Genomic DNA, 458230 nt, shown 5'->3' with positions numbered 1-458230 from the left:
GCAGGGACCGCAGACGGCGATGGTGGTCGGCAAGGCGGGCGAGGAGATCTGGACCGACAAGTACGGCCGCATCAAGGTGCAGTTCCACTGGGACCGCGACGGCAAGTCGGACGAGACGAGTTCGTGCTGGGTGCGCGTGCAGCAGGGCTGGGCCGGCAAGGGCTGGGGCATGATGTTCGTGCCGCGCATCGGCATGGAAGTCGTCGTCAGCTTCCTCGAGGGCGACCCGGACCGGCCACTCGTGACGGGCTGCGTCTACAACGGCGACAGCATGCCGCCGTACACGCTGCCGGCCGACCAGACCAAATCGACCATCAAGTCGAACACGTCGAAAGGCGGCAACGGCTACAACGAGATCCGCTTCGAGGACAAGAAGGACAGCGAGGAGATCTTCGTCCAGGCCGAGAAGGATTACAACCGCGTCGTGAAGAACAACGACACGCTGAAGGTCGGCTTCGAGAAGAAGGACAAGGGCGACCAGACGATCGGGATCGCCAACGACCAGAGCCTCGACGTGGGCAACGACCGCAAGGTGCACGTCAAGAACGACCAGACGGTCGCGATCGACAACAACCTGTCCACGACGGTCAAGAACGACGAGACCCGCAAGGTCGACAACAACCAGAGCGTCAAGGTCGGGAACAAGATCGTCATCGAGGCGAATACGTCGATCGAGCTGAAAGTCGGCGGCAGCAGCATCAAGATCGAGCCCGCCAAGATCACCATCAAGTCGGTGGAAATCGCCGTGCAGTCGGATGCGAACACGGAAATCAAGGCCGGCGCGATGATGCAGGTGAAGTCGGGCGCCGTGATGACCATCGAAGGCGCGCTCGTGAAGATCAATTGAGGCTGCCATGCGATTCCGATTTCTTTTTGCCTGCCTGATGCTCGTCGCCACTGCACTCCGCGCCGAGGAGCCGCGCACCGTGCTGACCCTGGCCGACCAGCCGCTGCGCCTGATCCGCGGCGCGGCCGTGTACAAGGCCGGCAGCGGGGTCGCCGTGCAGAAGGACGACATCCTCGAGACGGAGACCGCCGGCGCGCAGGTGGAGGCGGGCGCGGATGCGATCGTCGCGCTGGGCCCGCAGAGCCGCGTGCTCGTCGCGAACCTGGCGCCCGACGGCAAGTCGCCCGTCGAGCTGGAACTGCTGCAGGGCTGGGCCAAGGTGTATGCGAAAGGCCGCCGCGCCGTGGTCGTCACGCCCGCGTTGCAGGTGACCGTGCCGTCCGGATCGACCATCGTGCATGCGGGCGAGGGTCTGGATGCCGTGTTCGCGGAAGAGGGCGAACAGCAGGTGGCCAGGGCCGGCACGGTATTGAAACTCGCCACCGAACAATACGCGGGCATCGACGCCAGCAAGCAGCAACTGGTGACGAGCCGCCCGCCGCGCGCCTTCGTGAGCGCCATGCCGCCGGCCTTCCGCGACCACCTTGCGCGCGTGCCCGGCGTCAGGAATGCCGGTAAGGTGGCGCCCGTGAAGGAACGCGACGCCGCGTATGCCGATGTCGACGACTGGCTGGCGTCGACCTTGCCGGCGCGCCGGCGCTTCGTGGCGCGGTTCAAGCCGCGCCTGTCCGACCCGGATTTCCGCAAGCAGCTCGACCGCAAGCTCGGCCAGAGCCCCGACTGGAAGCCGGTGCTGTACCCGGCCCGTCGTCCGGACAATGGATTGTTCTGACGCCGCGCCACCAAGAATTCAATCAGGAGAACACAACATGAAACTTTCGATCGCCGCCAAATTCAACCTGGTGTTCGTGTCGATCTTCGCCGTCGGCTTCCTCGCCGCCGGCGTCGTCGCGGACCGCCTGCTCAAGGCGAGCGCGCGCGAGGAAACCGTGCAGAACGCACGCCTGCTGCTGGAAGCGGCCAAGAGCGTGCGCGGCTACACCGCGAGCCAGATCCAGCCGCTGCTGAAGAACCAGATGAAGTTCGAATTCCACCCTCAGTCGGTGCCGTCGTATTCGGCCGTCGAAAACCTCAACGTGATCCTGAAGTCGTACCCGGACTTCTCGTACAAGGAAGCGACGCTGAACCCGACCAATTTGCGCGACAAGGCGTCGGACTGGGAAGTGGACGTGGTGCAGACGCTGCGCAACAAGCCGGACATGAAGGAATTCGTCGGCGAACGCGATACCGCGACGGGCCGCAGCCTGTACATCGCGCGCCCGCTGCAGATCAAGGACCCGGTTTGCCTGGGCTGCCACACGACGGCCGCCGACGCGCCGAAGACCATGGTCGACATCTACGGCCCGAACAACGGCTTCGGCTGGAAGCTGAACGAAGTGGTGGGCGCGCAGGTGATCTCGGTGCCGATGGCCGTGCCGCTGGCGCGCGCCGACTCGATTTTTAAAACGTTCATGGCGTCGCTGTTCGGCGTGTTCGTCGCCGTCTTCATCGCGCTCAACGTGATGGTGCACCTGTTCGTCACGCGCCGCATCAAGCGCCTGGCGACAGTCGCCGACGACGTCAGCATGGGCAAGTTCGAGGCGGACGAATTCGACGTCAAGGGCAACGACGAGATCAGCGGCCTGGGTCGCTCGTTCAACCGCATGCGTACGAGCCTCAATAGCGCGCTGAAGATGCTGGAAGAGTAAGCAGGACAAAGTAAATGGCAACGATCGACAGGATAGGCAAGTACCGCATCGACGGCGTGCTGGGCAGCGGCGCCATGGGTGTGGTCTACAAGGCGTATGACGCCGACATCGCGCGTACGGTCGCGCTCAAGACGATCCGGCACGAATTGCTGGACGGCCTGCAGGAAGCCGACATCGTCGCCCGCTTCCGCAACGAGGCGCAGGCGTCGGGGCGCCTCGTGCACCCGAACATCGTCGCCGTGTACGACTTCGGCGCGTACGGCGAGACGACGTACATCGCGATGGAATACGTGGACGGCACGCCGCTGAATGCCTTCCTCGTGAAGGACGTGCCGATGGACCTCGCGGCCAGCATCACCTGCATCACGCAGCTGCTGCGCGCGCTCGACTACGCGCATGCGCGCGGCGTCGTCCACCGCGACATCAAGCCCGCCAACATCCTCATCACCGGCGATGCGCAGGTCAAGATCACGGACTTCGGCATCGCCAAGATCGAGTCGTCGACCCTGACGCAGGTGGGTGCCGTGATCGGCACGCCCAGCTACATGTCGCCCGAACAGTTCAAGGGCGAGACCGTCGACGGCCGCTCCGACCTGTTCGCCGTCGGCATCGTGCTGTACCAGATGCTGACGGGAGTGCGGCCGTTCAGCGGGCCGGCGTCGACCGTCATGCACCAGATCATCCACGAGATGCCGCCGCGCCCGAGCGAGCGCCAGCCGTCGCTGAATCCCGCGTTCGACGCGGTGCTCGCGAAGGCGATGGCCAAGCGCATCGAAGACCGCTACCCGAATGCGCAAGCGTTCCTGGACGCGCTGAACGCCGCCTACATGCAGCAGACGGGCGGCGTGCCGCTCACCGACGAGGACAACGAGCGCACCGTGCTCGCATTCCAGCGTCCGGCCGTGCCCGAGCCGGCGCGGCCCGCGCATCCCACCGGTGCGTCGCAGAGCATGCCGGCGACGGGCAGTGCGTCCAGCCTGACCAGTGCCCCGGAATGGCTGCACGGCCTGGCCCCGGACCTGCAGACGGCGCTGTCGACGCAGATCGGCCCCGTCGCGAAACTGGTGCTCAAGAACGCGGCGCGCGACGCGGTCGACCTGGACGATTTGTGCAACCGGCTGCTGCCGCACATCGCTTCCGATGCGGGCCGCACGCAGTTCCAGGACAGCGTCCGCGAGATCAAGAAGAAGCACGGCCTGTCCACGCTGGCCACGATGAGCGGCCGCAGCCAGGCCGGTGCGCCCAAGACGCAACTGACGCAGATGACGGGCATGCCGACGCTGCTGCAACTGAGCCCCGAGCAGATGGAGGCGGCGCAGATGAAGCTGGCCGTGTATGTGGGCCCGATCGCGAAGGTGCTGGCCAAGCGCGCGGCCAAGATGACGGGCAATGCCGACGAGTTCTATCGGCTGCTGGCCGAAAACCTGCCGGATCCGCAGGAACGGGCGCGCTTTTTGAAGGACGTGGGGCGGAGTTGAGTCACCATGCAACTGTATAATCGATCGATTCCTCCAGGACCCCAATGCCCATCACACTGAGCGTCTACATGTACCGCAATGCGGCGCCGGCCCAGGCGCTGACGCGGCGCTTCGACCAGCTGGGCGGCGCCATCGGCCGCGCGCCCGGCAACGACCTGGTGCTCGACGATCCCGGCAAGTACATCTCGCGCCTGCATGCGCGCGTCGAATACCGCGACGAGGGCTTCTGGCTCGTCGACGTCGGCAGCAATCCGAGCCTCGTGAACGACCGCCCCGTCGGCGCCGGCCGCTCCGTGCAGCTGGAAGACGGCGACCGCGTCACCATCGGCGACTATCAGCTGCTCGCGAGCGTGGAGAGCGAGGCGACGGCGTTCATGCCTGCGGCACCACCGCCGTCGCCCCTTCAGGTCGCGCCGCCACCGCCGCCTGTCACGCCCGACCTGCCCATGAATCCGGACGATTCGCTGGCCAATGCCGGCATCCTGGACGTGGGCGGCGATCCGTTGAACCCGAGTTTCGATCCGCTCGGCCTGAACCTGTTCGGCAGCCCCGCACCGGCGCCCGCACAGAGCGTACCGGCCTGGCGCGGCGCCGAGAGCGATCACGTGCCGCCGGAGCAGTTGCCGTTTGCGCCGCCACCGGTCGTGGCGGCACCGCAGCCGCAGGCGCAGGCCGCAGCGGCGATGGCGATTCCGGACGATTACGATCCGCTGGCGGACTTCCTGCCGCCGCGCGTGCAGGCCGCACCGGCGCCGGCGCCGCTGCCGGTTGAAGAAGCCGAAGCAACCGCGTTCGTGCCGGCCGAGCCGCCCGTGCCCGCGGCACCGCCCCCCCCGCCGCCACCACCGCCACCGCCACCGCGACCATCGCCCGTGCAAGCCGCACCGCGCGCGCCGGGCACCGCGGCCGCTGACGACCCCGTGATCCAGGCCTTGATGCGCGGCCTGGGCCTCTCCGAACTGAACACGAAGCGCAGCGCCGAGGAGATCGCGGAGCTGGCCGGCGCCATGCTGCGCGAAGCGACGGCAGGCACGATGGGCGTGCTGATGGGCCGCGCCATGACCAAGCGTGAGAGCCGCCTGGACATGACGATGATTTCGGCCGCCGCCAACAATCCCCTGAAATTCTTCCCGGACGCCGACAGCGCGCTGACGCAGATGATCAACGGGACGATGCCGGGCTATATGCAGCCGGCGCGCGCGTTCGCCAACGCGTTCGACGACCTGAAGGCGCACGAGCTGGCGATCATGGCCGGCATGCGCGCGGCGCTGGAAGGCGTGCTCGCGCGCTTTGACCCGGCCGCCATCGAGGCGCGGCTGCAGGTGCCGACCGTGATGGACAAGATGCTCGCTGCGAACCGCAAGGCCAAGATGTGGGACCGCATGGTCGAGCTGTACACACAGATGGCCAGCGAGGCGGACAGCGATTTCCACCGCCTGTTCGGCGAAGCCTTCGGCAAGGCCTACGAGGAACAGGTCGCGCGGCTGCGCCAGGCGCGCCGCTGACTTCCCATCAACCGATACTCCAACCACTGCCAACGAATGTCCTGGAATAGTAAAGTCATCTGGTCGGAGGGCATGCTGCTGCAGCCCCAGCACCTGCAACAGCACGACCGCTACCTGCACAGCGTGATCGAACAACGCGTCGCGGGCGTGCGCGCTTACGCGTGGGGTTTCACGAAGCTGGTCATCGACGAACAGCTGCTCGCCCAGGGCAAGCTCGCGCTGCTGGCGGCGAGCGCCGTGCTCCCGGACGGCACCACGCTGAACCTGCCGCAGGACGACGCGCTGCCCGAGCCGCTCGACATCCCCGAGGACGCGCGCGACGCGCTGATCGTGCTGGCGCTGCCGCTGCGCCGCATGGGCATCGCGGAGACCGGCGACGATCCGGGCCCCGACAACTTCGCGCGCCACCGCCCCGTCGACTACGAGGCGATGGACAGCAATGGCCTCGACAACAGCGCGCTGATGCAGGTGGGCAGCCTGCGCCTGCGCGTCGCGCTGGAGAAGGACGTCGTCAACGCATACACGACCCTCGGCATCGCGCGCGTGATCGAGCGCCGGCCGGACAACCGCGTCGTGCTCGATCCGGCGTACTGCCCGCCGTGCCTGGACTTCCGCGTCGCGCCGCGCCTGTCGGCCTTCGCCGATGAACTGGTCGGCCTGCTGGGCCAGCGTGCGCAGGCGCTGGCCGGACGCCTGAGCCAGCCCGGCGTCGCCGGCGCCGCCGAGATCGCGGACTTCCTGATGCTGCAGCTCTTGAACCGCAGCCTGCCGCTGTTCGGCCACCTGGCAGGCATGACGGGCCTGCATCCTGAGCGGCTGTATGCGGAACTGGCGCAACTGGCCGGCGAACTGTCGACGTTCAGCCGCCCCGACAAGCGCGCCGCCGCGTATCCCGTGTACCGCCACGACCGGCTGAACGAAAGCTTTGCGCCGCTGATCGAGGACGTGCGTGCGGCGTTGTCGCTCGTCGTCGACCCGCGCGCCGTCGCGCTCACGCTGGAGGAGCGCCAGTTCGGCATCCGCGTGGCCGTCGTGCCGGACAAGGAATTGCTGCGCACCGCGACGTTCGTGCTCGCCGTGAACGCGCACATGCCGCCGGAAGCCGTGCGCAGCGGCTTCCCGGCCATGGTCAAGATCGGGTCGATCGAAAAGATCCGCGACCTGGTCAACCTGCAGCTGCCGGGCATCGCCCTGCGCGCGCTGCCCGTGGCGCCGCGCCAGCTGCCGTTCCACGCCGGCTATACCTATTTTGAACTCGACAAGGCGGGCGAGCACTGGACCCAGCTGCAGAACTCCGTCGGCTTCGCGATGCACATCCCGAACGAGTACCCGGGCCTGCAGATGGAGTTCTGGGCCATCCGCAAGTAAGCCAAGTAAGCCAAGTAAGCAAATGAGCAGGAGGACCGCTTGAGCGATCCCGTGAACCCCATGCAGGACCCCGACCGCACCGTGCTGGTCCCCGCACCCGGCGGGCGCCGCACGGCGCCCAGCCAGCCGCCGGCTTCCGAGCCGCCACGTCCCCAACCTGCCGGCGCACCGGCGCAGCTGCACGGCGTGGGCCTGAATCCGCTCGTGCGCGCCGCGAACCCGCTGCTCGACCTCGTGCCGCCGCTGCGCCGCATGGCGTCGCATCCGGACGTGGAAGCGCTGCGCATGCAGCTGATTCAAGCGATCAAGACGTTCGAAGCGGCCGCCAAGGCCGCGCACGTGAACCACGACCAGATCGCGGCCGCGCGCTATGCGCTGTGCACCCTGCTGGACGAGACCATCTCGTCGACGCCATGGGGCGGTGGCGGCGTGTGGGCCAGCCGCAGCCTGCTGGTCGCGTTCCATAACGAGGCGTTCGGCGGCGAGAAATTCTTCCTGATCCTGCAAAAGCTGTCGCAGTCGCCGAAGGACAACGTCGACGCGCTGGAGCTGATGTACCTGTGTCTCGCGCTCGGGCTGGAAGGGCGCTACCGCGTCATCGACAACGGCCGCAGCCAGCTGGACGCGCTGCGCGAACGCCTGCAACAGCTGATCGCACAGCAGAAGACGTCCGTCGAAACCGAGCTGTCGCCGCACTGGAAGGGCGCCACCGGCAAGGGCGAGCCGCTGTGGCGCATGGTCCCGGTGTGGATCATGGCGGCCGGCGCCGCCGTCATCCTGATCCTGCTGCAGCTCTTCCTCGGCCACCGGCTGGGCAACGCGTCCGACCCCGTGTTCGCAAACCTGCTGTCGCTGAAGACGGCGCCGCCGCCGGTCGCGACGCCGGCCGCACCCGCGCCGACCGTGCCGCGTCTCGCGGGGTTCCTCGCGCCCGAGATCGCGCAAGGCCTCGTCACCGTCGTCGACAGCGCCGACCGCTCGGTCGTCACCCTGCGCGGCGACGGCGTGTTCGCGTCGGGCAGCGGCGACGTCTCCGGGGCGTACCTCGGCCTGCTGGGCCGCATCGGCGCCGCGCTCAAAACGGTGCCCGGCAAGGTGATCGTCGTGGGCCATACGGACAACACGCAGCCCGGCCTGTCGGCGCGCTTCCCGTCCAACTACGAACTCTCGAAGGCCCGCGCCACCGCCGTGCGCGACCTGCTGGCAGAACGCGCCGGCCCGGAAGCGCGCTACAGCGTGGAAGGCCGCGGCGACTCCGAACCGCTCGGGACGAACGACACGCCGGCCGGCCGCTCGCGCAACCGCCGCGTGGAGATCGTCCTGCTGACGCCTGCCACCGCCCCTTGAGACCAACACGACAACCGCAATGAAAAAGTTCTTCACCTGGCTGATCAAGCCCGCCGTGCTGGCCTTCCTGGGCGCGCTGCTGCTCGCCCTGGTCATCTGGTTCGAGTTACCGCTGGTGTCCTACGACGGCCACTATCCGTTCGCATCGGAGACGGTGCGCTGGACCTTTATCTTCATCGTCTTCGCAGTGTGGGCCGGTTGGCTGGGCTGGCGCTGGTTCAAGGCGTGGCGCGCCAACCGCGAGTTGATGAAGAGCGTGGCCGGAGAAGATGCGAAACCGGCGCCTGCCCCCGAGGAGGGCACCGCCGAAGTGGCGCAATTAAATAAACGCATGCAGGACGCGATCGCGATCCTGAAGAAGGCGAAGACGGGCGGCAAGGGCGGCCTGTACCAGCTGCCGTGGTATATGTTTATCGGCGCGCCGGGCAGCGGCAAGACGACAGCGCTGACGCAGTCCGGCCTGAAGTTCCCGCTCGCGGACGCACTAGGTAAAGGTGGCGTCAAAGGCGTGGGCGGCACGCGCAACTGCGACTGGTGGTTCACGGACGACGCCGTGCTGCTCGATACGGCCGGCCGCTACACGACGCAGGACAGCAACGCGGGCGCCGACAAGGCCGCGTGGACGGGCTTCCTGCAACTGCTGAAAAAATACCGCCGCCGCCGTCCCATCAATGGCGTGATCGTCACCGTGCCCGTGAGCGACCTGCTGCAGGACACGGAAGCCGGGCGGCAGGCGCAGGCGCAGGCGATCCGCGACCGCCTGAAGGAACTGCACGACCAGCTGGGCGTGCGTTTCCCCGTCTACGTGCTCGTGACGAAGTGCGACCTGCTGGGCGGCTTCGTCGAATTCTTCGATGCATTGGGCCGCGAGGAGCGCGCGCAGGTGTGGGGCATGACGTTTCCGCTGCAGGACGGGATCGACGGCGACGCCGCGCTGGCCGCGTTTCCCGCCGAATTCGAGCAGCTGGAACAGCGCCTGCAGGAACGCGTGCTCGCGCGCATGCAGCAGGAGCGCGACCCGCACAAGCGCGCGCTCGTCTACAGCTTCCCGCAGCAGTTCGCCGGTATCGAGGATGTGCTGAAGCGCTTCCTGGACGACGTGTTCGCATCGAACCGCTACGAACGCCAGGCGCTGCTGCGCGGCGTCTACTTCAGCAGCGGCACGCAGGAAGGCAGCCCGCTGGACCGCGTGATGAGCGCGATGGCCGCGTCGTTCGGGCTGGAGAGACAAGCGCTGGCGCCGAACGCCGCCAGCGGCCGCAGCTACTTCATCACGCATCTGCTGCAGCAGGTGATCTTCCCCGAGGCCGAACTGGCCGGGGTGAACCACGCGCTGGAACAGCGCCGGCGCATGATCCAGTGGGGCGCGGTCGGGGCCATCGCCGTCGCGTTCGTGCTGCTGGGTGCCGGCATGATCACGAGCTATGTGCGCAACCGCGCGTACGTCGCGGACATGGAAGCGAAATCGGCGGACATCGCCAAACAGGTGGCCGCATTGCCCGCGCAGGGATCGACGGTGCAGTTGCTGCCCGTGCTCGACGCGCTGCGCACGCTGCCGGGCGGCTACGACGACCGCGACAAGGGCGCGCCCCTGCTGAACCGCTTCGGCCTGTACCAGGGCGACAAGCTGGGCGAAGCCGCGCGCATCGCCTACCGCAAGGTGCTGCAGGACACGCTGCTGCCGCGCCTGCAGCAGCGCATGGAAGAGCAGTTGCGCAGGAGCGCGGCCAACAGCCCCGAATACCTGTACGAAGTCCTGCGCGTCTACCTGATGCTGGGCGACGCGAGCCACTTCGACGCCGAATCCGTCGCCGCATGGGCGGCCCTCGACGATGCGCGCAGCCTGAAGGACGCGAGCGACGACCAGAAGGCGGCACTGGCTGCGCACGAGCTGGCGCTGATGGAAAACTTCCGCGACGGCCAGGCGATGCCGCGGCTCGATCCGCAACTGATCAGCGATACGCGCCTGACGCTGGCGCGCATGCCGCTCGAACAGCGCGTCTACAACCGCCTGAAACGCCAGCTGGTGCGCGAAAAGCTGCCGGAATTCAGCCCCGCCGGCGCGGGCGGACGCGAAGCCGCGAACGTCTTCGTGCGCAAGAGCGGCGAGCCGATCACGCGCGGCGTGAACGGCATGTTCTCGCCCGCCGGCTACGCGAAGTTCCTCGAGATGAGCAACGAAGCCGTCGACGACGTCGAGAAGGAACGCTGGGTGCTCGCGCAGCAGGAAGCGACGCAGGCCGGCAACCGCGACCAGGTCCGCCAGGCCGTGCTGCGCCTGTACTACGACGATTACATCGCGCAATGGGATGCGCTGCTGGCCGACGTGAGCCTGCGTCCGTTCGGCACGCTGGAGCAGGGCGCGCGCATCACGAACCTGCTGTCCGGCGCGGAGTCGCCGATGCGTAAATTCCTCGTCGCGGCCAGCAAGGAGACGACGCTGGGGGCTACGCGCGCACCGCTGGCCGCATCGGTCACGGCCGCCGTCAAGGGCAAGCTGGACGCGTACAAGAAGAAGCTGGAAAGCGCGATGGCCAGCACGGACGATGCCGCGCCCGCCGCACCGGTGAAGGCCGCGAACCCGGTCGACGCGCACTTCGAAGACCTGCACAAGATGACGACGGGGACGCCGTCGCCGCTGGACCAGTCGCTGGGCATGCTGAAGGACGTCGCCGTCTACCTGGACAGCGCCGCCGCCGCCAAGCGCACGGGCGCGCCGCCGCCGCCGGGCGACGCGCTGGCGAAAGTCAAACTGGAAGCGGACGGCAAACCGGCGCCGCTGGGCACGATGCTGAAGTCGATCGACAACGGCGGCGCGGGCCTCACGTCCGGCAGCGAACGCGAACGCCTGAACGCCTTGTGGACGGCGGGCCCGGCGCAGTTCTGCCGCCAGGCCGTCGCGGGCCGCTACCCGATCGTGAAATCCGCCGCGCAGGACGTCACCGCCGACGACTTCGGCCGCATGTTCGCGCCGGGTGGCCTGATCGACGACTTCTTCGCGAAGAACCTCGCGCAATACGTCGACATGGGCGGCGCCCAGTGGCGCTGGCGCGCGACCGCGAACGACGGCACGCTCGGCATCCCGCAATCGACGCTGGACGAATTCCAGCGCGCCGCGAAGATCCGCGACGCGTTCTTCGCGAATGGCGGCCGCCAGGCATCGATGCGCTTCGACCTGAAGCCGGTGGCGCTCGACCCGGCCATCACGAAGCTCGTGCTCGACATCGACGGGCAAGCGCTGACCGCGGCGCCGGGCGCGCTGGCGCCGGCATCGTTCCAGCTGCCGAGCGGGAAGGGCGGCGGACAGGTACGTCTCGACGTCACGCCCGCGAGCGTGCACGGCTCGCTGCACACGGAAGGGCCGTGGGCGTGGTTCCGCATGCTCGACAAGGCCACCGTCGCGCCCACGGCGCAGGGGGAGCGCTACAACGTGACGTTCGATGCGGACGGCCGCAAGGCCACGCTGGAACTGACCGCGAGCAGCGTCGTCAACCCGTTCCGCCGCGCCGCGCTGGAACAGTTCCGCTGCGTGGACAAGCTGTGACCGGGTACTTCGGCAAGGTCTCCACCCTGGGCGACTTCGTGTCGCGCGGGCTGCCCGATGGGCTGGTCGCGGCCTGGGATGCGTGGCTGCAGCAGTGCATTCATGCGAGCCAGCAGCAGTTGGGGGATCAGTGGCTCAATCACTATCTCACCAGTCCGGTGTGGCGGTTTGCGATTGCGCCCGGGGTGCTTGGGCCGGAAGGACTGGGCGGCGTGATGATGCCGAGTGTCGATCGCGTCGGGCGCTATTTTCCGCTGATGATCGGTGCTGTCGGCGCGCCGCCGTTGCTGGACTGGTTTCACAAGCATGCCGCTTGGTATGACGCGGTCGAGGATCTGGCGCGGGCGTCGCTGGATCCGGCGTTCGGGCTGGCGCAGTTCGATGGCATGCCGGAGCCTGGGGTGGCGAAGGATGCGCAACCCGTGCCGGTGAATGGCACGTGGCGGTTTGCGCTGGATGAGAACGTGGGCGAGCGCATCGCCGCGGCGGCGTTGCAAGGACATGGCCTGTGGTGGACGGCGGGTTCGCCCGGCGTTGAACCGACGATGCTCACGTGTGCCGGGATGCCGCGAGCGCAAGGATTTGCAGCGATGCTGGACGGTACCTGGCACTGAACCATTGAGTGGTTCCCTTGAGGCGTCCCAACTGCCGCCAAGGGTGGACGAGCAAAATTATCAAACCGTATATCCGGTTTGATTGAGGAGTCCATCCATGAACAAGCAAAGCGCATCAATCTGCAGTGGACTGTTCCTGTGCATTGCGGGAGCGCTTTCCGGGTGCGCGACGAACGGCATGACGCGCTCGGGATTTCTCGACACGTATGAGACGCTTGCGCCGACGCGGTACAAGCATGTATTGATGTTCCGCGAGCCCGGATTCGACCCGGGACGCTACGCCGAAGTTGTTGTGGAACATCCGTTGATCAAGACGGGTTCCGGCCGCATCGAAGGACTCGACGATGCGCAGCAGCGCGAAGTCCTGGATTTTGTCGACACCGAACTGCATCGTCAGGTGAGCAAGATCCCGGCGGCGCCGGGTGCGGCAGGCCGGGTACGGCTGCGCGTGGCGGTGACCGAACTCCAAACACCCAATCGGATGGTCAACGCGATAACGCTGCTGCTGGTCGGGCCAGTCACAACCGGCGGCGCGAGTCTGGAGTTCGAGGCCGTCGACGACAGCACCGGCCGCCGCATTGGCGCGGCGACCTGCTTCGATCACGGCAACGTCCTCACCGAATTCTTCGCCTCATACACGGTGCTCGGTCACGCCAAGGCGGCGATCACGACGTGCATCGAGCGTATCGATGGCGCGTGGCGGGATACAACACCCGTGAATACTGCACAGATATAATTCCTGGATTTTCACCGGAGAATTCATGTTCACGCGCGGTGTAGTTTCGACATCCATCGCCATGCTCGCCATGGCATCCACCGTCGCGCTGGCCCAGCCGGCAGCCGATACCGCATGGGATGCCGGCGCACGGGCCGCCGACAAGGCGTACTGGGACGCCTACAACCGCGCGGACCCGGAGGGCATGAACGCCTGGCTGGCACAGGACGTCGAGTTTTATCACGACCGTGGCGGCAAGGTAATCGGCAAGAAGGCGCTGTCCGCGGTGAACGACGGCATGAAGAGCGCGCCGGTCAAATTGCGTCGCGAAGCCGTGCCGGGAACGATCCGCTTCTTCCCGATGCGCCAGGGCGAGACGCTGTATGGCGCGATCGTCACCGGCGAACACCGGTTCTATGCGCGGCCTGCGGGCGCACCCGAGACGCTGGCGGGGCATGCGAACTTTTCGCATCTGATGCTCTTGCAGGGAAAGCAGTGGCGCATCTCACGTATTTTCAGTTATGAGCACGTGGATGCGCCCGCGCCAGCGAAGTAAACAGCCGGCTTAGAACTCGTAGGCGCCGATATCGATGGCCGCGCCGCGGGGACGGGCCACCAGCATCAGGTCGACCCGGGGTGCCGACGTCGACGTACCGCGGTCGATCGCCGGCGAGCTGCTCGACAGGCGATAGTTGCCGGTGCCGTTGGCCTGGTAGGCCACGAACAGCGGGTCCGACGAAATCGTGCCGCTGACGCTGCCCGCCACGCGCATGGCGGTGCCGCTTTTTGCCACCAGGTTGTTCACATAACGGTTGTTACCGGCCATTTTTCCCAGTTCGACGATGCCGTAGGTCGTGTTGTCATACACGACGTTGTTGGCGACGTAGTTGTTGGCCGAACCCGTGGTCGTGCCGGCATCGCCCTGGCCCAGCAGGATACCGTCCTTGCTGTGGAAGACCGTGTTGTTGACGATCGTCGACGCGGTCGCGCCGTGCCATTGTTGAATGCCGGCCATGGCAACGCCCGAGACGAGGTTGTTCGTGACGACATTGTTTGCGTTCGCGATGTAGATGCCCTGCACCGTGTTGCACTTGCCGATCATCGAGGCGCCGATGTTGCGCACCACGTTGCGGTCGATGACGACACCGCCGACCGGGCCATAGGTATCGATGGCCGCGCCGCCGCTGCCGTTGCAACCGCCGCTGATGGTCAGGTCATGAATGAAGTTGTTGGTCATCGTGAGGTTCGCGCCGGCGGCCAGGATGCCGTGACGGCCCGAGCCGGAGATGTCGAAACCGTCGATATCGACATAGCTGCCGCGCGAATCCCACGTGATGCCGGTGCCCGACACGATGATTTTCGCGCCCCATTTCACGTCCGAGACGAATTTGATACGGGCGGTTGCGGTACCGCTCTTGCTCGTCTTGATGCCGGCGTTGTCCAGCGCGGGCGCGGAGACGCGATACGTGCCTGCGGCAACGTGGATGACGGTGCCGGCGCTTGCGAGCGCATCGGCACGCGCGATCGACTTCACCGGCGCGGTTTGCGTCCCGGGGTTCGAGTCGGAGCCGGTCGTGGAGACATACAAATCCTTGGCGACGGCGGAAGCCATCGGGGCCGCTGCGAGCAGCACGACGGCGCTGCAGGACAGGAGAACGTTTGCACGGATGTTGGAAGCGAAAACAGCAGTTTTTTTCATCGGGAGAAGCCTGACTCAGCAAGTTAATGAGTAAGCTTTGAGGCAGGGAAACTTCCTAAGTTCACTTTTTTTGGCGAAAAATTTCTGTGGCGTAGCAATCCTTCAAGAAAGAAATCGTCGGGTAGTGAGACAATCTTTGCGAACACACCAACATCACCAGGAATTTGGAATGAACGACCGTATGACCTCAGCCCCGGACCAGGGCCTGCCGGCACCGTTATTGGCCGAATTGCAAACCCGCTTCGGCCCCCGCTTCTCGACCGCCGCCGCGGTGCGCGAACAGCATGGCCGCGACGAATCGTCATTCGTCGACGTGAATCCGCCCGACGCAGTGGTGTTCGCCGAGGACGTCGAGGACGTCCAGGCGCTGCTCGCGCTGGCGGGCCGGTACGCGGTGCCGGTGATCCCGTTCGGCGCGGGGTCGTCGCTGGAAGGTCATCTGCTGGCGGTACGGGGCGGCATCAGCCTGGACGTGAGCCGCATGAACCGCGTGCTTGCCATCGATACCGCGGACATGACGGCGACCGTGCAGCCGGGCGTGACGCGGATGCAGCTGAACCAGGCGCTCAAGGGCACGGGACTGTTCTTCCCCGTGGATCCGGGCGCGGACGCGTCGATCGGCGGCATGTGCGCCACGCGTGCCAGCGGCACGAATGCCGTGCGCTACGGCACGATGCGCGAGAACGTGCTCGCGCTGCAGCTCGTCACGGCCGCGGGCGAGATCGTGCATACCGGGACGCGTGCGCGCAAGAGCAGTGCGGGCTACGACCTGACCCGGCTGATGGTGGGCAGCGAAGGCACGCTCGGCGTGTTCACCGAGATCGTCGTGCGCCTGCACCCGCTGCCGGAAGCGCAGTCGGCGGCCGTGTGCTCGTTCCCGGGCATCGCCGACGCGGTAGGCGCCGCGATCGACATCGTCCAATCCGGCATTCCGATCGCGCGCATGGAGCTGATCGACGCGAACACCGTGCGGATGGTGAACCGGTACAGCAAGCTCGATCTGCGCGAAGAACCGATGCTGCTGATGGAATTCCACGGCACGCCGGCTTCCGTGCGCGAACAGGCGGAAACGGTCGAGGCCCTGGCGGGGGAGCACGGCGGCGCGGCGTTCGCCTGGGCGACCGACCCCGAAGCGCGGTCGCGGCTCTGGACGGCGCGCCACCATGCCTATTTCGCGGCCATCGCCTCGATACCCGGCTGCCGCGCGATCAGCACCGACACCTGCGTGCCGATCAGTCGCCTGGCGGAATGCCTGCTCGAGTCGGTGCGCGAAGCGGACGAGATGGGCGTGCCGTATTCGCTGGTCGGGCACGTCGGCGACGGCAACTTCCATTTCGGTTACCTGATCGATCCGCACAAGCCCGAGCAGCGCGAACGCGCGGAACTGCTCAACGCCCGGCTGGTGGCCCGTGCGATTCGCCTCGACGGCACGTGCTCGGGCGAGCATGGCATCGGCATGCACAAGATGGATTTCCTGATGCAGGAAGCGGGGCTGCCCGCGGTGGAACTGATGCGGGCCATCAAGCGGGTGTTCGACCCGCAGAACATCCTCAACCCCGGCAAGGTGTTGTGGGGCGCGGCCGAACAGGGCGCGGTGCGGCGCAGCTGGGCTACGTCCGCGGCAACGCCACCCTGAACATCGTTCCCTTGCCGACTTCGCTCTTCACGGCGATCGTGCCGCGGTGCCCCTGCACGATTCCGTACACGATCGACAGCCCGAGCCCGGTCCCTTTGCCAACGGGCTTGGTCGTGAAGAAGGGTTCGAAGATGTGATCGAGGTGCGCCGGCGCGATCCCGCATCCGTTGTCCTCGATCTCGACCCAGACGACCTTCTCGTCATGGCCGGTGCGCACGATGATCGTGCCCTTGCCCTCGATCGCATGGGCCGCGTTGATGAGCAGGTTCAGGAAGACCTGGTTGATCTGCGAGGGCAGGCAATAGAGCTCGGGGACGCCGGCGTATTCCTTGACGACGTCCGCCTTGTACTTGATTTCGTTCCAGGCCACGTTCAGGGTGCTGTCCAATCCCTGCTCGAGATCGGCCATTTCCTTTTCCGTGCCGCCGGGCCGGGAGAAATCCTTCAGGTTCTGCACGATGTGTTTTACACGCTGCAGGCCTTCCCGCGATTCGGCGAACAGCGCGTCGAGGTCCTGGCGGATGTCGTCCAGGCCGATGTCCTCCTTCATGAAGGCGACCGGTGCGCGGGCGTCGCCCGGCAGCAGCCCTTCGACGCCTTCGAATGCGCTGATGAGCTTCAGGATGTCTTTCGCGTCGCGTTCGAGCGCGCCGAAATTCGAACTGATGAACGCGAGCGGATTGTTGATCTCGTGGGCGACGCCGGCGGCCAGCAGGCCGATCGACGCCATTTTTTCCGATTGCAGCAGCTGGCCCTGCATGTCGCTCAGCTTGCGGATCAGGACCTGCTGCTGTTCCTTCTCCGCTTCCAGCCGCGCATTGGCCTCTTCCAGTTCCTGCGTGCGCTCGCGCAGGCGCTCTTCCATGAGCTTGCGCTGCGTGACGTCGTAGCCGATGCCGACGATACCGTTCACCGCGCCGTCTGCGCCACGCAGCAACACCTTGGTCGTTACGGTCCAGCCCAATTCGCCCGTGTCCTGGTCCTCGACCAATTCCTCGTAATCGAACAGCGAGCGGCCGGAATCCATGACCTGCTTTTCGTCGGCGAAGTATTTGGCCGCCAACTCGGCCGGGAAGAAATCGTAGTCGGTCTTGCCGATCAGTTGCGGCGGCGTTTCGACGCCGGCCAGGCGGGCCATGCGGTTATTCCCGAACAGGAACCGGCTTTCGCGGTCCTTGGCGTAGATGCGGAAGGGGATGTTGTCGACGAGGGTGTGCAGCAGCGTGCGTTCGAACGCCAGTCCTGTCGTCGACTGGTCCTGCCGGCTCTGTTCCCGCAGGGCCGCGTTCGTCAGCGCGATCGACGCCGCGGTGGCGAGGATGTCGAGCAGCGCGGCGTCGACTGCCTGCGCATGCTCCAGCACGACCATGCCGTCGCCGACCGCGAAACAGGTCGTGTCTCCGATACAGGCCGTCTCGCCGGCGGCAGCCCAGTATCCACGTTCGGCGCCGCACAGCGACACCGCAACGGCCACCGTTTCCTGCTGCAGTGTCTCCACACTGGCGTCCGCGGCGAGACGACGTAATCCTTGCGCCAGCGCTGCGAGCCCCGGCTCTTCGGATTTGCTTTCGGAGAACTTTAATTTCGACATGGTAATTTATTCTTGCAGGTTCCTCCCCGTAACTACAAATGGTTTCGACACGATGGGACAAATAGCCACACTCATGCGCCAAATCGATGACGATCTGTTCACACCTTGGCCGCGACAGTCTCCGCGCCTTGCTGGCGACGGCCGGCAGCCCGGTTGACCCAGTAATCGGCGCGCTCGATGCCCAGCGCGGCTGGATCGAATTCCGGATCCTTGCCGGCCGCGCGCTGCGCTTCGTAGTCGCGCAGGCATTTGAAGGCCACATTACGCAGCAGCAGGATCGCGGCGATGTTCAGCCAGGCCATCAGGCCGACGCCCAGGTCGCCCAGCGCCCAGGCCACGTCGGCCGTCTTCACGGCGCCGTACACGGTCGCGCCGATCATGCACACCTTGAGCACGAGCGTCATCCACGGGCGGTGCACGGTGCGGTTGATGTAGGCGATGTTGGTTTCGGCGATGTAGTAATAGGCGACGATCGTCGTGAAGGCGAAGAACAGCAGGGCCAGCGCGACGAACAGCGAGCCGAAGCCCGGCATCACGTTTTCCAGCGCGGTCTGCACGTAGCCCGGGCCCGAGGCCACGCCGTGGACGCCCGTATGGATCGCGGTGCCGTCGGGGCCTTCGACGTTGTACTGGCCGGTGATCAGCAACATGAAGGCCGTCGCCGAGCACACGAACAGCGTGTCGATGTAGACCGAGAAGCCTTGCACGAGGCCCTGCTTGGCCGGGTGGCTGACTTCTGCGGCGGACGAGGCGTGCGGTCCGGTGCCCTGGCCCGCTTCGTTCGAATAGACGCCGCGCTTGACGCCCCACTGGATCGCCATGCCGACGATGGCGCCGAAGCCGGCATCGAGGCCGAAGGCCGAGCTGAAGATCAGCGAGAGCACGCCCGGCAGCTGCTGCCAGTTCAGGAAGATGATGACGCAGGCGACGATGATGTAGGCGAGCGCCATGAACGGCACGACGATTTCGGCGAAGTGGGCGATGCGCTTGACGCCGCCGAAGATGATGAAGCCGAGGGCGATGGCGAGCAGCGCGGCGGTGACGTTGGCGTCGATGCCGGTGGCGTTGCGCAGGCCCTCCGCGATCGAATTCGCCTGCACGCCCGGCAGCAGCACGCCGGTGGCGAACACGGTGACGACGGCGAAGATCCAGGCATACCACTTCATGCCCAGGCCCTTCTCGATGTAGAACGCCGGCCCGCCGCGGAACTCGCGGTCGATCTGTTCCTTGTAGACCTGGCCGAGCGTGGACTCGACGAACGCGGAGCTGGCGCCCAGGAAGGCCACGGCCCACATCCAGAACACGGCGCCGGGGCCGCCGAACGTGATGGCCGTCGCGACGCCCGCGATGTTGCCGGTGCCGACGCGGCCCGCCAAGGTCATGGCCAGCGCCTGGAACGACGATACGCCCTCGGCCGAGCTTTTCCCTTCCATCATGAGGCGCACCATTTCGCGCATGTGGCGTACCTGCAGGAAGCGCGAGCGCACCGAAAAATACAGGCCGGCGCCCAGGCACAGGGCGATCAGGGCCGGGCTCCATACGATGCCGTTGATGGCGTTCACCAGGTCGTTCATTGCTTGCGTCTCCAGGTCAGGGATCAGAGGAAGTGCAGGGCCGCCATCGCGATCAGCGTGGGCGGTGTTGCGGCGGCGAGCAGCCCGAGGGGACTGATCGCGCGGTCGGGGAAGCTGTCTCTCAGGATCGCGGCGCCGGCCGGATTGGGCGCGTTGGCGATCAGGGTCAGGCCGCCGCCCGCGACTGCGCCGCCGACGAGGGCGGTCTTGTACGCGAGGCTGAGTCCGGGCACCTGGGCGCCGAGGTAGGTGAGGGCGGCATTGTCGGTAATGGCCGTGAGCGCGGTGGTGCCGAAGAACACGGCGTCGGCGCTCATGCTGGTCAGCAGCGGCGCGAGCCACCAGGCCTGCAGGCCGCCCAGCACGACGAGGCCGGCCAGGAAGAAGGCGACGAGCAGCGCCTCGCGCAGGATCAGGTTGTCCTGGTAGCGCTGGTAGGCGGCCGTGAAGCCGAGGAAGAACAGGAAGATGCCCATGAAGACCTGCGGATGATGGGCGAAGACAACGATCAGCACGAGGAACAGCAGGTGCGTCGCGATGACCGGCAGCGGCACCGGATCGGCCGCGGCATCCGCCGTATCGCCCAGCGCGAGGAAGGGGCGCCGGAACACGACGAGCAGCAGGATCGTGTTGGTCACGACGGCCAGCGCGGACTTCCAGCCGAAAGTCTGCAGCATGAAGCCGAGGTCCCAGCCCCACGTGGACGCGACCATCAGCACGGGCGGCGCGGCGAACGGCGTCAGGGTGCCGCCGATGGAGACGTTGACGAACAGGACGCCGAGGATGGCGTATTTCAGGCGCGGGCCCGTGGCGCGCGCGAACACGCTGTCGCGCAGCAGCAGCGCGGCCAGCGTCATCGCGGCCGGCTCTGTGATGAAGGCGCCCAGCAGCGGCACGAGGGACAGCACGACGCAGCACAGGGCCATCGTCCGCGGCAGCGGCAGCAGGCGCGCGCCGCTGCGCACGAGCAGGTGGGCGAAGTCGAGGATCGGCCGGCTCCCCGCCACGACCATGATCGCGAACACGAACATCGGCTCCGTGAAGTTGCGCGACTCGAGGTAGGCCACGGACTCGTGGCGGCCGGCGACGCCGAACATGAACAGCATCAGCACCATCGCCCAGAACCCGAACACGACTTCCACTTCGCCGAGCAGGTGCCAGATGCCGGCATGGCGCGGGTGCGTGTGCGCGAGGCGCTCGAAATACTTGACGGAGAAGGTGTGGAGGACGGCCACGCCGAACAGCGCGGCACCGATCATTTGCAGGGTCGTGGGTATGAGCATAGGGTCGTGACAAGGCCGCGTGGCGGCCCGACCAGCGCGTAACACCTGTCACGCCGACATGGCGTGAACACCCCTTATCCCGCGAGTATAACGCACGGCTTGTAAATCTTGCAGCTGAGCGATGACAGCGCTACCATTCCCTGAATAACAATCAGGAGACGCCATGACACACCCGTTCGTCCGGCTGACGGCCGTGCTGCAATTCTCTGTATTGACGCTGGTGGCCTGCGCCGCGCATGCTGCCGCGCACTCCACCGATTCTGTCGACGTCCAACTGGCCGGCCAGCCATCGAAGGCATCCCGCGCCAGCAGCCTGATGGCGCCCACGCAGAACATCTACGCCCGCAGCCACGTGAGCCTGGACGGCCGCTGGAGCTATATCATCGACCCGTACGAGAACGGCTATTACGACTACCGCCACATGCCGTTCGACCAGTCGGACAGCGGCAAGGGCGGCTTCTACGACGACCGCAAGCCGAAGGACAAGACGGAGTGGGTCGAGTACGACTTCGACCACGCGCCCACGATGAAGGTGCCGGGCGACTGGAACTCGCAGGCGGAAAAGCTGCAGCTGTACGAGGGGACCGTGTGGCTGCGCCAGGCGTTCCAGGCCGATCCCAAGCCGGGCAAGCATTACGCGCTGTACTTCGGCGCCGTCAACTACGAGGCGCACGTCTACCTGAACGGTAAAAAACTCGGCATGCACAAGGGCGGCTTCACGCCGTTCCAGTTCGACGTGACGGACAAGCTGGCGAAAGGCCGCAACGTGGTCGTCGTCAAGGCCGACAACACGCGCCACCAGGACGAGATCCCGACCGTGAACACGGACTGGTGGAACTACGGCGGCATCACGCGCGACGTGCTGCTGGCCGAGCTGCCCGCTACGTACATCGCCGACTACAAGGTGCAGCTGGCGAAAGGCGACGCGCGCCGCATCGAAGGTTTCATTCAAATGGCGGGGGACAGCAAGGCGCAGCAGGTGACCGTCAGCATTCCCGAGGCGGGCATCAGGACGACCGTGCGCACGGACGCGAACGGCCGCGCGGCGCTGAACTTCCCCGTCAACAAACTGACGTACTGGTCGCCCGAACAGCCGAAGCTGTACACCGTGGAACTCAGTGGGGGCGGCGACAGGGTCGTCGACCGCATCGGCTTTCGCACCATCGAGACGCGCGGCCAGGACATCCTCCTGAACGGCAAGTCCGTGTTCCTGCGCGGGATCTCGATGCATGAAGAGAATCCGTTGATCCCGGGCCGTCCGCGCGGCGCCGGCGACATGCGCATGCTGCTGCAGTGGGCCAAGGAGATGAACTGCAACTACGTGCGGCTCGCGCATTACCCGCACAGCGAAGAGATGATCCGCCTGGCCGACGAGATGGGCCTGATGGTGTGGGCGGAAGTGCCCGTGTACTGGACGATCTCGTGGACCAATCCTGACACCTACGCCAACGCGAACGCGCAGCTCACGGACCTCGTCACGCGCGACAAGAACCGCGCCAGCGTCGTCGTCTGGTCGGTGGGGAACGAGACGCCGATCGGCGGCCCGCGCAATACCTTCATGAGCAATCTCGCCAAGACGGCGCGCGCGCTGGACGACACGCGCCTCGTGGCGGCCGCGCTGGAAATCCACCGCAAGGGCAGCGACATCACGGTCGAGGATCCGCTCGCGGACTACCTCGACCTCGCCAGTTTCAACGAGTACGCCGGCTGGTACTGGGCGAGCAACGCGGAGATGCTGAATTACCGCTTCGACGTCCGCTACAACAAGCCGGTCGTCGTCACGGAATTCGGCGCCGAGGCGCTGGGCGGCTACCACGCCGACGCCGACACGCGCTGGAGCGAGGAATACCAGGACACCTTGTACCGCAACCAGTTCAAGATGCTGTCCGCGATCCCGGGCCTGCGCGGGATGACGCCGTGGGTGCTCGTCGACTTCCGCTCGCCGCGCCGCCAGCATCCGTACTACCAGGACTTCTGGAACCGTAAGGGCCTGGTCACGGACGCCGGCAAGAAGAAGCTCGCGTTCTGGACCATGAAGCAGTTCTACGACGACGTCCAGCGCAAATACGCGCATTGAATCAGGCTCACGCCAGGCGCCGCACGAGGAGGGCGCCGGCCAGCGCGCAGCCGGCGCCGAGCAGGTAGACGGCGCCGTAGCCGAAGCGGCCCGCCACGATGCCGGCGGCCGGGCCGGCGAGGCCGTAGGCGATGTCGAGGAAGGCGACGAAGGCGCCCATCGCGCTGCCGCGGTTGGCGGGCGGCACGCGCTTCAGCGCTTCCACGCCGAGGGCCGGGAACACGAGCGCGCAGCCGAGGCCCGTGACGAGGGCGCCCGCCAGTGCCGCCGCCTCCGTTGGCGCCTGCCACAGCATGACCTGGCCGGCGGCTTCGACGGCGAGCGACCACAGGGCCACGCGGTAGCCGCCCATGCGGTCCGGCAGGTGGCCGAGGACGAGGCGCACGGCAATGAAGCCGATGCCGAACGCGGTCATCACGAGCCCCGCGTGACCCCAGCCGCGCAGCGCGAAGTACAGCGACGCGAATGCGGTCAGCCCCGCGATGCCGGCACCGGACAGCATCAGGCCCGCGCCCTCGCGCCAGACCTGGCCCAGCACGCGGTGGAACGGCAGCCGGGGCCCCGCCGCCATTGCGTACGGCTGCGCAGCGAGTGCGATGGCGCCGCCCAGCAGCGGCGACAGCACGCACGCCAGCATCGTGGCGCCCGCACCGGAGCGCGCAAACAGCGCCATCCCGGCCGGCGCGCCGACGGCCAGCGCGGCGAAGATGGCAATCCCGGTCCACGACATCGACATGCCGGCGCGCTGCGGCCCGACCGACGCGATCGACCACGCCACGCATCCCGTGACGAACTGGCTTTCGCCGAACCCCGCGGCCAGGCGGCCCACGACGAGGATGGCCAGGCTGGCGCCGGCGGAGAGGCCAGGCAAGGTCGCGACGAGGTACAGCAGCCCGCCGAGCGCCCACCACAGCGCGCCCTGCAGCGCGGCGCGGCGGCCGCCGTGCACGTCGGCGACGCGGCCGGCGTAGCCGCGCGTGGCCACCGTCGCGAGGAACTGGATGCCGATGGCCAGCCCGACGACGGCGCTGCCGAAGCCGAGACTGTCGTGGATGAACAGGGGCACGACGGGCAGCGGCAGGCCGACGGCCAGACAGCCGCAGAACAGCGCGGCGATGACGGCCGGCGCCGGACGGTCGCGGCGGGCCGACGGCATCGACAACGTTTCAGCGGCCGACATGCATGCCTCCCGCGGCCAGCAGATGGTCGCGCGACGCCGTGACGTCGGCGGCGAGGCGGTCGAGGTCGACGCCGAGCAGCGTGCCGTTGCGCTTGCGCAGCCGGCCCGCGACCATCACCGTGTCCACGTCCGCCCGCTCGACCGCCTGCACGATCGTGCCGACGGCATGCGTCACCGGGAACACGGCGGCGCCGTTCGTGCGCACCATGATGATGTCGGCCTGCTTGCCCGGCGCCAGCGTGCCGGTGACGCCTTCCAGGCCGGCGGCGCGGGCGCCGTTGACCGTCGCCGCTTCCAGTACGGCGCGCACCGTGATCGGGGCCGGCACGTCCTGCTCGCCCCGGAAGCGGCGGTTGCGCATGGCGGCGCGCTGCTGGTGGAACAGGGCGTGCATCTCGCCGAACATGTCGCTGCCGAAGGCGGTATCGAGGTCGATGCCGAGCGCCGGCGCCAGGCCGTGGTCGACCGCGCGCTGGTACGCGAAGCTGTCGTCGTCGAAGCCGAACAGCGCGTCCGAGCGCGGATTCACGGTGACGTTGACGCCGGCGTCCGCGAGCCGGCGCCACGTCGTTTCCGGCAGCCGCGTGCAGTGATTGAAGATGTTGTGCGGGCCGAGGATGCCGGGTTCGGAAAACTCGGGGCCGAGCGTGGCGAGGTCGCCGATGAATTCCGTCAGGATGCGCATGTCAAGGCGGCGCGCGGCCTGCCACCATTCGAGATTGAACTGGCCGAACAGGCCCACGCGTACGAGGCTGTTGTCGCCGTTCCACGTGCGCGCGAGGCGTTCCAGGTCGCCCGGCAGGTGGGCGGAGGATGCACCCTTGTCCATCGCCGGACCGACCATGTGCAGCGCGCGGATGCCGCTCGCGGCGAGTGCGTCGAGGGCGGCGTCCGTGTGGTCCGGGCCGCGCGAACCGTGGCAGGCGTCGACGATCGTCGTGATGCCGGCGTCCAGCGACGCGATGGCCGTCAGGTGCGTGGACAGGTACATGTCGCGCGGGCGGTAGTGCCGGCCCAGCGTCTCGGCGACGACGCCGATGTAGGCGAACAGGTCGTCCACGTCCGGCATCAGCCGGCGCAGGGCGCCCAGCCACGCGTGGTGGTGCGCGTCGACGAGGCCGGGCAGCACGATGCAGCCGGTGGCGTCGATGATCTCGGCGTCGCCTTCCGGCAGCGCGGGCGCGATGGCGGCGATGCGGTCGCCGTCGACGAGCACGTCGCCGGTCGCGAGGTCGGGGACGGCGGCGTCCATCGTCACGATGGTGCCGTTCTTGAAGAGGATGGGGCGGGTCATGTCGGGCTCCTTGATCGGGCCGCGCGGGGTGCGCGGCATCCACGACAAGATAGGGCGCCATCGATTTTTGATTAAGATGGTGGCATGCAAATCATTTATGACGAAATTCAAAGGTGAGCCATGGACGGGAGATTGCTGGCGGAGATGAGCGTGCTGGCGGCCGTCGTCGAGACGGGCAGTTTTACGCGCGCGGCGGAGGTGCTGGGCTTGTCGGCGTCGGGCGTGAGCCGCTCGGTGGCGCGGCTGGAGGCGAAGATCGGCGTGCGGCTGCTGGAGCGGACGACGCGCGCGCTGCGCCTGACGGGCGAGGGCACGCGCCTGTACGAACTGGCGGCGCCGCACCTGTCGGGCATCGAGGAAGCGGCGGACGCGGTCGCGGGCGCGGCGGCACAGGTGCGCGGCGTGCTGCGCGTCAGCCTGAATCCGCTGTTCGTGCGCTACGTGCTGGCGCCACGCCTGCCCGAATTCCTCGCGCGCCATCCGGAGCTGGAACTCAAGATGGTGCCGGTGCCGGATGCGGCCGACCTGGTGGCGGAAGGCGTCGACGTCGCCGTGCGCTTCGGGCCGCAGCCGGCATCGAGCATGTCGTCGCGGCTGCTGCTGAACACGCGCGTGCTGACGGTGGCGGCGCCCGCCTACCTGAAGCGCCACGGCCGGCCGAAGGTCCCGCAGGACCTGGCGGGACATGAGTGCCTCCAGTACATCAACCCGCAGGACGGGCGCGTGTTCGACTGGGAGTTCCATCGCGGGAAGGAGGTGCTCGTCGTCGAGACGCGCGGCCGGCTGACGCTGACGGACGGCGACGCCCTCGTGCGCGCGTGCGTGGCCGGCGCGGGCGTCGCGCAGATGCTGGCGCTGGGCTTCGAATCCCTGATCACGGGCGGCGCCCTCGTCGACCTGTTCCCGGACTGGCCGGACGAGCGATTTCCCCTGTACGCGATCCGGCCGTCGCGGCGCCTGCCGCCGGCGGCCGTCGAAGCCTTCCTCGATTTCTGCACGGAGATCTGCCGCGGCCACGCGTGACTGTTGCGTAGCGGGCAACACGGTGGGGTCGCCCGCATGGCTTCTGACGCGCGCGCTTCCTCTCTACGATGCATCCGTGCCCGATCCCCGGGCCTCTTCCAGGAGACCATGATGCTTACCGTAGATTCCCCATTGCGCCCCGCCAGCCACGGCCCCGAAGAACTGGTGCCGTCCCGTTACGCGCTGAAGGTCGGCGACATCGACGTGATGGTGGTCAGCGACGGCGTGCTGCCGTTGCCCGCCACGACGATGGCCACGAACGCCGATCCGGCCGACCTGGCGGACTGGCTCGATCACATGTTCCTGCCGCCCGATAAATTCGACTGGCCGCTGAACGTGCTCGTCGTGCGCAGCGGCGACCAGACCATCCTCGTCGATGCCGGGGTGGGCACGCAGTTCCCGGGCTTCCCGCGCGCCGGCCAGTTCCCGGCGCGGCTGGAGGCGGTCGGCATCGATCTCGCGTCCGTGACGGACATCGTGATCACCCACATGCACATGGACCACGTGGGCGGACTGCTGGCGCCCGGCGTGAAGGAAAGACTGCGCCCGGACGTGCGCATCCACGTGACCGACGCCGAAGTGAAGTTCTGGGCGTCGCCCGATTTCTCGCTGACGGTCATGCCGGAAGCGGTGCCGCCCGTGCTGCGCTCGACCGCCGCGCGCTTCCTGGCCGAATACCGCGACCGGCTGCAGGTCTTCCAGGAGCGCCGCGAGGTCGCGCCGGGCGTGGTGGCCCGCCGCACCGGCGGCCACACGCCCGGTCATTGCGTGGTCGACCTGGCGTCCGGCGGCAAGCGATTGATGTTCGCCGGCGACGCCGTCTTCCCCGTCAACTTCGAGCATCCCGGCTGGCAGAACGGTTTCGAACACGATCCGGAAGAAGCGGCCAAGGTGCGCGACCGCCTGTTCCGCGAGCTGATGATTGATGGCGGGCTGCTGGTCGCGGCGCACCTGCCGTTCCCGTCCATCGGGCGGGTGATGGCGGATGGCGACGCGTACCGTTACGTGCCGGTGTTCTGGGATTACTGACGACGGCGTTCAGTCGCGTTCAGTCGCGCTCAGTCGCGGTCGGGTGCGCCCAGCGGGAACAACGGACGGTAGGACCGCGCCTCGTCCACTGCGCGGGCAAACGACGGCCGCGCCAGCAGGCGCGCGCGGTAGGCGCGCAGCGTCGGGTACTGCGGCCCGATCGGATGCGTCCAGTCCGCGTAGAACAGCGCGGGCGCGGCGGCGCAATCCGCGAGCGAGAACGTGTCGCCCGCCGCCCAGGTGCGCCCGGCCAGGTAGCCTTCGAGCCATTCGTAGGCGAGTTCCAGCTTTTCCGTCGCCGTCGCGACGGCGTCCGCGCGTTTGGCCGCATCGCCCGTCAGCGCGCCGTTCACCGCGTGCTGGACCATGTTCATCACGTGCAGGTCGAAGAAGCGGTCCATGAAGCGCACGTCCAGCGCCGCGAGCGGATCGTCGGGCAGCAGGCGCACGGGCCCCGGATGCGTCAGGTGCAGGTATTCGATGATGATGCTCGTCTCGACGACGTTGCGCGCGCCGTCGACGAGGAGCGGGAATTTGCGCAGCGGCCAGCGCTGCAGCCATTGCGCCGCGTGCTGCGGCGTGTCCGGCCCGAGGCAGCGGAACTCGAAAGGCGTGTCGTTCTCGTACAGCGCGACGAGCACTTTTTGCGTGTACGACGAGAAGGGATGACCGTAGAGTGCGAGCGTCATGGAAGTTCTCAGCCGTTGCCCACGGCGCAGGGCATCCCGGGTTGGCGGGACTGTTCGGGGGTTGTCCAGTATCTCCGGTGTGCTAACTTGTCGTCAATACAAATGTGTGACACGGCAGGGACGACATGACGGACTGGAAGCCGGTGACGGAACTCGGAGTCGATCCGGCCCTGGGGCTCGGCCTGCGCGTTGACACGTGGTAAAGCGTGAACTTGTGACGTCATCCTTTCAGTATCATGAAGGATTACATTACCGGTTTCATGCATGAACCGCCTGATAAACAACCTGCCGTTGTTGCTTGCCGTATTGCCGAACCGGGCGACGGTGAGCGGATTCCTTTCGTTAAACACATCAAGTTGTTGAAATAAGAGGCCGTATGGATCATCAAGAATGGACTCCCGTTACCCACGCATCCTGCGACAACGTCCCGGGCCCTTTCTACCACGGCACCAGAATCCGTTTCCAGCCGGGCGACGTATTAATTCCGGGCCACGCCTCCAATTTCGAGGAAGGCCGCGTCTCCAACAACGTGTATTTCAGCGCGTCCATGGAGGCCGCGATCTGGGGTGCGGAACTGGCGACGGCGCTCGGCGGTGCCGAGGGGCGGGGGCATGTATATATCGTGGAGCCCACGGGGACGTTCGAGGACGATCCCAACCTGACGAATAAACGCTTTCCCGGCAATCCCACGCGCTCGTACCGCACGCGGACGCCGCTCAGGATCGTCGGGGAAGTGGCGGATTGGCAGGGGCACCCGCCGGAGGTGATCCGGCAGATGCTCGACCACCTGGAAGAATTGCGGCGCGCGGGGCGTGCCGTGATCGAAGACTGATCAGTCGCGCGGGCGCTTCTTCGCGCGGCGCGCCGCCAGCAGCGCGGCCACGCCGGCGCCGGCCAGCCACAACGTGCCCGGTTCCGGCACGTCGCCGTGCGGTTTGGTCGGGCTTTTGCCTGGATTTTTGCCCGGATCGTTGGGTTGGCCAGGCTGATCCGTCGGGAGCAGCGTGCCGGGGATCGTGGGGTTTTTCGTGCCCGGATCGGTGTTCGGTTGCGTGTCGCCGCCGCTGGGCGTCGTTCCGTCCGGCGTCGTTCCACCCGTCGTGCCACCAGGCGTCTTGCCCGGATCGCCGCCACCGCCGGAACCGCTGGCGCCCGTGTCGGTCGGGATGCCGCCGTTGCCCGTGCCGCTGTCGGTACCGGTCGGCGTCGTGTCGCTCGACACCTTGGCCAGCGATACCGGCAAGGTGCCGCCATCCCAGATCGGGCCCATGCCGGCACCCTGGATGCCGTTCGGGCCGAAGCTGGTGCGCGTGGGCCCCGTGCCGCCGGCCTGCGCCGTCTCGCCGTTACCGAAGGTCTGCAACTGGTAGCCGTGGCCGGCGGGATTCGTTTCGGTCGCGTAGCCGACCTGTTCCATCGTGCCCTCGTCCTGCTGGGCCTCTTCGACGGACGAATCGAGTTCTTCCTCGCTCGGGCCCTTGGCTTCGACGGGCAGCTGGGGCACGTCGGAAATGCGGTTGCCGCAGCGCGTACGGATCTCGTTCTGGCCGTCGGACAGCAGCGTTTCGCCTTTGGCCAGCTGGAGTCTCTTTGCCGTCCAGAACACCTTGTCGCCCTTGCGGTACGAGACGTACACGGCGCGCGGCTTGTCGACGGTCCTGACGGTGGTCCTGCTTGCCTCGAACGCCGCGTAATGCTCCGCCACGACCTGGTCCACGGCGACGGCATGCGTGAGTTCCTTGCGGTCGAGGACGCCGCCGGGCACGATCGAATACGGATAGACGCGGCGCGTCTTCTTCGTCTCCACCCGGGCCGCGGTGCGCAGCACGGCCGGCGCCGGCGTCGTGGCTGCAGCCGGCGCATGCGCCTGCGCGGACACCGTCGGCGCCGTGGACTCGTGCATCGCGTACGCGTACAGCGCGGCGCACGCCACCACGCCCAGCACGCCGACAGCGGCCAGGCGCTGCTTCAGGCGCGACCCCTTTCTGCTTCGGCGAATGTAGGCGCTGCGGTAGTCCATACGAGGTTCGGGAGAGTGATAGTAGGAGATCTCCTACAGAGTATCATCTTTCCTCGTATCAAATCTACATTATTCTAGAGAAATTCTATTTGCATAGTGCAAATAACGACAGTTGCCCTTCAGCGTTCGACGAGCGCCAGCACGGCCGTGATGTTGTCGCGGCTGCCATGCGCCTTGGCGAGGGCGATCAGCTCGGCGCAGCAGTGCTCCAGCGCTTGCGCATGCGCGCCGGCCAACGCCCGCTCGATGGCGGCGTGCGGCGTGTTGCCGTACAAGCCGTCGCTGCACAGCAGGTACAGGTCGCCGGGATGGGGCGTGCATGCCTTGACGTCGGGCGCGATGGCGGCCGTGGGGCCGATCGCCTGCAGCAGCAGGTTACGCGGCGGGAAGTCGCCGGAGACGCCCGCTTCCAGCGCCTGCTGGTACATCGTCTGGTCGCGCGTGAGCACGGCCAGTTCGCCGTCGCGGTAGCGGTACAGGCGGCTGTCGCCGACGTGGAAGATGACGAGCGGGCCGCCCGGCAGGCTTTGCCAGAAGCCCGTCAGTGTGGTGCCCATGCCGCTGCCTTCGCCGCGGCCGCCTTGCACATTCGCGCCGTACACGCGCGCATTGGCGGCATCGACGGCTTCGTGCACGGCCACGACGGCGGGCATGTGCTCGTCCTGCCAGGTCGCGTCCGGGTCGGCCGCATCGCCGGGCGAGGATTTTTTCGGGTCGGCGGCCGCGAGCGCGTCGCGCACGGTTTCCAGGGCCAGGCAGGCTGCGATTTCACCGCCGTCGTGGCCGCCCATGCCGTCGGCGACGGCCACCAGGCGAAGCGCGGGATCGATGAGGAAGTTGTCTTCGTTGGACTGGCGCACGAGACCGACGTCGGTCAGACCGTACGCGCAGCCGAAGGCGAGGCGGTGGTAGATGCTCGGGGTTAGCTGCTTCCAGGTGCTCATCGAACGCGGTGGATATCAATACAGGTGCGGCATGCTAGCACGCTGCCCTGCAGGGTTGGCGATTTTCACGGCAGCCGCAGGACGCCGCTGACCGTGAAGCGGATCTCGCCCGGCCTGTCGCCCGGCGCCGTCTCGATGCGCAGGTCGGACAGGCCTTCGCGGTGGCTCCCTGCGACGAGCGCCGCGACGGTGTCGACGAGCCTGTCCGCACGCTCGGGCGGCAACGCCGCGGGGGCCGTGGCCGGGCCGAAGTACTGGTCGAGCAGCGCCGCGAAATCGCGCCGCGTCGTCACGCAGAACACGGGGCGGGATTGCGGAAACAGCGTGGCGACGGCATTGTCCGCCCTGACTTTGTCCGGGTCGATGCAGACGACGTACAGCGCATGCTCGTTGCGCTCCACCGGCAGCCACTGGCGCACTTCGGCGGCCGCGCGGTCCATGCCGTCGAGGAGTTCCGCCGGCACGCGCCGTCCGGGGTGGAAGGCGAGATAGGGCACGGCGAAGTGGTCCGCGAGGGCGCGCCCGACGACGGGCAGTTTCACCTTGAAGTCGTCGAGCAGCACGTCCTCGACGTCGCGGCCCTGCGCGCGCGCCTGTTCGACCGCCTGCTCGACCTGTTCGCGTCCCAGCGCGCGCGACCCCAGTGCGCCGACGAAGCCCGTGCGTTCGCGCCTGGCTTCCTGCCGGCGCTGGGCGAACGCAATGGCGAGCGTGTCGCACAGGTAGCGCGCGCCTTCGACGATCGTGCTGTCGAACGGACCGCCGCGCAGGTTGTTGATCAGCTGGAGGACGCCGATGACTTCGCTGTCGTGCATGATCGGGACGACCAGCATCTGCGTCGTGCGGTAGCCCGTGCGCCGGTCGACGCCCTGCTGGAAGCGCAGGTCGGCCGCGTAGCGCTGCAGTTCGGCGGCATCGTAGACGTCGTTCAGGTTGAGCAGCCGGCGCGCCAGCGCGGCGTAGCCGGCCACGCTCTGCGCGGAGATCGGCAGGCGCAGCTGGCGGAACGACGCCATCCCCGTCTTGATCTTGGAGACGAGGCTCGCCTTGTCCTCGCCGACCGTATAGATCGTCAGGCGGTCCGCGCCGAACAGCGTGCAGATGCCTTCGGACAGGTCGAGCATGATCTCGTCGACGTTGCGCGTGGCGTGGATGCGCGTCGTGAGCTGCTGCAGGCGGCGGAAGAAGTCGCCGTTCGCCACGATCGTGGAATCATTCATGGCCGCGTCATGGGCGCGAGGCGCGTCGCGTCAACGTCGCCAATACGGGTCGCGTCGTCATCTTCCTGCACGTGGCGCACGATGTCGGCAGGGGAGCGCGGCGTGACCGTATCGAGCGGCCGCCACGGGGAAGAGGCGAGCGTATCGCCGTCGAGCGCGCGGCGCAGATCGTCGCGGAATGCTTCGGCGCTGGGATAGCGATGTTCCGGGCGCTTGGCGAGGGCGCGCAGCACGACGCGGTCGAAGGCCGGGCCGAGCAGGGGATTCAGCAGGGTCGGCGGCACGGGGTGGTCGTGCAGGATCTTCTGCTGCACGGCGAACATGCCGGCGCCGCGGAACGGCCGCTCGTTGGTGAGAAACTGGTACAGGATGATCCCGACGGCGAAGATGTCCGACTGCGGGCCGACGGCCTGGCCCGTGATCTGTTCGGGCGCCATGAAGCTGGGCGTGCCGACCATCTCCGCGCCGTCCGCATCCTGTACGGCCGCGTTCAGCGCGGCCATGTGGGCGACGCCGAAGTCCGTCAGTTTCACGGAGAGGTCGTGGCTCAGCATCACGTTGGCCGGCTTGATGTCGCGGTGGATCACGCCGTTGCGGTGCGCGTAGCCGAGGGCGTCGAGCAGCTCGCACGTCATGCGCACGGCATCCTCGAGCGTGAACTCGAGGTGGAAGTCCTGGGTCATGTCGAAATAGGCCGCCAGCTCTTCGCCGCGCACCAGTTCCATCACCATGTAGGCGACGCCGTCTTCCTCGCCGAAGTCATACAGGCCGACGATGTGCGGATGGTTCAGCCGCGCGACGGCCTGCGCCTCGCGGATGAAGCGGGCCGAATAGGACGCGTGCAGCTCCGGATCGGCATCGCAGGCGGTGGAGATGACCTTGATCGCGACGCTGCGGTCCAGGCGCGGATCGAGGCCTTCGTAGACCTCGCCCATGGCGCCGCGTCCGAGCACGCGCACGATCCGGTATCTGCCTAACTGCGTCGGTTGGTTCATGGCCGCAAGTGTAAATCAAATTGGTTTCCAGATAATGAAAATCGGCGCCACAGGTTTATACTTGATGTATGAACGACACCCGCTGCACCTGGGCCAATATGGCCAACCCACGCTATATCGCTTATCACGACCATGAGTGGGGCGTACCCTGCCACGACGAGACGACGCTGTTCGAAATGCTGAACCTCGAAGGCGCGCAGGCCGGGCTGTCGTGGGAAACGATCCTGAACAAACGCGACAACTACCGCCTCGCCTTCGACGGCTGGGATGCGGACAAGATCGCCCGCTACGACGATGCCAAGGTCGCGGAACTGCTGGCGAATCCCGGCATCGTGCGCAACCGCCTGAAGGTCGCGGCCGCCATCAACAATGCGCAAGCTTACCTGCGCCTGCGCGAACAGGGATTGACGTTGAGCGACTACCTGTGGGCCTTCGTGGACGGCAAGCCCATCGTCAACGACTGGCCCGACGGCAGCCGCCCGGCGCGCACGGAACTGTCCGACCGCATCTCGAAAGACCTGGCCAAGCGCGGCTTCAAGTTCGTCGGCTCGACCATCGTGTATGCCTACATGCAGGGCATCGGCATGGTCGACGATCACGACCGCGCCTGCCTGTGCCGCCGCCGGAGGTGATGTCATGGACTATCGCGCCTGCTGGTGCACCCGGGCCCGCTATACCGTCTTCGATTCGCATTACGGCGACGGCGCCGCGGTCCGCGTCCTGACGGACGTCTGGCGCACCGATCCGCACCGTTCCCCCAATCTTCACCTGATCGCCCTGTGCGACCACCTGCTGCCGGGCTTCCACCGCATGCCGCAGGCGGAGCCGGGCGTCACGCTGGACCTGATCAGCGCGCCGCTGACGGAGGCGCTGGCCCAGCTGACGGCGCGCGTCGACATGTTCCGCCTGCACGACATCGAACACGCGGGCACGGACTTCGCGCGCCACGTCGCGCGCGTGGCCGCGCAGGACGCCTGCCTGCAGGCGCAAGACCTCACGCAAGACCAGGTCGCCGCGTTGACGGCGCAAGGCTTTGTATTCGACGCGGACGGCCGCCATGCCCGTTTCGCCAGCCGCAAACCGCGTCCGCCCGCACCGCCGGCGCCCGAACGCCGCGCCATCGTGCTCGGTGCCGGCATCGCCGGTTCCGCGGCGGCCGAGCGCCTGTGCGCGCGCGGCTGGCAGGTGACGGTCGTCGACCGCCAGCCGCAGCCCGCGATGGAAGCGTCGGGCAACCGCGCCGGCATCTTCATGCCGCTGCTGTCGAAGGACGACAACGTACCCACGCGCCTGACGCGCGCAGCCTACCTGTACGCGCTGCGCCACTGGGAGCGCCTGGGCGGCATCGGCCGCGCCATCGAGGGCGACAAGTGCGGCGTGCTGCAGTTGGCGCGCGACGCTGGCCACGCGGACGTGCAGCGCGCCATCGCCGCCGACACATCGCTGCCGCCCGATTTCGCCGAGTGGCTGGAACGTCCCGAGGCGGAAGCGCTGCTCGGCGGCCTGCCGGCGCCGGACGGCGGCTGGCTGTTCCGCGGCGCCGGCTGGGCGCGGCCCGGCAGCGTGTGCGCGGCGATGCTGGATGCGTGCGGCGGGCGCCTGGAGCGCAAGCTCGGCGTGGGCGACGTGCGCATCGAACGCGACGGCGAGCAGTGGCACCTGACGGACGAGCACGGCGTCGTGGTGGCGCGGGCGCCGAACCTGATCCTGGCCAATGGCGCCGGCGCCGCGCAGGTGCCACAGGCCGCGCCGCTGCCATTGACGATGCTGCGCGGGCAAGTGTCGCACGTGCCGGCCGACATGGTGCCGAAACTGCCCGTCGTGTTGTGCCGCGAGGCGTATTTGACGCCGCCGTCCGGGGGCGTGTGCAGCGCGGGCGCGACATACGACGAGAATCCGAATCCCGCGCTGTCGCCCGCGAGCCACGCGGAAAACCTGGAGCGCCTGCGCGGCCTGCTGTCCGATCCCCATGCGGCGGAAGATGCGCCGCTGGCGGGGCGCGTCGGCTTTCGCTGCGTGGCGCCGGACCGCCTGCCGCTCGTCGGCCGCCTGCCGGATTTCGACGCCGCCGGCACCACCGAACGCCTGCGCGACGTGCCGCGCCATCCGGGGCTGTACGGACTGCTCGGCTATGCGTCGCGCGGCCTGATCTGGGCCGGTCTGGCCGCCGAGCTGTTGGCCGCCCAGATCGAAGGCGAGCCGCTGCCATTGGAGTCCAGCCTGGTCGACGCCCTCGACCCGGCCCGCTTCGTGTTGCGCGCACGCCGCGCCCCGCGGGGTCCGCAGCCAGAAAATTGATTTCTTTCGGGCAACCGAAAGTTTCAAAGGTATAATGTGTGCCAAGCAACATTTCACACATGATCCAGCCATGGACGACACCCCCGACGCGCCCGAGCTCTCGCTGTTTCTCGCCTCGACCGCGCATGACATGAAGAATTCGATCAGCGTCCTGTCCGGGACGCTGGAGCGGCTTCTTGTCGACGCATCTCCGCAGACGGAATCGGCGTACCCGCAGATGGCGCACATGCTGTACCAGACGAAGCGCCTGAACGACAACCTGATGCAGCTGCTCGCGCTGTACAAGCAGGTGGGGACGCCCGCGTACCCGTTCGACGTGCAGCCGCTCGAGCTGGGCCAGCTGGTCGACCAGGTGGTGGCGCTGGAGCGCGTGCTGCTGAAGTCGCGCGGCCTGAAGCTGGAACTCGATTACGACGCGGACCTCGTCTGGCACTTCGACGAAGACCTGATCGTGGGCGTGCTGTCGCACGCGATCAACAACGCCATCCACTACACGTGCGACACGGTGCGGCTGGCGATCCGCGTCACCGACGACAACTGGCTCGAACTGCGCGTGGAAGACAACGGTCCCGGTTATCCGCCGGCGCTGCTGAAGGCCGGCGCGATCGCCACCCGTGAAACTGCGGGTGGCATGAACTTCCTGACCAACAGCGCGGGCCTGGGCCTGTATTTTTCCAGCGAAGTCGCGCGCATGCACCAGCACCGCGAGCGGCGCGGCACGCTCCGCCTGGAAAACGGCGGCCGCTACGGCGGCGGCTGCTTCATCCTGAACCTGCCATGAACGCGCCCGCTTCCGTCAAGGCCGTCAACGAAATCGACTGGGCCGACAAGAACTACCTCGTCGTCGACGACTTCGTCGGCGTGCGCCAGCTGCTGCGCGAAGCCCTGCGCAGCCTGGGCGCGAAGAACATCGACCAGGCGTCGTCCGGCGGCGAGGCGATGGGCCTGCTGGCGCGCATCCGCTACGACGTCGTCCTGTGCGACTACAATCTGGGCGACGGGAAGAACGGCCAGCAGGTGCTGGAGGAAGCGCGCGTGCGCAACCTCGTCAATCCGAGCACCGTGTGGCTGATGGTGTCGGCCGAAAAGAGCGTGGAATCCGTGATGGGCGCGGCCGAGCACCAGCCGGACGCCTACCTGATCAAGCCGATCACGGAAGGCGTGCTGCTCACGCGCCTGAACCGCGTGTGGCACAAGAAGCAGATCTTCCGCCTCATCGACCAGGCCTATGCCGAGAAGGACTACCTGCGCGCGGCGCGCCTGTGCGATGCCGCCATCGAAGGCCACAAGGCGCACGAGATCGACCTGCTGCGCATGAAGGCCAAGCTGATGGAAAAGAGCGGCGAGCCGGCGAAGGCGCGCGAGGTGTACGAGCGCGTGCTGGAGCAGCGCGAATACCAGTGGGCGCGCGCCGGCATCGCCAAGATCCGCATGGCCAACGGCGAATTCGAACAGGCGCGGCAGGCGTTCCAGAGCGTGATCGCGGAGAATCGCTATTACATCGACGCGTACGACCAGCTCGCGCTGACTTATCAGAACCTGGGCAAACTGGACGAGGCGTGCGCGATCCTCGAGCGGGCAGCGAAACTGTCGCCGAATTCCGTGCCGCGCCAGCGCAATCTCGGCAACGTGGCGCTCAAGGTGGGCAACGTGCAGATGGCGGAGCAGGCCTTCCGCAAGTGCATCCTGATCGGCGAATACTCCATCATGAAGACGCCCGACGCCTACCTCGGCCTCGCACGCGTGTGCGGCCAGAAGAACGATGCGAAGGAAGCGCTGCGGCTGCTGCTGCAGGTCCAGCGCGAGTTCGCCGCCGACCATCCGGACATCGCGCTGCGTTCCAAGATCACCGAGGGCCTCGTCTACCACGAGAGCGGCGACTACCGGCGCGCGCGCAAGGCCGGCGACGAGCTGGAAGCCCTGCTCAATGCGACCGAGACCCGGCCCGACATCCCGACCTGCCTGGAACTGGCCACGCTGCTGTTCGCGGTGGGCGTGAAGGATGCGCCGGTGGAGCTGCTGTGCTACGTCATCCGCAACAACCACGACAACCCGCTGCTGCTCGACGAGGTGCAGAAGATCTTCGACAAGGCGCGCCTCGGCGACGAGGGCCTGGAGTTCATCCGCGTCTCCAAGAAGGAAGCGACGGACCTGATGAACCAGGGCGTGCTGCTGTGGAAGACGGGCAAGCTGAAGGACGCCGTGGAGTGGATGCGCCAGGCACGAAAAAAGGTGCCGAACAACCAGCGTATCCTGTTCAACGCGGCGCAGATCCTCGTCTCGCACCTGCAGCAGCATGGCTACGACGGCGCCCTGTCGGCCGAGGCGTACGAGGTGCTGCACCACGTCGACCGCCTGCTGCCGGGACAGCAGCGCTTCGCGCAGTTGATGGAGCAGCTGGCGCAGCTGCAGCCGGTGGCGGAGAGCGGGACGATCGCCGAGGTGGCGTAATTCACTACGCGGTCTGGTGAATTTCATAACGCCGGCCGTGTCAGAATTCCCCTTTGATCAAAGCGGGAGACGGCGTGCGCACTGAACGGAACAACGACACGGCACTGGGCCGCCGCGGCTTCCTGAAATCCACCGGCGGGCTGATACTCGGTTTCGTCATCCCCGTTTCGGGCCGCGCGGCCGCACCGGCGCCCGCGTCTCCCAACGCTTTTCTCCGCATCGCGCCCGACGACACCGTCACCGTGATGGTCGACCGGCTCGAATTCGGCCAGGGCGTGCACACGGCGCTGCCGATGCTGGTCGCCGAGGAACTCGACGCCGACTGGTCGCGCGTGCGCGCCGAACTGGCGCCGGCCGGCGACGCCTACAAGGATCCGCTGTTCGGCATCCAGATGACCGGCAGTTCGATCTCGGTGGCGCATTCGTTCACGCATTACCGCGAGATCGGCGCGCGCGCCCGCGCGATGCTGGTCGCCGCCGCGGCCGAGCGGTGGCAGGTCGCGCCGGCGTCGTGCACCACGTCGGCTGGCACGGTCATCGGCCCCGGCGGGCGCAAGGCGCGCTACGGCGCGCTGGCCGATGCGGCCATGAAGCTGCCGGTGCCGGCGGCCGTCCAACTGAAAGACGCGAAGGATTTCCAGCGCATCGGCAAGCCGACCGGACGCCTGGACGCGCGCGCCAAATCGAGCGGCAAGCAGCAGTTCGGCATCGACTTTTCCCTGCCCGGCATGAAGGTGGCCGTGGTCGCGCGTCCGCCCGTGTTCGGCGCCCGGGTGCGCAGCCTCGATGCCGCCAGGGCGCGCGCGATGCAGGGCGTGATCGACGTGGTCGAGGTGGCGGCCGGCAGCGGCGGGCGCGGCGTGGCCGTGATCGCGGACGGTTACTGGCAGGCGAAGCAGGGGCGCGATGCGCTCGTCATCGACTGGGACGCCGGTGCGGTCGACAAGCTCGACTCGGGCCGGCAGCTGCGCGATTACCGCGCGCTTGCCGCCACGCCGGCGCCGGCGGCTACGTCGATCTCGGCCGTCTACGAATTTCCTTACCTGGCGCATGCGCCGATGGAACCGGTCAACTGCGTGGTCGACCTCCACGCAGATCGCTGCTCGGTGTGGGCGGGCGTGCAGTTCCAGACGTTCGACCAGACCGCCGTCGCCGCCGCTGCGGGGCTCAAGCTCACGCAGGTCACGTTGCACACGATGATGTCGGGCGGCGGTTTCGGCCGCCGCGGCGTGACCACGTCGGACGACCTGGTCGAAGCGGTGAACGTCGCGAAGGCGTACGGACGCGGCCCCGTGAAAATCATCTGGAGCCGCGAGGACGACATCAAGGGCGGCTACTATCGCCCCGCGCACGTGCACAAGGTCGACATCGGGCTCGATGGGAACGGCGACGTCCTGGCGTGGAACCACGTCATCGTCGGCCAGGCGATCAGCGCGGGCACGCCGTTCGAATCGGTGCTCATCAAGAACGGCGTGGATTCCACGACGACCGAGGGCATCGCCGAGGCGTATGCGTTGCCGGTCAAGCTGACGGTGCATCATCCGAAGGCGAACGTGCCGGTGCTGTGGTGGCGCGGGTCGGCGTCGAACCACACGGCGTTCGTCATGGAGACCCTGGTGGACGAAGTGGCGCACGCGGCCGGCGCCGATCCGGTCGCGTACCGGCGCAAGCTGCTGGGCGACAACCGCCCGCGCCACCTGGCGGCGCTCGACCTGGCCGTGCTGAAGTCCGGCTACGGCAAGAAGCAGTTGGCCGAGGGCCGTGCCTGGGGCGTGGCCGTGCACGGCATGTCCGGCAGCGTGGTGGCCTACGTGGTCGAGGCGTCGGTCGAGCAGGGCGTGCCGAAGCTGCACAAGGTCACGGCCGGGGTGCATTGCAACCTGGCCGTCAATCCGCTGTCGATCGAGGCGCAGGTGCAGGGCGCCGTGCTGGCCGCCCTCGGCACCACGTTGCCCGGCGCCGCCATCACGTTCAGGGACGGCGTCGTCGAGCAGGGGAATTTCAACGACTACACGGTGGCGCGCCTGCCCGACATGCCGCATGTGGATGTGTTCATCGTGCCGTCCACCGAGCCGCCCACCGGCATGGGCGAGCCAGGCTTGCCGCCGCTGGCGCCGGCCTTTGCCAACGCCATCTTCCAGCTCACGGGCAAGCGCTTGCGCAAGCTGCCGTTCGAGCTCGGCTGACGGCCGGGCAGGACGTCAGGTCTTGTCGGTCTTCGACCGGCTGGTCCGCGCCTTGCCGTTGCCGCCGTTGCCGCCATTGCCGCCGTTCGGCGCAGGTGGCTGCACCTTCGGCGCGTCCTTGGGCGCTTCCGCTTTCGGCGCCCCGCCTGCCTCCTTCGCGGGCGCTGCCGGCGCTGCGGCGCTCGGCGTCATCGCGTTGGCGACCGCCTGCGTAAATTGTTCCTGCAACATGTTCCACCATGCGACGGCAGCCGGCATCGCAGCCGCCGCCGGGTTGCCCGGCGCGTCCGTCGCGCCGGCGGCCTGCGGCGCGGCCGTGCCCGGCTGAGCCGTGCCGCCGCTGCCCGCCGCGGCGGCATCCGGTGCCCTGGGAGCATCCGTCTTCGCGGCCGGCGTTGCCGGCTTGGCAGCGGCGCCCGACTGGCCCTGCGCACCGAAGAAGGGCGGGAACGGCATCGACGCCATTTTTTCCGCGCTGACGCCGGACTGGCGCATCGCTTCGGCCATCGAGGCGCCCATCGTCTTCAGCGTCATCAGCGTGCCGCGCTGCACTTCGAGGGCCTGGATGGTCCCGCGCAGCATCGACAGGTTCAGGTTCAGCCAGGACTCGACCGCCTTGAGGTCGGCGATGCGCTTGTCCAGGTCCTCGGTCGACATCGGCGGTGCGGCGATGCCAGCCATCCCCGGCATGCCGGGCATACCGGTGCCGGGGATCTGCATGGATCCCCACAGGTTCTTGACGAATTCCAGCGTGTCCGTCACGCCAGGCATGGCGGGTGCGGAGGGTTTCAGCATGGTGGTCTCCCTGGTTGGTGGCCGCTAGCGTAACAGATAAATAAGAGCCGACATAGACATCGTTGGAAGCGCAGGCGGGCAGTGCGCGGGCGGACCGGCTACACTAGGCGGATGAGCCCTGCATACGCCACGACCCGACGCCGCCGGCAACTGGTGCTGGGCGCGCTCACGGTCCTGTTGCATGTGCTCGTGTTCGGCTGGTTCGCGCGCCAGATGGGCCAGGTGCCCGACCCGTCCGCCCGCACGGGCCGCGCGCCCCTGACGGCCGAGCTGGTCGAGGCACCGCAGCCGCGCCCGCTGCCGCCCGTGCCGCCACCGCAGCCGGCGCTGGAGCAGCCGCCGTTGCCCGAGATCGATCCGGAGCCCATCGTGCCCGCGGCGCCACCGCCCGGTCGGCCCGATGCGGCGTTGACGCCGGAATCGGACGGTCTCGCCGCTGCCGACGCCGCGGGACAGCAAACGGGGCAGGGTGGCGCCGCCGCCGGCGCGGACCCCGTACAATCCCCGGCACAGGACGCGGCACCCCAGGCGCAGGTCCAGCAGGAAGCGGCACCGAAGCCCCAGCCGGCCGCGCCGGAAGCGCGCCGTTACAAGGTCGACGTGCCGCCTTCGGCCGACATCACGCTCGACGTCGCGCGCACGGATGCGAACGGCACGAAGTGGAGCGGCGACGCGCAGCTGTCGTGGCGGGTGACGCCGTCCAGCTACCGCGTGAAGATCGAGGCCGGCATCCGCGTCGTGTTCGCGCACGTGAACCTGCTCACCCTCACGAGCGAGGGCACGGTTGGAGACGAAGGATTCGTCCCCACCTTGATGACGGAGAAGCGGCGCGGACGCGCCATGACGGCGACGCACTTCAATCGCCAGGAGGGCACGCTGACGTTTTCGGCATCCGGCGCGAAGTATCCGCTCGTGCCGGGCGCGCAGGATAAAGCCAGCGTGCCGCTGCAGTTGGCGGCCATCGCGCGCGGTGATTCGAAACAATTGTCGGGAAATATAGACATCCTTGTCGGCGAAGACCGCGACGCAAGCGTTTTCACCTTTACGGTGGCCGGACAGGAACAGCTCGACACGCCGCTGGGGCGCATCGCCACATGGCATTTCGTGCGTCCACCGAAACCCGGCTCATACAATTCGCGCCTGGAACTCTGGCTGGCGCCGGCCTATGGCTGGTATCCGGTACAGATCCGCAATGTCGAGGCGAGTGGGGCGGTGACGACCCAGACCGCGAGCAAAATCGTGATTCAACAAGCAGGAAGCTGATAATGAAAAATGTTTTGAAGATGGCAGGCGCAGGGGCAGTATTGATGACCGTGGTGGGCGGCCCTGCGGTCGCGGCGGAAGAACATCCGGCCATCAAGCGCCCGTTCGACCTGCCGCCGTCGGCCGACCTGACCTATTCCATCGGCGCGCGCCAGCGCGGCTTCAACCTGAGCGGCGATGCGACGCTCACCTGGCGCGTCAACGACAGCAAATACGCCATCAGCGCCGAGTCGCGCGTGGCGCTGCTGGGCAAGCTGACGGAAAACCGCAGCACGGGCATCGTCGACAACTGGGGTCTCGCACCGACGGAGTACTACGACAAGCGCTTCCGCAAGGACCCGACGACGGCCACCTTCGACCGCGACGGCAAGACCATCACGTTCAGCGACGGCGACAAGACGTATCCGATCAAGGGCGGCGAGCAGGACCGCGTGTCCGTCTCGTGGCAGCTGGTGGCGGTCGCGCGCGCCGCGAAGGACAAGTTCAAGCCGGGGTCGGAATGGCAGTTCTTCGTCATCGGCCCGCGCGACGCGGACCCGTGGACGTTCCGCGTCGTGGGCCGCGAGAAGGTGCAGGCCGGCGCGTCGCTGGGCGAAGTGGATGCCGTGCACGTGATGCGCGCGCCGCCGCCGGGTTCCAGGGACCAGTCGCTCGACATCTGGCTGGCGCCCGGCCACGAGTGGTATCCGGTCAAGCTGCGCTTCACCGACAACGACCGCGACTACGTCGAGCAGACGCTCGAACGCATCGTCAAGAAGTAGCCCAGTCCTTCACATAGGCCGGCGCCGGCTGGGCGCAGTACGCGTCCGGGACAGGCGTCCCGCGCGCCTCTCCGAGCGGCAGCACGCCGGCCCACGCGGCGATGTGCATGTCTTCCGCGTCGTCGTCGGGCGGGCCGGTGCGCACCTTGCACGCGGCCTCGGCGAGCGCGATGCGCATCACGGTCGTCGCCGCGAATTCCTTGTCGTTCCCCGGGCGGATCTCCGCCTGCCGGCCCGGCGCCAGGTGCTCCATGAAGTCGACCAGGGTCTGGCGCTTGGCGTCTTCCGCGACGATCTCGAAGCGGCCGTAGACCATCGCGCTGCGGTAGTTCATCGAATGATTGAACGCGGAGCGTGCCAGCACGAGGCCGTCCACGTGCGTGATCGTCACGCAGCAATCCTGCTCCGTCAGGCGCTGCAGCATGCGGCTGCCGTTCGACCCGTGGATGTACAGGTAGTCGCCGCTGCGCCAGCAGGCGGTGGGGATGCAATGCGTGCCGTGTGCGTCGGCGAAGGCGACATGGCAAACGTAGGCGGCGTCGACGATGGCATGCAGCAGGGCGGGATCGTAGGACGCCTTGGATGCGCCGCGCTTGACCTGGGTGCGGGAGGAAGGAGCAGTGTTCATTGGCCTCGATAATGTGGGTGGAAGCCGCACTATAATGGCCGGGATGGCTCCAGCAAAAGATCCAGAGCCGTGCAATTTCATGGAGCCACGATGGATTATTCCCTGCTGCTGGACGCCTTCGGCCGCGACCACGCCCGTCACGCCTGGCCGCGCCAGCGCCTGCTGCACGAATGCCTGCGCGCCGCGATCCGCGACGGCACGCTGGCGGCCGGCACGCGCCTGCTCGCCACGCGCGCGCTCGCGCAGGAACTGGGCATCGCCCGCAACACGGTGCTGTACGCGTACGAGCAGCTGGCGTGCGAAGGCTTCGTCATCCCGGACCGGCGCGGCACCATCGTCGCCGGCATCGCCCCCGCGCCGCGCCGGCGCAGCGCCGACGTGCCGCAGGCGGGCCTTGCGCGCCGCGCGCAGAACCTGCGCACCGTGAACGGCACCGCCAGTGTCGCGCTGCCGTTCACGCCCGGCGTGCCCGATTTGCGCGCCTTCCCGCTGGCGCAGTGGCGCCGCCTGTTGGACCGCGTCTGGCGCGGCCTGTCTTTTGATCGGCTGAACTACGGCGACCCGGCCGGCGAGCCCGCGCTGCGCACGGCGATCGCGGACTACCTGCGCGCATCGCGCGGCGTCGTGTGCGAGCCGGGCCAGGTCTTCATCACGGACGGCACGCAGGCGAGCCTCGACCTGTGCGCCCACGCGTGCGCCGACGCGGGCGACATCGCCTGGATCGAGAATCCCGGCTACGGCGGCGCACTGGCCGCGTTCCGGGGTGCCGGTCTCGTCGTCGAGGGCATCGCCGTGGATGGGGAGGGCATGGCGCCGTCTCTTCACGACTGGAGCGCGCGCCGCCCGAAGCTGATCTACACGACGCCGTCGCACCAGTACCCCATCGGCGTGGTGACGTCGGCGGCGCGGCGCCTGGCGCTGATCGATGGCGCGCGTGCGGCCGGCGCGCTGATCGTCGAGGACGACTACGACAGCGAGTTCCGCCACGAAGGCCCGCCGCTGGCGGCGATGCAGGGTCTCGTGCCGGATGCGCCCGTGCTGTACTGCGGTACGTTCAGCAAGACGATGTTTCCGGCGCTGCGCATCGGGTTCGTCGTCGTGCCGGCCGGGCTGGCGCCGCAACTGGCCGTCATGCGCGCGCAGTCGGCGGCGGCGGGGCGGACGGCGGAGCAGCTGGCGCTGGCGGAATTTTTACGCAGCGGCGAGTTCGCGCTGCATTTGCGGCGGATGCGGCGGCTGTATCGGCAGCGGCGGGATGCGCTGGTCGAGGCGCTCGGGCGGCACGTGGGCAGTCACGCTGTCGTCGAAGGGGCTTCGGCCGGGATGCATCTGGCGCTGCGCCTGCCCGCCGATGGCATTGCGGACGTGGAGATCGTGCGGCGCGCGCGGGCGCAGGGAATCGTCGTGAATGCGTTGTCGGCGCATGCGGTGCCCGGTGGGGCGCCGGTCAATGGGCTGCTGCTCGGGTATGCGCAGGTGCCGGTGGAGCGGATGGATGCGCTGGTCGAACGGCTGGCGGGCGTGATGCTGGACCGGCCTTAAGTCTCCATCCGACCCTAATCAGCCCTTCAATGAGCCTGTCAGACTTTTTGTGTAGCTGGATGTACCGACACTAACCAACGTTGTTGGTAAGAAGACAAGCAAGAATGCATCACTTGTTCAATCAATAACGGAGGCATCATGGCAGTGGACGCTTATCTTCAAAGCGTCTCGGGCCGGAAATACTATAAGGTCTACGAGAATTTCAAATGAAAGACTCGCTGTTATTGCTCACTACAGGTGCCGGGGTCTCCCTGGTCGCCTGGGCATTCTGGCACTACCTCGGGAATGATGCGCTTAGCACGCCAAACACCGTCGTTCTTGTTGGTGTCGTGGCAGATAACTTTCGACTTCGCCGTCAGTTGCGGGAAAGAGGGACGAAGGTTTGAGGATTCAGCCCGGACGCTGGTTCCGGGCTCGTTTTATAGAGAAAGCTTAGTCCTGCGGCCCCGGATCATCCGGATTGTCGTTTTCCCAATGCAGCACGATTTCCTTGGGCGCGCTGCCCACCTTGACGGTCCGTTTGAACGTCTTGCCCTCCGCCGCCGCACTGATCCGATACGTGCCCGCCGGCAGTCTGGCAAAGAACATCGGCCCCGTGTTCGCCGCGGTCACCAGGTTGGCGCCCTTGGCATCCGAGATATCGAGCTGGACGTCGGAGCGGTAGGCACCGCTCTGCTTGGTGGCGAAGGTCAGCAGCAGGTTGTAGTCGGCGCGCTGGGCCTTCATCGCGGCCTGCTCTTCATCGCCGACGCCGCCGTTGACGTAGGTGATGCCGTTCTGCTGCTTCGGGGTGAGGGGCGCCGCCAGGACGGCGGCCGGGGTCAGGCAGGCGGCCAGGAAGGTGGACACAACTACGGCCGCAAGTGTGCGTTGCATGGCATTCCTCCTCATGAAGATGATGTAAATATCGCAACGTTCATTATCGCGCTGTCGGGATCAGAGGGGCGCGCGCCTGATGTTGTCATGTTAGCAAGTCAAGCGGCGCTTCGATTCCGTTGCATATTCACCAGTTGTGAACCGTACGCGGGCGTTCCGTATTAGTTGCCAAGCCTTAACTGTTATACTGACGCCCCCGCGCCCGTGGTCCAGAAGGCCGCGCGCGACAGCAGACTGGTAAGCCTTACGATGATCGACAACCTGGCAGCAACCGCCGCCGACTCCCAAATCCCAGCGCTCGATGAACTCGATCCGCTGCAGACGCACTTCCAGGACGGAGTGGCGCCGGACGAGATCGAGCAGGTATATCACCTCAAGCGTGCGCAGCCCATGCTGCAGGCGTTCACCGCGCTGTTCCACGGCTCGCAGGACGGCGTCATCGTGCGCCTGCTCGTGCTGCGCGAACTCGCGTCCGACGCGATGGACTCCGCCTTCTCGCGCGCCGACATCAACACGAAGTTCGCCTACCTGATCCCGGAAAGCCTGGAAACGGTGCTGGGCCGCCTGCGCACGCACGGCCTGCTCGCGTGGGACAACCCGGCCGCCGTCTACCGCATCACGCCGCTCGCGCGCAACGTGCTGGCCGCGCTCGACACCTTGCTCGCCCTCGGCAAGCCAGAAGAGGACGAGGCCGAGATGGGCTTCCTGCTGTCGCAGGTGGCGGGTGCGCAGGCCGTCGGTGGCATCACCGTCGACCAGTTGAAGCATTTGCTGGGCCGCCTCGTCGAGCTGCACGAGGAATTCCGCGATGCGATCGCGTCCGGTTCCGAATTCCGCCTGCGCGCGTCGCAGGCGAAGTGGCACATGGCGTGCGACTGGGTCGAGAAGGGTTCCGTGATCCTGCGCGCCATCACGTCCGACGAGCGCGCCGATTCGGCCACGCACCGCGCCGCGCAGGCGATCGGCCGCGCCCAGTCGCAGCTCCTGAACATGCAGGGGATGTTCTCGCGCGCGCTGAACCAGATCGAGCGCCAGCGCGTGCACCTGGGCCAATCGGGCCTGTCGACGACGGACATCAAGCGCTGGCTGCTCGCGCACGACGACCTCGCGAGCCTGGCCGAGGACGCGATCGACCGCCCGGTCGTCCCGCTGTTCGCGACGCCGGCCGAGATGATCGACGTGGCCGAGACGGAACTCATGATGGAACGCGTCGCGCCCATGGCGCCGGGCGGCCTGCCGAACGGCGAGGACGCGGCCATGACGATCAACGACAACCCGGCGATGCAGGCGGAACTGGACGACTGGATCCGCCGCCTTGCCGATTTCGCCAACCTGGACAACTTCCCCATCATGGCGGAGGGGGCACCGAAGAGCGTGCCGATCCAGGAATCGCTGCTGCCGGCCAGCTTTGCCGTCGCATCGTACCGCGCCTCGCTGCTGCCGCTGCTGGGCGATCCGGCCGAGGCCAACCTGCAGGGCCCGACCGCCGAACTGGCGCGCCTGCCGGTGCGCTTCGATTCGGCCGACGAAATGATCGCGCTGGACGACCCGCATATCGCGGCCATCTCGCGCGCGACCCTCTCACTGAATCTCGATCTACCGAGCACCCCGGAAAGCAAGACGCAAGATGAATGACGACGCCCAAATCCTGATCGCGCGACTGCTCACGCACCAGACCCTGCGCCGCGACGACAAGATGGTCAAGCGCGCGCTGTCCGACGACCAGTTCCGCGCGGAGATCGACAAGCGCCTGCTCGAATGCGGCCTGAAGCTTCTCGACAACGTGTACGCCGACCACGTCACGCTGGCCCTGCACCGCAACGTCGAACCGAAGATCTTCGGCGCCAAGGACATCTGGCAGAACAATAACTTCGGCCTCACGCGCGACGGCGTGGCGCTGCTCGTGGTGCTGTGGGCGCAGATCATCCTGCCCAAGCGCCAGCGCCAGGAAACGCACCAGTCCATCGACGTCGACCAGTCCGACATGTTCGACAAGGACAACCCGATCCCGCGCGCGGAAGACACGTCGATCGGCATCTCGTACACGACGCTGCTCGCCGACTTTGGCGACAAGCTGGGCAAGAAGACCCGCATGGACATGAACCTGGGCCTGTTGTCGAAGCTCGGCTTCATCGAGCGCCGCGGCGACGTGATCCTGGAAGGTCCGCTGCTCGATCTCCTGATGGATACCGACGTGCTGAAGGAACGCATCATCAACGGCGCGCTGGCCGACGTGTTCAAGCGCGCACCGGTGGCGGCCGCACCGCGCCGTCACGTCAGCGAAGCCGCGAACGACGAACCGGTCGACACCGAAACGCCACAAGCTTAAGAGACCCGCATGTTCCACATTAAATCCCTCGAGCTGGTCCACTGGGACTACTGGCAGCGCATCAAGAACATCCCGCTCGACGCCAAGATCATCACCATCGCCGGCCAGAACGGCTCCGGCAAGACGACGCTGCTCGATGCCCTGCGCACGCTGTTCGGCCTCGATTGCTCGATGGGCCGGACCTATAAACACTACGCGCGCCATTCGGGCCAGCAGAGTGCCTGGCTGCGCGCCGTCGTCGACAACAAGCCGTCCGGCCGCCAGCTGTCGAACCGCCCGTTCCGGCATAGCGGCTTCTTCAGCGACGACGAGGTCACGCTGTTCTGCCAGGTGCAGAAGAACGGCGGCGACTGGAAGCGCCAGTACCTCATGCGGCCGGGGAACATCCAGATCGAGGAAGTGACGGAAGCCACCGACTGGCTCGGCGTCGAGAACTACCGCAAGCGCCTCGCGTCGGCCGGCCTGTCGCCCGCGATGTCGAAGGTGCTCGCGCTGGAGCAGGGCGAGACCGATAAACTGTGCGAATACGCGCCGCGCCAGCTGCTGGACCTCGTGTTCCAGGTGTTCGGCGACAAGGAAGTGCTGGACGCGTACGACGAGGCGAAGCGCCACCAGCGCGACACCGAATCGGAGCTGAAGCGCTTCGAGGCCGAGCTGGAGACGTCGCGCATCAACCTCGAAGGCCTGCGCCTGCGCGTGGCGAACTACCACCAGTGGGAAGACCTGCAAAAGGAGCGCCGCGCCCTCGTCGAGGAGGTGCTGCCGAGCCTGGAATACCACGAGGCGCGCGAAAAGGCCGCGAACGTGAGCCGCGCGCTGCGCGAGGCGAAGAAGCCGCTGATGCAGGCCGACAGCCTGCTGACGGAGAAACGCAACGCGCTCGCCGCGCAGCAGCGCGCGCTGACCGAAGCGCAGCAGCAGGAGGTGAAGCTCGAACAGGAAGCGAACGAGTTGGCCACCCGCCTGACGCAGGTGAACGCGAAATTGAAGCCGCTGGAAAGCCTGCTCGAACAGAAGGAACGCCTGAACAAGCTGGCGGCGGATGCCGGCGCCGACATCGCGGAAGTCTCGACGCAGCTGGAAGCGAAGGAAGCGGAACTCGCGAAGAAGAAGGCCGAACGCGAAGCGCTGGCCACGAAGATCGCGGGCGAGATGGCGACGATCAGCGCGCTGCAGGGCAAGACGACGATGCCGGAACCGGAAGCCCAGCGCCAGATGCGCCGCGCGCTGCGCGATGCGGGCATCCCGCACGCCATGCTGTCGGACATCGTCGAAGTGACGGATCCGAAGTGGCAGGGCGCCGTCGAGGGCGTGCTCGGTGGCTACGCATCCGTCGTGCTGCTGGAGCGTGCCAAGGATGCGCCGGCCGCCTATAAACTCGCGGAGAAGGAGCGCTATCGCCACTTCATCGTGCCGGACTGCGTCGACGCGCCGGTCGTCAAGGACGATACCCTGCTGTCCGTCGTGCGTTTCTCGTCGAAGGCGCCGTCCTGGCTGATCGACCAGCTGGAACGCATCGAGCGCGTGGATTCCGTCGACGACGGTTTCAAGAGCGATGCCGACGAATGGATCACGCCGGAAGCCTATCACCGCGAACGCCGCGGCGGCCGCTCGCTGTTCGTCGAGCCGTCGCGCTACCGCTTCGGTGCGGCCGGCAAGACGCAGCGCCTGGAAGCCATCCAGAAATCCCTGCCGTCCCTGGAAGCGCAGGAAGACACGTTGACGCTCGCGATCAGCAAGCTGGCGGCGGAAGTGTCCGCGCTGCGCGTGCGCATCGCCGGCGTGGACGCCGCGAAGGAACTGTCGGCGCGCCAGGCCGAATTCGAGGAAGCCACGCGCGCGCTGGAACCGCTGAAGGCCGAGCGCCTGCAGGTCGGTGCGCGCCTGGGCGAGCTGCAGGTCCTGATCAAGAACGCGACCGTCACGCGCACGCGCGCCGACACCGTCTGGCAGAACGCCCGCATGGCGCTGTCGGAAGCGGAAGCGGGCATGCGCCTGAACAACCGCCGCGTGATCGAGCAGCGCAGCGAGCATGCGCGCGAACTGCTCACTTTGCGCCGGTCGTGGCGCCACGTGCCGAAGTCGTGGCGCAGCGCGCCGCAGCGTGCCGCGCTCGTCGCGACGCACCAGAACGCGCACCAGGTCAAGCTGCGCATGAATTCCCTCGACGCGTCGCTCGCGCGCGCTGACTGGGAACAGGACCCGACCGTCATCGACCAGTACGCGCGCCTGAACGACCAGCTGTCCGGCCGCCAGGTGGAGACGGAAGAACGCCGCTACCAGAACAACCGCGCGATCGAGGCGACGGACAATGCGCGCGGCGCCTACATCGAACGCCTGCGCTACACGATCAAGACCTATTCGAAGAACATCCGCGAACTGGGCGAGCTGGCGAACATCGACGTGTCGGTCGATCCGGTCCGGCTGGAGAACGACGACGTGCAACTGGCGCAAGCCGGCCTGCACGTGCGCTTCAAGTTCGACGGCAAGGGCCAGATCGGCATGAACGACGGCGAGGCGTCGGGTGGCCAGCAGGTCATGAAATCGCTCGTGCTGCTGATCGGCCTGCTGAAATCGGAAGAGGGTTCCGGCGGCTTCGTGTTCATCGACGAACCGTTCGCCCACCTGGACATCCGCAACATCCAGCTGGTCGGAGAGTTCCTGAAAAACACCGACGCGCAATACCTGATGACGACGCCGCTCACGCACAACACGGACGTCTACGATCCGTCCGACCTCACGCTCATCACGAGCAAGAAGAAGAAGGACACGCAGTGGGCGCAGCCGATCTTCGTGCTGCAGAGACGGCGCGAGGGCGAAGAGGCGCAGGCGGCCTGAGCGCATTGTCATGATGGCTGCAGCGGCCGGCGTTCCTGGGGACGCCGGCCGTTTTGTTTTTGGGCCAGCGGCGCCGCCAGATGGTGCGACACGACCTCGCGCGCTGATTCTGCTATGCCCTGCCAGTACGCGCGCCGCAGCGCCGCCCGCTTGCGGTGTTTCGACGGTATCGCCGCCATGGGTTTGGACTCGAACGGCAGCGCGATGTGCCAGGCGCGGCCCGGCATATCGGTGCCGCCGAGGCTGCGCCAGAAGCCGTCGTAGGCGGTCGCGAAATGCCTGGCATCGGACGGCAGCCAGGCGCAGTGCCAGGCCGACTTGACGGCCACCACGTGGCCCATGCCCAGCGCTTGCGCGATGCCCTGCAGGGCGGCGCAGCAGAAAAAGCCGGGCGTCGTGACCAGCGGGGAGGCTGGCGGGAAGGCGCGCCGGAACGCATCGACGGCGTCGGCCTCGTTGGCACGGTGCCCCTGGTTGCGGGCGATGAACGGCAGGATGCCGGCCGCGCCGAGCCCGGCCAGGCCGGCGAAGTGCTCGTCGACCCAGCTGAACGACAGGCGGTGGACACGCCTGCCGTTCGCCAGCAAGGTCAGGGTGAGATCGCCTTCCGCGTTCAGGCGCTGCGCCATGCCGAGGCGGATCTCGACCTTGCTGCCGTCCGCCTCGTGCTGCCACAGTACGAGTCCGCCGTCGCGGTAGACGGCGTGCTTGTAGGCGGCGTCGAACGTGGCCTCCTCGAAGCGGTAATGCGTCAGCACGCAGCGCACGCGCTGGCGTAGCGACAATCCCCTGGCGAGATAGTTGCGGTGACTCAGGTGGTGGAAGACGTCGTCGTGCACCTGCGTCACGTAGTTGCGGTAGACGTCCATCGCCAGCAATTCCACGTGGGCACGGCGGAACAGCAGCACGCGCAGGCTGCGCATGATGCAGGCGGCCCAGGACGCGAACGGGTAATGGCGCCGGGCCAGCCAGTGGCGGGTGAGGAGGGCGAAGACCATGTGTGCTCCAGGCAAACGACTGGAGCCATGACACGGTTGTCAATACATTAAGTAGCCCCTGCGGCCATTCTCCGCAGGGCTATGCATGACGCATTGGGCTGCATCAAGCGAATCAAGAGTCGCCGATTTCCTTACGCATGCGCTGGCGCCAGCGCATCAGTGCCGCGGAGAACGTGGCGAAATAGGCGGCCGTCAAGCCCAGGCACAGCATCGTGATGGGGCTGTCCGTGAAGCGCGGATTCGGGCGGTTGCTGCCCTGGTTCATGTAGATCTCGATGCCGAGGTAGACCACGCGCGCCACCAGCACCATGGCGACGAGGATGCCCATGCGCGACGGCGGCGTGAAGAAATAGCCTTCGGGCGTGTCTTCGAAGCGGGTGCGGCGCAGGCCGTAGCTGCCCAGCGCGATGCCGCCGATGGCGCCGGCGGCCAGCGCGGCCAGCTGGAACGGGCGGTCGCCGAGTTCCGATGCCGGGATGAGGATCATGACGACGAAGACGAACAGGCCCGTGTAGTGGCGCGACAGGATCGAGCGCTGCCGGGTCATCTGGTGTTTCAGGCGCGAATGGATGCGCCAGATCAGCAGGGGAACGAGGGCGATGAGGGCGAGGGTGGTAAGACTCATGCGTTAAAGTTCAAGGTGAGACGGGGGCGGTGCGCTTGCGCCAGGACAGCAGGCCGAACGCGTAGCTCATGTAATAGCCGGCCAGCACGCCGAAGATGACGAGGGTCAGCGGGCTCGACACGAACTCGTGGTGGGCAAGCGAGCCCAGCGCGAAAAACTCGTACGCGCGCCAGGCCATGCGGGCCATGAACAGCAGGGCCACCGCGAGGCCGATCGGTGCGTGCGGGGTGAAAAAGAAATCGTCGCCGACCTGTTCGAAGCGCGTCCTGCCGATCGCGATGCGGCCCAGCACGGCGCCGACCGGCAGCCCGGCCGCGAGGCCCGCGAGGGCGAACGGGTTCGTCTTGATGCTGACGGCCGTCAGGATCAGCAGCAGGATCGGGAAGAACACGAGCGTCGTGCGGTGACGCCACGTCTTCGAACGCTGGCGGGTCGTCAGGCGCTTGATGCGGCTGTACATGCGCCACAGCACGAAGGGCGCGAGCACGGCGGCAACGACGGGAGTCGGCAACATGGGATTCCTCGGAATTTTCTGTCGAATCCGCCATTGTAATCCAGGCGCGCGTCGGCAAACCGCTGCCCATGGTAATGTTTTGGCATCGTTAGCAGGAGCCAGACATGATTCCAGACCTGAGCCCGACGCGTCGTACCGTCCCGTACCGCGGGCACCACGCGCACCGGGCGCCCGATCCCGCACCCATCGAGGAACCGCCGCCCGACCCGTTCGAGCCCGCCGACCCGCACCAGCCGCCCATCCGCACGCCGCAGAACGACGAGCCGCCGGTCGACCCCAACCCGAGCGTGACCCTGCACTAGGCCAGCAGCGCCGCGTGTTCCTGCAGCAGGTCGGCCAGCAGGTCCGCCATCAACGTCACGCGCGGCGAGCGGCGCACGTCCGGATGCACCGCCAGCCACAGCGGTCGGCTCAGCACGTGGCCGTGATCGGGGTGCAAGAGCAGCAGCGGGTCGTCGCGGCCGAGGAAATGCGGCAGCACGGCGACGCCGAGGCCGGCGCGGCATGCGGCCACCATCGCGGCCGCATCGTTGGTCCAGAACGAGTACGCGCGTCCGGCCGCGAATTTCGCCAGCCAGGCCTGCTGCGGCGTGTCCTTCATCGCTTCGCCGTATCCAATGAACTCCCATTCCTCGTGCGGACGCTCGAACCAGCCGGGCGCCGCATACAGCCCATAGCCCATCTGCGCCAGCGGCCGCGCGGCCAGTCCCGGCTGCTCCGGACGCGCCATGCGCAGCGCGAGGTCGGCCTCTCTCCGGTACAGGTCGGCCTGGCGGATTTCGCCGATGATTTCCAGCGTGAGCGCGGGCCAGCGCGCGCGCAACGCGCCCAGGTGCGGCACGAGGAAGCTGCTCGCGAACGTGGGCGGCGCGGACAGCCGCACGACGCCGCGCAGGGCGGACGCACCCGCGCCGGCGCGCGCGAACGCCATCGCCTCGTCTTCCACGCGGCGCGCCTGCGCCAGTAATTCCTCGCCTTCCACGGTCAGCGCCCAGTGCTTCGGCAACCGGTCGAACAGGCGCACGCCCAGGCGCGCCTCGAGCATGCCGATGCGGCGCGCGACGGTCGAATGCTCGACGTCCAGCACGCGCGCGGTCGCGCTCAGCTTGCCCTGGCGGGCCAGTTCCACGAAGTAGCGGATGCCGTCCCAGTCGAGGGGCTGACTTATCGATTTTTGCACGGTCAAAGGCGATTTTTTAGGATTTCGGACGATTTTTGATCAATCTACCATGGGGCTCTCATCAACAGGAGAATGACATGGACGAATTGATCGAACACGTGAGCATCCACCGCCAGGGCGGCGTGGACCAACTGGAAACCGGGCGGCTCGCCGTCGCGCCGCCGGCGGCCGGCGAGGTGCGGGTGCGCCAGCTGGCCATCGGCGTGAACTTCCTCGACGTGTATCACCGCAACGGCACGTATCCGCTGCCGCAACTGCCGGCCACGCCCGGTGTCGAAGGTGCCGGCGTCGTCGAGGCGCTCGGCCCCGGCGTGACCGGCTTCGAACCGGGCCAGCGCGTCGCGTACACGGGGTTGCTCGGCGCCTACGCGGCGGTGCGCAACGTGCCGGCCGATCGCCTCGTCGCGGTGCCGGACGCCGTCTCCCTGGATGCCGTCGCCGGCGGCCTGCTGCGCGGCCTGACGGCGCACATGCTGTTCGCGCACGTACGGGAACTTCGTGCCGGCGACACGGTCCTTGTGCACGCGGCCGCCGGCGGTCTCGGACTTGTGCTCACGCAGTGGGCGAGTGCGCTCGGCGCCCGCGTCATCGGCACGGCCGGCAATCGCGACAAGGCCGCGCTGGCGCTCGCGCACGGCGCCGAGCGCGTCGTCCTGTACCGCGAGGAGGACTTCGTCGCGGCCGCGCGCGAGTTCAGTGGCGGGCGCGGCGTCGACTTCGCCATCGACGGCATCGGCGGCGCGACCCTGCTGCGCACCTTCGACGCCGTGCGCCCGTACGGCATGGCGGCCAGCGTCGGCCAGGCCGGCGGCAGCATGGAACCGGTCGACCTGCTGCAGATCGGGAAACCGCGCGGCATCGCGTTTGCGCGACCGAGCGTGATGCAGTTCATGACGATTCCCGGCCTGTACCAGGAAGGCGCGCAGGCGACGCTGGCGCGGCTGGCGGCGGGCCTGCGCGTGCCGGTCGGGCTGGACCTGCCGCTGGCGCGCGCGGCCGAGGCGCATGCGGCGCTGGAAGCGGGGCAGACGAGCGGCGCGGTGCTGCTGCGGCCCCGATAAAAAAGTGCTTGACCAACCAATAACCGCTTGGTTATGATTTAATTCATAGCCAGACGGTTATTAATTGCCATGACAGACACCCACGATATTCTTTTCCGGACACTCGGCGACCCGACGCGGCGTGCCATCTTCGAATCGCTGTGCCGCGACGGCGAGCAGACGGTCGGGGCCCTCACGGCCCGGGCCGGCATCTCGCAGCCGGCCGTGTCCAAGCACCTGGGGCTGTTGAAGCAGGCGGGGCTCGTGCGCGACCGGCATGAAGGACGCCAGACGCACTACACCGCCCAGCTGCAGGCATTGGCGCCGCTGGCCGACTGGACGAACCAAATGGCCCGGTTCTGGGAGAGCCGGTTCGATGACCTGGAAGACCTCTTGAAAAGGATGGACCAATGAACGATACCTCGCTCCACACGCGCACCGTCACCGTCGAACGCGAATTCGCGCATCCGCCGGAAAAGCTCTGGCGCGCACTCACGCAGCCGCACCTGATCGAAGCGTGGCTCATGAAGAACGATTTCGTGCCCGCCCTGCATCACCGCTTCAAGCTCAGCGCCGACTGGGGCGCCGTCGACTGCGAGGTGCTGGAGATCGAACCGAACCGTTCGCTGTCATACACGTGGGCCGCGATGGGCCTGGACAGCGTCGTCACCTGGACCCTGACCCCGGCCGGCGCGGGTACGCACCTGAAAATGGAGCAGACCGGCTTCCAGCCCGGCCAGGATGCGGCCTACAATGGTGCGAAATACGGCTGGAACAAATTCACGGCCGCCCTCGACGAGGTGCTGGCGAAGCTCGACGACTGAACCAAAGGAGGCGACATGAAGCAGGAGAATGCATCCACGGAGCTGCCGGCGTCCGCACTGATCGACCGCCGCATCGCCGACCTGGGCGACTGGCGCGGCGCGGCGCTGGCACGGGTGCGCGCGCTGATCCACGAAGCGGTGCCCGGCGTCGTGGAAGAGTGGAAGTGGATGGGCACGCCCGTGTGGTCCAGCGGCGGCATTCTCTGCACGGGCGAGTCGTACAAGTCGCACGTGAAGCTGACCTTCCTGAAGGGCGCGTCGCTGGAGGACCCGTCCGGCCTGTTCAACTCCAGCCTGGACGGCAACGCCCGGCGCGCGATCGACATCCACGAAGGCGAGGCGCTGGACCCGGCCGCGTTCCGTGCCCTGATCCGCGCCGCGGCGGCGCTCAACGCAGCCAAAGCCAAGCCGAAGCGCGCAAAAGTTGCTTGAAACCGGGGTCAGAGCCCGTTTTTTGGAAATGTCGTCCTGGACATTGCTTAAATTCGGGCTCTGACCCCGGTTTTAGTCGAACGCCCAGGAGTACAGCACGTCCAGCGCCGTGTTCGTGCCTGTCTGCAGCTGCAGGGTGATGCGCGGGTTGATCTTGTAGCGCACTCGCACGACGCTCGATGCGGTCGCGGCGCCCTGTTCGAAGCTCAGGTACAGGCGCGACGAGATGCGCTTGCCGACCGTGACCACCGTGTTTTCCAGGCCAGACGCCTGGCCCGCGCCCTGGCGCACACCCAGTTCGTCCACGCCCAGCGAGTTCGCCAGCTTGCTCGTGATGCCGCCCGTGCCGCCTTTGCCGCCCAGTAGGGCGCCGGCGGCGGCGCTCAGCACGTCGGCTTCGTTGCCCGTCGTCGCTTCCATGCCGTGGCCCAGCACGAGCCACGACAGTTTGTCGCTGTCGGACACGTTCGGCGTCGACACGAGCTTCGCCGTCGGCGACAGCGCCGTGCCCCGCACCTGCACGCCCGCTTCCACGTTCGTCTCGCTCAGCTGCTCGCCGTCGGGACGCTTGCGCACGGCGAGGATGTCCAGCGACGGGTTGTCGTACGGGCCGCTGAAGGTGATCACGCCGCGCTCGATCGCCAGGCGCTGGCCGTACGCCGCATACGTGCCGTTGGCGGTGCGTACGGTGCCGTTGATGCGGGGCGGGCGGTCGCCCACCTTCAGCACGTGCACGCTGCCGGCCAGGTAGGCGTCGGCGCCCATGCCGCGCAGGTGGAAGTCGTCGCCCAGGTCGGCCGTGAGGTCGATCGTCAGCGGTACCGCCGCTTCCTTCTTCGCCGGCGCGGCTGCGGTGCCGCGGCCCAGGACAATGACGTCGTCCGAAATCGTCGGCCGGTCCTGCGGCGCCAGTTCGACGAGCGCGCGGTCGGCCTTGAAGTTGCCCTCCACGCGGAACTGGCGCGCGTCGCGCACGACGCTGGCCTGGCCGCTCAGGACGACGGTGCGGTCCGGACGCGACAGCGCTTCCAGCTTGTCCGCGACGAGTTTCAGGTTCATCGTCGCTTCTCCGCCGGCAAAGCGCACGAAGCCGTCCGCCGTCGCGCGGCCGCTGTTGCCTTCCAGGGTCAGGCGCTGCAGTTGCAGCTGGTCGCCGGCGAGCTGGGCGCGCAGCTGGCCGTTGCGCAGGCGGACGCCCTGGTCCGGCCAGCGCACGGCGAGGCCGTCGCCTTCGATGCTGCCGTTCAGCGTCGGCGCGCCGACGGTGCCGGTGCCGTTGACCGCGAGGCGCAGCGCGCCGTCCACTTCCAGGCCCGGCTGGCCGAGCAGCGGCGATACCCACGACAGCGACGCGAGGTTCGCATTGGCCGTCAGTTTCAATGGGCTGTCGTTGTCGACGCGGCCCTGCAGCAGCTGGGCGGTGGCGTCCACGTTGGCCGTGCCGATGCGCGTGCCGTCCAGCGCGAGCTGGCTGCGCAGCGCGCCGCCGGCGACGTCCGCGCGCAGGTCCAGTTGGCGCAAGCCCAGCGCGATCGGCGAGATGTCGCCCGCGATCAAATCTCCCTTTTCGCGGAACACGTGCACGCTGCCCGCGAGCTGCGGCACGGCGCCGGCCGCGGTGGGCGCGCGCAGGTCGATCGCCCATTGCGCGCCGAGCGTCAAATCGCCGCGCACGTTCTGGCGCATCGCGTCCGATGCCTGCGCCAGATAGTTCATCGGCACCCCGGTGGCGCTGCCGCGCGTGTTCCAGCGCGGGCCGATTTTCACGAGCGAGTCGATCGTGACGGAACCGGCCGGCAGCCGGATCGTCGCGCCGTTGAACGCGATCTGCTCCGGTTTCGCCAGGCCCGCGAGACCGCTGCCAGGCGCGCCCGCGATGCGCAGCGGCGTCGGCGCCGCGAGCGTCATCGCGTAGCGCCCGCTGTTCTTCAGCGCGTCGACCGTGCCGTTCCACGTATTGCCCGTCAGGCCGCCGTGCACGGCCAGCGCCGCGTCGAAGCTGTCGCCGCGTGCCGCTGCCTGGATCGTGTGCGCGCCGCGCGTGCCCGTCGACGTCAGGCGCGCGGACGCGATCTTCGTTTCGCTGACGTTGCCCTGCTTGTCGGTCGTCGTGCTCGCGTAATCCGTCACCGACACGTCCAGCGCGAGCGGATCGGCGGCGCCGCGGCCCGAGCCCAGGTTCGCGGTGGCCTTCAACGCCTTCACCGACTGCGTGCCCATCGCGCGGATGTTCTGGCCCTCGATGGCGGCCATCAGCGACGGCGTGTCCATCGTGCCGGACAAGGTGCCGGACCCGCGCAGCGCGCCGCCGAAGTCCGGGCCCAGCGCGGCAAGTTGCGGTGCGTCGATGCGCCAGTTCAGCGTATCGCGCCCGCTGCCGAACGCGCCCTTCGCGGCGACGACGTTGCCGCCCAGGTGCAGGTCGACGTCGGCATTCGACACGTGGCGCTTGTCCGCCGCAAGCTTGGCGTGGCCCCACAGCGGCGATTTCGACAAGGTGGAATCCTGCAGCGCCAGGTCGATGGCGCCGCCCATGTTCGCGCCCGTGCGGCCGCTGGCGGTGAAGCCGCCGTTGATGCTGCCGGCCAGCGGCGAGCCGAAGGCGGCCGGGTTCAGGCGCTGCATGTCGCCCTTGGCCGTGACTTCGACGATGCGCGCGCCTTCTTTCCCGGACAGCCAGGCCTCGCCGCTCGCGTGCACGGAGCCATTGTCGTTTTTCCGTTCGCGCGGCACCCAGCCCAGGTTGCGGGCGTCGACGTCGAACGTCGTGCGCGGCGCTTCCATCGTGCCGGTGACGACGCCGCTCGCGAGCACGGCGCCATACAGGTCGCTGCGCAGCGCCGAAAGCTGCTTGCCGTCGACCTTCCACGTCAGCCGTTCGCCCGGCTTGCCGAACGCGCCGCGCAGGTCGACCGTGTTCTGGCCCAGCGCCAGCGTCGCATCGACGTCATGCACGTGCGTGGCATCCGCATCGAGCTTGCCGCGGCCGGACAGCGGCTGGTCGAACAGCCGGCTTGGACGCACGGCGAAATCGGCCGCGACCTTCCACTGCGGGGCGAGCGCGCCGGCCGCGTTGATCTCGGCATTGATGTCGGCCTGCGGGAACTTGCCGAAGTCGGCCGGGTTGAAGCGGCTCACCACCGCATTCGCCTTGAACGGCTTGTTGTCCTTGAGGTTCGCATTGCCCGTGATCCGCACGCTGCTCTTGCCTGCGGACAGGCGCGCGTTGCGCACGGTGAGCACGTCGCCGGCCAGCGCGGCCTGCGCGGCGAGGCGCAGGCCGGCGTCCGCCAGGTTGACGTCCAGCGTCTGCGTGTCCTTCGTGTTGGCGACCCTGATGTCGCCCGCGATCTTCGTCGGCTTCATGCTGCCGTAGACGTCGTGCAGGTCGAAGCGGTCCGTGTGCAGCGCGAATTCGGCCGTGCCGAGGCCTTGTTCGTCCGGACCGCGCTGCACGCTGCCGCTGCCCGTGAAGCGGCCGGCGCTGCCCACGTCGATCAGCACGTCGGTGATGCGCATGGCCGTCAGGCTGCCGCCCAGCTGGCCGCGCATCGCGCGCAGCGGCAGGCGTTGCTGGTCCAGCGTGCCGACGGCGCCGTCGTTCGTCAGGTTGACGGACCCCGCGATGTTGCGGTTCGGGTCGAGCCGGACCGCCACGGCCAGGTTCAGGTCCGCGCTCGGCAGCGTCGGGCTGAAGAACCCGGGATCGATGTTGTGCGCGTCGAGCGTAAACGCCTGCAGCGGGATGTCGGCAAAGGGCGACATCACGATCTGCGCCTTGCCCTGCGCGCGCGCGGCCTGGCCGGTGGCGTCGATGACGGTCTTCTGCAGATCGCCCGACGCGTGCAGTTTCAGTTGCGCGCCCAGGCTCGGCGGCGCCTCGGTCTGCGCCGGCGCCGCCGGCTGCGACTGCGCCAGGCTCGCGTCCGCATCGAGTTTGTACGGCAGCGTGTTCGCGATGCTGCCCTTGGCCGCGACCTGGCCCCACGGCGTGTTCGCGGACGCGTAGTCGAGCCTCCACTGCGCCTTGTCGCCGTGCAGGCGCGCGCGGATGTCGTCGATTTCCGTCGTCGCGCCCTTGTTCACGAAGATGGCTTGCGCCAGGCGCGCATCCTCGACCGCGATCTTGAAGGGCGGCGCGAGGCGCGTGGGCATCGTCGTCGGTTCCGTCGATTCCTTCAGCGTCTCCACGCGCACCACGCGGGCGTACAGCTTGTCGATTTCGACGCCGCGCGACAGGTATTGCCAGGGCTTCCAGTCGATGTCGATGTCGTCCGCGGTCGTCACGGACGTCTCGCTGCGGAACACGACGTGGCCGATGTGCATGTGGCCGTACAGCGAGCCGGAGACGCCGGACAGGGTCAGCTTGCCGCCGCTCGCGTTGGCGACGCGCTGGGCGATCATCTGCAAGGTGGTCTCGCGGCCCAGGTACCAGACGGCGCCGCCCAGCACGACGCCGACGACGACCACGCCGATGCCGACGCGGCGCGGCCAGCGGCGCACCGGCGCCGGGGTTTGGGGCGTTTGTTGATCGGCTTCCATCAGAACGTGAATCCCAGTGAGAAGTGCAGGCGGACTTTATGGACCGCCTTGCCGTAGGCGACGTCGACGTTGATCGGGCCGACGGGGCTGCGCCAGCGCGCGCCGACGCCGTAGCCGACCTTCGGTTTCAGGTCGGAGAAGTTGTCGCCCGCGTTGCCGACGTCGTAGAACACGGCCGCGCCCCACGGCGGCTTGAACCAGTAATCGTATTCGGCGCTGCCGGTGAGCAGGTAGCGGCCGCCCGTGATGGCGGAACCGACCGGCACGCCCAGTTGCTGGTAGCCGTAGCCGCGCACGGACTGGTCGCCGCCGGCGCGGAACAGGAACGTCGACGGCACGCCGTTCTTGTCCTTCGAGCCGACCGCGCCGAATTCGCCGCGCATGATCAGCGTGCCGGACTCGCCGACCGGCTTGTAGACGAGGCCCCGTGTGTAGATGCGCACGAATTTCTCGTCCGTCAGCACGGGCAGGAAGGCGCCGCCGATCTGCGCGTTGACGATGTAGCCGCGCGACGGCTGCACGAGGCTGTCCAGCTTGCGCCTCGTGATCGAGAACGTCAGCGGCACGCTCTTTACACGCGTGGTCGGCAGGTCGTCGATGGTCACCTGTTCGGTCAGCGCTTCCAGGGTGAGCGTCTTTTCCAGCAGCGGCGAACCCCACGCGCGCTTGGCGTGGATGCTCGTCGTGCGCGTGATCTGCCCGTTGGCGTCGAGGCGGTCGTAGCCGGCGCCGAAGCTGTTGTTGTAGCCGCCCGTCGTCGTGGGCAGGTAGAACTCGGCCTTCGCGGCCTGGTGCTTCTGTTCGTACAGCACGTTGCTCTTCATGCGCTTGCCGAACACGTTCAGGTCGTCGTACTCGGCCTGCGTGCGGGCGCCCGTGTTGGTCGAGAAACCGACACCGAGCGCCACGTTCTTGCGCTTGTTCTCGGTGACGCGCACAAGCACGGGCAAGGTTGCGGGGCCGCTCGGCGGCTGCGGCGTCGCGCCCTCGTTTTCCTTCAGGTCCTGCACTTGTGACGCGATCACGGACGACATGTCGGCGCTCACTTCCACGCTGGCGAAATAACCCGTGTCCTGCAGGCGGCCCTGCAGCGCCTGCAGGGCGGCCTCGTTGTATTCGTCGCCGGGGCGGATCGTGTTCAGGTTCGTGATCACGCTGGCCGGATAGCGCTGCAGGCCCTCGATCTTGAGACCGCCGAAGCGCGCGTCCGGGCCACTGTCGATGACGACCTTCAGCAACGCGCGGTGCGTGTCCGGATCGACGGTGGCGGAAGAATCGAGCAGCTGCGCGCGCGGGAAGCGCGCTTGCGCCACCTGGCGCACGAGGCCGCGCTTGGCCGCTTCCCAGTCCGCCGTACGGAAGCGCGCACCGACGGGCAGGGTCCAGCGGTTGCGCAGGGCGGCCGCGTCGATCGGGGCGCTGCCCTTGTCGAACGGGACGAAGCCGCGCAACTCGATGTCGACATCGCCCACGACGACCGGCTCGCCGGGTTCGACGTCGACGAGCGCGCGCGGCCTGGCGCCCGACGTGTCGAGGTCGGCGGACACCTTCGGCGTGTAATAGCCTTCCGTGGCGACGAGGGTCTTGACCTGCTCGGGCGTCGTGCGCACGAGGCGCAGCAGCTGTTCCATGTCGAGGCGCGGGTTGCCGCGCCAGCGCATCAGGTCGAGATTGCTTTCCAACAGGTCGCGCAACTGGCGCGGCGCGTCGATGCGCACGTCGTAATCGATGGCTCTCGAAGGCGCTTCCGGTGCCGGTTGATCCTGCGCGGCCGCGACCGGGACGAGGCATAGCGCGTTCACGGCCAGCACGATTTGTGCCAAAATTCGTGATCGCGCCGGCGCCATCGCCGTGCATGGGTCGGGTCGTGCGGAAATCATGTCGCTCCATTCGTCAATATGCCGGCCACATCTTAACTGATTGTCAAATCGAATGGCGGACGACTCGGCGTCGACGTCAATACAGGAATTCATCATGCACCAACCCGATACCGCCCTCGTCCTGTTCAGCGGAGGACAGGATTCCACCACCTGCCTCGCGTGGGCGCTGGAACGCTACGAGCACGTGGAAACCATCGGCTTCGACTACGGCCAGCGCCACGCGATCGAGCTCGACGTGCGCGCGCCGGTGCTCGCGAAAATGCGCTCGCTGTCGGCCACCTGGGACCAGCGCCTGGGCGAGGATCATTTGATCGACCTGTCGCTGATCGCGCGCATTTCCGACACGGCGCTCACCAGCAACGCCGAGATCCGGATGCAGGCCAACGGCTTGCCGAACACCTTCGTTCCCGGCCGCAACTTGCTGTTCATGACGGTGGCCGCGACGGTCGCGTATCGCCGCAGCCTGAACGTGCTCGTGGGCGGGATGTGCGAGACGGATTTCTCGGGCTATCCGGACTGCCGCGACGACACGATGAAGGCGCTGCAGGTCGCGCTGAACCTGGGCATGGCGACACGCCTGAAGGTCGAGACGCCGCTGATGTGGATCGACAAGAAGCAGACCTGGCAACTGGCGGAGCAGTGCGGCGGCGAGGCGCTCGTCGACCTGATCCGCTTCGAGACCCACACCTGCTACCTGGGTGAACGCGGTGCGCCGCACGCGTGGGGTCACGGCTGCGGCAAGTGCCCGGCCTGCGAGCTGCGCGCGCGCGGCTACGAGCAGTATGCGCGGGAGCGCGCGGGTAGCTGATATGCGCCTCGCGCTGCTGACCGACCTGCACGCGAACCGCGAAGCCGTCGAGGCCTGCCTCGCGCACGCGGAGCGCCAGCATATCGACCAGTACGCGTTCACCGGCGACTTCGTCGGCTACGGCGCCGACCCGGCCTGGGTCGTGCGCACGGTGATGGCGTACGTGGCGCGGGGCGCCGTCGCGGTGCAGGGCAATCATGACTACGCCGTCACGCGGCCGCCCTCCGCGCGCATGCATGCGGAAGCGCGCGAAGTCATCGCCTGGACCGGTGGCCAGCTCGATGCGGAACAACTGGCCTTCCTGGCCGCGTTGCCCCTCATCCAACGACACGGCCACGCGTGCTTCGTGCACGCGAGCGCGCATGCGCCCGAGCGGTGGGAATACGTGACAGGGATCGATGAGGCCGAGCGCAGCATTCGCGCCAGCGGCAGCCGCATCGTGTTTTCCGGCCACGTGCATGCGCCCGCACTGTACCGCCGGGCCGACGACGGCCGCATGGGCCGGCACGTGCCGCAGGCGGGAGAAGCGGTCCCGCTGCAGCCGCAGCACCAGTACCTCGTGCTGCCCGGCGCCGTGGGCCAGCCGCGCGACCAGAACAACGCGGCGTGCTATGCGGTGTTCGACGATGCCGCGCGGGAGATCCAGTATTTCAGGGTGCCGTATGACCACGGCGCGGCCGCGCGGAAGGTGATCGCGGCCGGGTTGCCGATCGTGTTCGCGATGCGGCTGGTGGAAGGCATTTAGACGGCTTGCTGCATGTAGCGGTGCTTGCGCGAGCGACTCACGAAGAACCACACGATCGCCAACGGCACCAGCAGCGGCAGCAGCAGCGGCGACACCATCAGGGCCAGCACGCAGGCACCTAAAGCCAGGCCGCCGATGACCAGGACGCCCACGCCGGCGAACACCACCGCGAGCACGGCGCCCACGAACAGCATGATCAATCCGGCCAGCAGCATGCCGCCGCCCGCGAAGACCGTCGCCAGCACGGCGCCCAGCGGCCCGCCGATGTCTTCGTCGCCGATCGTGACGACGCTGTCGCCGAATGTGAAGACGTTCCAGACGAGCAGGGCGAACAGGAACAGGATGATGATGGCGGCAGTCTTTTTCATGATGGGTCCTCGGGTTTTTCGTTGATCGGATGGTCGTACTGTATCCATACGTCCCGATGCGCTCCATCGGACTGCGACAAACTGCATTTTTCGAGGGTCGGAGCGTTCCAACGAACGACGAACGGCGGACGAACCGCGCTGGCCCAACCAGCGTCGGCTATCCCTCGTCCGCGTCGAACCGGCTGCGCACGTAGTCGATGTGCGTCTGCATCGCCGTGCGCGCTTCTTCCGGGCGGCGCGCGCAGATCGCGTCGCAGACCGTGCGGTGCTGCCACGCCAGGATTTCCGACACCGACTGGTTCAGCTCGCGCAAGCCGTCGACGTTGCGGATGATGTGCTCGCGCATCATCTTCGTGACGCTGCTGTGCAGGTGCAGGAACATGCTGTTGCCCGAGGCCTGGGCGATCGCCTCGTGCAGTTCGACGTCGATGCGCGATTCGGCGGCATGGTTGCTGTCCCGGCGCGCCTGGTCCAGCCGCGCCATCGCGCCGCGGATGCGCTCCAGGTCGTCGTCCGTGCCGCGCAGGGCGGCGAAGTAGGCGGTGGCGCCTTCCAGCACGCGCCGGAATTCCAGGATGTCTTCGCGCCGCGCGGGGCTGTCGGCGATCAGCTGGCCCCACGGCGACGTCGCGCCCGTGCGCAGCTGGTCCGACACGAACACGCCGCTGCGCGGGCGGATGCGCACGAGCCCGCGCGCGCCGAGCTGCTGGATCGCCTCGCGTACCGTGTTGCGCGATACGCCGTAACGCTCGGCCAGCTCGCGCTCCGACGGCAGCTTCGAGTTGGCCGGGAAAGTGCCCTCAAGCAATGCCTCTTCAAGTTTGCTGGTGACCGACTTGACCTGTCCCACGACTTCCCCTTCTCTGGCCCAACCAGTTTGTGATGCCCTGAGAATACTGGAAAGATCTGACAACTAAAAGAAAAAAACCAATCCCTTTTGGAGACATTGCATGACTCGCAACGTGTATCTGTTCGGTACGTGTGTGATCGACCTGTTCATGCCGCAGGCCGGCCTCGACGCCGTGCGCGTGCTGGAAGCGGCCGGCGTCACCGTCCACTACCCGCGTGGCCAGAGCTGCTGCGGACAGCCCGCCTGGAGCAGCGGTAATCCGGACGAGGCGCGCGCCGTCGCCCGCGCCCAGCTGGACCTGTTTCCCGAACCCTGGCCCATCATCGTCCCCTCCGGCTCGTGCGCGGGCATGATGCGCAAGCACTGGCCCGAACTGTTCCGCGACGATCCCGTCCTCGGCGCACAGGCGCAGGCCGTGGCGGAGCGCGTCTACGAATTTGGCGCGTTCCTGCTGCACGTGCTGGAGTGGACCATGCCGGCCGGAGCACCCATCGTGTCCGAGGACGTCGTTCTGCACACCTCCTGTTCCGCGCGCCGCGAGATGGGCACGCGGGCCCACGGCGTGGCGCTGGTCGACGCGGTGCCCGGCGTGACGCGCGTGGAGCACGAGCGCGAATCCGAATGCTGCGGCTTCGGCGGCTCGTTCTCGATCAAGCATGCGGACATTTCCGGCGCCATGGTCACGGACAAGGTCGCATCCATGCGCGCGACGGGCTGCCGCCGCGTCGTGTCGGCCGATTGCGCCTGCCTGCTCAACATCGGCCACGCCGCGCAGCACCAGGGCGCGCCGCTCGCCGTCGAACATCTGGCCAGCTTCCTGTGGCGCCGAATCGGCGGCGCGGGAGAACAGGCATGAACGCGCGCGACCGCATCCTGGGCCGCCTGCGTGCCGCCGCTCCGCACGGTGCCGGCACCCACGATCTCGAACACCGCATCGACGCCCATTTCAACGCGCGCCGCGACGAAGAGTCGCCCCACGTTCTCGCGCAGCGCATGCAGGCCGCGCTGGAGGCCGTGCGCGCGCAGGCGTGGTGCGCGCGGGCCGACGAATGGCCCGCGCTGCTGGCGCAACGCATCGCCGACGCCGGCGTGCGCCGCATCCTCGTCGAAAGCGCGACCCCGGAAGGCCGCGCGCTGCGTGCCGCGCTGCCCCCGAGCGTCGAAGCGCTCGCCTTCGACCGTCCGCTGGAAGACTGGAAAGGAGAACTGTTCGGTACCGTCGATGCCGGCTTCACGGTCGCCCGTTCCGGCATCGCCGCCACCGGCACGCTGGTGCTGGCGCCGGATGCGGATTCTCCCCGCACCGTGTCGCTGGTGCCGCCGCTGCACATCGCACTCGTCCACGCGCACACCCTGCATGCCGACCTGCACCAGGCGCTGCACGCGGAGCGCTGGCAGGACGGCATGCCGACCAACCTCGTGCTGGCGACCGGACCATCCCGCACGTCCGACATCCAGCAGACCCTGGCCTTCGGCGCGCACGGTCCGCGCTGGACGTGGGTCGTCATCGTCACCGGGGAGCCGGCATGACCACGTCCCCGTTGCAGTTCGTCCCGCCCCAGGACTTCCACGCGCGCAGCCGCGCGGCGCTGGATGACGTCCAGCTGCGCCAGAGTTTCAAGGGCGCGATGACCTTTTTGCAGGACAAGCGCCGCAGCCAGTTCGGCGACGACGACGAACTCCAGCGCCTGCGCGACCTCGGCGAAGCGGTGCGCAAGAACGCGCTCGCCAAACTGCCCGCGCTGCTCGAACGGCTGGAAGCGAAGCTGACGGCGGCCGGCGCGACGGTCCACTGGGCGGCATCGCCCGAGGAAGCGAATGCGATCATCCACGGCATCGCCACCGCGCGCGGCGCGCACAGCATCGTCAAGGGCAAGTCGATGGCGAGCGAGGAGATCGAGCTCAATCACTACCTCGAAGCGCGCGGCGTCAAGTGCCTGGAGTCCGACATGGGCGAGTACATCGTCCAGCTGGCGGGCGAAAAGCCGTCGCACATCGTGATGCCGGCGATTCACAAGACCCGCGCCGACATCGGCGCGCTGTTCGCCGAGCACATTCCGGACACGGAATACACGGAAGACGTCGACCGCCTGATCCAGACCGGGCGGCACACGTTGCGCAACGCGTTCGTCGAGGCCGACATCGGCCTGTCGGGCGTGAACTTCGCCGCCGCCGACACGGGCACGTTATGGCTCGTCGAGAACGAGGGCAACGGCCGCCTGTCGACCACCGTGCCGGACGTGCACATCGCCATCATGGGCATCGAGAAGGTCGTGGAGAAGCTGGAGCACATCGTGCCGCTCGCGAGCCTGCTGACGCGGTCGGCGACGGGGCAGGCCGTCACCACGTACTTCAACCTGATCTCGGGCCCGCGCCGCGCGAATGAACTGGACGGGCCGCGCGAGCTGCACCTCGTCCTGCTCGACAACGGCCGCACGCAAGCCTACGCCGACGAGGAGCTGCGGGCCACGCTGCAATGCATCCGCTGCGGCGCGTGCATGAACCATTGCCCCGTCTACGGCCGCATCGGCGGCCATGCGTACGGCACGACGTATCCCGGGCCGATCGGCGCGATCCTGTCGCCGCATTTGCTGGGCCTGGAGTCCACGGCGGACCTGGCCACGGCGTCGAGCCTGTGCGGCGCGTGCGGCGACGTCTGCCCCGTGCGCATCCCGATCCCGCAACTGCTCGTGCGCCTGCGCACGGAAGCGAACCGCAGTCCCGACGCCGAGGTCGAACATCCGCTGCGCGGGCAGGGCGCCAAGTACAGCCGCGGCGAGCGCCTCGTCTGGCGCTTCTGGCGCGGCGCGTTCGGCCGGCCCGGCGTGTATCGGATGTTCCGCTGGGCGGCCACGCGCCTGCGTGTGTTGGCGCCGACGCAGCAACTGGGCTGGACAAAATACAGAACCCCCCTCAAGCCCGCACCGCGCAGCCTGGCCGACCTGCTGCGCGACAAGAATCAGGCCCAATAAGAATTCAATCAATCAAGGAGACTTAGATGGTATGGCAACAGGTTTATGATCCGTTCGGCAGCATGGTCCTATCGACCCTGCTGGCCGCGATCCCCGTGGTGGTGATGCTCGCCGCGCTCGGCTTCTTCCACATCAAGGCACATATCGCGGCCGCGCTCGGCCTGGCCGCGGCCTTTTGCGTGGCCGTCTTCGCTTACTCCATGCCGGCCGCGATGGCGGGCAAGGCCGCGCTGCTGGGCGGGTTCACCGGCCTGCTGCCCATCGGCTGGATCGTCCTGAACATCATCTTCCTGCAGCAGCTGTGCGAACAGAACGGCAGCTTCAAGGTGCTGCAGGCATCGCTGTCCGGCATCACGAACGACCGCCGCCTGCAACTGCTGCTGATCGCATTCTGCTTCGGCGCGTTCTTCGAGGGCGCGGCGGGCTTCGGCACGCCGGTCGCGGTCACGGCCGGCATCCTGATCGGCCTGGGGTTCTCGCCGCTGGCCGCGTCCGGCCTGTCGCTGATCGCGAACACGGCGCCCGTCGCATTCGGTGCGCTCGGTTCGCCCGTGATCACCTTGGCCAAGGTGCACGGCTACGACCTGATGGAAGTGACCGCGATGATCGGCCGCCAGCTACCGTTCTTCTCGCTGCTCGTGCCGTTCTGGCTGATCTGGGCGTTCGCCGGCCGCAAGGCGATGTGGGACATCTGGCCCGCGATCCTCGTGACGGGCCTGTCGTTCGCGATCCCGCAATTCCTCGTGTCGAACTTCATCGGTCCGGAACTGGTGGACATCATCGCGGCCCTCGTGTCGATGGCGTCGCTGATCCTGTTCCTGCGCGTGTGGCAGCCGAAGACCGTGTGGACGTCGGCCAGCCTGAAGGGCCGCGAGGCGGAGACCGCCCGGCCCGCGGAAAGCGTCGGGAAGTACACGCGCGCGGAACTCGTGCGCGCCTGGACGCCGTGGCTCATCCTGACCGTGTTCGTCTTCATCTGGGGCCTGCCGCCGGTGAAAGCGTATTTCAACACGCTGTTCGCGCCGAAGTTCCCGATGGATGGCCTGCATAACCTGGTGATGCGCGTGCCGCCGGTGGTGCCGCACGCCGAGCCGGAAGCGGCCGTCTACGTGTTCAACCTGCTGTCGGCGACGGGCACCGGCATCCTGCTGTCGGCCATCGTCGGCGCGCTGTTCATGCACTACAGCCTGGGTGCGATCGTACGCACGTTCGTCCGCACCCTGTGGCTCGTGCGCTACTCGCTGCTGACCATCGTGCTGATGCTGGCCCTGGGCACGCTCACGCGCTACTCCGGCACCGACACGACCCTGGGTCTCGCTTTCGCCAACACGGGCGCGCTGTACCCGTTCTTCGGCACCCTCATGGGCTGGCTCGGCGTGGCGATGACGGGTTCCGACACCGCGTCGAACGTGCTGTTCGGTGGCATGCAGAAGGTGGCTGCGGAGCAGCTGGGCCTGGCCCCGAACCTGATGGGCGCCGCGAACAGTTCCGGCGGCGTCATGGGCAAGATGATCGACGCGCAATCCATCGTCGTCGCCTCCACGGCCACGCGCTGGATCAACCATGAAGGCGACATCCTGCGCTTCGTCTTCTTTCATTCCTTCGCACTGGCCGTGCTGGTCGGTGTCATGGTCACGCTGCAGGCGTATGTGTGGCCGTTCACGTTGCTGGTGATCCGATGAATTCTGCTGTCGCCGCGCTGCGCGCCGTGCTGCCCGACCGCTGCATCCTTGCCAACGACGAGGAAACGCGCCCCTACGAATGCGACGGCCTCGCCGCCTACCGCCAGATGCCGATGATCGTGCTGCTGCCGGAGAACGAGGCGCAGATCATGGCCGCCATCGCCGTGTGCCGGCAATTGAACCTGCCGATCGTGCCGCGCGGCGCCGGCACCGGCCTGTCCGGCGGCGCGATGCCGATCGCGGGCGGCGTCGTGCTGTCGACGGCGCGCCTGAACCGGATCGTGAAACTCGATCCGACCGCCCGCACGGCCGTCGTGCAGCCCGGCGTGCGCAATCTCGCGATCTCGGAAGCGGCCGCGCCGCACGGGCTGTATTACGCGCCCGACCCGTCGTCGCAGATCGCGTGCACGATCGGCGGCAACGTCGCCGAGAACTCCGGCGGCGTGCACTGCCTGAAATACGGCCTCACCGTGCACAACGTGCTGCGCGTGCGGATGGTGACGACGGAGGGCGAGATCGTCGAATTGGGCAGCGAGGCGCTGGATGCGCCGGGCCTCGACCTGCTGGCCGTCGCCATCGGGTCGGAAGGCATGCTCGGCGTCGTGACCGAGGTGACGGTGAAACTGGTGCCGAAGCCGCGCGTTGCGCGCGTCGTGATGGCGTCGTTCGACGACATCGTGAAGGCCGGCGATGCCGTCGCCAACGTGATCGCGGCCGGCATCATCCCGGCCGGCCTGGAAATGATGGACCGGCTGTCGACGCAGGTCGCGGAGGAATTCGTGCACGCGGGTTACGACACGCAGGCCGCCGCCGTGCTGCTGTGCGAATCCGACGGCATTCCCGAGGAAGTCGAGGAAGAGATCGCGCGCATGAGCGAGGTGCTGAGCGAGTGCGGCGCGACGGCGCTGGCCGTGTCGCGGGACGAGGCGGAGCGCCTGCGCTTCTGGTCCGGCCGCAAGAACGCGTTCCCGGCCGTCGGCCGCATCTCGCCGGACTATTACTGCATGGACGGCACGATCCCACGCAAGCACCTTGCGCACGTGCTGCAGCGGATCGAGGCGATGGAACAAAAGTATGGCCTGCGCTGCGCGAACGTGTTCCACGCGGGCGACGGCAACCTGCACCCGCTCATCATGTTCGATGCGAACGTGCCGGGCGAATTCCACCGCGCGGAGCAGTTCGGCGCCGACATCCTCGAGCTGTGCGTCGAGGTGGGCGGCACGATCACGGGCGAACACGGCGTCGGCATCGAGAAGATCAATTCGATGTGCGTGCAGTTCTCGCGCGCCGAGCTGGATGCGTTCCTCGCGGTGAAGCGCGCCTTCGATCCGGCCGGCATCCTCAATCCCGACAAGGCGATTCCGACCCTGCACCGCTGCGCCGAATACGGTCGCATGCACGTGCGCCACGGGCGGATGCCGTTTTCCAACCTGCCGCGCTTTTGAAGATGGATACGACCTTACAAGACTTCGCCGACCGGATCGGCCATGCCACCGCCACCAGGTCCCCGCTGCGCATCCGCGGCGGCGGCAGCAAGGACTGGTACGGGCAGGACGTGCAGGGCACGGTGCTCGACACGACGCCGTATCGCGGCATCACCGACTACGAGCCGACCGAACTCGTGATCACGGCCCGCTGCGGCACGCCGCTGGCCGAGATCGAGGCGCACCTGGCGCGGCACGGCCAGATGCTCGCGTTCGAGCCGCCGCACTTCGGTCCCGACGCGACGATCGGCGGCACCGTGGCCGCCGGGCTGTCCGGGCCGCGCCGCCAGGCCGCCGGCGCCGTGCGCGATTTCGTGCTCGGGGCCGTGCTGGTGGACGGGAAGGGAGAGACGCTGCACTTCGGCGGCAAGGTGATGAAGAACGTGGCGGGCTACGACGTGTCGCGCCTGCTGGCCGGATCGCTGGGCGTGTTCGGCCTGATCGCCGAGGTGTCGCTGAAGGTGCTGCCGCAGCCCGTCGCCGAATGCACGGTGCGGCTGCCCATGAACGAGGACGAGGCGCTGCGCCGGCTGAACGAATGGGGCGGCCAGCCGTTGCCCGTCTCGGCCTCCAGCTGGCACGACGGCGTGCTGGCGGTGCGCCTGTCGGGCGCGCGGTCGGCCGTCGATGCGGCGCGCAAGCGCATCGGTGGCGAGCTGCTGGACGATGCCGACGGCTGGTGGCGCGCGCTGCGCGAGCATGACGGCGCGTTCTTCGCGGACGCCGGCAGCCTGTGGCGCCTGTCCCTGCCGACGGTTGCGCCGCCGCTGTCTCTGCCCGGCACCCAATTGATCGAATGGGGCGGCGCGCAGCGCTGGCTCCGGACGGATGCCGATGCGGCCACCGTGCGCGCGGCCGCGGGCCAGGCCGGCGGCCACGCGACGCTGTTCCGCGGCGGCGACCGTCAAGCGGGGGTGTTCCAGCCGCTGGCGCCCGCCGTCCTCGCGATCCACCGCCAACTCAAGAATGTGTTCGACCCGGCCGGGGTGTTCAACCGCGGCCGCATGTACAAGGATTTCTAGCCGTGCAAACCAATCTCGCCGATTTCATCCGGGGCACGCGCGACGGCGACGAGGCCGACGCGATCCTGCGCAAATGCGTGCATTGCGGCTTCTGTACCGCCACGTGCCCGACCTATCAACTGTCCGGCGACGAGCTGGAAGGCCCGCGCGGCCGCATCTACCTGATCAAGCAGGTGCTCGAAGGCCGGCCCGCCACCGATAAGACCCAGGCGCACCTGGACCATTGCCTCACGTGCCGCAACTGCGAATCGACCTGTCCGTCCGGCGTGCAGTACGGACGGCTGGCCGACATCGGCCGGCGCATCGTCGAACAGCAGGTCGCGCGGCCCGCGCGCCAGCGCATGCTGCGCACGCTGCTGAAGGAGACCCTGCCGCGCCGCTGGCTGTTCACGCCGGCGCTGAAGGCGGGGCAGGCGGTGCGGCCGCTGCTGCCGCAGGCATTGAAGGACAAGGTGCCGGCGCGGCAAAGCGCGGGCGTGTGGCCGCGCACCGAGCACGCGCACAAGATGCTGTTCCTGGAAGGCTGCGTGCAGCCGGCGATGTCGCCGAACATCAATGCGGCGACGGCGCGCGTGTTCGATGCCGTCGGCGTGCAGATCGTCGCGGCCAACCGGGCCGGCTGCTGCGGCGCCATCCGCTGGCACATGAACGATGCGGACGGCGGCCGCGCCGACATGCGCCGCAATATCGACGCGTGGTGGCCGTACCTGGAGCAGGGGATAACGACCATCCTGATCAACGCGTCCGGCTGCGGCGCGATGATCAAGGAATACGGTCATGCGCTGGCCGACGACCCGGCCTATGCGGCGAAGGCGGCGCGCGTCTCGGCCGCGGCGAAGGACGTCAGCGAAGTGCTGCCGGAGTTCGAGGCCAGGTTGCGGGCGAAGCTGCGCACACAGGAGACCGGAGAGCGCGTTGCGTATCACCCGCCGTGCACGCTGCAGCACGGCCAGAAGATCCGCGGCAAGGTCGAGGACCTGCTGCGCGCGGCCGGCGTCGACGTGCGGCTGTGCGCGGACAGCCACCTGTGCTGCGGCTCGGCCGGCACGTATTCGGTGCTGCACAAGGAGGTGTCGCTGCGCCTGCGCGACGACAAGCTGGCGCGGCTGGAAGCGACGGCACCGGAGCGCATCGTGTCCGCCAACATCGGTTGTATCACGCACCTGCAGTCGGGGACGGACGTGCCGGTGGAGCACTGGGTGGAACTGCTCGACCGCGCGCTGCAATAAGGAAAAAGTGGCCGGAAATCAAGCCTTGCAATGCTGGACTCGAGGTCTATACTGACAGCCTGCTCTGTTTGCAGGAGGCATTCCATGCAGTGTATCCAGTACGCCGCCGGCCACAAGAACCCGCCATCGGCACCGCCGGCGATTCCACCGATCATCATCAACCCGTTCAAGAGCCAGATCCCCTCGCCGGCGATCGACCCGCGCAGCACGCCACCCGGCCCACCCATCGTGCCGCCCCGCGGCCCCGACCTGCGCATCATCTAGCGGTACGGAAGCGGCGCTTGTCCAGTGCGCCGTGAACGCCTATGATCTTGCTTCTGGGCGCATGCCCGCACGACCGAGAAAGCAAGAATGAACGACGACATCCCAGACCACGACGATGATGCTCCCGTGCAGGAGCCCCGTCTGTGGCAGGGCAACGGCTGGACCGCACGCGTCATCAAGAACGAAGACGACGACGGCTGGGCCGTGGCCATGTACAAGGACGGCGAATCCGAGCCGGCCCTCGTCGGCCCCTGGACCATGGGCCGCGACAAGAAAAACCCGAAGCCGCTCGATACGCCGGCGTTCCACACGCTCGTCAAGACGGCGTCCGAAGTGATCCGCCGCCACGAGCAGCAGTTGCACGCGCAATTGCACAAGAGCACCGTCGTCTCGACCGCCGACGGGGAACTGAAAGTGACCCTGGACATCGTCCCGGACGAGGACAATCCGTATGCGCTGCTGAGCGCGTTCGACGAGATGGGCGAGCGCGTGGCGCAGGTGCGCGTGCGTCCCGATTTCAAGTTGTCGCCGTCGTCCGCGTCCACCTGGGTCGAGAACGAGTTTCGCGCGCCCCGGTAAGGCATTTTCGCGACACAACCCCCGCAGAGACGGCCTGAACTGATAAGATTTCCCGAGCGTAACTTTTTGTTCGATAAGGGGAATCGATGGAAGACCGCCTCGCCCGCCTGGAAACGGTCCAGGCCATGCTGCTGGGCATCGGGCACCTGTCCGCCAGCTGTACCGACGTCACCGAGTTCATCGGCGCCGTGCACCGCGCGCTGGGCCGCATCATGTATGCGGAGAACTTCTACGTCACGTTGGCCGAGCGGGAAGACGACACGGTCCGGTTCGTCTATTTCGTCGACTCGCGCGACGCGGGGCCGGGCCCCGACGAGCGCGTGACGCTCGCGTCGCCCGACGAATCGCCGACGGCGTGGGTCATGCTCAACAAGCAACCCCTCGTGGTGACGGGCGAGGAAATGCGGGCGCGCGAGAATGGCGGCGTCTGGGGCACGGGCAGCATCGCCGAGCACTGGATGGGTTGCCCGCTGCTCGACCAGCAGCACGAGGTCGTGGGCGCCATCGTCATCCAGAGCTACCTGCCCGAGTACACGTACAGCGAGGAAGACCAGGCGCTGTTCGCGCTGATCGCCAACCACGTGTCGAACGCGCTGCAGGGCCTGCAGAGCATGGACCGCCTCGAGCGCGCCGTGCAGGAGCGCACGCGCGCGCTGGCGCGCGAGGTGGCCGAGCGCCGCCGCGCGGAACAGGTGCAGCATGCGCTGTACCAGATCGCGGACCTGTCGGCCTCCGCCATCGAGACCGACGTGCTGGCGGCCAGCCTGCACGCCATCATCGGCGAACTGATGATGGCGAAGAACTTCATCATCGCGCTCACGCATCCGGACACGGGCGAGATCAGCATCCCGTATTTTGCCGACGAAAAGGACGACGTGCCGCCGCAGCAGCGCTTCCCGTTCGGGATGGGCATGGTGTCGTACGTGCTGCAGACGAAGCAGGCGCAGCTCCACGACGCCGGCAGCTTCGCGCGCCTGCACGCGGCGGGCAAGGTGAAGCACCCGCTGGGGAACACGGACATCGCGAGCTGGATCGGCGCGCCGATGCTCGTCAACGACAAGGCGTACGGCGTGCTGGTCGTGCAGAGCTATGACCCGACCATCGTCTACACGAAGGCGGACCTGGACCTGATGGCCTTCATCTCCAGCCACGTGGCGGTGGCGATCGCGCGCATGCAGGCCGACCGCGCCATCCGCAAGGCCAAGGAGCGCCTGGAACAGCAGAACGCCGCGCTCGAACAGGCGCTGCACCAGTTGCAGGAAGCGCAGACGGAACTGGTGCGCAAGGAAAAGCTCGCGTCGCTGGGCCAGATGGTGGCCGGCGTCGCGCACGAGATCAACACGCCGCTGGGCATCTGCGTGACGGCCACGAGCCACCTCGTGCAGGAACTCAAGCTCACGCGCGAGGAGCTGGCGGCGGGGGCGATGACCCAGGACAGCCTGGAGGCGTTCTTCGACATCGTCGACCAGTCCCTGCGCATCATGACCACCAACACGCAGCGCGCCGCGGCCCTCGTGCGCAGTTTCAAGCAGGTTGCGGTGGACCAGTCTTCGGACGACGTCCGCACGTTCAATCTCGGCACGTATTTGAACGAGGTGCTGCTGTCGCTGCAGCCGAAGCTGAAGGGCCGGCCGCTGGAAGTCGCGGTCGACTGCCCGAAAGACCTGATGCTGGAGAGTTTTCCGGGCGCGGTGTCGCAGATCGTCACCAACATGGTCGTCAACTCGCTGATGCACGGTTTCGAGCGCGACCAGCCCGGCCACATCACGCTCCACGCGGCGCTCGACGGCGACCACGTCGTGTTCGACTACGCCGACGACGGCGTGGGCATGGATGCGGAGACGCTGGCCAAGCTGTTCGACCCGTTCTTCACGACGAAGCGCGGCAGCGGCGGCAGCGGCCTCGGTGGCCACATCCTGTACAACCTCGCAACGAACGTGCTGCAAGGCTCGCTGCGCGTGGAGAGCAGCCCGGGGCAGGGCCTGCGCTACCACCTGCGCTTTCCGCGCAAGACCGCCCGGCCCGAGCTGAAGGTCGCCTGATCAGGTCAAACTGTCGGCGATGGCCGCGCACACGCGGTCCACGTCGGCTTCGTTCATCCCGCAGTGCAGGGGGATCGTGACGGTCTCCCGGCCGATCCGCTCCGCGTTCGGGAACTGGCCCGCGCGCCAGCCGAGGCTGCGGCCGAGCGTCGTCAGGTGCGACGGTTCGTACGACAGACCCGTCGCGATCTCCCGTTCGCGCAGCGCGGCGCGGAAGCGTTGCCGCGTCGTCCCGAGCGCTTCGTACGGCAGCAGCACGCAGAACATGTTCCAGCTCTGGCCCGGCACGCCGCGCGGCGGCAGCACGGCGCCGTCGATGGCCGGGAACACGTCGAAATAGCGCTCGGCCAGGCGCTGGCGCTGCGCCAGGAAGGCGGGCAGTTGCGCGAGCTGGGCGAGGCCGATCGCGGCCGACACGTCCGACATGTTGTACTTGCCGCTGGCGACCGCGACGTCGCGCGTGTCGTCCGCCAGGCGCTCGATGCCGTGGAAGCGCAGCACCTCGATGCGCCTGGCCGTCGCGTCGTCGGGCACGACGATGGCGCCGCCCTCGATCGTCGTCATGTTTTTATTCGGGTGGAACGAGAACGTGGCGATGTCGCCGAAGCTGCCGATGGGCTGGCCCTTCCACGTCGAGCCCTGCACGAGGGCCGCATCCTCGATCACCCGCAGGCCGTGGCGCCGCGCCAGCGTGTACAGCGCGTCCATGTCGCCCAGGGCGCCGGGGAAGTGCGTGGGCACGATCGCCTTCGTGCGCGGCGTGATGGCGGCTGCCACCTGGTCGAGGTCGATCGCGCGCGTGACGAGGTCGCAGTCGACGAACACGGGCCGGGCGCCGACCTTGACGATCATGTTCATCGTCGAGAAGAAGCTTTGCGTGGACGTGATCACCTCGTCGCCGGGCTTGACGCCGCACGCCAGCAGCGCCAGTTCCATCGCCCCCGTGGCCGACGTCAGCGTGCGCGTGGGACGGCCGCCAAAGGTCCCGGACAGCGCGCGCTCGAATGCCAGGACGCGCGGGCCGCTGGCGATCCAGCCGCTTTTCATCGTGTCGGTCACGGCGGCGAGGGTGGCGTCGTCGAGCGCCGGTTGGGAAAAGTTCAGCAGGGCCATGGGCGTCCTTCGGGTGCGTTGTCGGACGGATATTCTAGTCTGCGCGGCGGGGCGCCGTCATGGGTAGCCCAGGTCCAGGCCGAGCACCCTGGCAAGGGCGAAGGTGACGACCCCCAGGCCCACGAGGATCACCACGAAGAGTACGGCCACCTTGGCGCTTGCGCGTAGCACCGCGCGACTCTCCTGGGCCTTTCCCTTCTTTCCCTGGTCGTAGTGCCACTTTATGGCGAAGAACATCCCCGTGGCCAGCACGAGAAACTTGAATACAACGAAGACTACAGGGATCCATTCCATGATTTTTGTGTTTGAACCATCGTCGAATACCCACATACTACGCAAAAGCAATCTCCATACATCGAGACAAAATGTCCCAGTTGAAATCCATACAAGATGACGATTTGCCCATCTGGTTGCCGCGCCTGGCCGTGCATGGCGGGCCGCGTTTCCTGCAGATTGCGGAGGCGTTGCAGGCGGCGGTGGCCGACGGATCGCTGAAACCGGGCGACCGGCTGCCTCCGCAGCGCCGGCTGGCGGCACAGCTGGACGTCGACCTGACGACGGTCACGCGCGCCTATGACGAAGCCAGGCGCCGCAACCTGCTGGAGGGCCGCGGCGCCCGCGGCACGTATGTCGCGGCGCCGAAAGTCGAATTGACGGCGATCCTCGACCTGAGCATGAACACCCCGCCGCCGCCGGACGGCGTGGACTTCGACGACATGTTGAAACAGGGTCTGTCGCAAGTGCTGATGCGGTCCGATAACGCAGCGCTGATGAATTACCACCTGGGCGGGGGCAGCGACTCCGACCGCAAGGCCGGCGCCGCGTGGCTCGCACCGATGTTCGGCCAGCCGGATGCGCGCCAGGTCGTCGTCTGTCCGGGTGCGCAAGCCGCGATCGCCGCGCTGATCCTTGCGCTGACGGCGCCCGGCGATGTCATCCTGGCGGAGCCGACGACGTATCCCGGCCTGCTCGCCGCGGCCACCCAGTTCGGCCGGCAGGTCATTGCGGTGGAAGCGGACAGGCACGGGATGGTCCCGGAGATGCTCGAGGAAGCGTGCCGCCGGCACAAGCCCGGGCTGGTGTACCTCAATCCGACCTTGCAGAACCCGACCGCCGTCACCATGCCGGAACGCCGGCGCAAGGCGCTCGCCGGGATCGCGCAGCGCTGCCAGGCAAGCATCGTCGAGGACGATCCCTACTGGCGCCTTGCCGCGGCCCCGCCGCCGCCCGTCGCCACGTTTGCGCCGGACCAGGTGGTCTACATCTCGACCCTGTCGAAATGCCTGACGCCCGGCTTGCGGGTCGCCTTCGTGCTTGTACGCGACCCGCACGTACGCGAACGGTTCCTGGCCGCGCTCAGGTCATTCGCGCTGATGGTCGCGCCGCTGACGGCCGCGCTGGCCACGCAGTGGATCCTCGACGGTTCGGCGGACCGGTTGATGGAAGGCGTCCGCAACGAGGCGCGCCTGCGCCACCGGATGGCCCGGGATATCCTGGCGGGGCGGTACAGCGGGGCCGGGGACGGCCTGCATGTCTGGCTCGAGTTGCCGGCGTACTGGACCGCCTCGCAACTTGCGCGCGCTGCCGACCGCGAGGGCATCGCTGTCACGCCGGCGGAGGCGTTCGCGACCGGTGGCGGGTCCGCGAATGCCATCCGGATCTCCCTGGGCAGCATCAAGGACCGCGGACGCTTGCAGGCCGGGCTTCAACGGCTCTCACACCTGCTTGCGCGGCGGCCCGAGCCGTTCGGCGCTGCCGTGGTGTGACGTCTAGCCGGCGAACGTCGCGACGGCCGCTGGCCGCACCGGTGCCGGCCCGGTGTCGGCTACGGGTTTGTCGAACTCGAATCCGCCGGCTTCGCTGACTTCCCACGTCCCGTCGCCCATCAGCTTCAGCACGTGCGTGTGGTGACGCAGCACGGCTTCGCGGTGGGCGATGCTCACGAGGGTCGCGCCGCTGGCGCGCAGGCGCGCGTACAGCGCGGTTTCATTGGCGCTGTCGAGCGCGCTTGTCGCCTCGTCCAGGATGACGATCCGCGGCGCGTGCACCAGCACGCGGCCGAAGGCGAGACGCTGCTGCTCGCCGACCGACAGCAGCTTGCCCCAGTCGTGCACGGCGTCCAGGCCGCCCACACGGTCGGCCAGTGCGGGCAGGTGCACCTGTTGCAGGATGTCGAGCAGCTGCTCGTCGCCCAGGTCGCGGTGCACGCTGGGATAGATGAGCTGGCTGCGCAGGGTGCCGGGCTGCAGATACGGCTGCTGCGGCAGGAAGAACACGTCTTCCAGCGGCGGATGCTGGATCGTGCCGCTGCCCGTGTGCCACAGCCCGGCGATCGCGCGCAGCAGCGAGCTCTTGCCGCAGCCGCTGGCGCCGGTGATCAACAGCGCGTCGCCGGGCTTCAGCACGAGGCTCAGTTCCTTGATGAGGACGCGGTCCGACTGCGGCGGATGCAAGGTCACGGCTTCCAGCGCGAAGTGCGTGCCGGGCCGCATCGCGATGCGCGGCTGCCGATCGGCGGCGGCAGGCTGCGCACCGGGCAGCACGAGGTCGGACAGGGCTTGCAGGCGGCCGATGCCCGCCACGAAACGGCTGAGGCTCTCGAAGTTGTCGACGATGACGCCCACTGCGCCGAGCACGGCCGTAAAGGCGCCGGCGGCGCGCGTCGCGGCGCCCACTTCCAGCTCGCCCGACAGCACGCCGCCGGCCAGCAGCACGTAGGGCAGCACCACGGTGAGCTGGCTGAACGTGCGCTGGAAGAAATTCAGCGCGCGCTGTTTCCTGATCAGCCGCGCAAAGTTGCGAATGACCTTGTCGAAGCGGCTGTCGATGTGCGTGCGCTCCTGCGCTTCGCCCCGGTAGAACGCGATCGACTCGGCGTTTTCGCGCAGGCGCATCAGGCTGAAGCGGAAGTCGGCCTCGCGCCGCAACTGCCAGAAATTCAGCTGGATCAGCGGACTGCCGAAGAAGTACAGGGCGACGATATTGCCCATCACCGCATAGGCCACGAGCACGGCGACGAGCAGGTGCGAGATCGACCACAGCACGGTGCTGAACGCGACCAGTTGCATGAGCGAGCCGAGGAAGATCAGCAGGAAATTGATCGACCGGCCCGTGAACGTGTTGATGTCCTCGCTGATGCGCTGGTCCGGATTGTCGATCTCGTTGCCGGCGCCCAGCGCGTAGTATTTGCGGTCCTGCAGGTAGCCGTCGAGGAAGCGGCCGGTGAGCCAGCGCCGCCACTGGTTCGCGAACACGTCGCGCATGTAGTAATAAAAGGCGTAGGTCGGCACCGCGAACGCGAGGATGAACAGACAGGCGCGCACCGCGGTCCAGAAGCGGTCGGCCTCCTTGCCGGCCAGTGCGGACGTCAATTCTCCGGTCTGGTTGTTCAGCATGACCGCGAGCTTGGTATCGACCAGCATCAGCACGATCAACAGCAGCAGCAGGGTCCAGGCCCTGCCTTTCTCATCGCCCAGCCAGTAGGGCCTGGCGACGTTGACGAAGTGCTTCCACGCGGCGAGCGACAGGGGGGCGGGCTTGGGCTGGGTCGGACCTTCGTCCGGAACGTGCGTGGTCATGATCGGTCTCTGCGGAAGTATTTACCGCCAGACTACGGCCGCGCACCGGATCGTTCAGTGCGGAAACGGACATTAGGCCTTCACGAACAACTCGTCGAATCCCGTGGCCGGATCGAATTCGCGGCGGAAGCGGTGGCGCGGCAGCAGCGCCACCAGCACCTCGGCCGTCGTGCGCACGATGCAGCCGGGGCCGAGGTGGCCGCCGATGACGCGGCCGCCGTCGTCCGCCACGCTCGCGTGCAGGTGCGGGCCGTCCGGCGACAACGATCCGCCCAGCGTGAGGATTTCCAGGTCGCCGCGCAGTTCCGTGAATTCCGGCCGGCCCGCGAAGCGCAACCGGGCGACCGACAGGCTGCCGATGCCTTGCAGGACGAACGCGGCGTCCACATGGTGTTCCGCCACGAGGGCGTCGAGCACGGCGCGCAGGTCCTGGCCGGCGCCGATCCGTAGGGGCAGAGTCTGCATGGTGGTCTCCTTGATGCGGTCCATTCTACGCCAGCCTGGCTGCAACCAATAGTTTCCATGTGGAAATTGCAATACGAGTGGAAACGTCCAGTTTGCATTGCAAAAAAAAGAATGGTTATTGCAATTTTTGAATATTAATTTCTCAGTAAATACGGTTATGATTTCAAGGTTTCCTGAAGAGAACCGCGCAGATAAGCGGAGATTACACAAAGATGTCAACCAAGTTCATGATCGCGGCCGCGCTGGCCGTCACAATGTCCGGCTGCGCCGCGCTGTCGCCGGTAACCGGAAATCACTACACGAGCCGCGACGGCAAGCTGGATATCCAGGGCGCGCTGATCGACTGCTCCGGCGTGCGCATCTTCGTCAACGGCGACAAGGTCATCGACGACCACGTATCGCTGTTGCACGGCGACGGCAAGTTCGACGGCACCTGGCAGGGCAAGCAGGTCAGCGCCGACTGCAGCACGGCACCGGGCCGTACGGCGGGCGCGACCAGGTGCACGGTCGCCGTGGCCGGCGAGCACGTCACGCTGACGCTGTAAAGGTTCAGCGGTTGCCGGAGAGGTTGGCCAGCAATTCGACCAGCTGGTCGATCTCGTAGGGTTTGGCGAGGACCTGCACGCCCGGGATGACGGCGCGCTGGTCGGTGTAGCCCGTGGCGAGGACGACCGGCAGGCCGGGACGGCGCTCGTGCAGGATGCCGGCCAGGTCGATGCCGCTGACCTTGCCGGGCATGACGATGTCGGAAAACACGACGTCGGCGTCGAGGCCGGCATCGAGCATGGCGAGCGCCTTGTCGCCGTCCGCCGCCACCATCACGTCGAAGCCGCAGTCTTCCAGGCCGCGCACGACCGCTTCGCGCACGAACGGATCGTCTTCGACGAACAGCACGCGCCCGCTGCCGTGCCCCGGCGCCTGGCCGTCGGTGCGCGCCGCCGTGGCCGACAGCGGTTGCAGCGAGCGCGGCAGGTAGATTTCGATGGTGGTGCCGGCGCCGACCGTGCTCGCCAGGGTCAGCCAGCCGCGCGACTGCGTGGCGAATGCGTAGGCCTGGGGCAGCCCGAGGCCGGAGCCCTGGCCCGGCGGTTTCGTCGTGAAGAACGGGTCGAGCGCGCGCGCCTGCACGTCGGGTGGCATGCCGATGCCCGTGTCCGTCACGCTCACGCACACGTAGTCGCCGCCCGTGCGTTCCATGGTCGGTTCGAGGATGCAGTTGCGCACGTCGACGGCGAGCCGGCCGCCGTCCGGCATGGCGTCGCGCGCATTGATCGCCAGGTTCAACAGGGCAAGGTCGAATTGCACGGGGTCGACGGTGACGGGCCACAGGTCGTCCCCGCAATGCACTTCCATGCGCGTGCCCTGGCGCAGCACGCCGCGCAGCAGCTGGACGGAGCCGCGCACCTGCTCGCCCGGGTCGACCGTCAGCAAACGCGCATCCTGCACGCGGCCGAACGACCCCAGGCGGGTGGTCAGCGCGGTGGCGCGGCTGACGGTGCGCTTGCACGTGTCGATCAGGCTCAGCACCTTGGGCTGGTTCGCCGTCAGGGACGCGAGCTGCAGCGCGGTCGTCAGCGTCTGCAGCAGGTTGTTGAATTCGTGCGCGATGCCGCCCGTGAGGCGGCCGAGGGCTTCCAGCTTCTGGCCGCGCACGAGGGCGCTCTGGGCGCGCTCGCTGGCCGCCACGGCTTCGGCCACGCGCTGCTCCAGGACGGCTTGCGCGGTCAGGATCTGGCGGCTCGCGTCGGCCATGCGCTGCGCCACGGCGTCGATCTCGACGATGCCCTGCGGTCGGTAGTGCACTTCGCGGCCGGCGCCCAGGTCCGCGGCGCTGCGGCCCAGGTATTCGATCGGGATGGCGGCGCGGCGCGCGAACCAGCGCGCGGCCACCGACGCCAGCACGAGCATGACGGCCATGATGGCCGCCAGGAAGGCCGCCGCATGCAGCGGCACGCGGCGCAGGTCTTCCGTCGGAATGCTGACGAGGACTTTCCAGTTCGACGAGGGCACGGTGCTGAAGAAGGCCTGCACGGGAATGCCGGCCAGGTTCCTGTTCGAGAACACGCCTTCGCGGTGGGCGGTGAACTGGGCCAGCGCCACCTCGCTGACCGAGCGGCCCCGGTACTGGTCCGGGTCGATCGAGCGCGCGATCAGCCGGCCGGTGCGGTCGACGATGGCGGCCTGCCAGTCGGGCGGGAAGCGCTGTTCACCCAGCAGCGCCTGCAGCTGGGCGGCGTTCATGCTCATGGCGAGGAAGTAGCGCAAGGTGCCGTCCACGTGCACCGGCACCTGGATGGCGACCGCATGGCGCTGGCTGATCGAGGAGACGAACAGGTCGGAGACGAGGGTGCGGTCGGCGCCGTCCCGTTGCATCAGCGCGTCGAGGTTCGACGCGCGGCCGGGCGGCACCGGCGCGCCCGGCGCGACCCGCGTGTTGAGCAGTTGGTGGCCGTCCCGGTCGAGCAGCAGGATCGCCGTCTCGCCGCGCGGCGCCACCGAATGGGCGTGTTGATAGAAGGTGTCGAGATCGCCGCGGGCCAGCGCGGGGGAATTCGCCAGCGTGCGCAGGATGCCTTCCCTGATCTCCAGTTCGTTGTCGACGAGGAGGGTGAAGGCGCGCACGGCTTCCTTGACGCTCGTTTCCTGCGCGCGCCGCTCTTCCTGATAGACATACCAGACGGCCAGTACCGCCGCGAGGAGGGCGGGCACCAGGATGGCCAGGATCAGGAGCAGCAGTCGGGTTCGGATACGCATGGGCCGGATGGCAGTCGGGACAGTATTGCCTCGAAGCTCTGCATACTACCTGACTCCGCCGGGATTGTCCCAGCGATGACATCGATTTCAGTCCGGCCAGCGCGCGTTGATCTCGGCGGCCTTGTCGAGGTTCTTGATGAGGATGTCGACGTAGTGCGGATCGAGGTGCTGGCCCGCCACGTCGCGCAGGTAGTCGCGCACCTGGTCGATCGGCCACGCCTTCTTGTACACGCGCTCGTGCGTGAGGGCGTCGAACACGTCGGCCACGGCCACGATGCGGGCATACGGGTGGATGTCCTCGCCCTTCAGTCCCTGCGGATAACCGCTGCCGTCCCATTTCTCGTGGTGCTGGTGGGCGATCACGGCGGCCGCCTTCAGGATCGGGCGCTGCGAGCCGTCGAGGATCTGCAGGCCGATGGTCGGGTGCTGCTTCATGATGTCCCATTCCTCGGGCGTGAGGCGTCCCGGTTTCAACAGGACGGCGTCCGGCGTCGCGATCTTGCCCACGTCGTGCATCGGCGCCGCATGCATCAGCACGGCCGTCTCGTCGTCGGACATGCCCGATTCCTGGGCCAGCAGGTGACACACCTGGGCCATGCGGCGTACGTGGTTGCCGGCTTCGTTGGAACGCGATTCGACGACGTCGCCCAGGCGCAGGATCAGCTCGGCCTGGGTATCGGTGATCTCCTGGTTCAGCAGGATGTTGTCGAAGGCGATGGCGACGCCCGAGCAAAAGACGTCGAGCAATTGAACATCGATCTCGTCGATTTCTTCCACGCCCTTGAGCACGAGCAGGGACGCCTTGCCGCTGCTGTTCGGGAAGTAGCCGACATAGGTGTCGCCATGCAGCTTGGAGATGCGGTTGTGGCGTGCCTCGTCCAGCTGGGCGATCAGTTCCGGGCCGATGTCCTGGTCGCCGACGTCGCCGATGCGCGCGAGGATCTCGTACTGGCTCTCGCCCGTGATCACGCTGGCGCCGGCCACGCGCAGCAGCATGCTCTGCTCCAGGCGCAGCAGGGCGACGACCTGTTGCAGCAGGCCGCTGGCGAAATCTTTCAAATTGCGCTGCCTGAACAGATGCGTGGACGCGGAGATCACGCGCTCCAGGCCTTCGCGGTAATTCTGCTGGACGCGGCGGGCGTCTTCCACCTTCATGATGTCGCGGTAGGCGCGCAGGGCGGCGAACGTCGTCGTGAACAGCTTGGTGCGGTCGAGCTCCGTCTTTTCCTTGTAGTCGTTGATGTCGTAGTCGACGATCACGCGTTCCTCGGGCGCCTGGCCCGGCTGGCCGGTGCGCAGCACGATGCGGGTGAACTGGTTGTCCAGCTCCTGGCGCAGCCAGCGCGCCACTTCCAGGCCGCTGTCCTCGCGCTCCATGACGACGTCGAGGAACACCAGCGCGATGTCCTTTTCGCGCGCCAGGATGGCCTTGGCCTCGGCGCCGCTGTAGGCGTGCAGGAACGACAGGCTGCGGCCGTCGAGGCGGAAGCGGGAGAGCGTCAGCTTGGTGATGTCATGGATGTCCGGTTCGTCGTCGACGAGCAGTACTTTCCATGGTGCTAGCTTCGGCGCGGCGGATGACAGGAAGGACATTTGACGATCTCACGAGGTTTTTGAGGTAAGGCAGCACGGTCCGAAATAATTGTAGTATGAGCAGTGATCATTAACAACAAGAAATATTAATGACGCACTGCAAAAAGTCACAATGTCGCAACGTGTCGGTTCCCTATCGTTTCCGCCTTATTCATGCAGCTTTTGGCAGCGCTCGCACCAGAAGCTGCGGCGGTTCGTCTTGCCCAGGTTCGCTTTGTGGAAGGGGATATGGCAGCGGGGGCAGGTTTTCTGGTTGTGCGCGAGCCAATGTTTCTTGAGCGTGAACGCTTTTTTCCACTCGAGGAAGTCGAAGCTGTACTGGCGCGCTTCCTGCACGAGGGCACGCAGCTTGGCCGGCGGCAGCGCGCCGACCCTGGACCGCGGATCGATCCGGATGCGGAACAGCACCTCGTTCTTGATGATGTTGCCGACGCCGGCGAAGATGTCCTGGTCGAGCAGGGCGTCACAGGCGAGCGTGTCCGGCGCTGCACGGAGCTTCTTGCGCGCCTTGGCCGGATCCCATGCATCCGACATGACGTCCGCGGCCCAGTCGTAGTACGCGTCGATGTCGCAGTCGATCTCCTTGACCGAGCAGGCGTAGAAGTTGAGCTCGCCGCCGTCCGCGAAGCCGAGCGACAGGCGCGGCGGCTTGTCGCGCCGCTCGTTCACGCGGTACGTGCCGAACAGGAGAAAATGGATGCGCACGACCATCGTCGGCATCTGGATGAGGAAATGCTTGCCCCACGTCCGCAGCGCGACGACGGGCTGGCCGATGAGGCGCGTCGTGTCGATGGCCCAGGTATTGCCCTCGGCACGCACGATTTCCTGGCCCACGAACGGGGCCGTCTGCTCTTTCAAGATGACCAGCGACGGGCCTTCCGGCATGATGCTTCCTCGCTTGCGTTGTCCCGTTCGGGATTGTGCTGTGCAAGAGCCCGGGACACTTGTGCGCGGACTAACATTTCGATACAAACTAAGACGAATCGATAACGGACCCGGCATGGAAACCGGCGTATAAGAATGAGGTATAAACGGTTGTATTGGATGACGACGAAAGGAAGAACATCATGAAAGCGTTCATGAAAACGATGGCCCTGGCGGGCCTGCTGGCGCTGGCAGCGGGCAGTGCGTCGGCCGCGGTCAACGTCACGTGGGTGCACCCCGAGAATTTCCACGACCTGCCGTTCCCGGGCTGGGAACGCAAGGAAATGCTGGACCAGATCACCGACCACTTCGTGAAGCTGGGCGCGAACCTGCCGCCGGGCGAGAACCTGCGCATCGAGATCACGGATTTCGACCCGGCCGGCCGCCTCATTCCGAGTGCCCGGCTGGGCCGCGACCTGCGCGTGATGACCGGCCGCGCGGACTGGCCGCGCATGGAGCTGAACTATGCGATCGAGCAGAACGGCCAGGTGATCAAGAGCGGCCAGTCGCAGCTGCAGGACATGAATTACCAGCAGACGTTCAGCCACTACTTCGATTCGGAGCCGTATCGCTACGAGAAGCAGATGATCGACGACTGGTTCGACAAGACCATCGCGCCGATCCAGAAGAAACGGCGCTGATTCACTGTCACTTGTCGGGGCGGCCGATCCTGTCGCGCCAGCGGCCGCCCGCTTCGCGCACCGTGTAATCGGCCGGCACGGTGAACAGGGCGGCCGCCGGTTCCTCGCGCTTGATGTTCTCGAGCCGGAACACGACGTCGCCGCTGCGCGGGTCGCTGTGTTTCGTGTAGACCGTCACCTGCAGGTCGGGCGCCGTCCACGTCTCGTCCGCGACGACGATCGCATTGCGGTTGCCGATCGCGCCGGCCGGGATCTCGTAGCTGCGCAGCTTGCCCTCGGCCTTGATGCCGCCGAAGTCGCGCGTGCCCAGGTCCTTCGTCGCCGCCTTCGTCGACCATTTGACGTCGGCGAACGCGCCGTTCATCAGCGGCGCCACCTGCATCTGCATGTCGCGCAGCGCCGTGCCGTTCTCCGCCAGCGCCCGCGACACCTGGATGCGCACGTCGCGCTGGATGCGTTGCCGTTCGGCGTCGTCGATCCCTTGCACGCGTTTCACGATGATGTCCTGGCTGCCGGCGGGCAGCGTGCCGTCCTTGCGCATCTGGTCGACTTTCGCCCGCGCCGCATCGGCCGCGGCGCGCGCCGTTGCGCCCGGATTGATCCTGACGGCCGTGCGGTTCTGCGGGTGCAGGATCAGGTTCGTGCCGCTCACCGGATCGTTGATCGTGACGGTGACGACGTCGCCCTTGTCGTCGCGGATTTCCTGGCGGGTGCGGCCGGCGCTGTCGCGGTACGTCATGGTGGTGCGGCGCGTGGCGATCTGGTTGCCGTCGGCCAGCGCCTGCGCGAACTCCGTCACCATCTGCGCACTGTAGGGCGCGGTCTTGACGATGTTCGAGCGCATCACGGCGGCGCCGGTACGCGCGTCGAAATGCATGCTATCGAAGTGGAACGCCACGGCGCCGTCGGACGCGCGGCCCTGGGTATCCTCGGCCAGCGCCGGGGCGAACAGGCCGGCCAGCAGGGCGGCGATCACAACATGTTTGGTAGTCATGGCATCCTCTTTCGTTATTGAATGGCACTCAGGCGCAGGGCAAGCGGCTGGCCGTCGGCCGCGACGAGCATCTCGGCCCGGACGGAATCGCCCGCGTTTTCCGGCGTCAGCGGCACGCCCAGCGCGGCCAGGCTCGTGCGCGGCACATCGGTGGCGACCATGCGCGGCGCCGGTTCCGCGGCGATGCGCTCGGCCGAATCCAGTGCGATGAACACGCCGTTGCCGTCGAGCGCGACGAGCGCGCCGGCGCGGCCGTCCTCGACCGGGTGCGGCGCCCGCACGGCGAACGCCAGCACGAGCGCCCCTGCCACGACGCCCCCGGCCAGCGCGGCGGGACGCACGGCCAGCCTGTGATACCAGCGGCGCTTCGGCGGGTGCAGCTTCGCGAACGCCTGCAGCAATTCCTTCTCGACGCCGCGCGGGGCGTCCAGCCGGCCCACCTCGGCGCGCAGGGCGTCGAACAGGGGATCGCGGTCGGTCGTGTTTCGAATGTCCATGATGACTATCCTTTCATGCTGCGCCGGCCGTGGCGCGCCAGCCGGCCAGGCGCTTCGCGAGCGCCGCCCGGCCGCGCGACAGGCGCGAACGCACGGTGCCGATGTCGACCTGGCAGATGTCGGCAATCTCGGCGTACGACAGGTCGTGCATCTCGTACAGGATGACGGCGTCGCGGTAGTGCGGGGCCAGCAGCGCCAGCGCGCGCCGCACTTCCTCGGCGGCCTCGTTGTCCAGCAGGCGCGCCAGCGGACAGGCCGCGTCGTCCGGCAGCTCGTCGTCGCCGTCGTCGCCGCCGTCCAGCACCACGTGGCGCTGGTGTGCCGTCTCGTTTTTCAGGATCAGGTTGCGCGCCACGCCGAACAGGAAGTGCTGCAACTGTCCGCGCAGCGGATCGAAGCGGAACCGATCCGTCAGCAGGCCCATGAACGTTTCCTGGACCACGTCGGCGGCCGTGTCCGCCGAGCCGCAGCGCAGCAGCGCGAAGCGGTACAGCGGACCCTGGTGGCGCCGGTACAAGGCCGCGAAGGCGTCGGCGGCGCCGCTGCGCGTCTGGCGCAGCAGGTCGGTGTCAGTGGTTGGTGTGGTCATGGGTCATTGTCTTTACCCATATTCCAGCGGGAGGGGAAGAAAGTTCCAGCTATTTCGCGCGCGTTCAGTCGATCCAGTTCACCCGGTCGAACTTGCCGCGGAAGTCTTCCGGCATGGCGACGACCTGGCTCGTCTTGTAGTTGAAGAAAACGAAGCCCTGCTTGGCCATCGCGACGAGGGTCTTGTCCTTGGGACGGGTGACCCGGAAGATGACATCGCCGCCATACTTGTTGAAGTCCATGACGCCCACTTCGAACAGCAGCTGGTCGCGCGCATGCGCTTCGGCGCGGTAGGTCGTCGCGAGGTCCGTCACGATGATGCCCGTGCCGTCGCCCTCCGTTTCCGAGACGCCGTATTCGAACAGGAAGCGGGCCCGTGCCTCGGAGATCATCGAGATCATCGAGTCGTTGCCCAGGTGGTTGCCGGCATTGATGTCGGTGACGCGCACCGTCAGCAAGGTCGTGTAGTAGTACTGGTCTTCGGGGAAGGTGAGTATCAGTCGTGCCATGTGTGCATATTACCCGGTTCGGGTAGCGTGTCCGGTTGAAGAAATTCGACGAGCGTCAACGCGTCAAACGATAGATCAGCAATGCCGCGCGCACGGCACCCCGTTCGATCGAGCCCACGTCCAGGTCTTCGTTCGGCGAGTGGGCGCCGTTGCCGCTCGCGCCGAGGCCGTCGAGGCTGTCGAGGAGCGGCGCCACGAACTGGATGTCGCCCGCGCCGCGCGCTTCCGCCGGCAAGGGCGCGATCGTCCCAAGCCCGGCATCCTGGCTGGCGCGCGAATACAGGTCCAGCACTTTCAGGTTGCCGGGTGTCACGGCCATCGGCGGATAGGAATCGTGGAACGCGATGGTGGCGCTGGTGCCGGGCAGGTTCTGCGCGACAATGTCGCGCATGCGTGCTTGCGCGCGGTCGCGTTGCGGGTAGTCCAGGTAGCGCAGGTCGGCCTTCACGGTGGCCGTGTTGGCGATCACGTTGGTCTTGCCGAATGCGGTGCCGCGCGAGGTGGCCTCGTCGAACGCGACCTCGGTGCCGCCCAGGATCAAGCCCGGATTGAACGTGAGGCCCGGCTCGATCACCTGCTGGCGGAAGGCGTCCAGGATGCGCGCCGTCTCGTACACGGCGCCATAGCCGTTGGCGCCGAACACGGCCATCGAATGGCCCTGGCGCGCCTTGACCTCCAGCTCCCACGTGGCCGTCGCGCGCCGGCCCACGGTGGCGGTCGCCTGGCCATTCTTGTCGGGGATGCTGCCCTCGAAGCTGAGGGCGACGTCGCTGCGCTTGGCGAGCTCCACCATGTCGCCGCGCGACACGCTTTTCGGATTCCCCGCTTCTTCCTCGTCGCCCGTGAACATGACGGCGATACGCGTGCCGTCGAGGGCGCCCACGCGGTGCAGCGCGCGCAAGGCTTCGATGACGATCACGTCGCCACCCTTCATGTCGGACACGCCCTGGCCGCGGACCTTGTCGCCATCGCGCTTCCACATGGGCACGTCGGAACCGGGCTCGAACACGGTGTCGAGGTGGCCGAGCAGCAGCAGGCGCTTGCCGCGGTTGCCGTCGCGCGTGGCGACGAGGTGGCCGGCGCGGCGCATCCCGGGCGGCAGCTCGATCCAGCGCGTGGTAAAGCCGAGGGCGTCGAACTGCTTGCGGAACAAGGCGCCCACGTCGCGCACGCCGCGGGTATTCATCGTGCCGCTGTTGATGAGGACGCTCTGCTCGAGCAGGGCGAGCGCTTGCGGCGCATGCGCCTTGATCTCCGCGACGATTTTTTGCTCGGTCGGGTCGAGCCCGTCGGCCCGCGCCGTTTGTAAGTACGCCAGTGCTGTCAGCGCCAGCAGCGCCCCGCTGATCCTGCGCATCGTCATCTTTCTCAAAACAATGATGCTCAACTGTACACCGATTCAGACCACTTGCGCGTCCAGACGCTGGTTGCTGACCTGCACGGTCTGTGAATGGATCAGGCCGTCGACCACTTCGTAGATCGCCACGAGGTCGACCTTGCCCGGGCCTTCCGGGAACGTGCGGCTGACGACTTCGTGGTCGATGACGATGTTGCCCATCACGGCGCGTTGCAACAGGTGCGCGTGCAGGTCCGGTTCGTCGAAGCGGGTGGCGAAGCGCGGGCGCATCTCCGCGTGGCCTGTCGCGAGCAGGGTGGCCGGCAGCGCGTACTGGCGGGCGGCCGGGGCGTAGGTGGCGAGCAGCGCGTCGAGGTCGCGGGCGTTGTAGGCGTCGAGCTGGCGCTGGACGACGGCTTCGGGGGAGGTGGGCAAGGTAGGCATGGCAGGGAGGATTCTGCCATGGAATCCGCTTCAGGGTTTCGGGTCGGTCGGGTAGGGCGGGCGCTTGCGCATCTTGCGCACGATGCCGTCACGGCCCAGCAGCAGCACCAGTTCCGTGTGCCCGCCCGCCGTCGGGGCGGTGTACAACCACGTCTCCATGCCGGAATCGAAGACGACCGTCTTCGTCGGCCCGAACGCGGCCAGCAGCTCGGCCCGCGTCGTGTGGCCGGGGACGACGAGCTGGTCGAAGCGGGACTCGGCCACGCTCGTGCCGGGTTCCGGTGCGCGCGTGGCGCAGCCGGACAACAAGATCGCCGCCAGCACGAGGCGCAGTGTCATGGCGCATCCTCCATGGTCTCGAAGCTGACGAGCGTGTCGTCCGGCCAGCTGCGGTCCCAGATCGGCGCATAGTACGTGCGGTCGAGCAGCACCTGGCAGTCGCAGAACGGCAGCATGTCGCGCGTCTGCTCGCCGCCCGCGTACAGGAAGCGGAACGGCAGGATTTCCGTGCGCTCGCCCGCGCGCAGGGTCACGGCGAACACGGGACGCTCGTTAAAGAAGAGGAAATTGCCGTCGGGACTGTTGCACACCTGTTCGGGACTTGTGAGAGCGTTCGAGATCCAGCCGAACAGCGGCGAGCTGTTCGACACGAGCCCGGCTTCCATGCCGACGAGACACTCCAGGCGCAAGTCGCCCAGCCGGCGCGTGCCGGGCGGCAGGCCCGGCGTCATGACTTGCGCGCGCCACGTCATGCTCGTCGTCTTGCGGTTGGCGACGACGGCCGCGTCTTCCTGCAACGCCTGTTCGTTGCGCGGCAGCGTAAAACTGTTGTCGGGCGCGACGGGGACGGGCACCGCGATGTGGTCGCCGATGACGCGCAGCGTGATGCCGTGCATGTCCACGGTCGGCGAACGGGGCAGCAGGCGGAAGCGCAACGTGGCCTGCGGCGCCAGCGCATGCTCGCGCTGGAACCGTTCCATGCCGCGGATCATTTTCCGATACGACTTGTCGACCGGGTCGCGCGTGTACGTGACCGTGACGGTCTGGATACCTTGATCCGCCGGTGCCGTCTGCGCCGGGGCCGTGCCCCACAGCGCACCCAGCAGCAACGGCACCATCCGCGCGACGGCCCGGCGCATGGTCACCAGTACCGCACGCGGCCGACGTCCATGTGCACGAACTGCGAGTCGGGGTAATAGCCGACCCCGCCCGCCTTTTGCGCCATCGCGATCTTGTGCAGCTTGGCCAGGTCTTGGCCGGGAATGCGCACGTCGATCGCCTTGCCTTCCATGTGCAGGCTGTGCTTCGCCACGCCGCCCGTCTTTTCGTGCAGCATCTCGTTCGTTTCCGGCGAGCGATAACCCGAGATCACGTGTACGGTCGGGTGGTTGCCGTACTGGGCGCTGATGCGGTCCAGCAAGACGAGCAGTTTCGGATCGATGGCCGAGATCTTGTTGTTGCGGTGGTCGCGCAGCAGTTTATTGATGTCCTGCATCGCCTCGGGGATGAACTCGCCCTCGGCCCAGAAAATGGTGCGCAGGCTTTCGCCCGTGTGCGTGTTGTACAGGCGCACGATGCGCTCGTTCGGTGCGACAGGGGAGACGGGCGCATCCGGCAGGGTCTTGGCGCTGGTCCGGATGGCGGGGGCACCGAGTACCGATGCGAGGACGGCGGAACTTTTGAGGAAAGAGCGTCGCTGATTCATGAGCTTCTCCTTGCTGATTGCCAGCCTCAATGATACGCCCCATGCATGATTCTTGCAGCGGACCGTGTCCGGACTGCTTGTCAGTCCAGGACGACAAGCCCTGCAACATTTCCTGGCTTAGAATGGGCGCGGCAGTCCATCCCATCAGGAGACCCGCATGCGCTTCGCCCTCGTTTCGTCGTTGGTACTGATGCTTGTATTGGCCGCGCCCGCGCCCGCACCCGCACGCGACGCCGGTATCGATATTCCGATCCCCGATATTCCGTACTCGAAATTTGTCCTGAAGAACGGTCTGACGGTGATCGTTCACGAAGACCACAAATCGCCCGTCGTGGCCGTCAACACGTGGTATCACGTGGGCTCGAAGAACGAAAGGCCCGGCAAGACGGGCTTCGCGCACCTGTTCGAGCACCTGATGTTTTCCGGCAGCGCCAATTTTAATAAGACGTTCCTGTCGGCACTGGAAGGCATCGGCGCCACCGACCTGAACGGCACGACGAACAAGGACCGCACGAATTACTTCGAGACCGTGCCGACCTCGATGCTCGACTATGCGCTGTTCGCCGAGAGCGACCGCATGGGACACCTGTTGAACGTGCTCGACCAGAAGAAGCTCGACCTGCAGCGCGGCGTCGTCCAGAACGAGAAACGGCAGCGCGAGAACCAGCCGTACGGCATCGTCGAGCAGATCGTCACGGAGAACACATGGCCGGCCAACCACCCGTATTCGTGGACCGTGATCGGGGCGATGGCCGACCTCGACGCCGCATCGATGACGGACGTCACCGACTGGTTCAAGGGGCATTACGGCCCGAACAACGTCGTGCTCGTGCTGGCCGGCGACATCACGCCGCAGCAGGCCCGCGAGAAGGTCGAAAAATACTACGGCGACATTCCGCCCGGCCCGCCGCAGGCCCACCAGCAGGCGTGGGTCGCGAAGCGCAGCGGCACGCACCGGGGCCAGGTCCAGGACCGCGTGCCGCAGGCCCGCATCTACCGCCTGTGGAACGTGCCCGGCGCCGATACGCTGGAGGAACCGCTGCTCGACCTCGCCGCGCAGGTGCTGGGCGGCGGCAAGACGTCGCGGTTGTACCAGCGCCTCGTCGTCAAGGAACAGTTGGCGACGTCGGTCGGCACCGGCAACGATTCGAACGAAATCGCCGGCCAGTTCGGCATCAACCTGACTGCGAAGCCGGGAGCGCCTGCGGCCGACGTCGCGCGCATGGAAACATTGGCCGACGAGGAATTGCGCGCGCTGATGAAATCCGGCCCGACGGCCGCCGAACTGCGGCTTGCGCAGACGACGATCCTCGCGCAGCACGCGCGCGCCGTCGAGCGCGTGGGCGGCTTCGGCGGCAAGAGCGACGTGCTGGCGCGCTGCGCCACGTACACGGGCAATCCGGACTGCTACAAACTGTACCTGCAGCGCATCAAGGACGCGACGCCGGCGGCGGTCTGCAAGGCGATGCTCGACTGGCTGGCCGACGGCGACTATGTGCTGGAGGTCGATCCATTCCCGGCCGGGCTCGCGGCGGGGGCGTCCACGGTGGACCGCAGCAAGGGCCCGCCGGCCGGCCATCCGGAAACCTTGACCCTGCCGCCCATGCAGAAGACGACGCTGTCCAATGGCATGAACGTCGTGCTGGCCGAGCGCCACGGCGCGCCCGTGATCAACTTGTCGCTGATGCTGGGTGGCGGCTTCGCGTCCGACTCGCAGGCACTGCCGGGCCTCGCGAGCCTCACCTTGCGCATGCTGGAAGAGGGGACGACGTCGCGCAGCGCACTGCAGATCAGCCGCGAACTGGAAGCGTTGGGCGCATCGTTCGGCACATCGATCAACCTCGACGGCGCGTTCGTCAACATGAACGTGCTCAAGCCGACGCTGGCGCAGGCGCTGGGGCTGTACGCCGACCTCGCGCTGCGTCCGGCCTTTCCGCAGGCCGATTTCGAGCGCGTGCGCAAGACGCGGCTGGCCGCGATCCAGCGCGAGCAGACGGTGCCGCGCCTGATGGCCTTGCGCGTGCTGCCGCCGCTGCTGTACGGCCCCGGCCATCCGTATTCCCTGCCGCTGACGGGCACCGGCACGGAAGCCGCGGTGGCGCGCATGACGCGTGCCGATCTCGAGGGCTATCACGGCAGGTGGTTCAAGCCGAACAACGCGACCCTGCTCGTCGTCGGCGACACGACCCTGGCCGAACTGACACCCCTGCTGGAGCACGCGTTCGGCGCGTGGCAGGCCGGCACCTTGCCTGCGCACGACATCGCCAGGGTCGACCAGCCGGCCGGCACGACGATCTACCTGATCGACCGTCCGGGCGCGCTGCAGAGCGACATCGTCGGCGCCCAGCTGGCGCCGCCGCGCAATACGCCGGATGCCGTCGCGCTGAACCTGCTCAACGATGTGTTCGGCGGCACGTTCAGTTCGCGCCTGAACATGGATTTGCGGGAAGATAAACACTGGTCGTATGGCGTCGGCTCGTCGCTCGTCGCGGCGCGCGGGCAGCGCATCCTGGTCAGCGATTCACCGGTCCAGACCGATAAAACGGCCGACGCGCTGCGCGAGCTGGCGCGCCAATACGCCGAGCTGGGCGGCGCCCGCCCCGTTACGCCGCGCGAACTGCAGGATGCGCAGGCGAATGAGACGCTGGGCCTGCCCGGTTCGTTCGAGACGGTCAGCCAGCTCAGCAATGCCTACGCGACGATCCTGCAATACGGCCTGCCCGAGGATTACTACAACACGTACACGGCGACGGCGCTGGCCGTCACGCCCGCGCAGCTGAACGCGCTCGCGGCGCGCGTGGTGCTGCCGCGGCAACCCGTGTGGATCGTCGTCGGCGACATGAGCAAGATCGAGGCGACTATCCGCGCGCTGAACCTGGGACAAGTACGCCGGATCGACGTCGACGGCAAGGCATTACCCTAGCGGTTTCGCCTGCTTCTGCGTGCGTTCCTGGTAGCGCTGGAACACCTCGAAGCGCTTCTCGCGCCGCAGAATCTTCGAATGCGGATCGAGCGTGACGGTCGCGTACGGCGGCAGCGCGATGCTGCCGTGTCCATCCGCCATCGGCAGGGTGACGATGCGCCCGTCCACGCGCACGTCGAGCGGCATCGGGAACGGGGTAGGTGCGGCCGTCTTCCACGCGAGGTCCAGCGTGTCGCCGCGGCGCGTGGCCACGAGCTCGGGCAGCGCGGCCTGGTACATATAGGCCTGGAAGAACCAGCCGAGGTCGCGTCCGCTCGCGCGCTGGACGATGGCGATGAAGTCCGGCGTCGTCGCATAGCGCGGCAAGAAATTGCCGGGACGTGGGTCGGGTGTGCCGTACACGAGTTCGCGCACGGCGCGGAAGAAGGCGTCGTCGCCGATCAGGCCGCGCAAGGTGTGCAGCACGAGCGAGCCTTTCGAATAGATGTCGCCGCCGGGACCGCCGCGCTTGAGGTCGTAGACGTCTTCCTCGCGCTTGTGCTTGCCGGACACGAGCGGCGCCTTGTTGCGGATGCCCGCGCGTTGCTGCATCAGCGCGGCGAAATATTCCTGGTCGCCGTGCAGGTATTGCATGTACAGCGGCTGCATGTAGGAGCCGAGGCCCTCGTGCAGCCACATGTCGTCCCAGTCGGCATTCGTGAGCTGGTTGCCGAACCATTCGTGGGCGAATTCGTGCTGCAGCAGGTCGTCGTAGCCGTACGGCGTCTTGACGTATTTGTTGCCGTAGGCATTGATGGTCTGGTGTTCCATGCCCTTGTGCGGCGTTTCGACGACACCCATTTTCTCGTCGGCGAACGGGTAGGGACCGATCGTCGATTCGAAGAAATCCAGCATCTTCGGGAATTCCGAGAACAGGTCTTGCGCATGCGCCTTGTTCTGCGGCAGGTACCAGAACCGCAGCGGGATCGTATTGCCGTAGCGGCTGCGGTACTCGCCGGACAGCACCTCGTACGGCCCCACGTTGATGGCGATGCCGTAGGTGCTCGGGTACTTTGCGCGCCAGTGCCACGTGCGCCAGCCGTTCGCTTCCGTCATGCCCATGGCCACGCCATTGCCCGCGGCCACGAGCGGCGCGGGCACGGTGATGTGTTCGTCGACGACCTTCGGCTTGCCCATCGGATGGTCGATGCACGGCCAGAACAGGTCGCAGCCTTCGCCTTCGACGGCGCTCGCGACCCACGGCTTGCCGTCCGGCGTGCGCGCCCACACGAAGCCGCCGTCCCAAGGCGCGCGCTTGGCCACGTGCGGTTCGCCGTGGTACGTCACGCGCACCCTGACCTGGCGGCCCGGTTCCAGCCGCTGCGGCAGCGCGATCGTCAGCTTGCCGTCCGGATTGCGCCACCGGTCGGCCGCGAGCGGCTGGCCGTCGACCATGATGGCGTCGATGGGCAGGTTGCGGTCCAGGTCGAGTTCGATGCTGTCCAGCGCCGCGCCGGCGCTGAACGTGAGCGTCGCGTCGCCGCGCAGGCTGCGGCTGTCCGGGTCGATGCGCAGGCTCAGGTCGGCATGGTCGAACGACAGCGCCTGCTGCGCGCGACTACGCTGCGCGCCCGAGTTGACGGTGTAGTCGGTGAGGGCGGGCTGGCTGGCGCAGCCGGCGAGCAGCGCGCACAAGGCGGCGATGGCGGTTCTTTGCATGATGCAGGGAATTTAGCACAGCGGAAACCGGCGCCACCAAATCGCCTGCCGGTGGATACTGCGTGGCGAGGAGGACTTTACATGATCGACCTGGACATCGATATCGGCCGCACCGCCCTGGTGCTGATCGATTTGCAGAACAGTAATGTGAAACGCGACCTGGCCCCGTACACGGCCGAGCAGGTGGTGGGCAACTGCGTGCTGCTGTCGGGCGAAATGCGCGACCGCGGCGGCATGGTGATCTTCGTGCGCGTGCTTGTCGACCAGATGCAACTGCCGCCGGCCGACGCCCCGCTGCGCAAACCCGGCACGCCCGCGCCGCCGCCGGATGCGTCGCTGCTGGCGCCGGACGCGCAGGTGCAGGCGCAGGACATCGTCGTGACGAAGCGCCAGTGGGGCGCCTTCTACGGCACGGAACTGGACCAGCTGCTGCGCCGGCGCCACATCAAGACGATCGTCCTCGGGGGCATCGCCACCAACTTCGGCGTCGAGTCGACGGCGCGCGCCGCGTTCGACCGCGGCTATGAGCTCGTCTTCGTCGAGGATGCGATGAGCAGCATGGCGGCGGACGCGCACGCGTTCGCCTGCGGGCGCATCTTCCCCGTCATGGGCAAGGTGCGCTCGACGCGCCATGTGATCGACGCGTTGCAGGCGGGGACGGGGGACGCCTGACGCACCCGACGTCGTCCCCGCGCAGGCGGGGATCCAAGTTTTGCCAGCAGATCGAACAAATTGGGTTCCCGCCTGCGCGGGAACGACGGTTTTTCGGCAGCGGGCTTATTTGCGCGGCGCCGGCTGCTGGCTGCTGGCGGCCTGCTGCTGTGCTTGCACTTGCGCCTGCCGCTGCTGCTCCTTCTCCTGCTTCTTGGCCATGTGGTGGCCGATGGCGCAGCCGGCGGCAGCGCCCAGCAAGCCATGCTTGCCGGCCATATGCCCGCCGACGCCACCGACGATGGCACCTTTCGCGCAGCTGGGTTTGGCATAGGCGGCGCCTGTCGAGGCGAGCGAGAGCATCAGGGTTGCGGCGATCAGTTTGGTGTTCATAAGTCCTCCATGGTGATGCAATCAACGGCTGGATGCCGTCCATGGATGACAGTGTCGCTGCAGCCGCGCCGGTTGAATGTTCGCCAGATCACCGTTGCGGCCGACTGTAATGTTGGCTAGCCCTTGCGACGGATCTCCGCCGCGATCTCGTACGAGCGCAACCGCGCCGCGTGGTCGTAGATCTGCGACGTGATCATCAGCTCGTCCGCGCCGGTGCGCACGATGAAGTCCCTGAGCTGCCGTTCGACGGTCTCGGGCGAGCCGATCGCCGAGCACGACAGCACGCCGTCGAGCATGCCGCGTTCCGCCGGGCCGAGCAGGTCGAGATAGCCTTCGACGGGCGGTTTCAGACGCGTCGGATGGCCGCTGCGCAGGTTGACGAACGCCTGTTGCATGGACGTCGCGCGCCACTGGGCTTCCGCATCGGTCTCGGCGGCGAACACGTTAAAGCCGAGCATCACGTACGGCTTGTCGAGCTGGGCCGAGGGGCGGAAGTTGGCGCGGTAGATCTCGATGGCCTGCATCATCATCTGGGGCGCGAAGTGCGACGCGAACGCGTACGGCAGGCCCAGCATCGCCGCCAGCTGCGCGCCGAACAGGCTGGAGCCGAGGATCCACACGGGCACCTTGAGGCCGGCACCCGGCACCGCGCGCACGTGGCGGCGCGGGGCGTCCGCAAAATAATCCATCAGTTCCACGACGTCCTGCGGGAATTCGTCCGCGTCGGAGGCGAGATTGCGGCGCAGCGCGCGGGCCGTCGCGTGGTCGGAACCGGGCGCGCGGCCGAGGCCCAGGTCGATGCGGCCCGGGAACAGCGATTCGAGCGTGCCGAACTGTTCGGCGATGACGAGCGGGGAATGGTTCGGCAGCATGATGCCACCGGCGCCGAGGCGGATGGTGGAGGTGCCGTTGCCCACGTGGGCGATCAGCACCGCCGTCGCCGCACTGGCGATGCCCGGCATGCCGTGGTGTTCGGCGAGCCAGAAGCGGTGGTAACCCCAGCGTTCGCCGTGCTGCGCGAGGTCGAGCGTGCGGCGGAACGATTCGGCAGCGTCGCTGCCTTCGGTGATCGGGGCGAGGTCGAGTATCGAGAAAGGAATCATCGGTGCATTCATCGCCTCATGATACGCCGATCGAATTTTTCGCGTGCGCCACGGTCCGGAACGGCATATGATGGCCTGTTGAACAATGTCTCCACGGCATCTCCGTTTGCTCAACATGCGTATTTACCTGCTTCCCTGCATCGCCGTGCTCGCTGCCGGCTGCACCTTGCCTGCCCGTGTACCGAGCGTGCCCGCGGCCGATGTCCCACGGCTGGACGTGCGCCGCTTTCCCCAGATCGACGCCGCCATCGAGGGCGCTATCGACGCCCGCAAGTTGCCCGGCGCCGTATTCCACCTGGAGCACGAGGACGCCGTCTACGAACGCGCCTACGGCCGCCTGACCTACGAACGGGATGCGCCGGTCGTCACGACGGCGACGACATTCGACGCCGCGTCCCTGACGAAAGTGCTCGCGACGGCGCCGTCGGTGCTGATCCTGGCCGAGCAGGGGCGCATCGGCCTGGATGACAGGCTCGTCAAATATTTCCCCGAATGCGCGGGCGGCGGCAAGGAAACGATCACGATCCGGCAATTGCTCACGCACAGCTCGGGCTTGCCCGCCGGGCTGCCGGCCGTGCCTGCATGGAAAGGCCGCGCGGCCGCGCACAAGCTCGCGTGCGACCAGGTTGTTACGCACCCGCCCGGTACGTTCTTCCGCTATTCCGACGTCAATTACGTGCTGCTGGGCCAGGTCGTCGAAAAGGTCACGGGCACGCCGCTGGACGATTACGCGCAGTCGCACATCTACGCGCCGTTGGGGATGCGCGACACGGGCTACCTGCCGCTGCGCCGGGTCGACGTCGAGACGATCGCGCCGACCCAGGTGGGCAGCGCGGACGGGAAAGGCGCGCATGGCGACCTCACGCCGGGCGAGCTCCTGCGCGGCGTCGTGCACGATCCGACGGTGCGCCGCATGGGCGGTGTGGCGGGCTCGGCCGGTGTGTTCACGACCGTCGGCGACGTGGCGCGCTACGCCCGCATGCTGCTGGCGGGCGGGGTGCTGGACGGCGTGCGCATCCTGAGCCCGGACAGCGTACGCCTGCTGACGACGGTGCAATCGCCCCCAGGCCTGGCCAGGCGCGGCCTCGGCATGGACATCGATTCGCCGTACGCGAAGCGCCCGCGCGGCACCGTGTACCCGGTCGGCAGCTATGGCCACACCGGCTTCACGGGCTGCATCCTGTGGGTCGATCCGCAGTCGAAGTCGTTCTACGTGTTCTTGTCGAACCGCGTCTATCCGGACGACAAGAGCAACATCCTCGACCTGTACACGCGGATGGGCACGCTTGCGGCGCAGGCAGCTGGGGCGCACTGATTTTTGTTTCCGCGAGGCTAACGCGCGCACCCTTCACGGCGATCTCTTTAAACTCCGCCTCCACAGTATCTTCTTGATATTGCAGAGTTTTTTTTGCCCCAAATCCATTCTCTGAGGAGAGCGATATGAAAATGAATAAGTTACTGAAGGGCCTGCTGGGTGCTGCCGTCTCGGTGGCGATGTTCGGTACGGTCAACGCGCAGGCGCAGACCGGTTCGTCGACGGGCAGCAGCGCGACCGCGCAGGATCAGTCGACGTCGGGCAGCTCGACCACCAAGAAACACACGAAGAAGAAACACCATAAGAAGAGCAGCTCGAGCAGCGGTTCGAGCGGCACCAGCGGTTCCTCCAGCAGCGGTTCGTCGTCGAGCGGCAGCCAGGATACCCAGGGCACCTCCGGTTCGTCGGGTAGCATGGGCACCGGCACCGGCACCAGCGGCGGCAGCGGCACGTCGGGCGGCTCGGGTACCGGCACCGGCGGCAGCATGGGCACCGGCAGCGGCACGACCACGCCGCCGACCGGTACCGGCACCGGCTCATCAGGTTCGAGCGGCGCCACCGGCACCACCGGTTCCGGGTCGTCGGGCACCAGCGGCATGAGCGGCAGCACCGGCGCCAGCGGCACCGGCCTGTCCGGTTCGAGCGGCATGAGCGGCACGGGCTCCGGTTCGGGCACGGGCACCAGCGCGACCGGCACGGGCGCAGCGGGCACCGGCACCAGCTCCAGCACGACCAGTGGCAGCCAGGGCACCGGTAGCCGCGGCTACTGATGGGCCCGATGCGGCGCCCGCGGCGCCGTGTTTCGCGCAACACCAGCCTGCGGGCTGGTTTTTTTTTGCCCAATGCAAACAACGCGTGCGGCCGTCCCAGCCTTGGTATAACATGGTTTCCCTAAAAATGGTTGCGCAAACATTCAACAACGACGAGGAATCATGATGGAGACAACACGCATCGCGGCGCGCCTGCTGGCGCTCGCGGCGGCAAGCGCCTGCCTGCCGGGGCAGGCGGCCGACCTGGGCCTGGCCCGTATTTTTGCCGACCACGCGGTCCTGCAGCGCGACCAGCCGATCGCCGTGTGGGGCACGGCCGGCGCCGGCAGCAAGGTGAGCGTCACGCTGGGCGGACGCACCGTGACCGGCACCGCGGATGCCCGCGGCAAGTGGAAGGCGCAATTGCCGCCGCAGCCGGCGGGCGGACCGTACACGCTCACGGTCGCCGCGGGCGGCCAGACCGTCAGCCGCGCCGACATCCTCGTCGGCGACGTCTACCTGTGCTCGGGCCAGTCGAACATGGAATTTGCCGTGCACAACTCGACCAACGCGTGGTCGACCACGATGACGGCGGCCAACGACAAGATCCGCTTCCTGAACGTGGAGAAGAACAGCACGGCCGCGCCGCAGGATGAGCTCAAGGGCCCGGTCGCATGGAAAATCGCGGGGCCGGACACCATCGGCGATGCGTCCGCCGTGTGCTACTACATGGCGCGCTCGCTGCAGGGCAGCTACAAGATCCCGGTCGGCTTCGTCAATGCCAGCTGGGGCGGCACGACGATCCAGGGCTGGATCGGTGGCGAGTCGCTGCGTACTGTGAGCGACTACACGGCCGGCGTCGACGCCGTCAAACAGTACGGCGCCGATCCGGTTGCCGGCATGCGCGCCGAGGACGCCCGCAACGAGGCCTGGTGGACGGCGCACGACCCGGCGGCGGCCGCGCAGCGAGCGTGGATCGCGCCGGACTTCGACGACAGCGCGTGGCCCACCGTCACGCCGACCGGATCGTGGAAGGACAGCGGCGTGGCCGGCTTCAAGGACTTCGACGGCGTCGCGTGGTACCGCACGACGATCACCCTGACGGAAGCGCAGGCCAAGGCCGCGAACGCGGTGCACCTGGGTCCCGTCGACACGTACGACACGACGTGGGTCAACGGCGTGCGCGTGGGCGGCGTCAGCACGGGATGGATCTGGCGCGACTACGATGTGCCGGCCGGCGTGTTCAAGCCGGGCCGCAACGTGATCGCCATGCGCGTGCTGAGCGGCGGGCAGGGCGGCGGCCTGTCGGGACCGGTGGACAAGCGCAGCATCGGCCTCGCGGACGGCCAGGCGATCCCGCTGCCGGCCGCATGGAAGGTCCAGCGCGGCGGCGCCATGAAAGGCCAGTCGGTGCCGCCGGCGGCGTGGTCCGTGCCGACGAGCCTGACCACGCTGTACAACGGCATGATCGCGCCGCTGGTCGGCTATAAGTTCAAGCTGGCCGCGTGGTACCAGGGCGAATCGAACGCCGGCGCGGCGCAGGAATACCGCACGTTGCTGCCGCTCTTGATGCGCGACTGGCGCCAGCGCTTCGGCCAGCCGACGCTCCCGTTCTTCGTCGTCCAACTGACGTCGTATGGATCGCCGGCGAAAGTGCCGGGCCAGTCCGGCTGGGCCGAGCTGCGCGACGCGCAGGCGGCCGCGGTGGCGAACGACCCGCACGCGGGCCTGGCCGTCACGATCGACGTGGGCGACCGTTTCGACATCCACCCGACCCAGAAGACGCTCGTCGGCGAGCGCCTCGCGCGCGCGGCCCGCGCCGTCGCGTATGGCGAGAAAACGATCCCCGGCAGCCCGACGGCCGTGTCGGCACAGCGCAAGGGCGGCGACATCGTCGTGACGTTCAAGGACACGGGCGGCGGCCTGGCGACGTATTCGTCCGACCGCGCCAACGCGTTCGAGGTGTGCGCGGGCACGACGTGCCGCTATGCCGATGCGCGCGTGGCCGGCGACACCGTCGTCCTGGCCGGCGCCGGCACGCCGGACGTCACGCGCGTGCGCTACGCGTGGGCCGACGCGCCGTTCGTGAACCTGTTCGGCGCGGACGACCTGCCGGCCGCGCCGTTCCAGCTCGAGGTGCGCTGACGGTGCGCTGAAAGTTCAAGCCTCGAGCATAGCGCCGGTCTTGCTGTAGCGGGTGTGCCACGCGTACGCCTGCTCCAGCACGTGCGGCGTCTGGCCGCCGCGCTGCTGCGCTTCGGCGACGTAGGCGCGCAGCATCGATTTGTACGGTTCGGCCGTGCACTGTTCGATGATGACCTCGGCCCGCTCGCGCGGCGCGAGGCCGCGCAGGTCGGCGAGGCCCAGTTCCGTGACGATGATGTCGACGTCGTGCTCCGTGTGGTCGACGTGCGTCACCATCGGCACGATCGACGACACCTTGCCGCCCTTGGCCGTGGCCTTGGTCGCGAAGATCGACAGATAGGCGTTGCGCGCGAAGTCGCCCGAGCCGCCGATCCCGTTCATCATGTGCGTGCCCAGCACGTGCGTCGAATTGATGTTCCCGTAGATGTCCGCTTCCAGCGCCGTGTTGATGGCGATGATGCCGAGGCGGCGGATCACTTCCGGGTGGTTGGACACTTCCTGCGGGCGCAGCACGAGCTTGTCGCGGTAGCGGCCGAAGTCGCGGAACACCTGCCGGCTCTTTTCCGGCGACAGCGTGATCGACGAGCCGGACGCGAAATCCAGCTTGCCCGCGTCGAACAGGTCGAACGTCGAATCCTGCAGCACTTCCGAATACATCGTCAGGCGCTCGAACGGGCTCTCGGCAAAGCCGGCCAGCACCGCGTTGGCGATCGTGCCGATGCCGGCCTGCAGCGGCAGCAGTTCCTTCGTCAGGCGGCCCGCCTCGATTTCCCGTTCGAAGAAGCGGATCAGGTGGCCCGCGATGGCGGCCGTCTCGCTATCGGCCGGCAGCACGGACGACGTCGAATCCGGCTGGTCGGACAGCACGATCGCGACGATCTTCTCGGGCGGGATGGCGATCCACGGCGTGCCGGCGCGGTCGTCGGCCGACATGATCGGGATCGGTTCGCGCAACGGGCGCTTCTTCGGAATCCAGATGTCGTGCAGGCCTTCCAGGCCGGCCGACTGGGCGAGGTTGATCTCGACGATCACCTTGTCGGCCAGGATCGCGAAGCTGGCGCTGTTGCCGACGGAGGTCGTGGGCACGACGGCGCCGTCTTCCGTGATCGCCACCGCTTCCACGATGGCCACGTCGACCGGGGCGATGTGGCGGCTGCGCAGCTGTTCGACGGTCTCGGACAGGTGCTGGTCGATGTACATCACCTCGCCGCGGTTGATCGCCGCGCGCAGCACGGGGTCCACCTGGAACGGCAAGCGGCGCGCCAGCGCGCCCGCTTCGGTGAGGCGTTTGTCGGTGTCGTTGCCGAGCGAGGCGCCCGTCATCAGCGTGATCTTCAACGGCTCCGTGCGGGCGCGCTCGGCCAGCGCGGCCGGCACGAGCTTGACGTCGCCGGCGCGGGTGAAGCCGCTCATGCCGACGGTCATGCCGTCCTTGATCCAGCGCGCGGCCTCGTGCGCACTGGTGACGCGGCCGCGCAGCGAGGCGCAGCGGATACGGTCCAGGTATTCTGTCTTCATGTCTTTCTCGGGTCTACGTCGGGGTGGAACTAGCTGAGCCGGTAGTTCTCCGGCAGCAGCGGGGGAGGCAGGTCGCGGTCGCCCAGGGCGGTGCGCAGGTCGATCTCGATCGTGCGGCACAGGGCCTCGAGCGGCAGGCCGTTGTCGGACGCGCGGAAGGGTTCCTCGAGTTCGTCGCCGAGGGCGTCCAGGCCGAAGAAGGTGTAGGCCACGATGGCCGAGACGAGGGGCGTCAGGTAGCCGATCGTGTCCACGAGGCCGAACGGCAGCAGGAAGCAATACAGGTACGCCGTGCGGTGCAGCAGCAGCGTGTACGAAAACGGGATCGGCGTGCCGCGGATACGTTCGCAGGATGCGGCCACCGCCGTCATCGCCGAGAAGCTCGTATCGATGGACGGTGCGAGGCAGGCGTCCAGGCGGCCCGTGCGCAGGCATTCTCCGAGGTCGGCGCCCATCTCGAGCATCAGCGCGTACGGGACGTTCGATTGCGTGCGCACGCGTTCCCATTCGGCTGGTGCGATCCACGGCGCGACGTCGGCACTGCCGCCGGTGTCGCCGCGCAGCCGGTGGCGCAGCGCATGCGCGTACGCGATGGCGCGGCGAATGATGCGCAGGTGGGGATCGTCTGCGGCCGGATGGCCGGGCGCGACGAGCGACAGGCACTGGCGCGCGAGGCTGCGGCTGCGCAGTATCAGTTCTCCCCACTGCTTGCGGCCTTCCCAGTAGCGGTCATAGGCCGCGTTGTTACGGAAGCCGAGGAAGATCGCGAGGGGGAGCGCCATCAGCGTGAACGGCGTCGTCGTGAAATGCAGCTTGTGGTGGCCGAACTGGCCGTCGGTCCACGTGACGACGACCGCCAGCAGCGTACTGACCGCGAGGTGCATCCAGATGCGCGGCAGGATCGAGCCGCGCATGATGAAGAACAGCCGCAGGGCCGATGGGCGGTCGCGGACGATCACGTCCGCCTCCAGGCCCGGTCATCCATGAAGTGCATAAGAGGCATGGTCGTCTATTCTGGACTTCACACTCGGAAACTCCCAATTCACATTCCCCATGTCCGTCATGAACGATGTGAATGCTTGCATGATCATAAACCTTTCGTGTGCCGCCGTTGCTGCGAAACGGCTATCGTCACGCCCATCGATCGCACGGAGACCATCATGAAGACACGTCAGCTGGGCAATGAAGGATTGCACGTCTCGGCCATCGGCCTGGGCTGCATGGGCATGAGCGATTTCTACGCCAACCGCGACGACGCCGAATCCATCGCGACGATCCAGCGCGCCATCGACCTGGGCGTCACGCTGTTCGACACGGCCGACATGTACGGCCCGCACACGAACGAGGTCTTGCTGGGCCGTGCGATCCGCGGGCGGCGCGAGGGACTCGTCATCGCCACCAAGTTCGGCGTCAAAAGAACGCCCGAGAGTCCGGGCGATTTCAGCGTCTCCGGCCGCCCCGAGTACGTACGCGCCGCCTGCGAGGGGAGCCTCAGGCGGCTCGGCATCGACACGATCGACCTGTATTACCAGCACCGCGTGGACCCGGCCACGCCCATCGAGGACACGATGGGCGCGCTGGCGGACCTCGTCCGCGCCGGGAAGGTGCGCCACGTGGGCTTGTCCGAGGCGTCCGTACAGACGATCGAACGCGCCGTGAAAGTGCATCCGGTGACGGCGCTGCAGAGCGAGTACTCGTTATGGACGCGCGACCCCGAGGATGGCGTGCTCGATGCGTGCCGCCGCCACGGCATCGGCTTCGTGCCATACAGCCCGCTGGGCCGCGGCTTCCTCACGGGCGAGATCCGTACGCCGGACGATTTCGCGCCGGACGACTACCGCCGCAACAGCCCGCGTTTCCAGGGCGCGAACTTCGCGCAGAACATCGCGCTCGTCGACAAGGTGCGCGAACTGGCGCGCGAGGCGGGCTGCACGCCGGGCCAGCTGGCGCTCGCGTGGGTGCTGGCCCAGGGGCCGGACATCGTGCCCGTTCCCGGCACCAAGCGCCGCGCCTACCTCGATGAGAACGTGGAGGCCGTCGACATCGACCTCGGGCCGGCGCAGTTGACCGAGCTGGAAGCGATCTTTCCGCGCGGGGCGGCGGCGGGGACGCGGTATCCGGAAGGGGCGATGGGCGCGGTGAACCGCTAAGCAACACAACGTCGTCCCCGCGGAGGCGGGGACCAGGTTTGCATGCGTTTCGACAGCTCATGAACAATCAGACCCCGCCTTCGCGGGGTCGACGGGTCGGAGCCAACCCTGTAATCCACCGATCGCCTCTTCCTTCGACTTCGCCTCGACCTCGATCCACGGCGCCTCCGCATACGCCGCCGGCATCGTCGTGATCAGGTCCGAATGCTGGCGATCGTTGAACCCGTCGCGCCCGTTCGAGATGTGGACGACCTGGTGCGCCGGCACGGGCCACGTCGCGCGCGCCGCGGCGAGCATCGCGGCCACGCTCGGGTCGTCGTAGCTGGCCAGCTTGTCGTGCACGATGTGGTGGTGCGCGTCGAACACCATCGGCACGCCGGCGCGCATGCACACGTCGTGGATCTCGTCCGCGCCGTATGAATATTCATCGTTCTCCAGGCACAGGCGCAGGCGGATCGCGTCGGGCAGCGCACGGATGCGCTCGACGAGCGCGCCGCTGCGGTTCGCCTTGCCGCCGTGGATCTCGAGCAACGCCCACGGCGAGCGCGGTTGCTCCAGCAGGTCCATGATGTCGGCGTGCATCTGCAGGATCTTGACGCTGTTGGCGACGACGTCGGGCGAGTCGGAACTGAGCACGACGAACTGGTCCGGATGCATCACGAGGCGCAGGCCGAGTTCCGTCGCGCGCCGGCCCGTGCGCGCGAGCGCGGGCACGAGGGGCTGCATCACGGCGCGGCCGATGTCCTCGTCGAAGAACGGGAAGATCGACGACGGCATGCGGTACAGGCGGATGCCGTTGCGGCGGCAGTATTGCAGCGCGCCGTCCAGCGTCTGCAGGTTGTCGCGGTAGATGTCGTCGAGCAGCTTGCGCTGGCCGTCGTCCGACTGCTCCAGCAGGCGCTTGCGCGTCACGGTGCGGTAGCGGATGTCCTTCGAGACGGTGATGCAGACCAGGCCGAGCTGGGGTGGGGACGAGACGGGCATGGACGAAGCAGGAGCGTTGACGTTGGGGCCATGGTCCCCCGATCCACCCATGCCGTCAAACCAATGCGGCGCAGAAACCCATCAGCGGCGGGTCAAACGCGGTTCAGCCGCAATTCGGGGTCAGAGCACATTTTCGGCGCAATTCGGGGTCAGAGCACTTTTTTGAGAAATTGTTCGGCAGCTAAACGGTCCAGTGATCGCAGCGCCGTCCTGCTTCAGGCAGGTCACTCGGCAGCAATGAAATGAGGCGTTGGCTGCTTCGGAGACATTGCTGCGAAATGTGCTCTGACCCCGAATTTGGGAAAAAATGTGCTCTGACCCCGAATTTTTCAGGCGGGTTCGGTGACCGGCAGCAGCGGCAGCGTCACCGTGAACGTGCTGCCGCGCCCCGGTCCGGCGCTGGCGGCGTCGACCTGGCCGCCGTGCAGTTCGACGAGCTTGCGCACCAGGGCGAGGCCCAGGCCCAGGCCGCCCTGGGCGCGGTCGAGCGTGCGCGAGGCTTGCGTGAACAGGTCGAACACGACGGGCAGCAGGTCGGGACCGATGCCGTTGCCGTTGTCGCGCACGGCCAGGAAGGCCTGGCCGTCGGCGGCTTCCAGTTCGACTTCGATGTGGCCGCCCTCCGGCGTGTACTTGGCGGCATTGGTGAGCAGGTTCGCGACCACCTGCACGAGGCGCGTGTGGTCGCCGTCCACCATCACGGGCGCTTCGCCGAGCGCGACGTCGAGGCGGTGGCGGCGCGCGTCGACGAGCGGGCGGACCTGTTCGGCGGCCTCCGCGACGACGCGGCGCAGGTCGATCGGCTGCCTGGCCACGGCGACGAGGCCGCGCGTGACGCGCGAGACGTCCAGCAGGTCGTTCACGATGTGGCGCATGTGCGCGACCTGGCGCGCGATGATGTCGCTGATCTGCTTCACGCGCGGCTCGCCCGCATAGGCCAGGCGCAGCATGTCGGCCGCGCTGGAAATCGGCGCCAGCGGGTTGCGCAGTTCGTGCGCCAGCATGGCGAGGAATTCGTCCTTGCGCCGGTCCGCGAGCTGCAGCGCTTCTTCCGCGCGCTTGCGCTCCGTGATGTCGATCGCGACGACGTGCACGACGGTGCTGCGGCCGTCGGCGCCGAGGCCGAGGCGGCCGCGCATGTCGATCCACGCGAGGCGGCCGTCGTCGGCGCGGCGCACGCGCGGCGTGGCGCGGTATTCGCCGCCGGCACGGATGGCCTGTTCGACCGTGTCGCGCAAGGGCTGGCGGTCGTCCGGATGGACGAGCTTCTGCAGCTCGGCGATGTTGTGCCAGCTCTTGCCGAACACGCTGTGCAGGTTGGCCGAGAAGCTGACCTGGCCGCTGTGCGGATCGCGCTCCCACACGGCCATGCGGGCGGCGACGAGGCCCTGCTGCAGGCGCTCCTCGCTGTAGCGCACGGCGCGTTCCGCCCGTTCCAGCGGGGTGACGTCGGTGCACGTGCCGAACCACTGGACGATCTGGCCGGCCTCGTCGCGCAGCGGCGCCACCGACGTGAAGAAGCTGCGGTAGCGGCCGTCCGCGCCGCGCAGCGGGAAGGTCATCTGCGCCATGTTGCCGCTGGCGAGGGCTTCCTTCCAGCGCCGCATCACCTGCGGCAGCACTTCGGGATCGTGGTAGCGGTGCCACTCGGCGGCGCCCGCGCTCCCCGGCGGGCTGCCCGTGAATTCGTGCCAGCGGTCGTTGAACCAGACGATGTTGCCTTCCGGGTCGGCCATCCACACGAGCTGCGGGATGTTGTTCGCGAGCTGCAGGAACTTGCGGCGTTCTTCTTCCAGGCGCGCGCGCTGTTCGTACAGGCGGTCGAGCATGCGGTTGAGCGCGCGCGCCAGGCTGACGACTTCGCGCGAGCCCTCGAGCGGCGCGCGTTGGGTGCCGATGTCGTCGCCCAGGCTGGCGGAGAACGTCTCCAGGCGGCGCAGGTCGCGCGTGAGGCCGTGCGCCAGCCGCGCCGCGAGGATGAACACCACCAGCGCAAGCAGGCAGGCCACGACCAGGATCAGGAGGTACTGCGGCCCCGACGTCTCGAGCGGCAGCGGCAGGCGGCGCTCGTCCTCGCGCAGCACGAGGCCCACGTGGGCCAGGCGCGGCGGCAGCGGCACGGGTGCCGCGATCTCGTGCGGCACCGCCGCCTTCCGGCCCACCGGTGCGGGCGCGAGCACGGACCACGACGTGGGCTTCAGGTCGGCCAGCCGCACCTTGTACACCAGGGCGCCTTCCGGCGTGCGCGTGCGCTGGTAGCGCAGCAGCACGACGCCGAGCAGCTCCCCGCCGTCAGGACCGGTCTGCAAGGTGGCCCGGTCGTCGCCATTTTCCAGACGCGCGCGCAGCCACGCCATGTCGGCGTCCGTGAAGCCGGGCACCCCGTTGTCCGCGATTTCCTTGCCCTCGAAATCCGTGAACAGCAGGCGCAGCGGAATGCCGTTCATCTGGCGCAGGCCGTGCAGGAACGGCGTCAGGTAGGTTTCCTTGCCGGCGCTGTCGACGAGCGCCGTGGCCAGGATCGGGCTCGTCCCCACTTCGTGCAGGCGCGTGACGACCGCTTCCAGGTTGTGGCCGACGGTCGTGGCGTGGAACGCGACTTCGCGCTCCTGCAGCAGGGCGTTGGCCTGCGCGCGCTGGTGGTCGATCAGCCAGAACGAGACGCCGGCGATGAGCAGCACGGCGGCCGCCGTCAGGATCGCGGCCGCGTGCGCGAAGCGGCGCGCGAGGCTGGCCGGGGCGGATGCGTCGATCATGTCAGTCGCCCGCAGGCACCAGGACGCCGTCCGCGCGGTAGCGCGCAAGCAGCAGGTCGTCCGGGCCGAGCGCTTCGTGGCGGGCAGGCGTGAACGGCGGCGCATACGTCTTGACGAGGCCGTGGACCGTGCCGAGACGCTCGAGCGCGTCGCGCACGGCCTTGCGGTCGGTGCTGCCGGCGCGGTCGATCGCGAGCGCCAGGATGTGCGTGAGGTCGTAGGCGTGCGCGGCGCCCACGGGACCCTTGATGTCCTCGATGCGGCGCACCTTCGACACCTGCGCCGCGCTGGCGAGGAAGCGCTTGACGCGCGCCGGGTCGGCGCGGAAGAAGCTGAAGGTCTGGATCACGGACAGGTCGACCTGCTGCAGCGCCGGTCCCGCCTGGGCCGCGAATTCGCCGCCCGTCACGCCCCAGTGGCTCAGGATCGGCAGGCGTTGCGCTTTCGGCAGCGCGGCCACTTCGCGCACGAGGATCGCCGCCTCGTCGTCGTTGGCGACGAGGACGATGGCCTGGGCGCCGGCCGCGCGCAGGTGCTGGTAGTTGTCGACGAGGCTCGTGTCGCGCCAGTTGTACCACGAGGTACCGACGAGCTTCAGCGCGGGCAGCTTCTCGGCCGCGCGGGCCGCCGCCTGGGCATTGCTGCGGCCCCAGGACGTGTTGGTCAGCAGCAGGCCGATGCGGTCGAGGCCGCGCCGCTGCGCCGTCTGCAGCAGCTTCGGCATGGCCAGCGAATCGCGCAGCGACAGGCGGTACACGTAGTTCGGACGCATCTCGTTGTCGACGATGATGTCGGCCGACGACCACGGCGCCATGAACAAGGTGTGCGTCGCGCGCAGCGTCGGCAGCTCCTCGATGACGACGGGGCTGAAGCGGCCGCCGAACACCGCCACGAGATCGGGCATCGCCGCGAACTCCTGGATGTTGCGGATGCCGCGCGCCGGGATCGAACGATGATCTTTCGTCACGACCTGCAAGGGCCGGCCGTGCAGCACGCCGCCCGCTGCGTTGATCTCGGCGATGGCCGCGCGCATGCCCAGCTCGACGGCCTGGGCCGATGTCGAATTGTCCAGTCCGAATTCGCCGTCGATCCCCAGCAGCACGGGCCGCGGCGCGGCCGCGCGGGCCGTCGGCAGCAGCATGCCGGGCAACGACAGGGCAGCGAGAAACCGGCGGCGGGACGACGAGGGGTAGTGGGATGCGGACATTGGCAATCGCTGATGTGACGGAGCGGAATCTGGAATTCTAACGTTATACCGGCAGGCTTTACCTCATTCTGCGACGAAATAGCGTTGCGGTGTCGCAACTGAATGTTCCGTGAATAAATATGGCGTGTATCATTAAATCGTGACACGGTCTCCGCCCACGCAGGCGCGGCACGTGCGGGCCCCATCCTCGCCCTTTCACCGCTCCGGCCCGCCGCCACGACCCGCCGCGCGCATCCGCAGCATTACCGTTTCCGTCGAGGTACACATGCATATCCAGAGTCTCAAAATCGGAGCCCGGCTCGGGCTCGCGTTTGCCGCCGTGCTCGCGCTGTCGGCCATGCTGACCGTGGTCGGCGTACTGCGCCTGCAGCAGGTGGTCGGCGCGACCGCGGACATGGACGCGTCGATCAGCAAGACCCGCCTGGCCGACCGCCGGCTGGCCAGCACCCGCATCAACCGTGCCCTCACCGAAGCGCGCCTGCGTGCCATCGACGCCCAGGACCGTGAGCGGATCAACGCCAGGATGAAGGCGAACAGCGAAGAGATCAGCCGCATCGACGAGGACTTGCAGCGCCTCGTCGCGAGCAACGAAGGCAAGCGGCTGATGGCGGCCCTCAGCGAGCGGCGCAAGGCCTACACGACGGCGCGCAAGAAGCTGTTCGCACTCATGGAAAGCGGCACCATCGACGCGGCCGCCATCGAGCGCGCCGCCGATGCCGGCATGAATCCGGCGCTTGCGGCGTACGAAGCGGCGGCGGCCGACCTGGCCGAACACCAGAAGAAGGGCGTGGACGACGCCAAGGCGCGCGTCGAGGGCATCGCGGCGAGCGGACGCCTGCTGCTGGTGGGCGTCGGCATCGCGGTCGTGCTGCTGGGCGCGGCGCTGGCGTGGTGGCTTGCGCGCAGCATCACCGGCCCGCTGCGGCGCGCGGTGGCCGTGGCCAACGCCGTCGCGCAGGGCGACCTGACGACGCGCATCGACGTCGCGAGCCGCGACGAGACGGGCGAACTGATGATCGCGCTGCAGACCATGAACGCGAACCTGAACGCGCTGGTGACGCGCGTGCGCAGCGGCGCCGACACCATCGCCACCGCCGCCGTCGAGGTGGCCAGCGGTAACCACGACCTGTCGGCGCGCACCGAGGAGCAGGCCAGCGCGCTGGAGGAAAGCGCGGCGTCGATGGAAGAATTGACGAGCACCGTGCGCCAGAACGCGGAGAATGCCCGGCAGGGCAACCAGATGGCCGTGTCGGCATCGAGCGTGGCCGTGCGCGGCGGCGACGTCGTCGCGCAGGTGGTCGCAACGATGGGCGCGATCGACGCGTCGTCGAAGAAGATCGTCGACATCATCGGCGTCATCGACGGCATCGCGTTCCAGACGAATATCCTCGCCCTGAACGCGGCCGTGGAAGCGGCGCGCGCGGGCGAGCAGGGCCGCGGCTTCGCCGTCGTCGCGAACGAGGTGCGCACGCTGGCCCAGCGCTCGGCCGGGGCGGCGAAGGAGATCAAGGAACTCATCGGCGACTCCGTCGAGAAGGTCGCCGCCGGCTCGCACCTGGTGGGCGAGGCCGGCACGACGATCCAGGAAGTCGTCGCCAGCGTGCGCCGCGTCTCGGACATCATGGCCGAGATCTCGGCCGCGTCGGGCGAGCAGAGCGCCGGCATCGAACAGGTCGGCGCCGCGATCCAGCAGATGGACCAGGTGACGCAGCAGAACGCGGCATTGGTCGAGGAGGCCGCCGCGGCCACGGAATCCATGCAGGAACAGGCGCGCAGCCTGGCCGAGGCGGTCAGCGCGTTCAAGCTGGACCATGCGGCCGCAGCTGCATCCCGTACGCCGTCCCGGCCGCAGCCGGCACTCGCCGCACGTCGTCTGGCAGCTGCTCGCGGCACAGGCTTTTAAGGGAGAACGCCGGCTTCGCGCCCGCCGCTCTGCCTTCCGGCAGCGGCGGGCGCCGCCGTTTACGGACGTGTATTTTGCGCCATCCTGGTGCGCATTGCCGCACCGGAATAGTGATGCCCGCTCCGCCTTGGTGCGGATAGCTGGAAATTGCGTGATTTTGTGGACTGATGGCAACAAATGAGTACCGGTAGCCGTTAAACTGCTCTACAGTTTGGTAGCGCCACCATACCTACAAACAGTCGCTTCTGCCTGCCATCGCCATGTTCAAACACTTCAGCATCAAGACCCGTCTCATCTTCCTGACCGTACTGTTGAGTGCGGTTTCTATCGTCGTGGGCGTCGTCGGCCTCGTCAACCAGGGCGCCACGAATGCCGCGCTGGGCACCGTGTACAACGACCGCCTGATACCCCTCAGCCAGCTCAGCCATATCCTGTCGCTGATGCAGCAGAACCAGAATGCCCTGTCGAGCGCCGCGCTGGCGGCCGAGCCGGACAACGGTTCCGTGATCGCGGAAGTCGAAGCACGCATCCAGGAAATCAGTACGCTGTGGGACCGGTACAAGGCAACCTACCTGACGCCGGAAGAAAAAGTCCTGGCCCAGACGTTCATCGAGAGCCGCCTGGCGTTCGTCCGGGAAGGCCTGAAGCCGACCATGGCCGCGCTGCGTGCCAACGATGCGGACGAGGTCCGGAAGCTGGTCAAGGGGCCGCTGGCGTCGCGCTATCTGCCGGCGCAAAAGAACATGCAGGCGCTCGTGCAATTGCAGCTGGACGTGGCGCAAGCGCAATACGGCGCCGCGCTGGCACGCTACGAACGCACGCGCAATCTCGCGATCGCCCTGATCGTCATCGGCGCGCTCGCCGGTGCCGGCGTCGCCACGTGGCTGATCCGCGGCATCGGCGCATCGCTGGCCGAAGCCTCGCGCGTGGCACGCAGCGTGGCGGCCGGCGATCTCACCCAAACCGTGCACATCGAGCGCAACGACGAGATCGGCGAGCTGCTCGGCGCGCTGCGCGCGATGAACGCATCGCTGGCGGACATCGTCGGCGAGGTCCGCGGCGGCACCGATACGATCGCGACGGCCTCGCGCCAGATCGCGGCCGGCAACCAGGACCTGTCGGCGCGCACCGAGCAGCAGGCGTCGTCGCTGGAAGAGACGGCCGCATCGATGGAAGAACTGACGTCGGCCGTGAAGCACAACGCGGACAACGCGCGTCAGGCCAATGCGCTGGCCGAGGCGGCGCGGGGCGTGGCGGAGCGCGGCGGCGCGGTCATCGACGACGTGGTCGGCACGATGGGCGACATCAGCGACGCGTCGCGCCGTATTGCCGAGATCATCGGCGTCATCGACGGGATCGCGTTCCAGACCAACATCCTCGCGCTCAACGCGGCCGTGGAGGCGGCGCGCGCGGGCGAGCAGGGGCGCGGGTTCGCCGTCGTGGCGTCCGAGGTGCGCAACCTCGCGCAGCGCTCGGCCGGCGCGGCGAAGGAGATCAAGGGACTCATCGAGAGCTCGGTCGAGCGCGTGGAGACGGGCGGGCGGCTCGTGGGGCAGGCCGGCGCGACGATGCGCGAGATCGTCGACAGCGTGCGGCGCGTGACGGACATCATGGGCGAGATCACGTCGGCCAGTGCCGAACAGACGGCCGGCATCGGCCAGATCAACGTCGCGGTGGCGCAGATGGACCAGGTGACGCAGCAGAACGCCGCGCTGGTCGAGGAAGCCGCCGCCGCGGCCGGCACGATGCACGAACAGGCGCAGCGCCTGGCGGCGTCGGTCGGCGTGTTCCGTGTGGGCCCGCGGCCGGCGCAGGCGACGCGGCCAGTAGCGGACGCTCAGCCGCGTCCGGCACTGGCGCGGGCCTGAATCAGAACTTGGACTTCTGCGCCTGCAGCTGTTCGCGCAGCTGGTGCGCGTTGAAATGGCTGTAGTCCTTGTTCAGTTCAAGGTCGACGAGCGGCTTGAGCTGGTTGTCCAGCTGGCCGCGCAGCACGCCGAGGAACTTCGGCTCGGCCACCAGTTCCAGTTTCTGGAAGCGCTGCTCCTGCCAGCTCTTCAGCAGGTAGTTGCAGATGTCCCTGGCAAAGAACTCGGCGTCGTGCTGTTCCGGTGTCTGCGCCGGCTGGTATTGCTTGTTCGGCGTGGCGCCGCCCGTGTTGTGGATGCTCTGGCCGGCCGAGGTCGGGCCGAGCCGGTCGGTGTTGATGTCGGCGTCGCGCAGGCGCGCGTTGGCGCTGACCATGTCCTCGACTTCGATGTACGGCTGCTTCGGGTCCGATTCGGCGAAGATGCGGGCGCGGCCCGCGTCGGCGGATACGATCCAGGTGGTAGGCATGCTTTCCCCCTTTTTGTCCAAAATAAATTTGAAGATGTAGGCCCCACCGGGGCCATACAGGCTGAGGGAGAGTCTATCCCAACCAGGATTTTCGGGAAGTACGAAAGGCGCTAGACTGGCGCCATGCAAAAACTCCTCATCGTTCTCGGCCTCGTGCTGCTCGCCGCGGGGCTCCTCTGGCCCTGGCTGCGCCGGTTCCCGTTCGGCCGCCTGCCCGGCGACATCCATGTCGTCCGCGACGGTTTTTCCTTCAACTTCCCCATCGTCACCTGCCTCGTCATCTCGATCGTCGTCTCGATCGTGCTGTGGTTCTTCCGCCGCTGATTAGCAAGATTTGACAAACACGGTCGGAATTTCAACGAGACAATGCGCCCCATACGAAGACGAGAGACGCTGCAGCGTCCACGAATTCGAAACTGGCAAGGTTCTTTGATTACCACAGTTTTGGGAGAGCACATGAGACAGTCGATGGGACGGACCACCGCGATCGCGGGCGCGGTGACGATATTGGTAATGGGCATCGCGGCACAGGCGCGCGCGCAGGACGGCGGCACGCCGGACGCGCAGACCGTGATCGTGACGGGCGTGCGCGCGGCACTGGAACAGTCGCTGCGCCAGAAACGCAACGCGGACGCCGTCGTCGAGGTGGTGACGGCCGAGGACATCGGCAAGATGCCCGACAAGAACGTGGCCGACGCGATCCAGCGCCTGCCCGGCGTGAACACGCAATCGTCCGCGGGCGGCGAGGGCGGCTTCGGCGAGAACGACCGCGTCAGCCTGCGCGGCACGAGCCCCAGCCTGCAGCAGACGCTGTTCAACGGCCACGCGATCAGCACGGGCGACTGGTTCGTGCTGAACCAGTACGGCGGCAACGTGGGCCGCTCGTCGAGCTTTTCGCTGCTGCCGTCGGAACTCGTCGGTTCCATCGTCGTGCAGAAGAGCGCCACCGCCGATCTCGTCGAAGGGGGCGTGTCGGGCGCCATCAACGTGATCACGCGCCGTCCGCTCGACTTCCGCCAGCCCCTGACGGTGGAAGCGTCGGTGCAGGCCAACTACAACGACCTTGCGAAAAAGACCGAGCCGCAGCTGTCGGCCCTCGTGAGCTGGAAGAACGCGACCAATACGTTCGGCGTGCTGCTGCAGGGCTTCTCGGAAAAGCAGAGCGTGCGCCGCGACGGCCAGGAGATCCTCGGCTACACGCCGATCAGCGCGACGAGCGCCGCCGCCATCGCGAATCCGGCGCTGGCTGGCGTGAAAGTCCCGACCTTCATCGGCGCCGCGTTCTTCGAGCAAAAGAAGAAGCGTGAAGGCGGCGCCTTCGACATCGAGGCGAAACCCACGCGCGACCTCGGCGTCGACCTGAACGGCTTCTATTCGAAACTGAGCGCGCCGCACCAGAACACCAACTGGCTGGCCGCGCCCGCGAACTCGATCAACAGCGCGAACCTGATTCCGGCGAGCCCCGTGATCCGCAACGGCACGCTCGTTGGCGCGACGTTCTCCAGCAACTCGGGCGAGGTCGACAACATCTACCGTCCGGATGCGGGCGGCGAATCGTGGTACATCGACCTGAACGGCCGCTGGCGCGTCAACGAGGACCTGAGCTTCACGGGCAAGATCGGCCGTACGCACGGCATCGGCTGGGACCACGGCGACGTCTACTACCAGAACAACGTCGACGGCGGCATGATGTATGCGCTGAACGGCATGACGCCGGCCACCGTCAGCTACCCGGGCGGGAACACGACGAAACCGGGATCGACGGCGTGGGCGGGCGGCGGCGAGGCGCAGTCGGTCGACAAGGAAAAGTATGCGCAGGTCGACGGCACCTGGCGCGTGCGCGACAACCCGTGGCTGCAGGGCGTCCGCTTCGGTGCGCGCTGGACGGACCACAAGCGCACCGCCGAGCACCCGCTGGAAACACGCCCGGGCCCGAACGGTTTCAGCAATCCGGGACCGGTGTGGAACGGCGAGATGTACCCGGGCGACTTCGGCTCGGACCTCGGCGGCAGCGTCTTCAACAACTACTTCAAGTACAGCGGTCCGGCCCTCGGCGCCTGGGGCGCGGTGCCGGGCAACCGCCTGCTGGATTTCACCCTGCGCCACAACTGGCTCGACGAATTCAAGGTGGGCGAGAAGACGGCGGCCGTCTACGGCATGGCCGACATCGGCGGCGACAGCTGGAGCGGCAACTTCGGCCTGCGCGCCGTCGAGACGCGCCAGACGACCGTCGTGAACCTGCCGGGCGGCCAGAACCCGATCACCGGTTCCGCATTCGGTCCGTACACGCCGACGACGTACGAGCGCAAGTACCGCGACTACCTGCCGAGCGCGAACGTGAAGTTCGACGTGCGTTCCGACCTCGTCGTCCGCGCCGGCATCGCCAAGACGATGGCGCGTCCCGACTACAGCGCGCTGGGCGGCTCCGTGTCGCTGAACGACGATGCGCTGTCGGGCAGCGGCGGCAACGTCAAGCTGGATCCGATCCGCTCCGTCAACTACGACCTGTCGGCCGAGTGGTACTACATGCCGAAGGCGATGCTGTCGGCGGGCCTGTTCTACATGGACTTCAGCTCCATCGTCGCGCAGGGCACGAGCACGGGCAGCTACTACAACAACAAGCGCGGCGCGTTCACGGACTACCAGATCACGTCGCCGTACAACACGACCGCCACCAACAAGGGCATCGAATTGTCCTGGCAGCAGCCGCTGTGGAACAACTTCGGCATGCTCACCAACTACACGTGGGCGGACGGCGAGCTGGATGGCGGCGGCGAGATGCTCAACGCGTCGAAGAACACGTACAACGTGACGGGCTACTACGAGAACGACCGTTTCTCCGCGCGTCTCGCGTACAGCCACCGTTCGGCGTACAAGGCGGGCGTCGACCGCGGCGCGAGCCAGCACGTGGATGCGATGCCGTCGCTGGCGGCCTCGGTGAACTTCAAGATCAACGAGCACCTGACGGTCACGTTCGACGCGCTGAACCTCACCAATGAGACGATCAAGATGTACGCCGAGAACAAGGACCAGCCGCGTGCGTTCTACTCGAACGGCCGCACCTTCTACCTCGGCCTGCGCGGCAAGCTCTGATCGTGTCGCAACAACAGAAGCGCTACGGCGCGCCGGTCGTCGTGACGTGGGCGTGCTTGTCCAACCTCGTCGCGGACGACGCGTTCGCGGCGCGCCTGACGCTCACCAACGTGTCGGACGCGCCGATCGCGGCGGGATGGACCGTGTACTTCAACGCGTGCCGGCGCGTGCTGGCCGGCAGCGTGAGCGCGGGCTTCGACCTGGAGCACGTCAACGGCGACCTGTTCGCGCTGCGGCGCACGGCACCGTCGCCGTGGCAGCCCGGCGAGATGCTGGACGTGCGCTACGAGGCGCAGTTCTGGGCCATCAGCCTGACGGACGCGCCGCTCGGCTTCTACCTCGTCGCAGCGGACGGGCGCACGGTCGACCTGGGCGACGCGGACGTCACGCCGTTCGCGCGGCCGGAACAGCTGCAGCGCCATGCGGGCGACGTGCTGCCGCCGGCCGACGCGGCCTGGCGCTGGCGCGAGAACGGCGGCCTGCGCCTGCTGCCGGATGCGGAAGTCGGCCGCATCACGCCGACGCCGCTCTCGGCCCGCTTCACGGACGCGCGCAGCCGGCTGTCGGCCTCCAGCGAGATCATGGCCGGCGCCGCGCTGGCCGGCGAGGCGGCGTTGCTGCGCGCTCTCCTGGGCGATCTGCCGGAGGGCGACGGCGCGCGCATCCTGCTGGAGATCGGCACGGTAGCGACCGACGGGCCGGAGGCGTACCGGCTCGACATCGATCCCGAAACGATCCTCGTGCGCGGCGCCGGTGCGCATGGCGTGTTCAACGGCATCCAGACGCTGGCCCAGCTGCTGGATGCGGATGGTGTGCTGCCGTGCGGCCGCGTGCTCGACGCGCCGCGCTTCGGCTACCGCGGCATGATGCTCGACGTGGCGCGCCACTTCGCCTCGGTCGCCACGGTCAAGCGCTTGCTCGACTGCATGGCGCGCTATAAACTGAACCGGCTGCACCTGCACCTGACGGACGACGAGGGCTGGCGCCTGCGGATCGACGCGCTGCCGGAACTGACGGACATCGGCAGCAAACGCGGCGCGGCGCGCGACCATACCCTCCCGCCGTCGTTCGGTTCCGGCGCGGACGTGGGCACATCGTCCGGCACGGGCTATTACGACGCGGACGAGTTCATCGAGATCCTGCGTTACGCGCACGCACGCCACATCGAGGTCATCCCGGAATTCAACATGCCGGGCCACGCGCGCGCGGCCGTGCTGGCGATGCGCGCGCGCCACGACCGCCTGCGCGCGCAGGGCGATATCGAAGGCGCGGAGCGCTACCTGCTGAGCGATCCGTACGATGCCTCCGTCTACGAATCCGTGCAGCTGTGGCGCGACAACGTGATCTGCATCGCGCTGCCGTCGGTCGACCGCTTCATCGACACGATCGCCTCCCACGTGGCGGCGCTGTACCGCGAGGCCGGCGTGCCGCTCAAGACCATCCACACGGGCGGCGACGAGGTGCCGCCGGGCGCGTGGGAAGGCTCGCCGCGCTGCCGGGCGCTGATGCGCGAGCGGGGCTGGACCCGGATCGCGCAGCTGCAGGCGGATTTCGTCGACCGCTGCCGCGCGATCCTCGCGCGCCACGGCCTCGCGTTCGCGGGCTGGGAAGAGACGGCGCTCGTGTACGAGGACGGCGGCCCCGGTTTCCAGGTCTATGCATGGAACAACGCTTGGGGCTCGGGCAAGGAAGACGTCGCGTACCGTCTCGCCAATGCGGGCTACGACGTCGTGCTGGCGAATGCCGCGAACCTGTATTTCGACCTCGCCTACGCGAAGGATCCGCAGGAACCCGGTTATTACTGGGCCGGCTTCGTGGAGACGCGCCATGCGTTCGGCTTCTGCCCGCTGGACATGATCGTCAGCGCGGCCACCGACCCGATGGGCCAAAGCGTGCCGCCCGGGCGGCTGGCCGCGATGACGCGCCTGACGGCCGCGGGCCGGCGCCGTGTCAATGGCCTGCAGGGACAGCTGTGGGGAGAGAATGCCCGCACGCGCGACCGCATCGAATACCTGGCCGCGCCGCGCCTCGTGGCGCTGGCGGAGCGGGCGTGGGCGCCGGATCCCGGCTGGTGCGCGATCGACGACGCCGATGCGCGCACACGCGCCATGGACGACGCGTGGAACGAATTCGCCAACCGCCTCGGCCAGCGCGAACTGGTACGGCTCGACCGCGCGCCGCTGGCCTACGGCTACCGGTTGCCGCCGCCGGGCGCCGTCGCCGCTGGCCGGACGTTCCACGCGAACGTGGCCCTGCCGGGCCTGGCGCTGCATTACACTCTGGACGGCAGCGAGCCCGATGCCGCCAGCCCGCGCTACACGGGACCGGTGGAGGCGGGGCAGGGCGCCGCCGTGTTCAAGGTCGCCACCTTCGACACGCGCGGCCGCAAGAGCGCAACCGTCGTCATCGCACTGGACTCCCATGGATAGCATTCGTCCCGACCACCTCGCACCCCAGGCGCACCGTCATCCGCTCGCGTGGGTGCCCACGCTGTACCTCGCGCAGGGCCTGCCGTTCTACGCCGTCGCCCTCGTGGCGGGACTGATGTTCAAGAGCATGGGCGTGCCCAACGAGCAGATCGCGCGCTGGACCGGCGTCCTCGGCCTCGCCTGGGTGTTCAAGGCATTGTGGAGTCCATTCCTGGAACTCGCGGCGAGCAAGAAGCGGGTCGTCGTCGTGCTGCAGGTCACGGGCGGCATCGCGCTCGCGGCGCTGGCCGTCGCGCTGCAGCTGCCCGCATGGTTCGCGCTGGCGATCGGGCTGCTGGCCATCGTGTCGTTCGCGTCCAGCACGCACGACATCGCGGCCGACGGTTTGTATATCGCGAACCTTTCGGAGCGCCAGCAGGCGGCGTACGCCGGCTGGCAGGGCGCGTTCTTCAACGGTGCGAAATTCCTGTCGCTGGGTGGTCTCGTGATCCTGGCCGGCTTCCTCGAACAGCGCGTGGGACCGCCGGCCGCGTGGGCGACCGTGTTCGGGCTGCTGGGGGCTTTATTGGCGGGGCTCGGGCTGTATCACGCGTGGGCGTTGCCCGAGACCGCGAGGACGGGCGCCGGGGCGTCGATGCGTGGCAGCGTGGACGTATTGGTGGACGTCGTGCGCGCATTCTTCGCCAAGCCGGGCATCTGGATGGGCATCGTGTTCATCCTGCTGTTCCGTCTCGCGGAAGGGCAGGTGCAGACGATCGGCCCGCTGTTCCTGCGCGATGCGCGCGCGGTCGGCGGCCTCGGTCTCTCCACGCAGGAAGTGGGCGCCATCTACGGCACGGCCGGCACGGCGGCCTTCCTGGTCGGCAGCATCCTCGGCGGCTGGTTCACGGCGCGCGTGGGCCTCAGGCGCGCGATGCTCGTGCTGATCCTCGCGATGAACGTGCCGAACCTCGTGTTCTGGTACCTGAGCGCGGCGCAACCGTCGCACCTGGGCCTCGTCATGGCCGCATTGTCGACCGAGATGTTCGGCTACGGGTTCGGCTTCGTGGGCATGATCTTGTTCATCATGCAGGTGATCGCGCCCGGCCGCTACCAGACCGCGCACTACGCGCTGGGGTCCGGGTTCATGCAGTTGGGCTTCGTGCTGTCGAAGGTGGTCAGCGGCGACATCCAGCATGCGCTGGGTTACCGTCACTTCTTCCTGTGGGTGGTGTTGTCGGCGCTGCCGGTGCTCGTATTGACGCGGTTCGTGAAGATGACACCGGCGACGCAGGACTGACGTCAGCGGCGGTAGGTCGGGCGGCGCGCCGGCGCTGCGTTGCGCTTCTCGATATGGCGGAACGTGATGCGACCCTTGCTCAGGTCGTACGCGGACATCTCCAGCGTCACGCGGTCGCCCGCGAGGATGCGGATATGGTGCTGGCGCATCTTGCCCGACGTGTAAGCGATCAGTTTGTGTCCATTGTCCAGGTCGACGCGAAAGCGCGAGTCGGGCAGGATTTCCTGGACGATGCCGTCCATTTCGATGAGTTCTTCTTTGGCCATGAGGGTCCTTGGGTGGCGGGCGCGCGGCGGATGCCGGCGTGTCGATGAGGTGAGTCGGCTATATAGCCGGAACGCATATTATAACGTATTTGGATGAGTTTTAGTTATACTCCATTTATACTCTGGTTGGAGTATGATGGGCGTATAAAACCATGGAGGTTCCATGAAGCTCGTCGAAACGAAACCCAAATTCCCTGATACCGACAAGGTCACGATCAACCTGGGTCTGGTCGATCTCGCCCAGATGGACCTGCTCGTGGCGGAAGGGTTTTATACGAACCGCACGGATTTCGTCCGTACGGCCATCCGCAACCAGTTACAGCAGCACGGCGACGTGATCCGCCAGACGGTGACGCGCAAGCGCTTCGTCATGGGCATGCAGCGCTATACGAGGGCAGAGCTTGAAGCAAGCGTCGCCGCCGGCGAGCGGCTCGACATCCATGTGCTGGGCCTCGCCACCATCGACGACGACGTCACGCCCGAGCTGGCACGCGACGCCATCGCGTCGATCCAGGTGCTGGGCGCCTTTCTGGCTCCCGCCGCCGTCAAGTCCGCACTTGCGGACCGCATCCATATTTGAAGGAACACCATGAAACCCTATGAACAATTTGTTGAAAACATGCTCAGCGCCGTCCGTTCGGGCCAGGGCAAGGACCCGGCCGCGGCCACCGCGCTCATCCAGGATGCGCTGCGCAATGCCGGGTTGATGCCGGGCGCGCCCGCCGCCACGCCGTCCGCGGCGGAAGCGCCGGCGCGCGCACCGTTCGTCGACCTGAACGGCGTGCCGGACTGGCTGCGGCGTCAGGCCACGGCGAAAGGCGGCAAGCCGGCCGACGACTGGCGCGCGCGCCTGGACGCGCTGCGCCCGCGTCCACAGCCGGTCACGCCTGACGCGCCCGGCCAATTTATCGAAGGATCGTTCGGCAACGCAGCCGGCACGCGCCGCTACCGCCTGTATGTGCCGGCACGGGCGGCGACCGGGCCGCGTCCGCTCGTCGTCATGCTGCACGGCTGCCAGCAGAGTGCCGCCGATTTCGCGGCCGGCACGGCCATGAACCGGCTGGCGGAAGAACAAGGCTGCCTGGTGCTGTATCCGGACCAGGAGCGCAGCGCCAACAGTTCGAATTGCTGGAACTGGTTCGACGCGACCCACCAGCAGCGCGAGCAGGGCGAGCCTTCGCTGCTTGCCGGCATGACGCGCAAGATCGTGCAGGAGCACGGCGCCGATCCGCGCCGCGTCTACATCGCCGGCCTGTCGGCGGGCGGGGCGATGGCGGCCGTCATGGGCGCGGCCTATCCCGAGCTGTATGCGGCCGTCGGCGTGCATTCCGGCCTGCCGGTCGGCGCGGCGCGCGACCTCATGTCGGGGCTGAATGCGATGAAGGGCAAGCACCTGCACGGCGCCAGCCGGACGCTGCGCCGCCGCGTGCCGCTGATCGTGTTCCACGGCGACCAGGACGCCGTCGTCCATCCGTCCAACGGCGAGGTGTTGATCCGCCAGTTCCTGGGCGACGGGACCGTACGCGAGATCGAGGAGCGCGGCACGGCCGGCACCGGCCGCGGCCACACGCGCACGACGGCGCTGGACGATGCCGGACGCGCGGTGGCGGAACACTGGGTCGTGCACGGGGCGGGTCACGCCTGGGCCGGCGGCGATCCGTCCGGTTCGTACACGGATGCGGCCGGACCAAGCGCGTCGGCCGAGATGCTGCGCTTCTTCCTGGACCAGGCCGGCGACTGATCGGCGACTGTTGCGAAACCTCCAGGTTTGCTATGCTGGAGGATTCCCACGATCGTTGATGGAGTACAGGATGGTTTCCCTGCAGGAGCAGCTGATGAAGGCCGGGCTGGTCGACAAGAAGAAGGTCAAGGTCGTCAACCAGGAAAAGGCCAAGCAGCAAAAAATCGAGCGCCGCACCGGTGTGCAAAGCGTCAACGAGACGAAGGAGGCGGTGGCCGAGGCCCAGCGCCAGCAGGCCGAGCGCGCCCGTGCCCTGAACGCCCAGCGCGATGCGGCCGCCGCCGCGAAGGCCGTCGAGGCGCAGATCACGCAGATGATCCAGGTGAACCGCCAGCCCAAGGGCAAGGGCAACCTGGACGTCGTCTACAACTTCACGATCGGCACGAAGATCGAGCGCATCCACGTCTCCGCGGCCGTGCGCGACCACCTGGTGGCAGGCCGTTTGTCGATCGTCGCCCACGCGGGCGGCTTCGAGCTGGTGCCGCGCGTGATCGCGGACAAGATCGCGGAACGGGCGCCGGAACGCGTGGTACGCGTGAACAAGGCTGCCGAAGCCGTCGCGGAAGGCGAGGACGATCCGTACAAGGACTTCAAGATCCCCGACGATTTCGACTGGTGATCAACGTTTCTTGATCGGGAGCGCGAGCCAGCCGCGCCAGCGGCCCTCGGGCGTGCGTTCGACCTTCTGGATGTGCGGCCGGGTGCTGTCCAGGCGCCAGACGGCCTGCTTGTCGAGCCAGTCCTCGTACATGGAGCGGAAGCGCGGCCACTCGTCGTCGAAGTCGAGGCAGGCGTAGGTGCCGGCCGGCAGGACGCGTAATCCCAGGCCGGGGTCGAGCACGGTATCGTCCGCGCACCCGAAGTCATAGCAATATTCCCGCTCGCCCGTAAAACCGGGGTCTTCGTCGAACACGCCGTACCACGGGGTGCTGGCGGGCACGCCGTCGGCCTTCTCGCGTTCCTGGATGAAGTCGTGGCAGGCGAACGACAGCGCCGCGCCGGACTGGCCGAAGAAGCGTTGGTAGCGCAAGGTCAGCGCCGGCAGGTTGCGCACGGCGATGCGCGCGGCGATCGTGCCCGGTTCGGGCGGGCAGTAGGGGGCCAGGATCGCTTCCAGGTTGTCCGGCTCGGCGACGAAGAAGCTGACGTCGCTCTCGCGGCCGACCTGCTGGTCCATGTAGTCGCGCCACCCCCCTTCGCGCCACGCCTTGGCCGACATCGCGAACTGCTGCTTGAATGCCTTGGCGAATGCCGCGTTCGATGGGAAGCCGCAATCCTGGGCGATGCGCACGATGGGCACGTCCGGCTCGTGACGCAGCAGGTGGGCGGCGCGGCGCAGGCGGCGCTTGCGCTGGTATTCGCAGGCCGAGAAGCCCGTCAGTTCGCGGAAGATGCGGTCGAAGTGGAACGACGAATAACTGGCCGACGCCGCCAGCGATTTCAATGCGAGCGGATCGCCGACCGAGTCCAGCATCAGGTCCATCACTTCATACAGGCGCGACACGCGCGCGGCGGTCTTCGACATCAACGGCAATCATTTACAAAATTGAAATAACTAGTTTCCGTAAATAACATGCCGTTGGCAAGCGTTTACCGCTGCCGCCGCCGCCGAGTGTTGTCAGTACGCCGCCTGGGGCGTCATCTCCAGCTTGCTCAGGTCGAACCCTTGCCGCTCCAGCCGCTCAAGCAGGGCGCCGTACGCCTGGCGCGACACGGTCGGGGTGCGTGACAGGATCCACAGATAGTCCCGCCCCGGCTCGCTGACGGCAGCCAGCTGGTAATTCGGGTCGAGGTCGATCACCCAGTAGTCGCCCCACACCATCGGCAGGAACGACAGCCAGGCCGGCGCGAACCGGACCTTCAGCGTGGGCGACGTGGGGCCGCCCAGCTGGCGCGCCGTGCCCACCGCCTCGTCGATGGTGCCGTCCGTGCGGCGGCAGCGGTTGATGACTTGCACGGTCTTGTCCGGCTGCAGGCTGTAATGCGCCGTCGTGTTGCCGGCACATTGTTTCTGAAACCTGTTCGGGTATTTTGCAATTTCATACCAGGCGCCCATGTAGCGCGGCACGTCGAGGCTAGGAACCGGCGTCACGGACGCGGAACGGGCGCCGCGTTCGGCGGCGAGGAGCGTCGCACTGGCGCCGAGTAGGCCGAGCAGCAAGAGGATCAGGCGGGTATTCGGGAGCATGGGGATACGTTGTTGAACGGGACTGTGTCTATCGTACGACAACCTCGCCCAAGCCGTCGCCCGCCGCCAATCGATTATCAATAATGCAACTACATTGATTTGCAAGAAAGTTGCCCTGCAGACTTAATGGCAGCCGTCCGGCTGTCGCCTTTCTCTTCTGCTGACAGAAACTTCTTAATGGCAACGCAAGAAACGTCAAGCGCCACGTGGCTGGAAAAGCCGATCCGGATGAATTATCGAAGGGATAAAAATACGTGGTGGAGAGTGCGTTGTGGAGAAAAAACAACCGAAAATGCCTCAAGTTGGCCGGTTTGTTGCCGTAAAGCATTCGTAAGCGCACCAATAAAATGTATCCTTAGGGAAATAGTCTTTTACTGATATCGCGCATCGGGCGGCGATCATTCGGACAACGTTCAATATATTAAAGGTTCATCGACCATGGCATCAGTTATTACCGGAATGAGCACCGCCCAGATACAGGCGCTGACTACTTCCCAAATCGTCGCCCTCGCGACCTCCGACATGACTGCGTTTTCGACGACGCAGCTTGGTGCGTTGACGACCAACCAATTGCAGGCCATCGAAACCCGTGACCTGGCTGTCCTGACCACGAGCCAGATCTCGGCCGGCCTCACGACCACGCAGATCGCCGCCCTGACGACGAACCAGGCGGGTGCCCTGACGACCGGCCAGGTCGGCGCCCTGACGACGAACCAGGTCGCCGCGATCGAAACGGCCGACTTCGCGTCGCTGAAAACGAACCAGATCGCCGCGCTGACCACGGCCCAGGTGTCGGCAGGCCTGACGACGAACCAGATCGTTGCCCTGACCACGTCCCAGGCCGGCGCACTGACCACCGCGCAGACCGCCGCGCTGACCACGAACCAGGTTGCCGCGCTGCAGACCGCCGACCTCGGCGCGTTCAAGACGAGCCAGGTTGCCGCGCTGACCACGAACCAGATCTCGGCCGGCCTGTCCACGAACCAGCTGGCGTCGATGGTGACCACGCAGATCGCCGCGCTGACGACCGCCCAGGTGTCCGCTGGCCTGACGACGAACCAGATCGTTGCCCTGACCACGGCTCAGGCGGGTGCCCTGACGACCGGTCAGGTCGGCGCGCTGACGACGAACCAGGTCGCCGCGATCGAAACGGCCGACCTGGCCGCCATGAAGACGAACCAGATCGCCGCGCTGACCACGGCCCAGGTGTCCGCTGGCCTGACGACGAACCAGATCGTCGCCCTGACCACGTCCCAGGCAGGCGCACTGACCACTGGCCAGACCGTCGCACTGACGACCAACCAGGTTGCCGCACTGCAGACCGCCGACCTCGCCGCGTTCAAGACGAGCCAGGTTGCCGCGCTGACGACCAACCAGATCTCGGCCGGCCTGTCCACGAACCAACTGGCGTCGATGACGACCGCCCAGATCGCCGCGTTGACGACCGCCCAGGTGTCCGCTGGCCTGACGACGAACCAGATCGTTGCCCTGACCACGAACCAGGCGGGTGCCCTGACGACCGGCCAGGTCGGCGCGCTGACGACGAACCAGGTTGCCGCAATCGAAACGGCCGACCTGGCCGCCATGAAGACGAACCAGATCGCCGCGCTGACGACGAACCAGGTGTCGGCTGGCCTGACGACGAACCAGATCGTCGCCCTGACCACGTCCCAGGCAGGTGCGCTGACCAACGCGCAGACCGCCGCACTGACCACGAACCAGGTTGCCGCGCTGCAGACCGCCGACCTCGCTGCGTTCAAGACGAGCCAGGTTGCCGTCCTGACGACGAACCAGATCTCGGCCGGCCTGACGACGAACCAGCTGGCGTCGATGACGACCGCCCAGATCGCCGCGTTGACCACGGCCCAGGTCTCGGCTGGCCTGACGACGAACCAGATCGTTGCCCTGACCACGAACCAGGCAGGCGCGCTGACCACCGGCCAGACCGCCGCGCTGACCACGAACCAGGTTGCCGCGCTGCAGACCGCCGACCTCGCCGCGTTCAAGACGAGCCAGGTTGCTGCGCTGACGACGAACCAGATCTCGGCCGGCCTGTCCACGAACCAGCTGGCGTCGATGACGACCGCGCAGATCGCCGCGCTGACGACCGCCCAGGTCTCGGCTGGCCTGACGACCAACCAGATCGTTGCCCTGACCACGAACCAGGCAGGCGCCCTGACGACCGGCCAGGTCGGCGCCCTGACGACGAACCAGGTTGCCGCGATCGAAACGGCCGACCTGGCCGCCATGAAGACGAACCAGATTGCCGCGCTGACGACGAACCAGGTGTCGGCAGGCCTGACGACGAACCAGATCGTCGCCCTGACCACGTCCCAGGCAGGCGCACTGACCACCGGCCAGACCGCCGCGCTGACCACGAACCAGGTTGCTGCACTGCAGACCGTCGACCTCGCCGCGTTCAAGACGAGCCAGGTTGCCGCGCTGACGACGAACCAGATCTCGGCCGGCATGTCCACGGCGCAGTTCTCCTCGCTGACGACCGCGCAGATCGCCGCGCTGACGACCGCCCAGGTCTCGGCTGGCCTGACGACGAACCAGATCGTCGCCCTGACCACGAACCAGGCAGGTGCCCTGACGACCGGCCAGGTCGGCGCGCTGACGACGAACCAGGTCGCCGCAATCGAAACGGCCGACTTCGCGTCGCTGAAGACGAACCAGATCGCCGCACTGACGACCAACCAGGTGTCGGCAGGCCTGACGACGAACCAGATCGTTGCCCTGACCACGTCCCAGGCAGGCGCGCTGACCACCGCGCAGACCGCCGCACTGACCACGAACCAGGTTGCCGCGCTGCAGACCGCCGACCTCGCTGCGTTCAAGACGAACCAGGTTGCCGTCCTGACGACGAACCAGATCTCGGCCGGCCTGTCGACGAACCAGCTGGCGTCGATGACGACCGCCCAGATCGCCGCGCTGACCACGGCCCAGGTGTCGGCTGGCCTGACGACGAACCAGATCGTCGCCCTGACCACGTCCCAGGCAGGCGCCCTGACCACCGGCCAGACCGCCGCACTGACGACCAATCAGGTTGCCGCGCTGCAGACCGCCGACCTCGCCGCATTCAAGACGAGCCAGGTTGCCGCGCTGACGACCAACCAGATCTCGGCCGGCCTGACGACGAACCAGCTGGCGTCGATGACGACCGCCCAGATCGCCGCGCTGACGACCGCCCAGGTCTCGGCTGGCCTGACGACGAACCAGATCGTTGCCCTGACCACGAACCAGGCAGGCGCCCTGACGACCGGCCAGGTCGGCGCCCTGACGACGAACCAGGTTGCCGCGATCGAAACGGCCGACCTGGCCGCCATGAAGACGAACCAGATCGCCGCGCTGACGACGAACCAGGTCTCGGCTGGCCTGACGACGAACCAGATCGTTGCCCTGACCACGTCCCAGGCAGGTGCGCTGACCAACGCGCAGACCGCCGCACTGACCACGAACCAGGTTGCTGCGCTGCAGACCGTCGACCTCGCCGCGTTCAAGACGAACCAGATCGCCGCGCTGACGACCAACCAGATCTCGGCCGGCCTGTCCACGGCGCAGTTCTCCTCGCTGACGACCGCGCAGATCGCCGCGCTGACGACCGCCCAGGTGTCCGCTGGCCTGACGACGAACCAGATCGTTGCCCTGACCACGAACCAGGCGGGTGCCCTGACGACCGGCCAGGTCGGCGCGCTGACGACGAACCAGGTCGCCGCGATCGAAACGGCCGACCTCGCGTCGCTGAAGACCAACCAGATCGCCGCGCTGACGACGAACCAGGTGTCGGCTGGCCTGACGACGAACCAGATCGTCGCCCTGACCACGTCGCAGGCAGGCGCGCTGACCAACGCGCAGACCGCTGCACTGACGACCAATCAGGTTGCCGCGCTGCAGACCGCCGACCTCGCCGCGTTCAAGACGAGCCAGGTTGCCGCGCTGACGACGAACCAGATCTCGGCCGGCCTGTCGACGAACCAGTTGTCGTCGATGACGACCGCCCAGATCGCCGCGTTGACCACGGCCCAGGTGTCGGCTGGCCTGACGACGAACCAGATCGTCGCGCTGACGACGGCCCAGGCTGCCGCCCTGACGACCGCACAGGCTTCCAACCTGACGACCAACCAGGTCGCCGCGCTGGAGACCCGTGACCTGGCGGCGATGACGACGGCCCAGATCGCCGCGCTGACCACGAACCAGGTGTCCGCAGGCCTGACGACGAACCAGATCGTCGCCCTGACCACGGCCCAGGCAGGTGCACTGACCACCGCCCAGACCGCCAACCTGACCACGAACCAGGTTGCAGCACTGCAGACCGCCGACCTCGCCGCGTTCAAGACGAGCCAGGTTGCCGCGCTGACGACGAACCAGATCTCGGCCGGCCTGACGACGAACCAGCTGGCGTCGCTGACGTCCGCGCAGATCGCCGCGCTGACGACCGCACAGGTGTCGGCAGGCCTGACGACGAACCAGATCGTTGCCCTGACCACGGCCCAGGCAGGCGCACTGACGACCGCCCAGACCGCCGCACTGACGACGAACCAGGTTGCCGCGCTGCAGACCGCCGACCTCGCCGCGTTCAAGACGAGCCAGGTTGCCGCGCTGACGACGAACCAGATCTCGGCTGGCCTGACGACGAACCAGCTGGCGTCGATGACGACCGCCCAGATCGCCGCGCTGACGACCGCCCAGGTGTCGGCTGGCCTGACGACCAACCAGATCGTTGCCCTGACCACGAACCAGGCGGGTGCCCTGACGACCGGCCAGGTCGGCGCGCTGACGACGAACCAGGTTGCCGCGATCGAAACGGCCGACCTGGCCGCCATGAAGACGAACCAGATTGCCGCGCTGACGACGAACCAGGTGTCGGCAGGCCTGACGACGAACCAGATCGTTGCCCTGACCACGTCCCAGGCAGGCGCCCTGACCAACGCGCAGACCGCCGCGCTGACGACCAATCAGGTTGCCGCACTGCAGACCGTCGACCTCGCCGCGTTCAAGACGAGCCAGGTTGCCGCGCTGACGACGAACCAGATCTCGGCCGGCATGTCCACGGCGCAGTTCTCCTCGCTGACGACCGCGCAGATCGCCGCGCTGACGACCGCCCAGGTGTCGGCTGGCCTGACGACCAACCAGATCGTTGCCCTGACCACGAACCAGGCGGGTGCCCTGACGACCGGCCAGGTCGGCGCGCTGACGACGAACCAGGTCGCCGCGATCGAAACGGCCGACCTCGCGTCGCTGAAGACGAACCAGATTGCCGCGCTGACGACGAACCAGGTGTCCGCCGGCCTGACGACGAACCAGATCGTCGCCCTGACCACGTCCCAGGCAGGCGCGCTGACCAACGCGCAGACCGCCGCGCTGACGACCAACCAGGTTGCCGCACTGCAGACCGCCGACCTCGCCGCATTCAAGACGAACCAGGTTGCCGCGCTGACGACGAACCAGATCTCGGCCGGCCTGTCGACGAACCAGTTGTCGTCGATGACGACCGCCCAGATCGCCGCGTTGACCACGGCCCAGGTCTCGGCTGGCCTGACGACGAACCAGATCGTCGCCCTGACGACGGCCCAGGCTGCCGCCCTGACGACTGCACAGGCTTCCAACCTGACGACCAACCAGGTCGCCGCGCTGGAGACCCGTGACCTGGCGGCGATGACGACGGCCCAGATCGCCGCGCTGACCACGAACCAGGTGTCCGCAGGCCTGACGACGAACCAGATCGTCGCCCTGACCACGGCCCAGGCAGGCGCGCTGACCATCGGCCAGACCGCCAACCTGACGACGAACCAGGTCGCTGCGCTGGAAACCGCCGATCTCGCCGCGTTCAAGACGAACCAGGTTGCCGCGCTGACGACGAACCAGATCTCGGCCGGCCTGAAGACCTCGCAACTGGCGTCGCTGACGACGGCTCAGATCTCCGCGCTGACCACGGCCCAGGTGTCGGCTGGCCTGACGACGAACCAGATCGTCGCCCTGACCACGAACCAGGCAGGCGCGCTGACGACCGCCCAGACCGCCGCGCTGACCACGAACCAGGTCGCCGCGCTGGAAACGGCTGACTTCGCTGCGTTCAAGACGAGCCAGATCGCCGCGCTGACGACCAATCAGGTCTCGGCAGGCCTGACGACGAACCAGATCGTCGCGCTGACGACGTCCCAGGCTGCCGCGCTGACGACGGGCCAGGTCGGTAACCTGACGACGAACCAGGTGGCTGCGATGGAAACCGCCGACCTCGCCGCGCTGAAGACCAACCAGGTCCAGGCACTGTCGACGAACCAGATCTCGGCCGGCCTGAAGACCTCGCAACTGGCGTCGCTGACGACCGCCCAGATCGCTGCCCTGACGACCAGCCAGGTGCAGGCAGGCCTGACGACCAACCAGATCGTCGCGCTGACGACGGTCCAGGCCAGCGCGCTGACGACGGCCCAGGTCGCCGCCCTGACGACGAACCAGGTCGCTGCGATGGAAACCGCCGACGTCGCCGCGCTGAAGACGAACCAGATCGCCGCGCTGACGACGACCCAGGTGCAGGCAGGCCTGACGACGAACCAGATCGTCGCCCTGACGTCGGCCGATGCCGCCGCCCTGACGACGGCCCAGCTGGGCGCGCTGACGACGAACCAGGTCGCCGCGCTGGAGACCCGCGACCTGATCGCGCTGAAGACCAGCCAGATCTCGGCGCTGACCACCGCGCAGATCTCGGCCGGCCTGTCGACGAACCAGCTGTCCTCGCTGACGACGGCGCAGATCGGCGCGCTGACGACGAGCCAGGTGGCAAACGGCCTGACGACGAACCAGATCGTCGCGCTGTCCACCAGCCAGGTGCAGGCGCTGACGACCGGCCAGTTGTCGTCGCTGACGACCAGCCAGCTCTCGTCGCTCGAAACCCGCGACATCGCCGTGCTGAAGACGAACCAGATCCAGGCACTGACGACGAGCCAGATCCAGAACGGTCTGACGACGACGCAGGTCGCCGCGCTGACGACCGGCCAGGTGCATGCGCTGACCTCGGCCCAGGTGGGCGCGATGACGACGGCACAGATCCAGCAGCTCAAGGTCGGCAGCCCGATCGTGCTGGACCTGAACGGCGACGGCATCCACACGAAGAGCATCGCCCAGGGCGTGCAGTTCGACCTGTTCGCGACCGGCAGCAAGGTCACGACGGGCTGGGTGGACGCGACCGACGGCCTGCTGGCACTGGATCGCAACGGCAACGGTGCGATCGACGACGGTAGCGAGCTGTTCGGTACGTCGACGAAGCTGGCGAACGGCCAGAACGCGTCCAACGGCTACGAAGCACTGGCCCAGCTGGATGCGAACGGCGACGGCGTGATCGACACGAAGGATGCTGCCTACAGCAACCTGAAGGTGTGGGTCGACGCGAACGGCGACGGCGTCAGCGAATCGGGCGAGCTGAAGAGCCTGGCATCGCTGAACGTGGCAAGCATCAACGTCAACGGCGACAAGACCGCGGCGAAGGACAATGGCAACTGGATCGGCATGCAGTCGACCTTCACGAAGACCGACGGCTCCACGGCCGCCACGGGCGACGTCTGGTTCACGACCGACAAGTCGGCCGCGGAAGCCGCAGCGACCGCGACCTCGCTGAGCAGCAAGGTCGGCAGCATGGTCCAGGCGATGACCGCCTTCAACGCCGGCGATGCGGGCGTGGCGGCCGGCGGCCTGACCCTGCCGAACCTGGCGGGTGCGCAGACCGGCCTGCTGGCTTCGGTCGGCACGATGGTCGACGTGATGAAGCAGTTCGACATCAACGGCAACAAGGTGAGCGGTGCGAACGCGGCGATGACGTCGACGGCCGAATCGCTGGCCAAGTCGGTGACGACGCCGCAGGACTCGGGCTTCCTCACCACCGGCGGTCGCAAGTAATGCAACACAGGGGCCGGTTCGCGCCGGCCCCGCCGCGACATCAAAAAGGCAAGACCGTTATCGGTCTTGCCTTTTTTTGCGTCCAAATTGCGACAAACCAAGAATAAGGGGCGTAACACAGTGCTGTTCAGCAACAATTCTGGTCAACAACAAGGTAATCTCTCGGTCTGCCGCACTTCGCTTCTATTAGTTCCCTAATGGCCGACAAATTTCCTCATACAACTCTGCAATGCCTGACCGCCATCGCGCAGCATCATGGCCTGCAAGTGAATCCGGAGCGCCTGATCCACGACTACGCGTTGAACGCGGAGGAGCCCTCGTCGTCCATGCTGCTGGGGATGGCCTCGAGCATCGGGCTGAAGGCCAAGCTGCGTCAGCTGACGGTCGACAAGCTGCTGGGGCAGAAGGGCGTGTTCCCGCTGCTCGCGCGCCTGAAGGACGGCAACAGCATGATCGTCGTCGGTGCCCGCGCGGACGATGGCGGCGTGTTCGCCGTGCTCGATCCGCTGGGCGACCTCGGGGCCGTCAAGATGCTCGATCCGGCCTCATTCCAGTCGCTGTGGAGCGGCGAAGTCCTGTTCCTCAAGCGCACGTCGAAACTCTCCGACACGCGTCAGCCGTTCGGCCTGCGCTGGTTCATTCCCGAGATCCTGCTGCAGAAGGCGGCGTTCCGGGACATCGCCATCGCGGCGATGGCCATGAACATCCTCGGCCTCGCGTCGCCGATCTTCTTCCAGCTCGTGATCGACAAGGTGCTCGTGCACCATAGCGTGTCCACCTTGTGGGTGCTGGCGGCCGGCATCGGCATCGCGCTGCTGTTCGAGTCCACGTTCGGCTTCATGCGCCAGATCCTGACCCTGTGGGCCACGAACAAGATCGACATCCGCCTCACGCGGCGCACGTTCGCGCACCTGCTGTCGCTGCCCATCGATTATTTCGAGACCACGTCCGCGGGCGTGGTCGTGCGCCACATGCAGCAGATGGAAAAGATCCGCGGCTTCCTCACCGGTCGCATGTTCTTCACGGCGCTGGACCTGACCGCGCTGTTCATCCTGCTGCCGATCCTGTTCAGCTATTCGGTCAAGCTGGCGATGATCGTGCTGCTGTTTACGATGCTCATCAGCGGCATCGTCGCGGTGCTCGTGCCCACGTTCCAGCGCCGCCTGAACGACCTGTACACGGCCGAGGGCCAACGCCAGGCGCTGATGGTGGAAACGATCCACGGCATGCGCACGGTGAAGGCGCTGGCCATCGAGCCGATGCAGCGCCGCGCCTGGGACCAGCGCTCGGCCAATGCGCTGATCCAGCACTTCCGCGTGGGCCAGATCTCCATCACGGGCAATGCCATCACCGACTTCCTCGGCAAGCTGCTGCCCGTCGTGATCATCGTGATCGGCGCCCAGGACGTGTTCGACCAGACGCTGTCCGTCGGCGCCCTGATCGCCTTCCAGATGCTGTCAGGCCGCGTCAGCGGACCGCTGATCGCCCTGGTGGGCCTCGTCAACGAATACCAGGAAACCGCGCTGTCGATCCGCATGCTGGGCGAGGTCATGAACCGCGCGCCGGAAGGCCGCAGCGGCGGCCTGCGTCCCGAACTGCGCGGCAACATCACGTTCGACGGCGTCGTGTTCCGCTACCCGGGCGCGCAGAACAACGCGCTCGACCGCGCCAGCTTCGAGATCAAGGAAGGCAGCGTGATCGGCATCGTGGGCCGCAGCGGCTCGGGCAAGACGACGATCACGAAGGTCATCCACGGCCTGTACCGCATCCAGGAAGGCATCGTCCGCTTCGACGGCTACGACGCCCGCGAGATCGATTTGTCGCACCTGCGCCGCCAGGTCGGCGTCGTCCTGCAGGAGAACTTCCTGTTCCACGGCACGGTGCGCGAGAACATCGCCGCGACGATGCCCGAGGCCTCGTTCGAGGACATCGTCGAGGCGGCTAGAGCCGCCGGTGCCGACGAATTCATCGAGCGCATGCCGCAGGGCTACGACACGATGCTGGAAGAGAATGCGTCGAACCTGTCCGGCGGCCAGAAACAGCGCCTGTCGATCGCCAGGGCGCTGCTGGCCAAGCCGCGCATCCTCGTGCTGGACGAAGCCGCGAGCGCGCTCGACCCGGAAAGCGAAGCGATCTTCATCAACAACCTGTCGCGCATCGCCGTCGGCCGCACCGTGATCATGGTGTCGCACCGCCTGTCGACGCTCGTCAAAGCCGATTCGATCCTGGTCATGCAGCGCGGCCAATTGATGGACGCGGGCCGCCATGAAGAACTCCTGACGCGCTGCTCTACTTACATTCAATTATGGAACCAGCAAACAAGTCATCTGTGACCGCGCTCGATCCGACCGACATCGAGTTCCTGCCGGACGCCGACGAGATCGAACGCCGGCCGTTGCCGCCGTACGCGCGCATCACCGTGCACGCGCTGGCCGCGATGCTCGTGTGCTTCCTCGGCTGGGCCAGCATCGCCGAGATCGACGAGGTGGTGAAGGCGCAGGGCAGGCTGACCACCCCGTTGTCGAATATCGTCGTGCAGCCGATCGAGACGTCGATCATCCGCTCGATCGACGTGCGCATCGGCCAGGTCGTCAAGAAGGGCGAGCGCCTCGCCACCCTGGACCCGACGGACGCGGATGCCGACCAGGCGCAACTCCGCCTGAAGTTCGACAGCCTGGACACGCAGGTGAAACGCCTCGAGGCCGAACTGACCGGCCGCGGTACGCCGGCCGAGACGGGCAAGGTGTCGGCCGACACGCAACTGCAGGACAAGCTGGCGGGCGAGCGCCGCGCCAACTTCGCCGCGCAGATGGCGCGCCTGGAGGAGAACATCGCCAAGACGCGCGCCTCGCTCGACACGAACGTGCGCGACCAGCAGGTGCTGGGCGACAGGACGAAATCGCTGCGCGAGGTGGAGACGATGCAGGAACGCCTCGTCGACCAGAAATTCGGCGCCAAGGTCAACCTGCTGGACGCGCGCAACAAGCGCATGGAAGTGGAGCGCGACTACACGCTGGCGAAGAACCAGGAACCGGAGATCCGGCGCACCCTGGCCGGCCTGGAGGCGGAGAAGCGCGCGTTCGTGAACGGCTGGCGCCAGAAGATCATGGAAGACCTGCTGAACCTCACGCGCGAGCGCGACGCGACGGCCGAGCAGATCAAGAAGGGCACGCTGCGCCGCGACAAGGTCATCCTGACCGCGCCGGCCGACGCCATGGTGCAGGACATCGCCAAGCTGTCGCAGGGTTCCGTCGCGCAGGCCGCCGAGAAGATGTTCACGCTCGTGCCGCTGGGGACCGCGCTGGACGCCGAGGTGCAGATCGATTCGCTCGACGTCGGCCACGTGAAGCCGGGCGACGTCGCCCACATCAAGCTCGACGCGTTCCCGTTCCAGAAGCACGGCACCCTGGAAGCCAAGGTGCGCACCCTGTCCGAGGACGCGTTCAAGCGCGACACGGCGAATGCGGAATCGGGCACGGATGCCTACTACGTCAGCCGCATCGACCTGGGCGGCGGGAAGCTGAAGAACATGGACCCGCACGCGCGCCTGCTGCCGGGCATGACGCTGACCGCGGAAATCGTGGTCGGCAAGCGGACCGTGTTGTCGTATCTGCTGTGGCCCCTGACGAAGGGGCTGGACGAAGCGATCCGGGAGCCGTGATCGCCCGGCGCCGCGCGCCTGTCCTCAAGGCAGGGCGCGGTAGCCGCTCAGGAGCGACTGGTTGCTCCACAAATAATCCCACTCGCCAAACCGGCCGCACGTGGCGATGCCTGCAGCGCCCGCCCAGCCGCGCACGCGGGCGCGCCGTTCTTCCATTCCCTGCTCGAAGATGACGTTGCCGTAGGCGAGGCGGCGATGGTCGAGCACGACGATGTCGTCCGCCGCCGCGATGCACATCTTGCGCAGCGCGTAGACCGTGTTCTCCTTGAGTGCGTCGGGCGCATGGGCGCTGCCCGTGTCGTAATTGTAGATCTCGAACTGCAGCGAGCTGCAGCCGGGCGGCGCGTTGTCCGGCGATTTCACGGACGGCGAATAGGCGCGGCTGGCGGCGATGTCCTCGTCGTAGATGTAGAACCACAGGTCCTTCACGAGCGGCTTGTCGAAGCCGACGGAGACCAGGTCGATCGACGTGGCGTGCAGGCCGGCGCCGGCCGCGCGCACGTCGTCCGGGACGTTGCCGGCCAGGCGCACGAGCACGGGCAGCGGCAGCGTGCTGACGAGCTGCCGGTAACGCACCGTCGCGCCGTTCGCGAACGTCACGGTGCGCGCCGCGGTGTCGATGCCTGTCGCGGCGTGGCCTGTGCGGATCTCGGCGGCGTCGAGCAGCGGCTGGATGAACGCCTTGTAGCCGCCCGCGACGGGGTAGCGCATCTCCTTGGTGTAGTACGTGTTCGGCGTATCGCCCGTCAGGGCGCCGAACAGGATCTCGTCCAGTTCCGCGCGGCGCATGCGGTTGCCGATCCACGTCGTGGACAATGCGCGGGCCGGCACCGCCCAGTATTTCTGCGTGTAGCGCAGCGGGTACCGTTCGGCGATCGCGTCGCCGTACTGGTGGCGCAGCCAGCTTTCGTAATCGTCGTGCGCGAGCGTGTCGGGACGCGCGAGGAAGGACTTGATCAGGGCCACGCGCTGTTCCGGCGGCAGCGGATACAGGTTGTTCTGCACCGGGTGCTTGAGCCAGTAGCCGTCATCCCAGCAATACGAATCGGCCGGGTGCGTGAGATACGGCGTGCGGTCGAAGATCGCGCGCACTTCCGGTTCGCTCGCGAACGACAGGTGCACGGCGTGGTCGAAACGGAAGCCGTCGACCGTGAAGTTGTCGAGCAGGCCGCCGGCGCGGTCGCGCGCCTCGAAGACGACGGCCTGGCGGTTCAATTCGCGCGCGCGTAGCGCGGCGCCCAGGCCCGCGATGCCCGCGCCCAGAATGACGATATCGATGGTTTCCATGTCAGTTCGCTGCGAGGTAAGGGGCGAGTTCGCCCTCGAGATAGGCGGCGAGGGCGGCGCGCCAGTCGCGCATGGCCGGCCAGCCCAGCTGGTCGCATTTCCAGTTGTCCGCCGTTTCGTTGTCCGAGACGTTGGCCTTGCGGTTGAACGATGCGGCATCGGCGGGACCGACCTCGAGATCGAAGCCGGCCAGGCGCACGATCGCCTGCACGTACTCGTGGCGCGACGCCGAGCCGCCGTTCACGCAATTGAAGACGCCCGCGAGGCCGCTCGCGCCCAGGTCGAGCATGCGCGCCGCGACGTCGCCGCTGAAGCAGGGCACGCCCCGCTGCTGGACGTTCGAACGCATCGTCGCGCCGCTCGCCAGCGCGGCGCGGGCCTCGTCGATGCGGCGGGCGACGAAATTCTTCGGGATGTCCGGCGCGCCGCCGAACAGCCAGCCGGTGCGGACGACGAGGTTGTCCGGGCTCGCCGCCAGCACGCGTTCCTCGGCCAGCACCTTGCTGCGGTGGTGGTGCGTGGTCGGCCGCACGGCGTCGTATTCGCGCCAGGGCGCCGTGCCGTGGGCGCCGTACACGCCGGTGCTGGAGACGAACAGCAGCTTCGTGCCGGCGCGCGCGCAGGCGGTGGCGATCAGTTCGGTCAGCAGCAGGTTGTCGCGGTAGCAGGCGGACGGGTCGAGCTCGCACTGCTCGACGTTCGTGTTGGCGGCGGCATGGATCACGAGATCCCAGCCGGCAGCGAGTTCGGCGGGCAGGTAGGCCGGGGCGTCCGCCAGCGCGGGACGCGCCAGCGGCGCGCATTGCCAGCCGCGCGCGGCGGCCGCCTTGCCGATGGCCGTTCCCAGGAGGCCGCGGGCGCCGGTCAGCAGGATCTTCATGCGAGCGGGTAGGTGGCCAGGTCGACGTTGACTGCCTCGGCCGGATCGTGCGGGATGCTGGCCATGTTGCAGACCAGGTTCGCCCCGTCTCCGGTGCCGGTGAACGCCATCCACCAGCCCGGCGGCACCGTGAGCCTGCCGTAGTCGGCGTCGCCCAGCGTGTGCGAGGTCGTGCGGCCGGTGCCGGCATCGTGCAGGTGGAACGTGACGCTGCCCGCGACGACGACGAGGTTCATGGTCATGCGCGTATGCCGCTTCCAGCCTTTCGTCACGCCCGGATGCACGGTGGTGAAATAGACCTCGCCGAAGCCGGCGAAGCCCGGGTCGGTCGCCTTCATCGCGTGGTACACGTCGCCTTTCGGGTGGGCGATACGCGCCAGCGGCGTGAGCGTGCAGGGCGTCAGCGCGTCCATGCCAGCCCCCGGGCCGAGGCCAGCGCTTCGTATTCGCCGATCTGGGCGAGCGTCAGCGCGTGCATGTCGGCCTGCTCGCGGTAGTAGCGGTAATACCATTCGCTGACCAGGCGCACGCAGGTCTCGTAGTTCAGGTTTGCTTCCCAGCGCAGGTGGAACAGGGCCTTGTCGCAGTTCAGCTTGAGCAGCCCCGCCTCGTGGAACGGGATATTCCCGGTGACCTCGTACGCCTGTTCGGGACTCGCGAACTGCCAGTGGCGCGACAGGTCGCCCAGCAACTCCAGCACGGTGCGGTTCTGTTCCGCGCGCGGTCCGAAGTTGAAGGCTTCGCCCGACAGTTCCGGGCGTTCGTGCAGCGCCGCGCCCAGGGCGAGATAGCCCGACAGCGGCTCCAGCACATGCTGCCACGGCCGCGTGGCCTGCGGGCTGCGGATCTCGACCTTGCGGCCTTCCGACCAGTTGCGCATGCAGTCGACGACGATGCGGTCCTTGGCCCAGTCGCCGCCGCCGATCACGTTGCCCGCGCGGCCGCTCGCCAGCTTCACCTTGCAATCGGGCGCGCGGAAGAACGACCAGTAGTACGCATGGATGACCACTTCGGCCGCGCCCTTCGAGCCGCTGTAGATGTCGCGGCCGCCGATATGGTCGGTCTCGCGGTAGCCCCACAGCCACTCGACGTTCTCGTAGCACTTGTCGGACGTGATCATCACGGCGACGCAGGGGCGGTCGTGCAGGCGCAGGGCTTCCAGCACGTTGGTGGTGCCGATGACGTTGGTCGTGATCGTGTCCACGGGATCGCTGTACGACGTCGAGACGATCGGCTGCGCGGCCAGGTGGAACACGAAGTCGGGCTGGAAATCGGCGAGGACCCGGCGGACGGCGGCCAGGTCGCGCACGTCGCCCAGGTGGTGCTCGATATGCCCGGCCAGGCCGGTCTCCTCGAAGATGGAGGGCTGGGTCGGGATGCCGTCCGACAGGCCGGCGACGCGCGCGCCCAGCTTGAGCAGCCACATGACGAGCCAGGAACCCTTGAAGCCCGTGTGGCCCGTGACCAGCACCTTCTTGTTGCGGTAGATGTCGCCGAACATGATCACTCCCAGGTCTTCCAGGGCGCGCGGCCGGATTTCCACAGCTCTTCGAGGTGCATCTTGTCGCGCAAGGTGTCCATCGGCTGCCAGAAGTCGTGGTGGAAGAACGCCCGCATCTGGCCGTCGCGCGCCAGTCCTTCCATCGGCTGTTTCTCCCACGTGGTGGCGTCGCCGTCGATGTAGTCGATGGCCTGCGGCGAGAGCACGAAGAAGCCGCCGTTGATCCAGGCGCCGTCGCCCTGCGGCTTCTCCTGGAAGCTGGTGATCTCGTCGCCCTGCAGGTTGAGGGCGCCGAAGCGGCCCGGCGGCTGGACGGACGTGAGCGTGGCCAGCTTGCCGTGGGCGCGGTGGAAATCGACCAGCGCCGTGATGTTCACGTTCGAGACGCCGTCGCCGTAGGTGAAGCAGAACGCCTCTTCGTCGCGCACGTAGTCGCGCACGCGTTTCAGGCGGCCGCCGGTCAGCGTGTCGTCGCCGGTGTCCACCAGGGTCACCTTCCACGGCTCGGCGCTGCGCGTGTGCACTTCCATGCGGTTGTTCTGCATGTCGAACGTGACGTCGGACGTGTGCAGGAAATAGTTGGCGAAGTATTCCTTGATCACGTAGCCCTTGTAGCCGCAGCAGATCACGAAGTCGTTCACGCCGTGCGTGGAATAGCCCTTCATGATGTGCCAGAGGATGGGCTTGCCGCCGATCTCCACCATCGGTTTCGGTTTGACCGAGGTTTCTTCGCTGATGCGGGTGCCGAGGCCGCCCGCGAGGATGACTGCTTTCATGCGATGTCCTTGCCGTTTTTTCAGTTCAGGCGCCCGGTCTCGGTCAGCACCGTCAGGGGACGCGTGATCACCTTGTCCGCGCCGTATTCCAGCGCCTTCTTGCGTAGCAACAGGCCGTGCAGCCGTTCGCAGCACAGCCCCATCGTACGTTCTTCGTAACCTTCGCGCCGGATGTAATGGTTGTGGGCGAAGCGTGCCACGACCCCTTCGAGCTGGCGCATGGTCTCGACGAACCAGGCGACCGGCATGTAGCCCACGTTGCCCGCCGTGATGAAGCTGGTGCCGGACAGGAAGTTGATCGCCTCGTCGCTGTCGATCACGCCGCAGTCGACCGCGTCGCCGAAGAACATCAGCAGGTCGCGCCCGACCGCGTTCGCCGAGTACTGCTGCATGACCGAGCCGGGAAAATTGATGGGCGCCGAGATGATCGGGGTCGTGCCGTCGCCGATGAAGGCTTCGATGGGCAGATCCTGCAGCTCACTCGGGTGCGCGTGGTAGTTGAAGCCGCGCAGCTGGCCGATCTCGGCGACCAGGGCGTAGCGGCGGTAATGGCAGACGCCGACGAAACCGTCGGCATGCGCTTCTTCCAGCAGGCGGCGGATCATGAAGAGGGCCGCGTATTCGCCCAGCTTCATGTTCTTGTACGCCAACTGGGGCGCGTACACGCTCATGCCGATGCCGCGCTCCGGCACGTAGCCGCCGGTGCCGACGAGCGTCAGGAACGGCGGCAGGGGCCAGCCCGGATCCTTGTGGCTGATGCAGTAGAAGGGGGGCGGGGACGTCATGCGGCGAGGCCCTCCGTGTAGGCGGTGTAGCGCTGCCAGGCTTCCTCGATCTGGAAGAAGACCCCGCGCAGCTGCAGGTAGGCGGTGTGCACCTGGTCGCGCTTGTCCAGCAGTTCCTGGGTGCTGATCACGCCCAGGCGGTGCGAGGCGAGCAGCAGGTCGAAGTAGTCGGAGAAGCAATAGCCGAAATTCTTGTTCACGGCCGGATTCGATTCCGACTGCAGGCGCGGGTCGCGGCGGAAGTAGCTCAGCTCCTCGTCGAGGTAGAACACATCGCCGCCTTCGACCAGGTTGCAGTACGCGGACACGTCGGACAGCCCGATCGTGCAGTCATGGCCGGCCAGCGTGAACAGCCGCAGGTGGCCGATCTCCCACAGCTTCTTGCGGGTGAACATCACGGTGGAGAATTCGCCGACGAAGTTGCGCATGCCGAGGACCATGCTGCGGTGCAGTTCCAGGCCCGTCATCGAACCGCTGGCCTCGAACGCACGGCGGGTTTCGACGCGCAGGTTGTTGGCGTCGATGACCTGCGAGGCCGAGAACGTCATCTGGACGCGCGGCTGCGCAGTCATCGCGGCCACCATGCGCTCGACGCAGAACGGATGCAGGATGTCATCGTCGAACAGCGGCTTGATGTACGTGCCCTTGCCCGAGAAGAAAGCGGCGTGGATGTTGCCGTCCCTGGTCACCGAGCAGCGCTGGTAGATCACCTCGGGGAAGCGCGCGCAGATGTCGCGGATGGCCTCGGTCGGGCAGTTGTCGCTGACGAGGATCTCGATATTCGGGTATGTCTGGCCGATGGCCGAGCGCAGGCATTGCTCGAAGTGCTCGGGCTTGTACGACGGGATGACGATGCTGACTTTGGGGAGCGTCATGGAGACCGGAGTTCGTTGTCGTTCGTGAGAAAAAGTACGCGATGGCGCCGTTCACAGCGCCGCGGCGATGCGCCGTACCGCCTGCGCGACCTCGACCGCCTGCGCCGCCGTCATCGTCGGGCCCATCGGGAGGCTGAGCACCTCGCGATGGATGGTCTCGGCGATCGGGAACCGGCCCTCGGTCATGCCGAGATCGGCGTAGGCGGGCTGCAGGTGCGGTGCGATCGGGTAATGCACCAGCGTGCCGATGCCGGCCTCGGCCAGCCCCTTGGCCAGCGCGTCGCGCTGCGCATGGCGCACGACGTACAGGTGCCACACCGGTTCGGCCCACTCGGGCACGACGGGAAGGACGAGGCCGGGGATGCCGGCCAGCTCGGCATCGTAGATCGCCGCCAGCGCGCGCCGCCGGGCGTTCTGGTCATCCAGCACGGGCAACTTGGCCGACAGGATCGCCGCCTGCAGCTCGTCCAGGCGCGAATTGAAGCCGATGGATTCGTTGTGGTATTTCTTCTGGGAGCCGTAGTTGCGCAGCGCGCGCAGTTGCCGTGCCAGTGCGTCGTCGTCGGTCGTGATCGCGCCGCCGTCGCCCAGCGCGCCCAGGTTCTTGCCGGGATAGAAGCTGAACGCGGCGGCGTGCCCCAGCGCACCGGCGCGCCGGCCGCGATAGCGCGCGCCGTGCGCCTGGGCGCCGTCCTCGACGACCTTCAGGCGGTGACGACGGGCGATGTCCATCAGCGGCTCCATGTCGGCGCACTGGCCGTACAGGTGGACCGGCACGATGGCCCTGGTACGCGCCGTGATGGCCGCTTCCACGCGGGCCGGATCGAGGTTGTACGTGCCCGCCACCGGCTCCACCGGGACCGGCGTGGCGCCGCAATGCGAGGCGGCCAGCCAGGTGGCGATATAGGTATTGCTGGGAACGATGACTTCATCACCCGGGCCCACCCCCCATGCCTTGAGCACGAGGAAGATCGCATCCAGCCCGTTGGCCACGCCGATGGCATGGCGCGTACCGCACCAGGCGGCATAGGCTTGCTCGAACGCTTCCACTTCCTTGCCGAGGACATACCAGCCGGACCGCAGCACGCGCCGCATGGCCTGTTCGATGGCGTCTTCCTGCTCGAGGTTGATGGCCTTCAGGTCGAGGAAGGGAATACTCATGCGTGCTCCACAGGAAGGACGCCGCTGTCGCCCATGCGGCGTTTGGCGGCGACGAATTCGTCATAATCGCGGATGTAGTCTTCCGCTTCGTAATAGTCCGACGCGAACACCATCATCACGGCGTCGCTCGAATATTTGTACTGGATACCCCAGGTCATCGGCGGCAGGTACAGGCCGATGTCCGGCGCGTCGAGGCGCACTTCGCAGCGGGAGTCCACGTCGTCGACAACCACCGAACAGCTGCCTTTAACGCAGACCAGGAACTGGTGGCACTTGTAGTGCGCGTGTTCGCCGCGGGTCTTGTCGTTGGGGACGTTCATGACCAGGAAGTAGCGTTTCGGCATGAACGGGATTTCACGCATGAACTCGCCGACCGACAGGTCGCCGCGCGGGTCGCCGACGAATTTGAAGCGGTGCAACGTCACGTCGCCGACACCGAGGCGCACGGCCGACGGTGTTTTTGGCGGCGTGGTGATGGTGTGCCACTCGGCCGCCGGCTTGCGTTCGGCCTGCTGCACGTAGTTGACCACGCGTGCCGGCGCGCCGGCCACGATCGCGTACGGCGGCACGTTATGGGTGACCACGGCCCCGGCCACGATTTCGGCGCCCTGGCCGATGCGCACGCCCCGGTGCAGCAGGGCGCCGGCGCCGATGCGGGTGCCGGCGCCGATCACGACGTCGCTGCCGTCCCCGTCCGGTGCCTCGATGGTGACGCCCGGACCGAGGTCGACGTCCTCGTGCAGCCGCACGCCGGGCCAGACCTGGGTGAAGCCGCGCACGCGGCAGCCGGTGCCGATCGCGGCGCCCGCGTAGACCACGACGAAGTCGCCCAATTGCGCATCGGCGGCGACAGTGGCGCCGTCATGGACGTGGGCGGAGAAGGAACGGGACATGGAATTCTCCTGCATGTTTGGATTCAGACGAGCGTCGCGACGCACACATACTGCCACGCCAGCGCGTCCTGCGCCGCCTGCTCCGGATCGTTGCCGCCGGCCGCGGCGAGCGCCCGGATGGCGGGCAGCCACTGCTCGCGCGCCGGCTCGTCGCGCACCTCGGGCGAGCCCGTGGCCAGTTCGAAGCCGGTCTGGCGCAGCAGGTCGAGCAAGGTGGCGCGAGTGAACAGGCGCAGGTCGTGCGGGCGCACGGGAGTGTCGTCGCGGTAGTGCAGGTCGCCGACGGCGAGCCGGGCCTGTACGCTCCAGTGTTGGGCGTTGCGCACCGAGACGACGACGCGGGTGCCCGGCGCGCTCCGGCGGCGGATGTCGCGCAGCAGGGCCCACGGATCGGGCAGGCTGGTCAGCACGTCGCCGAGAATCCAGCAATCGGCGCCGGCCGCGTAGGTGTCGAACTGCTTGGTCGGCTTCGTGATGTCCATGTTGAACACGAAATCGCAATGCGGACGCGCCTGGTCGGCCAGTTGCGGATCGAGCTCCACGCCGAGGTACTGGCAGATCGGATGGCGGGCGCGGTAGGCCTTGGCGAACAGGCCGTTGCCGCAGCCGACGTCGATCACCTTGGCGGCGTCGGTGGGCACGAAATGCAGCAGATAGGGATCGACGCTGCCGTCGGGCGCCGGCATGTCGTAGTGGTAGCCGCCGGTGCGCTTGACCGTACCCTGCCACGGGTGCTTGATGTAGTGCGGCGTCGTGCGGCCTTCGAAATCTTCGCGGACCCATTGCACGTGCTTGTAAAGGTGGGCGTTGCCGCTGTAGTTTAGCGCCAGCATCGTCTGGATGTTCGGCGCGCCGTGCTTGATCGGCAGCGGCCATTGACGCATCACGTCCAGGTTGACCAGCATGCAGGCCGGGTGCAGGTAGTGGATGGGCCCGTCTTCGGGCTCGTCGTAGCCGCGCTCGTTGACGCGCTGGGTGCTGCCGACGCCCCACATGCCCGGCTCCAGCTCGGCCTGCAGGGTTTCGAGGAAGCCGTCCTTGACGATCTCGACGTCCGAATCGAGGAACAGCGCCTGGCCTTGCAGGTTCAGATTGTGCACGGCCCAGGTCATGCCGGGACCGTGGTGGATGTTGTAGCCGAACGGGATGAACTCGACGTCCGGGAAACGTGCGGCGATGGCACCGATCTGCGTTGCGACCTCGGGACGCGAACCGTCGATCACGTACACTTTGTTCGAATAGAACTGGCGGAAGGTGCGCAGCAGCGCCTCGATCAGGTCGGGCGAGTTGTACGACACCGTGATGACGGGAATTTGATTCGTTTGCATGGTGTGTTTCGAAGAGGCCGAACGTCGTCCTGCCGATCGCAAAGGAAGCGTAATCATACTCTGTTGACCTGTTTCCAGCGAAATTTTGTGGCCTGTGAGCAACCAATAGTTGGCACAATTTTGCGATTGGTTTTCAGAAGGGCAATTTGATTGCAACCATGTCATTCCTATGGCGATTGTTGTGTGTAATCATGCCTTCGTCCATCAACGTTCATACGGGGAGTCATGAGCGAACAACCAACCATCCGACCCGCCGCCCGCCTGGTCGGCAACAAGCTCGTGCTGCGCGAGGTCGAGGTCGCCGATGCGGCCTATATCCTGTCGTTGCGGCTCGATCCCAAAAAGGCGGCGTACCTGTCGGCGGTCGACGCCGACGTGGCCAGGCAGGCCGCCTGGATCGAGCGCTACAAGACGGACGGCAGCCAGGCTTATTTCATCATCTGCCTGAAGGACGAGGCGGGCGGTGCCGGCCAGCCGGTCGGCACCGTGCGGCTGTACAACGCCGTCGGCGACAGCTTTTCGTGGGGGAGCTGGATCGTCGCCGACGGTGCTCCTACCTATGTGGGGATCGAATCGGCGCTGATCGTCTACCGTTATGCGCTCGACCATCTCGGCTTTCGCAACGCGCATTTCGAGGTCCGCAAGGACAATCGCAGCGTGTGGACGTTCCACGAGCGCTTCGGCGCGCAACGGGTGGCGGAAGACGACGTCGAGTACCGCTTCGAACTGGCGCACGATGCCATCCTCGCGTCGATGGGGCGGTATGTCCGCTTCCTGCCGGACCCGATCGACGTCGTGCGGCTCGACTGATCAGGCGGCGATGGCGCGCACCAGATATTGGTAGGGCAGGGCGTCCTGCACGGCCAGTTCAGGGTCGGCGCCGGCGGCCGCGGCCAGGGCGCGGATTGCGTCCAGCACGATTTGCGGCGGCTGTTGCGCGTTCACCGTCGTCATGGCGATGAGCGTGAAGCCGTGGTCGGCCAGCAGCGCCGCGAGCGATGCGCGCGTGAACAGGTGCAGGTTGCGGCGGTCCGGCATGTTGCCGGCGGCGAGCAGCGTCTGCAGCAGCCAGTGCTGGCCGTTGTTGACGCACGCGACCAGTTCCACCGGGCCGAGCGCTTGGCGGCGCAGGCGCGCGAGGAAGGTCCACGGGTCGCGCAGGCGTTCCAGCGTTTCCGGGAACAGCCAGCACTGGGCCGCGGCCAGCTGCTGCCAGTCGGCGTCGGTCAGTTGTTCGGCGTCGCGCTCGATGGCGGACGTGCTCCAGCCTGCGTTTGCGGCAAGCGCGCCGACGGCCGTGTAATGCGAGTTCGGTACGCGGGCACGCCAGGCCTGGGCGAGGGTCGCGCCGCCCACTTCGACGATGCTGTGCATGCCGGGACGCAGCAGCGACAGCATGCTCTCCTGCTGCAAGGTCAGTTGCGCGGGGGGCGGTACTTCCTGCAGCCGGGCGACGGCTGGTTCGTCCACGGGTTCGACGCCGGCCGGGCGCCTGACGACGGTCGCCAGCAGGTCTTCGTAGTCGCGCACGAAGCGCGGCGTGTCGAACAGCGGGCTCGCGTCGCGGTTGGCCGCGAGGCGCGCGCGCAACGCGTCCATGCGCGGGCGGTCGTTGCCGAGGGCGATGGCCAGCGCCTCGTAATCTTCCAGCGCGTGCGTGACGAGTTCCGGCAGGCCCACCGCGCGCAGCAGGCTGCCCGCCATGCGCGAGCAGAAGGTCTGGCCGGCCCACGTCAGCACGGGCAAGCCGGCCCACAGGGCGTCGCTCGCGGTGGTGCCGCCGTTGAACGGATTCGTGTCGAGGAACAGGTCGGCGAGGCGGAAGCGGGCCAGGTAATCGGCCGGCGCCACGCGCCCCGCGAACAGCAGGCGGCTGCCTGCCACGCCGCGCGCCTCGGCCTCGCGCACGAGGTTGGCGCGGGTGGCGTCGCTGTCGGCCACCATCCACAGCACGCTGTCCGGCACCTGTTTCAGGATGCGCATCCAGCTGTCGAACACCTCGGGCGTGACTTTGAAATTGCTGTTGAAGGAGCAGAACACGAACGCGCCTTCCGGCAGGCCGTTCGCCGCGCGCGTGGGCGTGGGGCCGATGGCGCGGCGGCGGTCGTTGATCTGGAACGTGTGCGGCATGCGCAGCGGCCGTTCCGTGAAATGCGGTTCCAGCTCCGGCGGGAGTACGAAGTCGTCGGCCACCACGTAGTCGATGCCGGGCACCGCCGTCGGGCCGGGAAAGCCCAGCCACGTCAGCTGCACGGGCGCGGGACGCCAGCCGAGGATGTCGGCGCGCGCGCCCAGCGTGAGGCCGTGCAGGTCGACGAGGATGTCGATCTCGTGCGAGCGGATGCAGCGCGCCGCTTCCTCGTCCGTCATGCGGTCGATGCGGATGTAGTGGTCCATCGCGCCGACCACGCGCGCGCGCAGCGGCGAATTGTCTTCGCGGCTCCAGGAAAACGCGTAGACCTCGACGCGCGCGCGGTCGTGCAGCTCGTACAGTTCGGCCGTCAGGATCGACACCGCGTGCGAGCACAGGTCGGACGACAGGTAGCCGATGCGGATGCGCCTGTGGGCATAGCCCTCGGGCGGCGCCAGCTGCTCGGGCGCCGCATGCACCTTGCGCTCGACGAAGTTGAGCGACGCGGCCAGCTGCTCGGCTGGATGCGGCGACGCCCCCAGCATCGCGAGGGCCGACGTGTGGCGGCGCTGTTCTTCCACCGTGACGGCGCCGAACGCTTCGTAGACCGGCCACACGCACAGCTTCTGGCGCAGGTGCACCCAGTGGGTGATGACCTTGGGCTGGTCCGGATCGAGTTCGAGGCTGCGCGTGAGATAGTCCAGCGCTTCCGGCAGGCGCTTGCGGATCTCGCACAGGCGGCCCAGGTTGTTCAGGGCCTGCACGTGCAGCGCCGGCTTCGCGGCCAGGTCCGGGATGTCGGCGAGGATGCTTTGCCATGCGGCGAGCGCGTCATCGGGCCGGTTCATGCGCTCGTACAGCGTGCCGAGATTCAGGCGCGCCTCGATGAAGCCGGGGGCGAGTTCGATCGCCCTCAGGTAATCGCGGGCGGCGCCCGCATCGTCGCCCACGTTGCCGCGCGCGACGGCGAGGTTGAAGCAGGCGGCGTATGCGGCCGGGGAGGCCGTGTGCGCGATCCATGCTTCGTACAACCGGATCGCCTCCTGCTGCATGCCCAGTTCGACCAGCGTCTGCGCACCCTGGAACAGTTCACCGAGCGGCAGCACGCCGCGTTCGGCCTGACGGAACAAAGCATCGGTATGCGCGGGAACATTCATCCTGGATAGGTCTCTCGAGTCTGCTTCGGGGAAGCGTAATCATACTCTGTCAGAGTGTCTCCAGCGAACGTTTGTGGCCTGTGAGCAACCGATTGGCATCAACCGTTTGTACCCAAGTTTTCAATCAAGCATGAACATTTGCCCGGACTGAAATGGTTCTTGGCAAAGGCGCATCCGCATCTAGTTGCACATATGGAATTTATTTCCTTGTGGATACATTGTAAAAGAGATAGCACAAGAAAAGATGTCTGTCTATCAATTTTTCTATTTGCAATGAATTGTAATTAAAAAGCGACAATTTCTTGCGTTTCGACATCGCTGTTTTCATAGGGAAATCCAAATTTTGTTCAATATCAAAGGATCAGCACAATAGTTAATTCGGATAATTTTTTACGAATAAATATTGTTTTCTTGCTACATTGGAAAGTCGTGTAGTTGGTAAAAAAACACGTAGGCCCGATACCCATCGGTGCTTCCATTTCAAGGCGAGAGACATGACAACCAATCCGACTTCTTGCGTTTCCCCTGCCCAATCCGGGCTGAACAAACTGGTCCTGGGTGCAGCCGCCGCGCTTGCACTGCTGGGCACGGCACCTGCCATGGCGTCCGTGGTGAACTTCGAATCCCTGAGCCCCGACGGCATCTACGTGGACGGCGACACGCTCGGCGAGTCCGGCTACACGCTGCAAGCCATCGACAATCACGGCGGCACGAGCGGCGTCGTCGGCCTGCTCGTCAACGGCATGGACCCGACCTCCTGCTGGCTGGGCGGCTGTCCTACCAACAACACGAGCCATTCCTACCTGGGCCTGAACGACGGCGGCGTCACGATCAAGAAGGACGACGGCGGCAAGTTCAGCCTGCGTCGCCTCGACTTCGGTTTCGTCGCCCCGTTCGGCGGCCTGCCGAATTTCTCGTATGGCCAACTGTTGCTGACCGGCACGTTCGCGAACGGCGGCACGCTCGGCTACGCGCTCGACTTCCCGGGCCTCGACAACAACGGCAACCCGCTGTTCGACACCGCCACGCTGCCTGCCGGCTTCGGCTATGCCGAGCTGACCAGCCTGACGATCCGCGCCTGCCTGTTCGACGGCATCGGCGGCTGCACCGTCGCGGCCGACAATTCCGATCCGTCGATCTACCAGGCCCAGTTCGCCATCGACAACCTCGCACTGGCCGAAGTGCCGGAGCCGGCCAGCCTCGCGCTGATCGGCCTGGGCATGGGCGCGCTCCTGGCGCGCCGCCGCAAATCCGCTCCTTCGTCCAACAACGCCTAAGCCGCCGAGGTATCGACCATGAAACTGCGTCCCATCACTTCGGCCGTCCTGTTCGCGCTGACCGTCGCGGCCGCCACCCACGCCTATGCCGACGGCGAAGTCCGCCGCTCGTACATCGTCCAGCTGGCCGACAAGCCGGTCGCCACCTATGACGGCGGCGTCAGCGGCCTCACGGCGACCAAGCCGGCCGCCGGGCAGCGCCTGAACGTCGACGCGACGAGCGTCCAGAATTACATCACCTACCTGGAGACCAAGCAGTCCGACGTCCTGTCGACTGTCAACAAGGCCCAGGTCACCAATGAATACAAGGTCGTCTTCAACGGCTTCTCGGCCCTGCTGACCGACGCCGAGGTCCGCGCGCTGAAGAAGAACCCGGGCGTCGCCAGCATCTCGGCGGACTCGATCCTGCAGCTCGACACGAGCTATACCCCGACGTTCCTCGGCCTCGATAAACCGGGCGGCCTGTGGGACCAGCTCGGCGGCCAGGACAAGGCCGGCGAAGGCATCATCATCGGCATCGTCGACGGCGGCATCTGGCCGGAGCACGACAGCTTCGCCGACCGCGTCGACGCGAACGGCAATCCGAGCCGCGACGGCACCAAGCTCGCCTACGATGCCCCGCCGGCGTCCTGGAAGGGCATCTGCCAGGTGGGCGAAGGCTTCGCGGTCACCGATTGCAATAACAAGCTGATCGGCGCGCGCTACTTCAAGCAGCCGACGCAGACCTTGCACTGGACCGAATTCTTGTCGGCGCGCGACTCCGTCGCCGGCGCGGAAGGCCATGGCGGCCACGGCGACCACACGGCCAGCACGGCCGGCGGCAACGCACACGTGACGGCCTCCACCAACGGGATCTCGCTCGGCAAGATCACCGGCATGGCGCCGCGCGCCCGCATCGCCGCCTATAAAGTCTGCTGGACCGACGGCGTGACCGGCCTGAACGGCTGCGCGACGTCGAACAGCGTGGCCGCGATCGAACAGGCCGTGAAGGATGGCGTGAACGTCATCAACTTCTCGATCGGCCCGAACGCCGGCGGCGGCCAGTTCAACGAACCGACCGAAGTCGCCTTCCTCGGCGCGGCCGCGGCGGGCGTGTTCGTGGCGGCATCGGCCGGCAACTCCGGTCCGGCGACGGCACCGGTCGCCCACATCAGCCCGTGGCTGACCACGGTCGGCAACTCGACGCACAACCGCACCTATGCGGGCGACGTCGCGTTGGGCAACGGCGTGACCGTCACCGGCGCGTCCGGCAACGCCAACACCCCGTCGTCGCCGCTGATCCTGGCGAAGGATGCCGGCCTGGCGGGCATCGACCCGGCCGATCCAAGCCTGAACCTGTGCTTCGGCCCGGCCGATGGTCCGACCACGTACCTCGATCCGGCCAAGGTGACGGGCAAGATCCTCGTCTGCGACCGCGGCTCGAACGTGCTTGTCAACAAGAGCGCGAACGGCAAGACGGCCGGCGCCGTCGGCGTCATCATCGCCAACACGCCGACCAGCGCATCGACGATCCTGAACCAGGCCCACTCCATCTCGACCGTGCACATCACGGCCGCGGACGGCCAGAAGGTCAAGGATTACTATGCCTCGACCCCGGGCGCCACCGCGGCGCTGAACAACCTGCGCGGCATCGTCGATCCGACCATCGTGGCACCGCAGATGAACAGCAGCTCGTCGCGCGGCCCGAACGTGGCCAACGCCAACATCATGAAGCCGGACGTCACCGCGCCGGGCACGGACATCCTGGCGGCCGTCAGCGCCGACCTGACCAAGGCCCAGCGCGACGCGGTCGCCGGCGGCGCACCGGCGCCGTCGAAGGACTTCGCGTTCTACACCGGCACGTCGATGGCGTCGCCGCGTGTGCATCTGGCCTGGGCATCGCCGTCCAGTCGGGCCGGACAGTGGTCAGCCATTCCGAGCACCCGCACGCACGCACGCGCGCACGCACACACACGCACGCCCCCGCCCCCGGCCTGACCCGCCCCCCCCCCCCCCGCCCAGCGTCGTGACACGTCGAGGAGGCCAGAACGCAAGGTAGGCATGGCAATGGGCCGCGGGACAGGCAATCCTGAGTCCCGGCCACCTGACCGGCCCCGCTGCATACGTGGGGCCAGGCGCCAGGCTGCACGTGGCGCCAGTCCACTGCACCAGTCGAGTCCGGGTCTCCAAGTGTACTTGAAACCTGGCCACGATCGACTACGCGCGCTTCCTGTGCGGCCTCGGCATCACCAACGTGTTCAGCCCGGGCACCTGCCCGGCCGTCGGCTCGATCCAGCCGTACAACCTGAACCTGCCGTCGCTGACGGCCGCCAACGTGCTGGGCATCCAGACGCTGACCCGCACGGTGAAGAACGTGGGCGGCAGCGCGGCGACGTACAACGTCAGCACCACGCTGCCGGGCTACACGGTCGACGTGCAGCCGGCCACGCTGAACCTGGCGCCGGGCGCGAGCGGCACGTACACCGTCAAGCTGACCCGCACCAGCGCGCCGGCTCATACCCGTCGGTGTACGGCCAGAAGCCCAGGCGGCCCTGGAGCGACGGCACGCACACGGTGCGCCGCCTGCTAGGCGGTTGCGCGCTCCTCCCACCGATCTGCCGACACCGGCCACGGTGCAGAGCGAAGCGACGTCCGGCACCAAGGTCGTCACCATCGGTACCGGCTACGCCGGCTCGCTGTCGCTCGCCAAGGCCGGCCTGATCCCGGCCACCGAGTTCAGCTCGACGGTCGTCACGGCGACGAACACGGCCAACAGCGTGTGCACGGGCGGCGGCGGCACGGGCGTGAACGTGCACACCGTCACCATCCCGGCCGGCACGACCACGGCCCGCTTCGCGCTGTACGACAGTGACACGGTCGGCACCGGCACCGGCCTGTCCGACCTGGACCTCGTCGTGGCACGCGGCACGACCGTCGTCGGCACCAGCGGCGGCCAGACGGCCAACGAAATGGTCACGCTGGCCAACCCGCCGGCAGGCGAGTACAAGGTGTGCGTCGTCGGCTACGATCCGGTCGGTGGCAGCGCCACGTACAAGCTGTCGACCTGGGTGCTGAGCCCGGGCGTCACCGGCGGCAACTTCAGGGCCGTCGCACCGACCCAGGTCGCCCTGGGCGGCACGGCATCGGTGGCGCTGTCGTGGTCCGGTCTCGCGACCGGCAAGCGGCACCTGGGTTCGGTCGCCTACGTGACCGGCGGCGCCACGGTCGGCACGACGATCGTCGAAGTCGACACGACGGATCCGATCCCGCTGTTCCAGAACGCCGGCAACAAGCAGGCGAAGGTCGAGTAATCGGCAGGTTACAGCTCGACCATGGGCCGCCACAAGCGGCCCGAAAGACAAAGGCCGCGGTGCATGCCGCGGCCTTTGTCGTTTGTGATGACGTATCAGCGTGCCACGGGTGCCATCCCGCCGGGACCGCTGTTCGTGGCGCGCAGCACGCACTGGCCGGCGGCGCACGTCGCGCCCGGGTCGGGGACGACAGAGCAGGTCGACATCATGCCCTTCTTGGTGTCCTCCGCCTGGCGCGCGGCCGCGTGTTCGGCCACGAGCGCGCGCAGGCGCGTGCCGTCGTTGTTCTTGCTGGACCACGCGAGGTAGCGCTCGGGGCCGCCGCAGGCCTTGTGGCCCACGCCGATCGTGTGACATTGATCGTCCGTGTCGCAGGCGGCGGCGCCGCGCTCGGCCTCGATGCGGGCCAGCAGCGGCGCGCTGCCCGTGGCGGTGGACGGTGCCTGCGGCGCATCGCTGCGGCAGGCGCTGCTCGCGAGCAACAGGGCCAGGCCGGCCAGGCGGGCAAAGGTGCGGGGTAGGTTAAGCGGGTTCATGGGCCCATGATCGCGTGCACGGAAGCGCTTGGCAAGGGGCGCACGCGTCGTCACGGCACCGTCATATTCAACCGCTACATTGCCCTCATCAATATGCACGGCAAGGCGAGCGCGATGGGTGGGCGTTGGATGGACGAAGGCAGGGCAGGCAAGCGCATCCTCGTGCTGAGCGTGCCCGCGGGCGCCGGCCATACGCGCGCGGCCGAGGCGATCCGCGCCAGCGCGTCCGCCGTCCCCGGCATCGCTGAAGTGATCCACCTGGACGCGACCGCCTACGCGACGCCGCGCCTGCGCCAGGTCTACGCCGACCTCTACATCATGCTCGTGCGCCGCGCGCCGGCGGTGTGGAGCTGGGTCTACGATTACACGAACACGGCCGCGCCGGACGGCTGGGCGCACCGGCTGCGGCGCCGCATCGAACGGCGCGATTGCGCGCCGCTGCTGGCGAAAATCGCCGCGCTGCGCCCGGATGCCATCGTCTGCACACATTTCCTGCCGGCCGAGATCCTGTCGCGCGAGGTTGCCGACGGCATGCTGCGCTGCCCCGTGTGGGTGCAAGTGACCGACTTCGACCTGCACCGCATGTGGGTGCACCGGCACATGGCCGGCTATTTCGCGGGCAATGACGAAGTGGCGTTCCTGATGGAAAAACACGGCATCGCGCGCGACGGCATCCACGTTACCGGCATCCCGGTCATGCCGACCTTTACGTGCCGGCCCGATCGCGCCGCGTGTGCAAGCGAACTCGGCATCGATCCCGGCCGCATGACCTTCCTGCTGATGGGCGGCGGTGCCGGGCTGGGCGGCCTGTCCACGCTGGCGCAGCGCCTGTTGGCGATCCCCGGTCAGTTCCAGTTGATCGCGCTGGCGGGCCGCAATGCCGCGGAACTGGCGGCACTGCAACGCCTTGCGGCCGCATACCCGGGCCGGCTCGTGCCGCAGGGTTTTACGGACAAGGTCGAGCGCCTGATGGCCTGCGCCGACGTGGCCATCACGAAGCCGGGCGGCGCGACGACGGCGGAGTGCCTGGCGCTGGGCCTGCCCATGATCGTGAATGCGTCGATTCCCGGGCAAGAGGAACGCAACGCCAATTTCCTGCTCGAACATGGCGCCGCGATGAAAGCGTTCGATGCGCCATCGCTGGAATACCGCGTGCGCTACCTGATGGCCCATCCGGCCGAACTCGACACCATGCGTGCCCGCGCCCTCGCGCTGGGCCGTCCCCATGCCGCGGCCGCCGTGCTGGCGGCCATCCTGAAGCAGACCGAACCCATCGATGCCTGTGTTTGAATTTTCCCATACCGGCCAGTTCGTCGCGACGCTGGCCGCCATCGTCGTTGCCGCTTATTTTTTTGCCCGCGTCGAAGTGGAGATCGAAGGCGACGCCGGCTGGGCCGCGAACCTGCCCACCTGGCGCATCGAAGAGCATCCGCTGCTCGACATCTTCTGGGGCGGCCGCGCGCTGACCGGCTACCACGCGTGGATGTTCTCCTTCATCGGCGTCATTTTTCACTTCCCGCTGGCCTTCATGGGACGTTGGTCGTTGCAGCTGGAAGCACGCGCGCTGGGCGCCGTGATGCTGTTCTGGATCGTCGAGGACTGGCTGTGGTTCGTCGTCAATCCTGCTTTCGGCTGGCGCCGCTTCAAGCGCGAACTGGTCCCCTGGCACAAGCGCTGGTTCGCGGGTGCGCCCGTCGATTACTGGATGTTCGGCGTCGTCAGCGCGCTGCTGTTCTGGTACGGGTACTGACTGGTCCGCCACGACCCTTGCCCAGGTCCAGCGCGTGACGGATGCGCTGGCACAGTTCGCCGGACGTGCGCGAGATCAGCTCGTGGGGAATCTCGAATTTCTCCGTCAGCCGGTCGTAGTCCTCGAAGCCGTACGACACCATGAACGGATGCATGCCCGAGCCGATCGCGGCAGTGAAATCCTTGTGCTCGTCGCCGCACACGTAGGCGCGCGCCGGATTGATGCCGAATTGTTCGCGGATGGCGCGGAACTGGCTCGTCTTCTTTTCCGAGAGCGGAATGTGGACGAGGAAGTCGAGCGCATTGATGTCGATGTCGTGGCGTTGGAACAGCTGGCGCAGCGTCTCCAGCGGTTCGTTCGTGATGTTGCGCGTGACCATGCCGACCACGACGTCCGGCGCGGCGACCAGTTCCCGCACGAGGTCGGGGATGCCTTCGTACATCGTCGCTTCCTGGCGATAGACCTCCGTGAGGCTGTCGACGAGCCTGGACCGGCTGTTCCTGCGCAGGTTCTTCTTGATGATAGCCGGGAATTCCTTCAGCCCGCCCAGGTACTTGAAGAGGTTGTGGCGCTTCTGGAACCGGGCTTCGTCGCCGATGTCCAGCCCATGCCGCGAAAAGGCCGCTTCGATGGCGGAAAAGGCGTCGATGGTGGTGCCGTCCGCGTCGAGGATCAGCAGGCGTTTCCTGGATTTGTACATGTGCGTCGTGGCCGGATTCCGTTGCCTCATCATACTCACCAGCACGTTACCGGCGTATGACAGATCAGCGCCAGAACAGCAAGAACGCGAGCGCGCCGAACAGGAACCATTTGAAGACGTAGTAGACGGTGCGGTTCCAGGCTTTCAACCGCTTGCCGAACCGGCGCAACGCGTACAGGTAGCGGAACACGCGGTTCAGGCCGCCCGTGCGGTCGCCGATCTCGTTCGGCGCCGCCGACGCGCGCAGGATGAAGCCGCCAACCGCGCGGCCGACGGCCTGCGCCCAGCGGTATTTCAGCGGCCGTTCGACGTCGCAGAACAGGATGATGCGGTCGTGCGCCGTCCGGTTGGCGGCGTCGTGCAGATAGGTCTCGTCGAACACGACGTCCTCGCCGTCGCGCCACGCATACGGGATGCCGTCGACGACGATGGCGCAGCGGTCGTCGTTGGGCGTCACGAGCCCAAGGTGGTAGCGCACGGACACGGCCAGCGGATCGCGGTGCAGGCCCAGGGTGCCGCCCGCCGGCAGCAGGGCGAACATCGCGGCCTTGACCGATGGGATGCGCTCCAGGATGGCCACGGTGCGCGGACACAATGTCGCCGCGGATGGATGTGGATTGTCGTACCACTTCAGGTAGAAGCGCTTCCAGCCGCGCCGGAAAAAGGAATTGAAGCCGATGTCGTCGAATTTGTCGGACGGGCGGATGCGCTGCATCTCGTACAGCGCCAGCGCTTCCTGGCGGAACGTGCGCCATTCCTGTTTGAGATCCGCCAGTTCGGGAAAGCAGGATGCGGGCACGAACGGCGTCGTCGGCACGGCGGAAAACAGGTAGCAGAAGCAGTTCAGCGGCGCCATGAACGTGGAGTGGTCGGACAGCTGCCGGAACACGCCATGGCGCACGCGGCCGCGCAGGTGCACGACCACCGCGCTGGCGACGAACAGCAACAGGACGATCCAGCGCATCGGCGGACTCCGCAGTGAAAGGGCGCGCGATCACAACGCGCAACCCTGCCATTGCAGCAGAACGCCTGCGGCGGCGGCCTGACTTGCCTCAATCGGCAGCGGAGGCCCTAACGTGCGAGGCGGACGCGGCGCTTATGCTGAAATGGCGCCTCGGCATCGCGGAGGAGGACAGTCATGACGGACGAATTCAAGCCCGGCGACAAGGTCGAGTGGCACTCGTCGCAGGGAACCGTGCGCGGCACGGTCAAGCAGAAATTGACGGCGCACACGGCGATCAAGCAGCATGCCGTGGCGGCGTCGCCCGAGCATCCGGAATACCTCGTCGTCAGCGACAAGACGGGAGCGGAAGCAGCGCACCGGGGCAGTGCGCTGAAGAAGGTCAACTAGCGGTCCCGTTCAATCGCGCTCGATATCCGCATTCGCGTCGTTGCGGATGAAGCCGGCATCCTGGATGGCGAACACCTTGTCCGGGATCGTCTTGTGATCGACGTGCGTCACCCGCCACACGGTGCGGCCGTCCGCGGCCTGGATCAGCAGCGGCAGCTTCGCCGTCGTGCTCCAGCACACGTGCGTCGTCTGCGTGCCCTGGACGAGCGCGACCCATTCGCAGGCGCCGATGGCGCGTGCGGCCTCGTGCGGCGAGGCGGCCGGCACGAGGCGGTAGCCGCCCTTTGGATGGCGCAGGCCATGGCCGAGATCGAACCAATCGGTGAACTGGCCGATGCGGTACAGGTTGTCGCGGTCGATGTCCGTGCGGATTTTCTTGCCGAGATCCAGCACGGACAGCCGGTAGTCCGGGCTGCCCGGCGTACGCAGCGCGAAACTCTCGGCCTTGTCGTCCGTGCGGCGGCGGATGCGGCGCTCGCCGTCGCGCCAGACTTCCACGTGGTGTTCGGCACCGCCGGCGAGATAGGCGGCCTCGAAATGGGTGGCCGCCGGCTCGCCGCGCGTGCTGAAGACGTGGTCGAAGTCCAGCGTGGCGGCGCTGGACAGGGGCGCGGACAAGACGGCCGCGGTCACCATGCAGACAGGAAGGGCGTACTTCATGTCAGTTGCGCACCGCGCGGGCCGAGTCGAAGTAGCGGTACGACTTGCCGCCCACGGTCAGGTCTTTCACCGAGAGCTCGATGCTGTACGTGCCCCTGGCGAGCGCCGTGTCCTTCGCGGCGCCGGTCGGATCCGTCGGCAGCTCGAACGTGAGGCCGGTCGCGGCGGCGGCCGGGGTCACGGTCGACGGCGTCACCGTCGGCTGGTCCTTCGTGGCGGGCGTCGCCAGGCCTTCGTTCAGCACGCGGCCGTCGGCCTGCGGCATGGACAGGCCGAGCAGGTACGCCACGGTCGGTGCCACGTCGACGTTGCCGGACGGCGTCGTCACGACTTTATTCGTCAGGAACGATGGGCCGTTGGCGATCAGCGTGTTGTGCACGTCCGAGATGCCGAAGCTGCCGTGCATGCCGCGCTGGCCGCCGACGCTTTCGAACTCGATGCCCGGCATGCCCTGCACCGCCGTGTTGTAATCCCACGAGAACGACACGACGACGTCCGGCTGGCCATTGTTCTGGCGCTTCGCGTTTTCCAGGTTCACCTGTGCCAGCGACAAGGTACCGGGGATGCTGCCGTAGCGGCTGTCGACGAAGATCGCCCCGTATTCCTCGCGCTGCTGCAGGAACGTCACGAGCTTCTGGACGGTGGCCGCGTCGTGGCCCGGCACGTAGAAGTAGTCGGACCCGCCGTTCGCCGCGACGACGATGCCGTTGGCCGGCAGGCTGCCCGGCGCGGGCACCTTGAAGCTGGCCACCGGCTTCGCGAGCGCCGCGCTGATCGCCTGGTACTTCGTGTTCGCGCTGCCGCACAGGCTGCCGCTCGTGTCGACCTTGACGGGGATGACGGGCTTGCCGTCGGCGCTGAGTCCATACATCGCGCTCGTCGAGCATCCGGAACCGTCATAGGCCGCGAAGCCGCGGTAGGTCAGCAGGTCGGCCGAGCGCACGTCGCCGGAGAACGAGTAGCCGTTCGGATCCGCAGCGCCGATTGCCGCGCCGCTCACGCCGCCGCTGGGCACGGTGCTTGAGGCCGTGATGGCGCGCAGTGGGAACGTCGCCACCGGACCGGAAACGCTGGAGTGGCCGTGGTCGGACACGACGACGATATTGGTCGAGCTGTCCAAGCCGTTGGCGCGCAGCGCGGCGATCAGTTCGCCGAGGCGTGCGTCCTGCGAGCGCAGGCCGGCCTTCATGTTGGCGCTGCCCGGGCCGTAGCCGTGTTCGACGTTGTCCGGCGTGCGGAACCAGATCAGCGACAGCATCGGCTTCTTCTGCGGCAGGATATATTGCGTGTACACCGACATCATGTACTTGTTGGCCGCGTCTTCCGGCGCGCCCTGCGTCGTGTCGGCCGAATCGCGCGCCGCGATGGCGACCCTGCCGTCCGGGTCGAACGCCGTCGTGTTGAACGTGACGTAGCCGGCGCGCGCCGTCGGGTTGCCGTTATTGCCGGCGAGCGTGACGGCGTCGCTGCCCGAATAATTCTTGACGACGTTCGAGGGCAGCGCGAAGCCCGCTCCCTGCAGCTCGGTGACGAGGCTGCGCGGCTGCACGGTGTTCTCGTCGAGGAAGACGCCGCCCTTGCCGAGGTCCTGCAGGTACGCGGCGCCCGACTTGCCGATGGTGGCGGTCGTCAGGCCGGCCGCCTGCGCGGTGGCGAACAGGCTCTTCACGAGCAGCAGCTGGCCGCCGTAGTAATCGTTCAGCGTGGCCAGCACCGCATAGTCCTCGGTGAACACGGGGTCCTGGTAATCCTGGGCACTGCCGCCCGCGCCGCTGCCGGCCGGGATCGTGTTGGCGCTGCCCTGCGGCGGCGTCCAGAACGTGTTGCCGTAGAAGCCGCTGGTCTTCGGGAACGACCCCGTCGCGAACGACGACGAATTCATCATCGTGAAGGTCGGGTAGGTCGAGTGGTTGTCGCTGAAGTTCACGCCGCTCTGGCGCAGCGCGTACAGGTTCGGCGTGTCCGTCGCGTTGACGGAATCGGGGCGCAGGCCGTCCCACACCATGACGATGGTGCGGGTCGCAGTCGGCGTGGCCGGCGCGGTCGTGCTGGTATTCGGCGTGGTGGATGCGGTCGTGGTGCCGCCGTCGCTGTCGCTGCCGCAGGCAGCCAGCAGGATGCCGAGCGCGAGCGGGGTAATGAAGGTCGTTGCTAACCTCACGAGGGATCTCCTGGTCGGGTGGGAATCGAGCGCAGGATGGGCGAGGGGCGTGACAGGTTCGTGACAGCAGGGCCCGGCGGCACATTACGTTACAAAGTTAATCCTCCGGTAATGTTAGTAGGTCAGCGTCACCAGCGACACCGCCTGCCTCGGCAACTGCATCCTGACGGTCGCCGTGCCGTCCGTGGTCTGCAGCGTCGACGCCGGAGCGAGCTCCGCCAGCTCGCTGGCCTTCTGCAGTTCGGCCACCTGCGCCGGCGTCGGGTTTGCGGGCGAGCCCATGCGCTTCCACGCGGCGTACGAGTTGCCGTGCTCCTGGTCGATGCGGTAGTGGCGCATCTGCACCCGTTGCGCGGGAATGCCGGCGATCCGCAGTTCGACCGGTGAGCCGGCGTCGATGATGTCGTCGTCGTGGTAATTCCAGACCAGGACGGACACGCTGTGTGCATCCTTCGCCGCCAGCGCATCGATGTCGGTGCGTGCGCCGCGCACGCCGGCGGCCTGGATGCGGGCCGCGTCGTAGGCGCGGTCGCCCGTCACCGCCACGCGCTCGCCGCGCATCTTGCCGAGCATGCGGAACACGTTCAGCACCGGCTTGTTGACGCCGTTGGTCGCCAGGTCGCGGAAGCCCGCGAACCACGGCTGGTCTTCGAACTCGAACGACCAGTTCACCGCGCCGATCAGGTTCACGCCGCGCCGTGCGGCCAGGTCGTATTCGCGCGCGATCGACGCGGCCGTGTAGCTGGCGTACAGCGTGCCGTTGCGGTAGGCGTTTTCCGGGTTGGTCTGCATGCCGCAGGCGGCGCAGCCTTCCGGGTCGGATTCGCCGATGATGACGGGGACGTTCTTCAGCTCCGGGTACTTTTCGACGAGCGCGAAGCCTTCGTCGAGGTGGCGGAAGTGCGCGTCCATGCCCATGCGCACGATGCCGTCGACGACCTTCGGCGCGCCCTTGGCGTGGAAGGCGACGAAGTCCAGCGGCGTGCCGGTCTTGCCGGTCGCGTAATTGGTCTCGTGCAGGCAGTGCTGCAGGAAGTCGTCCATGAAGCGGCCCGCACCGGCCGTGTGCGGCCCGCCGATGCGCGCCGTCGGCAGCGCGCGTTTCACCGCGTCGGCCGCGTAGTCGTACATCTTGAAGTACTCGCGCTTCGTGTCCGGCGCGATGAGGTAGAGGCCGTCCGGTTCGTTCCACACTTCCCAGTACCAGCTCTCGACTTCCTTCCGGCCATAGCGCGCCACGCTGTGCTTGACCCATTGGTAGAGCAGCTCGGACCACTTGGCGTAATCCTTCGGCGGCGTGGCCCAGCCCGTCATGATTTCCTTGTAGGGCGTGCCCGGCTTCCAGTGGTGGCGGTAAGGCTGCGGGCGCTGCGACAGCGCTTCCGGCATGAAGCCGATCTGCGCCAGCGGCTTCATGCCGCGTTCGATGTACGTGTCGAAGATGCCGTCGATGATCGTCCAGTCGTAGACCGGCTTGCCGTCCTTGTCCTCGCTGTACATATTCGTCGAGCCCCACTTGAGCGCATAGCTGCCGTCGCCCGACGTCATGAGGTTGTGCGCGCGGACGTACACGGGGACGGGGCTCAGCGCGGCGATGTCGCTCAGCAGCTTTTTACCGTTGGGCGCCGTCGTGTAGTTCGGTTCGTCGTAGCCGAACCACGCCCAGATGGGCGTCATGGGGCCCTTGACCTGCGTGGCGTCGATGGCCAGCCTGACCGGCTGTGGCGTGGAAGGTTCGGCGGCGTGCAGCGGCGCGCAGGCCGCGAGGAGGAGGGCGGCGAGGTGTCTCTTCATTGTCGTTCTCGTGGGATCGGTCCGATGGGGTGATGCTAGGCCGATCCACGATGGCCGTCCAATGACGGTTTTTCCGGTGTCGATACCGGATCGGATATCGCCCGCTCAGCTCTTGCGGACGAATTCCGACTTCAGGCTCATCGCGCCGAAGCCGTCGATCTTGCAGTCGATGTCGTGGTCGCCGTCGACGAGGCGGATGTTCTTGACCTTGGTCCCCTGCTTGACGACGCCGCCGCCGCCCTTCAGTTTCAGGTCCTTGATGACGGTGACGGTGTCGCCGTCCTGCAGCACGTTGCCGGCCGCGTCGCGCCACACGCGGGCCGTCTCTTCAGCCGCCGCGTCGGCCTTGACGGGCCATTCGTGCGCGCATTCCGGGCAAACGTAGTTGCCCATGCCGTCTTCGTAAGTCAGCGTGGAACCGCAGGTGGGGCAGGGAGGCAAGGTCGTCATGGCAGGGTGTGCAAGGGACAGTGGAATGCAAAACGCCAACCGCAGGGGTTGGCGTTGCTGGAATTCTTGGTGGCCCGGGGCGGAATCGAACCACCGACACAAGGATTTTCAATCCTCTGCTCTACCAACTGAGCTACCAGGCCAAGGCGGCGCAGTATAGCACGGCTTAACAAAAAACCCTAATTTTTTGCTGCGGCACGTTCCTCATGCTGGCGATCGAGCGCCAGGCGCAGCTCCTTGCGCGCCTTCGCTTCCTTGTGGCGGCGCAGCTCGTCCGGCCCGAACGGGCGCAGCGGCGGCACGGGGACGGGCTGCTTGTCGTCGCCCACGGCCACCATCGTGAAGAAGCAGCTGTTCACGTGGCGCACCTGCTGCGTGCGGATGTCCTCGGCCACGACCTTGATGCCGATTTCCATCGACGTGCGGCCCGTGTAGTTCACGGCGGCCAGGAACGTCACCAGCTCGCCCACGTGGATGGGCTGGCGGAACGTCACCTGGTCGACGCTCATCGTCACGACATAGGTGCCGGCATAGCGGCTGGCGCAGGCGTAGGCCACCTGGTCGAGCAGTTTCAGGATGTTCCCGCCGTGCACGTTACCGGAAAAGTTCGCGGTGTCCGGCGTCATCAGGACCGTCATGGTGAGTTGGTGGGCAGGCAGGTTCATGGCGTCGAGCGTAAAGATGAAGAATAGGAGGATGTTGCCTGAGAAACCCGGTTGCGGCAACAACCCCTATCCTTTGGTCAGAACGCTTCCCAGTCCGCCTCCACCGTGGCAGGGGTCTTGCGGGCGGCAACGGGCTTCCGTGCCGGCCGGGCTGGGGGCGCGGGCGCGGCAGCGGGCGCCGCGCGGCGTGCCGACGGCAGCGCCGGCTTCGGCGCCGGTTGGGCCTTCGCCTCGACCCGGAACACTTCCACCAGCCCGGCCAGCGCCTGCGCCTGTTCATGCATCGCCCGCGTCGCGGCCGCCGATTCCTCGACGAGCGCCGCGTTCTGCTGCGTGACGCCGTCCATCTGCACGATGGCCTGGTTGACCTGGCCGATGCCGCTGGCCTGTTCGCGGCTGGACGCGACGATCTCGTTCATGATGCCGGTGACGCGGCCGATGCTGTCGACGATGTCGCGCATCGTCTGGCCGGCCTGCCCCGCCAGGGTCGCGCCGTCGGCCACGCGCTGGGTGGAGGCGTCGATCAGGTCCTTGATCTCCTTCGCGGCGGCGCCCGAGCGCTGGGCGAGGGCGCGCACCTCGGCGGCGACGACGGCGAAGCCGCGTCCCTGCTCGCCGGCGCGCGCCGCTTCCACCGCGGCGTTCAGGGCCAGGATATTCGTCTGGAAGGCGATGCCGTCGATGACGGCGATGATGTCGACGATGCGCGCGGACGACGCATTGATCGCGCCCATCGTGTCGACCAGCTGCCCGACCATCGCGCCGCCCTGCTGCGCCACGCGCGCGGCGTCGCCGGCCATGCGGTTGGCTTCCTCGGCGCTCGTCGCGTTCTGGCCGACCGCCTGCGTCAGTTCTTCCATCGACGACGCCGTTTCTTCCAGCGCCTGCGCCTGGCTTTCCGTGCGGTGCGACAGGTCCTGCGCCTCGCCGGCCATCGTCGTGGCCGCGGCGACGATCGTGCCGGTGCCCGCGCGCACGTCCGCGACGATGCCGGCGAGGCTCGCGCGCATGCGCTCGAGGGCGGCCATCAGGCTGTCCCTGTCGCCGGCGGCCACCGGCACGGCCACGCACAGGTTGCCGCCCGCGATCTCGGCCGCCACCTGCGCGGCGCGGGCCGGTTCGCCGCCCAGGCGCCGGAACAGGACGCGCGCGCACAACGTGCCGGCGGCTATGCTGAAGACGAGCGTCGCGAGGCACAGCGCGGTGAGGACGTGGCTGCTGCGGTCCGCGGACGCGAGCACGGTGGCGACGCGGGTATCGATCTCCTTCTGCTGCAGCTCCAGCAGCGCCTTGACCTGGCCGAGGTACGCGGTCACGGCGGGCACGAATTCGTCGTCGAAGAACTTGCGGGCCTCGGCATCGTTGCCCGCCTTCTTGAGCGCCATCACGCGGTCGCGCGTGACGATGTAGCGCTGGCGCGCCGTGCCGATCCGCTCGAACACGGCGCGTTCTTCCGGCGTGCCGAGCAGGTCGCCGACCTGCTTCTGCAGCGCGGTGGTGCGCGTCGTCGAATCCTGCGTTTCGGCGGCGTAGTAGGTCGCGAGTTCCGGATCGGCGGAGCGGGCGATGGCTCCGGTGCGCTTGGCGGCGACCGACGTGTTCAGCAGCCAGCCGGAAATCAGCCGCTCCTTCACGAGCGGACGCTGCGTGAGCGCCTGGGTGTCGTCCGACAGGACCTGCAGGCGCCAGATGGCGATGGCCGTCGCGAGGAACGACAGCACGATGACGACGGCGAACGCGAACCTGAGCTGGTTGCGCACGCCGATGGTGGCGATGGATTTCATGGGACTCCTTGGGTTTCCGGGCAACAAGAGTCAATGAAAATCGCAACGGGGCCGGTCCGCCTTGAGGCGACTCAGGACAGTGCCGGATCGATGGCATGCCCATCCGGCGCGGGTGAAATCGGCTAGGATGGCAACATGGCTATCCTTCTTGTCCCCGGCTTCATGGCCGATGAAACGTTATGGGACGACATGGTGCCGGCGCTGGCGCGCTTCGGTCCCGTCGTCCATGCCGACCTGCGCCACGACACGTCGGTCGAGGCGATGGCGCGCCGCGTCCTCGCGACGGCGCCGCCGACCTTCCTGCTCGTGGGTTTTTCGATGGGCGGCTATGTCGCGCGCGCGATCGCGCGCCAGGCGCCCGACCGGGTGCGCGCGCTCGTGCTGATGTCGACGTCCACCCGCGGCGACACGGCCGCGCTGCAGAAGCGCAAGGGCGCGATCGGCAACGCGGCGCCGTCCATCGCCTTCAGCGGCCTCAGTCGCACGGCCGTCGCCACGTCGCTGCATCCGAAGCAGCGCGATAACGACGCGCTGATCGAGCGAATCCGCGCGATGGGCATGCGCCTCGGCGGTGAGGTGTTCCGGCGGCAGTCGCTGCTGGACCGGCCGGGCGACCTCGAGCGGTCAGGCGAGATCCGCTGCCCGACGCTCGTCGTGGCGGCGGAAAACGACCAGTTGCGCAGCCTGGCGGAAGCGCAGGAGATGACGGCCGCCATCCCCGGCGCCACGCTCGCCATCATCGAGGACACGGGCCACATGATTCCGATCGAGGCGCCGCAGCGCCTGCTCGACGTCATCGTGCCCTGGCTGGCCGCGCACGCGGAAGGCTGACGCTTACGCCTGGTTCTGCAGCGCGCGGATCGCCTCTGCCACGCCCTGGCCGTACGCCGTGTCCGCTTTCAGGAAATGGCCGATCTGGCGATCCTGCGTGGCGGCATCCGCATTGGACAGCGAACCGGCGATGTTGGCGATGAGGTTGCGCTTGCCTTCTTCGGTGAGCAGGCGGAACAGGTTGCCCGCCTGCGTGAAGTGGTCGTCGGTGGCGCGGGTGTCGTAGCGGCCTGCGTTGCCTTCCACCGGCCAGCCGGCGTCGCCGTGGCCGAAGCCGCCGACGGCCGGGACGTCCGCATGCACTGGGTCATAATTCGGCGCCGCGCCGCCGTTGGCGACGGCCATCGCGCCGTCGCGCTGCTGGTTGTGGAACGGGCAGCGCGGACGGTTCACCGGCAGGTGCTGGTGGTTCGTGCCGACGCGGTACAGCTGGGCGTCGTGGTAGGCGAACAGGCGCGCCTGCAGCATCTTGTCCGGGCTGTAGCCCAGGCCCGGCACGATGTTCGACGGCGACAGGGCGGCCTGCTCGACGTCGGCGTGGTAATTGTCCGGATTGCGGTTCAGCTCCAGGATGCCGACGGGGATGCGCGGGAATTCGCCCTGCGGCCACACCTTGGTCAGGTCGAACGCATCCCAGCCTGTCTGCGCTTCCCAGGCGGCGCGCCGGGCGTCGTCCATCACCTGGATCTCCACGCTCCAGCGCGGGTAGTCGCCTGTTGCGATCGCGTTGAACAGGTCGCGCTGCGCATAGTCCGGGTCGACGCCGGCGAGGCGCTGGGCTTCCGCCGCCGTCAGGTTCCTGATGCCCTGCAGCGTCTTGAAGTGCCACTTGACCCACACGCGCTCGCCCGCGTCGTTGATCAGGCTGTAGGTGTGGCTGCCGAAGCCGTCCATGTGACGGTAGCCGTCCGGCGTGCCGCGGTCCGAGAACAGGATCGTCACCTGGTGCAGGCTTTCCGGCGCCTTGCTCCAGAAGTCCCACACGTTCTGCGCGGATTTCAGGTTCGTCTGCGGATCGCGTTTCTGCGTGTGGATGAAGTCCGGGAACTTGATGCCGTCCTTCAGGAAGAACGTCGGCGTGTTGTTGCCGACCAGGTCCCAGTTGCCTTCCTCGGTGTAGAAGCGGACGGCGAAACCGCGCGGATCGCGTTCCGTGTCGGCCGAGCCTTTTTCGCCGCCGACGGTCGAGAAGCGCAGGAACGTTTCCGTCTGCCTGCCGATGGCCGCGAACAGTTTCGCCTTCGTGTACTTGCTGACGTCGTGGGTGACGGTGAAGGTGCCGTATGCGCCCGAACCCTTCGCGTGCACGACGCGCTCGGGGATGCGCTCGCGGTTGAAGTGCTGCAGCTTCTCGATCAGGTGGAAGTCCTGCAGCAGCACGGGGCCGCGCGGACCGGCCGTGATCGAGTTCTGGTTGTCGGTGACGGGAATACCGGAGGCGGTGGTCAGTTGGGTCATGGCGGCTCTTTCATGGTTAAGCTATCGTCGAATATTCATCGATAGCTGTGATCTATTCATGACCATGGTAGAGCTTGCGGGGCATTCGTGCAAACTATCCGTTTATATGGATCTAATAGATAAAATTAATTACCTAAAAGCATCCTCGTAGCAGCGGACTATTGCTCGAACACCGGGGTCAGAGCCCGATTTTGGTAAATTTCCCAAATCAGGGCTCTGACCCCAGTTTGATTTAGATCAGGCTCAGCGTGACGTCGATATTGCCGCGGGTCGCGTTCGAGTACGGGCACACGATGTGGGCCGCGTCGACCAGGTCCTGCGCCACGGCGCGGTCCAGGCCAGGCAGGCTCACGGCCAGTTCCACGGCCAGGCCGAAACCGTTCGGGATCGGGCCGATCGAGACGCTGGCGTCGATCGACGCATCGGCCGGGACGACCACTTTCTTCTGGGCGGCGACGAACTTGATGGCGCCCATGAAGCAGGCCGAGTAGCCGGCGGCGAACAGTTGTTCCGGGTTGGTGGCATCACCCTTGCCGCCCATTTCCTTCGGCGGTGCCAGGCGGACGTCCAGCAGGCCGTCGTCGGTGCGGGAGGCGCCTTCGCGGCCGCCGGTGGTGTGGGCCTTGGCGGTGTACAGGACTTTATCGAGTTTGGTGGTCATGGCGTTATCCTTTCAGTGGTTGAGTTCGTACTGCACATAAATCGTCTTACATTGCGCCGGCGAGCCTGGCGCGCATCGCTTGAATCTCGCCGACGAGTCTTACAACATCCTGCACGTCGCAACCGGTGGCGCCCAGGATGCAGGCCGGAATGCCGGCCGCGTCGTCCTTCAGCGCTCGCGCCGCGGCCGTCAGCCGGATCACCACGCGGCGCTCGTCCTGCGGATCGCGGGACCGGTCGACCAGGCCCTGGGCCTCGAGCCGCTTCAACAGCGGGGTCAACGTCCCGGAATCGAGGTACAGGCGCTCGCCGATGTCCGACACGCTCAGGCCGTCGCGCTCCCACAGCACCAGCAGCACCAGGTACTGCGGATACGTCACGCCCAGCTTGTCCAGGTGCGGCTTGTACACCTTCGTCATCGCCAGCGATGCCGAATGGAGTGCGAAGCACAACTGGTTGTCGAGCAGGAGAGCTGCGTTTGCGTCGTTCGTTTCCATGGGTTGAACTATAGCGTGCAATTCAATTGTGCGCAATATGTTTGTTTTTATGAACGCCATAGCCTGGCTCAATGATCAGTGCGGCGTGCCGAAGACTTGCGTCCAGTAGGCGGTGCGGTTGCGGTTCTGCGGATTGATCGCGTAGGCCGCGCCCATTTCCGTGAACGTGGGATTCATGATGTTGGCGCAGTGGCCGGGGCTGTCCAGCCACGACGCGACGGCTTCCTCGGGCGTGCGCTGGCCCGATGCGATGTTTTCCCCGACGCGCGCCCAGCGGTAGCCGGCTTTCGTCGCCCGGTCGGCCGGCACGCTGCCGTCCGGCTGTTTGTGGTTGAAGTAGTGCTTCTGTGCCATGTCCGTACTGTGCATGAGGGCGGCCTGGCCCAGCAGCGGGTTCCACGTGAGCGGACCGGCCGGGCCGAACGCCTGCGTCCCGCACGTGCGCGGTTGCGCGCGCGCCGCGTTCACGAGCGCGAGGATGTCCCGGCCGGCGTCCGGCCATTCGGGCAGCGGCGGAATGACGACGGGCCGCGCCAGCACGATCTGCCAGTCGTCACCGACGTGCGCCGTGCCCACGGCCGCAAATTCCGCGGCGCGCAAGGTGCGGCAGTATTTTTGTGCGATGACGTCCATTGCGGCGCGCGCATCCGGCGGCCCCGTGACCGTGATCGCCTCGGCATGCGCGGCCTCGTAGCCGGCGCGCTGCAGGGCGGATTCGAGGAAGGTGCCGGGGCCGATGCGGATGCGGGACAGCGCCGGCTCGACGTTCAGCACGGCAACCGGCGCTGCCGGCGCGCCGTCGCAGGTACCGGGCGCGGTACGGTACGCATTGATCAGATTGGCGAGCTCGTCCGCACGCGCGGGCGCGGCGGCGGCCAGCGTGGCGGCGAGCAGGAGTAGGCGGGTGAGGGCAGGCATGGTCCTCACCCAGATGGGGACGCCGGCGCGCCGCGGCAAGGCGCGCGATGCGGCGCCGATCGCCCAGGTGAAATCCGATCCGCACGCGTCGTCGGCATGCCGCGTCGACGGCAGCCTGCGCAACCACCCGGGCGTCTACGACGCGTTCGCCGTCAAGCCGGGTGACCGGATGTACCTGGCGCCGCAGGGCCGCGTCGTGTTCTGGTAACGCGTCCGGTTCAGTGCCGCAGCGCGCTCGCCGCGGCCGTCAGGTCCGGCCGGTCGGGGCGGAACGCGCGCTCGGCCGACGCCGTGTCGTACAGCGAGTCGACGCGGATGAACTTGTCGTCACGCATGGTGAACACGTGGACCCACTGGCTGTCGTAGCTGCGTCCGGTGGACCTGACCATCCACATGGCCTCGCCGAGGACGACGACCTTGTCGTTCTCCGCGATGACGTCCTTGATGACGAAGCGCGTGGGCTGCATGGCCGTGAGCAGCACGGAAAAGAAACGCCCGACTTCCGCCTTGCCGTGGAAGCTGCCGGCGAAGGGCACGGCGTCGGCGTCGGGGCCGATCCACTCGGCGTCGTCGTGTGCATAGGCGAGCATGCCGGGAATGTCGCCGCTCTGGAACAGCCGGTAGCCTTCCAGGACGAGCCGTTTGTTGTCTTGTGCGTCCATGTCTCTTTCTCCTTGTGATTGTGGTGCGGCGGGGCCGCTTCATGCAGCCTAGACGCACGGCGCGGGAAGTCAAGAATAGTGTGTGACTTTTGGTTGTCGTAAACGGGGTCGCTGGGCATTACAATCGAGACATCACCCTGAAGGAATAGCCCATGCGTCTGATCTGCTTCGCCACCCTGTTGTCGCTGGCCTGTGTGCCGGCCGCCCACGCCCAATCGCAAGTGAAGATCGGCAGCGCCTCGCCGCTGTCCGGCCCCAGCGCGCACCAGGGCAAGGACATCGAGAACGGCGCGCGCCTCGCGATCGACGATTTGAACGCGCAGGGCGCGGCGATAGCCGGCAAGAAGGTCAAATGGGTGCTGCAGGCCGAGGACGACGGCAGCGATCCGAAGCTCGGCACGGCCGTCGCGCAGAAGCTCGTCGATGGCGGCGTCGTGGCGGTCGTCGGTCACCTGAATTCCGGCACGACGGTGCCGGCCTCGAAGATCTACGACAGCGCCGGCATTCCGCAAATCTCCCCGGCGGCCACCACGCCGCTGTACACGCACCAAGGCTATAAAACGGCATTCCGCATCGTCGCCAACGACGACCTCGTGGGCCGCGTGCTGGCCAGCTACGCCATCAACACGCTGAAGGCGAAGAAGATCGCCATCATCGACGACCGCACCGCGTTCGGCCAGGGCCTCGCCGACCAGTTCGCGAAAGACGTCAAGCGTTTGAAAGGCGCGGAGATCGTCAGCCGCCAGTTCACCAACGACCGCGCGACGGATTTCAATGCGATCCTCACGCAGATCCGCGCGCGCCGTCCGGACGTGATCTTCTACGGCGGCATGGACGCGACGGCCGGCCCGATGCTCAAGCAGATGCAGGCGCTGGGCATCACCGCGAAGTTCGTGTCGGGCGACGGCGTGTGCTCGGAAAAGCTGCCGCAGCTGGCAGGCAGCGCGCTCGGCGACGACAAGGTGGTGTGCGTGGTGGCGGGCGGCGTCGATGCGCCGCTGGAGGCGGGCATGGCGGCCTTTGCGGACCGCTACAAGAAGCGCTACGGCATGGGCTTCCAGACGTATGCGCCGTACGCGTACGACGCGACGATGACCTTCGCCGCCGCCATGCGCGCGGCCGGATCGTCCGACCCGGCGAAGTTCCTGCCCGCCCTCGCAAAGATCAAGTACCAGGGCATCACGGGCACCATCGCCTTCGATGCGAACGGCGACCTGCGCGATGCGGCTCTTACGCTATATACCTACCGCCGCGGCCAGCTGACGAAGTTGCGGGTCGTGCGCGACAGCGTGAACTGAGCGGACGATGCGCTACCTGGACTTCAGTTCGTGGCAGGCGCTGGCGACGACCTTCCTCGGTCTCGCCGTCTTCACCCTGATCGGCGTCGGCATCCGCGTGCTCATGATGCAGACGATCCAGCAGCGGCGCGAGCGCATGAACCGCCAGATCAACGAGCGCCTGCGCACCCTGATCGCCGCGTACCGCACGCTGGGCGGCTCGTTCACGGGCGAGCTGACGGTCGATCCGAAGCATCTGCGCGACCTGCGCGCCGCCGGTCACGACGCCGGTTCGGACCGCGCGCGCCGCATCCGCGACGCCGTCGAGGCGGCACTGGCCGACATCTTGCTGCTCGGCACGGAAGAACATTGCCGCCTCGCGGGCCAGGCCGCGAGCGACCTCGCGGCGGGACGGCCGATCCACACGGCCGACCTGGTGATCTCGCTGCGCGCCTTCATCCGCGAAGCGCTCGACCTGGGGCCGGTCCCGGACGGCGTCGCGATTCCGCTGCAGGGACCCACGCGCACGCAGGGTGCGGGCAGCCGCGGCAAAGGGGAGGGCGGAGGTCGCGGTGGTGGCGGTGGTGGAGGCGGCGGCATGGACGGCGGCGGCGGCGGCCTGGGCGCCGGACTGGCGCTGGGCCATCGCGACAATCACCACCCCGCCGCCTGATGCCGCGGCGCGGCCGTCAATCCGTCACGGCGTGCCAGACGTTCATCTTCTTGTCGCCTGCGCGGTCGCCCGCCTTCTTGTCCTTCACGAACGTGTACAGCGGCTTGCCCTGGTAGGCGAGCTGCTTGCTGCCGTCGTCGCGCGTGACGGTGGAATACGGCGCGGACATGGCCGCGTCGCCGGCCTTCACCGGCGGCCAGTTCTCCGCGCATGGGCCGTTGCAGGCGCTCTTGCCGCTGCCGGCGACGTCCTTGTCGAACGTATAGACCGTCATGCCGTGGGCGTCGACGAGGACGCCGTTCACTTTCTTGACCGGCGCCTGGTCGGCGGCATGGGCTGAGAGGGCGAAGAGGGCGGACAGACAGGCGATACCGAATTTCAGTGCTTTCATGGTAGCTCCTTGGAAGACATCGGTTGTCAGGACTGCCCGGACATTCTAGTCCAGGATGCGGGCTATAATGCCGCTCCTTCCCGAAGAGTTTTCCATGTCCCTCGACTGGTTCGCGCCGGCGCAATGCGTCGGCTACATCGCGTTCGTCCTCGGCGTCGCCTGCGCGCTGCAAAAGGACGACCGCCGCTTCAAGCTGTTCATGGCCGGCGAATGCCTGGCCTACATCGTCCACTTCGCCCTGCTCGGCAACCCGACGCCCGTCGCCAGCACGACCATGTCGCTGCTGCGCTCCGTGCTGGCGCTGTACACGCGTTCGATGTGGGTGGCGGTCGGCGTCGTCGCGATGAACCTCGCCCTGGGCCTGACGCTCGCCACGCGCATGACGGACTGGCTGCCCCTGGGAGCGTCCTGCATCGGCACGCTCGCGCTGTTTCTCCTGCGCGGCGTGCCGATGCGCCTCGCGATGCTGTGCGGGACTTTCCTATGGATCGCGAACAACATCATCGCCGGCTCGATCGGCGGCACGGCGCTCGAGATCGTGATGGCGGTCGTGAACGGCACGACGATCTGGCGCATGGCGCGCGCGGCGCGGGTGGCGCAGCCGGCCTGAGGTCCGTCAACGCCGCCTGCCGGCGGCGGCGCGGCGATCGGGGATAATGGCGCCTCGATTCGTCCGACCTATACGTTCACATGGAATTCACGCACGACGACATCAGGCGCCAGTTCGACCCCGGCACGTTTGCCCGGGGCGAGGAGTATGCCCGCAAGGGCCGCGTCGTCTCCATCGACATCGAGTTTCCCGGCACGCTCCACGGCGCGGTGGAAGGCAGCGGGGGCAAGACGTACCGCCAGGAAATACGCGTGACGAGCGACAAGCGCGGCGTGCGTTTCCGCGGCGACTGCAGCTGCCCCATGACCCGCAACTGCAAGCACGTCGTGGCCGTGCTCCTGGCCGAACTCGCGCACCGCCCGCTGGATGTACCGGCGGCGGCCGAGCGCTGGCTGCAGCAAATGGCGGCGATCCGGAACGTCCTGCAGGACGCGGCGGACGCGACGCGCGGCCCCCCGCTGGGGCTCATCTATGTGCTCGCCCCGGACCGCGCGGGCCAGGTGCCGGGCCTGCATCCGCACACGGTCCGCCTGCGGCCGGACGGCAGCATCGACAAAGCCATGCTCGAGGCAGATCCGCTGCGGCTGCTCAAGATGCGACCGTCCCACGTGGGACGCGAGCACGACGAGCCGCTGCGCCTGCTGGGCGCCATGCAGGTAAGCCATCACACGCTGGAACCCGCGGGCGCCCTCGGCGCCGCGTTGCTGGAAAAACTCAGTGCCGCTGGCTGGCTGTGGCGCGCGCGTTCGCTGAAGGCGGCCGGGTACGGCCACCTGGAACGGGTGGCGCCGGGGCCGCGGCGTACGCTGGCGCTCGACTGGCTGCAGCATGGCGCCGACCGTGAGGCCGTGAGCCTGGGCTGGCGTGCGGATGGCGGCCAGCTGCCCGAGCACATGTATCCCACCGACCCCATCGTCTACCTGGACGGCCTCGCGGTCGGCGAGGTGGCGCTGCCGGAACAGCTGGTGGCCATCCCGCCGGCGGTCCTCCTGGACCTCGTCGCGCAGGCGCCTGCGCTGCGCGGGGAACAGCGCAACGGCGTCGCAGGCCGCATGATCGACCTGGGCCTGGACGGCCTCCTGCCCGCGCCGGCAGCGCTCGAGGTGCGCGAGCGGCGCGACATCGCGCCCATACCCCACCTCATGCTGGACAGCTTGCAGATACCGACGCGCCGCGACTGGGACTGGCGCGACATTGCCTTCCTGACGTTCGACTACGACGGTCTCTCCACGGAAGGCATCGACGAGCTCGTATTGCGCAGCGCGCTCGACGGCGGCGTCGACGTGATCGTGCGCGATACGGCGGCCGAAGCCGCCGCCGCGGCGCGACTCGCGGCGTCCGGCTTCGGCTCGCCGCCGCCGGGCGATCCATTGCGCGACGACTGGCCGGATGCCCTGGCATTACCGGACGAGGCCGCATGGCTCGCCTTTGTGCGCGACGAGCTGCCGCGCCTGCGCGAGGCTGGCTGGCAGGTCGAGATCGGCGACGATTTCCGCTACGACCTCGCGGAAGTGCAGGAATGGTATGCCGACCTCGACGAAGGCGAACGGGACGGCAACGGCTGGTTCGACCTCGAACTGGGCATCGTCGTCGATGGCGAACGCCATCCGCTGCTGCCGCTGTTGGTGGACATGATCCGCAATACGCCATGGCAGTTCGGCGCCGACGCACTGGCCGCGCGCCCCGATACCGACGAGATGCTGGTGGAGCTGACCCCGTCCAGGCGCGTGGCCCTGCCCTGGGGGCGGATCAAACCGATCCTGGCCACGCTGGGCGAGCTGTATTTCGGCGACCGCATCGGCGCGAAGATCCAGCTGCCGGCGCTGGATGCGGCACGCCTGGCGGAACTGGAGCGGGCCGCGCGCCTGCGCTGGCTGGGCGGCGATCGCTTGCGTGAACTGGGCCGCAAGCTGCACGATTTCGACGGCATCCGGCCGGTGGACGTGCCGGCCGGCCTGACGGCGCAGTTGCGCCCTTACCAGCGCGCGGGCCTGGACTGGATGCAGTTCCTGCGCGAATACGGCTTCGGCGGCATCCTGGCCGACGACATGGGGCTCGGCAAGACCATCCAGACACTCGCCCACATCCTCGCCGAAAAGGAAGCGGGCCGCCTCGATGCGCCGGCGCTCGTCGTGGCGCCGACGAGCCTGATGGGCAACTGGCGGGCCGAAGCAGCGCGCTTCGCGCCCGGCCTGCGCGTGCTGCTCCTGCACGGCAAGGACAGGAAGGCATCGTTCGACCTGGTCGGCGACGCCGACCTCGTGCTCACGACGTATGCCCTGCTGGGGCGCGACGAGCCGGCGCTGCGCAGGCACCGCTATCACCTCCTCATCCTCGACGAAGCCCAGTACATCAAGAATAGCCGCTCGAAGGCGGCGCAGACCGTGCGCCTGCTCGATGCCCGCCACCGTCTGTGCCTGACCGGTACGCCGGTGCAGAACCACCTCGGTGAATTGTGGTCGCAGTTCCATTTCCTGATGCCGGGCCTGCTGGGTGACGAGAAACAGTTCAATACCGTGTTCCGTAAACCGATCGAGCAGCGCGGAGACGTCCAGCGCAAGAACCTGCTGGCACGCCGCGTGAAACCATTCATGCTGCGCCGGACCAAGGACAAGGTCGCCACCGAATTACCGCCCAAGACGGAGATCGTGCTGCCCATCGAACTCGACGGCGCCCAGCGCGACCTGTACGAGACCGTGCGCGTGGCGATGGACAGGAAGGTCCGCGACGCCATCGATGCCAAGGGCCTCGCGCGCAGCCAGATCATCATTCTCGATGCCTTGTTGAAATTGCGCCAGGTCTGCTGCGATCCGCGCCTGCTGGACGCGGCCGCCAGGGTGGGGTCGGCCAAGCTGGACACGCTGCTGGAACTGCTCGACACGTTGCTGAGCGAGGGACGCAGCGTCCTCGTGTTTTCCCAGTTCACGAGCATGCTGGCACTGATCGGCGCGGCGCTGGACGCGCGCGGTATCGCATTCGTCCAACTGACGGGCGACACGGCCGATCGCGACGCCCCTGTCGGCGCCTTCCAGCGGGGGGACGTGAGCGTGTTCCTGGTCAGCCTGAAGGCGGGCGGTGTCGGCCTGAATCTCACCGCGGCCGACACGGTCATTCATTACGATCCATGGTGGAACCCGGCCAGCGAGAACCAGGCGACCGATCGCGCCTGGCGCATCGGCCAGGATCAGCCCGTGTTCGTCTACAAGCTGATCGCGCAGGGCACGCTCGAAGAAAAAATCCAGGACATGCAGCGCCGCAAGGGCGAACTGGCCAATGCCGTGCTCGATGCCGAAGGCGGGCTCGCGGCGGCCATCATCCGGGACGACCTGCAGGTGCTGTTCGCGCAACCCTAGGCCGGAACGCGCGCTTCGTGCATTACCGTACGGACGCCCGCGTCCGCCTGCGGCATCCTGAACCCGTGATCAATCGCAAACGAAAGGAGTACGATCATGGGCAAATATTTCCTGGCCTGGATCATGGGCGTACCGGCCATCGTGCTGGTCATCCTGTACCTGTTCTTCCACTGATGACAACGCCACCAACCGGTGGCGTTGTCGTTTCCAGGCTTACGCCACGTTGATGTTCACGTCGATATTCCCACGCGACATTTTCGAATACGGGCATGTCTGGTGCGCGGCATGGACAAGGTCCAGCGCGACGTCGCGCGGCACGCCGGGCAGGCTCACGGTCAGCCGCGCCTGCAGCGAATAGCCGCCGGTGCCCGTGCCGAGGTCGACTTCCGCATCGACTGCCGTGTCTGCCGGCAGGGTCACGTGCCGGTCGCGCGCGGCGTGGCCCAGCGCGCCGATGAAGCAGGCCGACCAGCCTGCGGCAAACAACTGTTCCGGGTTCGTGCCCTTGCCGTGGCTGCCCGGCGGCGACAGCGTGATGTCGAGGCGGCCATCGTCGCTTTTTGCACTGCCTTCGCGGCCGCCGGTGGTGCGGGTCTTGCCGGTGTAGAGAACCTTGTCGATCTTGCTCATGGTATGTCCTTTCGTTGGATAAAGTGATTACAGGTGGTCGACGGCGATGACGGCATCGGCGAACGCGCGCGGTGCTTCCTGCGGCAGGTTGTGGCCGATGCCCCCTTTGATGAGTTCATGCTTGTACTTGCCGGTGAAGCGCCCGGCGTACGCGGCCGGTTCCGGGTGCGGGGCGCCGTTGGCGTCGCCTTCCAGGGTGATCGTCGGCACGGTGATGGCCGGGAAGGTCGCCAGGCGCTGTTCCAGCTTGTCGTATTTCGCTTCGCCCTGGACGAGGCCGAGGCGCCAGCGGTAGTTGAAGATCGTGATGGCGGCATGGTCCGGGTTCTCCAGCGACGCCGCGCTGCGGTCGAACGTGCGGTCGTCGAACTGCCATTGCGGCGACGCGGTCTTCCAGATCAGCTTGGCGAAATCGTGATGGTTCTTCGCATAGCCGGCGGCGCCGCGGTCGGTGGCGAAATAGAACTGGTACCACCATTGCAGCTCGGCGGCCGGCGGCAGCGGCTGCTTGCCGCTTTCCTGGCTGCCGATCAGGTAGCCGCTCACGGACACCAGCCCTTTGACACGCTCGGGCCACAGCGCGGCCACGATGTCGGCGCTGCGCGCACCCCAGTCGTAGCCGGCCAGGATAGCCTTGTCGATCTTCAGCGCATCCATCAGGTCGACGACGTCCTGCGCCAGCGCGGCCGGTTCGCCGTTCCGCACGGCCTTCGGATCCAGGAAGCGGGTCGTGCCGTAGCCGCGCAGATGGGGCACGATCACGCGGTAGCCGGCCTTCGTCAGCAGCGGCACGACGTCGACATAGCTGTGGATGTCGTACGGCCAGCCGTGCAGCAGGATCACCACGGGACCATTGGCGGGACCCGCGTCGACGTAGCCGACGTTCAGCACGCCCGCCTTGATCTGCTTGACGGACGAGAAGGCGTCGGACGTTTGTGCGTGGGCCGGGCCGATGGCCGCGACGGTGAGGGCGGCTGCGCCGAAGACGTTGCGCAGCGTGCGGGCGATGGATTGGTTCATGTCGATTCTCCGGTCATTGGTCAGATGGTCTGCTGCCGTAAATTGCTTATCGTGATAATCATTATGTCGATAACTGTATCCGAGATTTTGAAGCTTTGCAAGCGCGAAAACCATTATTTCGATAATTATTTTTGACACGCTGGCCTGCCAGAAACTGGCCCCGCTAAAATGTCTTTTCGACAAATATGAGGAGACGACATGAAAGGTGCGGCTGTTGTCGCCGGATGCCTGCTGGCTGGAATGGCCCAGGCGGCCCAGGTGACGGACCCGGTACAGGTCACGGGAGGGCGGATCGTCGGCACGGCGGCCGACGGCGTGAACGCATTCAAGGGCGTGCCGTTCGCGGCGCCGCCCGTCGGCCAACTGCGCTGGCGGGCGCCGCAGCCGGTCGTGCCGTGGCAGGGCGTGAAGACCGCGCAGGCCTACGCGCCGGCCTGCGCGCAGACGGCGGCGTGGATCCCGGATCCGAAAAGCGAAGACTGCCTGTACCTGAACGTGTGGGCGCCCGCGCAGGCGCAGAAGCTTCCCGTCATCGTCTGGATCCACGGCGGCGGCTATTACGGCGGCACGGGCGCCCAGCCCGGTTATGACGGCGGCAACCTGGCGCGGCGCGGTGTCGTCGTCGTCACCATCAACTACCGCCTCGGCATCTTCGGCTTCTTCGCCCATCCCGAGCTGACGGCGGAGTCGCCGGACAAGGCGTCGGGCAACCAGGGCATGGAAGACCAGGTCGCGGCGCTGCGCTGGGTGCGGCAGAATATCGCGGCCTTCGGCGGCGATCCGGCGCGCGTCACGATCATGGGCGAATCGGCGGGCGGTGAATCGGTCGCGGTGCTCGTCGCGTCACCGCTGGCCAAGGGCCTGTTCCAGCGCGCGATCTCGCAGAGCGGCAACTTCGCGATGCCGATCGACGCCAGCGAGAACGTCTTGTTCGACCGCACGACCGCGGAACAGGCGGGCGTGGCGTTCACCGGGGCGGTCGGCGCGAAGCGCCTGGCGGACCTGCGCGCGCTGCCCGTCGCCGCGCTGCAGAAACCGGCGTGGGCGCCGCATCCCATCGTCGACGGCCATCTGCTGCGCGAAGACCTGACGACGACGTATCGCAACCATCGCCAGAACGACGTGCCCCTGCTCGCGGGCTGGAATGCGGAAGAGGGCAAGGACCTCGCGCCGGAAATCCTCGGCACCGACAAGTTCACGGCCGCCAGCCACAAGGCGCTCGTGGCGAAGCTGCTGGGCCATGCGCCGTCGGCCGCCCTGCTGGCCGCGTATCCCGGTGCGACGGATGCCGAAGCCAGGGCGTCCATCGACAGGCTCACGACCGACTGGTGGGGCTGGCGTACGTGGTACTGGGCGGGGCTGCAGGCGCAGTACGGCAAGGCCAGGCCCTACCTCTACTATTTCACGCACCGGCCGGCCGCACCCTTGACGCCGTGCGGCTATGGCTGCGGAGCGGGGCATGGCGCGGAGATCCAGTACGTGTTCGATCATCTCGGCCAGGATCCGCGGCCGTGGTCCGCGTACGACCGCCAGCTGGCCGCGCGCCTGGCCGACACGTGGGCAAGCTTCGCGCGCACGGGCACGCCGAACGGCAAGGGCTTGCCGGCCTGGTCCGCGTTCGACGGCCGGCCGGCGACCATTCTGCGCATCGGCGACGCGGCCGACCTGCAGGCGCGTGGCAGGCTGCCGGATTTTTCGATGTTCGGACAGCCGCCCAAACGCTAGCGAAACGGCGTAAGCTGTCCGCTTCGATGCCGGGGAGGTCCCATGACGCTTGCCGATACGAAGTTTGGCGGTTCCATTCCGCAGCTCTATGACCGGTTGCTCGTGCCGCTCATCTTCCAGCCCTATGCGGACGACCTGGCGGCGCGGGTCGCACATGAGCGGCCCGCGCACGTGCTGGAGGTCGCGGCCGGCACGGGCGTCGTCACGCGAGCGCTGGCGGCGTGCCTGCCGGCGGCCAGTACGATCGTCGCGACCGACCTCAACCAGGCGATGCTCGACCAGGCCGTCGCCACCGGCACGGCGCGGCCCGTCCAGTGGCAGCAGGCGGACGCCATGCGCCTGCCGTTTCCCGACGCCGCGTTCGACGCCGTCGTGTGCCAGTTCGGCGCCATGTTCTTCCCCGATAAGGCGGCCGCCTATGCCGAGGCGCGGCGCGTGCTGCGTCCCGGCGGGCAATTCATCTTCAACGTCTGGGACCGCATCGAAGACAACGACTTCGCGCACGTCGTCACGGACGCGCTGGCACAGGCGTTTCCTCTCGACCCGCCCGGGTTCCTCGCGCGCACGCCGCATGGCTACCACGACCTGGCCGCCATCGCGGACGACCTGGCGCGGGCCGGCTTCACGACGCCGCCCGTGTGCACGACGCTGGCCGCGCGCAGCCGGGCTGCCGCACCGGACATACCGGCCATCGCCTATTGCCAGGGCACGCCGCTGCGCAACGAGATCGCGGCCTCCAGTCTGGCGGAAGCGACCGCGCACGCGGCGGCGGCGATCGCGCAGCGGTTCGGGCCAGGACCGGTGGATGGAAAGATCCAGGCGCACGTGATTGCTGTCGCGCGCCCCTAGCTTGCACGAACCTGCGAAGGGCTGAGCCCCAGCAGCCGGCGCATCCAGCGCGCCATGTGGCTCGGATGCGCGAAGCCGGTTTCCAACGCAACTTCCGTGACGCTGAGCCGCCCCTCGAGCAGATGCAGCCGCGCCCGTTCTACGCGCCGTTCGAGCACGAACCGGTGGACCGGCGTACCGGTCGCCTGCCGGAACAAGGCCTTGAAATGCGAAGGACTGAACCCCGCGACGGCGGCCAGTTCGGCGAGCGTCAGGTCCTGGTCCAGGTGGGCGTCGATATAGTCGATGACGTGGCGCAGGCGCCAGGCGGGCAGCGCCCGCGCCGGCGCGATCCTCGAAGGCGACTGCAGCGCGACGAGGCGCACGGCGAGCGCCGATGCGAGACTGTCGGCGAACAGGCGGCCGCCCGGGTGGGCGTCATGGTCTTCGGCCTGCATCATCCAGCCGATGCGCTCGATCTGCGGATCGCGGACGTGGATCGCCGGCGCGAGGTCGAAGGCGCGCGCGCCGCGTCCCATGTCGTCGGCCGTCGCGCGCAGGTGCGCGGGCGCGAGCCGGAGCAGCAGCGAGGTGGCCGGCCGGGACAGGGTCCAGCGGGTGCTGGAGCCGCCCGGCACGACGCAGAACTGGCCGTGCAAGCGCACGCCCTGCCGCTCGGCCTTGCCGGCCCGGTACGACACCGGTACCGGCCCGCCCAGGTGAAGGCACAGCACATGACGTTCATCCACGGGCGAATCGAACCGGCCCGACGGCACCGGCGACGTCAGCACGTCGAGGAGCGGCAGCGGGGCCGCCGCTGGACTGGGATAGCAAGAGGGTCGGTCGGTCATCGCATCCTCCGGTACGCGTTCCGCCAATGTACAAGGAAATCATCCGTTTGTGTCCGCCGCCGGCCGCCGGTGCGCGCGGGGACCGGCGCGCGCCGCTAGCATCCTTCCATGTCCAACGCATCGAAGGAGAGTCGAGCATGAAACGCAGGGATTTCTTGTATGTGACCGCGGCAGCCGTCGTGGCCGGCCGTGCGCAGGCCGCGCAGACGGAGGTGGAACGCTATCGCCACGCGCGGCGCTACGTGGACCTGCCGTGCGGCCGCATCGCGTACGTCGAGCGCGGCACGGGTGCGGCGGCGCTGTTCCTGCACGGGGCGCCGCTCAACGGCTTCCAGTGGCGCGGAGCGCTCGACCGCCTCGCCCCGTACCGGCGCTGCATCGCCCCCGATTTCATGGGCCTCGGCTACTCGCAGGTCCCCGAAAATCAGTCGGTGGCGCCCGCCGCCCAGGTGGCGATGCTGGCGGCGCTGCTGGACGCGCTGGGCGTCGGCCAGGCCGACATCGTCGCTTCCGACAGCGGCGGCGCGGTCGCGCAGCTGTTCCTGGTCCGCTTTCCGGCGCGGGTGCGCACGCTGGTGCTCACCAACTGCGACACGGAGCCCAACAGCCCGCCGCCACTGATCCAGCCGGTGCTCGACATGGCCCGTGCGGGCACGCTGGCCGACGACACCGCGCGGTGGCTGGCCGACGGGAACCTGGCGCGCGCGACGTTCGGCGCGGCCGCGTACCACGATCCGGCGCTGCTCACGGACGACATCATCGACTACTACGTGGCACCGATGGTGAGCACGCCGTTGCGGCGCAGGCAGTACCACGCATTCCACAATGCGCTCGCGCCGAATCCGCTGGCGGGCATCGAGGCGGCGCTCAAACGCAGCACGGTGCCGGTGCGGATGGTATGGGGCGCCAGCGACGTGATCTTTCCGATGGCGGATGCCGCTTATCTTGACCGTATATTCCCGCGCTCGCAGGGAATATATCGAGTTCCAAAAGGAAAATTATTTTTTCAGGAGGAATTTCCCGATGTAATCGCGGAAGAGGTATTGCAATTGTGGCGTACCGCTTGAATACAAGAGTTGATCGAGATAATCGATATTTTCCGGGGCCAAATAAAAGGATACACATAATATGAAGCCGTATCGGGTATAACGAATACATATGTTTTATATTTGATCGCCGATTTACCCGATTTAAATGTCGGAGTATTTAACAGTTATAGGATATATATCAATGCGGCTTTAAAAAATTCATTTTCTTTCAAGTAGATAAGTGCTTGGCACAGGAATTGCTAAGGTGTCGCAGTGCATTAAACGCACCTATAACTTTTATTGACTTGAAAGGACCGCAGAGATGAAATTAAAATTCGCGCTGGCCGCTGCCCTCGCATTCACCGCCGTTACCGGTACCGCACACGCCGGCGCCTTTATCAATGGTGGTTTTGAAGATGGCAATGCAAACGGCTGGACGACTGGGGAAGGGTATCGTTGGGATACGCTGAATGCGAGCCTGTCGCCCGCCACTTTCCTGCCGGGCGGCAGCAAGTACACGGGGCCGGCAACCCGCTCGGCCGTCAACGCCGCTGGCACGGTCGATCCGTTGCTGGGCTCGTTGCTGGGTTCGACCGTTTATTCGGGCCAGTACTCGTATCGTGTCGAAGACACTTCGGACGGCGGTAATGCATCGGTCCTCAGCCAGAAAGTGACGAATTACACCGAATCGAATATCTTCTTCGCGTGGAAAGCCGTGCTGGAAAATGGCGGCCACACCGCCGATGAATCGGCCGAATTGCTGATCACGCTGACCGACGATACGACGGGCACGGTCCTGATCAATCGCGTCTACAATGCCGGCGACGGCGGCGGCGGCGTCGACAGCCGTTTCACCATGAATGGCGACCTGTTTTATACCTCGGCCTGGCAAATCGAACAGCTCGCGATCGATTCGTCGCTGTCGGGCCACGATTTCACGCTATCGATTCTGGCTGCCGATTGCCAGCCGTCCGCACACACGGGTTATGCCTATATCGACGGTTTTGGCGCGGTTATCCCGCCGGTGAAAGTTCCGGAACCGGCATCGGCCGCGCTGATGCTGCTGGGTGCCGGCGCAATGCTGCGTTCGCGCCGTCGCAAGCAGGCTAAATAAAACAGGTATGAATAAAACGCCATCCGCGGATGGCGTTTTAATATCGATAGCCTGAAAACAAAAACGCCGACCTGCAAGGGTCGGCGTTTTCGCTTGAAACTTTGGTGGCCCGGGGCGGAATCGAACCACCGACACAAGGATTTTCAATCCTCTGCTCTACCAACTGAGCTACCAGGCCAAAGGAGGCATGATTATAGCGACGGGTTTGCGAAGCCGCAAGACCTGTCGAGCAGTTTTTGGCAACGGCCAGGACGATATGCCCGTCCCGTTCGCCGGAGGCAGGCCACTGCGAAGGTCTATAATGTTCATCATGAGCACACACACCACTTCCTCCGCACATCATCGCAACGTCGACCGCCGCAGCGACATCTGCATCGTCGGCAATGGCGCCATCGCCAAGACGGCGGCCCTGGGCCTGTCGCAGGCCGGGCACAGCGTCACCTTGCTCGTGCCGCCCGCGCGGCCGGACGCACCGGAAGCGCCGGCCGGTGGCGAAAAGCCGTGGGACGTGCGCGTGTACGCGCTCAACCATACGGCGCATACGTTATTGTCGTCGCTGAAAGTCTGGGGCGCGCTCGACATGGCGCGCGTGGCGCCCGTCGACGCCATGGACGTGCAGGGCGACGGGGAGCAGGGCGGCCATCTCGGCTTCGATGCGTTCGGCGCCCATGCGGGCTCGCTCGCGTGGATCGTCGAGGACAGCAACCTGAACCAGGCGCTCGACGCGGCACTGCGCTTCGCCCAGAACGTCGAGACCGTCACGGGACGCGCCTGCCGCATCGTGAGCAGCGCGGACGACGTCGAGGTCGAGCTGGAAGACGGCAAGGTGCTCGCGGCCCAGCTGCTGGTCGGCGCCGACGGCCGCGATTCCTGGGTGCGCGGGCAGTGCGACATCGGCATCGATTACCGCTCGTACCACCAGCGCGCCATCGTGGCGAATTTTGCGTGCGAACAGCCGCATCACAACGTCGCTTATCAATGGTTCACGTGTAAGGAAGGCATCGTCGCGCTACTGCCGCTGCCCGGAAACAAAGTGTCGCTCGTGTGGTCCGCGCCGGATACGCTGGCGGACACGATCATGAACGAATCGCTGGGCGAGCTGGCGATCCGCCTGGGCGAGTATTCGGAGAACAAGCTGGGCCTGCTGAAGCCGCTGCAGCCGGAAGACGTCAAGGCGATCCCGCTGGCGCTCGTGCGCCCGCACGCGATCACGGCGCCGCGCGTCGCGCTCATCGGCGACGCGGCCCACGCGGTGCATCCGCTGGCCGGGCACGGCATGAACCTGGGCTTCGGCGACGTCAATGCGCTGCTCGACACGCTCGCCGCGCGCGACGACCACCAGGGCCTCGGCGACGAGCGCCTGCTGGCGCGCTACGCGAGGGCGCGCAAGGAAGACGTATTGCTGATGCAACTTGCCACGGATGGCCTGGAGCGCCTGTTCGGCGCAAATCTGGAGCCCGTGCGCGTCGTTCGCAATTTAGGATTAAACTTGCTGGATAAGTTGCCTCTGGTCAAGCGACGGCTGATCGCCCACGCGATGGGCAGGTAACGCGGCACATCTTTAAGGAATTCATTTCATGGGTAAAACGAAGCTCGCCGTTCTGCTGGCGACCGGCCTGATCACGTCGTGCGTCGGCGCGCAGAATTCGGTCGAGGCGAACATCAAGAAGGCGATCGAACCGCGCCTTGGCGGCGCCAAGATCGAGTCGATCAAGGAAACGCCGTACGCCGGCCTGTACGAACTGCGCGTCGCCGGTGACATCCTGTACACGGACAAGAAAGGTGAGTACCTCATCATCGGCCACGTCTACGATGCCAAGACGACGCGCGACCTGACCCGCGAGCGCATCGACGACGTCAACAAGATCAAGTTCTCGGACCTGCCGCTGAACGACGCCATCAAGCAGGTCAAGGGCGACGGCAAGCGCGTGATCGCCGTGTTCGAAGACCCGAACTGCGGCTACTGCAAGCGCTTGCGCCAGACGACGCTGAAGAACATGGACAACGTGACGATCTACACGTTCCTGTACAACATCCTGTCGCCGGACTCGTTCGAGAAATCGAAGAATGTCTGGTGCGCCCCGGACCGCGCCAAGGCCTGGGATGACTGGATGATCAACAACAAGCCGGCACCGGCCGCGCCGGCGAGCTGCGAGTCGCCGAACGAGAAGGTGCTGGCGCTGGGCCAGAAGCTGCACATCACCGGCACGCCGGCGATCTTCTTCTCGGACGGCAGCCGGATTCCGGGCGCCGTCGACCAGAAAACGCTCGAGGCCAAACTGGCCGCCCTCAAGCAGTAACACGAAAAGCCCGGCACCGCCGGGTTTTTTACGACTACACCAACAAGCCAAAACAAGGGAGAAGACATGCTCACATTGAACATCAACGGGCGCGACGTCCAGGTCGACGCCGATCCCTCCACGCCCATCCTGTGGACGCTGCGCGACAACCTGAACATGACCGGCACCAAGTTCGGCTGCGGCGCCGCGCTGTGCGGCGCCTGCACCGTGCACCTGGACGGGCAGGCGATCCGTTCCTGCGTCACCCCGATCTCCGCCGCCGCGGGCCACAAGATCACGACCATCGAAGCGATGGAATCCGACAAGGTCGGCAAGGCCGTGCAGGACGCGTGGGTCAAGCATGATGTCCCGCAGTGCGGTTATTGCCAGAGCGGCCAGGTGATGAGCGCCACGGCCCTGCTGCGCGTGAACAAGAAGCCGACCGACACCGACATCGACAACGCCATGAGCGGCAACATCTGCCGCTGCGGCACCTACCAACGCATCCGCGCGGCCATCAAGGATGCCGCCAAAACCCTGGCATAAGGAGGCCCGCATGCTATTCGAACAGGTGAAACATGTGACTCCCGCCGGCCGCTTTGCCCCGACCTCGCGCCGCGGGTTCCTGAAGGCCGGCACGCTTGCCACCGGTGGTCTCGTGCTGGGCTTCGTGCTGCCGACGGGCGGCCGCTTCGCCCGCGCCGCGGATGCCGCCAAGCCCACCGTCTACGCCCCGAACGCCTTCCTGCGCGTGGCGCCGGACAACACGGTGACCGTGATCGTCAACCGCCTCGAGTTCGGCCAGGGCGTGCACACGGCACTGCCGATGGTGATCGCGGACGAACTCGACGCCGACTGGAGCCAGGTGCGCAGCGAGCTCGCGCCGGCCGCCGACGTGTACAAGGACCCGGCCTTCGGCATCCAGATGACGGGCGGCTCGGGCACCATCGCCCACTCGTTCGCGCAATACCGCGAAATAGGCGCCCGCGCCCGCGCGATGCTGGTCCAGGCGGCCGCGCAGCAATGGAAGGCGGATCCGTCCCAGTGCCGCACGGCGAAGGGCGTCGTCTACGGCCCGGCGGGCCAGAAGGCGACCTATGGATCGCTGGCCGAAGCGGCGATGGCCCTGCCGGTGCCGCAGACCGTCACGCTGAAGGACCAGAAGGCGTTCCGCTACATCGGCAAGCCGATGCCGCGCCTGGACGCCCGCGCCAAGTCGACGGGCCGCCAGCAGTTCGGCCTCGACGTCAAGCCGGCCGGCACCAAGGTCGCCGTCGTCGCGCACCCGCCCGTGTTCGGCGCGAAGGTGGCGAAGTTCGATGCATCGAAGGCCAAGGCCGTGCGCGGCGTGATCGCCGTGCTGGAGATTCCGGTGGACCGGGGCGGCCGCGGCGTGGCCGTCGTCGCCGACGGCTACTGGCCCGCCAAGCAGGCGCGCGACCTGCTCGCCATCGAGTGGGACACGAGCGCCGTCGAAAAAGTCGACAGCGGCAGGCAGCTGGCGCAGTTCGCGGAACTGGCGAAGACGCCGGGCGCCGTCGCGCGCAAGGCCGATACGTCGAAGCTCGCGGGCGCGGCCAAAAAGATCTCGGCCGTCTACGAATTCCCGTACCTGGCGCACGCGCCGATGGAACCGATCAACTGCACGGTCGACCTGAAGGACGACGCCTGCACCTTGTGGGTCGGCTCGCAATTCCAGACCATCGACCAGGCCGCGGCCGCCGCGACGGCCGGCCTGAAGCCCGAGCAGGTCACCCTGAACACGATGATGGCGGGCGGCGGCTTCGGCCGGCGCGCCGTGCCGACGTCGGACTTCATCGTGGAAGCCGTCAATATCGCCAAGGCCTACAAAGCGGCGGGCCATGCGGGTCCGGTGAAGCTGATCTGGAGCCGCGAGGACGACATCCGTGGCGGCTACTACCGTCCGTCGCACATCCACCGCGCGGACATCGGCCTGGACGCCGGCGGCAACATCGTCGCGTGGGACCACACGATCGTCGGCCAGTCGATCATCAGCGGCACCCCGTTCGAACCGATGATGGTCAAGAACGGCGTCGACGCCACGATGGTCGAAGGCATGGGCGAGCCGTACGACGTGCCGCTGAACCTGACGGCGCATGCGGTGAAAGCCAACGTGCCCGTGCTGTGGTGGCGCTCCGTCGGGTCCACGCACACGGCGTTCGTGATGGAGACGCTGATCGACGAGGCGGCCCATGCGGCCGGCCAGGACCCGGTCGCGTACCGCAAGAAGCTGATCGACGCGAAGCACGCGCGCCATCACGCGGCGCTGGACCTGGCCGTGGCGAAGTCCGGCTATGGCAAGAAGACGCTGCCGAAAGGGCACGCATACGGCGTCGCGCTGCACGAGTCGTTCAACACGGTCGTCGCCTACGTCGTCGAGGCGTCGATCGTCGACGGCAGCCCGAAGGTGCACAAGGTCACGGCCGCCGTGCATTGCAACCTGCCCGTCAACCCGATGTCCATCGAAGCGCAAGTGCAGGGTGCCGCGCTGATGGGCCTCGGCACGACGCTGCCGGGTGCGCGCATCACGCTGAAGGACGGCGTCGTCGAACAGCAGAACTTCGGCGACTACACGGTGGCGCGCATGAACGACATGCCGCAGGTGGACGTGTTCATCGTGCCGTCCCAGGATCCGCCGACGGGCATGGGCGAACCCGGCCTGCCGCCGCTGGCGCCGGCGCTGGCCAATGCCGTGTTCAAGCTGACCGGCAAGCGCCTGCGCAAGCTGCCGTTCGACCTGGCGGCGGCGTGAGCGTGTCCCCGGTCGGCATTTTGTTGGCGGCCGGCCGGGGGCGCCGTTTCGATCCGGCCGGGCAGTGCAACAAACTGTTGCAGCCGCTGGACGGGGAGCCTGTCGTCGTGGCGAGCGCGCGCACGCTGATGACGGCGGTGCCGCGCGTGATCGCCGTCGTGCCGCCGCTTGACGCCGGCGTCGGCGAGCGGCTGGCCGCGCTCGGGTGCGACGTGACCGTGTGCCCGGATGCCGACAGCGGCATGGCAGCTTCGCTCACGCATGCCATCCGCCATTCGCTGCCAGCGAACCCGCAGGCCTGGCTCGTGGCGCTGGGCGACATGCCCTGGGTGGATCCGGCCACGCTGCGCCGCCTCGCCGACGCGCTGGCGGCCGGCGCGGGCATCGCGGCACCCGTGCTGGATGGGCGGCGGGGCAATCCGGTCGGTTTCGGGGCCGTGCACCTGGACGCATTGCTGGCCTTGCGCGGCGACGAGGGGGCACGGCGCCTGCTGCGCACCTTTCCCGTAACGGAAATCCCGGTCGACGACCCGGGGATCTTGCGCGACATCGACCTGCCGGGCGACATGACGGGAGCGTCAGCCCAACGGTGTGAACACCCTTTTTTCTGAAAAATGCCGTTACACTACGGCGCATCGGAGAGAGATTGTTCACGCCATATGAAAAAAGCACCCCAGAAGCAGCCGCCGGCCATCCAGTACACCATCGTCCCGAAGGACCTCGCCGGGCACCTGTTCAACGTCACCGTCACCGTGGCGGAGCCGCATCCGGGCGGGCAGGTGCTTGCGCTGCCGGCCTGGATCCCGGGCAGCTACATGATCCGCGAGTTCGCCCGCAACATCGTGCGCATCCGCGCCGAGGCCGGGGGAGAAGCGGTCCGTCTCACGAAGCTGGACAAGCATAGCTGGCAGGCCGCGCCCGCCGCCGGGCCGCTGACCTTGCATTACGAGGTGTACGCGTGGGACCTGTCGGTGCGCGCCGCCCACCTGGACCAGACCCACGGCTTCTTCAACGGCACGAGCGTGTTCCTGCGCGTCGTGGGCCAGGAAGCACGCCCGCACCAGGTCGACATCCAGCGCCCGGGCGACCCGGCCGCCCGCACGTGGCGCGTGGCCACGTCGCTGCCGGAGGCGGGCGCGAAGCGCTACGGCTTCGGTACCTATGTCGCGGGCGACTACGATGAACTGATCGACCACCCCGTCGAGATGGGCGATTTCGTGCTGGGCGGCTTTACCGCGCACGGCGTGCGCCACGACATCGTGATCACGGGCCGCGTGCCGAACCTGGACATGGCGCGCCTGGAAAAAGACCTGAAAGCCATCTGCGAAACGCAGATCGCGTTCTTCGAGCCAAAGACGAAGAAGGCGCCGATGGACCGCTACGTGTTCCTGACGATGGTCGTCGGCGACGGCTACGGCGGCCTGGAACACCGCGCGTCGACGGCGCTGATCTGCGCGCGCACCGACCTGCCGTCGACGGCCGCGCCGAAGATGGCCGAGCCGAACGAGGGCTACATCAAGTTCCTGGGGCTGTGCAGCCACGAATATTTCCACACCTGGAACGTCAAGCGCATCAAGCCGGCCGGGTTCGCGCCGTACGACCTGCAGGTCGAGAACTACACGCCGCTGCTGTGGCTGTTCGAGGGTTTCACCAGCTATTACGACGACCTGATGCTCGTGCGCAGCGGGATCATCAGCGAGGCCACGTACTTCAAGCTGCTCGGCAAGACCGTCGGCAGCGTCCTGCGCGGCACGGGCCGCACGAAGCAGAGCATCGCCGATTCCAGCTTCGACGCCTGGAGCAAGTACTACCGCCAGGACGAGAACGCGCCGAACGCGATCATCAGCTATTACACCAAGGGTTCGCTGATCGGCCTCGCGTTCGACCTGACGATCCGCGCGAAGACGGAAGGCGCGAAGTCGCTGGACGACATCATGCTCGCCTTGTGGGACCGCTACGGCCGCGACTTCTACAAAGGCAAGGAAGGAGGTGGGCGCGGGGTCACGGAGCAGGAGGTGGAAAGCCTGTTCGACGAGGTGAGCGGCGTGCGGTTGAAGCCGATCTTCGACCGCTACATCCGCGGCACGGACGACATCCCGCTGGCCAAGCTGTACGCGCCGTTCAGCGTGAAGGTGACCGAAGAGCGCAAGAACGCCAAGCCGTCGCTGGACGCCGGCATCGGCCGCGACGCCGCCGGCGTCAAGCTGACGCAGGTGCACGAAGGCGGCGCGGCGCACCAGGCGGGCCTGTCGGCCGGCGACATCCTGATCGCCATCGACAGCCTGCGCGTGAACGGCAACCCGTCCAACCTGGACCAGCTGTTCGCGCGCTACCGTGTGGGCGACACCGTGACCGTGCACGCGTTCCGCCGCGACGAGCTGATGGCGTTCGACGTCACCCTGCAGGGCGACCGCGTGCCGTGCGTGCAGATCTCGGTGGTGCCGGGCACGCGCAAGGGGCCGGCGGTGAAGCGGCCGAGCGCAAGTTAATTCGGCAGATAGGATCGCAAGAGATCGAAATCGATCGGCTTGGTGAGGTGACGGTCGAACCCGGCCGCGAACGCCCGCTCGCGGTCCTTCTGCTGCCCCCACCCGGTCGTCGCGACCAGCGTGATGCCGGCCCCCGCGGGCAACTGGCGCACGCGGCGCGCCAGTTCGTAGCCGTTCATGTCCGGCAGGCCGATGTCGAGCAGGGCCGCGGCGGGCGCGAAGCCGGGCAGCATCTCCAGCGCGCGGGCGGCCGTCGCCGCCGTTCTGACCTCGCAGCCGTGCAGCTCCAGCGTCATCGCCAGCGTCTCGGCGGCGTCCTCGTTGTCGTCCACGACGAGGATGCGCAGCTGGGCCGGCGCCGCCGTTCGGGACGGCGCCTGTAACGATGGCGCGCACACGCTGCCTTGCGCCAGCGGCAGCCGGATCGTGAACGTGCTGCCCAGGCCCGGCCCAGGGCTGTCCGCATGCACGCTGCCGCCGTGCAGTTCGATGATCCCGCGCACGAGCGCCAGGCCGATCCCGAGCCCGCCTTTCGAGCGTTCGAGCGCCGGTTCGAGTTGCGAGAACATGTCGAAGACGGTGGCGAGCGCCGAGGCGGGCAGGCCGATGCCGTTGTCGCGCACCTGGATCTCGGCCACGCCGTCGTCGCACGACAGGTGCAGTTCGATCGTCCCGCCATCCGGCGTGTACTTGGCGGCATTGGTCAGCAGGTTGATGACGACCTGCGCGAGGCGCGTCGCATCGCCGTCCACGATCACGGGCGGTTCGGCGATGGCGACGCGCAGCGTGTGGCGCGCCGCTTCCATCGTCGCGGCGAGGTCGTGTGCCGCGCCCTGCACGAGGGCCGACAATTCCACCGGCGCGCGTTGCAGCTGCATGCGGCCCTGCGTGATGCGCGAGACTTCCATCAGGTCGTCGACGAGGCGCGTCATGTGGCGCATCTGCCGGTCGAACGCCTGGAGCAGGCGGTTGTCCGTTCCCTGGCCGAACTTCAGCTTGAGGATGTCGAGCGCGCTGCGCATCGGGGCGAGCGGGTTGCGCAGTTCATGCGACAAGGTTGCGAGGAATTCGTCCTTGCGCCGGTCCGCGGCCGACAGCTGCGCATTCAACCTTTGTAATTCCTCCTCGGCGCTGCGGCGCGCGTCCAGCGCCGCTTCCGCGGCCTTGCGGGCCGTCAGCAGTTCCCGTTCGTAGGCCCGGCGGTCCGATGCCTTGAACAGGGCCCAGTGGTCAATCATGCCGTCCGCTTCCTGGCGGCGGCTGATGTTGATCAGCATGGGCAGGCGCTCCTGGCGCTTGTTGCGCAGGTCGACCTGGATCTCGGCCACGGAGCCCTGCGCCTGCAGGATCGGCTGGCAATGCGTGTGGTAGAACAGACGGGCGCCCACCGGCAGCAGATCCTGCATGCGCACCTTGCCGACGAGTGCCTCCTCCGCATAGCCGAGCCACGTGCACGCCATGTTGTTCGCCTTCAGGATCACGCCGTCGGACGCCGTCAGCAGCAGCGCGCAGGCGGCCTGGTCGAACAGGATGTCGCCGGAGGGCGCGGTCGGCACGGATGTCAGCGCAGTGCGTGCGCGAGGAAGTTGTCGATGGCGCGCGAGCTTTCCGTGGGCGCGCTCATGTGCGGGCAATGACCGACGTTCTCGATGACGTGCAGGACGCTGTCCGGCAGGCGCCGGTGCAGGAAGTCGCCGACGGCACGGGGCGCCACGAGGTCATCGCTGCATTGCAGGATCAACGCCGGCACGGTCGAACGGGGCACGTCCGCGCGGTGGTCGGACAGGAACGTCACGCGGGCGAAATGCTTGGCGATTTCGGGATCGTTGCGGCAAAAACTCTCGGTTAGCTCCGTGCGCAGTTCCGGACGGTCGGGCACGCCCATGATCGCGGGCGCCAGGCTGCTCGACCAGCCGAGGTAATTGGCGTCCATTGTCTCGAGCAGCTCGTCGATGTCTTCCCGGCTGAACCCGCCGACGTAGTCGCCGTCGTTGATGTAGCAGGGCGACGGGCCCACCATGACCTGCGCGACGAATTTTTCCGGCGCCTTGATCGTGGCCAGCAGGCCGATCATCGTGCTGACGGAGTGGCCGACGAAGATGACGGGACCGGTCGCGCATTCGTCGACGATCTCGAGCAGGTCGTCAGCGTAGCCGTGCAGGGTGCCGTACTTGTCGCGGTCGTACGCGGACAGGTCGGAACCACCGCTGCCGACCAGGTCGAACGCGATCGTGCGGAAGCGATCCTCATAAGCCGGCGCCAGGAAGCGCCACATGGTCTGGTCGCAGCCGAAGCCGTGGGCAAACACCATCGTCGCCGGGCCGGTGCCGGCCACCCGGACGTTATTCCTGCGCTGCACAGTTGACATTGTTATCAAATCTATAAAATGTAACGGACGATTATAGACTGAATATTGCCGAGCAGGCGCACCCCTGGCGCATGGTCACGGCGACGTGTATTCCGACGCCTGCGGCCCCGCCAGGCTGCGCAGCTGATACCGCTCGCCGTCCGCGAACAGGAAGGTCTCGGAAAACGTGAGCCGGCCCGCCGGCGGGGGCGGCAGCGGCGCACTGCGCCGCACGGACGCCAGCGCGATCTCGGACGCATTGGGATTGCGCGAGCGCCGCACGGCCACGTCCGCCAGCTGGCCGTCGCGGTCGACGGTGATTTCGAGCACGACAATGGCCGACAGCATGGGCGGCAAGGTGCCCGTGTAGGCGCGTTCGGGATTGTGGTCGGCCACGTGGTGCGCGACCTGGGTCTTGTAGTCGTCCAGGCCCGCGGGCGCGGGGGCCGTCGGCGGGGCGGGATGGAAGATACGTTCGACGGAAGAGGTGACGGCCTCGGTGGCCGTCCTGACGCTCGCGCATCCACTCAAGCCTGCGATCAGCGTGATGAGAACGAGGCCTGGGCGGATGATCGTGTTCATGACAGTCGATTACTCATCAAATAAGCGCTTGAGTTCCGTGCCGGGATCGGGCGCGCGCATGAACGCTTCGCCCACGAGGAACGCATGCACGTTGGCGTCGCGCATGCGCTTGACGTCGGCGGGCGCCAGGATCGCGGACTCCGTGACCACGAGCCGTTCCGCCGGAATGCGCGGCAGCAGGCCGATGGTCGTGTCGAGCGTGACCTCGAAGGTGCGCAGGTTGCGGTTGTTAATGCCCAGCAGGCGCGTATTGAGCTTCAGGGCCGCATCCAGTTCGTCGCCGTCATGGACTTCGACCAGCACGTCCATGCCGAGTTCCTGGGCACACGCTTCCAGTTCGGCCATCAGGCCATGATCCAGCGCAGCGACGATCAGCAGGATCGCGTCCGCACCCATGGCGCGGGCCTCGTAAACCTGGTATGGGTCGATGATGAAATCCTTGCGGATCACGGGCAGGTCGCACGCGGCGCGCGCCTGTTTCAGGTACTCGGGCGAGCCCTGGAAGAATTGCACGTCGGTCAGGACGGACAGGCAGGATGCGCCGCCTGCCGCATAGCTGCGGGCGATGTCGGCCGGACGGAAGTCGGCGCGGATCACGCCTTTCGACGGCGACGCTTTTTTCACTTCGGCGATCACGCCGGCGCGGCCCGCGGCGATGCTGCGGCGCAGGCTGGCCTCGAAGCCGCGCAGGTCGGCGCGCAGGGCGGCATCGCTTTCGACGTCGCGGCGCAGGCTGTTGAAATCGCGCTGCCGCTTGGCCGCGGCGACTTCCGTGGCTTTGACGTCGAGGATCTTGTTCAGGATATCGGACATGATGGTATTCAGTGTGGTTTCGCCAGCGCCAGCTTGACGCCGAGCCAGACGAACAGGCCGCCGGTGGCGCGGTTGAGCCATTGCGTGACGGCGGGATTCAGTTTCAGACGGGCGCGTGCCTGCGCGGTGAACAGCGCCAGCGCATGGCACCACAACATGCCGTTGATGTTGAAGATGGCGCCCAGGATCAGGAATGCGGCCGCCTTGTGCGGTGCGTTCGCGTCGATGAATTGCGGGACGAAGGCGAGGAAGAACAGTGCCACCTTCGGATTCAGCACGTTCGTCAGGATGCCTTGTGCGTAGATGCGGCGCAGGGGCAGCGGGGTGACGGTGAGCGGCTTGTCGACGCCGTCGCCGCGCTTGCTGAGCAGCATGCCGACAGCGAGGTACAGGATGTACGCGGCGCCCGCCAGCTTGACGACGGTGAATGCGGCCGCGGACGTCGCGAGGATCGCCGACAGGCCGAGGGCCGCCGCGACAATGTGCACGAAGGTGCCCGTGCCGATGCCGAGGGCCGCCGCGCTGCCGGCGCGCCAGCCCTGCGTCGCGCTGCGCGTCATGATGAGCAGGGAGTCCGGGCCCGGCATGATGTTCAGCAGCAGGCCGGACACGACGAACAGCGCGAGGTCGTGGATGCCGAACATGATGTCAGCTCGCCGCGCCGAGCTGGCGCGTGACGCTCACGAACTGGTCGAGCTTCGCCAGCGCCGCACCCGACGCGATGGCGGTGCGCGCGCGCTGCAGGCCGTCCTCGATGGATGCCGCCACGCCGGCCGCGTACAGCGCGGTGCCCGCGTTCAGCGCCACGATGTCGTGCGCCGGCCCCGGTTCGCCGCGCAGCGCTTCCATGATGCGCGCCTTGGACTCGGTGGCGTCTGCCACTTTCAGGTTGCGGCTGGCGATCATCGCGAGGCCGTAGTCTTCCGGGTGGATCTCGTATTCGCGGATCTCGCCGTTGACGAGTTCACCGACCATCGTGCCGGCGCCGAGCGAGACTTCGTCCATGTTGTCGCGGCCCCAGACGACGAGCGCATGCTGGGCGCCGATGCGCTGCAGCACGCGTACCTGGATGCCGACGAGGTCCGGGTGGAACACGCCCATCAGGATGTTCGGCGCGCCGGCCGGATTCGTCAGCGGCCCGAGGATGTTGAAGATGCTGCGCACGCCCATCTCGCGGCGCACGGCGGCCACGTTCTTCATGGCGGCGTGGTGGTTCGGGGCGAACATGAAGCCGATGCCCGTCTGCGCGATCGACTGGGCGATCTGCTCGGGCTTCAGGTCGATGTGCGCGCCCAGCGATTCGATGACGTCAGCGCTGCCGGACGACGACGACACGCTGCGCCCGCCGTGCTTCGCGACGCGCGCGCCGGCCGCGGCGGCGACGAACATCGACGCCGTCGAGATATTGAAGGTGTGCGCGCCGTCGCCGCCGGTGCCGACGATGTCGACGAGGTGCGTCGTGTCGGCCATCGGGACCTTGGTGGAGAATTCGCGCATCACCTGCGCCGCGGCGGTGATTTCGCCGATGGTTTCCTTCTTCACGCGCAGGCCCATGGTCAGCGCGGCGACCATCGTCGGCGAGATTTCGCCGGACATGATCTGGCGGAACAGGTGCAGCATCTCGTCGTGGAAGATTTCACGGTGCTCGATGCAGCGGAGGAGGGCTTCTTGTGGGGTGATCATGGCAGGTCCAGTTCTTGGAAATCGGTTGTCGCCACGCGCTTTCGATCCGTCATTCCTGCGCAAGCGGGAATCCATAGACAGTTTGCAGCATCGCGACATGAAACGACTTCGGGTGCTCAGCATGGGTTCCCGCTTGCGCGGGAACGACGGCAGGGCGAGGTTCGCTTGTCAGCGCTCCAGAAAGTTCTTCAGCATCGCATGCCCGTGCTCCGACAGGATCGACTCGGGGTGGAACTGCACGCCCTCGATATCGAATTCCTTGTGGCGCACGCCCATGATCTCGCCGTCGTCCGTCCACGCCGTCACTTCCAGGCACGCCGGCAGCGACGCGCGCTCGATCGCCAGCGAGTGGTAGCGGATCACCGTGAAGGGGCTCGGCAGGCCCTTGAACACGCCTTCGCCGATGTGCGCGATCTTCGACGTCTTGCCGTGCATGACCTGCTTGGCGCGGATGATCTTGCCGCCGAACGCTTCGCCGATGGCCTGGTGGCCCAGGCACACGCCGAGGATCGGCTTCTTCCCTTTGAATTCGCGCAGCACGTCCACCGACACGCCGGCATCCTTCGGCGACTTCGGGCCCGGCGAGATGCAGATGCGGTCCGGGTCCAGGGCCGCGATCTCTTCCAGGGTGATCTCGTCGTTGCGCACGGTGCGCACTTCCTCGCCCAGCTCACCGAAGTACTGCACGATGTTGTAGGTGAACGAGTCGTAGTTGTCGATCATGAGCAGCATGTCAGATCTCCCCATCCAGTCCGTCTTGCACTTGCTCGGCCGCGCGCAGCACGGCGCGCGCCTTGTGTTCCGTTTCCAGCCATTCCATCTCGGGGATGGAATCCGCGACGATGCCCGCCGACGCCTGCACGTACAGGTTGCCGTCCTTGATCACGCCCGTGCGGATCGCGATCGCCACGTCCATCTCGCCGCCGAAGGAGAGATAACCGCAGGCGCCGCCGTAGATGCCGCGCATCACGGGCTCGAGCTCGTCGATGATTTCCATCGCGCGCACCTTCGGCGCACCCGTCAAGGTGCCGGCCGGGAAGGTGGCGCGCAGCACGTCCAGGTTCGACATGCCGTCCTTGAGCGTGCCTTCCACGTTGGAGACGATGTGCTGCACGTGCGAGTACTTCTCGATGACCATCTGGTCCGTGACTTTCACGCTGCCGGTCGTGGCGATGCGGCCGATGTCGTTGCGCGCCAGGTCGATCAGCATCACGTGTTCCGCCACTTCCTTCGGATCGTTCAGCAGTTCGTGCGCCAGCTCGGCGTCGCGTTCCGGCGTCGAACCGCGCGGGCGGGTGCCGGCGATCGGGCGCAGCGTCACCTTGCGGCCGCCGTCGGCGTCCTTCTCGTTGCGCACCAGGATCTCGGGCGACGAACCCACGATCTGCATGTCGCCGAAGTTGTAGTAATACATGTACGGCGACGGGTTCAGCGAGCGCAGGGAGCGGTACAGCGACAGCGGCGAATCCACGTACGGCTTGCGGATGCGCTGGCCGATCTGCACCTGCATCAAATCGCCCGCCATCACGTATTCCTTCGCGACGGCGACGGCCTTCAGGTAGTCTTCCTTGCTGAAGTCGCGCACGGCCTCGGTCCGTACGGAGCTCGACGTCACCGGTGCGTCCACGCTCCGGCGCAGCATCACGCGCAAGTCCTTCAGGCGCTGGCGGGCCTTGTTATAGGCCTCGGGCTGGGACGGATCGGCATACACGATCAGGTACAGCTTGCCCGACAGGTTGTCGATCACCGCCAGTTCTTCCGTCACCATCAGCTGGATTTCCGGCAGGTCCAGTTCGTCGTGCGGCGCCGTGTGCGCCAGCTTCTTCTCGATGTGGCGCACGGTGTCGTAGCCGAAGTAGCCGGCCAGGCCGCCGCAGAAGCGGGGCAGGCCCGGGCGCAGCGCGACCTTGAAGCGCGATTGATAGGCCTCGATGAAGTCGAGCGGATTGCCTTCGTGCGTCTCGATGACTTCCCCGTTCTTCTCGACCGTCGTGACGTTGCCGCGCGTGCGCAGCAGCGTCCTGGCCGGCAGGCCGATGAAGGAGTAGCGGCCGAAGCGTTCGCCGCCGACCACGGACTCGAGCAGGAACGTGTTCTTGCCGGCGTCCTGGCTCTGGGCCAGCTTCAGGTACAAGGTGAGCGGGGTTTCGAGATCGGCAAATGCTTCCGCGATCAGGGGAATACGGTTATAGCCTTGCGTGGCGAGCGATTTGAATTCGAGTTCGGTCATGCTTTTCTCCGGGCCGCCCGCAGGGAAGGGGAACGGGCGGCGATTTCTTCAAAAAAACCTGCCGGTATCTATGTGCACAGGGCGTGCACCGGCAGCAATCAGCTTGGGTCAGATGGACCAGGATTGCCAGCGTCGCCACAGCCAGGCCTCATGGGCACCGGTTGGGTTGACGATGTGTTTTTTGGCGAAAAACATGGAGTAGATGGTTTAGGAGTTGGCTTTGTTATGAGCGCTGATCAGTTCAGCCGCTTCAAGTAGCGAACCAACTATACCATCGGAATTAATACTTTGCACAGGTTTTCCGTGGTTGTAGCCATACGGGACCGACAACACGAAACACCCGGCCGCGCGCGCCGCTTCGGCGTCGTTGCTGGAGTCGCCGATCGCGACCACGCGCGCCGGCTCCACGTCGAAGTCGCGGCACACCTGCAGCAGCGGCATCGGATCGGGCTTCTTGCGCGGGAACGAGTCGCCGCCGTACACCAGTTCGAAGTACGGCGTGAGACCTTTCTTCGCCAGCAGCGGCTGGGTGAACGCGACGGGCTTGTTGGTCACGCACGCGAGGCGCAGGCCCAGGTCCTTCAGGGCCTGCAGGCCTTCGATCACGTGCGGATACAGCGTCGCGCGTTCGCCGTTGATGGCGAGGTAGTGGCGCTGGTAGGCGGCCATCGCGTCGTCGAACACGGCGTCGATGCGATCCGTGTCGAAGTCGCGGGCCAGCACGTCGCGGATCAGCTTCTCCGAGCCCTTGCCGACCATCGGTTCGATGATCTGCTGGGTGATCGGCGCCAGGCCGAATTCCGCGCGCATGCCGTTCAGCGCGAGCTCGAAATCCGGCACGGTGTGCAGCATCGTGCCGTCCAGGTCGATGATGGCGGCCCGGATCGCCGCAGCGCCGCTTTTCATTACGCAGCCTTCTTCGCGACGGTAGCCAGTTCGGCGCGCATCGCGTCGATGACGGCCTTGTAGTCCGGCTTGCCGAAGATGGCGGAGCCGGCCACGAACGTGTCGGCGCCGGCTGCGGCGGCAGCGGCGATGTTGTCGGCCTTGATGCCGCCGTCGACCTCCAGCATGATGTCGCGGCCCGATTCATCGATCATGCGGCGCGCGAGCGCGATCTTCTTCAGCGCTTCCGGGATGAACGACTGGCCACCGAAGCCCGGGTTGACGGACATGATGAGGATCATGTCGATCTTGTCCATCACGTGTTCCAGGTGGTGCAGCGGGGTGCCCGGGTTGAACACGAGGCCGGCCTTGCAGCCGTTGTCGCGGATGAGCTGCAGCGTGCGGTCGATGTGTTCCGACGCTTCCGGGTGGAAGGTGATGATGTCGGCACCGGCCTTGGCGAAATCGGGGATGATGCGGTCGACCGGCTTGACCATGAGGTGGACGTCGATCGGCACCTGCACGTGCGGACGGATGGCCTGGCATACCAGCGGGCCGATGGTGAGGTTCGGGACATAATGGTTGTCCATCACGTCGAAGTGGATGATGTCGGCGCCGGCGGCGACGACATTGCGCACTTCCTCGCCCAGGCGGGCAAAGTCGGCGGACAGGATGCTGGGAGCGATGCGGTAGGTGGTCATGGTGGGCCGGGGTTGCTTAAGACAAAGCCAGCATTGTACGCCGACGCCGTGCTTTCGGCCGACGTTGTATCATGTTGGCCACGCGCTCTTTTGCCAATCAAACAAGGAACACCGATGCCCGCCTACGATTTCGAGATCACCGTCAGGACCCAATACCTGCCGGAGCAATCCCACCCGGAGCGGACGCAGCACGTGTTCACCTACACCATCACGATCAAGAACACGGGCACCGTCGCGGCCCAGCTGATTTCGCGCCACTGGGTGATCACGGACGCCAACAACAAGGTGCAGGAAGTGCGGGGCCTGGGCGTCGTCGGCCACCAGCCGCTGCTGCAGCCGGGCGAACAGTTCGAATACACGAGCGGCACCCAGATGGAAACGCCGCAGGGTTCGATGGTCGGCGAGTATTTCTTCGTCGCCGAGGACGGCCACCGTTTCGAAGTCAAGATTCCCGAGTTCGTGCTGTCGCTGCCGCACGCGTTGCACTGATCAGATCTCGGGCGTATCGTTCTTCCTGGTCGAGGACGGCTTCTGCTCGGGCTTGCGGCCCGAGAACATCGTCCACCAGACGATAAACACCAGCAGGAACAAGGCCACGCCGGCCTCCAACATCAGCATCCACATTCCGTTGTCATCCCATATGTTTTCGACACGCCGCAGTGTACCCGCTTTATTGACCCTCGTCGCCTTGCTGGCGGCATGTACCACGACGCCGCCCCCGCAGCCGCCCATCAAGCTGCCGCCGCCCGTCGGACCCGTGCCGGTGCCGCCGACCCAGCCACCGGCGCAGCCGCAACAGCCGCCGGCGCAGCCGCAACAGCCGCCGCCGCCCGCACCCCTGTTCACGCCCGTCACGTTCGATGCGTTGCCGGGCTGGCAGCAGGACGACCTGCGCCAGGCCTGGCCCGCGTTCCAGGCCTCCTGCCGCGCGCTGGGCGCGAAGCCGGACTGGAAGGCGCCGTGCGCGGCCGGCAAATCGGTCGACCCCGGCGACGGCACGGCCATCCGCCAGTTCTTCGTGACATATTTCGTGCCGAACCTCGTGCGCGCCCCCGACGGCGCGGACGCGGGCCTGATCACGGGCTACTATGAGCCGATGCTGCGCGGCGCCCGCAAGCGCGGCGGTGCGTACCAGACACCTCTCTATAAAGTACCGGACGACCTGATCACCGTGAACCTGGCGAGCGTCTACCCGAGCCTGAAGGGCATGCGGCTGCGCGGACGCCTCGTCGGCAAGACCGTCGTCCCGTACGCCACGCGCGCCGACATCGAGAGCGCGCGCATCCCGGGCAAGGAGCTGGTGTGGGTCGACGATCCCGTGGAGGCGTTCTTCCTCGAAGTGCAGGGCTCCGGCCGCGTGCAGCTGGACGACGGCGACACCGTGCGCATCGCCTACGCCGACCAGAACGGCCATCCGTACAAGGCGATCGGCCGCTGGCTGATCGACCAGAAGGAACTCGCGCCGGGCGAGGCGACGGCGCAGGGCATCAAGGCGTGGATCGCCGCGCATCCGGAGCGCCGCCAGGAACTCCTCAACGTCAACCCGAGCTATGTGTTCTTCCGCGAGGAGCGCCTGCCCGATCCGAACGTCGGCCCGAAGGGCGCCCTGGGCGTGCCGCTGACGCCCACACGCTCCGTCGCCGTCGACCCGGCCTTCATCCCGCTCGGCGCGCCACTGTTCCTGTCGACGACGGAGCCGGCGGGCGACGTGCCGCTGCAGCGCCTCGTGATGGCGCAGGACACGGGCGGCGCCATCAAGGGGGCCGTGCGCGCGGACTTCTTCTTCGGCTTCGGCGGCCAGGCGGCCGACAACGCGGGCCGCATGAAGCAGCGCGGGCAGATCTGGGCGCTGCTGCCGCGACCGGGTAACTGAGGTTTATTGCCGTATCCGGTGCAGACGGGTGCCGAACAACGTGGTGAGGGTCAGCAGCAGGGCGCCCGCCGCGACGACCGTCAGGCCGCCGCGCACGCCGAGCCGCTCGGCCAGCGCACCGGCACCGGCCGCGCCGACCGGGGCCACGGCCACGGTCATGAAGCGCATCGTCGACGTCATCCGGCCCAGCAGCGCATCGGGCGTGACGCGCTGGCGCAGCGCGAGATAGGGCAGGAAGAACAGGGTGCCGCCGCAATCGAGGCAGAACACGACGCCGGCGTAGGCGGCCGCGGTGGCGGCGCGGTTGCCCAGCAGGTCGCGCGGGATCGTCGGCATCAGCATGAAGCCGAGGCACGAGATGCACAGGCCCGTGGCGATGGCGCCGCCGGAGCCGAAGCGGCGCGTCAGCGGTTTCAGCATCAGTGAACTGAGCAGCACGCCGGCGCCGCCCAGCATCTGCGACGTGCCCATCAGGCCCGGCGACATCCCCAGCACGCGCGTGGCGAACAGCACGTACAGCGCCGTGTAGCCATAGAACAGCAGGTGCCAGCACGCGGACGTCCATGCGAGCAGTCGCAGTACCGGCTGGCTCCACACGAATTTCAATCCTTCGGCCACGTCGCGCAGCACGTGGGATTGGGGCGGCTGCGGTTGCGGCTCGCGCGTGCGGATCCGGCGCAGATTCCACAACGAGACCGTAAAGCCGGCCACGTTGCACAGAATGGCGACGGGCGCCCCCAGCGCCTGCACGAGCAGGCCCGCGATGCCGGGACCGAGCAGGCGCGAGGCGGATTCCGTCGCCCCCAGCTTCGATTGCGCATCGATCAGGCCATCGCGGCCCACGAGGAACGTCAGGAAGATCTGCTCCGCGCTGCCGCCCACGACGAATCCGGTCCCCAGCATGAACTGCACCGCATACAGCCAGTGCACGCTGAGCCACCCCTGCCACCACGCGAACGGCACGCTGGCGAGGCTCAGCGCGACCATCGCATCGCTGGCCAGCATGACGGGCAGGCGCCGGCTGCGGTCGAGCAGGACACCCGTCGGCAGCGAGAACAGCAGGAACGGCAGGGAGCCGACGGCGGCCAGGGCGCCCATCTGGGCCGGTGTCGCGTGCAGCAGCAGGGCCGCGCAGATGGGGAGGGCCAGCAGCGTGATCTGGGCGCCGAAATTGGTCAGCGTGCTGCTGAACCAGAAACGGCGAAAGTCGGCGTTGCGCAGCTGGTGGTCGGTGGCAAGGTTGCGGAGGAGAGGCACGCACCGATGATAACAAAGACATGATTGCCGTATACGTCACTTTCGTCGTTCAGGCGCTACAATCTGGGCTCATCTTATTAAGGGGTGTCCCATGGAATATTCTGACCTGCTGATCGAACACCACGACAAGGTGGTCGTGATCCGCCTGAACCGTCCGAAGGCGCTGAACGCCCTCAACGACAACATGATGAACGAGCTGGGCGACGCGCTGTACAAGTTCGACGCCGACCCGGCCGTCAACGTCATCATCCTGACCGGCAGCGACAAGGTGTTCGCCGCGGGCGCCGACATCGCCGCGATGGCCAATTACACGTACGCCGATACCTATCCCGGTAATTACATCGGCCGCAACTGGGAACACATCCTCAATGTGCGCAAGCCGGTGATCGGCGTCGTCGCCGGCTATGCGCTGGGCGGCGGCTGCGAACTGGCGATGATGTGCGACTTCCTGATCGCGTCGGAGACGGCCAAGTTCGGCCAGCCGGAGATCAAGGTCGGCGTCACCCCGGGCGCCGGCGGCACGCAGCGCCTGCCGCGCGCGATCGGCAAGTCGAAAGCCATGGACATGCTGCTGACGGCGCGCATGATCGACGCGGCGGAAGCAGAGCGCACGGGTCTCGTGTCGCGCGTCGTGCCGGCCGACCTCGTGATGACGGTGGCGCTGGAAGTGGCGGAGACGATCGCGGCGATGCCGGTGTCGGTGGCCATGCAGATCAAGGATGCGGTCAACCGCGCGTTCGAGACGACGCTGACCGAAGGCGTGCGCTACGAGCGCCGCTTCTTTCATGCCGGATTTGGCACGCCGGCACAGAAGGAGGGGATGGCGGCGTTCCTGGAGAAGCGCAAGCCGAATTTCGAAGGGATGTAATTTTTCCACAGCCCCTTGCATGGGCGCGGACGGGTTTGCTATAGTTCGCGTCCTGCTTCTGCAGCGCACGAAATCGAAAGAATTCAATGTGTTGCAGAAACAGCGAGGGGTTGACGAGTTAAGCGAAACACTGCATAATCTCACTTCTCTGCTGCTGACGAACAAAACGATTCGCAAGCGCAGCAAGGCAGTACCGAATACAGTTCTTTAACAATAAACAGTCGATAAGTGTGGGCGTTTGATGAAGTGCCAGCAGCTACGTAAGTGGTTGCTGAATGCTTAAATTATCAAATGTTCACGCAAAAGAAATACGTTGCTCAGCAATGAGTAACGGTCAGTATTTTGAGTGAGCGAACCCCGACCAATGGGAGGGGTTCGGACTAGAAATAGTCCGACAAAAACAGAGATTAAACTGAAGAGTTTGATCCTGGCTCAGATTGAACGCTGGCGGCATGCTTTACACATGCAAGTCGAACGGCAGCGCGGGGCAACCTGGCGGCGAGTGGCGAACGGGTGAGTAATATATCGGAACGTACCCAAGAGTGGGGGATAACGTAGCGAAAGTTACGCTAATACCGCATACGATCTAAGGATGAAAGTGGGGGATCGCAAGACCTCATGCTCCTGGAGCGGCCGATATCTGATTAGCTAGTTGGTGAGGTAAAGGCTCACCAAGGCGACGATCAGTAGCTGGTCTGAGAGGACGACCAGCCACACTGGGACTGAGACACGGCCCAGACTCCTACGGGAGGCAGCAGTGGGGAATTTTGGACAATGGGCGCAAGCCTGATCCAGCAATGCCGCGTGAGTGAAGAAGGCCTTCGGGTTGTAAAGCTCTTTTGTCAGGGAAGAAACGGCTCAGGCTAATATCCTGGGCTAATGACGGTACCTGAAGAATAAGCACCGGCTAACTACGTGCCAGCAGCCGCGGTAATACGTAGGGTGCAAGCGTTAATCGGAATTACTGGGCGTAAAGCGTGCGCAGGCGGTTTTGTAAGTCTGTCGTGAAAGCCCCGGGCTTAACCTGGGAATTGCGATGGAGACTGCAAGGCTTGAATCTGGCAGAGGGGGGTAGAATTCCACGTGTAGCAGTGAAATGCGTAGAGATGTGGAGGAACACCGATGGCGAAGGCAGCCCCCTGGGTCAAGATTGACGCTCATGCACGAAAGCGTGGGGAGCAAACAGGATTAGATACCCTGGTAGTCCACGCCCTAAACGATGTCTACTAGTTGTCGGGTCTTAATTGACTTGGTAACGCAGCTAACGCGTGAAGTAGACCGCCTGGGGAGTACGGTCGCAAGATTAAAACTCAAAGGAATTGACGGGGACCCGCACAAGCGGTGGATGATGTGGATTAATTCGATGCAACGCGAAAAACCTTACCTACCCTTGACATGTCAGGAACCCTCGAGAGATTGAGGGGTGCCCGAAAGGGAGCCTGAACACAGGTGCTGCATGGCTGTCGTCAGCTCGTGTCGTGAGATGTTGGGTTAAGTCCCGCAACGAGCGCAACCCTTGTCATTAGTTGCTACGAAAGGGCACTCTAATGAGACTGCCGGTGACAAACCGGAGGAAGGTGGGGATGACGTCAAGTCCTCATGGCCCTTATGGGTAGGGCTTCACACGTCATACAATGGTACATACAGAGGGCCGCCAACCCGCGAGGGGGAGCTAATCCCAGAAAGTGTATCGTAGTCCGGATCGCAGTCTGCAACTCGACTGCGTGAAGTTGGAATCGCTAGTAATCGCGGATCAGCATGCCGCGGTGAATACGTTCCCGGGTCTTGTACACACCGCCCGTCACACCATGGGAGCGGGTTTTACCAGAAGTAGGTAGCTTAACCGCAAGGAGGGCGCTTACCACGGTAGGATTCGTGACTGGGGTGAAGTCGTAACAAGGTAGCCGTATCGGAAGGTGCGGCTGGATCACCTCCTTTCTAGAGTGGCACAGAGTCTAACGACTCATCATCAAGCGCCTACGCTTATCGGCTGTTATTAAAGTTAAACGAGAAGAGTTTTCGGGGCTGTAGCTCAGCTGGTTAGAGCACCGTGTTGATAACGCGGGGGTCGTTGGTTCGAGTCCAACCAGCCCTACCACGTTATGCGTCGGGGGATTAGCTCAGCTGGGAGAGCACCTGCTTTGCAAGCAGGGGGTCGTCGGTTCGATCCCGTCATCCTCCACCACTATCTTTACGTAAGACGCTAGTTTTAGGTAAGTGTAGTTCTCGTTCTTTAACAATCTGGAAGAAGTAAAGTTTTCTTTAAGCGTGTAGCTAACGAAAGTTGGATGCACACTTAGGGTAGTAATCTGTATGTATCAACAAACAAAGTAAGCTGAACTCTTGTTGTTATGACGTTCCCTGATACTCATGCAGGGGCCAACGTTATAGGGACAAGTGAATAAGTGCACATGGTGGATGCCTTGGCGATTACAGGCGATGAAGGACGTAGTAGCTTGCGATAAGCTGCGGGGAGTGAGCAAACACACTTTGATCCGCAGATTTCCGAATGGGGAAACCCGGCCTTTTAGGTCATTGCATACTGAATACATAGGTATGCAAAGCGAACGCGGCGAACTGAAACATCTAAGTAGCTGCAGGAAAAGAAATCAACCGAGATTCCCAAAGTAGTGGCGAGCGAAATGGGATGAGCCTTGTACGTGATAGTCGATTGAATAGTGGAACAGCCTGGAAATGCTGGCCATAGAGGGTGATAGCCCCTTACACGAAATTCGAACGGTGGTACTAAGCGTACGACAAGTAGGGCGGGACACGAGAAATCCTGTCTGAAGATGGGGGGACCATCCTCCAAGGCTAAATACTCGTAATCGACCGATAGTGAACCAGTACCGTGAGGGAAAGGCGAAAAGAACCCCGGGAGGGGAGTGAAATAGATCCTGAAACCGTGTGCATACAAACAGTCGGAGCCTCTTCGTGGGGTGACGGCGTACCTTTTGTATAATGGGTCAGCGACTTACATTCAGTGGCGAGGTTAACCGAATAGGGGAGCCGTAGAGAAATCGAGTCCGAACAGGGCGACAGTCGCTGGGTGTAGACCCGAAACCAGGTGATCTACCCATGGCCAGGATGAAGGTGCGGTAACACGCCCTGGAGGTCCGAACCCACTAATGTTGAAAAATTAGGGGATGAGCTGTGGGTAGGGGTGAAAGGCTAAACAAACCTGGAAATAGCTGGTTCTCTCCGAAAACTATTTAGGTAGTGCCTCAAGTATCACCATCGGGGGTAGAGCACTGTTATGGCTAGGGGGTCATTGCGACTTACCAAACCATTGCAAACTCCGAATACCGATGAGTGCGAGCTTGGGAGACAGACGTCGGGTGCTAACGTCCGGCGTCAAGAGGGAAACAACCCAGACCGCCAGCTAAGGTCCCAAAGATTGGCTAAGTGGAAAACGAAGTGGGAAGGCTAAAACAGTCAGGATGTTGGCTTAGAAGCAGCCATCATTTAAAGAAAGCGTAATAGCTCACTGATCGAGTCGTCCTGCGCGGAAGATGTAACGGGGCTAAGCCAGTCACCGAAGCTGCGGATATGTGCTTGCACATATGGTAGGAGAGCGTTCCGTAAGCCTGAGAAGGTGTCTTGTAAAGGATGCTGGAGGTATCGGAAGTGCGAATGCTGACATGAGTAGCGATAAAGAGGGTGAAAAGCCCTCTCGCCGAAAGCCCAAGGTTTCCTGTTCAACGTTCATCGGAGCAGGGTGAGTCGGCCCCTAAGGCGAGGCAGAGATGCGTAGCTGATGGGAAGCAGGTTAATATTCCTGCACCGTCGTATGATGCGATGGGGGGACGGATCGCGGAAGGTTGTCCAACTGTTGGAATAGTTGGTTCTTGACTCATAGAAGGCGCTTAGGCAAATCCGGGCGCGTAATTCAAGGGGTTGAGACGTGTGTCCTTGTGACACGAAGCAATCGGAAGTGGTTCCAAGAAAAGCCTCTAAGCTTCAGTCATACGAGACCGTACCGCAAACCGACACAGGTGGGCGAGATGAGTATTCTAAGGCGCTTGAGAGAACTCGGGAGAAGGAACTCGGCAAATTGGTACCGTAACTTCGGGATAAGGTACGCCCCGGTAGCTTGACCACTTTACTGTGGAAGGGTGAAAGGGTTGCAATAAACTGGTGGCTGCGACTGTTTAATAAAAACACAGCACTCTGCAAACACGAAAGTGGACGTATAGGGTGTGACGCCTGCCCGGTGCTGGAAGATTAAATGATGGGGTGCAAGCTCTTGATTGAAGTCCCAGTAAACGGCGGCCGTAACTATAACGGTCCTAAGGTAGCGAAATTCCTTGTCGGGTAAGTTCCGACCTGCACGAATGGCGTAACGATGGCCACACTGTCTCCTCCCGAGACTCAGCGAAGTTGAAATGTTTGTGATGATGCAATCTACCCGCGGCTAGACGGAAAGACCCCATGAACCTTTACTGTAGCTTTGCATTGGACTTTGAACCAATCTGTGTAGGATAGGTGGGAGGCTTTGAAGCGGGGACGCCAGTTCTCGTGGAGCCAACCTTGAAATACCACCCTGGTTCGTTTGAGGTTCTAACCTTGGCCCGTGATCCGGGTCGGGGACAGTGCATGGTAGGCAGTTTGACTGGGGCGGTCTCCTCCTAAAGTGTAACGGAGGAGTTCGAAGGTACGCTAGGTACGGTCGGACATCGTGCTAATAGTGCAATGGCATAAGCGTGCTTAACTGCGAGACCGACAAGTCGAGCAGGTACGAAAGTAGGACATAGTGATCCGGTGGTTCTGTATGGAAGGGCCATCGCTCAACGGATAAAAGGTACTCTGGGGATAACAGGCTGATTCCTCCCAAGAGTTCATATCGACGGGGGAGTTTGGCACCTCGATGTCGGCTCATCACATCCTGGGGCTGTAGCCGGTCCCAAGGGTATGGCTGTTCGCCATTTAAAGTGGTACGTGAGCTGGGTTTAAAACGTCGTGAGACAGTTTGGTCCCTATCTGCCGTGGGCGTTGGAAATTTGAAGGGGGCTGCTCCTAGTACGAGAGGACCGGAGTGGACGAACCTCTGGTGTACCGGTTGTCACGCCAGTGGCATTGCCGGGTAGCTAAGTTCGGAAGAGATAACCGCTGAAAGCATCTAAGCGGGAAACTCGCCTTGAGATGAGATTTCCCGGAGCCTTGAGCTCCTTGAAGGGTCGTTCGAGACCAGGACGTTGATAGGTCAGGTGTGGAAGTGCAGTAATGCATTAAGCTAACTGATACTAATTGCCCGTACGGCTTGTCCCTATAACCTTGGCAGTCATGCCAATGCAAGGGTTCAGCTGTTTGTTGAGACAACAGATTACGAAAACTGCTTCTTCCGGATTCAGAGTGACGCATGCAATAAGCTGCGGCACTCGTACAAGTTATGCCTGATGACCATAGCAAGTCTGTACCACCCCTTCCCATCCCGAACAGGACCGTGAAAAGACTCTGCGCCGATGATAGTGCTGCAACCAGTGTGAAAGTAGGTTATCGTCAGGCTAGTTATTAGAAAAGCCCGCTCAGTATGCACTGAGCGGGCTTTTTGCTTTTCAGCGCCATCTGCCGCCAATAGCAAAATTGCCCTGAAAACGAAAATTTTTGCATCGTCATATAAAAAACTGCAGCCCTGTTACGCTTTCATGCGCCGCCGGCGCTAAGCTTTCCTGACGAGACACCCGATGTAGGCAAGATGCAAAATTTCTATAAAAAAGCGCTTTATGCTCTCCTTTTGTTGCTGCTCGCGGACGCGTTGATCGCCTGCCTGTGCGTGTACCAAAGTTATCCATCCGCCGCGCTGATGCCGCCGGGCGGCGGGGGCTTGTACTGGCGCCCGGTCACGAAGACGGACGCGCCAGAGGGCGGTACCTCGACGATACGTGTCATCGAGACCGCCCAGCGATCGCTGCGTTTCGACTTCCGGCTCACGCGGGCGACGACGTATCCATTCGTCTCGGCCGACATGTTGTTCGAGGACGGCGAAGGCAATGCCGTGCCGGTGGATTTGTCGAGATTCGACACCATCACGTTCACGGCCAAATGCAATCCGATGAACGCCCTCATATTCGCCTTGCCGACATTCGACGCGACCATCTCGAAGCCGGGCGACTACCTGACCTACCCGTCGCCGCTCACGTTTTTCTCCTGCAATGAGAAGGGTACGCCCGTATCGCTGGACCTGACGCGGCTGACCATTCCGCAGTGGTGGTACGACAGGATGCATCTCGACCTGTCGCACCAGTCTTATCAACTGAACCAGGTGGCGAAATTCGTCTTCGGTGTCAGCCAGCAGACCCCACGCGACCGCGACAGCCGCGTGGAGATCAGTCGCGTGACGTTACATGGGCGCGATTATCGATATCTCGTCGCCCTGGCGATCATCCTCGTGAGCAGCTGGTGCGCCTTCGCGTTCTGGTTTTTCCGGGCCCACTCGCGCGAACTGTCTGCCAGCCTGGACACCAAGCTCAGGAAGGATTTGCCGCTCGTCGCCTATCGGCAGCTGACACTCGAACCGTTCAAGGACAAGGAAAAGGCGGCCGTCCTGCGTTTCATCGCGACGAATTATACGAATCCCGACCTGGACCTGGACAGCGTCGTCGCGGGAACGGGTGCCAACCGCAACAAGGTCAACGAAGTGCTGAAGGGGGAACTCGGCATGACGTTCACGGCCTACCTGAAAAAACTTCGGCTGACGGAATCGGCCCGGCTGCTCACCGAGGCGCCCGCCGTGACCGTGGCCGAGGTCGCCTATTCCGTCGGCTACGCCAACGTCTCGTATTTCAACAAGCTGTTCAAGGAAGAATACGGCTGCACGCCCAAGGTCTTCAAGACCGTGGCGAGCACCGCGCAGCAGGAGCAGCACGACTCATAACAAATCCTGCATTTTTTGCCAAATCTTCCGCATTGTCGTTAATCAGACGGTGCTGGGCACCGTTATTCTTTTGTGGTCGAGAAACTTTCAAAGATCGGAAATGAAACTCATCGCAAAGATCGCCTTCGCCCTGGCCACGCTGGCCGGGCCTGCCTCGCTCCCCCTCGCCGCCCCCGCGGGCTGGCCCGGCCCGGGACAACTGTTCGTCGGGACGTGCTACCAGCCCGTCGACCGCACGCCCGACCAGATCCAGCGGGACATCGCCCTGATGAAGGAGGCCGGGTTCAACGTCGTCCGGATGGGCGACCTGTCCTGGGATTATTTCGAACCCGAAGACGGCAAGTTCAAGTTCGCCGAATTCGACCGCATCGTCGACGCCATGCAGGCGAACGGCATCAAGGTGATCGTGGACATCCCCGGCACGCCGGCGCCCCTGTGGCTGCATCACAAATACCCAGGCGTGAACCTCGTGAATGCACAGGGCGCGACCGTGCAGCCGGCCGAGCGCTACATGCTCGACATCAGCGACCCGGATTACCGCCGTCACGCCGTCCGTCTGGCCGAGAAGCTGACGCAGCGCTACGGCAAACATCCGGCCGTGATCGCGATCGGGTTCGACAACGAGATCGGCAACACGTTCATGTCGTATTCGAAGGCCGACCGGACCCGCTTCGTCGCCTGGCTCAAACGCAAATACGGTACGCTGGATGCGCTGAACCAGGCGTGGGCGACCCAGCGCTGGTCGCGCCACCTGTCGTCGTGGGATGAAGTGGAACTGCCGTATGCGGACGGTCCCGGCCCGGCCGAGCGCAACCTCGACCTGCGCCGCTTCTGGTCCGACAACACGATCGCCGTGCTGAAGGACCTCGAAGCCGTCCGCGTGAAGTATGCGCCGGACAAGCCGGCGATCTCGAACCTGTGGGACAGCGCCGGGCGCAAGGGCTTCGATTATCTGTCGACGTATCGCCAGTACGCGCATTACGGCGCGATGGGCTTTTATCCGGGCGAGCCGGTCGGGTCCGGCTTTGAAGCATTGATGATGAAGGCCGGCCTGGACACGCCCATCTGGTTCAACGAGTTCACGGCGGGCGGCGGCGGCTACTACGGGACCAAAGGGCGCTCGCGCATGTGGGCTCATTTCGGCCTGCTGCTCGGCGCCCAGTCGGTGATGGCATGGACGTACAATTCCCACCTCGGCGGCGAGGAGCAGGCGTTGATGGGCCTCCTCGACCACGACAGCAAGCCGTCGTGGAAGCTGTGGGAATTCGGCACGATCGCCCGCGAATTCAAGACGCTGCAGGCACTGGGCTTCCCGCGCCACACCGAACCGCAAATCGCGTTCGCGTACTCGTTCGACAGCCGCAACGCCTCGACGCCGCCGGGGCCGTCGAACACGATGCGCCAGTACTTCACGATCCCGTACATGGACCAGCTCCACAACGCGTTCGCGCCCATCTTCAACGACAACATCGACACCGCCGTCATCCACGTGGGCCATGACGATCTGCGGCGCTACAAGATGGTCGTGGTGGCGGCCGACGTCTTGATGGACAAGGCAAGTGCGGACGCGCTGCGCCGCTACGTGCAGGACGGCGGTACCGTCGTGATGACGGCGTTCTCCGCGAAGGTCAACGAGACCGGTCAATGGTTCGACACCCCGCTGCCGGGCCGCCTCAGCGACGTGTTCGGCCTGCGCACCAGCGAATACTACAACGCCGACGCGCCGCTCGACGTCGGCTTCGACGGCAAGACCGTGACGACGACGACGAAGTTCTACGAAGTGCTGGAGCCGTCCACCGCCAAGGTCGTCGCGCGCCTGACCAACGTGCCGGATGCGCCGCCCGCGATCACCGAAAACCGCTACGGCAAGGGCAGGGCGATCTACGTCGCCACGGCCGCGCAGCGCCCCGTCATGCAGGCGTTGTACCGCAGCCTGTACGGCGAGCTTGGCATCAAGCGGGGCCCCGCGACACCGGAAGGCGTCTATGCCCGCGAGGTCGATGGCCGCACGCTGTACGTCAACACGACGACCCAACCGCAGGACGTGAAGTTCGACGGTACTGCCACCGGCGTGCTCGGAGGCCGCGCGTGGAACGGCACGCTGCGGCTCGAGCCCTTCGGCGCGGAGCTGCTGCGCAAATAAGCGCCAACCCTGTTCTGGAAGACGGAATGAATCGTTTCATGAAGAAGATCGGTCTTGCCTGCGCCGCGCTGCTGGTGCTGGGATTGGCGCTCGCCGCGCTGCGCGCCCGGACGCCGGCGCCGGTACCGGTACACTACCCCAGCTACAATCCGAACCCGCTGCCCGCCGACATGTCGGGCATGCGCGACGACGCGGTGCACATGGTGGGCAGGATGCGCCTGGGCTGGAACGTCGGGAATACGATGGAAGCCATCGGCGGCGAGACCAACTGGGGCAATCCGCTCGTCAGCGATCGCCTGATCCGGCTGGTCAGGCAGGGCGGCTTCGATGCCATCCGCCTGCCCGTGGCGTGGGACCAGTATGCCGACCCGAAGACGGGCAAGATCAGCGACACCTGGCTGGCCCGTGTGAAGCAGGTGGTGCAGTACTGCGTCGACAACGACATGGTCGTGCTGGTGAACATCCACTGGGACGGCGGCTGGCTCCAGGAGAACTTCACGGCCGACAGGCAGGCCGCCGTCAACGCGAAACAGAAGGCGTACTGGGAACAGATCGCCACGCTGCTGCGCGACTTCGATGGCCACGTGCTCTTCGCCAGCGCCAACGAACCGGACGTCAAGGACGCCGGCCAGATGGCCATCCTGGCGTCGTACCATCAGACTTTCGTCGATGCCGTGCGCTCGACCGGCGGCCGTAACGCCTACCGCGTGCTGGTGGTGCAGGGGCCAGGCACCGACATCGAGAAGACCAACAAGCTGATGACGGCCATGCCGACCGATACCGTCCCCGGCCGCCTGATGGCGGAAGTCCACTTCTATACCCCGTTCAACTTCGCCCTGATGACGAAGGACGAAGCGTGGGGCAAGCAAGCCTATTACTGGGGCGCGGCGTATCACTCCAGGACCGACACCGCCCGCAATGCGACCGCGGGCGAGGAGGCACTGGTCGACGACCTGTTCGGCCGCATGAAGGCGCAGTTCGTGGACAAGGGCATCCCCGTCCTCCTCGGCGAATTCGGCGCGATCCGCCGCTCGCAACTGACGGGCGACGATCTCAAGCTGCACCTCGCCAGCCGCGCCTACTATCACAAGTACGTCGTCAAGACCGCCCTGAAGAACGGCATGATCCCGTTTTACTGGGACACGGGCGATCTCGGTCCGAACAGCTTCGGCCTGTTCGACCGGAAGAGCGGCACGGTCTTCGACCGGCAGACGCTCGATGCGATGCGCGAGGGCGCGTCCGGGGAGTGATGGTCAAGTCGGGGACGTACTGACGCCGCGGCCGATCGCGTTGTCCCACAACCGGTCGTGCAGCGGCATCAGGATCACGTTGCAAACCGGTTCGAGCAGCGCTGCCATGCCGCCGAAGGCCACCGACCCGGTGGCGAGGTACAGCACGAGGAAGGCGATGACGGCGTGCATCGCGGCCTGGCTGATCTTCTCGAGGCTGGCCAGCAGGTAGCGGCGTCGCCCGCTGGCCGCATGCACCCCGCGCGCCCACGCCCGTTCGTGGAACGGCAGCAGCAGCACGTTCAGCACGGGTTCGACCACCACGGCGAGTCCGCCGAGTGCGATCGACCCCGTGAACGCATAGGCGATCGCGAAACCGATCGCCATGTGCGTGATGACCTGACTGCCTTTGCGTGCCGCTGCCATGAGATTCTCCTTTATCGTCCAGCTCGCTCAAATGATATCGATTCTCATTTGAGTGGGCCAATCGGATGATTTGAAGCCGGCGATAGGCTGGCTCAATCGACCATCGAGGAGCAGGCGAGCGCCAGCAGCCGGTCGAGGAGCGGCGCCGCCGCATCCGCGATGCGGTCCAGGCTCGCCTCCCGCAGCGCCGCCGTGTCCACGACATGCGCGCTGTGCAACCCCGCCCAGCGCAGCAGCGCCGTGCACGCATCGGCATGGTCGAACAGCCCGTGCAGATAGGTGCCCAGGACCTGGCCATCGTCCGAGCAGGCACCTTCCGGGCGGCCGTCGATCTCGAACGCGGGCCGGGACAACGCATCGCCCGTCGACACGCCCATGTGGATCTCGTAGCCGGTAACCGCCGCCTCCAGCGCATCCGGCGCGAACGTGCAGCGGCCGGTTACCTGCGCGAGGCGCTTCTGGCGCGTCAGCGTCGTACCGAGGTCCAGCAGACTGAGCCCCCTGGAGTGGCCGGCGGCGCCTTCCACGCCGTGCGGATCGTCGACGCAGGCCCCCAGCATCTGGAAGCCGCCGCAGATGCCGATCACCTTGCCGCCGTAGCGCAGGTGGCGGCGGATGCGCTCCGGCCAGCCCTGCGCATGCAGCCAGGCGAGGTCGCCGCGCGTGTTCTTGCTGCCGGGGAGGATGATGAGGTCCGCCTCCGGCACCGGTTCGCCTTCGCGCACGAAGCGCAGGTCGAGGTCGGGATGGACGCGCAGCGCATCGAAGTCCGTGTGGTTGCTCATACGCGGATAGCTGGGCACGACCACGCGGAACGCGCCGGTCCCGGGCGTCACGGCCTGCACGGCATCTTCCGCATCGAGATACAGCCCGTGCAGATAGGGCAGCACGGCCAGCACCGGCTTGCCCGTCTGTTCTTCCAGCCAGTCCAGGCCCGGTTCGAGCAGCCTGATGTCGCCGCGGAAGCGGTTGATGACGAAGCCCTTGATGCGCGCGCGTTCGCTGTCCGACAGGCAGGCGAGCGTGCCGACGATGTGGGCGAACACGCCGCCGCGGTCGATGTCGGCGACGAGGATCACCGGGCAGTCGACCGCTTCCGCGAACCCCATATTGGCGATGTCGCGGTCGCGCAGGTTGATCTCGGCCGGGCTGCCGGCGCCTTCCACGATCACGGCGTCGTATTGCGCGCGCAGCCGCGCATGCGATTCCAGCACGGCCTGCATTGCCACCGTCTTGTACTGGTGGTAGTCGCGCGCATTCATCTCGGCGCGCACGCGGCCGTGGATGACGACTTGCGCGCCCGTGTCGCTCGACGGTTTGAGCAGCACCGGGTTCATGTCCGTGTGCGGTTCGAGCCCTGCGGCGACGGCCTGCAGCGCCTGCGCGCGGCCGATCTCGCCGCCGTCGCTCGTGACGGCGCTGTTCAGGGCCATGTTCTGCGGCTTGAACGGCGCCACGCGCACGCCGCGGCGCACCAGCAGCCGGCACAGCGCGGCGACGAGCGTGCTCTTGCCCGCGTCCGACGTCGTGCCCTGCACCATCAGGGTCGAATATGGGAAGCGGCTCATTTGCTGCGATGGCTGCGCGCCAGTTCGAGCTTCTCGCACAGCTGCGCGGCACCGGCGATCATGCGCGGGCCGGCGCGGTTGAGCAGGTTGCCGTCGATGGTGAACAGGTTGTTGTTGCGGACGGCGGTGAGTGTCCCGTAGGGCTTCCACAGGCTCACGCCGCCGTAGTTCTTTTCCGCGGTGGCGAAGATCGCTTCCGGATTCTCCTGCAGCACGGCTTCGACCGACACGACGGGCGCCGTCACAGGCAGCTTGTCGAAGATGTTCTCGCCGCCGCACAGGCGCAGCGCGTCGCTGACGATGTGGCGGCCGTTCAGCGTGTACAGCGGCTTGTCCCACACCTGGTAAAAACTGCGCACGACGGGGCGCTTCGCATAACGGGCGCGCAGGTCGGCGATCCTGCCGCGCAGGCTGGCTGCCGCGGGGCCGGCGATGGCGTCGGTGCCCATCAGCTGGCCGAGCTTCTGCACGTTGTCCGCGATGTCTTCCAGCTTCTGCGGCTCGCTGTGGAACATCGGGATGCCGAGCTTCTGCACCATCTCGATCTGGCGCTCGGAACTGCCGTGGCGCCAGACGACGACCAGGTCGGGCTTCAGCGCCATGATGCGTTCCAGGTCGACTTCGCGGTTCGAGCCGATCTGCTGGATTTTCTTCGCTTCCTCGGGAAAGTCGCTGTACGAGACGACGCCCACGACATGGCTGCCGCCGCCCGCCGCGAACAGCAGCTCGGTGACGTGCGGCGCCAGCGAGATCACGCGCTGGGCCGGTTTCGCGACGGTGACGGTGGCGCCGGCGTCGTCCTTGACGCTGATGGCGGCCTGCGCCTGCAGGCTGGCCGCGCACAGGAGCGTGGCGGCGGTGATGATCGGTCGTTTCATGTGTCGTTCCATTCCCGGAGTGCTTGTTCGATGCGCTGCCATGCGGATTCGTTCCCCGGCAGGCCGACGCGGATGCCGCGCGCCGCGCCGGGGAACAGCCGCACCCAGATCGCGCGGCGCGCCATGTGTTCATGAAAGGCCTCGGCGCGCGGCTCTGCCCACCAGTGGAACAGCGGGGTGCCGTGCGTGTCGATGCCATGGTTCGCCAGCAGCGCGTGCATGCGCGCACCGTCGCGCGCGAGGCGCGTTTGCGTGGCCTGTTGCCAGCCGTGGTCGCGCAGCGCGGCGATCGCGATCTCCTGCGCCGGGCCGCTGACGGCCCATGGCCCGAGCAGGTCGTCCAGCGCCGTCAGCAGGGGCGTGTCCGCGCCGACGAAACCGAGCCGCAAGCCGGCCAGGCCGAAGAATTTGCCGACGGAGCGCAGCACGATGAGACCGGGCCGGCCGGCGTGGGCCGCCACGCGGGGTGCGCGCGCCGTGTCGCCGAACGCCTCGTCCACGACGAGCCAGCCGCCGCGCGCCGCGAGCCGTTCGGCCCACGCCAGCAATCGGTCCGGCGCCACCGTCGCCCCGGTCGGATTGTTCGGGTTGACGACGACGACCACGTCGCTGCCGTCCACCGCATCGTCGAGCGCATCGTACGCCACCTGATGCATAACGTGGCCGTGGCGGCCCCAGTGGTGCGCGTGTTCCGCATACGACGGCGCGGACATCGTCACGCGCGCCGGCCCGGCAAGTTCTGCCCGTAGACGCGGCAGGGCCTGGATCGCCGCCTGCGTGCCCGCGACCGGCAGCAACTGCGGTGCGCCGTAGTACGCGCATGCGGCACGCAGGAGCTCCGGATCCCGTTCCGGCAGGCGGTGCCACGCGTCCGGCGTCGGCGCCGGCGCCGGATAGCCGTGCGGATTGATGCCGGTGGAGAGGTCGATCCAGTCCGTGCGGCCGTAGCGTTGCTGCGCCGCGCGCAGGTTGCCGCCGTGTTCAAGCATGGATCGCTCCATCCAATACGAACAGCGCGCCGCCGGCCACGACGACCCACAGCAGCGTGGTGCGCCACACGAGGCGCCAGGCGCGCACGATGTCGTCCGCGCACGCGTCGGGACCGGTGCCGAGCGGGGGACGCTGTTCCGTCACGCCGTCGTACACGGCCGCGCCGCCGAGCTGCACGCCCAGCGCGCCGGCGCCGCTGGCCATCACGGGGCCCGCGTTCGGGCTGCTCCACGCGGGCGCTTGCGCGCGCCAGCAGCGCCAGGCGCGCAGCCGGCCCCGTTCCGCCAGCAGCACGTACGACAGGGCGGTCAGGCGCGCAGGGACGTAGTTCAGCACATCGTCGACGCGTGCGGCCACGCGGCCGAACAGGTTGAAGCGCGCATTGCGGTAGCCCCACATGGCATCCAGCGTGTTCGCGAGGCGGAACAACACGACGCCGGCGCCGCCGCCGACGAGGAACCAGAACAGCGTGCCGAACACCGCGTCGTTGCCGTTTTCGAGCAGCGATTCGGCGCCGGCCTTGGCGAGGTCCGATTCGCCGGCTTGCTCCGTGTCGCGGCTGACAATGCGCGACGTCAAGCCGCGCGCCGCATCGAGATCGCCGCGCACGAGCGCCGCATGGATCGGCAACGTATGGTCGCGCAGGCTGCGCAGGCCGATGCCCAGGTACAGCAGCACGGCATGGACGGCCGCGCCGGCGTACGCGCACGCGAGCCACGCAAGCAGCGACAACGGCAGTACGGCGAGCATCCACGCGAGCAGGCCGCGTGCGGTGCGCGAGCGCCCTCCGTTGAGCCGGCGTTCCAGTGCGGACGCCAGCCGGCCGAAGCCGACGAGCGGATGCCAGCGCCGCGCTTCGCCCAGCAACAGGTCCAGCACGATGCCGGCGACGAGCGCCAGCGCAAGCGTCGTGGGCGCCAGCCCGCTCAGCATGGTGCGCCCTTCAGCACGAGCGGCAGGCCGGCCGCGACGAACAGCACGCGGTCGCAGCGCGCCGCGACGTCCTGGTTCAGGCGGCCCGCTTCGTCCACGAAAGCGCGCGACACGGCGCCGTAGGGCACGATGCCCATGCCGGTTTCGTTCGATACGAAGACGACGTCGCCGGCGGGCTTGGCATCCAGCCAGTCGAGCAGCGCGGCACGTTCATCGACGAACAGCGGCGGCAGGTCGATAGGGCCGACCTCGGGAAATTCCCGCTGCGTGGAGAACATCAGGTTCGTCAGCCACAACGTCAGGCAGTCGACGAGCACGATGCGCCCAGGGGCACACAACGTCCGCAACGTGGCCGCCAGCGCCGTCGCTTCCTCCACCGTTGTCCACCCGGCCGGCCGGCGCGCGCGATGATGCTCGATCCGCGCCGACATCTCGGCATCGCCCGCATACGACGTCGCGACATACACGACGTCCTTGCCGGACGCGCGCGCGAGCCGTTCGGCCAGCCCGCTCTTGCCGGACCGGGCGCCGCCGAGGACGAGGGTGCGGCTCATTCCAGCTCTCCCTGCAGCAGGCTCGCGACGGCGGCCGGGTTGGAGGCGAAGAACGCGTGGAAGTACGACGCCGTCAGCGACCCGACGCGGTAGACGGCCTCGCCCTGCGCACCGGACGGATGCTTGACCGTCCACGCGACGGGGGCGAGCGGGGTCTCCAGGCGCGAATAGTGGAAGGTGTGGCCGCGCATCTGCCCGGCGTTCGTCGCGAGGCCCTGCGATCCCAGTCCCGCGAGGCGTTGCTGCATCAGCACGCGGCCCGGCAGCAGGCCGGCCATCGGCCAGTCGCGGCCTTCCTTGTCCGCGAGCGATTCGGCCAGCACCATCATGCCGCCGCATTCCGCGAGGATAGGCAGGCCCGCCGCATGCGCCGCGCGGATCGATGCTTGCCAGCGCCCGGCCTGCGCCAGTTCTTCGCCGTGCAGTTCCGGGTAGCCGCCCGGCAGGTAGACGGCGTCGGCATTCTCGGGCACCGGCTCGTCCGCCAGCGGCGAGAACCACGTGATGCGCGCGCCCAGCGCTTCCAGCGTATCGACGTTGGCGGGGTACAGGAAGCAGAACGCGGCGTCGCGCGCGATCGCCACCGTGAGCCCGGCCAGCAGCGGCGCCACCGGTTCTTCCGGCAAGGCTTCGTCCGGCAGCTGCGGCGCCAGCGCGTTCCATTGCGCCTCGTCCAGCTGCAACTGGTCGGCCAGTTCGTCGAGGATGACGTCGATGTCGGCGACTTCGCCCGGCACGACGAGGCCGAGATGGCGTTCCGGCAGCCGGCGCGCCTGCTTCGGCAAGGTCGCGAGCAGCGGGATGTCGCGCAGCGACGCCGCCACCATGCGTGCATGGCCCTCGCTGGCGACGCGGTTGGCGACGACGCCGGCCATGCGCACGGGCCCGTAGTCGCGCAGGCCCATGACGACGGCGCCGGCCGTCTGCGCCATCGCCGACGCATCGATCACGGCCAGCACGGGCAGGTCGAATGCGCGCGCGAGGTCGGCGGCGGACGGATCGCCGTCGTACAGGCCCATCACGCCTTCGACCAGCACGACGTCCGCGTCGCGCGCCGCGCGGGCCAGGCGCTGGCGGCTCTGCTCCAGCCCGACCATCCACAGGTCGAGCGTATGGACCTTCGCGCGGCTGGCGTGCTCGAGGACCATCGGGTCGATGAAGTCCGGCCCGCATTTGAAGACGTGCACCCGCTGGCCCATGCGGCGCAGGCGGCGCGCCAGCGCGGCCGTCACCGTCGTCTTGCCCTGGCCGGACGCGATGGCCGCGACCAGCAGCATGCGGGCGCCGGAGGCCATCACCACTCCGTCCCGGCCTGCGCCGCGATCCCCGCCTTGAAGGCGTGCTTGACGACGTTCATTTCGGTCACGGTGTCGGCGACGGCGATGAGTTCCGGCGGCGCCGCGCGGCCCGTCACGACGACGTGCTGCATGTCCGGGCGGTCGAGCAGGTCGGCGATCACCGTGTGCACGTCCAGGTAGCGATACTTCAGCGCGATGTTCAGTTCGTCCAGCACGACGAGGCCGTAGGCGGGATCGGCCAGGAAGCGGCGCGCCTGCTCCCAGGCTTCCTCGGCCTTGGCGATGTCGCGCTCGCGGTTCTGCGTCTCCCACGTATAGCCTTCGCCCATCGCGTGGAAACCGACGTCGTCGGGGAAGCGGCGCAGGAACATCTCTTCGCCGGTGGACATCGCGCCCTTGATGAACTGGACGACGCCCACCTTCATGCCGTGGCCCAGCGCGCGCGCGACCATGCCGAACGCGCTCGAGCTCTTGCCCTTGCCGTTGCCGGTGTTGACGATGATGATGCCGATCTTCTTGTCGGCCGCGGCGATCTTGGCGTCGATGATCGCCTTCTTGCGTTCCATGCGCGCGCGGTGGCGCTCGTTCAGTTCCGCGGTTTGTTCAGGGGTCATTTCAGTCATGAGGGGCCTCCAGGGGAATGAAAATACGGCGGCCCTTGTTCTCGATCGCGTCGATCGGGTGGCCGAGATAGCTGCTCAGCAGCGGTGCCTGCAGCGCGTCGTCGACGGTGCCGGCGTGCCAGCGGCCGTCGCCCATCAGCAGCAGGGCGTGGGTGGAGATACTGTGTGCCAGGTTCAGGTCGTGGCCGATCATCACGATGGTCTTGCCGCTTTGCCGGCACAGGCGCGACAGCAGCGACATCGTGCGCACCTGGTGCGCCAGGTCGAGCGCGTTCGCCGGCTCGTCCAGCAACAGCAGCGGTGTGTCCTGCGCGAGCAGCGCGGCGATGGCCACGCGCTGGCGCTCGCCGCCGGACAACGTACGGACGTCGCGCGTGGCGAGGTGCTCGACTTCCATCGCCACGAGGGCGTTCACGGCCGCGTGATGGTCGTCGCTCTGTTCCCAGTAATGGTTGGCGTGGTAAGGATGGCGCGCGGACAGCACGGTCTCCATCACGCTGTACGCGAACGCATCGCTGCGCGACTGCGGCAGGTACGCGCGTTCATGTGCCAGCGCTTCCGGCGGCCAGTCGGGCAGCGGGCGGTCGTGCAGCGCGACGGTGCCCGCATCGGGCGCGCGCAGGCCGGCCACGGTGCGCAGCAGGGTGCTCTTGCCGGCGCCGTTGCGGCCAATGATGGACCAGCATTCGCCGGCGCGCACCTCCCAGTCCAGACCGTGCACGAGTACGCGGTCGCCGGCGCGCAATTCCAGTTGTCGGGTCGCGATCGTCATTTGTGCATCCGGTGCAGTTGATACAGGAAGACGGGCGCGCCGATCAGCGCCGTGATGGCGCCGACGGGCAGCTGGGTCGGCGCGACGACCGTGCGCGCGACCGTATCGCACAGCACGAGCAGGCTGCCGCCGCCCAGCACGGCGGCCGGGATGAGCACGCGGTGATCGGGGCCGAACGCGAAGCGGCAGGCGTGCGGCACGATCAGGCCGACGAAGCCGATGGCGCCGGCGCTCGTCACCGCGCTCGCCGTCAGCACGGCCGACACGAAGAACAGGCCCTTGCGCACGGCGCCCACGCGCACGCCCAGCGTGGCGGCGGCTTCCGCGTGCAGCGCGAGCATGTTCATCGCACGCGCGTTGCGCAGCGCGTACACGAGCGCCGCGGCCAGCACGATCCAGGGCAGGATGCGCAGCGGCGCGCCGGCCAGGTCGCCGATCATCCAGAACACCATGCTGCGCAGGCGCCCTTCCGGCGCGATCGACAGCATCAGCGTGACGAGCGCCATGCTGGCCGACTGCATGATCGTGCCCGTCAGCAGCAGCATCGACGTGCCGCCTTCCACCGCGACGCCGCTGCGCATGTCGCGCCGCGCGAGCAGATAGAGCAGCAGGGCGATCGTCACCGCGCCGGCCATCGCCGCGCCGTCCACGGTGGCCGCCGCGCACATCATCAGGAGCGCGAACAGCGCGCCGACCGACGCGCCGGCCGAGATGCCGAGCACGTACGGGTCGGCGAGCGGATTGCGCAGCAGCGCCTGCATCATGACACCGGCCAGCGCGAGCGCGCCGCCGGTGACGAAGGCCATCAGCGCGCGGCCGGCGCGCAGCTCGACGAGCGATGCGGCCAGCGATTCCGGCCGGCCGCGCAGCACCTGCGCCACCGCGTCCGGCAGCTCGGCCGGCGCGACCGCAATCGATCCGCTCATGCCCGCGACGAGCAGGCTGGCGGCCGCCACGCACAGCAGCGTGACGATGATCGGAATGGCGCGCTGGCGCAAGGGCGGTGGTACAGGGTGCATGGCTCGTCGGAACATGGTGGTTAGCGGACTCCGTAGCGAATGCCGGCGAACCAGGTGCGCCCGGCAGTGCCATAGTTGCGCGCCAGGTCGTAGTGCTTGTCGGCCGCGTTGTCGACGCGGACCAGCAGCGACCAGTCGCGCGTCATGTGCCAGGTAGTGTACAGGTTCAGCAGGCCGTAGCCGCCGAGGCGGTTGGCATTGGCGGCATCGTCGAAGCGGCGGCCGGAGGCCTGCAGCTCGACACCGGTTTCCACGGCACCCACGGTGTAGTCGGCCGCGATGCTGGCGTGGCGGCGCGCGCGGCGGGCCAGCTGCTTGCCGGTCGTCTCGTCGCGCGGATCCTGCAGATCGGCGCTGGCGCGCAGGTCCAGGTTGCCGATGCGGGTGTTGGCCGCCAGCGTCAGGCCTTCCAGCAGGGCGTGGTCGACGTTGTACGCGCAGCTGCCGTTCGGGCGGCCCGGACACGGCGTGACGGAGACGATCATGTCGGTCAGGCGATTGCGGTAGTAGTTCGCCTGCAGGTCGACGCCGGCCACGCGGTACTGCACGCCCACTTCCGCATTGCGGCCCCGTTCCGGCTTGTTCGACGTCAGGCCATAGCCCGGGTAGTACAACTCGTTGAACGTGGGGGCGCGGAAGCTCGTGCCGTAGCTCGCCGTGGCGCGCAGGTCCTGCGTGAATTCATAGCCGTAGCCGACGGCGCCCGTTGTCTTGCCGCCGTATTCCGAGTGGTCGTTGCGCGCGCTGACGTCCAGCAGGTGGCTGCCGCGGCGCAGGTCGTACGAGGCCGCGACGGAATTCGTGATGCGCGTGCGGTTGATGTCCTTGACGGAGCTCGACAGGACCTTCTCCTTGCGGTGTCCGGCCAGGATCTGCAGCGTGTCGCCGGCGATGTCGAACGTGTTCTGCCACGTGAACTCGTCCTGGCGCGTGTTCAGCTGCGTGGCGCCGGACGGCGCCGTGCTCGTGAAGCTGCCCAGTTTATCTTCCGAGCGCGCCACCTGGACGCTGCTGCGCCAGTTCGGGAGGAAGCGGTCGTTCAGGAAGACGCTGTAGCTGTCGAGTTCCTGGATGTTGTGAGTGTCGAAGGCCGACTTGCCGCTGTCGTATTGCGCGCTCAGACGGCTCTGCATGAATTGCGCGCCGATCTCATGCCCTTCGGCCAGGCGCAACGCGACGCGGCCGTTGACGCTGTTGCGCGTGTAGCCGTCGTCGTCCGCGTTGTAGCTGGACGAGCCGGGACGCGTGGACGAGAAGCCGTCCGATTCTTCGTGCGCGCCGGAGAGGGCATACGTCACGCCGTGCGCACCGCCCGTCGAGCCGTGCACGCTGGCGTCGTACTGGTTGGTGCCGTAGGTGCCGCCGCCCGCGCTGGCGCTGAACATCGGCGCGCCTTCGCTCTTCTTCGTGAAGATCTGCACGACGCCGCCGATGGCATCCGCGCCGTACAGGGAGCTCAGGGGACCGTAGACGATCTCGATATGGTCGATGGCCGACAGCGGGATCGCGTTCCACGAGGCCGCGCCCGTGGTGGCGGAGCCGATGCGCACGCCGTCGACGAGCACGACGACCTGGTTGCTGTTGGCGCCGCGCAGGAACACGGTGGTGTTGGTGCCGGCGCCGCCGTTGCGCGAGATTTCGATGCCGCGCTGGCGGCGCAGCACGTCGGCGACGGAGCCGGCGCCCGCGCGGGCGATGTCGTCGCTGGAGATGACGACGGTGTCGGGGATGACGTCTTCGGCGCGTTGCGGCGTGCGGTTGGCGGTGACGATGACGGTGTCGGGAATGGGATCGGCGTGGGCCGATGCGGCGGCGGCGAATGCGAGCGAAAGCGCGGCCGCTTGCCGGGAAACAGGAAAGGACATGACTTTTATTGTGTAGACCAACCGGCCGACGTCCCCGTCAGCCAGGTGAACAGAAGCGCAGGGCGCTTCCACCTTTTGGCCGGTATCCGGGCTGGCGAGTATGGCCGTCCGACCTTCCCATGCGGATGCACAGTGGTATGTGGGGACGGTTGCCGCGCACGCGTGAGCGCGCGCAGGCACTTGCTTACCGTTGCGGGGGCAGCACACGTTGGCGCTTGTCTGAAAAGCGCTTCGTGTTTCCCGTTTAACTGCGCCCCAGAGAGGAGCGCGAGCACCAAAACGCCGACATTATACGCCCAGCACGACGAGCTGGCCGTAGGCGATGCGATGCGGCGTCCGCGCCGCGTTCAATGCCGCCTGTTCGAGCGGTGCGCCGCCATGCAGCGCCGCCAGCAGGCGGATGGTGCCGGCGTGGCAGATCACCAGTGCGGACGATTCGTTCAACTCGTCGATGAAACCTTGTACGCGGCGGGCCACGTCCAGCACGTTCTCGGCGCCGCCGGGGCGGTAGTGGAGCAGGTCGGCGGTCCAGGCGTCGACGTCGGCGCGCGGGATGTCCGACCATGGGCGCAGTTCCCACGCGCCGAAATCCATCTCGGCCAGGCGCGCGTCGAGCGTGACGCGGCCCGGCGCCAGGCGTTCGGCCAGCAGGGCGCAGCGTCGCAATGGGCTTGCGTAGACGGGCAGGCCGCGCGGCAGGGCGAGCCCGGCGTGCACGCGCGCGAGTTCTGCTTCGGTGATCGGCACGTCGCTGGCGCCGTAGCACAGGCCGGCCGCGACGTCCGGTTGCGGATGACGGACCAGGTACAGCGTCATGCGTTCCAGGCGCCGTGGCCCAGCGTGGCCAGCACGGCGACATAGATGAGCGCTTCGGCCAGCTGCTGGACGGCGCCGAGGCAGTCGCCCGTGTAGCCGCCGAGACGGCGCACGAACAAGCGGCCGAGCCACAGCGCGGCGAGTGCCGCTGCGATGAGCACGGCCAGCATGGCCGCCGGCGTCATCGCATTCGTCGCCAGCACATACGCCGCCGGCAGCGCGCATGTAATCGTCGCGATCGCGAATTCGGCCGTCGTCATTTGCTGCGCCAGCGGCTTGGCCTTGCCTTCGCCGCGCACATAGTCCAGCTTCCAGATCAGCGCTGTGGCGGCAAGGCGCGAGAGCGGATGCGCGACGAACAGCGCGGCCATGGCCACGCGCGGCGGCAGCATCGCCAGCGCGGACAGCTTGGTCGCCAGCATGCACACGATGCCGATCGCGCCGTATGCGCCGACGCGCGAATCCTTCATGATCTCCAGCGCCCGTTCCTTCGTCATGCCGCCGCCGAGGCCATCGCACGTGTCGGCGAAGCCGTCTTCATGGAATGCGCCGGTAATATAGATCGACGCCGCGGTCGACAGCACGACCGCCACAGGTGCGGGCAGCACGAGCGCGGCCGCGTAATAGACGCCTGCCGCAACCGCCGCGACGACGCCGCCGACGAGCGGGAAGTAGCGCGATGCGTGCTGCAGCCACGCGGCCTCGAAGCCGACCCAGGCCGGGATCGGCAGCCGCGTGAAGAACTGCAGCGCGATGAAGAACAGGCGGACTTGATGCATCAGGCGGATTTTTCGCTGACGCTGGCCGACGCGAACGTCGCCATCTCGTTCAGGAAGTTCGCGGCCGCATGCAGCAGCGGCAGGGCCAGCGCGGCGCCCGTGCCTTCGCCGAGGCGCAGGTTCAGGTGCAGCAGCGGCTCGGCGCCGAGCGCGTCCAGCATGCGGCCGTGGCCCGATTCGTCCGAACAGTGCGCGAACACGCAGTAATCCAGGATCGCGGGTTCGATGCGCGCCGCGACGAGCAGCGCGCTCGTGACGATGAAGCCGTCGATCAGCAAGACCTTGCGCAGCGCGGCCGCCTTCAGCATGGCGCCGGCCATCATCGCGATCTCGAAACCGCCGAACGTGGCCAGCACCGCGCGGGGATCGTCGACGCCGGCATGGCGCTCGGCCGCCGTTTCGATCACGCGCTGCTTGCGCAGCACGCCGTCGGGCGACAGGCCGGTGCCGGCGCCGACGCACTCCGCGGCGGGAATCCCCGTCAGCTTGTGCATCAGGGCTGCCGCCGCCGTCGTATTCCCGATCCCCATCTCGCCGAAGCCGATCACATTGCCGGGCAGGTCGGCCGCGAGGGCCGCGCCGTGTTCCAGCGCGGTGGCGCATTGCGTCGGCGTCATCGCCGGTTCGAGCGCGAAGTTGCGGGTGCCGTGTGCCACCTTGCGGTCGACGAGGCCGGGGCGTGCGCCGAAATCATGATTGACGCCCGCGTCGACGACGTGCAGGTCGATATTGTTCTGGCGCGCGAACACGTTGATGGCGGCGCCCTGGGCGAGGAAGTTCTCGACCATCTGCCATGTGACGTCCTGCGGGTAGGCAGACACGCCTTCGGCGACGACGCCATGGTCGCCCGCGAACACGAGGATGGCGGGCTGCCGGATCGTGGGCGCGACCGTGTTCTGGATCAGGCCGAGGCGGCTGGCCAGCCGTTCGAGGGCGCCGAGGCTGCCGAGCGGCTTCGTCTTGTTATTGATGGCGGCAGCGAGGGCGGCGGCGAGATCCGGATTGCTGGTGGGGGCGATGCGCATGGGGACTCCATGGGGTGATGAAGCCGGCAAAGATAGCACAGAAGCAACTCGAAAATTCTTACAGTAAGCCCCTTGCATACCCCCGATCTGGTTTGCTATAGTTCGCGTCCTGCTTCGGCGGTGCAAGAAAAGTTCAGCGAAATCAAACAGTTGAGCTAGGTGGTTTGACAACGCCGCTTGCGCTGATGAAAAAGATGAGTTGACGAGTTAAACGAAACACTGCATAATCTCGTTCCTCTGCTGCTGACGAACAAAACGATTCGCAAACGCAGTAAGGCAGTACCGAATACAGTTCTTTAACAATAAACAGTCGATAAGTGTGGGCGTTTGATGAAGTGCCAGCATCCTTCGGGGTGCTGAATGCTTAAATTATCAAATGTTCACACAAAAGAAATACGTTGCTCAGCAATGAGTGACGGTCAGTATTTTGAGTGAGCGACATGCTGCGAAAGCAGCAAAAACAGAGATTAAACTGAAGAGTTTGATCCTGGCTCAGATTGAACGCTGGCGGCATGCTTTACACATGCAAGTCGAACGGCAGCGCGGGGCAACCTGGCGGCGAGTGGCGAACGGGTGAGTAATATATCGGAACGTACCCAAGAGTGGGGGATAACGTAGCGAAAGTTACGCTAATACCGCATACGATCTAAGGATGAAAGTGGGGGATCGCAAGACCTCATGCTCCTGGAGCGGCCGATATCTGATTAGCTAGTTGGTGAGGTAAAGGCTCACCAAGGCGACGATCAGTAGCTGGTCTGAGAGGACGACCAGCCACACTGGGACTGAGACACGGCCCAGACTCCTACGGGAGGCAGCAGTGGGGAATTTTGGACAATGGGCGCAAGCCTGATCCAGCAATGCCGCGTGAGTGAAGAAGGCCTTCGGGTTGTAAAGCTCTTTTGTCAGGGAAGAAACGGCTCAGGCTAATATCCTGGGCTAATGACGGTACCTGAAGAATAAGCACCGGCTAACTACGTGCCAGCAGCCGCGGTAATACGTAGGGTGCAAGCGTTAATCGGAATTACTGGGCGTAAAGCGTGCGCAGGCGGTTTTGTAAGTCTGTCGTGAAAGCCCCGGGCTTAACCTGGGAATTGCGATGGAGACTGCAAGGCTTGAATCTGGCAGAGGGGGGTAGAATTCCACGTGTAGCAGTGAAATGCGTAGAGATGTGGAGGAACACCGATGGCGAAGGCAGCCCCCTGGGTCAAGATTGACGCTCATGCACGAAAGCGTGGGGAGCAAACAGGATTAGATACCCTGGTAGTCCACGCCCTAAACGATGTCTACTAGTTGTCGGGTCTTAATTGACTTGGTAACGCAGCTAACGCGTGAAGTAGACCGCCTGGGGAGTACGGTCGCAAGATTAAAACTCAAAGGAATTGACGGGGACCCGCACAAGCGGTGGATGATGTGGATTAATTCGATGCAACGCGAAAAACCTTACCTACCCTTGACATGTCAGGAACCTCCGAGAGATTGGAGGGTGCCCGAAAGGGAGCCTGAACACAGGTGCTGCATGGCTGTCGTCAGCTCGTGTCGTGAGATGTTGGGTTAAGTCCCGCAACGAGCGCAACCCTTGTCATTAGTTGCTACGAAAGGGCACTCTAATGAGACTGCCGGTGACAAACCGGAGGAAGGTGGGGATGACGTCAAGTCCTCATGGCCCTTATGGGTAGGGCTTCACACGTCATACAATGGTACATACAGAGGGCCGCCAACCCGCGAGGGGGAGCTAATCCCAGAAAGTGTATCGTAGTCCGGATCGCAGTCTGCAACTCGACTGCGTGAAGTTGGAATCGCTAGTAATCGCGGATCAGCATGCCGCGGTGAATACGTTCCCGGGTCTTGTACACACCGCCCGTCACACCATGGGAGCGGGTTTTACCAGAAGTAGGTAGCTTAACCGCAAGGAGGGCGCTTACCACGGTAGGATTCGTGACTGGGGTGAAGTCGTAACAAGGTAGCCGTATCGGAAGGTGCGGCTGGATCACCTCCTTTCTAGAGTGGCACGGGAGCTAACGCTCCATCATCAAGCGCCCACGCTTATCGGCTGTTATTAAAGTTAAACGAGAAGAGTTTTCGGGGCTGTAGCTCAGCTGGTTAGAGCACCGTGTTGATAACGCGGGGGTCGTTGGTTCGAGTCCAACCAGCCCTACCACGTTATGCGTCGGGGGATTAGCTCAGCTGGGAGAGCACCTGCTTTGCAAGCAGGGGGTCGTCGGTTCGATCCCGTCATCCTCCACCAACTCTCTGTTCACTGCATTTATGTAAGGCACAAGCTTTAGATAAGTGTAGTTCTCGTTCTTTAACAATCTGGAAGAAGTAAAGTTTTCTTTAAGCGTTCAATACGTTGAAAAATGTATCGAACACTTAGGGTAGTAATCTGTATGTATCAACAAACAAAGTAAGCTGAACTCTTGTCGATATGACGTTCCCTGATACTCATGCAGGGGCCAACGTTATAGGGACAAGTGAATAAGTGCACATGGTGGATGCCTTGGCGATTACAGGCGATGAAGGACGTAGTAGCTTGCGATAAGCTGCGGGGAGTGAGCAAACACACTTTGATCCGCAGATTTCCGAATGGGGAAACCCGGCCTTTTAGGTCATTGCATACTGAATACATAGGTATGCAAAGCGAACGCGGCGAACTGAAACATCTAAGTAGCTGCAGGAAAAGAAATCAACCGAGATTCCCAAAGTAGTGGCGAGCGAAATGGGATGAGCCTTGTACGTGATAGTCGATCGAATAGTGGAACAGCCTGGAAATGCTGGCCATAGAGGGTGATAGCCCCTTACACGAAATTCGAACGGTGGTACTAAGCGTACGACAAGTAGGGCGGGACACGAGAAATCCTGTCTGAAGATGGGGGGACCATCCTCCAAGGCTAAATACTCGTAATCGACCGATAGTGAACCAGTACCGTGAGGGAAAGGCGAAAAGAACCCCGGGAGGGGAGTGAAATAGATCCTGAAACCGTGTGCATACAAACAGTCGGAGCCTCTTCGTGGGGTGACGGCGTACCTTTTGTATAATGGGTCAGCGACTTACATTCAGTGGCGAGGTTAACCGAATAGGGGAGCCGTAGAGAAATCGAGTCCGAACAGGGCGACAGTCGCTGGGTGTAGACCCGAAACCAGGTGATCTACCCATGGCCAGGATGAAGGTGCGGTAACACGCCCTGGAGGTCCGAACCCACTAATGTTGAAAAATTAGGGGATGAGCTGTGGGTAGGGGTGAAAGGCTAAACAAACCTGGAAATAGCTGGTTCTCTCCGAAAACTATTTAGGTAGTGCCTCAAGTATCACCATCGGGGGTAGAGCACTGTTATGGCTAGGGGGTCATTGCGACTTACCAAACCATTGCAAACTCCGAATACCGATGAGTGCGAGCTTGGGAGACAGACGTCGGGTGCTAACGTCCGGCGTCAAGAGGGAAACAACCCAGACCGCCAGCTAAGGTCCCAAAGATTGGCTAAGTGGAAAACGAAGTGGGAAGGCTAAAACAGTCAGGATGTTGGCTTAGAAGCAGCCATCATTTAAAGAAAGCGTAATAGCTCACTGATCGAGTCGTCCTGCGCGGAAGATGTAACGGGGCTAAGCCAGTCACCGAAGCTGCGGATATGTGCTTGCACATATGGTAGGAGAGCGTTCCGTAAGCCTGAGAAGGTGTCTTGTAAAGGATGCTGGAGGTATCGGAAGTGCGAATGCTGACATGAGTAGCGATAAAGAGGGTGAAAAGCCCTCTCGCCGAAAGCCCAAGGTTTCCTGTTCAACGTTCATCGGAGCAGGGTGAGTCGGCCCCTAAGGCGAGGCAGAGATGCGTAGCTGATGGGAAGCAGGTTAATATTCCTGCACCGTCGTATGATGCGATGGGGGGACGGATCGCGGAAGGTTGTCCAACTGTTGGAATAGTTGGTTCTTGACTCATAGAAGGTGCTTAGGCAAATCCGGGCACGTAATTCAAGGGGTCGAGACGTGTGTCCTTGTGACACGAAGCAATCGGAAGTGGTTCCAAGAAAAGCCTCTAAGCTTCAGTCATACGAGACCGTACCGCAAACCGACACAGGTGGGCGAGATGAGTATTCTAAGGCGCTTGAGAGAACTCGGGAGAAGGAACTCGGCAAATTGGTACCGTAACTTCGGGATAAGGTACGCCCCGGTAGCTTGACTGCTTTACTGCAGAAGGGTGAAAGGGTTGCAATAAACTGGTGGCTGCGACTGTTTAATAAAAACACAGCACTCTGCAAACACGAAAGTGGACGTATAGGGTGTGACGCCTGCCCGGTGCTGGAAGATTAAATGATGGGGTGCAAGCTCTTGATTGAAGTCCCAGTAAACGGCGGCCGTAACTATAACGGTCCTAAGGTAGCGAAATTCCTTGTCGGGTAAGTTCCGACCTGCACGAATGGCGTAACGATGGCCACACTGTCTCCTCCCGAGACTCAGCGAAGTTGAAATGTTTGTGATGATGCAATCTACCCGCGGCTAGACGGAAAGACCCCATGAACCTTTACTGTAGCTTTGCATTGGACTTTGAACCAATCTGTGTAGGATAGGTGGGAGGCTTTGAAGCGGGGACGCCAGTTCTCGTGGAGCCAACCTTGAAATACCACCCTGGTTCGTTTGAGGTTCTAACCTTGGCCCGTGATCCGGGTCGGGGACAGTGCATGGTAGGCAGTTTGACTGGGGCGGTCTCCTCCTAAAGTGTAACGGAGGAGTTCGAAGGTACGCTAGGTACGGTCGGACATCGTGCTAATAGTGCAATGGCATAAGCGTGCTTAACTGCGAGACCGACAAGTCGAGCAGGTACGAAAGTAGGACATAGTGATCCGGTGGTTCTGTATGGAAGGGCCATCGCTCAACGGATAAAAGGTACTCTGGGGATAACAGGCTGATTCCTCCCAAGAGTTCATATCGACGGGGGAGTTTGGCACCTCGATGTCGGCTCATCACATCCTGGGGCTGTAGCCGGTCCCAAGGGTATGGCTGTTCGCCATTTAAAGTGGTACGTGAGCTGGGTTTAAAACGTCGTGAGACAGTTTGGTCCCTATCTGCCGTGGGCGTTGGAAATTTGAAGGGGGCTGCTCCTAGTACGAGAGGACCGGAGTGGACGAACCTCTGGTGTACCGGTTGTCACGCCAGTGGCATTGCCGGGTAGCTAAGTTCGGAAGAGATAACCGCTGAAAGCATCTAAGCGGGAAACTCGCCTTGAGATGAGATTTCCCGGAGCCTTGAGCTCCTTGAAGGGTCGTTCGAGACCAGGACGTTGATAGGTCAGGTGTGGAAGTGCAGTAATGCATTAAGCTAACTGATACTAATTGCCCGTACGGCTTGTCCCTATAACCTTGGCAGTCATGCCAATGCAAGGGTTCAGCTGTTTGTTGAGACAACAGATTACGAAAACTGCTTCTTCCGGATTCAGAGTGACGCATGCAATAAGCTGCGGCACTCGTACAAGTTATGCCTGATGACCATAGCAAGTCTGTACCACCCCTTCCCATCCCGAACAGGACCGTGAAAAGACTCTGCGCCGATGATAGTGCTGCAACCAGTGTGAAAGTAGGTTATCGTCAGGCTAGTTATTAAGAAAACCCCGTCGAGTGATCTCGACGGGGTTTTTTGTTTTGGAAAACGAAGCCCGCTCGCTCGGATTGGCACTGCCAATTCTCGCTCTGAGCGGGCTTTTTGCTTTTCACTGGCGTTGTAGCGCAGCAGCGTGCGCCGCGTCGATGAGCCAGCGCCAGGCGCGCGTCTCGTCCGCAGCGGGAGATTCGCCCTTCAACGCGGCCAGCAGTTCTTGAAAGCGCGCCCGCGCTCCCCCGGTGGCATACTGGTCCTGGAGCCACTGCACGAAAGCGCCGTCCGGTACGCGCCCCATGGCGCGGGCGGACGCATCGAGCCACGCGCGACCGGCCGCGACGCCTTCGGGAGCCGTGGGCGCGACGCCACGCACGACCGCGTCGACGGCGGTGCGGTAGCCGCTGACTGCCGCCGCGCGATAGGCATCGGCATCCAGGGCGCCCTCCCAGAACGCGCTCACGCCCTCCTCGAATTCCCGCATGACGTTCGGGTCCTGCAGCATGCCGGCCAGTTCGGTCCACGCCTCAATCTGCGTCGGCGTGGGATGCTCGGGAAGCGTCGGGGCTGCGGCCGCGGTCCGGCTGCGCCACGTGTCGTCGACGGGCGCCCCGCTCGTCACGCGCTCCATGAACGCGGCGACCAGCGCTTTCATCTGCTCGTTGTTTACTCTGCTCATCTTCCAATACCTCCTCATGGTGTCGACATCAAGGTGAGGGAGGGCCAACGTCGCACGGAGGACCGATGCGGCCCGCTGCTTGGCCGCGATCTCGGCATCGAGGATGGCGAGGCGCGTGACAAGCACGTCGCGCACGTCGCCGCGCGTGCGCAGCAGCCGGCCGATCGCATCGAGGCCGATGCCGGCTTCGCGCAGCGCGCCGATGAGATCGAGCCGCGCCAAATCATCCTCGCTGTACAGGCGATAGTTACTGTCGGTGCGCACGGCAGGCGGCAGCAGTCCTTTGTCCGAATAAAAACGGATGCGCCGGACCGGCTGTCCGGACAGGCGCGCCAGTTCTCCGATCGTGTACGTCTTGGCTCCCATGACTCCAGAATGAGGTTTCCACCAGATGGAGAGTCAAGCATTCCGCTACAATGCGCAACTGTTGTCTTTCCATTACGCCGAATGTCGCGCTCCTTCGTCTACGTACTGCTGTCGCTCCTGCTGCTCATCACGCAGCAGATGTCGTTGCAGCATGCGGCGACGCACGTCGCCGAGGCTGGCAGCCCGCATGCGGCTGCGCAGGTGGAGCGGGGCGCCGACGGCAAGCCGGCGCTGCGCGATCTCTGCGCGTTGTGCCTCGACGGCGCCCAGCTGGCATTCGCGGCGCCGCCCTCGGTGCATGTCTTCGTGCCGCTCGCACTGGCCGACGAGGGCCCGGTCGACCCGATTCGCACCGGCATCCGTCCGCAGCCGGTCCACGTCTACCAGCCGCGCGGTCCACCTCAAGCCTGATCAGTTCCTTCAATCGATGCATCGTACCGCCATGGCGCTTGCGCCCTGGCGGCGTTGCGCGTTATGCGCTGAACAGGATTTGAAAACATGAAGATCAAGAACACCCATCTGCGGTGCGTGCCGCTGCTCGCCGGTACGCTGTCTTTCCACGCCATGGCCGAACCGCCGGCCGGCACCGTACTCGTCACCGGCCAGCGCACTGCCTACCATGCCCTCACCGTGGCCGGCGCCACGAAAACCGATGCGCAACCGCTCGACCTGCCGCAGAGTACCCGGACACTGGACGCCGACCTGCTGCGGGATGCGGGCGTCACCAACCTGGCCGGCGCGCTGGAACTGGCCAGCGGCATCGCCCGCCAGAGCGACCTGGGCGGCCTGTGGGACAGCTACGCGATCCGCGGCTTCACGGGCGACCCGAACTTCGGGTCGGACTACATGGTCAACGGCTTCAGCTCGAGCCGCGGCTACAACGGCCTGCGCGATGTCGCCGGCACCCAGTCCATCGAGATTCTGAAGGGACCGGCATCGGCGCTGTACGGCCGCGGCGAGCCGGGCGGCACGGTCAACATCGTGACGAAAAAGCCGCGCTTCGCCCCGCAATACGGCATCGACGCCGCGCTGGCGAGCCATGGCACGCGGCGCGTCGCCGCCGACCTGACCGGGCCGTTGTCGGACAGCGTCGCGTACCGGTTCAACCTGGCGCACCAGGCGGGCGGCAGCTTCCGCGACGTCGTGCACACGGAACGCGCCTACGTGGCGCCGTCCATTCTCTGGCAGGCGGGCGACGGCACGACGGTGTCGTACGAGATCGAAGCGACGCGGCAGCGCACGCCGTTCGACCGCGGCGTCGTCGCGGTCCCGGGCCGGTTGCCCGTCTCGCGTTTCCTCGGCGAGCCGGCCGACGGTCCGGTCATCGTGCAGTCGGTGGGACAGCAGCTGTTCGTCCAGCACGCGCTGGGCGAAGGCTGGTCGGTGCAGGGCGGCGCATCCTATCGCGACAGTGCGCTGGCCGGGTACTCGACGGAAGCCAGCGACCTCGCGGCGGATGGCCGGACGCTGCGCCGCCAGCGGCGGCATCGCGACTTCGCGGCCATCGACCGTTCCGCCCGCGTGGAACTGCTGGGCCGGCTCGCAAACCATGCCATGCTGGTCGGCGCCGACACCTACCGCTTCGATGACCGGCGCGTGCAGCTGCGCCGCAACCCGTCGGCCGCGAACCCGTATGCGCTCGACATCTTCGACCCCGTGTACGGCGGCACGTCCGCGCCGCTCGCCGTGTCGATCGATACGCGCGAACTCCAGCGCGCCACGGGGCTCTACGTGCAGGACCAGCTGGACCTGACGGCGCGCTGGAAAGCGCTCGTCGGCGTGCGCCATGACCGGTACCGCCAGACCGTGATCAACCACCGCACGGCGGCCGTCAACCACCAGCGCCTCGGCGCCACCAGCCCACGCGCGGGACTGGTCTACCAGCCGACTGCCACGGTCGCGCTGTACGCGAGCACCGCGCGCGGGTTTCGCCCGAACAGCGGCATCGGCATCGACAACCAGGCATTCCCCGCGGAAGAGAGCCGCGCCGACGAGATGGGCGCGAAGCTCGACATGCCGGGCGGGCTGGCGGGTACCCTCGCGCTCTACCGGATCCGCAAGAAGAACGTCCTGACGACGAATCCCGTGAACCCGGACTACGCGATTCCCGCGGGCGAGGTCGCGAGCCGGGGCGCGGAACTGGACGTGTCGGGACGGCTGCGGCGCAACCTGAAGCTGTCGGCGTCGTACGCGTACACGGACGCGCGCGTGACCCGCGGCGACAACACCGTCCGTACCGGCAGCCGTGTGCCCAACGTGCCGCGCCACAGCGCCAACGTGCTGCTCGTCGCGGGCGATGCGCGCGTGTCGGCCGGCGCCGGACTCGCGTACGTGGGCGAGCGTTGCGGCGACGTGGCGGCGTCCAGCGGCTTCACGCTGCCCGGCTACACGACCGCCCGTCTCATGGCGGCGTATGCGCCGGACAAACGCTGGCGCATCGCGCTGGACGTCGACAACCTGTTCGACCGCCGCTACTACGCCAGTTCGTACAGCCGGCTGTGGGTCGCGCCGGGCAGCACGCGCACGGCGACCGCGACCCTGTCTTACCGCTACTGAGGAACGGTCATGAGCACCCAACGTATTGTCTCGATCGACGTGATGCGCGGTCTCGTCATGCTCCTGATGACGGTCGACCATGTGCGCGAGACGTTCTATCTTCAGCACCAGGTCGGCGATCCGATGGACGTGGGCGCGACGCCGCCCGCGCTGTTCTTCACCCGCCTGACCGCGCATTTCTGCGCGCCGATGTTCGTATTCCTGACCGGCCTGTCGGCCTGGCTGTATGCGCATCCGCCCAGCGGCCCGCGCAGCGCGACGGGGTTCCTCGTCAAGCGCGGCCTGTTGCTGCTCGCGCTCGAGGCGACGGTCGTGAATGCCGCCTGGTCGGGGACGCCGCTGTCCACCATGTACCTGCAGGTGATCTGGGCCATCGGCCTCGCCATGCTCGCGCTGGCGCTGCTGCACCGGCTGCCGCTCGCGCTGCTCGGCGTGCTGGGCCTCCTCATCGTGGGCGGGCACAATGCGCTGGAACAGGGGGCGCTGCCCCCGGCGGCGTGGACGATCCTCGAACAGCGCGGCTTCCTCGCGCTGGACCCGGTCCGCGTCAAGGTCAGCTATCCCGTGCTGGCCTGGATCGGCGTGATCCTGCTGGGCTATGCGTGCGGCCCCTTGTATGCCAGGGCGGCCGCGCCCGCGCTGCGCACGCGCTGGCTGACCGGCGTTGGCATCGCCTGTCTCGCGTCGCTCATCGTCCTGCGCAGCGCGAACGCGTACGGCGAGCCCGTGCCGTGGACGCCGCAAGCGGACCCCGTGCGCGCCACGATGGCCTTCCTCAACTTCACGAAGTATCCACCGTCGCTCGACTTCCTCCTGTTGACGCTCGGCGTGGGCGCCATCGTGCTCGCGTGGGTCGAGCGCGTGGACACGGCGCCGACCCGCGCCGCGGCGGTGTTCGGCGGGGCGCCGCTGTTCTACTACCTGCTGCACCTGTATGCGCTGCTGGCGCTGCAGAAGCTCGCCGCCGCCGTGCTGGGCGTGCCGCGCGCGGACGTGGCGCACGTCTGGCAGGTGTGGGCGCTCGCCGCGCTGCTGGCTGTCGTCCTGTATCTGCCGACGCGGCTGTTCGGCGGATACAAGCGCACGAGCGGGAAACGATGGGTGAAGTATTTCTGATAAGCTTGTCAATTCATCCAGAGAGGAGCCCATGAACGAGCGGACCGCACGCGATGTCGTCCTGATGCGCGCCATCGAAACCGCCGACACGAAGCGCGAGATACTGACCGAAGACGACCGCGTCTACGCCAGCCGCAGCGCGCGCGAGCTGGCGCACTGGCAGGCGGCCGAAGGCAAGAGCGAGCCGCGGCTCGACCATTTCCTCGGCCAGCGCGCGGAACTCATCCTCAAGCGGCTGGCCGAGCGCACGCCCGCGTTTGCGGCGTTCCGCCAGCGGCGCAGCCTGCTGCCCATGCTGGCCGTGCTGCTGCCCATCGTCGGCTTCGCGGCCGGCGCGGGACTGGACCGCATCGGCAATCCGCATCGCGTCGACCTGCTGTCGGCCCCGCTGCTCGCGATCCTCGCGTGGAACCTGCTGGTCTATCTCGCGCTGATCGTGTGGGCGCTCGTGCCGTCGAAGCGCACCGGCTGGGCGAGCCCGCAACTGCTGCGGCGCCTGTCCGTCGGCAAGGCCGCGCTGCCGCGCAAGCTGCCGGCGCCGCTCGCCGCCGGCATCGCCCAATACTTCGCGGACTGGTCGGCGCTGACGGCCAAGCTCACGCATTTGCGCCTCGGCCGCACCATCCACCTCGCGGCCGCCGCATTCGCGCTCGGTGCGATCGCGTCGCTGTACGCGCGTGGCGTGCTGACGCAATACGCGGCCGGGTGGGAGAGCACGTTCCTCGATGCCCAGCAGGTGCACACGCTGCTGTCGGTCCTGTTCGCACCGGCGCTGGCCGTGTTCCCGCTGCAGGGCTTCACCCTGGCCGACATCCAGGCGCTGCGCTTCGTGCAGGAGCCGTCGCCCGCGGGCGGCGCCCGCTGGGTGCACCTGTATGCGGCGACGCTGTTCCTGCTCGTCGTGCTGCCGCGCCTCGTGCTGGCGCTCGTGTCCGGGCTGCGCGCCCGCCGCCTCGCGCACCGCTTTCCGCTCGACCTGGGCCAGCCGTATTACCGGCTGCTGGCCGACCGCGTCGGTGCGTCCGGTCCGGCCGTGCTGCGCGTGATCCCGTACAGCTTCACCGTCGACGAGCCGCGTCATAAAGGCCTCGCTGCCGTCGCGGCCATGGTGCTCGGCGAACAGGCGCAGTTGATGCTGCGCCCATCGTGCCCGTACGGCGAGGAGCCGAAGGAACTGCTCCGCGATGCGCGCCTCGACGATGCCGACGTCGCCATCACGGCCGTCCTGTTCAACCTCGCCGCCACGCCGGAACGGGAAAACCACGGCGCGTTTCTCGAGTACCTGGCGCGCAACACGCCGCGCGGCATCGCCGTGCTGCTCGACGAATCGGGCCTCGTGGAGCGCGGCGCCGTCGACGCCCGCCTCGTCGAGCGCGTCGCGTTGTGGCACCAGTTCTGCCAGTATCACCATATCCAGGGGACCGTCGTCGACCTGCTGCATCCGGAGCGCCATCCGCTCGATCTCGGCAGCGGCCTTGCGGTGTCGGGGGGCGCATGAGCGCGCAATCCGTCGACATCCAGTTCGCGCTCGTCTCGCACACGAACAACGGCAAGACGACCCTCGCGCGCACCCTGGTGGGCATGGACGTGGGCGAGGTGCGCGACGCCGCCCACGTGACCGTGTTCGCCGAAGCGCATACCTTGCAGACCAGCGGCGCGGGCGATCGCCTGCTGTTGTGGGACACACCCGGCTTTGGCGATTCCGTCCGGCTGCTCAAGCGCCTCGCGCAGGCGGGCAATCCGATCGGCTGGTTCATGCGCGAGGTGTTCGACCGCTACCGCGACCGGCCGTTCTGGCTCAGCCAGCAGGCGCTGCGTGCGGCGAAGGACGCGGCCGACGTCGTGCTGTACCTCGTGAATTCGTCCGAGGATCCGCGCGACGCCGGCTACCTGCCGGCCGAGATGCGCATCCTCGAATGGCTCGGCAAACCGGTCGTCGTGCTGCTCAACCAATTGGGGCCACCGCGGCCGGACGAGCAGGAACAGGCGGAACAGACACGCTGGAAGGCCCACCTCGACCAGTTCCCGATCGTGCGCGACGTGCTCGCGCTGGATGCGTTCGCGCGCTGCTGGGTGCACGAGGACGTGTTCTACGAGCGCGTCGGCAAGCTGATCGACGAATCCAAGCGCGACGGCTATGCGCGGCTGCTCGCCGCGTGGCAGGCAAACAACGTGCAGCGCTTCCGCGAGGCCGTGGCCCTCGGCGCCCAGATGCTGGCCGGCGCCGCGCGCGACAGTCAGTCCATCGAGCAGGAGGGCAAGGCGAACCTGTTCAAGTCGGCGCTGAAGGCCGTCGGTCTCGGCAAGGACGAACAGAAGCGCCAGGATGTGGCGATGGCGGGCCTCGTCGAGCGGCTGGAGCGGCGCATCGGCGACACGACGGTCGGGCTGCTGCGCCTGCACCGGCTCGACCCGGGCGACGCGGGCCGCATCAATGCCCGCGTGCGCGAGAACTTCGCCGTGCGCGCGCCCATCGACAAGGCGCAGGCGGGGCTGCTCGGCGCCGTCGTTTCCGGCGCCGCGACGGGCCTCTCGGCCGACCTGATGGCCGGCGGCCTCACGCTGGGCGGCGGCGCGCTGCTCGGCGCGATCGTCGGCGCGCTCACGATGGCCGGCGCGGCCTGGGGTTTCAATACCACGACGGACCGCGACCGGCCGACCGTGCAGTTCGCGGATCCGTTCCTGCGCACGCTCCTCGTCGGCAGCGTGCTGCGCTACCTGGCCGTCGCCCATTTCGGGCGCGGACGCGGCAACTTCGTCGAAGGGGAGGCGCCGTCGTTCTGGCAGGCCGAGGTCGAACGCAGCATCGCCGCGCACGAGGCGGAACTGGCGCCGTTGTGGAAGGCCGTGCGCGTGGCGCCCGATGCTGCTGCAGCCGCGGCGCCCGTCCACGCGCTGCTGGGACGCGTGATGGCGGAGACGCTCGAACACCTGTATCCGGAGGCGGCGGCACGCGCGCTGGCACGCGCGGACATGTGACACCTGTTGCAAATTGGGACAGGCGCGGGCCGCGAACGCCGCCATCCAGGGCGTACGAAGCATGGCACGCCGATTGCTCATGTAGGGATAGACCGATAAACCTACAGGAGACATCACCATGAAGCACAAATTCCGCATCGCCGCCGGCGCAGTCGCCGTTGCCGCCGCCGCACTCACCTCGCTCTGGGCCAATGCACACGGCAACGTGGTCCCGCAAGCCGTCGACACGACGGGCCTGCCCGCCCTGGGCGACAAATGGCGCGAAGAGAATCCCTACCGCACCAACAAGCTGGCGCTGAAGATCGGCGCGTCGGCCTACGGGCAGAACTGCGCCCGCTGCCACGGGCTGGAAGCGGTGTCGGGCGGGATCGCGCCCGACCTGCGCCTGCTCGATCGCGACTGCGCCGGCATCAAGAACGAGAAGAAGAAGGATGCCTGCTACAAGGAGATCGACAACTACTTCCTGACCAGCATCCGCCACGGCAAGGTGCGCAACGGAGCCGTCTACATGCCGCCGTTCGAAGGCGTGTTCAACCAGGAAGCGATGTGGGCCATCAAGACCTACCTCGAATCCCGCCGCGCCGCCGACTGAGGCCGTCATGTCGACCCCGACTTCGCCATCGCGCCGCCGGCTGCTCGCGGCGGGCCTCCTGCTGAGTACCGGTGTCGCCTTCGCCGACGACACACCCGTGCTGCGCACGGCGGGCACCCTCAAGGTGGCCGTCTACAACGATCTGGCGCCGTTCTCCAACCACGGCCAGGGCATCGACGCCGACCTGGGCGCCGCGCTGGCCGGCAAGCTCGGGCTGAAGCTGGCGCTGTTGCCGTTCGATGCCGGCGACGAGCTCGGCGCCGACCTGCGCAACATGGTGTGGAAGGGCCACTACCTCGGCTACGGCCCGGCCGACGTCATGCTGCACGTGCCGGTCGACCGCATGCTGATGAACGCGAATCCGCAGGTCGAGATCTTCGCGCCGTACTACGTGGAGACCGTGCGGCTCGTGCGCAGCGCGCAGGCGATTCCGCAGTTCGATGGCGTGGAGGCGCTGGCGGGCAAGCGCATCGGCGTCGAGAAGGTGTCGATCTCCGGGATGGTCATGCTGGGCGAGGGCGGGGGACGCTTCCGCGAGCAGGTGCACATCTACCCGACCGCGATCGAGGCGCTGGAACAGCTGAAGGCGGGTAGCCTGGACGCCGTGCTGGCCACGCGCGCCCAGATCGAGTCGGTGATGAAGGGCGATCCCGCGTTCCCGTTGCAGGAGGTGCCGTTCGACCGCCTGCCGCGCGGCGGCTGGGCGGTCGGCATGGCGGTGAAGAAGGATAACGTCGCCCTCGCGCGCCAGTTGCAGGCCGCGCTGAACGACCTGGCGGCCAGCGGCGAACTGAAGACGCTCTTCGCGAAGTACGGAGTGCAGGCCGTCAGGCCGTGATCATTCGTCGGACCACAGCTTGCCGCCCGTGGCCCAGTGCTCGCGCTTGACTTCGTGGATCAGGATGTCCACGGAGTCGGGCGAGCATTCCAGCGTCCTGACGGTGGCTTCCGTGACGGCCTTTACGAAGGCGCGTTTTTGTTCCGGCGTACGGCCTTCGAACAGTTGAACGTTAATGGTCGGCATAGGGATTCCTTCAGGTTCGGTATTGGGGACTGGCGGCGTCCAGGCGGCGCAGCAGCGACGGCCATTCGAGCGCGCCTTCGGGCGAACCGTCGCCCACGAGCTGCGCATGGGCCGTCGCGCACATGGCAGCGGGCGGTTGCACGAGCGGCACGCCGGCGGCCTGCGCGCGCAACTGCGCCTCGCAGGCGCGGTCCAGCGTTTCCATCAGGACGAACGCTTCCGGGATGGTACGGCCCACGGTCAGGCTGCCGTGATTCCGCAGCAGCATGGCGGGGCGGTGGCCCAGGTTGTCGACGAGGCGCGCCTGCTCGTCCGGCGTCATCGCGATGCCCTCGTAGTCGTGGTACGCGAGCTCGCCATGAAAGCGCAGCGCGTACGGCGACAGCGGCAGCAGGCCGTCCCGCTGCATGCCGACGGCGATGCCGGCCACGTTATGCAGGTGCATGACGCAGGCGGCATCCGGCCGCGCCGCGTGCACGGCCGCGTGCAGGCGGAAGCCCGACTGGTTCACCGCGGCGGGGATCGCGCCGACGACGTTGCCGGCGCTGTCGACCTTGACGAGGTTCGACGCCGTCACTTCATCGAAGCACAGGCCGAACGCGTTGATCAGGTAGTGACCCGGCTCGCCGGGCACGACGGCCGAGATGTGGGTGTAGATGCCGTCGGCCCAGCCGTACAGCGCGCATAACCGGTAGCACGCGGCGAGGTCGACGCGTGTTTGCCATTCCGAGAGTTTGTCCATCACGCGAGCGTAACAGGCAACGCGCACGCCGGTCATATGCCGGCGTGCATGAATGCTATGCGTCTCGCGTATTCAGAACTGGTACTGGACGCTCGCGCCCAGGACCCAGTTGCGGCCCGGCGCCGGCTCGTAATACCGCTTGTTGCTGTCGCCGACGATGACGGAGCCGACGTAGGTACGGTCGAACACGTTGTTCACGCGGGCATACTCGCGCACGCGCCACGCGCCCAGCGGTTGGCTGGCCTGCACGCGCGCGTTGACGATCGCATAGCCCGGTGCCGGCGTCGCCGCGTTGGCATCGTCCGGATTGACCTTGCCGCTGGCGATGGTTTCCAGCGCCGCCTGCAGGTGGCCGTCCGCATCCTTCCACGCCAGCTCGCCGAACAGGCTCGTTCTCGGCACGCCCGGCAGGCGGTTACCTTCGGCGACGCCGGTGAACGCCTCGTCGTAGATCGCGCGCAGCACCGTGGCGGCCACGCGGGCGGAGAAACCCGCGCGCAGGTCGGCGTCGAGCGACAGCTCCAGGCCTTGGCGCAGGGTGGCGCTCGCGTTGCGGTAGCTCGTGCGGCCGCCGCTGGAACTGTCGACGACCAGCTCGTCGTGCGTGCGGACCTGGAAGACGGCCGCGTTGACGCGCACGTCCTGGCCGACCAGGGCCTTGGCCCCAAGCTCCAGCTGCGTGCTCGTGGCCGCGCCGAGGCGGTAGTTGAAGCCGTTGCCCGTGCCCGAGTAGAACACTTCGTTGAGCGTGGGAGTCTCGAAGCCGCGCGCCGCGCTCGCGTAGACGTTCAGCGTGGGCGTCACCTTGTACAGCGCGCCGAGCAGCGGCGTCGTGTGGCGGTAGTCGACGCTGCCGCCGTCGTTGCCGTTGGCCAGATAGTGGTCGTCCACGTCGAAGCTCACGCGGCTGTGGCGCAGGCCGCCCGTGAACACCCATTGCCCGCGCTCCCATTCCAGCTGCAGGTAAGGATCGACGTTGCGCACGTCGTCTTCCTCGTCGCGGCGCAGGTTGCCCTTCACGCCGAACGTGCTGCCGACGTAGTTCTCGTACCCCTTGCGCGCGTCGTTCGATTTACCGGCTTCCAGGCCGACGGTCGTGCGGAGCGTACCGTCGCCGAGCGGGCGCACCATCAGCCAGTTCGCATCGAAGCCGTAGAAATCGCGGTCGAAGTCGACGACGCCGCCGGAATGGCTGGCCGGTGCCTGGAACGCCTTCGAGAACGACTGGTACTGGATCACGCTGCGGTTGCCGCCATAGACCGCGACGTGCAGGCGGTCCTGGCCGAACTTCTCGTCCCACGCGAGGCCGACCTGCGTGTGGTGGATGCTTTTACGGGTGTCGTAGCGGTCGGCCAGGGTGCGCTTGGGCGTCTGCGGGTCCGTCGCATCGATCTCGCCGGCGCGCGGGTCGCGCTGGAACGTGGCCCAGGTGACGCCCAGCGGGTCCTGCGTGTCGTCCTGGCGCAGGCCGCTGGCGGTCACCGTCAGCTTGCCGGTCGCGGACGTGTCGAAGGTCAGCTTCGCATAGGCCTGGTCGCGCGTAGCGGCGCTGTGGGCGCGGTAGCCGTCCGTGTCGAAGCGCGAGCCGTCCAGCAGCCAGCCGAACGCGCCCTGCTTGCCGCCCGTGTTGACATCAAGCTTGCGCATGCCGTCGCTGCCGGCCGAGACATTCGTTTCGATGTAGGGTGCGCCACGTGGATCACGGGTGAACAACTGGATCACCCCGCCGGCGTGGTTGCCGTACAAGGTGGAGAACGGGCCGCGCAGGACTTCGATGCGCTCGGCCATGTCGAGGTTGAACGTCGCGGCCTGGCCCTGGCCGTCCGGCATGGTGGCCGGAATGCCGTCCGCGACGAGGCGCACGCCGCGCACGCCGAACGCGGACCGGGCGCCGAAGCCGCGCGAGGAGATCTGCAGGTCTTGCGCATAGTTCTGGCGGTTCTGCACGACGAGCCCCGGCACCGTAGCCAGCGCCTCGGATGCGTTGACGCGCGGCTGGGCCGCGCCGATGCGGTCCGCGTCGACGACGTCGATGGCGGCCGGCAGGTCGAAGCTCGTGTGCTCGGCGCGCGTGGCGCTGACGACGACCACACTCATCGGCACATCGGGTGCGGCGGCGGCGGCCAGGGGGGCGGCGGCGAACAGCGCCGCCACGAAATTCAAACGGTGATTCATCTTGTCTCCTGTCGAATGGTCGCCCTTGTCGTCCGGGCGCTGACCATGAGCGCATGCAATATACCTGCCAGCCCGGAAACGTGCTGTCCGCATGGCATGGCGCTTGCAATCCTGAGAGTACCGACCACACTCAAAGGACCATCATGTCACGTCTTCGTTCCCTCATCGTCCTGCTGGCTTGCAGTTTCGGCGCCGCGCAGGCCGCCCCCTTCGCCTACGTCCCCAACGAAAAATCCGGCAGCGTCAGCGTGATCGATACGGCCACCGGCGCGGCCGTGCGCCAGATCGCAGCCGGCAAGCGTCCGCGCGGCATCGCGGCCGATCCGGCGGGCAACCATTTGTACGTCACGGACGCAGCCGGCAGCGCGCTGCTCGTGCTGGATGCCGCCAGCGGCGCGACCTTGGCCACGATCCCGCTCGGCAGCTCGCCCGAGGGCGTGAACGCATCGCACGACGGCCGCTGGGTCGCCGTCGCCGTGGAGGATTCCAACAGCGTGGCGCTCGTCGACGCGGCCGCGCGCAAGCTCGTCGCCGACATCCCCGTCCAGGGCAAGAATCCCGAGCACGCCGTGTTCAGCCCGGACGGCCGCTGGCTGCTCGTCTCGGCCGAGAACGCGGAGCAGGTCGACGTGATCGATGTGGCCGCGCGCCGCCAGGTCGGCTCGATCGCGGTGGGCCTGCGCCCGCGCGGCATCGGTTTCTCGCCGGACGGCACGCGTGCCTACGTCGCGTGCGAACTCGCGGGCGCGGTGTACGTGCTGGACATCGACAAGCGCCGCAGCATCGCCACGATCCCGGCGGGGAAGAACCCGGCCGGGATCGTCGTGTCGCCCGACGGGAAGACGGTATTCGTGTCGAACGGCGCGGACGGCAGCGTGATGCGCATCGATGCCGCGCGCAATGCAGTGGACGCCACCATCGCCGTCGGCAAGCGGCCGTGGAACATGGCGCTGACGCCGGACGGCAGCCGGCTGTACGTGGCGAACGGGCGCTCGGACAGCGTGTCCGTGATCGACACGGCCGCGGGCAGCAAGACGGGCGACATCGCCGTGGGCCAGCTGCCGTGGGGCGTGGTGATCCGCTGACCTGTTCAAGTTTGGGACACCTGTACCAGAAACAGCCGGCGCCAGGCGGTCCAACACGGCAAAAACAGGGGAAAGCGGGCTGGCACGGGGTTTGCGAAAGAAGGGATGTACCGAGCAAACACCAGTGCCCGCAATGGCCACTGATTCGGCCACCCAACTCACAACGAAAGAGGATGACATGAATCTCGCAGACATCAGCAAACTCGGCGTCGCCAATCCGTTCCGCCAACGCTACGACAACTTCATCGGCGGCAAATTCGTCGCGCCGGTCAAGGGCGAGTACTTCGCCAACGTCACGCCGATCAGCGGCCAGCCGTTCTGCGAAGTGGCGCGTTCGACGGCCGAAGACGTGGACCTGGCGCTGGACGCCGCCCACGCCGCCAAGGACGCCTGGGCGAAGACGTCGCCGGCCGAACGCGCCAACATCCTGAACCGCATCGCCGACCGCATGGAGCAGAACCTGCGCCTGATCGCGACCGCCGAGACCATCGACAACGGCAAGCCGATCCGCGAAACGATGGCGGCCGACATCCCGCTGGCGATCGACCACTTCCGCTATTTCGCGAGCTGCATCCGCACGCAGGAAGGCGCCATCTCGACCATCGACGACCAGACCTACGCCTACCACTTCCATGAGCCGCTGGGCGTCGTCGGCCAGATCATCCCGTGGAACTTCCCGATCCTGATGGCCGTGTGGAAGCTGGCCCCGGCCCTCGCCGCCGGCAACTGCGTCGTGCTGAAACCGGCCGAGCAGACCCCGGCCTCGATCATGGTGCTGGTCGAACTGATCGCCGACCTGCTGCCGGCGGGCGTGCTGAACATCGTCAACGGCTTCGGCCTGGAAGCCGGCAAGCCGCTGGCGTCGAGCAAGCGCATCGCCAAGATCGCCTTCACGGGCGAGACGGGCACCGGCCGCCTGATCATGCAGTACGCCGCGCAGAACCTGATCCCGGTGACCCTGGAACTGGGCGGCAAGTCGCCCAACATCTTCTTCGCCGACGTGATGGACGCGGACGACGACTTCTTCGACAAATGCCTGGAAGGCTTCGCGATGTTCGCGCTGAACCAGGGCGAGGTGTGCACCTGCCCGTCGCGCGTGCTGATCCAGGAATCGATCTACGAGAAATTCATCGAGCGCGCGCTGGCGCGCGTGGCGCAAATCAAGGCCGGCAACCCGCTCGACGAGGGCACGATGATCGGCGCCCAGGCGTCGAAGGAACAGCTGGAAAAGATCCTGTCCTACCTCGACATCGGCCGCCAGGAAGGCGCGCAGGTTCTGGCTGGCGGCGAGCAGGCGAAGCATGACGGCGACCTGTCCGGCGGCTACTACGTGCGTCCGACCGTGTTCAAGGGCGACAACAGCATGCGCATCTTCCAGGAAGAGATCTTCGGCCCGGTCGTCTCGGTGACGACGTTCAAGGACGAGGCGGACGCGCTGCGCATCGCCAACGACACGCTGTACGGCCTGGGCGCCGGCCTGTGGACGCGCGACGGCAGCCGCGCCTTCCGCGTCGGGCGCGCGATCCAGGCGGGCCGCGTGTGGACCAACTGCTATCACCTGTACCCGGCACACGCCGCATTCGGCGGCTACAAGCAGTCGGGCATCGGCCGCGAGAATCACAAGATGATGCTCGACCACTACCAGCAGACCAAGAATCTGCTGGTGAGCTACAGCCCGAAAGCGCTGGGCTTCTTTTAACTGGCAGAGAGGCGCCATGACAGCCAATATCGAACGCGTCCTGGCGACTCCCGCCGCGCTGGCCTTTATCGGCGAGCTGCGGCGGCGCCACGGGCCGCTGATGTTTTTCCAGTCCGGCGGCTGCTGCGACGGCAGCACGCCGATGTGCTACGCCGCCGGGGAATTCGACCTGTCCGACACGGACGTCTACCTGGGCAACCTGGACGGCGCGCCGTTCTACATCGGGCTGGAGCAGTTCGGTTATTGGGAACACACCCAGTTGATCATCGATGTGGTGGACGGCAACGGCGGCATGTTCTCGCTCGATAACGGCACGGGCCGGCGCTTCCTCACGCGCTCGCGCCTGTTCACGGACGAGGAAAACGGCCAGCTGCGCGCGCAGGCGCCAGGACCTTGAACATCAGTAGCGTGGGCCCCCGGCCCACGCGTAGTGCCTACAACGACAACAAAGGAGACAAGCATGAAGACGAGAATGACCATCCTGCTCGCAGGACTCGCCCCGCTGGCGTTCATCGCCCAGGCGGCCGACATCACCAACGCGATGATCGAGAACGCGGCCAAGGACACGAAGAATGTGCTGTCCTTCGGCATGGGTACGCAGGGCCAGCGTTTTTCGACGCTCACCCAGATCAACACCAAGACCGTCGGCCAACTGGTCCCGGCATGGTCGTTCTCGTTCGGCGGCGAGAAGCAGCGCGGGCAGGAATCGCAGCCCATCATCGCCAACGGCAAGATGTTCGTCACCGCGTCGTATTCGCGCATCTATGCGATCGACCTGAAGACGGGGAATAAACTGTGGAAGTACGAGCACCGCCTGCCGGAGGCGATCATGCCGTGCTGCGACGTCGTCAACCGCGGCGCCGCCGTGTACGGCAACCTCGTCATCTTCGGCACGCTGGACGCGCAACTGGTCGCCCTCGACCAGAACACCGGCAAGGTCGTGTGGAAGGAAAAGGTCGACGACTATGCGGCCGGCTACTCCATGACGGCCGCGCCGCTGATCGCCAAGGGTGTCCTGATCACGGGTGTCTCGGGCGGTGAATTCGGCATCGTGGGCCGCGTGGAAGGCCGCAATCCGCTGACGGGCGAGCTGCTGTGGTCGCGCCCGACCGTCGAAGGCCATATGGGCTACAAATACGACAAGGACGGCAAGGCGCTCGATGCGGGCGTCACCGGCACCGTCAACAAGACCTGGCCGGGCGAGCTGTGGAAGACGGGCGGCGCGTCGACCTGGATGGGCGGCACGTACGACCCGGCCACGGGCCTCGCGTACATCGGCACCGGCAACCCGGCACCGTGGAACAGCCACCTGCGCCCTGGCGACAACCTGTATTCGTCGTCGACGCTCGCGCTCGATCCGACGACGGGCCAGATCAAGTGGGCCTACCAGAGCACGCCGAACGATTCGTGGGATTTCGACGGCGCCAACGAGTTCGTCACGTTCGACATGAACGGCAAGCGCTACGGCGGCAAGGCCGACCGCAACGGCTTCTTCTACGTGATCGATGCGAAGACGGGCCAGCTGCAGAATGCCTTCCCGTTCGTGAACAAGATCACGTGGGCGAGCGGCATCGACCTCAAGACGGGCCGCCCGAACTTCATCGCCGCCAACCGCCCCAGCGATCCGACGAAGGGCGACGGCAAGAAGGGTTCGACCGTGTTCGCCGCGCCGGCCTTCCTCGGCGCGAAGAACCAGATGCCGATGGCGTACAGCCCGCAGACCGGCCTGTTCTACGTGCCCGCCAACGAGTGGGGCATGGAGATCTGGAATGAACCGATCACGTACAAGAAGGGTGGTGCCTACCTCGGCGCCGGCTTCACGATCAGGCCGCTGAACGACGACTACATCGGCGCGCTGCGCGCGGTGGATCCCAAGACGGGCAAGATCGTCTGGGAGAACAAGAACACGGCACCGCTGTGGGGCGGCGTGATGACGACGGCCGGCGGCCTCGTGTTCTACGGCACGCCCGAAGGCTTCCTGAAGGCGGTCGACGCGAAGTCGGGCAAGGAACTGTGGAAGTTCCAGACCGGTTCCGGCGTCGTCGCGCCGCCGGTGACGTGGGAAGACGGCGGCGTGCAATACGTGGCCGTCGTCTCCGGCTGGGGCGGTGCCGTGCCGCTGTGGGGCGGCGAGGTGGCGAAGAAGGTGAATTTCCTGGAGCAGGGCGGCTCGGTCTGGGTCTTCAAGCTCGCTTCGAAAATCTGATTTGAACACCAGGTAAGTGGTCAGGGAGGGTTATGCATCGGCTGCGGCGGCGGCCGGCGTCAAGACCCTGTTTTGCCGCGGCTTCGGCCGCGGTTTTTTTTATTTATATCGTTTAGTTCGTTTTGATGTGCGGACGGTCAAAACTGCAACACCTGATCCGATTCGCCACAGAAAAATACGCTGTTTCTTCGCTTTTCCCCCGGTGAGCGACCGGGCACGCAACTTGCCATCACTGTCGGTACATCTCAACGATGTATCCCACTACAAACAAGAAAGCGAGGAGACAAATGAAGAAGGTTCACGCATTGGCCGTCATGGCCTCGATCGGCGCCTGCACGCAGGCTTCGGCGGTCGACCTGAAGGCCGGCGACTGGACGGTCAACGTCGGCGGCATCGTCAACGCTTATTACACGGGCGTCTCGTGCAGCGGCGATGCCGTCGGCGGGCTGGCGCTGGGCGGCCGCGCGCTCGGCTGCGGCGGCGAGGATCACCGCACCACCATCGGCAACGGCCTGCTGCCCAGCGGTCTCGTGACCTCGGTGTCGTCGACGCAGGGCGGCTTCGACGTCACCGCCAAGATCGGCATCTACGTCGCCACGGCGACGGACAGCGCGATCGCGCAAAACAGCACGGTCGACGTGCGCCAGGCCTTCTTCACGTTCGGCCGTGCGGACCTCGGCACCTTCAAGCTGGGCCGCGACTACGGCATCTTCGGCGCCAACGCGATCCTGAACGACATGACCCTCGTCGGCGCCGGCGCGCCGGTGCAGGCCACCCAGCGCGGCCGCGTGACGCTGGGCCACATCGGCGCCGGCTACAGCTACCTGGGCACGTATGGCCAGATCGTCTACAGCACGCCGAAAAACGACGCGGGCATCGGCTTCGACTTCGGCGTGATGAGTCCCGTGTCCGACACGCCGGTCATCGCCGGTCCGCGTTACTCCACCCGTTCGAGCCCGCAGGTGCAGGCGCGCCTCTCGTTCGCGCAGGACGGTTTCAAGGCCTGGCTCGGTGCCAAGACCCAACGCTTCGAAACGCAGACGCCGGGCGCGAGCGACCTCACGATGAACGGCTTCGAAGCGGGTGCTTCGTACCAGCTGGGCGCCGCCGGCCTGCTCGTCAACGCGCAGACGGGCCGCGCGCTGGGCATCCTCTCCGACGCCGACCAGGGCGATGTGCGCTCCAAGAACTTCCTCGTGCAGGGCACGTTCAAGACGACCGATGCCCTCAAACTGGGCCTGTCGTGGGGCCGCAGCGCCAATGACGACAACACCGTCGGCACGGGCGGCCTGAAGTCGAACGCCAACCTGACGGCCGGCGCCTACTATGCGCTGAACAGCGCGATCACGCTGGTGGCCGAGGTGGGGCAGACCCGCTCGAAGGGCTTCGGCGGCGCCACCGCGCGCATGAACGGCGGTTCCGTCGGCGGCATCATCTTCTTCTGAAGCGGCCATGAACCTGCTCCGCCTTCTCATCTGCTGGCTCCTGCTTTGCGCCGCGGCGCACGCCGGCACGCTGACGCAGGCGGAGCTGGCGCGGCGCTTCCCGGCGCCGCTGGTCGTCGGCGAAAAATCGGCCGACATCCCGGCCTGGCCGCTGTTCAAGCAGAACGGCACGGTGACGGAACTGGTCGGCTACGCGTTCGAATCGGCCGACCTGGCGCCGGTGCCGGGCTTCGCCGGCGTGCCGCCTAACCTCCTCGTCGTCATCGACCCGAAAGGCACCTTCCTCGACGTCGCGGTGCTGTCGCAGCACGAACCCGTGTTCCTGGAAGGTCTCGGGGAAGCGCCCCTGCGCGAGTTCCTGCAGCAGTACCGCGGGCGGTCGCTGGGGCAGGGCATCACGGTCGGCGGCGGGAAGGGCAGCCTGGACGGCGTGTCGAAGGCGACGGCGTCCGTCCGCATCATCAACCAGAGCGTCCTGTCGGCCGCGCTGAAGGTGGCGCGCGCCAAGCTCGGTTTTGCGCAGGGGCGCGATCCGGGCCGCATCGGCCGTATCCGCATGGATGTCTTCGCGCCGTTGTCGCTGCAGGAGATGCTCGATGCGGACCTCGTGCGGCATGTCCGCGTGCGCCGGGGCGACGTCGAGCGGCTGTTCGCGGGGAGTAGCGGCGCCGGCCTGGATGCGGAGGCGCTCGCGCAACCCGACGACGTCTTCATCGACCTGTGGGTCGCGTGGGCCTCGGTGCCGGCCGTCGGCCGCAACCTGCTGGCGCCACGCACGTGGACCCGCCTGCAGGGCAGGCTGGAACCGGGCGACCACGCGCTGCTCGTGCTGACGGCCGGTCCGCACACGCTCACCGGCGCGGACTTCGTGCGCGGCAGCGTCCCGCGCGGCATCGTGCTGCGCCAGGACCGCTTGCCGGTGGAGATGCGCGACCTCGATCTCGAACCGCGGCTGGCCGACGGCGTGCACCTGCCTGCCGACGAGATGCTGCTGCTGCGCGTCATCGCGCAGGCGGGCCTGGATCCGGCGCGCGCGCTCGACTTCGCGCTGCCCGTCACGCGCAGCAAGGGGATCGTGTATCCCGAGCGGATCACGCGCGAGGTCGCGTTCTCGTACCGCCTGCCGGAGGCGTACTACATTGCGCCGGAGCGCGCCGCGCCGGCGTGGCAGGCCAGCTGGAAGGCGCGCCGCGTGGAGTTGATCGTGCTGGGCGTGGCGCTGGCGCTGCTCGCGGCCGCGCTGTGGCAGCAGCGCCGGCTGGTGGCGCACGCGCGCCGCTTCGCCTGGCTGCGCCGCGCGTGGCTGCTGTTCACCATCGGCTTCATCGGCTATGCGGCGCAGGCGCAGCTGTCCATCGTCAATCTCACCGGCATCGTGCAGGCGCTGCGCGCGGGGCGGGGCCTGGATTACCTGCTGTTCGATCCGCTGACCGTGGCGCTGTGGGCGTTCGTGCTCGTCTCCCTGTTCATCTGGGGGCGCGGCACGTTCTGCGGCTGGCTGTGTCCCTTCGGCGCGCTGCAGGAATTCGCGGGTCTCGCGGGACAGGCGCTGCGGCTGCCGCAGGTCGCCGTGCGGCGCGTGCTGGATGCGCGCCTGAAGCGGGTGAAGTACGGCGTGCTGGCGGCGATCCTGCTGGCGGCCGTATGGGCGCCGGCGCAGGCCGACCGGCTCGTCGAACTGGAACCGTTCAAGACCGCGATCACGCTGAATTTCGTGCGCGCCTGGCCGTTCGTCGTGTACGCCGCCGGCCTGCTGCTCGTCGCCATGGTCGTCAACAAGGCGTTCTGCCGCTATCTCTGTCCGCTCGGCGCGGCGCTCGCGCTGCTGGGCCGCGTGCGCCTGCTCGACTGGATCCCGCGCCGCGCCGAATGCGGCACGCCGTGCCAGACGTGCCGCCACCGCTGCGGCTACAACGCGATCGTCCCGAGCGGGAAGGTCGACTACGAGGAGTGTTTTCAATGTATGGAATGTGTCGTTATCCACGCAAGCGACGAACAGTGCGCGCCGCGGATCTTGGAACGGAAGCGCAGCCGGACGATTCCGATCGTCCCGGCCCCGGACACCATCGACAGGAGAGCATGATGCACAGAAGAACCTTCATTGCCGCCACCCTGGGCGGCATGGCCGGCGCCGCGGTGGCCGACGCGGCCGCAGCCGACGAGCTGCCGCTGCACAGCGGCGCCGCGCTGGCATTCGGAACGACGATCAGCGTCGCCGTGCGCCATGCGGACCCGGAAGCGGCGCAGCAGGCCATCGCCGCCGCATTGGGCGAGGCGCGCCGCGTGGATGCATTGATGAGCCTCCACCAGCCGCCCAGCCAGGTGTTCCGGCTGAACCGCGACAAGGTGCTGCACGGCCCCGATCCGCACCTGCTGACGGTGCTGGAGCATGCGCGCACGCTGTCGCGCCTGACGCAGGGCGCCTTCGACATCACGGTGCAGCCGCTGTGGCGCGCGTTCGACTCGGCGCACGGCGTGCCGCCCGAGTCCGAGCGCATGCGCGCGCAACGCCTTGTCGGCTGGACGCAGGTGCAGGCGGGGCCGGAACGCGTCGTGCTGGCACGGAAGGGGATGGCGATCACGCTGAACGGCCTCGCGCAAGGCTATGCGACGGACCTCGCGCTGGCCGCTCTGCGCCGGCACGGCATCCGCCACGCGCTCGTCGACACGGGCGAATACGGTGCGCTGGGCCGCACCGGCGGGCGGCCATGGCACCTGGGCATTCGCGATCCGCGCAACGAGGACGCGGTGGCCGCGAGCCTCGTGCTGGACGGGCGCTGCGTCGCCACGTCGGGCGATTACGCATCGGCGTTCACGTCGGACCTGCGCCACCACCACATCTTCGATCCGACCAGCGGCGACTCGCCGACGGAGCTGGCCAGCGTCACGGTGCTGGCGCCCACCGGCCTGGAAGCGGACGGCCTGTCGACCGCGTTCATGGTGATGGGCGCACGCCGCGCGCACGCGCTGGCCGCGCACCTGCCGGGCGTGGACCTGCTCACGATCGGCAAGGACGGCGCGCGCTGGAAGTCGTCCGGTTTCCCGGCCGTCTAGGGGGAGGTCTTCAGATGCGGCAGCTTGCGGTAAATGGTGTTGCGCGAAACGCCCAGCGCGCGCGCCGTCGCCGACACGTTGCCGCCGTTTGCCTCGAGCGACTTGAGGATCGCGGCCAGTTCCATCTCTTCGAGATTGGCGCCGGACGCGATCATCTGCTGGGCCGCGGGCGCGCTCGCGGGAGCGGCTTCGGGCGTCTCCGCGATGTCGTCCAGGAAGTCGTCCGGCATGTGGCGCAGGCCGATTTCTTCCTCGTCGCCGGCCATGATCGCCGCGGTGCGCAGGAGGTTCGTCAGCTGGCGGAAGTTGCCGGGCCATTTGTGGCGCCTGAACAGCCGCAGCACCTCGTCGGAGATCGTGTGCGTGCCGCCGGTTTCCGTCTCCGCCGAGAGGATTTTTCTCACCACCGTTTCGAGGTCGGTGCGCTCGCGCAGCGGCGGCAGCTTCACCACGAGGCCGTTCAGGCGGTAATACAGGTCTTCGCGGAACAGGCCCTCGGCGATGCGGCGGCGCAGGTTGTGGTTCGTCGCACAGATCACTTCCACGTTCACCGGGATCGACTTGCCGCTGCCGAGCGGGGTGACCATCCGTTCCTGCAGAACGCGCAGCAGGCGGGCCTGCAGCGGGTAGGGCATGTCGCCGATCTCGTCGAGGAACAGCGTGCCGCCGTTCGCCTGCAGGATCTTGCCGACCGCGCCTTTCTTGCGCGCGCCGGTGAACGCGCCGTCCTCGTAGCCGAACAGCTCCGATTCGATCAGCGTCTCGGGAATCGACGCGCAGTTCACGGCGACGAACGGCCCTTGGGCGCGCGGCGAATCGTTGTGGATGGCCTGGGCCAGCAATTCCTTGCCGGTGCCCGTCTCGCCCATGATCATGATCGGCACGTCGCGCCCGAGGACGCGGTTGACCTTGTCGATGACCTGTTCGAGCTGCGGGTCGCCCGTGTTCAGGTAGCGCAGGCCGGACAGCCGCCGCGCCGATGCCTTCGCCGGCGGCTGCGCGATGGGCGCCATCTGCGTCGCATCGTCGAACGCGCCGGTGAGCACGTGCACGCCGTTCGTCAGTCTTAGTTCCGCCCGGCCGCGCACGCGCACGCCGTTGTGCATGCACAGGTCGAGCAGGCCCGGTGCCGCCGTGCGGTAATGATCGTAGAGGGCGGAGACGGGAAGACCGAACAGGGAGCTGAACGTATGGGCCTGCAGTGCGGGATACGAGAGGCCCAGCTGGAACAGGCCGTTGCGGTTGGCGGCGAGGAAGCGGCCGCCGGGACTGAACGACGCGATCCCTTCCATCAGCGTGCCGATGAATTCGGGGCGCGTGTGGAAGTGCAGGGTGATCGCGTTTTCGAACGTCGCCGCGAACAGCTGGTTCTCGATCATCAGCGCGGACATGCGCACGAGGGCCATCGTGTGCTTGTGAAAGCTGCGCCGATCGCCGCTGACGTCCAGCACGCCGACCACGTTGCCGCGGTGGTCGGTGATCGGCGCCGCGGAGCAGGTCAGGAAGTGGTTCGCGGAGAGGAAGTGCTGGTCCGCGTGGATCGTCGTCGGCACCCGTTCCGTGATCGCGGTGCCGATCGCGTTCGTGCCCTTGCTCTCCTCGGACCAGGCGACACCCGCCGTCAGCGCGACGCGGTTGGCCTTTTCGAGGAAGTCGGCGTCGCCCAGCGAATGCACGATCACGCCCTGCGCATCCGTCAGCAAGACCATGTTGTGGGTGTTGGCGATCTGCTGGTACAGCGTTTCCATCGCGGGCACCGCGTGGCTGTACAGCAGGCGATTCTGTTCGACCAGATAGGACAGGTCGGTGCCGGATACGGGCGTGAAATCGGGCCGCGAATCGGGACTCAGGCCGAATTGTTCGGAACGTTGGTGCGAGATCGCGATCATCGTTGCCATGTCGTCGCCGGGGGCGAGCAAGCCTGCGTGTTGATAAGTCATTCCAAGTCTCCTGGTTGGCCCTGGACCGCGGCTCTATATTGGGAATCGACTGTTCATAAATGTAGCACCTGTACCAGAACGGAACAATCAAGCGTGTAAATATGTTCCTTTTTATCGATGCTTTGTTTTATGCAACACACAGTAAGCAAGCTGGATGCCAGCTTTTTAGGCACTGCAAAACAGGTCTTGCGCAGGTGCCTGCGGGTTTGCTATAGTTCGCGTCCTGCTTCTGCAGCGCACAAAAAGTTTAACTGAATCAACTAGTTAAGCTTGTCAGATCGATTACATCGAATGTGTTGCAGAAAAACGAGGGGTTGACGAGTTAAGCGAAACACGGCATAATCTCACTCCTCTGCTGCTGACGAACAAAACGATTCGCAAACGCAGCAAGGCAGTACCGAATACAGTTCTTTAACAATAAACAGTCGATAAGTGTGGGCGTTTGATGAAGTGCCAGCAGCTACGTAAGTGGCTGCTGAATGCTTAAATTATCAAATGTTCACGCAAAAGAAATACGTTGCTCAGCAATGAGTGACGGTCAGTATTTTGAGTGAGCGACATGACACGAAAGTGTCAAAACAGAGATTAAACTGAAGAGTTTGATCCTGGCTCAGATTGAACGCTGGCGGCATGCTTTACACATGCAAGTCGAACGGCAGCGCGGGGCAACCTGGCGGCGAGTGGCGAACGGGTGAGTAATATATCGGAACGTACCCAAGAGTGGGGGATAACGTAGCGAAAGTTACGCTAATACCGCATACGATCTAAGGATGAAAGTGGGGGATCTTCGGACCTCATGCTCCTGGAGCGGCCGATATCTGATTAGCTAGTTGGTGAGGTAAAGGCTCACCAAGGCGACGATCAGTAGCTGGTCTGAGAGGACGACCAGCCACACTGGGACTGAGACACGGCCCAGACTCCTACGGGAGGCAGCAGTGGGGAATTTTGGACAATGGGCGCAAGCCTGATCCAGCAATGCCGCGTGAGTGAAGAAGGCCTTCGGGTTGTAAAGCTCTTTTGTCAGGGAAGAAACGGCTCAGGCTAATATCCTGGGCTAATGACGGTACCTGAAGAATAAGCACCGGCTAACTACGTGCCAGCAGCCGCGGTAATACGTAGGGTGCAAGCGTTAATCGGAATTACTGGGCGTAAAGCGTGCGCAGGCGGTTTTGTAAGTCTGTCGTGAAAGCCCCGGGCTTAACCTGGGAATTGCGATGGAGACTGCAAGGCTTGAATCTGGCAGAGGGGGGTAGAATTCCACGTGTAGCAGTGAAATGCGTAGAGATGTGGAGGAACACCGATGGCGAAGGCAGCCCCCTGGGTCAAGATTGACGCTCATGCACGAAAGCGTGGGGAGCAAACAGGATTAGATACCCTGGTAGTCCACGCCCTAAACGATGTCTACTAGTTGTCGGGTCTTAATTGACTTGGTAACGCAGCTAACGCGTGAAGTAGACCGCCTGGGGAGTACGGTCGCAAGATTAAAACTCAAAGGAATTGACGGGGACCCGCACAAGCGGTGGATGATGTGGATTAATTCGATGCAACGCGAAAAACCTTACCTACCCTTGACATGTCAGGAACCCTCGAGAGATTGAGGGGTGCTCGAAAGAGAGCCTGAACACAGGTGCTGCATGGCTGTCGTCAGCTCGTGTCGTGAGATGTTGGGTTAAGTCCCGCAACGAGCGCAACCCTTGTCATTAGTTGCTACGAAAGGGCACTCTAATGAGACTGCCGGTGACAAACCGGAGGAAGGTGGGGATGACGTCAAGTCCTCATGGCCCTTATGGGTAGGGCTTCACACGTCATACAATGGTACATACAGAGGGCCGCCAACCCGCGAGGGGGAGCTAATCCCAGAAAGTGTATCGTAGTCCGGATCGCAGTCTGCAACTCGACTGCGTGAAGTTGGAATCGCTAGTAATCGCGGATCAGCATGCCGCGGTGAATACGTTCCCGGGTCTTGTACACACCGCCCGTCACACCATGGGAGCGGGTTTTACCAGAAGTAGGTAGCTTAACCGCAAGGAGGGCGCTTACCACGGTAGGATTCGTGACTGGGGTGAAGTCGTAACAAGGTAGCCGTATCGGAAGGTGCGGCTGGATCACCTCCTTTCTAGAGTGGCACGGGAGCTAACGCTCCATCATCAAGCGCCTACGCTTATCGGCTGTTGTAAAGTTAAACGAGAACAGTTCGGGTCTGTAGCTCAGTCGGTTAGAGCACCGTGTTGATAACGCGGGGGTCGTTGGTTCGAATCCAACCAGACCCACCAGTTACCAAAATGGGGGATTAGCTCAGCTGGGAGAGCACCTGCTTTGCAAGCAGGGGGTCGTCGGTTCGATCCCGTCATCCTCCACCAACTCTCTGTTCACTGCATTTATGTAAGGCGCAAGCTTTAGATAAGTGTAGTTCTCGTTCTTTAACAATCTGGAAGAAGTAAAGTTTTCTTTAAGCGTGTAGCTAACGAAAGTTGGATGCACACTTAGGGTAGTAATCTGTATGTATCAACAAACAAAGTAAGCTGAACTCTTGTTGTTATGACGTTCCCTGATACTCATGCAGGGGCCAACGTTATAGGGACAAGTGAATAAGTGCACATGGTGGATGCCTTGGCGATTACAGGCGATGAAGGACGTAGTAGCTTGCGATAAGCTGCGGGGAGTGAGCAAACACACTTTGATCCGCAGATTTCCGAATGGGGAAACCCGGCCTTTTAGGTCATTGCATACTGAATACATAGGTATGCAAAGCGAACGCGGCGAACTGAAACATCTAAGTAGCTGCAGGAAAAGAAATCAACCGAGATTCCCAAAGTAGTGGCGAGCGAAATGGGATGAGCCTTGTACGTGATAGTCGATTGAATAGTGGAACGCCTTGGAAACGGCGGCCATAGAGGGTGATAGCCCCTTACACGAAATTCAAACGGTGGTACTAAGCGTACGACAAGTAGGGCGGGACACGAGAAATCCTGTCTGAAGATGGGGGGACCATCCTCCAAGGCTAAATACTCGTAATCGACCGATAGTGAACCAGTACCGTGAGGGAAAGGCGAAAAGAACCCCGGGAGGGGAGTGAAATAGATCCTGAAACCGTGTGCATACAAACAGTCGGAGCCTCTTCGTGGGGTGACGGCGTACCTTTTGTATAATGGGTCAGCGACTTACATTCAGTGGCGAGGTTAACCGAATAGGGGAGCCGTAGAGAAATCGAGTCCGAACAGGGCGACAGTCGCTGGGTGTAGACCCGAAACCAGGTGATCTACCCATGGCCAGGATGAAGGTGCGGTAACACGCCCTGGAGGTCCGAACCCACTAATGTTGAAAAATTAGGGGATGAGCTGTGGGTAGGGGTGAAAGGCTAAACAAACCTGGAAATAGCTGGTTCTCTCCGAAAACTATTTAGGTAGTGCCTCAAGTATCACCATCGGGGGTAGAGCACTGTTATGGCTAGGGGGTCATTGCGACTTACCAAACCATTGCAAACTCCGAATACCGATGAGTGCGAGCTTGGGAGACAGACGTCGGGTGCTAACGTCCGGCGTCAAGAGGGAAACAACCCAGACCGCCAGCTAAGGTCCCAAAGATTGGCTAAGTGGAAAACGAAGTGGGAAGGCTAAAACAGTCAGGATGTTGGCTTAGAAGCAGCCATCATTTAAAGAAAGCGTAATAGCTCACTGATCGAGTCGTCCTGCGCGGAAGATGTAACGGGGCTAAGCCAGTCACCGAAGCTGCGGATATGTGCTTGCACATATGGTAGGAGAGCGTTCCGTAAGCCTGAGAAGGTGTCTTGTAAAGGATGCTGGAGGTATCGGAAGTGCGAATGCTGACATGAGTAGCGATAAAGAGGGTGAAAAGCCCTCTCGCCGAAAGCCCAAGGTTTCCTGTTCAACGTTCATCGGAGCAGGGTGAGTCGGCCCCTAAGGCGAGGCAGAGATGCGTAGCTGATGGGAAGCAGGTTAATATTCCTGCACCGTCGTATGATGCGATGGGGGGACGGATCGCGGAAGGTTGTCCAACTGTTGGAATAGTTGGTTCTTGACTCATAGAAGGTGCTTAGGCAAATCCGGGCACGTAATTCAAGGGGTTGAGACGTGTGTCCTTGTGACACGAAGCAATCGGAAGTGGTTCCAAGAAAAGCCTCTAAGCTTCAGTCATACGAGACCGTACCGCAAACCGACACAGGTGGGCGAGATGAGTATTCTAAGGCGCTTGAGAGAACTCGGGAGAAGGAACTCGGCAAATTGGTACCGTAACTTCGGGATAAGGTACGCCCCGGTAGCTTGATTGGTTTACTCCATGAGGGTGAAAGGGTTGCAATAAACTGGTGGCTGCGACTGTTTAATAAAAACACAGCACTCTGCAAACACGAAAGTGGACGTATAGGGTGTGACGCCTGCCCGGTGCTGGAAGATTAAATGATGGGGTGCAAGCTCTTGATTGAAGTCCCAGTAAACGGCGGCCGTAACTATAACGGTCCTAAGGTAGCGAAATTCCTTGTCGGGTAAGTTCCGACCTGCACGAATGGCGTAACGATGGCCACACTGTCTCCTCCCGAGACTCAGCGAAGTTGAAATGTTTGTGATGATGCAATCTACCCGCGGCTAGACGGAAAGACCCCATGAACCTTTACTGTAGCTTTGCATTGGACTTTGAACCAATCTGTGTAGGATAGGTGGGAGGCTTTGAAGCGGGGACGCCAGTTCTCGTGGAGCCAACCTTGAAATACCACCCTGGTTCGTTTGAGGTTCTAACCTTGGCCCGTGATCCGGGTCGGGGACAGTGCATGGTAGGCAGTTTGACTGGGGCGGTCTCCTCCTAAAGTGTAACGGAGGAGTTCGAAGGTACGCTAGGTACGGTCGGACATCGTGCTAATAGTGCAATGGCATAAGCGTGCTTAACTGCGAGACCGACAAGTCGAGCAGGTACGAAAGTAGGACATAGTGATCCGGTGGTTCTGTATGGAAGGGCCATCGCTCAACGGATAAAAGGTACTCTGGGGATAACAGGCTGATTCCTCCCAAGAGTTCATATCGACGGGGGAGTTTGGCACCTCGATGTCGGCTCATCACATCCTGGGGCTGTAGCCGGTCCCAAGGGTATGGCTGTTCGCCATTTAAAGTGGTACGTGAGCTGGGTTTAAAACGTCGTGAGACAGTTTGGTCCCTATCTGCCGTGGGCGTTGGAAATTTGAAGGGGGCTGCTCCTAGTACGAGAGGACCGGAGTGGACGAACCTCTGGTGTACCGGTTGTCACGCCAGTGGCATTGCCGGGTAGCTAAGTTCGGAAGAGATAACCGCTGAAAGCATCTAAGCGGGAAACTCGCCTTGAGATGAGATTTCCCGGAGCCTTGAGCTCCTTGAAGGGTCGTTCGAGACCAGGACGTTGATAGGTCAGGTGTGGAAGTGCAGTAATGCATTAAGCTAACTGATACTAATTGCCCGTACGGCTTGTCCCTATAACCTTGGCAGTCATTGCCAACGCAAGGGTTCAGCTGTTTGTTGAGACAACAGATTAAGAAACTACTTCTTCCGGATTCAGAGTGACGCATGCAATAAGCTGCGGCACTCGTACAAGTTATGCCTGATGACCATAGCAAGTCTGTACCACCCCTTCCCATCCCGAACAGGACCGTGAAAAGACTCTGCGCCGATGATAGTGCTGCAACCAGTGTGAAAGTAGGTTATCGTCAGGCTAGTTATTAGAAAAGCCCGCTCAGTATGCACTGAGCGGGCTTTTTGCTTTTCAGCGCGGCGCCAGCACCGCCCAGATCAGCACCATCACGACGATAAACGGTACCCAGAGCATCCGGCGATACCGCACCGACAGCCAGTACAGCGCCAGCATCGCGAGAATGGGTGTGTTGCTGTCGAGTTTGCGACTCAGCAGCAGCGCAACGATGCCCTGCAGCGCGACCGCATACCATGTCATGCGTCCGCCGCCGATGAGCAGGGGATTGCGCCGAGCGGTCCGTTCGGCGCGCCTGGCGATCGCATCGTCGGCCGGCGCGGGCAACGACGCCGGCTTGCGCGGTCGGGCCTCCTCTCTCGCAAGCGTGCGCTCCGTCTTGACCTGCTCCTGCGTCTTTTCCAGCACGGGTGCCGGTGGTGTGCCGGCCTGCCAGAAGCCCGGCCACGGCGCCTGGCCTTGCGCGGCGAGTGTACGGAACTGCCCGCCGGCGCGCCGCGCGACCGCATCCGGCGCAGCCGCGTCGCCGTTCCACTTCGCGCGCGCCGCACGCACGCGCGCCAGCAACGGCGCGCCTTTTTCGACGTCGACCATCCGGATGAAGTGCGCATAGCCTTCCAGCGCCGCCAGCACGTTGTCGTTGCCGTTCCACTGCTTGCCGGCCGGTCCATCCTTCTCGACCTGGAACAGCACCGCGCGGAAACGGCGCAGCGTGTCGCGGTCCACGGCGGGCTTCTCGTTGACGACGATGCCCGTCACGCTCTGGCGCGCGTGGCTGCGCATCACGTGCTGCTTGTCCGGATGCGGCGTGAAGCCCTCGTCGATGACGATCTGCCGCACGCGCCACAGCAGCTTGGCCGCCAGCTTGCGCACGGACTCGTCGCCGGAAAACGTCAGGTCGTCGGCATAGCGCGTGTAGCGGAAGCCGAGTCGCGCCGCCGCGCCCTGCAGCCGCGCGTCCAGGCGGCGGCACAGGATATTGGTCAGCGCGGGACTCGTCGGGGCACCCTGCGGCAGCACGCGCGGGCCGTGCGCGACGTGGAACGTCTCGCCGTCGACCTGCACGGTCTCCGTCGCGGATTCGGTGCACAGCAGCGCGAGCGTCGTCGCGACCTGCTTGCCGTAACCGAGCTGGCGGAACACGCCGCGCACGCGCGGCAGCGCAATCGACGGGAAGAAGTCCTTCAGGTCGACGTTGATGACGACCGCCTGGCCCACGTGCGGCGCGGCGTTGCTGACGATGGAGCGGCCGGCCAGGAAGCCGTGCGCGGCCGGGTGCACGGGCGCGCGCGCGAGCACATTGTCGAGGACCCAGTACTGCGCCCGCTTCAGGCGCGGCATCGGCGCCGAGATGATGCGCACGCCGCCCGCCTTCTTCGGCATGGCGAAGCGGCGGTAGTGGCTGATGCGCGACACGCGCCGTTCGAACGCGAGAAAGCGCAGCTCTTCCAGCGACAGGCCCATCGCGTTCGCCAGGTCCTGCGCGTCGTGCATGGACGGCAGGGACAACCGCGCAAGCCGGTCGGCATCGCTGCGCGCCTCGTTCAGGCCGGCCGATACGCCGGCGCCCAGATATAAAAGCTCTTTGCCGCGGCGCGCGTGCCAGGCCAGCGCGCGTTCATGGCGTTCGCGCGCGCGGCGCTGGCGCGTTTCCTCGCGCTTGGCCTTGGCGCGGGCCATGCGTTCCTTGCGCATGCGCTTGAGGGCCAGTGTCGGATCCTCGACCTCGCGCAGCTCGCGACCGAGCGCGCTCAGCGCCTGCTGCAGTTCGGCCTCGCGCTTGATCAACTGCTCGGCTTCGGCCAGCGAGGTGTCGTCCTCGGGCCAGAAGCCGAGCCGTTTCATTTCCTCGAGCGTGACTTCGGTACGCGACGACGCGCGGATGCGCGCATACAAAGCCTCGCGCGTGGACGTGGACGTGGGATAGTCACTCATGGGAACGCCCCGGATGGGAAAGCCCGACTCGGGGCAGCAGGAAGAAACAGGCGCGGCGGGATCGTCATCGAAGGGCCGGCAGGACTGGCGCGCTCAACTCGACGCCAAACGACGCCGGTAGCGCTGACGTAATTCGGCGAATTCACACCGACTCGCGCTACCGGCGTCAGTTTGGCACAGTGAAGAGCGCGCCAGTGACGCATGGGGAGGGCTGAATACGTGGACGGCGATCCACCGTCCGGTTTGCAAGAGCCATCCCGCCGCACCTGTTGAAGGAAGTATAACATCATGCGATCGCCTCGCGGCGTGCATGCACGAGGCGCAGCGCGACCATGTGCGGGCAGGGACCGTGGCGCAGCCGGTGCTGCGTGAACTGGTTGCATTCGCAGGCGCCGTCGGCGATGCGCTGGTCCGCGTCGAGCACGAGCATCGTCCGGTAGCGGCGGTCGCCGCTCCTGGCCGTGCCGGACAGACGTACCGCGCCGCCGGGCAGCGCTTCGACCGGACCCTCGTCCAGTGCGTGCAGCGCCACGATGGCGGCCGCGTCCTGTTCGGCCGCGCTGGCAAAGCGCAGCGTGTCGAGCGGCAGCGGTTCGCGCGCCAGTTCGCGCAGGCGGTACACGCCGTGCGCCAGGTCGTAGATCACGCGGCCGGCCTGCGTGTACAGCGTCAGCGCGCGTTCGACGGCCGCGCGGTCCAGGCCCGTGTCCGCGGCCAGCGCGTCCGCCGTGGCGAACCAGCGCTGCGCGAGGGCCGCATAGACGCGCGACCTGGTATCGTCGTCGACGTCGCCGCGCGGCGCCAGCAGATCGAAACTTCCCGCGCGCGACCAGTCGTTCGCGACCCAGCCCGACAGGCCGAGCGTGAAGCGCATGCCGGGCAGGTCGGCGATCCAGAAGCTGGGCATGCCATTGCCCATCAGGTGCACGGTAAAACCCTGCGCCAGCGGGATCAGGCGTTCGAGCAGCAGCAGGCGGCGCCGGCCCCAGATGCGGATTTCCTCGGCCGTACCGCCCCGGTAGACCGAGCGGCGGCACACGACTTCCACGTTCCACGGTTCGAACACGGCGCGCACCGGTTCGCCCGGCGTGAGGACGAAGCGGATCGAGCGCGGACCGGCACGCTCGCGCCGGCGCCGCAGCACGTGGCAGAAGTTGTGGACGTCCATCGGATGCAGGTCGAGCCGGCGCGCCGGCAGGTTCATCGCGCTGCTCACTTGCAGGAAGCCGCGCACCCACGCATCGGGCACGTCGATCTTTTCCTCGATGAAGGCGGGATCGTCCGCCGTCGTCACCTGGAAGCCGCCGGGATCGATCGCGAGCCGCGTCGTCTTGTAGTCGCGGATCTTCTGGAATTCGTCGTACAGCGCGTCCGAGTAATCGATGTTGGTGGTGCCGCACGCGAACTCGCCCACGTGATCGAACATCTCGTGGTCGCAGCTGAGCGAGGCATAGCTCGATTCGTCGCGGCTGAAGCACTCGAAGAACACGCGGTCCGGATGCACCGTGATCACCGGGTCGAGCACGATCCACATGTCGCGGTTGGTCAGGAACAGGTAGCTGAAGAAGCGCGACTGCGCCTTGTGGAAAGGTTGCAGCACCTTGTCCTTGCGGGCGCGGATCGTCGCGAGTTCTTCGAGGATCGGCGCCTGGCGGGCGCGCAGATCGCTCGACCGGGCCTGGAATTCGGCCAGCAGCCGCTCCTCGTTCGCGGCCAGCCACGTTTTATAGGCCGTCTTGTCGGGCGCCTGGTAACGCTGGTCGGCCGTGACGACGTCGTGCAGGGCCGATATCGCCTCGCGGAACGGCACGCGCCGGTTGACGTCGGCGACGAAGTACGTCGGCGGACGCAACGTGTCCGGCGCGAAGCGCATCGTGGTGGACGAGGCGCCGTTGTCGACGCTCGTCGCGCCGTAGTAGCGGTACTGGAATCTCATGGGGACGTGGAAGCCGGAGGTTGGACCGTCAGCACGGCCGGCAGATGCGGGTAGCGCGCCTGGATCGCGCGCAGGGCTTCGATGTAGCGGGCCTTGTCGCCGATGGCGACGGTGACGACCTGGCGCGCGAACAGGCGCGCGACGAAGGCGGCGATGTCGTCGGACAGCAGCGCCTGTTGCGTCAGGAAATCCTGCACGCGGCTCTTCGCCGTGCGGCCGCGGTTGACCTGCGAGAGCACGGTGAGGAAATACGATTCGAGGCGGCGCAATGTATCGAGGTTGCCCGCGCTGGCGCTTTCCAGCCAGCTGCTGACGAACAGCTGCATGTTCGCCGACGGGTGCTGGCTCAGCTTGAGCATGAAGTCGGCCGCGTCGGCGACGTCCACGTGCGCCGTGATCATCGCGCGGCCGAAGCGTTGCGCGGCAGGGTCGGCATGGTCGCACAGGCTCACGAGCAGCAGCGGCGTCCAGTCCGCACGCGTGCAGACGGCGCCGAAATAGCGGATGGCAAAGGCGCGCGTATCGTCGAAGCGGCTGTCGAACAGGCGCAGCGCCGCCTCCAGCTGCGCCCGCGCGCGTTCGGCGTGCGCCTCGAATGCCGCGTAGGCCCAGCGGCGCACGCCGACGTTCTGGTTGCGGCCGAACGCGGCCCAGTCGGCGACGTCGAACTGCAGCGCGTCGAAGCGGTCGACGAGCGCGGCGCCGAGCAACTGTGCGCCCTTGCTGCGCGCCGCCAGCAGGCGCCGCAGCAGGTCCGGGTCCGCGAGGCCGGGCGTGTGCGCCAGCGGTCCGGTGATCCAGGACAGCAGGTCCGCATGCATGCCGGGGCCGGTCTCGGCGCGGAACAGGCCGTCCAGCAGGGCAGGCAGGAGCTGTTCCGTGAACGCGGCATCGGCCGGCGCCAGGCGCGCGATGACGGGGCCGATGGCCTGGCGCACCTGCGCGTCCGGGGCGCATGCGAACACGGCGACGAGGTCGACCTGCGTGGCGAGCATCGCGTCGGGCAGCACGCCGAACAGCTGCACGCCCAGCGCGCGCACGGCCGGATCGGGATCGCGCAGCAGCGTCGCCAGCACGGTCGGCGGCAGGCTGGACGCCGGCGCCGCGTGCAGCAGCAGCCACTGGCAGGCCAGCGCGCGCACCGGCGCGAGCGGATGGCGCACCAGCATCAGCAGGCGTTCGTACGGCGCCTGCTGCGCGGCCCGTTGCAGCGGATGGTCGAGCGCCCAGACGATGTCGGGCGCCATGGCCGCGGCGGCGTCCCGGTCGGTGCATCCGTCCAGCCAGTCGAGCAGGCGCAGGACGATGGCGTCCGGCTGGCCCGGCAGCTTGAGCGCGGCCTGGCACAGGATCCAGCTCTGGCGCCGCACGGTCTCCGCCGGCGCGCACAACACCGCGACGACGAGGGCCGCGTCGGCCGCATAGAGGTCGGGCGCGCGGCCGATGCAGTCGAGCGCATATTGCTGCGCCTGCGGCAGCGTCGATTGCACGAACAGCAGCAGCCATCCGCCATCCGGCACGCCGGGCTCGAAGCGCCGGCGCGCCGTCTCGAAGGCGAATAGCGCGGTCGGCAGGTAAGGGCTGCGCAGCAGGTCGCGCAGCGTGGCAAGGGGCAGCGCGGCGCAGTACGCCGCGTTGTCGGCGAGGGCACGCGCGGCGAAGGCATGCACGCCCTCGCAGCGGCTGTGCTGCATCAGCCATAGCAGGGCGTCCGGATGCCGGTCCCACAGGTCGGGGAAGGCGTCGTGTCGCGCGTCGTCCGCCGGACGGGCGCCGTCGTGGTACCAGCTCAGGCCCGACGCGCTGTGGCGCAGGCCCGCGCGTGCGCGCAGCAGGTGGTTGAACAGGGGCCAGTGGCCGTAGCAGTCGACGATGCGCCCGGCCGTCCGGACGCGGTTGCTCCGGCTTGCGTCGCGGTCGTCGTAGGTGGCCAGGATGCCGAGGGCCAGCGGGATGAAGTCGGGGGAGGCGTCCTCGCCCAGGCGCCGCAATGTGCGCCAGCCGCGCCGCAGCAGGTAGTGGCGGGTCACGACGCCGTAGGCCACCGTGCTGTCGGGCCGCGCCGCTTCCTCGGCGAAGGTGCGGTAGCCCCTGCGCGTGTGGACGTAACGCTGCGCGGTATGCGCCGTCGTTTCGAAGCGGCGCTGCAGCAGGCCGAAGAGTTCACCGTCGGCGCGCATCTCCGCCATCTTGAAGAGGTGGCGCACGGCGCGGAAGCTGCCGGCGGCGAGCGGCACGGCGCGCAGCGCGGCCAGCAGCACGCGGCGCGCCAGCGGCTGGTCGTCGGCCTGTGCAACCTGGTCGAGCTGTTCCAGCCAGGCGTCGAGCGGCACGTTGCGCCAGCCGTTGCCGGTGGCGGCCCGTGCCACCAACGCATCGATCTCGCCCTGTGCCCATGTCTCGCGCAGGTCGTGCGGCCAGTCGGCGACGAGTGCGTGCGCATGGTCGCGGCGCGCATCGGGGCCGGCCAGCATCAGCCAGGCGTGCAGCGCGACGCGGCGCACGGCATCGCTGGCGCCGCGCGCCGCCAGCTGCTGCATCGCCTCGGCAGCGCCGGCGTCGCCACAGCGGCCGATGGTCCAGGCGATGCAATAGTCCTGCATCGCATCGCCCCGTTCGAGCAGGCCGACGAGCGTCGGCACCGCCGCGGCGAGGCGGCGTTCGCCCACGCGCCAGATCGTGCGGTTGCGCTGCGCCTGCGCGAGCTGGCGCCAGCTGCCGGGTTCCAGGCGCTGGAGCAGGATGCGGTCGGCCTCGGCCGATACAGGGATGGGCGGCGGCGCGGCGGGGATAGATGCGGGTGCGAGATCCGCCGGATCGACGAAGCCCTGCGCCGTGCGCTCGGTGACGGCGAGGTGGAACAGCGTCTCGGCGTCGGCCAGGGCGACGGGTTGCGGCGTGCGCGTCGTTTCGCGCCATTCCTCGCCCATGCGGCCCTGGCGCAGGTTGACCAGGTAGCGGTCGGATGCGCCCGGGGCCAGGCACAACTCGATTTCACAATGGACGATGCTGTCTTTTTGTCGCCGGACCAGGCTCGCCGTTCTGATCAGTTTCACGCATCGCCCTCGGGGTCATGTGGAATCTTGCATTCTATACATCGTTGCTCTCGTGGTAAACGTGCAGACGTGCCGCGATGGGATGGTCCGGCCGCAACTGCAGCAGGTCCCACAGATTGCCGTACAGGTCCGCGAACACGGCCACGGTGCCATAGTCTTCTTCCTTCGGCTCGCGCACGAAGTGCACGCCGTGTCCGCGCAGGCGTTCGTAATCGCGCCAGAAGTCGTCCGTGTTCAGGAACAGGAACACGCGGCCGCCGGCCTGGTTGCCGACGAACGGCTGCTGTTCCGGCTTCGACGCCTTGGCCAGCAGCAGGGTGGTGCCGGTGCCGCCCGGCGGCGCCACCACGACCCAGCGCTTGTCCTGCGCGGGCTGGTACGTGTCGTCCAGCAGCTCGAAGCCGAGTTTGCCGACGTAGAAATCGATGGCTTCGTCGTAGTCGCGCACGACCAGGGCGATGTGGACGATGGCTTGGCGCATGGGAGTTCCTGTGTTGTTTATTGGCTAAATACAAGTGTAGCAGCCGTTTGACCTGCACCCCAGCTGTCGGTAGACTCGAATGGTTGCGCTACCAAAAATAACGATAATCAATGTTATATAACATCCAGAGAGCCGTCGATCATTCAACGGAGGAGACTTTCATGCAGCGAAGTACAAGTAGGGATATATGGCTACGCCTTGTGACGGCGGTGGCGGCATTGCTGATCGCAGGCCAGGTCCACGCCATCGGCACGGCGCGGTTCGTCGACACGGAGGGCAAGGCCGGCGTGGCGCTGGTGCAGGCCGGACGTGCCGCGCCCATCGTCGTCGGCACGGACGACTATCCCGGCGTGCTGCGCGCGGCGCGCGACCTGCAGCGCGATATCGGCAGCGTGACGGGCAAGACGCCGCAATGGCAGGTCGACCGTCCGGCGGCGTCGGGCGACGTGATCATCGTCGGCACGCTCGGGCACCATGCCGTGATCGACCGCCTCGCGCAACAGGGCAAGATCGACACGCGCGCGCTGGCCGGCCAGTGGGAAGGCTTCGTCATCCAGGCGGTCGCGGACCCGATGCCCGGTGTGCAGCGCGCCCTGGTCATCGCCGGCAGCGACAAGCGCGGCACGATCTACGGCATCTATACGCTGTCGGAACAGATCGGCGTCTCGCCGTGGTACTGGTGGGCCGACGTGCCGATCGTGCATCACCGCTCGCTCAGCGTGCCGCTCGACACGCGCATCATGGAAAAACCGACCGTCCAGTACCGCGGCCTGTTCCTCAACGACGAGGCGCCCGTGCTGACCAATTGGGCGAAGGAGCGCTTCGGCGGCTTCAATCACAAGTTCTATGAAAAGCTGTTCGAGCTGATGCTCCGCATGCGCGCCAACTACCTGTGGCCGGCCATGTGGTACTCGTCGTTCTATGACGACGACAAGGAAAACGGCAAGCTCGCCGACATGATGGGCATCGTGATGGGCACGTCCCATCACGAACCGATGATGAGGGCACAGCAGGAGTGGAAGCGCTACGGCAAGGGGCCGTGGGATTACCACCGCAACGGCGAGATCCTGCGCGACTTCTGGGCGCAAGGCCTGCGCAATACGCGCGATTACGAGAAGGTGATCACGATGGCGATGCGCGGCGACGGCGACGAGCCGATGTCGGAAGACGCCAACGTCGACCTGCTGCAGCAGATCGTCCGCGACCAGCGCGCGATCATCAAGAAGGAGCTCGGCCAGGAACCGGAGAAGGTGCCGCAGTTGTGGGCCCTGTACAAGGAAGTGCAGGACTATTACGAGAAAGGCATGCGCGTCCCGGACGACATGCTGCTGCTCTGGTGCGACGACAACTGGGGCAATATCCGCCGCCTGCCTACCGCCGAAGAACGCAAGCGCAGCGGCGGCGCCGATGTTTATTACCACTTCGACTACGTCGGCGGTCCCCGCTCGTACAAATGGCTGAACGTGACCCAGATCGCCAAGGTGTGGGAGCAGATGAACCTCGCGAACGAGTACGGCGCGAACCGGCTGTGGGTCGTCAACGTGGGCGACCTGAAGCCGATGGAGGTGCCGACCGAATTCTTCATGACATACGCGTGGAACCCGCAAGCGTGGCCGGCGGAGCGGCTGCCGGAATACCTGCGTGCCTGGGCCGCGCGCGAATTCGGCGCGGCGCATGCGGAAGACATTGCGTCCATCGTCGATAAATACACGCGCTACAACGCGCGGCGCCATCCGGAACAGCTGGAGCCCGAGACCTACAGCCTCACCAATTACGATGAGGCGGAGCGCGTCGTGGCGGACTACAACGCCCTGGCCGACGAAGCGGTGCGCGTCGGCCGCACGCTCCCCGCGAACATGCGCGACGCCTACTTCCAGCTCGTCGAATATCCCGTCCGCGCGTCCGCGAATGCCCTCGACATGTACGTGTCGACCGGCCTCAATCGCCTGTACGCACGCCAGGGCCGCGTGACGACGAACGACATGGCGGCGCGCGTGCGCCAGCTGTTCCAGCGCGACGCGGACCTCGCCAACAAGTACCAGCGCGAGATCAGCGGCGGCAAATGGAATCACATGATGTCGCAGACGCGCTTCGGCTACACCAACTGGGACCAGCCCTACCGCGACGTGATGCCGGCCGTGTCGGAACTGCGCGTCCCCGCGCCCGGCCAGCTGGCGGCGCCGAACGGCATTCACCCGTCCGACCAGATGGGCGTGGCGGTGCAGGGCGACGCCATCGCCTGGCCCGTCTTCCCGATCCGCCAGCTCGTCTTGCCGCCGCTGGACGTCTTCGAAAAGCAGCCGCGTTACCTGGAGCTGTTCAACCGCAGCGCCCAGCCGTTCGACTATGCCATCACGACGAGCCATCCGTGGATCCGTTTGAGCCACAAGGCCGGGCGCGTGAGCAAGGACCAGCGCATCGTCGTCGACGTGGACTGGAGCGCGGTCCCCTCCGGCACCACGGTGGCGTCGCTGACCATCAGCGGTCCGGCCAAGGCGCAGGTCGAGGTCAATGTGCCCGTGCACAAGCCGGCCGACCTGGCACCCGGCACGGCGCGGGGCCACGTGGAAACGCAGGGCGTGGTCGCGATCGAGGCGGAGCATTACACCCGCGCGCTGGCGCCGTCCGGCCGGCAGTGGCTGAGGATTCCCGGCTATGGGCGCACGCTGTCCGGCATGACCACCTTGCCGGTCGCGGCGGACGCGTTGAAGGTCGTGGATGGCATGCGGCTCGAGTACGAGGTAAACCTGTTCACTGCCGGTGAGCTGAAAGTGCAGGCGGTCCTCGGACCGACGCTCAAGTTCCAGCCGGGCGAGGGCTTCCGCTACGCGATCTCGATCGATGACGACGCGCCGCAGGTGGTCAACGTCCATGCGGACGGCTCCGAACGCCATTGGAGCAAGATCGTCTCGGACGGCGTCGCGCAGTTCGTCACCACGCATCGTGTGGCGCGCCCCGGCCGCCACACGGTGAAGTTCTGGGCGCTCGACCCGGGCCTCGTGCTGCAACGCCTCGTCATCGATGCCGGCGGGCTGCGGCCCAGTTATCTCGGGCCGCAGGAAAGCCCGTACTATCCGGTCAGCGGATCCCCAGCAGCGCAATCAGCCCCCAACTGATCGCGCCCAATCCAACCAGGGACACGACGACGGTCGCCGTCACCTTGCCGCCCGCGCGCAGTACGGCGCGGGCGTCGACGCCGAGGCCCAGCGCCGCCATCGACATGCTGGTCAGCCAGCCCGAGGCCACGTGCGCCGGTTCGAGCGCGGCGGCCGGCAGGGCGTCCACGGACCGTAGCGTCATCAGCGCGAGAAAGCCGACGATGAACCACGGGACGAGTTGCGCCAGCGGCAGCGAGGCGCGGCGCACGCCGTCGCGCCGGAATACCGACAGTCCGAGCACGACGGGCCCCAGCATCAGCACCCGCACCAGTTTCACGAGCGTCCCGATGTGCAGGCTCGCCTGCGACACGGGCGCCGCGGCGGCGAGCACCTGCGGCACGGCATACACGGTCATGCCGGCGAAGATGCCGTACTGGAGGGGCGTCAGCCCGAGGACCCGGTCCAGCAGCGGCAGCACGAGCACGACGACGACGCCCAGCACGGCCGTGAACGCGATCGACGACGCGACGTCCTTGCCCTGCGCGTCGATGACCGGCGCGACGGCGGCAATGGCCGAGTTCCCGCAGATCGAATTTCCGCACGCGACCAGCACGGCCATTTCGTGCGGCAGCCGCAGCAGCCGGCCGACGGCGTAGCTGAATGCGATCGCAAGGACGACCGACAGCGCGATCCCGCCCAGCAGCGGCAGCCCGTGCGCGACGACCGCGCCGGCGCTGACGGATGCGCCGAGCAGCATCACGGCCAGTTCCAGGACGACCCTGGCGGAAAAGCGCACGCCGGCTTCGCAGGCGGCGGGGACGGTCGCGACGGTGCGGACCAGGCTCCCCAGCAGGATGGCCAGGACGAGGCTTTCGAGCCATGCGCGGCCGAAGAGAGCGGTCTCGCCGCGCTCCAGCAGAACGGCGGCGCCGGTGACGGCGGCACTCAGCGCGATGCCCGGAACGAGCGTGAAGATTTTATTGTTCATGGTGTTCTCCTGGTTCGAGCCCGCAGTATCGGCTCGACAGGATCGTTCGGTCCATCTTAAAATTTCGCACAAATCATTCACATGAATCGAACGATGACCCTCGACCAGCTCCGCATCTTCGTCGCCGTCGCCGAACGCCAGCATCTGACGCAGGCGGCGGACGTCCTCGCGCTGACGCCATCCGCCGTCAGCGCATCGCTGCGCGCGCTGGAAGAGCGTTACGGCACGCCGTTGTTCGACCGGGTCGGGCGGCGCATCGAAGTCAATGCCGCCGGCCGCATCTTCCTCGACGAGGCGCGCGCCACGCTGGCCCGGGCGGCCGGCGCCGAACGCGTGCTCGTCGAGCTGGCGGGACTGGCGCGCGGTGCGCTCGCGCTGCAGGCCAGCCAGACGATCGCCAGCTACTGGCTGCCGCCGCTGCTCGTGCGCTTTCGCGAGACGCATCCGCAGATCGACGTGCGGCTGGACGTCGGCAATACGCAGTCCGTGGCGGACGCGGTGCGCGAGGGCGCGGCCGATCTCGGACTCGTGGAGGGCGGCATCGACGATGCGGCGCTGGTCGCGGAGCGTATCGGCCAGGACCGCATGGCCATCGTCGTCGCGCCCGGCCATCCGTGGGCACGCAAGCGCAGGCTCGCCGCCGCCGACCTGCAGGCGGCCCGCTGGATCATGCGCGAGCCGGGATCGGGCACGCGGTCCGCGCTCGAAGAGATGCTGGTGGCGCAGGGCGTCGACCTGGCCGCGCTGCAGATCGAGCTGACCCTGCCGTCCAACGAAGCAGTGCGCGCGGCCGTGATGAGCGCGGGCTTCGTGGCCGGCTTGTCGGAACTGGTCGCGGCGCCGTACATCGCGGCGGGCCTGCTGGCCAAGGTGCGCGTGGACCTGCCGCCGCGCGACTTCTTCCTGCTGCGCCACCGCGAACGCTATCGCAGCCGTGCGGCGCAGGCGTTCGAGGCGCTGGTGCGCACTGCCTGATCCGCGCCAGATCGGCAGGATCGGGCAATCCTTCGTCAGTATCCTGCTACCGCCGGGCGGGCCCGGACTCCTATGATGAATCCATCGTTCACGAGGAGTCCTGCCATGAAGACCATCGATACCATTTATATCAACGGCGCGTTCGTCGCCCCGCACGGGCGCGAGCCGCTCGTCCTGCTCGACCCGGCCACCGAGCGCGAAACGACGACCGTGATCCTGGCCGACGACGTCGATGCGCAGCGCGCGATCGCGGCGGCGAAGGCGGCGCTTCCCGTCGTGGCGCGCACGACGCGGGAAGAACGCATGGACTGGCTGCAGCGCCTGCACGACGCCGTCGCGGCGGCCGAGCGGGAGATCGTCGACGTCATGGTCGCGGAATACGGCGGCACGACGGCGATGGCGACGGGGACCGCGCGCCGCGCCGCCGCGTCGTTCTCGATCGCGCGCCGCCTGCTGGGCGAATATGCGTTCGAGCGCGAGGTCGGCGGCGCACGCGTGACGATGGTGCCGCATGGCGTCGTCGGCCTGATCACGCCGTGGAATGCGAACATCGGCTTCATCGCGACCAAGCTGTCGATGGCGATCGCCGCCGGCAGCACGGCCGTCATCAAGCCCAGCGAACTGAGTGCCGCGCAGACGGCACTCATCACCCGCGTGATGCACGGCGCGGGACTGCCGCCGGGCGTCTTCAATATCGTCACGGGCCGCGGCGACGTCGTCGGCGCGGAGATCACGCGCCACCCCGACGTCGCCAAGATCTCGTTCACGGGGTCGACGAGCGTCGGCAAGGCGATCGCGCGCGGCGCCGTCGACACCATGAAACGGGTGACGCTGGAACTGGGCGGCAAATCGCCGACCGTCCTGCTCGACGACGCCGACTTCGCGAAAGCGATGCCGCTGGCGGCGCTGGCCGCCGTGATGAACAGCGGCCAGGCGTGCATCGCGGGCACGCGGTTGCTGGTGCCGGCCAGCCGCGTCGCCGAGGCGCACGCATTGGCGGTGCGCGCGTTCGAAGATCTGGTCGTCGGCCCGACGAGCGACCCGCGCGTGAACGTGGGGCCGATGGTCACACGCAAGCAGTACGAGCGGGTGCAGGACTATATCCGCAAGGGGATCGAGGAGGGCGCGACCCTGCTGACGGGTGGGCCGGGGCGCCCGGACGGACTGGAACGGGGCTATTTCGTGCGGCCGACCGTGTTCGGCGACGTCCGCAACGATATGATGATCGCACGCGACGAGATCTTCGGCCCCGTCCTGTCCATCATTCCGTACCGCGACGACGACGAGGCGATCGCCATCGCCAACGACACGCCATATGGTTTGCACGCCTACGTGTTCGGCGCCGACCTGGCGCGCGCGAATCGCGTGGCGGCCGGCATTCAGGCAGGGCGCGTGTTCGTGAATGGATTGTATGATGCACCGGAAGCCCCGTTCGGCGGCTTCAAGCAGTCCGGCCTGGGACGCGAGTTCGGTGTCTTCGGCCTGGAGACTTATCTCGAACCGAAAGCCATCATGGGTCATGACAAAGCACTCTGAAACCCGGCTCCTGGACCTCGTCGAGCAGGCGATGCGCGGCGCGGCCCCGGGTAACCTCGACCTGGCGACGGGCCTGCCCTGGCTCTGGCTCATACGCCGGCCGGCGCCGACGCCCGCCGGGCGCGGCATCCTGGCGCCGTCCGTCTGCCTGCTCGTGCAGGGCGAGAAGGAGATGCTGGTGGGCTCGCAGGTGCTGCGCTACGGCCCCGGGTGTTATGTGCAGGCGGGCGTGGCGATGCCCGTGTCCGGCCAGGTGATACGCGCAAGCGATGCGGCGCCGTACTACGGCATCCGTGTCGACATCGATCCGAAGGAGGTGGCGGCGTTCGTGCTGGAGATGGGACTGCAGCTGCCGCTGGCGGACGCCGACCCGCCTGCGATCACGGTCGAACGTGCGGACGACGCGATGCTGGATGTGTTCGTGCGCCTCCTGCGCCTGCTCGATCGCCCCCGCGACCTGGCCGTGCTGGGTCGCCTGCTCAAGCAGGAACTGATCTACCACCTCGTGACGGCACCGGGCGGCGCGACGCTGAGCCGGGGCGTCGTCGGCGGACAGCGCGAGCTCGCGGTGGGCGAGGCCATCCAGTGGATCCGCAAGCATTACAACGAGCCGCTCAGCATCGACGCGCTGGCGCGCACCGTGCACATGAGTCCCTCGGTGCTGCACCGCCGCTTCAAGGCCGCCACCGTGATGAGTCCTTTGCAGTACCAGAAACAGGTGCGGCTGCTCGAGGCGCGCAAGATGCTGATGAGCGGCGACGTCGAGGCGGCCAGTGTCGCGTACGAGGTCGGCTACGAAAGTCCGTCACAGTTCAGCCGCGAATATCGCCGGCTGTTCGGCGCGCCGCCATTGAAGGATGCGGAACAATTGCGGCGCCAACCGTCGTCGGATATTTGATACGGCTGAGCTTGCAAGGTTGTGGGGCGGTTGCTATACTGCGCGTCCGCTTCACGGCACAGTCGAAATCCAGAGGAAATCGACGCCAAGAAACGAAAAAAAAGAAGTTGACGAACATCGCGAAACACTGCATAATCTCGCTTCTCTGCTGCTGACGAACAAAACGATTCGCAAATGCAGCAAGGCAGTACCGAATACGAAGCTCTTTAACAATAAACAGTCGATAAGTGTGGGCGTTTGATGAAGTGCCAGCAGCTGCGTAAGTGGCTGCTGAATGCTTAAATTATCAAATGTTCACGCAAAAGAAATACGTTGCTCAGCAATGAGTGACGGTCAGTATTTTGAGTGAGCGACATGACACGAAAGTGTCAAAACAGGAATTAAACTGAAGAGTTTGATCCTGGCTCAGATTGAACGCTGGCGGCATGCTTTACACATGCAAGTCGAACGGCAGCGCGGGGCAACCTGGCGGCGAGTGGCGAACGGGTGAGTAATATATCGGAACGTACCCAAGAGTGGGGGATAACGTAGCGAAAGTTACGCTAATACCGCATACGATCCAAGGATGAAAGTGGGGGATCGCAAGACCTCATGCTCCTGGAGCGGCCGATATCTGATTAGCTAGTTGGTGAGGTAAAGGCTCACCAAGGCGACGATCAGTAGCTGGTCTGAGAGGACGACCAGCCACACTGGGACTGAGACACGGCCCAGACTCCTACGGGAGGCAGCAGTGGGGAATTTTGGACAATGGGCGCAAGCCTGATCCAGCAATGCCGCGTGAGTGAAGAAGGCCTTCGGGTTGTAAAGCTCTTTTGTCAGGGAAGAAACGGCTCAGGCTAATATCTTGGGCTAATGACGGTACCTGAAGAATAAGCACCGGCTAACTACGTGCCAGCAGCCGCGGTAATACGTAGGGTGCAAGCGTTAATCGGAATTACTGGGCGTAAAGCGTGCGCAGGCGGTTTTGTAAGTCTGTCGTGAAAGCCCCGGGCTTAACCTGGGAATTGCGATGGAGACTGCAAGGCTTGAATCTGGCAGAGGGGGGTAGAATTCCACGTGTAGCAGTGAAATGCGTAGAGATGTGGAGGAACACCGATGGCGAAGGCAGCCCCCTGGGTCAAGATTGACGCTCATGCACGAAAGCGTGGGGAGCAAACAGGATTAGATACCCTGGTAGTCCACGCCCTAAACGATGTCTACTAGTTGTCGGGTCTTAATTGACTTGGTAACGCAGCTAACGCGTGAAGTAGACCGCCTGGGGAGTACGGTCGCAAGATTAAAACTCAAAGGAATTGACGGGGACCCGCACAAGCGGTGGATGATGTGGATTAATTCGATGCAACGCGAAAAACCTTACCTACCCTTGACATGTCAGGAACCCTCGAGAGATTGAGGGGTGCTCGAAAGAGAGCCTGAACACAGGTGCTGCATGGCTGTCGTCAGCTCGTGTCGTGAGATGTTGGGTTAAGTCCCGCAACGAGCGCAACCCTTGTCATTAGTTGCTACGAAAGGGCACTCTAATGAGACTGCCGGTGACAAACCGGAGGAAGGTGGGGATGACGTCAAGTCCTCATGGCCCTTATGGGTAGGGCTTCACACGTCATACAATGGTACATACAGAGGGCCGCCAACCCGCGAGGGGGAGCTAATCCCAGAAAGTGTATCGTAGTCCGGATCGCAGTCTGCAACTCGACTGCGTGAAGTTGGAATCGCTAGTAATCGCGGATCAGCATGCCGCGGTGAATACGTTCCCGGGTCTTGTACACACCGCCCGTCACACCATGGGAGCGGGTTTTACCAGAAGTAGGTAGCTTAACCGCAAGGAGGGCGCTTACCACGGTAGGATTCGTGACTGGGGTGAAGTCGTAACAAGGTAGCCGTATCGGAAGGTGCGGCTGGATCACCTCCTTTCTAGAGTGGCACGGGAGCTAACGCTCCATCATCAAGCGCCCACGCTTATCGGCTGTTATTAAAGTTAAACGAGAAGAGTTTTCGGGGCTGTAGCTCAGCTGGTTAGAGCACCGTGTTGATAACGCGGGGGTCGTTGGTTCGAGTCCAACCAGCCCTACCACGTTATGCGTCGGGGGATTAGCTCAGCTGGGAGAGCACCTGCTTTGCAAGCAGGGGGTCGTCGGTTCGATCCCGTCATCCTCCACCACTATCTTTACGTAAGACGCTAGTTTTAGGTAAGCGTAGTTCTCGTTCTTTAACAATCTGGAAGAAGTAAAGTTTTCTTTAAGCGTGTAGCTAACGAAAGTTGGATGCACACTTAGGGTAGTAATCTGTATGTATCAACAAACATAGTAAGCTGAACTCTTGTCGATATGACGTTCCCTGATACTCATGCAGGGGCCAACGTTATAGGGACAAGTGAATAAGTGCACATGGTGGATGCCTTGGCGATTACAGGCGATGAAGGACGTAGTAGCTTGCGATAAGCTGCGGGGAGTGAGCAAACACACTTTGATCCGCAGATTTCCGAATGGGGAAACCCGGCCTTTTAGGTCATTGCATACTGAATACATAGGTATGCAAAGCGAACGCGGCGAACTGAAACATCTAAGTAGCTGCAGGAAAAGAAATCAACCGAGATTCCCAAAGTAGTGGCGAGCGAAATGGGATGAGCCTTGTACGTGATAGTCGATTGAATAGTGGAACAGCCTGGAAATGCTGGCCATAGAGGGTGATAGCCCCTTACACGAAATTCAAACGGTGGTACTAAGCGTACGACAAGTAGGGCGGGACACGAGAAATCCTGTCTGAAGATGGGGGGACCATCCTCCAAGGCTAAATACTCGTAATCGACCGATAGTGAACCAGTACCGTGAGGGAAAGGCGAAAAGAACCCCGGGAGGGGAGTGAAATAGATCCTGAAACCGTGTGCATACAAACAGTCGGAGCCTCTTCGTGGGGTGACGGCGTACCTTTTGTATAATGGGTCAGCGACTTACATTCAGTGGCGAGGTTAACCGAATAGGGGAGCCGTAGAGAAATCGAGTCCGAACAGGGCGACAGTCGCTGGGTGTAGACCCGAAACCAGGTGATCTACCCATGGCCAGGATGAAGGTGCGGTAACACGCCCTGGAGGTCCGAACCCACTAATGTTGAAAAATTAGGGGATGAGCTGTGGGTAGGGGTGAAAGGCTAAACAAACCTGGAAATAGCTGGTTCTCTCCGAAAACTATTTAGGTAGTGCCTCAAGTATCACCATCGGGGGTAGAGCACTGTTATGGCTAGGGGGTCATTGCGACTTACCAAACCATTGCAAACTCCGAATACCGATGAGTGCGAGCTTGGGAGACAGACGTCGGGTGCTAACGTCCGGCGTCAAGAGGGAAACAACCCAGACCGCCAGCTAAGGTCCCAAAGATTGGCTAAGTGGAAAACGAAGTGGGAAGGCTAAAACAGTCAGGATGTTGGCTTAGAAGCAGCCATCATTTAAAGAAAGCGTAATAGCTCACTGATCGAGTCGTCCTGCGCGGAAGATGTAACGGGGCTAAGCCAGTCACCGAAGCTGCGGATATGTTTCTTAGTATTTATACTTTGATCCATATGGTAGGAGAGCGTTCCGTAAGCCTGAGAAGGTGTCTTGTAAAGGATGCTGGAGGTATCGGAAGTGCGAATGCTGACATGAGTAGCGATAAAGAGGGTGAAAAGCCCTCTCGCCGAAAGCCCAAGGTTTCCTGTTCAACGTTCATCGGAGCAGGGTGAGTCGGCCCCTAAGGCGAGGCAGAGATGCGTAGCTGATGGGAAGCAGGTTAATATTCCTGCACCGTCGTATGATGCGATGGGGGGACGGATCGCGGAAGGTTGTCCAACTGTTGGAATAGTTGGTTCTTGACTCATAGAAGGTGCTTAGGCAAATCCGGGCACGTAATTCAAGGGGTCGAGACGTGTGTCCTTGTGACACGAAGCAATCGGAAGTGGTTCCAAGAAAAGCCTCTAAGCTTCAGTCATACGAGACCGTACCGCAAACCGACACAGGTGGGCGAGATGAGTATTCTAAGGCGCTTGAGAGAACTCGGGAGAAGGAACTCGGCAAATTGGTACCGTAACTTCGGGATAAGGTACGCCCCGGTAGCTTGATTGGTTTACTCCATGAGGGTGAAAGGGTTGCAATAAACTGGTGGCTGCGACTGTTTAATAAAAACACAGCACTCTGCAAACACGAAAGTGGACGTATAGGGTGTGACGCCTGCCCGGTGCTGGAAGATTAAATGATGGGGTGCAAGCTCTTGATTGAAGTCCCAGTAAACGGCGGCCGTAACTATAACGGTCCTAAGGTAGCGAAATTCCTTGTCGGGTAAGTTCCGACCTGCACGAATGGCGTAACGATGGCCACACTGTCTCCTCCCGAGACTCAGCGAAGTTGAAATGTTTGTGATGATGCAATCTACCTGCGGCTAGACGGAAAGACCCCATGAACCTTTACTGTAGCTTTGCATTGGACTTTGAACCAATCTGTGTAGGATAGGTGGGAGGCTTTGAAGCGGGGACGCCAGTTCTCGTGGAGCCAACCTTGAAATACCACCCTGGTTCGTTTGAGGTTCTAACCTTGGCCCGTAATCCGGGTCGGGGACAGTGCATGGTAGGCAGTTTGACTGGGGCGGTCTCCTCCTAAAGTGTAACGGAGGAGTTCGAAGGTACGCTAGGTACGGTCGGACATCGTGCTAATAGTGCAATGGCATAAGCGTGCTTAACTGCGAGACCGACAAGTCGAGCAGGTACGAAAGTAGGACATAGTGATCCGGTGGTTCTGTATGGAAGGGCCATCGCTCAACGGATAAAAGGTACTCTGGGGATAACAGGCTGATTCCTCCCAAGAGTTCATATCGACGGGGGAGTTTGGCACCTCGATGTCGGCTCATCACATCCTGGGGCTGTAGCCGGTCCCAAGGGTATGGCTGTTCGCCATTTAAAGTGGTACGTGAGCTGGGTTTAAAACGTCGTGAGACAGTTTGGTCCCTATCTGCCGTGGGCGTTGGAAATTTGAAGGGGGCTGCTCCTAGTACGAGAGGACCGGAGTGGACGAACCTCTGGTGTACCGGTTGTCACGCCAGTGGCATTGCCGGGTAGCTAAGTTCGGAAGAGATAACCGCTGAAAGCATCTAAGCGGGAAACTCGCCTTGAGATGAGATTTCCCGGAGCCTTGAGCTCCTTGAAGGGTCGTTCGAGACCAGGACGTTGATAGGTCAGGTGTAGAAGTGCAGTAATGCATTAAGCTAACTGATACTAATTGCCCGTACGGCTTGTCCCTATAACCTTGGCAGTCATTGCCAATGCAAGGGTTCAGCTGTTTGTTGAGACAACAGATTAAGAAACTACTTCTTCCGGATTCAGAGTGACGCATGCAATAAGCTGCGGCACTCGTACAAGTTATGCCTGATGACCATAGCAAGTCTGTACCACCCCTTCCCATCCCGAACAGGACCGTGAAAAGACTCTGCGCCGATGATAGTGCTGCAACCAGTGTGAAAGTAGGTTATCGTCAGGCTAGTTATTAAGAAAACCCCGTCGAGTGATCTCGACGGGGTTTTTTGTTTTGGAAAACGAAGCCCGCTCGCTCGGATCGGCACTGCCAATCCTCGCTCTGAGCGGGCTTTTTGCTTTTCTACCACCAAAGAACGATGCGCGGGATGCCGAAGACAGGGCGCATGTCCTGCTCGACCAGCTGGTACGGCCGTACAAACTGGCGAGCGGGAACGTGCGGGTGGGAGCCAGCATCAGCGTGGCCCTGCAGTTGCGGCATGAACTGCAGGACCCTGCCCACCTGTTGGCACGCACCGAGCAGGCGGTGTATGCAGCCAGGCGCGAGGGCAAGGGCCGCCTCGCGCCGGTGGCGGAAGCGCTCGAGCGGGAAACGTCCCGATCGGACGGGGTCAGACGCCCCAGAGCACGTCGGTCTGCAGGTCGCGCGACGCGCGCAGCATTTCCAGCAGCGGGAAGGCTCGGGTCGAGAACGTCACGGTTTCGATGGGCTGGTGTTCCGCGTCCTCTTCGCCTTGATGGGCCTTGACGTCCTGTTCCATCTCGTCGGTGGCCTGGTGCTTCCGGCTTTCTTCGATCTCGTTTTCCAGCAGTCTGACGGCTTGCGTCGCTTCTTCGGCGGTGATGACACCGCGTTCACTGTCCTTGTGCAGGAGGTCCAGGATCCGCTTGGCGTGGTCCTGGTACATCATGACGTTCGGGTAAGCCTTGGATTTAAAGGTGATTAACATAGTTGTCTCATTCTATTGTGAGTAGCCCAACGATATCACGAGTCGCGCCTGGAGGTCAGTGGGCTACCTCTCACACCGGGCGCCGCCGCATTGCGCGGGCCAGCAGCAGCACCAGCAACCCCGCCGTCAGCACTCCCGCCGCGGCGGGCAGCATCCAGGCCGGTCCACCGGCCGCCAGCGCGACCAGCAGCCAGCCGAGCCCGCCCCAGCACAGGCTGCTGATCAGTTCCAGCATCGTGCACAGGAAATTTTCCTTGCCGCGCGTTTTGAAATCGCTGCGCGGTGCGGGCCGTCCCGTCCACTGCACGATCAGGCCCGCGCTCAGCACGGCCGCGCTGACCGGGAACGCGACGAGCAGGCCCGTCAGCGGCGTGCGCACGACGAGCCACAGCAGCGGCAGCGCGACGAGCAGCAGGGCCGGCATCGTCGCCGCCGCCAGCTTGGCCAGTTGCAGCGTGCGGCGCTGCGCCGGCGCCGACAGCAGCAGGTCGGGCGCATCCTCGGCCGAGATCACGATCCAGGCGAGACTGCCCGTCAACGAACTGCACAGCAGCGTGAGGCCTGCGCCCAGCGCGGGGCCGGCCGAGTCGCTGCGCAGGATCAGGAACAGCATCGGCACGAGATAGACCAACTGCAGCAGTACCTGGGCGATCAGGTGCGGGTCGCGCGCAATCAGGCGCCATTCCTTGCTGACGACAGTGTCGAACAGGCTGGCGCGGAAACGGAAGCGCAGCGCGCCGGCCGGACGGGCACGCACGCGCCCCATGCCGGCGGCCTGCTGCAGGCCATGGACGAAGAAGCGGTGCGTGCGGGCCAGGGTCAGCATGAAGGCGAGCCCCGCCAGCAGGACGGCGCCCAGCAGCGGCAGCGGCGCACCGAGGACGGCGCGGCCGGGCAGCCATAACGCGCTGTCCGGTCCGAACAGGGACTGGTGCGTCATCATCTCCATGATGCGCGGTCCCACGCTCCCGTCATGGCGCGTGAAGTTATACGCCTGCGACAGCAGGAAGATCAGCGCGCCCGCGATGGCACCCAGCACCTGCGCCACCACGCGCGTGCGGCGCGCGCCCAGCACGCGCACGAGGGCAAGCGTGAGCAGCATGCCGGCGCAGGCCGTCAGCGTCGCGCAGGAGAATATCGTCACGTACAGGCCGAGCCAGCCGGGATGGCCCAGCACCAGCGCGACGTTGGCGAACGGACCGGCCAGGTACACGTAAGGCAGGGCTGTGGCGGCCGCGATGCCGAGCAGGCGCACGGCGAAGATGCTGCGCGAGGGCAGGGGCGACGACAGCAGCAGATCGAGGTCGCCGCGCTCGAACAGCGCCAGCACGCAGGCTCGCAGGCTGCTCGACAGCATGAAGGTCGAGCACACGACCACCAGCAGGCTGATGGGGATGGCCAGCATTGCATCGCCGATGCCGTCGCGGCCCAGTGCGCGCAGCAGCGCGAACGCGATCAGGTGCAAGCCGATGAACCCGACCACGAACACGGCGATGGCGGGCCAGCCCGGACGCCGCTTGCCGCCCTTGTTGATGGTCGCGCCATACCAGGCCAAGCGCAGCTCGTGGCCCAGCAGCCAGCGGATGCTTCCGGGCGCGGCACTCACCCTGGCTGTCCTTCGGTCAGGTGCAGGAACACGTCTTCCAGGCTGCCGCCCTGCGTGCGTTCGCGCAGTTCGGCCAGCGTGCCCTCGGCGATCAGGCGGCCCTGGCGGATGATGCCGATGCGCTGCGCGAGGCGCTCCGCCACCTCGAGGATGTGCGTCGTCAGGATCACGGTGCCGCCCTGCTCGACGTGCGACACGAGGAGGTCCTTCACCTGGCGCGCGGCGGCCGCGTCGAGGCCGGTCAGCGGTTCGTCCAGGATCAGGAGCTCGGGCTCGTGGATCAGCGCACCGGCCAGCGCCAGCTTCTGCTTCATCCCGCGCGAAAACCCTTCCGTCAGCTCGTGCGCGTGTTTCGTGAGGTCGAGCCAGTCGAGCAGGCGGCGCGCGCGCGGCTCGGCGTCCTGCGCGCGGATGCCCCACAGGCCGGCGACGAATTCCAGGTATTCCGTCGGCCGCAGTTTGCCGTACAGCAGCGGGTCGTCCGGCAGATAGGCCATGCCGCGCTTCGCGCCCGCGGGATCGCGCGCGAGGTCGATGCCGAGCACTTGCACGTCGCCGGCATCGGGGGCCAGCAGGCCGGTCACCATGCGCAAGGTCGTCGTCTTGCCGGCGCCGTTGGGGCCCAGCAGCGCGTACAGTTCGCCGCGCCGCACGGTCAGGTCGAGGCCGTCGACGGCGGGACGGCCAAAGGATTTGCGCAGGCCGGACAGGCGCAGGGCAGGGGACTCGCTGTTCATCTCAGGGCAGTTTGAAAGACGTGATGAATTGTTCGACCTGTTCGGCTGGCAGCGCATCCTTCTTGCCAATCGCGATCACCTGGTAGAAGCGCTTGCCGCGTGACTCGAAGTGGCCGACGAGGTGCATGGTCTCGCCGTTGCGGGTGCCGCTGGCGTCGACGTCGCGCGTGGCGCGGTCCGTGTCCGTCGTCGCCTTCTGGCTGGTAATGGTGGCGCCGATGTTGCGCACCAGCGCGAGCTGCATCGCTTCCAGCGCGGCCTGGGCGCGCGCCGCGTCCGGCGCTTCGGCGGCGCCGACGGCGAACGTCGCGCCATCGACCTCGGCCGCCGTCATCGTCATCGCGACCTGCATGCCGTCGAGGTCGATGGTGCGCGTGAACGTCGCCGGTTTCGCCGGGAACATGACGCGGTAGGGCGCGTCCGGGCTCGCATAGTCGCGCCAGTTGTACTTGGGGGAACAGCCCGCTAGAAGCAGGCTGAGCGCGGCCACGAGGGCCGCGAAGCGTCGTCTTGTCATGACGACATGGTAACAGGGCCGGACGGTTCAGGCGACCGGGATCGGGTTCTCCGCGATGTGCGCATTGAACTCGTTGACCAGCTTGTGCTCGTCCGGTCCCGCGTTGTTGCGCAGCGGGACGGCGATGTCGACCAGCGCTTCTTCGCGGTCCGTGGCCAGGGCCCGCATGGTCTGGGCGATGAAGGCGTCCAGCGGCATGGCGCGCGGGTCGTCGCCTTTGTGGATCAGGTCGGTGTTGACCCACGGCGGCGCGATTTCCTGCACCGTCACGCCGGTAGCGCGCAGCATGAAGCGCAGCGACAGCGTGTACGAGTGCAGCGCGGCCTTGGTGGCCGAGTACACGGCGTTCGTGGCGATCGGCACGTAGGCCAGCACCGACGTGTTGTTGATGATCGTCGCGTGCGGCTGCTTCTTCAGGTGGCCGACGAGGGCGGACGTCATGCGGACCGGGCCGAGCAGATTCGTCTCGATGGTCGATACGGCCGTGGCGTCGTCGATCGTCCCGGACGGATCGTCGAACGGCATGATGCCGGCATTGTTGACGAGGACATTCAGCGTCGGATATTCGGCGATCAGGGCCGCGGCGGCGCGTTCGATGCTGGCCGGATCGGCGATGTCCAGCTCGATGGCGCGCATGCCCGGGTTGGCGCGCGTCACCTCGTCCAGCAGGGCCTTGCGGCGGCCGCCGATGATGACCTGGTTGCCCAGTTTATGAAACGCTTCCGCCAGGCCGCGGCCGATGCCCGAGGTACCGCCGGTGATGAAGATGGTATTGTGCGTGAGTTGCATGGTGATTCTCCGTTTCGGTTATCAGGGATTTGGAAGATGTTGTCTTCTGGGATCAATGTTGGCGCAAACATGTTTGCCCTGAATGACAAAGAACCCTCGAATCAGGACAAAGTGTGCGTATGCACATATATTCGGATGCCTATCTACTTTGTCAGTTGTTTTTGGTTGGACCGGAGCGGTTGTCGTATGATTACCATCATGCACTGCAGCAGACGCTGTGGCGCCGGACTCTCCGGCGAACCTGATCATCACTGAGGACAACATGAAACGCAGAATCGGACTCTTGCTGCCACCCGGCTTCCAGGTCCTGGATCTCATGGCGACGACGGTCTATGAACTGGCCAATACCTTGCTGGAAGAAGCCAGCTACGAAGTCACGATGCTGTCGGAGCATGGGGGCGCGATGACCAGTTCCTCGGGCATCAGCGTGCTCACGGAAGCCGTCGCGCGCTACGACTACGACACCTTGCTGGTGGCGGGGCAGATGGCGCCGCGGCGTCCGTCGTCGCCGGGCTTCGTCGAGATCCTGCGCCAGGCCGGCGTGCAGTCGCGCCGCGTGGGCAGCATCTGCACGGGCGCCTTCCTGCTGGCCGAGGCGGGCCTGCTGGACGGCAAGCGTGCCACCACCCACTGGTCGCTGGCGCGCGACCTGCAGCGCATGTACCCGAAGGTGCGCGTCGAGGAAGACCGCATCTTCATCAACGAGGGCAAGGTGTGGTCGTCGGCCGGCATGACGGCTTGCGTCGACCTGTGCCTGGCCCTCGTCGAGAGCGACTACGGCATCGAGCTGTCGCGCAACATCGCACGCAAGCTGGTCGTCTACCACCGCCGCAGCGGCGGCCAGTCGCAGTTCTCCGCGCTGCTGGAACTGGAACCGAAATCCGACCGCATCCAGCAGGCGCTGTCGTACGCCAAGCGCCACCTGCGCAAGCCGCTGTCCGTGGACGAGCTGGCCGAGGCGGCCAACCTGAGCACGCGCCAGTTCAGCCGCACGTTCCGCATCGAGACGGGCCAGTCCCCGGCCCGCGCGATCGAGGTGCTGCGCGTGGAAGCGGCGCGCGCCATGATCGAGGGCAGCAACCACTCGATCGACGTCGTCGCGCGCGAGACCGGTTTTTCCGATCCCGAGCGCATGCGCCGAGCCTTCCTGCGCGCCTTCGGCCAGCCACCCCAGGCCATCAAGCGCGCGGCGCGCGAACAGCAGACCACGGGCCTCGCCTGATCCTTCGACAGGGGAGCGATGGCCTGAATCGAGGCCGATTGGTCTCACGCGTCGTGCTCCGTTCTGAAAAGATGCCTGCATCAGGCAACCAGAACGGAGTCGACGATGTCCACCGAGCCCACCTCCCTGCCCAGAGGCCTTTTGTACACGCTGGCGCTGGGCACCTTCGCCATCGGCACCGAAAGCTTCATGATCGCGGGCCTGCTGCCGCGCATCGCGTCCGACCTGGCCGTGACCGTGACGCAGGCCGGCCTGCTCGTGACGGTCTTCGCATTGACGTATGCGATCGGCGGACCGCTGCTCGCCATCTTCACGAGCGGCTGGCCGCGCCGCACCGTGCTGGTCGGCGGCATGGCCGCCTTCGCCCTCGGCAATGCGCTCGCATTCGCCAGCCATGATTACCTCGGCCTGCTGATCGCCCGCGTGCTGCTGGCGCTGACGGCCGGCCTGTACACCCCCAGCGCCAATGCCCTCGCCAGCGCCATCGCGCCGCCGGCGCAGCGGGGCCGCGCGCTGGCCATCGTCAGCGGCGGCCTGACCATCGCGATCGTCGCCGGCGTGCCGCTCGGCACCCTGCTCGGCACCCACCTCGGCTGGCGCGCCACGTTCGGCGCCGTCGCGCTGCTGTCCGCATTCGCCGCCGTGGCGCTGGCCGTGGGCCTGCCGCAGTCCCTCGGCGCCGGCGCGCCGCCCGTCAACCTGAAGGCGAGACTCGACGCCGCCCGCCTGCCGGGCGTGCTGCCGACGCTCGTCGTGACCCTGCTGTGGGGCACCGGCACGTACGCCGTGCTGACCTACCTGGCGCCGTACCTGAAACTCGTGGCGGACATGCCGGCCGAAGGGATGAGCGGCGTGCTGCTGCTGTGGGGCGTCGCAGCCGCCGTCGGCCTGGCGCTGGGCGGACGCGCGACGGACCGCTTCGGGTCCCTCAACGTGGTCGTGCCCGCGCTGCTGTTGCTGGCCGCGTCGTTCTACTACCTCGCCGCGATGGCCGGCTTCGGCCATTGGCCGCTCGGCCTGATGTTGCCGGGTGTCGTGCTGTGGGGCCTCGCCACATGGGGCTTTTATCCGGCCCAGCAGAACAGCCTCGTCAACCGCAGCGGCGTGGCGCTGGCGCCCGTCGTGCTGTCGCTGAACGCATCGTTCCAGTACGCCGGCTTTTCGCTGGGCGCGCTGGCGGGCGGGTTCACGGTGGCGCATGCGTCGCCCGGCGTCGTGGGTTGGGTGGGCGGCAGTGTCGAGGTGCTGGCCCTGGTGCTCGTGCTCGTCATCGAGCGGCGCCAGCAGGCTCGTGGATTAGTGGTCGCATAAGCCGCGCCGGTACTGGATCGCCTCGGCCACGTGCTGGGCGTTGACCGTATCGGCGCCGGCGAGATCGGCGATCGTGCGCGCCACCTTCAACACCCGGTGATAGGCGCGCGCGGACCAGTGCAGGTGCTGCATGGCATCGCCCAGCAGGCGCGCGGCGGCGGTGTCGAGGTGGCAGTGGTGGTCGATCTCGCGCGTCGTCAGCTTCCGGTTGGCCTTGCCCTGGCGCGACAACTGGCGCGCGTGCGCCTGCGTGACGCGCGCGGCAATGGCGGCGCTGGGCTCGCCGTCGGCCAGTTGCGCCATCGTGTCCGGCGTCATCGCGGCCACGGGCACCTGGATGTCGATGCGGTCGAGCAGGGGGCCGGAGATGCGGTCCTGGTAGCGCTGCACGGCGTCCGGCGTGCAGCGGCACTTGCCCGACGGGTGGCCGAGCCAGCCGCACGGACATGGATTCATCGCCGCAATCAACTGGAAACTGGCGGGGAAGTCGGCCTGGCGCGCGGCACGCGAGATCGTGATGGCACCCGTTTCCAGCGGCTCGCGCAGCACTTCGAGGACTTTCCGGTCGAACTCCGGCAACTCGTCGAGGAACAATACGCCATGGTGGGCGAGCGAGATTTCTCCGGGACGGGGCACCTGGCCGCCGCCGACGAGGGCCACGCCGGAACTCGTATGGTGCGGACTGCGGAACGGACGTTTTCTCCAGCGCGCGATGGCGAAGCTGCCCGCGAGCGACTGGAGCGCGGCCGTCTCCAGCGCTTCCTCCTGGCGCAGCGGCGGCAGCAGGCCGGGAAAGCGCGACGCGAGCATGCTCTTGCCGGCGCCCGGCGGTCCGATCAGCAGCACGGAGTGCAGGCCCGCGGCCGCTACCTCGAGCGCGCGCTTGACCTGCTGCTGGCCCTTGACGTCGGCGAAGTCCGGATACACGGGCGGACCGGCGGACGGCACGGGGCGGTAGCGCACGAGCCGCGCCTCGTCCGACTTCGCGGCGAAGTGCGCGCACACGTCCAGCAGCGAGCGGGCAGGGTAGATGACGGCGTCCGTCACGAGGGCCGCCTCGTCCGCGTTCGCCCACGGCAGCACGAAGGCGCGCGCGGACGTGTCCTCGTCGGCGTGCTGGCGCAGCATGGCAAAGCTCATCGCCAGCGCACCGCGCACGGGGCGCAATTCTCCCGACAGCGACAGCTCGCCGGCGAATTCGTAGCCGTCAAGCGCGGCGGCCGGGATCTGGTCCGACGCCGCGAGAATGCCCAGCGCGATCGGCAGGTCGAACCGTCCCGATTCTTTCGGCAGCTCGGCCGGCGCGAGATTGATGGTGATGCGCCGGCTGGGAACCTCGAAGCCCGAGTTCTGCAGCGCGGCGCGTACGCGGTCTTTCGATTCGCGCACCTCGGCGTCCGCCAACCCCACGATATTCATCGCCGGTAGCCCATTGGCCAGGTGAACTTCGACGCTGACGGCCGGTGCTTCCATGCCGGCCAGGGCGCGGCTTCTGAGGACGGCGAGGCTCATCGGACTCCTTCGACGGTGGGCGAGGCCTCATCTTAGGCAAGCGGAGACGATGCCTGTTGAGAGGGGACAGGCCTGTATGCCGAACTTTTTTCGCGTCGGGTCTGCGAGGTGTCTGGTAATGTAGCGGGCTCCGTCCTCGCCAAACCACGCATGCCCCGACTGATACTGACCCTGCTCGCCCTCGCGGTACTGTTCTGCCTGTTGTGCGGACCCGTCACATGGGTTGCGCTGCGCCTGTGGAAGCGCGGGGATCTCGAAGCGTTCCGGCCGCTGCGGGCCGTGTGGATCGCGCAGGTGGCGCTGGCGTCCGCGCTCGTCTTCGGCGCGGACAGTCTCGGGCTGGCCAATCCGATGGGGTGGATGGTGGCGCTCGTGTTCGCGGTCAGCCTGGGCGGGGCGGCCTTGTTCGCGCTGTGGCGGATGATGGCACGGGCGAAGGTGCGGATGAGGGTGCGCGGCCGCCCGTAGGCGTCAAACCTTGGCGTCGGAGGCGGCCAGCTTCGCTTCGAGTTCCGCCACACGCAGTTCCAGCGCCTCCAGCTTGGCGCGCGTCTTGGCCAGCACCTGGGCCTGGATGTCGAACTCTTCGCGCGTCACCAGGTCCAGCTTCGAAAAGCCCTGGGTCATCATCGCCTTGACGTTGCGCTCGATGTCCTTGGCGGGCGAGTTTTCGAACGCCTGGTTGATCTTGCCCTGCAAATCATTGAAAAAATTGTTCATTTCACACTAGTCCTTGAGTCGGCACCCCGCACCAAGAAGGTGCGTACATACCTGATTTGGTGCGTGCACCGTGACGGCGCACGCGTCCTGGTCCCGTTTGTATTTTGAAATTAAAAAACTGGGGGCGGAAGGGGTGAAAAACAAGCGGGAACCCGCCCGGCATGGGGGTGGCACGCATCCTGCTAATCAACCATTAACCATAAGAGGTCGCAATCCCGGATTGTAAACCGCAACCCAAGAATATGTTCAACTAAAGGGAGTGTCGTATGAAGCGTCGTAACAGCAACTGGTCCCACGCCGCAGTACTCGCAGCAAGCCTGTGGAGCCTTCATATCGGGCTGGCCGGCGCCGAAGAGCAGAAGCCGGACAATGAAGTGAGTTTCAACGCGGCGGTCACGAGCGATTATCGCTACCGCGGCATTTCCCAGTCCCGTCTCGACCCCGCACTGCAAGGCGGCGCCGACTACACCCACAATCCGACCGGCCTGTACGCGGGCACCTGGCTGTCCACCATCAAGTGGACCAAGGACCTGGGCGGCAGCGGCGACGTCGAGTGGGACCTGTACGGCGGCAAGCGCGGCAACCTCACGAGCGACATCACCTATGACGTCGGCGGCCTGTACTACTTCTACCCGAGCAATGGCCTGCATCCGAATGCCAACACGTTCGAACTGTACGGCCAGCTCGGTTTCGGCCCGGCCTACGTCAAGTACTCGCATTCGCTGACGAACCTGTTCGGCACGGCCGACAGCAAGGGCAGCGGCTACCTGGACATCGGCGCCAACGTCGACGTCGGCAGCGGCTTCACGCTGAACCTGCACGCCGGCCGCCAGAACGTGCGCCACAACGGTTCGCTGTCGTACACCGACTACAAGCTCGGCGTCACCAAGGACCTGGGCATCTGCTCCGTGGCCCTGTCCTGGATCAAGGCCGACACCAGCGCGTACGTGAGCCCGTCCGCGGAAAACCTGGGCAAGTCCGCGGCCCTGCTCACTGTTTCAAAAACTTTCTGAAGAGGCAATCACATGAAAATGATCACCGCCATCATCAAACCCTTCAAGCTCGACGAGGTGCGTGAAGCCCTCTCGGAAATCAACGTCCAGGGTATCACCGTGACGGAAGTGAAGGGTTTCGGTCGCCAGAAGGGCCATACCGAGCTCTACCGTGGCGCGGAATACGTCGTCGATTTCCTGCCGAAGACCAAGATCGAGGCAGCGGTCGACGATGCCATCGTCGACCAGGTGATCGACACCATCCAGAGCGCCGCGCGCACCGGCAAGATCGGCGACGGCAAAATTTTCGTCTCCAACCTGGAGCAGGTAGTCCGTATCCGTACCGGCGAGACCGGCAACGAAGCGCTGTAAGGGGAATCCGATGATCCACACCATCACGAAACTGATCGCAGGCGTATCCGTCGCCGTGGCGCTGGCAGCCGCCGCCCCGGCCATGGCCCAGGATGCCGCCAAACCGGCAGCCGCTGCGGAAGCCGCAGCACCCGCGGCCGCACCGGCCGCCAGCGCACCGGTCGCCGCCGCGCCGGCCGCAGCAGCTGCTGCTGCACCGGAAGCTGCCGCCGCACCGGCCGCGCCGGCTGCCGCACCGACCCCGCAGAAGGGCGACACCGCCTGGATGATGGTCGCCACGCTGCTGGTGATCATGATGACGATTCCGGGCCTGGCCCTGTTCTACGGCGGCCTGGTCCGTTCCAAGAACATGCTGTCCGTGCTGCTGCAGGTGTTCATGATCTTCGCGGTCATCATCGTCCTGTGGTGCCTGTACGGCTACTCGCTGGCGTTCACCGAGAAGACCGCGTTCATCGGCGGCTTCGACCGCCTGTTCCTGAACGGGATCTGGGATCCGGTCAAGGGCGCGTTCTCGACCGCGGCCACCTTCAGCAAGGGCGTCGTCATCCCCGAGTTCGTCTTCGTGGCGTTCCAGGGCACGTTCGCGGCCATTACCTGCGGCCTGATCGTCGGCGCGTTCGCCGAGCGCGTCCGCTTCTCCGCCGTGCTGCTGTTCGTCGTGCTGTGGTTCACGTTCGGTTACCTGCCGGTCGCGCACATGGTCTGGTTCTGGACCGGTCCGGATGCGTTCACCGCCGCGACCGTCGATGCCGAGACCGCCAAGGCCGGCTGGCTGTGGCAGAAGGGCGCCCTCGACTTCGCGGGCGGTACCGTGGTGCACATCAATGCCGCTATCGCCGGCCTCGTCGGTGCGATCCTGATCGGCAAGCGCGTCGGCTACGGCCGTGAATCGATGGCCCCGCACTCGCTGACCATGACCATGATCGGCGCCTCGCTGCTGTGGGTGGGCTGGTTCGGTTTCAACGCCGGTTCGGCACTGGAAGCGGGCGACGTCGCCGCGCTGGCCTTCGTCAACACCCTGCTGGCCACCGCCGCCGCCACCGTGTCGTGGGTCTTCGGCGAGTGGATCACCAAGGGCAAGCCGTCGATGCTGGGTGGCGCCTCGGGTGCCGTCGCCGGCCTCGTCGCCATCACCCCGGCCTGCGGCTTCGTCGGTCCGATGGGCGGCCTGGTCATCGGTCTCGTCGCCGGCATCGTCTGCCTGTGGGGCGTGAACGGCCTGAAGCGCATGATCGGCGCCGACGACTCGCTGGACGTGTTCGGCGTCCACGGCGTGGGCGGTATCCTGGGCGCGCTGCTGACCGGCGTGTTCGCGGCACCGCAACTGGGCGGCCAGGGCATCTTCGACTACGTCACCAACAAGATGTCCGCCGACCCGTACTCGATCGGCCACCAGGTCCTCGTGCAGGCGGAAGCCGTCGGCACCACCATCGTGTGGTCGGCCGTCGTCTCGTTCATCGCCTACAAGATCGTCGACGTCGTCGTCGGTCTGCGTGTCCCGGAGGAAGAGGAACGCGAAGGCCTCGACATCACGAGCCACGGCGAGCAGGCTTACCACTCCTGATTATCAGGAATGCAATATGCGAAAGCGCCCTCCGGGGCGCTTTTTTTATTTCTAAATTGCATAAAGGTCTTTAAAAAACGTTCGAACACCCCAATCTCGGCTTACCATATCGCCAAGAAGCCCGAAGGACGTCATTTTTATGGTTCCCCACCTCGCCACCGCCGTGACCGGTCCCCTGCTGGACCTGGAAAAGAAGATCCTCGAAGCCACGCCCGCCATCGAACGCTGGTTCCGCCTCGAGTGGCAGGAGCACACGCCGCCGTTCTACTGCTCGGTGGACCTGCGCAATGCCGGCTACAAGCTGGCGCCGGTGGATACGAACCTCTTCCCGGGCGGCTTCAACAACCTGTCGACGGAAATGCTGCCGCTGACGGTGCAGGCCGCCATGGCCGCGATCGACAAATACTGCCCGGACGCCCGCAACCTGCTGCTGATCCCGGAAAGCCATACGCGCAACCCGTACTACCTGCAGAACGTGCAGCGCCTGATGCAGATCTTCCGCCAGACGGGCCTGCACGTGCGCCTGGGCTCGCTGTCGCCCGAGGTGACGGAGCCGACGCCGCTCGCGCTCCCGGACGGGAACATGCTGGTCGTGGAGCCGCTCGTGCGCTCGCCCAACGGCCGCCGCGTGGGCCTGGCCGACTTCGACCCGTGCACGATCCTGCTGAACAACGACCTGTCCGCCGGCATCCCGAGCATCCTCGAAAACGTCCACGAGCAATCGCTGCTGCCGCCGCTGCACGCCGGCTGGGCCGTGCGCCGCAAGAGCAATCACTTCAAGGCGTTCGACGAGGTCGCCAAGAAGTTCGGCAAGCTGATCGACATCGACCCGTGGCTCGTGAACCCGCTGCACAGCAAATGCGGCGAGGTCAATTTCCAGGAAGACGTGGGCATGGAATGCCTGGCCGATAACGTGTCGGCGCTGCTGTCGAAGATCAAGAAGAAGTACAAGGAATACGGGATGAAGGACCAGAAACCCTTCGTCATCGTCAAGCCGGATGCCGGCACGTACGGCATGGGCATCATGACCGTCAAGGATGCGAGCGAGGTCAAGGACCTGAACCGCAAGCAGCGCAACAAGATGTCGGTCATCAAGGATGGCGTCACCGTCACCGACGTGATGATCCAGGAAGGCGTGCCCACGTTCGAGTCGATCAACGACGCGGTGGCGGAGCCGGTCGTGTACATGATCGACCGCTACGTCGTCGGCGGCTTCTACCGCGTGCACGCCGAGCGCGGCGTGGACCAGAACCTGAACGCGCCGGGCTCGCAATACGTGCCGCTCGCGTTCGCGCAGCAGCACGCGGTGCCCGACCTGAAGGCGAAGCCGGGGACGGCCGCGCCGAACCGCTTCTACGTGTACGGCGTGGTGGCGCGTCTTGCGTTGCTCGCTGCTTCGCTGGAGTTGGAACGGACCGATCCGGACCCGGAAATCTATTGATTCAGACCATACGGTCCGTCTCCGGCTTGCGCGCCATGTAGATGAAGTGGGAGCGCAGCGGCGGCAGCAACGTCGCCAGCGCTTCCGGAATCAACCAGGGCAGGGCGGCCAGCGTGCGCCCCACGGGCGCCGTCAGCACCAGCGTGCGGTAGTGGCGGCTGGCGGCAGGCCAGAAGCGCAGCAGTTCGACGTCCGTCACCTTGCGCACGTGGGCATTGCGCGGGCTGCCGTAGCGGACATCGAAAATCATCGTCCAGCCGCCCGGACGCAGCACGCGCCACATTTCGGCGGCCAGGCCGCGCCGCAGGTCTTCGTCCAGGAGCGCGGAAAACACCGTGTGTGCGCTCACGAGGTCCATGCTCGCGTCGGGAAAGACGTCGATCTGGCCCAGGTGCCAGCGCACGCCGGGCGCCGTGCGGGCCCGGGCCTGCTCCAGGCGGTCGGGCTGCAGCTCCGTGCCGGCGAGGTGGGACGGCGTGGCGCCCCAATCGATCAGCTGGCGCAGGAAGCCGCCGCCGCCGCAGCCGACGTCCAGCGCGCGCACGGCGGACAGGTCGCGGCCCACCGTCAGCGGCAGCAGGTCGGCCAGCACGCGCGCCCGCGCCGCCGCCTGGCGCACGATGTCGGGCCGGTGCCAGACGTGTTTCGCCAGCCCGGCACCGCCATGCCATTGGCGATAGGCCTGGTTGATGCGTTCCTGCTCGGCTTGGTCGCTCATCGTGTCCTCCTGGGACGCATCTTCCCAAGTGGTCCGGCGGCACGTTTGACGGTTCGCAAATGCAGATTGAATAGATGACGTTTTGCCAACAGGAAGATGCCCCGGTAACTCGTCCGCCGGACGCGGTCGCCTTTCCGCGAACATCCGCGTTTCCGGCTAAAATCGTGGTATTGCCTCCATTGGGACCATCATGAAAATCGCTTTTCTCGCAGATCCGCTGTCCGGCTTCAAAATCTACAAGGACTCGACGTTCGCGATGATGCGCGAAGCGGCGCGGCGCGGCCATCGGATCTATGCCTTCGAACAGCGCCACCTGGTGCTGGAAGAGGGCGTCGTGACGGCCGAGGCCACCGAGATCCAGCTGACCGGCGACCCGGACGACTGGTACCGCGAAGGCGACACCGATACCGTGCCCCTGTCCGCGTTCGACGCCGTCATCGAGCGCAAGGACCCGCCGTTCGACATGGAATACGTGTACGGCACGTATCTGCTGGAACTGGCCGAGCGCCAGGGCGCGCGCGTGTTCAACAAACCCTCGGCGATCCGCGACCACAACGAAAAGCTGACCATTGCCCAGTTCAGCCAGTTCACGTCGCCCACGCTCGTGTCGTCGTCCGGCACGCGCCTGCGCGCCTTCCACGCCGAACACGGCGACGTGATTTTCAAGCCGCTGGACGGCATGGGCGGCGCCGGCATCTTCCGCGTCAAGGACGATGGCCTGAACCTTGGTTCCATCATCGAGACGCTGACGGACAACGGCGCGCGCACTATCATGGCGCAGAAATATATTCCCGCCATCGTCAAGGGCGACAAGCGCGTGCTCGTCATCGACGGCAAGCCGGTCCCGTTTTCGCTGGCGCGCATTCCGCAGGCCGGGGAAGTGCGCGGCAACCTGGCGGCCGGCGGCACCGGCGTCGCGCAGCCGCTGACCGAGCGCGACCGCGAGATCGCGGAAAGTCTCGGCCCGATTCTGGCGGCGCGTGGCCTGTTGCTGGTAGGATTGGACGTGATCGGCGATTTCCTGACCGAGGTGAATGTCACCAGCCCCACGTGTTTCCAGGAGATCACCGACCAGACCGGTTTCGACGTTGCGGCGATGTTCATCGACGCCGTCGAGCGCCGGGTAACGGGAAATTAAAGACATGGTAGGCATCCTGCTGATGACCCACGCTCCGCTGGGCCAGGCATTCATCGCCGCGGTCGCGCACGTGTTCCGCGGCCCCACCGAGCGCTTCGAGGCGATCGACGTGACGGCGGACCAGGACACGAACGAGATCCACGCCCTGGCGAAGAGTGCAATCCAGCGCCTGGACGAAGGCGATGGCGTGCTGGTCATCACCGACATCAAGGGCGGCACGCCGTCCAATTGTTGCAACACGCTGGCCGAGGCCGGTCGCGTGGAAGTCATCGCGGGCATCAGCCTGCCGATGCTGCTGCGCGCGATTACGTACCGGCGCGACACGCTGGACGTCGTGGTCGAGATGGCCCTGACCGGCGCGCAGAACGGCGCCGTCCGGGTCGACAACCGCATCCGGGTCGGCACCTGACCGGACAGATGAACGAGAGAAACGACAATTAAAATATGATTCAACAGGAACTCGAGATCATCAACAAGCTGGGCCTTCACGCCCGCGCATCCGCCAAATTCACCCAGCTGGCCGCCAAGTTCCAGAGCGACGTCTGGCTCACCCGCAACGGCCGCCGCATCAACGCCAAGTCGATCATGGGCGTCATGATGCTGGCCGCCGGCAAGGGCGCCAAGGTGACCCTGGAAGCGGACGGCCCCGACGAACAGGAATGCATCGCCGCGCTCACCGGCCTCATCAACGATAAATTCGGCGAAGGCGAGTAATGCCGGACAGCAGCCGAGCTGGCCGTCACCCGGGACCCTCCATGGCATCGTTCACACTGCACGGCATTCCGGTCTCGCGCGGGATCTCGATCGGGCGCGCGCACCTGCTCACGCCGGCCGCGCTCGACGTCAAGCACTACCTCGTGCCGGAAGAGCAGGTCGAGGCGGAAGTGAAGCGCCTGCAGGACGCGATCGCCGAAGTGCACCGCAACCTGCAGGAGCTGTGGACCGAGCTGCCGAAGGAAGCCCCGACGGAACTGGGCGCGTTCATCGACGTGCACGTGCTGATCCTGTCCGATCCGATGATCTCGGAGGCGCCCCTCGACATCATCCGCAGTCGCCACTACAACGCGGAATGGGCGCTCGTCACGCAGATCGACGAGCTGTCCGCGCAGTTCGACGAGATCGAGGACGAGTACCTGCGCGAGCGCAAGCAGGACATCCAGCAGGTGGCCGAGCGCGTGCTGAAGGTGCTGATGGGAACCGCGCTGTCGGCGCCGCCGGTGCCCGAGGAAGACCACTTCCAGCCGCAGATGATCGTCGTCGCGCACGACATCTCGCCGGCCGACATGCTCGCGTTCCGCGACCGCTCGTTCGTCGGCTTCGTCACCGACGTGGGCGGCCAGAACTCGCACACGGCGATCGTCGCGCGCAGCCTGGACATCCCGGCCGCCGTCGGCATGAGCCAGGCGTCGCGCCTGATCGAGCAGGACGACTGGGTGATCGTCGACGGCGATGCCGGCGTCGTGATCTGCAATCCGAGCGCGCTCGTTATGGAGCAGTACCGCGCGCGCCAGGCCAACCTGATGAAGGCGCGCAAACGCCTCTTCAAGCTCAAGAAGACGCCGGCCGTCACGAAGGACGGCACGCCGATCACGCTGCTCGCGAACATCGAGCTGCCGGACGATTGCGGTCCGGCGCTGGAAGCGGGCGCCGTCGGCGTGGGCCTGTTCCGTTCCGAATTCCTGTTCATGGGCCGCGGCGCACAGGGTTTGAAAGTGCCGGGCGAGGACGAGCAGTTCGAGCAGTACCGCAAGGCCGTGCTGGCGATGAAGGGCCGCCCGGTCACGATCCGCACGCTCGACGTGGGCGCCGACAAGCCGCTCGACCAGACGGAACACACGGCGCTGAACCCGGCGCTGGGCCTGCGCGCGATCCGCTACTGCCTCGCCGAGCCGCAGTTGTTCCTCACGCAGCTGCGCGCGATCCTGCGCGCGTCCGCGTTCGGCAAGGTGCGCATCCTGATCCCGATGCTGGCGCATGCGTTCGAGATCGACCAGACGCTCGGCATGATCGAGCAGGCCAAGGCCCAGCTGCGCGAGCAGAACATCAAGTACGACGCGGCGGTGGAAGTCGGCGCCATGATCGAGATCCCGGCCGCCGCGCTGGCGCTGCCGATGTTCGTCAAGCGCCTGGACTTCCTGTCCATCGGCACCAACGACCTGATTCAATACACGCTGGCGATCGACCGCGTCGACTACGAGGTGGCGCACCTGTACAATCCGCTGCACCCGGCGGTATTGAACCTGATCGCGATGACGATCGAGGCCGGGCACAAGGCCGGCATCGACGTCGCCGTGTGCGGCGAGATGGCGGGCGACGTCAAGCTCACCCGCCTGCTGCTGGGCATGGGCCTGCGCGAGTTCTCGATGCATCCCGCCCAGCTCCTGGCCGTCAAGCAGGAAATCCTGTCCAGCGACCTGGCGCGGCTCGTGCCGCGCACCAGGCGCATCCTGCGCGCGATGGAACCGGCGGCCATCGCCGAAGCCGTGGAGCAGCTGCAGTCCGTCTAGTTACAACTTAAGAGTCTTCATGGGATCGATCGGAATTGTCTCCCCCCAGGCGATGCACTTCGCCGAACCGTTGCGCCTGCAAAGCGGCGCGGCGATCGGCGACTACACGCTGATGTATGAAACGTACGGCACGCTGAATGCCGACAAATCGAACGCGGTGCTGATCTGCCACGCGCTGAACGCGTCGCACCACGTCGCCGGCCACTACGCCGACCAGCCGAAGAGCGCGGGCTGGTGGGACAACATGGTGGGACCGGGCAAGCCGGTCGACACCGACCGCTTCTTCGTCATCGGCGTCAACAACCTCGGCTCCTGCTTCGGTTCCACGGGCCCGATGCACACGAATCCGGCCACGGGAAAACCGTACGGCGCCACGTTCCCCGTCGTGACGGTGGAAGACTGGGTCGCCGCGCAGGCGCTGCTGGCCGACCGCCTCGGCATCGAGTGTTTTGCCGCCGTGATGGGCGGATCGCTGGGCGGCATGCAGGCCCTCGCGTGGAGCATCATGTTCCCCGAGCGCCTGCGTCACTGCATCGTGATCGCGTCCACGCCGAAACTCTCGGCGCAGAACATCGCGTTCAACGACGTGGCGCGCCAGGCGATCCTCACCGATCCGGACTACCGCGGCGGCGACTTCTACGAACACGGCGTGGTGCCGAAGAACGGCCTGAAGGTGGCGCGCATGGTCGGCCACATCACGTACCTGTCGAACGACGACATGGCGGAAAAATTCGGCCGCAAGCTGCGCAATGCGGCCGAGAGGAACGACTACAAATTCGACTTCGGCATCGACTTCGAGATCGAATCGTACCTGCGCTACCAGGGCGATAAATTCTCGGAATACTTCGACGCCAACACCTACCTCCTGATCACCAAGGCGCTCGACTATTTCGATCCCGCCCGCGAGCATGGCGGCAACCTCGCCAAGGCGCTGGAAAACACGCAGGCTCAATATCTCGTCGCGTCGTTCTCGACGGACTGGCGCTTCTCGCCGGAGCGCAGCCGCGAGATCGTGGAAGCGCTGCTGGCCAACCGCCGCAAGGTGACCTATGCCGAGATCGACGCGCCGCACGGCCACGACGCCTTCCTGCTCGAGGACGTGCGCTACATGAACATCGTCCGCGCCTACTTCCAGCGCATCGCGGCAGAGCAGAAGGAGGCCGCATGAAATACGAAGACCTGACCCTGCGGTCCGACCTCGCGTTCATCGCCCACTGGGTCGGCGACGGCGCCCACGTGCTGGACGTCGGCTGCGGCGACGGCGCCATGCTGCGCTACCTGGAGCAGGCCAAGCGCTGCACGGGCTACGGCGTGGAGATCGCCGACGACAAGGTCCTGGAAAGCACGCAGCGCGGCATCAGCGTGATCCAGCACGACATGGAGCAGGGCCTCGGCCTGTTCGCGGACGACGCGTTCGACGTGGTCCTGTGCCTGTCGTCGCTGCAGATGATGCAGCACGTGGAGGCGCGCCTGCGCGACATCGTCCGCGTGGGCAAGGAAGCGATCGTGTCGTTCCCGAACTTCGCATACTGGCCGCACCGCGCCGCGCTGCTGAAAGGGCGCATGCCGGTGTCGCGCACCCTGCCTTACCAGTGGTTCGACACGCCGAACCTGCGCTACGCGACCATCTACGACTTCAAGGACCTGGCCGAGAAATGCGGCCTGGAAGTGCTGGAATACGTCGCGCTGGCCGAGGGCAAGCCGGTGTCGTTCCTGCCGAATTTGCGCGGCAGCCTGGCGGTATTCCGCCTGCGCAAGCGCGATCTCGTGAGCAAGGCCTGACGTTTCCCCGCCTGCGTCGCTGCCCGGGTATGCGTATCGTGTTGTACTTACGGACGCGACTTGGGCATCATGTGTCCAGAACCCAGCAGGAGAACACCATGAATCGACTCTTCAAGCACGGCGCGGCCGTGCTGCTCGCCCTGAGCGTTGCCACGCCCGGCGCGTACGCCGCACGCGCGCAGGACGACCGCCCGAACCAGGACCAGGTCGTGCAGGACGGCATCGCCGTCAAGCCGCTCAAGCGCAATTCGATCGGCGGCGTGTGGCGCGATATCGCCGCGCCCGAGGACGCCATCAACCAGCAGTCGGCCCAGCAATATCTGGCGCTGATGAGCAAGGCGAAGCAGGAAGGCGCGCTCGTGCCGGAATCCGACCCGCGCGTGCAGCGCCTGCGCGCCATCGCGAAACGCATCATCCCGAACACGGCGCGCTGGAACCCCGACGCCCAGCAGTGGAAGTGGCAGGTCAACCTGCTGCAGTCCGGCGAGGTGAACGCGTTCTGCATGCCGGGCGGGCGCATCGCGTTCTACACGGGCATCATCGACAAGCTGCGCCTCACGGACGACGAGATCGCGGCCGTGATGGGCCACGAGATCGCGCACGCGCTGCGCGAGCACGGGCGCGACCGCCAGAGCAAGGCGGCGGCGACGGGCCTCGCGAGCCAGCTGGGCGGCGCCGCGCTGTCGGCCTGGCTCGGCGTGGACGTGCGCGGCGCGACCAACGCGGCCGGCCAGCTCCTCGTGCTGAAATTCTCGCGCGACGAGGAACGCGAAGCCGACCTCGTGGGCCTCGACATCGCCGCGCGCTCCGGCTACGACCCGCGCGCGGGCATCGCGCTGTGGAACAAGATGGCGGCGCTGAACCAGAGCGGCGCGCCGATCGAGCTGCTGTCCACGCACCCGGGCGGCAGCGATCGCATCGAGCAGATCGACAGCCACATGAACGTGCTGCTGCCGCTGTATGCGCGCAGCAAGGGCACGTCCGTCGACCGGTTGCCGCCTTACCGCTCCAACGTCGCGCAACGCTGATAAACAAGGGATCGATGGTTCGTTTCGTCAGGAAGGGCCACCAGGCCGCAGCCAATGCCGTCGTGCCGCTGCCGGTGCGGGACGGCGTGGCGCCCAGCTATCTGTGGATCACGGCAACCCGGACCGGCGGCATGCTGGCCTTTCTCGAGGAGCGCTTTCCCGCCATCGCCGGCCCGTCCTGGGCCGAACGCCTCGCGCGCGGCGACGTCGTCGATGCGCACGGTACGCCGTTGCAGGCCGACAGCCACGTACGCCAGGGCATGCGCATCTGGTACTACCGCGAGCTGGAACACGAGACGCCGATTCCGTTCGAGGAGGGCATCATCTTCCAGGACGAGCACCTGCTCGTCGTCGACAAGCCGCATTTCCTGCCGATGATCCCGACGGGGCGCTTCCTGCGCGAGACCCTGCTCGTGCGGCTGAAACAGAAGTTCGACCTGCCGCACCTGACGCCGATCCACCGCCTCGACCGCGAGACGGCCGGCGTCGTCATCTTCTCGCACAACCTGGCCACGCGCGGCACGTACCAGTCGATGTTCCAGAAGCGCAGCATCCGCAAGGTGTACGAGGCGCTGGCGCCCGTGCTGCACGGGAGAGAATTCCCGTTCACCTACCGCAGCCGCATGGTCGACGGCGACAAGTTCTTCGTGATGCGCGAAGAAGCGGGCGAGCCGAATTCCGAGACGTTCGTCGAGCTGCTGGAAACGCGCGGCGACGTGGCGCGCTACCGCCTGCATCCGCACACGGGTCGCAAGCACCAGCTGCGCCTGCACATGGCGTCGCTGGGCGTGCCGATCCTGAACGACGCCTTCTATCCCGTCGCGCTGCCGTGCAAGGGCGACGATTTCTCCGCGCCGCTGCAACTGCTGGCGCGGTCCATCGCGTTCGACGATCCGCTCACGGGAGCAGCGCGCAGCTTCGCAAGCGGCCGCGCGCTGGAGTGGCCGGCTTGAAACCGTCGCCCCGGCGAAGGCCGGGGCCCGGGGTCGTTGAGCTGCGGCGACGCAAGCAAGACTTGGCGGGATGACGCAGAGCGGCATCCCGTCTTCGCGGGAACGACGTCGGGTCGAGACGTCAGGCCGTCAGTCCGACGCCGAAGGTGTCGCTGCCGATGATGGCGACGTTGCCCGCCACGTCCTCGATCGCGTTACCGTTCACCGTGAGGTGGTAGGCGCCGTTCAGCGTGCCCAGGTTGAGCTCCAGCGTGCGCGCGTCGGTCGCGATGTCCCAGTTGGTCAGCACGTCCCACGCATGGTGCGAGCGCCCCACGTTGCCGCTGTCGAGCACGTCGATCGTGCCGTTCTGCGCGAACACGATCTTTTCGCTGAACGTCAGGCTGTGCCAGTTCGCCCCCGCCTTGCTGGTCGACTGGGTCAATGCCACCGTCGGTGCCGTCGTGTCGATCGTGACCGACAACGGCGCGGATGCGGTGCCCTGGTTGCCGGCCGCATCTTCCTGGACCACGGTGAACGTGTGCACGCCGTCCGTGAGCGGCCCGCCGCCGCCGAGCGTGACCGTCCAGCTCCGGTTATTGCCGACGTCGGCCCCGCCCACCAGGGACGCGCCGTCGTAGACCAGGATCCGGCCGCCGCTTTCGGCCGCCGTGCCGGTCAGCGTGGGCATCGTGTCGTTCGTGATGCCGTCGGAGGACGAGACGCCCGTGTCGCTCCCCGCCGCCAGCACCGGCTGGCCCGGGGCGTCCGGTTCGATGGCGTCGACCGTGAACGTGAACGGGACCGACAGTTCGCGCGGCGTCACGTTGCCCCCGGTATCCTGCAGTTCCAGCGTGATCGTGTGCTGGCCGTTCGCGAGGTCCCACAGGGGCGAGAAATGCCATACGCCGTTGTCGCCGGCGGTGGTGGAACCAAGGATCGTGCCGCCGTCCCACACGGTCACCTGGGTGCCGGCGGCCACGGTGCCCGTCAGTGCCGGCGCGGTGAAGCTCGTGATGGTGTCGCTGGAGGACAGGCCGTTGTCGGCGCCCGGCAAGAACGTCGCCCCCGCGGCGGTCGAGCCGGCGACGGTGACCGTCAGTGGCTGCGACGGTGCGCTCGCATTGTGCGCGGCGTCGTACTGGACGGCCTTGACCGTGTAGGTGCCGTTGGTGCCCAGCAGGACGTCGTCGATGCTCCACTTGCCGCCGCCGTCGGCCCAGCCGCTGCCGACCAGGCGGTCGCCCACGTACAGTTCGATCTGGGCCCAGCCATCGGCGCCGCTGCCCGTGAAGGTGGGCGCCACGACACTCGTGACGTTGTCGCCGGCGATGCCGGTATCGGATGCGGCGGCGAGCGTCGGCGCGGACGGGGCGTCCGGGGCATGCGTGTCGATCCGGATCGTGCCGCCGTAGCCGTCCGAGTCCCCGAGGTAGCCGTACGTGATGTGCGCGAGGTCGAGCACGTTGCCGGCGCCGTCCGCGAAATGGTCCGTCAGGTCGCCCCTGGTAGCGAAGTCCAGGCCGGACACGTCGTTGTCGCCGGCGGCCACCGTGTACTCGAACAGCGCGCTGCGATGGTCGTCGCTCAGGCCCTTGAAGTGGGCCTGGGCGCCGTTGTTGAGTTCGAGGCTGGGGGCGCCGCGTACGTCGACCGGTTCGCTGAACGTCACGCGGATACCGATGGTTTCGCCGACGCCGTAGTCGCCGCCGCCGACGTCGGCGCGCAGGTTCGTCGCGCGCGGCGCCGTCACGTCGACGTAGGTGCCGGCCGTGTGGAAGACGATGCTGTGCTCCGCCACCTGGTTGCCGGCCAGGTCGGTCAGCGCGTAGGGCAGGTAGAGGGAATAGTCGTTGCCCGAACCGAGGTGCAGCTCGTCGGCCGTGAGCGTGATGGTCTTGTGGTCGGCCGAGAAGTTCGCTTCCGTCAGGGGGATGTAGCTGCTGGCGCCGTCGAAGTCGTACAGCTGCAGGCCGTCGTAGCTGCTTTCCCCGCTCGTCCAGTACACGGGCTTGTCGAACGTGAGGACGAGATTGCCCGCGACGTCGAACGCCGTGCTGCCGTCGGGCGAACCGGTGACGTGCGGATTCGTCGTGTCGATCGTGATCTGCTTCGACACCGTGGCGCTGGCGTGGCCGGCGTCGTCGACGATGCTCGCGGTGTACGTGTGCACGCCCGGAGGCAGGTACGCCTCGCTCGCGTAATACCAGTACGTGCTGCCGCCTTCCGCCGAGTACACGTGCAGGCCGTACGGGTCCACTTCCTGCCCGTCGATCAGCACCTTCAACTGCTGGTTGTCGGCCAGGGTGCCGATGAAATAGCCGTAGGCGTATTCGCCGCCGCTGTTCGTGATGCCGTCGTCGGCATACGGACCTTCGTCGCTGACGAAGAGTCCGGAGATGTAGGCCGCCACCGTCGTGTCGTACGTGTAGTTGCCGGAGCTGGCCGTGCCGCTGCCCGCGTTGCCGAGCGTGTCGTGCACTTTGGTCAGGTCGACGCCGACGGTGTTGGTGTTGTCGACGATGCCCGCGTCGGCCGCGGACAGGGTCGCGTACCACGTCCGGTAGTCGTCCGAGTGGTGCAGGTTCGTGAGCGCGGCGTGCGGCGTGTCGAGGGCCGAGGCGTCGAGCGCCGTCACCGCCGCCGAGAATCGCACCGTGAGACCGACGCTGCCGCCGCTGACCAGCGCGTCGCCGTCCAGGGCGACGGTGGCGGTGAGCGCATCCGTGTTCACGCTGTAGTGCGACAGCGACGCCGCGCTGCCGCTGCCCGCGTTGCCGGCCGCGTCGTGCACCTGGGTCAGGTCCACGCGCAGCTGGTTGCCCGTGCTGCTGCCGGCGCCGGCCTCGGCGTTCAGGGTGCCGGTCCACGTCTTGCCGCCGTCCGCCGTCGCCAGGCCGCTCACCGTCGCGTGCGGGGCCTGCAGCGCGGCGGCGGTCAGGCCGCTCACGCTTTCCGAGAACGTGATCGAAAAGCCGATGCCGTGCGACGGGCCGATCGTCGTGTCGTCGAACAGGATGTCCGCCACGACGGGCGGCTTGCTGTCGATCGCGTACGCGGCCGTGCTGGCCGCGAAGCCGCCGCCGTGGTTGCCGTGGGCGTCGACGACCTGGGCCAGGTCGAGCACGACGTGCAGGCCGCCCGTGTCCACGCCGGGTTGGGCCGTCAGCGTCGCCATCCACGTCTTGCCGCCGTCGGCCGTGTGCACGCCGCTCACGGTGGCGCCGGGCGCGCTGATCGCGGTTGCCGGCAGCGTGCTCACGCTCTCGGCGAACGTGAAGGTCACGTCCATCGTGCCGCCCGCGTTCAGCGTGCCGGCGGCAAGCAGGATCGTCGCGCCCGCGGGGCCGATCGTGTCGACCGCGTACGGGGCACTCCACGCGCTGCCGGTGCCGGCATGGCCGCTCGCGTCCAGCACCTTGGCCATGTCCACGCCGACGACGTTGCCGGTCCAGTCGCCGCTGCCGTTGGCCGACAGCAGCGCGGTCCAGGTCTTGCCGTCCGCGCTGCCCACCAGGTTCGAGACGCTCGCGTGCGGCGCCGAGATCGCGGCGAGGGGCAGGTTCGGCACGGCCTGCGTGAACGTGAACGTGGCCTGGATCGCGTGGGTCGCGTCGAGGCTCGTCCCGTCGAGGGTGATGGCGAGCGTGTTGGCGATGCCCGCGACCGCATAGCTGTCCGACTGGGCGCTGCCGCTGCCCGCGTTGCCGGCCAGGTCGTGCACCTTGGCCGGGTCGACGGACAGCACGTTGCCGCTGCTGGGCGCCAGGTCGTTGCTGGCCAGCGTGCCGGTCCACGTCAGGCCGCCGTCCGCCGTGTGCAGGCCGCTGACGGCCGCGTGCGGGGCGGTGATGGCGCCCGTGCCCAGGTCGGCCACGGCTTCGCTGAAGCGGACGGTCAGCGTGGCGCCGTGGGTGGCGTCCAGGTTCGTGTTGTCGAGCGCGATGCTGGTCACGGTCGGCGCCACCGTGTCGACCTTGTAGGCGGCCGGGACGGCACTGCCGCTCCCCGCGTTGCCGAATGCATCGTGCACTTTCGTGAGATCGAGGGTGACGGCATTGTTGGCAGCCTCGACGCCGCCCTGCGGCGCGAGCGTGGCCGTCCACGTCAATCCGTCGCTCGAATGCTGCAGGTTCGCGAGCGTTGCGTTGGGTGTCTGCAGCGCGCCCGCCGTCAGGTCCGTCACGGCTTCGCTGAACCGGATCGTCAGGGTGGCGCCGCCGCCGCTGTGCAGCACGGTGCTGTCCAGCGCCAGCGTAGCGGTCGGGCCCTGCGTGTCGACGGCGTAGTTGCCGGAAGTCGCCTTGTCGCTGCCCGCGTTGCCGAGCGCGTCGTGCACCTTCGCGAGGTCGAGGGTGACGGTATTGACCGCATCCTCGATGCCGCTCGTCGGCGTCAGCGTGGCCGTCCACGTCAGCCCGTCGCCCGAATGCTGCAGGTGCGTGAGCGTCGCGTTCGGGGCCTGCAGCGCGGCCGCGGTCAGGTCCGTCACCGCTTCGCTGAACCGGATCGTCAGCGTGGCGCTGCTCCCGCCGTGCAGGGTCGTGCTGTCCAGCGCCAGCGTGGCGGTCGGGCCTTCCGTGTCGACGGCGTAGGCCGCGCCGGTGAAGGTGCCGCTGCCCGCGTTGCCGGCCAGGTCCTTCACCCGGGCCAGGTCGACGGAGACGGTATTGCCGGTCCAGGTGCCGCTGCCGTCCGCGGTCAGGGTCGCGGTCCAGGTCTTGCCGTCGGCGCCAGGCGCGAGGCCGGTCACGTGCGCGTGCGGCGCGTCGACCGCGGCGAGCGGCAGGTCCTGCACGGCTTCGTCGAACGTGAACGTGGCGTGCAGGCTGTTGCCGCCGGCGAGCGTGGCGCCGTCCAGCGCGATGGCGACGGCGCCGGGGCCGTGCGTGTCGATGGCGTAGTTGCCGGAGGCCGTGCTGCCGCTGCCGGCATTGCCCGCGGCGTCGTGCACCTTCGCGAGATCGAGGATGACGGCATTGGTCGCGTCGGTGACGCCGCCCTGCGGGGTGAGCGTGGCCGTCCACGTCAGGTAGTCGGCGGAGTGCTGCAGGTTGGCGAGCGCCGCATTGGGCGCCTGCAGCGCGGCCGCCGTCAGGTCTTTCACGGCCTCGCTGAAATGCAGCGTCAGGCCCAGGGTGCCGCCCGTGTGCACGGCCGTTCCGTCCAGTGCCAGGGTGGCGGTCGGCCCCTGCGTGTCGACGGTGTAGGCCGGGCCCGCGCTCGTGCCCTTGCCCGCGTTGCCGGCGAGGTCGGCCACCTTGCCCAGGTCGACGCTGACGGCGTTGCCGGTCCAGGTGCCGGTGCCGTCCGCGGAGAGCGTCGCGGTCCAGGTCTTGCCGCCGTCGCTGCTGGCGAGATTGGACACCGTCGCATGCGGTGCCGTGATCGCGTCCGGCGCCAGGTTCTGCACGCGTTCCGCGAACGTGAACGTCGCATGGACGGGCTTGCCGGCGGCGAGCGTGGCGCCGTCGAGGGCGATGGCGACGGCGTTCGGTCCCTGCGTGTCGACCGTGTAGGCCGCCGACACCGCGCTGCCGCTGCCCGCGTTGCCGGCCAGGTCCTTCACCTGGCCCAGGTCGACGGCAAGGACGTTGCCGCCCGCGCTGGTGGCCGCGGTGCCGCTCAGCGTGGCGGTCCAGGTCGTGCCGCCGTCCGTCGTGTGCAGGTTCGAGACGGTCGCGTGCCCGGCGCTCAGCGCGGCGGACGTGAGGCCCGTGACGGCTTCGGAAAACTTGATGGTCGCGACGGCATCGACGCCGCCGCCGAGCAGGGTGTGGTCGAGCGTGACGGTGGCCGTGGGCGCCTGCGTGTCGACCGTGTAGCTGGCGAGGTTGCTCGTGCCGCTGCCGTGGTTGCCGGCCGCGTCGAGCACCTTGGTCATGTCCAGGCTCAGGACGTTGCCGGGCGCCGTCGTGGCGTCTTTCGGCGCCGTCAGGGTCATTTTCCACGTGAGTCCGTCGCCGCTCCTGGTCAGGCTGGTGATCTCCGCGTGCTGCGCGCTCAACGCATCCGCCGGTAGTGCATCGACGGCTTCGGAGAACGTCAAGGTGACGACGATGCTGCCCCCCGCTTTCAGGACGCTGCCGTCGGTGTCGATCTTGAGTAGCTGCGGGCCGAGCGTGTCCGGCGCGTCCGGCGTGACGATCGGTACTTGCGACGTGGAGCGCACGCCGCCGAAGGCCACGTGGGCTATCGATTGCAGCGCGTCCGCGCCCATCACCATGCTGTAGGTGTGGCCGGGCAGCAGGCCCGCCACGTCCAGCGTGACCTGGGTGCCCTGGATGTCCAGGCTGGATGCCGATATCGTGTGCGTGTCGGTCGCGCCGACCACCCGCAGCGTGGGCTCGCCCGTTACGCGGTCGATCACGGTCTGTATGGCACCGTCCGTGATGATGACCGACCCGCTCCCAGCCGCCATGTCGGTGCTGAAATCCAGGGTAATACTCATGTGGCCCGGCGTGAAGATCGGCGTAGGGGGCGCCAGTAACTTCGGCACGAAGGAAAGAGGGGTCTGGGTGGGCATGATCGTTCGCGGACAGTGTTTGACGTCGTGGAAAAAGATTCCACAAGGAAAACTTAGTGAACGATCATATCAACAAACCCACTGCCAAAGTGGGTAAGTTGATGTTTTTACGACATATATGAGTGGATTTCCCCCTTGCCGGGGGGAATTATCAGAGGTGGTAATCGATGATCAGCGGCGCATGGTCCGAAAACCGTTCGTCCTTGTAGATGGAGACGGTGTGCGCCTTCGCGGCGATGCCCGGCGTGGCGACGTGGTAATCGATGCGCCACCCGACGTTCTTCGCCCACGCCTGGCCGCGGTTGCTCCACCACGTATATTGCTCGGGACGCTGGTCGATGCCGCGGTGGACGTCCACGAGGCCCAGTTCGTCGAAGATCCGGGTCATCCAGGCGCGTTCTTCCGGCAGGAAGCCGGAATTCTTCTTATTGCCCTTCCAGTTCTTGAGGTCGATTTCCTTGTGCGCGATGTTCCAGTCGCCGCAGATCACGATTTCGCGGCCCTCGGCCTTGAGCGCCTGCAGGTGTGGCAGGAACACTTCCATGAAGCGGAACTTGGCTTCCTGGCGCTCCGGCGACGACGAGCCGGACGGGCAGTAGACGGAAATGACGGTCAGGTTGCCCACGTCGGCGCGGGTGTAGCGGCCTTCGTTGTCGAATTCGACGCAGCCGAAGCCCGTCCTGACGGCATCCGGCTTCGTGCGGCTGTAGACGCCCGTACCCGAGTAACCCTTTTTCTCGGCATAATGGAAATGGCCGTGGTAACCGTGCGGCGCGAGGAACTCCTCGGTCATGTCGGCCTGCTGGGCTTTCAGCTCCTGGACGCAGATGAAATCGGCGTCCTGGCTGGCCATCCAGTTGAAGAAACCCTTCTTGTGGGCGGAACGGATGCCGTTCAGGTTGGCGGAGATAATTCGTGGCATGGATCTGGACAAAAGTGCGGTGGGCCAAGGGCGATAGTGTAGCTCGTTTTGACTTCCATCAACACATCCATGGCGGATAAACAAACGTTAAATGTCCGGTCCGGTATGTTAAACTGGTCCATTGTGCCCGGGGTCCGGGCACTTTCACCCCGCACAAGGAGTTGACGTGCTGATCAGATCGGATGATCTGCTGTCGGGGAAATACGGCAGGAGTGGACATTTCGTACGGTTCTACGACGAGGGCGACGTCATGCTGGACGAAGTCGCGACGTTCCTCGCGCAGGCCGTGCCTATGGGCGGCAAGGGCATCGTGATCGCCACGCCGGACCACATCGACGTGCTGCGCCGGCGTCTCGGTCCGGCGGCGGCCGTGCGGGTCGCGTGGATGGACGCCGACGCCGTGCTCGCGCAGTTCATGGTCGACGGGTGGCCCGACCCGGCGCGTTTCGAGGCCGCGGTGGGCAGCGCGGTGGCCGCGGCCTGCGCCGGCGGCACCACCGTCCATGCGTTCGGCGAAATGGTGGCGCTCCTGTGCGCGCGCGGCCGCCACGATGCGGCGCTGCGGCTCGAGGAACTCTGGAACGACCTGGCGCGACGCCAGGTGTTTTCGCTGTTCTGCGCCTATCCCTGGGATGCGTTTCCCACGCCCGAGCTGGCGCAGGCGTTCCGCCGCGTGTGCGCCGAGCACGATCATGCCTGCGCCGACACGGCGCTGGCGCTGCCGGCCGAGGGCGACGCCGACATCGGCCGCATCCGGCTCGAGCAGGAGGTGCAGGCGCTGCGCGCGGAGGTGCGCCGGTACAAGGACAATGAACGGGTGCTGCGCCGGAGCGAGCGCGAACTCGCGGACTTCGTCGAGAACGCGGTCGAAGGCCTGCACCGCGTCGGCGCCGACGGCACCATCCTGTGGGCCAACCGCGCGGAGCTGCAGATGCTCGGCTACGGCTGGGAGGAATACGTCGGCCACAACATCGCCGAGTTCCACGTCGACCGCCCGGTCATCGACGACATCGTCACCCGCCTCGCGTGCGGCGACACGCTGTACGACTATCCGGCCCGGCTGCGCTGCAAGGACGGCTCGATCCGGCATGTGCTGATCCACTCGAACGGCAGCTTCGAGGACGGCCAGCTGCGCTACACGCGCTGCTTCACGCGCGACGCGACCGAGAGGCGCGAGCGCGACATCGCGCTCAAGCAGCGCGACCGCATGCTGCTCGACGCCCCGGTGGCGGCGGCCCTGCTGATGGGGCCGGACTTCGTGTTCCGCCTGGCCAACCGCTGCTACCGCGAACTGGTGGGCCGCGACGGCATCGAAGGGCTGCCGCTGCTGCGTGCCTTTCCCGAACTGCGCGGCGGCGAGATCCACCACCTGCTCGAACACGTCCACGCCACCGGCCGCGCGGCCCGCGTGGAAGAGTTGCACGTGCACGGGCGCTATCTCAAGTTCAGCGTCGAGCCGCTGGCGGTGGAAGAAGGGGAGGAGCGCGGCATGATCGTGGTGGCCGTCGACGTCACCGAGCACGTGCGCACCCGCCAGGAAATCGAGCACGCCCACGCCGAACGCGCCGAACTGCTGGCCGAACTGACGGCCGCCAGCCGCGCCAAGGACGAATTCCTCGCCATGCTCGGCCACGAGCTGCGCAATCCGCTGTCGCCGATCGTCAGCGCGCTGAAACTGATCCGCATGCGCGGCGAGACCGGCTTCGCGCGCGAGCGCGAGATCATCGAACGCCAGGTGCAGCACCTGGTGCGGCTGGTGGACGACCTGCTGGACATTTCGCGCGTCACCCGCGGCAAGGTGGAGCTGCAGTGCGAACGGGTCGACCTCGCGCAGCCCCTGGGCAAGGCCATCGAGATGGCCCGGCCGTTGCTGGAACAGCGCCGCCACCGGCTCGACGTCGACATCGAACCGGACCTGGCCTGGGAGGGCGATCCGATGCGCCTGGCCCAGGTGGTGTCGAACCTGCTGACGAACGCGGCGCGCTATACGCCGCCCGGCGGCAAGGTCGTGCTGCGCGCGCATGGCGTGGACGGCGAGCGGGTGCGCCTCGCGGTCAGCGACACCGGCATCGGCATGAGCCCGGAACTGCGCGCCCAGGTGTTCGACCTGTTCTTCCAGGGGAAGCGCGCCATCGACCGCGCCGAGGGCGGCCTGGGCATCGGGCTCGCGCTCGTCAGGAACATCGTCGGACAGCATGGCGGCCAGGTGGAAGCGCACAGCGCCGGGCCGGGCAAAGGTAGCGAGTTCGTCGTGCTGCTGCCCCGGCGTACCCCGGCCGCCTGCGCCGTGCCGGACGCGGCGCCGGCTGCGAACGCGCCGGCGGCCGTCCGGCGCCGGATCATGGTCGTGGACGACAACGTCGACGGCGCCGACACGCTCGCGCGCCTGCTGGCCGCGCACGGCCATGACGTGCGGGTCTTCCACGAACCGGTGGCCGCGCTGGCCGCCGTGCCGGACTTCCTGCCCGACCTGGCCGTGCTGGATATCGGGCTGCCGGTCCTGGACGGCTACGAGGTGGCGCGCCGCCTGCGCGCGCTGTTGCACGACCACCCGTGCCGCCTCGTCGCCCTGACCGGCTACGGCCTGCCGGCCGACCGCGAGCAAAGTGCCCGGGCGGGGTTCGACGCGCACCTCGTCAAGCCGGTCAATCCCGATCTCGTCGTGCGGCTGGCTGCGGGCACCGACTGAACGTCTGACGTTTTGATTTACATCAACATAATGGCGACCTGAACGGCCGCCGCCACTTGATCGCGCTTGATATGGATAGAATGACATCTTTCATCCATCAGAAACCCCCATGCTGATCAAGACCGACGACCTGTTGTCCGGCAAACACGGCAAGACGGGGCATTTCGTGCGTTTCTACGACGATGGCGACACGCTGCTCGACGAGGTCGCGTCCTTCATCGAGCGGGCCTTGCGGGCGCGGGGACGGGGCATCGTCATCGCTACCGGCGCGCACACCGATGCGCTGCGCCGGCGCCTGGACGAGCTGGCGCGGGCGGAAGGGCGCTCCGCCCCGCCGTCGCGCGACGTCACGTGGCTCGACGCCGAAACGACCCTGGCGCGCCTGATGGTCGACGGCTGGCCCGACCGCGCACGTTTCGAGTACGAGGTCGGCCGCATCGTGGCCGAAGCCTGCGCCGGCGGCGCGCCCGTCCACGCGTTCGGCGAGATGGTGGCGCTGCTGTGCGCGCGCGGCCGCTACGACGCGGCCCTGCACCTGGAGCGGCTGTGGAACGAGCTGGCGCGCAAGCTCGATTTCTCGCTGTTCTGCGCCTATCCCTGGACCCTGTTTCCATCGTCCGGCGCGGCGCACGTGTTCCGCCAGGTCTGCGCGGGGCACGACCACGCTTGCGCCGACGTGGCGGCGCCGCTGCCGTCCGGGCAACCCGTCGACATCAACCTGGTCCGGCTCGAGCAGAAAGTGCATGCGCTGCACGCGGAGGCGGCGCGGCGGCGCCAGGCGGAGCGCGACCTGCTGCGGCGCGAACGCGAGTTCGCCGACATGGTCGAGAACGCGGCCGAAGGACTGCACCAGGTCGGCGCCGACGGCACGATCCTGTGGGCCAACAAGGCCGAGCTGCAGATGCTCGGCTACCGCTGGGAAGAATACGTCGGGCACAACGCGGCCCGGTTCCACGCCGATCCGGCCATCGCCGCCGACATGCTGGCGCGGCTGGCGGCCGGCGAAACGGTGCTGGACCAGCCAGCGCGCCTGCGCTGCAAGGACGGTTCGATCCGGCATGTGGTGATCCGCTCGAACGCCTGTTTCGAGGACGGCCGCCTGCGCTACACCCGCTGCTTCGTGCGCGACACGACCGAACATGTGCGCATGCAGGCCGAACTGGAGGGCATCCGCCGCGCCGAGGACGCATTCCTCGCCATGGTCGGCCGGGCGCTGCGGGCGCCGCGCACGGAACGGCGCCTGCACCGTCTCGCGCGGGTGGTGGAATACCGGCTTCGCGGGCGGGGGCGGGGCGGATTACAATACCGGTTTTCACAGTTCGAGGGTCGTGTCGTGGACAATCTGCGCCAACAGTTCATTGCGTTTTCAGTCGAAGCCGAAGTCTTGAAGTTCGGCCAGTTCATCACCAAGGCGGGCCGCCAGTCGCCGTACTTCTTCAACGCGGGCCTGTTCCACGACGGCGCCACGCTCGGCAAGCTGGCCGATTTCTACGCCCAGACCCTGCTCGACTCCGGCCTCGAATTCGACATGCTGTTCGGCCCGGCCTATAAAGGCATCACGCTCGCCTCCGCGACCGCCGTGGCGCTGGCCGCGAAAGGCCGCAACACGTCGTTCGCCTACAACCGCAAGGAAGCCAAGGACCATGGCGAAGGCGGCACGATCGTCGGCGCCAAATTGGCGGGCAAGGTCGTCATCATCGACGACGTGATCTCGGCCGGCACCTCGGTGCGCGAATCGGTGGCGATGATCCGCGCCGCCGGCGCCGAACCGGCCGCCGTGCTGATCGCGCTCGACCGCATGGAACGGGGCGGCAAGGACGGCGTGCTGTCGCCGCTGTCGGCCGTGCAGGAAGTCAGCCAGGCCTACGGCATCCCCGTGATCTCGATCGCCAGCCTGGCCGACCTGTTCGGCTACCTGGAAGCCGATCCGTCGCTGGCCCAGCACAAGGACGCCGTGGCGGCGTACCGCCAGCAATACGGCGTGGCCTGAACCCGCGGACTGTGATGTAATGGCGGCAACTATTTGGGAGCTGCCATGAACAATGTCGCGCGCGGTTTTCTGACTGCCATTCTCTCGTTGGCGCTCGCGGGCTTCGGCCTGTGCGGCGCCGCCGGCACTTTCAGCGGGCTGGCCGGCCTGTCCTCGCCCGGGCCCGAGAACTTCTCGTCGGTCGCGCTCGTCTTGGGCCTGATCGGGCTCGGCATCGCCTTCGTGTGCGGCTGGATTGTCGTCAGGTTGTGGCGCAAGCGTCCGCCCGGCGGCGCATGAACGGTCCCGCGCTTTCCGCCGCGACCGCGCAACCGGTCCATCTCGTATTCGAATGGCTGGCCCTCGCCGGCGGCGTGCAACTGTACCGCTGGCAGCGCCGGCGCGCCCGTCAACCCGCGCTGCTGCAGCCGGGCTCCTTCGCCGTCGTCGTCGGCTGCATCCTCGGCGCCGCCATCGGCAACAAGCTCGTGTTCTGGATCGAGATGCCGCACCTGTGGCAGGGCACCGTGCCGGACTGGCGCCTGATCGCGTCGGGCCAGTCGATCGTGGGCGGGCTGCTGGGCGGCCTGCTCGGCGTGGAGATCGCGAAGAAGCTCACGGGCATCCGCCGCTCGACGGGCGACCAGTTCATCCTGCCCCTCGTCGCCGGCACGATCGTCGGCCGCATCGGCTGCTTCCTCGCGGGCCTGAACGACGGGACGTACGGCGTGCCGACCGCGCTGCCGTGGGGCGTCGACTTCGGCGACGGCATCGCACGCCATCCCACGCAGGTCTACGACATGCTGTTCGTGCTGGGCGTAGGCAGCTTGCTGTGGCGCTGGCGCGCGCCGCTCGCGCGCAGTCCCGGGCTCGCGTTCAAGCTGTATCTCGCGTCCTACCTGGCCTGGCGCCTCGTCGTGGACGGCATCAAGCCGGTGCCGTATGCGTATGCGTTCGGGCTGTCGGGCATCCAGTGGGTGTGCATCGCGGCGCTGGTGTGCTACCTGCCGTTCGTGTTCCTCCAGTCACGGGAGCTTGTCCGTACATGACTCTTTTCGCTGATTCCCGCGCACGCGGCGGGATGCTGATTTTGGCTCTCGCTTTCATCGGCGGCACCGGCTGCGTCGCGATCGATGCGGTCAACAAGAACCGCTATGAGCGTCAGCAGCGCGACGCGGAAGCAGCCCGCCAGCGCCGCATCGCCGAGCTGGCGGGCGCTGCCGCGGCGGGCAACCCGGCAGCGCGCACCTCACTCGCGTATACCCTGGTGTCGACGCGGGACCGGAAACAGGCGGACGTGCCGCGTGCGCGGGACCTGCTGGAGCAGGCGAGCGCGCAGGACTACGCCCCGGCCCAGGCGCTGTTGGGCGAGATGTTGGGCGGTATGAGGTCGTGGGGCGGCTACGAACCTTTCGGTGCCAACCCACGGGATCGCGCGCGCGGCATCGTCCTGCTGCAGCGTGCCGCCACCAAAATTTGCGTGGTCCAGCCCGGACCGGACATGTTTCGCGTCGAGCCCGCGCTGCGGGCCGCGCAGCTGCTGGCCCGTGCCGGCCGCGCCGACGAGTCCCGGCTCTGGCGGGCGCGCAACATCCTGCATTGCGGCGGCGGAGACGTGAACTATCTGTCGTGGGAGGCGAAAGCAGATCGCGCTTCCTCCGCAGAGCGCATCGATGCGCTGGCGCTGCTGACGTTGACCGGCAACGCCGCGGCCGTCGCAGGCGCCAAAGCCATGCTTCCTGCAGATATGGTCGGCGCCGCCGACCGCCTGGCCGACGACCTGCGCCGCCAGGTCGCGGCGTCCGAACGCGACTATCCCGCGCCGCCGCGCAAGGGGCTCCCATGACCCGCAAGACCCGCCCCTATCTGTTCTACGACACGACGACCTCCGTCTGCTCGACCTGCCTGCATCCAGTCGAAGCGAAGATCGTGTTCAAGGACGACAAGGTCTACATGGACAAATGGTGCGGCGCGCACGGCACCGAGCGCGTGCTCGTCAGCGACGACGTCGCGTACTACCGCCTGTGCCGCGAAGTCTTCGTCAAGCACCCCGAGATGCCGCAGCAGTTCAACACGAAGATGGAGTACGGCTGCCCGTACGACTGCGGCCTGTGCCCGGACCACATGCAGCACTCGTGCCTGTCCGTCGTCGAGATCACGGACAACTGCAACCTGAACTGCCCCGTGTGCTATGCGGAGAGCGGCACGCACCGCGAACGCCATCGCCCGCTGGAAGAGGTCATCCGCATGCTCGACGCCGTCGTCGCCAACGAGGGCGAGGCGGACGTGATGCAGTTGTCCGGCGGCGAGCCGACCCTGCATCCGCAGTTCTGGGCCATCCTCGACGCCACGAAAGCGCGCCCCATCAGGCACGTGATGATCAACACGAACGGCATCGTGCTCGCGCAGGACAAGGCATTCGTGCGGCGCCTCGCGGGCTACGCGCCCGGCGTCGAGGTCTACCTGCAATTCGATTCGCTGCGCGCGGAGGTGCATCGCGAATTGCGCGGCGCCGACCTCACGCGTATCCGCCGCCAGGCGCTCGACAACCTCAATGAAGTGGGCCTGTCGACGACGCTCGTCGTCACGCTCAAGAAAGGCCTGAACGACGGCGAGATCGGAGACATCATCGACTTCGCCCTGCAGCAGCCCTGCGTGCGCGGCGTGACCCTGCAGCCGATCCAGGATGCCGGCCGCGTGGAAGACTACGATCCGCGTCTGCACCGCCTGACGGTGTCGGAGATCCGCCGCCGCATCGCCGAGCAAAGCGGCTTGTTCACGCTGGAGGACGTGGTGCCCGTGCCGTGCAATCCGGACACGCTGGCGATGGCGTACGCGATCAAGACGGAAGAGGGCACCGTGCCGCTGACGCGCTGGCTGGATCCGCAGACGCTCGTCGAAGGCAGCGGCAACACGATCGTGTTCGAACGCGACCCCGCGCTGCACGGCGCCGTGAAGGACCGCATCTTTGACCTGTTCTCGACGAACCACTCGCCGGAATCGCAGGCCAACTGCCTGTCCGAACTGATGTGCTGCCTGCCGCTCGTCAGCGCGCCATCCGCGCTCCGCTACGACAACGTGTTCCGCGTATTGATCGTGCAGTTCATGGACGCGTATTCGCTGGACGTGCGCGCGCTGAAGAAATCGTGCATCCACTTCGCGCTGCCGGACGGCCGCCTCGTCCCGTTCGAAAGCTACAACCTGCTGTACCGCGACGACCGCCGGCTCGAAGCGATCCGCGCCGGCATCGCGTCGGACATCGCGCGCCGGCGCGGAGCGGCCACGATACCGCTGGTACCCGTGACCGATTGAATCAGGCGACCGCGGGCTCGACGACGTACTGCGCCACCTGGGCCGCCAGCGCCTTGCGATAGGCGGGACGGGCCGTGCACCGGTCGCGCCAGGCCGTCAGGCGGGCGAAGCGCTCGACATAACCCATGCCGTCGAGCAGGCGCACGACGGTCGTCATGAGGATGTCGGCCGCGCCGAATTCGCCGGCGAGATACGTGCGGCCTTCCAGCCAGTCGTCCACCTGGCCCAGGCGCTTGAGCGCGATCTCTTCGAGCACCGGGCGCTGCGCCTCGGCCCACGGCTGGTCCATGGAAAACGCGACGAGGTTGGCGAGGTTGCCCACGTAGGGCTCGACCGAATTCAGCGCGGCGAACATCCACATCGTCGTCTGCGCACGCGCGGCCGGATCGCGCGGCAGCAGGACGGGATGGCGCTCGCCCAGGTGCAGCAGGATCGCGCCGGTTTCGAACAGCGCCAGGTCGCCGTCGTGCAGCACGGGCACCTGGGCGAACGGCTGCTCGCGGCGGTAGGCGGGCGATTCCTTGTCCTCGAGGCCGATCAGGCGCAGGTCGTAGGACTGGCCCGCTTCCTCGAGGGCCCAGCGCACGCGCAAGTCGCGCACGTGGCCCACGGCAAACGAGGGAACCGAACGGAAGGTGGTCAGCGTGTACATGTGTCGTCTCCTTGTGGTGAATGGAAACCAGAATACGCGGCCACATAATATGTTCAAGAACATAATGTGAATACGCGCATAATGCCGTTCTCGAAAGGAGACGCGAATGCCCTACAGTAGCGAACACAAGGCCCAGACCCGCGAACGCATCGTGCATGCGGCGCGCCGGTTGTTCAACCGCCATGGCTTCGAACAGGTGTCGATCGACCGCGTGATGTCCGAGGCCGGCCTCACGCGCGGCGGCTTTTATCACCACTTCGACAGCAAGGACGATCTGTACGCGGCGGCCGTCGCCAGCTTCAGCACATGCAACCCGTTCAAGCCCGATTTCAAGGACTCGCCGCCGCCCGCGCCGCGCGAACTGGCGCGCATGCTGGTCGACATCTACCTGAGCGACGAAGTGTTCGATAACATCGAGGCGCATTGTCCGTTGTATGCATTGCCGGGCGACGTCGCGCGCGCGGGGCTGTCGCCGCAGAAGGCGTACACGCAGCTGATCCGCAATCTCGTGCACGTGTACGCGGGCGCGCTCGCGCACGAAGCGGACGGCGAGCAGCGCGCGCAGGCCATCGTCGCGCTGTGTGTGGGCGGGATGGTGCTGGCGCGGACGACGGACGATGCGGCGCTGCGCCGCTCGCTGCGGGCGGCCGCAAGGACGCAGGCCCTGGCCCTGCTGGAAGCGATGTAAACGCCGCGTATAAATTGGGGCGTGCCCCCGTTGTCATGACAATTGGTGAGTTTTTCGTGGCGTAAACACCCTAGACTGCTTGGCACCGGGTGGCGGGTGCTACCTGGTCACAATAACCAGGGAGTCCACATGGCCACGCAGCCGCTCTTCGACATCGGAAACGTCATCCTCGCGCCTTCGCCCACCTTCGCACGGCTGAAGGACAAGCCTCGCCCTTTCATCCCGCTGCTCGTCCTGATCCTGCTGACGCTGGCCGTCAGCTGCTGGTACGTCTCGTCGCTCGATTTCGCCTGGTTCCGCGAGCACATGCTGGCGGCGCAGGGGCCCATGAAGCCGGAAGCGCGGGCCGCGATGGCGCAGTTCCTGACGCCGAAGACGATGATGTGGAGCTCCGGCGCCGGCGCCGTGCTGGGCACGCCGCTCATCTGCGCCATCGTGGCGCTGTACTACCTGTTGGCGGGCAAGGTGATGGGCACCGGCATCGGCTACGGCAAGTGGTTCGGCTTCGCCGTCTGGACCAGCATCCCGCGCCTGCTGACGGTGCCCCTGTCGGCGCTGCAGATCCTGACGTCGGGCGGCCGCCTGGCGCCGGAAGACATGAACATGGTGTCGCTCAACTACCTGCTGCTGCACGTGCCCATGTCCAGCCCCTGGTTCGGCTTCGCCACCAATCTCGACCTCTCGTCCGTGTGGTCCATCGCGCTGGCCGTGCTTGGCCTGAAGGCGTGGACGGGACGCTCGACCGCCGCCTGCGTGACGGTCGCCGTGCTGCCGCACGTGGTCGTCTACGGCATCTGGGCCGCGAAGATCGCCTTCCTCGGATAAGCGCATGAAGAAGAAACTGATAGGCGCGGCCGTCGTCGCGGCGTTCTTCATCGTCCCCGTGGCGGTGAAGTTCGCGGGCAAGCAGACGCGCCGCGAGGCCGAGCTGGCGACCGTGCAGAAGCTCGCCATCCACCCGGCCATCCTCGCGACCGGCAACCTCGTGTTCCGCCAGGAGGTGCAGCTGTCGGCGGAGGTCATCGGCAAGGTGGCCGGCGTGCTGGTGAAGGAGGGCGACCACGTCGAGCGCGGGACGATCCTGCTGCGGCTCGATCCGACCGTGTACCTGGCCGAGGTGGCGCAGCAGGAGGCGAACCGCCGCAACGCCGCCATCGCGATCGAGCGCGCCCAGATCAACCTCGCGAACCAGCAGCGCAACCTGGACCGCACGGGCCAGCTGTACAAGGCGAAGTACATCGACATCTCCAAGTACGACGACGCCGTGCACCAGGTCGATCTCGCCAAGGTCGAGCTGCGCGCCAGCCGCGAGACGCTCGAGCAGGCCAGCGCGCTGCTCTCGCAGGCGCGCGAGCACCTGGCCAAGACGGAAGTGCGCGCGCCCATCGACGGCACCGTGACGGCCGTGCCGATCAAGATCGGCGAGACGGCCGTCGCCAGCGCCACCGGCATCGCGGGATCGTCACTGATGACGATCGCCGACGTCGGTTCCATCATGGCCGAGGTGAATGTGGACGAAGCGGACATCGCGCGCGTGGGCGTCGGCCAGCAGGCCAAGGTGTTCCCGGCCGCGTTCCCCGACCAGCCCGTGACGGGCCGCGTGGAAAGCGTGGCGATGGCGCCGAAGACCGTCCTCGGCGCCCAGACGCAGGGCCGCAGCTACGTCGTCAAGCTGCGCCTCGACGACGCGAAGCTCGCGCTGCGCTCCGGCATGACGTGCCGCGTCGAGATCGTGGTCGGCAACGGCGCGGCGCGCGCCGCGGTGCCGATCCAGGCCGTGCTGAGCGAGGAAATCCCGGGTGCGAAGGACAAGGTGAAGAACACCAGCTACCTGTTCGTCGTGCAGGACGGGAAGGTCAAGAAGACGACGGTGGAACTGGGCCTGTCGGACGACGCCAACCAGGAAGTGACGAAGGGCGTGGTGGCGGGCCAGACGATCGCCGTGGGCCCCGCGCGCCTGCTGCGCGAGCTGCACGACGGCGATGCCGTGGTCGCGAAGAAGGCCGATGTGAAGGTCGCGGAAGGAGCGCATCCGTGATCCGGCTGGAGGGCGTGACGCGGCAGTACACGATGGGCGACCAGACCGTACACGCGCTGCAGGGCGTCGACCTGCACATCCGGGCCAATGAATTCGTCGCGTTCATCGGCGCGTCCGGCTCCGGCAAGTCGACCATGATGAACATCGTGGGTTGTCTCGATCGCCCCAGCAGCGGCGCGTACTGGCTCAACGGGCGCGAGGTCGCGACGATGTCCGGCGACGAACTGGCGCGCGTGCGCAACCAGGAGATCGGCTTCATCTTCCAGAGCTTTCACCTGCTGCCGCGCGCGAGTGCGCTCGACAACGTGGCGCAGCCGCTGATCTACCGCGGCATCCCGTTGCGCGAACGCCTCGCGCTGGCCGAACAGGCCTTGCAGCGCGTGGGACTCGGCGGACGGCTGCATCACCGGCCCAACGAATTGTCGGGCGGCCAGCGCCAGCGCGTCGCGATCGCCCGTGCGCTCGTGGGCAAACCTTCCATCCTGCTGGCCGACGAACCGACGGGGAACCTCGATTCCGCCACCAGCGAAGAGATCCTGGCCCTGATCCGCGAACTGCATGCGGGCGGGCAGACGGTCGTCATGGTGACGCACGAGCCCGAGATCGCGGCGCAGTGCCGGCGCGTCGTGCGGTTGCGCGACGGGCGCATCGTGTCGGACACGAGGAATGATGCGGAGAATGCGGCATGAACCTGTTCCTCGAAAGCCTGCGCTCGGCGCTGGCATCGATCCGCGCGCACCGGCTGCGCAGCTTCCTCACGTCGCTGGGCATCATCATCGGGGTGGCGTCGGTGATCACGGTGATCTCGCTGATCCAGGGCCTGTCGAAAAGCGTCACCGACCAGTTCGAAGGACTGGGCGGCAACGGCCTGACGGTCCGGCCGCACAACGAGTTCAAGGAGGTCATGCGCGGCAAGGTGAACTACCTGCGTTTCGACGACGTGGAGCAGCTGCGCCTGCGCGTGGACGGCATCCGCAACCTCAGCCCCGTGTTCACGCCCGGTTTTTCCGAGGTGCGCTTCACGGGCATGTCCGCGACGGCGCAGGTGTTCGCCACGACGGCCAGCTACCAGGAAGTGAATGGCCGCTACGCGCGGCTGGGGCGGTTCCTCAGCGAGTCCGACGACGCCGGCGCGCGCCGCGTGGCCGTCATCGGCGAGAAGCTGATCGAGGACCTGCACCTGCCGCCTAACCCGGTCGGGCAATTCGTCCTGTACGCGAACGAGTGGTTCAAGATCGTCGGCGTGATGGAAAAGCGGGGCGAGATCTTCGGTATGTCGCAGGACAACTACATGATCATCCCGTTCAAGACGGGGCAGAGCATCATCGGCAACAACACGCGCCCGCAGCTGCAGATCACGGTCGCCGTGCGCGACCTGGGCCGGCTGGACGCGACCCGCAGCCACATCCGCATGGTCATGCGCCAGGCGCACCGCCTGAAGCTGGACGACACGGACGATTTCGAGATCGAATCGGCCGACCAGATCGCGAAATCGTTCGAGAAGCTGAGCGGCACCGTGACGCTCGTGATGGGCGGCGTCGTCGGCATCGCGCTGCTGGTGGGCGGCATCGGCATCATGAACATCATGCTGGTGTCGGTGAAGGAGCGCACGCGCGAGATCGGCATCTGCAAGGCGATCGGCGCGCGCAGCCGCGACATCCTGCTGCAGTTCCTGATCGAGGCCGTCACCCTGTCGCTGCTGGGCGGCCTGCTGGGGCTCGTGATCGGCTACGCGCTGGGCGTCGGCATTGCCGCGATGATCCCCGACTTCCCGCCGGCCGTCGTGCCGTGGTGGGCGGTGGCGCTGTCCGTGCTGTTCTCGGGCGGCGTAGGTGTCGTGTTCGGCGTCGTCCCGGCCAGCCAGGCTGCGCGCCTGGACCCGATCGACGCGCTCCGCTACGAATAAATTCGGGGTCAGAGCACATTTCCGGCGAAATTCGGGGTCAGAGCACTTTTTTGAGCACGATCTTTGGGACAAGTTTTACGGCGGCTGTGACCGGATGCGTGGCGATGGATACGTCGACGCTACCGGCTTGAACCGGCGGCTTACTTTACCTTCGGACATTGATCCGAAATGTGCTCTGACCCCGAATTTGCGCGGGAATGGGGTCTGACCCCGAATTTGGGCAATAGCGCAGACGAAAAAAAACCGGAGCGTGCTCCGGTTTTTCGTTGGCGTGACGGAGATTACGCCGCCAGCTTTTTCTTCAGCAGCTCGGTCACCTGCGCCGGATTCGCCTTGCCCTTCGACGCTTTCATGCACTGGCCGATCAGCGCGTTGATGGCGGCTTCCTTGCCGGCCTTGTACTGCTCGACCGACTTCGCATTGTTGGCCAGAACCTCGTCGACGATCGCTTCCAGCGCGCCCGTGTCGGAAATCTGCTTCAGGCCTTCGCGCTCGATGATCGTGTCGGCCAGGTGCTCGTCTTCCGACTGCGCTTCCCACATCAGGCTGAAGACCTTCTTGCCCGCGTTGTTCGAGATCGTGCCGTCGGCGATGCGCTTCAGCAGCAGGGCCAGTTGCGATGCTTCGACCGGCGAGTCCTCGATGGCGACGTCGGCGCGGTTCAGCGCGGACGACACGTCGCCCATCAGCCAGTTCGCGGCCGCCTTGGCGCTTTCCTTGCCGGCCTTGGCGACGACGGCTTCGTAATACGTGGCCATCGCCTGCGACGACGTCAGGATCAGCGCGTCGTATTCCGGCAGGCCGTAGTCGCCGATGAAGCGTTCGCGCATCGCGGCCGGCAGTTCCGGCATGCTGGCCTTCACGCGGGCTATCCAGTCCTGCGAGATCGCCAGCGGCGGCAGGTCGGGGTCGGGGAAGTAGCGGTAATCCTGCGCGTCTTCCTTGGTGCGCATCTCGCGCGTTTCCTTGCGGTCCGGATCCCACAGGCGCGTGGCCTGCACCACCTTGCCGCCGTCCTCGATCAGCTCGATCTGGCGGCGCACTTCGTAGTGGATCGCTTCTTCCATGAAGCGGAAGGAGTTCAGGTTCTTGATCTCGCAGCGGGTGCCGAATTCCTTCTGGCCGACGGGGCGCACGGACACGTTGACGTCGCAGCGGAACGAACCTTCCTGCATGTTGCCGTCGCAGACGCCCAGCCACATCACCAGGCCGTGCAGTGCCTTCGCATAGGCGACGGCTTCGGCGGCGCTGCGGATTTCCGGCTCGGAGACGATCTCCAGCAGCGGCGTGCCGGCGCGGTTCAGGTCGATGCCGCTCATGCCGTGGTAGTCCTCGTGCAGCGACTTGCCGGCGTCTTCCTCGAGGTGGGCGCGGGTCAGGTTGACGGTCTTCGTCTCCAGCTTGCCGTCCTTTTCGAACGCGAACGTGAGGCTGCCGCCCTGCACGACCGGGTCTTCGAACTGGCTGATCTGGTAACCCTTCGGCAGGTCGGGATAAAAGTAGTTCTTGCGCGCGAAGACGGACTGCGGCGCGATCTTCGCGCCGACCGCGAGGCCGAAGCAGATGGCGCGTTCGACCGCGCCCTTGTTCATCACGGGCAGCACGCCCGGCAGCGCCAGGTCGACAGGGCTCGCCTGCGTGTTCGGCTCGGCGCCGAACTTGATCGAGCTGCCGCTGAAGATTTTGGAGTTGGTCGTGAGCTGGACGTGGTTCTCAAGACCGATGACGACTTCCCATTGCATGGTGTTCTCTCTTGTATGTCAGTGCGTCAAACGCCTTCGGGCGCGCGGGTATGCCAATCCGTGGCTTGCTGGTACTGGTGGGCGATGTTCAGCAGCTTCGCCTCGGCGAAGTAGTTGCCGATGATTTGCAGGCCCACCGGGCGTTTTTCATTTTTCTCGCCCTGGCCGAAACCGACCGGGATCGACATGCCGGGCAGGCCGGCGAGGCTCGTCGACAGGGTGAAGATGTCGGCCAGGTAGTTCGCCACCGGGTCGTTCGCCTTGGAACCCAGGTCCCATGCGACGCTCGGGGCCACCGGGCCCATGATCACGTCGCATTTGTCGCGGAACGCCGCCTGGAAGTCGTCGGCGATCAGGCGCCGGATCTTCTGCGCCTGCACGTAGTAGGCGTCGTAGTAGCCGTGGCACAGCACGTACGTGCCGACCATGATGCGGCGCTGGACTTCCTTGCCGAAGCCTTGCGCACGCGTCTTCTTGTACATGTCCTGCAGGTCGGTGTATTCCGGGGCGCGGTAGCCGTAGCGCACGCCGTCGAAGCGCGACAGGTTGGACGACGCTTCCGCCGGCGCGATGATGTAGTACACGGGGATCGACAGCGACGTCTTCGGCAGCGAGATCTCGACCAGGGTCGCGCCCAGCTTCACGAATTCGTCCAGCGCGGCGCGCACGGCCTGTTCGACGTCCGTGGCGAGGCCTTCGCCGAAGTATTCCTTCGGCACGCCGATGCGCAGGCCGGTCAGCGGCGCGTTCAGGTCGCGCGTAAAGTCTTCGCGCGCATTGCCTTGCTCGGCCGTGAGGCAGGTCGAATCGCGCTCGTCGAAGCCGACCATCTCGTTCAGCAGCAGGGCGCAATCTTCCGCCGTGCGGGCCATCGGGCCGCCCTGGTCGAGCGACGAGGCGAACGCGATCATGCCGAAGCGCGACACGCGGCCGTACGTCGGCTTGATGCCGGTAATGCCGCAGAACGCGGCCGGCTGGCGGATCGAGCCGCCGGTGTCGGTACCGGTCGCGGCCGGTGCGAGGCGCGCGGCGATCGCGGCGGCCGAGCCGCCCGACGAGCCGCCCGGCACGGCCAGCGCGTCCCACGGGTTTTTCACGGCGCCGAACGCCGAGTTCTCGTTCGACGAGCCCATCGCGAATTCGTCGCAGTTGAGCTTGCCCAGCGTGACCATGCCGGCGTCCGCGAATTTCGTGACGACGGTGGCGTCGAACGGGCTGACGTAATTGCCCAGCATCTTGGACGCGGCAGTCGAGCGCCAGCCTTGCGTGACGAAGATATCCTTGTGGGCGATGGGAATGCCGGTCAGCGGGCCGGCGTTGCCCGCCGCGATGCGGGCGTCGGCCGCCTGCGCCTGCGCGAGCGACAGGTCCGGATTCACGTCCAGGAACGCGTTATGCTGGCTGGCGGCGATGCGGTCCAGGAAGTGCCGGGTCAGCTCCGTCGCCGAGACTTGTTTCGAGTGCAGGAGCGCGGACAGCTCCTTGATGGTTTTTTGATGCATCATGATGGTCGACGTTCGCTGCGGGTTATTCGGTGGCGATGACTTTCGGCACCAGGTACAGGCCGTCCTGGGTCTTCGGGGCCGGGGCCTGGTAATCGTCGCGGTGGTTTTCTTCCGTCACCACGTCCTCGCGCAGGCGCAGGGGCAGGGCGAGCACGCTGGCCAGCGGTTGCGACAACGGCGCAACACCCGTGGTGTCGACAGCCTGCAACTGGTCGGCCAGGGCGAAGATCCCGTTCAGCTCGTTCAAGGCGATTTCGGCATGGGCCTCGTCCATATCGAGCTGGGCCAGGTTGGCGATCCGTTTTACGTCTGAAAGTGTCAGGGACATGGCAAAAGGCGCGGTTCGGCACCGCGTTCAAAGATGAGTGTGTAGATAATGAAATTTGGACAACGGCGCGCTAAAGCTGATAAAAGCTTTCTAATACCGTCGATCTCACAGGCTGATATGGGCACGAAACCACCCGTTTTTCAGCGTTTAATCGGTAAATTATAAGGTAGAATGGCGGGCTAATGCGTTCTCCGGGCGAAACCTGCCCCGCATCCACGCATGAAAAGCCCGCGAGGCGCTCGGCAGTCGCGGCGAGGATTCCCCGATTAATGTTAGGCGCACCCTATTGCGCATATCAGGACACACATGTTTGGTTTTTTACGTAGCTATTTCTCGAACGACCTGGCCATCGACCTGGGTACCGCCAACACGCTGATCTACGTGCGCGGCCTGGGCATCGTGCTGGACGAGCCTTCGGTCGTCGCGATCCGCCAGGAAGGCGGTCCCAACGGCAAGAAGACGATCCAGGCGGTCGGCAAGGAAGCCAAGCAAATGCTCGGCAAGGTTCCCGGCAACATCGAAGCGATCCGTCCGATGAAGGATGGCGTGATCGCCGACTTCACCGTCACCGAGCAGATGCTCAAGCAGTTCATCCGCATGGTGCACGATTCGAAGTTCTTCCGTCCGTCGCCGCGCATCATCATCTGCGTGCCGTGCGGTTCGACCCAGGTCGAGCGCCGCGCGATCCGCGAATCGGCGCTGGGCGCCGGTGCGTCGCAGGTGTACCTGATCGAAGAGCCGATGGCGGCCGCGATCGGCGCGGGCCTGCCGGTGTCCGAGGCGACCGGCTCGATGGTCGTCGACATCGGCGGCGGCACGACGGAAGTCGGCATCATCTCGCTGGGCGGCATGGTCTATAAAGGTTCCGTGCGCGTGGGCGGCGACAAGTTCGACGAAGCCATCGTCAACTACATCCGCCGCAACTACGGCATGCTGATCGGCGAACAGACCGCCGAGTCGATCAAGAAAGCAATAGGTTCGGCCTTCCCGGGCTCCGAAGTCAAGGAGATGGAAGTCAAGGGCCGCAATTTGTCGGAAGGCATCCCGCGTTCGTTCACGATCTCGTCCAACGAGATCCTGGAAGCGCTGACCGATCCATTGAACAACATCGTCTCGGCCGTCAAGAACGCCCTCGAGCAGACCCCGCCGGAACTGGGCGCGGACATCGCCGAGAAGGGCATGATGCTGACCGGCGGCGGCGCACTGCTGCGCGACCTGGACCGCCTGCTGATGGAAGAGACCGGCCTGCCGGTGTTGGTGGCCGAGGATCCGCTGACGTGCGTCGTGCGCGGTTCGGGCATGGCGCTCGAGCGCATGGACAAGCTGGGCTCGATCTTCTCGTACGAGTAACCCGGCCGTGGCTGCGCGGACAGGGCGTGTGACCGTTTCGGCGATCCGGGGACGGCACGCGCCGTCCGCGTTTGTTGGCGCCCGTCTGACGCGTACCCGCGCCGGGCGTCTTCGTTGACGCGGGCGCCGCAGGCCCCGCATTATTGGAAGTCATGGAATACAGTCCTCCGCCGCTGTTCAAGCAAGGCGCCCCCGCAAGGGTCAAGGTGACCGTGTTCGCTCTCCTGTCGATCGCGCTGCTCGTGGTCGACGCCCGCCTGCACGCGCTCACTGCCGTGCGCCAGGTGGCGGCAACGGTCCTGTACCCGTTCCAGATGGCTGCCCTCGCGCCGCGCGACGCGCTGGCCAATATGGGGACGTATTTTTCCTCGATCTCCGCGCTGCAGAAGGAAGTGCGCGACCTCAAGAGCCAGCAGGTCGCGATGGCCCAGGCCATGCAGCAGGCGCAGCTCCAGATGGCCGAGAACGCGCAACTGCGCCGCCTGATGGACGCGCGCGAGCATCTGCCCGTACGCTCCCAGATGAGCGAGATCCTGTACGACGCGCGCGACCCGTCCACGCGCCGCGTGGTGCTCGACCGCGGCACCCGCAGCGGCGTCAAGCTCGGCCTGCCCGTGATCGACAACGCCGGCGTCGTCGGCCAGGTCACGCGCGTGTTCCCGTTCACGTCCGAAGTCACGCTCCTCACCGACAAGGAACAGGCGATCCCCGTGCAGGTGCTGCGCAACGGCCTGCGCAGCGTGGCCTACGGCCGCGGCCAGTCGGGCCTGCTCGACCTGCGCTTCGTCGCGCCGAACGCCGACATCCAGGTCGGCGACGTGCTCGTGACGTCCGGCCTGGACGGCGTCTACCCGGCTGGGCTCGCGGTCGCGAAAGTCATCCAGGTCGAGAACGTGGCGCAGGGCGCCTTCGGCCGCGTCGTGTGCCAGCCGCTGGCCGGCATCGACCGCCACCGCCAGCTACTGATCGTGATGTCCGACCAGCCGCTGCCGCCGCGCCCGGCCGCGGAAGCGCCGAAGGCCAACGCCAACACCACGTCCCGCAAGAATCTGCCGCGCATGGAACCCGTGCCGCCGCTGCCGCTGCCGCCGCAACCGCTGGCGCCTGCCGTCGCGCCGCCCGCGGCCGCCGGTACCGCCGCCGGTGCGCGTCCGGCCGCGGCGCCCGCGAACCAGAACCCCGCGCCCGCGCGCGCGAACCCCGCGGCCGCGGCGCGCAGCCCGGCGGCCGCCGGTACCGCCGCCGGTGCGCGTCCGGCCGCAGCGCCTGCGAACCAGAACCCCGCGCCCGCGCGTGCGAATCCCGCTGCTGCCGCGCGCAGCCCGGCTGCGACCGCACCGGCGGCCACCCGGGCGCCGGCCACCGCCGCGCCGACCCAGGCCGTGCCTGTGCCGGCCGCCGGAGCGCCGGCCGCAGCCAACACCGCGGCCCGGCCGAAGGAGGGCACCTGATGCCGACGACGAACCGTCCGCACTACATCCTGCTGCCGGTCAGCCCGCTGTTCATCGCGTTCAGCCTGGTCTGCGCGTTCATGCTCAACCTGCTGCCGTGGGGCCGCTGGGTCGGCGCGCCGGACTTCGTCGCGCTGGTGCTCGTGTTCTGGGGCATCCACCAGCCGCGCAAGGTCGGCATCGGCATCGCGTTCTGCATGGGCCTCCTGATGGACGTGCACGACGCCACGCTGCTGGGCGAGAACGCCCTCGCGTACACCTTGCTGTCGTACCTGGCGATCATGATCCACCGCCGCGTGCTGTGGTTCCCGCTCGTCACGCAGGCGATGCACGTGTTCCCGCTGCTGCTGCTCACGCAGGCGATCCAGGTGATGGTGCGCTTCTTCGTCACGGGCCGCTTTCCCGGCGCGCTCGTGTTCATCGAAAGCGTGATCGCCGTCGCGCTGTGGCCCGTGATTACGTGGCTGCTGCTGGCGCCGCAGCGCCGCGCGGTCGACAAGGACCATACGCGTCCGATCTGAAGCATTTATTCATCGCCTCCCCGAATGACCGAGATTAAAGACAGCGATCGCGAGATCCACCTGTTCCGCATGCGCCTGACGGCGATGGTGCTGTTCGTCTTCATCTGCTTCGGCCTGCTCGTCGCACGCTTCGTCTGGCTGCAGGTCGTCAAGCACAGCCAGTACATGGCGCAGGCCGAGGACAACCGCATCGCACTGGTCCCGATCGTGCCGAACCGCGGCCTGATCGTCGACCGCAACGGCGTCGTCCTGGCCAGCAACTATTCCGCCTACACGCTCGAGATCACGCCGTCCAAGCTGGAAGCGAACCTCGATTCCGTCATCGACGAACTCGCGAAGCTCGTGACGATCGAACCGAAAGACAGGAAACGCTTTAAACGATTGATGGAAGAGTCGAAGAATTTTTCCAGTGTCCCGATCCGCACCCGCCTGACCGACGACGAGGTGGCGCGCTTCACCGCGCAGCGCTTCCGCTTCCCCGGCGTCGAAGTGCAGGCGCGCCTGTTCCGCCAGTATCCGCTGGGCGAAGTCGCTTCGCACGTGCTGGGCTACATCGGCCGCATCAACCAGGCCGAGGCCAAGGTCATCGACGCCAGCGACGATGCCGCCAACTACAACGGCACGGACCATATCGGCAAGGAAGGCCTGGAAAAGAGCTACGAGCGCCAGCTGCACGGCCAGACGGGCTACGAGGAAGTGGAGCGTTCGGCCGGCGGCCGCGCGATCCGCACCCTGTCGCGCACGCCGCCGACGCCGGGCAACAACCTGATCCTGTCGATCGACATCGAGCTGCAGAAAGTCGTCGAGCAGGCGTTCGGCGACTACCGCGGCGCGCTGGTCGCCATCGAGCCGGCGACGGGCGACGTGCTCGCGTACGTGTCGCGGCCCGGCTTCGACCCGAACCTGTTCGTCGACGGCATCGACACCCAGAGCTGGACGGAACTGAACACGTCGCTCGACAAGCCCCTGATGAACCGTCCGCTGTCGGGCACGTACCCGCCCGGCTCCACGTTCAAGCCGTACATGGCGCTGGCCGCGCTGGAGCTGGGCCTGCGCCGCCCCGAGTACGGCATCAACGACCCCGGATTCTTCATGCTGGGCGGGCACCGCTTCAACGACGACAAGCGCGGCGGCCACGGCTACATCGACATGTACCGGTCGATCGTGATGTCGTGCGACACCTACTACTACCAGCTCGGCAACGAGATGGGCATCGACCGCCTGCACGACTTCATGCAGCCGTTCGGCTTCGGCGAAAAGACCGGTATCGACCTCGAACACGAGAAGACGGGCGTGCTGCCGTCGCAGCAATGGAAGCGCGAGCGCTTCAAGCGCAACCGCGCGGCGCAGAAGTGGGTCGGCGGCGACACGATCTCGATCTCGATCGGCAACGGCTTCAACAGCTATACGCCGCTGCAGATGGCGCACGCCGTGGCGACGCTCGCCAACGACGGCGTCATCATGCGCCCGCACCTCGTCAAGCTGCTCGAGGACGGCGGCAACCATGCGCGCACGCCGACGGTGGCGAAGGAATCCGGCCGCATCCCGCTCAAGCAGCAGAACATCGACGTCGTCAAGCGCGCCATGGTCGGCGTGACGGCCGACCAGAGCGGCACCGCCTTCATCCCGTTCCGCAACGTGCAGTACACCGTGGCCGGCAAGACGGGTACCGCGCAGGTCGTGGGCCTGAAGGGCCAGAAGTACAATGCCGCCGCGACCCCGGAACGCCTGCGCGACAACGCGCTGTTCATCGCCTACGCGCCGGCCGACCATCCGCGCATCGCGATCGCGCTGGTCGTGGAAAACGCCGGCTTCGGCGCGGCGGTGGCGGCACCGATCGCACGCAAGGCACTCGATTACTACCTGCTCGGCAAGCGTCCGGGCGACGCGGACAAGCCGGCGCCGAAACCCGTCGACCCGGTCCCGGCCGACGAAGACCAGGTGGCGCCCACGGCCGGCGCCGATTTCAGGCCGGGCGGCGAGACCCCCGGCAACAAGGACTGAACCATGGCGCATTTTCCCGAACGCCGCTCGCTCAGCCGGCGCCTCAAACCGTATTTCACCGTCTTCGATCCGGCGCTGTCGCTGATCCTGTTCCTGCTGCTGTGCACGGGCCTCGTCACGCTGTCCTCGGCCGGCCACGACTTCCCCGGCCGCCTGGAAGGCCAGATCCGCAACATCATCGCCGCCTTCGTATTCATGTGGGCGGCCGCCATCGTCCCCCCGCAGACCCTGCTGCGGCTCGCCGTGCCGATCTATACGTTCGGCGTCGCGCTGCTGCTCGCGGTGGCGACCGTCGGCATCATCAAGAAGGGCGCGCGGCGCTGGCTGCACGTGGGCGTGGACATCCAGCCGTCCGAAATCATGAAGATCGCGACGCCGCTGATGCTGGCCTGGTATTTCCAGACCCGGGCGGGCATCCTCAACTGGAAGTCATTCGCGGTGGCGGCCCTGCTGCTCCTGATACCCTTCGGCCTCATCGCCAAGCAGCCCGACCTCGGCACGGCGCTGCTCGTGGGCGGCTCCGGCTTCTTCGTGATCTTCCTGGCCGGCCTGTCGTGGAAGGCGCTCGGCGCGCTGTTCGCGGCCGGCTGCGCGGGCCTGCCGGTGGCGTGGTCGATGATGCACGACTACCAGCGCGAACGCGTGATGACGCTGATCGATCCCACGTCCGATCCGCTCGGCAAGGGCTTCCACATCATCCAGTCGACCATCGCGATCGGCTCGGGCGGCGTGACCGGCAAAGGCTATATGAAAGGGACGCAGGCGTATCTGGAATTCATTCCGGAACGTACCACCGACTTCATTTTTTCGGTATATTCCGAAGAGTTTGGTCTGGTCGGCAATCTCGTGTTGCTGTTCCTGTACCTGCTGCTGATCGGGCGCGCGATGATGATCGCGGCCAATGCACCGAACCTGTTCACGCGCCTGCTGGGCGGATCGGTCGCGATGATGTTTTTTGTGTATGCCTTTGTCAACATGGGCATGGTCAGCGGCATCCTGCCCGTGGTCGGAGTTCCGCTTCCTTTCATGAGCTATGGCGGAACCGCGCTGATTACTTTGGGCCTCTGCAGTGGTATATTGATGAGTATTCAACGACACCGCAAACTGGTGCAGACCTGATATGCAAGAGAACGCGAAGGCCGTTCCGAGGTCGCTCCCAGCGGTCATTGCGATGTTGGCAATGATGGCGGGGTGCAGTACCACGGACCAGAACGGCGAACACAAAAGCCTGATCCCCCTGCCGTGGAAGCACAAGGTCACCCGCGTGGATCCGAAGCTTCCGAATTTGCCGCCGGCCGGTTCTGGCCGCGGCGGCTACTACCAGGACGACGGCCCCGGCGCGAATCCGCCGCCGGGCCTGCTGGACACCCCCGACGCCGTCGTCAAGTACGAGCCCTACGCCAAGTTCGCCAACAAGCCGTACGCCGTGTTCGGCCAGACATACACGCCGCTCATCAACGACGAACCGTTCACCCAGCGCGGCGTGGCCAGCTGGTATGGCGTCAAGTTCCACGGCCAGCGCACGTCGTCGGGCGAAGCCTACGACATGTACAAGATGACGGCCGCGCACCCGACCCTGCCGATTCCCTCGTACGCGCGCGTCACGAGCCTGGAGAGCGGCAAGTCCGTCGTCGTGCGCATCAACGACCGCGGACCGTTCCACTCCGACCGCGTGATCGACGTCTCGTACACGGCCGCCCTCAAGCTGGGTCTGCTGGGGAAGGGCAGCCACCAGGTCCAGGTCGAGCGCCTGTTCCCGGGCGACGTGATGCAGCTCGCGTCCGCGCGCCGCGCCGCCGCCTCCGAGGCGCAGGCCCTGCCGGCACCGCCCGCCATCGCCGCCCTCATGCTGGAAGACCGTGTCGACATGGACAGCGCCGCCGTCGCGCGTGCGCAGGCGCCTGTCGCCTCGACATCGGCTTCGGCCGCCGCCGACAAGGCTGCGTTGGCGCCGGGTTTCTATCTGCAACTGGGCGCTTACGGACGCGACGGCAAGGCCGAGGAACTGGGTGAAAAGCTCAAGCAGGCCGGCGTCGACCTGGCGGTCGAAGTCGTCCGTTCGGGCAGCGTCAACCGCCTGTACGGCGGACCCTTCGAATCCCGCGCACTCGCGCAGGAAGCGGCGCGTGCGCTGCCGGCCGGACTCGGCCTGAAACCCATCGTCGTACGGCGCTGAGCGGCAGGGCAGGCGTTCGCGCCTACTGCCCAGCTTCCATAGACATCAGACGTCTGATCAATGTTCATGGCAGTTCTTCCCGTAATCCCGACAATTTCCCATGTCACATGCTGTATTTTCGTACGGGAATGTCCTAAAACGATGCTTTCTGCATGTTTTATCATCAGATGTCAGACATCTACAACGTTTTTGGATTTGCTATACGCTACCATTTTTTGCGCAAGAAATTCGTGATTTTTCCAAACATAAAAAGGGGCTTCGCCGAAAACAGCCTGATAAATGCAAAGTTACCGTCGATGTTTGCGCATAACATTTATGTTTGCGAGATTGACACCGTTAACATTGTGCTCCTACACTGATTTTGCCAGCCATAAAGACGACCCGTCGGGACGTCCCAGGCATAGAAAAACACAGGAGACAGCAATGATCGAGAAGTCCATACAACGGCGCCGCCAGCGCCGGCAAGTCGTGCTTGGCCTGAGCGTGCTCGCAGGCCTTATCCAGCAAGCATATGCGCAAGATACCGCAGCGCCGGCCCAGCCCGCGCCGGTCGTCCAGGCCGATACCAACGTCGTCAAGGTGACCGGCTACCGCGCCAGTCTGCTGTCGTCGGCGAAGGATAAAAAGGAATCCGTCGGTTTCACGGACACCATCAGCGCTGAAGACATCGGTAAATTCCCCGACAAGAATATCGCTGAATCGCTGAGCCGTGTGCCCGGCGTGCAAATCGCCCGCGACGTGACGGGCGAGGGCATGAACATCCAGATCCGCGGCCTGGGGTCGAGCTTCACCAAGATCCTGCTGAACAATGCGCAGATCGCCGTGGCGTCGTCCGGCCCGATCGACGGCGCGAGCACCAATCGCGAAGTCGACCTCGACCTGCTGCCGACCGACCTGTTCACCAAGCTGACCGTCAGCAAGAGCCCGACGGCCGGCCTGATCGAAGGCGGCGCCGCCGGCGTCGTCAACATGCGCAGCGCGCGCCCGTTCGACAACCCGGGCACCCACGTGTCGTACAGCGGCACGGCGCAGAAACAACAGATCGCCGACGGCGTCGGCGGCCGCGGCTCCATCGTGGCCAGCAAGACCTGGGGCGACACGTTCGGTATCCTGGCCGGCATCGCCGTCAACCGCCAGAAGTCGCGCACGACCGGTTACGAGACCGTCGGCCTGACGAACCCGAACCTGACGGCAGCCCAGAGCGCCTCGCCGACCCGCAACAGCACCGGCGGCGGCAACTGGACGATCCCGTCCACCGTTCCGGCCGGCGCCGGCGCCGGCCTCGCGGCGGGCACGCCGATCGACCAGGCGTTCCTGCTGGCGCACAACCCGGGCCTGACGATCGACCAGATCGACAACGCCCTCGTGCCGCGCCTGGGCCGCTTCATGGATTACTTCGGCACGCGCGACAAGGGCTCGGCCATCCTCAGCGCCGAATGGCGTCCGCTGGAAAACCTGCACTTCTACGTCGACACGCTGTACAGCAAGAAGGACGACGACATGCAGCGCATCGCCTACACCTGGGCGGTCCGCAACAATGCAGCGATCCCGCTGAACATGCAGGTCGACAAGAGCGACTGCACCACGGGTTGCACGGTCACGTCGGGCACGTACGCCAACTCGACCTACTTCATCGAATTCGGTCCGCGTCGCGACCGTACCGACCTGAAGGGCATCAACCCGGGCATGGAGTGGAAGATCACCCCGACCCTGAAACTGGAAGCCCAGGCCAACGCCACCAAGTCGACGTTCTCGCACGAAGCACCGACCATCATGCCGATCACGGCAGCGGGCAGCGGCCTCGTCACCACGTTCCAGAACAATGGCGGCGTGCCGAGCATTTCGTTCAACAAGGACGTCAACGACCCGGCGAACTTCGTCTGGGCCGGCGGCCGCGTCAACATCCAGAACGAGCTGCGCGAAACGAGCACGAAAGGCTTCCACACCGACCTGACCTGGGGCGATGCCAAGCTGAACGTCAAGGCCGGTCTCGCCTACGACGACATCGACCGCCGCATCCGCGGCCAGGACAACTCGGCCGCCTGGCAGGCCGCCGTCTGCGGCAACAACCCGAGCGTCTTCATCCAGGGTCCGAACGGCGCGCCGCCGTGCGACGGCGCCAGCACGCCGGGCGCCAGCGCCGCCGCGCTGTACCCGGGCTACGGCACCGGCTACACGGCCGGCCAGACGGCACCGCTCACCTACCAGGGTTCGCTGATTCCGCTGAACAAGCTGGCCTCCTACCTGGTGCAGGGCCCGCACGACCGCCTCGTCGTCGACTGGGACCGCTTCCGCAAAGATTCGAACTACGACGCATACAACTCGAGCGCGCCGGATTCCACGAGCTCGTCGACGGGCGCCAGCTCGGGCTATGTGCGTGAGCGCACCACCGGCTTCTACACCGAGCTCAACGGCGAAACCAAGCTGTTCAGCTTCCCGGTCCGTTACAACGCCGGCGTACGCTATGTCCGCACCAAGCAGGAAGTGGGCTCCCTGAACTCGTTCAGCGATCCGCGCAACGCCAGCCTGACGCTGAACGGTTCGAAGTACCCGAACCAGACCGAGTGGGTCTATCAGGACACCACCTACAACAACACGCTGCCGTCGGCCACCGCGGCCATCACGCTGCGCAGCGACATCGTGGCCCGCATCGCGGCGTCGAAGACGATGACCCGTGCGAATCCGAACTCGCTGCGTCCGGGCATCAACTTCAGCGGCACGTCGGCCGACGTCGGCACGATCGGCAGCCCGGAACTGAAGCCCTATCTGTCGAATAACATCGACCTGGGCATCGACTGGTACACCGGCCGCGAAGGCTATGTGAGCCTGACCGTGTTCCAGAAGAAGGTGAAGGGCTTCACCGTCATCGACAACCTGACGATGCCGTTCTCCGCCCTGGCCGCCTACGGCATCACGTACAACAACCTGATCCCGACGCAGCAGGTGGCGATCAACTCGCGTGGCGGCCCGGACGTGGCCACCGTCGTGATGAGCCAGGAACGCAACGCCGGCGGCATCCTGACCGTGCGCGGCCTCGAGATCGGCTGGGTCCAGCCGCTCGACAAGCTGCTGCCGATCAAGGGCTTCGGCTTCAGCGAGACCGCGACCCTGATCAACCAGAGCGCGAGCGGCGAGGGCACCAACGGCTTCGTGGCGCTGAACGTGCCGAAGAAGAGCAACAACTTCGGCTTCTACTACGAGAACCACGGCTACATGGCGCGCATCTCGCACCAGTACCAGCAGGGCAGCCAGAGCGCCAACGCGAACCAGAGCGGCGTGACGCTGGCGGCACTGTACGGCCGCTCGTACAAGCAGGCCGACTTCTCGTCCAGCGTGGACCTGGAAGAAGTGCTGAACCGCGACAACTGGCCGACGATCACGTTCGACATCGTCAACCTGAACAAGGCCAAGCGCGAAGGCTACTTCCAGTTCCCGAACGCACAGTTCACGTCGTTCGATCCGGGCCGCACCTTCCAGCTGGGCATCCGCGGCAAGTTCTGATCGCACGGCAGTACCTGTTACGTCCCCTGTCCCCGCTTTCGACCGGCATGCAACGCGCCGGTTGCGAGCGGGGCTTTTTCTTTGGCTGTGTTCGCGGTAGTTCGGTAACCCGCTCGTCTAGCCGAGCTGGACCGCAGCAAACAGCAGATGAGCCGGCTTCGTGAGCCGACGATCGTCCAGCACGCGCTGCCAACCCGAGTAATGGATCAGGTAGCGGCTCGCCACGCCGCGGAACCGCACCAGCCAGCTTTTGAACCGGCTGTGCCAGCTGTTCACGTTCTGCACATGGATCGCGCCACGCGCACGAACGCCCGCTTCCACGTTCACTGCTTCATGCGTGATGCCAGCCTGCTCCGCGAAATGTTGATAGACGATGGCGCCGTCGGTGATCAAGAGGGCGTCGTCTTGCAGCACGGGTTTGAGGCACTCATGCAATTGCCCCACCGTCACCTGACCGCGCCCCGTATGAAAATCGAGCGTGCGGCCGCTGCGGTCGCGCGCGACGAGCAGGCAATCGTGTTCCCGATTGACACCCCGCCGTTTGGCGACGCCGCCACGTTTTCGGGGTGGCCGCGTCAGGTTGCGCGCCCCCTTCTGCGACTCAAGCCGATACGTCTCGTCGGCCTCGACGATGGCCGACAATGTCGCCGGCCGATCGCGCATGGCGCCGGGCACGAACCGGTGGCGCCACCGGAAGCTGGTCGTGCGATGCACGCCGACGACTCGCGCGGCGTCGCGCACCGTGCGCGATTCGAGCACGCATTGCAAGTACGGCAGCCATAACTCCTTCTTGCGCAGCCTTGCCAGCGGCGTACCGGTCAATGCGTTGTGGCTGTGCCCGCAGCCGAGACAGCGGAAGCGCTGCAGTCCGCTGGCCTGGCCGCAGCGGTGCTTGCGGGCGCAGCGGCAATGCGGACACGGCCGGCCCGCCGCCGCCTGCTCGATCAGGGCAATGCACTCGGCCGGATCCGCGATGCCGGCGATCCATTCCCGTAGCCGAGACAGGTCGTCTGGCGACAACTGCACCGCCAACAGCATGGCGAACAATTCGTCGAACGTCAGGCCGCGCATCGTCACTCCTCATGAGTTAACTCGACGATGCGTCTGACCTCTGCAACGAATTTCAGTTCACATAAATATCGCGAACACAGCCTTTTCTTTTGCGGTAGCTCACACTGCTTCCGTTTTCCCCACGGGATCCGGAACTGCCGGCCTGGCGTCCCTGTCGAACCGCATATCGACGCAACGACGCGACAGGAGGCTGGGATGGGGGCACGACTCGTGGAGCTGGTCACGCGCTTCGGCGGCCGGCTGGAAGGCGACCCGGACATCGAAGTGGCGCGCATCGCCCCGCTGGACCGCGCGGGCGCCACGGACATCAGCTTTCTCAGTAACAGCCGGCTGCGCGCCGTGGCCGCGCACAGCCGCGCGGCGGCCCTGATCCTGGCGCCGCTCGACGAGCCTGAAGTCGCGGCCACGTACGCGGGCGCGCGCATCGTCACGAACAACCCATATGCGTATTTCGCGCGCACGGCGCAATACCTGTGCGCGCCCGGACATACGCCCGCGCCGGGCATCCACCCGACAGCCGCCGTGCACCCGGGGGCACGCGTGGACCCGACTGCCTTCCTCGGTCCGCACGTCACGGTGGAGGAGGGCGCGGCCATCGGGCGCGGCGCCGTGATCGACGCGGGTTGCTACATCGGCCGCGACGCCAGCGTGGGCGAGGGCACGCATTTCTTCGCCAACGTGACCTTCCACGCGCGCTGCGTCATCGGCGCGCGCGGCATCGTCCACTCCGGCGCCGTGATCGGGGGCGACGGCTTCGGCTTCGCGGTGGATGGCGGCGTCTACATCAAGATCCCGCAGACGGGCCGCGTCGTCATCGGCGACGACGTCGACATCGGCTCGAACACGGCGGTCGACCGCGGCGCGCTGGACGACACGGTGATCGAGGACGGGGTAAAACTCGACAACCTGATCCAGATCGGCCACAACTGCCGCATCGGCGCGCACACGGCGATGGCCGGCTGCGTGGGCGTGGCGGGCAGCGCCAACATCGGCCGACATTGCACGTTCGGCGGCGCCGCGATGATCAACGGCCATATCGACATCGTCGACAACGTCCACGTCACGGCCGGCACGCTGGTGCCGAACTCGATCACGGCACCGGGGCGCTACACGGGGTTTTATCCGATGGCGCCGAATGCGGAGTGGGAACGCAACGCGGCGCTGCTGCGTAATCTGTCGGCGATGCGGGAGAAGATCAAGGCGCTCGAGCGGGCGGTGAAGGTGCTGGGTGGCGAGCAGACGGGACAGTCATCCCGCGATGCGTCCGCGCTTACCCGCAGCTCTTGACGTCCGCCCCGTCATAACGCTCGGCAAAGCCTTCGATGCGCTTGCGGGTCGCGGCATCGAGGCTGCGTACGCGGTAGACGTAGTGCGTCGTCTGCGGCCCGCGCGGTGCGATGCGCGCCGAGTGCACGCCCTGCTTGCCCAGTTGCGCGAGCATCGCCTGGGCGCCGCTCTCGGTCTTGAACACGCCCAGCGAGATCGCGTATTTCAACGGCGAGTCGCCCTGCAGGACGTAGAAATTGGTCACGCCCAGGTTGCGTAGTTCGGCCGCCTTGCGATCGGCCGCTTCCTTGCTGCCTTGCGTCGGGATGTGCACGAGCCAGCTGCTGACGTCCTGGGCCTGGATGGTCTGGCGCGACTGGCGGTCACCGAGGTCCAGCGCGGCGAGGCGCGCTTCGAAGCGGCGGGCGTCGGGGGAATTGAACGGGCCGATTTCCGTGCACGCGTAGGCAAGGGCGGGAGCGGGGGCCGACGGCGCGCTGGCAGGTGCAGGCGCGCTTGCCGCAGCGCTTGCCGACGAAGTGACGTCCGCCGCATCGCCACCCGCCGGCGGGGCGGCAGCCTTCGCGGCGGCCTCGGCCTGGTCGCGCGTCAGCAGGGTCATCCTGGCCGTGTTGAACTGGCGCTTCAGGCGTGCCGGTTCGTGCTCGTTGCTCCTGGCGGTGCCGAGCAGGCCTTGGGCATACGCGAACAGGGCGGCGTTCAGGAATAGCAGGGACCAGAAGGCGAGTCGTAGCACGAGCATGTCCTCAAGCGGGAGCAGAGTCGGAAGCAAGGAAGGGTGCGGCCGCATGCAGGCCCACCAGCACAATATTATCCAGCATCCAGTGCGGGACGGACAGGAGAGGGGCCACGCTGGCCGCCGCGCCGCCAGAGACGATGCACAGGTCGGCCGGCAGCGCAGCGCAGGCACGTTCGATCGCGCCCGCCTGGGCGGCCAGGCAGCCGGACAGGATGGCGTCGCTCGTGTGGTCCGCAAAGGTCGCCGGCGTCGCGCCCGGCGCCACCTGCGGCAACTGGGCCGTGCCGCGCGCCAGCGCGCCCAGCATCAGGCCCAGGCCCGGCAGGATCATCCCGCCGAGGAAGTCGCCGGCGGCGCTGACGGCGTCCACCGTCGTCGCCGTGCCGCACGTGGCCACGACGAGGTTCTTGCCGGGGGCGACGCAGCGTGCGCCGAGGGCGGCGGCGAAGCGGTCGCTGCCCAGTTGCGTGGGATTGCGGTAGCGGTTGCGCAGGCCTTTCAATTCCGCGCGCGACGTGAACCATGTGGGCGGCGCCGGCAGCAGCGGGGCGAGCAGGGCCGTCAGCTGGGCCTCCATCGCGTGGCCCGCTACGTTCGAGACGATCGCGCGCGCAAGACCCTGGCCCGCCCACGCCGCCTGCAGGCGTTCCAGTTCCGCATGCGGCACGGCGCCGTGCGCGGTCCAATCGCCCGGCGCGGCGTCAGGGGCCGCGATGGCCCATTTGATCCTCGTGTTTCCAGCATCGACGAGCAGCAGCATTTGACCTCCCGGACATCAATCCTTCGTGCGCAGCGACACGTCGCCCGCCACGATCGTCACACGACCGGCCGCGGTGTCGAGCAGCAGCCGCCCCGTGTCGTCCACGCCCGCAGCGAGGCCCTCGTGCTGGACCTCGCCACGGTCGAGCAGGACGACCGGCCGGCCCTGCCACGCGTGCAGCGTATTCCAGCGCGCGACGAAGGCGGCGAACCCGGCGTGCGCGAACAGCGCCAGCGCCTCGGCCAGGCCGTCGAGCAGCGTGGCCATCAGCTCGTCGCGGTCCATGCGCGCGAGCCACGGCATCGCGGCGGCGTTGCGGCCGATCCTGTCTTCGAGTGCATCCGGCATCACGAGGTTCACGCCGATGCCGACGATGGTCCATGCGGCGCCGTCCGCCGCCACCTGCGTCTCGACGAGGATACCGGCCAGCTTGTCGCCGTCCTTGAGCACGTCGTTCGGCCATTTCAGCTGCACGCTCTGGCCGAGTCGGCCGAGCGTTTCCGCCAGCGCGACACCGATCGCGAGCGGCAGGCCGGCCAGGCCGCGCAGCCCGCCGGCGAAGCGCCAGGCCAGCGAGAACGTCAGCGAGTGACCCGGTTCGGACAGCCAGCTGCGTCCCGCGCGGCCGCGTCCCGCCGTCTGGTGTTCGGCAACGAGCAGCACGGGTGCCGTCAACCCGGGCGCGCGCGCCAGCAGGTCTGCATTCGTCGATCCCGTCTCCGCCACCACCTCGACGGCGACGCCGGCGCGCGACAGCGCCATGATGCGGTCGGCGTTCATGGCGCCACCTTGCCGGATTTGGTCGGCGCGTGCGCGAACAGCGCGTCGAACAGGATGTTGGGCAGCAGGCGCAGGACCTTGGCGACGACGCCCATCGGCCACGGGATCACGCGGTAGCTCGTGCCGGCGTCGATGGCGCGGGCGGCCGCGGCCGCGAAGCGGTCCACGGGCATCAGGAAGGGCATGGGAAAACGGTTCTGGCGGGTCATCGGTGTGTCGATGTAGCCGGGCGCGATGGTCACGACCCGGATACCGTGGGGTTGCAATTCGAGGCGGAGCGATTCCGCATAGGTGTGCACGGCGGACTTCGACGCACAATAGGCGCCGGCCCCTTTCATGCCGCGGATGCCGGCCACGCTGCCGATGGCGACGAGGCGGCGCGGGCCGCGGTCGTCGACTTCCCTGCGTTTCATCGTCTCGACGAACGGCGCGAACGTGGCGACGGTGGCCGTCACGTTGATGGCGAAGATCTCGGCGAACCGGGACAAATCGTCGGGCCGTTCGGTCAGCGTCCCGGCCGAGACCCCGGCGCTGGCGATGACGATGTCGGCGCCGCCTTCACGCGCGATGAAGTCGGCGGCGGCCGCAGCCAGTGCCGCCTGGTCCGTCACGTCGACGGCGTAGATGTGGTGATCGGCGGAGAAGGGCAGCGCGTGCAGGGCATCCGCGCGGCGGCCCAGCAGGCCGAGGATGGCGCCGCGCGCCGCGTACTCGCGCGCCAGGGCGGCGCCGATGCCGCTGGACGCGCCCGTGATGAATACGCGCAGCCGGCGGCGCCGCGCCGCGGTCATTTCCTGTCCGCTTTCGCTTTCGCGACGAGGAAGTCCATCACTTGCAGGGCCGTCTGCTGTTGCTGCGCTTCCGTCGTGCCCTCGGGCGCGCCGGCGCCCGCGTGCGACGGCGACGTGACGAAGCGGCCGTCGACGACCACGAGCGGCCAGCGGTCCACGCCGTACGAATCCATCATCGCGCCAGCGCGGCGCAGCTTCGCCTGGATGCCGAACGAGCGGTACGTGTCGACGAATTTCGCGCGGTCGATACCGTTCTGCGCCACCCAGTCGAACACCTGCTCGTCGCTGGACAGGCGCAGGTGCTGCTGGTGCATGGAGTCGAACACCTTCTGGTGGTACTGGTTCAGCAGGCCCATCGCGTCGAGCGTGTAGAACAGGCGCTGCTGCGGCAGCACGCTGGCGCCGCCCTGGATGTGGACGCGCTTGAACACGATGTTGTCGCCCTGCTTCTTGACCCACGCTTCGAGCGCGGGTTCGAAAGCGTAGCAGTGCGGGCAGTAGTAGGCGAAGAATTCGATGACTTCGACCTTGTTGCCCGCGTCGGTCGGCTGCACGGAAGGCAGCACGAGGTATTGCGATCCCGCCTGCGGAGCGGCGGCCGATGCGGACAGCGTGGCGGATCCGGCCGCGAGGCCGAGGAGGGCGGTGCAGAACAGACGGCGCGTCAGAGACATCGCGACCCCTTATCGTTGGTTACGCACGATGGCGACGTCGACGCCGCTGTCGAGCAGCTTGGCACGCGCCTTGTTCATGGCTTCGACCTGGTTGTACGGGCCGAGGCGCACGCGGTGCAGCACGCCGCTGTCGCTCGTGCGGTCGCTGATCGCGGCTTCGAAGCCGAGTAGCGCGAGCTTGGCGCGGGTCGCTTCCGCATCCGACAGGTCGCGGAACGCGCCCGCCTGCAGATAGTAAATGTACTCGCCGCCGGCGGCGGCAGGGGCGGCGGCCGGTGCCGCGGGGGCCGCCGACGCGACGCGCGTCTCCGGCTTCGGCTCGACCCTGGCCGGTGCCGGTGCCGGCTCCTTCATCGCGGCGATCGCCTGGCCCAGCGGATCGGCGTCGGCCGGCCTGGCGCTCGGTGCCGGTGCGGCATCGCTGCCGCCGGAACGCGCGGCCGCCTTGTCCGTGATCTCCTTGTTGGCCACGCGCGCGGCGTCGCGGTTGGCGTACATCGGCTTGTTCGGGTCCTGGGCCTGGCCCGGCGCGGGATCGGCCGGGCGGCCCGCCTTGACCGTCTTGTCGGTGAACGGCGAGGCGCCCTTGGTGATCGTCAGCGCGACCGCGACCGCGATGCCCAGACCGACGATCAGGCCGATGATAAGGCCAGTGAGCGTGCTGCCCCGCTGGCGCGTGAAGGAGGATTGCGAGCGATTACGGAAAGCGGTCATGTAGTACGGTGTGGTTAAAACGCTTACATTTTCTCCGGCGCCGAAACGCCGATCAGGGCCAGGCCGTTGCGCAGCACCTGGCGGATGGCGGCGGCCAGCGCGAGGCGCGCGAGCTTGGTCGGCTCGTCGTCGTCGAGCAGCCACTTGTGCGCGAAGTAGTAGCTGTGCAGTTCGCCGGCCAGGTCGCGCAGGTAGAACGCGACCTGGTGCGGGCCCAGCTCGACGAGCGCGCGCTGCAGCATCTCCGGGTACGCGGACAGCTTGGCCAGCAGGCCGGATTCGTGCGCATTCGTCAGCGGAGAGAGATCGACGTCGGCCAGTTGCGCCACGTCGCCGCCCCAGTTCGCGAGGGCCGAGCAGATGCGCGCGTGGGCGTACTGCACGTAGTAGACGGGGTTCTCGTCGTTGGTGGCGAGGGCGACGTCGACGTCGAACACGAATTCCGTGTCGGCCTTGCGCGAGATGAGGAAGAAGCGCACGGCGTCGCGGCCGCGGGTCACGTCGCCGTTGCCCGACCATTCGATCAGGTCGCGCACCGTCACGTACGAACCGGCGCGCTTGGAGATCTTGACCTCCTCGCCGTTCTTCATGACGGTGACCATCTTGTGCAGCACGTAGTCGGGATAGCCCTGCGGGATGCCGATGTTCACGGCCTGCAGGCCGGCGCGCACGCGAGCGATGGTGCCGTGGTGGTCGCTGCCCTGGATGTTGATGGCCTGGTCGAAGCCGCGCTTGAATTTCTGGATGTGGTACGCCACGTCCGGCACGAAGTACGTGTAGGTGCCGTCGGACTTGCGCATCACGCGGTCCTTGTCGTCGCCGTAGTCCGTCGTCTTGAGCCACAGCGCGCCGTCCTGTTCGTAGGTCACGCCGGCGTCGACCAGGGCCTGCACGGCCGCTTCGACCTTGCCGTCGGTGTACAGCGAGGATTCGAGATAGTAATTGTCGAACCTGACCCCGAACGCTTGCAGGTCCTGGTCCTGCTCGTTGCGCAGGTAGGTGACGGCGAAACGGCGGATCGATTCGATGTCGTTCGTGTCACCGCTGGCGGTGGCCGGCTGGCCGTCGCTGGCCGCCACGGTCTTCTTCGCGAGGAAGTCGGCGGCGATGTCCTGGATGTAGTCGCCGTTGTAGGCCGATTCCGGCCATTCGATGTCGCCCGGACGGAAGCCGCGGGCGCGCGCCTGGACCGAATTGGCCAGCGTCAGGATCTGCACGCCGGCGTCGTTGTAATAGAACTCGCGCGTGACCTGGTGGCCCTGCGATGCGAACAGCGACGACAGCGCGTCGCCCAGTGCCGCCTGGCGGCCGTGACCCACGTGCAGGGGGCCGGTCGGGTTGGCCGACACGAATTCGATGATCACGTGGTGGCCGTCGCCCGAGTCGCCGCGGCCGAAGGCGTCGCCCTGCTGCAGGACAGTCTTCACGACCGACTGCTTGGCGCTTGCCGCCACGCGCAGGTTGATGAAGCCCGGGCCGGCCACGTCGGCCGATTCCACGAGACCCGCTGCCTTCGGATCGGCCAGCAGCGCGGCGACGAGGCGGGTGGCCAGTTCGCGCGGGTTCGTTTTCAGCGGCTTGGCCAGCTGCATGGCGATGTTGCAGGCGATGTCGCCGTGCGACGGATCGCGCGGGCGCTCCAGGACGACGTTAGGGCTGAGGTCGCTGCCGGCGACAATGGGAGCCAATGCGGCCTGGAACAGGGCAACGATCTCTTGTTTTTGTTGGGCTAACATGAACTGTGGTCGAAAATGTAATGGTCGGTGCTGCGTGGTCGGTGCGGCGCGGTGGCGGTGCCACCGGCAGGCTAAGCGATCATTATACTGGTTTGCCGCAACGCGCAAACCATCCGGGGGGCACGGGCACAAGCCTCGCTTAAGCCTGCGCAACGCGTAACCGTTACAATGAGCGTCTTTATGCATTGATCGATTTGCCATGACCGAAAAGCGCCCGACGCTCACTCTCAAACCCAAGGCCGGCGGCCGCAACGGCGGCAAGAAGGCCGGCCCGGCCCGGCCGGGTGGCGCATCCGGCAAGGGGCAGACCGCCCCGCGCGGCCCCGGCGGCACGCCGCCGCGCGGTACGCAACAGGTCGAGCCGGCCCCGCGCGACGCCGGCTATGCGCCGTCCCGCCCCAAGGACGAGGGCGCGCGCCTGCGTCACAGCCACGAGGTCAAGGCCCACGTCCAGCTCGATTACAGTCCCGACCTGCGCACCGATTCCCTCGCGTTCGCCCTGCTGGGCGCGGCGAGCAGCCTCGCGCGCGTGCGCGCCGGCACGGCGCTCCCCCAGGCGCTGGCCGAGGTGTTCCAGGCGTATGACGCCCCGCCGCAGGCGCGCGGCGCCATCCAGGACATCGCCTACCGCGCCATGCGCCAGCTGGGGCGCAGCGAGATCCTGCTTGGCCTGATGACGAGCAAGGCGCCCGAGCCCGCCATGCTGGCCGGCCTGCTGGAATGCGCGCTGGCGCTGCTCGACCCGCCCGAAGGCAGCGAGCCGCCTTATGAGGCCTTCACGGTCGTCGACCAGGCCGTCTTCGCCAGCTCCGCCCACCCGGATTTCGCGCATGCGAGGGCGATGGTGAACGCCGTGCTGCGCCGCTTCCTGCGCGAGCGCGAGCAGCTGCTCGGCGCCGCGCTGCGCGACCAGGTCGCCCAGTGGAATTACCCGCAATGGTGGATCGACTCGGTGCGTACGGCGTACCCGGACGACTGGCAGGCGATCCTCCAGGCGGGCAACCGCCAGCCGCCGCTGACCCTGCGCGTCAACCGCCGCAGGACGGACGTCGACACGTATCTGAAGACGCTGGCTGCGGCCGGCATGCGCGCGGAACAGGTGGGCCCGAGCGCCGTGCGCCTGGCGCAGGCCGTGAACGTGGCGCAGATCCCCGGCTTTGCCGACGGCCTCGTGTCCGTGCAGGATGCCGGTGCCCAGCTGGCCGCGCCGCTGCTCGACGTGCACGACGGCATGCGCGTGCTGGACGCCTGCGCGGCGCCGGGCGGCAAGAGCGGACACATCCTGGAGTCGGCCGACGTCGACCTGACGGCGCTGGATGCCGACGCGCGCCGCCTCGTGCGCGTGGACCAGAACCTGCAGCGCCTGGGGCTGTCCGCGACCGTCAAGGCGGGGGCGGCGGAAGCGGTGGATTGGTGGGATGGTCGTCAATACGATCGTATCCTCGCCGACGTGCCGTGCACGGCGTCCGGCATCGTCCGCCGCCACCCGGATATTCGCTGGTTACGACGCAAGAGTGACACCCACCAACTTGCAACACTTTCCGGCAAAATACTCGACAATCTTTGGCAGATGCTGCGGCCCGATGGTAAATTGCTGTTCGTGACATGTTCGCTCTGGCCGCAGGAATCGGAAGCGCAGGCCGCCGCCTTCGCGGCGCGCCACGGTGCGGTCCGTCTCGACGCGCCGGGCCAACTGCTTCCTCGAAGTGGCGCCGGGCAGGATCATGACGGTCTGTTCTACGCCCTGTTCCAGAAGGCCGGAGCGTGAGTAATCCCGACAACGCTTTTTAAGGCTCTGGCCCTAGTGACTGTACGATTTTTCCGCCTCCTCGCCTGCCAGTTCTTGCTGGCATTCGCATGCGCAACGGCGCAGGCGGCCGACGGGATCGAAATCACCCGCGCCAGTATCGAGGCTTCCGACGACGGCTACCGGCTGTCCGCCGCCTATGCGTTCGACCTGACACCCGGCCTCGAGCAGGCCATCCAGCACGGCGTGCCGCTGTCCTTCACCACCGAGATCGAGCTGACCCGGCCGCGCTGGTGGTGGACCGACGACCACGCCGTGTCCTCGCGCCGCACGGTCAAGCTGAACTACGACGTGCTGTTCCGGGTCTATCACGTATCCGTCCCCGGCAGCATCCAGCAGAATTTCGACACGCTCGACGAGGCGCTGCTCGCGATCCGCCGGCCGACCCGCTGGCTGATCGCCAAGCCGGGGTCGCTGAAGCCGGGCGAGACCTACAACGTTACCGTGCGCATGTTCATGGACCGCGAATACCTGTTGAAACCGCTCCAGGTCGACGCCCTGAACAATTCCGACTGGCGCTTGGCCTCGCACAAGAAGACCTTCACCTACCGTGCGGAGTAAGCCGTGATCCGGGCCTTGCGCTATGCCCTCGTGATCGGCAGCGCGATCGCGTCGATCCTCGTTTTCCTCCTCGCCTCCGCATCCAGCAACACCGGCTTCTTCGCCCGCAATTTCGCCTGGCTGTTCGGCCTGATCATCGTCGTCGCCGGCGCGCTGTTCGTGCTCGTGCTGGTCGCGTTCTGGCGCCTCTATTCGCGCTACAGGGCCGGCAAGTTCGGCTCGCGGCTGATGGTGCGCCTGATGGTGCTGTTCGGGGGGATCGGCATCCTGCCCGGGGTCGTCGTGTTCATGGTGTCGGTGCAGTTCGTTTCGCACTCGATCGAATCGTGGTTCGACGTCAAGATCGAGGCCGCGCTCGACTCCGGCCTGAACCTGTCTCGCACCGCGCTCGACGAAGCGCTGGCCGGCCTGAGCGCCAACGCGGGCACCGTCGCCGCCACCTTGGCCGGGCAGAGCGAACAGGATGCCCAGACGATCCTCGCGCGCGCGCTGGACGATGGCGACGGCATGCAGAGCGCCCTGCTGCTGAATGCTGCCGGCAAGCCGGTCGCCAGCGCCACCGAGGACCGCAGTGCCGTCCCGCCTGCCGACCTGCCCACGCCGCAGATGCTCAAGCAGGCCGCGATGCCGGGCGGTTATGCGCGTCCAGAAGGCGGTATCGACGACGACTTCCGCGACGCGCACGACGAGTCGCCCAATGCCCTCGATGCGGCCACCGACCTGCGCTTGCGCGTCGTGGTGGCCGTGCCGGAGCCGCCCGGCATGGCGCCGCGCTACCTCCAGCTGACACAGGCCGTGCCCGTCAACCTGGCGTCCAATTCCACCGTGCTGCGCACCGCCTACCGCGAATACCAGGAGCGTTTCGCGGCGCGCCGGGGCCTGAACAAGATGTACATCGGCGAACTCACGCTGACCCTGCTGCTCGCGATCTTTTCCGCCATCGGCGCATCGTTCCTCATCGCCGGCAACCTGGCGCAGCCGCTGCTCGTGCTGGCCGAGGGCACGCGCGCCGTCGCGGAAGGGGACCTGTCGCCGCGCCCGATCGTCGAGACCAACGACGAACTGGGCACGCTCACGCAATCGTTCAATGCGATGACGGGCCAGCTGTTCGAAGCGCGCTCCGCCGTCGAACGCAACCGCGCCGCGCTGGAAAGCGCCAAGGCCCACCTGGAATCCGTGCTCGCCAACATGTCGGCCGGCGTGATCGTGATGGATGCCGATGGCGTCGTCGTCAACTCGAACGATGCCGTGCACCGCATCCTGGCGGTCGACGTCGCGTCGCTGGCCGGCCGTCCGCTCGACGCGATCGAGGGGCTGGAAGTGTTCGCGGGCGCCGTCACTCGCGCCTTCTCGGCGCAGAGCGCGCAATCGGCCGCGGGCCGCGGGCGCGGACGGGCGCACTGGCAGCAGCAGATCGAGATCCCGCGCCGCCCCGGCACCGACGACGACCATGACCTCACCCTGCTCGCGCGCGGCTCGCGCCTGCCGGTGGGGGCGGGCAGCGGCTTCATCGTCGTGTTCGACGACATCTCCGACGTGATCTCGGCCCAGCGCTCGGTCGCCTGGGGCGAGGTCGCGCGCCGCCTCGCGCACGAGATCAAGAACCCGCTCACGCCGATCCAGCTGTCGGCCGAACGCCTGCAGATGAAGCTGGCCGACCGCGTCGACCCGGATGCGGCGGCACTCCTCAACAAGGCCACCGACACCATCGTGAGCCAGGTGGCCGCGATGAAGCGCATGGTCGACGACTTCCGCGACTACGCGCGCACGCCGCCGGCCGTGCTGCACCCGCTGGACCTGAACGACCTGATCGACGAGATACTGAACCTGTACCTGTCCGAGGATGGCTCGGACGTGATCCACCCGTCGCTCGCCCCCGGCCTGCCGCGCGTGATGGGCGACGCGACCCAGTTGCGCCAGGTGATCCACAACCTGCTGCAGAACGCGCAGGACGCGCTGGCCGACCGCCCGCCGCAGGATGACCCGCCCCGCATCGACATCGTGACGGAGGCCATCCACTATGTCGGCGCCGACGGCGGCACGGGCACCGCGGTGCGCCTGGCGATCGTCGACAACGGGCCCGGCTTCGCGCCCAGGATCCTGTCGCGGGCGTTCGAACCGTACGTCACGTCGAAAGCGCGCGGCACCGGCCTGGGCCTGCCGATGGTCAAGAAGATCGTCGACGAACATGGCGGCCGGATCGACGTCGCCAACCGCGCCGACGGAAGTGGCGCTTCGGTATCGATTTTGCTGTTAAAGTTAGCGCCAGAGGCGAACTTGGCCGAAGCGTGAATCGCGCATAGAATCGTGGCTGTACAGGAGGCTTCCGGAAAGCTAGGCCGGCGCCTCCAAAAGGGACCACGAAAAACCGTCGCGAGCGGCGGCAATGCAGTTCGAGAAGCGCAGCTGTACGAAAGTACAGCGAGCATCGCAGGACTGCAGTGCAACGCGCAGTAGGTTTTTCGACGTCCCGCGAGAGAGTCAGATCATAAAAGGCATAACAAGATGGCGAACATACTCGTAGTTGACGATGAAATGGGCATCCGCGAACTGCTCTCGGAAATCCTTGGCGACGAGGGACACGCGGTCCAGCTGGCGGAAAACGCGCAGCAGGCCCGCCAGGCGCGCCAGCAGGGCACCCCCGACCTGGTGTTGCTCGACATCTGGATGCCCGATACCGACGGCGTCACCCTGCTCAAGGAGTGGCAGCGCGACGGCCTGTTGACGATGCCGGTCATCATGATGTCCGGCCACGCGACCATCGACACCGCCGTGGAAGCGACCCGGATCGGCGCCCTGAATTTCCTGGAAAAGCCGATCGCCCTGCAAAAACTGTTGAAAGCGGTGCAGCAGGGCCTGCAGCGCGGCCAGGAAGTCGCGCGCGCGCCGGCGATCGCGCCGCGTCCGATGGCGACCGTCGCCTCCGTCTCCGCGCCCGCGCCGGAGCCGAGCGCCGTCGCGCAGCCGATGTATGCGCCGCAGCCGCAGGGCGGCTCGATGGGCGCGTCGATGGGCATGGTGCGTCCCGTCAGCAATGGCGAGGCGCACGCGCACGGCTACACGCTGTCGTTCGACCTGCCGCTGCGCGAGGCGCGCGACGCGTTCGAACGTATGTACTTCGAACACCACCTGGGCCGCGAAGGCGGCTCCATGACGCGCGTGGCCGAAAAGACGGGCCTGGAACGGACCCACCTGTACCGCAAGCTCAAGCAGCTCGGCGTCGAACCGGGCAAGCTGGGCAAGAAGAGTGCACAGTAATCCCGGCGGCCGGGACGATGCGCGCACCGTCCTGACGCTCGTCACCGGTCCGGGCGCCGCCGCGCGCGAAGCGGCCATCGCCGCCCACCTTTCCGATCTGCATGAAGACCGCCCGGCGCCCATCATGCAGGCCATCATCCTTGAAGGCCTCGCGTCCGGCATCTCCCCCCTCGACGACCTTCCTCCCGGGCAGACGCTTGCGCGGATCGCGCCCGGTTGCCTGTGCTGCACCGGCAATCTCGTTTTGCGTGTAACATTGAATCGACTGCTGCGCCAGCGACCCCGCCGTATCTTCATCGGTGTCGCGGACAGCGGGCATCTTGATCAGTTGCGATCGTGGCTCCAGTCCGGGCCATACGATCAGCTGTTACGGCTGACTTCCGACCTGAAGGCCTGAATCTTCCGCAGCGTGTTGATGGCATTCGTAACAAGTTGTAGAGGTTCTTGAATTCGGTTCGTCGTGGCCCCACCTCGTAGTTGAAGTGGAAAGAAAGTGGAAAGGCCAGCAAAGCGCCGTCCGCCGCCGGGCGGTCCTTGCACCCATCTGATCGAGTGAAGGAGTCATCATGAACATGATCTATAACAGCGAACAGTACAGCGTTGTCGAATTTGGCGTCGATCACAATCTCGAAGCCCTGCGCTTCGGCGGCTACGAGATCGTCGACAAGTCCGGCCGGCGCGAAGCGTTCATCGGCGGCAAACTGGCGCAAGCGTTCCGGCGTGATGTCAACAACCTGATCGCGAGCGAGCCGACCATGGAGGAAATCGACGATTTCCTGGGCTCGTACGATACCCTCATGAGCCAGCCCGTCGTCCTGCACTGAGTCTCCCCCCAGGCCGGACAGGACGTCCGGCCACTGCTCTGCCGCACCTGCGTTACGCAGCCTCGTTCGGGCCGGCGACGCAGGGCACCAACCGCATTTCCAATCCCATTTTCCTCGTACGGCTTTGCGTTCGCGCATGGTAAGCTTGACCCATGTGTCAGCTACTCGCCATGAATTGCAATGTCCCGACGGACATCGTGTTTAGTTTCACCGGCTTCGCCCATCGCGGCGGACGCACGGACACGCACCACGACGGCTGGGGCATCGCGTTCTTCGAGGGAGCCGGCGTGCGCCATTTCGTCGATCACCAGGCCGCCATCGCGTCGCCGATCGCGGAACTGATCAAGCATTACCCGATCAAGTCGCTGAACGTCATCGCCCACATCCGCAAGGCCACGCAAGGCCAGGTGGCGCTGGAAAACTGCCATCCGTTCGTGCGCGAGATGTGGGGCCGCTACTGGGTGTTCGCCCACAACGGCGACCTCAAGGGCTTCGAGCCCGTCCTCGACGGGCCGTACCGCCCGGTGGGCAATACCGACAGCGAGCGGGCTTTCTGCTTCCTGCTGCAGCAATTGCGCGACCGCTTCGGCGACACGCCCCCCGCCATGCCCGTGCTGCGCGCCGCCATCGCCGACCTCGTCGCCATTATCGCGCGCCACGGCACGTTCAACATGATGCTGTCCGACGGCACGGCGCTGTTCGCGCACTGCTCGACGAAGCTGTGCTACGTCGTGCGCAAGTATCCGTTCACGGCCGCCTGCCTCGCCGACGAAGACCTGTCCGTCGATTTTTCCCAGGTGACGACGCCGAACGACCGCGTCGCCATCATCGTCACGACGCCGCTCACGACCAACGAGACGTGGACGGAATTCGCGCCGGGTGAATTGAAGGTATTCGTGGACGGCCTGCCGCAATCCTGACAAAGTTTTTTACAGGAAATCATTTTCACATAGTCACCGGGCGGCGGAATGCGTTAAAGTAGCTACGTTCCCTTGCTACAAGAGTCCATGATGACCGATACCGCCGCGAGCCTGGACCACGCGAACTACCCTCTGCGCGTGCGTGACTTCTACCTGGGGCGCCAGCCCGTTCTCGACCGCAACCAGGCCCTGTACGGCTACGAGCTGCTGTTCCGCAGCGCGCGCCAGGGCGAGGCCGACGAGACCGGCCTGTCCGCGACGGCCGCCGTGATCGCCCATGCGGCGCAACTGGGCCTCGCGCGCGCGATCGGCGACGCCACCTGCTTCCTGAACGTGGACGCCGAAGTCCTCGCGAGCGACATCTTCGCCTTCCTGCCGCGCGACCGGACGATCCTCGAGATCGTGTCCGACGTCGTGCCGGACGACGACCTGCTGGCGCGCATGCGCGCGCTCGAGGGCCACGGCTTCCGCTTCGCGCTGGACGGCGTCGACGGCGACAGCCTGCGCCTGCAACGCCTGCTGCCGCTGGCCGCCTTCGTCAAGCTGGACCTGCGCAGCGTGCCGCCCGCCCAGCTGCCGAACCTCGTGCGCCGCCTGCACGGCATGGAAAAAACGGTGGTCGCGGAAAAGGTCGAGACGCGCGACACCTACCAGGCCGCGATGAACCTCGGCTTCGACTACTTCCAGGGCTATTATTTCGCGCGTCCATCCGTGCTGGGCGGCCGCAAGCTGTCGCCGTCGCAGCTGGCCGTCGTCGACCTGATGAACCTCGTGATGTCGGACGCGGACAATGCCGACATCGAAAAGGCGGTCAAGCGCGACGTGACGCTCGCGCTGAACCTGCTGCGCCTCGTGAACACGCCGGCCGTGGGCGCGACGCAGCGCATCGATTCCGTCAGCCAGGCCCTGCTCGTGCTGGGCCGGCGCCAGCTGCAGCGCTGGCTGCAGATCATGTTGTATGCGGAGCCGGCCACGCGCGGCCACAACCAGACGCCGTTGCTGATGCTGGCCACGACGCGCGGCCGCCTGATGGAGCTGCTGGCCCAGCGCCTGCGTCCCGGCCAGCGCACCGTCGCGGACATCGCGTTCACGGTCGGCATCATGTCGCTGATGGACGTCCTGTTCGGCATCCCGATGACCGACATCGTCGAACAAATCCCCGTCAGCGACGAAGTGCGGCAAGCCCTCGTGGGCCGCGCCGGCTTCTTCGGCGAGCTGCTCAAGCTCGCCGAGAGCATCGAGCAGGCCGACGAGAACACGGAACTCGTGCTGCCCACCTTGAAGGAGCTGCAGATTTCGGGCGACGACATGATCGAGCTGGAGATGTCGGCATTCCAGTGGAGTGATTCCGTGGTTCGTTACGCCATCTGAACCGGCTTAATGCAGCCGCACCGTCGCCGCCGCGGCCTCGGCGCGGATGGGCATGGCGGCATCGTCGAATGACGGTGGGCCGAAGCGCCCGCGCGCGTCGCGGCTGAACCCATAGTTCTCGCTTGGGATCCCGATCAGGTTGCGGTCCAGCGCTCCGTTCGCGTTCTCGTCCTGGTAGGCCAGCACGGCCCACGTCCCCGGCGGCACACCCTCGATCGTCACGACCGTCTCGCCGTCGCGCGCGGGCACGCTGCCCGTGTACGCGCACTGCTTGAGGAAGCGCTCGCGGTCGCACACGGCCACGTTGACGTTGCCCTTGCCGCCGACCGTGTCGGTGACGTGGACGGCTATCGTCGCGGCGCCGGCGATCGTGGGCAGGGAGAAGAACAGGGCGAAGTTAAGAAAAATCGTGAAACGAAACGTCATGAGGACCTCTTGGGAAGTATGTTAGGCTCGGCGCATCTTCAATGAGGTGCGCGCCATGCTGTGGAATACCGTCATCGTCGTACTGACCGTCATCGCGATGGAAGTGTTTGCTATCGTCGCCCACAAGTACGTGATGCACGGCTTCGGCTGGGGATGGCACCGCTCGCACCACGAACCCCGCACGGGGTGGTTCGAGAAGAACGACCTGTACGCCGTCGTGTTCGCGGGTGTCGCCATCGCGCTCATCCATGCGGGCACGCAAGGAAGGCATCCGCTCGAATGGATTGGCACCGGCATGACGGCCTACGGTGCGCTGTACTTCATCGCGCACGACGGCCTCGTGCACCAGCGCTGGCCGTTCCGGTACGTGCCGCGCCAGGGCTATCTGAAGCGGCTCTATCAGGCGCACCGGATGCATCACGCGGTGGCGGGCAAGGAGGGCGCCGTGTCGTTCGGCTTCCTGTACGCGCCGCCCGTTGCCGCCCTCAAGCGCCAACTGCATGCGTTGCACGGTGGCGCGCCGCGTGCCAGAGTCCAGTCGGACGAGCACCCGGCTTCCTGAACCGCGACGCGAGCGCGTCGACCCCGCCCAGCGCCAGCAGGCGCAGTTTCGTCGCGCGCGACGTGCCCGCGCGCGTGTCCCAGGCGCGCGCGCCGCGCCGCTTCACTTCGATGCCGATCGCGCGATACACCCGGCGCGCCGTCGCGATGGCCCAGGCCGACCGCAGCGGCAGCGCGGCGACGCCGTCCATGGCCGAATCGTAGTAGGGCTCCGCATGGTCGACGAGGCGCGCGGCCACGCGCGCGAGCGCCGCGCGGTGCCGTTCGTGCGCGACGTCGGCGGCGGGGATGCCGGCCTCGCGCAGCCACCCGGCGGGCACGTAGAGGCGGCCGACGCGCGCATCCTCGACGATGTCGCGCGCGATGTTCGTCAGCTGGAACGCGAGGCCGAGGTCGCACGCGCGGTCCAGTACCGCCGCGTCGCGCGCACCCATGATCGAGGCCATCATCAGCCCGACGACGCCGGCCACGTGGTAGCAATAGCGCAGGGTGTCGTCGATCGTCTCGTAGCGCGCATCGGCCGCATCCATCGCGAAGCCGGCCAGGTGGTCGAACGCGTGGTGCGGCGAGATCGCATGGCGCAGCGCGACGTCCTGGAACGCCGCGAATGCCGGGGCGGATTGCGGTTCGCCCGCGTAGGCGCTGAGCGTCTGGTTGCGCAGGCGCTCGACCTGGGCTGCGGCGTCGGCCGGCGCAGTCGTGTTGTGGCCCAGCGCCTGGCCGTCGACGACGTCGTCGCAATGGCGGCACCACGCGTACAGCATCAGCACGCTGCGGCGGGTGTCCCTGTCGAACAGTTTCGCGGCCGCCGCGAAGCTCTTCGAGCCGACGCGGATGGTCTCCGTCGCGTGATCCAATAACGCTTCGCTCATGCCTGTGCCTCCAGCATCAGGCCGGCCGTCGCCTTCGCGGACCCGATCACGCCGGGCACGCCCGCGCCCGGATGCGTGCCCGCGCCCACGAGGTACAGATTCGACAAATCGGCATCGCGGTTGTGTGGCCGGAACCACGCGCTTTGCGTGAGGATCGGTTCGAGCGAGAACGCGGAGCCGAGGTGGGCGTTGAGTTCGTCGCGGAAGTCGAGCGGCGTGAAGATGCGGCTCGTGACGAGCTGGCTGCGCAGGCCCGGCATGTAGCGCTGCTCCAGATAGTCGAAGATGCGGTCGCGGTAGCGCGGTCCCTCGACCGTCCAGTCGATCGGCGCATTCCCCAGGTGCGGCACCGGTGCCAGTACGTAATGGCTGCCGCAGCCAGGCGGCGCGAGCGACGCGTCCGTGATGCAGGGCGCGTGCAGGTACAGCGAAAAGTCGTCGGCGAGGGCGTTGCCGCCGAAGATCTCCGTGATCAGCTCGCGGTAGCGCGGGCCGAAGCACACGGTGTGGTGGCGCAGCTGGTCGTGGTGGTGGTCGAGGCCGAAGTACAGCACGAACAGCGAATTCGAAAAGCGCTTTTTACGGAGCGCATCGGCCTGCGCCGCGCCGCGCGGGTGTGCGCCGAGGAGATGCGCGTACGTGTGCACGACGTCCGCATTCGATGCGACGGCATCCGCCTTGAACAGGCGCCCGTCTTCCAGCCGCACGCCGGTCACGCGCGTGCCTTGCGTCTCGATCGCGGCGACGGGCGCATTGAGTTCGATGCGCCCGCCCAGGTCCTCGAACAATTCGACGAGCCCGCGCACGAGCGCGCCGGTGCCGCCGCGCGGGAACCATACGCCCCACTGGCGTTCCAGCGCGTGGATCAGCGTATAGATCGACGACGTGGCGAACGGATTGCCGCCCACGAGCAGCGAGTGGAACGAGAATGCTTGTCGCAGTTGTTCGTCCTGGATGAAGCGGGACACGATGCCGTACACGCTGCGCCACGCCTGCAGGCGCGCGAGCTGCGGCCCGGCCGAGATCATGTCGCGGAACGACAGGAACGGCACCGCGCCCAGCTTCAGGTAACCCTCCGCGAACACGGCCTGCGAATAGGCGAGGAAGCGCCGGTAGCCGGCGACGTCGGCGGGGTTGCGCGCGTGGATCTGGCGGTCCAGCGCCTCCTGGTCGTTCGCGTAATCGAAATGACTGCCGTCTTCCCAGCACAGGCGGTAGAACGGAGAGACGGGCAGCAGCTCCACGTAGTCGGCCATGCGCCGGCCGGCCGCCGTGAACAGTTCTTCGAGCGCGGACGGATCCGTGATGACGGTGGGCCCCGCGTCGAACACGAAGCCTTCGTCCTCGTACACGTAGGCGCGGCCGCCCGGCTTGTCGCGCTTTTCCAGCAAGGTGGTCTGCACGCCCTGCGCCTGCAGGCGGATGGCCAGCGCCAGGCCGCCAAAGCCGGCGCCCACGACGACGGCGGTGTTCGATGCGTTCATGCGGATGTCCCGATCTGGTGAGGGTGGATGCGGCGCGCCGCGTCCAGTGCCTGCAGCACGGGGACGGGCGGCTTGCCGGACAGGATGCGCGCCTTGTCAGGCAGGGTCGTGCGGCCCGCGTAGAAGCGGGCGATCAGAGGGGCGGGCAGGCGATAGAAGCGCTGCATCACGCGCCAGCGCGCGTCCGGGCTGCCGGCCAAAAACAGCATGCGGTTCAGCAGGCGATAAAAGCCTTGCTCGCGCCACGCGGCACGCGCGTCGGCGCGGATCGCACCGAACAGCGCGGGGGCGTCCATGACGGACAGTCCGGCGAGACGCCGCGCCAGCCGCAGCGCATGCGGCAGCGAGTAGCCCGTCGTGAAGTGGAACAGCCCGGCGCGCAGGCCGGCGCACGGTTGGCCGCGCAGGTGGTGCCAGTAGCGCTCGACGTCGCCCGCCAGCACGATCGGCAGCGCGCCGTGTTCTTCGCGCAGGACCTGCGTGATGCGCCAGCCGCGTTGCGATGCATAGGCAGCGATGTTGGCGCGCAGGCGGTCCGCGTCGCGCGCGGCGGCGTCGACGTAGTGCGTGTCCTCGATCAGCAGCCGGTCCGGCCCGAACGGCAGCACGTAGACGAAGCGGTAGCCGCCCTGCTGCGCGACGCTCGCGTCCATGATGATGGGCGCCGCCAGCCCGTGCGGCGCCGCGAGGCGCACTTCCTGGCCGAGGAACGTCTGCCAGCCCAGCGCGAGGCCGGCATCCGGCAGCGGGCCGCGGCCGTCGATCACGGCGCGCGCGTGCAGGAACGTGCCGTCGTCCAGCTCCACGTGCGTCGGCGTCAGCGCCGCGATGCGCGCCTGCGTGCGCAGCGCGGGGCCCAGCGCGGCTTCGATGACGCGCGCGAAATCGGCCGATGCGATGCTGCAGTAGTCGCCCTCCAGGGTGCGCGCATGGTCGGGAAAGCGCACGTCGTAGCGCGGCCAGCGCTGCGTGACCAGCGGCGCGATCCAGTCCAGTTCTTCCGCATCGAGGTCGCTCGCATGGAACGACCACGTGTGGTTGCCGCCGATGTGCGCGTCCTGTTCGAGCAGCAGGATCCGCAGGTCGGGGCGGTGCGTGCGCAGGCGCCACGCGATCAGCCCGTTGGCGAGGCCGCCGCCCGCGAGGATCAGGTCGTAGGCGCTCATGACAGCGCCGCTTCGACGATGTCGGCCGCGCGCGCGGTGCCGCCGGCCAGCGCCACGTTGGCGGCCAGTGGTTCCAGGCGCTGCGTGAACGTCGGGTCGTCCAGCAGGCGGACGAGGTGGCGCGCGAGCCGGCCGGCGCCGGTAAAACGGGCCGACGCCTGGATGCCCACGCCCGCATGGCGCATGCGCGCGGCGCCGCCAGGGTGGTCGAACGCGATGGGCAGCGCGAGCATCGGGGTCCTGGCGGCGACGGCGTCCATCACCGTGTTCCAGCCCGCGTGCGAGATGACGGCGTCCGCCCGCGCGAGCGCGGCTTGTTGCGGCGCGAAGTCCGTGACCCACGTCGCGCCGGCCTTCAGCAATGCCGTTTCGTGGCGCTTGCCGAGGCCCCCGCAATGGGCGAGCAGCAGCTGCACGCCGGCTTCGCGGCTGGCCTTCGCGATGCGCAGGAACAGGCCGAAGCGCCCGCCCTGCATCGTGCCCAGCGAGGCGAACACGAACGGACGATCGGCGGCGATGGCGGGCAGCGTGCGCGTATCCGGACGGTCCGCCACCGGCCGCAGCGGCCCCACGTGGTGGAAATGCGGCGGCAGCGCGCGGCGCGGGAATTCGAAGGCCGCCACCGTCTGGCTGATCTGCGCGCGCGGCGACAGGAACTCGTGCAGCATCCCGCGCACCGGCACGCCGAGGCGGCGCGCCTGCGCTTCGACGGCGCGCCGGTGCGGCCGCATCATCCAGTCGTACACGCGTGTGCTCTCTTCGACGATCTTCAACGACTTCGCATCGGTGCCGGGACCGAACGGCATGACGGGCAGCGGGATGCCGGGCTCGCGGTTCACCGGCAGCGCGCACGCGATGGAGATGAAGGGCAGGCCCAGCGCCTCAGCCACGAGGCCGCCCGCCGCTTCCATCTGGTCGGCGAGGAGGGCGTCGATGCGGAGGCGCTCGACGGCGGCCGGCAGCGTCTCGCACAGCATCGTCGTCGAGCGGGCCATGTCGCGGATCACGCGCGCGACGCCCAGCGGGCCGCCGGGATTCGCCGCAAGGCGCATGGACGCCGCCAGCGATCCCGGGGGATGCGTGGCCGTGCCGACGGCGTGGAAGCCGATGCGCGGGTCGCGCACGAACATGGCCGCGTCCGGCCGGTGGATGAACGTCACCTTGTGGCCGCGGTCGACGAGCGCGCCCGCCAGCGCACTCAGGGTCGTGAAGTGGCTGAGGAAGGCAGGCGCGACGACGCCGAAGTGGGCCACGTCAGTTGGGCGCGCCCGTGGGCACGCGGCCGAACAGGCCGTCGACGAAGCGGCGCGTGTCGGGACGGGGACCGAGGGCGTCGGCCAGGTGGCGCTCGGCGTCGTGCAGGTGCAGCGCGAGGCGGCGCCGCGCCTCGTCCTGGCCGACGGCGTTGATGAGCGTTGCCTTGTGCGCATCCTTGCCGGTGTCCTTGCCGGTGACGGCGCTGTCGTTGCCCGCCACGTCGAGGAAGTCGTCGCGCAGCTGGAACGCGTGGCCGGCCGCGAGGGCGAAGGCGCGCAGCGACGCGGCGACGGTATCCTCGGCCTGGGCGACGATCGCGGCCATGTCGACGGCGACGCCCAGCAGCACGCCCGTCTTGAGTTCGTTGGTGACGGCGATGTCGTTTTCCGTGCCGCGGTTGCCGCGCAGGTCGAGGTACTGGCCCTGCACGAGGCCCTGCGTGCCGACCGTCTCGGCCAGCCGCGCAACGAGGCGGGCGCGCACGGCCGGCGGGACGTCCGGGGCGGCGGCGAGGATGCCGAAGGCGCGGCTGAGCAGGGCGATGGCGGCGAGGATCGTCACGTCCTCGCCGAACTGCACGTGGACCGTGGGCCGGCCGCGGCGCAGCAGCGCATTGTCCATGCACGGCATGTCGTCCAGGATCAGCGAGGCGGCGTGCACCAGCTCGACGGCGCAGGCGACGTCGACGAGCGCGGGCGACGTGCAACCGAGGTCGCGCGCGACGAGCATGACGAGGAGGGGGCGCATGCGCTTGCCGGCGCCAAGGGCGGCCGCGCGCATGGCTGCGTTTAGAAGGTCGGCATTCAGGAGGTCGGCGCGCGCGGCGTCAGGGTTCAGCCAGTGGCCGAGGCGGTGCTCGATCGCCTGGCGCAGCGTGTCGAGCTCGTTAGGCGGTTGTACCGGGAATCCGTCAAAAATGCCGACGTCCTCATGCCGCCTTGCTTGTATGGACATTCCCACCCCTCCCGCGCGCGCTGAATCGTCAGAATTGACGAATTCAGCCGATCATACCGGAACAACCTTGGCGAATCGCCAAGTGTTTCAAGCGTGCGCGGGACAAACCCGGTTCATTCATTCTTTCGGGGTCGGAGCATGGTGTTCCCGGGTGTGCTCCGACCCCGACTGATCAGAGATTCGGCGCGAGATAGCGTTCCAGCTCGTCCTTGGCCATGCCGCGGCGCTTGGCCATGTCCTCGAGCTGGTCCGGCCCGATCTTGCCGACCACGAAATACTTCGACTCCGGATGCGAGAAGTAGAAGCCCGACACGGCGGCCCCTGGATACATCGCGAACGATTCCGTCAGCTGCATCCCGATCTCGTCGGCCTGCAGGGTCTTGAACAGGTCCGCCTTGACGGTGTGCTCCGGGCACGCCGGATAGCCCGGCGCCGGACGGATGCCGACGTATTCTTCCTTGATCAGGGCCTCGTTCGACAGCTTCTCGTCCGCGACGTAACCCCACAGGTCCGTGCGGACGCGCTCGTGCATGTATTCGGCGAAGGCTTCGGCCAGGCGGTCGGCCAGGGCCTTGACCATGATCGACGAGTAATCGTCGCCCGCGGCCTCGAAGCGCTTCTCGATCTTCTCGGCGCCGATGCCCGCGGTCACGGCGAACATGCCGATGTAGTCGGCGATGCCGGACGATTTCGGCGCGATGAAGTCGGCCAGGCACTGGTTCGGGCGCTGCACGCCGTCGACGACGGGCTTGACGCCCTGCTGGCGCAGGCCGTAGTACGTGAAGGCGACTTCGCTGCGGGTGTCGTCCGTGTAGATCTCGATGTCGTCGTCGTTGACGCTGTTCGCGGGCAGCAGCGCGATGGCGCCGTTGGCGGTCAGCCAGCGCCCGTCGATGATCTTCTTCAGCATCGCCTGGCCTTCCTCGAACACCTTCGCCGCCGCTTCGCCCACGACTTCATCGGTCAGGATCGCGGGATACGGGCCGGCCAGGTCCCAGGTCTGGAAGAACGGGCCCCAGTCGATGTAGCGGGCGAGCGTGCCGAGGTCGACGTTCTTGAAGACGCGGCGGCCGATGAACTTCGGTTTCAAAGGCGAGAACGCCAGCTGCGCCTTGTTCGCGCGCGCCTGCGCCAGGCTCACCATCGGCAGCGCCTTCTTGTTCGCGTGCTGTTCGCGGATGCGCACGTAGTCTTCCGCGATCTCGGCGACGTAGCCGTCGCGCGTTTCCGCCGTCACGAGCGACTGGCCGACGGAGACGGAGCGCGACGCGTCCGGCACGTACACGACCGGGCCTTCGTAATGGGGCGCGATCTTGACGGCCGTGTGCGCGCGGCTCGTCGTCGCGCCGCCGATCAAGAGCGGAATGCGGCGGTCGCGGAACCACGGGTCGCGCTGCATCTCGCGCGCGACGTGGGCCATCTCTTCGAGCGACGGCGTGATCAGGCCAGACAGGCCGATGATGTCCGCGTTCTCCGCCTTCGCTTTCGCGAGGATCTCGGATGCGGGCACCATCACGCCCATGTTGACGATCTCGAAGTTATTACATTGCAGGACGACGGAGACGATGTTCTTGCCGATGTCGTGCACGTCGCCCTTCACCGTGGCGATCACCATCTTGCCCTTCGGTTTCGCGACGATGCCCGTGCGCGCTTCTTCCGCCGCCTTTTCTTCCTCGATGAACGGGATCAGGTGGGCCACGGCCTGCTTCATCACGCGCGCCGATTTCACGACCTGCGGCAGGAACATCTTGCCCTGGCCGAACAGGTCGCCGACGACGTTCATGCCGTCCATCAGCGGGCCTTCGATCACCTGGATCGGGCGGCCGCCTTCATTGGCGATCTGCTGGCGCGCTTCTTCCGTGTCCTCGACGATCCACTGCGTGATGCCGTGCACGAGCGCGTGCGCCAGGCGCTTGCCGACGGGCGCGTTGCGCCACTCGAGGTTCTGTTCCTGCTTCGCGCCGCCGGCCTTCAGGGTGCCGGCGAATTCGATCATGCGCTCGGTGGCGTCGGCGCGGCGGTTCAGCACCACGTCTTCCACGCGCTCGCGCAGTTCCGGATCGAGGTCGTCGTACACGCCGACCATACCTGCATTGACGATGCCCATCGTCATGCCGGCCTTGATGGCGTGGTACAGGAACACCGTGTGGATCGCTTCACGGGCCGGGTCGTTGCCGCGGAACGAGAACGACACGTTGGAGACCCCGCCCGACACCTTCGCGTACGGCAGGTGCTCGCGGATCCAGCGCGTGGCGTTGATGAAGTCGACGGCGTAGTTGTCGTGCTCCTCGATGCCGGTGGCGATCGCGAAGATGTTCGGGTCGAAGATGATGTCTTCGGGAGGGAAGCCGACCTTCTGCACGAGGGTGTCGTAGGCGCGCTTGCAGATCTCGATCTTGCGCTCGAACGTGTCGGCCTGGCCCTTCTCGTCGAAGGCCATCACGATCACGGCGGCGCCGTAGCGGCGGCACAGCGAGGCCTGGCGCAGGAATTCCTCTTCGCCTTCCTTCATCGAGATCGAGTTGACGATGGCCTTGCCCTGCACGCATTTCAGGCCGGCCTCGATCACGGACCACTTCGACGAGTCGATCATGATCGGCACGCGCGAGATGTCCGGTTCCGATGCGATCAGGTTCAGGAAGCGCGTCATCGCGGCCTGCGAATCGAGCATCGCCTCGTCCATGTTGATGTCGATGACCTGGGCGCCGTTCTCGACCTGCTGGCGCGCGACGGACAGCGCCTCGTCGAACTGCTCGTTCAGGATCATGCGCGCGAACGCCTTCGAGCCCGTGACGTTGGTGCGCTCGCCGACGTTGACGAACAGCGAGGTGGCGTCGACGACGAACGGCTCCAGGCCGGACAGGCGCAGCGCGACAGGGATCTCGGGCACGGTGCGCGGCGGGCAGTCTTTCAGCAGATCGCCGATGGCCTGGATGTGTTCCGGCGTCGTGCCGCAGCAGCCGCCGGCGATGTTGACGAAGCCGGCGTCGGCGAATTCGCGCAGCAGGGCCGAGGTGTCGGACGGCAGTTCGTCGAAGCCCGTGTCGCTCATCGGGTTGGGCAGGCCGGCGTTCGGGTAGATGCAGACGAACGTATCGGCGATTTGCGAGAGTTCCTCGGCGTACGGGCGCATCAGGGCGGCGCCGAGTGCGCAGTTCAGGCCGATCGTCAGCGGCTTCGCGTGGCGCACGGAATTCCAGAACGCGGACACGGTCTGGCCGGACAGGATGCGGCCCGACGCGTCGGTGACGGTGCCGGAGATCATCAGCGGCACGCGCGGCGTTTCCGGATGCTCGGTGAAGTACTGGTCGATGGCGAACAGCGCGGCCTTGCAGTTCAGCGTGTCGAAGATGGTCTCGACGAGCAGCAGGTCGACGCCGCCCTCGACGAGCGCATCGACCTGTTCGTAATACGCCGTCACGAGCTGGTCGAACGTCACGTTGCGGGCGGCCGGGTCGTTCACGTCCGGCGAAATGGAAGCCGTCTTCGGCGTCGGGCCGAGGGCGCCGGCGGCGTAGCGGGGCTTGTCCGGCGTCGAGTATTTCACGCAGGCGGCACGGGCGAGCTGCGCGGCTGCCACGTTCATCTCGCGTACGAGATGCGCCATGTGGTAGTCGTCCTGGGCGACGCCGGTGGCGCCGAACGTGTTCGTCTCGATGATGTCGGCGCCGGCGGCCAGGTAGCGTTCGTGGATTTCCTGGATGATCTGCGGCTGCGTCAGGTTCAGCAATTCGTTGTTGCCCTTGACGAACAGTTCACGTGCTCCGCTGTCGGCGGGAGCCGTGAAATCGATGAAGCGGCCGTTCGGGCCGCCGCGGTAGGCCTGCTCGTCGAGCTTGTATTGCTGGATGATCGTGCCCATCGCGCCGTCCAGTATCATGATGCGGCGGGCGAGGGCTTCGCGCAGCTGGGCTTCGACGGGGGACATGGCGTGGGCGGCGGTGTTCATCGTAGGGCTTTCCTGAGAGCGGCTGGATAAATATGAGGCGGGTCTGTGATTATACCGTTACTGGCCGAGTTTGTTCCCGATGCGGCCCAAGGGCCACGGTTCGCTCGAATTCGGACGCGAGTGTAAAGACGTTTGTAACGTATTGTTTCAACTGTCGTATTGTTACATTGAGATACAAATTGCCCCATATTAGCAATTTCCCGGATACATACAGAGGTGACAATAAATCCCATTGAGACCGCCGCTGGCGCGGTTTCATTGATCTGTATCAGTCCAATCAACGGAAAGTGCGGACCGTCGCTCCGCCGCCAAAATGGGAAGAATTGCAAATGAATAAAGAGTACGAGCCTGAGTGGGACCAGCCGGCAGTCCGCAACGAAGACAACACCCCGACCAAGGCCCACGCTGTCACTGGCGTGAAACAAATCGTCACCATCCGCCTGGATGTGGACATGCTGGAATGGTTCAAGTCGGCTGGCCCCGGCTACCAGACCCGCATCAACCAGGTCCTGCGTGAATACATGGAAGCGAATCGCGTGCGTGCTCAGGGCGAGCAGCACTGATTCCTTTCATGTCCTGATGGTCGGGGCACAGCGCCCCGCTGATTTGCAGACCTGATGCCGGAACGGCATGCCATCCGACAGAAAGCAAAAAGGGCATCACCGGCGCGAACCGGTTGATGCCCTTCTTCATTATTGCTGCAGGTAGTTACACGAACGCGAGTCCGTCGAACGAAAAGCCTTTCAGGAACTCGCCTGCCGCCAGGCGCTTGCTACCCGGCTTTTGCAGTTCCGTCACACGGAGCGCGCCCGTGCCGCACGCGACGACGATACCCTGCGCATCCGCCTGCAGCACCTGGCCCGGCTGGCCGTGGCCGTCCGCCGGTTGGGCGTTCCAGATCTTGATCGTGGTCGCGCCCGCCTGGCCATGCGCACCCGGGAACGGGTTGAACGCACGCACCTTGCGCGCCAGCTCGACGGCGGGCAGCGTCCAGTCCAGCTTCGCTTCTTCCTTGCCGATCTTGGCCGCATAGGTCACGCCGTCTTCCGGCTGGGGTACGGCTTCCAGTTGTCCCTGCGCCATTTTTTGCAAAGCCTCGACGATCATGCGGCCACCGAGCGCAGCCAGCTTGTCGTGCAGGCTGCCGGTCGTGTCCGTGTCGCCGATGGCGATGCGCTCGATCAGCAGCATCGGGCCCGTGTCCAGGCCTTCTTCCATTTCCATGATCGTGACGCCCGTCTCGGCATCGCCCGCTTCGATCGCGCGGTGGATCGGGGCGGCGCCGCGCCAGCGGGGCAGGATGGAACCGTGGATATTGATACACGGTTTGATGTCCAGCGTGGAGCGAGGCAGGATCAGGCCGTAGGCCGCCACGACCATCACGTCGTACGCCGTCGCCTGCAGGCGCTCGTGCGCGGCCTTCGCCTCGGCCGCGCGCTGCGGATCCTTCGCATCCATGCGCAGCGACAGCGGCTGCAGCACCTCGATGCCGTGCGCGACGGCGACCTGCTTCACGGCGGACGCCTGCAGCTGCATGCCGCGGCCGGCCGGGCGGTCCGGCTGGGTCAGCACGAGCGGGACAGTGAAACCCGCGTCGAGCAGGGCGCGCAGGGCGACGGCGGCGAATTCCGGCGTGCCGGCGAAGACGACCCGCATTTTCTCCCTGCTCATGCGCGGCGGGCGGACGAGCGCTGCATGTCGCGTTCTTCCTTCTGCAGCTTCGTCTTGATGCGGTTGCGCTTCAGCGGCGACAGGTATTCCACGAAAACCTTGCCCATCAAGTGGTCCAGCTCGTGCTGGATGCACACGGCCAGCAGGCCGTCGGCCTCGATCTCGAACGGCTTGTTGAACTGGTCGACGGCACGCACTTTCACGCGCGAAGGACGCTCGACGCCGTCATAGATGCCCGGCACGGACAGGCAGCCTTCGTCATAGACCTGCTTGTCCGGGCTGGACCAGACGATTTCCGGGTTGACGAAGACCAGCAGGTTGTCCTTGGTCTCGGTCACGTCGATGACGACGATGCGCTCGTGCACGTCCACCTGCGTGGCGGCCAGGCCCACGCCCGGGGCGTCGTACATGGTCTCGGCCATGTCCGCCACCAGCGTGTGGAGGCGGTCGCCGAATTCGGTGACCGGCTTGGCAACCTTGTGCAGGCGCGGGTCGGGGTAGCGGAGAATGTTCAGTAAGGCCATGGCTGTGTATTCGAAATCAATCAGTAATCGGTATATTGGGCCGCGCGGGCATAAACGCAACACGCCGCCCCCGCTCCCGGGTGCGGTTTGTCTTGCTAGTTCAGGGATTTCTCGGCAGAATTTGATTCAGTAAGGCAACTATTGCGACCCTTCATGATCCGCTGCGCGGTCGAAGAGTCGTCTGGTTCCTGCGTTGTTGCCGGCCGAGGTGGCGTAGCACCCGTGTCGATACGGCACTTTACGGACTCTCCAATGAAAAATTTTAGCACAGGCGTTGCCCGGTCGCTCGCGATCCGCGCCGCCGCCGCGGCCCTTTTCGCCTCCTGCGCCGCCGTTTCCGCCCAGGCCGCCACGAACTGCGCCTTCCGCCCGAATGCCCCCGACCAGCACGTCGTCGTCAAGGGCGATACCTTGTGGGACATTTCCGGCGCCTTCCTCGAGCACCCGTGGTGCTGGCCCCAGGTGTGGGGCATGAACCGCGACGAGATCCGCAATCCGCACTGGATCTATCCGGGCCAGGTCGTCTATTTCGATCGCGCCCGCGGCCGCCTGACGCTGAACAAGCCGGGCAGCGACACGGATGCCGGCGAGCCTCCCCTCGTGCGTCTCGCTCCGCAATTGCGCACGGAAAATATCGGCCAGGACAATGCCGTGCCCGCGATTCCGGCCGGCGCGATCGAACCGTTCCTGACCCAGCCGCTCGTCGTCGAGGCGCAGGCACTGGCGAATGCCGCGCGCATCGTCGCCGCGCAGGAAGACCGGCTGTACCTGGGCGAGGGCGACCGCATCTATGTGCGCGGCGCGCTCGACGGCGCAACCAGTTTCCAGGTCTTCCGGCCGGGCAAGGAACTGGTCGATCCGGAGTCCGGCAAGGTCGTTGCCCACGAAGCGGCGTATGTCGGCACGGCCCGCCTCGTGAAGGAAGCGGGGCCGGGCACGGACGTCCACACGTTCGCCGTCACCCGCTCCGTGAAGGAAATGGGCGTCGGCGACCGTCTGTTGCCGACGCCGGCCACGCCGGTGCGCAACTATGTCCCGCACGCGCCCGCGCGGCCGGTGGCGGCGCGCGTGATGGCGCTCGCGTCCGAATCGAATTACGCGTCGCAGAACCAGGTGGTGACTGTCAACCGGGGCACGCTTGACGGACTCGATGTCGGCGCCGTGCTGCGGCTTTATCATCTCGGGCAGACCGTGACGGACCCGGAAAGCAAAGGTTTCCTCGGGTTCGGCAAGGCGAAACTGAGGCTCCCGGACGAGCAATACGGCGACCTGTTCATCTTCCGGGTTTTCGACCACGTCTCTTACGGACTGGTCATGCAGGTGACGCAGCCGGTGCAGGTCGGCGACGTCGCACGATCACCGGAGTGAATCCACCGTGCAGGACACGGACCTTTCCGCAGCGCCTGCACGATCCTCTTCCCTGGCAGCCTGGCTCCGCCTGGAGCGCACCGCCGGCATCGGACCGCGCACGGCCGCCGCACTGCTGGACGCGTTCGGCAGCCCGGACGCCGTGTTCGCCGCCGACTATTCGGCGCTGGCCGCCCACGTGCACCCGGCCCAGGCGCACGCGCTGCTGCAACCGCCGGCCGATGCCACCCGCAAACTGCTCGATGCCACGCTGGACTGGCTTGCGCTGCCCGGCCGCCACGTCGTCGCGCTGGGCGAGCCCGGCTATCCCGAGCTGCTGGCCCGGATCCCCGATCCGCCTTTGCTTCTTTATATTAGAGGACTGCCCCATGTGCTGGATGGCCCGTGCCTGGCCGTCGTCGGCAGCCGCAATGCCAGCGCGCAAGGCAGGGCGAATGCGCTGGCGTTCGCGGAAGCGTTATCCGGTGCCGGCCTGTGCATCGTGTCCGGTCTCGCGCTCGGCATCGACGCGGCCGCGCACGAGGGCGCGCTGCGCCGTTGCGGCGGGACGGTCGCCGTCGTCGGCACCGGAGCGGACCTCGCCTATCCCGCCCGCAACCGCGACCTGTGCGAGCGCATCGCGCTGGAAGGCTGCATCGTCAGCGAATATCCGATCGGCACGCCGCCCCTGCCGGGCAATTTCCCGAAGCGGAATAGGATCATCAGCGGTCTCGCGGCCGGCGTCCTCGTCGTGGAGGCGGCGGTGCGGTCCGGCTCGCTGATCACGGCGCGCCAGGCGGCCGAGCAGGGGCGCGACGTGTTCGCGATTCCCGGCTCCATCCACGCCGCGCTGGCCAAGGGCTGCCACATGCTGATCCGCGAAGGCGCGAAGCTCGTCGACACGGCGCGGGACGTCCTGGAAGCGCTCGCGCTGTCGCCGCTGGTGGCGCAGCAAGCGGCCCGGCTACCCCCGCCAGATATGTCGTTAACAGATACCAAGATGGATAACAGTGCCGCCAGGCACTCCAGCATGCCGGCGGACGCCGCGCTGCTGGACGCCCTCGGCCACGACCCCGTCGAATCCGACATATTGCTGGCGCGCCTCGGCTGTAGCCCCGGAGAACTGGCCGCGCGCCTGCTCGTGCTGGAGTTGTCAGGGCGTCTCGAACGGCTGCCGGGAGGCCTCATCCAGAGGATATGGAAGGGATAATGAGCGGAAAATGGGGTGGCGAAGGCGATAAGGCCGATAAACAACGCTGATGTTTCCGCACGGCAGTGGAGCACGTGACGCACTTGTGCCGCACGGAGCTTAGCTGCTACAGTAGCGTCACCATGTTCGACATCCTAGTCTATCTTTACGAGACGTATTATCGTCCCGATGCCTGCCCCGAGCCGGCTGCCCTGGCACGCAAGCTGTCTGCCGTCGGTTTCGACGATGTCGAAATTTCCGAGGCGCTGGACTGGCTGAATGGCCTGACGGAAATGGCCGGGACTACCAATCCGGCCCTCGAATCGAGCGGTACGCGCTTTTATATCGCCCAGGAAGTCGATACGCTCGGCAGTGCCGCTGTCGGCTTCATCCAGTTCCTGGAACTGGCCGGCCTGTTGACCGCGTCGCAGCGCGAGATCGTCATCGAACGCGCGCTGGCGCTGGACGAATCGCCTGTCACGCTGGGCAAGCTGAAGATCATCGTCCTGATGCTCCTGTGGAGCCAGGGCAAGGAGCCGGACGCGCTGATGTTCGACGACCTGTTCGGGTCGGACGAGGAAGATGCGGCGCCGCGCCTGCTGCATTGACGGTGCTATCATCTACATAGTGAAACGGGGCTGCGGCCCCGTTTTTTCTTGCGGTAGAGCAAGATCACGCGTATTTTTCAAGGCAGCATGGCCGGGTTGCATCAAGGCGCACGCAGGCAGAGTCTACTTGCGGATTGCGCGGCAACCCGCTTATCATTGGCCGCTATCTGCCAGTTGTTACTAATAAGCTATCAAACGGCCGGCTTACATCGCCGCCCGACTTAGGAACCCTATGACCAAAGCCCTCATCATTGCCGAAAAGCCCTCCGTGGCGAACGACATCGCCAAGGCGCTCGGCGGCTTTACCAAGCACGATGAGTATTTCGAATCCGACGAATACGTCCTGTCGTCCGCCGTCGGCCACCTGCTCGAGATCGCGGTGCCCGAGGAATACGACGTCAAGCGCGGCAAATGGAGTTTTACGCACCTGCCGATGATTCCGCCGTACTTCGCGCTGAATCCCATCGCGAAGACCGAGTCGCGCCTCAAAGTGCTGAACAAGCTGATCAAGCGCAAGGATGTCGACACCCTGATCAACGCATGCGACGCGGGCCGCGAAGGTGAACTGATCTTCCGCCTGATCGCCCAGAACGCCAAGGCCAAGCAGACTGTCAAGCGCCTGTGGCTGCAGTCGATGACGCCGACCGCGATCCGCGACGGCTTCGCCCACCTGCGCAGCGACAAGGAAATGCTGCCGCTCGCCGATGCCGCACGTTGCCGCTCGGAAGCGGACTGGCTGATCGGCATCAACGGCACCCGTGCGATGACCGCGTTTAACTCGAAAGAGGGCGGCTTCTACTTGACGACCGTGGGCCGCGTGCAGACGCCGACGCTGTCGATCGTCGTCGAGCGCGAAGAGAAGATCAAGAAATTCGTTGCGCGCGATTACTGGGAAGTGCGCGCGGAATTCCGCGCCGGAGCCGGCATGTACGAAGGCCGCTGGCTCGACACGAAGTTCAAGAAGGACGACGCCGACCCGGAAAAACGCGCCGAGCGCCTGTGGGCCAAGGTCGACGCGGAAGCGATCGTCGCCGCTTGCATGGGCAAGCAAGGTAATGTCACCGAGGAATCGAAACCGACGACGTCGATGGCGCCCGCGCTGTTCGACCTGACGTCGCTGCAGCGCGAGGCCAACGGCCGCTTCGGCTTCTCGGCCAAGAACACGCTGGGCCTGGCCCAGGCGCTGTACGAAAAGCACAAGGTGCTGACCTATCCCCGTACCGATGCGCGCGCGCTGCCGGAAGACTACCTGGACACCGTCAAGTCGACCTTGGAAGTGTTGAAAGGCAATTCGAACTACCACCAGTTCGCCAAGCAGATCCTGGACAAGGGCTGGGTCAAGCCGAACAAGCGCATCTTCGACAACAGCAAGATCTCGGACCACTTCGCGATCATCCCGACCGGCGTCGTGCCGAAGAACCTGTCCGAGCCGGAACAGAAACTGTACGACCTCGTCACCCGCCGCTTCATGGCCGTGTTCTTCCCGGCCGCGGAATTCCTCGTCACGACCCGCTACACGGAAGTGGAAGGCCACCAGTTCAAGACCGAAGGCAAGGTCATGACGAACCCCGGCTGGCTGGCCGTGTACGGCAAGGACACGACGGGCGACGACAAGGACGGCGCCAGCCTCGTGCCGGTGGCGAAGGGCGAGAAGGTGCTCACCGAAAAGGTCAACGCCAACGGCCTCGTCACCAAACCGCCCGCGCGCTACAACGAAGCGACGCTGCTGTCGGCGATGGAAGGTGCCGGCAAGCTGGTCGATTCCGACGAACTGCGCGACGCGATGGCCGGCAAGGGCCTCGGCACGCCGGCCACGCGCGCGGCGATCATCGAAGGCCTGCTGACGGAAAAATACCTGCTGCGCGAAGGGCGCGAGCTGATCCCGACGGCCAAGGCGTTCCAGCTGATGACCCTGCTGCGCGGCCTGGGCGTGAACGAATTGACGGCGCCGGAACTGACGGGCGAGTGGGAACACAAGCTGTCGCAGATGGAAAAGGGCCAGATTTCGCGCGAAGAATTCATGCGCGAGATCGCCGAGATGACCGAGATCATCGTCAAGCGCGCCAAGGAATACAACAACGACACGATCCCGGGCGAGTACGCGACGTTGCGCACGCCGTGCCCGAACTGCGGCGGCGTCGTCAAGGAAAACTACCGCCGCTTCGCGTGCACCAAATGCGATTTCTCGATGAGCAAGGTGCCGGGCGGCCGCCAGTTCGAGATCGAGGAAGTCGAGGAGTTGCTGGCCAACCGCACGATCGGCCCGCTGCAGGGCTTCCGCTCGAAGATGGGCCGCCCGTTCGCCGCGATCCTGCGCATCGTGCGCGACGAGGACATCCACAACTACAAGCTGGAGTTCGACTTCGGCCAGGACCAGGACGAAGGCGAGGACGGCGAGGGCGTCGACTTCACCGGCCAGACCCCGCTCGGCCCGTGCCCGAAATGCACCGGCAACGTCTACGAGATGGGCCTCGCGTACGTCTGCGAGCACACGGTGGCCAAGCCGAAGACCTGCGACTTCCGCAGCAGCCGCATCATCCTCCAGCAGGAAATCCTGCCGGAGCAGATGGCCAAGCTGCTGAACGACGGCAAGACCGATCTGCTGCCGGGCTTCGTGTCGCAGCGTACCCGCCGCTCGTTCAAGGCCTTCCTCGTGCGTGGCAAGGACGGCAAGATCAGCTTCGAGTTCGAGGAGCGCAAGGCCAAGCCGGGCGCGAAAGCGAAAGACGAGGGTGACGGTGCCGACAGCGGTGCGGAGACGGCGGCCGCCAAGCCGGCCGCGCGCAAGGCTGCGGCAAAGCCGGCGGCCAAGGCTGCTGCGGCCAAGGCCCCGGCCAAGACGGCCGCGGCCCGCAAGGCACCGGCGAAGCGCGCGACGGCGTCCAAGAAGGCGGTCGCGGGCGAATAAATACATCACGTCGTCCCCGCGAAGGCGGGGACCCATGCTGACGTACAGAATTCGAAGCATCTGCTTGATTGCGCATGCATCGAGTTCCGGAACTCAGTATGGATTCCCGCCTTCGCGGGAATGACGATAAAAAAAACCGCGACCCATCCGGCATCGCGGTTTTTTTATCTTCAACGCCGGCGTTATTCGCGCCAGTCGTCCTGCAGGGCGCGAATGGCCGCTTCGCCGTTGCGGATCGCCTTCACGCGGCGCACGATCTCGTTGCGCCACGCTTCGTCGGCATCCTGGTCGCCGTCATCGCTGTCCACCATCAGCAGACGCAACAGCTCGTGCCTGTCCTGGGCGGACAGTTGCTGGATCTGGGCGGCCAGTTCGGCGACGATAGGCATGAAGGTCTCCTAGCAGGATATTGTGACCAGATCATAACGTGAAGTTCAGTGCATGTCGACAGGCTGCATGTTGTCTGTCGGTTTCCTGTCAATCAGCTTGTTGTCGGGGTCGATACCGGCCCGTGCGGGGCGGCCGGCGACCACCAGGACCACCCGCTGGTCGGCCTGCGTCACGAGCCTGCGCTCGCGCGCGAGCGGGTTGCCCGCCTCGTCATCCACGCCGAATTCGATGTAGTCGCGCAGCTGTTGCGGCTGTTCCTCGCCCTGGTCGCCGGCGCGCACCTTGCCCGCGGTGGCGCGGATCTCGACCTCGTATTTGCCGTCCGGGCGGCGGCGCGCCGTCGCGCCGTCGACGTGGTTTTCGTACAGGACGATGGATTCGAACAGGTCGTCGATCAGGTAGGCCTTGTCCGGTGGCGTGACGCCGCGCAGGCGCTCGACGAGCGTCGCGACGGTCGGATACGGCGGCCCCTTGTACGCATACTCCAGCAGCAGGCCGTGCAGCACGCCGTTGACGGCATCCTCGCCGACCAGGTCCTGCAGCAGATACATCGCGAGGCTGCCCTTGTGGTAGTGGATGTAGCTCTGGTTCTCGTTCTGCGCGAGCGGCAGCTCCTTCTTGTTCTCGCGCGCGCGGCCCATCAGGTATTCCTCGAGGTCGTAGCGCAGGAAGCGCCGCATCTTGCTGGAGCCCAGCGTGTTCTTCATCGACATCAGCGCCGTGTATTCGGCCAGGCTTTCCGACAGCACGGTCGCGCCGCGCATGTCGGCGCCGACGATCTGGTGCGCCCACCACTGGTGGCCCACCTCGTGCGCGCTGACGTAGTACGGGTAGTCGATATCCTTGCGCGAGTCCGGATCGACCTTGGCGATGAAGCCGACGCTTTCCGAGAACGGGATCGTGCCCGGCGCCGCCTGCGCGTACGACGCGTAGCGGGGGAATTCCGCGATGCGCAGTTCGCGGTTCTGGTAGGGGCTGAAGTGCTTCGTGCCGTATTCCAGGGCCGCCTTGGCGCCGCGGATCATGCGGTCGACATTGAATTCGTGGCCGGGGTGGTAGTAGACGTCGATCGTCACGTCCTGCCAGCGGTCGTGGCGCACTTCGTAGCGCGCCGACTGGAACGTATAAAAATTCAGGACGGGTTTGTCGGCCTTGTAATGGAACCAGCGCCGGCCGCCGCTCATCCATTCCTGCTCCAGCATGCCCGGCGCGACCACGGTCTGGTCCGGGCTCGTGCTGACGACGGCGTCGAAGCGGATCCAGTCGGCGTCGTTGGCGATGTAGCTGTTCGCGCGCGCCGCTTCGTTCTCGTGCGCGGCCATGCGTTCGCGCGGCGCGAGGCCGTGGCGCTTGCGGTCGCGGTCGTCCTCCAGCTCGACCGTGCGCTGGTAGCCCACGTGCGGCAGCACCTCATTGCTGAAGAAGGTGCCGTTGCCGACGACGGCCGTGTCGCGGCCCAGGCCCAGCACCCCGCCCGGCGCGTCCAGCAGGTCGAATTCCAGCGCCGTGCGCGCGCCCGGCTGCAGGGGAGACGCCAGCAGGTAGTGATAAAAGCCGTGCTGCGGATCGGCGCGCAGCAGCCGCGCCGCCTGCGCGAAGCGCGGACGGAAGTCGGGGCCGGGCTTCTGGAACAGGATGACGTCGCGGATCGGAGAAGCCGTCCGGTTTTCCAGTTGATAGAAGCCGTGGACCTTCAGCGTGCGGGTATCGGGATGGATGTCGACCTGCAGGCCGACGTCGGTGATGCGCGGCTGCGGCAATTTGGCGAAACGCTTGTAGCGCAGCTCGTAGTCGGCGCGTACCTGTTCCTTGTGCCAGGCCGTCTGGTAGGTGCCGAGGTGGACGAGGTTGTACCACAGCAGGCCGCCGCTGGCCGCGAACACGAGGATGCCGGCCGCGAAGCCGGCGAGCACGCCCGGCGTCAGGCGCCGGCGCGCCAGCTGCAGGCGTTCGGCGAAGCTGTCGCTCACGCCGCGCGGCCACAGCACGAGCGCGACGGTGAACAGGATGATCGCCGCGCCGCCCCAGTAGATTTGCAGGGTGCGCTGCAGCGGCAGGTAGTGGCCGAAGCCGTTCATCGCGGAATAGGTGATGTCCGGCAGCGCGCCGTACACGAGCATCGGGTGGTCTAGGCCGAAGCCGCCGAGGAACAGCGTGATGACGTAATACGTGACCAGCGCGAAGTACGCGAGGTATTTATGGTTCAGGATGGCCTGCGCGGCGATCGCCAGCACGGCCAGCAGCACGTAGCGGGGCAGCAGGATGCCGAACAGCGTCGCCAGGTACAGGCCCGGTTCCAGGGTCAGGTAGCCGTGCGCCAGCTGGATGCCCATCCCGCACACCATCGCGGCCAGCAGCAGCAGGACCTGCAGGCCGACGAGGGCGATGGTCTTGGCGGCCAGCGGCAGCCAGCTCGGGACGGGCAGCGCGTCCATCATCTGTGCCATGCGCGCCTCACGCTCGCGCCACACCATCTCGCCCGCATAGAACGTCGTGACGATGAGGACGAACAGCGCGAACACGTCGCGTATGAGTTCCAGCACCATGTAGGTGACCGGGTACGTTTTCGTGCCGTAGATCGCGCCCAGGTCCAGCGAGCTGACGATGAGGGTCAGCATGCCGGCCAGGACGATCACGGCGAAGTAGACGTTCTTGACCGCCTCGCGCAGATTCATCCAGCTCGACCTGGCCAGCAGCACGGCGAGGTTGCGCGCGGCGAAATCGGGCGGCTCGTGCAGGTCGGCCATGCCGGTCGGCGCTTGCGGCGCGCTTTCCGGTTCGGGCCGCGCCTGGCCGCGCCGGCCGGCCGGCGTGGATACGAAGCTGAAGCGCCAATAGCCGAGCAGCAGGACGACGAGCGAGAACAGCGACCAGATGGCGCGATTGATCAGATAGACGCCTGCGAACGGGACCTGCAGCGTGTTGCGCTCCGTGAGGTTCCAGTACTCGGTGAGGCGGATCAGCGCCGTCGTGCCGAACGGATCGATCAGCGCGGCGAGCGTCTTGTAATCGAGGTCGCGCGCCAGCGACGGCGCGACGATGTACCCGATCAGCATGACGACGCTGGCGACGTACACGGGCAGCATGCGCCGCGTGAGCGCCGCGAGCACGAAGAAGATGGCGCCGAAGATGAACAGGTTCGGCAGCAGGGTGAGGAAGTAGGGCAGCAGGTAGCCCGCGACGGAATACGGCCCCAGGCGGGCGGGATCGATGCCGGGCAGCGCGGCCCCCAGCAGGGTGCCGAACAGGATGGCCGAGAACACGACGGCGAGTGTCGCCAGCGCGCCGAGGAAGCGTCCGAACACGTACGCGTACTTCGGGATCGGGGCGCTGAAGAAGAAGTGGTGCATCTCGTATTCGAAGTCCTGCTGCACCGAGCGGCCCATCATCGCGGCGACGACGATGACGCCGAGGGAGCCGAGGAACGCCGCGCTCAGCGCGATCTGGCGCGGCGCGTTGATCAGCACGCGGCCGCCGAACGAGACGAAGGCTTCCTTGAAGACGCCGCCCGCGGCGGCCATCCACAGCAGGGCCAGCGCGAAAAAGGCAAGGAAATACACCCAAGTCGACAGCAGCTTCAGGCGCTGCCGGGCCTCGAAGCCGGCGATGGCGAGGAGCGCGCCCATGAATCAGCAGTTCCCGGCCAAGTCGTTGTGGCGGCCGGCGATGGTGGCGAAGTAGACGTCTTCCAGGGTCGGGTGGATCGGCTCGAAGTCATCGCCGGGATAGCGGTCCGCGTACACGTGGATCAGGGTGCGGCCGGACAGCAGGCGCGTGGAGATGACGGTGTGGCGCTTCTGGAACGCGGGCAGGTCGGCCTTGCCGACGACCCGCGCCCAGATCTTGCCCTCGATGCCTTCGATGAGGCGCACCGGCTCGCCGCACAGCAGCACGTGGCCCTTGTTGATGATCGCCATGTTGGCGCACAGGTCGGCCACGTCGGACACGATGTGCGTGGACAGGATCACGGTCTTGTCCTCGCCGATGTCGGACAGCAGGTTGTGGAAGCGCACGCGTTCCTGCGGGTCGAGGCCGGCCGTCGGCTCGTCGACGATGATCAGTTGCGGGTCGCCGAGCAGCGCCTGGGCGATGCCGAAGCGCTGGCGCATGCCGCCGGAGAAGGTGCCCATCTTCTGGTTGCGCACCTCGAACAGATTGGTCTGCTGCAGCAGCGCGTCGACGACTTCGCGCCGGCGGTGGCGCTGCGCCAAGCCTTTCAGTTGCGCGAAATGGTCGAGCAGTTCGTAGGCAGTCACTTTCGGGTACACGCCGAAGTCCTGCGGCAGATAGCCCAGCAGGCGGCGCACTTCATCCTTTTCGTCCAGTACGTCGATGTCGTCCAGGAAGACGGAGCCGCTGTCGCATTCCTGCAGGGTGGCGAGGATCCGCATCAGGGTCGACTTGCCGGCGCCGTTGGGGCCGAGCAGGCCGAACATCCCGGGCGGGATGCTCAGCGAGACCCTGTCCAGCGCGACCACGCCATTGGCATAGGTCTTGGACAAGTTGCGGATTTGTAATTCCATGGAGACTCCATTGCTCGTGACAATGCACGTATTTCATGACTGTTGCATTGTATTAAAAAGGAGCCGACCCGGCAGCAGCGGTGCGACACACGGCATTTTCACAAGTCCAGAGTGCAGAAAAGCGGGAGCAGGATGCAGGCCAGCATACAGCGCGGAACGACTCATGTCTATTCTGGCAACATTGCCGGTGATATCCTGGCCCGGCAAGAACATGCATAATGGTCCTATGGATACTCTCATCAACAAGGACAACATCCTGGCCGTTATGCGCCAGGGCCGCACCCGGGCCGAGTCGACGGACTGGTTCCGTGTCGCCGTCGGCCTTTACTACCTGGCCAACCTGATGACGAAGGAAACCATCGATTTCAAGACCGTGGACCGCGAGTTCAACCGGTTCATCTACCACACGATCGGCGGCGGGCACACGATCACGAGCGTCCTGCAATTCATGAGCGGCAAGGACGTGTTGCCGGTCGTGCAATCCGCGCGCTTCATGACCGCGTTCACGACCACGTGCACCGACGTGCCGCCGGATTCGATCCCGTTCCTGCTGGAGCTGAACCTGGGCGTCGCGAAAAACATCTCGAAGCTGGAGGTGGAAGGGCCCGTGCACGACTGGCTGGAGGCGCAGAAGCGTGCCCGGGAGACACGTGAGGAAGGGGCGGCGGACGAGGGCATATAATTCGGGTTATCGAACAACAAGCTGGAAGAAGGTCCCTCATGACAACCCGCACCATCAACCCTCTTGACCACCTGATCGTCGGCTTCGACAAGGCCTTGCGCGTCGTGGGCGGCGTGGCGAAGGCCGCGCGGCCGAATCCGGGCGTCTCTGCCCCGGACTGCGAATTGAATACCCAGGAACAGCGTCACAGCGCTGGCCTGATGCGCGTGAACCACGTGGGCGAAGTGTGCGCCCAGGCGCTGTACGATGCCCAGGGCCGCCGTGCGTCGACGCAGGCCATGCGCACGCAGTTCGCCAAATCCGGACGCGAGGAAGAAGACCACCTGGCCTGGACGGCCGAACGCCTGGCCGAACTGGGTTCGCAGCCGAGCCTGTTGAATCCGCTGTGGTATGCCGGCGCCTATGCGCTGGGGACGGTCGCATCGCGCCTGGGCGACGCCGTCAGCCTCGGCTTCGTCGTGGAGACTGAGCGCCAGGTCGAGGCGCACCTGAACAGCCACCTCGACCAGTTGCCGCCGCAGGACGCGAAGTCGCGCGCGATCGTCACGCAGATGCGCGACGACGAGATCGAACACGGGGCAAAAGCGCAGGAAATGGGCGCGGCCGAGATGCCGTTGCCGGTCAAGGCCGCGATGCGCGCCATGGCCAAGGTGATGACCACGACGGCGTACTACATCTGAGGCTGAGGCTCAGCCTTCGACGATCTCGAACGAGTGCGTGATCTCGGCCGTCTTGGCCAGCATGATCGACGCCGAGCAGTATTTGTCGTGCGACAGGTTGACCGCGCGTTCGACGGTCGCTTCCTTGAGGTTGCGGCCCGTGACGGTGAAGTGGAAGTGGATCTTCGTGAACACCTTCGGATCCGTCTCGGCGCGCTCGGCCTTCAGCGTGACGTCGCAACCGCGCACGTCTTCCCGGCTGCGCTTGAGGATCAGCACGACGTCGTAGGCGGTGCAGCCGCCGGTACCCAGCAGCACCATTTCCATCGGGCGCGGTGCCAGGTTGTGGCCGCCGCCCTCGGGGGCGCCATCCATGTTCACCAGGTGGCCGGAGCCGGTTTCGGCCCGGAAGCTCATCCCGGAGGGTCCGTTCCAGCTGACTTTGACTTCCATCGATTTCTCCGCTTTGTTGACAGGTAAAGACGTTCATTCTAAGCCAGCGCGACGCACCGTGCTGATAACGCCTCAGACGGCCAGCACGTAACGCTCGCTCTTCATGCGCCACGCGGCGAATGCGACGGCCGCCCACGCCGCGAGGGCGGAGCAGAGGAACGTCAGCACGAACGGCAGGAAGCCGATGTCGCCGCCCTTCGCCGTCTCGCGGAGCAGGGTCTGGTTCGACAGCATCGGCACGAGGTACATCCACGACGCCGTTTTGAGTTCCAGCATCGACACGGCGAGCCCCGGCAGCATCGGCACCAGCATCACGATCGACAGCACGCTCTGCGCCTCCTTGAACGAGCGCGCGTTCATCGCCACCGCGATCTGCATGGCCGCCGCGAACAGCGACAGCGGCACGGACGCGAGGCAGACGAGCAGCAGCCGTCCCCAGCCCACGCGCCAGCTCATGCCGATTTCTTCCAGCGGCATCCACGACAGGATCGCATGCGCCAGCATCAGCTCCAGCGTGATGCCGATGACTGCCAGCGCCGCGGCGGCGAGCCACTTGCCGGCGACGAGTTCCCACGTGCGCACGGGTTGCGCCATCAGCACTTCGAGCGAGCGCCGTTCCCGTTCGCCCGCCGTGGAATCCACCGCCGCGGACAGGCCGCAGATGAACGCGGGGAAGAACAGGAAGCCGAGGATGCCGCCGATGACGCCGGCCGAACGCGCGGCCGTCGTGCCCGTGTCGTAGCGCTGTACCTGCACGGGCGACAGCGCGGCCGGCGACACGCCGTGCGCCAGCAGGCGCGCGCTGGCGACGTTGGCGCCGTAGGCGTTCAGCACGTCCTCGACGTCGCGCCGGCCATCCTGCTCCGTCGACGAGTCGAACCACAGCTCGATGCGCGCGGGCCGCATCGCGGCGTAGTCGCTCGCGTACTTGCCGGGCAGGCGCAGCACGGCCGCCGCCTTGTGGGCGCGCAGCAGGTCGCCGATCGCGGCTTCGTCCATGGGCGGCGTGTCGCGCACGGTGACGTTCTTCTGCTTCAGCTGGGCCATCAACGTGGGCGCCTGCGCGCCGCCGATCACGGCCAGCACGATGCCTTCGCGCTCGGGCTTCGTCGCGCGGTCGATCCACTGGTGCAGCAGGACGCCCAGCAGCACCGGGTACATCAGCGTGAACAGGGCGAGGAGGCCGAGCGAGCGCTTGTCGCGCAGCGATTCGCGGAACTCCTTTTTGAAGACGACGAGGAATTTCGAGGTCATGAGACGATCCCTTCGTCGGTGCCGACCAGGCGGACGAACGCGTCTTCCAGGTTGGCGATGCCGGTGCGGCGGCACAGGTCGTCCGGCGTGCCCTGGGCCACCGTATGGCCCTTGGCGATGACGATCACGTCGTCGCACAGATGACTCACCTCCTGCATCACGTGTGTGGCCATCACGACGCAGCATCCTTCCTTGCGCAGCGTGGACAGCGCATGGCGCACGGCGCGAGTGCTCATCACGTCCAGGCCGCGCGTGGGCTCGTCCAGCAGCAGGTGGCGCGGGCGGTGCAGCAGTGCGCGCGCGAGGGCTACCTTGATGCGCTGGCCCTGAGAAAATCCTTTGCTGCGGCGTTCCAGGATGTCGTCCATCGCGAGCATTTCCGAGACCTCGTCGATGCGCGCGGCGAGCGCGCGTCCGTCCATGCCGTTCAACTCGCCGAAATACGTGAGGTATTCGCGCGTGGACAGGCGCTCGTACAGCCCGAACTGGTCGGTGAGGAAGCCGATGTTGGCGCGCACGGCGAGCGGGTCGCGTTCCGGGTCGATGCCGTCGATGGCGATGGTCCCATGGTCGCGCTTGAGCATCCCGACGAGGGTGCGCAGCAGGGTCGTCTTGCCGGCGCCGTTGGGCCCCAGCAGCGCGGTGATGTGGCCGTCGCGCGCCGTGAAGCTGACGCCTCCCAGCGCCTGCACGGCGCCGAAGTGCTTGCGGACTTCATGTGCTTCGATCATAAGGAGAGGCCTGTGTTCAGGGTTGCGGTCCGGCGCTGCCGAGCTGGAAGGTCGGGGCCGGGATCTCGTTCAGGCAGGCGCCGTCGACTTTCGCGTCGGGCCGGTCGAGGAAGGTGCGCAACAGGCGCGGGGCGCAGCCCAGTTGCGACACGCCGTGGCCGGCGTTCGGCGCCGTCAGCAGCTGGGCATGGTCCATGAAGCGGGCGGCGTCCTGGGCGCGGCGCGGCGGCGTGACCGGGTCCTGGGCGCCGGACAGCAGCAGCACGGGCGCGGCGATGCGCGTGGGGGGCGTCTCCGGCACGGCCGGCACGTTCATGGCGCGGCACAGGCCGCGCAGGCGGTCGGCCAAGGTGCGCGTCAGCGGACTCGCATCGCTCGCGGCCAGCGCGGGCGTAAAGCGCGGCATGTCCTCGGCGCAGACGACGGCCAGGTGCAGCAGCGTGGCCGGCGAGCCGTCGGGAGAAAAGTCGGCGGCCAGGTTGCGGCGCGCGACGAACGGCTGCCAGCGGCCCGCGCTCGCGCTGTGCACGAGGAACGGCAGGCGGCGCGCGTCGGCCGGCGCGTACAACATGTTGCGCACGGTGTCGAGCAGGCGCGCGCTCGTCATCGTGACGTCGATCTGGCGCGCCGTGCGCGGGTCGGGCAGGTTGAGTGTCAACGGCGCGGCATCGAGCTTGCCGACGAGGGCGTCGAATTCGCCGCGCAGGTTCGGATAGGCGCGGGCGCAGGCGGCATCCCTGGCGCACTGGGCAAACAACTGGTCGAGCGCGGCCTGGCTGTCGCGGCCCCCGGCCGGGATCACCTGGTCGGGCGCGGCGACGGCGTCGAGCAGCAGGGCGCGCGTGCCCGCGGGGTAGGCGCGCGCATACGCCTGCGCGAGGCGCGTCCCGTACGAGCCGCCCCACAGGTTGATCTTGTCATAGCCCAGCGCGCGGCGCACGGATTCGATGTCGCGCGCCGCGGCGGCCGTCGTGTACGCGGCGAACGGCGCCTTGCTGGACGCGATGCAGCGGCGCAGGGCGGCGTCGGCATCGGCATCGCTCGGCTGCGCATCCGCGTCGGCGTCGGACGGGCATTCCAGCTTGCCGGACAGCCCCGTGCCGCGCTGGTCGACGAACACGATGTCGCGCGTGGCGCGTACGCGCTTGAAGGCGGTGGACAACAGGGGGAGCACGTCGCTGCCCGCTTCACCGGGACCGCCTGCCAGCACGAACAGCGGATCCGGCCGCGCACCCTGGCGCAGGGCGGGGGCGATCGTCACGTGCAGGTTCAGGGTGGCCGGCTTGCCGGGTTCGAGTGGGACGGGCAAGGTCAGGCAGCGCAGGGCTTCCTCGACGCCGGGCAGGTGGCAGCTGCGCGTTTGCGCCGGCGTGGTGGGCGCAGCCTGTACCGCCGGCACCGCGGCCGCCAGCAGTGCGCCCAGGAGCAGGATGGATTTCAACAAGCAGTCTCCTCTTTGATGCGGGTCATACTAATTTGTCATCGATTTCGCGGTCAATCAAAAGTTGCAAAATTGCATGATTCGGCGTGGAGGTCTTTGCGTTGGCTCCAGTCTGGTGCGGCTTGACTGTCGGGTGAGGAATCGGCTATAGTCGTGGGCTTTCCATTTGCTCGGGAAAAGACAATAAGGCAGAGTCCGCGATGTAGCATCGCCCGCGGAACCACCATTCGAGCATTAATTCCCTATACATAGGAAGTCAACATGAAAACTTTTTCCGCTAAGGGCCATGAAGTCCAGCGCGATTGGTACGTGATTGACGCGACGGACAAAGTCCTCGGACGTGTTGCCAGCGAAGTGGCACTCCGACTGCGCGGCAAGCACAAGCCGGAATTTACTCCGCACGTCGATACCGGTGATTTCATCGTCGTCGTCAACGCAGGCAAACTGCGCGTGACCGGCACCAAAGCCAACGACAAGAAGTACTACCGTCACTCGGGCTACCCGGGCGGTATCTACGAAACCAACTTCCTGAAAATGCAACAGCGTTTCCCGGGCCGCGCCCTGGAAAAAGCCGTCAAAGGCATGCTGCCGAAGGGCCCGCTGGGCTACGCAATGATCAAGAAGCTGAAAGTGTATGCGGAAGCTACGCACCCGCACGCTGCCCAGCAACCCAAAGCACTCGAAATCTAAGTAAGGAACTGACATGATCGGTAACTACAACTACGGCACCGGCCGTCGCAAGAGTGCAGTGGCCCGTGTGTTCATCAAAGCTGGCACCGGCCAGATCATCGTGAACGGCAAACCGGCCGCCGAATACTTCTCGCGCGAAACCGGCCTGATGGTCATCCGTCAACCGCTGGAACTGACCGGCAACGTCGAGCGTTTCGACATCAAGGTCAACGTGCATGGCGGCGGCGAGTCCGGCCAGGCAGGTGCAGTGCGCCACGGCATCACCCGCGCTCTGATCGACTACGACGCAGGCCTGAAGCCTGACCTGGCACGTGCCGGTTTCGTCACCCGTGACGCCCGTGAAGTCGAGCGTAAGAAAGTTGGTCTGCGCAAAGCACGTCGCGCAAAGCAATTCTCGAAGCGTTAATCGGATCTGCAGCGCTTTTGCGCTGCTGCCGAACCGAAAAGCCGCCCGCTGCAAAGCCGGCGGCTTTTTTGTTGCCCAAATTCGGGGTCAGGTCCCTTTTTTCTTTAAATTCGGGGTCAGAGCACATTTTTTTCGCCGTGTTGGAACGAGGTCTCTGCGCCTCGGCGGATGTCGTCACCCGATCGTTTCTCCTCTGCGGGAGAAAAATTCATTATCCCTGATGCAATTGTCAGGAAATGTGCTCTGACCCCGAATCTTTAAAATAATGTGCTCTGACCCCGAATGTAGACTTTAGCCATGCGGCAATGCAGCACATGCGAGGACAGCCTGCTAAAATTGCGGGCTCGTACGGAACGTATCCATTTATCAAGGGGAAACAGACATGATCAAAGTTGGCATCGTTGGCGGCACCGGCTACACGGGCGTGGAATTGCTGCGCCTGCTCGCTGCCCACCCCGAGGCGCAGCTGACCGCCATCACTTCGCGCAAGGAAGACGGACTGCCCGTCGCCGACATGTTTCCCTCGCTGCGCGGCCACGTCGACATCGCGTTCTCGAGCCCGGACAAGGCCGACCTGAAGCAGTGCGACGTCGTGTTCTTCGCGACCCCGCACGGCGTCGCCATGGCCCAGGCGCCCGAGTTGATCGCCGCCGGCGTGAAAGTGATCGACCTCGCGGCCGACTTCCGCCTGAAGGACCAGGCCACGTTCGAGAAGTGGTACAAGATCCCGCACAGCGCGCCGGACCTGCTGGAAGAGGCCGTGTATGGCCTGCCGGAACTGAATCACGAAGACATCAAGAAGGCGCGCCTGATCGCCAACCCGGGCTGCTATCCGACCACGATGCAGCTGGGCTTTTATCCGCTGCTGAAGGCGGGCATCATCGACGCCGGCAACCTGATCGCCGATGCCAAGTCGGGCGTGTCCGGCGCGGGCCGCAAGGCCGAGATCGGCACGCTGTTCTCGGAAGCGAGCGACAACTTCAAGGCCTATGGCGTGCATGGCCACCGCCACACGCCGGAGACGTCGGCCCAGCTGCAGCGCTACACGGACCAGAAAGTCGGCCTGATCTTCACGCCGCACCTCGTACCGATGATCCGCGGCATGCATTCGACGCTGTACGCGCGCCTCACGCAGGACATCACGAACGAAGCCCTGCAAGCCCTGTTCGAAGAGCAGTACAAGGACGCGGAATTCGTCGACGTCATGCCGTTTGGCTCGCACCCGGAAACCCGCTCGACGCGCGGTTCGAACATGCTGCGCATCGCGCTGCACCGTCCGGACAACGGCAACACCGTCGTCATCCTCGTCGTACAGGACAACCTCGTCAAGGGCGCGTCCGGCCAGGCCGTGCAGTGCATGAATCTGATGTTCGGCCTGCCGGAAAGTACCGGCCTGAAGCAGATCGCGCTGCTGCCGTAATCGCGTCTCCTGGCAAGCCTTGATCTGCAGACACAGATCAAGGCGACCTGTGTTGGCAACGGTACATTGACCGTTGGACAGAACCAACGCCAAGCACAGGGGACAATCATGTTCGGTCGTAACGCAAAAAGCGAAATCGATAGCCTGATCGGCATTTCCGCACGCATCGAAGGGGATCTCGTATTCACCGGCGGCCTGCGCATCGACGGCGAGGTGCACGGCAACGTGGTGGCCGCGGACGGCAACGACAGCGTGCTGATCGTCTCCGAACACGCGCGCATCGAAGGCGAGGTGCGCTGTTCCAACCTCGTCGTCAACGGGTATATCGCGGGCACGGTGTATTCGTCCGAACTCCTTGAATTGCAGCCGAAAGGCCGCATACATGGAGATGTTCATTACCGCCTGCTGGAAATGCACGGCGGCGCCCTCGTCACCGGCAAGCTGACCCATCACGCCGAGTCGGTGGCGGCCGCCGAACCCGTCTTCCACCTCGGCGTAGCGGCCGAAGGGGCTTCAGCATGACTGGCGCCAACGGTCTATAATGGACGAAATCCGAATCCAATCAGGAGTTTATCCATGAATGCAGTCGCCGAAGTGCAAAACGCACAAGACACGATCCCCACGCCCATCAATTTCACCGACAGCGCTGCCCAGAAGGTTGCTCAACTGATCGAGGAAGAAGGCAATCCCGACCTGAAACTGCGCGTGTTCGTGCAGGGCGGCGGTTGCTCGGGCTTCCAGTACGGCTTTACCTTCGACGAAATCGTGAACGAAGACGACACGACGATGGAAAAGAACGGCGTTCAGCTGTTGATCGACTCGATGAGCTACCAGTACCTGGTCGGCGCCGAGATCGACTACAAGGACGACCTCGAAGGCGCCCAGTTCGTCATCAAGAACCCGAACGCCCAGTCGACCTGCGGTTGCGGTTCGTCGTTCTCGATGTAATCGATAAAGCCTCCACATCGAAAGCCGCCCCGGCATTGCCGGGGCGGTTTTTTTTCGTCCGTCCAAAGTGTTGGATGCCGCCGTAATGACAAGTCATTAACATTGCTAACAGTCACGCGCGTAGTACACTGACCACGCTCCACGAATGTGGCGGCAAGGAGACATACAACCCCTATAACGAGAGAAAAACAATGTCGAGGGCACCAACTTTACTTTGCGGTGTTACCGCTATCACCCTCGCCTGGGCCGGTGCCGCCCACGCGCAAGCACCATCCACTCACGACGCTGCCACCACCACCACGGCGGCAACCGACGACGGCGCCGGCGCCTACCGCACGCAGCGCTACCGCAACCTGTTCGTCGAACGCCTGGGCCGCAGCCCGCACGAGACGCACGCGAAGATCGAGCAAGCCTTCCAGCGGTTGTTCCATGGCGATGGCCAGGAGGAGCGCGTCTATTTCGAAACGGGCGCCAACGCCAACGGCACGCTCGCGTACATCACGGACTGGGCCAACAACGACGCCCGCACGGAAGGCATGAGCTACGGCATGATGATCGCCGTCCAACTCGGCAAGAAGCGCGAGTTCGACGCGCTGTGGAACTGGTCGAAGACGTATATGCTCACGACCGATCCCGCCAACCCGTCGCATGGCTATTTCGCGTGGTCGATGGGCACGGACGGCACGCCGCGCGCCACCGGGGCCGCGCCGGACGGCGAGGAATACTATGCGATGGCGTTGTACTTCGCGGCGCGGCGCTGGGGTAATGGCAAGGGCATCTACGACTACCAGAAGGAAGCGGATACCATCCTGCGCGGCATGCGGCACCACCCCGTCGTGACGGCCACGCCGCCGTTCCGCATCCACCCCGGCGATCAACCCTTCATCGAGCCGGCCACGCCCTGGCCCAGCCCCAACAACCGCCACGCACAGGAACAGGCGCAGAAAGCCGGCAAGCCGTGGCCGCCGCAGCGCCCGCACCGCGCGCCGCGCGCCGTCACCGTCGGGCCCATGGTCGACGAGGCCCACGCGATGGTCCGCTTCGTGCCCGAGACGTTCATCCCCGGCACCGACCCGTCGTACCACCTGCCCGCGTTCTACGAGCTGTGGGCGCGCTGGGGCCCGCGCGAAGACCGCGCGTTCTGGGCCCGCGCGGCGAGCGTCAGCCGCGACTTCTTCGTGAAGACGGCCGACCCCGCGACGGGCCTCGGCCCCGACCGCGCCGATTTCGACGGCACGCCGCTGAAGAACTGGGACGGCAGCCCGGGTTCGTTCAGCTACGACAGCTGGCGCACGATCAGCAACTGGTCCGTCGACCGCAGCTGGTGGAACAAGGACCCGCGCCAGCAGGCCTTGAGCGACCGCGTCCAGCGCTTCCTGTCTTCGCAAGGGATAGACCGCTTCGCCGACCGTTACACGCTGGACGGCAAGCCCCAGTCCGACCGCCACTCGACCGGCATGCTGGCGGCGGCCGCCGTCGGCAGCCTGGCGGCCACGCCGGGGCAGGTGTCCGACGACTTCCTGCGCGCGCTGTGGGACACGCCCGTGCCCAGCGGCGAGCAGCGCTATTTCGACGGGATGCTGTACCTGATGAGCATGATGCACGTCGGCGGCGAATTCCGCGTGATCGATGCAAACAACAAATAACAAGGAGACAACCATGATGAAACAGACGACCGTAGCCGTTCTTCTCGCCTGCGCGGCGATGGGCGCGCAGGCGCAGGACCGCGCGTGGCTCGACAAATCGAAATCCGCCGACGAACGCGCCCGCGCCGCAGTCGCCGCGATGACGCTCGACGAAAAGCTGCTGCTGATCGTCAGCTACACGGACAAAAAAGACCTGGCGAAGCAGCCGGACGATATCGTGCCGCCGGCAATCAAGGCCGACGTCGCGGCACACCATATCGAGGGCTCGGCCGGCTACGTGCCGGGCATCGCGCGCCTCGGCATCCCGCCGCAGTGGCAGACCGACGCGTCGATCGGCGTGCGCGTGGGCGGCATGGAGCGCACGGCGCTGCCGTCCTCGCTGGCGACGGCGGCCAGCTTCGACCCGGCTGTCTCCGAAGCGGGCGGCCGCATGATCGCGGACGAGGCGCGCGCCTCCGGCTTCAACACGTTCCTGGCCGGCGGCGCGAACCTGGCGCGCGAGCCGCGCAATGGCCGCAACTTCGAATACGTGGGCGAGGATCCGCTGCTGGCCGGCCGCATGGCGGCAGGTCTCATCAACGGCATCCAGGCGCGCCACATGGTGTCGACGATGAAGCACTTCGCCGTCAACGACCACGAAAGCCAGCGCACGACGGTCGACGTCACGATCTCGCCCGAGGCGATGCGCCAGTCGGACCTGCTCGCGTTCGAGTTCGTCGACGAGCTGTCGAAGCCGGGCTCCGTCATGTGCTCGTACAACCTCGTGAACGGCCGCTGGGCGTGCGAGAACGAATACCTGCTGAACAAGACGCTGAAGCAGGACTGGAAGTTCAAAGGTTATGTGATGGCCGACTGGGGCGCCGTCCACTCGACGGCGGACGCCGCCAACTATGGCCTCGACCAGTTCACCGGCTACCCGTGCTGCAATCATCACGGCCCGTTCTACTCGGCGAAGAATTTCAAGGAGGCGATGAACAAGGGCGAGGTGTCGATGCACCGCCTCGACGACATGGCGCAGCGCATCCTGTGGCCGCTGTTCCAGACCGGCGTGTTCGACGATCCGGCCAAGCCCGGCAAGATCGATTTCGCCGCGCATGCGAACGTCGCGCAGCGCGCCGCCGAGGAATCGCTGGTGCTGCTGAAGAACGAGGGCAATTTGCTGCCGCTGACGAACGTGAAGTCGGTGGCCGTCATCGGCGGCCATGCGGACAAGGGCGTGCTGGCGGGCGGCGGTTCGTCCGGCGTGACGCCCGTCGGCGGCAATGCCGTGCCGAACCTGGAACCGACGAGGTGGCCTGGCCCCGTGATCTACATGCCGTCGGCGCCGCTGGCCGCGTTGAAAGCCGAACTGCCGAAGGCGAAGGTTGCGTACGCGAGCGGCAAGGACATCGACGCCGCCGTCGCACTGGCCAAGCAGTCCGAGGTCGCCGTCGTGTTCGTGACGCAGTGGATGGGCGAGGGCTTCGACGGCAAACTGGAACTGGACGGCAACCAGGATGCGCTGGTCGCCGCCGTCGCGCGCGCGAATCCGAAGACGATCGTCGTCGTGGAATCGGGCGGTGCGATCCTGATGCCGTGGCTGCCGCAGGCGCCGGCCGTGCTGGAAGCGTTTTATCCCGGTATCCGCGGCGGCCAGGCGATCGCGCGCATCCTGACCGGCAAAGTGAATCCGTCCGGGCACCTGCCGATCAGCTTCCCCGCATCGAACGCGCAGCTGGCGCATGCCGAGATCCCCGGCTTCGGCAAGCCGGACGGCATCCCCGTCCACATCACGTATCACGAAGGCGCGGCGATCGGCTACAAGTGGTACGACGCGAAAGGGTATAAACCGTTATTCGCGTTCGGCCATGGCCTGAGCTATACGAGCTTCGCCGTCGCGGAGCCGAAGGCGAACGTCGCCAATGGCGCGCTGACGGTCGGCGCCGCGCTGCGCAACACGGGCAAGCTCGCGGGCAAGGGTGTCGTGCAGGTGTACGTGGCACCGGCGGACCTGAAGGCGTCGGGCTGGGAAGCGCCGAAGCGTCTCGTCGCGTTCCACAAGCTCGATCTGCAGGCAGGCGGCGCAAACACGTTCACGCAGGCCGTCGATCCGCGCCTGCTGGCGACGTACGAGGTCGCGGACAACAGCTGGCGCGTCCGCGCCGGCACGTACCGCGTGCTGTTCGGGCAGGCGGCGGACGACCTGCCCATGTCCGTGGACGTGACGCTGCCGGACATGGTCTGGAGCGCGGTCCACAAAGAGTAAGCTGGGGCGTTATTTCGCCCAGTAGTCCAGCACCAGCGATTTGGCGAGAGAAGGCTTGAGCGTCTCGACGAAGCGCTGGTGCGCCGGGTGCACGAGGTAGGCGTCGCGGTCTTCGGCTTGCGCGAACGTCAGGGTAAAACAGTGCGTGAAACCGTCGTTCAGGCCTTCCGGGCTCACGTTCGTGCCCCATTCGTAGGCGGTGATGCCGGGGATGGCCGCGGGCAGGGCGGCGAAGCCGGTCACGATGGCGTCGACGTCGTCGTACGAAGCGTCATCCTTGAACGAGAACAGGACGACGTGGCGGAGCAGTTGGCTGGACATGGACGGTTGGATAAGTTGACGGAGGCGTCATCTTACATCAGGGCGCAAGGGCGATCACGTCGTCACCGGGCAGCGGCTCGCAGCCCGGTCCCAGCGGTTCCCAGCCGCGGTGCACGACGATGTGGTGCTCGTCGTGGCACAGTTCCACACGGCGCGTCCGCGGGGCTTCTTTCCTGACGAAGTCCTCGATCGCGGTCGGCACGCTGATGTGCAGCGCGAGCGCGTGGATGTCGTCGAGCGGATGGTCGCCCACGTGCACGAGGGGCACGAACTGGCCGGCGAACATCAGCCAGTGCGACGGGATGCGGACGGGCGTGTCCGCATAGCCTTGCGTGCGCAGCCACGCCTGCGCGCGCGCGCGCGCGGGATCGGCCGGGTCGAGCCGGCCCCACGCGAACGCGATCAGCTCCGCCACCCACTGGTTGCAGTTCTGGTAGCGCGTTCCGAACGCGTACGCATTGGCGCTGTAGCTCGTGCCCAGCAGCGCGAGGGCCAGCGGCTTGTCGAGCGCGGCCTGTTCCAGCCGCGCGCTGTCCTGCTCGGGTGGGAACAGCAGGGCGACGTGGCCATGCGTGGGCGCGTCGGCGCCGAGCACGAAGCCGGATATGCCCTGGTCGAACAGGCGCGGACGCGATTCGTCGCACGCGTAATACAACTGGCGCACGGCCCACGGCCCACCGGGATTGTTTTTCAGCGCGATGCCCGCGTGCGAATACAGCAGGCCGAAACGGGAGAGGTCCAGGCCCGCGCGCGCGACGAGGGCGAGATTGCTGCCGGAGCGCGCCAGTTCATCCTTCACCGCGGCGGCGAAGCGCAGCACGCGGTCCTGGTCCGCGGCCGTGACCTTGTCGGCGCGGTCGCAGAAGGTCGGGATGCCGGCCGATGCCCCCGCGCTCGCGCACAGCAGCAGCGCGGCCGCGAGGACCCGCCGGAACATCAGATCGTCACTTTGCGCGACGCGAGGTCGCGGTACCAGTCGTCCTGCAGCGCGAGGAAGAACGGCTGCTTCGTGTCGCCGTACGCGAACTCGTAGCCGTACACGCGCTCGTTCACCTGCACGACTTCGCCCTTGCCGACGCGGCGGTCGGCCAGCGCGCGGTCGGGCACGTCGACCCAGAACTGGGTGGCGGCATCGCCCGCGACGGCGCGCAGCGTGATGCGCGTTTTTGCTTCCTTGCCCGCCTTGGCCGGCGCCTGTGCGACGTCGATCACGCGGTACGGGCCGGTCTCCGCGCGCTTGTTGTCGCCGCTCGAGCTGTTGCTGGAGCCGCCGATCGAATCGGAAATGCTGCCCGACGATGCGGAACCCGCGCTGGAGGCGGACGACGCGAAGCTGTCGGCTTGAGCGGGTACGGACACCACGGCGGCGGCGGCCAGCGCCAGGGCGAGCGCGCGGGTGAAATTCGTGTAGGTCATTGCGAAATCTTTCTTGAGCACATTGGATAGCGCAATGGTACAAGTGCCGTGTGCCGCTGAGAAGGCGAACGTGGTTTTGTTACAAACGATCCACGTTCGCGGGATCAGTCGACTTCGGTGACGAACTGGTCGAGCGGGCGGCGCACCTTCGGCAGGTTGACCAGCCAGTCCTGCTCGGCCTGGCGGTAGCCCAGCGGCAGCATCACGACACTGCGCAGGTGTTGCTCGCGCAGCTTCAGGATGCCGTCGACGGCGGCCGGGTCGAAGCCTTCCATCGGCGTCGCGTCGACTTCCTCGAACGCGGCCGCGATGACGGCCGCGCCGAAGCCGATGTAGGCCTGGCGTGCGGCATGCTCGAAGTTCACCTGCGCGCCGCGGCCCGGATAGGTCGACAGCAGTTGTTGGCGGTACGCTTCCCAGCCTTCGTTGCGGAAGCCGCGCACTTCATTGGTCAGGTCGAACATGTGGTTGATGCGTTCCGGCGTGTAGTCGTCCCAGGCGGCGAACACCAGCAGGTGCGACGCATCCGTGACCTGTGCCTGGTTCCACGCCACTTCACGGATCTGCGCGCGCAGTGCCGGGTTCTTGACGACCAGGATCTCGTACGGCTGCAGGCCGGACGACGTCGGCGCCAGGCGGGCCGCCTCGATGATGCGGTCGATCTTGTCCTGGGCGACCGGGCGGGTCGGATCCATTGCCTTGGTGGCGTAGCGCCATTGCAGTTTATTCAGTAATTCCATGGGTGACCTTATGAATGGTGAGTGGTGACATTGTATTTTCTCCTCGCCGTGCAATAAACTAGGCGGTCAGCAAATGATTTGTTCGTGAAAGGTGAAGATGGCCCGCAAGTTCGATCACTTGTCGGATGTGGAGGTGTTGCTCAGCGTGATCGAGCACGGGTCGTTCAGCGCTGCGGCCGTGGTGCTGTCGACCACGGCGTCGGTGCTGAGCCGCGCCGTCTCGCGGCTGGAAATCCGCCTGGGCGCGCAATTGCTGCGGCGCAGCACGCGCAGCCTGAGCCTCACCGATGCCGGACGCCGCTACGCCGAGGAGGTGCGCGGCGCGTTCGCGCAGATCGAGCAGGCGGAACGCACGATCCGCAGCACGACGGTGCAGTTGAGCGGCAAGGTGCGCATGAGCGTGCCCACCAGCTACGGCAAGCAACGCCTGCCCGCGCTGCTCGCCGCCTATGCGCGCGCCTATCCGCTGGTTGAGCTCGAGGTCGACATCAGCAACCGCAACGTCGACCTGGTGGCGGAAGGGTTCGACCTGGCCATCCGTTCCGGTCCGCTCCCGAGCAGCAGCATGGTGGCGCGTCCGCTCGAAGTGTCGCCGCTGTGCCTGGTCGCCGCGCCGGACTACCTGGAGGCGGCAGGACCGTTGTGCGGCCTCGCCGACCTGGCGCGCCAGCGCTGCATCGCCTTCATCCGTCCCAGCACCGGCCGCGTGATCCCCTGGCATTTGCGCGACGACGGGCGCGACATCGACTGGATGCCGCCGGCCGCCGTCACGGTGGCGACCGACGTCATGGGCGTCGTGTGGTTCGCGGAGCAAGGGATGGGCATCGCGCTGTGCCCGCGCATCTTTGCCGAGGACAGCCTGGCCGCAGGCCGCCTGACCGAGGTGTTGCCCGGCCTGGGCGGGCGCACGCGGACATTCTCCCTGATCTATCCGGCCCACCGCAGCCTGTCGGCCGCCTCGCGCGCGCTGATCGACATGCTGGTGGCCGGCCGCGCCGGGATGGCTTGAGGAATCAGGCCGGATACAGCGCGCCGAGGATGCGCGGCCCCGCGGCCCCCGTTACGGCCGGCAGGTTGCCCGGCTGGCGCCGCAGGAAGCGGTAGCCGAGCCATGCGAAGGCGAGGGCTTCCACGCGGTTCGGCGCGACGCCCAGCGTGTCCGTCGACGCGACCGGGATAGTACCGCCGAGCGCGTCGGCGAGGTCGCGCAGCAGGACGCCGTTATAGGCGCCGCCGCCGCACACGTAGACGGCTTGCGCGTCGGCCTCCGCCTGGATGGCGCGGGCGATCGTCACGGCCGTCAGGCGCGTCAGGGTGGCCTGCACGTCGGCCGGAGACACGCCCGGCCGCTGCGCCAGTTTCGCATCGAGCCAGTCGGCGTGGAACAGGTCGCGGCCCGTGCTCTTGGGCGGCGGCTGGCGGAAATAGGGTTCATCCAACAGCAGGTCGAGCAGGGGCGCGTCGACGGTGCCCGCCGCGGCCCAGGCGCCGTCCTGGTCGTAGGCCTTGCCCTGGTGGCGCGCGATCCACAGGTCCATCAGCACGTTGCCGGGGCCGGTGTCGTGGCCGGTCACGCGGCCATCGCCGTGCAGCACGCTGATGTTGCCGATGCCGCCGATGTTGACGACGACGCGCACCTGGTTGCGCTTGCCGAAACGGGCTGCGTGGAACGCGGGGACGAGCGGGGCGCCCTGGCCGCCGGCGGCGACGTCGCGGCTGCGGAAGTCGGCGATGACGTCGATGCCGGCCAGTTCCGCCAGCAGCGCCGGATCATTGGTCTGGCGGGTAAAACCCAGTTCGGGGCGGTGGCGGATCGTCTGGCCGTGCACGGCGACGGCGCGGACCGGGCCCGGCGCCGCGGCGGCCAGCGTCTTGACGCACTCGGCGTAGCAGCGCGCCAGTGCGTTGGCGGCCAGCGCTTCGCGCTCCAGTTCGTTGGCGCCGGCGGCCTGCAAGGCCATCAGTTCGGCGCGCAGGTCGGCCGGGAAGGGCGTGAACGCGGCGTCCAGCGTGCGGATGCCGCGGCCGGAAAAGTCGGCCAGCACGCCGTCGACGCCATCCAGGCTGGTGCCGGACATCAGCCCGATGTAGAGAGTGGATGCCATGATCGATTCCTAAAAGCAAAACGCCTTGCAGGCAAGCCGTGCAAGGCGTCCATATGTGCAACGCTGAAGGATCAGCGCGCAGCCATCGCGTTACCGGCCGGCGACAGCAGCGAGAAGCGGTGCGACATCTCGGCCGCGGCCATCCTGAAGCGGGTCATTTCGCCCGGCGTCAGCGGCTGCTGCTGCAGGTTCTTCATTGCCATCGGGTCGGTGGCGCGGCCGCCGATGCGGAATTCGTAGTGCAGGTGCGGACCCGTTGCCCAGCCCGTCGTGCCCACGTAGCCGATCACGTCGCCCTGCGACACTTTCTGGCCGCGGTGCAGGCCGCTGGCGAAGCGGCTCATGTGGCCGTACGCGGTGCTGTAGTTGGACCAGTGCTTGAGCACGACGAAGTTGCCGTAGCCATTCTGGGTGCCGACGAATTCGACGACGCCGTCGCCGGATGCCTTGATCGGGGTGCCCATCGGTGCGGCCATGTCGACGCCTTCGTGCTTCTTCCAGGTGCCGAATACCGGGTGCACGCGCATCGAGAAGCCCGACGAGATGCGGTTGAACGCCACCGGCGACTTCAGGAATGCCTTCTTCAGCGACTTGCCGTCCAGGCTGTAGTAGCCGCCCTGGTGGGTGACGGGGTCTTCGTACCAGACGGACTGGTAGGCGACGCCGCGGTTGACGAACTCGCCGGCCAGGATGCGGCCCGTGCGCACCATCTCGCCATCCAGCCAGAAGGTTTCGTAGACGACGTTGAAACGGTCGCCGCGCTTCAGGTCCGAGCGGAAGTCGATGCTCGTCGAGAACATCTCGATGATCTGGTTGACGACGGAATCGGGGATCTGGCTGCCGTCGACGGCATCGTCGGTGGCGGCGTACAGCGAGCTGTTGATGTTGCGCGAACGCATCTCAACGCGGCGCTCGAGCTGTGCAGGCGCGGCATTCGATACGAATTTGTCGCCCTTGCGCGTGATGGTGACGGTCTTGAACTGGTCCTTGTCGGCGATCGTCGCGTGCAGGGTCAGCAGCAGCCCGTTCTCGTCGGTCTCGGCCTGGATGCGCTTGCCGGTCTTGAGCGAGAGGATGGAGCGGGCAGTCTTGTCGCTGCGGACGAAGGCCTGCGCTTGCTGGTCTTCGATGCCGAGGCGATTGAACACGGTGCCGAGCGAGTCGCCGGCACGGATGCGTTCTTCGTGGATGAATTGCTGCTGGTCTTGCTGGAGGGCGGCGATCTGGTCTGCCAGGTTCGGCAGTTGCAGGTCTTGCGCGACTGATTTGACCGGCATGTCCGACGCGTCCGGAGCGATCGGGGCGACTGCGGTGGCGCCGAAGGCGCACAGTGCCAGGGCTGCAGTACCCCCGGCTACGATGCGGGTTTTGCGGCTCGTTTCAGCCAGACCAAACCAGCGCTTGCCGGCGATTTTCTGTAATGGGTTCATGCAATCAGTTAAAATTTACCGCTTGAACAGCCCAAGACACCGTGATTTTTTGTCGTTGTTATTAGTGTTGTCGTTGAAACTTTTCGTGCGGCAAGATTGATGGGATCGCGAATTATATCAAAATACCGGGTCTTACAACCGCTTTAGTCCTTTTCCTACAAATTTTTTATGACTTCTCCAGAAATTTCTGGTAATGCAAAAATTGCAACGCCAGCAGCCGGTCCGGCTCCTCTGCCCCTGAGCGACGCCGTCCAGGAAGCCCTCGCCATCACCAAACGCGGTGTGGACGAACTGCTGATCGAGAGCGAATTTGCCCAGAAACTGGCCCGTTCGGAACAGAGCGGCACGCCGCTGCGCATCAAGCTGGGCCTGGACCCGACGGCGCCCGACCTGCACCTGGGCCACACGGTGGTGCTGAACAAGCTGCGCCAACTGCAGGACCTGGGCCACCAGGTGATCTTCCTGATCGGCGATTTCACGTCAATGATCGGCGACCCGTCGGGCCGCAACGCGACCCGTCCGCCGCTGACCCGCGAGCAGATCGAAGCGAACGCCACCACCTATTTCAAGCAGGCGTCGCTCGTGCTCGACCCGGCGCGCACGGAAATCCGCTACAACTCCGAATGGTGCGACGCCCTCGGTGCGCGCGGCATGATCCAGTTGGCCTCGCGCTACACCGTGGCCCGCATGATGGAGCGCGACGACTTTACCAAGCGCTACAAGAGTGGGACTCCCATTTCCGTCCATGAGTTCCTCTATCCTTTGATGCAGGGCTATGATTCCGTCGCTTTGAAATCGGACCTTGAGCTGGGTGGAACGGACCAGAAATTTAATCTGCTGGTCGGCCGTGAACTGCAGAAAGATTACGGCCAGGAACCGCAGTGCATCCTGACGATGCCGCTGCTGGAAGGCCTGGACGGCGTCGAAAAGATGTCCAAGTCCAAGAACAACTACATCGGCATCACGGAACCGGCCAACACGATGTTCGGCAAGCTGATGAGCATCTCGGACGTGATGATGTGGAAGTACTACGAGCTGCTGTCGTTCCGTTCGCTCCAGGACCTGGCCGCGTTGAAGGCGGAAGTCGAGGGCGGCCGCAACCCGCGCGATGCGAAGGTGGCGCTGGCCCAGGAAATCGTGGCCCGCTTCCACTCGCAGCAGGCGGCCGAGGATGCGCTGGCCGACTTCGTCAACCGCTCCAAGGGTGGCATTCCGGACGACGTGCCGGAAGTGGCCATCGCCGGCGCGCCACTGGGTCTGCCGCAACTGCTGCGCCAGACGGCCTTGTGCGCCTCCAGCTCGGAAGCGATGCGCATGATCGACCAGGGCGGCGTGCGCATCGACGGCACGGTCGTCTCCGACAAGGCCTTGCAGGTGCAGGCCGGCACGTTCGTGCTGCAGGTCGGCAAGCGCAAGTTCGCCCGCGTGACGCTCACGGCATGATCGGCCTGCTGCAACGGGTCAGCGAGGCCAGCGTCACGGTCGACGGCGAGGTCACGGGTGCGATCGGGCGCGGCCTGATGGTGCTCGTGTGCGCGGAAAAGGGCGACACCGAGCGGGAAGCCGACGCGCTGCTCGCGAAGCTGCTGACCTACCGCGTGTTCGCCGACGACGCCGGCAAGATGAACCGCAGCGTGACGGACGTGGCGGGCGGCCTGCTGCTCGTGCCGCAGTTCACGCTGGCGGCCGACACCCGCTCCGGCACCCGCCCGTCGTTTTCTCCTGCCGCCGCGCCCGAGGACGGACGCCGGCTGTTCGACCATGTCGTGCGCCAGGCGCGCGAGCGTCACGGTATCGTCGAAACGGGTCGTTTCGGCGCCGACATGAAGGTGGCGCTGATCAATGACGGACCGGTGACGTTCTGGCTGCGCATTGATCCACCCCGTGTCGCGAACTGAATTCGGAAACCGCGCGCCGCGGCGAGAGTCTGAGGCTAAGGATGCAGGGAGAGAGAACATGAAGATCTGGAGCGATTCCTTTACCGAGGGCGACATGATTCCGCCCAGATGTGCGTTCGCCGAGATGGACCCCGGCAACCACATCAAGCTGTCGACCAACCGCAGCCCGCACATCGCCTGGGACGACGTGCCGGCCGGTACGCAGTCGCTGGTCCTGCTCGTGCACGATATCGACGTGCCGACGGACGGCACGGACGTGAACAAGGAGGGCCGGACCGTGCCCGATGCGCTGCCGCGCACGGATTTCTATCACTGGTCCCTCGTCGACATTCCCGTGTGCCTGAAATCCTTCGCCGAGGGCAAGTTCTCGGACATGGTCACGCCGGGTGGCAAGAGCGGGCCGCTGGTGCCGTTCACGATCAAGAACGGCACGGAACACCAGCTCCGCCACGGCATCAACGATTACACGGGCTGGTTCGCGAACGATCCCGACATGGCCGGCGAATACTATGGCTACGACGGCCCATGCCCGCCGTGGAACGACGAACGCGTGCACACCTATGTCTTTACGCTGTACGCCCTCGACATTCCACGTTTGCCGCTGGCGGGCCGGTTCACCGGCAAGGAAGTGCGCCTGGCCATCACGGGGCACATCCTGGACGAGGCGAAGATCTTCGGCGTGTATTCGCTCAATCCGGACGTGACGGGCAACCTGATCGGCCAGCCCTCCTGATATTTTTATAAGCCGACACGATCGCTCCGCGGTGCGGGGCGATGCATCCGCATGACGACAACCAACGCATCCGCAGCACCCACCGACCTCCTCCTGATCCGCCACGGCGAAACGGCCTGGAACGCCGAACGCCGCCTGCAAGGCCACCTGGACATTCCGCTGAACGACGAAGGCGAGCGCCAGGCCGCGCTGCTGGCGGGCGCGCTCGCGGGCGAGCCCCTCGACCTCATCATCGCGAGCGACTTGCGCCGGGCCCACCAGACCGCCCAGGCCGTGGCCGACCGCCGCGGACTGACGGTGGCCATCGATCCGGCGCTGCGCGAGCGCGGCTACGGTGGCTTCGAAGGCTTGCTGTACAGCGAAATCGAAGAACGTTTCCCACGTGAATTCGCCGCCTGGCAAGCGCGCGACGTCGACGCGCAACTGCCGCCGGGCCGTAACGTGGGCGAGAGCTTCCGGTCGTTTTTCGACCGCGCCACCGGCGCCATTCTCGCGCTCGCGGCGGACAATCCCGGCAAGACGATCGCGCTGGTCGCGCATGGCGGCGTGCTGGAGTGCGCCTACCGGCTCGCGCGCGGGCTGCCGCTGGAGACGCCACGCGACTTCAAGGTCTACAACGCCAGCATCAACCGTTTCCGCTTCGACCCGGCCGATCGCAGCCTCGTCCTGGACAGCTGGGGCGAGGTCGATCACCTGCGTCCGGCCGTGCTCGACGAGCTTCCGTAAAAGTCATGCTGGCGGGATTGGCAAGCCATTTCTGGCGCGTGCGCAACAATCCCGTAAAAAAATGTGCTGATAAATTGAGCAGCGCTTCGGGTAAAATAGCGAGTTCCCGTCGCTTCCCGTAAATTTTCTGCCGTGCAAATTGGTCCTTATACGCTGCGTAACAATGTCTTCGTCGCCCCGATGGCCGGGGTGACCGATCGTCCGTTCCGCCAGCTGTGCAAGACGCTGGGCGCGGGCTACGCGGTGTCCGAGATGGCCGCGTCGAATCCGCGCCTGTGGGCCAGCGAGAAATCGTCGCGGCGCACGGACCATGCGGGCGAGATGGAGCCGAAGGCCGTGCAGATCGCCGGCGCCGACCCGCACGACCTGGCCGAATGCGCCAAATTCAACGTCGAGCGCGGCGCCCAGATCATCGACATCAATATGGGTTGCCCGGTCAAGAAGGTGTGCAACAACTGGTGCGGTTCGGCGCTGCTGCAGCACGAAGACCTCGTGCAGCGCATCCTGGACGCCGTCGTGAACGCCGTCGACGTGCCCGTCACCCTGAAATTCCGCACCGGCTGGGATCGCCAAAACAAGAACGCGCTGACGATCGCCCGCATGGCCGAGGAGGCCGGCATCGCGATGCTGACCCTGCACGGCCGCACCCGCGCCGATGGCTACAAGGGCGATGCGGAGTACGACACCATCGCCGCCGTCAAGGCCGCCGTCGGCATTCCCGTCGTGGCCAACGGCGACATCACGACGCCGGACAAGGCGAAGTTCGTGCTGGATTACACGGGCGCCGATGCGATCATGATCGGCCGCGCCGCCCAGGGCCGTCCCTGGATCTGTCGCGAAATCGATTACTTCCTGCGCACGGGCGAGTACCTGCCGCCGCCGCTGGTGGACGAGGTGCGCGAGCTGATGCACGAACACCTGCCGGCCCACTACGCCTTTTACGGCGAATACCTGGGCGTGCGCACGGCGCGCAAGCACATCGGCTGGTATGTCGAAGACCTGCCCGGCGGCGAAGAATTCCGTCAGCGCATGAACCGTCTGGAGTCGACCGCTGAACAATTATCTGCCGTCGATGAGTTTTTTAAATCGCAACACCGGTATGGCGACCGGTTACAATACCGGCCCGCGCATCCTGACGATGACGCGATTGCCGCCTAAAAGGAGGCCCGTAAACCTGCTGCGCGTTGCAATTTTTTCCTGCGATGCTCGCTGTACTAGCGTACAGCTGTGCTTCTCGAACAAAATTACTGCCGCTCGCGACGGTTTCCGAGACTCCTTTAAACAACAATTAGAAGAACGTCGGAGACAAACGCTGCCAAAAGCAGCATTTAACCAGGATGAAGCTGTAAACCATGAGCAAAGAAAGTATCCAGGAAGTCGTTCAAAAAAGCCTCGAAGACTATTTCAACGACCTGGGCGAGCAGAAACCGACGAATATCTACGACATGATGCTCCTGACCGTCGAAAAACCGATCCTGCAAGTGGTGATGACGCGGGCGGAGGGCAATCAGTCGCATGCCGCCCAGATGCTGGGCATTAATCGCAATACATTACGCAAGAAGTTGCAGGAGCACGGGCTGCTGTAAGCGCCGGCGGAGGGGCCGGGGCGTGCAGGCGTGCGTCGGCCCTCTGTCCGGCGTGCGCGAGCCCGTCCAGATTTTTTTCAACAGGCCACTCCCATGATCAAACAAGCACTCATCTCCGTTTCCGACAAAACCGGCGTCCTCGATTTCGCGCGTGCGCTGTCCGCCCTCGGCGTGAACATCCTGTCCACTGGCGGTACCGCCAAACTGCTGCAGGACAATGGCGTGCCGGTCACCGAAGTCGCCGACTACACCGGCTTCCCGGAAATGCTCGATGGCCGCGTGAAGACGCTGCATCCGAAGGTCCACGGCGGCATCCTGGCCCGCCGCGATTTCCCGGAACACGTCGCCAAGCTGGAAGAGCACGGCATCCCGCAGATCGACATGGTGGTGGTCAACCTGTACCCGTTCCAGGCCACCGTCGCCAAGGAGCAATGCTCGCTGGAAGACGCGATCGAGAACATCGACATCGGCGGCCCGACCATGCTGCGCTCGGCGGCCAAGAACCACCGCGACGTGGTCGTCATCGTCGACCCGGCGGACTACGGTCCGGTGCTGGCCGAGATGAAAGGTACCGGCGAAGCGGCCGGCAGCGTCGGCTACGAGACGAAATTCCGCCTCGCCAAGAAAGTCTTCGCGCACACGGCGCAATACGACGCCGCCATCACGAACTACCTGACGAGCCTCGGCCCGGACAAGGAACACACGAACCGCGCCGCCTACCCGCAGACGCTGAACCTGCACTTCGAAAAAGTCCAGGACATGCGCTACGGAGAAAACCCGCACCAGACGGCTGCGTTCTACCGCGACCTCGTGCCGGCCGCCGGCAGCCTGGCCAACTACCGCCAGCTGCAGGGCAAGGAGCTGTCGTACAACAATATCGCCGACGCGGACGCCGCGTGGGAATGCGTCAAGTCGCTGGGCGGCTTCAACATGCCGGCCGGCTGCGTGATCATCAAGCACGCGAACCCGTGCGGCGTCGCGATCGGCGCCGACGCGCTGGACGCCTACCAGCGCGCCCTCAAGACCGACCCGACCTCGGCCTTCGGCGGCATCATCGCCTTCAACGTGCCGGTCGACGGCCCGGCGGCGGAAGCCATCGCCAAGCTGTTCGTGGAAGTCCTGATTGCCCCGGCATTCACCGCGGAAGCGCTGCAGATCATGTCCGCGAAGCAGAACGTGCGCCTGCTGGAAATCGCCCTTGGCGACGGTCAGAACGTGTATGACGTCAAGCGCGTGGGCGGCGGCCTGCTCGTGCAGTCGCCGGACGCGAAGAACGTCGGCATGGGCGACCTGCGCGTCGTGTCGAAAAAGCAGCCGACCCCGCAACAGATGCAGGACCTGATGTTCGCCTGGCGCGTGGCCAAGTACGTGAAATCGAATGCGATCGTGTTCTGCGCCGGCGGCATGACCCTCGGCGTGGGCGCCGGCCAGATGAGCCGCATCGACTCCGCACGCATCGCCTCGATCAAGGCGCAGAACGCCGGCCTGTCGCTGGTGGGCTCGGCCGTGGCGTCGGATGCGTTCTTCCCGTTCCGCGACGGCCTGGACGTCGTCGTCGATGCGGGCGCGACCTGCGTGATCCACCCGGGCGGCTCGATGCGCGACCAGGAAGTGATCGACGCTGCGGATGAACGCGGCGTGGTCATGCTCTATACTGGTACGCGTCACTTCCGCCATTAATTGGCGAATGGTCGAGGCAACCTTGTTGCCTCGACCTGTGTTTTTGCACAGTATTTTTCCCACGAAACACCCGCGCCGGTATAACATTCGATAATGATTATTCTCGGCATCGACCCGGGCCTGCGTACGACAGGGTTCGGCGTCATTGAAAAGCAAGGCAGCCGGTTGCGCTACATCGCGTCCGGCACCATCAAGACGGGCTCCGAAGGCGCGCTGCCGCCGCGGCTGAAAGTCATCCTGACGGGCGTCAGCGAAATCGTCGCCACCTACCAGCCGGCCTGCGCGGCCATCGAAAAAGTCTTCGTCAACGTCAATCCGCAGTCGACCCTGCTGCTCGGCCAGGCGCGCGGCGCCGCGATCACGGCCCTCGTCGGCGCCGACCTCGACGTGGCGGAGTACACGCCCACGCAGGTCAAGCAAGCTGTTGTCGGGACCGGCAAGGCCGTCAAGGCGCAGGTGCAGGACATGGTCGCGCGCCTGCTCAAGCTGCCGGGGCTGCCGGGCACGGATGCGGCCGACGCGCTCGGCATTGCCATCTGCCATGCCAACAGCCAGGATGCGCTGGCATTGATCGGCACGCTCGCACCGGCCAATCCGAAAAAGCCGACGCTGCACATGAAGCGCGGCCGCCTCGTCTAATTATTGAAAGGTCACCATGATCGGTCGTCTCTCCGGAGTCCTGCTGGAAAAGAACCCGCCGCAAGTGCTCGTCGATTGCCAGGGCGTCGGTTATGAAGTCGACGTACCGATGAGCACGTTCTACAACCTGCCGCACACGGGCGAGAAGGTCACCCTGTTCACGCACTACGTCGTGCGCGAGGATGCGCACCTGTTGTTCGGCTTCGGGTCGGCGAACGAGCGCGCCGTGTTCCGCCAGCTGATCAAGATCACCGGCGTCGGCGCGCGCACGGCGCTGTCCATCCTGTCCGGCATGACTGTGAACGATCTCGCCCAGGCCGTGACGTTGCAGGAAGCGGGGCGCCTGGTCAAGGTCCCGGGCATCGGCAAGAAGACGGCCGAGCGCCTGCTGCTGGAACTGAAGGGCAAGCTGGGCGCCGACATCGGCGTCGCGGCCGGCACGCCGCACGACGATGCGCAGGCAGACGTGCTCAATGCGCTGCTGGCTTTGGGGTATTCTGACAAGGAAGCCCTCATCGCCATCAAGAACATGCCGGCCGGGACCAGTGTGTCCGACGGCATCAAGCTGGCGCTGAAGGCGTTGTCCAAGGCGTAATTTTAGAAGTCAACGATGAGCATCCAGACCGACAATTTCACCGAGCAGCGCATCATCGACGCCGCGCCGGCCTCGCCCAACGAGGAGGCGATCGAGCGCGCGTTGCGCCCCAAGCATCTGGACGAATATGTCGGCCAGGAAAAGATCCGCGACCAGCTCGAAATCTTCATCCACGCGGCCCGCAAGCGCCGCGAGGCGCTCGACCACACGCTGCTGTTCGGCCCGCCGGGCCTCGGCAAGACGACGCTGGCGCACATCATCGCGCGCGAGATGGGCGTCAACCTGCGCCAGACGTCCGGCCCCGTGCTGGAGCGCCCCGGCGACCTGGCCGCGCTGCTGACGAACCTGGAAGCGAACGACGTCCTGTTCATCGACGAAATCCATCGCCTGTCTCCCGTGGTCGAGGAGATCCTGTACCCGGCGCTGGAAGACTACCAGATCGACATCATGATCGGCGAAGGCCCGGCCGCGCGTTCCGTGAAGCTCGACCTGCAGCCGTTCACACTCGTCGGCGCCACGACGCGCGCGGGCATGCTGACGAATCCGCTGCGCGACCGTTTCGGCATCGTCGCCCGGCTGGAGTTCTACAACGTCGAGGAATTGACGAAGATCGTCGCCCGCAGCGCCGCGCTGCTGGAAGCGCCGACCGACGAGGAGGGCGCGCGCGAAGTCGCCAAGCGCGCCCGCGGCACGCCGCGTATCGCCAACCGCCTGCTGCGCCGCGTGCGCGATTATGCGGAAGTGAAGGGTAATGGCGAGATCACGCGCGAGATGGCCGACCGCGCGCTGCGCATGCTTGACGTGGACACGGTCGGCTTCGACGTGATGGACCGGAAGCTGCTGGAAGCGGTGCTGTTCAAGTTCGCCGGCGGCCCGGTGGGCATCGGCAACCTGGCGGCCGCCATCGGCGAAGCGGCGGATACCATCGAGGACGTGCTGGAACCGTTCCTGATCCAGCAGGGTTATCTGCAGCGCACACCGCGCGGGCGCATCGCCACGCCGCTGGCCTACCGGCATTTCGGCGTCGCCGCGCCGCGCATCAGCCCGACCGGCGACCTGTGGGACAACCTCCCGCCTGCCTAGTTCACGTCAGGGCAGCGCCGGCTCCTGGCGGTCGCGCTTGCGCATGGGACGCTGGCTTTCCGGGAAGCCCGGAAAGACGAAGCTGATGAACATCAGCACGGAGGCCGCGAGCAGCGCGCCGCCGGCCACCAGCATCTCTTCCTGGGTACGCGTCAGCAGGACGGCAACGCTGGCCGCCATCGGCAGCAGCAGCAGCAGGCCGCCCAGGATGCGCAGGATGATGGACCGGCGCATGCGCGACCCCAGCAGGGCGATGTACAGGAAGCTGCCGGAAACGAGGCTCATGCCGAACAGGCCGCCCAGCACGGGCCAGCCGGGCATGCCGCGGGTGCCGACATCGGAGAGCACGAGCGGCAGCGCCATGGGGATGACAATGCCGATCAGGAACGACAGGAGCCGCAGGAAGATCATGTGAATGCCAATTGGTTGAACGAAACATTCACCAGATTAGCATACCGGCATAGCCCGTGGCGCGCAGGACACGCACCGTTGTAAATACAAATGTCGTTATTCCTGGCGCAGCCAGACCTGCGACCGCCCGAACATCGGCACGCCCACATAGCCCCGCACTTCGAGCTTCTTGCCGCCTTCGTGGATGCTCAGCTTGCTCTTGTAGACCTTGCCGTTCTTCGGGTCGAGGATCTCGCCGCCCGTGTACTCGTCGCCGTTCTTGCGCAGGCCCGACACGATGGTCATGCCGACGATCGGCTGGTCCTTGCGCGCGCCCTGGCACAGCGTGCATTTCGGGTTCTGGTCCTCTTCCGGCGTGCGGAACAGCTTTTCGATCTTGCCCTGCAGTTCACCCTGGTTGTCCGTAATGCGGATCAGGGCGGTCGGCTTGCCGGAGGCATCGTCGATGGTCTTCCACAGTCCGACGGGCGAGGCGTCCTGGGCCCAGGCGAGCGGGGCGGCAAGAGCGGCGGCAAACGTAAGGATGGCGGCGTGGGCGAGAGGGCGCATTGTGTCTCCTGTTGGAATATTGGTTGCGTGCTCTGCCAGTGTAACAAACTGCACGGTCGTTCGGTAAACGACAGCCTGGCCTCAGGAGCCGTTTTGCCGGGCTTTCAGGCCGGCGATCGTCGAGGTGGCTTCGGGCGGCAGTGTCGCGCCGAGGCGGTGCAGGACGAACGGCGTCTTGTCCGGGCCCGTGCACGTGAAGGAGGGCGCGGACGCGTCGTAGCGGCAGGTCATCGCGACGTCCGTCACCGGCGCGCCTTTCGGCAGGTAGGGCCGCAGCCGCAGCGTGTCGCCGTCCAGCGCCGCGCGAACCGGGAAGCCAATGATGGGGCGCGCGTTGTCTGCCCCCGTGGCCGGCGGTGCGGCGCCAGCCATCAGGCCATCGCCGTCGGCCTGCAGGTACATGACGGTTTGCGCGGAGCCCCAGCTGCCGGCGACGTGGGCTGGCAGGGGATCGGCCGCATGGGCGGACACATGCCATGCAAAGGCGAACAACAGCGGAATCAGGCGTTTCATGGGACCTCTCGATGGACGAAGTCCGGACGAGTATAGCGAAGCGCGTGCGCTGCATTGACTCACATTGTCACATCGGGCACGGACGGTTTCGTAAGGACACATGTCAATAAATAAGGGAAGTGTCGCTTTTTTCGTTTAACAAAAAAATTTCCGTGCGGCACTAAAAAAAGTGCGCTAATGTTCCGATTCTCGTCGTTTTTGGAAAGCAGAAAACCGACGTCAGGCTACATATGCGCCGCGGGTCTTCCATCGCGCGCCTCACTACATCGTATTGCGAGGAGTCTCCATGAAACACCCTCTCGACCGTGCGCCGGGTACGGAAGCCCGGGCGATACTCGCCCTCGCGGACGGCAGCATCTTTCCCGGACATGGCATCGGCGCAACTGGTCACACCACTGGCGAGGTCGTCTTCAACACCGCGATGACTGGCTACCAGGAAATCTTGACCGATCCCAGCTACATGCGCCAGATCGTTACGCTGACCTATCCGCACATCGGCAACACCGGCGTCAATCCGGAAGACGGTGAATCGTCCAATGGTCCCGCGGCGCGGGTTCACGCCGCGGGCCTGGTCATCAAGGATCTGCCGCTGCTGGCATCGAATTTTCGCGCAACCCAGGCACTCTCGGATTACCTGAAGGCCCAGGGCGTGGTCGCCATCGCCGGCATCGACACCCGCAAGCTCACGCGCATCCTGCGCAGCAAGGGGGCGCAGAACGGCGCCATCGCCGTCGGCCTGTCCGCCGAGGAAACGGTCGCGCTGGCCCGCGGCTTCGAAGGCCTGGGGGGCATGGACCTGGCCAAGGTCGCCAGTGTCCGCGAGCGCTACGAGTGGCGCGCAACGGAATGGCGCCTTGGCGCGGGTCATGGTGTCCAGGATGCGCCGCGTTTCCACGTGGTCGCGTACGACTTAGGCATCAAGGCCAACATCCTGCGCATGCTGGCCCAACGCGGCTGCCGCGTGACGGTGGTGCCGGCGCAAACCGGTGCCGCGGAGGTTTTGGCGCTCGATCCGGACGGCGTGTTCCTGTCGAACGGCCCCGGTGATCCGGCCCCGTGCGACTATGCGATCGCCGCGGCGCGCGACATCATCGAGCGGCGCGTGCCGACCTTCGGCATCTGCCTCGGCCACCAGATCATGGCGCTCGCTTCGGGCGCGCAGACCGTCAAGATGAAGTTCGGCCACCACGGCGCCAATCACCCCGTGCAGGAGCTGGCCAGCGGCCGGGTCATGATCACGTCGCAGAACCACGGTTTCGCGGTCGACGCGGCGACCTTGCCGGCCAATTGCCGCGTGACCCACGTGTCGCTGTTCGACGGTTCGCTGCAGGGCTTCGAGCGTACCGACAGGCCGGCCTTCTGTTTCCAGGGCCACCCCGAGGCCTCGCCCGGTCCGCACGACCTGGGCATCCTTTTCGACCGTTTCATCTCGCTGATGGAGGCATCCCATGCCTAAGCGCACCGATATCAACAGCATCCTGATCATCGGCGCCGGTCCGATCGTGATCGGCCAGGCGTGCGAATTCGACTACTCGGGCGCCCAGGCCTGCAAGGCCTTGCGCGAGGAGGGCTACAAGGTCATCCTGGTCAACAGCAATCCCGCCACGATCATGACCGACCCGGACATGGCCGACGTCACGTACATCGAGCCGATCCAGTGGGAAGTCGTGGCGCGCATCATCGCCACCGAAAGACCGGATGCCGTCCTGCCCACGATGGGCGGCCAGACGGCGCTCAACTGCGCGCTCGACCTGCATCGCCACGGCGTGCTGGCCGAGCATGGCGTGGAACTGATCGGCGCGACGCCGGACGCCATCGACAAGGCCGAGGATCGCTCCCGGTTCAAGGAGGCGATGACGAAGATCGGCCTGGGCTCGGCCCGTTCGGGCGTGGCCCACAACATGGCCGAGGCCTGGGCCGAGCAGGCCAAGCTGGGCTTCCCCGTTATCATCCGCCCGTCGTTCACGATGGGAGGAAGCGGCGGCGGCATCGCGCACGACGCGCGCGAATTCAACGCCATCTGCGCGCGCGGCCTGGAACTGTCGCCCACCTCCGAACTGCTGATCGAAGAATCGCTGCTCGGCTGGAAAGAGTACGAGATGGAAGTCGTCCGCGACAAGAAGGACAACTGCATCATCGTCTGCTCGATCGAGAACCTGGACCCGATGGGCGTGCACACGGGCGACTCGATCACCGTCGCGCCGGCGCAGACGCTGACGGACAAGGAATACCAGATCATGCGCAACGCGTCGCTCGCCGTGCTGCGCGAGATCGGCGTCGACACGGGCGGCTCGAACGTGCAGTTCGCGGTCAACCCGGCCGATGGCCACATGATCGTCATCGAGATGAACCCGCGCGTGTCGCGCTCGTCGGCGCTCGCTTCCAAGGCCACCGGCTTTCCGATCGCCCGCGTGGCGGCCAAGCTGGCCGTCGGCTTCACGCTCGATGAACTGCGCAACGAGATCACCGGCGGCGCGACCCCGGCCTCGTTCGAGCCGGCCATCGATTACGTCGTCACCAAGATTCCGCGCTTCGCTTTCGAAAAATTCCCCGGTGCCGACACAAGCCTCACCACACAGATGAAATCCGTGGGCGAAGTGATGGCGATGGGCCGCACCTTCCAGGAGTCGTTCCAGAAGGCGTTGCGCGGCTTGGATATCGGCGTCGATGGGCTGCGGCGCAGGCAATCGTACACCGAGGTGATCGAGGCGGAACTCGCGGCGCCCGGCCCGGAGCGAATCTGGTTCGTGGGCGACGCGTTCGCCCAGGGGTATTCGCTGGACGACGTGCATCGTCTGTCGCGCATCGATCCGTGGTTCCTGGCGCAGATCCAGGACCTGGTCGAGGTCGAACTGTGGCTGGAGACCCAGCGCCTCGGCGCCCTGGACGAACCCATCCTGCGCAGGCTGAAGCAACAGGGTTTCTCGGATCGCCGCCTGGCGGCGCTGCTGAAGACCCACGAGGACGAGGTCCGGGCGCGCCGCCACCAGTTGGGCGTGCGCCCCGTGTACAAGCGCGTCGACACCTGCGCCGCCGAATTCGCCACCCGCACCGCGTACCTGTATTCGACCTATGACGACGAGTGCGAAGCGGAACCCAGCGACAAGCGCAAGATCGTGGTGCTGGGCGGCGGCCCGAACCGCATCGGCCAGGGTATCGAATTCGACTACTGCTGCGTTCATGCCGCCATGGCGCTGCGCGAAGACGGTTACGAGACCATCATGGTCAACTGCAATCCGGAGACCGTCTCGACCGACTACGATACGTCGGACCGCCTGTACTTCGAATCGCTCACTCTGGAAGACGTGCTGGAAATCGTCGCTCTGGAAAAGCCGGAAGGCGTGATTGTCCAGTACGGCGGGCAGACGCCGCTGAAGCTGGCACTGGCGCTGGAGGCCAACGGCGTGCCGATCATCGGCACGTCGCCCGACATGATCGACGCCGCCGAAGACCGCGAGCGCTTCCAGCAGCTGCTGAACAGGCTGGAACTGCGCCAGCCGCTGAACCGGACCGCGCGTACCGAGCTCGAGGCCGTGCGCATGGCGGAGGAAATCGGCTATCCGCTGGTGGTGCGCCCATCGTACGTGTTGGGCGGGCGGGCGATGGAGATCGTGCATGAACAGGCCGACCTCGAACGCTACATGCGCGAAGCCGTCAAGGTGTCGCATGATTCGCCGGTGTTGCTGGACCGCTTCCTGAACGACGCCATCGAGTGCGACGTCGACTGCGTCGCGGACGGCACCGACGTCGTGATCGGCGGCGTGATGGAACATATCGAGCAGGCGGGCATCCATTCCGGCGATTCGGCCTGTTCGCTGCCGCCGTATTCGCTGGCGCCGGAGACGATCGCGGAACTCAAGCGCCAGACCGCCCACATGGCGCGTGGCCTGAACGTCGTCGGCTTGATGAACGTGCAGTTCGCGATCCAGCAGGTCAAGGTGGACGGCAGGCTGCGCGACCATGTCTACGTCCTGGAAGTCAACCCGCGCGCCTCGCGCACGGTGCCGTTCGTGTCGAAGGCGACGGGACTGCAGCTGGCCAAGATCGCGGCGCGCTGCATGGCGGGGCAGTCGCTGGCGAGCCAGGGCGTGACGGCGGAAGCCGTCCCGTCCCGCTTCTGCGTCAAGGAATCCGTGTTCCCGTTCGCGAAATTCCCCGGCGTCGATACCATCCTCGGCCCGGAAATGAAATCGACCGGCGAAGTGATGGGCGTGGGCGCCACGTTCGGCGAAGCGTTCTACAAGGCGCAACTGGCGGCCAACGTACGCCTGCCGCGCGCAGGCCGGGTCTTCATGCGCGTCAAGCGCGGCGACCAGGCGCGCGCCGCGGCGCTGGCCCGTCAGTTGCACGCGGCCGGTTTCACGCTGTGCGCCAGCCACGTCACCGCGACCGTGATCGCGGCGGCCGACATTCCAGTCGTGACCGTGGACGACGCCGAGGCGCTCGATCTGATGCACGCCCGCGAGATCGCGCTGGTCGTGTTGACCGTGGACGAGAAGCGCGCCGCCATCTACGCGTCGAGCGCGCTGCGCGTGGCCGCGCTGGCATGCGGTGCACCGTGCTATACGACCATCGCCGGCGCCGAAGCGGCGCTGGAGGGAATCCGCCACATCGACAACTATGGCCTGTATTCCTTGCATACGCTGCACGGCGAGACCCCCGCGACGCCGTCCGCGCGCGGCCGCCCGGCGCCGACCGAGGCCGACCTGGCGGCCGCGGCGGCCACGATTCCCGAGCGCCGCCGGCACGAGCGCAAGCGCGTGACGGGTGCCGAGCCGCTGAAGGTGTTCATCCGCCAGCCGTTCACCGAATCGGACGCGCGGCAGCAGCGCATGATCAGCGACATCATGCACCTGATCGACAGCGCCAACGGGGCACCGTATGCGTTCGATTACCTGACCGGCACGCAGGCCGAAAGCGCCCTCACGTTCAAGCACTCCTTCGAACGCGAGCAGCACATGCCGTTCACGCCCCGGAACTTCCGCAACCACCGCCTGGGATTGCTGGACCACGCAGACGTGATGATCAACATCCGCGTCGGCATGAGCGAAAGCAGTGCCTTCGAACTGAGTTACCACATCTTCAAGGGACGGCGCACCCCGGTGCTGTTCCTTGTGTGGAAAGGCGCACCGATCAAGACGACCCTGATCCGCGAACTCGAGGACCTGGTCGACGTGACGTACGTCGAATTTGACGAGGTGGAGGAGCTGCGCGCGTCCATCCATCAGTTTTTCAACAGCCGCCGCTTCGATGGCGTATCGTGCCGCGCGCTAAACGATTAAGAACGCCGAGGAATGAAAATGTTAAACAATATGAAGATTAAGACGCTCGTCGTGACGGCATTGAGCTTGCTCGTCGCGCTGATGCTGGTGATTGGCGTCATGGGCTTGTACGGCGCGGACCGGTCGGTCGGCCTGATCCGCCACGTGATCCTGGCGGACCAGAAAAGCGCTTACGACCAAAAGTCGATCCGCCTCGACATGGAGCTGGCGCGCAGCCAGATCCTCCAGGCCTTGCAGCATAACCCGACGCTGTCCTGGTCGCAGCTGCATGACCACCCGCTGACCGTGCATTTCACCCAGATCGATGCCCTGGCGAACGCCACGACCGACAAGTGGACGAAGTACAGTGGGTCAATCCGCAATCGCGAGGAAAAGCGCCTGGCCGAGGAATGGTTCGCCAAGAGCGATCATCTGGGCGTGGCGCATATCAAGGCGGCGTCCGACGCGATCCGGGCGGGTGACTGGGACGGTGCGGAAACAATCCTGATCAAGAAGATCAATCCGTCGTACCGGATCGGTGACGAAGCCATGGCGGCGCTCACGCACGCGTCCGAGGCGCGCGCGGCCACCAACGAGGCGGACGTCGCCGACAGCCTGCGCCACACCGCGTATCTGGCGGGCGGCGTGCTGTTGCTGGCCGCGCTGGTCGGCGTCGCCGTGGGCGCGGCGATGATCCGCGGGATCTCGGCGCCGCTTGGCGAAGCAACCGCCATCGCATCCCGCGTTGCCGCGGGCGACCTGACCGGACGGATCGAGGCGCGTGGCAACAACGAAATCGGCACCTTGCTGGCGGCCCTGTCCCAAATGAAAGCCAACCTGGCCGGTATCGTGGCGGAAGTGCGCACCAGTACCCACACCATTTCCAGCGCCTCCACCCAGATCGCTGCCGGCAACATGGACCTGTCGGAACGTACTTGCGGCCAGGCCAGTTCGCTGGAACAGACCGCCGCGTCGATGGAAGAGCTGACCGGCACGGTACGCCAGAACGCCGACAACGCGCGCCAGGCCAATCAGTTGGCGGTATCGGCGTCGGAGGTGGCGGTGCGCGGCGGCGGCCTCGTGGCGCAAGTGGTCGACACGATGGGTTCGATCAACGAGTCCTCGCGCAAGATCGTGGACATCATCGGCGTCATCGACGGGATCGCATTCCAGACCAATATCCTCGCGTTGAACGCGGCGGTGGAGGCGGCCCGGGCCGGCGAGCAGGGCCGTGGCTTCGCGGTCGTCGCATCCGAGGTGCGCAACCTGGCCCAGCGCTCGGCCGGCGCCGCGAAGGAAATCAAACAACTGATCGGCGATTCCGTGAGCAAGGTCGACAGCGGCGCGCGCCTGGTCGACGAGGCCGGCGTCACCATGAAAGAGATCGTCAGCGGCATCCAGCGCGTGACGGACATCATGGGCGAAATCACCCAGGCGAGCCAGGAACAGACTTCCGGGCTCGACCAGATCAACGAGGCGATCGGACAGATGGATTCGATCACGCAGCAGAACGTGGCCCTGGTCGAGGAAGCCACTGCCGCCGCCACGTCGCTGCTGGACCAGGTCGGTGCGCTGAGCGGCGTCGTGGACGTGTTCGTGCTGGACGAGGTGCCGGGCCAGCGTCAACTTCATCGTGCGTCCGTCACGAGCCCGGGAACGAAGCCGGACGCCCCGGTGCGCGCACTGTCCGCGCCCGCGCGGCGCGCGACCGGCGCGGGTGCGCCGTCCGCCGCGAAGCGGACGACCGCGGTGGAAGACGAGGCGTGGGAAACGTTTTGATGGCATAGGCCCGCGCGGGTCATGCGGCGAGCATCGTTAGGCCGCCGCATAAGGGCCATCCGCGTCAAGCCACGTCCGGCAACAGCAGGAGGATGTCCGTCGGACCGACGTCGATGCCCATCTGCGAGAACAGCGTCGTGGCCTGGCCCCGGTGATGCGTCTGGTGGTTGAACACGTGCAGCAGCACGTCGCCCAGGCGCTTGGTGCTGGCGATCCCTTTCATGGAGGTCCACGTGAGCGCGCCGTCCAGGTGCGCGTCCCGCACCTCCGCGCAGAAGGCGCTGATGGCCGCGTCCAGCTGCACGCGCAGCGCGTCCAGCTTGGGCAGCGTCGCGCACAGCCGGTGGTCCAGCGACGTGGGGCGGGGCAGCTCGTCCAGGCACTGCAGCGATGCCAGGCCCGGCACGCCGGCCGCGATGCGCTTGAACCAGATGAGGTCCGCGATCACGAGGTGGTTCAGCGTGCCGAAGACCGACCCGAAGAACGCGCCCCGGTCTTCATGCAGGCGCTCCGCCGGCAGCGCGGCGGCCGCGCCGTACAGCTTCCGGTTCATCCATTCGTTGTAGGCGGCCAGTTGTGCGAAGTGGGCAGTCGTCATGGGCGTGATCCGATAAAAAAAACGCGCCGGTGTCGAGCCGGCGCGTCGTTCATTGGGGCGTCTACGGCATCAGGCCGGCGGCAGCTTGGCGAACTGCTCGTTCAGCTTGGCCAGCGTGGCGCTGAAGTTGTCCAGGCGTTCGCGTTCCTGCGCGACGACGGCCGCCGGTGCGCGGGCGACGAAGCTTTCGCTGGACAGCTTGCCGTTCGCCTTGGCGATCTCGCCTTCGATGCGCACGATCTCCTTTTTCAGGCGCTCGCGCTCGGCCGCGACGTCGATCTCCACCTTCAGCATCAGCTTGGTCGTGCCGACGATGGCGACGGCGGCCGGCGAATCCGGCAGCGCATCGACGATCTGCACTTCCGACAGCTTGGCCAGCAGCGCGACGTAAGGTGCGAAGCCTTGTGCGGCCGCGCGGTCGGCGTCGTTCGCCGGCTCGACGATCAGCGGCACGCGCACGGACGGCGACAGCTTCATTTCGCCGCGCAGGTTGCGGGTCGCGTCGGTGACCTTCTTGAACTGGTCCATCCAGCTTTCCGCATCCGCGTCGATCAGCGACTCGTCGGCGATCGGGTACGGCTGCAGCATGATCGTGTCGCCGGTTTTGCCGGCCAGCGGCGCGACGGCCTGCCACAGCGCTTCGGTGACGAACGGGATGATCGGATGCGCGAGGCGCAGCACGACTTCCAGCACGCGCAGCAAGGTGTGGCGGGTGGCGCGCTGCTGCGCTTCCGTGCCCTGCTGGACCTGTACCTTGGCCAGCTCCAGGTACCAGTCGCAATACTCGTCCCAGACGAAGCTGTAAATCGAATTGGCGATGTTGTCGAAGCGGTAGTCCTCGAAGCCCTTCGCCACGTCCAGCTCGACGCGGTTCAGGCGCGAGATGATCCAGCGGTCGGCCTGCGAGTAGTCGGCGGCGTCCGGCTTGCCGCAGTCTTTACCCTCGGTGTTCATCAGCACGAAGCGGGTGGCGTTCCACAGCTTGTTGCAGAAGTTGCGGTAGCCTTCGCAGCGGCCCAGGTCGAAGTTGATGTTGCGGCCGAGGGACGCGTAGCTCGCCATCGTGAAGCGCACGGCGTCCGTGCCGAATGCCGGGATCCCGTCCGGGAATTCCTTGCGCGTCGCCTTGGCGATTTTTTCCGCGGCTTTCGGATTCATCAGGCCCGTCGTGCGCTTGGCGACGAGCGATTCCACGTCGATGCCGTCGATCAGGTCGATCGGGTCGAGGGTATTGCCCTTCGATTTCGACATCTTCTGGCCCGACGAATCGCGCACGAGGCCGTGCACGTACACGGTCTTGAACGGGACCTTGCCGGTGAAGTGCGCCGTCATCATGACCATGCGCGCGACCCAGAAGAAGATGATGTCGAAGCCGGTGACGAGCACGGAGGAGGGCAGGAACATCTCCATGTCCTTCGTCTGCTCCGGCCAGCCGACCGTCGAGAACGGGACGAGCGCGGACGAGAACCACGTGTCCAGCACGTCGTCGTCGCGTTTCAGTTCACCCTGGACGCCGGCCGCCGCCGCCTTCTGCTGCGCTTCTTCCTCGTTGCGGGCGACGACGACTTCGCCGTTCGGACCGTACCAGGCCGGGATGCGGTGGCCCCACCACAGCTGGCGCGAGATGCACCAGTCCTGGATGTTGTTCAGCCACTGGTTGTACGTGGTCGTCCAGTTCTCCGGGACGAACTTGACCTCGCCGCTCGCGACCTTTTCCAGCGCCACGTCGGTGATCGACTTGCCCGGATTGTGCGTGCCTTCCGGCGCCGGCTTGCTCATCGCGACGAACCACTGGTCCGTCAGCATCGGCTCGATGACGACGCCCGTGCGGTCGCCGCGCGGCACCTGCAGCTTGTGCGGCTTGACCTGTTCCAGCAGGCCTTGCGCTTCGAGGTCGGCGACGATCTTCTTGCGCGCTTCGAAGCGGTCCAGGCCGCGGTAGGCTTCCGGCGCGTCGTCCGTGATCTTCGCGTCGAGCGTCATGATGCTCGGCATCGGCAGGTTGTGGCGCTGGCCGACCGCGTAGTCGTTGAAGTCGTGCGCCGGCGTGATCTTCACGCAGCCGGTGCCGAACGCTTTATCGACGTAGCTGTCGGCGATGACGGGGATCTCGCGGCCGACGAGCGGCAGCGTGAGCATCTTGCCGTGCAGGTGCGTGTAGCGTTCGTCGGTCGGGTCGACGGCGACGGCGACGTCGCCCAGCATCGTCTCCGGACGCGTCGTCGCGACCGTCAGGTGGCCGCTGCCGTCCGCCAGCGGGTACTGGATGTACCACATCGAGCCGTCTTCTTCTTCCGACACCACTTCGAGGTCGGAGACCGCGGTGCCCAGCACCGGGTCCCAGTTGACGAGGCGCTTGCCGCGGTAGATCAGGCCCTGTTCGAACAGGCGCACGAACACTTCGGTGACGGTCTTCGAGCGCGGCTCGTCCATCGTGAAGTATTCGCGGTTCCAGTCGGCCGAGGCGCCCAGGCGGCGCATCTGGCCCGTGATCGTGCTGCCCGATTTTTCCTTCCACTCCCAGACCTTCTCGACGAAGGTTTCGCGGCCCAGGTCATGGCGCGAGATCTTTTGCGCGTCGAGCTGGCGCTCCACGACGATCTGGGTGGCGATGCCGGCGTGGTCGGTGCCCGGGATCCACGCCGTGTTGAAGCCACGCATGCGGTAGTAGCGGGTCAGGCCATCCATGACGGTCTGGTTGAAGGCGTGGCCCATGTGCAGGGTGCCCGTCACGTTCGGCGGCGGCAGCTGGATGCTGAACGACGGCTTGCCGTCGTCCATCGACGCGGCGAAGTAACCGCGCTGTTCCCATTCCGTGCGCCAGAATTGTTCGATGTCGACTGGCTCGAAAGACTTGGCTAATTCCATGATGTGGCTGTATAGGCTGTATGGGCTGAAAATGCGAAAACGACCATTATAGATGCTTTACGCGGCTGTAAATGAAAAGGGGCGCTCGTGGCGCCCCTTCCTCGTGCCGCAAAACGACGGATTATTTACCGCAGCCCAGCGACTTGATGCGATCGTACGCCGCCTTGGCCTGCACCAGACCATAGCCGTACTTGGTGTCGCGGCCGGCCGTGCCCAGGTCGAGCGCGCTGTTGTCCAGCGACGTGCGGATCTGGGCGCCCGTGCAGGTCGGGAAGTAGCTCCACACCAATGCGGCGACGGCCGACACGTGCGGCGTGGCCATCGAGGTGCCGTCGAAGTAGGCGTAGTTCGATGCCTTCACGGCCACCGTCGCGCTCTGGCCCAGTTGCGCCTTCATCGCGGCGCCGTCCGTGTCGGAGGCGGTCAGCGACGGGATCGTCGTGACGGTCGTGCCCAGCGTACCGCCGAATGCGCCCGCCACGTTGTTGTAGACGATCGCGCCGACGCCGCCGCTGTTCTGGCAGTTGGTGACCTTGACGGAGAAGTCGACGGTGCCGCGCTGGATCAGGCAGACCTTGCCGGAGACGGCGGTGTTGACCTTGTCGCCGATGCCGAAGTCGGCCAGCGGTGCCGTCGCGGTCTTGACGGGCGAGCCTTCCATCGCCGACGAGGCGTAGTTCGTCGAGCCGACCGTCAGGGCGGTGTCGACGCCGGTGCCCATCGGGACGGTCGACAGCACGGCCACGCCCGGACCGGCGATCTCGACGTCCTTGTTGTATTGCGAGAACGAGGCGACGACCTTGTTTTCGTCCACGGCCGCCACCGACATCACGCTGGCGTAGCCGGCCGGGTATGACGTCGTCGAATTGCCGTCGTTGCCCGCCGCCGCGATCGAGAGGACGCCCTTGGTCTGCAGGCTGTCGAAGGCGCGCTGTTCGGTGATGCTCTTCGCGCCGCCGCCCAGCGACATCGTGATGACGTTCGCGCCCGCCGCGCCGCACTTGTTGGCGGCATTGGCCAGGGTCGACGAGTAGGTCCACGCGCCGTCCTTGCCGAACACTTTCACGATGTGCAGCTTGAGCTGCTTGTTCGGGTTCACGCCGACGACACCCAGGCCGTTGTTCACGCCCGCGATGGTGCCGAACACGTGGGTGCCGTGGTGGGTTTCGTCGGTGTACCACCAGCCGGTGCCGGCATCGTATTCGCCGGTGACGTTCGCGCCGTTGTCCTTCAGGTCTTCATGGCTGAAATCGACGCCCGAGTCGATGATGCAGATCTTGCGATTGCTCGTGTTCGCATCGGACAACTGGTCGGCCTGCACCTGCTTGATGCCGTACGGGACCAGCTGGCCGGCCGTGTACGGTACGCCGGTCGACGGCGTCGTCAGCGCGAACGGTTTGCGGATCACGTCTTCCTCGACGTACTCGACGTTCGGATTGTGCTGCAGGCCCTGCAGCGCGGCCGTCGGCACTTCGATGGCCATCGCGTTCATGTTGAAGATTTCCTGCTTGACCGCGCCCCGGGCAGCCGCGACGGCGGACTTGATGTTGGCAGCCGAGCCGGGTTTGAAGGCGACGATCACGCGGGTCGTGTCGGGCGCGGCCGACACACTGCCCGAGAACGCGACGGCCAGGGCCGCCACGCACAGCCCGAGGGCCGGGACCATCTTCGATGCGCGAGTGTATTTCTGATTCATCGGTGTTTTCTCCGTCTAAGAAAATATCGTTATCGCAGCTGGCCTTGTGGGCCGCCGCTTATTGGTCGTACTCCTCTAACTACCGATACATCTTCGCTACCCGCTTTGGGCAGCGGAAATCAGTTTATTTTGAGAAGTTATACATATGCAATCGCATTTCAATCGTGCGCAACAGTTGTTGCGTAAGCGCAGAGATTGTGAATTTCTTTGACGAGGCCGCTTGTCAACGTGTTATATTTTTGGCGCGCCGCAGGCGCCCATCCGACTGCGCGCCGCAACGGTCGCGTGCAACCTTTCGCTGCGAGAACCATCACAATGAGCGCGTACCTGCCTCCCCGCCGGCTGATCCTGCTGGTCGACGACGATCCCCTCCTGCTCGATTACCTGAAAACCGTACTGGACCATTCCGGTTACGAGACGATGACGGCAGAATCCGCCGCCGAAGCGCTGCAGCGCGTGGCCGAGCGCGAAGCCGACATCGCGCTGGCCCTGTTGGACATCAGCATGCCCGGCATGTCCGGCCTCGACCTGGCGCGCCGCCTCAAGGAGCACACGTCGGTCGCATTCATGTTCCTGTCGTCGGTCGACGATGCCGAGACGGCGCGCCAGGCCGCCAGCCACGGCGCCGTCGGCTTCGTCGTCAAGCCGGTCGACGCCGCGCGGTTGTTGCCCGCGTTCGAATCCGCGCTCGCCCGCGCCGACGAGATCCGCCGCTTGCGCCGCACCGAAGCGAACCTGAACGCGGCGCTGGCGGCGGGCCGCGAGACGAGCCTGGCCGTGGGGCTGCTGATGGCGCGCTACCAGACGGACCGCAACACGGCCTTCGAGGTGCTGCGCGACCATGCGCGCTCGAGCCGGCGCAAGGTCAACGAAGTCGCCGAGCAGCTCGTGGCGGCGGAAGAACTGCTCAACAGCCTGCACGGGGCGTTCGCGGGACGGTTGAAGGCAAAGTAGGTTTTGCGCCGGCTTGGTATCATGCCGAACTTTCTTTCATCATCTTCCAGGGACCGTAAACATGAAAACCAGGGCCGCGATTGCATGGCAGGCAGGGAAACCGCTGACGATCGAAGAGGTCGAGCTCGAGGGCCCGAAGGCGGGCGAGGTGCTCGTCGAAGTCAAGGCGACGGGCATCTGCCATACCGACTACTACACGCTGTCCGGCGCCGACCCGGAAGGCATCTTCCCGGCCATCCTGGGCCATGAGGGCGCCGGCGTCGTCGTCGACGTCGGCCCGGGCGTGACGAGCCTCCGTAAAGACGACCACGTCATCCCGCTGTACACGCCGGAATGCCGCCAGTGCAAATTCTGCCTGTCGCAAAAGACGAACCTGTGCCAGGCCATCCGTTCGACGCAGGGCCGCGGCCTGATGCCGGATGCGACGTCGCGCTTCTCGCTGGACGGCAAGCCGATCTACCACTACATGGGCACGTCCACCTTCTCGAACTACATCGTGGTGCCGGAAATCGCGCTGGCGAAAGTCCGTTCGGACGCGCCGTTCGACAAGATCTGCTACATCGGCTGCGGCGTCACGACGGGCATCGGCGCCGTGATCTTCACGGCGAAGGTCGAGGCGGGCGCGAACGTCGTCGTGTTCGGCCTGGGCGGCATCGGCCTGAACGTGATCCAGGCGGCCAAGATGGTCGGCGCCGATAAAATCATCGGCGTGGACCTCAACCCCGGCCGCGAAGAGATGGCGCGCAAGTTCGGCATGACGCACTTCGTCAATCCGAAGGAAGTCGAGAACGTCGTCGACACCATCGTCCAGCTGACGGACGGCGGCGCGGATTATTCGTTCGAATGCATCGGCAACGTCACGACGATGCGCCAGGCGCTGGAGTGCTGCCACAAGGGATGGGGTCAATCGATCATCATCGGCGTGGCGGAAGCGGGCAAGGAAATCGCGACGCGTCCGTTCCAGCTCGTCACGGGCCGCGTGTGGAAGGGTTCCGCGTTCGGCGGCGCGCGCGGCCGTACGGACGTGCCGAAGATCGTCGACTGGTACATGGAAAACAAGATCAATATCGATGATCTCATCACCCACCATCTGACGCTCGACCAGATCAACGACGGCTTCGACCTGATGAAGAAGGGCGAGTCGATCCGTTCGGTCGTGGTGTTTTGACCGGCCCGGCGGCGCCGGCCGCGCCGCCTTCTCGTATTTCCTCCGTCTGTTCCGCGTTTCCTGCGGCCTGTCGCACGCGCGTCGCGGTACAGCGCGCGCACCGCTATCGTGCTGTCATCGCAACGCGCGTCCACACGGAGGAAAACCATGTCTCGTATCAAGCATCTCGTCGCTGTCGCCGGGCTGGCCCTGGCGACCGTCATCCCCACCCACGCCGCCGACCGCGGCGAGCCCTATGCACTCGTGCGCGACGGCGAGCGCGGCACCAGCATGACGGGCGACAGCGCCGACTGGTCGACCATCAAGACCCTGCGCAAGCGGATCAGCGGCGACTTTTTATGGTTCCGCGACGGCGGCAAGCCTTACATCGTGCAGGACGCCGGCGTGCTGGCGCGGGCACGCAAGGCGTGGGAACCCGTCGACAAGCTCGGCAAGGAGATGGACGATCGCGGCCGCGAAATGGACAAGCACGGCAAGGTGATGGACGCCCTCGGCAAGGACATGGAACGCGCTGCCGCAGGTACGAAGCCGGACGAGGCGAAGATGCACGCGCTCGAGCGCCGCATGAACGATGCCGGCAAGCCGATGGATGCGCTGGGCAAGCAGATGGACGCCCTCGGCAAGCGCATGGATGCGGAAAGCCGCACGGCCGACAAGACCGTGCGCGCCCTGATCCGCGAAGCTTTGGACAAGGGCCTGGCGCAGCCGGCGCCGCAGGTTTGAAACGTCAGCGCAGCGGTGCGATGAGGCAGCCGTGGGCATCCAGGCTGCCGGCGTCCTGGTCCCAGCCGCGGGCGTACAGCGGCACGCCCATGCCATCCGGCAGGGCGGCCGTCGTCGACGCCAGGTTCGCATAGACCACGATGCGCTCGCCGTCCAGGCTGCGCACCATCCCGATGACGCCGTCCGGCAAGCCGTCGATGAAGACGGTCGCGCCGCGGCGCAGGGCAGGGTGGCGCTGGCGCAGCTTGACCAGGGCGCTGAAGTGGGCGAATGCGGCGTGGTCGAACTTCGACCAGTCGAGGCGCCAGTCGTCGAACAACACCGTCCAGTCGCGCCAGCCGGACTCGCCGAATTCCTGGCCCATCAGGATGTGCGGCACGCCGTCCATCGTCAGCAGCACGCTTGCCGCGGCCAGGTGCGCGTCGTGGCCGAACACCGCGTCGGCGCGCGGCTGTTCCTTCTCGTCCAGCCAGCGCAGACGCAGCGCGCCGCGCGGGAAGCTGTAGATCGATTCGTTCCAGTATTGCGCGAACTCGCGCGCGCCCGCTTCCCCGTGCGCCACGCGGCGCAGCATCTCGCGCGTGCCGCCTTCGTAGGTGAGGTCGCAGGCCGCGACATGGTGGAATTCGTCACAGGCCTGCGAGATCAGCGCGATGTCGGGCCGCACCGCGGCCAGCGCCGCGCGGATCTCGTCCAGGAAATCCGTCGGCGTGATGTCGGAATCGTCGAAGCGCATGCCGTCCAGGCCGAAGCGTTCGACCCAGCGGCACATCGTATCGACCAGGTAGCGGCGCAGATCGGGATTGCTGAAATCGAAGCCGGCGAAATACTCGCGGCGCGGCACGGCGTACATCACGTTGCCTGCGCGGTCGCGCTGGAACCAGTCGGGGTGCGTCACCGTCAGCGGATGGTCGACGCTGCTCCGGTTCAGCGTCCAGTCGAACACGATGCGCATGCCGCGCGCGTGGATCGCGTCCACCAGCCGCCGCAGGCCGTCTTCGTCGCCGAGCGCCGGGTCGATGGCCTCGAAGTCGCGCACCGCATACGGGTCGCCCAGGCTGCCGCGCCGCCCGGCCACGCCGATCGGGTGGATCGGCATCATCCAGATCGTGTTCACGCCCAGGTCGGCAAGGTGGCCGAGGCGCGCACGCACGCCGTCGAAGTCGCCGCCGAACGCGCGTACCGACAGCTGGTAGACCACCGCGTCGGGCAGCCACGCGGGGCTCGTCAACGCTTGATGATTCCGGTACGGCACGCCCGGCGCTTCCGCACGCAGGCCGCGCCGGCGCAGGAACACGGTGCCGTCCAGGCAGACGGTGACACAGGAATTGCCCTGGCCATCTTCCGACATCCACGGGTTGGCGGGATCGGCGATCCAGTGCGTGTCGTCCAGCACGAATTTGTACAGGTGGCGGCCGGGCGGCAGCGGCAGGGTGCAGGTCCAGCGGGTCGGCGTCACGCGTTCGAGCATGCAGGCATCGCCCACCCAGCTGTTGAAGGTGCCGGCCAGCGCGACGGTGCGCAAGTCCGCCGGGCCATCGAAGACGAAGCGCACGCCGCCGGCGGCGAGAGCGGGGAGCAGGGCGGGGTCGGCGTCGCGGGCGATGTGCATGGGCTTCCTTGGTGTTGTTTTTGTTATTGAACTACAAAATTATCGCTTAGTAAACAGTAGCAATACTACATTTTCATTTCCTGTAAATATTCTGGAACTTTTTCTTCGCCCCGTTCAAATAAAAGAAAAGAACGAACGAACCCGACGTGAACGAGACCGACGACTTACAACTGCTGCGCGCGATCCGACAGGGCGACGAGGCCGCATTCCAGACCCTGTACCGGCGCCACCGCAGCGGCTTGTACAGCTTCGCACTGCTGCACAGCGGCGCGCCGGACGTGGCGGCGGACGTCGTCCAGGACGTGTTCATGGGCTTGCTGAACGACAGTTATGGCTTCGATCCGTTGAAAGGCATGCTCGCCAATTTCCTGTACGGCGTGGCCCGCAATCTCGTCCTGAGCCATGCGCGCCAGAACAGCCGCTGGGTGCAGGCGGCGGGCGACGACGACGAGGATGGCTGGGAAGCGGCCGATCCGGCGGCGGGGCCGCTGGCCCGGCTGCTCGATGACGAAGCGGTCGAGCATCTGCGCCGCGGGCTGGCTGTGCTGGCGCCGCATTACCGCGACGTGGTGATCTTGTTCGAGCTGCACGAAAAGTCGTATCAGGAAATTGCCCAGATCTGCCAGCTGGAGATCGGCACCGTACGGTCGCGCCTGGCGCGTGGCCGCGCCGCCCTGGCGCAGGCGCTCGCGCAGTACCGGAGCATCGCAAAGGACATCGCATGAACAGGTTTGAATTCGAAGATGGCGACAGCAACGGCCCCTCGCCGGAATGGCAGGCCGCGCGCCGCACGCTCGCGCAGGCGGCGCCGCCGGACCGCGTGGAAGAGGCTTTGCTGCGCGCTTTCAGGCAACGCCGCGCGCCGCGGCCGTGGTATCGCCGCTGGAGCGCCGATGCGGTCGCGTCCTGGGCCGGCATCGGTGCGGCGGCGTGTGCGCTGGCCATTGCCGGCATGAGTTTGCTGCCCACGGCAGCGCCATCGCCCCGCGTGGTGCGCGTGTTGGCGGCGGCCGACGTCGGGTTCGTGCCGCTCGTGCCACCGGAGCGCATGGCGGCCGCGCCGAATCCGCAATTGAAGCAGGCGAACCTGCCGCGCGCGGCCCTTGTGCAGATGGGGATTCCGATCGTGGCGGACGCACCGCACGAACTGGTCCACGCCGAACTGCTGGTGGCGGGGACGGGCGAACCGCTGGCGATACGGCTGGCCGTGAACTGAAGTTTTTTCCAAGGAGGAGTGATGAAACGGACTTTCCTGTCCGCCGGCCTCGCTTTGCTTGCGCTGGCGCCACTGGCCCATGCGCAGCAGGGCGGGGCGGCGAATGAAGCGCTGGAAGTGATGCTGTTACGGACCAGCGCGTCGACCCGCTGTACCGACGATTGCACGGTGCGCAGCCTGCCGTATTCCGCCGAGCGCGTGACGGAAACGGTCAAGGTGCTGGCCGACGGCAACCGCATCGTCCAGCGCAACACGGAAAAGCTGTACCGCGACAGCGATGGACGCACCCGGGTGGAATCGGAATGGAATGGCAAGCCGCTCGTGCAGATCCAGGATCCGGTCGGGGGCATGAGCTATCGCCTGTATCCGGACACGAAGACGGGCTACCGGATGGCCATCGCGGCGCCCAGCGGTCCGGCGCCATCCGCGCCTGGCACCGCGAAGGTGGCCGAGCAACTGGCGCCGGCGCTGAACGTCGACGCGGCGGGCACCGTAGCCCAGTCGCGCTCGCTCGGCACGAAGCAGATCGAGGGGGTGACGGCCAGCGGCACGCACACGACCGTGACCGTGCCGGCGGGGGCGGCCGGCAACGTCAAGCCGATGATCAGCACGACTGAAATCTGGATGGCGCGCGACCTGTGGATTCCCCTCGAGATGAGGATGTCCAACCCGTTCATGGGGGACAGCGTGATGCACGTGCGGAACCTCTCCCGACTCGAACCGCCGACGGCCCTGTTTGCCGTGCCTGCCGACTATACGGTGCGCGAAATCGTGCGCCGCTGATTGCTTACCAACGAAAGGGAAGACCATGAAAGTTTCCGCAATCCTGTTCAGCCTGCTGGTCGCGTGCCAGATCCTGCCCGCCGCCGCCCAGACCGGCGACATGACGCGGCCCGACGTCACCGGCATCATGCAGGCGCATCATGCCGATCAATTCAGCCCTCAACGCCTTCGCGTCGAGTACAACGCTGCAGTCGCCAGGCTTACCTTGCTTGCCGGCGCCCACAAGCCGCTGGCGTACACCTACGATTACGTGACGGACACGAGCATCGCGCTCGCCGGCGGCAACGCGGTCAAGTCGCAAACGAAGGTGTCGTATGCCTACGACAAGGACGGCCGCGCGCGTACGGTGTCGTCGTCGTTCGGGCTGGAGCGCATCGTCATCGCCGATCCGACGCAACATGCGGTCTACCTCGTCTGCCCGGAGCGCAAGGAAGTCCTGCGCCTGAAGGTGGCCGCGCTGGACGGACCGGCGCCCGTACAGCCACCCGTCCCGCCGGGCGCGACGACCGACCTGGGCGAGAAGGTGATCGCCGGCGTCAAGGCGAACGGCAGCCGTTCGGAATTCACGGTGCCCGCCGGCGCCCAGGGCAACGAGAAGCCCCTCGTGCACAAGGTGGAAACGTGGTTTTCGACCGATCTGGCGACCGTCGTGTACCTCCAGTTGAACATGCCGGAGTTCGGCGACATCGTCTCGCATGTCGACAACCTCAAGTTCGGCGACGTGCCGGCGTCCACGTTCGCCCTGCCGGAGGGTTACGCGATCCGCGATATCGCATTGCATGAATGACCACAGCATGGCAGCATGACGGGCCGCGCACGACGCGCCCGTTTTCTGCCATTCTTACCAGGAATATTCATGCGATTGTCTCTTCGTCTTGCCGTCTCTGCCGTCCTGGCGGGATGCGCCTCCATCGCCACCGCCCAGGCCCCGGCCGAGCGTCCCGCCACGTCGTTCCCGTACACGCTGGGCCTGGACGTGAACTCGATGGACCGCAGCGCCGATCCCTGCGTCGATTTTTACCAGTACGCGTGCGGCGGCTGGATCAAGAACAATCCGATCCCCGCCGACCAGGCGCGCTGGTCCGTGTACGGCAAGCTGGCGCTGGACAACCGCCGCTACCTGTGGGGCATCCTCGAAGACCTGGCGCAGCGCCAGGACGGGCGCAACGCGAACCAGCAAAAGATCGGCGATTACTTCGGCGCCTGCATGGACGACAAGGCCATCGAAGCGCGCGGCGCCGCGCCGCTGACACCGTACTTCGACGAGATCGCGACCATCCATTCGAACCGCGACCTGCCGCGCGTGCTCGCGCGCCTGCAACTGGCGCTCGCGGATCCGGGCCTGTTCTTCGGCTTCTCGTCGAGCCAGGATTTCGCGGATTCCTCGCGCGTGATCGCGTTCGCCGTCGCGGGCGGCCTGGGTCTGCCGGACCGCGACGCTTACCTCAAGACGGACGCCAGGTCGAAAGAGATCCGCACCAAATACGTCGCCCACATCGCGAACACGTTCAAGCTGCTGGGCGATACGTCCGCGGTCGCGCAGCGCAACGCGGCACGCGTGATGCAGATGGAGACGACGCTGGCGAAGGCATCGCTGTCGGCCGTCGACAAGCGCGACCCGCATAAACTGTTCCACAAGGTCGACGCGCAAGGCCTGCAGGCATTGACGCCGGGGTTCGACTGGCACGCCTACCTCGACGAGCTGGGCGAGGGCGGCCTGGGCACGTTCAACGTCACCGAACCCGCGTTCTTCAAGGCGCTCGGCAAGATGTGGACGACGAACGGCCTCGATGCCACGCGCACGTACCTGCGCTGGCACGTGGCGCGCAATATGTCGCCGGTGCTGGCGTCGAACTTCGACAACGAGCACTTCGATTTCTTCAGCAAGACGCTGCGCGGCGTGCAGCAGCAGCAACCGCGCTGGAAGCGCTGCGTGGCGCTCGTCGACCATCAACTCGGCGAAGCGCTGGGCCAGGAATTCGTCGGCCGCGCATTCTCGCCCGCGTTGAAGGACAAGGCGCTGCACATGACGCGCCAGATCGAGGACGCGATGAAGAAGGACATCGACGAACTCGACTGGATGAGCGCGGAGACGAAGCAGCAGGCCCAAACGAAGCTGGCCGCCATCGTCAACAAGATCGGCTACCCGGACAAGTGGCGCGACTACAGCACCTACGTCGTGAAGGCGGGCGATTTCGCCGGCAACGTCGAGCGCGGCAACCGGTTCGAGGCACGGCGCCAGCTGGCCAAGATCGGCCAGCCGCTCGACCGCACCGAGTGGGGCATGACGCCGCCGACGGTGAATGCGTACTTCGATCCGCAGATGAACGACATTAATTTCCCGGCGGGCGTGCTGCAGCCGCCGCTGTTCGATCCGAAGATGGACGACGCGCCGAACTACGGCAACACGGGCGGCACCATCGGCCATGAACTGACGCACGCCTTCGACGACGAAGGCCGCCAGTTCGACGCCGACGGCAACCTGAAGGATTGGTGGACGAAGAAGGATGCCAAGGCGTTCGAGGAGCGGGCCCAGTGCATCGTCGACCAGTACGCGCAGTACACGGTCGTCGACGACATCAAGATCAACAGCAAGCTCACGCTGGGCGAGGATGTCGCCGACCTGGGCGGGCTGATCCTTGGCTGGATGGCGTGGCAAACGGAGATGGCGGCGATGCCGCAGAAGGCGCAACCGCAGCCGTTGCGCGACGGTCTCACGCCGGAGCAGCGCTTCTTTGTCGGCTACGCGCAATGGGCGTGCGAAAACAATCGTCCGGAAAACCTGCGCGTGAGCGCGATGACGGATCCGCACTCGCCGGGGCGTTATCGCGTCAATGGACTGATGGTGAACATGCCGCAGTTCCAGCAGGCGTTCCAGTGCAAGGCGGGGCAGCCGATGGTGAAGGAAAAGCGCTGCCGCGTGTGGTGATTTAAGCCGTCATCCCCGCGCAGGCGGGGATCCATACTGAGCTGACAGGGGATGCTCAGCATGGGTTCCCGCGTGCGCGGGAACGACGGCGAATAGAGGGCGCGTTCAGCGCCGCGAGGCCTGATCGCTCAGCTGCGCCTGCATATGCACGAGATTGGCCTCGAAGGCCTGCATCTCCATCCCGATCGACGTCAGGTCGAGCGCCGCCTGCTTGAGTTCGGGGAACAGCTGTTCTTCTTCCTGGCGGATATGGCTCAGGACGGCATCGATGAGTTCGCGTACCAGCGGCTCGGTGCGGGCTTCGTCCAGCGACATGCCTTGCAGCGTGGCCAGCAGGTCGTCGACGGCGAGGTGGTCTTCCTCGAAGCGGGCGATCAGGTTCGGGTCCACCCGGCGCACGCCGGGATAGAACACGCCTTCCTCGAGGCGCGAGTGCATGTGGATCGCCTGGATCAGCTGGGTCGCCGCCTGCTTCCGGACGTCGGCGCTTTGCGTGTTCCGGTACGCGTCGGCGAGCTTGCGCACCAGGTCGTGGTCGCGCTGTAGGGCCTGGACGGGATTGTCGACGGGGAACGCGTCCTGCGTCCTCGACCGTACGGAGTCGTCTGTCGTTGCCATGGGTTTCTCCTCAACGGTTGCCCGGCATATTCCGATATGCCGTCAGGGTTTCATCCTACTCCCCGGTCGCCCATGTACCGTGTTAGGTAACGCACCGTCGGTCGTGTCCGCAACGATCGCCTGCCAAAAAAAACGCCGCCCGGCGGGCGGCGCTCATGAGAGACGTCGTGCTCAGTGCTGCGAGATGCTGCCGCGCCATGCGCCCGTTTCCTTGCCGCGCTTCTCGAGCAGGTCCTTGAACTTCTGCAGGTTGCCGCGGGCTTCCAGGCGGACGGCGCCGAGGGCGTCGCCGATCTTCTCGATCGCGCCTTCAGGCTGGTAATCCATCTGCAGGGTGATGCGGGTGACGTCGTCCGAGATCTTGTGGAAGGACACCACGCCGCCGTTCGGCACGCCGCTCGTGCTGCGCCAGGCGATGCGCTTGTCCGGGATCTGTTCCGTGATCTCGGCATCCCATTCCTTCTCTTCGCCGGCCACGTTGGCCTTCCAGTGCAGGTGCTTGTCGTCCAGCTGGCGGATTTCATGGACGCTGCCCATGAACTGCGGGAAGTCCTCGAACTGGGTCCACTGGTTGTAGGCGGTACGCACGGGGACGTTGACCTCGATGGTTTCGATGATCGACGAGTCCATGCCCGATTTATTGCCTTTGAGTTTTTTGGACAGCATCATGCCGCCGACGGCCAGCGCGGCGACCGTCACTACACGGTTCAGCATTTGTTACCTCCTTATGCTATTGCGTTCGCTTGCGTTACACAAAACCGGTCCATGCCCGCATCAGGAGCTGGACCGCATCTGTCGTCAAAAGTACGTCAAAAGCGATCAACCCGGCGCCCGCGAGCCTTGCGGAAACATTTGCACAGGCGTGTCCGAATGTTGTGATACTGTATATATCATCAGTAAAAATCCTGCCGCGGCGATGCCGAGGGCGTCCCGACGTTTTATAATGCCCTCATGAATCTCCTCGACAATCTGAACCCCGAACAACTGGCGGCCGTCACGCTGCCGTCCCAGAGCGCCCTCATTCTCGCGGGCGCCGGGTCCGGCAAGACGCGGGTGCTGACCACCCGCATCGCCTGGCTGATCCAGACCGGGCAGGTGTCCCCGGCCGGCATCATGGCCGTGACCTTCACGAACAAGGCCGCCAAGGAGATGCTCACGCGCCTCTCGGCAATGCTGCCGGTGAATACCCGCGGCATGTGGATCGGCACGTTCCACGGCCTGTGCAACCGCCTGCTGCGCACGCACCACCGCGACGCCGCGCTGCCGCAGACGTTCCAGATCCTCGATTCGCAAGACCAGCTGTCGATGATCAAGCGCATGCTGAAAGCGCTGAACGTGGACGACGAGAAGTACCCGGCCAAGGACCTGATGTACTTCATCAACAACGCCAAGGACCGGGGCCAGCGCGCGCACGAGGTCGAGGCGTACGACCACGTGCAGAAGCGCATGGCCGAGCTGTACGACCTGTACGATCAGCAATGCCAGCGCGAAGGCGTCGTCGACTTCGCCGAGCTGCTGCTGCGCGCGTATGAACTGCTGCAGCGCAATCACCCGCTGCGCCAGCATTACCAGATGCGCTTCCGCCACATTCTCGTCGACGAGTTCCAGGACACCAACGACCTGCAATACAACCTGCTGAAGCTGCTGGCGGGCCACGGCGAGCAGCGCGGCGGCGCCCTGTTCGCCGTCGGCGACGACGACCAGAGCATCTACGCATTCCGCGGTGCGAACGTGGGCAACATGCAGGCGTTCGAACGCGACTTCGAGGTGAGGAACCTGATCAAGCTGGAGCAGAACTACCGCTCGCACGGCAATATCCTCGACAGCGCCAACCACCTCATCTCGAACAACGCGAAACGCCTCGGCAAGAACCTGCGCACGGACGCGGGGCTGGGCGAGCCGGTGCGCATCTACGAAGCGTCGTCCGACCTGGAAGAGGCGCAGTGGATCATCGACGAAGCCAAGAGCCTGATGGCCGAAGGCGTGTCGAAAAGCGAGATCGCCGTGCTGTACCGCTCCAACGCGCAGAGCCGCGTGATCGAGCACGCGCTGTTCGCGGCCGGCCTGCCGTACACCGTGTACGGCGGCCTGCGCTACTTCCAGCGCGCCGAGGTCAAGCACGCCATCGCCTACCTGCAGTTGATGGACAACCCGCACAACGACTCGGCCTTCCTGCGCGTCGTGAATTTCCCGACGCGCGGCATCGGCGCCCGCTCGATCGAGCAGCTGCAGATGGCGGCGGAGACGTACCGCGTGTCGCTGTACGCGGCCGTGCCCTACATGACGGGCAAGGCGGGCACGGCGCTCGGCAACTTCGTGAAACTGATCGAGAGCGCGCGCTTCGAGACCCAGCAATTGCCGTTGCCGGAAATGGTGCGCGTCGTGCTCGAGCGCAGCACGCTGCTCGCGCACTACGGCAACGAGAAAGAAGGCCAGGAACGCATCGAGAACTTGCAGCAGATGGTCGGTGCGGCCACCCAGTTCGTGCAGGAAGAAGGTTTTGGTACGCATGCTCCGGCCCACCTCGGCCCGCAGGCGGTCGCGGCGAGCGGCACGGCGATCGTCGATGGCGACGGCGTCGAGGTGCTCGATGGCGATGCGCCGCTGGCGGCCGTGATGTCGCCGCTGTCCGCCTTCCTCGCGCACGCGTCCCTGGAAGCGGGCGACGCCCAGGCGCAGGCCGGCCAGGAAGCGATCCAGCTGATGACCGTGCACTCTGCGAAGGGCCTGGAATTCGACGCCGTGTTCATCACAGGCCTGGAAGAGGGCCTGTTCCCGCACGAGAGCAGCGCGCGCGAGATGGACGGCGTGGACGAGGAACGCCGCCTGATGTACGTGGCGATCACGCGCGCGCGCCGGCGCCTGTACATGAGCTTTACCCAGCAGCGCATGCTGCACGGCCAGACGCGCTTCAACATGAAGTCGCGCTTCTTCGACGAGCTGCCGGAGCACGCGCTGAAATGGCTGACGCCGCGCGTGCAGACGAACTGGTTCGCGGGCCGCAAGTCGACGACGGCATGGGACGACGCTACGTTCCGCGAAGGCGGCATGGACAACCAGATCGCCAAGCAGATCGCGCAAAAGTCGACCAGCGGCAACGGCACCGGCTGGCGCATCGGGGAATCGGTGAGTCACGCGCGCTTCGGCGAGGGCGTGATCGTCAACATCGAAGGCGGCGGCAGCAACGCGCGCGCGCAGATCAATTTTGGCGCGGCGGGGATGAAGGTGCTCGACCTGTCGGTGGCCAAGCTGGAGCGGATCGGCCGCTGATCAAGCGGGCTGCGGCGCCTTGTCGGCCGGCTTGCCGAAGATGGTGCGGTAGCCGGCATACATCGCGCACTGCAGCAGCAGCATGAACAGGAAGATCAGCCACATCAGCACGACGCGGCCCAGCGCCGCGTCGCCGAATACCAGCGCGGCCACGATGCACACGCCGAAGAAGATGCCGAACCACGCCGCCAGCAGCACGAGGAATGGCCGCGCCGTGCGGATGACGGCGAAGAAGCTGTAGAACGTCGCCTTGCCCGGTCCCATGTGCTTCCAGTAGGTGAGCGGGGCGGCGAAGCACAGCGTCACCAGCACGGCCACGTCCAGCAGGAAGACGCCGAACAGGGCCAGCATGTGCGACGTCTGCACGTTGGGCGGCGTCTTGGCGTCCGGCCGCGGCATCATCTGCATGATCACCTCGGGCGGAATCGCCAGCCGGGTGATCACCATCATCAGCAGCGACACGGCCAGGTAGACGAGCCCCAGTTTGCACAGCGCGACGAGCGCCGGCTGGCGGAAACCCGTCAGCAGCACGGCCGGGGTGACCCGGTCGCCGTTCTCGATCATCAGGCACGCCTGCATGAAGGCCATCGTGAACGACGGAATCAATATGACCGCAAGTACCGAACCCAGGATCGGCACGGCCGACAGGCCGATGCTGAACAGGATATTGGCGAAGAGGAGCGTCGTCAGGGCGGCAGGCTGTTTGCGGAACAGGCCCATGCCTTGTTTCAGCCACTCCCATCCGGTACGTGCGGGTAAATCGTTCATGCTGTCAAGTTGGGGGCGCCCCGTGCGATGCGCTCGCGCAGGACTCTTTCGAAGTGAGTCGGATCGTGCGGCGTGAGCATTTCGGCTTCGCGCGGACGGTGATAATCATACAGGCGCGACAGCCAGAAGCGCAGCGCCGCTGCGCGCAGCATGGGCAGCCATGCCGCGTGGTCGGCCGCCGTAAATTGACGCACCGCGTGGTAGGCGCGCGTCAGCGCCACGACGCGTGCCTCGTCGAGGCGGCCGGTGTCCAGGTCGATGCACCAGTCGTTGACGGTGACGGCCAGGTCGAACAGCCACGTGTCCCAGCCGGCAAAATAAAAGTCGAAGCAGCCGGACAGGCGTTCGCCGACGAACATCACGTTGTTGCGGAACAGGTCGGCGTGGACGGGGCCGCGTTCCAGTTCGGCGTACGTCGGACCGGCCGCGAACTCGCTCTGGAACGCCAGTTCGGATTGCAGCAGCGCGGCCGTCTCGGCATCGAGGAACGGCAAGACCTTCGGCACCGTCTCGACCCACCAGTCCAGCCCGCGCAGGTTCGGCTGCTGCAGCGGGAAGTCGCGCCCGGCCAGGTGCATCTTCGCGAGGATCGTGCCCACTTCGGCGCAGTGGACCGGTTGCGGATCCATCTGCGAACTGCCGTCGAGCTTGCTGACGATGGCGGCCGGCTTGCCGTGCAATGCCACGACGAGCTCGCCGGCGTCGTTCGCCACCGGCGCCGGCACGGGAATGCCGCGCTCGGCCAGGTGACGCATCAGCTGCACGTAGAAGGGCAGTTGCTCGAAGCTGAGGTTTTCGAAGATGGTGAGGACGTACTCGCCGCGTTCCGTCGTCAGAAAGAAATTACTGTTTTCGATACCGCTCGCGATGCCCTTGAGCGCGAGTGCTTTGCCAAGAGGAAATTGCTTGATCCACTGGGAGAGGTCATCCAGCGTGACCGGGGTGAAGACTGCCATTGTGTAGGAAAGAAAAGTCGCGGTAGCGGTCGCCTCAGGCGACCGGGCTTGTTACTTCTTCTCTGGCTCGGCGGTAGCCGGCATGGGAGGAGGAGGCGGCACGTCGGCCGTCGTCGGGGCGTTGGTGCCGGATTCGCTCGTGGCTTTCCGCTTGCCCGACAGATCGAACTCACCCACCTTCCACTGCGGCGCGCGGATCGAATTCGTCTGCGCGTTGCCGGGCTGGGTGTTCGGTTTCATGTAGTAATGGCTGCCACCGGGCGTGGTGACTTCGACTTCGGTGACCTGGCCGCCGTCGCGCGTTTCCTTGATCTGGGTGCCGCGCTTCGGCGGAATCGTGGTCGCGGGAACGTCGCTGCCCGGCTCGATACGCTCGAGTTTCGGCGGTGCCGGGCTCGGGGTCGGCTGCGTGGTCTGCTGCTGGGCCACGGCCAATCCTGCCTGGCAAGTCAGGAAAAGCGCGAAAGTGGCGAGGCGGATAGGGGTACGCGGCATGATGATCACCTTTGTCGTTTAGTTCATTGTAACAAACGGCGCCACTTCTCTGTGAAAAGTGTGGCTTCGTCCCCATCTGGATGACATCGCCTGCCCAGCTTTTCTCCATTCCCGATTCTGCGATAATGGCGCACGTTTTGCCGTGCCGCCGCGGCCCACTTTTTACTCTGCCCTATGGACAACACCCTGCTTCTCGTCGACGGTTCCAGCTATCTCTACCGCGCTTTCCACGCGCTGCCCGACCTGCGCAGCCCGGACGGCTACCCGACCGGCGCGATGCATGGCATGGTCAACATGCTGCGCCGCCTGCGCGCGGACTTCCCGGCCGCGTACATCGCCTGCGTGTTCGACGCGAAGGGCAAGACCTTCCGCGACGACCTGTATCCCGAATACAAGGCCACGCGCGCGTCGATGCCGGAAGACCTGGCCAAGCAGATCGAGCCGATCCACGAAGTCGTGCGCCATATGGGGTGGCCGATCCTGATGGTGGAGGGCGTCGAAGCGGACGACGTCATCGGCACGCTCGCGGCGCAGGCGACGGCGCGCGGCCTGAACACGGTCGTCTCGACCGGCGACAAGGACCTCGCCCAGCTCGTCAACGACAAGGTCATGCTGATCAACACGATGAGCAACGAAAAACTCGACGAAGCGGGCGTGCTGGCCAAGTTCGGCGTGCCGCCGAACCGCATCATCGACTATTTGACCCTGATCGGCGACACCGTGGACAACGTCCCCGGCGTCACCAAGTGCGGCCCGAAGACGGCCCTCAAGTGGCTGACCCTGCACGGCTCGCTGGACGGCGTCATCGAGAACGCGGCGTCGATCACGGGCGCCGTTGGCGAGAACCTGCGCGCCGCGCTGGAATGGCTGCCGAAGGGCCGCGAACTGATCACCGTGAAGACGGACTGCGACCTCGTGGGCCACGTCGTGTCGATCGAGGAGACGCTCATCGGGCGCCCGGAGGACAAGGACGCGCTGCGCGATTTCTTCCAGCGCTACGGCTTTAAAACGATGCTGCGCGAGATCGGTCCCGGCAACGCGGGCAAGTACGGCATGCCTGGCGCGCCCGGTGCGCCGGCGCTGAATTCGCCGGAAGGCGCGTCGGGTACGCAACCGGGCATGCCGATCATCAAGGGCGAGTACGAGACCGTCACCACGCAGGAGCAATTGGAGCGCTGGCTCGCGCTGATCGACCAGGCGGCACTGACTTCCGTCGACACGGAGACGACGTCGCTGGATCCGATGACGGCGGAAATGGTCGGTATCTCGCTGTCGGTGGAGGCGGGCAAGGGCGCGTACATCCCCCTCGCGCACCGCTACGCCGGCGTGCCGGAGCAGCTGAACCGCGAGGACGTCCTCGAGCGCATGAAGCCGTGGCTGGAAAATCCGGACAAGCCGAAGCTGGGCCAGAACCTGAAATACGACAGCCACATCTTCGAAAACCACGGGGTGAAACTGCGCGGCATCGTGCACGACACCCTGCTGCAATCGTACGTGTTCGAATCGCACAAGCCGCACGACATGGACACGATGGCGCTGCGCCACCTGGGCTATACGACCATTCCCTTCGTCGACGTGTGCGGCAAGGGCGTGAACCAGATCTGCTTCGACCAGGTGGAACTGGGCCGCGCGACCGAGTACGCGGCCGAGGACTCCGACATCACCCTGCGCCTGCACCACGCGATGATCGGCCACGTGGAAAGCGACAAGGGCCTGGACTATATCTACCGCAACATCGAGCTGCCGACGTCCGTCGTGCTGCAGAAGATCGAGCGCAACGGCGTGCTGGTCGACGCGGATAAACTGGCGGCGCAGTCGAACGAGCTGGCCGCGCGCATCATGGAACTGGAACAGCAGGCGTATGAACTGGCCGGCGGCCCGTTCAACCTCGGCTCGCCCAAGCAGATCGGCGAGATCTTCTTCGGCAAGCTGCAGCTCCCCGTCATCAAGAAGACGGCGACCGGCGCGCCGTCCACCGACGAAGAGGTCCTGCAAAAGCTGGCGGAAGACTATCCGCTGCCGAAGATCCTGCTGGAGCACCGCGGCCTCTCCAAGCTGAAGTCGACGTACACCGACAAGCTGCCGAAGATGGTGAACCCGAAGACGGGCCGCGTGCATACGAACTACGCGCAGGCCGTCGCCATCACGGGCCGCCTGGCGTCGAACGATCCGAACCTGCAGAACATCCCCGTGCGCACCAGCGAAGGCCGGCGCATCCGCGAAGCGTTCGTGGCGCCGGCGGGCAGCGTGATCGTGTCGGCCGACTATTCGCAGATCGAACTGCGCATCATGGCCCACATCTCGGAAGACGAGGCGATGCTGCGCGCGTTCGCGGCCGGCGAGGACATCCACCGCGCCACCGCCGCCGAGATCTTCGGCCTGCCGCCGGAAGAAGTGCAGAGCGAGCAGCGGCGCTACGCGAAGGTCATCAACTTCGGCCTCATCTACGGCATGAGCGCGTTCGGCCTCGCGCAGAACCTGGGCATCGAACGGGGCGCCGCGAGCAACTACATCGAGCGCTATTTCCAGCGCTTCGCGGGCGTCAAGCGCTACATGGACGAGACCCGTTTGCTCGCGAAGGAGCGGGGCTATGTCGAAACGGTATTCGGCCGCCGCCTGTGGCTCCCGGAGATCAACTCGCCGAACGGCCCGCGCCGCGCCGGCGCCGAACGGGCCGCGATCAACGCGCCGATGCAGGGCACCGCGGCGGACCTGATCAAGCTCGCGATGATCGCCGTGCAGGACTGGATCGAGAAGGATGCCCTGCGCACCCGCATGGTGATGCAGGTGCACGACGAACTGGTACTGGAAGTCCCGCAGGACGAACTGGAACTCGTCAAGCAGAAGCTGCCGGAACTGATGGGCGGCGTGGCCACGCTGAAGGTGCCGCTGGTGGCCGAAACCGGTGTCGGGACGAACTGGGAGGAGGCTCACTGAGCCTGTAAGAACGCTCCGGCCAAGCGCGCGACTTCCGTCGTCGCCAGCAGGTTGTAATGCGTCGTCCCCGGCACGATGGCCAGCCGGGCGGCGGCGCGCAATGACCCATCCAGCCCCGCGTCGCGCTGGCCGCCGCCGAGCGCCTTGTAGAACCCGGCGATGTGGTCCAGCGTGATCGCATCCGCATCCGCGAACACCAGCATCGTCGGCGCCTGGATGCCACTCACCTGCGGCATCCAGTCGTAGTCGCGGCTCTGTAATTCTCCCATCTTGCGGAAAGCCGTTTCCCAGTTCACGGCCGGATACAGCTTGGCCAGCGGCGACTGCGCGACGTGCGCGCCGATCTGCGCTGCCTGCGTGTCCATGTGGTCGAAGGCCGTGCGCACTTCCGGATAAAAACCGTTCCGGCTGGCCGCCGCCGACACGACGATCAGCCGGTCGACGACGTCCGGATGCCGGATCGCCGTCTGCAGCGCGACGCCGCCGCCGAACGAATACCCCAGCAGGTCGGCCTTGCCCAGGCCGAGTTCCCGGATCACGCCCGCGACATCGTCCGCCAGCGTTTCGAAGCGCAGCGGGCGGTCCACGTCCGGCGTGTGGCCGTGGCCTTGCAGGTGGAGGGCGATCACGCGGCGGTGTTCCGCCAGCGCGGCGATGTTCGGGCCGAACGCTTCGCTGGCCATGATCCCGCCGTGCAGCAGCACGAGCGGCTTGCCGGTGCCGTGTTCTTCCACGTGGATCTGCATGCCGTTGACGGTGATGGAAGTAGTCATGATGATCCTCGCAAGTGGGTGAGTGCCATGCAGAATACTCAGCCATATTATGTTGTCAAACATATCTAAAAGCGTGGCGTCACACGGGATCCATGCCTCGCTGCTAAGATAGCAAGCCTTTCAAGACCCAACAAAGGAAGGCGATGAACGACAACGCAAGCGGCTTCGCGGCGGCCGCGCTACCCATCGCGGCGCAGTCCGTGATCCACACCGAGTCCGACGGCCTGGCCGCCGGCACCATCCGCCTGGCCATCGACGGCCAGGAAGTGCCCGTGTATGTCGCCCGCCCGGCGGGGCAGGACAAGCTCCCGGTGATGATCGTCGTGTCCGAGATCTTCGGCCTGCACGAACACATCGCCGACGTGGCGCGCCGCTTCGCCAGACAGGGCTATCTCGCACTGGCGCCCGATTTCTTCATCCGCCAGGGCGACCCGTCCACGATCCCCGACATCCCGACGCTGATGGCGCAGATCGTCCGCAAGGCGCCGGACGCCCAGGTGATGGGCGACATCGACGCCTGCGTGGCCTGGGCCGGCGAGAACGGTGGCGATATCGACCGGCTCGGCGTCAACGGCTTTTGCTGGGGCGGGCGCATCACGTGGCTGTACGCGGCGCACAACCCGCGCGTGACGGCGGCCGTGGCGTGGTACGGCAAGCTGGTGGCCGATCCGAATCCGCCGGGCCAGCCGGCGCACCCGATCCACGTCGCGTCCACGCTCACCGTGCCCGTGCTCGGCCTGTACGGCGCGAAGGACACTGGCATCCCGGTCGCCACGGTCGAACGGATGACGGCCGCGCTGGGCCAGGGGACGAGCGATTCCGCGATCGTCGTCTACCCCGACGCCGGCCACGCGTTCTACGCCGACTACCGCCCGAGCTACAACGCGAAGGATGCCCGCGACGGCTTCGCGCGCGCGCTGGCCTGGTTCCGCGAACACGGCGCCGGCTGACGGCAGCACGCCCGTCGGGTTACAATCAACGGTTTGCGCCCGGGGCGTGTGCTTCCGCACGCCCCCAGAAAAAGAAGAGGCTTCCAGATCGACCCGATTCTCATCTCCATCCTGCTGGCCACCGGCCTGGCGGGCGTGGTCAGCATCACGGCCGCCGCGGTGTTTTCCTTTACGCTGCTGTCGAAGGTCGTCGAACGCATGGTCAGCCTGTCGGTCGGCATCATGCTGTCGACGTCGCTGCTGCATGCGTTGCCGGAAGCGTTCGAGTCGAAGGCCGACACGCATGCGCTGTTCGCCACCCTGCTGGGCGGCCTGCTCGCGTTCTTCCTGCTGGAGAAGGTGGCGCTGCTGCGCCATTCGCACCATCACGAGGGCGACGGGCACCATCACGCGCATGGCCACGACGCGCGCCAGGCCGGGCGCGCCGGCTGGATGATCCTGATCGGCGACGGCATGCACAACTTCACGGACGGCATCCTGATCGCGGCCGCCTTCCTCGCCAATCCGCAACTGGGCATCGTCACCGGCGTGGCCATCATCGCCCACGAGATCCCGCAGGAGATCGGCGACTTCATCGTGCTGCTGAACGCCGGCTTCTCGCGCGTGCGCGCCTACGTGTTCAACCTGTTGTGCAGCCTGCTGGCCGTGCTGGGCGGGATACTCGGGTATGCGACCCTGGACCGCGCCAGCGACCTGATTCCCTATGTGCTGGTGTTCGCGTCGTCCGGCTTCATCTACATCGCCGTGAGCGACCTGATGCCGCAGATGCAGCGCCGGGCCACCGTGCGCGAATCGATTCCGCAGGTCCTGCTGATCGGCCTCGGCGTCGTCATCGTGCTGGTCCTGACGCACGGCCATTAAGATACTAAACGCTGCGCCCTGCGGTTGACAGGGCGATTCCTCGCGACCTATGCTGGGCCGTTAGCTGAACGGAGGCCGGCATGGCGAAGCTCTTGAGTGAATGGATTGCAGCATTGCGCGACAAGCCGTCGCGCTTCGCCTACGTGGTCGTGGCCCTCGTGCTGTCGGTCGTGTTGTTCACGCTGGCGGACTTTTTGCCGGCGCCGTACGACTTCAGTCATTAATCGACGCGGCCCATGAACGTCGCCCCTGCGAAGGCAGGGGCCCAAGTTTTACGCGCAGCGGCAGGGTATGCAAAATTGGATCCCCGCCTGCGCGGGGATGACGGTTTTTAATGCTCGTCCGTTTTCAAGCCATTCAAGACGCGCCCGTCGCGACGGCCCGCTTCGGATCCGCCGTCCACTCGCTCCACGATCCCGGATACAGCGCCGCACCCGGCATCCCGGCCACTTCCAGCGCCAGCAGGTTGTGGCACGCGGTCACGCCGGAACCGCATTGCATGATGGCGTCCCGCGGATCGCCCACCGCCACCCCCAGTTCCGCCTTCAGTTGATCCGGCGCCTTGAAGCGGCCGTCGGCCTGCAGGTTGTCCTTGAAGAAGCGGTTCTTCGCGCCCGGGATGTGGCCGCCGACCGGGTCGATCGTCTCGTTCTCGCCGCGGAAGCGGTCCGGCGCGCGCGCGTCGACGATGGTCTTGCCGCCGTGTTCCACGTTGTGCAGGATCGCGTTCACGTCGACCGTCGTCACGAGGGCCGGGTGCGAAGCGATGGTGCCGCGTGCGCGCGGGGCCGGCGTATCGGTGACGACGGGCTGGCCCGCCGCCTGCCAGGCGGGCAGGCCGCCATCCAGCACGGCGACGGCGCCGTGGCCGACCCAGCGCAGCATCCACCACAGGCGCGCGGCGTACATGCCGCCGTGTGCATCATAGGCGACGACTTGCGTGTCGTCGTCCACGCCCCAGCCGCGCAGCAGCTCGATGAACGCGTCCTGGTCCGGCAGCGGATGGCGGCCGCGGAAGTTGCCCGCGGCGTCGCGCCTGGCGCCCGACAGTGCCGTCTCCATGTCGGCGAAGACGGCGTCCGGGATGTGGCCGGCCGCATAGGCGTCCCGGCCGGCGGCGAGGTTCATCAAGTCGTGGCGGCAGTCGACGACGACCCATTTGGAGTCGTTCACGTGTGCGGCCAGTGCGGCGGGTTCGATCAGGGTCGTGAAGCTGGACATGGCACTCCTTTATTCGCTGGCGATGGGATCGGTTTCCTTGACGACGGCGCCGCGCGCCGTGCGCGTCGTATTGTAGAACGTCGCGGCGATCCCGGAGGCGAGGATCACGCCCATGCCCAGCCAGACGTGCCAGTCGAACACGTCGCCCCACAGCATCATGCCCCACAGGCTGGAAAAGACGATGCCCGTGTACTGCAGGTTGGCGACGACGAGCACCTTGCCGATGCGGTAGGCGCGCGTCATCGCGATCTGGGCGCCCAGGCCGCTGGCGGCGATCGCCAGCAGCAGGCCCATGCCGTGCCACGATTGCGGGCGGAACGTATTCATGCCGTTGCCGAGCAGCGAGCCGACGAGGCCCGCCAGGCCCATCGTGACGGAAAAATAGAACACGACGCGGTATTCCGGCTCGCCCATCTGGCCCAGGCGGCGCACCTGCATATAGGCCATCGCGGCGATCACGGACGAGCCGATGGCGACGAGGCCGCCGACCCATTCATGCGTCTCGACGGCCGGCCGCAGCACGAGCGTCACGCCGACGAAGCTCATGGCGATGGCGAGGGCCAGCGGCCATTCGGGCAAGCCCTTGCCGCGCCACCAGCCGGTGACGAACATGTAGGCGGCGAGCCAGATCGGCGCCATGTAGTTGAGGGTCACGGCGGTCGCCAGCGGCAGCTTCGCGATCGCGTAGAACCACATCCACAGCGAGACCACGCCGACGACGCTGCGCCACAGGTGTTCTTTCGGGAAGGGTGTCTTGAAGTCGCCGCCCTGCAGGCGGATCATCGGGAGCAACAGCAGGGCGCCGATGACACCCCGGTACATCACGATTTCCGAGGTCGAGTAGAGCGAGGAAGCCAGCTTCACTGCCGCGCCCATGGCGGCGAACAGGAAGCTGGCGAACAACATCCAGAGTGGGGCCATCAGCGACTAACCATCACATCCCCGGAGGAATATCGTCGAGTTTGCCGCGATACCACTCGTGGAAGTGCTGCATGCCGTCTTCCATCGGCGACTGGTACGGCCCCGCCTCGGTCACGCCGCGCGCCATCAGCGCCTTGCGGCCGGCGTCCATGCGCAGGGCGATCTCGTCGTCCTCGACGCACGTCTCCATGTAGGCGGCGCGTTCCGCGTCGACGAAGCCGCGCTCGAACAGGACGAATTCTTCCGGATAGTAGAACTCGACGACGTTGCGCGTCTTCTGCGGACCCAGCGGCCACAGGGTCGACACGACCAGCACGTTCGGATACCACTCGACCATGATGTTCGGATACAGGGTCAGCCAGATCGCGCCGTATTTCGGTGCCTGGCCGTTGTTGAACTTCAGGACCTGTTCCTGCCATGCCTTGTAGGCCGGCGAGCCGGACTTCTGCAGGCCGCGATGCACGCCCACGGTCTGGACGCTGTAGTCCGGGCCGAATTCCCAGCGCAGGTCGTCGCAGCTGACGAAGTTGCCCAGGCCAGGGTGGAACGGCTCGACGTGGTAATCCTCCAGGTAGACCTCGATGAAGGTCTTCCAGTTGTAGTCGCAGTCGTGCACCTCGACGTGGTCGAACATATAGCCCGAGAAATCCAGGTCCTTCGTCACGGACATGTGCTTCAGCTTGTCCATCACGTCGTAGCCGTTCTGTTCGAACAGCAGGCCGTTCCAGTTCTGCAGCGGCGTCCTGGACAGGTTCAGGCAGGGCGTGTCCGCGAAATGCGGTGCGCCGATCAGCTCGCCCTTCAGGTCGTAGGTCCAGCGGTGCAGCGGGCAGACGATGTTCTTGGCGTTCCCCCGGCCATTGAACATCAGTGCCTGGCGGTGGCGGCAGACGTTCGACATCAACTCGATGCCCTGTGCGTTGCGCACCAGCATGCGACCCTCGTTCTCCGATTTCAGGGTCGCGAAATCGCCCTTCTCGGGAACCATCAACTCGTGCCCGACGTAGCGGGGGCCCTTGAGAAACAATTGCTGCAATTCACGCTGCAACAGCGCGTCGTCGAAGTAGACATTTACCGGAAGCTGGGCGAGCGAACGCGCCAGCTTGGCGTGGGTAGCCAGATCGGACATCCCAACCCCCCTTTACAGAATTTCAGCCAAAAGAAGAGAAAGAATCCGAGAACCAGTATTTTTAGGGGAGCATCGAGACATCCGGCGCGCAGCAAAGCCAGGTCGGGCGGTCACGCCGAGGCGTGGCATCCCGACCAATACAATGCTGCCGCTTATTTGGAGTTCTCGCTCCTTTAAAGAGCGGAATACGGTATTTCGGAGACAGAACCGGAGATTATAGCCTGTAACGGGCCCTCCAGTCCCGGACCTGCACGGGCGAGCCACGAAAAACCTGCTGCGCGTTGCATTTTCGACCTCCGATGCTCGCCGTACGAAGTACGGCTCCGCGTCTCGGCCAAAACTGCTGCCGCTCGCGACGGTTTTTCACGGCTCGCCGAGGATTGTGGTACGTGGGTGTTCAAAAATTGCCTAAACGGCATCGTTTTCATGAATCCCGGGGCGCTTTGCGATAAAATGTATCCTTGCTTGCAAGTTGGCGGCGACAGGCGCACCGTTCATGTCGAAACAGGATTGTTTAGAATAAGCGATTAGACTGGCATGCCGCGCACGGGTTGCGCGTGGCGTCGCCCGGCCCCGAATCGATCAAACTCATTATGCCAAATAAAACAAACGCGGAGAGCGCCGCACCACCGGCCGCCGCGAGCGCGGCGGCGTCCGCACCGCCCGAATCCTTCGAGCAGGCGATGGCCGAACTGGCCCAACTCGTGACGCAAATGGAAAGTGGGCAATTGCCCCTGGAAGCCTCCGTCGCCGCGTATGCACGCGGTTCCGAGCTCGTGCGCTATTGCGCGGCCCAGCTGGAAAAAGTCGAATCCCAGGTGAAAGTCCTGGAAGGCGAGATGCTCAAGCCGTTCAGCGCCGACGGCGAGGACGACGTATGAGCGCGCCGGAGGAGTTCCAGGCCTGGGTGAAGGCCGTGCAGGCCGACGCCGAGTCTGCCCTCGACCGCTTCCTGCCGGCTGGGAGCCAGGTGCCGACCAAGCTGCACGAAGCGATGCGCTACACGGCGCTGGGCGGCGGCAAGCGCGTGCGTCCGCTGCTCGTGCATGCGAGCGGCGCGCTGTTCGGCGCGGATGCGGATGCGCTCGCGCGCGCCGCCAGCGCCGTCGAGATGATCCACGTGTATTCCCTCGTGCACGACGACATGCCGTGCATGGACGACGACGCCCTGCGCCGCGGCAAGCCGACGGTGCACGTGGCGTACGACGAAGCGACGGCGCTGCTCGTGGGCGATGCGCTGCAGGCGCAAGCCTTCGAGGTGCTGGCCGGCACGACGACCGTCCCGGCTGCGCGCACCGTCACGATGCTGCGCCTGCTGGCCGAAGCGGCCGGCAGCAAGGGCATGTGCGGCGGCCAGGCGATCGACCTGGACAGCGTCGGCATCAGCCTCACGCTCGAACAGCTGGAACGCATGCACCAGCTCAAGACGGGCGCCATGCTGCGCGTGTCCGTGCTCCTGGGCGCGCTGGCCGGCCGCGACCTCGCATCGCACGAGCAGGAAGCCTTGGGCGCGTACTCGCGCGCCATCGGCCTCGCGTTCCAGGTCGTGGACGATATCCTCGACGCGACCGCCGACTCGGCCACACTGGGCAAGACGGCCGGCAAGGACGCCGCCGACAACAAGCCGACCTATGTGTCGATCCTTGGGCTGGAGCCGTCGAAGGCGCTGGCGGAACAATTGCGGCAGCAGGCGCACGACGCGCTCGCGCCGTTCGGAGAACAAGCACTGCGGCTGCGCGAGATCGCGGACCTGATCGTGCAGCGGAAGGCATAAATGAAACTGCTAGATACCATCAACGACCCGGCCGACCTGCGCAAGCTGCCGCGCACCCAGCTCACGCCGCTGGCCCATGAACTGCGCCAGTTCCTGCTCGATTCCGTGTCGAAGACGGGCGGCCACCTGTCGTCCAACCTCGGCACCGTCGAGCTGACGATCGCGCTGCACTACGTGTTCAACACGCCGGAAGACCGCATCGTGTGGGACGTCGGCCACCAGACCTATTCGCACAAGATCCTCACGGGCCGGCGCGAGCGCATGCCGAGCCTGCGCCAGCTGAACGGCCTGTCCGGCTTCCCCAAGCGCGACGAAAGCGAGTACGACACGTTCGGCACCGCGCACTCGTCGACGTCGATCTCGGCGGCCCTGGGCATGGCGACGGCCGCGAAGATCAAGGGCGAGAAACGCAAGGCGATCGCCGTCATCGGCGACGGCTCCATGACCGCCGGCATGGCGTTCGAGGCGCTGAACAACGCGGGCGTCGAGGACGACGTCGACCTGCTCGTCGTCCTGAACGACAACGACATGTCGATCTCGCCGCCGGTCGGCGCATTGAACCGCTACCTGGCGCGCCTGATGTCGGGCCAGTTCTACGCGGCCGCGAAAAACGTCGGCAAGACGATGCTGCCCGCGCCGATGCTGGAACTGGCGAAGAAGCTGGAAGAACACGCGAAGGGCATGGTCGTCCCGGCCACGATGTTCGAGGAATTCGGTTTCAATTACATCGGCCCGATCGACGGCCATGACCTCGATTCCCTGATCCCGACGCTGGAAAACATCAAGAAGCTCAAAGGCCCGCAATTCCTGCACGTCGTGACGAAGAAGGGGCAGGGCTACAAGCTGGCCGAGGCCGAGCCGATCCTGTACCACGGCACGGGTAAATTCAATCCGAGCGAAGGCATCAAGCCCGCCAAGGCGACCAAGATCACGTACACCGAGGTGTTCGGCAACTGGCTGTGCGACATGGCGCATGTCGACAAGCGCCTGGTCGGCATCACGCCGGCGATGCGCGAAGGCTCGGGCATGGTCCGCTTCAACCAGGAATACCCGGACCGCTACTTCGACGTCGGCATCGCCGAGCAGCATTCGGTGACGTTCGCGGGCGGCCTGGCAACGGAAGGCATGAAGCCCGTCGTCGCGATCTACTCGACGTTCCTGCAGCGCGCCTACGACCAGCTGATCCACGACGTGGCGCTGCAGAACCTGGACGTGACGTTCGCGCTGGACCGCGCGGGCCTCGTCGGCGCCGACGGCGCCACGCACGCGGGCAACTACGACATCGCCTACCTGCGCTGCATCCCGAACATGGTCGTGATGGCGCCGTCGGACGAGAACGAGTGCCGCAAGATGCTGACGACGGCCTACCGCTTCGAAGGCCCCGCCGCCGTGCGCTATCCGCGCGGCGCCGGTATCGGCGCGGTCATCGAGCCGGCGCTGGACGTCATCGAGATCGGCAAGGGCATCGTCAAGCGCGAAGGCAAGGGCGTCGCGATCATGGCGTTCGGTTCGATGGTGGCGCCGAGTCTCGGTGCGGCCGAAGGCTTGAACGCGACCGTCGCCGACATGCGCTTCGTGAAGCCGCTGGACGTGGAACTGGTGAAACAACTGGCGCAGAACCACGACTACCTGGTGACGGTGGAAGAGGGCTGCACGATGGGCGGCGCCGGTTCCGCCGTGGCCGAGGCGCTGGCGGAGGCGGGCATCGCCAAGCCGCTGCTGATCCTGGGCCTGCCCGACCGTTTCATCGACCACGGCGACCCGGCGCTGCTGCTGGCGTCCGTCGGCCTGGATGCGCACGGTATCGGACAGTCCATCCGCGAACGCTTCGGCATCGGCGAGCCGCGCCTGGTGGTCAACAACACCTGACGCCGCGCCTTGTTCGCTCTTGAAAACGCCATCCCGGCCCGGCCGGCGGTGGCGTTTTTTTGCGCCGTGCGTGACGGCGCGCTACTTGAACAGGTCCTCGGCGCGGCGGTACAGGATCCACGACGTGGCCACGTACTTGTCGCCGCTCGCCGCGACGTGGCCCTTGTGCGTGTGGGTAAAGCCGGCCGGGGCGATGACCAGCCGGCCCTGGCGCGCCTCGACCTTGCGGCCCTGGTAGAGGAATTCCGTCGCGCCGCCGTCCGCCACGTCGTTCAGGTAGAACTGGAACAGCAGCACACGGTGCAGGGTCTCGCAGCTCGCGTTCTGCGGATAGATCTCGGAATGCCAGTGGTGGTAGCCGCCGCTGCCGCGCAGGTACTTCTGCAGGTTGATGGCGCCGAGACGGTACAGCGCCAGGATCAATGCGTCGAGGTGCGGGCGGCCGCATTCGTCGAAGTTGTCCAGCGAGAGCGCCACCGGCTGGCCCGTCGTCGGATGCGCCACCGTGGGCGCGAGGGCGCCCAGCAGCAGGGCGCGGTAGCGGTCCATGTAGTCGACCAGGTGGCGCCGCACGGCCGTCGCCATCAGGTTGCACACGTCGTGCCATTCCTTGTGCTGGCTGATGGTGATGTCCCAGCTGTCCTTCTTTGCCACGTCCACGCCCATGCCCGTGCGGCCGCGCTGGTGCTTGTCGCTGGCCTCGAACCGTTCGAGGATGTGGGCGCATTGCTCGGGCGTGAGGGCGCCGTCGTAGATGCCGATGAAATCGTCGCTCATGTCGTCCTCTCCGCCGGCACGTGCAGCGAGCGCGCCAGCAGGTGGCCGGCCAGCCAGCCGCCGATGAGGCCCCCGATGTGGGCCGCGTTGTCCGTGTGCGGATACAAAAAGCCTGCCGCCAGGTTGAACGCCAGGAACGGCAGCAGCGTGCCGCGCAGGTCGTTGACGACGGTGGGCGGGATGCCGCTGTTCTCGCGCCGCATGAATGCGAACAGGCCGCCGACGATGCCGAAGATGGCGCCGGACGCGCCCACGCTGTTCACGTGCGGATTCCACGTCACGCTGGCGATGCTGCCGCACAGGCCGGCGACCAGGTACAGCGCGCTGAAGCGCAGGCTGCCGAACAGGCGCTCGACCAGCTGGCCCACCTGCCACAGCGCGATCATGTTGAAGGCGAGGTGCAGCAGGCTCCCGTGCAGGAACAGCGACGTGAAGAGGCGCCACCATTCCCCGTGCAGCGTCCGGTCGCCCACGTTCGATCCCCAGATGACGAGTTGCGCCGAGCGCAGCATCGCGTCGTAGGCAGAGTTCCAGCCCCAGCCCAGCATCGATCCCATCGCACCGCCGGGCAGGCTGCGGCGTACGAGCCACATGAGGAAGTAGATGCCGATGTTCAGCGCCAGCAGGGTCCAGATCACGGGCGTCGACGGGCTCCAGTAATCGATCCGGTCGTGGAAGGCGTTGCGCTCCGCGTGGGCCACCGCGAAGGCTTCGGTCTGGCGCGCGGGCAGCAGCGCGAGGAGCCGTTGCGCTGTCGCCGCGTCCGGCGCGGAAAAGCCGACGGCCAGGTTCTCGCGCACGCCCAGCACGTGGAAATACACGTCCTCGCCTTCGCTGTACGCGTTGACGATGTCGACCATGCGCAGCCGGTGTTCGGCGCGCGCCGGAAAGCGGAACGAGCGGTGGGTGCTGCCGCGCACGACGACGAAGTCGGGTTCGACGACGACCTGGCCCTTGCCCTGGAAGTGGAACGGATTGGCCGGCCAGTTGGCGCGGCCGGCGTGGAAGCGGACGTCGAAGGTTGCCGTCATCCGCGCCCCATCAAGTGCGCTTGCGTTCGTGCTGCCACAGCACGTCGCTGCCGCCCGCATGGCGGTTCAGCACGCGCGCCAGCACGAACATCAGGTCCGACAGGCGGTTCACGTACTGGCGCGGCTGCGCGTTGATCGTTTCGAGCTTAGACAGCGTCACGATGGCGCGCTCGGCGCGGCGGCACACGGTGCGGCACACGTGCGCGAGCGACGCGGCGCGCGATCCGGCCGGCAGGATGAATTCCTTCAGCACCGGCAGGTCGGCGTTGTACTTCTCCAGCAGCGCGTCCAGGCGCGCCACCTGCTCGTCCTTGATCAGCTGGTAGCCGGGGATGCACAGCTCGCCGCCCAGGTCGAACAGGTCGTGCTGGATCGTGACGAGCTCCTCGCGCAGGTCGCCCGGCATTTCTTCGCACAGCAGCAGGCCGACGAAGGAATTCAGCTCGTCGACGTCGCCCAGCGCCGCGATGCGCGCGCTGTCTTTACCGGTGCGGCTGCCGTCGCCGAGGCCGGTGCTGCCGTCGTCGCCCGTGCGGGTCGCGATCTTCGAAAGTCGATTGCCCATGCTTATATCCTGCCCACGAAAAAAGATAGCCGGAGCATACGCCAAATCCTTGGGATTGTGCTTACAATCGTTCCATGATTCCCTCGATTCCAGTCGACCCCGAGCGGAGGCGGC

Annotated in this window: 380 protein-coding genes, 10 tRNA genes, 12 rRNA genes, 1 pseudogene and 1 riboswitch (2 of these 404 running past the window's edge); of the genes and pseudogenes, 223 read left to right on the top strand and 180 right to left on the bottom strand. The window is 66.3% G+C overall.

Translation table 11 applies throughout. The features are described from left to right. The 11 genes from ACEN9H_RS27530 to ACEN9H_RS27480 all read left to right on the top strand — a co-directional run. Positions 1–847 carry the 3' end of a type VI secretion system Vgr family protein gene (locus ACEN9H_RS27530; RefSeq protein WP_413672809.1) on the top strand. The gene continues 1127 nt to the left of window position 1, outside the view, so the window shows 847 of its 1974 coding nt (coding positions 1128–1974); its start codon lies off the left edge, out of view; its stop codon occupies positions 845–847. Positions 848–854: 7 nt separating this feature from the next. Then, positions 855–1679: a hypothetical protein gene (locus tag ACEN9H_RS27525; RefSeq protein ID WP_413672808.1), complete on the top strand. Its 825-nt coding sequence runs from the start codon at positions 855–857 to the stop codon at positions 1677–1679. 37 nt (positions 1680–1716) lie between these two features. Next, positions 1717–2595: a DUF3365 domain-containing protein gene (locus ACEN9H_RS27520; protein WP_413672807.1), complete on the top strand. Its 879-nt coding sequence runs from the start codon at positions 1717–1719 to the stop codon at positions 2593–2595. A gap of 14 nt (positions 2596–2609) precedes the next feature. Further along, the gene (locus tag ACEN9H_RS27515; protein WP_413672806.1) at positions 2610–4073 is read left to right on the top strand and encodes a serine/threonine-protein kinase; all 1464 of its coding nucleotides are present in this window, start codon (positions 2610–2612) and stop codon (positions 4071–4073) included. Between the two features lie 44 nt (positions 4074–4117). Then, positions 4118–5578, top strand: a complete 1461-nt coding sequence (gene tagH / locus ACEN9H_RS27510) for a type VI secretion system-associated FHA domain protein TagH (RefSeq protein ID WP_413672805.1) — start codon at positions 4118–4120, stop codon at positions 5576–5578. Between the two features lie 36 nt (positions 5579–5614). Next, positions 5615–6946: a type VI secretion system baseplate subunit TssK gene (gene tssK, locus ACEN9H_RS27505; protein WP_413672804.1), complete on the top strand. Its 1332-nt coding sequence runs from the start codon at positions 5615–5617 to the stop codon at positions 6944–6946. A 39-nt stretch (positions 6947–6985) separates the two neighbouring features. Beyond that, positions 6986–8293, top strand: coding sequence for a DotU family type VI secretion system protein (locus ACEN9H_RS27500; RefSeq protein WP_413672803.1), 1308 nt, complete (start codon positions 6986–6988; stop codon positions 8291–8293). A 19-nt stretch (positions 8294–8312) separates the two neighbouring features. Continuing rightward, entirely contained in the window at positions 8313–11837 is a 3525-nt protein-coding gene (gene tssM, locus ACEN9H_RS27495) for a type VI secretion system membrane subunit TssM (protein ID WP_413672802.1), read from the top strand. Continuing rightward, complete coding sequence (tagF, locus tag ACEN9H_RS27490) at positions 11834–12451, top strand: type VI secretion system-associated protein TagF (protein WP_413672801.1); 618 nt, start codon at positions 11834–11836, stop codon at positions 12449–12451. Before tssM ends, tagF begins: the two co-directional genes overlap by 4 nt. Before the next feature lie 97 nt (positions 12452–12548). Further along, positions 12549–13187 (top strand): DUF3313 family protein, encoded by a 639-nt coding sequence (locus tag ACEN9H_RS27485; protein ID WP_413672800.1) that lies wholly within the window; start codon positions 12549–12551, stop codon positions 13185–13187. Positions 13188–13212: 25 nt separating this feature from the next. Continuing rightward, positions 13213–13722, top strand: a complete 510-nt coding sequence (locus ACEN9H_RS27480) for a nuclear transport factor 2 family protein (RefSeq protein WP_413672799.1) — start codon at positions 13213–13215, stop codon at positions 13720–13722. A 9-nt stretch (positions 13723–13731) separates the two neighbouring features. Here the strand turns inward: ACEN9H_RS27480 and ACEN9H_RS27475 are convergent, their stop codons facing one another. Further along, the gene (locus ACEN9H_RS27475) at positions 13732–14865 is read right to left on the bottom strand and encodes a choice-of-anchor Q domain-containing protein (RefSeq protein WP_413672798.1); all 1134 of its coding nucleotides are present in this window, start codon (positions 14863–14865) and stop codon (positions 13732–13734) included. Positions 14866–15034: 169 nt separating this feature from the next. On the opposite strand from ACEN9H_RS27475, the gene ACEN9H_RS27470 reads away from it, so the two are divergent. Beyond that, on the top strand, positions 15035–16501 hold the full coding sequence (locus ACEN9H_RS27470) for an FAD-binding oxidoreductase (protein WP_413672797.1): 1467 nt from the start codon (positions 15035–15037) through the stop codon (positions 16499–16501). Here ACEN9H_RS27470 and ACEN9H_RS27465 read toward each other — a convergent pair. From ACEN9H_RS27465 to ACEN9H_RS27455, 3 genes are all read right to left on the bottom strand, one after another. After that, positions 16476–18092 carry an ATP-binding protein gene (locus tag ACEN9H_RS27465; RefSeq protein WP_413672796.1) on the bottom strand — a complete coding sequence of 539 codons (1617 nt, stop codon included), beginning with the start codon at positions 18090–18092 and terminating at the stop codon, positions 16476–16478. The two genes, ACEN9H_RS27470 and ACEN9H_RS27465, sit on opposite strands and share 26 nt — an antisense overlap. 98 nt (positions 18093–18190) lie before the next feature. Further along, a complete protein-coding gene (locus tag ACEN9H_RS27460) occupies positions 18191–19666 on the bottom strand; it encodes an alanine/glycine:cation symporter family protein (protein ID WP_413672795.1) in 1476 nt (491 codons plus the stop codon). Between the two features lie 23 nt (positions 19667–19689). Beyond that, the gene (locus tag ACEN9H_RS27455; protein WP_413672794.1) at positions 19690–20949 is read right to left on the bottom strand and encodes a putative Na+/H+ antiporter; all 1260 of its coding nucleotides are present in this window, start codon (positions 20947–20949) and stop codon (positions 19690–19692) included. Between the two features lie 163 nt (positions 20950–21112). Here ACEN9H_RS27455 and ACEN9H_RS27450 point away from each other — a divergent pair, with 163 nt between their 5' ends. After that, positions 21113–23026: a glycoside hydrolase family 2 protein gene (locus ACEN9H_RS27450; protein ID WP_413672793.1), complete on the top strand. Its 1914-nt coding sequence runs from the start codon at positions 21113–21115 to the stop codon at positions 23024–23026. 7 nt (positions 23027–23033) lie between these two features. Here the strand turns inward: ACEN9H_RS27450 and ACEN9H_RS27445 are convergent, their stop codons facing one another. Further along, positions 23034–24206 carry an arabinose transporter gene (locus ACEN9H_RS27445; protein ID WP_413672792.1) on the bottom strand — a complete coding sequence of 391 codons (1173 nt, stop codon included), beginning with the start codon at positions 24204–24206 and terminating at the stop codon, positions 23034–23036. Further along, complete coding sequence (locus ACEN9H_RS27440; protein WP_413672791.1) at positions 24193–25500, bottom strand: amidohydrolase family protein; 1308 nt, start codon at positions 25498–25500, stop codon at positions 24193–24195. Before ACEN9H_RS27440 ends, ACEN9H_RS27445 begins: the two co-directional genes overlap by 14 nt. A 120-nt stretch (positions 25501–25620) precedes the next feature. Here ACEN9H_RS27440 and ACEN9H_RS27435 point away from each other — a divergent pair, with 120 nt between their 5' ends. Both ACEN9H_RS27435 and ACEN9H_RS27430 read left to right on the top strand, forming a co-directional pair. After that, positions 25621–26523 (top strand): LysR family transcriptional regulator, encoded by a 903-nt coding sequence (locus tag ACEN9H_RS27435; protein WP_413672790.1) that lies wholly within the window; start codon positions 25621–25623, stop codon positions 26521–26523. A gap of 111 nt (positions 26524–26634) precedes the next feature. Continuing rightward, a complete protein-coding gene (locus ACEN9H_RS27430; RefSeq protein WP_413675641.1) occupies positions 26635–27552 on the top strand; it encodes an MBL fold metallo-hydrolase in 918 nt (305 codons plus the stop codon). A 29-nt stretch (positions 27553–27581) separates the two neighbouring features. Here the strand turns inward: ACEN9H_RS27430 and ACEN9H_RS27425 are convergent, their stop codons facing one another. Beyond that, positions 27582–28241 carry a glutathione S-transferase family protein gene (locus ACEN9H_RS27425; protein WP_413672789.1) on the bottom strand — a complete coding sequence of 220 codons (660 nt, stop codon included), beginning with the start codon at positions 28239–28241 and terminating at the stop codon, positions 27582–27584. 376 nt (positions 28242–28617) lie between these two features. Between ACEN9H_RS27425 and arr the strand changes: the two genes are divergently transcribed. Beyond that, complete coding sequence (gene arr / locus ACEN9H_RS27420) at positions 28618–29073, top strand: NAD(+)--rifampin ADP-ribosyltransferase (RefSeq protein WP_413672788.1); 456 nt, start codon at positions 28618–28620, stop codon at positions 29071–29073. Here the strand turns inward: arr and ACEN9H_RS27415 are convergent, their stop codons facing one another. The 4 genes from ACEN9H_RS27415 to ACEN9H_RS27400 all read right to left on the bottom strand — a co-directional run bounded on the left by ACEN9H_RS27415 (position 29074) and on the right by ACEN9H_RS27400 (position 33420). Beyond that, positions 29074–30261 (bottom strand): PEP-CTERM sorting domain-containing protein, encoded by a 1188-nt coding sequence (locus ACEN9H_RS27415; RefSeq protein WP_413672787.1) that lies wholly within the window; start codon positions 30259–30261, stop codon positions 29074–29076. Between the two features lie 119 nt (positions 30262–30380). Then, complete coding sequence (locus ACEN9H_RS27410; protein WP_413672786.1) at positions 30381–31205, bottom strand: PP2C family protein-serine/threonine phosphatase; 825 nt, start codon at positions 31203–31205, stop codon at positions 30381–30383. A 65-nt stretch (positions 31206–31270) separates the two neighbouring features. Beyond that, positions 31271–32425 (bottom strand): GAF domain-containing protein, encoded by a 1155-nt coding sequence (locus tag ACEN9H_RS27405; protein ID WP_413672785.1) that lies wholly within the window; start codon positions 32423–32425, stop codon positions 31271–31273. After that, the gene (locus ACEN9H_RS27400) at positions 32422–33420 is read right to left on the bottom strand and encodes a serine/threonine-protein kinase (RefSeq protein ID WP_082577573.1); all 999 of its coding nucleotides are present in this window, start codon (positions 33418–33420) and stop codon (positions 32422–32424) included. The genes ACEN9H_RS27405 and ACEN9H_RS27400 overlap by 4 nt, the downstream gene beginning before the upstream one ends. Positions 33421–33488: 68 nt before the next feature. Between ACEN9H_RS27400 and ACEN9H_RS27395 the strand changes: the two genes are divergently transcribed. The 5 genes from ACEN9H_RS27395 (at position 33489) to ACEN9H_RS27375 (ending at position 40355) form a co-directional block, all read left to right on the top strand. Then, positions 33489–34052, top strand: coding sequence for a DNA-3-methyladenine glycosylase I (locus ACEN9H_RS27395; RefSeq protein ID WP_413672784.1), 564 nt, complete (start codon positions 33489–33491; stop codon positions 34050–34052). A gap of 4 nt (positions 34053–34056) precedes the next feature. Beyond that, positions 34057–35718, top strand: coding sequence for an FAD-dependent 5-carboxymethylaminomethyl-2-thiouridine(34) oxidoreductase MnmC (mnmC, locus tag ACEN9H_RS27390; RefSeq protein ID WP_413672783.1), 1662 nt, complete (start codon positions 34057–34059; stop codon positions 35716–35718). A 70-nt stretch (positions 35719–35788) separates the two neighbouring features. Beyond that, complete coding sequence (locus tag ACEN9H_RS27385) at positions 35789–36499, top strand: sensor histidine kinase (RefSeq protein ID WP_371765122.1); 711 nt, start codon at positions 35789–35791, stop codon at positions 36497–36499. Continuing rightward, positions 36496–38169 carry a tetratricopeptide repeat protein gene (locus ACEN9H_RS27380; protein WP_413672782.1) on the top strand — a complete coding sequence of 558 codons (1674 nt, stop codon included), beginning with the start codon at positions 36496–36498 and terminating at the stop codon, positions 38167–38169. The genes ACEN9H_RS27385 and ACEN9H_RS27380 overlap by 4 nt, the downstream gene beginning before the upstream one ends. A gap of 74 nt (positions 38170–38243) precedes the next feature. Next, complete coding sequence (locus ACEN9H_RS27375; protein ID WP_413672781.1) at positions 38244–40355, top strand: molybdopterin cofactor-binding domain-containing protein; 2112 nt, start codon at positions 38244–38246, stop codon at positions 40353–40355. 15 nt (positions 40356–40370) lie between these two features. On the opposite strand, the gene ACEN9H_RS27370 is transcribed toward ACEN9H_RS27375, so the two are convergent. Further along, on the bottom strand, positions 40371–41150 hold the full coding sequence (locus ACEN9H_RS27370) for a PhaM family polyhydroxyalkanoate granule multifunctional regulatory protein (protein ID WP_413672780.1): 780 nt from the start codon (positions 41148–41150) through the stop codon (positions 40371–40373). A 111-nt stretch (positions 41151–41261) separates the two neighbouring features. Between ACEN9H_RS27370 and ACEN9H_RS27365 the strand changes: the two genes are divergently transcribed. Continuing rightward, positions 41262–42413: a DUF3108 domain-containing protein gene (locus tag ACEN9H_RS27365; RefSeq protein ID WP_413672779.1), complete on the top strand. Its 1152-nt coding sequence runs from the start codon at positions 41262–41264 to the stop codon at positions 42411–42413. Between the two features lie 2 nt (positions 42414–42415). Next, positions 42416–43174: a DUF3108 domain-containing protein gene (locus tag ACEN9H_RS27360; protein ID WP_413672778.1), complete on the top strand. Its 759-nt coding sequence runs from the start codon at positions 42416–42418 to the stop codon at positions 43172–43174. Here the strand turns inward: ACEN9H_RS27360 and ACEN9H_RS27355 are convergent. Beyond that, on the bottom strand, positions 43164–43802 hold the full coding sequence (locus ACEN9H_RS27355) for a pyridoxamine 5'-phosphate oxidase family protein (RefSeq protein ID WP_413672777.1): 639 nt from the start codon (positions 43800–43802) through the stop codon (positions 43164–43166). The two genes, ACEN9H_RS27360 and ACEN9H_RS27355, sit on opposite strands and share 11 nt — an antisense overlap. 90 nt (positions 43803–43892) lie before the next feature. On the opposite strand from ACEN9H_RS27355, the gene ACEN9H_RS27350 reads away from it, so the two are divergent. Both ACEN9H_RS27350 and ACEN9H_RS27345 read left to right on the top strand, forming a co-directional pair. Then, positions 43893–45344 carry a PLP-dependent aminotransferase family protein gene (locus ACEN9H_RS27350; protein ID WP_413672776.1) on the top strand — a complete coding sequence of 484 codons (1452 nt, stop codon included), beginning with the start codon at positions 43893–43895 and terminating at the stop codon, positions 45342–45344. A gap of 206 nt (positions 45345–45550) precedes the next feature. Then, a complete protein-coding gene (locus tag ACEN9H_RS27345; protein WP_413672775.1) occupies positions 45551–45730 on the top strand; it encodes a hypothetical protein in 180 nt (59 codons plus the stop codon). A gap of 46 nt (positions 45731–45776) precedes the next feature. Here the strand turns inward: ACEN9H_RS27345 and ACEN9H_RS27340 are convergent, their stop codons facing one another. Further along, positions 45777–46220 (bottom strand): hypothetical protein, encoded by a 444-nt coding sequence (locus ACEN9H_RS27340; RefSeq protein WP_413672774.1) that lies wholly within the window; start codon positions 46218–46220, stop codon positions 45777–45779. A gap of 249 nt (positions 46221–46469) precedes the next feature. Between ACEN9H_RS27340 and ACEN9H_RS27335 the strand changes: the two genes are divergently transcribed. Genes ACEN9H_RS27335 through ACEN9H_RS27325 form a run of 3 tightly spaced genes read left to right on the top strand, consistent with a single transcriptional unit; the run spans position 46470 to position 51387 of the window. Then, the gene (locus ACEN9H_RS27335; protein WP_371770527.1) at positions 46470–47855 is read left to right on the top strand and encodes a hypothetical protein; all 1386 of its coding nucleotides are present in this window, start codon (positions 46470–46472) and stop codon (positions 47853–47855) included. Beyond that, entirely contained in the window at positions 47848–48549 is a 702-nt protein-coding gene (locus tag ACEN9H_RS27330) for a hypothetical protein (protein WP_056126793.1), read from the top strand. The genes ACEN9H_RS27335 and ACEN9H_RS27330 overlap by 8 nt, the downstream gene beginning before the upstream one ends. A gap of 9 nt (positions 48550–48558) precedes the next feature. Further along, positions 48559–51387, top strand: coding sequence for an ATP-binding protein (locus tag ACEN9H_RS27325; RefSeq protein ID WP_413672773.1), 2829 nt, complete (start codon positions 48559–48561; stop codon positions 51385–51387). Between the two features lie 8 nt (positions 51388–51395). Here the strand turns inward: ACEN9H_RS27325 and ACEN9H_RS27320 are convergent, their stop codons facing one another. From ACEN9H_RS27320 to ACEN9H_RS27310, 3 genes are all read right to left on the bottom strand, one after another. Further along, positions 51396–52385, bottom strand: coding sequence for a DUF535 family protein (locus ACEN9H_RS27320; RefSeq protein WP_413672772.1), 990 nt, complete (start codon positions 52383–52385; stop codon positions 51396–51398). 112 nt (positions 52386–52497) lie between these two features. Next, positions 52498–53010, bottom strand: a complete 513-nt coding sequence (locus ACEN9H_RS27315; RefSeq protein ID WP_371765109.1) for a hypothetical protein — start codon at positions 53008–53010, stop codon at positions 52498–52500. Positions 53011–53020: 10 nt separating this feature from the next. After that, positions 53021–53524, bottom strand: coding sequence for a hypothetical protein (locus ACEN9H_RS27310; protein ID WP_160406559.1), 504 nt, complete (start codon positions 53522–53524; stop codon positions 53021–53023). Positions 53525–53628: 104 nt separating this feature from the next. Here ACEN9H_RS27310 and ACEN9H_RS27305 point away from each other — a divergent pair, with 104 nt between their 5' ends. Then, positions 53629–53826: a hypothetical protein gene (locus tag ACEN9H_RS27305; RefSeq protein ID WP_413672771.1), complete on the top strand. Its 198-nt coding sequence runs from the start codon at positions 53629–53631 to the stop codon at positions 53824–53826. On the opposite strand, the gene ACEN9H_RS27300 is transcribed toward ACEN9H_RS27305, so the two are convergent. Beyond that, positions 53823–54704 (bottom strand): LysR family transcriptional regulator, encoded by an 882-nt coding sequence (locus ACEN9H_RS27300; protein ID WP_413672770.1) that lies wholly within the window; start codon positions 54702–54704, stop codon positions 53823–53825. The two genes, ACEN9H_RS27305 and ACEN9H_RS27300, sit on opposite strands and share 4 nt — an antisense overlap. A gap of 77 nt (positions 54705–54781) precedes the next feature. On the opposite strand from ACEN9H_RS27300, the gene ACEN9H_RS27295 reads away from it, so the two are divergent. From ACEN9H_RS27295 to ACEN9H_RS27280, 4 genes are all read left to right on the top strand, one after another. After that, complete coding sequence (locus ACEN9H_RS27295) at positions 54782–55765, top strand: quinone oxidoreductase family protein (protein WP_413672769.1); 984 nt, start codon at positions 54782–54784, stop codon at positions 55763–55765. A 69-nt stretch (positions 55766–55834) separates the two neighbouring features. After that, positions 55835–56158: an ArsR/SmtB family transcription factor gene (locus ACEN9H_RS27290; RefSeq protein WP_025511203.1), complete on the top strand. Its 324-nt coding sequence runs from the start codon at positions 55835–55837 to the stop codon at positions 56156–56158. Then, positions 56155–56568: an SRPBCC family protein gene (locus ACEN9H_RS27285; protein WP_056126802.1), complete on the top strand. Its 414-nt coding sequence runs from the start codon at positions 56155–56157 to the stop codon at positions 56566–56568. The genes ACEN9H_RS27290 and ACEN9H_RS27285 overlap by 4 nt, the downstream gene beginning before the upstream one ends. Before the next feature lie 15 nt (positions 56569–56583). Next, positions 56584–57000 carry a DUF1801 domain-containing protein gene (locus ACEN9H_RS27280; protein WP_056126803.1) on the top strand — a complete coding sequence of 139 codons (417 nt, stop codon included), beginning with the start codon at positions 56584–56586 and terminating at the stop codon, positions 56998–57000. Between the two features lie 72 nt (positions 57001–57072). On the opposite strand, the gene ACEN9H_RS27275 is transcribed toward ACEN9H_RS27280, so the two are convergent. Continuing rightward, complete coding sequence (locus tag ACEN9H_RS27275) at positions 57073–61542, bottom strand: translocation/assembly module TamB domain-containing protein (protein ID WP_413672768.1); 4470 nt, start codon at positions 61540–61542, stop codon at positions 57073–57075. Then, the gene (locus tag ACEN9H_RS27270; protein WP_413672767.1) at positions 61542–63422 is read right to left on the bottom strand and encodes an autotransporter assembly complex protein TamA; all 1881 of its coding nucleotides are present in this window, start codon (positions 63420–63422) and stop codon (positions 61542–61544) included. The genes ACEN9H_RS27275 and ACEN9H_RS27270 overlap by 1 nt, the downstream gene beginning before the upstream one ends. Before the next feature lie 94 nt (positions 63423–63516). Between ACEN9H_RS27270 and queC the strand changes: the two genes are divergently transcribed. Both queC and ACEN9H_RS27260 read left to right on the top strand, forming a co-directional pair. Then, a complete protein-coding gene (gene queC, locus ACEN9H_RS27265; RefSeq protein ID WP_413672766.1) occupies positions 63517–64230 on the top strand; it encodes a 7-cyano-7-deazaguanine synthase QueC in 714 nt (237 codons plus the stop codon). A gap of 1 nt (position 64231) precedes the next feature. Beyond that, positions 64232–64975: a metallophosphoesterase family protein gene (locus ACEN9H_RS27260; RefSeq protein ID WP_413672765.1), complete on the top strand. Its 744-nt coding sequence runs from the start codon at positions 64232–64234 to the stop codon at positions 64973–64975. On the opposite strand, the gene ACEN9H_RS27255 is transcribed toward ACEN9H_RS27260, so the two are convergent. Further along, positions 64972–65343: a hypothetical protein gene (locus tag ACEN9H_RS27255; protein WP_413672764.1), complete on the bottom strand. Its 372-nt coding sequence runs from the start codon at positions 65341–65343 to the stop codon at positions 64972–64974. The genes ACEN9H_RS27260 and ACEN9H_RS27255 overlap by 4 nt on opposite strands. A 157-nt stretch (positions 65344–65500) precedes the next feature. After that, positions 65501–66238 (bottom strand): FadR/GntR family transcriptional regulator, encoded by a 738-nt coding sequence (locus ACEN9H_RS27250; RefSeq protein ID WP_413675640.1) that lies wholly within the window; start codon positions 66236–66238, stop codon positions 65501–65503. A gap of 55 nt (positions 66239–66293) precedes the next feature. Here ACEN9H_RS27250 and ACEN9H_RS27245 point away from each other — a divergent pair, with 55 nt between their 5' ends. The 10 genes from ACEN9H_RS27245 (at position 66294) to ACEN9H_RS27200 (ending at position 77467) form a co-directional block, all read left to right on the top strand. Next, complete coding sequence (locus ACEN9H_RS27245) at positions 66294–67049, top strand: (Fe-S)-binding protein (RefSeq protein ID WP_413672763.1); 756 nt, start codon at positions 66294–66296, stop codon at positions 67047–67049. Further along, on the top strand, positions 67046–67723 hold the full coding sequence (locus ACEN9H_RS27240) for a LutC/YkgG family protein (RefSeq protein WP_413672762.1): 678 nt from the start codon (positions 67046–67048) through the stop codon (positions 67721–67723). Before ACEN9H_RS27245 ends, ACEN9H_RS27240 begins: the two co-directional genes overlap by 4 nt. Continuing rightward, positions 67720–69165 carry a LutB/LldF family L-lactate oxidation iron-sulfur protein gene (locus ACEN9H_RS27235; protein WP_413672761.1) on the top strand — a complete coding sequence of 482 codons (1446 nt, stop codon included), beginning with the start codon at positions 67720–67722 and terminating at the stop codon, positions 69163–69165. Before ACEN9H_RS27240 ends, ACEN9H_RS27235 begins: the two co-directional genes overlap by 4 nt. A 26-nt stretch (positions 69166–69191) precedes the next feature. Next, a complete protein-coding gene (locus ACEN9H_RS27230) occupies positions 69192–70847 on the top strand; it encodes an L-lactate permease (protein WP_413672760.1) in 1656 nt (551 codons plus the stop codon). Continuing rightward, positions 70844–72292 carry an FAD-linked oxidase C-terminal domain-containing protein gene (locus ACEN9H_RS27225; RefSeq protein WP_413672759.1) on the top strand — a complete coding sequence of 483 codons (1449 nt, stop codon included), beginning with the start codon at positions 70844–70846 and terminating at the stop codon, positions 72290–72292. Before ACEN9H_RS27230 ends, ACEN9H_RS27225 begins: the two co-directional genes overlap by 4 nt. Positions 72293–72294: 2 nt before the next feature. After that, the gene (glcE, locus tag ACEN9H_RS27220; RefSeq protein ID WP_413672758.1) at positions 72295–73353 is read left to right on the top strand and encodes a glycolate oxidase subunit GlcE; all 1059 of its coding nucleotides are present in this window, start codon (positions 72295–72297) and stop codon (positions 73351–73353) included. Between the two features lie 2 nt (positions 73354–73355). Then, the gene (gene glcF / locus ACEN9H_RS27215; protein ID WP_413672757.1) at positions 73356–74582 is read left to right on the top strand and encodes a glycolate oxidase subunit GlcF; all 1227 of its coding nucleotides are present in this window, start codon (positions 73356–73358) and stop codon (positions 74580–74582) included. A gap of 84 nt (positions 74583–74666) precedes the next feature. Beyond that, positions 74667–74846 (top strand): hypothetical protein, encoded by a 180-nt coding sequence (locus ACEN9H_RS27210; RefSeq protein ID WP_413338786.1) that lies wholly within the window; start codon positions 74667–74669, stop codon positions 74844–74846. Positions 74847–74933: 87 nt separating this feature from the next. Continuing rightward, complete coding sequence (locus ACEN9H_RS27205) at positions 74934–75425, top strand: hypothetical protein (RefSeq protein WP_056126817.1); 492 nt, start codon at positions 74934–74936, stop codon at positions 75423–75425. Between the two features lie 86 nt (positions 75426–75511). Next, entirely contained in the window at positions 75512–77467 is a 1956-nt protein-coding gene (locus ACEN9H_RS27200; RefSeq protein ID WP_413672756.1) for a GAF domain-containing protein, read from the top strand. Here the strand turns inward: ACEN9H_RS27200 and ACEN9H_RS27195 are convergent, their stop codons facing one another. Then, entirely contained in the window at positions 77468–78580 is a 1113-nt protein-coding gene (locus ACEN9H_RS27195) for a DegT/DnrJ/EryC1/StrS family aminotransferase (protein WP_413672755.1), read from the bottom strand. Positions 78581–78637: 57 nt separating this feature from the next. Next, positions 78638–78874, bottom strand: a complete 237-nt coding sequence (locus tag ACEN9H_RS27190; RefSeq protein ID WP_371765089.1) for a hypothetical protein — start codon at positions 78872–78874, stop codon at positions 78638–78640. A gap of 71 nt (positions 78875–78945) precedes the next feature. Here ACEN9H_RS27190 and ACEN9H_RS27185 point away from each other — a divergent pair, with 71 nt between their 5' ends. Continuing rightward, the gene (locus ACEN9H_RS27185; protein ID WP_413672754.1) at positions 78946–80346 is read left to right on the top strand and encodes a PLP-dependent aminotransferase family protein; all 1401 of its coding nucleotides are present in this window, start codon (positions 78946–78948) and stop codon (positions 80344–80346) included. A gap of 3 nt (positions 80347–80349) precedes the next feature. Here the strand turns inward: ACEN9H_RS27185 and ACEN9H_RS27180 are convergent, their stop codons facing one another. Continuing rightward, a complete protein-coding gene (locus tag ACEN9H_RS27180) occupies positions 80350–82158 on the bottom strand; it encodes an ABC transporter ATP-binding protein/permease (protein WP_413672753.1) in 1809 nt (602 codons plus the stop codon). Between the two features lie 72 nt (positions 82159–82230). After that, entirely contained in the window at positions 82231–82623 is a 393-nt protein-coding gene (locus ACEN9H_RS27175) for a PPC domain-containing DNA-binding protein (protein ID WP_056126851.1), read from the bottom strand. A gap of 212 nt (positions 82624–82835) precedes the next feature. Here ACEN9H_RS27175 and ACEN9H_RS27170 point away from each other — a divergent pair, with 212 nt between their 5' ends. After that, entirely contained in the window at positions 82836–83168 is a 333-nt protein-coding gene (locus tag ACEN9H_RS27170; protein ID WP_413672752.1) for a hypothetical protein, read from the top strand. A 4-nt stretch (positions 83169–83172) separates the two neighbouring features. On the opposite strand, the gene ACEN9H_RS27165 is transcribed toward ACEN9H_RS27170, so the two are convergent. The 3 genes from ACEN9H_RS27165 to ACEN9H_RS27155 form a co-directional block, all read right to left on the bottom strand. Further along, positions 83173–85377: an ATP-binding protein gene (locus ACEN9H_RS27165; RefSeq protein WP_413672751.1), complete on the bottom strand. Its 2205-nt coding sequence runs from the start codon at positions 85375–85377 to the stop codon at positions 83173–83175. Between the two features lie 87 nt (positions 85378–85464). Then, entirely contained in the window at positions 85465–86970 is a 1506-nt protein-coding gene (locus ACEN9H_RS27160) for an HD domain-containing phosphohydrolase (protein WP_413672750.1), read from the bottom strand. Positions 86971–87117: 147 nt separating this feature from the next. Next, on the bottom strand, positions 87118–87855 hold the full coding sequence (locus tag ACEN9H_RS27155) for a DNA-formamidopyrimidine glycosylase family protein (RefSeq protein WP_371765083.1): 738 nt from the start codon (positions 87853–87855) through the stop codon (positions 87118–87120). A 182-nt stretch (positions 87856–88037) separates the two neighbouring features. Between ACEN9H_RS27155 and ACEN9H_RS27150 the strand changes: the two genes are divergently transcribed. Continuing rightward, the gene (locus ACEN9H_RS27150) at positions 88038–88535 is read left to right on the top strand and encodes a DUF3016 domain-containing protein (RefSeq protein WP_413672749.1); all 498 of its coding nucleotides are present in this window, start codon (positions 88038–88040) and stop codon (positions 88533–88535) included. A gap of 7 nt (positions 88536–88542) precedes the next feature. Here the strand turns inward: ACEN9H_RS27150 and ACEN9H_RS27145 are convergent, their stop codons facing one another. The 9 genes from ACEN9H_RS27145 to ACEN9H_RS27105 form a co-directional block, all read right to left on the bottom strand. Then, on the bottom strand, positions 88543–89529 hold the full coding sequence (locus ACEN9H_RS27145; RefSeq protein ID WP_413672748.1) for a hypothetical protein: 987 nt from the start codon (positions 89527–89529) through the stop codon (positions 88543–88545). 14 nt (positions 89530–89543) lie between these two features. Next, positions 89544–90026, bottom strand: a complete 483-nt coding sequence (locus ACEN9H_RS27140) for a hypothetical protein (RefSeq protein ID WP_056126826.1) — start codon at positions 90024–90026, stop codon at positions 89544–89546. A 13-nt stretch (positions 90027–90039) separates the two neighbouring features. Continuing rightward, positions 90040–90615, bottom strand: a complete 576-nt coding sequence (locus tag ACEN9H_RS27135) for an RNA polymerase sigma factor (protein WP_371772036.1) — start codon at positions 90613–90615, stop codon at positions 90040–90042. 64 nt (positions 90616–90679) lie between these two features. Further along, the gene (locus tag ACEN9H_RS27130; RefSeq protein ID WP_413672747.1) at positions 90680–91123 is read right to left on the bottom strand and encodes a thioesterase family protein; all 444 of its coding nucleotides are present in this window, start codon (positions 91121–91123) and stop codon (positions 90680–90682) included. A 55-nt stretch (positions 91124–91178) separates the two neighbouring features. Beyond that, positions 91179–92486, bottom strand: coding sequence for a M20/M25/M40 family metallo-hydrolase (locus tag ACEN9H_RS27125; protein WP_413672746.1), 1308 nt, complete (start codon positions 92484–92486; stop codon positions 91179–91181). Positions 92487–92522: 36 nt separating this feature from the next. Then, complete coding sequence (locus tag ACEN9H_RS27120; RefSeq protein WP_413672745.1) at positions 92523–92903, bottom strand: nuclear transport factor 2 family protein; 381 nt, start codon at positions 92901–92903, stop codon at positions 92523–92525. A gap of 30 nt (positions 92904–92933) precedes the next feature. Continuing rightward, positions 92934–93242: a hypothetical protein gene (locus tag ACEN9H_RS27115; protein ID WP_413672744.1), complete on the bottom strand. Its 309-nt coding sequence runs from the start codon at positions 93240–93242 to the stop codon at positions 92934–92936. After that, a complete protein-coding gene (locus ACEN9H_RS27110; protein WP_413672743.1) occupies positions 93239–94042 on the bottom strand; it encodes a hypothetical protein in 804 nt (267 codons plus the stop codon). The genes ACEN9H_RS27115 and ACEN9H_RS27110 overlap by 4 nt, the downstream gene beginning before the upstream one ends. A 2-nt stretch (positions 94043–94044) precedes the next feature. Further along, complete coding sequence (locus tag ACEN9H_RS27105; RefSeq protein ID WP_056126832.1) at positions 94045–94608, bottom strand: DUF882 domain-containing protein; 564 nt, start codon at positions 94606–94608, stop codon at positions 94045–94047. Positions 94609–94765: 157 nt separating this feature from the next. On the opposite strand from ACEN9H_RS27105, the gene ACEN9H_RS27100 reads away from it, so the two are divergent. Then, positions 94766–97531 (top strand): M16 family metallopeptidase, encoded by a 2766-nt coding sequence (locus ACEN9H_RS27100; RefSeq protein WP_413672742.1) that lies wholly within the window; start codon positions 94766–94768, stop codon positions 97529–97531. On the opposite strand, the gene ACEN9H_RS27095 is transcribed toward ACEN9H_RS27100, so the two are convergent. Then, positions 97523–99229, bottom strand: coding sequence for a M1 family metallopeptidase (locus tag ACEN9H_RS27095; RefSeq protein ID WP_413672741.1), 1707 nt, complete (start codon positions 99227–99229; stop codon positions 97523–97525). The genes ACEN9H_RS27100 and ACEN9H_RS27095 overlap by 9 nt on opposite strands. Positions 99230–99310: 81 nt before the next feature. Between ACEN9H_RS27095 and ACEN9H_RS27090 the strand changes: the two genes are divergently transcribed. Continuing rightward, positions 99311–99901, top strand: a complete 591-nt coding sequence (locus ACEN9H_RS27090; protein ID WP_056126835.1) for an isochorismatase family protein — start codon at positions 99311–99313, stop codon at positions 99899–99901. 105 nt (positions 99902–100006) lie between these two features. Here the strand turns inward: ACEN9H_RS27090 and ACEN9H_RS27085 are convergent, their stop codons facing one another. Both ACEN9H_RS27085 and ACEN9H_RS27080 read right to left on the bottom strand, forming a co-directional pair. Further along, positions 100007–100273, bottom strand: coding sequence for a hypothetical protein (locus ACEN9H_RS27085; protein WP_413672740.1), 267 nt, complete (start codon positions 100271–100273; stop codon positions 100007–100009). A gap of 116 nt (positions 100274–100389) precedes the next feature. Next, positions 100390–101376, bottom strand: coding sequence for an LLM class flavin-dependent oxidoreductase (locus ACEN9H_RS27080; RefSeq protein WP_413672739.1), 987 nt, complete (start codon positions 101374–101376; stop codon positions 100390–100392). A 115-nt stretch (positions 101377–101491) separates the two neighbouring features. Here ACEN9H_RS27080 and ACEN9H_RS27075 point away from each other — a divergent pair, with 115 nt between their 5' ends. The 3 genes from ACEN9H_RS27075 to ACEN9H_RS27065 all read left to right on the top strand — a co-directional run bounded on the left by ACEN9H_RS27075 (position 101492) and on the right by ACEN9H_RS27065 (position 105585). After that, positions 101492–102691, top strand: a complete 1200-nt coding sequence (locus tag ACEN9H_RS27075; protein ID WP_413672738.1) for a serine hydrolase domain-containing protein — start codon at positions 101492–101494, stop codon at positions 102689–102691. A 131-nt stretch (positions 102692–102822) separates the two neighbouring features. Next, positions 102823–103461, top strand: a complete 639-nt coding sequence (locus ACEN9H_RS27070; RefSeq protein ID WP_413672737.1) for a hypothetical protein — start codon at positions 102823–102825, stop codon at positions 103459–103461. A 162-nt stretch (positions 103462–103623) separates the two neighbouring features. After that, positions 103624–105585 carry a sialate O-acetylesterase gene (locus ACEN9H_RS27065; protein ID WP_413672736.1) on the top strand — a complete coding sequence of 654 codons (1962 nt, stop codon included), beginning with the start codon at positions 103624–103626 and terminating at the stop codon, positions 105583–105585. Positions 105586–105600: 15 nt separating this feature from the next. Here the strand turns inward: ACEN9H_RS27065 and ACEN9H_RS27060 are convergent, their stop codons facing one another. Both ACEN9H_RS27060 and ACEN9H_RS27055 read right to left on the bottom strand, forming a co-directional pair. Further along, positions 105601–107103 (bottom strand): acetyl-CoA hydrolase/transferase family protein, encoded by a 1503-nt coding sequence (locus tag ACEN9H_RS27060; protein WP_413672735.1) that lies wholly within the window; start codon positions 107101–107103, stop codon positions 105601–105603. Positions 107104–107132: 29 nt separating this feature from the next. Further along, positions 107133–108062, bottom strand: a complete 930-nt coding sequence (locus ACEN9H_RS27055; protein ID WP_413672734.1) for a bestrophin family protein — start codon at positions 108060–108062, stop codon at positions 107133–107135. 201 nt (positions 108063–108263) lie between these two features. Here ACEN9H_RS27055 and ACEN9H_RS27050 point away from each other — a divergent pair, with 201 nt between their 5' ends. Next, on the top strand, positions 108264–109253 hold the full coding sequence (locus tag ACEN9H_RS27050; RefSeq protein WP_413672733.1) for an aldo/keto reductase: 990 nt from the start codon (positions 108264–108266) through the stop codon (positions 109251–109253). A 57-nt stretch (positions 109254–109310) separates the two neighbouring features. Here ACEN9H_RS27050 and ACEN9H_RS27045 read toward each other — a convergent pair whose 3' ends face one another. The 3 genes from ACEN9H_RS27045 to ACEN9H_RS27035 all read right to left on the bottom strand — a co-directional run bounded on the left by ACEN9H_RS27045 (position 109311) and on the right by ACEN9H_RS27035 (position 114200). Beyond that, positions 109311–110237 carry a UV damage endonuclease UvsE gene (locus ACEN9H_RS27045; protein ID WP_413672732.1) on the bottom strand — a complete coding sequence of 309 codons (927 nt, stop codon included), beginning with the start codon at positions 110235–110237 and terminating at the stop codon, positions 109311–109313. Positions 110238–110566: 329 nt separating this feature from the next. Beyond that, a complete protein-coding gene (locus ACEN9H_RS27040; RefSeq protein WP_413672731.1) occupies positions 110567–112993 on the bottom strand; it encodes an ATP-binding protein in 2427 nt (808 codons plus the stop codon). 1 nt (position 112994) lies between these two features. After that, complete coding sequence (locus ACEN9H_RS27035; protein ID WP_413672730.1) at positions 112995–114200, bottom strand: ABC transporter substrate-binding protein; 1206 nt, start codon at positions 114198–114200, stop codon at positions 112995–112997. 265 nt (positions 114201–114465) lie between these two features. Here ACEN9H_RS27035 and ACEN9H_RS27030 point away from each other — a divergent pair, with 265 nt between their 5' ends. Further along, positions 114466–116103 (top strand): methyl-accepting chemotaxis protein, encoded by a 1638-nt coding sequence (locus ACEN9H_RS27030; protein ID WP_413672729.1) that lies wholly within the window; start codon positions 114466–114468, stop codon positions 116101–116103. A 260-nt stretch (positions 116104–116363) separates the two neighbouring features. Further along, positions 116364–117971 carry a methyl-accepting chemotaxis protein gene (locus tag ACEN9H_RS27025; RefSeq protein WP_413672728.1) on the top strand — a complete coding sequence of 536 codons (1608 nt, stop codon included), beginning with the start codon at positions 116364–116366 and terminating at the stop codon, positions 117969–117971. Between the two features lies 1 nt (position 117972). Here the strand turns inward: ACEN9H_RS27025 and ACEN9H_RS27020 are convergent, their stop codons facing one another. Then, the gene (locus ACEN9H_RS27020) at positions 117973–118440 is read right to left on the bottom strand and encodes a host attachment protein (protein ID WP_413672727.1); all 468 of its coding nucleotides are present in this window, start codon (positions 118438–118440) and stop codon (positions 117973–117975) included. 123 nt (positions 118441–118563) lie between these two features. Between ACEN9H_RS27020 and ACEN9H_RS27015 the strand changes: the two genes are divergently transcribed. From ACEN9H_RS27015 to ACEN9H_RS27000, 4 genes are all read left to right on the top strand, one after another. Next, positions 118564–118764 carry a DUF2905 domain-containing protein gene (locus tag ACEN9H_RS27015; RefSeq protein WP_413672726.1) on the top strand — a complete coding sequence of 67 codons (201 nt, stop codon included), beginning with the start codon at positions 118564–118566 and terminating at the stop codon, positions 118762–118764. Between the two features lie 144 nt (positions 118765–118908). Then, on the top strand, positions 118909–121533 hold the full coding sequence (locus ACEN9H_RS27010; RefSeq protein ID WP_413672725.1) for a TonB-dependent receptor: 2625 nt from the start codon (positions 118909–118911) through the stop codon (positions 121531–121533). Positions 121534–121535: 2 nt separating this feature from the next. After that, entirely contained in the window at positions 121536–123962 is a 2427-nt protein-coding gene (locus ACEN9H_RS27005) for a family 20 glycosylhydrolase (RefSeq protein WP_413672724.1), read from the top strand. Next, entirely contained in the window at positions 123955–125241 is a 1287-nt protein-coding gene (locus tag ACEN9H_RS27000) for an MFS transporter (RefSeq protein WP_413672723.1), read from the top strand. Before ACEN9H_RS27005 ends, ACEN9H_RS27000 begins: the two co-directional genes overlap by 8 nt. Before the next feature lie 2 nt (positions 125242–125243). Here the strand turns inward: ACEN9H_RS27000 and infA are convergent, their stop codons facing one another. Then, a complete protein-coding gene (infA, locus tag ACEN9H_RS26995) occupies positions 125244–125507 on the bottom strand; it encodes a translation initiation factor IF-1 (RefSeq protein WP_056129853.1) in 264 nt (87 codons plus the stop codon). A gap of 163 nt (positions 125508–125670) precedes the next feature. On the opposite strand from infA, the gene ACEN9H_RS26990 reads away from it, so the two are divergent. The 3 genes from ACEN9H_RS26990 (at position 125671) to ACEN9H_RS26980 (ending at position 127867) form a co-directional block, all read left to right on the top strand. Continuing rightward, on the top strand, positions 125671–126087 hold the full coding sequence (locus tag ACEN9H_RS26990) for a CopG family transcriptional regulator (protein WP_413672722.1): 417 nt from the start codon (positions 125671–125673) through the stop codon (positions 126085–126087). A 9-nt stretch (positions 126088–126096) separates the two neighbouring features. Continuing rightward, positions 126097–127248, top strand: coding sequence for an alpha/beta hydrolase family esterase (locus ACEN9H_RS26985; RefSeq protein WP_413672721.1), 1152 nt, complete (start codon positions 126097–126099; stop codon positions 127246–127248). Positions 127249–127318: 70 nt separating this feature from the next. Then, positions 127319–127867, top strand: a complete 549-nt coding sequence (locus ACEN9H_RS26980) for a DUF2058 domain-containing protein (RefSeq protein ID WP_056129863.1) — start codon at positions 127319–127321, stop codon at positions 127865–127867. On the opposite strand, the gene ACEN9H_RS26975 is transcribed toward ACEN9H_RS26980, so the two are convergent. Beyond that, complete coding sequence (locus tag ACEN9H_RS26975; protein WP_413672720.1) at positions 127868–128773, bottom strand: helix-turn-helix domain-containing protein; 906 nt, start codon at positions 128771–128773, stop codon at positions 127868–127870. A gap of 93 nt (positions 128774–128866) precedes the next feature. Continuing rightward, on the bottom strand, positions 128867–129436 hold the full coding sequence (locus ACEN9H_RS26970; RefSeq protein WP_413672719.1) for a lipocalin family protein: 570 nt from the start codon (positions 129434–129436) through the stop codon (positions 128867–128869). A gap of 438 nt (positions 129437–129874) precedes the next feature. On the opposite strand from ACEN9H_RS26970, the gene ACEN9H_RS26965 reads away from it, so the two are divergent. The 3 genes from ACEN9H_RS26965 to ACEN9H_RS26955 all read left to right on the top strand — a co-directional run bounded on the left by ACEN9H_RS26965 (position 129875) and on the right by ACEN9H_RS26955 (position 140990). Then, positions 129875–137329, top strand: a complete 7455-nt coding sequence (locus ACEN9H_RS26965) for a heme utilization protein (RefSeq protein WP_413672718.1) — start codon at positions 129875–129877, stop codon at positions 137327–137329. Positions 137330–137526: 197 nt separating this feature from the next. Beyond that, positions 137527–139662 carry a peptidase domain-containing ABC transporter gene (locus tag ACEN9H_RS26960; RefSeq protein WP_056129190.1) on the top strand — a complete coding sequence of 712 codons (2136 nt, stop codon included), beginning with the start codon at positions 137527–137529 and terminating at the stop codon, positions 139660–139662. After that, a complete protein-coding gene (locus ACEN9H_RS26955; protein ID WP_413672717.1) occupies positions 139659–140990 on the top strand; it encodes an HlyD family type I secretion periplasmic adaptor subunit in 1332 nt (443 codons plus the stop codon). Before ACEN9H_RS26960 ends, ACEN9H_RS26955 begins: the two co-directional genes overlap by 4 nt. Positions 140991–141014: 24 nt before the next feature. On the opposite strand, the gene ACEN9H_RS26950 is transcribed toward ACEN9H_RS26955, so the two are convergent. From ACEN9H_RS26950 to ACEN9H_RS26905, 10 genes are read right to left on the bottom strand one after another with little or no spacing between them, the layout of a single operon-like run. Then, entirely contained in the window at positions 141015–142277 is a 1263-nt protein-coding gene (locus ACEN9H_RS26950) for a protoporphyrinogen/coproporphyrinogen oxidase (RefSeq protein WP_413672716.1), read from the bottom strand. Position 142278: 1 nt separating this feature from the next. Next, positions 142279–143157, bottom strand: a complete 879-nt coding sequence (locus tag ACEN9H_RS26945; RefSeq protein ID WP_413672715.1) for an SDR family oxidoreductase — start codon at positions 143155–143157, stop codon at positions 142279–142281. Continuing rightward, positions 143154–143570 carry a WxcM-like domain-containing protein gene (locus ACEN9H_RS26940; protein ID WP_413672714.1) on the bottom strand — a complete coding sequence of 139 codons (417 nt, stop codon included), beginning with the start codon at positions 143568–143570 and terminating at the stop codon, positions 143154–143156. Before ACEN9H_RS26940 ends, ACEN9H_RS26945 begins: the two co-directional genes overlap by 4 nt. Then, positions 143558–144700 (bottom strand): CDP-glucose 4,6-dehydratase, encoded by a 1143-nt coding sequence (rfbG, locus tag ACEN9H_RS26935; RefSeq protein ID WP_413672713.1) that lies wholly within the window; start codon positions 144698–144700, stop codon positions 143558–143560. Before rfbG ends, ACEN9H_RS26940 begins: the two co-directional genes overlap by 13 nt. Continuing rightward, complete coding sequence (gene rfbF, locus ACEN9H_RS26930) at positions 144661–145434, bottom strand: glucose-1-phosphate cytidylyltransferase (RefSeq protein WP_413672712.1); 774 nt, start codon at positions 145432–145434, stop codon at positions 144661–144663. Before rfbF ends, rfbG begins: the two co-directional genes overlap by 40 nt. 20 nt (positions 145435–145454) lie before the next feature. Continuing rightward, positions 145455–146219, bottom strand: a complete 765-nt coding sequence (locus tag ACEN9H_RS26925; RefSeq protein WP_056129208.1) for a hypothetical protein — start codon at positions 146217–146219, stop codon at positions 145455–145457. Beyond that, the gene (locus ACEN9H_RS26920) at positions 146216–147094 is read right to left on the bottom strand and encodes a glycosyltransferase family 2 protein (RefSeq protein WP_056129211.1); all 879 of its coding nucleotides are present in this window, start codon (positions 147092–147094) and stop codon (positions 146216–146218) included. Before ACEN9H_RS26920 ends, ACEN9H_RS26925 begins: the two co-directional genes overlap by 4 nt. A 51-nt stretch (positions 147095–147145) precedes the next feature. Further along, positions 147146–148255: a DegT/DnrJ/EryC1/StrS family aminotransferase gene (locus ACEN9H_RS26915; protein ID WP_413672711.1), complete on the bottom strand. Its 1110-nt coding sequence runs from the start codon at positions 148253–148255 to the stop codon at positions 147146–147148. Beyond that, complete coding sequence (locus ACEN9H_RS26910) at positions 148252–149148, bottom strand: WxcM-like domain-containing protein (RefSeq protein WP_413672710.1); 897 nt, start codon at positions 149146–149148, stop codon at positions 148252–148254. Before ACEN9H_RS26910 ends, ACEN9H_RS26915 begins: the two co-directional genes overlap by 4 nt. 23 nt (positions 149149–149171) lie before the next feature. Then, a complete protein-coding gene (locus ACEN9H_RS26905; protein WP_413672709.1) occupies positions 149172–150476 on the bottom strand; it encodes a bifunctional glycosyltransferase/class I SAM-dependent methyltransferase in 1305 nt (434 codons plus the stop codon). A 225-nt stretch (positions 150477–150701) separates the two neighbouring features. On the opposite strand from ACEN9H_RS26905, the gene ACEN9H_RS26900 reads away from it, so the two are divergent. Further along, positions 150702–151286 carry a GNAT family N-acetyltransferase gene (locus tag ACEN9H_RS26900; protein WP_413672708.1) on the top strand — a complete coding sequence of 195 codons (585 nt, stop codon included), beginning with the start codon at positions 150702–150704 and terminating at the stop codon, positions 151284–151286. Here the strand turns inward: ACEN9H_RS26900 and ACEN9H_RS26895 are convergent, their stop codons facing one another. After that, positions 151287–153737 (bottom strand): tetratricopeptide repeat protein, encoded by a 2451-nt coding sequence (locus ACEN9H_RS26895; protein WP_413672707.1) that lies wholly within the window; start codon positions 153735–153737, stop codon positions 151287–151289. A 521-nt stretch (positions 153738–154258) separates the two neighbouring features. Here ACEN9H_RS26895 and ACEN9H_RS26890 point away from each other — a divergent pair. The 4 genes from ACEN9H_RS26890 (at position 154259) to ACEN9H_RS26875 (ending at position 158331) form a co-directional block, all read left to right on the top strand. Then, a complete protein-coding gene (locus ACEN9H_RS26890; RefSeq protein ID WP_413672706.1) occupies positions 154259–155041 on the top strand; it encodes an NF038120 family PEP-CTERM protein in 783 nt (260 codons plus the stop codon). Positions 155042–155059: 18 nt separating this feature from the next. Then, positions 155060–157018 carry a S8 family serine peptidase gene (locus ACEN9H_RS26885; protein WP_413672705.1) on the top strand — a complete coding sequence of 653 codons (1959 nt, stop codon included), beginning with the start codon at positions 155060–155062 and terminating at the stop codon, positions 157016–157018. 256 nt (positions 157019–157274) lie between these two features. Continuing rightward, the gene (locus ACEN9H_RS26880) at positions 157275–157610 is read left to right on the top strand and encodes a hypothetical protein (protein WP_413672704.1); all 336 of its coding nucleotides are present in this window, start codon (positions 157275–157277) and stop codon (positions 157608–157610) included. A gap of 4 nt (positions 157611–157614) precedes the next feature. Then, positions 157615–158331 (top strand): hypothetical protein, encoded by a 717-nt coding sequence (locus ACEN9H_RS26875; RefSeq protein ID WP_413672703.1) that lies wholly within the window; start codon positions 157615–157617, stop codon positions 158329–158331. 95 nt (positions 158332–158426) lie between these two features. Here ACEN9H_RS26875 and ACEN9H_RS26870 read toward each other — a convergent pair whose 3' ends face one another. After that, positions 158427–158867 carry a hypothetical protein gene (locus tag ACEN9H_RS26870; RefSeq protein ID WP_371771817.1) on the bottom strand — a complete coding sequence of 147 codons (441 nt, stop codon included), beginning with the start codon at positions 158865–158867 and terminating at the stop codon, positions 158427–158429. A 129-nt stretch (positions 158868–158996) separates the two neighbouring features. On the opposite strand from ACEN9H_RS26870, the gene ACEN9H_RS26865 reads away from it, so the two are divergent. Together ACEN9H_RS26865 and ACEN9H_RS26860 are read left to right on the top strand one after the other, a co-directional pair. Then, positions 158997–160157: an MGDG synthase family glycosyltransferase gene (locus ACEN9H_RS26865; RefSeq protein WP_413675639.1), complete on the top strand. Its 1161-nt coding sequence runs from the start codon at positions 158997–158999 to the stop codon at positions 160155–160157. After that, on the top strand, positions 160144–160617 hold the full coding sequence (locus ACEN9H_RS26860; protein ID WP_413672702.1) for a hypothetical protein: 474 nt from the start codon (positions 160144–160146) through the stop codon (positions 160615–160617). The genes ACEN9H_RS26865 and ACEN9H_RS26860 overlap by 14 nt, the downstream gene beginning before the upstream one ends. Here the strand turns inward: ACEN9H_RS26860 and ACEN9H_RS26855 are convergent. Both ACEN9H_RS26855 and ACEN9H_RS26850 read right to left on the bottom strand, forming a co-directional pair. Further along, positions 160586–161317 carry an HAD family hydrolase gene (locus ACEN9H_RS26855; protein ID WP_056129240.1) on the bottom strand — a complete coding sequence of 244 codons (732 nt, stop codon included), beginning with the start codon at positions 161315–161317 and terminating at the stop codon, positions 160586–160588. The two genes, ACEN9H_RS26860 and ACEN9H_RS26855, sit on opposite strands and share 32 nt — an antisense overlap. Before the next feature lie 64 nt (positions 161318–161381). Then, positions 161382–162281, bottom strand: a complete 900-nt coding sequence (locus ACEN9H_RS26850; protein WP_413672701.1) for an aspartyl/asparaginyl beta-hydroxylase domain-containing protein — start codon at positions 162279–162281, stop codon at positions 161382–161384. Positions 162282–162455: 174 nt separating this feature from the next. Here ACEN9H_RS26850 and ACEN9H_RS26845 point away from each other — a divergent pair, with 174 nt between their 5' ends. Then, a complete protein-coding gene (locus ACEN9H_RS26845; protein ID WP_413672700.1) occupies positions 162456–162668 on the top strand; it encodes a DUF2945 domain-containing protein in 213 nt (70 codons plus the stop codon). A 9-nt stretch (positions 162669–162677) separates the two neighbouring features. On the opposite strand, the gene ACEN9H_RS26840 is transcribed toward ACEN9H_RS26845, so the two are convergent. The 7 genes from ACEN9H_RS26840 to ACEN9H_RS26810 form a co-directional block, all read right to left on the bottom strand. Further along, positions 162678–163328: a hypothetical protein gene (locus tag ACEN9H_RS26840; protein ID WP_413672699.1), complete on the bottom strand. Its 651-nt coding sequence runs from the start codon at positions 163326–163328 to the stop codon at positions 162678–162680. A gap of 1 nt (position 163329) precedes the next feature. Next, positions 163330–165489 (bottom strand): alkaline phosphatase family protein, encoded by a 2160-nt coding sequence (locus tag ACEN9H_RS26835; protein ID WP_413672698.1) that lies wholly within the window; start codon positions 165487–165489, stop codon positions 163330–163332. A 114-nt stretch (positions 165490–165603) separates the two neighbouring features. Then, positions 165604–167283, bottom strand: a complete 1680-nt coding sequence (locus ACEN9H_RS26830) for a GH39 family glycosyl hydrolase (RefSeq protein ID WP_413672697.1) — start codon at positions 167281–167283, stop codon at positions 165604–165606. 105 nt (positions 167284–167388) lie between these two features. Then, complete coding sequence (locus ACEN9H_RS26825) at positions 167389–167733, bottom strand: zinc ribbon domain-containing protein YjdM (protein WP_105380867.1); 345 nt, start codon at positions 167731–167733, stop codon at positions 167389–167391. Positions 167734–167800: 67 nt separating this feature from the next. Beyond that, positions 167801–167876: transfer RNA gene (locus ACEN9H_RS26820), tRNA-Phe, on the bottom strand. Between the two features lie 36 nt (positions 167877–167912). Further along, the gene (locus tag ACEN9H_RS26815; protein ID WP_056129259.1) at positions 167913–168398 is read right to left on the bottom strand and encodes an acyl-CoA thioesterase; all 486 of its coding nucleotides are present in this window, start codon (positions 168396–168398) and stop codon (positions 167913–167915) included. Positions 168399–168475: 77 nt separating this feature from the next. Further along, complete coding sequence (locus ACEN9H_RS26810) at positions 168476–170182, bottom strand: methyl-accepting chemotaxis protein (RefSeq protein ID WP_413672696.1); 1707 nt, start codon at positions 170180–170182, stop codon at positions 168476–168478. A 135-nt stretch (positions 170183–170317) separates the two neighbouring features. Here ACEN9H_RS26810 and ACEN9H_RS26805 point away from each other — a divergent pair, with 135 nt between their 5' ends. After that, positions 170318–171013, top strand: a complete 696-nt coding sequence (locus ACEN9H_RS26805; protein WP_413672695.1) for an alpha/beta fold hydrolase — start codon at positions 170318–170320, stop codon at positions 171011–171013. A 3-nt stretch (positions 171014–171016) separates the two neighbouring features. Here ACEN9H_RS26805 and ACEN9H_RS26800 read toward each other — a convergent pair whose 3' ends face one another. The 4 genes from ACEN9H_RS26800 to ACEN9H_RS26785 form a co-directional block, all read right to left on the bottom strand. Then, entirely contained in the window at positions 171017–172471 is a 1455-nt protein-coding gene (locus ACEN9H_RS26800; protein ID WP_056129269.1) for a catalase, read from the bottom strand. Positions 172472–172703: 232 nt separating this feature from the next. Then, positions 172704–173132: an organic hydroperoxide resistance protein gene (locus tag ACEN9H_RS26795; RefSeq protein WP_056129272.1), complete on the bottom strand. Its 429-nt coding sequence runs from the start codon at positions 173130–173132 to the stop codon at positions 172704–172706. Between the two features lie 46 nt (positions 173133–173178). After that, positions 173179–173628 carry a MarR family winged helix-turn-helix transcriptional regulator gene (locus tag ACEN9H_RS26790; protein ID WP_413342409.1) on the bottom strand — a complete coding sequence of 150 codons (450 nt, stop codon included), beginning with the start codon at positions 173626–173628 and terminating at the stop codon, positions 173179–173181. A 75-nt stretch (positions 173629–173703) separates the two neighbouring features. Next, on the bottom strand, positions 173704–174546 hold the full coding sequence (locus ACEN9H_RS26785; protein ID WP_413672694.1) for a CAP domain-containing protein: 843 nt from the start codon (positions 174544–174546) through the stop codon (positions 173704–173706). On the opposite strand from ACEN9H_RS26785, the gene ACEN9H_RS26780 reads away from it, so the two are divergent. Then, positions 174545–174754 carry a M13-type metalloendopeptidase gene (locus ACEN9H_RS26780; RefSeq protein ID WP_413672693.1) on the top strand — a complete coding sequence of 70 codons (210 nt, stop codon included), beginning with the start codon at positions 174545–174547 and terminating at the stop codon, positions 174752–174754. The two genes, ACEN9H_RS26785 and ACEN9H_RS26780, sit on opposite strands and share 2 nt — an antisense overlap. Before the next feature lie 10 nt (positions 174755–174764). On the opposite strand, the gene ACEN9H_RS26775 is transcribed toward ACEN9H_RS26780, so the two are convergent. Further along, the gene (locus tag ACEN9H_RS26775) at positions 174765–175208 is read right to left on the bottom strand and encodes a nuclear transport factor 2 family protein (protein ID WP_413672692.1); all 444 of its coding nucleotides are present in this window, start codon (positions 175206–175208) and stop codon (positions 174765–174767) included. Between the two features lie 152 nt (positions 175209–175360). Between ACEN9H_RS26775 and ACEN9H_RS26770 the strand changes: the two genes are divergently transcribed. Beyond that, positions 175361–176506, top strand: coding sequence for a branched-chain amino acid ABC transporter substrate-binding protein (locus ACEN9H_RS26770; protein ID WP_413672691.1), 1146 nt, complete (start codon positions 175361–175363; stop codon positions 176504–176506). Between the two features lie 7 nt (positions 176507–176513). Next, entirely contained in the window at positions 176514–177158 is a 645-nt protein-coding gene (locus tag ACEN9H_RS26765) for a hypothetical protein (RefSeq protein ID WP_413672690.1), read from the top strand. A gap of 16 nt (positions 177159–177174) precedes the next feature. Here ACEN9H_RS26765 and ACEN9H_RS26760 read toward each other — a convergent pair whose 3' ends face one another. After that, positions 177175–177549, bottom strand: a complete 375-nt coding sequence (locus tag ACEN9H_RS26760) for a hypothetical protein (RefSeq protein ID WP_413672689.1) — start codon at positions 177547–177549, stop codon at positions 177175–177177. Between the two features lie 94 nt (positions 177550–177643). Here ACEN9H_RS26760 and ACEN9H_RS26755 point away from each other — a divergent pair, with 94 nt between their 5' ends. Further along, entirely contained in the window at positions 177644–178159 is a 516-nt protein-coding gene (locus ACEN9H_RS26755) for a YgjV family protein (RefSeq protein WP_413672688.1), read from the top strand. Positions 178160–178239: 80 nt separating this feature from the next. Then, complete coding sequence (locus ACEN9H_RS26750) at positions 178240–181512, top strand: SNF2-related protein (protein ID WP_413672687.1); 3273 nt, start codon at positions 178240–178242, stop codon at positions 181510–181512. A 213-nt stretch (positions 181513–181725) separates the two neighbouring features. On the opposite strand, the gene ACEN9H_RS26745 is transcribed toward ACEN9H_RS26750, so the two are convergent. Then, positions 181726–182142 (bottom strand): organic hydroperoxide resistance protein, encoded by a 417-nt coding sequence (locus ACEN9H_RS26745; protein WP_413672686.1) that lies wholly within the window; start codon positions 182140–182142, stop codon positions 181726–181728. 27 nt (positions 182143–182169) lie between these two features. Next, on the bottom strand, positions 182170–183162 hold the full coding sequence (locus tag ACEN9H_RS26740) for an alpha/beta fold hydrolase (RefSeq protein WP_413672685.1): 993 nt from the start codon (positions 183160–183162) through the stop codon (positions 182170–182172). Positions 183163–183360: 198 nt separating this feature from the next. On the opposite strand from ACEN9H_RS26740, the gene ACEN9H_RS26735 reads away from it, so the two are divergent. Both ACEN9H_RS26735 and ACEN9H_RS26730 read left to right on the top strand, forming a co-directional pair. Beyond that, entirely contained in the window at positions 183361–184887 is a 1527-nt protein-coding gene (locus ACEN9H_RS26735; protein ID WP_413672684.1) for a carboxylesterase/lipase family protein, read from the top strand. Between the two features lie 42 nt (positions 184888–184929). Further along, positions 184930–185736, top strand: a complete 807-nt coding sequence (locus ACEN9H_RS26730) for a class I SAM-dependent methyltransferase (protein ID WP_413672683.1) — start codon at positions 184930–184932, stop codon at positions 185734–185736. Here ACEN9H_RS26730 and ACEN9H_RS26725 read toward each other — a convergent pair. Further along, entirely contained in the window at positions 185733–186566 is an 834-nt protein-coding gene (locus ACEN9H_RS26725; protein ID WP_413672682.1) for a helix-turn-helix domain-containing protein, read from the bottom strand. The genes ACEN9H_RS26730 and ACEN9H_RS26725 overlap by 4 nt on opposite strands. A 137-nt stretch (positions 186567–186703) precedes the next feature. Between ACEN9H_RS26725 and ACEN9H_RS26720 the strand changes: the two genes are divergently transcribed. Beyond that, positions 186704–187633: an alpha/beta fold hydrolase gene (locus ACEN9H_RS26720; RefSeq protein WP_413672681.1), complete on the top strand. Its 930-nt coding sequence runs from the start codon at positions 186704–186706 to the stop codon at positions 187631–187633. 283 nt (positions 187634–187916) lie between these two features. Further along, on the top strand, positions 187917–188708 hold the full coding sequence (locus ACEN9H_RS26715) for a PEP-CTERM sorting domain-containing protein (protein ID WP_371767899.1): 792 nt from the start codon (positions 187917–187919) through the stop codon (positions 188706–188708). 102 nt (positions 188709–188810) lie between these two features. Here ACEN9H_RS26715 and ACEN9H_RS26710 read toward each other — a convergent pair. Next, positions 188811–188886: transfer RNA gene (locus tag ACEN9H_RS26710), tRNA-Phe, on the bottom strand. Between the two features lie 132 nt (positions 188887–189018). Here ACEN9H_RS26710 and ACEN9H_RS26705 point away from each other — a divergent pair. The 6 genes from ACEN9H_RS26705 to ACEN9H_RS26680 all read left to right on the top strand — a co-directional run bounded on the left by ACEN9H_RS26705 (position 189019) and on the right by ACEN9H_RS26680 (position 196249). Then, complete coding sequence (locus tag ACEN9H_RS26705; protein WP_413672680.1) at positions 189019–190257, top strand: FAD-dependent monooxygenase; 1239 nt, start codon at positions 189019–189021, stop codon at positions 190255–190257. A gap of 28 nt (positions 190258–190285) precedes the next feature. Further along, positions 190286–191008 (top strand): DsbC family protein, encoded by a 723-nt coding sequence (locus tag ACEN9H_RS26700; protein WP_160406469.1) that lies wholly within the window; start codon positions 190286–190288, stop codon positions 191006–191008. A gap of 66 nt (positions 191009–191074) precedes the next feature. Beyond that, entirely contained in the window at positions 191075–191533 is a 459-nt protein-coding gene (locus ACEN9H_RS26695; RefSeq protein ID WP_056129321.1) for a (2Fe-2S)-binding protein, read from the top strand. Positions 191534–191543: 10 nt separating this feature from the next. Further along, positions 191544–193760 (top strand): molybdopterin cofactor-binding domain-containing protein, encoded by a 2217-nt coding sequence (locus ACEN9H_RS26690; RefSeq protein WP_413672679.1) that lies wholly within the window; start codon positions 191544–191546, stop codon positions 193758–193760. Between the two features lie 2 nt (positions 193761–193762). Next, the gene (locus ACEN9H_RS26685) at positions 193763–194371 is read left to right on the top strand and encodes a nucleotidyltransferase family protein (protein ID WP_413675638.1); all 609 of its coding nucleotides are present in this window, start codon (positions 193763–193765) and stop codon (positions 194369–194371) included. A 48-nt stretch (positions 194372–194419) separates the two neighbouring features. Beyond that, a complete protein-coding gene (locus tag ACEN9H_RS26680) occupies positions 194420–196249 on the top strand; it encodes a M61 family metallopeptidase (protein WP_413672678.1) in 1830 nt (609 codons plus the stop codon). Here ACEN9H_RS26680 and ACEN9H_RS26675 read toward each other — a convergent pair. From ACEN9H_RS26675 to rpe, 10 genes are all read right to left on the bottom strand, one after another. Beyond that, a complete protein-coding gene (locus ACEN9H_RS26675) occupies positions 196246–197805 on the bottom strand; it encodes an ATP-binding protein (protein WP_413672677.1) in 1560 nt (519 codons plus the stop codon). The two genes, ACEN9H_RS26680 and ACEN9H_RS26675, sit on opposite strands and share 4 nt — an antisense overlap. Positions 197806–197810: 5 nt before the next feature. Then, positions 197811–198617 carry an alpha/beta fold hydrolase gene (locus ACEN9H_RS26670; RefSeq protein ID WP_413672676.1) on the bottom strand — a complete coding sequence of 269 codons (807 nt, stop codon included), beginning with the start codon at positions 198615–198617 and terminating at the stop codon, positions 197811–197813. A 75-nt stretch (positions 198618–198692) separates the two neighbouring features. Continuing rightward, positions 198693–199178, bottom strand: coding sequence for a TonB family protein (locus ACEN9H_RS26665; protein ID WP_413672675.1), 486 nt, complete (start codon positions 199176–199178; stop codon positions 198693–198695). Between the two features lie 9 nt (positions 199179–199187). Further along, complete coding sequence (gene trpC / locus ACEN9H_RS26660; RefSeq protein ID WP_413672674.1) at positions 199188–199991, bottom strand: indole-3-glycerol phosphate synthase TrpC; 804 nt, start codon at positions 199989–199991, stop codon at positions 199188–199190. 8 nt (positions 199992–199999) lie between these two features. After that, positions 200000–200635 carry a LysE family translocator gene (locus tag ACEN9H_RS26655; RefSeq protein ID WP_413672673.1) on the bottom strand — a complete coding sequence of 212 codons (636 nt, stop codon included), beginning with the start codon at positions 200633–200635 and terminating at the stop codon, positions 200000–200002. A gap of 4 nt (positions 200636–200639) precedes the next feature. After that, positions 200640–201674, bottom strand: coding sequence for an anthranilate phosphoribosyltransferase (gene trpD / locus ACEN9H_RS26650; RefSeq protein WP_413672672.1), 1035 nt, complete (start codon positions 201672–201674; stop codon positions 200640–200642). Positions 201675–201842: 168 nt separating this feature from the next. After that, positions 201843–202406, bottom strand: a complete 564-nt coding sequence (locus tag ACEN9H_RS26645; protein WP_413672671.1) for an anthranilate synthase component II — start codon at positions 202404–202406, stop codon at positions 201843–201845. 1 nt (position 202407) lies between these two features. Continuing rightward, a complete protein-coding gene (trpE, locus tag ACEN9H_RS26640; protein WP_413672670.1) occupies positions 202408–203904 on the bottom strand; it encodes an anthranilate synthase component I in 1497 nt (498 codons plus the stop codon). Positions 203905–204111: 207 nt separating this feature from the next. Further along, entirely contained in the window at positions 204112–204810 is a 699-nt protein-coding gene (locus ACEN9H_RS26635; RefSeq protein WP_413672669.1) for a phosphoglycolate phosphatase, read from the bottom strand. Then, positions 204810–205490, bottom strand: coding sequence for a ribulose-phosphate 3-epimerase (gene rpe, locus ACEN9H_RS26630; RefSeq protein WP_413672668.1), 681 nt, complete (start codon positions 205488–205490; stop codon positions 204810–204812). Before rpe ends, ACEN9H_RS26635 begins: the two co-directional genes overlap by 1 nt. 114 nt (positions 205491–205604) lie before the next feature. Here rpe and apaG point away from each other — a divergent pair, with 114 nt between their 5' ends. Continuing rightward, entirely contained in the window at positions 205605–205979 is a 375-nt protein-coding gene (gene apaG, locus ACEN9H_RS26625; RefSeq protein WP_056129374.1) for a Co2+/Mg2+ efflux protein ApaG, read from the top strand. Here apaG and ACEN9H_RS26620 read toward each other — a convergent pair whose 3' ends face one another. Continuing rightward, positions 205980–206108, bottom strand: a complete 129-nt coding sequence (locus ACEN9H_RS26620; RefSeq protein ID WP_267873821.1) for a hypothetical protein — start codon at positions 206106–206108, stop codon at positions 205980–205982. It abuts the gene before it with no gap. A 22-nt stretch (positions 206109–206130) separates the two neighbouring features. On the opposite strand from ACEN9H_RS26620, the gene ACEN9H_RS26615 reads away from it, so the two are divergent. Continuing rightward, positions 206131–207363, top strand: a complete 1233-nt coding sequence (locus tag ACEN9H_RS26615) for a murein transglycosylase A (protein WP_413672667.1) — start codon at positions 206131–206133, stop codon at positions 207361–207363. Between the two features lie 3 nt (positions 207364–207366). On the opposite strand, the gene ACEN9H_RS26610 is transcribed toward ACEN9H_RS26615, so the two are convergent. Further along, a complete protein-coding gene (locus ACEN9H_RS26610; RefSeq protein ID WP_413672666.1) occupies positions 207367–208620 on the bottom strand; it encodes an MFS transporter in 1254 nt (417 codons plus the stop codon). A 91-nt stretch (positions 208621–208711) separates the two neighbouring features. Between ACEN9H_RS26610 and ACEN9H_RS26605 the strand changes: the two genes are divergently transcribed. From ACEN9H_RS26605 to ACEN9H_RS26565, 9 genes are all read left to right on the top strand, one after another. Further along, complete coding sequence (locus ACEN9H_RS26605) at positions 208712–209488, top strand: enoyl-CoA hydratase (protein WP_160406459.1); 777 nt, start codon at positions 208712–208714, stop codon at positions 209486–209488. Between the two features lie 409 nt (positions 209489–209897). After that, positions 209898–211426 (top strand): 16S ribosomal RNA (locus tag ACEN9H_RS26600). An 83-nt stretch (positions 211427–211509) separates the two neighbouring features. Beyond that, a tRNA-Ile gene (locus ACEN9H_RS26595) sits at positions 211510–211586 on the top strand. An 11-nt stretch (positions 211587–211597) separates the two neighbouring features. Further along, a tRNA-Ala gene (locus ACEN9H_RS26590) sits at positions 211598–211673 on the top strand. Between the two features lie 206 nt (positions 211674–211879). Beyond that, a 23S ribosomal RNA gene (locus ACEN9H_RS26585) occupies positions 211880–214756 on the top strand. Positions 214757–214880: 124 nt separating this feature from the next. Further along, positions 214881–214993 (top strand): 5S ribosomal RNA (gene rrf, locus ACEN9H_RS26580). The 16S, 23S and 5S rRNA genes sit together here with 2 tRNA genes alongside, the layout of an rRNA operon. A 229-nt stretch (positions 214994–215222) precedes the next feature. Further along, positions 215223–216362: a helix-turn-helix domain-containing protein gene (locus tag ACEN9H_RS26575; RefSeq protein ID WP_160410941.1), complete on the top strand. Its 1140-nt coding sequence runs from the start codon at positions 215223–215225 to the stop codon at positions 216360–216362. A gap of 100 nt (positions 216363–216462) precedes the next feature. After that, positions 216463–218505 carry a beta-galactosidase gene (locus ACEN9H_RS26570; RefSeq protein WP_413672665.1) on the top strand — a complete coding sequence of 681 codons (2043 nt, stop codon included), beginning with the start codon at positions 216463–216465 and terminating at the stop codon, positions 218503–218505. Positions 218506–218531: 26 nt separating this feature from the next. Next, the gene (locus tag ACEN9H_RS26565; protein ID WP_413672664.1) at positions 218532–219755 is read left to right on the top strand and encodes a glycoside hydrolase family 5 protein; all 1224 of its coding nucleotides are present in this window, start codon (positions 218532–218534) and stop codon (positions 219753–219755) included. 3 nt (positions 219756–219758) lie between these two features. Here the strand turns inward: ACEN9H_RS26565 and ACEN9H_RS26560 are convergent, their stop codons facing one another. The 14 genes from ACEN9H_RS26560 to cobT form a co-directional block, all read right to left on the bottom strand. Further along, positions 219759–220160 carry a DUF2061 domain-containing protein gene (locus ACEN9H_RS26560; protein ID WP_371765756.1) on the bottom strand — a complete coding sequence of 134 codons (402 nt, stop codon included), beginning with the start codon at positions 220158–220160 and terminating at the stop codon, positions 219759–219761. A 92-nt stretch (positions 220161–220252) separates the two neighbouring features. Then, entirely contained in the window at positions 220253–221728 is a 1476-nt protein-coding gene (locus ACEN9H_RS26555) for a cobyric acid synthase (RefSeq protein ID WP_413672663.1), read from the bottom strand. Then, entirely contained in the window at positions 221725–222606 is an 882-nt protein-coding gene (locus ACEN9H_RS26550; protein WP_413672662.1) for a cobalamin-binding protein, read from the bottom strand. The genes ACEN9H_RS26555 and ACEN9H_RS26550 overlap by 4 nt, the downstream gene beginning before the upstream one ends. Then, complete coding sequence (cobD, locus tag ACEN9H_RS26545; RefSeq protein WP_413672661.1) at positions 222603–223595, bottom strand: threonine-phosphate decarboxylase CobD; 993 nt, start codon at positions 223593–223595, stop codon at positions 222603–222605. The genes ACEN9H_RS26550 and cobD overlap by 4 nt, the downstream gene beginning before the upstream one ends. Next, positions 223588–224529 (bottom strand): adenosylcobinamide-phosphate synthase CbiB, encoded by a 942-nt coding sequence (gene cbiB, locus ACEN9H_RS26540; RefSeq protein ID WP_413672660.1) that lies wholly within the window; start codon positions 224527–224529, stop codon positions 223588–223590. Before cbiB ends, cobD begins: the two co-directional genes overlap by 8 nt. Next, positions 224523–225083, bottom strand: coding sequence for a bifunctional adenosylcobinamide kinase/adenosylcobinamide-phosphate guanylyltransferase (gene cobU / locus ACEN9H_RS26535; protein WP_056130970.1), 561 nt, complete (start codon positions 225081–225083; stop codon positions 224523–224525). The genes cbiB and cobU overlap by 7 nt, the downstream gene beginning before the upstream one ends. Next, positions 225080–226378 (bottom strand): cobyrinate a,c-diamide synthase, encoded by a 1299-nt coding sequence (locus ACEN9H_RS26530; protein WP_413672659.1) that lies wholly within the window; start codon positions 226376–226378, stop codon positions 225080–225082. The genes cobU and ACEN9H_RS26530 overlap by 4 nt, the downstream gene beginning before the upstream one ends. Further along, the gene (gene cobO / locus ACEN9H_RS26525) at positions 226378–227004 is read right to left on the bottom strand and encodes a cob(I)yrinic acid a,c-diamide adenosyltransferase (RefSeq protein ID WP_371765763.1); all 627 of its coding nucleotides are present in this window, start codon (positions 227002–227004) and stop codon (positions 226378–226380) included. Before cobO ends, ACEN9H_RS26530 begins: the two co-directional genes overlap by 1 nt. Then, positions 226997–227776: an ABC transporter ATP-binding protein gene (locus ACEN9H_RS26520; RefSeq protein ID WP_413672658.1), complete on the bottom strand. Its 780-nt coding sequence runs from the start codon at positions 227774–227776 to the stop codon at positions 226997–226999. Before ACEN9H_RS26520 ends, cobO begins: the two co-directional genes overlap by 8 nt. Then, positions 227773–228795: a FecCD family ABC transporter permease gene (locus ACEN9H_RS26515; RefSeq protein WP_056130987.1), complete on the bottom strand. Its 1023-nt coding sequence runs from the start codon at positions 228793–228795 to the stop codon at positions 227773–227775. Before ACEN9H_RS26515 ends, ACEN9H_RS26520 begins: the two co-directional genes overlap by 4 nt. 20 nt (positions 228796–228815) lie before the next feature. Further along, on the bottom strand, positions 228816–230660 hold the full coding sequence (locus tag ACEN9H_RS26510) for a TonB-dependent receptor domain-containing protein (protein ID WP_413672657.1): 1845 nt from the start codon (positions 230658–230660) through the stop codon (positions 228816–228818). A 59-nt stretch (positions 230661–230719) separates the two neighbouring features. Continuing rightward, a riboswitch (cobalamin riboswitch) is annotated at positions 230720–230954 on the bottom strand. Further along, positions 230949–231476: an alpha-ribazole phosphatase family protein gene (cobC, locus tag ACEN9H_RS26505; protein ID WP_413672656.1), complete on the bottom strand. Its 528-nt coding sequence runs from the start codon at positions 231474–231476 to the stop codon at positions 230949–230951. (Overlaps the previous riboswitch by 6 nt.) After that, the gene (locus tag ACEN9H_RS26500) at positions 231473–232255 is read right to left on the bottom strand and encodes an adenosylcobinamide-GDP ribazoletransferase (RefSeq protein ID WP_413672655.1); all 783 of its coding nucleotides are present in this window, start codon (positions 232253–232255) and stop codon (positions 231473–231475) included. Before ACEN9H_RS26500 ends, cobC begins: the two co-directional genes overlap by 4 nt. Then, positions 232255–233280, bottom strand: a complete 1026-nt coding sequence (gene cobT / locus ACEN9H_RS26495; protein ID WP_413672654.1) for a nicotinate-nucleotide--dimethylbenzimidazole phosphoribosyltransferase — start codon at positions 233278–233280, stop codon at positions 232255–232257. Before cobT ends, ACEN9H_RS26500 begins: the two co-directional genes overlap by 1 nt. A gap of 469 nt (positions 233281–233749) precedes the next feature. On the opposite strand from cobT, the gene ACEN9H_RS26490 reads away from it, so the two are divergent. The 5 genes from ACEN9H_RS26490 (at position 233750) to rrf (ACEN9H_RS26470) (ending at position 238859) form a co-directional block, all read left to right on the top strand. After that, positions 233750–235278, top strand: a 16S ribosomal RNA gene (locus ACEN9H_RS26490). 83 nt (positions 235279–235361) lie between these two features. Then, positions 235362–235438: transfer RNA gene (locus ACEN9H_RS26485), tRNA-Ile, on the top strand. 11 nt (positions 235439–235449) lie between these two features. Beyond that, positions 235450–235525 (top strand) — tRNA-Ala (locus tag ACEN9H_RS26480). A 220-nt stretch (positions 235526–235745) separates the two neighbouring features. Next, positions 235746–238622, top strand: a 23S ribosomal RNA gene (locus ACEN9H_RS26475). Between the two features lie 124 nt (positions 238623–238746). Then, a 5S ribosomal RNA gene (rrf, locus tag ACEN9H_RS26470) occupies positions 238747–238859 on the top strand. Positions 238860–238975: 116 nt separating this feature from the next. Here the strand turns inward: rrf (ACEN9H_RS26470) and ACEN9H_RS26465 are convergent. Next, a complete protein-coding gene (locus ACEN9H_RS26465) occupies positions 238976–239905 on the bottom strand; it encodes a MerR family transcriptional regulator (RefSeq protein ID WP_413672653.1) in 930 nt (309 codons plus the stop codon). Between the two features lie 81 nt (positions 239906–239986). On the opposite strand from ACEN9H_RS26465, the gene ACEN9H_RS26460 reads away from it, so the two are divergent. The 7 genes from ACEN9H_RS26460 (at position 239987) to ACEN9H_RS26430 (ending at position 247986) form a co-directional block, all read left to right on the top strand. Next, positions 239987–240316: a DUF2946 family protein gene (locus ACEN9H_RS26460; protein WP_413672652.1), complete on the top strand. Its 330-nt coding sequence runs from the start codon at positions 239987–239989 to the stop codon at positions 240314–240316. Between the two features lie 87 nt (positions 240317–240403). Continuing rightward, entirely contained in the window at positions 240404–242461 is a 2058-nt protein-coding gene (locus ACEN9H_RS26455; RefSeq protein ID WP_413672651.1) for a TonB-dependent siderophore receptor, read from the top strand. Positions 242462–242470: 9 nt separating this feature from the next. Beyond that, positions 242471–243577: a DUF1624 domain-containing protein gene (locus ACEN9H_RS26450; RefSeq protein WP_413672650.1), complete on the top strand. Its 1107-nt coding sequence runs from the start codon at positions 242471–242473 to the stop codon at positions 243575–243577. Positions 243578–243608: 31 nt separating this feature from the next. After that, complete coding sequence (locus ACEN9H_RS26445; protein WP_413672649.1) at positions 243609–245075, top strand: DUF2868 domain-containing protein; 1467 nt, start codon at positions 243609–243611, stop codon at positions 245073–245075. Next, a complete protein-coding gene (locus tag ACEN9H_RS26440) occupies positions 245072–246556 on the top strand; it encodes a DUF3482 domain-containing protein (protein WP_413672648.1) in 1485 nt (494 codons plus the stop codon). Before ACEN9H_RS26445 ends, ACEN9H_RS26440 begins: the two co-directional genes overlap by 4 nt. Before the next feature lie 118 nt (positions 246557–246674). Next, a complete protein-coding gene (pedF, locus tag ACEN9H_RS26435; protein ID WP_413672647.1) occupies positions 246675–247148 on the top strand; it encodes a cytochrome c-550 PedF in 474 nt (157 codons plus the stop codon). A 7-nt stretch (positions 247149–247155) separates the two neighbouring features. Further along, positions 247156–247986, top strand: a complete 831-nt coding sequence (locus ACEN9H_RS26430; protein WP_413672646.1) for a substrate-binding periplasmic protein — start codon at positions 247156–247158, stop codon at positions 247984–247986. Here ACEN9H_RS26430 and ACEN9H_RS26425 read toward each other — a convergent pair whose 3' ends face one another. The 3 genes from ACEN9H_RS26425 to ACEN9H_RS26415 form a co-directional block, all read right to left on the bottom strand. Next, a complete protein-coding gene (locus ACEN9H_RS26425) occupies positions 247987–248172 on the bottom strand; it encodes a 4-oxalocrotonate tautomerase (RefSeq protein WP_056129743.1) in 186 nt (61 codons plus the stop codon). 10 nt (positions 248173–248182) lie between these two features. Continuing rightward, positions 248183–248914, bottom strand: a complete 732-nt coding sequence (locus tag ACEN9H_RS26420; protein WP_413672645.1) for a class II aldolase/adducin family protein — start codon at positions 248912–248914, stop codon at positions 248183–248185. Between the two features lie 72 nt (positions 248915–248986). Beyond that, on the bottom strand, positions 248987–251089 hold the full coding sequence (locus tag ACEN9H_RS26415; RefSeq protein ID WP_413672644.1) for a TonB-dependent receptor family protein: 2103 nt from the start codon (positions 251087–251089) through the stop codon (positions 248987–248989). A gap of 143 nt (positions 251090–251232) precedes the next feature. On the opposite strand from ACEN9H_RS26415, the gene ACEN9H_RS26410 reads away from it, so the two are divergent. The 7 genes from ACEN9H_RS26410 to ACEN9H_RS26380 all read left to right on the top strand — a co-directional run bounded on the left by ACEN9H_RS26410 (position 251233) and on the right by ACEN9H_RS26380 (position 260578). Next, positions 251233–252174 carry a beta-propeller fold lactonase family protein gene (locus ACEN9H_RS26410; protein ID WP_056129737.1) on the top strand — a complete coding sequence of 314 codons (942 nt, stop codon included), beginning with the start codon at positions 251233–251235 and terminating at the stop codon, positions 252172–252174. A 178-nt stretch (positions 252175–252352) separates the two neighbouring features. Further along, entirely contained in the window at positions 252353–253873 is a 1521-nt protein-coding gene (adh, locus tag ACEN9H_RS26405; RefSeq protein WP_056129734.1) for an aldehyde dehydrogenase, read from the top strand. Between the two features lie 16 nt (positions 253874–253889). Then, positions 253890–254270: a DUF779 domain-containing protein gene (locus tag ACEN9H_RS26400; RefSeq protein ID WP_056129732.1), complete on the top strand. Its 381-nt coding sequence runs from the start codon at positions 253890–253892 to the stop codon at positions 254268–254270. A gap of 63 nt (positions 254271–254333) precedes the next feature. Further along, positions 254334–256079 carry a PQQ-dependent methanol/ethanol family dehydrogenase gene (locus ACEN9H_RS26395; RefSeq protein WP_413672643.1) on the top strand — a complete coding sequence of 582 codons (1746 nt, stop codon included), beginning with the start codon at positions 254334–254336 and terminating at the stop codon, positions 256077–256079. A gap of 287 nt (positions 256080–256366) precedes the next feature. After that, positions 256367–257524, top strand: coding sequence for a porin (locus ACEN9H_RS26390; protein WP_160410926.1), 1158 nt, complete (start codon positions 256367–256369; stop codon positions 257522–257524). Between the two features lie 7 nt (positions 257525–257531). Beyond that, on the top strand, positions 257532–259607 hold the full coding sequence (locus ACEN9H_RS26385; protein ID WP_413672642.1) for a 4Fe-4S binding protein: 2076 nt from the start codon (positions 257532–257534) through the stop codon (positions 259605–259607). Then, complete coding sequence (locus ACEN9H_RS26380; protein ID WP_413672641.1) at positions 259604–260578, top strand: FAD:protein FMN transferase; 975 nt, start codon at positions 259604–259606, stop codon at positions 260576–260578. Before ACEN9H_RS26385 ends, ACEN9H_RS26380 begins: the two co-directional genes overlap by 4 nt. Here ACEN9H_RS26380 and ACEN9H_RS26375 read toward each other — a convergent pair. Continuing rightward, positions 260575–262518 (bottom strand): sigma-54-dependent Fis family transcriptional regulator, encoded by a 1944-nt coding sequence (locus ACEN9H_RS26375; RefSeq protein ID WP_371765364.1) that lies wholly within the window; start codon positions 262516–262518, stop codon positions 260575–260577. The two genes, ACEN9H_RS26380 and ACEN9H_RS26375, sit on opposite strands and share 4 nt — an antisense overlap. A gap of 587 nt (positions 262519–263105) precedes the next feature. Between ACEN9H_RS26375 and ACEN9H_RS26370 the strand changes: the two genes are divergently transcribed. The 5 genes from ACEN9H_RS26370 (at position 263106) to rrf (ACEN9H_RS26350) (ending at position 268210) form a co-directional block, all read left to right on the top strand. Then, positions 263106–264634, top strand: a 16S ribosomal RNA gene (locus ACEN9H_RS26370). Between the two features lie 80 nt (positions 264635–264714). Beyond that, a tRNA-Ile gene (locus ACEN9H_RS26365) sits at positions 264715–264791 on the top strand. 11 nt (positions 264792–264802) lie between these two features. Further along, positions 264803–264878: transfer RNA gene (locus ACEN9H_RS26360), tRNA-Ala, on the top strand. 218 nt (positions 264879–265096) lie between these two features. Continuing rightward, a 23S ribosomal RNA gene (locus ACEN9H_RS26355) occupies positions 265097–267973 on the top strand. A gap of 124 nt (positions 267974–268097) precedes the next feature. Further along, a 5S ribosomal RNA gene (gene rrf, locus ACEN9H_RS26350) occupies positions 268098–268210 on the top strand. 50 nt (positions 268211–268260) lie between these two features. Here the strand turns inward: rrf (ACEN9H_RS26350) and ACEN9H_RS26345 are convergent. The 4 genes from ACEN9H_RS26345 to ACEN9H_RS26330 all read right to left on the bottom strand — a co-directional run bounded on the left by ACEN9H_RS26345 (position 268261) and on the right by ACEN9H_RS26330 (position 275611). After that, positions 268261–270138, bottom strand: coding sequence for a reverse transcriptase family protein (locus ACEN9H_RS26345; protein ID WP_413672640.1), 1878 nt, complete (start codon positions 270136–270138; stop codon positions 268261–268263). A 286-nt stretch (positions 270139–270424) separates the two neighbouring features. Further along, positions 270425–272074, bottom strand: a complete 1650-nt coding sequence (locus tag ACEN9H_RS26340; protein WP_413672639.1) for an SWIM zinc finger family protein — start codon at positions 272072–272074, stop codon at positions 270425–270427. Beyond that, the gene (locus ACEN9H_RS26335) at positions 272071–275130 is read right to left on the bottom strand and encodes a hypothetical protein (RefSeq protein ID WP_413672638.1); all 3060 of its coding nucleotides are present in this window, start codon (positions 275128–275130) and stop codon (positions 272071–272073) included. Before ACEN9H_RS26335 ends, ACEN9H_RS26340 begins: the two co-directional genes overlap by 4 nt. 34 nt (positions 275131–275164) lie before the next feature. After that, on the bottom strand, positions 275165–275611 hold the full coding sequence (locus ACEN9H_RS26330) for a VOC family protein (RefSeq protein ID WP_056131017.1): 447 nt from the start codon (positions 275609–275611) through the stop codon (positions 275165–275167). A 161-nt stretch (positions 275612–275772) separates the two neighbouring features. On the opposite strand from ACEN9H_RS26330, the gene ACEN9H_RS26325 reads away from it, so the two are divergent. Next, positions 275773–278727 (top strand): glycosyl hydrolase 115 family protein, encoded by a 2955-nt coding sequence (locus ACEN9H_RS26325; RefSeq protein ID WP_413672637.1) that lies wholly within the window; start codon positions 275773–275775, stop codon positions 278725–278727. Here ACEN9H_RS26325 and ACEN9H_RS26320 read toward each other — a convergent pair. Further along, entirely contained in the window at positions 278690–279697 is a 1008-nt protein-coding gene (locus tag ACEN9H_RS26320) for a YeiH family protein (protein ID WP_413672636.1), read from the bottom strand. The genes ACEN9H_RS26325 and ACEN9H_RS26320 overlap by 38 nt on opposite strands. A gap of 81 nt (positions 279698–279778) precedes the next feature. Here ACEN9H_RS26320 and ACEN9H_RS26315 point away from each other — a divergent pair, with 81 nt between their 5' ends. The 8 genes from ACEN9H_RS26315 to rrf (ACEN9H_RS26280) all read left to right on the top strand — a co-directional run bounded on the left by ACEN9H_RS26315 (position 279779) and on the right by rrf (ACEN9H_RS26280) (position 288600). Continuing rightward, positions 279779–280672 carry a LysR family transcriptional regulator gene (locus ACEN9H_RS26315; protein ID WP_229412240.1) on the top strand — a complete coding sequence of 298 codons (894 nt, stop codon included), beginning with the start codon at positions 279779–279781 and terminating at the stop codon, positions 280670–280672. A gap of 105 nt (positions 280673–280777) precedes the next feature. Next, complete coding sequence (locus ACEN9H_RS26310; protein WP_413672635.1) at positions 280778–282208, top strand: aldehyde dehydrogenase family protein; 1431 nt, start codon at positions 280778–280780, stop codon at positions 282206–282208. Further along, the gene (locus ACEN9H_RS26305; RefSeq protein WP_413672634.1) at positions 282192–283106 is read left to right on the top strand and encodes an AraC family transcriptional regulator N-terminal domain-containing protein; all 915 of its coding nucleotides are present in this window, start codon (positions 282192–282194) and stop codon (positions 283104–283106) included. Before ACEN9H_RS26310 ends, ACEN9H_RS26305 begins: the two co-directional genes overlap by 17 nt. A gap of 382 nt (positions 283107–283488) precedes the next feature. Further along, positions 283489–285017, top strand: a 16S ribosomal RNA gene (locus ACEN9H_RS26300). A gap of 83 nt (positions 285018–285100) precedes the next feature. Then, a tRNA-Ile gene (locus ACEN9H_RS26295) sits at positions 285101–285177 on the top strand. 11 nt (positions 285178–285188) lie between these two features. Then, positions 285189–285264: transfer RNA gene (locus ACEN9H_RS26290), tRNA-Ala, on the top strand. A gap of 206 nt (positions 285265–285470) precedes the next feature. After that, positions 285471–288363 (top strand): 23S ribosomal RNA (locus ACEN9H_RS26285). Positions 288364–288487: 124 nt separating this feature from the next. Continuing rightward, positions 288488–288600, top strand: a 5S ribosomal RNA gene (rrf, locus tag ACEN9H_RS26280). A gap of 385 nt (positions 288601–288985) precedes the next feature. Here rrf (ACEN9H_RS26280) and ACEN9H_RS26275 read toward each other — a convergent pair. From ACEN9H_RS26275 to ACEN9H_RS26255, 5 genes are all read right to left on the bottom strand, one after another. Then, positions 288986–289324, bottom strand: coding sequence for a DUF1840 domain-containing protein (locus tag ACEN9H_RS26275; RefSeq protein WP_056122095.1), 339 nt, complete (start codon positions 289322–289324; stop codon positions 288986–288988). Between the two features lie 70 nt (positions 289325–289394). Continuing rightward, on the bottom strand, positions 289395–290930 hold the full coding sequence (locus tag ACEN9H_RS26270) for a putative ABC transporter permease subunit (RefSeq protein WP_413672633.1): 1536 nt from the start codon (positions 290928–290930) through the stop codon (positions 289395–289397). Beyond that, positions 290927–291667, bottom strand: a complete 741-nt coding sequence (locus ACEN9H_RS26265) for an ABC transporter ATP-binding protein (RefSeq protein ID WP_056122101.1) — start codon at positions 291665–291667, stop codon at positions 290927–290929. The genes ACEN9H_RS26270 and ACEN9H_RS26265 overlap by 4 nt, the downstream gene beginning before the upstream one ends. A 1-nt stretch (position 291668) precedes the next feature. Then, positions 291669–292184: a hypothetical protein gene (locus tag ACEN9H_RS26260; RefSeq protein ID WP_413672632.1), complete on the bottom strand. Its 516-nt coding sequence runs from the start codon at positions 292182–292184 to the stop codon at positions 291669–291671. 27 nt (positions 292185–292211) lie between these two features. Continuing rightward, entirely contained in the window at positions 292212–292973 is a 762-nt protein-coding gene (locus tag ACEN9H_RS26255) for an SDR family oxidoreductase (RefSeq protein WP_413672631.1), read from the bottom strand. A 262-nt stretch (positions 292974–293235) separates the two neighbouring features. On the opposite strand from ACEN9H_RS26255, the gene ACEN9H_RS26250 reads away from it, so the two are divergent. After that, complete coding sequence (locus tag ACEN9H_RS26250; RefSeq protein WP_056123537.1) at positions 293236–294195, top strand: GlxA family transcriptional regulator; 960 nt, start codon at positions 293236–293238, stop codon at positions 294193–294195. 105 nt (positions 294196–294300) lie between these two features. Continuing rightward, the gene (locus ACEN9H_RS26245) at positions 294301–295506 is read left to right on the top strand and encodes an MFS transporter (protein ID WP_413672630.1); all 1206 of its coding nucleotides are present in this window, start codon (positions 294301–294303) and stop codon (positions 295504–295506) included. Here ACEN9H_RS26245 and ACEN9H_RS26240 read toward each other — a convergent pair. Beyond that, a complete protein-coding gene (locus ACEN9H_RS26240; RefSeq protein WP_413672629.1) occupies positions 295492–297018 on the bottom strand; it encodes a YifB family Mg chelatase-like AAA ATPase in 1527 nt (508 codons plus the stop codon). The genes ACEN9H_RS26245 and ACEN9H_RS26240 overlap by 15 nt on opposite strands. 150 nt (positions 297019–297168) lie before the next feature. Here ACEN9H_RS26240 and ACEN9H_RS26235 point away from each other — a divergent pair, with 150 nt between their 5' ends. Then, complete coding sequence (locus ACEN9H_RS26235; RefSeq protein ID WP_413672628.1) at positions 297169–297486, top strand: hypothetical protein; 318 nt, start codon at positions 297169–297171, stop codon at positions 297484–297486. A 3-nt stretch (positions 297487–297489) separates the two neighbouring features. On the opposite strand, the gene ACEN9H_RS26230 is transcribed toward ACEN9H_RS26235, so the two are convergent. Further along, entirely contained in the window at positions 297490–297738 is a 249-nt protein-coding gene (locus ACEN9H_RS26230) for an accessory factor UbiK family protein (protein ID WP_371765955.1), read from the bottom strand. 266 nt (positions 297739–298004) lie between these two features. Here ACEN9H_RS26230 and ACEN9H_RS26225 point away from each other — a divergent pair, with 266 nt between their 5' ends. From ACEN9H_RS26225 to gshA, 4 genes are all read left to right on the top strand, one after another. Next, positions 298005–298751: a TorF family putative porin gene (locus ACEN9H_RS26225; protein WP_056122125.1), complete on the top strand. Its 747-nt coding sequence runs from the start codon at positions 298005–298007 to the stop codon at positions 298749–298751. Positions 298752–298763: 12 nt separating this feature from the next. Further along, positions 298764–299102 carry a P-II family nitrogen regulator gene (locus ACEN9H_RS26220; protein WP_025511601.1) on the top strand — a complete coding sequence of 113 codons (339 nt, stop codon included), beginning with the start codon at positions 298764–298766 and terminating at the stop codon, positions 299100–299102. Positions 299103–299112: 10 nt separating this feature from the next. Then, complete coding sequence (locus ACEN9H_RS26215; RefSeq protein ID WP_413672627.1) at positions 299113–300666, top strand: ammonium transporter; 1554 nt, start codon at positions 299113–299115, stop codon at positions 300664–300666. A gap of 139 nt (positions 300667–300805) precedes the next feature. Continuing rightward, a complete protein-coding gene (gshA, locus tag ACEN9H_RS26210; protein WP_025511598.1) occupies positions 300806–302107 on the top strand; it encodes a glutamate--cysteine ligase in 1302 nt (433 codons plus the stop codon). A gap of 1 nt (position 302108) precedes the next feature. On the opposite strand, the gene ACEN9H_RS26205 is transcribed toward gshA, so the two are convergent. Beyond that, on the bottom strand, positions 302109–302825 hold the full coding sequence (locus tag ACEN9H_RS26205) for a class I SAM-dependent methyltransferase (protein ID WP_413672626.1): 717 nt from the start codon (positions 302823–302825) through the stop codon (positions 302109–302111). A gap of 190 nt (positions 302826–303015) precedes the next feature. On the opposite strand from ACEN9H_RS26205, the gene gshB reads away from it, so the two are divergent. The 8 genes from gshB to ACEN9H_RS26165 all read left to right on the top strand — a co-directional run bounded on the left by gshB (position 303016) and on the right by ACEN9H_RS26165 (position 310233). After that, positions 303016–303963: a glutathione synthase gene (gshB, locus tag ACEN9H_RS26200; protein ID WP_056122136.1), complete on the top strand. Its 948-nt coding sequence runs from the start codon at positions 303016–303018 to the stop codon at positions 303961–303963. A gap of 4 nt (positions 303964–303967) precedes the next feature. After that, positions 303968–304372: a PTS sugar transporter subunit IIA gene (locus tag ACEN9H_RS26195; protein ID WP_056122138.1), complete on the top strand. Its 405-nt coding sequence runs from the start codon at positions 303968–303970 to the stop codon at positions 304370–304372. 35 nt (positions 304373–304407) lie between these two features. Next, positions 304408–304677 carry an HPr family phosphocarrier protein gene (locus ACEN9H_RS26190; RefSeq protein ID WP_056122141.1) on the top strand — a complete coding sequence of 90 codons (270 nt, stop codon included), beginning with the start codon at positions 304408–304410 and terminating at the stop codon, positions 304675–304677. A 41-nt stretch (positions 304678–304718) separates the two neighbouring features. Further along, positions 304719–306470 carry a phosphoenolpyruvate--protein phosphotransferase gene (gene ptsP / locus ACEN9H_RS26185; RefSeq protein WP_413672625.1) on the top strand — a complete coding sequence of 584 codons (1752 nt, stop codon included), beginning with the start codon at positions 304719–304721 and terminating at the stop codon, positions 306468–306470. Between the two features lie 19 nt (positions 306471–306489). Beyond that, positions 306490–307638: a homoserine O-succinyltransferase MetX gene (gene metX / locus ACEN9H_RS26180; protein ID WP_160409732.1), complete on the top strand. Its 1149-nt coding sequence runs from the start codon at positions 306490–306492 to the stop codon at positions 307636–307638. Beyond that, positions 307635–308252 (top strand): methionine biosynthesis protein MetW, encoded by a 618-nt coding sequence (gene metW / locus ACEN9H_RS26175; protein ID WP_371765947.1) that lies wholly within the window; start codon positions 307635–307637, stop codon positions 308250–308252. The genes metX and metW overlap by 4 nt, the downstream gene beginning before the upstream one ends. A 98-nt stretch (positions 308253–308350) precedes the next feature. Further along, positions 308351–309280, top strand: coding sequence for a M48 family metallopeptidase (locus ACEN9H_RS26170; protein WP_160409731.1), 930 nt, complete (start codon positions 308351–308353; stop codon positions 309278–309280). A gap of 14 nt (positions 309281–309294) precedes the next feature. Continuing rightward, a complete protein-coding gene (locus tag ACEN9H_RS26165; RefSeq protein WP_413672624.1) occupies positions 309295–310233 on the top strand; it encodes an RluA family pseudouridine synthase in 939 nt (312 codons plus the stop codon). A gap of 121 nt (positions 310234–310354) precedes the next feature. Here the strand turns inward: ACEN9H_RS26165 and ACEN9H_RS26160 are convergent, their stop codons facing one another. Then, positions 310355–316738 (bottom strand): Ig-like domain-containing protein, encoded by a 6384-nt coding sequence (locus tag ACEN9H_RS26160; protein WP_413672623.1) that lies wholly within the window; start codon positions 316736–316738, stop codon positions 310355–310357. A 151-nt stretch (positions 316739–316889) separates the two neighbouring features. Beyond that, positions 316890–317660 (bottom strand): exodeoxyribonuclease III, encoded by a 771-nt coding sequence (locus ACEN9H_RS26155; protein ID WP_371768824.1) that lies wholly within the window; start codon positions 317658–317660, stop codon positions 316890–316892. A gap of 166 nt (positions 317661–317826) precedes the next feature. Between ACEN9H_RS26155 and ACEN9H_RS26150 the strand changes: the two genes are divergently transcribed. From ACEN9H_RS26150 to ACEN9H_RS26120, 7 genes and pseudogenes are all read left to right on the top strand, one after another. Next, entirely contained in the window at positions 317827–320349 is a 2523-nt protein-coding gene (locus ACEN9H_RS26150; RefSeq protein WP_413672622.1) for an ATP-binding protein, read from the top strand. Between the two features lie 109 nt (positions 320350–320458). Then, positions 320459–321499, top strand: a pseudogene (locus ACEN9H_RS26145) (MEDS domain-containing protein); the annotation flags it as partial. A 183-nt stretch (positions 321500–321682) separates the two neighbouring features. After that, entirely contained in the window at positions 321683–322339 is a 657-nt protein-coding gene (gene pyrE / locus ACEN9H_RS26140; RefSeq protein ID WP_371831806.1) for an orotate phosphoribosyltransferase, read from the top strand. 45 nt (positions 322340–322384) lie between these two features. Then, entirely contained in the window at positions 322385–322618 is a 234-nt protein-coding gene (locus tag ACEN9H_RS26135; RefSeq protein WP_413672621.1) for a hypothetical protein, read from the top strand. Beyond that, positions 322615–323367 (top strand): prolipoprotein diacylglyceryl transferase, encoded by a 753-nt coding sequence (locus ACEN9H_RS26130; RefSeq protein ID WP_413672620.1) that lies wholly within the window; start codon positions 322615–322617, stop codon positions 323365–323367. Before ACEN9H_RS26135 ends, ACEN9H_RS26130 begins: the two co-directional genes overlap by 4 nt. After that, on the top strand, positions 323364–324164 hold the full coding sequence (locus ACEN9H_RS26125; protein WP_413672619.1) for a hypothetical protein: 801 nt from the start codon (positions 323364–323366) through the stop codon (positions 324162–324164). The genes ACEN9H_RS26130 and ACEN9H_RS26125 overlap by 4 nt, the downstream gene beginning before the upstream one ends. Further along, positions 324161–325630 carry a radical SAM protein gene (locus tag ACEN9H_RS26120; protein WP_413672618.1) on the top strand — a complete coding sequence of 490 codons (1470 nt, stop codon included), beginning with the start codon at positions 324161–324163 and terminating at the stop codon, positions 325628–325630. Before ACEN9H_RS26125 ends, ACEN9H_RS26120 begins: the two co-directional genes overlap by 4 nt. 1 nt (position 325631) lies before the next feature. Here ACEN9H_RS26120 and ACEN9H_RS26115 read toward each other — a convergent pair whose 3' ends face one another. Next, positions 325632–326282 (bottom strand): glutathione S-transferase family protein, encoded by a 651-nt coding sequence (locus ACEN9H_RS26115; protein ID WP_413672617.1) that lies wholly within the window; start codon positions 326280–326282, stop codon positions 325632–325634. Between the two features lie 106 nt (positions 326283–326388). Here ACEN9H_RS26115 and ACEN9H_RS26110 point away from each other — a divergent pair, with 106 nt between their 5' ends. The 5 genes from ACEN9H_RS26110 to ACEN9H_RS26090 all read left to right on the top strand — a co-directional run bounded on the left by ACEN9H_RS26110 (position 326389) and on the right by ACEN9H_RS26090 (position 330914). Next, a complete protein-coding gene (locus ACEN9H_RS26110) occupies positions 326389–326970 on the top strand; it encodes a TetR/AcrR family transcriptional regulator (protein ID WP_056122182.1) in 582 nt (193 codons plus the stop codon). A gap of 129 nt (positions 326971–327099) precedes the next feature. After that, positions 327100–327795 (top strand): YIP1 family protein, encoded by a 696-nt coding sequence (locus ACEN9H_RS26105; protein WP_413672616.1) that lies wholly within the window; start codon positions 327100–327102, stop codon positions 327793–327795. Between the two features lie 4 nt (positions 327796–327799). Next, the gene (locus ACEN9H_RS26100; protein ID WP_056122188.1) at positions 327800–329008 is read left to right on the top strand and encodes an efflux RND transporter periplasmic adaptor subunit; all 1209 of its coding nucleotides are present in this window, start codon (positions 327800–327802) and stop codon (positions 329006–329008) included. Continuing rightward, the gene (locus tag ACEN9H_RS26095) at positions 329005–329697 is read left to right on the top strand and encodes an ABC transporter ATP-binding protein (RefSeq protein ID WP_200948755.1); all 693 of its coding nucleotides are present in this window, start codon (positions 329005–329007) and stop codon (positions 329695–329697) included. Before ACEN9H_RS26100 ends, ACEN9H_RS26095 begins: the two co-directional genes overlap by 4 nt. Next, a complete protein-coding gene (locus ACEN9H_RS26090; RefSeq protein ID WP_413672615.1) occupies positions 329694–330914 on the top strand; it encodes an ABC transporter permease in 1221 nt (406 codons plus the stop codon). The genes ACEN9H_RS26095 and ACEN9H_RS26090 overlap by 4 nt, the downstream gene beginning before the upstream one ends. Before the next feature lie 281 nt (positions 330915–331195). On the opposite strand, the gene gatB is transcribed toward ACEN9H_RS26090, so the two are convergent. The 3 genes from gatB to gatC are packed head-to-tail and all read right to left on the bottom strand — an operon-like array spanning position 331196 to position 334489. Continuing rightward, entirely contained in the window at positions 331196–332656 is a 1461-nt protein-coding gene (gene gatB / locus ACEN9H_RS26085) for an Asp-tRNA(Asn)/Glu-tRNA(Gln) amidotransferase subunit GatB (RefSeq protein ID WP_413672614.1), read from the bottom strand. 26 nt (positions 332657–332682) lie between these two features. Next, positions 332683–334158 carry an Asp-tRNA(Asn)/Glu-tRNA(Gln) amidotransferase subunit GatA gene (gatA, locus tag ACEN9H_RS26080; RefSeq protein WP_371765967.1) on the bottom strand — a complete coding sequence of 492 codons (1476 nt, stop codon included), beginning with the start codon at positions 334156–334158 and terminating at the stop codon, positions 332683–332685. Positions 334159–334183: 25 nt separating this feature from the next. Further along, the gene (gene gatC / locus ACEN9H_RS26075) at positions 334184–334489 is read right to left on the bottom strand and encodes an Asp-tRNA(Asn)/Glu-tRNA(Gln) amidotransferase subunit GatC (RefSeq protein ID WP_056122198.1); all 306 of its coding nucleotides are present in this window, start codon (positions 334487–334489) and stop codon (positions 334184–334186) included. 306 nt (positions 334490–334795) lie between these two features. On the opposite strand from gatC, the gene ACEN9H_RS26070 reads away from it, so the two are divergent. The 7 genes from ACEN9H_RS26070 to ACEN9H_RS26040 all read left to right on the top strand — a co-directional run bounded on the left by ACEN9H_RS26070 (position 334796) and on the right by ACEN9H_RS26040 (position 345492). Further along, complete coding sequence (locus ACEN9H_RS26070) at positions 334796–335839, top strand: rod shape-determining protein (protein ID WP_025511657.1); 1044 nt, start codon at positions 334796–334798, stop codon at positions 335837–335839. 152 nt (positions 335840–335991) lie between these two features. Beyond that, on the top strand, positions 335992–337290 hold the full coding sequence (mreC, locus tag ACEN9H_RS26065; RefSeq protein ID WP_413672613.1) for a rod shape-determining protein MreC: 1299 nt from the start codon (positions 335992–335994) through the stop codon (positions 337288–337290). Continuing rightward, complete coding sequence (mreD, locus tag ACEN9H_RS26060; RefSeq protein ID WP_025511654.1) at positions 337290–337811, top strand: rod shape-determining protein MreD; 522 nt, start codon at positions 337290–337292, stop codon at positions 337809–337811. Before mreC ends, mreD begins: the two co-directional genes overlap by 1 nt. A 24-nt stretch (positions 337812–337835) precedes the next feature. After that, entirely contained in the window at positions 337836–339815 is a 1980-nt protein-coding gene (mrdA, locus tag ACEN9H_RS26055; protein WP_413672612.1) for a penicillin-binding protein 2, read from the top strand. Positions 339816–339818: 3 nt separating this feature from the next. After that, positions 339819–340934 (top strand): rod shape-determining protein RodA, encoded by a 1116-nt coding sequence (gene rodA / locus ACEN9H_RS26050; protein ID WP_056122207.1) that lies wholly within the window; start codon positions 339819–339821, stop codon positions 340932–340934. Positions 340935–340986: 52 nt separating this feature from the next. Beyond that, on the top strand, positions 340987–341991 hold the full coding sequence (locus ACEN9H_RS26045; protein WP_413672611.1) for a septal ring lytic transglycosylase RlpA family protein: 1005 nt from the start codon (positions 340987–340989) through the stop codon (positions 341989–341991). 423 nt (positions 341992–342414) lie between these two features. Next, positions 342415–345492, top strand: a complete 3078-nt coding sequence (locus tag ACEN9H_RS26040) for a TonB-dependent receptor (protein WP_413672610.1) — start codon at positions 342415–342417, stop codon at positions 345490–345492. 117 nt (positions 345493–345609) lie between these two features. On the opposite strand, the gene ACEN9H_RS26035 is transcribed toward ACEN9H_RS26040, so the two are convergent. Continuing rightward, the gene (locus ACEN9H_RS26035) at positions 345610–346563 is read right to left on the bottom strand and encodes an IS1595 family transposase (protein WP_413672609.1); all 954 of its coding nucleotides are present in this window, start codon (positions 346561–346563) and stop codon (positions 345610–345612) included. 195 nt (positions 346564–346758) lie between these two features. Here ACEN9H_RS26035 and lpxD point away from each other — a divergent pair, with 195 nt between their 5' ends. Then, the gene (lpxD, locus tag ACEN9H_RS26030) at positions 346759–347850 is read left to right on the top strand and encodes a UDP-3-O-(3-hydroxymyristoyl)glucosamine N-acyltransferase (RefSeq protein ID WP_413672608.1); all 1092 of its coding nucleotides are present in this window, start codon (positions 346759–346761) and stop codon (positions 347848–347850) included. On the opposite strand, the gene ACEN9H_RS26025 is transcribed toward lpxD, so the two are convergent. From ACEN9H_RS26025 to argS, 7 genes are read right to left on the bottom strand one after another with little or no spacing between them, the layout of a single operon-like run. Continuing rightward, positions 347834–348586, bottom strand: coding sequence for an SPOR domain-containing protein (locus ACEN9H_RS26025; RefSeq protein ID WP_413672607.1), 753 nt, complete (start codon positions 348584–348586; stop codon positions 347834–347836). The genes lpxD and ACEN9H_RS26025 overlap by 17 nt on opposite strands. 10 nt (positions 348587–348596) lie before the next feature. Next, a complete protein-coding gene (locus tag ACEN9H_RS26020) occupies positions 348597–349349 on the bottom strand; it encodes a type III pantothenate kinase (protein ID WP_413672606.1) in 753 nt (250 codons plus the stop codon). A 15-nt stretch (positions 349350–349364) separates the two neighbouring features. Further along, positions 349365–350129, bottom strand: coding sequence for a biotin--[acetyl-CoA-carboxylase] ligase (locus ACEN9H_RS26015; RefSeq protein WP_413672605.1), 765 nt, complete (start codon positions 350127–350129; stop codon positions 349365–349367). Next, the gene (locus tag ACEN9H_RS26010) at positions 350126–350920 is read right to left on the bottom strand and encodes an SDR family oxidoreductase (RefSeq protein ID WP_413672604.1); all 795 of its coding nucleotides are present in this window, start codon (positions 350918–350920) and stop codon (positions 350126–350128) included. Before ACEN9H_RS26010 ends, ACEN9H_RS26015 begins: the two co-directional genes overlap by 4 nt. After that, positions 350917–351594: a thiol:disulfide interchange protein DsbA/DsbL gene (locus ACEN9H_RS26005; protein ID WP_413672603.1), complete on the bottom strand. Its 678-nt coding sequence runs from the start codon at positions 351592–351594 to the stop codon at positions 350917–350919. Before ACEN9H_RS26005 ends, ACEN9H_RS26010 begins: the two co-directional genes overlap by 4 nt. A gap of 9 nt (positions 351595–351603) precedes the next feature. Beyond that, on the bottom strand, positions 351604–352308 hold the full coding sequence (locus tag ACEN9H_RS26000; protein WP_413672602.1) for an SPOR domain-containing protein: 705 nt from the start codon (positions 352306–352308) through the stop codon (positions 351604–351606). A gap of 23 nt (positions 352309–352331) precedes the next feature. After that, positions 352332–354044, bottom strand: coding sequence for an arginine--tRNA ligase (gene argS, locus ACEN9H_RS25995; protein ID WP_413672601.1), 1713 nt, complete (start codon positions 354042–354044; stop codon positions 352332–352334). A 199-nt stretch (positions 354045–354243) separates the two neighbouring features. Between argS and rsmB the strand changes: the two genes are divergently transcribed. The 8 genes from rsmB to ACEN9H_RS25955 all read left to right on the top strand — a co-directional run bounded on the left by rsmB (position 354244) and on the right by ACEN9H_RS25955 (position 362785). Continuing rightward, positions 354244–355812 (top strand): 16S rRNA (cytosine(967)-C(5))-methyltransferase RsmB, encoded by a 1569-nt coding sequence (rsmB, locus tag ACEN9H_RS25990; RefSeq protein WP_413672600.1) that lies wholly within the window; start codon positions 354244–354246, stop codon positions 355810–355812. Positions 355813–355848: 36 nt separating this feature from the next. Beyond that, a complete protein-coding gene (locus tag ACEN9H_RS25985) occupies positions 355849–356412 on the top strand; it encodes a DUF4390 domain-containing protein (RefSeq protein ID WP_413672599.1) in 564 nt (187 codons plus the stop codon). Between the two features lie 3 nt (positions 356413–356415). Then, on the top strand, positions 356416–358704 hold the full coding sequence (locus ACEN9H_RS25980) for an ATP-binding protein (RefSeq protein ID WP_413672598.1): 2289 nt from the start codon (positions 356416–356418) through the stop codon (positions 358702–358704). 213 nt (positions 358705–358917) lie between these two features. After that, positions 358918–359670: a response regulator gene (locus ACEN9H_RS25975; RefSeq protein ID WP_371768804.1), complete on the top strand. Its 753-nt coding sequence runs from the start codon at positions 358918–358920 to the stop codon at positions 359668–359670. Beyond that, positions 359660–360067, top strand: coding sequence for a GTPase (locus ACEN9H_RS25970; protein ID WP_413672597.1), 408 nt, complete (start codon positions 359660–359662; stop codon positions 360065–360067). Before ACEN9H_RS25975 ends, ACEN9H_RS25970 begins: the two co-directional genes overlap by 11 nt. Before the next feature lie 169 nt (positions 360068–360236). Next, on the top strand, positions 360237–360494 hold the full coding sequence (locus ACEN9H_RS25965; RefSeq protein ID WP_036235350.1) for a DUF3567 domain-containing protein: 258 nt from the start codon (positions 360237–360239) through the stop codon (positions 360492–360494). A gap of 152 nt (positions 360495–360646) precedes the next feature. Beyond that, positions 360647–361414, top strand: coding sequence for a class II glutamine amidotransferase (locus ACEN9H_RS25960; protein ID WP_371765916.1), 768 nt, complete (start codon positions 360647–360649; stop codon positions 361412–361414). Positions 361415–361504: 90 nt separating this feature from the next. After that, positions 361505–362785, top strand: a complete 1281-nt coding sequence (locus ACEN9H_RS25955; protein WP_413675637.1) for an EAL and HDOD domain-containing protein — start codon at positions 361505–361507, stop codon at positions 362783–362785. 6 nt (positions 362786–362791) lie between these two features. Here the strand turns inward: ACEN9H_RS25955 and ACEN9H_RS25950 are convergent, their stop codons facing one another. After that, positions 362792–363211: a DUF2141 domain-containing protein gene (locus tag ACEN9H_RS25950; protein ID WP_413672596.1), complete on the bottom strand. Its 420-nt coding sequence runs from the start codon at positions 363209–363211 to the stop codon at positions 362792–362794. A gap of 55 nt (positions 363212–363266) precedes the next feature. Here ACEN9H_RS25950 and ACEN9H_RS25945 point away from each other — a divergent pair, with 55 nt between their 5' ends. After that, positions 363267–363773: a sterol desaturase family protein gene (locus ACEN9H_RS25945; RefSeq protein ID WP_413672595.1), complete on the top strand. Its 507-nt coding sequence runs from the start codon at positions 363267–363269 to the stop codon at positions 363771–363773. Here ACEN9H_RS25945 and crtB read toward each other — a convergent pair. From crtB to metH, 6 genes are all read right to left on the bottom strand, one after another. Next, positions 363697–364644: a 15-cis-phytoene synthase CrtB gene (gene crtB / locus ACEN9H_RS25940; RefSeq protein WP_413672594.1), complete on the bottom strand. Its 948-nt coding sequence runs from the start codon at positions 364642–364644 to the stop codon at positions 363697–363699. The two genes, ACEN9H_RS25945 and crtB, sit on opposite strands and share 77 nt — an antisense overlap. After that, positions 364641–366128: a phytoene desaturase gene (locus ACEN9H_RS25935; RefSeq protein ID WP_413672593.1), complete on the bottom strand. Its 1488-nt coding sequence runs from the start codon at positions 366126–366128 to the stop codon at positions 364641–364643. Before ACEN9H_RS25935 ends, crtB begins: the two co-directional genes overlap by 4 nt. Continuing rightward, on the bottom strand, positions 366125–367294 hold the full coding sequence (gene crtY / locus ACEN9H_RS25930; RefSeq protein ID WP_413672592.1) for a lycopene beta-cyclase CrtY: 1170 nt from the start codon (positions 367292–367294) through the stop codon (positions 366125–366127). The genes ACEN9H_RS25935 and crtY overlap by 4 nt, the downstream gene beginning before the upstream one ends. Next, the gene (locus ACEN9H_RS25925) at positions 367291–368547 is read right to left on the bottom strand and encodes a glycosyltransferase (RefSeq protein WP_413672591.1); all 1257 of its coding nucleotides are present in this window, start codon (positions 368545–368547) and stop codon (positions 367291–367293) included. The genes crtY and ACEN9H_RS25925 overlap by 4 nt, the downstream gene beginning before the upstream one ends. A 1-nt stretch (position 368548) precedes the next feature. Then, positions 368549–369505 (bottom strand): polyprenyl synthetase family protein, encoded by a 957-nt coding sequence (locus ACEN9H_RS25920; protein WP_413672590.1) that lies wholly within the window; start codon positions 369503–369505, stop codon positions 368549–368551. A gap of 172 nt (positions 369506–369677) precedes the next feature. Beyond that, positions 369678–373433, bottom strand: a complete 3756-nt coding sequence (metH, locus tag ACEN9H_RS25915) for a methionine synthase (protein WP_413675636.1) — start codon at positions 373431–373433, stop codon at positions 369678–369680. A gap of 350 nt (positions 373434–373783) precedes the next feature. On the opposite strand from metH, the gene ACEN9H_RS25910 reads away from it, so the two are divergent. Continuing rightward, entirely contained in the window at positions 373784–374017 is a 234-nt protein-coding gene (locus tag ACEN9H_RS25910; protein WP_413672589.1) for a BrnA antitoxin family protein, read from the top strand. Between the two features lie 145 nt (positions 374018–374162). On the opposite strand, the gene fmt is transcribed toward ACEN9H_RS25910, so the two are convergent. After that, positions 374163–375110, bottom strand: a complete 948-nt coding sequence (fmt, locus tag ACEN9H_RS25905) for a methionyl-tRNA formyltransferase (protein WP_413672588.1) — start codon at positions 375108–375110, stop codon at positions 374163–374165. Between the two features lie 11 nt (positions 375111–375121). Beyond that, positions 375122–375649: a peptide deformylase gene (gene def / locus ACEN9H_RS25900; RefSeq protein WP_056122281.1), complete on the bottom strand. Its 528-nt coding sequence runs from the start codon at positions 375647–375649 to the stop codon at positions 375122–375124. A 252-nt stretch (positions 375650–375901) separates the two neighbouring features. Between def and ACEN9H_RS25895 the strand changes: the two genes are divergently transcribed. The 4 genes from ACEN9H_RS25895 (at position 375902) to ACEN9H_RS25880 (ending at position 381701) form a co-directional block, all read left to right on the top strand. After that, complete coding sequence (locus ACEN9H_RS25895; protein WP_413672587.1) at positions 375902–377017, top strand: LysM peptidoglycan-binding domain-containing protein; 1116 nt, start codon at positions 375902–375904, stop codon at positions 377015–377017. A 7-nt stretch (positions 377018–377024) separates the two neighbouring features. Next, complete coding sequence (gene dprA / locus ACEN9H_RS25890; protein ID WP_413672586.1) at positions 377025–378206, top strand: DNA-processing protein DprA; 1182 nt, start codon at positions 377025–377027, stop codon at positions 378204–378206. 122 nt (positions 378207–378328) lie between these two features. After that, positions 378329–378793 carry a DUF494 family protein gene (locus ACEN9H_RS25885; RefSeq protein WP_036235377.1) on the top strand — a complete coding sequence of 155 codons (465 nt, stop codon included), beginning with the start codon at positions 378329–378331 and terminating at the stop codon, positions 378791–378793. 232 nt (positions 378794–379025) lie between these two features. Beyond that, positions 379026–381701 (top strand): DNA topoisomerase III, encoded by a 2676-nt coding sequence (locus tag ACEN9H_RS25880; protein WP_413672585.1) that lies wholly within the window; start codon positions 379026–379028, stop codon positions 381699–381701. Positions 381702–381883: 182 nt separating this feature from the next. Here ACEN9H_RS25880 and ACEN9H_RS25875 read toward each other — a convergent pair whose 3' ends face one another. From ACEN9H_RS25875 to ACEN9H_RS25865, 3 genes are read right to left on the bottom strand one after another with little or no spacing between them, the layout of a single operon-like run. Next, a complete protein-coding gene (locus ACEN9H_RS25875; protein ID WP_056122293.1) occupies positions 381884–382090 on the bottom strand; it encodes an addiction module protein in 207 nt (68 codons plus the stop codon). A gap of 45 nt (positions 382091–382135) precedes the next feature. Continuing rightward, on the bottom strand, positions 382136–385717 hold the full coding sequence (locus ACEN9H_RS25870; protein WP_413672584.1) for a M1 family aminopeptidase: 3582 nt from the start codon (positions 385715–385717) through the stop codon (positions 382136–382138). 3 nt (positions 385718–385720) lie between these two features. Next, positions 385721–386614 carry an ABC transporter ATP-binding protein gene (locus ACEN9H_RS25865; protein WP_413672583.1) on the bottom strand — a complete coding sequence of 298 codons (894 nt, stop codon included), beginning with the start codon at positions 386612–386614 and terminating at the stop codon, positions 385721–385723. A gap of 226 nt (positions 386615–386840) precedes the next feature. Here ACEN9H_RS25865 and ACEN9H_RS25860 point away from each other — a divergent pair, with 226 nt between their 5' ends. Beyond that, a complete protein-coding gene (locus ACEN9H_RS25860) occupies positions 386841–387296 on the top strand; it encodes a hypothetical protein (protein WP_413672582.1) in 456 nt (151 codons plus the stop codon). A 38-nt stretch (positions 387297–387334) separates the two neighbouring features. Next, on the top strand, positions 387335–387976 hold the full coding sequence (coq7, locus tag ACEN9H_RS25855; protein WP_056122305.1) for a 2-polyprenyl-3-methyl-6-methoxy-1,4-benzoquinone monooxygenase: 642 nt from the start codon (positions 387335–387337) through the stop codon (positions 387974–387976). 9 nt (positions 387977–387985) lie between these two features. On the opposite strand, the gene ACEN9H_RS25850 is transcribed toward coq7, so the two are convergent. The 4 genes from ACEN9H_RS25850 to ACEN9H_RS25835 all read right to left on the bottom strand — a co-directional run bounded on the left by ACEN9H_RS25850 (position 387986) and on the right by ACEN9H_RS25835 (position 391837). Continuing rightward, entirely contained in the window at positions 387986–388408 is a 423-nt protein-coding gene (locus ACEN9H_RS25850) for an OsmC family protein (protein ID WP_036235392.1), read from the bottom strand. 72 nt (positions 388409–388480) lie between these two features. Beyond that, positions 388481–389662 (bottom strand): ABC transporter permease, encoded by a 1182-nt coding sequence (locus tag ACEN9H_RS25845; RefSeq protein WP_413672581.1) that lies wholly within the window; start codon positions 389660–389662, stop codon positions 388481–388483. After that, positions 389659–390393 (bottom strand): ATP-binding cassette domain-containing protein, encoded by a 735-nt coding sequence (locus tag ACEN9H_RS25840; protein WP_413672580.1) that lies wholly within the window; start codon positions 390391–390393, stop codon positions 389659–389661. Before ACEN9H_RS25840 ends, ACEN9H_RS25845 begins: the two co-directional genes overlap by 4 nt. 16 nt (positions 390394–390409) lie before the next feature. After that, the gene (locus tag ACEN9H_RS25835; RefSeq protein ID WP_413672579.1) at positions 390410–391837 is read right to left on the bottom strand and encodes an alpha/beta hydrolase; all 1428 of its coding nucleotides are present in this window, start codon (positions 391835–391837) and stop codon (positions 390410–390412) included. A 258-nt stretch (positions 391838–392095) separates the two neighbouring features. Between ACEN9H_RS25835 and rplM the strand changes: the two genes are divergently transcribed. The 7 genes from rplM to ACEN9H_RS25800 all read left to right on the top strand — a co-directional run bounded on the left by rplM (position 392096) and on the right by ACEN9H_RS25800 (position 399189). Further along, positions 392096–392524, top strand: coding sequence for a 50S ribosomal protein L13 (rplM, locus tag ACEN9H_RS25830; RefSeq protein WP_036235400.1), 429 nt, complete (start codon positions 392096–392098; stop codon positions 392522–392524). A 13-nt stretch (positions 392525–392537) separates the two neighbouring features. After that, complete coding sequence (gene rpsI / locus ACEN9H_RS25825) at positions 392538–392930, top strand: 30S ribosomal protein S9 (RefSeq protein WP_323143189.1); 393 nt, start codon at positions 392538–392540, stop codon at positions 392928–392930. Positions 392931–393312: 382 nt separating this feature from the next. Next, positions 393313–394350, top strand: a complete 1038-nt coding sequence (gene argC / locus ACEN9H_RS25820; protein WP_413672578.1) for an N-acetyl-gamma-glutamyl-phosphate reductase — start codon at positions 393313–393315, stop codon at positions 394348–394350. Between the two features lie 108 nt (positions 394351–394458). Then, positions 394459–394872 carry a bactofilin family protein gene (locus ACEN9H_RS25815; RefSeq protein ID WP_056122320.1) on the top strand — a complete coding sequence of 138 codons (414 nt, stop codon included), beginning with the start codon at positions 394459–394461 and terminating at the stop codon, positions 394870–394872. Positions 394873–394926: 54 nt separating this feature from the next. Next, positions 394927–395298: an iron-sulfur cluster insertion protein ErpA gene (gene erpA, locus ACEN9H_RS25810; protein ID WP_056122323.1), complete on the top strand. Its 372-nt coding sequence runs from the start codon at positions 394927–394929 to the stop codon at positions 395296–395298. A 191-nt stretch (positions 395299–395489) separates the two neighbouring features. Then, positions 395490–396944 (top strand): glycosyl hydrolase family 8, encoded by a 1455-nt coding sequence (locus ACEN9H_RS25805; RefSeq protein WP_413672577.1) that lies wholly within the window; start codon positions 395490–395492, stop codon positions 396942–396944. 13 nt (positions 396945–396957) lie between these two features. Next, positions 396958–399189, top strand: coding sequence for a beta-glucosidase (locus ACEN9H_RS25800; RefSeq protein WP_413672576.1), 2232 nt, complete (start codon positions 396958–396960; stop codon positions 399187–399189). A gap of 9 nt (positions 399190–399198) precedes the next feature. Here the strand turns inward: ACEN9H_RS25800 and ACEN9H_RS25795 are convergent, their stop codons facing one another. The 4 genes from ACEN9H_RS25795 to ACEN9H_RS25780 all read right to left on the bottom strand — a co-directional run bounded on the left by ACEN9H_RS25795 (position 399199) and on the right by ACEN9H_RS25780 (position 401666). Next, positions 399199–399510 (bottom strand): Dabb family protein, encoded by a 312-nt coding sequence (locus ACEN9H_RS25795; protein WP_413672575.1) that lies wholly within the window; start codon positions 399508–399510, stop codon positions 399199–399201. 37 nt (positions 399511–399547) lie between these two features. Beyond that, positions 399548–400447: a DUF2145 domain-containing protein gene (locus ACEN9H_RS25790; RefSeq protein ID WP_413672574.1), complete on the bottom strand. Its 900-nt coding sequence runs from the start codon at positions 400445–400447 to the stop codon at positions 399548–399550. Further along, positions 400447–400926 carry a hypothetical protein gene (locus tag ACEN9H_RS25785; RefSeq protein WP_413672573.1) on the bottom strand — a complete coding sequence of 160 codons (480 nt, stop codon included), beginning with the start codon at positions 400924–400926 and terminating at the stop codon, positions 400447–400449. The genes ACEN9H_RS25790 and ACEN9H_RS25785 overlap by 1 nt, the downstream gene beginning before the upstream one ends. A gap of 104 nt (positions 400927–401030) precedes the next feature. Beyond that, on the bottom strand, positions 401031–401666 hold the full coding sequence (locus ACEN9H_RS25780) for an NAD(P)H-dependent oxidoreductase (protein WP_413672572.1): 636 nt from the start codon (positions 401664–401666) through the stop codon (positions 401031–401033). Between the two features lie 97 nt (positions 401667–401763). Here ACEN9H_RS25780 and ACEN9H_RS25775 point away from each other — a divergent pair, with 97 nt between their 5' ends. Next, entirely contained in the window at positions 401764–402675 is a 912-nt protein-coding gene (locus ACEN9H_RS25775) for a LysR family transcriptional regulator (protein ID WP_413672571.1), read from the top strand. A gap of 4 nt (positions 402676–402679) precedes the next feature. Here the strand turns inward: ACEN9H_RS25775 and ACEN9H_RS25770 are convergent, their stop codons facing one another. Both ACEN9H_RS25770 and ACEN9H_RS25765 read right to left on the bottom strand, forming a co-directional pair. Next, a complete protein-coding gene (locus tag ACEN9H_RS25770) occupies positions 402680–403771 on the bottom strand; it encodes an anhydro-N-acetylmuramic acid kinase (protein WP_413672570.1) in 1092 nt (363 codons plus the stop codon). Positions 403772–403842: 71 nt separating this feature from the next. After that, on the bottom strand, positions 403843–405201 hold the full coding sequence (locus ACEN9H_RS25765; RefSeq protein WP_413672569.1) for a peptidoglycan DD-metalloendopeptidase family protein: 1359 nt from the start codon (positions 405199–405201) through the stop codon (positions 403843–403845). Between the two features lie 168 nt (positions 405202–405369). On the opposite strand from ACEN9H_RS25765, the gene tyrS reads away from it, so the two are divergent. The 10 genes from tyrS to ruvB all read left to right on the top strand — a co-directional run bounded on the left by tyrS (position 405370) and on the right by ruvB (position 414141). Further along, entirely contained in the window at positions 405370–406644 is a 1275-nt protein-coding gene (gene tyrS / locus ACEN9H_RS25760; protein ID WP_160409701.1) for a tyrosine--tRNA ligase, read from the top strand. Then, positions 406641–407099, top strand: coding sequence for a D-aminoacyl-tRNA deacylase (gene dtd, locus ACEN9H_RS25755; RefSeq protein ID WP_160409700.1), 459 nt, complete (start codon positions 406641–406643; stop codon positions 407097–407099). The genes tyrS and dtd overlap by 4 nt, the downstream gene beginning before the upstream one ends. A 58-nt stretch (positions 407100–407157) precedes the next feature. After that, positions 407158–407832 (top strand): YbhB/YbcL family Raf kinase inhibitor-like protein, encoded by a 675-nt coding sequence (locus tag ACEN9H_RS25750; RefSeq protein ID WP_056122360.1) that lies wholly within the window; start codon positions 407158–407160, stop codon positions 407830–407832. Between the two features lie 51 nt (positions 407833–407883). Then, positions 407884–408558, top strand: a complete 675-nt coding sequence (locus ACEN9H_RS25745; protein ID WP_413672568.1) for a histidine phosphatase family protein — start codon at positions 407884–407886, stop codon at positions 408556–408558. 132 nt (positions 408559–408690) lie between these two features. Continuing rightward, complete coding sequence (dusB, locus tag ACEN9H_RS25740; protein WP_413672567.1) at positions 408691–409716, top strand: tRNA dihydrouridine synthase DusB; 1026 nt, start codon at positions 408691–408693, stop codon at positions 409714–409716. A gap of 194 nt (positions 409717–409910) precedes the next feature. Then, positions 409911–410144 carry a helix-turn-helix domain-containing protein gene (locus ACEN9H_RS25735; RefSeq protein ID WP_036235444.1) on the top strand — a complete coding sequence of 78 codons (234 nt, stop codon included), beginning with the start codon at positions 409911–409913 and terminating at the stop codon, positions 410142–410144. A 93-nt stretch (positions 410145–410237) separates the two neighbouring features. Beyond that, the gene (gene purH / locus ACEN9H_RS25730) at positions 410238–411824 is read left to right on the top strand and encodes a bifunctional phosphoribosylaminoimidazolecarboxamide formyltransferase/IMP cyclohydrolase (RefSeq protein WP_371765885.1); all 1587 of its coding nucleotides are present in this window, start codon (positions 410238–410240) and stop codon (positions 411822–411824) included. 93 nt (positions 411825–411917) lie between these two features. Then, complete coding sequence (ruvC, locus tag ACEN9H_RS25725; RefSeq protein ID WP_056122372.1) at positions 411918–412463, top strand: crossover junction endodeoxyribonuclease RuvC; 546 nt, start codon at positions 411918–411920, stop codon at positions 412461–412463. Between the two features lie 16 nt (positions 412464–412479). After that, positions 412480–413058 carry a Holliday junction branch migration protein RuvA gene (gene ruvA / locus ACEN9H_RS25720; RefSeq protein ID WP_036235449.1) on the top strand — a complete coding sequence of 193 codons (579 nt, stop codon included), beginning with the start codon at positions 412480–412482 and terminating at the stop codon, positions 413056–413058. Positions 413059–413073: 15 nt separating this feature from the next. Then, positions 413074–414141, top strand: coding sequence for a Holliday junction branch migration DNA helicase RuvB (ruvB, locus tag ACEN9H_RS25715; RefSeq protein WP_056122374.1), 1068 nt, complete (start codon positions 413074–413076; stop codon positions 414139–414141). A 6-nt stretch (positions 414142–414147) separates the two neighbouring features. Here the strand turns inward: ruvB and ACEN9H_RS25710 are convergent, their stop codons facing one another. The 3 genes from ACEN9H_RS25710 to ACEN9H_RS25700 all read right to left on the bottom strand — a co-directional run bounded on the left by ACEN9H_RS25710 (position 414148) and on the right by ACEN9H_RS25700 (position 415614). Next, positions 414148–414552: a hypothetical protein gene (locus tag ACEN9H_RS25710; RefSeq protein ID WP_160409698.1), complete on the bottom strand. Its 405-nt coding sequence runs from the start codon at positions 414550–414552 to the stop codon at positions 414148–414150. Positions 414553–414648: 96 nt separating this feature from the next. Beyond that, the gene (locus ACEN9H_RS25705; RefSeq protein ID WP_413672566.1) at positions 414649–415101 is read right to left on the bottom strand and encodes a DUF2147 domain-containing protein; all 453 of its coding nucleotides are present in this window, start codon (positions 415099–415101) and stop codon (positions 414649–414651) included. Positions 415102–415182: 81 nt separating this feature from the next. Next, the gene (locus tag ACEN9H_RS25700) at positions 415183–415614 is read right to left on the bottom strand and encodes a hypothetical protein (protein ID WP_413672565.1); all 432 of its coding nucleotides are present in this window, start codon (positions 415612–415614) and stop codon (positions 415183–415185) included. A gap of 286 nt (positions 415615–415900) precedes the next feature. On the opposite strand from ACEN9H_RS25700, the gene carA reads away from it, so the two are divergent. Genes carA through ACEN9H_RS25685 form a run of 3 tightly spaced genes read left to right on the top strand, consistent with a single transcriptional unit; the run spans position 415901 to position 422654 of the window. Then, entirely contained in the window at positions 415901–417070 is a 1170-nt protein-coding gene (gene carA, locus ACEN9H_RS25695; protein WP_413672564.1) for a glutamine-hydrolyzing carbamoyl-phosphate synthase small subunit, read from the top strand. Then, on the top strand, positions 417063–420896 hold the full coding sequence (carB, locus tag ACEN9H_RS25690) for a carbamoyl-phosphate synthase large subunit (RefSeq protein ID WP_413672563.1): 3834 nt from the start codon (positions 417063–417065) through the stop codon (positions 420894–420896). The genes carA and carB overlap by 8 nt, the downstream gene beginning before the upstream one ends. 30 nt (positions 420897–420926) lie before the next feature. After that, on the top strand, positions 420927–422654 hold the full coding sequence (locus ACEN9H_RS25685) for a methyl-accepting chemotaxis protein (protein WP_413672562.1): 1728 nt from the start codon (positions 420927–420929) through the stop codon (positions 422652–422654). A 64-nt stretch (positions 422655–422718) separates the two neighbouring features. Here ACEN9H_RS25685 and ACEN9H_RS25680 read toward each other — a convergent pair whose 3' ends face one another. The 3 genes from ACEN9H_RS25680 to ACEN9H_RS25670 form a co-directional block, all read right to left on the bottom strand. Next, the gene (locus tag ACEN9H_RS25680) at positions 422719–423252 is read right to left on the bottom strand and encodes a DinB family protein (protein ID WP_413672561.1); all 534 of its coding nucleotides are present in this window, start codon (positions 423250–423252) and stop codon (positions 422719–422721) included. Positions 423253–423321: 69 nt separating this feature from the next. Next, positions 423322–426120 carry a valine--tRNA ligase gene (locus tag ACEN9H_RS25675; RefSeq protein WP_413672560.1) on the bottom strand — a complete coding sequence of 933 codons (2799 nt, stop codon included), beginning with the start codon at positions 426118–426120 and terminating at the stop codon, positions 423322–423324. A gap of 121 nt (positions 426121–426241) precedes the next feature. Further along, positions 426242–427816 carry a S8 family serine peptidase gene (locus ACEN9H_RS25670; protein ID WP_413672559.1) on the bottom strand — a complete coding sequence of 525 codons (1575 nt, stop codon included), beginning with the start codon at positions 427814–427816 and terminating at the stop codon, positions 426242–426244. Between the two features lie 315 nt (positions 427817–428131). Here ACEN9H_RS25670 and ACEN9H_RS25665 point away from each other — a divergent pair, with 315 nt between their 5' ends. The 3 genes from ACEN9H_RS25665 to ACEN9H_RS25655 all read left to right on the top strand — a co-directional run bounded on the left by ACEN9H_RS25665 (position 428132) and on the right by ACEN9H_RS25655 (position 430661). After that, positions 428132–428770: an ANTAR domain-containing response regulator gene (locus tag ACEN9H_RS25665; protein ID WP_056122401.1), complete on the top strand. Its 639-nt coding sequence runs from the start codon at positions 428132–428134 to the stop codon at positions 428768–428770. Between the two features lie 61 nt (positions 428771–428831). Then, on the top strand, positions 428832–429938 hold the full coding sequence (locus tag ACEN9H_RS25660) for an S-(hydroxymethyl)glutathione dehydrogenase/class III alcohol dehydrogenase (RefSeq protein WP_371766092.1): 1107 nt from the start codon (positions 428832–428834) through the stop codon (positions 429936–429938). A gap of 147 nt (positions 429939–430085) precedes the next feature. Beyond that, entirely contained in the window at positions 430086–430661 is a 576-nt protein-coding gene (locus ACEN9H_RS25655) for a hypothetical protein (protein ID WP_413672558.1), read from the top strand. Between the two features lie 4 nt (positions 430662–430665). Here the strand turns inward: ACEN9H_RS25655 and ACEN9H_RS25650 are convergent, their stop codons facing one another. After that, positions 430666–432273: an alpha-amylase family glycosyl hydrolase gene (locus ACEN9H_RS25650; RefSeq protein ID WP_413672557.1), complete on the bottom strand. Its 1608-nt coding sequence runs from the start codon at positions 432271–432273 to the stop codon at positions 430666–430668. 146 nt (positions 432274–432419) lie between these two features. Here ACEN9H_RS25650 and ACEN9H_RS25645 point away from each other — a divergent pair, with 146 nt between their 5' ends. The 5 genes from ACEN9H_RS25645 (at position 432420) to ACEN9H_RS25625 (ending at position 437201) form a co-directional block, all read left to right on the top strand. Further along, positions 432420–432998 carry an RNA polymerase sigma factor gene (locus tag ACEN9H_RS25645; RefSeq protein ID WP_413672556.1) on the top strand — a complete coding sequence of 193 codons (579 nt, stop codon included), beginning with the start codon at positions 432420–432422 and terminating at the stop codon, positions 432996–432998. Then, positions 432995–433489, top strand: a complete 495-nt coding sequence (locus ACEN9H_RS25640) for a hypothetical protein (protein WP_413672555.1) — start codon at positions 432995–432997, stop codon at positions 433487–433489. Before ACEN9H_RS25645 ends, ACEN9H_RS25640 begins: the two co-directional genes overlap by 4 nt. Positions 433490–433510: 21 nt before the next feature. Then, positions 433511–434272 carry a hypothetical protein gene (locus ACEN9H_RS25635; RefSeq protein ID WP_413672554.1) on the top strand — a complete coding sequence of 254 codons (762 nt, stop codon included), beginning with the start codon at positions 433511–433513 and terminating at the stop codon, positions 434270–434272. 25 nt (positions 434273–434297) lie between these two features. Continuing rightward, on the top strand, positions 434298–435059 hold the full coding sequence (locus tag ACEN9H_RS25630) for a hypothetical protein (RefSeq protein WP_413672553.1): 762 nt from the start codon (positions 434298–434300) through the stop codon (positions 435057–435059). A gap of 69 nt (positions 435060–435128) precedes the next feature. Further along, a complete protein-coding gene (locus ACEN9H_RS25625; RefSeq protein WP_413672552.1) occupies positions 435129–437201 on the top strand; it encodes a M13 family metallopeptidase in 2073 nt (690 codons plus the stop codon). Between the two features lie 105 nt (positions 437202–437306). On the opposite strand, the gene ACEN9H_RS25620 is transcribed toward ACEN9H_RS25625, so the two are convergent. Next, on the bottom strand, positions 437307–437819 hold the full coding sequence (locus ACEN9H_RS25620) for a hemerythrin domain-containing protein (protein ID WP_160409689.1): 513 nt from the start codon (positions 437817–437819) through the stop codon (positions 437307–437309). 171 nt (positions 437820–437990) lie between these two features. Further along, a complete protein-coding gene (locus tag ACEN9H_RS25615) occupies positions 437991–438533 on the bottom strand; it encodes an SRPBCC family protein (RefSeq protein ID WP_082577021.1) in 543 nt (180 codons plus the stop codon). Between the two features lie 237 nt (positions 438534–438770). Here ACEN9H_RS25615 and ACEN9H_RS25610 point away from each other — a divergent pair, with 237 nt between their 5' ends. Beyond that, positions 438771–441089 carry a UvrD-helicase domain-containing protein gene (locus ACEN9H_RS25610; protein ID WP_413672551.1) on the top strand — a complete coding sequence of 773 codons (2319 nt, stop codon included), beginning with the start codon at positions 438771–438773 and terminating at the stop codon, positions 441087–441089. Here ACEN9H_RS25610 and ACEN9H_RS25605 read toward each other — a convergent pair whose 3' ends face one another. From ACEN9H_RS25605 to ACEN9H_RS25595, 3 genes are read right to left on the bottom strand one after another with little or no spacing between them, the layout of a single operon-like run. After that, positions 441090–441857 (bottom strand): BPSS1780 family membrane protein, encoded by a 768-nt coding sequence (locus ACEN9H_RS25605; RefSeq protein WP_413672550.1) that lies wholly within the window; start codon positions 441855–441857, stop codon positions 441090–441092. After that, positions 441854–442813: a homoserine kinase gene (locus tag ACEN9H_RS25600; protein ID WP_413672549.1), complete on the bottom strand. Its 960-nt coding sequence runs from the start codon at positions 442811–442813 to the stop codon at positions 441854–441856. The genes ACEN9H_RS25605 and ACEN9H_RS25600 overlap by 4 nt, the downstream gene beginning before the upstream one ends. A gap of 51 nt (positions 442814–442864) precedes the next feature. After that, positions 442865–443308: a DUF2782 domain-containing protein gene (locus tag ACEN9H_RS25595; protein WP_371766101.1), complete on the bottom strand. Its 444-nt coding sequence runs from the start codon at positions 443306–443308 to the stop codon at positions 442865–442867. A 174-nt stretch (positions 443309–443482) separates the two neighbouring features. Here ACEN9H_RS25595 and polA point away from each other — a divergent pair, with 174 nt between their 5' ends. Further along, a complete protein-coding gene (gene polA / locus ACEN9H_RS25590) occupies positions 443483–446245 on the top strand; it encodes a DNA polymerase I (protein WP_413672548.1) in 2763 nt (920 codons plus the stop codon). Here polA and ACEN9H_RS25585 read toward each other — a convergent pair. After that, a complete protein-coding gene (locus ACEN9H_RS25585) occupies positions 446239–447018 on the bottom strand; it encodes an alpha/beta fold hydrolase (RefSeq protein ID WP_413672547.1) in 780 nt (259 codons plus the stop codon). The two genes, polA and ACEN9H_RS25585, sit on opposite strands and share 7 nt — an antisense overlap. A 143-nt stretch (positions 447019–447161) precedes the next feature. On the opposite strand from ACEN9H_RS25585, the gene ACEN9H_RS25580 reads away from it, so the two are divergent. The 3 genes from ACEN9H_RS25580 to ACEN9H_RS25570 all read left to right on the top strand — a co-directional run bounded on the left by ACEN9H_RS25580 (position 447162) and on the right by ACEN9H_RS25570 (position 449053). Then, positions 447162–447968 carry a dienelactone hydrolase family protein gene (locus ACEN9H_RS25580; RefSeq protein WP_413672546.1) on the top strand — a complete coding sequence of 269 codons (807 nt, stop codon included), beginning with the start codon at positions 447162–447164 and terminating at the stop codon, positions 447966–447968. 159 nt (positions 447969–448127) lie between these two features. Then, complete coding sequence (locus tag ACEN9H_RS25575) at positions 448128–448829, top strand: ZIP family metal transporter (RefSeq protein ID WP_229411932.1); 702 nt, start codon at positions 448128–448130, stop codon at positions 448827–448829. 80 nt (positions 448830–448909) lie between these two features. Then, entirely contained in the window at positions 448910–449053 is a 144-nt protein-coding gene (locus ACEN9H_RS25570; protein WP_156403652.1) for a hypothetical protein, read from the top strand. Positions 449054–449186: 133 nt separating this feature from the next. On the opposite strand, the gene ACEN9H_RS25565 is transcribed toward ACEN9H_RS25570, so the two are convergent. The 3 genes from ACEN9H_RS25565 to ACEN9H_RS25555 are packed head-to-tail and all read right to left on the bottom strand — an operon-like array spanning position 449187 to position 452100. Beyond that, positions 449187–450050, bottom strand: a complete 864-nt coding sequence (locus tag ACEN9H_RS25565) for a sulfurtransferase (RefSeq protein ID WP_413672545.1) — start codon at positions 450048–450050, stop codon at positions 449187–449189. Between the two features lie 9 nt (positions 450051–450059). After that, positions 450060–450971 carry a DMT family transporter gene (locus ACEN9H_RS25560; RefSeq protein WP_413672544.1) on the bottom strand — a complete coding sequence of 304 codons (912 nt, stop codon included), beginning with the start codon at positions 450969–450971 and terminating at the stop codon, positions 450060–450062. 13 nt (positions 450972–450984) lie between these two features. Beyond that, entirely contained in the window at positions 450985–452100 is a 1116-nt protein-coding gene (locus ACEN9H_RS25555; protein ID WP_056122456.1) for an aromatic ring-hydroxylating oxygenase subunit alpha, read from the bottom strand. Between the two features lie 593 nt (positions 452101–452693). On the opposite strand from ACEN9H_RS25555, the gene ACEN9H_RS25550 reads away from it, so the two are divergent. From ACEN9H_RS25550 to dxs, 3 genes are read left to right on the top strand one after another with little or no spacing between them, the layout of a single operon-like run. Beyond that, on the top strand, positions 452694–452981 hold the full coding sequence (locus tag ACEN9H_RS25550; RefSeq protein WP_056123575.1) for an exodeoxyribonuclease VII small subunit: 288 nt from the start codon (positions 452694–452696) through the stop codon (positions 452979–452981). Continuing rightward, on the top strand, positions 452978–453874 hold the full coding sequence (locus ACEN9H_RS25545) for a polyprenyl synthetase family protein (RefSeq protein WP_413672543.1): 897 nt from the start codon (positions 452978–452980) through the stop codon (positions 453872–453874). Before ACEN9H_RS25550 ends, ACEN9H_RS25545 begins: the two co-directional genes overlap by 4 nt. Continuing rightward, positions 453875–455743: a 1-deoxy-D-xylulose-5-phosphate synthase gene (gene dxs / locus ACEN9H_RS25540; RefSeq protein WP_413672542.1), complete on the top strand. Its 1869-nt coding sequence runs from the start codon at positions 453875–453877 to the stop codon at positions 455741–455743. A gap of 81 nt (positions 455744–455824) precedes the next feature. Here the strand turns inward: dxs and ACEN9H_RS25535 are convergent, their stop codons facing one another. The 3 genes from ACEN9H_RS25535 to ACEN9H_RS25525 are packed head-to-tail and all read right to left on the bottom strand — an operon-like array spanning position 455825 to position 458116. Next, the gene (locus tag ACEN9H_RS25535) at positions 455825–456520 is read right to left on the bottom strand and encodes a 2OG-Fe(II) oxygenase (RefSeq protein WP_413672541.1); all 696 of its coding nucleotides are present in this window, start codon (positions 456518–456520) and stop codon (positions 455825–455827) included. After that, positions 456517–457551, bottom strand: coding sequence for a rhomboid family intramembrane serine protease (locus ACEN9H_RS25530; RefSeq protein WP_413672540.1), 1035 nt, complete (start codon positions 457549–457551; stop codon positions 456517–456519). Before ACEN9H_RS25530 ends, ACEN9H_RS25535 begins: the two co-directional genes overlap by 4 nt. A gap of 10 nt (positions 457552–457561) precedes the next feature. Next, positions 457562–458116 (bottom strand): cob(I)yrinic acid a,c-diamide adenosyltransferase, encoded by a 555-nt coding sequence (locus ACEN9H_RS25525; RefSeq protein WP_056122476.1) that lies wholly within the window; start codon positions 458114–458116, stop codon positions 457562–457564. A 74-nt stretch (positions 458117–458190) separates the two neighbouring features. Between ACEN9H_RS25525 and ACEN9H_RS25520 the strand changes: the two genes are divergently transcribed. Next, positions 458191–458230, top strand: partial view of an FAD-linked oxidase C-terminal domain-containing protein gene (locus tag ACEN9H_RS25520; protein WP_413672539.1) — the 5' portion only. The gene runs 1442 nt beyond the window's last position; only the first 40 of its 1482 coding nucleotides appear in the window; its start codon is at positions 458191–458193; the stop codon falls past the right edge of the window.

Source organism: Massilia cellulosiltytica (genome assembly GCF_047325105.1).
In the GTDB taxonomy this organism is placed as follows: Bacteria; Pseudomonadota; Gammaproteobacteria; order Burkholderiales; family Burkholderiaceae_D; genus Telluria; species Telluria orientalis.
The sequence above is the reverse complement of the archived record's forward strand: the minus strand, read 5'-3'. Positions and strand labels throughout refer to the sequence as shown.

Bases quoted from the DNA above. Each gene is read 5' to 3' on its own strand.
- ACEN9H_RS27525 (WP_413672808.1), top strand. From the start codon at position 855: ATGCGATTCCGATTTCTTTTTGCCTGCCTGATGCTCGTCGCCACTGCA.
- ACEN9H_RS27520 (WP_413672807.1), top strand. From the start codon at position 1,717: ATGAAACTTTCGATCGCCGCCAAATTCAACCTGGTGTTCGTGTCGATC.
- ACEN9H_RS27515 (WP_413672806.1), top strand. From the start codon at position 2,610: ATGGCAACGATCGACAGGATAGGCAAGTACCGCATCGACGGCGTGCTG.
- tagH (WP_413672805.1), top strand. From the start codon at position 4,118: ATGCCCATCACACTGAGCGTCTACATGTACCGCAATGCGGCGCCGGCC.
- tssK (WP_413672804.1), top strand. From the start codon at position 5,615: ATGTCCTGGAATAGTAAAGTCATCTGGTCGGAGGGCATGCTGCTGCAG.
- tssM (WP_413672802.1), top strand. From the start codon at position 8,313: ATGAAAAAGTTCTTCACCTGGCTGATCAAGCCCGCCGTGCTGGCCTTC.
- ACEN9H_RS27485 (WP_413672800.1), top strand. From the start codon at position 12,549: ATGAACAAGCAAAGCGCATCAATCTGCAGTGGACTGTTCCTGTGCATT.
- ACEN9H_RS27480 (WP_413672799.1), top strand. From the start codon at position 13,213: ATGTTCACGCGCGGTGTAGTTTCGACATCCATCGCCATGCTCGCCATG.
- ACEN9H_RS27475 (WP_413672798.1), bottom strand. From the start codon at position 14,865: ATGAAAAAAACTGCTGTTTTCGCTTCCAACATCCGTGCAAACGTTCTC.
- ACEN9H_RS27470 (WP_413672797.1), top strand. From the start codon at position 15,035: ATGAACGACCGTATGACCTCAGCCCCGGACCAGGGCCTGCCGGCACCG.
- ACEN9H_RS27465 (WP_413672796.1), bottom strand. From the start codon at position 18,092: ATGTCGAAATTAAAGTTCTCCGAAAGCAAATCCGAAGAGCCGGGGCTC.
- ACEN9H_RS27460 (WP_413672795.1), bottom strand. From the start codon at position 19,666: ATGAACGACCTGGTGAACGCCATCAACGGCATCGTATGGAGCCCGGCC.
- ACEN9H_RS27455 (WP_413672794.1), bottom strand. From the start codon at position 20,949: ATGCTCATACCCACGACCCTGCAAATGATCGGTGCCGCGCTGTTCGGC.
- ACEN9H_RS27450 (WP_413672793.1), top strand. From the start codon at position 21,113: ATGACACACCCGTTCGTCCGGCTGACGGCCGTGCTGCAATTCTCTGTA.
- ACEN9H_RS27445 (WP_413672792.1), bottom strand. From the start codon at position 24,206: ATGTCGGCCGCTGAAACGTTGTCGATGCCGTCGGCCCGCCGCGACCGT.
- ACEN9H_RS27440 (WP_413672791.1), bottom strand. From the start codon at position 25,500: ATGACCCGCCCCATCCTCTTCAAGAACGGCACCATCGTGACGATGGAC.
- ACEN9H_RS27435 (WP_413672790.1), top strand. From the start codon at position 25,621: ATGGACGGGAGATTGCTGGCGGAGATGAGCGTGCTGGCGGCCGTCGTC.
- ACEN9H_RS27430 (WP_413675641.1), top strand. From the start codon at position 26,635: ATGCTTACCGTAGATTCCCCATTGCGCCCCGCCAGCCACGGCCCCGAA.
- ACEN9H_RS27425 (WP_413672789.1), bottom strand. From the start codon at position 28,241: ATGACGCTCGCACTCTACGGTCATCCCTTCTCGTCGTACACGCAAAAA.
- arr (WP_413672788.1), top strand. From the start codon at position 28,618: ATGGATCATCAAGAATGGACTCCCGTTACCCACGCATCCTGCGACAAC.
- ACEN9H_RS27415 (WP_413672787.1), bottom strand. From the start codon at position 30,261: ATGGACTACCGCAGCGCCTACATTCGCCGAAGCAGAAAGGGGTCGCGC.
- ACEN9H_RS27410 (WP_413672786.1), bottom strand. From the start codon at position 31,205: ATGAGCACCTGGAAGCAGCTAACCCCGAGCATCTACCACCGCCTCGCC.
- ACEN9H_RS27405 (WP_413672785.1), bottom strand. From the start codon at position 32,425: ATGAATGATTCCACGATCGTGGCGAACGGCGACTTCTTCCGCCGCCTG.
- ACEN9H_RS27400 (WP_082577573.1), bottom strand. From the start codon at position 33,420: ATGAACCAACCGACGCAGTTAGGCAGATACCGGATCGTGCGCGTGCTC.
- ACEN9H_RS27395 (WP_413672784.1), top strand. From the start codon at position 33,489: ATGAACGACACCCGCTGCACCTGGGCCAATATGGCCAACCCACGCTAT.
- mnmC (WP_413672783.1), top strand. From the start codon at position 34,057: ATGGACTATCGCGCCTGCTGGTGCACCCGGGCCCGCTATACCGTCTTC.
- ACEN9H_RS27385 (WP_371765122.1), top strand. From the start codon at position 35,789: ATGGACGACACCCCCGACGCGCCCGAGCTCTCGCTGTTTCTCGCCTCG.
- ACEN9H_RS27380 (WP_413672782.1), top strand. From the start codon at position 36,496: ATGAACGCGCCCGCTTCCGTCAAGGCCGTCAACGAAATCGACTGGGCC.
- ACEN9H_RS27370 (WP_413672780.1), bottom strand. From the start codon at position 41,150: ATGCTGAAACCCTCCGCACCCGCCATGCCTGGCGTGACGGACACGCTG.
- ACEN9H_RS27365 (WP_413672779.1), top strand. From the start codon at position 41,262: ATGAGCCCTGCATACGCCACGACCCGACGCCGCCGGCAACTGGTGCTG.
- ACEN9H_RS27360 (WP_413672778.1), top strand. From the start codon at position 42,416: ATGAAAAATGTTTTGAAGATGGCAGGCGCAGGGGCAGTATTGATGACC.
- ACEN9H_RS27355 (WP_413672777.1), bottom strand. From the start codon at position 43,802: ATGAACACTGCTCCTTCCTCCCGCACCCAGGTCAAGCGCGGCGCATCC.
- ACEN9H_RS27350 (WP_413672776.1), top strand. From the start codon at position 43,893: ATGGATTATTCCCTGCTGCTGGACGCCTTCGGCCGCGACCACGCCCGT.
- ACEN9H_RS27345 (WP_413672775.1), top strand. From the start codon at position 45,551: ATGAAAGACTCGCTGTTATTGCTCACTACAGGTGCCGGGGTCTCCCTG.
- ACEN9H_RS27340 (WP_413672774.1), bottom strand. From the start codon at position 46,220: ATGCAACGCACACTTGCGGCCGTAGTTGTGTCCACCTTCCTGGCCGCC.
- ACEN9H_RS27335 (WP_371770527.1), top strand. From the start codon at position 46,470: ATGATCGACAACCTGGCAGCAACCGCCGCCGACTCCCAAATCCCAGCG.
- ACEN9H_RS27330 (WP_056126793.1), top strand. From the start codon at position 47,848: ATGAATGACGACGCCCAAATCCTGATCGCGCGACTGCTCACGCACCAG.
- ACEN9H_RS27325 (WP_413672773.1), top strand. From the start codon at position 48,559: ATGTTCCACATTAAATCCCTCGAGCTGGTCCACTGGGACTACTGGCAG.
- ACEN9H_RS27320 (WP_413672772.1), bottom strand. From the start codon at position 52,385: ATGGTCTTCGCCCTCCTCACCCGCCACTGGCTGGCCCGGCGCCATTAC.
- ACEN9H_RS27315 (WP_371765109.1), bottom strand. From the start codon at position 53,010: ATGAGTCTTACCACCCTCGCCCTCATCGCCCTCGTTCCCCTGCTGATC.
- ACEN9H_RS27310 (WP_160406559.1), bottom strand. From the start codon at position 53,524: ATGTTGCCGACTCCCGTCGTTGCCGCCGTGCTCGCGCCCTTCGTGCTG.
- ACEN9H_RS27305 (WP_413672771.1), top strand. From the start codon at position 53,629: ATGATTCCAGACCTGAGCCCGACGCGTCGTACCGTCCCGTACCGCGGG.
- ACEN9H_RS27295 (WP_413672769.1), top strand. From the start codon at position 54,782: ATGGACGAATTGATCGAACACGTGAGCATCCACCGCCAGGGCGGCGTG.
- ACEN9H_RS27290 (WP_025511203.1), top strand. From the start codon at position 55,835: ATGACAGACACCCACGATATTCTTTTCCGGACACTCGGCGACCCGACG.
- ACEN9H_RS27285 (WP_056126802.1), top strand. From the start codon at position 56,155: ATGAACGATACCTCGCTCCACACGCGCACCGTCACCGTCGAACGCGAA.
- ACEN9H_RS27280 (WP_056126803.1), top strand. From the start codon at position 56,584: ATGAAGCAGGAGAATGCATCCACGGAGCTGCCGGCGTCCGCACTGATC.
- ACEN9H_RS27275 (WP_413672768.1), bottom strand. From the start codon at position 61,542: ATGGAAGCCGATCAACAAACGCCCCAAACCCCGGCGCCGGTGCGCCGC.
- ACEN9H_RS27270 (WP_413672767.1), bottom strand. From the start codon at position 63,422: ATGATTTCCGCACGACCCGACCCATGCACGGCGATGGCGCCGGCGCGA.
- queC (WP_413672766.1), top strand. From the start codon at position 63,517: ATGCACCAACCCGATACCGCCCTCGTCCTGTTCAGCGGAGGACAGGAT.
- ACEN9H_RS27260 (WP_413672765.1), top strand. From the start codon at position 64,232: ATGCGCCTCGCGCTGCTGACCGACCTGCACGCGAACCGCGAAGCCGTC.
- ACEN9H_RS27255 (WP_413672764.1), bottom strand. From the start codon at position 65,343: ATGAAAAAGACTGCCGCCATCATCATCCTGTTCCTGTTCGCCCTGCTC.
- ACEN9H_RS27245 (WP_413672763.1), top strand. From the start codon at position 66,294: ATGACTCGCAACGTGTATCTGTTCGGTACGTGTGTGATCGACCTGTTC.
- ACEN9H_RS27240 (WP_413672762.1), top strand. From the start codon at position 67,046: ATGAACGCGCGCGACCGCATCCTGGGCCGCCTGCGTGCCGCCGCTCCG.
- ACEN9H_RS27235 (WP_413672761.1), top strand. From the start codon at position 67,720: ATGACCACGTCCCCGTTGCAGTTCGTCCCGCCCCAGGACTTCCACGCG.
- ACEN9H_RS27230 (WP_413672760.1), top strand. From the start codon at position 69,192: ATGGTATGGCAACAGGTTTATGATCCGTTCGGCAGCATGGTCCTATCG.
- ACEN9H_RS27225 (WP_413672759.1), top strand. From the start codon at position 70,844: ATGAATTCTGCTGTCGCCGCGCTGCGCGCCGTGCTGCCCGACCGCTGC.
- glcE (WP_413672758.1), top strand. From the start codon at position 72,295: ATGGATACGACCTTACAAGACTTCGCCGACCGGATCGGCCATGCCACC.
- ACEN9H_RS27210 (WP_413338786.1), top strand. From the start codon at position 74,667: ATGCAGTGTATCCAGTACGCCGCCGGCCACAAGAACCCGCCATCGGCA.
- ACEN9H_RS27205 (WP_056126817.1), top strand. From the start codon at position 74,934: ATGAACGACGACATCCCAGACCACGACGATGATGCTCCCGTGCAGGAG.
- ACEN9H_RS27200 (WP_413672756.1), top strand. From the start codon at position 75,512: ATGGAAGACCGCCTCGCCCGCCTGGAAACGGTCCAGGCCATGCTGCTG.
- ACEN9H_RS27195 (WP_413672755.1), bottom strand. From the start codon at position 78,580: ATGGCCCTGCTGAACTTTTCCCAACCGGCGCTCGACGACGCCACCCTC.
- ACEN9H_RS27190 (WP_371765089.1), bottom strand. From the start codon at position 78,874: ATGGAATGGATCCCTGTAGTCTTCGTTGTATTCAAGTTTCTCGTGCTG.
- ACEN9H_RS27185 (WP_413672754.1), top strand. From the start codon at position 78,946: ATGTCCCAGTTGAAATCCATACAAGATGACGATTTGCCCATCTGGTTG.
- ACEN9H_RS27180 (WP_413672753.1), bottom strand. From the start codon at position 82,158: ATGACCACGCACGTTCCGGACGAAGGTCCGACCCAGCCCAAGCCCGCC.
- ACEN9H_RS27175 (WP_056126851.1), bottom strand. From the start codon at position 82,623: ATGCAGACTCTGCCCCTACGGATCGGCGCCGGCCAGGACCTGCGCGCC.
- ACEN9H_RS27170 (WP_413672752.1), top strand. From the start codon at position 82,836: ATGTCAACCAAGTTCATGATCGCGGCCGCGCTGGCCGTCACAATGTCC.
- ACEN9H_RS27165 (WP_413672751.1), bottom strand. From the start codon at position 85,377: ATGCGTATCCGAACCCGACTGCTGCTCCTGATCCTGGCCATCCTGGTG.
- ACEN9H_RS27160 (WP_413672750.1), bottom strand. From the start codon at position 86,970: ATGTCCTTCCTGTCATCCGCCGCGCCGAAGCTAGCACCATGGAAAGTA.
- ACEN9H_RS27155 (WP_371765083.1), bottom strand. From the start codon at position 87,855: ATGCCGGAAGGCCCGTCGCTGGTCATCTTGAAAGAGCAGACGGCCCCG.
- ACEN9H_RS27150 (WP_413672749.1), top strand. From the start codon at position 88,038: ATGAAAGCGTTCATGAAAACGATGGCCCTGGCGGGCCTGCTGGCGCTG.
- ACEN9H_RS27145 (WP_413672748.1), bottom strand. From the start codon at position 89,529: ATGACTACCAAACATGTTGTGATCGCCGCCCTGCTGGCCGGCCTGTTC.
- ACEN9H_RS27140 (WP_056126826.1), bottom strand. From the start codon at position 90,026: ATGGACATTCGAAACACGACCGACCGCGATCCCCTGTTCGACGCCCTG.
- ACEN9H_RS27135 (WP_371772036.1), bottom strand. From the start codon at position 90,615: ATGACCACACCAACCACTGACACCGACCTGCTGCGCCAGACGCGCAGC.
- ACEN9H_RS27130 (WP_413672747.1), bottom strand. From the start codon at position 91,123: ATGGCACGACTGATACTCACCTTCCCCGAAGACCAGTACTACTACACG.
- ACEN9H_RS27125 (WP_413672746.1), bottom strand. From the start codon at position 92,486: ATGACGATGCGCAGGATCAGCGGGGCGCTGCTGGCGCTGACAGCACTG.
- ACEN9H_RS27120 (WP_413672745.1), bottom strand. From the start codon at position 92,903: ATGCCTACCTTGCCCACCTCCCCCGAAGCCGTCGTCCAGCGCCAGCTC.
- ACEN9H_RS27115 (WP_413672744.1), bottom strand. From the start codon at position 93,242: ATGACACTGCGCCTCGTGCTGGCGGCGATCTTGTTGTCCGGCTGCGCC.
- ACEN9H_RS27110 (WP_413672743.1), bottom strand. From the start codon at position 94,042: ATGCGCCGGGCCGTCGCGCGGATGGTGCCGTTGCTGCTGGGTGCGCTG.
- ACEN9H_RS27105 (WP_056126832.1), bottom strand. From the start codon at position 94,608: ATGAATCAGCGACGCTCTTTCCTCAAAAGTTCCGCCGTCCTCGCATCG.
- ACEN9H_RS27100 (WP_413672742.1), top strand. From the start codon at position 94,766: ATGCGCTTCGCCCTCGTTTCGTCGTTGGTACTGATGCTTGTATTGGCC.
- ACEN9H_RS27095 (WP_413672741.1), bottom strand. From the start codon at position 99,229: ATGCAAAGAACCGCCATCGCCGCCTTGTGCGCGCTGCTCGCCGGCTGC.
- ACEN9H_RS27090 (WP_056126835.1), top strand. From the start codon at position 99,311: ATGATCGACCTGGACATCGATATCGGCCGCACCGCCCTGGTGCTGATC.
- ACEN9H_RS27085 (WP_413672740.1), bottom strand. From the start codon at position 100,273: ATGAACACCAAACTGATCGCCGCAACCCTGATGCTCTCGCTCGCCTCG.
- ACEN9H_RS27080 (WP_413672739.1), bottom strand. From the start codon at position 101,376: ATGATTCCTTTCTCGATACTCGACCTCGCCCCGATCACCGAAGGCAGC.
- ACEN9H_RS27075 (WP_413672738.1), top strand. From the start codon at position 101,492: ATGCGTATTTACCTGCTTCCCTGCATCGCCGTGCTCGCTGCCGGCTGC.
- ACEN9H_RS27070 (WP_413672737.1), top strand. From the start codon at position 102,823: ATGAATAAGTTACTGAAGGGCCTGCTGGGTGCTGCCGTCTCGGTGGCG.
- ACEN9H_RS27065 (WP_413672736.1), top strand. From the start codon at position 103,624: ATGATGGAGACAACACGCATCGCGGCGCGCCTGCTGGCGCTCGCGGCG.
- ACEN9H_RS27060 (WP_413672735.1), bottom strand. From the start codon at position 107,103: ATGAAGACAGAATACCTGGACCGTATCCGCTGCGCCTCGCTGCGCGGC.
- ACEN9H_RS27050 (WP_413672733.1), top strand. From the start codon at position 108,264: ATGAAGACACGTCAGCTGGGCAATGAAGGATTGCACGTCTCGGCCATC.
- ACEN9H_RS27045 (WP_413672732.1), bottom strand. From the start codon at position 110,237: ATGCCCGTCTCGTCCCCACCCCAGCTCGGCCTGGTCTGCATCACCGTC.
- ACEN9H_RS27040 (WP_413672731.1), bottom strand. From the start codon at position 112,993: ATGATCGACGCATCCGCCCCGGCCAGCCTCGCGCGCCGCTTCGCGCAC.
- ACEN9H_RS27035 (WP_413672730.1), bottom strand. From the start codon at position 114,200: ATGTCCGCATCCCACTACCCCTCGTCGTCCCGCCGCCGGTTTCTCGCT.
- ACEN9H_RS27030 (WP_413672729.1), top strand. From the start codon at position 114,466: ATGCATATCCAGAGTCTCAAAATCGGAGCCCGGCTCGGGCTCGCGTTT.
- ACEN9H_RS27025 (WP_413672728.1), top strand. From the start codon at position 116,364: ATGTTCAAACACTTCAGCATCAAGACCCGTCTCATCTTCCTGACCGTA.
- ACEN9H_RS27020 (WP_413672727.1), bottom strand. From the start codon at position 118,440: ATGCCTACCACCTGGATCGTATCCGCCGACGCGGGCCGCGCCCGCATC.
- ACEN9H_RS27015 (WP_413672726.1), top strand. From the start codon at position 118,564: ATGCAAAAACTCCTCATCGTTCTCGGCCTCGTGCTGCTCGCCGCGGGG.
- ACEN9H_RS27010 (WP_413672725.1), top strand. From the start codon at position 118,909: ATGGGACGGACCACCGCGATCGCGGGCGCGGTGACGATATTGGTAATG.
- ACEN9H_RS27000 (WP_413672723.1), top strand. From the start codon at position 123,955: ATGGATAGCATTCGTCCCGACCACCTCGCACCCCAGGCGCACCGTCAT.
- infA (WP_056129853.1), bottom strand. From the start codon at position 125,507: ATGGCCAAAGAAGAACTCATCGAAATGGACGGCATCGTCCAGGAAATC.
- ACEN9H_RS26990 (WP_413672722.1), top strand. From the start codon at position 125,671: ATGAAGCTCGTCGAAACGAAACCCAAATTCCCTGATACCGACAAGGTC.
- ACEN9H_RS26985 (WP_413672721.1), top strand. From the start codon at position 126,097: ATGAAACCCTATGAACAATTTGTTGAAAACATGCTCAGCGCCGTCCGT.
- ACEN9H_RS26980 (WP_056129863.1), top strand. From the start codon at position 127,319: ATGGTTTCCCTGCAGGAGCAGCTGATGAAGGCCGGGCTGGTCGACAAG.
- ACEN9H_RS26975 (WP_413672720.1), bottom strand. From the start codon at position 128,773: ATGTCGAAGACCGCCGCGCGCGTGTCGCGCCTGTATGAAGTGATGGAC.
- ACEN9H_RS26970 (WP_413672719.1), bottom strand. From the start codon at position 129,436: ATGCTCCCGAATACCCGCCTGATCCTCTTGCTGCTCGGCCTACTCGGC.
- ACEN9H_RS26965 (WP_413672718.1), top strand. From the start codon at position 129,875: ATGGCATCAGTTATTACCGGAATGAGCACCGCCCAGATACAGGCGCTG.
- ACEN9H_RS26960 (WP_056129190.1), top strand. From the start codon at position 137,527: ATGGCCGACAAATTTCCTCATACAACTCTGCAATGCCTGACCGCCATC.
- ACEN9H_RS26950 (WP_413672716.1), bottom strand. From the start codon at position 142,277: ATGGAAACCATCGATATCGTCATTCTGGGCGCGGGCATCGCGGGCCTG.
- ACEN9H_RS26945 (WP_413672715.1), bottom strand. From the start codon at position 143,157: ATGAAGATCCTGCTGACCGGCGCCCGCGGCCTCCTGGGAACGGCCATC.
- ACEN9H_RS26940 (WP_413672714.1), bottom strand. From the start codon at position 143,570: ATGGACGCGCTGACGCCCTGCACGCTCACGCCGCTGGCGCGTATCGCC.
- rfbF (WP_413672712.1), bottom strand. From the start codon at position 145,434: ATGAAAGCAGTCATCCTCGCGGGCGGCCTCGGCACCCGCATCAGCGAA.
- ACEN9H_RS26925 (WP_056129208.1), bottom strand. From the start codon at position 146,219: ATGACGTCCCCGCCCCCCTTCTACTGCATCAGCCACAAGGATCCGGGC.
- ACEN9H_RS26920 (WP_056129211.1), bottom strand. From the start codon at position 147,094: ATGACGCTCCCCAAAGTCAGCATCGTCATCCCGTCGTACAAGCCCGAG.
- ACEN9H_RS26915 (WP_413672711.1), bottom strand. From the start codon at position 148,255: ATGAGTATTCCCTTCCTCGACCTGAAGGCCATCAACCTCGAGCAGGAA.
- ACEN9H_RS26910 (WP_413672710.1), bottom strand. From the start codon at position 149,148: ATGTCCCGTTCCTTCTCCGCCCACGTCCATGACGGCGCCACTGTCGCC.
- ACEN9H_RS26905 (WP_413672709.1), bottom strand. From the start codon at position 150,476: ATGCAAACGAATCAAATTCCCGTCATCACGGTGTCGTACAACTCGCCC.
- ACEN9H_RS26900 (WP_413672708.1), top strand. From the start codon at position 150,702: ATGAGCGAACAACCAACCATCCGACCCGCCGCCCGCCTGGTCGGCAAC.
- ACEN9H_RS26890 (WP_413672706.1), top strand. From the start codon at position 154,259: ATGACAACCAATCCGACTTCTTGCGTTTCCCCTGCCCAATCCGGGCTG.
- ACEN9H_RS26885 (WP_413672705.1), top strand. From the start codon at position 155,060: ATGAAACTGCGTCCCATCACTTCGGCCGTCCTGTTCGCGCTGACCGTC.
- ACEN9H_RS26870 (WP_371771817.1), bottom strand. From the start codon at position 158,867: ATGAACCCGCTTAACCTACCCCGCACCTTTGCCCGCCTGGCCGGCCTG.
- ACEN9H_RS26865 (WP_413675639.1), top strand. From the start codon at position 158,997: ATGGACGAAGGCAGGGCAGGCAAGCGCATCCTCGTGCTGAGCGTGCCC.
- ACEN9H_RS26860 (WP_413672702.1), top strand. From the start codon at position 160,144: ATGCCTGTGTTTGAATTTTCCCATACCGGCCAGTTCGTCGCGACGCTG.
- ACEN9H_RS26855 (WP_056129240.1), bottom strand. From the start codon at position 161,317: ATGTACAAATCCAGGAAACGCCTGCTGATCCTCGACGCGGACGGCACC.
- ACEN9H_RS26850 (WP_413672701.1), bottom strand. From the start codon at position 162,281: ATGCGCTGGATCGTCCTGTTGCTGTTCGTCGCCAGCGCGGTGGTCGTG.
- ACEN9H_RS26845 (WP_413672700.1), top strand. From the start codon at position 162,456: ATGACGGACGAATTCAAGCCCGGCGACAAGGTCGAGTGGCACTCGTCG.
- ACEN9H_RS26840 (WP_413672699.1), bottom strand. From the start codon at position 163,328: ATGAAGTACGCCCTTCCTGTCTGCATGGTGACCGCGGCCGTCTTGTCC.
- ACEN9H_RS26830 (WP_413672697.1), bottom strand. From the start codon at position 167,283: ATGAAGAGACACCTCGCCGCCCTCCTCCTCGCGGCCTGCGCGCCGCTG.
- ACEN9H_RS26825 (WP_105380867.1), bottom strand. From the start codon at position 167,733: ATGACGACCTTGCCTCCCTGCCCCACCTGCGGTTCCACGCTGACTTAC.
- ACEN9H_RS26815 (WP_056129259.1), bottom strand. From the start codon at position 168,398: ATGAACCTGCCTGCCCACCAACTCACCATGACGGTCCTGATGACGCCG.
- ACEN9H_RS26810 (WP_413672696.1), bottom strand. From the start codon at position 170,182: ATGAAATCCATCGCCACCATCGGCGTGCGCAACCAGCTCAGGTTCGCG.
- ACEN9H_RS26805 (WP_413672695.1), top strand. From the start codon at position 170,318: ATGGCTATCCTTCTTGTCCCCGGCTTCATGGCCGATGAAACGTTATGG.
- ACEN9H_RS26800 (WP_056129269.1), bottom strand. From the start codon at position 172,471: ATGACCCAACTGACCACCGCCTCCGGTATTCCCGTCACCGACAACCAG.
- ACEN9H_RS26795 (WP_056129272.1), bottom strand. From the start codon at position 173,132: ATGACCACCAAACTCGATAAAGTCCTGTACACCGCCAAGGCCCACACC.
- ACEN9H_RS26790 (WP_413342409.1), bottom strand. From the start codon at position 173,628: ATGGAAACGAACGACGCAAACGCAGCTCTCCTGCTCGACAACCAGTTG.
- ACEN9H_RS26780 (WP_413672693.1), top strand. From the start codon at position 174,545: ATGGTCCTCACCCAGATGGGGACGCCGGCGCGCCGCGGCAAGGCGCGC.
- ACEN9H_RS26785 (WP_413672694.1), bottom strand. From the start codon at position 174,546: ATGCCTGCCCTCACCCGCCTACTCCTGCTCGCCGCCACGCTGGCCGCC.
- ACEN9H_RS26775 (WP_413672692.1), bottom strand. From the start codon at position 175,208: ATGGACGCACAAGACAACAAACGGCTCGTCCTGGAAGGCTACCGGCTG.
- ACEN9H_RS26770 (WP_413672691.1), top strand. From the start codon at position 175,361: ATGCGTCTGATCTGCTTCGCCACCCTGTTGTCGCTGGCCTGTGTGCCG.
- ACEN9H_RS26765 (WP_413672690.1), top strand. From the start codon at position 176,514: ATGCGCTACCTGGACTTCAGTTCGTGGCAGGCGCTGGCGACGACCTTC.
- ACEN9H_RS26760 (WP_413672689.1), bottom strand. From the start codon at position 177,549: ATGAAAGCACTGAAATTCGGTATCGCCTGTCTGTCCGCCCTCTTCGCC.
- ACEN9H_RS26755 (WP_413672688.1), top strand. From the start codon at position 177,644: ATGTCCCTCGACTGGTTCGCGCCGGCGCAATGCGTCGGCTACATCGCG.
- ACEN9H_RS26750 (WP_413672687.1), top strand. From the start codon at position 178,240: ATGGAATTCACGCACGACGACATCAGGCGCCAGTTCGACCCCGGCACG.
- ACEN9H_RS26745 (WP_413672686.1), bottom strand. From the start codon at position 182,142: ATGAGCAAGATCGACAAGGTTCTCTACACCGGCAAGACCCGCACCACC.
- ACEN9H_RS26740 (WP_413672685.1), bottom strand. From the start codon at position 183,162: ATGAACCAATCCATCGCCCGCACGCTGCGCAACGTCTTCGGCGCAGCC.
- ACEN9H_RS26735 (WP_413672684.1), top strand. From the start codon at position 183,361: ATGAAAGGTGCGGCTGTTGTCGCCGGATGCCTGCTGGCTGGAATGGCC.
- ACEN9H_RS26730 (WP_413672683.1), top strand. From the start codon at position 184,930: ATGACGCTTGCCGATACGAAGTTTGGCGGTTCCATTCCGCAGCTCTAT.
- ACEN9H_RS26725 (WP_413672682.1), bottom strand. From the start codon at position 186,566: ATGACCGACCGACCCTCTTGCTATCCCAGTCCAGCGGCGGCCCCGCTG.
- ACEN9H_RS26720 (WP_413672681.1), top strand. From the start codon at position 186,704: ATGAAACGCAGGGATTTCTTGTATGTGACCGCGGCAGCCGTCGTGGCC.
- ACEN9H_RS26715 (WP_371767899.1), top strand. From the start codon at position 187,917: ATGAAATTAAAATTCGCGCTGGCCGCTGCCCTCGCATTCACCGCCGTT.
- ACEN9H_RS26705 (WP_413672680.1), top strand. From the start codon at position 189,019: ATGAGCACACACACCACTTCCTCCGCACATCATCGCAACGTCGACCGC.
- ACEN9H_RS26700 (WP_160406469.1), top strand. From the start codon at position 190,286: ATGGGTAAAACGAAGCTCGCCGTTCTGCTGGCGACCGGCCTGATCACG.
- ACEN9H_RS26695 (WP_056129321.1), top strand. From the start codon at position 191,075: ATGCTCACATTGAACATCAACGGGCGCGACGTCCAGGTCGACGCCGAT.
- ACEN9H_RS26690 (WP_413672679.1), top strand. From the start codon at position 191,544: ATGCTATTCGAACAGGTGAAACATGTGACTCCCGCCGGCCGCTTTGCC.
- ACEN9H_RS26680 (WP_413672678.1), top strand. From the start codon at position 194,420: ATGAAAAAAGCACCCCAGAAGCAGCCGCCGGCCATCCAGTACACCATC.
- ACEN9H_RS26670 (WP_413672676.1), bottom strand. From the start codon at position 198,617: ATGTCAACTGTGCAGCGCAGGAATAACGTCCGGGTGGCCGGCACCGGC.
- ACEN9H_RS26665 (WP_413672675.1), bottom strand. From the start codon at position 199,178: ATGAACACGATCATCCGCCCAGGCCTCGTTCTCATCACGCTGATCGCA.
- trpC (WP_413672674.1), bottom strand. From the start codon at position 199,991: ATGTCCGATATCCTGAACAAGATCCTCGACGTCAAAGCCACGGAAGTC.
- ACEN9H_RS26655 (WP_413672673.1), bottom strand. From the start codon at position 200,635: ATGTTCGGCATCCACGACCTCGCGCTGTTCGTCGTGTCCGGCCTGCTG.
- trpD (WP_413672672.1), bottom strand. From the start codon at position 201,674: ATGATCACCCCACAAGAAGCCCTCCTCCGCTGCATCGAGCACCGTGAA.
- ACEN9H_RS26645 (WP_413672671.1), bottom strand. From the start codon at position 202,406: ATGCTGCTCATGATCGACAACTACGACTCGTTCACCTACAACATCGTG.
- trpE (WP_413672670.1), bottom strand. From the start codon at position 203,904: ATGACCGAACTCGAATTCAAATCGCTCGCCACGCAAGGCTATAACCGT.
- ACEN9H_RS26635 (WP_413672669.1), bottom strand. From the start codon at position 204,810: ATGAAAAGCGGCGCTGCGGCGATCCGGGCCGCCATCATCGACCTGGAC.
- rpe (WP_413672668.1), bottom strand. From the start codon at position 205,490: ATGACCACCTACCGCATCGCTCCCAGCATCCTGTCCGCCGACTTTGCC.
- apaG (WP_056129374.1), top strand. From the start codon at position 205,605: ATGCCCGCCTACGATTTCGAGATCACCGTCAGGACCCAATACCTGCCG.
- ACEN9H_RS26620 (WP_267873821.1), bottom strand. From the start codon at position 206,108: ATGCTGATGTTGGAGGCCGGCGTGGCCTTGTTCCTGCTGGTGTTTATC.
- ACEN9H_RS26615 (WP_413672667.1), top strand. From the start codon at position 206,131: ATGTTTTCGACACGCCGCAGTGTACCCGCTTTATTGACCCTCGTCGCC.
- ACEN9H_RS26605 (WP_160406459.1), top strand. From the start codon at position 208,712: ATGGAATATTCTGACCTGCTGATCGAACACCACGACAAGGTGGTCGTG.
- ACEN9H_RS26570 (WP_413672665.1), top strand. From the start codon at position 216,463: ATGAAACTCATCGCAAAGATCGCCTTCGCCCTGGCCACGCTGGCCGGG.
- ACEN9H_RS26565 (WP_413672664.1), top strand. From the start codon at position 218,532: ATGAATCGTTTCATGAAGAAGATCGGTCTTGCCTGCGCCGCGCTGCTG.
- ACEN9H_RS26560 (WP_371765756.1), bottom strand. From the start codon at position 220,160: ATGGCAGCGGCACGCAAAGGCAGTCAGGTCATCACGCACATGGCGATC.
- ACEN9H_RS26555 (WP_413672663.1), bottom strand. From the start codon at position 221,728: ATGAGCCGCTTCCCATATTCGACCCTGATGGTGCAGGGCACGACGTCG.
- ACEN9H_RS26550 (WP_413672662.1), bottom strand. From the start codon at position 222,606: ATGAAACGACCGATCATCACCGCCGCCACGCTCCTGTGCGCGGCCAGC.
- cobD (WP_413672661.1), bottom strand. From the start codon at position 223,595: ATGCTTGAACACGGCGGCAACCTGCGCGCGGCGCAGCAACGCTACGGC.
- cbiB (WP_413672660.1), bottom strand. From the start codon at position 224,529: ATGCTGAGCGGGCTGGCGCCCACGACGCTTGCGCTGGCGCTCGTCGCC.
- cobU (WP_056130970.1), bottom strand. From the start codon at position 225,083: ATGAGCCGCACCCTCGTCCTCGGCGGCGCCCGGTCCGGCAAGAGCGGG.
- ACEN9H_RS26530 (WP_413672659.1), bottom strand. From the start codon at position 226,378: ATGGCCTCCGGCGCCCGCATGCTGCTGGTCGCGGCCATCGCGTCCGGC.
- cobO (WP_371765763.1), bottom strand. From the start codon at position 227,004: ATGACTGAAATGACCCCTGAACAAACCGCGGAACTGAACGAGCGCCAC.
- ACEN9H_RS26520 (WP_413672658.1), bottom strand. From the start codon at position 227,776: ATGACGATCGCGACCCGACAACTGGAATTGCGCGCCGGCGACCGCGTA.
- ACEN9H_RS26515 (WP_056130987.1), bottom strand. From the start codon at position 228,795: ATGCACCCTGTACCACCGCCCTTGCGCCAGCGCGCCATTCCGATCATC.
- ACEN9H_RS26510 (WP_413672657.1), bottom strand. From the start codon at position 230,660: ATGTCCTTTCCTGTTTCCCGGCAAGCGGCCGCGCTTTCGCTCGCATTC.
- cobC (WP_413672656.1), bottom strand. From the start codon at position 231,476: ATGACGCTGTACCTGGTCCGTCATCCGCAACCGGACGTCGCGGCCGGC.
- ACEN9H_RS26500 (WP_413672655.1), bottom strand. From the start codon at position 232,255: ATGCATCAAGTCCGCCTGTTCTTCATCGCGCTGCAGTTCTTCACGCGG.
- cobT (WP_413672654.1), bottom strand. From the start codon at position 233,280: ATGCGCATCGCCCCCACCAGCAATCCGGATCTCGCCGCCGCCCTCGCT.
- ACEN9H_RS26465 (WP_413672653.1), bottom strand. From the start codon at position 239,905: ATGGGAGCCAAGACGTACACGATCGGAGAACTGGCGCGCCTGTCCGGA.
- ACEN9H_RS26460 (WP_413672652.1), top strand. From the start codon at position 239,987: ATGTCGCGCTCCTTCGTCTACGTACTGCTGTCGCTCCTGCTGCTCATC.
- ACEN9H_RS26455 (WP_413672651.1), top strand. From the start codon at position 240,404: ATGAAGATCAAGAACACCCATCTGCGGTGCGTGCCGCTGCTCGCCGGT.
- ACEN9H_RS26450 (WP_413672650.1), top strand. From the start codon at position 242,471: ATGAGCACCCAACGTATTGTCTCGATCGACGTGATGCGCGGTCTCGTC.
- ACEN9H_RS26445 (WP_413672649.1), top strand. From the start codon at position 243,609: ATGAACGAGCGGACCGCACGCGATGTCGTCCTGATGCGCGCCATCGAA.
- ACEN9H_RS26440 (WP_413672648.1), top strand. From the start codon at position 245,072: ATGAGCGCGCAATCCGTCGACATCCAGTTCGCGCTCGTCTCGCACACG.
- pedF (WP_413672647.1), top strand. From the start codon at position 246,675: ATGAAGCACAAATTCCGCATCGCCGCCGGCGCAGTCGCCGTTGCCGCC.
- ACEN9H_RS26430 (WP_413672646.1), top strand. From the start codon at position 247,156: ATGTCGACCCCGACTTCGCCATCGCGCCGCCGGCTGCTCGCGGCGGGC.
- ACEN9H_RS26425 (WP_056129743.1), bottom strand. From the start codon at position 248,172: ATGCCGACCATTAACGTTCAACTGTTCGAAGGCCGTACGCCGGAACAA.
- ACEN9H_RS26420 (WP_413672645.1), bottom strand. From the start codon at position 248,914: ATGGACAAACTCTCGGAATGGCAAACACGCGTCGACCTCGCCGCGTGC.
- ACEN9H_RS26415 (WP_413672644.1), bottom strand. From the start codon at position 251,089: ATGAATCACCGTTTGAATTTCGTGGCGGCGCTGTTCGCCGCCGCCCCC.
- ACEN9H_RS26410 (WP_056129737.1), top strand. From the start codon at position 251,233: ATGTCACGTCTTCGTTCCCTCATCGTCCTGCTGGCTTGCAGTTTCGGC.
- adh (WP_056129734.1), top strand. From the start codon at position 252,353: ATGAATCTCGCAGACATCAGCAAACTCGGCGTCGCCAATCCGTTCCGC.
- ACEN9H_RS26400 (WP_056129732.1), top strand. From the start codon at position 253,890: ATGACAGCCAATATCGAACGCGTCCTGGCGACTCCCGCCGCGCTGGCC.
- ACEN9H_RS26395 (WP_413672643.1), top strand. From the start codon at position 254,334: ATGAAGACGAGAATGACCATCCTGCTCGCAGGACTCGCCCCGCTGGCG.
- ACEN9H_RS26390 (WP_160410926.1), top strand. From the start codon at position 256,367: ATGAAGAAGGTTCACGCATTGGCCGTCATGGCCTCGATCGGCGCCTGC.
- ACEN9H_RS26385 (WP_413672642.1), top strand. From the start codon at position 257,532: ATGAACCTGCTCCGCCTTCTCATCTGCTGGCTCCTGCTTTGCGCCGCG.
- ACEN9H_RS26380 (WP_413672641.1), top strand. From the start codon at position 259,604: ATGATGCACAGAAGAACCTTCATTGCCGCCACCCTGGGCGGCATGGCC.
- ACEN9H_RS26375 (WP_371765364.1), bottom strand. From the start codon at position 262,518: ATGACTTATCAACACGCAGGCTTGCTCGCCCCCGGCGACGACATGGCA.
- ACEN9H_RS26345 (WP_413672640.1), bottom strand. From the start codon at position 270,138: ATGAGTGACTATCCCACGTCCACGTCCACGCGCGAGGCTTTGTATGCG.
- ACEN9H_RS26340 (WP_413672639.1), bottom strand. From the start codon at position 272,074: ATGAGATTCCAGTACCGCTACTACGGCGCGACGAGCGTCGACAACGGC.
- ACEN9H_RS26330 (WP_056131017.1), bottom strand. From the start codon at position 275,611: ATGCGCCAAGCCATCGTCCACATCGCCCTGGTCGTGCGCGACTACGAC.
- ACEN9H_RS26325 (WP_413672637.1), top strand. From the start codon at position 275,773: ATGCAGCGAAGTACAAGTAGGGATATATGGCTACGCCTTGTGACGGCG.
- ACEN9H_RS26320 (WP_413672636.1), bottom strand. From the start codon at position 279,697: ATGAACAATAAAATCTTCACGCTCGTTCCGGGCATCGCGCTGAGTGCC.
- ACEN9H_RS26315 (WP_229412240.1), top strand. From the start codon at position 279,779: ATGAATCGAACGATGACCCTCGACCAGCTCCGCATCTTCGTCGCCGTC.
- ACEN9H_RS26310 (WP_413672635.1), top strand. From the start codon at position 280,778: ATGAAGACCATCGATACCATTTATATCAACGGCGCGTTCGTCGCCCCG.
- ACEN9H_RS26305 (WP_413672634.1), top strand. From the start codon at position 282,192: ATGACAAAGCACTCTGAAACCCGGCTCCTGGACCTCGTCGAGCAGGCG.
- ACEN9H_RS26275 (WP_056122095.1), bottom strand. From the start codon at position 289,324: ATGTTAATCACCTTTAAATCCAAGGCTTACCCGAACGTCATGATGTAC.
- ACEN9H_RS26265 (WP_056122101.1), bottom strand. From the start codon at position 291,667: ATGAACAGCGAGTCCCCTGCCCTGCGCCTGTCCGGCCTGCGCAAATCC.
- ACEN9H_RS26260 (WP_413672632.1), bottom strand. From the start codon at position 292,184: ATGACAAGACGACGCTTCGCGGCCCTCGTGGCCGCGCTCAGCCTGCTT.
- ACEN9H_RS26255 (WP_413672631.1), bottom strand. From the start codon at position 292,973: ATGCAACTCACGCACAATACCATCTTCATCACCGGCGGTACCTCGGGC.
- ACEN9H_RS26250 (WP_056123537.1), top strand. From the start codon at position 293,236: ATGAAACGCAGAATCGGACTCTTGCTGCCACCCGGCTTCCAGGTCCTG.
- ACEN9H_RS26245 (WP_413672630.1), top strand. From the start codon at position 294,301: ATGTCCACCGAGCCCACCTCCCTGCCCAGAGGCCTTTTGTACACGCTG.
- ACEN9H_RS26240 (WP_413672629.1), bottom strand. From the start codon at position 297,018: ATGAGCCTCGCCGTCCTCAGAAGCCGCGCCCTGGCCGGCATGGAAGCA.
- ACEN9H_RS26235 (WP_413672628.1), top strand. From the start codon at position 297,169: ATGCCCCGACTGATACTGACCCTGCTCGCCCTCGCGGTACTGTTCTGC.
- ACEN9H_RS26230 (WP_371765955.1), bottom strand. From the start codon at position 297,738: ATGAACAATTTTTTCAATGATTTGCAGGGCAAGATCAACCAGGCGTTC.
- ACEN9H_RS26225 (WP_056122125.1), top strand. From the start codon at position 298,005: ATGAAGCGTCGTAACAGCAACTGGTCCCACGCCGCAGTACTCGCAGCA.
- ACEN9H_RS26220 (WP_025511601.1), top strand. From the start codon at position 298,764: ATGAAAATGATCACCGCCATCATCAAACCCTTCAAGCTCGACGAGGTG.
- ACEN9H_RS26215 (WP_413672627.1), top strand. From the start codon at position 299,113: ATGATCCACACCATCACGAAACTGATCGCAGGCGTATCCGTCGCCGTG.
- gshA (WP_025511598.1), top strand. From the start codon at position 300,806: ATGGTTCCCCACCTCGCCACCGCCGTGACCGGTCCCCTGCTGGACCTG.
- ACEN9H_RS26205 (WP_413672626.1), bottom strand. From the start codon at position 302,825: ATGAGCGACCAAGCCGAGCAGGAACGCATCAACCAGGCCTATCGCCAA.
- gshB (WP_056122136.1), top strand. From the start codon at position 303,016: ATGAAAATCGCTTTTCTCGCAGATCCGCTGTCCGGCTTCAAAATCTAC.
- ACEN9H_RS26195 (WP_056122138.1), top strand. From the start codon at position 303,968: ATGGTAGGCATCCTGCTGATGACCCACGCTCCGCTGGGCCAGGCATTC.
- ACEN9H_RS26190 (WP_056122141.1), top strand. From the start codon at position 304,408: ATGATTCAACAGGAACTCGAGATCATCAACAAGCTGGGCCTTCACGCC.
- ptsP (WP_413672625.1), top strand. From the start codon at position 304,719: ATGGCATCGTTCACACTGCACGGCATTCCGGTCTCGCGCGGGATCTCG.
- metX (WP_160409732.1), top strand. From the start codon at position 306,490: ATGGGATCGATCGGAATTGTCTCCCCCCAGGCGATGCACTTCGCCGAA.
- metW (WP_371765947.1), top strand. From the start codon at position 307,635: ATGAAATACGAAGACCTGACCCTGCGGTCCGACCTCGCGTTCATCGCC.
- ACEN9H_RS26170 (WP_160409731.1), top strand. From the start codon at position 308,351: ATGAATCGACTCTTCAAGCACGGCGCGGCCGTGCTGCTCGCCCTGAGC.
- ACEN9H_RS26165 (WP_413672624.1), top strand. From the start codon at position 309,295: ATGGTTCGTTTCGTCAGGAAGGGCCACCAGGCCGCAGCCAATGCCGTC.
- ACEN9H_RS26160 (WP_413672623.1), bottom strand. From the start codon at position 316,738: ATGCCCACCCAGACCCCTCTTTCCTTCGTGCCGAAGTTACTGGCGCCC.
- ACEN9H_RS26155 (WP_371768824.1), bottom strand. From the start codon at position 317,660: ATGCCACGAATTATCTCCGCCAACCTGAACGGCATCCGTTCCGCCCAC.
- ACEN9H_RS26135 (WP_413672621.1), top strand. From the start codon at position 322,385: ATGAACAATGTCGCGCGCGGTTTTCTGACTGCCATTCTCTCGTTGGCG.
- ACEN9H_RS26130 (WP_413672620.1), top strand. From the start codon at position 322,615: ATGAACGGTCCCGCGCTTTCCGCCGCGACCGCGCAACCGGTCCATCTC.
- ACEN9H_RS26125 (WP_413672619.1), top strand. From the start codon at position 323,364: ATGACTCTTTTCGCTGATTCCCGCGCACGCGGCGGGATGCTGATTTTG.
- ACEN9H_RS26120 (WP_413672618.1), top strand. From the start codon at position 324,161: ATGACCCGCAAGACCCGCCCCTATCTGTTCTACGACACGACGACCTCC.
- ACEN9H_RS26115 (WP_413672617.1), bottom strand. From the start codon at position 326,282: ATGTACACGCTGACCACCTTCCGTTCGGTTCCCTCGTTTGCCGTGGGC.
- ACEN9H_RS26110 (WP_056122182.1), top strand. From the start codon at position 326,389: ATGCCCTACAGTAGCGAACACAAGGCCCAGACCCGCGAACGCATCGTG.
- ACEN9H_RS26105 (WP_413672616.1), top strand. From the start codon at position 327,100: ATGGCCACGCAGCCGCTCTTCGACATCGGAAACGTCATCCTCGCGCCT.
- ACEN9H_RS26100 (WP_056122188.1), top strand. From the start codon at position 327,800: ATGAAGAAGAAACTGATAGGCGCGGCCGTCGTCGCGGCGTTCTTCATC.
- ACEN9H_RS26090 (WP_413672615.1), top strand. From the start codon at position 329,694: ATGAACCTGTTCCTCGAAAGCCTGCGCTCGGCGCTGGCATCGATCCGC.
- gatB (WP_413672614.1), bottom strand. From the start codon at position 332,656: ATGCAATGGGAAGTCGTCATCGGTCTTGAGAACCACGTCCAGCTCACG.
- gatA (WP_371765967.1), bottom strand. From the start codon at position 334,158: ATGCATCAAAAAACCATCAAGGAGCTGTCCGCGCTCCTGCACTCGAAA.
- gatC (WP_056122198.1), bottom strand. From the start codon at position 334,489: ATGTCCCTGACACTTTCAGACGTAAAACGGATCGCCAACCTGGCCCAG.
- ACEN9H_RS26070 (WP_025511657.1), top strand. From the start codon at position 334,796: ATGTTTGGTTTTTTACGTAGCTATTTCTCGAACGACCTGGCCATCGAC.
- mreC (WP_413672613.1), top strand. From the start codon at position 335,992: ATGGAATACAGTCCTCCGCCGCTGTTCAAGCAAGGCGCCCCCGCAAGG.
- mreD (WP_025511654.1), top strand. From the start codon at position 337,290: ATGCCGACGACGAACCGTCCGCACTACATCCTGCTGCCGGTCAGCCCG.
- mrdA (WP_413672612.1), top strand. From the start codon at position 337,836: ATGACCGAGATTAAAGACAGCGATCGCGAGATCCACCTGTTCCGCATG.
- rodA (WP_056122207.1), top strand. From the start codon at position 339,819: ATGGCGCATTTTCCCGAACGCCGCTCGCTCAGCCGGCGCCTCAAACCG.
- ACEN9H_RS26045 (WP_413672611.1), top strand. From the start codon at position 340,987: ATGTTGGCAATGATGGCGGGGTGCAGTACCACGGACCAGAACGGCGAA.
- ACEN9H_RS26040 (WP_413672610.1), top strand. From the start codon at position 342,415: ATGATCGAGAAGTCCATACAACGGCGCCGCCAGCGCCGGCAAGTCGTG.
- ACEN9H_RS26035 (WP_413672609.1), bottom strand. From the start codon at position 346,563: ATGCGCGGCCTGACGTTCGACGAATTGTTCGCCATGCTGTTGGCGGTG.
- lpxD (WP_413672608.1), top strand. From the start codon at position 346,759: ATGGGGGCACGACTCGTGGAGCTGGTCACGCGCTTCGGCGGCCGGCTG.
- ACEN9H_RS26020 (WP_413672606.1), bottom strand. From the start codon at position 349,349: ATGCTGCTGCTCGTCGATGCTGGAAACACGAGGATCAAATGGGCCATC.
- ACEN9H_RS26015 (WP_413672605.1), bottom strand. From the start codon at position 350,129: ATGAACGCCGACCGCATCATGGCGCTGTCGCGCGCCGGCGTCGCCGTC.
- ACEN9H_RS26010 (WP_413672604.1), bottom strand. From the start codon at position 350,920: ATGACCGCGGCGCGGCGCCGCCGGCTGCGCGTATTCATCACGGGCGCG.
- ACEN9H_RS26005 (WP_413672603.1), bottom strand. From the start codon at position 351,594: ATGTCTCTGACGCGCCGTCTGTTCTGCACCGCCCTCCTCGGCCTCGCG.
- ACEN9H_RS26000 (WP_413672602.1), bottom strand. From the start codon at position 352,308: ATGACCGCTTTCCGTAATCGCTCGCAATCCTCCTTCACGCGCCAGCGG.
- argS (WP_413672601.1), bottom strand. From the start codon at position 354,044: ATGTTAGCCCAACAAAAACAAGAGATCGTTGCCCTGTTCCAGGCCGCA.
- rsmB (WP_413672600.1), top strand. From the start codon at position 354,244: ATGACCGAAAAGCGCCCGACGCTCACTCTCAAACCCAAGGCCGGCGGC.
- ACEN9H_RS25975 (WP_371768804.1), top strand. From the start codon at position 358,918: ATGGCGAACATACTCGTAGTTGACGATGAAATGGGCATCCGCGAACTG.
- ACEN9H_RS25965 (WP_036235350.1), top strand. From the start codon at position 360,237: ATGAACATGATCTATAACAGCGAACAGTACAGCGTTGTCGAATTTGGC.
- ACEN9H_RS25960 (WP_371765916.1), top strand. From the start codon at position 360,647: ATGTGTCAGCTACTCGCCATGAATTGCAATGTCCCGACGGACATCGTG.
- ACEN9H_RS25955 (WP_413675637.1), top strand. From the start codon at position 361,505: ATGACCGATACCGCCGCGAGCCTGGACCACGCGAACTACCCTCTGCGC.
- ACEN9H_RS25950 (WP_413672596.1), bottom strand. From the start codon at position 363,211: ATGACGTTTCGTTTCACGATTTTTCTTAACTTCGCCCTGTTCTTCTCC.
- ACEN9H_RS25945 (WP_413672595.1), top strand. From the start codon at position 363,267: ATGCTGTGGAATACCGTCATCGTCGTACTGACCGTCATCGCGATGGAA.
- crtB (WP_413672594.1), bottom strand. From the start codon at position 364,644: ATGAGCGAAGCGTTATTGGATCACGCGACGGAGACCATCCGCGTCGGC.
- ACEN9H_RS25935 (WP_413672593.1), bottom strand. From the start codon at position 366,128: ATGAACGCATCGAACACCGCCGTCGTCGTGGGCGCCGGCTTTGGCGGC.
- crtY (WP_413672592.1), bottom strand. From the start codon at position 367,294: ATGAGCGCCTACGACCTGATCCTCGCGGGCGGCGGCCTCGCCAACGGG.
- ACEN9H_RS25920 (WP_413672590.1), bottom strand. From the start codon at position 369,505: ATGTCCATACAAGCAAGGCGGCATGAGGACGTCGGCATTTTTGACGGA.
- metH (WP_413675636.1), bottom strand. From the start codon at position 373,433: ATGTCCCCCGTCGAAGCCCAGCTGCGCGAAGCCCTCGCCCGCCGCATC.
- ACEN9H_RS25910 (WP_413672589.1), top strand. From the start codon at position 373,784: ATGAATAAAGAGTACGAGCCTGAGTGGGACCAGCCGGCAGTCCGCAAC.
- fmt (WP_413672588.1), bottom strand. From the start codon at position 375,110: ATGCGGGTCGTCTTCGCCGGCACGCCGGAATTCGCCGCCGTCGCCCTG.
- def (WP_056122281.1), bottom strand. From the start codon at position 375,649: ATGGCCTTACTGAACATTCTCCGCTACCCCGACCCGCGCCTGCACAAG.
- ACEN9H_RS25895 (WP_413672587.1), top strand. From the start codon at position 375,902: ATGAAAAATTTTAGCACAGGCGTTGCCCGGTCGCTCGCGATCCGCGCC.
- ACEN9H_RS25885 (WP_036235377.1), top strand. From the start codon at position 378,329: ATGTTCGACATCCTAGTCTATCTTTACGAGACGTATTATCGTCCCGAT.
- ACEN9H_RS25880 (WP_413672585.1), top strand. From the start codon at position 379,026: ATGACCAAAGCCCTCATCATTGCCGAAAAGCCCTCCGTGGCGAACGAC.
- ACEN9H_RS25875 (WP_056122293.1), bottom strand. From the start codon at position 382,090: ATGCCTATCGTCGCCGAACTGGCCGCCCAGATCCAGCAACTGTCCGCC.
- ACEN9H_RS25870 (WP_413672584.1), bottom strand. From the start codon at position 385,717: ATGGGCGCGCTCCTCGCCATCGCCGGCTTCGAGGCCCGGCAGCGCCTG.
- ACEN9H_RS25865 (WP_413672583.1), bottom strand. From the start codon at position 386,614: ATGGAATTACAAATCCGCAACTTGTCCAAGACCTATGCCAATGGCGTG.
- ACEN9H_RS25860 (WP_413672582.1), top strand. From the start codon at position 386,841: ATGGATACTCTCATCAACAAGGACAACATCCTGGCCGTTATGCGCCAG.
- coq7 (WP_056122305.1), top strand. From the start codon at position 387,335: ATGACAACCCGCACCATCAACCCTCTTGACCACCTGATCGTCGGCTTC.
- ACEN9H_RS25850 (WP_036235392.1), bottom strand. From the start codon at position 388,408: ATGGAAGTCAAAGTCAGCTGGAACGGACCCTCCGGGATGAGCTTCCGG.
- ACEN9H_RS25845 (WP_413672581.1), bottom strand. From the start codon at position 389,662: ATGACCTCGAAATTCCTCGTCGTCTTCAAAAAGGAGTTCCGCGAATCG.
- ACEN9H_RS25840 (WP_413672580.1), bottom strand. From the start codon at position 390,393: ATGATCGAAGCACATGAAGTCCGCAAGCACTTCGGCGCCGTGCAGGCG.
- rplM (WP_036235400.1), top strand. From the start codon at position 392,096: ATGAAAACTTTTTCCGCTAAGGGCCATGAAGTCCAGCGCGATTGGTAC.
- rpsI (WP_323143189.1), top strand. From the start codon at position 392,538: ATGATCGGTAACTACAACTACGGCACCGGCCGTCGCAAGAGTGCAGTG.
- argC (WP_413672578.1), top strand. From the start codon at position 393,313: ATGATCAAAGTTGGCATCGTTGGCGGCACCGGCTACACGGGCGTGGAA.
- ACEN9H_RS25815 (WP_056122320.1), top strand. From the start codon at position 394,459: ATGTTCGGTCGTAACGCAAAAAGCGAAATCGATAGCCTGATCGGCATT.
- erpA (WP_056122323.1), top strand. From the start codon at position 394,927: ATGAATGCAGTCGCCGAAGTGCAAAACGCACAAGACACGATCCCCACG.
- ACEN9H_RS25805 (WP_413672577.1), top strand. From the start codon at position 395,490: ATGTCGAGGGCACCAACTTTACTTTGCGGTGTTACCGCTATCACCCTC.
- ACEN9H_RS25800 (WP_413672576.1), top strand. From the start codon at position 396,958: ATGATGAAACAGACGACCGTAGCCGTTCTTCTCGCCTGCGCGGCGATG.
- ACEN9H_RS25795 (WP_413672575.1), bottom strand. From the start codon at position 399,510: ATGTCCAGCCAACTGCTCCGCCACGTCGTCCTGTTCTCGTTCAAGGAT.
- ACEN9H_RS25790 (WP_413672574.1), bottom strand. From the start codon at position 400,447: ATGTTCCGGCGGGTCCTCGCGGCCGCGCTGCTGCTGTGCGCGAGCGCG.
- ACEN9H_RS25785 (WP_413672573.1), bottom strand. From the start codon at position 400,926: ATGACCTACACGAATTTCACCCGCGCGCTCGCCCTGGCGCTGGCCGCC.
- ACEN9H_RS25780 (WP_413672572.1), bottom strand. From the start codon at position 401,666: ATGGAATTACTGAATAAACTGCAATGGCGCTACGCCACCAAGGCAATG.
- ACEN9H_RS25775 (WP_413672571.1), top strand. From the start codon at position 401,764: ATGGCCCGCAAGTTCGATCACTTGTCGGATGTGGAGGTGTTGCTCAGC.
- ACEN9H_RS25770 (WP_413672570.1), bottom strand. From the start codon at position 403,771: ATGGCATCCACTCTCTACATCGGGCTGATGTCCGGCACCAGCCTGGAT.
- ACEN9H_RS25765 (WP_413672569.1), bottom strand. From the start codon at position 405,201: ATGAACCCATTACAGAAAATCGCCGGCAAGCGCTGGTTTGGTCTGGCT.
- tyrS (WP_160409701.1), top strand. From the start codon at position 405,370: ATGACTTCTCCAGAAATTTCTGGTAATGCAAAAATTGCAACGCCAGCA.
- dtd (WP_160409700.1), top strand. From the start codon at position 406,641: ATGATCGGCCTGCTGCAACGGGTCAGCGAGGCCAGCGTCACGGTCGAC.
- ACEN9H_RS25750 (WP_056122360.1), top strand. From the start codon at position 407,158: ATGAAGATCTGGAGCGATTCCTTTACCGAGGGCGACATGATTCCGCCC.
- ACEN9H_RS25745 (WP_413672568.1), top strand. From the start codon at position 407,884: ATGACGACAACCAACGCATCCGCAGCACCCACCGACCTCCTCCTGATC.
- ACEN9H_RS25735 (WP_036235444.1), top strand. From the start codon at position 409,911: ATGAGCAAAGAAAGTATCCAGGAAGTCGTTCAAAAAAGCCTCGAAGAC.
- purH (WP_371765885.1), top strand. From the start codon at position 410,238: ATGATCAAACAAGCACTCATCTCCGTTTCCGACAAAACCGGCGTCCTC.
- ruvC (WP_056122372.1), top strand. From the start codon at position 411,918: ATGATTATTCTCGGCATCGACCCGGGCCTGCGTACGACAGGGTTCGGC.
- ruvA (WP_036235449.1), top strand. From the start codon at position 412,480: ATGATCGGTCGTCTCTCCGGAGTCCTGCTGGAAAAGAACCCGCCGCAA.
- ruvB (WP_056122374.1), top strand. From the start codon at position 413,074: ATGAGCATCCAGACCGACAATTTCACCGAGCAGCGCATCATCGACGCC.
- ACEN9H_RS25710 (WP_160409698.1), bottom strand. From the start codon at position 414,552: ATGATCTTCCTGCGGCTCCTGTCGTTCCTGATCGGCATTGTCATCCCC.
- ACEN9H_RS25705 (WP_413672566.1), bottom strand. From the start codon at position 415,101: ATGCGCCCTCTCGCCCACGCCGCCATCCTTACGTTTGCCGCCGCTCTT.
- ACEN9H_RS25700 (WP_413672565.1), bottom strand. From the start codon at position 415,614: ATGAAACGCCTGATTCCGCTGTTGTTCGCCTTTGCATGGCATGTGTCC.
- carA (WP_413672564.1), top strand. From the start codon at position 415,901: ATGAAACACCCTCTCGACCGTGCGCCGGGTACGGAAGCCCGGGCGATA.
- carB (WP_413672563.1), top strand. From the start codon at position 417,063: ATGCCTAAGCGCACCGATATCAACAGCATCCTGATCATCGGCGCCGGT.
- ACEN9H_RS25685 (WP_413672562.1), top strand. From the start codon at position 420,927: ATGAAGATTAAGACGCTCGTCGTGACGGCATTGAGCTTGCTCGTCGCG.
- ACEN9H_RS25680 (WP_413672561.1), bottom strand. From the start codon at position 423,252: ATGACGACTGCCCACTTCGCACAACTGGCCGCCTACAACGAATGGATG.
- ACEN9H_RS25675 (WP_413672560.1), bottom strand. From the start codon at position 426,120: ATGGAATTAGCCAAGTCTTTCGAGCCAGTCGACATCGAACAATTCTGG.
- ACEN9H_RS25670 (WP_413672559.1), bottom strand. From the start codon at position 427,816: ATGAATCAGAAATACACTCGCGCATCGAAGATGGTCCCGGCCCTCGGG.
- ACEN9H_RS25665 (WP_056122401.1), top strand. From the start codon at position 428,132: ATGAGCGCGTACCTGCCTCCCCGCCGGCTGATCCTGCTGGTCGACGAC.
- ACEN9H_RS25660 (WP_371766092.1), top strand. From the start codon at position 428,832: ATGAAAACCAGGGCCGCGATTGCATGGCAGGCAGGGAAACCGCTGACG.
- ACEN9H_RS25655 (WP_413672558.1), top strand. From the start codon at position 430,086: ATGTCTCGTATCAAGCATCTCGTCGCTGTCGCCGGGCTGGCCCTGGCG.
- ACEN9H_RS25650 (WP_413672557.1), bottom strand. From the start codon at position 432,273: ATGCACATCGCCCGCGACGCCGACCCCGCCCTGCTCCCCGCTCTCGCC.
- ACEN9H_RS25640 (WP_413672555.1), top strand. From the start codon at position 432,995: ATGAACAGGTTTGAATTCGAAGATGGCGACAGCAACGGCCCCTCGCCG.
- ACEN9H_RS25635 (WP_413672554.1), top strand. From the start codon at position 433,511: ATGAAACGGACTTTCCTGTCCGCCGGCCTCGCTTTGCTTGCGCTGGCG.
- ACEN9H_RS25630 (WP_413672553.1), top strand. From the start codon at position 434,298: ATGAAAGTTTCCGCAATCCTGTTCAGCCTGCTGGTCGCGTGCCAGATC.
- ACEN9H_RS25625 (WP_413672552.1), top strand. From the start codon at position 435,129: ATGCGATTGTCTCTTCGTCTTGCCGTCTCTGCCGTCCTGGCGGGATGC.
- ACEN9H_RS25620 (WP_160409689.1), bottom strand. From the start codon at position 437,819: ATGGCAACGACAGACGACTCCGTACGGTCGAGGACGCAGGACGCGTTC.
- ACEN9H_RS25615 (WP_082577021.1), bottom strand. From the start codon at position 438,533: ATGCTGAACCGTGTAGTGACGGTCGCCGCGCTGGCCGTCGGCGGCATG.
- ACEN9H_RS25610 (WP_413672551.1), top strand. From the start codon at position 438,771: ATGAATCTCCTCGACAATCTGAACCCCGAACAACTGGCGGCCGTCACG.
- ACEN9H_RS25605 (WP_413672550.1), bottom strand. From the start codon at position 441,857: ATGAACGATTTACCCGCACGTACCGGATGGGAGTGGCTGAAACAAGGC.
- ACEN9H_RS25600 (WP_413672549.1), bottom strand. From the start codon at position 442,813: ATGGCAGTCTTCACCCCGGTCACGCTGGATGACCTCTCCCAGTGGATC.
- ACEN9H_RS25595 (WP_371766101.1), bottom strand. From the start codon at position 443,308: ATGCCGCGTACCCCTATCCGCCTCGCCACTTTCGCGCTTTTCCTGACT.
- polA (WP_413672548.1), top strand. From the start codon at position 443,483: ATGGACAACACCCTGCTTCTCGTCGACGGTTCCAGCTATCTCTACCGC.
- ACEN9H_RS25585 (WP_413672547.1), bottom strand. From the start codon at position 447,018: ATGACTACTTCCATCACCGTCAACGGCATGCAGATCCACGTGGAAGAA.
- ACEN9H_RS25580 (WP_413672546.1), top strand. From the start codon at position 447,162: ATGAACGACAACGCAAGCGGCTTCGCGGCGGCCGCGCTACCCATCGCG.
- ACEN9H_RS25570 (WP_156403652.1), top strand. From the start codon at position 448,910: ATGGCGAAGCTCTTGAGTGAATGGATTGCAGCATTGCGCGACAAGCCG.
- ACEN9H_RS25565 (WP_413672545.1), bottom strand. From the start codon at position 450,050: ATGTCCAGCTTCACGACCCTGATCGAACCCGCCGCACTGGCCGCACAC.
- ACEN9H_RS25560 (WP_413672544.1), bottom strand. From the start codon at position 450,971: ATGGCCCCACTCTGGATGTTGTTCGCCAGCTTCCTGTTCGCCGCCATG.
- ACEN9H_RS25555 (WP_056122456.1), bottom strand. From the start codon at position 452,100: ATGTCCGATCTGGCTACCCACGCCAAGCTGGCGCGTTCGCTCGCCCAG.
- ACEN9H_RS25550 (WP_056123575.1), top strand. From the start codon at position 452,694: ATGCCAAATAAAACAAACGCGGAGAGCGCCGCACCACCGGCCGCCGCG.
- ACEN9H_RS25545 (WP_413672543.1), top strand. From the start codon at position 452,978: ATGAGCGCGCCGGAGGAGTTCCAGGCCTGGGTGAAGGCCGTGCAGGCC.
- dxs (WP_413672542.1), top strand. From the start codon at position 453,875: ATGAAACTGCTAGATACCATCAACGACCCGGCCGACCTGCGCAAGCTG.
- ACEN9H_RS25535 (WP_413672541.1), bottom strand. From the start codon at position 456,520: ATGAGCGACGATTTCATCGGCATCTACGACGGCGCCCTCACGCCCGAG.
- ACEN9H_RS25530 (WP_413672540.1), bottom strand. From the start codon at position 457,551: ATGACGGCAACCTTCGACGTCCGCTTCCACGCCGGCCGCGCCAACTGG.
- ACEN9H_RS25525 (WP_056122476.1), bottom strand. From the start codon at position 458,116: ATGGGCAATCGACTTTCGAAGATCGCGACCCGCACGGGCGACGACGGC.